Below are 457121 nucleotides of genomic sequence, written 5' to 3'. Positions count from 1 at the left end.
GAAGCTGGACGATGCCGGCGGCATCGGTCACCTCGAAGGTGCCGACGACCGGGTCCTGCGTCCGCAGTTGCTGGAACAGCCGGCCCAGCACCTCCTGCATCATCGCCCTGTCGCCAGCCTCGAGCGACTGGATCACCTCGGGATGCGAGGCGAAGATCGACGCATAGGTCTTGATGCGCTGTTCGATCTTGCTGACGACGTCTTCCGCCCGGATCTGGGCCTGGCGGGTGCTGTCCCTCATGCCCTCCCTGGCGTCGCCCTCGAGCGCGAAATGGGCGAAGACGGCGATGACGAAGACACAGAGAACGACGAGAAAGCTGACCGCGGCGACGGCCTTGGTCCGTAGGCTGAGGGCGTTAGGCATCGGGGGGCTCCTTGGCAGCACCCCGAGTCGTAATGACCTAACGTAAAGAAGACGTTATATATCACCTAAACCATTCAAATTGAACGATTTCGATCAATCCTTATCTTGCGCTCGCCACGGTTGAATCCCAGCTGGGTCAGCGCGTGCACTGTGCGCTGCCAGCATCCGCGAGGTGACGCCGCGAACCGCCGGACGGGGCCTCGAAACGGAAGCGCCCGGGCCGACGAGCGGCCCGGGCGTCACGATGCTGCAGTGGCTGAGAGGCGACGGTCGCGCTCAGAACTCTTCCCAGCCGGAATCGCCGGTGCGGCTGTTGGCGACCTTCTTGGCCGGCGCGCGCGGCGCAGGTGCCGGGGCGTGGCGTGGCGCGGGGCGGGCGTCGGCGAAGGCGGCTTCCGCGAGCTGGCGCAGCCGGGCGGGCTCGCCCACCGGGGCGGCAGGCGCCGCATGCGCCACGCGGCCGGAGTCCGGGCCGGTCTTGAACGCCGCGACGAGGTCGTTGAGCTGGCCGATGCGGCTGGAGAGCGAAGCCGCCGAGGCCGCGCTCTGCTCCGAGAGCGCCGCGTTCTGCTGGGTCATCTCGTCGAGATGGGCAACGGCCTGGCTCATCTCGTCGATGCCGCTGGCCTGCTCGCCGGACGCGGCGGAAATCTCCGCGATGGTCGAAGCGACCTTCTCGGAGGCGCTCAGGATCTGGCTGAGCTGCTCGCCGGCCTGGCGGACGAGCTTCACACCCTCGCCGACCTCGTTGTTGGACGAGGAGATCAGCGCCGAGATGTCCTTGGCCGCCTCGCTGGAACGCTGGGCGAGCGTGCGAACCTCGGAGGCCACGACGGCGAAGCCCTTGCCGGCATCGCCGGCGCGGGCCGCTTCCACTGCCGCGTTCAGCGCCAGCAGGTTGGTCTGGAAGGCGATGTCGTCGATGACGCGGATGATGTCGGAGATCTTCTGCGAGGCGTCCTCGATCCGCGCCATGGCGTCGACCGCCCGGCCCGCGATCGCCCCGCCGGTCTGCGCTGCCTTCATCGCCTCGTCGGCGACGGAGGCCGCCTGGCGCGAGGCCTGGGCGGTCGCCTTCACCGAAGCCGCGAGTTCCTCGGTCGTGGCCGCGGTCTCCTCGAGCGACGAGGCCTGGTCCTCGGTGCGCTTCGATAGGTCGTCGGCGCCCATGTTGATCTCGCGGGCAGCGAGGCCGACATCCGCCGACGTCACCTGGATCGTCTTCACCGTCGAGGACAGCCGCTCGACCGTCTCGTTGATCGCGTTCTTCAGGTCGGCGAAGCGGCCCTGATAGGTCGTATCGACGCGATGGGTCAGATCGCCGACGGCGATCGCCTGCAGCGCCTCGGAGAATTCGCTCGTGGCGCCGTCCACGACCGCGTTGATCTCGTTGATGCCGGCCACGAGCTTCTGCATCTGCTCGTCGGCCTGGTCGATCTGCAGCCGCGCCGAGAAATCGCCCGCCGCCGCCGCGGCGACAACCTCGCCGACATCGGTCACGACGGCTTCCATCGACTGCGCGCGGGCCAGGCGCGCCGCCGCGGCCGCCTGCTCCTGCTGCTGCAGGACCGCGACCTGTTCGGAGCTTTCGCGAAGCACGGAGACGGCCTTGGCCATCGTGCCGATCTCGTCCTGCCGGCCGAGATGCGGCACGGTCACCTTGAGATCGCCGCGGGTCAGGGACTCCATCACGCCGCTGAGGTCGAGGATCGGCCGGGTCAGCGAGCGCTGGGCGAAGAACAGCGCGATCAGCAGAGAACCCAGCAAGGTGACGCCGAGCACGATCGGCAGGCCGGTCTGCGCCATCCGGGTGAAGCTCGCCGCCTCGCTCTGGAGCGCATCGCTGGCGGTGTCGGTCGTCTTGGCGAAATCGACGAGAAGGTCGTTGAGAGCCTTGCGGTTGGCGCGGTTGGCGTCGTTGTTGCCCTGGACATTGGCCGCCGCAATCGAGACCTCGCGCGCCAGCTTGATCGTCTCCGAGCGGAAGGTGATGAAGTCCGCGATGGCCTTCTCGATGGCGCGGGTCTGGGCGCGCTCGGCCTCGGGCGCGGTCCGGGTCAGATCGGCAGCCAGGGTCCGCATCTGCGGGAAGCGCGCTTCCATGCCCTTGGCGAAGGGCTCCGCCGCAGCCGCATCCTTCGACATGTAGATGCCGCGTGCGTCCATGACGACGCCGAGGACGTGACCGTTGATCTTGTCGGTGGTGAGCGTGACGTCGGAGAGGTTCGCCGAACGCTCGTTGAGGTCATTGGAGCGCGAGAGAGCCCAGAGGCCGAGGGCCGACGAGATGATGGCGCCCAGCGAGATGATCGCCAGGATCGCAATGATTTTGGTGCGGATAGATTTCAACGACTTCGGGCCCCAGCAACGACACGTTGAAGGTGCCGTCTGAAATGACATCGGGAGACTGCGAGCGCTCTGACGAAGAGAAAGCCAAAGACCTTTCCCAACGTCATAACACCCCCGATTTCCGCCCTCAGCGTTTAAAATTCGATTAACTCAAAAGAGGAATTGCCCAAGCATTATGCAACTTGGACGCGATACGTCCACGTTTTCAGCGACATCCAGCGGCCAGCCGGCCCGCCAGCAGGGTCGATCAGGCCCGTCCGCGCACGCTCGCCTGCGGCTTGACGCGGTGGTCCAGGAAGTTGCGCAGCTCGGTGACGCGGCGGGTGTCGTCCAGCACTTCGGCGTCGAGTCCATGCGCCCAGGCGAGGTCCTGACGGCTCCTGTCGGCGTCGAGCGCGCGCAGTTCGGCGAGCCAGGTTTCTGCGGCGGCCTCGTCGCGCCGGAAGCCCTCCTCCACCAGGATCGGCACCATCCGCCCGAGGATCGAAGCGACCTGGCGCAGCGGAAATTCCGGGTGGTACTGCACGCCCCAGAACACGCCGCCCTCATGGCGGATCTCGGCCGCCTGCACGTCGCTATAGGCGTTCGAGGCCAGGATGGTGGTGTCGCCGGGCGGCAGCACCACCGTGTCGAGATGGATCGCCGGCGCATCAAAAGCCGCCGGGCGCCCGGCCAGCAGCGGATGGCTGCGGCCGGCCTCGTTGACCGTGATCCGCCGGGCGAAGCCGACCTCGCGCCCGCGCGGGTTGCGCGTGACCGTGCCGCCGGCCGCGACCGCGCCCATCTGGATGCCCCAGCAGGAGCCGAAACAGGGCGTGCCGCTGGCATAGATCGCACGCATCAGCTCGATCTGGCGGGTGACCGCCGGCTCGAGCTCGTAAATGTGCAGGGCCGAGCCGGTGAGGACGATGCCGTCATAGGATTGCAAGCCCGCCCCGTCCGGCAGATTGGCGCCCTCATCGGCCGGCAGGCAGATGTCGGTCACCACGCCGGGCTCGATCGCGGCGACCTCGGCGGCATAGGCTTCGGCCGGCTGGGCGCCATAGCCGGCGGCGTGGCTCTCGCGCTGGGCGCGGGTGTTGCCGTCCACGAAGAGCAGGCGGAGCGGGCGTCGGACGACATCGAGCATGGGAGAGGCCGCGGGTGACTGTGGGTGAGGGATGCGCCGGGCGCCGGGCGCCACTGCGCCTCATCCCACATGACGCGAACCGCGCGCAAGGCTATTGCAGGAGCCCGTTTCCCGATCGGTTGACCGCTTGCCCGCGAACCAGACCCTCAAGCAGCGCCTCTGGGGCAATGCCTATCTGCTGCTGACCCTGACGACCCTGATGTGGGGCGGCAATGCGGTGGCCGGTCGCCTCGCGGTCGACGCCATCTCGCCGATGGCGCTGACCTCGCTGCGCTGGGTCGTGGTCTGCGCGGTCATGCCGGTGCTGCTGCGCCATCAGATCAAGGCGCACTGGCCGGTGCTCAAGGCCCACTGGAAGTTCATCGTCGCGATGGGCACCATCGGCTTCACCGCCTTCAACGCCCTGATGTATCTCGCCGCCTATTCGACGACGGCCATCAATATCGGCATTCTCCAGGGCTCGATCCCGGTCTTCGTGCTGATCGGCGCCTTCATCGCCTATCGCACGCCGATCGGCCCCGTGCAGGCGCTCGGCGTCCTCGTCACGCTGCTCGGCGTCGCCGTCGTCGCCAGCCGGGGCGAATTCGCGGTACTCCGGCAATTCGCCTTCGCGCCCGGCGATCTCTTCATGATCGTCGCCTGCACCTTCTATGCGGGCTACACGGTGGCGATCCGCTCGCGGCCGCAGGTGCCCGGCCTCGTCTTCTTCTCGGCGCTGGCGATGGTGGCCTGCCTGGTGTCACTGCCGCTGCTGGCGATTGAGGTCGCGCAGGGCGCCTTCACGGTGAAGACGCCGCAAGGCTGGCTGATCCTGCTCTATGTCGCGATCGGCCCGTCGATCCTGTCGCAGCTCTTCTTCATGCGCTCGGTCGAGCTGATCGGCCCGGGACGCGCCGGCGTCTTCGTCAATCTCGTGCCGGTCTTCGCGCCCATCCTCGCCGTTCTGATCCTCGGCGAGCAGCTCGCGCTCTATCATGGCGTCGCCCTGCTGCTCGTGCTCGGCGGCATCTTCATCGCCGAGCGGCTGGCCAAGCGCGCCTAGCGCAGCGCCGAGACCGCCAGCCGCGCCACGGCGGCATGGGCCGCCTCGCGCTGCTTTGCATCCGTCGTCGAGCCGGCCAGATAGACCGCGATGGCGAAGACACGCCCATTCGGCAGGGTGACGAGCCCGATGTCGTTGGTGGCGTGGTTGATCCCGTCTATCGTCAGGCCGGCACCCGTCTTGTGGGCGAAGCGCGCGCCTTGCGGCAGTCCGGCGCGGATGCGGTCGGGACCCGACTTCGTTTCAAGGGTGATCTTGTCGATCAGCGCGCTGTGCGCCGGCTCGCGCAGCCAGTTGCCCTTCGCCTGCGCCTCGACGAAGGCGACGCTGGCCTCGGGCGTGGCGCTGTCGCGTGGATCCTTCAGGGCCGCCTGGAGAGCCGCCTTGCGCTTAGTCGGATCCAGTGCGGAGAGCCTGGCGCGGTAGGCCGGTTCGTCGATCACCTGCGACCAGCCGAAGCCGGCCAAGCCGAACACCTCGGGCTGGAACTGCCGCTCATAGCGATCGACGGAGATACCGGTGATGCCGCCGGCCTTGAGCATGGCGGTGACCGCCTGCGGCCCGCCGATCTCGCGCATCAGGATGTCGGCGGCGGTGTTGTCGCTCTCGCCGGCGGCGAGCGCGATCAGCTCCCGCACCGGATAGGCGTTGGCCTCACCCTTGAAGGCCTTGGCGAGCGGGCTGTGATAGAGCGAGAATTCGCTGCGCCTGATCGTGACCGGCTGGTCGAGCCTGAGCTTGCCGGCCTCGACCGCCTGCAGCGCCGCAATGGCGAGCGGCCATTTGAACACGCTCTGCATCGGGAAGCGCTCGCTGCCGCGATGCGACCAGAGCGAGCGGTCCTTCAGATCGAGCAGGGCGACGCCGAGCCGGCCCTTGGCCTCCCGCTCGATCGCGCCGATCTCGCGCGACAGCCTCGCCTTGTCCCAATCGGCAAGCGCCGGTGCCGGCGTGAGCCAAGGCGCCGCAGTGGCGCAGGCGAGGATGGCGGTCGTAATGAAGCGAGGCATCGGCGTCTCCCGTGAGCGGCGCGCACGGAAGACGGCGAATGGGGCGCCGGTTTGTCGGGCCGGAGGCGGGACTCAGCTCGCCTGCTTGACCGCGATGCCCTTCTCGGCAAGCAGCGCCTGCAGCTCACCAGCCTGGAACATCTCGCGGGTGATGTCGCAGCCGCCGATGAACTCGCCCTTGACGTAGAGCTGCGGAATCGTCGGCCAGTTCGAATAGGCCTTGATGCCCTCGCGGATCTCCTGGTCCTCGAGCACGTTCACGCCTTTGAACGGCACGCCGACATAGGACAGGATCTGCACGACCTGCCCCGAGAAACCGCACATCGGGAACTGCGGCGTGCCCTTCATGAAGAGCACCACATCGGCGGACTTCACCTCGGAATCGATGCGGGCGTTGGTGTCGGACATGAGCGTGATCCTATGTTGCGTCAGTGGCTTGAAGACGACTTGCCGAGCAGCGTTTCGAGGCCGCTGCGATGATCGAAAGCCGCGTCCAGAAGCTGGTCGAGTTCGAAGGGGTTTTTCGCAGGGATCCCCGGCGGAATCCGGACACCGTAGATCCGCAGCGTATCGGCCGCGAAGCGGAAGGCGCTCTGCCAGATCGCGTCCATGTCGAGATGCTGGCGCATCGATGGACGGTAATCCTCGCGCGCCTCGGCAAGCGCGCGGTTGGTCTCGCCCTCCCAGACCCGGCAGGACAGCGCATCGGGATCGCAATAGGCCTTGATGATGTGCTCCAGCGCGACGCGCAGTTTTGAGGCGACAGCCTTCCACTCGCTGCGTCCCAAGGTTTCGATCTCCTCGGCGATGTTCTCCCAGTCGAGCAGATTCGACAGCTCCGGACGCGTGCGGGCAAGCTCGCGGATGCCTTGAGCCTGGCGTTCGGACCAGCTGACGATGTCGTCCTCGTAAAGCGTATCGGCCGGCATGGCAGCCTCCGCGGAAAAGCTCCCCTAATTCTGGGGAACCGAGGTCGTCAGCGCAAGGGCGTGCAGGACCCCGCCCATGTTCCCCTGCAGCGCGGCATAGACCATCTGGTGCTGCTGCACCCGGGTCTTGCCCTTGAAGGCGGCCGAGGTCACCGTCGCGGCGTAATGGTCGCCGTCGCCGGCGAGATCCTTGATCTCGACGATCGCATCCGGCAGCGCCGCCTTGATCATCGCCTCGATGTCGTGGGCATCCATCGCCATGGCGGTTCTCCTCAGGCGGTCTTGCCGGCCATATAGGCCGGCAGCCAGGTCTCATGGGCGCTCTTCAGATCGGAAACCACCACAGGGGTCTCGCCCGCCAGCGCCAGCGCCGCTCCGCCCGTGCGGCCGAGCACGGCCACCGGCACGCCCGCCGCCGCGATCTCGGCCCGGACCGCATCGGCAGAGCCGGCCGGCACGGTGACGAGATAGCGCGCCTGGTCCTCGCCGAAGAGCACGGCATGGGCCGGGCCCGCCGGCAGTGTTTCGATGGTGGCGCCAATGCCGCCCGCCATGGCCATCTCAGCCAGAGCCACGGCTAGGCCGCCGTCGGACAGGTCGTGGCAGGCGCTGACGCGCCCGGTCGTGATCAGGCCGCGCACGACATCGCCATTGCGGCGCTCGACGGCGAGATCGACCGGCGGCGGCGCACCCTCCTCACGGCCGCAGATCGTCGCGAGATAGGCGCTCTGGCCGAGCCAGCCGGTGGTTTCGCCGATCAGCAGGATCGCCTCGCCCTCCGCCTTGAAGGCGACGGTCGCATGCTTCGTCACGTCCGCCAGCACGCCGACGCCGCCGATGGTCGGGGTCGGCAGGATCGAGACACCGTTGGTCTCGTTGTAGAGCGAGACATTGCCGGAGACGACCGGGAAGTCGAGCGCGCGGCAGGCCTCGCCGATGCCCTTGATGCAGCCGACGAGCTGGCCCATCACCTCGGGCCGCTCGGGATTGCCGAAGTTCAGATTGTCGGTGACGGCGAGCGGGGTCGCCCCGGTCGCGGTGAGATTGCGCCAGGCTTCCGCCACCGCCTGCTTGCCGCCCTCGAAAGGATCGGCCTCGCAATAGCGCGGGGTGACGTCGGCGGTCATGGCCAGGCCCTTCGGCCCGTCCTCGATGCGGATCAGCCCGGCATCGCCGCCCGGCGTCACCACCGAATTGCCGAGGATCAGCGTGTCATACTGCTCCCAGACCCAGCGCTTAGAGCAGAGGTCGGGCGAGCCGATCAGCTTCAGCAGGGCCTGGGCGTTCGCGACCGGCGCCGCGACGCTCTCGGGCGCGATGCGCTGCTTCGGCGGCGTCTCGATCCAGGGTCGGTCATATTCGGGCGCCTCGTCGCCGAGCTCCTTGATCGGGAGATCGGCCATGGTCTCGCCCTGGTGCTTCACGACGAAGCGCAGATCGTCGGTGGTGTGGCCGACGACGGCGAAGTCCAGCCCCCATTTCCGGAAGATCGCCTCGGCCGGCTCCTCATGGCCGGGCTTGATCACCATGAGCATGCGCTCCTGGCTTTCCGACAGCATCATCTCATAGGCGCTCATGCCGTCCTCACGGCAGGGCACGGCATCGAGATTGAGCTCCACACCCAGATCGCCCTTGGCACCCATCTCGACCGCCGAGCAGGTCAGGCCCGCCGCGCCCATGTCCTGGATCGCGTCGACATGGCCAGCCGCCATGATCTCGAGGCAGGCCTCGAGCAGGAGCTTCTCCGCGAAGGGATCGCCGACCTGCACGGTCGGGCGCTTCTCCTCGGCGCCCTCGCCGAAGGCGGCCGAGGCCATGGTCGCGCCATGGATGCCGTCGCGGCCGGTCTTGGATCCGAGATAGACGATCGCCTTACCGACGCCCGAGGCCTTGGCGTAGAAGATCTCGTCCGCCCGCGCGATGCCCACCGCCATGGCGTTGACGAGGATATTGCCGTCATAGCGGCTGTGGAAACCGGTCAGACCGCCGACATTGGGCACGCCGAAGGAATTGCCGTAGCCGCCGACGCCGGCGACGACGCCCGAGACGAGATGGCGCGTGCGCGGATGGTCCGGCGAGCCGAAGCGCAACGCATCGAGCACCGCGATCGGCCGCGCACCCATGGTGAAGACGTCGCGCAGGATGCCGCCGACACCCGTCGTCGCGCCCTGGTAGGGCTCGATGAAGGAGGGGTGGTTGTGGCTCTCCATCTTGAAGACGATGGCGAGACCGTCGCCGATATCGATGACGCCGGCATTCTCGCCCGGCCCCTGAATGACCCAGGGCGCCTTGGTCGGCAGCGTCTTCAGATGGATCTTCGAGGATTTGTACGAGCAGTGCTCGTTCCACATCGCCGAGACGATGCCGAGTTCGGTGATCGTCGGCTCGCGCCCGATCAGATGCAGGAAGCGCTGATACTCGTCGGGCTTCAGGCCGTGTTCGGCGACGAGCTGCGGCGTGATCTTGATGTCGTTGGGAATCACGGGGCGAGGGTTCCTGCCGTTCCGGCCGCGCGGCCAGTTTCGATGCGCGGGGCATAACCCGACTGACGGGCGTAGACAACGCATTCCCGCCGCATCGGCCTCTGCGCGGCCCGGTTGGCACGCCGCCTGCGCTGATTGGGGCAGCACGGGGCGCACCGTGCCGCGGAGGAACATCTCGATGTCGCTTTTGTCCCGTTTCAGGAAGGACCGCTCCGGCAATGTCGCGGTTCTGTTCGGTTTCGCGGCGGTGCCGCTGATCGGGCTGGCCGGCGCCGTCGTCGATTACGGCCGGGCCGCCTCGGCGCGGACGACGCTGAACGCCGCGGTCGACTCGGCCGCGCTGATGGTGGCACGCGACGCCTCGAAGATGACCGACTCGCAGCTGCGGACCCGCGCCGAAGCGCTGATCCGGGCCAATTTCTCCGGCAACACCAGCGCCACGCTCGACGGCTACACGGTCACCATCGACCGCACGGCCCGCACCGTGAACGTCACCGCCAACGGCACCGTCGAGACGAGCCTCGCCCGCGTCATGGGCTTCGACACGGTCGCCGTCGCCTCCTCGGCTCAGTCAGCCTGGGGCACGAACACCATCGAACTCGCGTTGGTCCTCGACAACACCGGCTCGATGGCGGCGTCGAACAAGATGACCGAGCTGAAGAAGGCCTCGCTCGATCTCCTGAAGATCATGAAGGACGCTTCGACCGCCACCGACCAGATTCGCATCTCGGTCGTTCCCTTCGCCACCCAGGTGCGCCTGCCGACGAGCTACAAGGACGCGCCCTGGCTGCGCTACGACCAGACCCGCACCATCGGCAGCGGCCGCAGCCGGACAACCGAAACCATCACCAAGGCGACCTGGCAGGGCTGCATCAGCGACCGCGACAAGCCCAACGATGTGAGCGATGCGAACGCGGTTGCGGGCGTCAACGCCACGCTCTATCCGGCCGATTTCTGCGCCCAGTCGACCCTGACGCCCATGCGCCCGCTGACCAGCGACTGGACCGCGCTGGAAAGCACCGTCAACGCCATGACGCCGGTCGGCAACACCAACGTCACCATCGGCGCCGCCTGGGGCATGGCCAGCCTGAGCCAGGGCGCCCCCCTGCCGGAAGCCGCCGCCACGAGCACCCCGCGCCTGACAAAGTACATGATCCTGCTCACCGACGGCGACAACACGCAGAACCGCTTCGGCGACAGCCAGACGACGATGGACCAGCGCACGGCCGCCGCCTGCGCCAGCGCCAAGACGGCGGGGATCCGGGTCTACTCGATCCGCGTCATCGACGGGAACAGCAGCCTGCTGCGCGGCTGCGCCAGCGAGACCTCGATGTATTACGAGGTCTCCAATGCGTCGCAGCTCGGCCCCATCTTCCAGCAGATCGCCCGCGAGATCAGCCAGATCCGCCTGACGATGTGAGGGCTTCGAGCGCCACGCGCAGATCGGCCGGAATCGGCACCGGGCGCTGCGTCGCGCGATCGACATAGACATGGGTGAAGCGGCCCTGCGCCGCCGCCAGCCGCGAGTCCTGCCGGAAGACCCCGATGCGGTAGGTCACCGAGCTGGTGCCCAGCCGCTCGACGCCGAGGCCGAGTTCGACGGTCTCCGGAAAGGCCACGCTCTCGAAATAGGTGCAGGTCGTCTCGACCACGAGCCCGACCGTTGCGCTGCCGGCGATGTCGAGGAAGCCGTGCTCGACCAGCCAGGCGTTCACGGCGGTGTCGAACCAGGCGTAATAGACGACATTGTTGACGTGGCCGTAGACGTCATTGTCGTGCCAGCGCGTCGGGACCGGACGGAAGACGCCGAAGGCGGCGCGCTCGAGGCGTTCCTGTCTGCCGCTCATCGCCCGGCTCCTCCTAACAGCTCCGAAGTCCGTCATTCTCGCCCTTGTGGCGTGAATCCACGTCTTGAACACCGCCCTCTCCGGAGAAAGACGTGGATAGTCGGGACAAGCCCGACCATGACGGGAAGGGCGTGCCCACACTCATGGTCGGCCCGCCTTGTCGCCCGTCCCGATCTCGGGCACGCCGAGCGCATCCGCCAGACGCGCCTTGGCCGAGCCAGGCCTGAGCGGCTTCTGCTGGCTTTCATGGGGTGCCCAGCCCGAGAGCCAGACGATCTCGAAGGTCGCGCGAAGCTTTCCATCGGGGTCCGCGAAACGCTCGGCATAGAGCGCGGCCGCCCGCATCAGCGTATCGCGGCGCAAGCCCGTCCTTCGCCGGGCCGTCAGGGCATTGCCCCAGCCCAACGCCCGCAGGTCGCGCAGCAGCCCGAACAGATCGCGATAGCGCACGGTCACGACCTCACTGTCGACGACCGGCAGTGCGAAGCCCGCCCGCTGCAGCAGGCTGCCGAGATCGCGCAAATCCGCAAAGGGCGCGATCCGGGGGCTGGCGCCGCCCGAGGTCTCGGCCTCCGCCTCCAGCAGCACCTGCCGCAGTTCGCTCAGCGTGCGCCCGCCGAGCAGGCAGCCGATGAACAGCCCGTCCGGCCGCAAGGCGCGGCGGATCTGGATCAGTGCGCCGGGCAGGTCGTTGACGCCCTGCAGGGCGAGCAGGGACGAAGCGAGATCGAGGCTGGCCGCAGCGAAGGGCAGTCTCTCCAGATCGCCCACCAGATCGGTCCGGCCGCCCGGCGCCTCCGCCATATGCAGCACGCGTGCAGCCTTGCCCCGCAGCACCGGCACGGCCAGCGGCAGCGACGAGCCGAGGTCGGCCGCGTCGCCGAACTGCCGGAGGACGGCCGCCAGCCGCTCCTCCAGATCCTGCGTCGCGCGCTCCAGCAGGAAGTCGGGATAGCCGGCCGCGAGCGCCCGCGTCAGGCGCCGGCGGCCGAGCGCGCGGTCGAAGACAATGCCGTCACTCACCCGGCCGGCTCCGGCCGTGGCGCATGATCAGCGCTCCATGAGCCGCTCGAGCTCCATGCGCAGCTGCGGGCCGAGATCGTCCCGGTCGAGCGCATAAGCGACATTCGCCGCCAGGAAGCCCATCTTCGAGCCGGTGTCGTAGATGTCGCCGTCGAAGCGCACGGCGTGGAACGGCTCCAGCCGCGACAGCGCGATCATCGAATCCGTGAGCTGGATTTCGCCGCCGGCGCCCGGCTCCTGATTGGCCAGCAGGTTGAAGATCGTCGGCTGCAGGATGTAGCGGCCGGTGATGTGCAGGTTGGAGGGAGCCGTGCCCTTCGCGGGCTTCTCGACCATCTTGGTCACCTTCGAGACCTTGGCCTCGCGGTTCTCGACACCGACGATCCCGTATTGATGGGTCTGGTCGTCGGGCACGGGAGCCACCGCGATATGGTTGCCGCCATGCTTGTTGTAGGCGTCGATCATCTGCGCGAGGCAGCCGCGGCCATGGGTGTGGTGCAGCATGTCGGGCAGCAGCAGGGCGAAGGGCTCGTCGTCGCCGATGATGTCGCGCGCGCACCAGACGGCGTGGCCGAGGCCCAGCGGCTGCTGCTGGCGGGTGAAGCTGGTCGCACCGGCGAGCGGCAGATCGGCGGCCAGGGCCTCGATCTCGGCGGTCTTGTTGCGCTTGCGCAGGGTGTCTTCGAGTTCGTAGGCGAAGTCGAAATGGTCCTCGATCACAGCCTTGTTGCGGCCGGTGATGAAGACGAAATGCTCGATTCCGGCGGCGCGCGCCTCGTCCACGACATGCTGGAGCACCGGCCGGTCGACGACCGTCAGCATCTCCTTCGGGATCGCCTTGGTCGCTGGGAGAAACCGGGTGCCGAGACCGGCGACGGGGAAGACGGCCTTGCGGATGCGTTTCGACATTGAAGGTCCAATTGGCGCCTCGGCATGGGGTGCCTGCGGCGGTTCGGGTGGAAGAGCGGCCAGCTCGCGGCTTGGTTGAGCCGGTCACATCGTATTAAAAGCAGAATGAGCTTGCGAGACCGTGAACGCGAGTTGCGTGGCGCGGTTCCTGTAGGCGGGAGGTGGCTGAAGGCGATGGCGGTACTTGTTTCGGGCGGTGCCGGTTATATCGGCAGCCACATGGTTCTGGAACTGCTCGACCGTGGCGAGAGCGTGGTCGTTCTGGACAACCTCTCCACCGGCTTCTGGTGGGCCGTGCCGAAGGAGGTGCCGCTGATCCAGGGCGATGTCGCCGACCAGGAGCTCGTGGCGCGCATCATCGCCGAGCATGGCGTGACCGAGATCGCCCATTTCGCCGCGAAGATCGTCGTCCCGGAATCCGTCGCCGATCCGCTGGGCTACTATCTCAACAACACCGTGAAGACGCGGGCCCTGCTGGAGAGTGCGGTGCGCGGCGGCGTGCGTCGCGTCATCTTCTCGTCCACCGCGGCCGTCTATGGCGAACCCGCGGTCAGCCCGGTGCCGGAGGAGATCGAGCTTCACCCGATCAACCCCTATGGCCGCTCCAAGCTGATGAGCGAATGGATGCTCGCCGATGCGGCGAAGGCGCATGGGCTGAGCTACATCGTGCTGCGCTATTTCAACGTCGCCGGCGCCGACCCCAAGGGCCGCTCCGGCCAGTCCTCCCCCAACGCGACGCATCTCATCAAGGTCGCCGGCCAGGCGGCGCTCGGCCAGCGCGACGGGCTCGAGGTCTTCGGCACCGACTATCCGACGCCCGACGGAACCTGCATCCGCGACTACATCCACGTCACCGACCTCGCCCGCGCCCATCTCGCCGCGCTCGACCATCTGCGCGGCGGCGGCGAGAGCCTGACCCTGAACTGCGGCTATGGCCGGGGCTATTCGGTGAAGGAGGTCGTCGAGGTCGTGAAGGCGGTGTCCGGCGTCGATTTCCCCGTCAGGCTCTCGGGCCGCCGTGCCGGCGACCCCGCCGCCCTCGTCGCCAAGGCCGACCGGATCCGCGACGAACTCGGCTGGAAGCCGGAGCATGACGACCTCGAGGAGATCGTCCGCCAGGCGCTGGCCTGGGAAACAAGCCTAAAGACCCGCAACGCGATGTGACCGCCTCCCCGCGGCGGCTTGCGACACCGCGCGCCCATCATTGCCGCCAGGCTTAACCTTTGGTTAATCTTGTTCGGGCGCTCTGGAGCGACCCTTCTCTCCAGCCGTCCGAGTTGTCCATGCGCCTGTCCGTCATCGCCGCAACGGCCCTGATCAGCCTGGCGCCCGCGCTTGCCCAGACGACGGGCTCGATCAGCACCTCCGCCCGCACGCGTGAGGCCCCGCCCACCCCAACCGCGCGCCCGGCCGAGGGCGATTTCGGCGCCTTCCTGCAGAAGCTCTGGCCGCAGGCCCAGGCGCGCGGGATCTCGCGCGCGACCTTCGACGCCGCCTTCCGCGGCGTGACGCCGGACCCCGCCATTGCGGCGCTGACGAAGAAGCAGTCGGAATTCACGGCCCCGATCTGGGGCTATCTCAACAGCGCGGTCGGCGGCACGCGCATTCCCCGCGGTCGCGATGCGGCAGCCGACAACGCCTCGGTGCTGGCGCAGGTCGAGGCGCGCTACGGCGTGCCAAAGGAGATCGTGCTCGGCGTCTGGGGCATGGAAACCAATTACGGCTCGTTCAAGGGCGACAAGGACACCATCCGCTCGCTGGCGACGCTCGCCCATATCCGCTACCGCGGCGACTTCTTCCGCGACGAGCTTCTGACCGCTCTGGAGCTGATCGAGGAGGGCCATGTCGAGCGCCGCGAGTTGCGCGGCTCCTGGGCCGGCGCCATGGGCCACACCCAGTTCATGCCCTCGAGCTACCGCAAATATGCAGTCGATTTCACCGGCGACGGCCATGCCGACATCTGGAACTCGACCGCCGATGCGCTCGCCTCCACGGCCAACTACCTCAAGGGCTATGGCTGGGTCCCGGGCCTGCCCTGGGGCCTCGAGGTCACGCTGCCCGAAGGGTTCGACCACAAGCTCAACAAGGCGAGCTTTTCGCAATTCGCCTCCGCCGGCGTGCGCAAGGCCGATGGCGGGCGCCTGCCCTCCTCAGGCGAGGGGCGGCTGTTCTACCCCGCCGGCCATCGCGGCCCGGTGATACTGCTGACCGCGAATTTTGACGTCATCAAGAAGTACAACTCGTCGGACGCCTATGCGCTCGCCGTCGGCCATCTCGGCGACCGCATCCTGGGCCGCCCCGCCATCCAGGCGGACTGGCCGGTCCAGGCGCCCCGCCTCGACAAGGCCGGCATCCAGGACCTGCAGCGCCGGCTCAAGACGCTCGGCCTCTACGACCATGACGCCGACGGGCGCATCGGCACCGGCACGCGCGAAGCGGTGCGCCAGTATCAGCTCCGGCAGGGCGAGATCCCCGATGGCTGGCCGACGCCGGCCCTGCTCGCGCGGCTGCGCAGCCCGCGCTGACGGATGCCGCGTCTTCCGCTATGATGGCGCGGCCCCGCAGAGGGGCGCGGATCGAGAGCCCGATGCGTTTGCGCGCCCTCTTCACGATGCTGGCGGTCGCCGGCCTGCTCCTTCTGGCCGGCGGAGCCCCCTCCCACGCGCAGCAGGCGCGACAGGCCCAGCCGCAACCGCAGCAGCAGCGCAGTTTCTTCCAGCTCTTCTGGCAGCAGCCTGCACAGCCCCAGGTCGTCCAGCCGCAGCGCCAGCGCGTCGCGCCGGTGGTTCGCCGCCGCCCGGCGGCTCCCGTCGTCGTCCGCGACGATCCCGTCATCCCCAAGGTCGACGTCGCCCACCACATCCTCGTCATCGGTGACTCGCTCGCCAACCTTCTGGCCGACGGTCTGGAGGAAGCGCTGGAGGACCGGCCCGATCTCGCCGTGATCGCGCGGGCGAAACCGGATTCGGGCCTCGTCCGCAGCGATTTCCACGACTGGCCCAGGGCCGCCGCCGAACTCGTCGCCGGCGATGCCAAGGTCGGACTGGGCGTCATGCTGGTCGGCCTCAACGACCGCCAGGCGATCCGCGAGGGCGAAACCGTTCACGAGCCGCTCAGCCCGCGCTGGCTCGAACTCTACCGCGAGCGCATCAATGCCGTCGCGCAGGCCTTCGCGGCACGGCGCGTCCCGCTGATCTGGGTCGGCGCGCCGCCGGTGCAGAACGCGCGGCTCTCCGCCGATCTGGTGACCTTCAACGAGCAGTACCGCCAGCAGGTCGAGCGTGCCGGCGGGCAATATGTCGATCTCTGGGGCGCCTTCGTCGATGCGGAAAACCGCTACGCTGCGATGGGCCCCGACGTCTCCGGCCAGCCCACGCGGCTGCGGCTCGGCGACGGTATCCACTTCACCGGCGCCGGCGCTCGCAAGGCCGCGCATTTCGTCGATGTGCTGGTGCGGCGGCTGTTTGCGCCAGGGGTCCAGAGCGGCATCATTGCGCTGCCGGTCTCGCCCGAGACCGGAGCCCCGACCAATCCCGAGCTGCAGCCGGGCGGCATCGAGCGCCTGATCGATCAGATGGTCGCGGGCCTGCCCGTGATCAGCCTGCCCGCCGCGCTCCAGGCCAAGCCCGCGGCCGGGCCGATCCTGCCGCTGACGGGGACGGCCGGGCCGGGCGAACAGGCGCTGCTGGTCTCGATCCCCGAGGCGCGGGGCCGCGGCGAAATCGCCGGCCAGCTCGACCGCATCTTCGGCGAGGGCATCCTGCCCGATCCGAAGCCGGGGCGAATGGACGATCACCGCTGGCCGCGGTGAGGCCCAGGGCCCGCCGTCATTCTCGGGCTTGACGCGAGAATCTCACGACGAGAGGCCACTGGTTTCCGGGATGGTCGGGTCAGGCCCGACCATGACGAAAGCCCCTCACACCGGCAGGATCGTCTCGCCCATCAGGTGCTTGTCGATCGCATGCGCGGCCTGGCGGCCCTCGCGGATCGCCCAGACGACGAGCGACTGGCCGCGGCGCATGTCGCCGGCGACGAAGACCTTGTCGACGCTGGTGCGATAGTCGCTGTCATTGGCGACGACGTTGGCGCGCTTGTCCACGGCCGCGCCCGACTGCGCGATCATGCCCTCGATCAGCGAACCGGCGAAGCCGATGGCGAGGAAGCAGAGATCGGCCTGCAGCACGAATTCGGTGCCCGGGATCGGCTGCCGCTTCTCGTCGACGCGGGCGCAGCGCACGCCGGTGAGCTTGCCGTTGCGACCCTCGAGCCCGAGCGTCGCCGCCTGGAACTCGCGCTCGGCGCCCTCGGCCTGCGAGGAGGAGGTGCGGAACTTCGTCGGCCAATAGGGCCAGACGGTGAGCTTGTCCTCGATCTGCGGCGCCATCGGCCGGATGTCGAGCTGCGTCACCGAGAGCGCACCCTGGCGGAAGGCCGTGCCGACGCAGTCCGACGCCGTGTCGCCGCCGCCCACCACGACGACATGCTTGCCGCCGGCAAGGATGGGCGTGATGCCCGAGACGTCCTCGCCACCCACCCGCTTGTTCTGCTGGGTGAGGTAGGGCATCGCGTAATGCACGCCGTCGAGATTGGTGTCCGGCAGGCCGGGATCGCGCGGGGTCTCGGCGCCGCCGCTCATCAGCACCGCGTCATGCCCGTCGACGAGCTCGCGGAACGGCAGCGTCACGCCGATGTTGACGTTGTAATGGAAGGTGACGCCCTCGGCCTCCATCTGCTTGACGCGGCGGTCGATGTGCTTCTTTTCCATCTTGAAGTCGGGGATGCCGTAGCGCAGCAGGCCACCGGCCCGCGCCTCGCGCTCATAGACATGGACCTCGTGGCCGACGCGGGCGAGCTGCTGCGCCGCTGCCAGGCCCGCCGGCCCGGAGCCGACGACGGCGATCTTCTTGCCGGTGCGGACCGCGGCCGGCTCAGGGACGATCCAGCCCTCCTGCCAGCCCTTGTCGGCGATCGCCTGCTCGATCGTCTTGATCGTGACCGGCATGTTCTCGAGGTTCAGCGTGCAGGCTTCCTCGCAGGGCGCGGGGCAGATGCGGCCGGTGAACTCCGGGAAGTTGTTGGTGGAATGGAGGTTGCGCAACGCATCCTCCCAGCCGCCGGAATAGACCAGTTCGTTCCAGTCCGGGATCTGGTTGTGGACCGGACAGCCGGTCGGCCCATGGCAGAACGGAATGCCGCAATCCATGCAGCGCGCCGCCTGCTTCTTGACGTCGCGCTCCTCCAGCGGGAGCGTGAACTCCCGGAAATGGCGGATGCGGTCGCCGGCGAGCTGATACTTCTGCTCCTGCCGGTCAAATTCGAGAAAGCCGGTGACCTTGCCCATGTCCTGTCTCTCGCCGTCCCGCCCGGCCTCGCCGGGCATCCCCGCGGGGCGGGGCGCCTGTCCCGATGAAGTCCCGGGGCGGTCGAAGCCCGCCCGGAACCGACCCTCGTCTTATTCCGCCGCCTGCAGCGACCGCGCCTGTTCCATCTCGCGCAGCGCCCGGCGGTATTCGACCGGCATCACCTTGACGAACTTGGTCCGGTAATCGGCCCAGTTCTCCAGGATGCGCTTGGCCGTGTCAGAACCGGTATAGTCGACATGGTTCGTCAGCATCTGCATCAGGCGCTCCTCGTCATGGCCCGACATGTTGGCCATGTCGATGCGGCCCTTGTGCTCGAGGTCGCCACCATGATGGTGCAGCCGCTCCATCAGGTCCTCCTCCTCCTCGACCGGTTCGAGATCGACCATGGAGAGGTTGCAGCGCTGGGCGAAGGTGCCGTCCTCGTCGAGGACATAGGCGATGCCGCCCGACATGCCGGCCGCGAAGTTGCGCCCCGTCGGCCCGATCACCGCGACGACGCCACCGGTCATGTATTCGCAGCCATGGTCGCCCGTGCCCTCGACCACCGCGACGGCGCCCGAATTGCGGACCGCGAAGCGCTCGCCGGCGATGCCGCGGAAATAGGCCTCGCCCGCGATCGCGCCGTAGAGAACCGTGTTGCCGACGATGATCGAGCGCTCCGGCACGGCCTTGGAGGCCGGGTCCGGCTTGACCACCAGCTTGCCGCCGGAGAGGCCCTTGCCGACATAGTCGTTGGCCTGCCCGGTCAGCTCGACGGTGACGCCCGCGGCCAGGAAGGCGGCGAAGCTCTGGCCCGAGGTGCCTTTGAGCTTCACCGTGATGGTGTCCTCAGGCAGGCCGGCATGACCGTACTTCTTGGCGACGGCGCCCGAGAGCATCGCGCCGACGCTGCGGTCGACATTGCAGATCGGGTGTTCGAGCACGACCGGCGCGCCGGTCTCCAGCGCGTCCTTCGCGCCCGCGATCAGCTTGCGGTCGAGCACGTCGTCGATCGGGTGCTTCTGCAGCTCGACATGGCGGATCGCCACGCCGGGCATGTCGACCTTGTGGAACAGCCGCGAGAAATCGAGACCCTTGGCCTTCCAGTGGTCGATCGCCTCGCGCTTGTCGAGCAGGTCGGAGCGGCCGACGATCTCCTCGAGCTTGGTGAAGCCCATCTCCGCCATGATCTTGCGCACGTCTTCGGCGACGAAGAAGAAGTAGTTGATGACGTGCTCGGGCAGGCCCTTGAACCGCTTGCGCAGCACCGGGTCCTGCGTCGCGACGCCGACCGGGCAGGTGTTGAGATGGCACTTGCGCATCATGATGCAGCCCGCCGCGATCAGCGGCGCGGTCGAGAAGCCGAACTCATCGGCCCCCAGCAGCGCACCGATCACCACGTCGCGGCCCGTGCGCAGGCCACCATCGACCTGCAGCGCGATGCGGCCGCGCAGCTGGTTGAGAACCAGCGTCTGCTGCGTCTCGGCCAGGCCGATCTCCCAGGGCGAGCCGGCATGCTTCAGCGAGGTCAGCGGGCTCGCGCCCGTGCCGCCCTCGAAGCCCGAGATGGTGATGTGGTCGGCACGCGACTTGGCGACGCCGGCCGCAACCGTGCCCACGCCGATCTCGGAGACGAGCTTCACCGAGACGTCCGCCGTCGGGTTGACGTTCTTCAGGTCGAAGATGAGCTGCGCCAGATCCTCGATCGAGTAGATGTCGTGATGCGGCGGCGGCGAGATCAGCCCGACGCCCGGCGTCGAATGCCGGACCTTGGCGATCTTGGCGTCGACCTTGTGGCCTGGCAGCTGGCCGCCCTCGCCGGGCTTGGCGCCCTGCGCGACCTTGATCTGCATGACGTCGGCATTGACCAGATACTCGGTCGTCACGCCGAAGCGGCCCGAGGCGATCTGCTTGATCGCGGAACGCTTCGAGCGCCCGTCCGCCATCGGCTTGAAGCGGATCGGCTCCTCGCCGCCCTCGCCGGTGTTGGACTTGCCGCCGATCTGGTTCATCGCGATCGCGATCGTCTCGTGAGCCTCGCGCGAGATCGAGCCAAAGGACATCGCGCCCGTGGCGAAGCGCTTCACGATCTCGGAGGCCGGCTCGACGCTCTCCAGCGGCACCGGCTGGCGTCCGTCCTCGCTGGCCCGCTTCAGCTTGAACAGGCCGCGGATCGTGGTCAGCCGCTGCGCCTCGTCGTTGACCTGCTTGGCGAAGTCCTCATAGCGATCCTGCGCGTTGAGGCGCACGGCATGCTGGAGCGAGGCGACGACGTCGGGCGTCCAGACATGGTCCTCACCGCGGATGCGATAGACATACTCGCCGCCGATATCGAGGCTGTTGCGGTAGACCGGCGCGTCGCCGAAGGCGTCCTTGTGGCGGCTGACGCTCTCCTGCGCGACCTCGTCGAGGCCGACGCCCTCGATCGCAGTGGCCGTGCCGAAGAAGTAGCGCTCGACGAAGTCGCTCTTGAGGCCGACCGCATCGAAGATCTGCGCGCCGCAATAGGACTGGTAGGTCGAGATGCCCATCTTGGACATGACCTTCAGCACGCCCTTGCCGACCGACTTGATGTAGCGCTTCACCACCTCATAGGCATCGACCTCGGTCGGGAAGGCGCCCTGCTCGTGCAGGTCGAGCAGCGTGTCGAAGGCGAGATAGGGGTTGATCGCCTCCGCGCCGTAGCCGGCAAGGCAGCAGAAATGATGGATCTCGCGCGGCTCGCCCGATTCCACCACGAGGCCGACCGAGGTGCGCAGGCCCTTGCGGATCAGGTGATGATGCACCGCCGCCGTCGCCAGCAGCGCGGGGATCGCAATCCGGTCCGGCCCGACCAGACGGTCGGAGAGGATGATGATGTTGTAGCCGCCATGGACCGCAGCCTCGGCGCGCTCGCAGAGCCGCTCCAGCGCCGCCGCCATGCCGCCCGCGCCGTCGCGGGCCGGATAGGTGAAGTCGATCGTCTTGGTGTCGAAGCGATCCTCGTAATGGCCGATGCAGCGGATCTTCTCGAGATCATCATTGGTCAGGATCGGCTGGCGCACCTCGAGCCGCTTGCGCCGCGAGGTGCCTTCGAGGTCGAGGATGTTCGGCCGCGGGCCGATGAAGGAGAGCAGGCTCATCACCAGCTCCTCGCGGATCGGATCGATCGGCGGGTTGGTGACCTGGGCGAAGTTCTGCTTGAAATAGGTATAGAGCAGCTTCGACTTCGACGAGAGCGCCGAGATCGGCGTGTCCGTACCCATCGAGCCGACGGCTTCCTGACCCGTCACCGCCATCGGCGCCATCAGGATACGGGTGTCCTCCTGCGTATAGCCGAAGGCCTGCTGGCGATCGAGCAGGGCCACATCGGTGCGCTGCGCCCGCGCCTCGACCGGCGGCAGATCCTCCAGCACGATCTGGGTGCGCTTCAGCCAGTCCTTGTAGGGATTGGCGAGGCACAGCGACGTCTTGATCTCGTCGTCGCCGATGATGCGGCCCTCTTCGAGATCGATCAGCAGCATCTTGCCGGGCTGCAGGCGCCACTTCTCGACGATCTTCTCCTCCGGGATCGGCAGCACGCCGAATTCGGAGGCCAGCACCACGAGCCCGTCATCGGTGACGAGATAGCGCGCCGGCCGCAGGCCGTTGCGGTCCAGCGTCGCACCGATCTGCTTTCCGTCGGTGAAGGCGATCGCGGCCGGCCCGTCCCAGGGCTCCATCAGCGCAGCGTGATACTCGTAGAAGGCGCGCCGCTCCTCGTTCATCAGCGGGTTGCCGTTCCACGCCTCGGGAACGAGCATCATCATCGCATGAGCCAGCGAGTAGCCGCCCTGCACCAGGAATTCGAGCGCGTTGTCGAAGCAGGCAGTGTCGGACTGGCCCTCATAGGAAATCGGCCAAAGCTTCGAGATGTCGGGCCCGAACAGCTCGGAATCGACGGATGCCTGCCGCGCCGCCATCCAGTTGACGTTGCCGCGCAGCGTGTTGATCTCGCCGTTATGGGCGACCATCCGGTAGGGATGCGCCAGCCGCCAGGACGGGAAGGTGTTGGTGGCGAAGCGCTGATGCACCAGCGCGATCGCGCTTTCGAAGCGCTCGTCCTGCAGATCCTTGAAATAGCTGCCGAGCTGCGTGACCAGCACCATGCCCTTGTAGACGATGGTGCGCGCCGACATCGAGACCGGGTAATAGGTCGCGGTGGCGCGGTCCTTCAGCTTGTAGACCTTGTTGGAGACCGACTTGCGCAGGACGTAGACCTTGCGCTCGAACTCCTCCTCGGTCGCGATCTCGGCCGGCCGGCCGACGAAGAGCTGGCGATGGACCGGCTCGGTCTCCTTCACCGCCTTGCCGAGATCGGAGCCGTCGACCGGAACGTCGCGCCAGCCGAGGAAGATCAGGCCTTCCTCGATGACGGTCTGCTCGACGATGTCCTCGCAGACCTTACGGTCGCCGGCATCGCGCGGCATGAAGAACTGCCCGATCGCGTAATGGCCGACCTCCGGCAGGGCGATGCCGAGCGTCGCGCATTCCTCGCTGAAGAAGCGATGCGGGATCTGGGTCAGGATGCCGCAACCGTCGCCGAGCTTCGGGTCGGCGCCGACCGCGCCGCGATGGTCGATGTTGAGCAGGATCTGCAGGCCCTGCGCGACGACGGCGTGGCTCTTGCGGTTCTTCATGTCGGCGATGAAGCCGACGCCGCAGGAATCCTTCTCCATCGAGGGGTCATAGAGCCCCTGGCGCACCGGCATGGCGGGGTCGCGCACCTCGGGAAAACGCTCGAAGGCCGGCGTGACCGGCGTCGTGACGCCCACGGTCTCCGGGCTCTCGAAGGCGCCGCTCGACTGGCTGGTTTCGCTCATCGTCAAACCCCGCTTGCCACCGCCCGCCCAGCTTTCGCCGGAGGGCCACCTTGAGTCCATATCACCTGTCGGCCATGCCGGGCCGCCCTGCTCGCCGCGGCTCGCGGAGCTGCAGCAAGGACGGGGCCAACCTGGCCGGGTCGCTCGTTCGTCGGAGGTGGCTTGCGCTGGTCTCGGGGCGCCCGCGTCCTCCGCAGGCGCTGAGGGCTTTCGCCCTGCCGCGCCTGTCAGGCCGCCGCTTTGCGGGCGGCGCGCGTACGAGTGGCTTTGGCGTGTTTGGCCGTGCCCTTCGTCATCGATCCGCTCCGTTGCGATGGCACGACCGTTCCTCTTGCGGGGCCCGGCCGGCGGCTGAAAAATGGGACAGCAACACTGTCCTATTCGCTGAATTTGCCAGAATTCCAATCTCCGCACAAGCGGTGATTCGTCACGCTTCGGAAATTTTATGTTGAATGAACGGCGTGTCCCGACATTTCCGGCATGAAGGGCCGCGATGAAGGCTCACTTCCTGTCGAGCGACCCTGACGCCAGCTCTGGCGGCGCCGCGGCCGGTCCCCTAGGGTGACGGCCCGCCCTCCTCCGGTCTCGCCCCATGTCGCTCGTCATCGTCCCCGTCTACGCCGCGCTGCTGGCGCTGCTCTTCGTCATGCTGTCGGTGTCGGTCGTGCGGCAGCGGCGCAGCGGGCGCGTCGCCATCGGCACCGCCGGTGACCGCGAACTCGAGCGCCGCGTCCGCGTCCACGGCAATTTTGCCGAATACACCCCGCTGGCTCTGCTCCTGCTCGCCATGGCCGAGTTTCGCGGCGCGCCTGGCCTGCTGCTGCACGCGCTCTGCCTCTGCCTGCTCCTCGGGCGCGCGAGCCATGCCTGGGGCGTCTCGCATCTCGACGAGGATCTGCGCTTCCGCGTGGTCGGCATGATCGCCACCTTCCTGACCCTGATCGCGGCGGCGCTGACGCTGCTGGTGCAGGCGCTGGTCCGCTAGGCGGCGGGAGCCCTTGGCGCCGGCGCCGCCGGGCTCTATCGCTGACGGCATGAACTTCATCAGCGACAACATCGCGGGCGCCAGCCCGAAGGTCATGGCCGCGATCGCCGCCGCCAATGACGGACCGGCCTCGGCCTACGGCACAGATGGCTGGACGCAGGCCGCCGAGCGGCGCATCGCCGAGATCTTCGAGCGGGAGGTCGCGGTCTTCCTGGTGACGTCAGGCACGGCGGCAAATGCGCTGGCGCTGGCGAGCCTGACCCGCCCCTGGGGCGCCGTCATCACCCATGAAGAGAGCCATGTCGCCGACGACGAATGCGGCGCGCCGGAATTCTTCAGCGACGGCGCCAAGCTCATCGGCCTGCCCGGCGCCGGCAACAAGCTGTCGCCCGAGGACGTCACCCAGACGTTGGTGCGCTTCCGCGAGGGCGCGCTGCACCAGGTCCAGCCGCAGCTGCTCTCGATCACCCAGGCGACCGAATGCGGCACGATCTACACCCCCGACGAGATCCGCGCGCTGAAGGCGGCCGCCGCACCGCGCGGCCTGGCCCTGCACATGGACGGCGCCCGTTTCGCCAATGCGCTGGTGACGCTAGGCTGCAGCCCGGCTGAGACGACCTGGAAGGCCGGCATCGACGTGCTCTCGTTCGGCGGCACCAAGAACGGCGCCTGGGCAGCCGAGGCGGTCGTCTTCTTCGACCCCACCCGCGCGGCCGAGATGAAATGGCGCCGCAAGCGCGCCGGCCAGACGCTGTCGAAGGGCCGGCTCATCGGCGCCCAGTTCGAGGGGCTGCTTGCCGACGGGCACTGGCTCGACCTCGCCCGCCACGCCAATGCGCTGGCGCAGCGCCTGGCCCAGGCGATCGGGCGCAGTTCGCAGGCGCGCCTGGCCTGGCCCTGCCAGGCCAATGAAGTGTTTCCGATCTTGTCCCCCGCCCTGCAGTCACGACTGAAGGCGGCCGGCGTTGGCTATCTCGACTGGTCGGCGCGCGCATTGCCGGCGGGCGAGGCGCTGGCGGAGGGCGAGGTGGTGGGCCGCTTCGTCATGTCGTTTGCGACGCCGGAGGCGGAGGTCGCGCGGCTGATCGCCCTGATCGAGGCCGCGGAAGGCTGAAACCCTCCCGCTTTCAGCCCCACCCATGCCGCAATCCCTAAGGAAGACTGAACGCCTGTCAGTCCATCCTGGAAGGGTCTGCCCCTCATGGTTCTTCGTTCGACCGCGCCGACGCGCACCGCGCTGATGGGTCTGGCTGTTGCCGGCGCCCTCGCCGGCACCGCCGGCACCGCCTCGGCCCAGTACTACCTCGATGACGACGCGCCCTATCTCGAGCAGCGCTTCGGCTATGGCTACGGCTACCGCTATGTCGCGCCGCGCCCGCCGGCGCCGATCCCGCAGCGCGCGATCTCGCGCATCGCTGCCCGCGACTTCGGGTTGATCCAGGTCGACCGGACCATCGCCACCGGCTCCGCCTATGTTGTCGATGGCCGCACCCGCAGCGGTGCCCGCGTTCGCCTCATCCTCGATCCCTATAGCGGCCAGGAGATCGACCGCATCGTCCTGCAGGCGGCGCCGCGCCAGGCGCCGCGCGTCGCCCGCGTCGAGCCGCGCGAGGAGGCAAAGCCCCGCCCGCCGCGCCTTGCGCCGCAGCCGCCCGAGAGGCCGGCCGCTTTGAAGCCGCCGGGCCAGGCCGCGGCGCCCGCCACCGCCCTCCCGCCGTCCCCGGCAACGCCGCCACGAGCCGAGCCCGCTCCGGCCCCGGAGAAGCCGCCCGCCGCGGCGAGCGCGCCGGCGACCGCGACCCCGCCGGCTCCGGTCGCGCCGCCGCGCGCCGAACCCGAACCCGCTCCAAAGCCGCCCGCCGAAGCCAGCGCCCCGGCGATGCAGATCCCGCCCGCGCCTGCCGTGCCTGCTGCACCCAGCCCGGGGCCGAGCGACCCGGCCACCGGGGCGGATAAGCCCCGTCTCGTCAATCCAACCGATGTGCGCGGCACCGAAGGCGGCGAGCGCACGCCGCCGCTGGCCCGCACCGAACAGCCCGGCATTCCCGCACAACTGCCGCCGGTGCAGCCGCAGGATTCGAGCTCGGCCCAGCCCAAGCCGGAGACGCCGGCCGTCCCCGTCACGCCGATGGAGTGAGGCCGACCCGCTTGTGGACCGCCTTCTGACCACGACGAAAAAGGCGCTCCCGGTTGCCCGGGAGCGCCTCTGTTTTAGGCAAGCCGTGAGGCTGCGATCACGCGGCCTGCGCGGTCTCCACCTTGGCCTCGAGCACCTTGGCCTTGCCGCCGCCGATCGCGATCTGGCGCGGCTTCTTGGCCTCGGGGATCTCGCGCACGAGATCGATATGGAGCAGCCCGTTCTCGAGGCTGGCACCCGTCACCTGCACATAGTCGGCGAGCTGGAAGCGGCGCTCGAAGGCGCGCGCGGCGATGCCCTGATGCAGGATCTCGCGCGGCTGGCCGTTGTCGTTGGCCTGCTTCTCGCCACGCACCGTCAGCGCGTTCTCCTTGCTCTCGATCGCAAGGTCGGCTTCGCCGAATCCGGCGACCGCGATGGTGATGCGGTAGGCGTTCTCGGCCGTGCGCTCGATGTTGTAGGGCGGGTAGCTCGGCGCCGTCTCGGCGCTGCCGACCTGGTCGAGCAGCGAAAACAGACGGTCGAAACCGACGGTCGAGCGATAGAGTGGGGAAAGATCGAATTGACGCATGATGTCCTCCTAAGAAGCGACGTTCGTGTCCAGCCCGCCTCGTCTCGAGCGCGGGCCCGGTTCAGGTTCGCGCAGCCGTTCCGGCCTGCGCAGAGCTGATCTGGGAAGACGTTTTCGGCTTTTCAAGTGGTCCTTCCAGCGGGCATAAACGCTCCCGGCGGATCGGCGGCGTCGCCGCCCGGATTGCGAGCCAGCCGCCGGAAAGTCCCTGATGGCCGACGCCGAACTCTTCGCCCATCCCGACTATCCCATGCCCGGCCACGGCCGCGTCTGGTTCGCTTCGACGCGCGACGGCGCGAGCCTGCGCTTGGCCAGCTGGCGCCCGACGGTCAAGACCGTGCGCGGCACCATCCTCCTCGTCCAGGGCCGGGCCGAGTTCATCGAGCGCTATGGCGAGACCGTCGCCGAACTGCGCCGCCGCGGCTTCCATGTGCTGACCTTCGACTGGCGCGGCCAGGGCGGCTCGCAGCGCTTCGTCCGCCGCGAACGCAAGGGCCATATCGGCTGGCTGCGCCATTACGAGGCGGATCTCGCCCTCGCCCTGGCGCAGATGCGCGAGCGCCTTCCCGGCCCCTATTTCACCCTCGCCCATTCGATGGGCGCGGCCCTGTGCCTCGACGCCGCCCGCCACGACGCGCTGCCTGTCTCGCGGCTGGTGGCGCTGGCGCCGATGCTCGACCTCGCCATCATCGAGAACCCGAAGGCCGCCAGCCGGCTGGCGAATGTTCTGTTCTGGCTCGGCTTCGGCAAGGCCTTCGTGCCCGGCGGCGGCGACACGGCGATTGCGACCAAGCCCTTCGAGGGCAACCGCCTGACGAACGACCCGGATCGCTATGCCCGCAACAGCGCGCTCTCGGCGGCCGCCCGCCATCTCAGCATCGGCGACCCCACCATCGCCTGGGTCCGCACCGCCTTCCACCTGATGGCGCGGCTCGCCGCTCCCAACGCAGCCCGTGAAGTCCGCGTGCCGACGCTGGTGATCGCAGCCGGGCGCGACCGCGTCGTCTCGACACCGGCAATCGAGCGTTTTGCCGCGCGGCTGAAGACCGGGCAGGCGCTCATCCTGCGCGAGGCGCGCCACGAGATCCTGATGGAGAGCGACCTGATCCGGGAGCAGTTCTGGGCGGCCTTCGATGCCTTTATTCCGGGCGAGGACGCGCAGCTCGTGGCCGGCAGCGCCGGTTCAGCCGGCGAGCAGCGCCAGCGCGGCCTGATGCAGCGACTTGTTGGCGGCGGCGAGGATACGCCCGCCCCCGGCGGCGCTGCCCCCGTCCCATGAGGTGACGATGCCGCCCGCCCCCTCGATGATCGGAACCAGCGCGACGATGTCGTAGGGCTTCAGCCCGCTCTCGATGACGAGATCGACATGGCCGGCGGCCAGCATGCAATAGGCGTAGCAGTCGCAGCCATAGCGGGCGAGCCGCACCGCGCTCTCGACCCGGGCATAGGCCTGCGCCTCCTCGCCCTTGAACAGGGCCGGCGAGGTCGTCATCAGCGTGGCACCGGCGAGGGTCTGGCCCTGCCGCGTACGGAGGATGCGCGCCCCGCCCGGCCCGTCATAGCGCGCCTCGCCGCCGTCTCCCCAGAAGCGCTCGCCGGTGAAGGGCTGGTGCATCATGCCGTAGACCGGCACGCCCCGGCGCGTCAGCCCGATCAGCGTGCCCCAGACGGGAATCCCTGAAATGAAGGCGCGCGTGCCGTCGATCGGATCGAGCACCCAGCAATATTCGGCATCGGCATTCTCGTTGCCGAACTCCTCGCCGATCACGCCATGCGCCGGGAACTGCCGCCGGATCAGATGGCGCATCACGCTCTCGCCAGCCTTGTCGCCCTCGGTCACGGGGTCGAAGGCGCCGCCGCGCGACTTGTCCTCGAGCATGTGATGGGCGCGGAAGAAGGGCAGGATCGCCCGGCCGGATTGGGTGGCGAGTTCCGCCACGAAGGCTCCGAAATCGACCGCGCTCATGATCGCTCCTTCTCGCGCCGGCCCCGCAGCGCCCGCCCCTGATGATCGCCGGCCGCCGCGAAGGCAAGCGCCGGGCACTCGCACCGTCGGACAGACCGGCTTGTTCTGCGTCTGACGCATGCCCCATCCGCCGCCCGCTCTCGCAGAAATTTGGTCAGGCCACTTGCTTTTTTGCGCTGCACCGTCATATTGTGCACTGCGAAGGGGCGATGACATCAAGCCTTCGTTGCCCTCCTTGGGCGTTTCCTCCCTAGACTTGGGCCGCCACGAAAGTGTGCGGCCCTTTTTTCTGTTGTGGTGACAACAGCCGCCCTGCCGGGGCCGAACCGGCCCTATTCCGCCGCCTGGCGGAACTCGTCGAGCCAGCCGCTCCAGCGCGCGAAGCACTCGGCCATGGCGGCGGTGATCGCCTCCTCCAGGACGGTGAAGCCGCCATGCGGCAGCAGCGTCGCCTCGTCCATGTAGAGCGCGCGGTTGATCTCGATCTGCAATGTGTGCACGCCGGCGCTCGGCGCACCGTAATGCTCGGTGATGAAGCCGCCGGCATAGGGGCGGTTGCGCGTCACGCTGAAGCCCCGGCGCACGAAGGCGGCCTCGGCGATTTCGGTGACATAGCCGGCCGCACTCGTGCCGAACCGGTCCCCCAGGATGATGTCGGGTTTTACCGGCCCGTCGCGGTCGAGCCCGGTCGAGGGCATGGAATGGGCATCGACCAGGATGCAGGTGCCGAAGGCGCGCTGCGTGCGCTGCACGAGGTCGCGTAGCCCTGCGTGATAGGGCCGGTACAGCGCGTCGATCCGCGCCAGCGCTTCCTCGACAGGGATCCGTCCGAAATAGATCTCGTGCGCATCGCCGACGATGCGCGGAATCGTGCCGAGCCCGCCCGCCACCCGCAGCGAACGGGTGTTGGCGAAGGGCGGCAGCCGCCCCTCGAACATGCGCGGGTCGAGCTCATAGGGCTCGCGGTTGACGTCGAGATAGGCGCGCGGGAACTCGGCCGCCAGCAGCGGTGCGCCCAGCGCCACGCTGCGAGCGAAGAGCCGGTCGACATAGGCGTCCTCGGAGCGACGCAGCGAGCGCAGCGGCAGCCTTGCCCGCTCGACGAAGGCGCGCGGATAGCGACGGCCCGCATGCGGCACATCGACCACCACCGGCACGATGTGCAGGGCCGGCTGGTACAACGTGTAGGGCCGCTCGATCTCGGCGACGACGTCTTCCGGGCCGGTGGGAAAGGGGCGGGATGGCTCGCTCATCTGCGCAGACACAAGCACACAACGCGCGCCGGTTGAAGCGCCGTAGGCGCGTGGCGGCCACCGCTCACGGATTCACCCGTTGTTTACCATAGTGATGCCTTATAGAAACCGTGGGTTCCCACTGCGGGGGCAGGCCGATAACCCTGCCGCCGCAGACGCGCGGGGTGGGGCGCGAACAAGAGACGAGAACGGGACCGGCTTGGCTCGCCGGCCTCCGCTTCACCAGAACACAGGCCTTACGGGACGGACAGATCAGGCCCATGACCAAGATACTTCTCGCCGAAGACGACAACGACATGCGCCGGTTCCTGGTCAAGGCCCTGCAGAATGCGGGCTATGACGTGGCCTCCTTCGACAACGGGCTGTCGGCCTACAACCGGCTGCGCGAAGAACCCTTCGAGCTGCTGCTGACCGACATCGTCATGCCCGAGATGGACGGCATCGAGCTGGCACGCCGCGCCACCGAGCTCGACCCCGACATCAAGGTGATGTTCATCACCGGCTTTGCGGCGGTGGCGCTCAACCCCGATTCGCAGACGCCCAAGGACGCCAAGGTCCTCTCCAAGCCCTTCCACCTGCGTGAGCTGGTGAACGAGGTCGAGAAGCTTCTGGCGGCCTGAAGACCGCCGCCGGGGCCCGCGACGCTTTCTCCACAAAGCGCCTTGCAAGCCTCGAAGCGAGCGGCTATAGCCGCACACCTCGCAACATGGTCGCCCGGCAACGGCGGGACCTGTTCCGAAAGCCGCGACGATATCCCGACGCGGCAGACGGGCGCGTAGCTCAGCGGGAGAGCACTACGTTGACATCGTAGGGGTCACAGGTTCGATCCCTGTCGCGCCCACCATCTTCCAGACCCCGGACATCGCTCCCCATGAGCGGTTTCCGGGGTCTTTGGTTTTTAGGCCTGCGATACGCGCATCCTGTCCCGATTCACGCCCCCATCGTGCCGCCCCCTCACCTTAGCCCCCCGGCGCAGTCAGGCCTGCCCTGCCCTGAACCTTCCGGCGTCACGGGCGTTGGGCCGGCATGTGGCGGGGATGCCCGCCGTCTTGCCAAGAGGAAATGCGACCATGTTCAGGATGATTCTCGCCGGAGCGGCCGGTTGGATGCTGGCGACCCGGCCTGAGTTGCGCGAGCGCGTGCTGGGCGTGACGCGCGACCTCTTTGCGAGGCTGACGGCGCGCTGAGGCTTCCTTCTCGCCCGGCCCGCATCCGCGGCCGGGCGATTGCGCCTGACGGGTGGCAGCCCCGTTGATGCGGGCTGTCGCAGGCAGCCGCTGCGGGCTAGAAGCAGCGCCCCATGCCGTCGCCCGCGCCATCCTCAGCCCTTCCCTTGTCTCGCTCCGCCTGGCTGGCCGAGGCGGGCGCGACCCTGCGTCTTGGCTGGCCGCTGGTCCTGACCAACCTCGCCCAGACGGCGATGACCGCGACCGACGTGCTGATGATGGGCCAACTCGGCCCCGATTCGCTGGCGGCGGGCGCGCTCGGCTCCAATCTCTACATGGCCGTGCTGATCTTCGGCATCGGCGTGATGGCGGCGGTGGCGCCGATGCTCTCGATCGAGCTCGGCCGCAACCGCCATGCGGTGCGCGAGATCCGGCGCACCGTCCGCCAAGGCTTCTGGGCGGCAGCGACGCTGGTCGGGCCGATGTGGCTGTTCCTCTGGCAGGCGGAAGCCGTGCTGACGGCGATGGGGCAGGATCGAGGCCTGGCCGCGGCGGCGGGCAGCTATGTCCGGACGCTGCAGTGGAGCCTGCTGCCCTTCTTCTTCTATCTCGTCCTGCGCGGTTTCGTGGCCGCGCTGCAGCGACCGCTGGCCGCGATGCTGGTGGTCCTGGCTGCGGTGTTGTTCAACGCCTTCGCCAACTGGGTGCTGATGTTCGGCCGGCTCGGCCTGCCCGCGCTCGGGCTGCCCGGCTCCGGCTTGGCCACCGCCCTCTCCTCCGTCCTGATGTTCGCCGGCCTGGCCGCCCTGATTCTGCGTGACCGCCAGTTCCGGCGCTTCCGGCTCTTCGGCCGCTTTTGGGTCGCGGACTGGCCGCGCTACCGTGCCTTCTGGCGGCTCGGCCTGCCGATCGGCGCGACGCTCGCCTTCGAGGTGGTGATCTTCAACGGCGCCGCCTTCCTGATGGGGCTGATCGGCCCCACCGCACTCGCCGCCCATGCAATCGCGATCCAGATCGCCTCGCTGACCTTCATGGTCCCGATGGGCATCGGCCAGGCCGGCACGGTGCGCGTCGGGCGCGCTTTCGGCGCCGGAGACCATGACGGCATCCGGCGCGCCGGACAGGTGGCGATCGTGCTCGGCGTCGGCTTCATGGCAATGACGGCGCTGGCTATGTGGCTGGCGCCGCATTGGTGGGTGCGTCCCTTCCTCGACCTCACCCGCCCCGGCGCGATCGAGGTCGCGGCGCTGGCGATGCATTTCCTGGTCTTCGCGGCCATTTTCCAGATCGTCGACGGGGCGCAGGTCGTCGGCTCCTGCCTGCTGCGCGGCATCAGCGATACGCGCATCCCTATGCTCTATGCCGGGCTCGGCTACTGGGTCATCGGCCTGCCGCTCTCGGTTGCGCTGGGCTTCGGCACGCCGCTCGCCGGCAGCGGCATCTGGATCGGGCTGGCGGTCGCGCTCGCACTGGTCGCGGCGCTGATGCTCCGCCGCTGGGCGGCGCGGGACCGGCTCGGGCTGATGCCGGCCGGGCAAAGCCAGGGAACCTGACGCCCCTCTGGCGATTCCTCCGATCAACAGGAAGGAGATCGCCATGGCAGACGACAGGACGAAGCGCGGCCCGCAGGACCGCTCGCGCATCAATCTCGGCGAGGATTACGAGGTCCGCTACTGGACGGACAAGTTTGGTGTCTCGAAGAGCCAGCTCGAGGACGCCGTCCGCAAGGTCGGCTCTTCGGCCGACGATGTCGAGGCGGAGCTGCGCCGGCAGACCCTCGCCGGGGGCCGATAGCAGGCTCTAGATCTGCGAGCGCAGCAGGCTGGCGAGCCAGTCGGAGAGCTTGTCCCAGAGCGAGCGCGCCTGCCACTGCGCCAGCGTGTAGGGCCGGGCGCGCTTCAGATCGTTTTCGAAGACCGCGATCTGCTCGCGGGCAAAGGCGGGATCGAAGGCGTTGAGGTTGACCTCGTCGTTCAGCCGCAGCGCCCGGTCGTCGATATTGGTCGAGCCGACGGACGCCCAGGCCTCGTCCACCACGACGAGCTTGCAGTGATACATCGTCGGCTCGAATTCATGGATGCGGATGCCGGCCTCGAGCAGCTCGCCCCAGAAATGGCGCGAGGCCCTGCGGACGAGCCGCGCATCGGTGAGTTCGCCGGGCATCAGGATGTCAATCTCGACGCCCCGGGCCCGCGCGGCGAGAAGCTGACGGCGCGTCGTCTCGTCTGGGACGAAATAGGGCGTGCCGAGCCGGATCTTCGTCTTCGCCGCGGACAGTGCCGACATCAGCATCAGATGCATCACGCTGCGCTGGTTGGTCGAACTCGCCACCACCTGGGCGGCGCTGTCCCCGGCCGCAGCGATGGCCGGAAAGAACCGGTCCCCCATCAGCAATTCGCCCGTCGCTTCCAGCCAGTGTTCGGCGAAGGCGGCCTGGAATTCGGCCACCACCGGTCCCTCCACCCGATAATGCGTGTCGCGCCACTCCGCCCGGGTGCGGGCATCGCCGTTCCATTCGTCGCCGATGCCGACGCCGCCGGTGAAGCCGATGCGGCCATCGACCACGACGAGCTTGCGGTGCGTGCGGTTGTTGACCTTGTCGATCGAACGCCAGGACACCGGCCGGAAGCGGACCACCTCGACACCGGATGTCTGCATCCGTTCGACCAGCATCTCCTCCATCGGGATGCTGCCGACCCAGTCGAGCAGCACCTTCACGCTCACGCCCTCGCGCGCCTTCTGCGCCAGCACCTCGGCGAACTGGTCGGCGATGTCTCCGCGCCAGTAGATGTAGGTCTCGAAGGTGATGGTCTGCGTCGCGCCCCGCAACGCCTGCAGCATGGCGGGGAAGATGGCGTTGCCGTTGACCAGGGTCTCGAGCCGGTTGCCCGGCAGGACGCTCGAGCCGAACAGCGCGGCCATCGAACGGGCAAACTGGGGATCGGCGGCCGCGAGGCGATGCGGCAGCGGCTCCTGCAGATCCTTCCGTTCGGGGATCAGGTTCTCCGCCACGAGCCAGCCGACCGCGCCGAGCGCGGCCGACAGCAGCGCGATGACGAGCCGGTTCTTCAGCAATGTCATGATGGCCCCCGCCAGCTCCGCGGGTTGCAAACCCATGCGACGGCGGATGGGTTCCCCGCGGCGGCGGGCATTGATCGCGACGGGGCTCTGCCGCGATAGTTGCGGCCTCAGGCCCGCGCCGCGTGCCCCTTTCCAACCGAAGACGACGCCATGGACATGACCGCGCCCGCCCGCATCGACATGGACCGCTTCTGGGCAACGATCGAGCGCTCCGCCGAGATCGGCCCGGGCCGGCCCGGCGGCCTGTCGCGTCTTGCCGCCTCGGACTCGGACATGGAGATTCGCGACCAGTTCGTCTCCTGGTGCCGCGAGGCCGGGCTCTCCATCCGCGTCGACGGCATCGGCAACATCTTCGCGCGCCGGCCCGGCACGCAGGACGATCTGCCGCCGGTGGTGATGGGCAGCCATCTCGACACCCAGTTCAATGGCGGCCGCTTCGATGGAATCCTCGGCGTGCTCGGCGGACTCGAGGTCTGCCGGGCGCTCGACACGATCGGCCATCGCACACGCCGCCCGATCGAGTTGGTCAACTGGACCAATGAGGAAGGCGCGCGTTTCTCCCCGCCCATGGTCGGCTCCGGCGCCTTTACCGGCGCCTACACGCTCGACTGGGCCCAGGGCCGGGTCGACGAGGAGGGCCGCAGGCTCGGCGACGAGCTCGCCCGCATCGGCTATCGCGGCGAGATGGGGGCCCAGCCCCATGCTTTCGATGCCTATTTCGAGCTGCATATCGAGCAGGGGCCGATCCTCGACCGCGAGGGCATGCAGGTCGGCATCGTCACCGGCGGCTTTCCCTCCACCGGCATGCTGATCGAGTTCAAAGGCGAGACCGCCCATACCGGCCCCTGGCCGATGGAGCGGCGCAAGAACGCGCTGATCGCCGGCGCGCGCTTCCTGGTCGCGGTCGATGATCTCGGCTGGGTCCATGCCGGCACGGGTGGCAAGGCGACCGCCGCCCGCCTTGTCGCCTGGCCCAACAAGCCGGGCATCCTCTCCGACTGGGCCCAGGCCGTCGGCGATGTCCGCCACCCCGACCCGACGACCTCGGCCGTCATGGCCGAGGCCATGCGCCGGGCGGCTTACGAATCGGCGGCGAAGGCCGACTGCAGCGTCGAGATCCTGGATATCTGGCGCTGGGGTGGAAACATCTTCGCGCCCGAGCTCGTCGAGCAGGTCCGCGGCATTGCCAGCGCCCGGGGCTACCGCCACCGCGACATCCTGAGCCAGGCCGGGCACGACGCCTATTTCGTCGCCCGTCACGCGCCGACGACGATGATCTTCACCCCCTGTCAGGGTGGCATCACCCACAACAACGGCGAGCTTTGCACGCGCGAGGATCTCGAGCCGGGGCTGGATGTGCTGCTGAGGGCCGTGCTGGCGCGGGCGGACCGCGTCGACTGAAAGCTTGTGCCGGCAAACCATCGCCCGGGTCCGCTGCGGCAGCGTCCGGAGCGACCGAGAAACGGCGATAAATTACGCTTCACCCCCGATGACGCCACGCTTTACTTGCGCTAGATTGCGATTTCCCGGCCACTCATCCTCGAAGCTCCATGTACGATCGTCGCAAGCCTCCCGCCGCCCAGCCTTTTGTCACCCACGAGAATATCGAAGCCAAGGTCAAATGGTTCGACCCCGAGAAGGGGTTCGGTTTCGCGTCGCCCTCCGACGGTTCGGGCGACGTCTTCCTTCACATTTCTGCGATCGGCCCGCTCGATCAGCAGGACCTGCAGCCCGGCGCGACCATCATCGCCGATCTCGGCGAGGGCCGGCGCGGCCTGCAGGTCGTCGCGGTCCACGAGATCGACGCCTCGACCGCGACGCCTGCGGCGCCCCGCGCGCCGCGCGCACCCCGCGATGATTTCGGTGGCGGCGGCGGTTATGGCGAACGTGGCGGCTACGGTGGTGGCGACCGCGGCGGCTATGGCGGCGGCGGAGATCGCGGCGGCTACGGTGGCGGTGGCGGCTATGCCGATCGCGGCGACCGCGGCGGCTTCGGCAACCGCGACAGCGGCCCGATGGAAGGCCCCTTCGACGGCGCCGTGAAGTTCTTCAACACGGAGCGCGGCTTCGGCTTCATCGCGCCCGACCAGGGCGGCGCCGACGTGTTCCTGCACGTCTCCTCGCTCAGCCGCAGCGGCCTGCAGCCGCCGATGGACGGGCAGCGCGTGCGCTTCTCGATCCGCGCCGGCAAGAAGGGCCCGGAAGCAGCGAACGTCAGCTACATCTGACGCGCCCGCACCGACCAACCGCCAGACCCGCCGGTTCGCGCCGGCGGGTTTTTTTATTGCGCGGCAGGAGGTTCACGACCTGCCGATATGAATGACGGAGTTGGGTCGCAACCGGCCGCAGAAATCGCCTAAGGCAACAAAAATGACACCTGTTTGACTCATGCCTGTCCGATTTCGGTCGAGGACAACGCCATGACGCGAGCCTGAAGCCTCGAAGCTCTTATCGCATCGATGTATTTTCCGAGCTGTACGACAGTTACAAAAAACATCATAAGGCAAAATAGAAATGAATTAACCAATGTAGGAACCTTAGGCCACACAGGATCAGTACAATAATCATTGTCAGGAAACACATACATGATGTCTCCGACTTTGGTTTCTTTATAATAGCCTGCCAGCCATAGCTCTACAACGCATATCTTCTTCTCAGCGGCGTTGGTTTCAAATTGAACAGTTGCGTAGCCTGAGCTTCTCGCGCTCCGGATCGCAATGACTGTCGCCGGGGTCAGCGGTTCAATTTTGCTGCGCTTGTGGCGGCCAGCGTCTTCCATAAGTGCTGTAAGTGAGAGAATGAAAAAGACAGCGCTGACGGCAAAAGTCAGAGCACGCATCCCACGGTGCGGTGGGTTCGCTCCAGCGGTCTGTTCCTCAGTGCGCATGAGCCCAAACTAGCACTGCCACCGCGAGTTCCTGGCCCGAAATCTTAGCTTGGGGTGAGCACATTCTAAAGACCCCTCAGCGGCTCGCGAATGCGGGAGTCGCCGGGGGCTCTGTTCCCGACAGATGGATTGAACCCGACGAGCGGGTGTGGCCGCAACGGGTCGAAAGCAGAAGCCTCAAGCCGACCCAAGATCGGGGCCAGCCGGCGTTAGCGCCTTCGACGGCGCTCAGGATGCAAGCCAGACACCCCAGCCTCACACCCGCTCCAGCGCCTTATGCGGCAGGGCCGGCAGCGTGACCGCGATGGCATCCCCCGGTGCGACCACCCCGCCCTCCAACACGATGCCCATGATCCCGGCCTTGCGGACGATCCGGCCCTCCGCGTCGCGGCCGAGCACGGCTGCGAGCAGTCCCGGCCTGAACGTCTCGATCTGGGCGCAGGGGTTTCGCAATCCGGTGATCTCGACCAGTGCCTCCGCCCCGAGCCGTAGCCTGGTGCCGACTGGGAGGCCCAATAGGTCGAGCCCACGCGTCAGCACGTTCTCGCCCATCTGACCCGGCGCGACCTCGAAGCCCGCCGCGTTAAGTTCGTCGAGCAGCTCGGCATGGATGAGATGGACCTGCCGGAGATTGGGCTGCGTCGGATCGACCGCGACGCGCGAGCGGTGCTTCACCGTCTCGCCGCAATGCGCGTCCCCCTCGACGCCGAGCCCAGCCAGCAGCCGGATCGCGCCTTGCACCGGCTTGCTGAAGCGATGGCCCATGGCTGCGCTCACCGAGATCACTGTGGCGGTCCTATCCAACGTCCTTGCCTCCCGGCTTGAACAAAACGGTTCGGAAACACACCGTCATCCCGGGCTTGCCCCGGGATCCATCGGAGGGCGCCGGCGCTCTAGGATGGATCCCGGATCGGCGCGGCTTCGCCGCTGGTCCGGGATGACGGCGTGGTTACACCGGAAGGCTGGAAGCTTAGCCGCATCAGGCAGCAACGCGCCACGCTGATACGACAAAGCCGGCCCCGCATCGCGGAACCGGCTTCGCTGATCGGGTTATGGCCCGCCGAAAGCTCAATGGCCCTCGTCGAGACCGCCCATATGCTTCTGGGCGTAGAGCTCGATGCCGATGCGGCCGATGAGGTCGAGCTGCGTCTCGAGGAAGTCGATATGGCCTTCCTCATCCTTCATCAGGGCCTTGAACAGATCTTCCGACGGGTAGTCGGCGACCTCGCGGCAATAGCTCGCGGCTTCCTGGTAGAGCGCGCGGGCCTCGATCTCGGCCTTCAGATCGGCCTCGATCACTTCCTTGACGTTCTCGCCGATCCGCAGCGGATCGAGCGTCTGCATGTTCGGGAAGCCCTCGAGGAAGAGGATGCGGTCGACGAAGCGGTCGGCATGGACCATCTCCTCGATCGACTCCTTCTTCCAGGTCTTGGCCATTTCCTTCAGACCCCAGTTGTCGAGGATCCGGTAGTGCAGCCAGTACTGGTTGATCGCCGTCAGCTCGGAGCGAAGCCCCTTGTTGAGGTACTCGATGACCTTCTTGTCACCCTTCATGGCGCCGACGCTCCGCGGTTACATTAGAATGATCCTAATGTAGGGATCACGGTTCAAAAAGGAAAGGGGAAAAAAATTGGTCCTCGGCCAGAACGATCAGGCGGCGAGGTCGTTCTCGGCCGACAGGCCGTCCATCATCTGCCCCACGGCGATATGGACCGAGCATTCGATGTCGCGGGCCGCGCAGGAACCGCACTGCGTCATGCAGGCGGCGCGGGCCTCGGCGAGGATGGCGCGGACCTCGCGGGCGCAGCGCCCGCAATCGGGGCTGCAGCCCAGGCAATCATAGGCCTCTCCCGCCGTCCGCGGGCCCGTGCCGTCAGGGGCGATGGTGCCCTTGATCTGCCGGCTGGACAGGACGTTGCAGGAGCAGACGATCATCAGTGGCCGCCCGCCGCCAGACGGCTCTCGAGGCTGCGATGCTCGGTGGTCCGGGTCTCGATCTCCTGCCCGTCGGCGCGGCGCAGGCGCACGATGACCTCCACCGAGGAGATCACCATGCCCTCGGGCGCCTCCGGCAGGCCGGCGACCTGGATCGTCGAGCCCGGGATGTCGACGACCGTCTCGTCGTCCTCGTTGTAGAAGTGGTGATGCTCGGAGACGTTTGTGTCGAAGAAGGTCTTCGGGCCGGAGACCGAGACCTGGCGCAGCAGGCCGGCTTCGGAGAACTGGCGCAGCGTGTTGTAGACGGTCGCGAGCGAGAGCGGCTCGCGGGCGCGCAGCGCCTCCTCATAGAGCATCTCGGCGCTGACATGGCGGTCGCCCTTGGCGAAGAGCAGCCAGCCCAGCGCCATGCGCTGGCGCGTCGGCCGCAGGCCGGCGGTCCGCAGCCGCGCCTTCACGGCGCTGATCGGGCAAGAAGCGGGGCTCTTCTGCGGCCAGGGAATCTGGTCGGCCGCGGCCCGCTGGGGGGTCTGATCCTTCAGGGTCGAAAAACTCATCGAAGACGCCTTCCACATCGCCGGCTCTGGCGGCGCGTAGTTTAGAAAACATCTAAACTACTGATATTGCTATTATATTTGTCGAAGTCGCACCCGCTTGTCAATCGCGCGGGCTGCGGCATCCCGTCATCGCAGGCCCGCCCGGAGAGACGCCTTCTCTCAATGGCCGCCGCCTGCACCGGGGGCCGCCGCCGGAGGCTTGCGCATGAACAGCGCCAGCGCGACGAGGGCCGCGAAGATGCAGGTCAGCCCGAGGAAGACGTCACCGAAGGCCAGGGTCAGTGCCTGCTTGTGGGCACGCTGGCTGATCAGCGCGAGCGCCATCTGCTCGGCCGCGTCGCCATAGTCGAGGAAGCGCTGCATCGTCTGGGCGATCGCCTCCTCCGCCACCTGCCGGCCCGCAGCGACATGCTCGTGCAGCCTGACGATGTGGAGATCGGTGCGGGTGTTGAGCAGGGTGTTGATCAACGCCAGACCGACCGCGCCGCCGAGATTGCGGGTGAGGTTGTAAAGGCCGGACGCGTTCTTGAGCTGGGCCGGCGGCAGCGTGCCGAGCGCGAGATTGTTGATCGGCACCATGCACAGCATCAGCGAGACACCCCGCAGGATCTGCGGCGCCAGCAGCTCGTGGAAATCCCAGTCCGCAGTGATTCCGCTGGCGATCCAGGTGCCGAGCGCGAAGCCCGCAAAGCCGATCATCATCTGCACGCGCGGGTCGATCTTGGCCGAGAGCTTGCCGGCGATCGGGGCCGTCAGGAACATGCACAGGCCCGTGACGAACATCGTCTCGCCGATCTGCAGCGCGTCATAGCCGCGGATGCGTCCGAGATAGACCGGGTAGAGATAGGTCAGCCCGTAAAGGCCGATGCCCATGCAGAAGGAAAACAGCGAGCCGAAGGCGAAGTTGCGGTTGGTGAAGGCGTAGAGGTCGACCAGCGGGTCGTCCCGCGTCAGCGCGCGCCAGAAAAAGAGCACCGCGCCGAACACCATGACGAACGAGAAGAAGACGATCTCGTGGCTCTCGAACCAGTCCAGCCGCGTGCCTTCCTCCAGCACATATTCGAGGCTGCCGAGGAAGCCCGCCATGCCGAGCAGGCCGAGCCAGTCGAAACGCTTCAAGAGCCCCTTCTGCGGCTTGTCGAAGTCGATCAGCGTCCAGGCGGCGATGGTGACGCCGATGCCCGGCACGACATTGACCAGGAAGAGCCAGTGCCAGGAGAAGGCACTGCTGAGATAGCCGCCGACGGTGGGGCCGATCGTCGGCGCCAGCGTCGCCACCAGCCCGATCAGTGGAGAAACGACGGGGCGCTTGGAGGGCGGGAAGATCGTGAAGGCGGCCGCAAACACGCCGGGGATCATGCCGCCGCCGATGAAGCCCTGCACCGCACGCCACAGGATCATCTCGTTGATCGAGGACGACATCGCGCAGAGCACGCTGGCGATGGTGAAGCCGGCGGCGGCAATGGTGAAGAAGACGCGCGTCGACAGTGCCCGGCTGAGATAGCCCGAGAGCGGGATCATGATCACTTCCGCGATCAGATAGGCTGTTTGCACCCAGGCGATCTCGTCCGACGAAGCCGACAGCCCCGCCTGGATCTCCGCCAGCGAGGCGGAGACGATCTGGATGTCGAGGATCGCCATGAACATGCCGAAGATCATCGCCACGAAGGCGAAGATCCGGCGCATCGGAATGGCGTCGTCGGCCGGCGGTGCGCCGGCCGGGGTTGTCAGGGTCGCGGTGGCCATGATGGCCTCCCCTTACGAGCCCTCATCCTGAGGAGGCCCGCAAGGGCCGTCTCGAAGGATGCTCCAGTATTCGCCGGAGCCTCCTGGACCATCCTTCGAGACGCCGCCTTCTGCGGCTCCTCAGGATGAGGGCTGAGAAAACATCCAGATGGTCAGCGCTGTCCCGCAGGCCGCGGATCGATCTTCACCACCACCGACATGCCGGGCCGCAGCACATGGCGCGCGGCCGCCTCGGGCGCGAGCGCGATGCGCACCGGCACCCGCTGGACGATCTTGGTGAAGTTGCCCGTCGCGTTGTCCGGCGGCAGCAGGGTGAAGACCGAGCCGGTGCCGCCACTGATGCCGGTGACCCGCCCCTCGAAGACCTGGCCCGGCAGCGCATCGACGGTGATCGAAGCCTTGTCGCCGATCTTCAGCGGCCCGACCTGCGTCTCCTTGAAGTTCGCGTCGACATAGACCTGGTCGAGCGGCACGATCGACATCAGCCGCTTGCCGGCGCTGACGAGATCGCCGAGCTGGACATTGGTGTTGGCGACGAGCCCCGAGATCGGCGCCGCGACGCGGGTGAAGCTCAAATCTCGCTCCGCCTTCTGCTCGGCGATCCTCAGTTCGTCCGCCTGGCGCGCCGCCTCGACGCGCTGCGCCTTCAGCACCTCGACATTCGCCTGCGCGGCGGTGACGCCGGCCACGGCACTACCGAGCGAGGCCTTCGCCTGGTCGCGGGCAGCGACCGCGGCGTCCAGCGTCGCCTGGGACCCGTAGGACTTGGCGGCGAGGCTGTTGGCGCGCTCGAAATCGGCGATCGTGCGGGTGACGCCGGCCTGGGCGGAGGTCTCCTGCGCCTGGGCCTGCTGCAGGCTGGCGCGGCCGGCCTCGATCTGGCTGTCGATGCGGGCGAGCGTCGCCAGGGCCGTGGCCGTCTTGGCGCGGGCGCTGTCGAGTGCGATCCGCCAGTCGCCATCGTCAAGCGCGACGAGCGGCTGCCCGGCCTTGACCTCCTGGTTCTGGCTGACGCTGACGCTGGTGACATTGGCCGAGAGCTTGGCGGAGATCGTTGCCATCTCGGCGCCGACATAGGCATCGTCGGTCGAGACGATGAAGCGGCCATTGAACCACCAGTCCGCGCCGAACCAGAGCCCGGCCCCGATCGCGGCCGTGCCGAGGAGCGCGAGACCGGCACGGCGGACCATCCGGCTCCGGGTCGACGGTTTCGACGCCGCGGAGGCGCCTGCCTCCGGTGCCGGCGCGGACTCGCCCGCCCGTCGGGCCTCGGCGGGCTGAGCGGCGGCTGCGGGCGCATCTTGGGGAGCGGGCTCGACGAGCTTGAAGCGGTCGCGCCGGACATCGCCGCGCGGTTCGGGCAGGATTTCGGCAGCCATGGGATTGTCCCGATGATTACAATTCGAACCGATCAGTTCGATTGCTATTGAATTAGCGCGCCGCTCGCGGCATATCAAGATCGAATCGAACCGAGTGGTTCGATGATTTTGCAGGCGCGCTCTGCGCCTGACGGATGGAACCGATGAACCAAACGGCCGAGCAGCGGCCCAGACCGGCAGCCCGCAACCGGCGGATCGCCGGCATGGACCCTGAAAAGCGCCGCCAGATTCTGGATGGCGCCCAGGCGATCTTCCACGCCCAGGGCTTCGACGCCGCGAGCATGAACGAGATCGCCGCCGCCGCCGGCGTCTCGAAAGGCACGCTCTATGTCTATTTCGAGGACAAGGAGCATCTCTTCATCGCGCTGATCGAGCGCGAGCGGGAGAAGCACCGCCAGCACATGTACCATGCCCTGGCCGAACATCCCGACCTCGCCCATGCGCTCACCGGCTTCGGCATCAATCTGGTCCGTCTGGTGACAGACCCGTTCGCGCTCAGCGCCCACCGGATCGTGCTCGGCGTCGCCGAACGCATGCCGGAGCTCGGCCGCGAGTTCTACGAGCGCGGCCCGCTGCTCGGCGGACAGCGCCTTGCCGCCTTTCTCGAGCGCCGGATCGCGGCCGGCGAGCTCGCGATCGCCGATCCCGTTTTGGCCGCCGCCCAGTTCGCAGACCTCTGCCAGTCGACGCTGCTGCGCCCGCGCCTGTTCAACGCCGAGCGCCGGCCGCCGACGGAAGCGGAAATCGCCCATGTCGTCGACGCGGCGGTGACGATGTTCCTGGCGCGATACGCCGTGCGGGCGGGCTGAGCCGCGTCAGCTTGCCTCGCGCGCCTTGAGGCGCTCGCGATGCGCCGTGTAAAGGCCCGAGCCCGCGATGATGACCGCGCCGACCAGCGTCCAGAGGTCGGGCAATACGCTGAAGATGAAGAGGCCGAACAGCGAGGCCCAGAGCAGCTGGATGTAGGAGAACGGCGCCAGCAGCGAGGCGTCGCCATGGCGATAGGCCAGCACGATCAGCCAGTGGCCCATTGTCGAGGACACCCCGATGAAGACGCCCATGGCGACGATCGTCGGCGTCACCGGAGTCCAGACGAAGGGCACGGCGAGGCTGAGCAGGCCCAGGCCGACCAGCGCCGAATAGGCCAGCGTCGTCAGCGGGCTCTCGGTGCGGCTCATCATCCGCGTCATGATCATCGCGAAGGCCCAGGACAGGGCCGAGGCCACGGCCAGAAGCGAGGCGATCTGGAAGCCCGCGCCGCCCGGCCGCACCACGATCAGCACGCCGACGAAGCCGACCAGCGTCGCCGTCCAGCGCCGCCAGCCGATCGTCTCGCGCAGGATCGGGATCGACAGCGCCGTGACGAAGAGCGGCGCGACGAAGCCGGTCGCGGTCGCATCCGCCAGCGGCATGTAGCGCAGCGCCATCACGAAGAGCACGGACGAAGCCAGGAGGCCGATCCCGCGCAGGATCTGCAGCGCCGGGCGCTGCGTCGACAAGCGGGCGAGGCCCCCGCGCCGCCAGACGATGCCGAGCATGATCAGGGTGAAGGTGCTGTAGCGCAGCCAGCTCACCTGCAGGGGCGAGATCTGCTGCGTCAGCAGCTTGGAGACCATGTCTGCCGAGGTCAGGAAGATGCTGGCCAGCAGCACGAAGGCGATCCCGCGCAGGGGCGCGTCGCGCCGCGGCGGAGCGGCTGCGGTCGGGATCGGCGGCGGCGGTTCGGTCGACGGGGCGTGGGGCACGGCAGAATCGCAGCGGCGGGAACCACGATCTTAGAGAGCTTTGCCGGCGATCGGTTGCGCAAAGAACGACCGGTGCGCATGCAGCCGGAAACGAAAAAGGCGGGCCGCAAGGCCCGCCTCGATCATCGCGCTTCCGTCAAAGACGGCTCAGGCCGCCTTCTGCCGCGGCTGGATCAGCTTGCGGTTGACCAGCACCTCGGCGATCTGCACCGCGTTCAGCGCCGCGCCCTTGCGCAGATTGTCGGAGACGCACCAGAAGGCCAGGCCGTTCTCGACCGTCGCGTCCTCGCGGATGCGGGAGATGTAAGTCGCGTCCTCGCCGGCCGCCTCATGCGGGGTGATGTAGCCACCGGGCTCGTGCTTGTCGATCACGAGGATGCCCGGCGCCGCGCGCAGCACCTCGCGCGCCTCGTCGGCCGTCACCGGCTTCTCGCACTCGATGTTGACGCTCTCGGAATGGCCGATGAAGACCGGCACGCGCACGCAGGTCGCGGTGAGCTTGATCTTCGGGTCGAGGATCTTCTTGGTCTCGACCATCATCTTCCACTCTTCCTTGGTGAAGCCGTCCTCCATGAAGACGTCGATCTGCGGGATGAGGTTGAAGGAGATGCGGGCCGGGAACTTCTTGGTCACGACCTCGCCGGCCGAGAACACGGCGCGCGTCTGGTTGAAGAGCTCGTCCATGCCCTCCTTGCCCGCGCCGGAGACCGACTGGTAGGTCGAGACGACGACGCGCTTGACGCCGTACTTGTCGTGCAGCGGCTTCAGCGCCACGACGAGCTGCGCGGTAGAGCAGTTCGGATTGGCGATGATGTTCATCTTGGTGAAGCCGGCGACGGCGGCGGCGTTCACCTCCGGCACAATCAGCGGCACGTCGGGATGCATGCGCCAGGCCGAGGAGTTGTCGATCACGACGCAGCCCTGCTGGCCGATCTTGGGCGACCACACCTTCGAGATCTCGCCGCCGGCCGACATCAGGCAGATGTCGGTGTCGGAGAAGTCGTAATGCTCGAGCGACTTGCACTTCAGCGTCCTGTCGCCGAACGAGACTTCCGTCCCGATCGAGCGCGACGAGGCCAGCGCCACGACCTCGCTGACGGGAAAGGCCCGCTCGGCCAGGATGTCAAGCATCTCGCGGCCCACATTTCCCGTGGCGCCGACGATCGCGACCTTGAAGCTCATGGTGATGTTCCTTTCGGATGAACCCGGTTGGTCTCCCCCTCGGCACCGTCCGCCCGATGGCAGGGCGGGTCCGGCGTCAGCCCCCGCCGGGGGGAGAGGGACCCGGAACCGAGGCGAGTTTCAGCGCGGCGTGCCGGTGGTCCCGGTCGCCGTTTTGGTCGTGTGTTTCGTCGTCTGACGGACGGTCACAGGGGCCAATCCCGAAGGGCTGAAGACATCGCGGTGTCGCGCGCGGAGCTTCGCCCCGCGTGACACCGGCCTGTGAGAACACCCTGGACGCGCAAAAGTCAATCGGACTGCCCCCGCGTCAGGCTTCGTTGCGGAGCGTTAACCCTGTGCGTTGACCGACGATTCACGCTGCGTCGCGAAACCCCTGCGCCGGTAACGGCCTGCTGACCGCCCCTCGCCCAGCTTGTCGCGGGCGAGGCCGCAGTTTGGCGATGGAGGCGGATGGGTTGCGCGTGGCGTCGGGTCAATTCCTGTTCTTGATGAGGCCCTGGGCCGTGAGGCTGCGGCAGCCACTGGCTGCGCGAGCTCTCGGGCGGGTCCGTCCGTTGCTGGCGGCTCTCATCGCCCGGCTCGCCCGCATCGACGTGACCGCGGCCGCGATCCGCGGGGCCGATCGCATCGAGGCCATGGGCCGCGCGGTCGGTCGCGCCGCCTCCTGGCTCCGCCGCGTCCTGCGGCTGCCGGCGATGCGCCTGACCACCGGCCTCGTCTGGCGCGGCGTCGCGGCTGCCACCGGCATCGGGGCTGCCGCCGCCCTCGTCACGGGCCTGTCCTCGCAGAGCGAGGCGACGAGCGCCGCCTATTCTACACTCTCGGAGACGCCACCGCGCCCTGCCGGCGAGGCGGGAGCGGCGCAGCGCACCGCATCCGCCGGACCGGAGAGCTGGGTGGCCGTCGCCAAGCCGATGCCGATCTTCGGCCTCGAATCCCCGGAGCTGGAGCGCCAGCCTCTCGTGCTCGAAGCACGGCGCAGCGCCGACGGCCGGCAACGCGAGGATCTGCTGAGCTTCGGCGGCTTTGACGAGACCAAGCCGCATCTGACGCTGCGCCTCGCCGTTCGCCACGAGCGCGAGGAGCTGTCGCGGCCCTTCATCGTCGCGCTGGTGCGCGCCGCAGCGGCGCGAGGCCTGTCGGTCCAGCGCAGCAGCCTGCCGGCCGCGGTCGAGACGCGCTTTGGCCCAGTCGAGGCCGCCGACGTGACCCTGAGCGACGGGCCGGTCGGCCGCGCCTGCATCGCCTTCCGAATGGAGGCCGGCACCGTTCCGCTGGCCCTAAGTGGCTGGTGGTGCGGCGGCGAGGGCAAACCGGCAGACCGCCGGCAGCTCGTCTGCCTGATCGACCGTATCGACCTCCTCAACGCCGGTGAGGACCCAGCCCTGCGCGGCGCCTTTGCCCGCAGCGAACTTAACCGCCAGCCGGGCTGCGCCCCGCCGCGCCTTTCCGCCAGCGGGCGCAAGGTGTCCTGGCTCGACGCCGACGCCCCCACACCGGCCCTGCGGACGAAGACCGCCTCGCCTCCGTCCGGCGGCACGCGGCGGCCGGAGAAGCGCTGACATGGCGACCGACAGCCCGCGCGCCATGGCCGTGATCGGCGCCACGGGAACCGCGGCTCTGGGCGTCGCGCGCTTCCTCTTCCTCGCCCTCGGCGCGGCCGTCTTCCTGCTGATCCTGCTGCTGGCCTGGTGGCTCTACGGCAGGATGCCGACCATCGGCCGGGGACAACCCGCCTTTTCCTGGACGATCGAGCCGGCCAACATGCGGGGCGCACCGCTCGTCGCCACCCACCCGACAAGGGGGCGCGAGGAAGGCTGGCAGTTCGGCGGCCCCGGCACCGGCGAGACCTTCGCCGCGCTCGTCCTGGCAGAACCCGACGAGGCCGGCCGGCCCTTCACGCTCACCACCCCGCTGTTCTGGCAGTTCGAGCCCCTGCGCGTCCTGCGTCCGCGGGTCGGCGGGCCGCATTACACGATGACGACCCGCTGGGGCACCTTCACCGGTCGCGATCTGATCTATGCGGAGTTCGACGGCCGCGTGCGGACCTGCATCGTCTTCCGCAACGCCTTCGAGACCGCGGCCTTCGCGCTCGGCGGCTATTACTGTGCGCCCGGGGTCCAAGACGCCAACGCCGCCTCCCTGGCCTGCCTCATCGACCGGATGAAGCTCGAGCCCGCGCGGCGCGAATCGGCGGCTCTGGCCTATCTCGCCGGCCGCTCCGGCCAGGCGGCCCAATGCCAGAACACCACCTTCTACCCGCCCGGCACGCGCCGGGTCGTCAGGGATCGCAAGGGCGGCGTGATCGGCATGGCCGGCGGCTCTGGCGACACATTTCCCCTGTGGCCGCGCTGACAAAATCGTTAACTACGGTAGTCTAGGATTCACCATAGAGTCCCGTTCTCGTACCAAGCGGATCGCCGCTGTTCTGGAGATGTCGTCGCCATGGGTTCGCTCAAGCGTCTCGCCGCCGTTTTCGCACTCTCCGTCGCCGCGTCGACCGTGTGGGTCTCCTTCGCGGAAGCGCAGAACCGCCGCGGCCCGCTGCGCGTGACCGTGCAGAAGCGCAGCTATTTCGACCTCGGCAACGTCGTGCCCGTGGGCTCGATGAACCGCTATGCCAGCCAGCACATGGGCGCGACGCCGGCCTATGCCAGCTTCGGCGGATTCTATGGCGAGGACACCCTGCCCGGCCGCATCGGCGCCGGCGCGAACCCCTTCGCCAACACCTTCGCGACGCCGCGCTTCTGAAGCGTGGCCGTCATGGTCGGGCTTGACCCGACCACCACGCAAACCAGCTCTTTCTCGTCATGAGATCCTCGGGCCGGCGCTGCGCGCCGCCCGATAATGACGTTGGGCGCCTTACGGCAGCGCCTTCAGATAGCGCACCGGCCGCCCCGGCGCCGCCGCCTGCGCGGCATGGACGATCGCATTCGCGTCGATGCCGAAATGGCGATAGAGGTCCGCGACCGTGCCGGTCTGGCCGAAATGCTCTACGCCGAGCGCCTTCTGCTTGTGGCCATGCACGCTGCCGAGCCAGGCCAGCGTCGCCGGATGCCCGTCCAGCACCGAGACGATGCCGCAATCGCGTGAGAGATCGCCGAGCAGCCGCTCGACATGGCTGGTGGCGCGATGGTTGCCGCGCTGGCGCGCCCGCTCGGCCGCCTGCCAGCCGGCATTGAGCCGGTCGGCAGAGGTGATGGCGAGCAGCCCGACATCGCGCCGGTCCTCGCCGAGCAGCCCGACCGCCTTGATCGCCTCCGCCGCGACAGCGCCCGTATAGGCGATCACGACCGAGGCGTTGGGGCCTGGCTTCCGCAGCCAATAGGCGCCGTCGATGATCTCGCTTTCGAGTTCGGGCGTCATGGCGCGCTGCGGCTGCTCGAGCTGCAGTGTCGAGAGGCGCAGGTAAACCGAACCGCCGGTCTCGTCGCGCAGCCAGGTGCGCTCGTCGGGGTCGCCCTCGCCATCCTTCTGCAGATAGTCGAAGGACCAGCGCATCATCACCGCCAGTTCGTCGACGAAGGCCGGCTCGAAGGCGCATAAGCCGTCCTGGCTCATGCCGATCAGCGGCGTCGCGATCGACTGATGCGCCCCGCCTTCCGGCGCCAGCGTCACGCCCGACGGCGTCGCCACCACCATGAAGCGCGCATCCTGGTAGCAGGCATAGTTCAGCGCATCGAGGCCGCGCGAGATGAAGGGGTCGTAGAGCGTGCCGATCGGGATCAGCCGCTCGCCGAAGGTCGCGTGCGAGAGGCCGAGCGCCGAGAGGTTGATGAACAGGTTCATCTCGGCGATGCCCAGCTCGACATGCTGGCCCTTGGGCGAGAACTCCCATTTCTGCATCGACGGGATGCGCTCGTCCTTGAAGGTGTCGGCCATCGAGGCCTTGGCGAAGAGCCCGCGCCGGTTCACCCAGGGACCGAGATTGGTCGAGACGGTGACGTCGGGTGCCGTCGTCACGATCCGGTCCGCCAGCGGCCCGCCCGCCTTGGCGATCTCGTCGAGGATCTTGCCGAAGCCCATCTGCGTCGACATCACCGGCTGGATGCCGGCCTCGAGCTTGGCGGGCACCGGCAGCGCCGGCGCGCTCAGCCGGCGGCGTCCCTCGGCAAAGAAGGGCACGCGGTCGAGGAAGGCGCGGACCTCGCTCTCGGGCAGGGACAACCCCTCGAACAGGTCCCATTCATGGCCGGGCCGGACGCCATTGGCGCTCTGGAAGCCCGCCATCTGCTCCTTGGTCATCAGGCCGGCATGGTTGTCCTTGTGCCCCGCCAGCGGCAGGCCGAAGCCCTTGACGGTGTAGGCCAGGAAGCAGACCGGCCGGTCATGGTCGATGGCCTCGAAGGCCTCGAGGATCGAGGGCAGGTCGTGTCCGCCGAGATTGCACATCAGCTTCGACAGCTCGGCATCGGAGCGGCTCTCGATCAGCTGCGTGACCGGCCCCTGGTCGCCGAGATCGTCCATCAGCCGCTTGCGCCAGGCCGCCCCGCCCTGGAAGGTCAGTGCTGAATAGAGCTGGTTCGGGCAGGAATCGATCCAGGCCTTCAGCCGTTCGCCGCCCTTCTCCTTGAAGGCGGCCTGCTGCAGCGAGCCGTATTTAAGCGTCACGACGTCCCAGCCGAAATTGCGGAACATCGTCTCGAAGCGGTCGTAGAGCCCCTCGCGGATGACGGCGTCGAGCGACTGGCGGTTGTAGTCAATCACCCACCAGGTGTTGCGCAGGCCGTGCTTCCAGCCCTCCATCAGGGCCTCGAAGATGTTGCCCTCGTCGAGCTCGGCGTCGCCGATCAGCGAGACCATACGGCCCTCGGGACGCTCCAGCCCCCAGCCATGGGCGCGGACATAATCCTGCGTCAGCGAGGAGAACAGCGTCTGCGCCACGCCCAGCCCCACCGAGCCGGTCGAGAAATCGACGTCGTCGATGTCCTTGGTGCGCGAGGGATAGCTCTGCGCGCCCTTGTAGCCGCGGAAGTTCTCGAGCTTCTCGCGCGTCTGCAGCCCCATCAGATAGTTGATCGCATGGAAGATCGGCGAGGCGTGCGGCTTCACCGCCACCCGGTCCTGCGGCCGCAGCGCCGCCATGTAGAGCGCGGTCATGATCGTCGCCAGCGAGGCCGAGGAGGCCTGGTGGCCGCCGACCTTCATCCCGTCGGCGCTGTCGCGCAGATGGTTGGCGTTGTGGATCGTCCAGGAGGCGAGCCAGAGGATCTTCTTCTCGAGTTCGGCGAGAATCGGCAGGCGCGGATCGGACATGGTGCGGCTCTCCAGCAGATGCCCGATCATGCGGGAAGCGCCGCGCGATGTGAACCGTAATCGCGGGTTCGGCAAAGCCGTTCTGAGCAGTTTCTGCCACGCGGGCGCGGTTAGCAGCGAGGAACTGCCAAGTACGCAGGCAGGGTCGCCTGCGCCGCCGCGACCTTGCATTCGCCTGTCGCAATCGTCAGGTTGCATGCCGCCGGCCCGCGGCGGGGCCAGGCGACAGGAGACGCTCACCTCATGGACACGCTCTCGGGCTTCAGCATCTTCGTGATCGTCCTGGTGATGCTCGTCGTCATCACCATCGCCTTCCTGGTGAAGACGGTGCCGCAGGGCTACAACTACACGGTCGAGCGCTTCGGCCGGTATTCGCGCACGCTCAGTGCGGGCCTCAACCTGATCGTCCCCTATATCGACCGCATCGGCCACAAGGTGAATGTCATGGAGCAGGTGCTCGACATTCCCTCGCAGGAGGCGATCACCAAGGACAATGCCGGCGTGCGCATCGATGCCGCCGCCTTCTACCAGGTGCTGGACGCCGCCAAGGCGCGCTACGAGGTCTCGGCGCTCGACGACGCGCTGGTTACCCTGACCATGACCAATATCCGCACAGTCGTCGGCTCGATGGACCTCGACCAGTTGCTCTCCCACCGCGACGAGATCAACGAGCGGCTGCTGCGGGTGATGGATGCAGCCGCTTCGCCCTGGGGCGTCAAGGTCACCCGCATCGAGATTCGCGACATCCTGCCCCCGGCCGACATCGTTGGCGCGATGAACCGCCAGATGAAGGCGGAGCGCGAGAAGCGAGCCGCCGTGCTGGAGGCCGACGGCATGCGCCAGGCCGAGATCCTGCGGGCCGAAGGGCTCAAGCAATCGCAGATCCTTGCCGCCGAGGGCCGCAAGGAGGCCGCCTTCCGCGACGCCGAAGCGCGCGAGCGCTCCGCCCAGGCCGAGGCTTCCGCCACCGCCATGGTCTCGGAGGCCATCAGCAAGGGCGACATCCAGGCCGCGAACTTCCTGATCGCGGAGCGCTACACCGATGCGCTGAAGGCAATCGCCAGCGCACCTAACAGCAAGGTGGTGATCGTGCCGATCGAGGCCGCAGCGCTCGCCGGAACCGTCGGTGGTATCGCCCAGCTCACCCGCGCCGTGTTCGGCGACGATGCGGTCGACGGCCGGCGAACGGCCTCCGTGCCGCCGACCGGCCGCAACGCCTGAGGCCGCCGATGCTGCCCGCCATCCTGTCCGGCGCCTGGGGCTGGGTCATCCTCGGCCTCGTCCTCATCGGCGGCGAGGTGCTGGCACCCGGCATCTTCCTGCTCTGGCTCGGGCTCGCCGCCCTTATGACCGGCGCCGTGGTCGGCCTGGTCGGTCTCGGCTGGCAGGCCGCGGCGCTGGTCTTCGCCGGCTTCAGCCTCGTTGCGGTCTTCACGGGCCGCCTGCTGACGCGCCGCAAGGGCGAGGAGCCCGACGCTGCGACCGGGCTCAACGATCGCGGCCGCCGGCTGATCGGCCGCGTCTTCCGGCTGGAGGCGACGATGACAGGCGGCGAGGGCCGCATCCGCATCGACGATTCGTCCTGGCGCGTCACCGGCCCGGAACTCTTGGCCGGGAGCGAGGTGCGTGTCGTGCGCGTCGACGGCGCGACGCTGATCGTCGAGAAGGCGTGAGCGCGGACGGCTGGCGTCGCGCAGAAATCCGGTTGTATCGAAGCGCCAGCGGTCTATAGCGGACGCTCCGCCGCCAGACCGGTCCGCCCCCATGACACTGCCCAGCGAACGCCTGTCCCTGTCCAAGGACCGCATCAAGGTCCTGCTGCTGGAAGGCATCAACGATTCCGCCGCCGACCTTCTGGTCAATGCCGGCTACACCAACATGACGCGTTTGCCCAAGGCATTGGACGAGGACGCGCTGGTGAAGGCGCTGGAAGGCGTCCATGTCCTGGGCATCCGCTCGCGCACGCAGCTCACCGACGCGGTCTTCGCCCGGGCCGACCGGCTCTTCGCCGTCGGCTGCTTCTCGGTCGGCACCAATCAGGTCGATCTCCACGCAGCGCGCAGCCGTGGCGTGCCGGTCTTCAACGCGCCCTTCTCGAACACCCGCAGCGTCGCCGAGCTCACCATCGGCGAGATCGTCATGCTGCTGCGCAAGATCACCGATCGCTCGGTCTCGGCCCATGGCGGTGGCTGGGACAAGTCGGCCAACGGCTCCTTCGAGGTGCGCGGCAAGGTGCTCGGCATCGTCGGCTACGGCAATATCGGCAGCCAGCTCTCGACCCTGGCCGAGGCGATGGGCATGCGGGTGATCTACTATGATCAGACTGACCGCCTGCGCCACGGCAACACCGAGCCGGTCGACAGCCTGCATGAACTGCTGGGCTCGGCCGACATCGTTTCGCTGCATGTGCCCGAGACGCCGCAGACCCATGGCATGATCGGCGCCGAGCAGATCGCCGCGATGAACCCCGGCAGCTACCTGATCAACAACTCGCGCGGCACGGTCGTCGATCTCGACGCGCTCGCCGCCGCGCTGAAGAGCGGCCACCTCGCCGGTGCAGCCGTCGACGTCTTCCCCGTCGAGCCGGCCTCGAACAACGACCGCTTCGTCTCGCCGCTGCAGGGCCTGCCCAATGTCATCCTCACCCCGCATGTCGGCGGCTCGACGGAAGAAGCGCAGGAGCGCATCGGCGCCGAGGTTGCCCGCAAGCTGATCGATTATTCCGATGTCGGATCGACGGTCGGCGCGGTCAACTTCCCGCAGGTGCAGCTCGCCGCCCGCGCGGTCGGCACGCGCTTCATTCATGTCCAGCGCAACGTGCCGGGCATGCTGAGGCGGCTCAACGACGTCTTCGCCGCCCGCGACGTGAACATCGCCGCCCAGAATTACCAGACGGATGGCGAAGTCGGTTATGTCGTGATGGAGGCGGAGAGCATCGGTGCCGATGCGCGCGACATCCTGCGCGAGATCAGGGCTCTCGACGGCACCATCCGCGCGCGGCTGCTCTACCAGCGCGCCTGAGGCGTCAGGAGGCCTTGTCGTCGGCGGCGCCCGGCTTCGTCGGCGCCTGGGCGGCGATCGGGTCGCTCGCCGGGAAGGTGTCCTTCAGCGCCTTGTCGAGCTCGGCGTCCGGGCCCTTCTTGGCGGCCTCGCGCTGCTCCTGCTGTTCCTGGCGCAGGCTTTCCTTGGCGGGATTGGTACTCGCAGTCATGTCGACCCCCTGTCGGGCCCGCGGCGCGGGCGATGGGAGGTGAACGCGTCAACCGGTGACGCGTTCCGCTACAAGCGCCGCGGCCAGGCGAGGCGAACCCGCAGGCCACCGCCCTCCCGGTCCGCGAGCATGAGCGTGCCGCGATGCGCCTCCGCGATCGCCCGCACGATCGAGAGGCCGAGCCCGAAGCCGCTGCCTTCCTTGAGCGTCCGCGCGGCGTCGCTGCGGTAGAACGGCGCGAACACCTTCTCGCGCTCCTCCGGGGCGATCCCCGGCCCGTCATCCTCGACCTCGATGGCGATGGTAGCGGTGTCGGAATCGTCGAGACGGACCGAGACCTTGCCGCCGAACTTGATGGCGTTGTCGATGAGGTTGTTCACGGCGCGCGTCATCTGGTCGGCGTCGCAGACGGCGGAGGCGCGCATCGGCCCGTCATAGATCACGATATGGCCGAGATCGGCGAAGTCGTCGCAGATCGTCTGGAGCAGGGCCGGCATGTCGGTCGCCGTCAGGCTGCCCGAGGCGCGCCCATCGCGCAGATAGGACAGCGCCGCTCCGACCATGCGCTCCATCAAGGCGAGATCGGCGACGATGGCGCGGCGCTGGCGCTCATCGGCGATCTCGTCGGCGCGCAGCCGCAGCCGCGTGATCGGCGTGCGCAGATCATGGCTGACCGCCGCCAGCATCCGGGTGCGATCGTCGATCAGCCGCCGGATGCGCGCCGCCATGCTGCCGAAGGCGCCGGCCAGCCGCTTCACCTCGACCGGCCCCTCCTCGGGGACCGCGAGCGTGTCGCGGTCGGGATCGAAGCGATCGATCGCCGCCGCCAGGCGCGACAGCGGCGAGGCCACGGCGCGCGCCGCCCAGAGCGAGAGCAGGCCGACGAGACAGGCCAGCAGCGCCAGCATGACGACGAGATAGCCGATGAACGCTCCACCCCGTGGCGGCGGCGCCATCGAAGCCGGCGTCATCGCCAACCCGCTGCCATCGGCAAAGCGGACGCCGAAGGGCGGCGGGCCGAAGCGGCCGGGCGCATGGTCGAGCATCAGCGCCTCGACCTTCGGCCCAACCTGCGTCTTCAGATTGTCGAGAAGCTGACGGTCGGCCCAGAACAGGTTGCGCTCGCTCGTGCGCGCCTCCGGCGGCAGCCGCGAGAGCTGGGGGTTGGCTGCCAGCGCGGTCTCGACGATGACTGCCCTGGCCTCCGGCGCGGGGGCCGCCTCGACCATGCGGGCGATCGCGATCAGGTCCGTGACATAGGGAAAGTTCGGAATGCGCTTGAGCTCGGGCGGCAGCAGCACGAGCAGGGCGACAATGGTGACGAGATTGGCCAGGACCAGCGAGCCGATCGCGATAACGGTGATCTGCGCGGCCGCCCGCGCCGGCATCAGCCGCAGCAGCAGCCGCCTCATCGCTCCGCGCTTTCGGCCGGCCGCTCGATCTCGGGGGAGAACATGTAGCCGCCGGAGCGGATGGTCTGGATCAGTTCGGGCTCGCGCGGATTGCGCTCCATCTTCTGGCGCAGCCGGCTAACGAGCACGTCGATCGAACGCTCGAAGGGCGCGGCCATGCGCCCCTGCGTCAGGTCCAGCAGCTGGTCGCGCGACAGCACGCGCCGCGGCCGTTCGCAGAAGGCAAGCAGGAGGTCGAGTTCGGCGCCCGTCAGCGGCACGCGCTCGCCGTCCGGGTTGAAGAGACGCCGCACCGCCTTGTCGAGCCGCCAGCCGGCGAAGGCCAGCACCGGGCTGTCGCCCACCTCGGCGGCCGGGGCGGCGCCGGCGCGCCGCAGCACCGCGCGGATCCGCGCCAAGAGCTCGCGCGGATTGAACGGCTTCACGAGGTAATCGTCGGCGCCCATTTCGAGACCGAGGATGCGGTCGATCTCCTCGCTCTTGGCGGTGAGCATGATGATCGGGATCGTGCCGTCGCTGCGCAGCCGGCGGCACAGGCTCAGCCCGTCCTCGCCCGGCAGCATCAGGTCGAGCACGATCAGGTCGAAGCGGCCGTCGCGCAGGGCCGCATCCATCTCCCGCCCATTGGGGACGGCCCGGACGCGGAAGTCGTTGTTGCGGAGGAAGCGCGAGACCAGCGTCGCGATCTCGCGGTCGTCCTCGACCACGAGGATATGGGGCGTTCTGCTCATGGTCTGGCTCTAGCGCCGGGTCGGGGCGAGGTCGCGGCCGGAGTTGTTTCCGATTGTTTCTGCCGCCGGGCGCGGAAAAGCAAGGATACCAGAAGCCCCCGCCCAGACGTCATCTAGCAAAGTCGGTGCCACAGAACGGCCGGCGGAAGGGCCCGTGCTGTCGCCATGACCGATCTCGCATCACCTATCATGTCCATTCCCCATCCGCGCCGGATCGCCTGGCGCCGGACCGTCCTTCGAGCGGCGGCCGGCGCCGCGATCCTCCTCGTGATCGCGCTCTGGCTCTGGGCGCTGCCAGCCCTGCTGTCGCGGCAGGGCTTCTTACTCCGCGGCGACGAGGCCTGCGCCCAACCCACCTGGCGCGACCCCGTGACCGGCCGGGCGAACCCGGCCCCCTCCTCCAGCCGCTGCGCGGCCAGCCGAACGGGGACGTGACATGGTGCCGTGTGCCCTTGGAGCTTCTCCCAGCAGCCGCCTCGCGGCGCTTCTCGTGCTCGTCCCTCTCGCCCTGATCGGCGGATCGTTGGCCGGCTTCGCCATCGGCCGCTTCTCGACCGCAGTGCCCTCCTACCGGGACCAGCGCCTCGTCCAGATCCGGGCCGATCTGCGCCATGTTGAAGGAGATTATCTCCTGGCGCTGGGCGATTCCCATGTCGCGCGCTGGCACGCCCGCGCGTTCTGCGGCCTGCCGCTGGTGAATGGCGGACTGCACGGCGCCACCACCGGCGACACGCGGGAGCTGCTGGACGAACTGGCTCTGCCCCGCCCGCCGCGGGCGATCATCCTGAGCGTCGGCACCAACGACGCCAACCGCAAGCGCTTCCGCGAGCCGCCCGAGGCGGTCCTGCGCTTCCGCCAGGCGTTCCGCGGCCTGCTCCGGCAACTGGCCGGGCGCGCGGAGCTGATCGTGATCGCCGCGCTGCCGCGGCTCGATGCACGGCAGGTGCCCGCCTTCTCGGAGGAGGCAGCCCTCGAGATCGCAGGTGCGGCTGCGGCGGCCTGTCGCCAGCAGGGATCCTGCCTCCCTGCCTCCGGCTTCGGCGACGGCATTCCGCTGAAGGACGGGCTGCATCTGGCCGATTACGACCGCGCCTATCGCGAGGCGGACCCCGGCATCTGCGCGGCGCTGGCACCGGGTGACGCCCCGCGGCAGAACCGCGGCGCAGGGGCGCCATGATCGCGCCCCGCGCCCACTGGACCGGGCCGGCGCGAGGCCCCATCTAGGAAAGCCGAACGCCACCGGTTCCCCAGGGAGCCCAAGTCGAGGCTGCCATGGTCGCCATCTCCGTTCTCGACCTCGTTCCCGTCCGCGAAGGACAGGAGCCGGGCGATGCGCTCCGCGCCTCGATCGACCTCGCCCGCCATGCCGAAGCCCTCGGCTACGGCCGTTACTGGGTCGCCGAGCACCACAACATGGTCGGCATCGCCAGCGCCGCCACCGCCGTCGTCATCGGCCAGCTCGCCGCCGCGACGAAGACCATCCGCGTCGGCGCCGGCGGCATCATGCTGCCCAACCATGCGCCGCTGATCATCGCCGAGCAGTTTGGAACGCTCGAGGCACTCTTTCCCGGCCGCATCGATCTCGGCCTCGGCCGTGCGCCCGGCACCGACCAGATGACGATGCGGGCGATGCGCCGCAGCCCGATGTCCTCCGACCAGTTCCCGCAGGACGTCCTCGAACTGCAGGCCTATTTTGCCCCGGCGGGGCCCAGCCAGACGATCCAGGCCGTGCCGGGCGCGGGACTCAACGTGCCGCTCTGGATCCTGGGCTCGAGCCTGTTCGGCTCCCAGCTCGCAGCCGAGCTCGGCCTGCCCTATGCCTTCGCCTCGCATTTCGCGCCCGATGCGCTGATGCAGGCGCTGGCGATCTATCGCGAGCGCTTCAAGCCCTCGGAGCAGCTCGCGCGGCCCTACGCCATGCCCGGCATCAACGTCATCGCCGCCGAGACCGATGCCGAGGCACGCCATCTCGCGACCTCGCTGCAGCAGCGCTTCGTCGGCATGGTGCGCGGCCAGCGCGGCAAGCTGCAGCCGCCGATCGACGACATCGAGACCTACTGGTCGCCGGCCGAAAAGGCCCATGTCGCGGGCATGCTGCGCTACGCCTTCATCGGTTCGCCGGACACGCTGAAGCGCCAGCTCGGCGCCTTCATGGCCGCGACACGTGCCGACGAGATCATGGTCACGGCGCCGATCTTCGACCATGAGGCGCGGAAGCGCTCCTACGAGATCCTGGCCGGCATCGCGCCGGAGCTGGGGGTTGAAGCCAGAGCGGCCTGACACTCAGGAACTTCCGCCCCCACATGGCGTTGCCCGGTCTCGCACAAGGCATTCCGGGGGGACCCATGAAACTCGACGTAGCGGCGACGCTGACCTATGGCTTCGACAGCGACACGCAGGTGATCGCCGCGATCGAGGCCGCGCGCTCGCCCGACCAGACGATCCTCTCGGAAAGTCTCACCATCTCGCCTGACGCGGCGTTGGTGCGCGATCTCCATCCCGAGACGGGTGAACGCCGCTTCCGTGCGGCCCTCTCGGGCCAGGTCGAGATCCGCTACCGGGCGCTGGTCGACAACGGCAACCGCGAGCCTCTCGGCCCCGGCGCGCGCCAGCATGACTGGTTGGAGCTGCCGCAGGAGGTGCTGCCTTATCTGCTGCCGAGCCGGTTCTCGCCCTCGGACGAGTTTATGCGCTTCGCCCAGCGCGAATTCTGCAGCATCCAGGGCGGCGGAGCCCGCATCCTCGCCGTGCTCGACTGGCTGCACGAGCATCTCGACTATGTCCACGGCGTCAGCCACGCCCAGACCACGGCGCAGCACACCTTCATCGATAGGGCCGGCGTCTGCCGCGACTTCACCCATCTCGGCATCGCGCTGACGCGGGCGCTGAACATTCCCGCCCGGGCGGTCAGCGCCTATGCGCTCGACCTCGACCCGCCGGATTTCCACGCCGTCTTCGAGGTCTATCTCGACGGCCGCTGGTGGCTCGTCGATCCGACGCGGCTGGCGCCCGTCGAGGGCATGGTTCGGATCGCGACCGGCCGCGACGCCGCCGACATCGCCTTCCTGACCAGCCAGTTCAACTGCCAGTGCCTGGCCCAGACCATCACGGTTTCGCGCGCCCCGGAGGGCGCCGATCTGCAGGCCGCCTGATCAGGCGGCGGTGGCGCGCCTGGACGCGCGGCGGAGATTGAGCCCCAGCGCCGCCAGGAAGAACACCGCCTGCACCACCACGATGCAGGGCCCTGTTGCGCCATCGAGATGATAGCTCAGGATCGTCCCGATGACGCTCGAGACGATCGCGACCGCGACCGCCACGACCAGCATGGCGTCGAACCGCCGCGTCGTCAGGAAGCCGATCGCGCCCGGTGCGATCAGCATGGCGACAACGAGGATGATGCCGACAGCCTTGAGCGCGGCCACGATCGTCAGCGCCAGCAGCATCAGCAGGCCGAAATTCAGCCAGCGCACGGGAAGGCCGATCGCCCGCGCAATGGGCGGGGTCGAAGGCCACCAGCAGAAAGTCCCGGCGCAGGGCGAGCATGATCACGATCGTCGGCACCGCGATCAGGGCCGTCTCCGCCAGATCCGACCAGCGCACGCCGAGCATGTTGCCGAACAGGATGTGGAGCAGGTGCTGGTCGCTCTCGACCTTGACGAACATCACGAGCCCGAGCGCAAACATGCCGGAGAAGACGATGCCCATCACCGTGTCCTCCTTTACCCGGCTGTTCTCCTTGAGGTAGCCGATGGCGAGCGAACAGCTCAGGCCCGCAACGAACGCGCCTGCGGCCAGCGGAAGGCCCGCGATCTGCGCCAGCACGATGCCGGGCAGGACGGCGTGGGACACCGCATCCCCCATCAGTGACCAGCCCTTCAGGATCAGGAAGCAGGAGAGCACTGCGCAGACGACGCCGACCAGCACCGCAACGAGCAGGCCGCGCTGCATGAACTCGTGCGACAGCGGCGCGATCAGCCAGGCGTCCAGCGCACTCATGGGCCCGTCTCCGGGACGGCCCGCGCGGCCCGCGCCGCCGCCAGCCGCCCGTGCTTGGGCGCGAAGACGAAGGCGAGCAGGAACAGGATCGTCTGGAACACCACGATCAGCCCGCCGGTCGAGCCGTCCAAGAAATAGCTCGCATAGGCGCCCGCCACGCTGGTCACGACGCCCAGCGCCACCGCCAGGCAGATCAGCCGGCCGAACCGGTCGCAGAGAAGATAGGCGGTGGCGCCCGGCGTGATCACCATCGCGATCACCAGCACGGCCCCGACCGTCTGCAGCGCGGCCACTGTGCAGGCGCTGAGCAAGACGAAGAACAGGATCTTCAGCCGGGTCGGGGACAGCCCGACGGCGCGCGCCTGGTTCTCGTCGAAGAAGACCAGCATCAGGTCGCGCCAGCGCAGCATGAGCACGGCGAGCGAGACGATGGCGATGATCGCGACCTGGACGACATCCTCGTCCGAGATGCCGAGGATGTTGCCGAGCACGATCGACTGCACGTTCACCGAGGTCGGGTTGATCGAGACGATCAGGAGCCCCGCCGCGAAGAAGGTGGTGAAAACGATGCCGATGACGGCGTCCTCGCGCAATTGCGTGCGCAGCCGCACCAGTGCCATGGCGAGCGCCGCCAGCATGCCCGAGAAGAAGGCGCCGGCCGCGTAGGGCACCTTGAGCAGATAGGCGAGCGCGACGCCGGGCACGATCGCGTGGGCCAGCGCATCGCCCATCAGCGACCAGCCCTTCAGCATCAGGAAGCAGGAGAGAAAGGCGCAGACGCCGCCGACCAGCGCCGAAACCCAGATCGCCCGGACCATGTATTGGTAGCCGAAGGGTTCCAGCAGAAGATCGATCACGGCGCGCGATCCTTTGCGGGATCGGCCGTCTCGCCGGTTGCCTTGCCGCCGGCGACGCGCTCGCTGTCGCGCTTGCCGTAAAGCACGAGCGGCCGCTCGTCGTCGGTAATGACCGTGACGCGCCGCTCGTCCTTGTCGTCATGGAGATCGGCGCCGCCAAGACGGAAGTGACGCAGCGCGCCGCCGAAAGCGCGCTGGAGATTGTCATGGGTGAAGGTCGTCGCGGTCGGCCCGGCTGCCAGCACCGTCCTGTTGATGATCACGACCTGGTCGCAGAAATCCGGGATCGAGCCGAGATTATGAGTCGAGACCAGCATCAGCCGGCCTTCGTCCCGCAATTCCCGCATCAGCGCCACGATCGCATCCTCGGTCTTCACGTCGACGCCCGTGAAGGGCTCGTCGAGCAGGATGACCTGCCCGCCCTGCGCCAGCGCGCGCGCCAGGAAGACGCGCTTGCGCTGGCCGCCGGACAATTCGCCGATCTGGCGGGTGCGGAACTCCAGCATGTTGACGCGCGCCAGCGCCTGGTCGACGGCCTCGCGATCCGCCTGCCGCGCGATCCGCAGGAGGCCCATATGGCCGTAGCGGCCCATCATCACCACGTCCTCGACCAGGACGGGGAAGGTCCAGTCGACCTCCTCGGCCTGCGGCACATAGGCGACGAGCCCGCGCTTCAGCGCCTGGCCCACCGGCAGCCCCGCGATCGAGACCGAGCCGCGCGCCGGCTTCAGAAACCCCATCAGCGTCTTGAACAGCGTCGATTTGCCAGAGCCGTTGATGCCGACGAGCGCGCAGATCGTGCCGGCCCCGAGCGCGAAGGAGGCGTCGGTCACCGCGGTCACGCCATTGGCGTAGCGCACGGTCACGCCCTCGACCGCAATCGAGGCCATCCCCTCATGGCGGCCGGCGGCCGCGGCGCTCACTGGCCGAAACCCTTCGCCACGGTGTCGACGGTGATCTCCAGCAGCCTGAGATAGGTCGGCACCGGCCCGTCCGCCGTCGACAGGGAGTCGACATAGAGCACGCCGCCATAGCGGGCGCCGGTCTCGCGCGCGACCTGCCGGGCGGCCTTGTCGGAGATCGTGCTTTCGCTGAAGACGGCCGGGATCTTGTTCTTGCGGACGAGGTCGATCAGCCGGCGCACCTGCTGAGGCGTGCCCTGCTGGTCGGCGTTGATCGGCCAGAGATAGGCTTCGCGCCAGCCATAGTCGCGCGCAAGATAAGAGAAAGCGCCCTCGCTGCTGACCAGCCAGCGCTGCGCCGGCGGCACCTTGTCGAGCCGTGCCCGCAGCGGCGCATCCACCGCCCGGATGCGCTCGGCATAGGCTTTCGCATTGGCGGCGTAGACCTCTGCCTTGGCCGGATCCGCGGCCGCCAGCGCCTTGCGGATGTTCTCGACATAGGTCAGCGCGTTCGTCGTCGACATCCAGGCATGCGGGTTGGGCCGCCCCTGATAGGGCCCCTCGGCAATGCCCATCGGCTCGACGCCTTCGCTGACCACGGCGCTGCGGACATTCTTCACATTGTCGAAGAAGCGCTCGAACCAGCGCTCGAGATTGAGCCCGTTCCACAAAACCAGATCAGCCGACTGCGCCTTCATAACATCGAGTGGCGTCGGCTGGTAGTCGTGGATCTCGGCGCCGGGCTTGGTGATCGATTCCACGATCGCCGCATCACCGGCGACGTTCTGCGCGATGTCCTGGATCACCGTGAAGGTGGTGACGACGCGAAGCTTCCTGTCCTGGGCGAAGGCTGCGCCCGACGGGGCCGTGAGCGCAATGCCCAGCAGCATCGCCCCGGAGAGCAGCACGGATCGTCTCGTGGACATGTCGGCTCCTGTCGGTTGGATTGTACGATACGCTATTGCAACGCAATCGCATCTGTCAATGCAGTTGCAACACATTTGCAATAAGAGCCTTTTGCAAATGCGTCGCAGAATTGCTATGCCGGCATCATGTCGGGAGTCGAGCAGCGCGTGGCCGGATTCGAGGGCCAGCTCAGGGATGCCGGGCTGCGGATGACGCAGCAGCGCCGGCTGATCCTGCGCGTGCTCGCGGAAGCCGACGACCACCCCGACGCCAAGGGCATCTTCACCCGCGCCTTTGCGGTCGATCCGACGCTGTCGCTCTCGACGGTCTATCGCACCATGAAGGTGCTGGAGACGCAAGGCGCCATCGAGCGCCACGCCTTCGAGGACGGCGTCTCCCGCTACGAGCATGCCGACCAGGAGCATCACGACCACCTCATCGACGTCGAGAGCGGCGAGGTGATCGAGTTTTCGTCGGACGCCATCGAGGAACTGCAGCGCCGCATCGCTGCCGAGCTGGGCTACGAACTCGTCCGCCACCGGCTCGAGCTCTACGGCCGCAAGAAGCGGCCGGGCGTTCGGGGGAAGAAGGCTTAGAGCGCGTCATGGTCGGGCTTGACCCGACCATCTCGGGAATCAGAAAGCTCGTGCGCTTCTTCCGGATGGAGATTCTCGGGTCTGCGCTTCGCTTCGCCCGAGAATGACGGCCTCGTCTCAGACGCCGACCAGTTCCGACAGATCCGGCCCCATCGGCACGATCCCCGTCGGATTGATGGTCCGGTGGCTCTCGTAATAATGCCGCTTGATGTGCCCGAGATCGACCGTGCCGGCGACGCCATCGACCTGGAACAGCGCCCGCAGATAGGCGCTCAGCCGCGGATAATCGGCGATGCGCCGGATGTTGCATTTGAAGTGGCCGACATAGACGGCGTCGAAGCGGATCAGCGTGGTGAAAAGCCGCCAGTCGGCTTCGGTAATGGCCTCCCCGGTGAGGAAACGGCGGCTCTCGAGCCGCTCCTCCAGCCAGTCCAGCGTCTCGAACAGCGGCTGGACGGCCTCTTCATAGGCGTCCTGCGTCGTCGCGAAACCGGCCTTGTAAACGCCGTTGTTCACTGTCGCGTAGATGCGCTCGTTCAGCGCGTCGATCTCGCTGCGCAGCGCCACAGGGTAGAAATCGCCGGCCTTGGCACCGATCCCGTCGAAAGCGCTGTTCAACATCCGGATGATCTCGGACGACTCGTTGTTGACGATCGTCCCCTGCCCTTTGTCCCACAGCACGGGCACGGTGACGCGCCCGCTGTAGCGGGGATCGGCCCGCGTATAGACCTGGTGCAGGAATTCCGCCCCCCCGATCGGATCGGGCACGACGCCCGGCCCTTCGGCAAAGGTCCAGCCCTGGTCGAGCATCAGCCAGTGGACGACGGAAACGTCGATCATCGCCTCCAGCCCCTTGAGCGCGCGAAAGATCAGCGCGCGATGCGCCCAGGGGCAGGCGAGCGAGACATAGAGATGATAGCGCCCCGGCTCGGCCTTGAAGCCGCCCTCGCCGCTGGGGCCTGGCGAGCCGTCAGCCGTCACCCAGTTGCGGAAGGCACTGTCCTGTCGCTGGAACCGCCCGCCGCTCTTGGCGGTGTCGTACCACTGGTCGCGCCATTGTCCGTCGACGAGCAGGCCCATTGCGCAGTCTCCTTAAGGCTTGGCGGGCCTTGCCCGTCCCGCTTCACCAACCCCGGAGGCCTCGGCCCGTTCCGACGGGAGACGAGGACCTGAGGTCGCGCCCCGTCAGATCTCCGCCCGCCAGGGGTAGCTCCAGGTCTCCGTTAGGGTCTTGTCGCCGCTCTTCAGGAAGGCGCGCATCTCCGCCAGCTGACCCGGCTCGACGACGATGTCGATGAAGGCGCGGAACCCGTTGGTCTTCGGGTTGGGCACGATGAAGGCGCGCTCGATCCGGCCATAGGCGATCGAAGGCACGATCTCGACCTTCTCCGGCTGCCGGAGATGGTAGTCGAGGTCGCCGCCGGCGAAATCGACGATGAAGCGCCGGGCCCCCGCATTGACCGGCTCGCCCGAGCCGAGCGCCTTGGGCTTCGCCTGATAGGTGTTGATGACGCGCCCGCCCGGATGCAGGTCGGCGGAATCCATCATCGACGTCAGCTTGTAGCCGAAGGAGAACTCGCGGCCCGGCTCCAGTGGCGCTTTCGGCGCCCAGAGCGCGACGATGTTGTCGTTGGTCTCGTCCGTGGTGGGGATCTCGATCAGCTCGACGACGCCCTCGCCCCAGTCGCCCTGCGGCTCGATCCAGTAGGACGGCCGCAGTTCGTAGTTCAGGTCGAGATCCTGATAATGCTCGAAGACGCGGTCGCGCTGCATCAGGCCAAAGCCGCGCACATTGCGCTCGACGAAGGAGGAGACCGCCTGCTGCTTGGGATTGCGCAGCGGCCGCCAGATCCACTCGCCCGTGCCGGAATGAACCATCAGCCCGTCGGAATCATGCAGCTCCGTGCGGAAATCGTCATGGAAGCGGCGGTCGTTCTCGCCGGTGAAGAACATCGAGGTCAGCGGCGCCAGCCCGAGCTTGTCGATCGGCTTGCGCGGGAACAGCGTCGCCCCTACATCGACCACGGCGTCCACGTCCGGATAGATATGGAAGCGATAGGCCCCGGTCACCGAAGGCGAATCCAGCAGGGCGTAGACCGTCACCCGCTCGGCGCTTGCCGCCGGCGCCTCGACCCAGAACTCCCGGAACATCGGGAATTCCTCGCCCGGCACGCCGGCGCCGATCGAGAGGCCGCGCGCCGACAGGCCGTAGCGCTGCTCGCGGCCGAGCACGCGGAAATAGCTCGCGCCGATGAAGGATATCAGCTCGTCGAAGACGCGCGGATCGTTGAGCGGGTAGTGCAGCCGGAATCCTGCGAAGCCGAGATTGACCGACAGCGGCTTGTCGAAGCGCACCCGGCCATAGTCGAAGAGATTGGCCGCATAGGGCACCGGCGTCGCCACGCCGTCGCGCACGACATTGACCACGACAGGCCGCGTGAACAGGAAGCCGGGATGGAACATCTGCATCCGGAACGGGCTGCCGTTCTGGGCGAGCAGCGCGCGTTCGGGCCGGAAGCGGATATCCCGCCAGGCATCGAAATCGAGCCGCGACAGCGGCTCGGGCAGCGTCGACCCGGCATCATAGGGCACGGCCGCGATCTCGCGCGCCCGCCGCAGCACGTTCTCGAAGCCGAAGCGCGGCAGCGGCGGCTCGGCGGACGTGTCAGCCTGCGGAGCCGGCTGCTGCGCCAGCAGGGCCGAGGGCGCGGTCGAGAAGCCGAGGGCGGCTGAAAGCCCCGCCAGGACGCGGCGGCGGTCGATCGTGGTCATGACGGATCCGTGGTCTGGCGACCGCCGGAAGCCGGCCGCCGAAGGCTTGCATGCCCGTGACTTAGGCGAGGAAATGGGGCCGGTCTAGGGCCGGGTGGCAAGGGGAAATCGCCAGCGCTCAAGCGATGGCCAGCGTCAGGGCTGGGCGATCAGGCCAAACACCGGTCCTGAAGCAGCAGCGCGTCGCCGCGCATGATGCAGGGGGCGGCGATCGACAGCTCGATCGTCTTTCAGATCGTGACGCCTCGGCTCCTCGACAGGCGGCGATACCGACGACGGCGCGAACCGTACAAATCGATGCCGCCGTCAAAAAACCTCTTGTAGCGGGGGGGCATCATCCGTATATGCGCTCTACCCAATTCGCACGTGCCTGTGGCCGCGTGTCAGTCGGTGGGCATCCGGACAAGAGGCCGGACAGCCGCCAGGTGTTGGAGACGGATGGAGGGGGATGGATATCCCCTCAAATCACGCTCCCGGTTCCCTTCTCCAGGGAACTGTCACCGAACAGCGACTGGCAGCCGGAGGCGAAACCGGCGAACCCCGAATCTCCACGGGGGACGCAGCTTAAAGCAACGACGGAACGGGCTTTTTTTGGTCTCGCTGGTCCTCCAAAGACCAGCACCGAAGAGGCTTGTCCTTCATTGCCGGGCGTGCGGGGTCTTCCCCAAGCGACGGTTACAGGGTCCGGACGTTTCGTTCGGTGATGTGCGGCGTTTCCAACGCGTCGCGGATCGCACGATCGACTCAAGCCGGCTTCATGTCGCATCGGCGCCGCTTGCGCCGGAGGGAGTCGCGTCTCATGACCGAGCGCATCCGTGAATTCCTTCGTACCCGCCGCGAGGATGGGCCCTGCGTCGTCATCGATCTCGATGTCGTGCGCGACAATTACCAGGCCTTCTCGCGGGCCCTTCCCGACACGCGCGTGTTCTACGCCGTGAAGGCGAATCCCGCGCCGGAAGTGCTGGCGCTGCTGGCCAAGCTCGGCTCCTGCTTCGATTGCGCCTCGGTCGTCGAGATCGAGCTCGCCCTCGCGGCCGGCGCCACGGCGGATCGCATCTCCTTCGGCAACACGATCAAGAAGGAGCGCGACGTCGCCCGCGCCATGGAGCTCGGCGTGCGCCTCTTCGCCGTCGACTGCACGGCCGAGGTCGAGAAGGTCGCCCGTTCGGCAAACGCCACCGGCGCGAAGGACGTGCGCATCTTCTGCCGCATCCTCTGCGACGGCGCCGGCGCCGACTGGCCGCTCTCGCGCAAGTTCGGCTGCGTGCCCGAAATGGCCGCGGACGTGCTCGAGCACGGCCATCGTCTCGGCCTGGCCGCCTATGGCATCTCGTTCCATGTCGGCTCGCAGCAGGCGAATGTGAACGCCTGGGATTCCGCCTTGGCCTCGGCCTCGGCGGTGTTCAAGGAGTGCGCCACCCGTGGTCTCTCGCTGTCGATGGTCAACCTCGGCGGCGGCTTCCCGGCGCGCTACCTGAAGCCGATCCCGGGCGTGCCCTCCTATGGCGATGCGATCTTCCAGGCGCTGTCGAAGCATTTCGGCAACCAGCTCCCGGAGACGATCATCGAGCCGGGTCGCGGCATGGTCGGCAATGCCGGCCTGATCGAGACCGAGGTCGTCCTGATCTCGAAGAAGGCCGCGGACGATCAGGTCGCCTGGGTCTATCTCGACATCGGCAAGTTCAACGGTCTCGCCGAGACCATGGACGAGGCGATCCGCTACCCGATCCGCAGCGCCCGCGACGGCGATGCGACAGTGCCCTGCATCCTGGCCGGCCCGACCTGCGATTCGGTCGACGTCATGTACGAGAAGACCCCGTACATGCTGCCGTTCAGCCTCGAGATCGGCGACAAGCTGCTGATCGAGGGCACGGGCGCCTATACGACGACCTATTCGGCCGTCGCCTTCAACGGCTTCCCGCCGCTGAAGCAGTACGTCATCTGACGAAACGGGGCGCCGCAAGGCGCCCCTCCACCATCGGGTCCGGCGAAGCGCCCTGCCATGATCGGCAGGCCGCCCGCAATTTCGGGCGGAGCGTCCGCGCCTCCAGAAGGAAGCGCAGCGGACGTGGCTCCCGCCGGACCCTCTTCCACACATCCCTGTTGCTTGTGGCCGCGTTCGCGCGGCGCCGGGAAGGTCTGCTGATCGCAGGCGCTCCGGCCGGAGGTGCGTCATGATCACGATCCGCGACGAAATCGCTGCCGACATTCCCGCCCGCGAGGCGCTGCTCGACCGCTGCCTCGGCGAGCGCCGCACCGCCAAGTCGAGCGAGCGCCTCCGCGAGGGTCGTTTGCCGGCTGAAGGCCTGGCTTTGACCGCCGAGCGCGACGGCGTCGTTGTCGCGACGGTGCGGCTCTGGCCTGTCGAGGCCGGCGGCAAGGCCGCGCTCCTGCTCGGCCCGCTCGCGGTCGCGCCGGAGCTGCAAGGCGAGGGGCTAGGCCGCGCGATGATGCGCGAGGCGATCTGGCGCGCCGCCTGCCGCGGCCATGGCGCGGTGCTGCTCGTCGGCGACGCCGCCTATTACGAGCGCTTCGGCTTCTCGGGTGATCTGACCCGCGATCTCGCCATGCCCGGCCCGTTCGAGCGCGAGCGCTTCCTCGGCCTCGAACTGCGCGACGGCGCGTTGTCGGGCGCCAGCGGCGTCCTCGCCGCGACCGGCCGTCCGGACGCTGCCGCGCCGTCCGCGGAGCCCGCGCGCCGCGCCGCCTGAGGATAACCATGACGGCCCCGGTGTTTCGCCGGGGCCGTCACGCATCCGTCATCGAAACGTAGCCGCTCCGTCGTCACCGCCCGCCATGACCCCGCCCGAAGGTGGGGGCCATGGCGCAGGCGGTTTTGACGGCAGACAAGGCGAGGGATTGGAGCGCGCCGCGCTGGCGGCCGCGTCAGTCGACCCTGCTCGCCTTCGCGATGCTGGCGCCCTCGCTGCTGTTCCTGGCGCTGTTCACTTACTGGCCGGTCGTCCAGGTCCTCTGGCAGTCGCTGCACGGGCAGGTCCGCGTCGGTGGCCCACAGGCCTATGTCGGCCCGCAGAATTTCCTGAAGCTCTTCGCCGACCCTGCCTTCCGCAAGGCGCTGGCCAACAACCTCGTCTACGCGCTCGGCACGGTGATCCCGAGCCTCGTCCTGGCGCTGGGCTTCGCCATGGCGCTGGCGCGGTCGAGTCGGGTCAATGCGCTGTTCCGCGCGCTCTTCTTTCTGCCCGTTCTGATCCCACTGGTCGCGGCCGCCTCGATCTTCCTGTTCCTGTTCCTGCCCAATGTCGGGCTGCTCGACTACCACCTCGCCAAGCTCGCGATCTCCGGCCCCAACTGGCTCGGCGATCCCGACATCGCGCTCTGGTCGATCATGGCGCTGACGATCTGGAAGAACGCCGGCTACTACATGTTGTTCTTCCTCGCTGGCCTCCAGGCCGTGCCGGCGGACGCCTATGAGGCGGCGATCCTGGATGGCGCCGGCCCCTGGCAGCGCCTGCGCTACGTCACCCTGCCCTATCTCAAGCCGACCATCGGCTTCGTGCTGGTCATTGGCCTGCTCAACGTCGTCACACAGGTCGACCATGTCTTCGTGCTGACCAAGGGCGGCCCGTCGGACTCTACCAACCTGCTGCTGTTTTATGTCTACCAGCAGGCGGTCGAGAACTACGACGCCGGCCGCGCCGCCGCCGGCACGCTGGTAATGCTGGCGCTGTTGCTCGTCGTCACCGCGTCCTCGCTGCGCACACTCGAACGCTCCTTCGGGGAGAAGGAGGCATGAGCGCTGCCACCATGAGCACCGGCGTTTCGACCGGCGAGATCACGCCGAAGCTCGGCTATGCCGCGACGCTGCTGGTCGCCGGCCTCTGGATGGTGCCCTTCCTCTGGATGCTGGTCGCCGCCTTCAATCCGCAGAGCATTGGCACCGGCATGGCCTCGCTGGTGCCGTCCTACGTCCCGACTCTGGCGAATTTCCGCGAGGCCTGGGCCTCGGCCGATTTCCCGCGCTACGGGCTGAACACGACGATCATCAGCTTGGGCATCCTCGCCGTGCAGATCGTCACCATCACGCTCGCCGGCTACGCCTTCGCCCGCCTGGAGTTCCCCGGCCGGACGCTGTGCTTCTATCTCTTCCTGCTCCAGCTCATGCTGGCGCCGGTCGTGCTGATCGTCCCCAATCTGACGACGATCGCGAAGCTCGGCCTCTATGACAGCCTGCTCGGCGTAATGGCGCCCTATTTTGCCTCGGCCTTCGGCACCTTCCTGATGCGCCAGGCCTTCCGGGCGATCCCGCGCGAACTGGAAGACGCCGCCCTGATCGACGGCGCCAGCGTCTTCCAGCGCATCGGCTTCATATATCTGCCCCTGGCCAAGCCCTCGCTCGTCGCCTTCTCGATCGTCTCCGTCACCGCCCATTGGAACGAGTTTCTCTGGCCGCTGATGGTGATCAATTCGCCCGATCTGCGCCCGCTCACAGTCGGCCTCGCCTCCTTCACCCGCGGCGCCGAGGGCGCACAGGCCTGGGGCGTCATCGCGGCGGGAACCCTGCTGGTCAGCGCCCCCCTGCTGATCGCGTTTGCGCTGTTCCAGCGCGCCTTCGTCAACTCCTTCGTCTCCTCCGGCATCAAGTAAGGGAAGCCACCATGACGACCACCCGACGCAACATCCTCGCCGGTGCCGCGCTCGCCGCGAGCTTCGCGCTCTCGCCCGCCTTCGCGCAGGCGCCCACCGAGATCGAGCTGTTCTTCCCAGTCCCCGTCGATGGCCAGCTCGCCCGCGACATGGCCGCCCTGATCAAGGAGTTCAACGAGAAGAACCCGTCGATCAAGGCCACCCCGGTCTATACCGGCTCCTATGACGAGACCCTGATCAAGACCCGCGCCGCGATGAAGGCCGGCAAGCCGCCGGCCGCCGTGATCATGTCCGCCAACTTCCTGCTCGACCTCAAGATCGAGGGCGAGATCCAGCCGATGGACGGCTTGATCAAGGCCGACGGCAAGACCAACGACCAGTTCATGGGCCAGTTCTTCGACGCGCTGCACGGCAATGCCGTCCTCGACCGTCAGGTCTATGGCGTGCCCTTCCACAACTCGACGCCGCTGCTCTACGTCAACACCGACCACCTCAAGGAGGCCGGCCTCGACCCCGACAAGCTGCCGGCGAACTGGGAAGAGCTGGTCGCGACCGCCAAGAAGCTGACCAAGCGCGAGGGCGACCGCGTCACCCGCTGGGGCATGATGATGCCCTCCAACTACGACTATGGTGGCTGGATCCTGCAGGCCCTGACCCATTCCAATGGCGGCCAGTGGTTCAATGTCGATTACGGCGGCGAGGTCTATTACGACACGCCGTCCATGCTCGGCGCCCTGACCTTCTGGTCCGACCTCATCGCCAAGCACAAGGTGCATCCGGCCGGCGTCCAGGCAGGCGGCGCGGTCTCCTCGGCCTTCCTCTCCGGCCAGGCCTCGATGATGCTGCTCTCGACGGGCTCGCTGACCCATATCCGCACCAACGCGAAGTTCCCCTACAAGGTCGCCTTCGTGCCGAAGAACGTGAAGAACGAGGTGCCGATCGGCGGCGCCTCGCTGGTGATCCCGACCGGCGTCGAGGGCGAGCGCCGCAAAGCCGCCTGGACGCTGATCAACTGGATGACGAGCCCTGAGAAGTCCGGCTGGTGGAGCCGCGCCACCGGCTATTTCGCGCCCAACAAGGCCGCCTATGACACGCCCGAGATGAAGGAGTTCATCGCCAAGAACCCCGACGCCGGCATCGCGGTGAGCCAGCTTTCCTTCGCCAAGCCGTGGTTCGCCACCTACAAGACCGTCCCCGTCCGCAAGGCCATCGAGGACGAGCTGGCCGCCGTGCTCTCGGGCAAGAAGACGCCGAAGGAGGCCCTCGTCGCCGCCCAGAAGGGCGCCGACGAGATCATGCGTCCTTATGTCGAGCAGACCGCGCTGAAGCTGCCGACGAACTGAGGCCAGCAACAATCGTCATGCCCGGCCTCGAGCCGGGCATCTCATCATCACTCTTCTGCCTGAGATGGCCGGGTCAAGCCCGGCCATGACGGCGTGCTGGACACCACCATGCTCATCGCCCAGATCACCGACCTGCATATCCGCCCGCGCGGCAAGCCCGCCTATCGTGTCTCCGAGACCAATGCGCTGAGCGAGCGCGCGCTCGATGTCGTGGCGCGGCTCTCGCCCCGGCCCGATCTGCTGGTGATCACCGGCGATCTCACCGATTGCGGACTGGCCGAGGAATATGCCCTGCTGCGCACCATGCTCGACGGCCTCGGCATTCCGGTCCTGCTCGTGCCGGGCAACCATGACCGCAGGGAGACGCTGACCGCAGGGCTGGCGCTCGATCCCCGCCAGTTGCTCGATGACGGCTTCGTCCAGTTCGTCGCCGATTGCGGCCCGATGCGGCTGATCGGCCTCGACACACTGCTGCCGGGCAAGAGCGCCGGCGCGCTCTGCCCCGCGCGGCTCGCCTTCCTCGACAAGGCGCTGACGGAAGCCGACGGCAAGCCGGTCGCGATCTTCATGCACCACCCGCCCTTCGACTGCGGCATCCGGCACATGGACGCGATCCGCCTCCTCGACGGCGCGCAGGAGTTCGCCGCGATCGTCGCGCGTCATCCCAACATTGAGCGCATCCTCTGCGGCCATCACCACCGGCCGATCGTGACGCGCTTTTCCGGCACGATCGCGCAGATCGCGCCAAGCGTGACCCACGCCGTCACGCTCGACCTCTCGGAAGCGAGCCCTTCGACCTTCCACATGGAGCCTCCGGCCTATCTGCTCCATTCCTTCCGCGAGGGTGCGGGCTTCGTCACGCACACGGCTTTCGTCGAGCGCTCGCCCGGCCCCTACCCCTTCGTGCTCGACGCCGATTATCCCGGCAGCCACTAGCCCTCCGCGGGGTGCGCTCGCGACCGCCTGTGCGGTTGATGTTTGACTTAGGCGGCGCTTCCCCCCTAGGAGCCGGGGTGGCTCCGCGCGGCCACCCTCTCAACAGCGCCGATCCCAAAGGAGACAACCCGAGAATGAGCACCTGGCCCGTCTATGGAGAGATCACCGGCCCGATCGTGATGATCGGCTTCGGTTCGATCGGCCGCGGGACGCTGCCGCTGATCGAACGGCACCTGAAGTTCGACAAGAGCCGCTTCGTCGTCATCGCTCCCGATGACCAGAACCGCCACCTCCTCGACGAGCGGGGCATCCGCTTCATCCAAGAAGCCGTGACGCTCGAGAACTACAAGGACATGCTGTCCCCTCTGCTCACCGCCGGCGGCGGGCAGGGCTTCTGCGTGAACCTCTCCTGCGACACCGGCTCGCGCGACATCATGGAGCTCTGCTCGAGCCTCGGCGCGCTCTACATCGACACGGTCAACGAGCCCTGGCTCGGCTTCTATTTCGACGAGACCAAGGGCCCGGGCGAGCGCTCGAACTATGCCCTGCGCGAGATGACGCTCGCCGCCAAGCGCGCGCGGCCCCCCGGCTCGACCACGGCGGTCTCCTGCTGCGGCGCCAATCCCGGCATGGCCTCCTGGCTCGCCAAGAAGGGCCTGCTCAACATCGCCGCCGACATGCGCCTGAACGTGCCGCAGCCGACCACCCGCGAGGAATGGGCCGGGCTGATGAAGCAGGTCGGCATCAAGGGCATCCATATCGCCGAGCGTGACACCCAGCGTTCGAAGAACCCCAAGCCCCCCGGCGTCTTCGTCAACACCTGGTCGGTCGAGGGATTCATTTCCGAGGGCGTCCAGCCGGCCGAGCTCGGCTGGGGCACCCATGAGAAGTGGATGCCGGAGAATGCCCGCACCCACGAGACCGGATCCCAGGCGGCCATCTACCTGATGCAGCCGGGCGCCGCGACCAAGGTCCGCAGCTGGTGCCCGACGCCGGGTCCCCAGCACGGCTTCCTGGTGACGCATAACGAGTCGATCTCGATCGCCGATTATTTCACGGTGCGCGACGACGCTGGCCGGGCGATCTATCGTCCGACCTGCCACTACGCCTATCATCCCGCCAATGACGCGGTGCTCTCGCTGCACGAGATGTTTGGCAATGCCGGCCGCCCGCAGGAGGAGCATCACATCCTCGACGAGGAAGAGGTCATCGACGGCATCGACGAGCTCGGCGTGCTGCTCTACGGCCACGAGAAGGGCGCCTACTGGTTCGGCTCGCAGCTCTCGACCGAGGAGACCCGCAAGCTCGCCCCCTACCAGACCGCAACCGGCCTGCAGGTCACCTCGGCCGTGCTCGCCGGCATGGTCTGGGCGCTGGAGAATCCGAAGGCCGGCATCGTCGAGGTCGAGGAGATGGATCTCGACCGCTGCCTCGAAATCCAGATGCCCTATCTCGGACCGGTGAAGGGCTACTACACCGACTGGACCCCGCTCGATGGTCGCCCGGGCCTCTTCCCGGAAGACATCGACGAAAGCGACCCCTGGCAGTTCCGGAACATTCTGGTTCGGTGAACAGCCGTCATTCTCGGGCGATGCACAGCATCGACCCGAGAATCTCATGACGAGAAGAATGCTGGTTTCCCAGATGCTCGGGTCAAGCCCGAGCATGACGAGCCGGATCAAACGGGCGCTACGGCGCCCGTTTGACGTTCACCCCCGCCAGCAGCGCCCCGCCAGTGAGGAAGAACAGGATCAGCACGGCCAGCCCCGCACGCTGGCTGGCGAACACCGTCGTCGCCAGCGCCACCAGCGTCGGCCCCAGAAACGACGTGACCTTCCCCGACAGCGCGAACAGCCCGAAGAACTCGCCGACGCGGTCGGGCGGCGCCAGACGCGCCATCAGGCTGCGCGAGGAGGCCTGCAGCGGCCCGGCAACGAGCCCGATCAGCAGCCCTAAGCCCAGATAGACCTTCTCCGGCAGCGAGCCGAACAGCCCGTCGCCAGGCGTCGCCGGCGCCGCCTCGATGACGAACAGGATGCGGTCGGGCGCCAGCGAGAGAATGCCGAGGCAAGCCAGCAGCAGGCAGCCGATCGAGCCCAGCACCACCGTCTTGCCGCCGATCGCATCGTCGACCCGGCCACCGATCCAGGCGCCGAACGTGCCGGTCACCGTCAGCAGGATGCCGAACACGCCGATCTCGATCGTCTGCCAGCCGAAGACGCCGGCGGCATAGATGCCCCCGAAGGCGAACAGCGCCACCAGCGCATCCTGATAGATCATGTTGGCGAGCAGGAAGCGTCCCAGCGACGGCAGCCGCGGCAGTTCTCGCAGCGTGTCCATCAGGCGCCCGACGCCGCCTTTCGCGGCTTCCGAGAGGCTCATCCCGGTGCGGGTCGTGTCCGGCGTCAGCAGGAACATCGGCGCGACGAACACTACGAACCACAAGGCCGTCAGCGGCCCGGAGAAGCGGTCGCCCTCGCGCACCGCAGCGTCGAGCCCCAACATCGGCGTCAGACCGACCAGCGTCTTGCCCGTCAGCGGATCGGCCGCCAGCAGCGCCAGCACGATCGCCAGCGAGATCAGCCCGCCGAGATAGCCGATGGCCCAACCCGTGCCCGAGAGCCAGCCCAGCCGCTCCGGCGGCACCAGCCGCGTCATCATCGCGTTGTTGAAGGTGGTCGCGAATTCCGCACCGATGGTCGCGACGACGAAGCCGGCCAAGGCGATTGGCACCGCCCAGGGCGATCCCGGCACGGCGAACCAGAGCGCGCCCGAGCCCAGCACCAGCATCGCGCCGAACACCGCGATCCAGGGCTTGCGCGGCCCGGTCCGGTCGGCAATGCCGCCGAGCAAAGGCGAGAGCAGCGCGATGCACAGGCCCGCAAAACCCGTCGCATAGCCCCACAGCGCCTGCCCCTGCGCCGGATCGGACGCCAGCGCGGCGGCGAAGAACGGCGCGAAGACGAAGGTCGTGATCAGCGTGAAGAAGGGCTGGGCCGCCCAATCGAAGAACAGCCAGGCGGTGACGGCGCGGCGGGGTGGATAGCGAACCGGCGGCATGGCCGCAGTATCGACGGACGAACTCATCTGCACCGCCAGCTGATCGATGTTTCAGCACCAAGCCTCAAACGAGCCGTCGTCCCGGACGCAGCGCAGCGGAGATCCGGGATCCATTCCGGAACGCTTGTCCTGAGAGGCTCAGGAATGGATCCCGGGTCTCCCTTCGGTCGCCCGGGATGGCGGCGAGCAGGGGAAAACCGGGAGAGGTTCACTGCAGCGTCGTCTCGGGATCGCCGCCGCTGCGGGCCAGCTCGATCTCGGTGATCGCGACCAGCACCTCGGCCCGATCCTTCAGGGTCGGCGCTTCCAGCAGAGCCTGCTTCTCGCGCGGGCCGAAGGGGCACATCATCGAGAGCGCGTTGACCAGCGCCTCGTTGGGGGCCTCGTTGACGCCCTTCCAGTCGATTTTGAGCTCGCTCGCCTTGGCGAAGGCGCGCAGCGCCTTGAGCAGCGCGTTGCGATCGACCGACTCTTCGCCGGCCCGGGCCGTGAAGTCGATCAGATAGTCATCATAGCCGATGCGGCACTGGCGGTAGGGGGTCGTCACCGAGAGCTCCTCGGCGATGCGGAAGCGCGCGATCCCGGTCAGCGTCAGGATGTAGCGGTCGTCGCCGGTCTCGGCGAACTGCGTGATGCGACCGAGGCAGCCGACCTGCAGCAGGCCCGGCGTCGCCGCCTGGCGGCTGCTCTCCGGCTCCGGCTGGACGATGCCGATGACGCGATGCGTGCGGATCGCGTCGTCGATCATGGCGATGTAGCGCGGCTCGAAGATGTTGAGCGGCATCTGCCCGCGCGGCAGCAGCAGCGCGCCGCCCAGCGGGAAGACCGGCACCACGGCAGGGCAATCCTCCGGCCCGTTATAGACGGCGTTCATGCCCATCGGCCGCTCCTCGCGTTCAGGAGAACAACAGGGTGGAGAGCTTGCGACGCCCCGCCATGCTGTGCTCGTCCATCGGCCCCCAGGCTTCGAAGAACTGCAGCAGCTGCTTGCGCGCGCCGTCGTCGTTCCAGGCCCGGTCGGCCTTGATGATGGCGATCAGATGATCGACCGCCTCCTCGCGCCGGTCGCGCGCATTGAGCGCCAGCGCCAGGTCGAAACGCGCTTGGTGGTCCTTCGGATCCGCGGCGACCTTCGCCTCCAGCTCCGCCGTGTCGCCGAGCGCCGCGGCCTGCTGCGCAAGCTCGATCGCGGCGCGCACCGCAGCGATCGCGGGATCGGCCGCCTTCGCCTCGGGCACCATGCCGAGGATGCCGATGGCCCCCTCGAGATCGCCGAGATCGAGATGCAGCTTCGCCAGCCCTGCGATCGCCGCGACATTGTCGGGCTCGAGCTCCAGCACATGGGCGTAGAGCTCGCTGGCGCCGGCGGCATCGCCGGCCTCGATCGCCGCCTTCGCCGCGGCGATCAGCTCCTCCGTCTCGCCCGGCCCCATCGTGCCGACGAGCTTCTCGATGAAGGCCTTCACCTGGCTCTCGGGCTGCGCGCCCATGAAGCCGTCGATCGGCTGGCCCTGCTTGAAGGCAATCACGGCGGGGATCGACTGGATGCCGAGCTGGCCCGGGATCTCCGGGAACTCGTCGATGTTCATCTTGACCAGCCGCACCTTGCCGCGCGCCGCCTTGACGACCTTCTCGATCACCGGGGTGAGCTGCTTGCAGGGGCCGCACCACGGCGCCCAGAAATCGACGAGCACCGGCTGCTTCATCGACTCCGCGATGACATCCTGCCGGAAGCCCTGGGTGCTCGTGTCCTTGATCAGGCCGGGTTGCTCGGCCGCATCGCCATTGACCAGCATGGGTCGTCCTTCATCGCACGCATATCGGAAACGGGGTGGTCCGGCCGCGCCCGCAGCCCGGCCCATAGATGGGGAGGATCAGGCGTTCTGTCCATCTTCGGGAACCGGCAAATCGACGATCAGCGGATCGTGGCCGGTCTCGCGCAGGAAGGCGAGCAGATCGTCCAGCTCGAGCCGCAGGGTCGCAGTGTTGATCAGCGGGTGGAAGTTCACCGGCTCGCCGGTCGCGAGATTGCGGTCGAGCACCATGGTGACCGCCCCCGCGCGGTCGTTGATGACGGCGAGCGCGGTCACTGATCCCGGCGTCACGCCGAGCTTATCCATCAGCGCCTCCGCCGAGCAGAAGGACAGCCGCCCGCTGGCGCCGATCGTCTCGTGCAGGCGCTTGAGATCGATGCGGGCATTCTCGCGCGCCGAAACCAGGAAGAGCCGGCCCTTCTTGTCCTTCACGAACAGGTTCTTCGAGTGCAGCCCCGGCAGCGTGCCGCGCAGCGCCTGCGATTCGGCCACCGTGAAGACCGCCTCGTGATCGACGCGCGCATAGGCGATGCCGCGCTCATCCAGATGCGCGCAGAGTTGCTCGGGCGTCAGCGGTGCGGTGGGGATAATCTGCGACATGGAAAGGCGGGCCCGGCCTCGAAAGAGCGTTGGAGCGCTGCGTAACCCGCCGCCAAGGCCGCTACAAGCACCCGCAGGCGGCCGGATCGGCGCGTTCCGCGCCCCATTCCGAAAAAGATCAAACGGCTGCAACAAGGCGCTTGCACTGCGCGACGCTTTGGGGCAATAAGCCGGCCTCCGCGGCGGAAACGCCGCGCCGATGTCCTGATGCGGGAGTAGCTCAGGGGTAGAGCACAACCTTGCCAAGGTTGGGGTCGAGGGTTCGAATCCCTTCTCCCGCTCCAGGACATACAGCCTTCGAGACTGTCGCAAGCGTCGGGCATCCCGGCGCTTTTTGCGTTTTGGTATCACCCGTCGGCCGACCGGAGTGTGCGGCCAGAGCGGCTGTGCAGCGTGGCAGCCGCGGTTCAGCCGCTCCCGAGCTGGGCCTGCCGCAGCGTGGCGCTGAGGGTCGCGACGGAGTAGGGCTTGCGCACGACCGGCGCCGTCTGGTCAATGATCGGCAGGCGCGAGCCGTCATCATAGCCGGTCGCGAAGACGAAGGGCCGCTTCGCCGCCACCAGCCGCCGCGCCACCTCCTCCGAGGTCTCCGCCCCCAGATTGACGTCGAGCACCGCGATGTCCGGCAGGTCTCGCTCGAGCAGGCTCATAGCCTCGGCGACGCTGGCGCAGATGGTGACGCTCGACGCGCCCATCGAGAGAAGCATCTCCTCGACATCCATCGCGATCAGGAACTGGTCCTCCAGCAGGAGCACCTTCTTGCCCTGAACCGGCGAAGGCCCGCCCTCGGGCAGGGTCGACAGCGCCGATGTCTCGGACGGCTCGGCCACGGCCGGCCAGGACAGGAAGCCGCCGGGAATCGTCAGCCGCGCGATGACGCCCGTCGCCTCAAAGCTGATGTCGCTGCGCCCGCCGAGATCGAAGGGAATGCTGCGCGAGACGAGCGCGCTGCCGAATCCCGTCCGCTGCGGAGCGGAGACCGCCGGGCCACCGCTCTCCTGCCAGGTGATCGCGCAATCGCCGGCGTCGGACCGGCTCCAGGTCACGCTCACCCGCCCGCTCTCGCGGGAGAGCGCGCCATATTTCGCGGCATTGGTCGCCAGCTCGTGGATGACCAAAGCGAGCACGGAGAAGGCGCGGGGATCCAGCGCAGCCGGCGGCCCCTCGATCGCGATGCGCTGGCCGCTGCCGAGATAGGGCGCGAGCTCCGCCTCGAACAGCTCGCGCAGCGCCCCGCCACCGGCGCCCAGCGTCGCCTGGTCATGCGCCAGCGACAGCGCGTCGATGCGACCCTGGATCGTCTGCACATAGGTCCGGATCGCGGTCTCGTCCTGCACGGGATAGGAGACGATCGAGCGGATCACCGAGAGGATGTTCTTGACCCGGTGGTTGAGCTCCTGATTGAGCATCTTCTGGCGGGCCTCGGTCTTGCCGCGCTCTTCCGACAGCAGTTCGCCCTGACGCAGGACCACCTCGATCAGGGCACCACGCGCCGATTCCGCCAGATCGAGCTCGACCTCGGCCCAGGGCAGAGAGCGGTTCTCGACCGTCTGCTTCCAGACGGCGAAGCTCTGCCGGGGCGTCAGCCGGTCGCCGAGCGGCCCGGAACTGTAGGTCTTGTTGGGATCGCCGCCCCATTCGACGGTCTGGACCAGCTCGCGCCGGAACAGCAGCAGGTAATCGCGCGGCAGCTGCGACAGCGGGATCGCCAGCACGCCCGCCGCCTCGGCGGCGAAGGCGCGGGCCGTCGGCATCTCCTCCGAGAGAGAACTCGTCGCGAAGACCGCGCCGGGCGAGACCTGGCCGAGGAAGGCGGCCAGCCCGGGCACGGCATCGGCCGGCGGCACCCGCCCCCAGGACGACCACGCCCCGTCGAGCAGCAGCCCGACGCCGTCGCAGGGCACGAGCTGGGGGAAGGACGACAGATGCGAGCGCAGGAAGGCGGCGATGTCGGTGGTATGGACAGAGGAGACGAGCAGATCCTTCAGGAAGCGCCGGGCGCGTTCGCCCGCCTCGAGCTTCTGCTTCTGTGTCAGGGCGCCGAGCTGCAGCGCGAAGAACTCGCCGAAGATCTCGGCCGCGATGCGCTGGTTCATCGACATCGAGCGGGGCGCGTAATGGTGGCAGGCGATCAGCCCCCAGAGCGCACCGTCGACGATGATCGAGACCGACATCGAGGCTGCCACACCCATGTTGCGCAGATACTCGCAATGGATCGGCGAGACGCTGCGCAGGTGCGAATAGGTCATGTCGAGCGGCTGGCCCGCCTCGTCGAGCACGGGCTCGATCGGATGGCGTGCGCCGCTGGCGTCCGACACAAGCCGGATCGGGTTGAGCAGATAGAGCTGGCGCGCCTGCTGGGGAATGTCGCTGGCGGGAAAATGCTGGCCCCGGAAGCTTTCGAGGTCGCTGCGCTTGGCCTCGCTGACGACCTTGCCAGAGCCGTCGGCGGCGAACTGATAGACCATGACCCGGTCATATTGCAGGATCGCGCGCAGCAGCCGGGCCGCGCTGTCGATCAGCTCGCGCGGCGTGCGGACATGGCTGAGCCGCCCGACCAGCGTCCGCGCGAATTCCAGCGGCGAGGCCGGCCCCTCCCGAGTCGCCAGCTCGAATTCGACGATCGCGTTGCCCTTGAAGCGGTGCACGCTGATGTCAAAGGTCCGCGACGTCGTCGAGAGCGTGACCCTCGGCATCAGCCCCGGTCGCGAGGGCTGCCCCGAGCGTGAGAGCGCGTTGCGCAGCTCGTGCACCGGCGTTCCGCCCAGCACATCCTCGAGCTTGCGGCCCACGAGATCCTCGTCCGGCAGGCCCAGGAAGGCGGCCGCATTGGCCGACTGGCGCCGGATCACCACGGCGCCCTCGTCGCAGACGAGCAGGCAGCCATGCGTCTGGATGCTGCCGGGGACGTGAATCGGCTCGCGGTCGCAATTCGTCAGATCGACGGTCGCCATCTCAGGAAAATCCATTGCCCTTCATCGCCGCGGCCGCGTGGTCGAAGGCGAGCGATGCCGCCTGAACCGCTGCCGCTGGGTCAACGCCGGAAAGGCCGTCGATGATCCCGACGAATTGCTGCCAGTTGGACAACCCCTGAGCCTGCGCCGCGAGATGGCGCGCGCCATGGGAGCCGTCGAAGCCGAGCCCGGCCGCCATCCTCACGATCAGGCGGGCGCCCAGCGACGATCCCTCCTGCACGTAGGCGACGCCGATGCGGTGGGAGATGTCTTTTGACAGGTCGAGCGACCGGGTCTCGGGCGGCGCCAGTCCGAGATCGGCGAGATCACGCTCCATCAGCGGGGCGATGACGGCGGGTTTCCAGTCGCCGAAGGCTTCCGGCCAGGCCGGCTCGGCGAGATAGCGCTCGACCGCCAGGCGATGGGCATAGGACGCGCGCAGGAAGGCCCCGTAGCGGGCGGCGCTGTCGATCGGCCCGACCAGCCGGTCCAAGCGCTCATGGGCCGGCCGCGTCTGCTCGCGCAGGAAAAAGCGGAAGGAGGATGCGGGCATGGAACGGAGCGAGCGGGCGAGCGCTCGACGGCCTCTGGTGACGGCACCCCGCCGACGATGATCGGCGAGGACGTCGGGGAACGGGCGGCGGAATGCCGCGGGTGCTCCCGTTCAATGCTTCACGCTGGGTAAAGTTCCAGCGCGCTGTCCGCGCTCAGAGCACGGACGACATCCCGCCATCGACATAGATGATCTGGCCGTTGACGTAGTTCGAGGCCGACGACGCCAGGAACACCGCCGTGCCGATCAGCTCGTCCGGCTTGCCCCAGCGGCGTGCCGGGGTGCGGCCCTTGACCCAGGCGTCGAAGGTCGGGTTGTCGATCAGCGCCTGGTTCATGTCGGTGATCATGTAGCCGGGGCCGATCGCGTTGGCCTGGATGCCGGCCTCCGCCCATTCCGCCGCCATGGCTCGCGTCAGCATCTTGATGCCGCCCTTGGCGACTGTATAGGGCGCCACCGTCGCCCGCGCGAGTTCGCTGGTGAGTGAGCCGATATTGATGACCTTGCCATGGCCGCGCGCGATCATGCGCTTGGCCGCCTCGCGGCCGATCATGAAGGCCGAAGTCAGGTTGGTGTCGATGACGCGCTGCCAGTCGGCGGTGGCGAGCTCGACCATCGGCTTGCGGAACTGGATGCCGGCATTGTTGACGAGGATGTCGACCGCGATGCCGGCTGCGTCAAAAGCCTCGAAGGCGGCGATGATCGCGGCCTCGTCGGTCACGTTGAACGGTGCGGGCTCGGCCTGGTGGCCGGCCGCGCGGAATTCCGCGACCGCCTCGTCGACGCGCGCGGGATCGGTGCCGTTGATCAGAATGCGCGCGCCGGCGACCGCCAGCCCTTCCGCCATGGCGCGACCGAGGCCGCGCGAGGAACCGGTGACGAGGGCGGTCTTGCCCGAGAGGTCGAAGAGGGGATTGGTCATGTCACATCCTCACAGGCTGGAGCGGCGGACGGTCAGGTCCGTGCGCTCGAAGACGGCCGGCAGCAGTTCGACGCCCAGCCCCGGCCCTTCCATCGGCAGGACATAGCCGTTCTCGATCGTCGGCATCGTCGTGACCAGCTCCTTGTACCAGCCGGTGTAGAAGGCGCGCACCGATTCCTGGATCAGCGTGTTGGGCTGGCTGAAAGAGGCATGGATCGCGGCGATGAAGCCGACAGGGCCGATGCAGTCATGCGGCGCGAAGGGGCGGTGATAGGTGTCGGCCATCGCCGCGATCTTGCGGCCTTCCGTCAATCCACCGGTCCAGCAGAGATCGGCCATGACGATGTGCATGGCGTCCCGGTCGAGCATGTCCTTGTAGGGGAAGCGCGACCCGAGCGTCTCGCTGGCGCAGACCGAGACGGTCGTCGAGCGGGCGAACTCGGCCAGCGCTTGCGGCGAGTTCATCCGGATCGGATCCTCGTACCAGCTCGGCTCGTACTGCTCGAGCACGCGGGCGATCTTGATCGCCGTCGGCAGGTTCCAGAGCGAGTGCAGCTCGACCATGATCTCGATCTTGTCGCCGACCGCCTTGCGGATCTTCTCGAACGGCTCGCAGGCCTTGCGCATCTGATCGGGGGTGATGAACAGCCCGTTGTTCTCGATCGCGGCCGGGTCGAAGGGCCAGATCTTCATCGCCGTGATGCCGCTCTCCAGCAGGCTCTCGGCCACCGCATCGGCGTGGTTCATGAAGCCGTGTAGATCCTCATAGGGACCTTCGCTCAGCCCGAGATTCCAGGTCGAGACCGGCTTGATGTTGTGCGAGCGGACATATCCATAGCCGGCGCAGGTGTTGTAGATGCGCTGCTTGTCGCGGCACAGCCCGCCGAGCATCTGGTGGACCGGCTGGTCGCAGACCTTGCCGAATACGTCCCACAGCGCGATGTCGACCGCCGAGGTCGCCCGCGACTCGACGCCGGTCGAGGCCTGCGCCATCGGCAGGTTCGTCATCTCCCGGTGCAGCGCCTCGATGTGCAGCGGGTTCTTGCCCAGCAGCCGCATGGCGAGCGTGTCATGGAGATGGGACTCGACCGCGCCCGCGCCATAGAAGGTCTCGCCCAGGCCGATGATGCCGGCATCCGTATGGACGCGCACCCACAGCACATTGGCGAACTCTTCCGTCCGCAGCGTCTCGATGGCGGTGATCTTCAAAGCCTGCCTCCCTGGCGGCGAACGCTCTTGCACGGCGCGAGCCGCTGAACGTCGTTGATGAGTGCCGGCCCGCCGCAGCCGCCCGACGAGACGGCCACGATGGCTCCGCGAGACCATAGTGCCGCTTGTAAAATATCACAATATGTTTAGTCTCCGCCCGATCGGGGCGCCAAACGAGCTTCGTCGGAGGAAAGCAGATGGCGCAGCGCGCAGGCCGGCCGATCTTGGTGGATGCGGAGGAGTTGCCCCCTGCGCGGCGCAACCGCGTCAACCTGTTCGACCTGGCCTATCAGCGCATCGAGGAGATGCTGGTGCGCTGCGAACTGGCGCCCGGCCGTTTCCTCGCCATGCAGGATCTGCAGGAGATGACCGGCTTCGGGCGCACGCCGGTGCACCACGCCGTCAACCGACTGGCCGCCGACACACTGATCGTCGTCCGCCCTCGCCATGGGCTGCAGATCGCGCCGATCGATCTCGCCCGCGAGCGGGTGCTGCTGCATCTGCGACGCGACATCGAGCGCTTCGTCATCCGGCTCGCCGCCGAGCGCGCCGGCCCATCCCATCGCAACCAGATGCTGCACATGGAGCGCCTGCTGCGCGAGCGCCGCGACGGGCTGACCCTGGCCGAGTTCAACACGCTTGACCGTCGCATCGACCAGATGGTGCTGGCGGCGGCAGGCGAACCCTTCCTTGAGCATACGCTGCGGCCGCTGCACACGCTCTTCCGCCGCATCGGCTTTATCTATCACACGCATATGGCCGAGCAGCCGGGCCTCGCGGGCTCGATCGACCACCATCTCGCCGTGCTCAACGCGATCGCGACCCGCCATGTCGAGCGCGCGGTCGCAGCCTCCGACGCCCTGATCGGCTTCGTCGAGACCATGTTCGACGAGATGGAGATTCGCCTCGATCCCTCGCTGCTCGATTGCAGCGTCGAACCCCTTCTCGCCCCCTGACGGATTTCAACCGCTCGAACCGGAACCGCCGACCATGCGCATCATCTTCCACGGCGAGAACGCCGCCTCCTTCAGCCAGGGCTTTGAAGAGCTCGTCGGCCCCGACGCGCAGGTCCGCATCCTGCCCGATGCGCTGAAGAGCCCGGCGGATCGCGAGGCCTATGCCGCGGCACAGGCGATCATCGGGGTGAAGTTCGATTCCGGCCTGCCGATGCCCGACGGGTTGAAGCTGTTTCACGTCCCCGGCGCCGGCTACGACGCCGTCGATCTGGCGCGCTTGCCGACACAGACGAGCGTCTGCAACTGCTTCGGCCATGAGCAGGCGATCTCGGAATATGTGATGGGTGCGCTGCTTGCCCGCGCCATCCCGCTCGCGGACGCCGACGCCCGGCTGCGCCGCGGCGACTGGGCCTATTGGGCCGGCTCGCCCGACCGCGTCCATGGCGAGATCGCGGGCCGGACCATCGGCCTGCTCGGCTTCGGCCATATCGGCAAGGCGATCGCCCGGCGTGCCAAGGCCTTCGAGATGAAGGTCCATGTCGCCAACCGCAGCCCGGTCGCGACCTCGGACCTCGTCGACCGCGCCTTCGGCCTGGACGAGCTGGAGGCCTTCTGCGGCTCGGTCGATGCGCTCGTCGTTTCCGTGCCTTTGACGGCCGACACCACCGGCCTCGTCGGCAAGGCCGAACTCGCGGCGATGCGGCCCGACGCCGTGATCCTGAATGTCGGCCGCGGCGCCACCATCGACGAAACGGCGCTGTACGAGGCGCTGCACGACCGCCGCATCGGCGGCGCGATCATTGACACATGGTATCGCTACCCAAATCCGGGGGAGCCTAATATTTTGCCGTCCCGACTGCCTTTCCATGAGCTTTCAAACGTTTTAATGACACCGCACATGTCGGGCTGGACCAGCGGCACCATCCGCCGCCGGCAGCAGGTCATGGCGGACAACATCAGGCGGTGCTTCTCCGGTACCGCTCTCATCAACGTCGTGCGAGAAGGGCGGCCCTGAGTCCCGATCGCCAGCAAACCGGCCATCCGAAGCCGGGGCACAAACACCTGACCCAACGCCAAACCGAGGAAACGGCACAATGACCCTGATGAAGCATCTCAAGATCGCCGGCACGCTGCTGGCGTTCGGCGCCGGCCTGCTCGCCGCCGGACAGGCCTCGGCGCAGACGCTGGCCGACATCACCAAGCGCGGCAAGGTGCGCATCGGCGTGCTGATCGGCGCCCCGCCCTATGGCTCGGTCGACTCGACCGGCAATGCCATCGGCTATGACGCCGACGTCGCCGCCCTCGTCTCGAAGTATCTCGGCGTGCCGATGGAGGTGGTTCAGCTCACCCCGCCGTCGCGCATCCCGGCGCTCGAGGCCAACAAGGTCGACTTCCTGGTCGCGACGCTGGCACCGACGCCCGAGCGCGCCAAGGCGGTGATGTTCACCATCCCCTACAGCGCCTTCCAGATGGGCATCTACGCCAAGAAGGGCACGCCCATCAAAACCTGGGCGGACCTGAAGGGCCGCAAGGTCGGCGTCAACCGCGGCTCGAGCGTCGAGCGCGAATTCGTCAACCGCGAGAAGGAGCTGAACCTCACCATCCTGCGCTTCGAGGACGACTCGACCACGATGCAGGCGCTCTTCTCCGGCCAGGTCGACGCCATTGCCGGCCCCGACGCCCAGGCCAACGCCGCCATCAAGGCGCGCGGCGAGACCGAGACCGAGGTGAAATTCTTCTTCGGCATGCAGCCGAACTCGATGACCGTCCGCAAGGACGCCTACGAGCTGAAGCAGTGGCTCAACAACGTCATCTACTTCATCAAGCAGAACGGCGAGCTGAACGCGATCTCCGAGAAGTGGGTCGGCGGCCCGCTGCCGGCGCTGCCCACCTTCTGATCCCTGCACCGGGCCGGCGCGGATCGCTCCGTGCCGGCCTTTTCATGACCTGCGGGTCGCGCCGGACATCGGCGCGACCCGTGCCCGGCGCAGCCCCTGAACAGGGGAGGAGACCTCCTTGCAGTTCGATCCTGTCCTTGCCGAATCCGATCTGATCATCAGCGGTATCTGGCTGACGATCTGGCTCTCGGCCGCCGCGATCGTGCTCGGCTGCTCGCTTGCTGTGCTGCTGGTGGCGCTGCGCACGCTGGCGGGCCGCTGGGCCGGCATCGTCGTCGACGCCTATGTCGAGCTGATGCGCAACACGCCCTTCCTGATCCAGCTCTTCATGATCTTCTTCGGCCTCCCGCTTCTGGGCATCCGCATGTCGGGCGTCGAGGCGGCGCTGCTGACGATGACGCTCAACCTTGGCGCGTATTCGACCGAGATCATCCGCGCCGGCATCGATTCGATCCATAAATCGCAGTTCGAGGCCGGGCTCTCGCTCGCGCTCTCGCGCCGCCAGGTCTTCCAGTACGTCATGCTGCAGCCGGCCTTCGCGCGGGTCTGGCCGGCGCTGTCGAGCCAGTTCGTGCTGATGATGCTGGCCTCCAGCATCTGCTCCTTCATTTCGGTGCAGGAGCTGTCGGGAGCCGCCGCCATCATCGAGCAGCGCACCTTCCGCTCATTCGAGACCTACATCATCGTGACCGCGGTCTATCTGGTCATGGCCCTGACGCTGAAGCTCTCGCTGCTCTGGCTGGGTCGCAAGCTGTTCCCACAGGTTTCCGGCCTCGCCCGGCTCGATGCCAAGGCGGAGGCGGCCTGATGCAGACCTTCGGTTGGCCCGAGGCCATGTTCATCTTCCGGGCAGCGGGCTGGACCCTGCTGCTCACCGCGATCGCCTTCGTCATCGGCGGCGTCATCGGTGGAGCGCTGGCGATCATGCGCCTGTCGCGGATCGCGCTGATCCGCAACTTCGCCTCCGTCTACATCCTGGTGATCCAGTCCATTCCCGTGCTCATGGTGCTGTTCATGAGCTATTACGGGCTCTCGATCATCGGCATCGAGCTGCCGCCCTTCCTGGCGGCGTCGGCTTCGCTCGCCGTCTACGTCTCGGCCTATCTCGCCGAGATCTGGCGCGGCTCGATCCAGTCCGTGCCGTTCCAGCAATGGGAGGCCTCGGCCTCGCTCGCCCATTCGCCGGCCCAGACCTATCGCTATGTCATCCTGCCGCAGGCGGTGCGCATCTCGCTGCCGCCGACGGTCGGGTTCCTCGTTCAATTGGTCAAGAACACCTCGATCGTCTCGGTCGTCGGCTTCGTCGAGCTCTCCCGCGCGGGTCAGCTCGTCAACAACGCGACCTTCCAGGCTTTCCAGGTCTTCTCGCTGGTGGCGGTGATCTATTTCGCGATCTGTTTCCCGCTGTCCCGGCTCAGCCGCCATCTCGAAAAGGTGATGAATGCCAGCCGTTCTCATTGACGACGTCCACAAGCGCTTCGGCGACCTCGAGGTCCTGAAGGGCGTCTCTCTCAACGTCGAGAGCGGCCAGGTCGTCGCGCTCATCGGCCGCTCCGGCTCCGGCAAGAGCACGCTGCTGCGCTGCATCAACGGGCTCGAGGCGATCAATTCCGGCCGCATCGAGGTGGCCGGCCATGTTGTCGACCAGGACCCGAAGAAGCTGCGCGAGCTGCGCAAGGACGTCGGCATCGTCTTTCAGAGCTACAATCTGTTCCCGCATCTGACGGTCGGGCAGAACATCATGCTCTCGCCGCGCATCACGCAGAACGTCCCGCAGGACAAGGCCGCCGAGCTCGCCCGCGAGGTGCTGGCGCAGGTCGGTCTCTCCGAGAAGTTCGACAGCTATCCTGACAACCTCTCCGGCGGCCAGCAGCAGCGCGTCGCCATCGCCCGCTCGCTGGCGATGCGGCCGAAGGTCATGCTGTTCGACGAGGTGACGTCGGCGCTCGACCCCGAGCTGACCGGCGAGGTGCTGCTCGTGATGGAGAAGCTGGCGAAGAACGGCATGACGATGCTCCTCGTGACCCACGAGATGAGCTTCGCCCGCAACGTCGCGAGCACCACCGTCTTCATGCACCAGGGCAAGATCTGGGAGAGCGGCCCCTCGCAGGAGCTGTTCGCCAACCCGCAGACGCCGGAACTGCGCAACTTCGTCAGCGCCGGCTCCAAATAGCGCAGCGCCCCGGCGCCTCCGCGGCCGCCCGGCCTAGGCGCGGGGCTTGCGGTCGCCCCGGGCGGTCCAGCCGCCATCGACGACCATGACGGTGCCCGTGCAGAAGGAAGCGTCGTCGCTGGCGAGCCAGAGCATCGCCTGGGCGATCTCGATCGGCTGGCCGAGGCGCTCCATCGCCTGGCGCTCCTCCAGCCCGCGGCGCAGCTCGGCACCGTCGGGCCCGCTCAGGATCCGGGTGAAGTAGGGCGATTCGATCGTGCCGGGCGCGACGGCGTTGATGCGGATCTTCTGCTCGACATGGTCCACCGCCATCGCCCGCGTCAGCGCCGCCACAGCCCCCTTGGACGCGACATAAGCCGCACGGTCGTGGATGCCGACATGCGCCACCGCCGAGGCCGTGTTGACGATCGCGCCGCCGCCCTGTCGCGCCATCACGCGGGATGGCGTGCTTGCAGCCGAGGAAGACGCCGTTGACGTTGACCGCCATCAGCGCGTTCCAGTCGGCCTCCGACGTCGACACCACGGTGCCGGCGATGCCGTAGCCGGCATTGTTGACGAGGATGTCGAGCCGGCCGAAATCGGCCACGGCCCTGGCGATCATCGCCGCGACCTCGGCCTCCTTGCTGACATCGACCGGATGAGCCGTCGCCCGGCCTCCCTGCCCCGCGATCTCGGCCGCGACACGCTCGGCCGCCGCCGCGTCCCGGTCCGCGACGATCACGGTCGCGCCTTCGCGGGCAAAGAGCGTGGATGCAGCATGGCCGATTCCCGAGCCGCCGCCGGTGACGATCGCGATCTTGCCTGCGAGTTTCATGGCCTTGGCCTCCCCTTGAGAGCCCCGGGACGAGCGAGGCGCCAGGCGCTCACAGCATCACCACGGGCGAAAAATGCTGATCGACGGCCGCCAGGATAGACTGCGCGACGATCCAGGATGATTTCGGATTGCTCGGCGAGGGCCGGTTGGCGATCTCCAGCGAGAACGTGCCGAACTCGCTGCTCGCCCTGACGACATGGGTGTTGCCGCCGGCTTTCGGGTCGCAGACGACGTCGACGCGGGTTGCCTCGAAGCCTGGCCCGGCCAGCGCCAGCGCCGCCGCCACGTTGAGGTTCTGCGGATAGCGCGCCGCCGCCTCGCGCGCGGTCCCGGAAAACAGCGTCACCGGCCCGGCCAGCTCCGCCGGGTCATGGCCGAGCGCGTGCAATTCGGCGGCCCAGGCGGCCGGCGGCTTGCGCGATTCGTAGCGCAGATCGAGCTGTTCCGCATGGCGCACGGCGCGGACATAATCGAGCCCGCCGAGCGCCCCCGACGCCAGCAGCAGCCGCCCCCTGCCCCCGCGCGCGGCCTCGACGAGCCGGGCGAAGATCGCTTCGTCATGCAGGGCGCCGATGGAGGAGATCAGCACCGGCAGGCCGAGCGCCAGACAGCTCGGCACGCTCTCGCGCACCGCCGCGTGACCGGCAGCCTCGATCACCAGATCGGCCCCGAAGGCCGCGACCGCATCGAGCCCCTCGAGGACGGAGACGCCCTCAGGCACCCGCGCCGCCGAGGACGAGCCCGGGCGCAGTAGCACCGCCAGCGCATAGCCCGGTCCGGGCGCCGCGCGCAGCGCCGTTGCGATGTCGGCGGCGATGGCGCCATAGCCGATCAGGACGACCCGGCGCGCCTTCATCCCAGCTCTCCGATCCACTCCACGACCTTGGCGGTGAAAGCGTCGGGCCGCGAGACCGGGAAGAAATGCCCGCCCGAATCGAGCAGGATCTTACGGGCGCCGGGCAGAGCGGCCGCCAGGTCCTCCTGCAGGAAGGACGGCACGATCATGTCGTCGCGTGCGCCCAGCACCAGCGTCGGCATCGGCAAGGCGGCGATGTCGGCCGAGCCATCGAAGGAGAGCAGCGCGTCGATCCGCTCGCGGATAACCTCGCGGGCCTCCGCCGAGACGGGCGCAGCGGCGATCGCCGCCTCATAGACGCTCCAGTTCGCCTCCAGCCAGGCCGGTGGGTAGGAGATCAGCACGGCGGTGGCGGCATAGGCCTGCGGGTTCTCGGCGAGAACGGCGCGCCGCGCCCCGAACAGCGCGCTCATATAGTGGCTCGGCTTCAGCCAGGTCGCACTGAGGATCAGCCCGTCGAGCCGCTCCGGCGCGATGCGCCCCAGGGCCTGCCCGATGCAGCCGCCGGTCGAATGGCCGAGCAGCACCGCCCGCGCGACGCCCGCAGCATCGAGCACGCTGAGGCAGTCGCGAGCGAGCTGGTCGATCGTGCAGGGCGCGCGTCCGCGCGTGCTCGCCCCGATGCCACGCTGGTCGAAGCGGATCACCCGGAAGGACCGCGCAAGCGTCGCCGCATTGCTCGTCCAGAAGCCCGCCGTGCCCCCGAGCCCGCTGACGAGCAGGAGCGCCGGCCCCTCCCCCTCCGCGAAGGCCTGGAGCACCGCCCCGTCGGGGGTCGTCACGGTGAAGCGGGTCGGCACGGCGTCGCTCATTGCAGCGGCGAATAGGCGACGGGCGTCAGGATGCGCGAGTTCTGGATGTCGATCAGCCCATCGACGCGCTTCAGGTAGTCCTGCCAGCGCGGATCGGCGAGCATCGTCTTCCGCTTGGCGGCGCGCTCGTCGAGGCTGTTGTAGCTCCACAGTGCGACGACATGGTTCAGCTCGCCGATTTCCGTGGTGAAATAGGCGATGAACTGGCCCAGATACTCCTTCTGCAGCGGCAAGCCGTACTCGCCGTAGAGCTTCACGAACTCGGCCAGCTTGCCGGCCTTGATGCGATAGTCGCGCTCTTCATAGATCACTCGCGGCCCTCCAGCCTGCCGCGCCCCGGGAACCCGCCTGCGCGCGCGGCTAGCATGCGACGGCCCGGCCCGCCGCGTCACGCGCTTCCGTGAACGGGCCGGGTTGCCATGGGCGCCTGCCGCCGCCAAACAGGATATCGGCGTGGACTCTCGGGCGGGCGGACATGGATACGGAACAGAAGCGCCTCGCGGCGCTGCGGAACCTGCTGGCGCAGGCGCATGAGAAACTCGGGCTGAAGCTCGGATTTCGCCTCTGGGACGAAAGCCTCGTCCCGGCATCCTGGCCGCAGGACGGGCTCGCCATCGCGATCCGCGATCCCGGCGCCATCGCGGCCCTCATCCGCAAGCCGAAGCTCGACACGCTGCTGAACCTGCACGTGACCGACCGCATCGCGCTGGTGAACGGTTCGGTCTTCGATCTGGCGACCGCACGCCCCGAAGGCAAGGTCGGCCGGCTGGCGCGCACCATTCCGAAGCGGGCCGTGTTCGATGTGGTCCGCCGCTTCCTCTTCGCTCCGGGTACGGCACCAAACGCCGTCGATCACCGGAGAGGCGACGAGATCGCCCGCGACGGCGCACCGGCGACCAACAAGGCCAACATCGCCTACCACTACGACGTTTCGAACGCTTTCTACCGGCTCTTTCTCGATGCCGAGATGGTCTACACCTGCGCCTATTTCACCGAGGATCACGGCGACCTCGAGTGCGCGCAGCGTGACAAGCTCGACATGATCTGCCGCAAGCTGCGCCTGAAACCGGGTGACCGCCTGCTCGATATCGGCTGCGGCTGGGGCGCACTGGTCTGCCACGCCGCGCAGCATTACGGCGTCGAGGCCCATGGCGTAACGCTGGCGGAGGAGCAACTCGCCCTGGCGCGCGAGAAGGTGGAGCGGCTCGGCCTGCAGGGCCGGGTCACGCTTCACCTCAAGGACTTCACCCAGATGCAGGGCGAGTTCGACAAGATCTCCTCGATCGGCATGTTCGAGCATGTCGGCATCCGCAATCACCCCTCCTATTTCCAGGCGGTGAACCGGCTGCTGAAGCCGCGCGGGCTGTATCTGCATCACAGCATCTCGCGCCGCGCCAAGAAGACCGACAAGGCCTTCAACAAGATGCCGGCCGAGTACCGCGCGCTGGTGCGCTACATCTTCCCCGGCGGCGAGCTCGACCATCTGGGCATGTCGATCGCCAATCTCGAGCGCTACGGCTTCGAGGTTCACGACGTCGAGGGCTGGCGCGAGCACTACCAGCGCACCACACGGCTCTGGTGGGAGAGGCTGGAGGCCAACAGGGTACAGGCCGAGGCGGAGATCGGCCCGGAGCGCACGCGCATGTGGCTGCTATATCTGGCCGGCTGCTCGCTCGCCTTCGAGCGAGGCGGCGCGCTGGTCAACCAGACGCTGGCCTCGAAGCGCCGCAAGGGCGCCTCGGGCCTGCCACTGACGCGGGCGGATCTGTATCGCTAGAGACGTCGCGGGCATCATGCTCGGGTTTGGCCCGAGCATCGGCTGATCGAGGTTGTCGGGTCTGCGCTTCGCTTCGCCCGGCGAATGACCTCCAGCCTATGTCTTCACGAAGGCGTCGAGCTTCCCGTAATGCTCGGCCAGCAGATAGTAGAAGGTCAGGCGCGACTTGGTCTTGTCGGCCTTCATGTGCTCGCAGATCGCCTTGATCGACGCATCGAGATCGGCGGATTTCAGGCCGAGCTTCTTCTTCAGGAAATTCTCCCGGACGCGCTCCAGCTCGGCGGCGTCGGAACAGGCGACATAGCGGGTGTCAGGCTTGCTCATCACGAGTGCGTACGACTTCGCCATACCGGCGAAGGCCGCTTCGTTGAGCGGCTTCTTGGCGAATTTCTTGACGTCGGCCAGATGATCCATCGTTAGCCCCTCTTGCTCCGAGCGGCGCCGCGCCCGGTTGTGTCTGTCGCGCGACCAAACGTTAACGCGGATTTACGCACTGTCGATAGGCGCCGGCCCGCCCGGGCGCATTTTTGACTCACAGCAAGAACCGCTTGGGATGCAGGAAACGGATGCCGCCTGCGCGCTGGCGGTGGTTGAGCCGCGTCACCCGGAATGCTGCGATGCAGCATCGACCGGAGACGATGCGACGATGAAGCCCACCATCCTGATGGCCCCCAAGATGCCGGCCTCCCTGATCGCACGGTTGCAGCAGGACTACATCGTGCTCGGCCCGATGGAGCGGCCCGTTCCAGAGGCCCTGCCGCAGGGCGCGGAGGCCGCCCGCGTGCTGCTGACCGTCGGCGGCTGGCGCACCGATGCGGCCCTGATCGACGCGCTGCCGCAGCTCGGGCTGATCGCCTGCTACGGCACCGGCATCGAGGGGGTCGACCAGGCCCATGCGCAGGCGCGCAGCGTCCTGCTCAGCAACGCCGCCGACGCAAATGCCGATGCGGTGGCCGAATTCGCCATCGGGCTGATGCTGGCCAGCGTCCGCCAGATCGGCAAGGGAGACCGCTTCATCCGCGCCGGACGCTGGCAGGGCAACGCCATCGAGCGCATGCCCATCGTCCCCGGGCTGCGCGGTCGCCGGCTCGGCATCTACGGGCTCGGCGCCATCGGTGGTCGCATCGCCACCATCGCGGCCGCGCTGGGCATGGAGATCGCCTATCACAACCGCGCGCGGCGCGCGGACCTGTCCTATCGCTACGAGGACAGCCTTGTCGGGCTGGCGGAATGGTCTGATGTGCTGATGGTCGCGGTGCGCGCCAGCGCTGAGAACCGGCACGCGGTCGATGCGGACGTCCTGCGGGCGCTTGGGCCGCAGGGCCATCTCGTCAACATCTCGCGCGGCATCGCCGTCGACGAGGAGGCGCTGTGCACGGCTCTGGAGCAGGGCGTGATCGCGGGGGCCGGGCTCGACGTTTTTGAAGCGGAGCCGAATGTGCCGGACCGGCTGAAGGCGCTCGACAATGCGGTGCTCACGCCGCACATCGCGGCGATGGCCGACAGCGCCCAGGCGGCGCAACAGGAGCTCCTGCTGCGCAATCTCGAGGCCTTCTTCTCAGGCCAGCCGCTGCCCTCCGGCGTGCCGCTCTAGCCGTCGCGCCTCAGGGCAGGACGACGACAGGCGTGCCCATGCGGACGCGCTCGTAGAGGTCGGCGACGTCGTGGTTGTGCATGCGGAAGCAGCCATAGGAGGCGGCGGTGCCGACCGTGCCCGGCATGTTGGTGCCGTGGATCGCGTATTCGCCGCCTGGCCCCAGCCCGATCACCCGCGCGCCCATCGGGTTGCGCGGCGATCCTCCGGGAATGACGTCGGGCAGGCGCGGATTGTCGCGCTTCACCGAAGCCGGCGGCGCCCAGGCCGGATCGACCTGCATCTCCTCGACATATTTGACGCCCTGCCACTGCTTGCCGGCCTTGCCGACGGCGATGGTGTAGCGGATCGCCTCGCCCGGCGCGGTGACCAGATAGAGCCTTCGCTCGCCCGTGCGGATCACGATCGTGCCGGGCCGATAGCGCGGGTCGGGGGCCTGCACGATCTCGCGCGCTTCGCCCTCGCCGGCCGTGGCCGCCCAGAACGGCAGGGCCAGGGCCGCGGCCCACACCATTTCCATCGCTGCACGCCTGGACACCATCGCCACTCTCCCTCCCGCATTTCCGGGCGGAGGCTGCAGCTTCACCGCTGAATCAGCGGTTGAACGATATGGTGAAGCCTTGATTCAGGATGAATCGTCGCTGAAACGGGCCTCGGTTCAGGCGGCGGGGCTGGCGCGATGCTGCTGCGGCAGCAGGAAGGGCAGCCCCGGCACGGGCGCCCGGCTGAGCGAGAGATCGACCTTGAAGACCTGGCGCAGCAGCGCGTCGTCCAGCGTCTTCGCCGGAGCGCCCTGCGCAATGATCTGACCCTGATCCATCACCACTAGATGGTCGGCATAGGTCACGGCGAGGTTGAGGTCGTGCAGCACGATCAGCACCGCCACGCCGCGCGATGCGACGGCCCGCGCCATGTCGAGCAGGGCGAGCTGGTGGCAGAGGTCGAGGCTGGCGATCGGCTCGTCGAGGAACAGCGCCTGCCGGCTCGCCACGCTGCGCCCGGCCTCGATCTGGCACAGCACCCGCGCGAACTGCACGCGCTGCTGCTCGCCGCCGGAGAGTGTCTGATAGGCCCGCCCGGCCAGATCGAGCACGCCCGCAGCCGCGAGGCTTTCGCCGACCAGTGCATCGCGCCGCAGCCGCGTCATCGCCCGGCCGATCCCGTCGACGCCGAGGCTCGCGACTTCATAGACGCTGAACGGAAACACCAGCCGCGCATGCTGCGCCATCACGGCCCGCTGGCAGGCCAGCCGCCAGGCCGGAATGGCCGCCAGCGCTTCCCCGTCGAGACGGATCTCGCCGCCGGAAGGCTTCGCCTCGCCGGTCATCAGCTTGAGCAGCGTCGACTTGCCGGCCCCATTGGGCCCGATCAGGATGGTCGTCGTACCCGGCGCCAGATCGAGCGAGGCGTCACGCACCAGGGCGCGCCCGCCGGCCGAGAAGCAAAGCCCGCGCGCCTGGACGAGCACGCTACGGTCGGTTTCAGACATCGAGCGGCCCCGCGCGGCGCAGCAGCAGCCACAGGAAGAACGGCGCGCCGATCGCCGCCGTGACGATGCCGATCGGCAATTCGGCCGGAGCGACGACCAGGCGCGCGACGATATCGGCCCCGACGAGCAGGATCGCGCCGCCCAGCGCCGAGAGCGGCAGCAAAAGGCGATGGTCAGGACCCACCGCGAGCCGCACCAGATGCGGCACGACAATGCCGACGAAGCCGATCAGCCCGGCCGCCGCGACGCTCGCACCAACCGCGAGCGCCACGAGCAGGATCGCCAGCGCCTTGACCCGCTGGACCGGGATGCCGAGATGATAGGCCTCCGCCTCGCCCAGCATCAGCCCGTTCAGCCCGCGCGCCAGAAGCGGCATGGCCAGCAGCAGCGGAATGATGATCGGCGCGATCGCGGTGAGCTTGGTCCAGCTCGCCCCGCCGAGGCTGCCCATCGACCAGAAGGTCAGGTCGCGCAGCTGGCGATCATCCGAAATGAAGGCGAGCAGGCCCGTCATCGCCCCGGCGAGCGCGCCGAGCGCGACGCCCGCGAGCAGCATGGTCGCCACCGACGTGCGGCCCTGCCGCGTGGCGATCAGATAGAGCGCCAGCGTCGAGATCAGCCCGCCGCAGAAGGCACCGAAGGGCAGCACCGCGAAGGGCAGCTTCATCAGCGTCCCCGTCAGGAACCGGTCGCCCAGCACGATCGTCGCCGCGGCCGCCAGCCCCGCCCCGGCGGAGACGCCGACGAGACCGGGATCGGCCAGGGGATTGCGGAACAGCCCCTGCATCAGCGCGCCCGATACGGCGAGGCCGGCCCCGACCAGCAGGCCGAGCAGCACGCGCGGCAGCCGGATGTTCATCACCACCAGCACGTCGCGGCCCTCGAGCAGCGCGACATCCCCCGTCAGCCGGGCCCAGATGATCTCGGCAACCCGCCCGGGCGGGATCGCGATGGCACCCTGCCCGATCGCGAACAGCGCAAGGCCGACGCAGCCGAGGCCGAGCCCCGCGGTGGCGATCACGGCCAGGCGCCGCCGCCCGGCGATCAGGATCGCCAGCCCGGCCGGCAGGCCCGCGACGGAGGGCGAGGCCAGCGTCACCGCGCCTGCGCCGTCTTGAGCGGCGGGATCGACGCCTCGGGATAGATCGCGGCCATCAGGTCGCGTGCCGCTGCCGGCGTGCGCGGCCCGAAGCCGAGCAGATAGAGGCCGTCCATGGCGATGACACGCTTCCGCCGCGCCGCCGGCGTCTCCGCGAAGGCGGGCATGGCGAAGAGCGCATCGGGCGACGTGGCGTGGTTGACGTTGTGGCTCATCATCAGGATGACGTCGGGCGCGCCGGCCATGATCGCCTCGTCGGTCATCGTCTTGTAGCCCTCGATGCCGTCAGCGACATTGACCGCGCCGGCATGGCGGATGATCGCGTCGGCCGAGCTGTTGCGCCCGCCGACCATCACCCGGCCGTTCTGGATCGACAGCACGAAGAGCACGCGCCGCGGCTTGGCGATGGTGCCGCGCAGGGTGGTGAGCTCCGCAAAGCCCGCCCGTGTCTGGGCTGCCAGCCGCGAGGCCGGCTCGGCCGCACCCAGCGCGGCGCCGATCGCCTCGATCTTGGCGACGACGCCCGCGGCACTCGTCTCGTCGGAAATGCGGGCCAGACCCACACCTGTTTCGGAGAGCAGCGAGACCGCGCCGGGCGGGCCGGCTCCGTCGATCAGCATGACCAGCGAGGGCTTGAGCGAGAGCACGCCCTCAGTCGACAGCGCCCGGACATAGCCGACATTGGCCTTGTCGCGCAGGGCATCGGCCGGGAACTGGCTGGTTGAATCCACGCCGACGAGCCTGTCCTGCAAGCCCAGCGCATAGATCACCTCGGTGATGACGCCGCCCACCGCGACGACACGCTGGGGCATTTGGCCGAAGGCGGCGCCGGGCAGGCCGAAGGCGCCCAACAGGCTCGCCGCCGCCAGCAGGCTCAGCCCGATCGCGGCGGACAGCTCCCGTCGTGCGGGCCGTCGGCCCGGCCCATCCGAAAGCAGGGTGCGCAAGCGCATCACTCGATCTCCCATCGCAAGCGCCGCCCGCCGGATGACCGGAGGCGCGCGGCCGTCGCCGTGACTGAACGAAGCCAAGTAAAAATCAGTTTTTAATTATTCAAAACTGATTTTAGTCTCAGCGTTATTGACGTTGATATTCAGTTTTACTAGAAGCGGTCAAGGGCGAGGACGAGGGACGCACATCCGGCAGGATGTCGCGGCGGCATCGGCCCCGTGCCGGCCATGCCATCCGCCGGGCCCGCAGGGCCGGCCTAGAACAGGACCATTCCCGATGTTCATCGCGATGAATCGCTTCAAGGTCGTCAAGGGCCAGGAATCGGCGTTCGAGACCGTCTGGGCGACGCGCAAGACCCGGCTCGACGAGATGCAGGGCTTCATCGCGTTTCACCTGCTCAAAGGCCCCGAGCGCGACGACCATACGCTCTACTCCTCCCACACCACCTGGGCCACGAAGGCGGATTTCACGGCCTGGACCAAGTCGGAGCAGTTCCGGGACTCGCATCGCAATGCCGGCGAGAAGCGCGAGCAGCCGCTGTTCCTCGGCCATCCCGAGTTCGAGGGCTTCGAGACCGTGCTGAGCGAGTCCAACCCGCATCGCCCCCTCCAGGCGGCCGAGTGAGGAGGCGGCCATGTCGGACGGCCTGACGATCGAACCCGCGGCGCCCGCAGACGACGCCCTCGCCAAAGCCCGGCGCATCCTGGCCGAGAAGCCCGATTCCATGGTCGAGTCGGTGGCGAAGGAGGCCGGCCTGCCGACCCGCACCGTGCTCGAGCTGACCCCGGCCGAGGGCCGGATGCTGATCGCCCCCGAGCACTTCGAGGCGCTCTGGCAGGAACTGGCGAGTTGGGGAACCGTGATGTTCCTCGTCCACACGCCTGACATCGTGCTCGAATGCGAGGGTGCGCTGCCGGTCGGCTCCTTCGGCCATGGCTATTACAACATCCATGGCGACAGCCCGATCGGCGGCCACATCAAGGCGTCCAACTGCGCCGCGATCTATGTCGTCGACCGCCAGCTCACCAGCCGCCGCGTCTGCTCAGTGCAGTTCTTCAACGGCGAGGGCGAGGTCATGTTCAAGGTCTTCGTCCGCCGCGACGCCCAGCGTGCCCTGCTGCCGGACCAGCTCGCCCGCTTCGAGGCGCTGAAAACAAAATTCAACGAAGCCGCCATCTGATGGCCCGATTCATGGGGTTAGTGCCCGACCATCGGGGCACGGCCCCGCTCTGGTCCGTCATGACGCATCTTTACCCGCCATTAACCCTGTTGGCGCAGCCTGTTTGTCCTGAGGTCGCTCGATCGTGACCCGCATCTCCGACGTCCCATCGTCGGTCGGTGACGGTGATCCGCACGGGGACGGCCTTTCAAACGGTCCAGCCGTGGGGATGGACATGGTCGCTCACGTCGTCCTCGAACGGGCGAGCTTTCCGCCTCGCCGGCCTGCGCTCTCCCTGGCGCAGGGGCGGCGCTTGGTCGCGAGCCGCGTGCCCGCGCTGCGCCAGTCGATCGGGACCGCGGTGCTGCTGGGCCTGCGCTTCGTACAGGCCCGGATGATCTCCGTCTGGGGCCTGCTGATCGCAGCCTATTTCTGCCCGCCTAACGTCTTTGCCGCCTTCGCGGTGTTCGCTGCCGCGGCGACCTTCGTCTCGCTGCCCGCGCTTCTGCGGCTGGAGGCGGTCTTCTTCCGCAGCAGCGCCCGCCGCGAGCTCGCCCTCGCCTTCCGTCTCGCATTGACGAGCGGCATCGCCTTCCTCGCGCTGGCCGGCATCGTCCTTATCACGATCGTGCAGCTCGACTGGCTGCCGCCGCTCATCGGGCTGGTCTTCTTCCTGTCGCTGTCGGCCCGCACGGCCCTGCGCCTGCTCTGGAGCGAGGCGACGGCCGAGGGTGATTTCCGCGCCATCGGCAACAGCAATCTCGTCCAGGCGCTGGTCCAGCCGGTCGTCATGCTGCTGTTGATCGGCATCTTCGGGCCCAAGGCGCTCGCCCTGTTCCTCGCCGACGCGGTCGGGCACTGGGTGGCGACGCTCTATCTCCTCGTCCGTCGCCGCGAGACCCTCTTCGATCTGGTCCATCCGCGACTGTGGTCGCTGCGCGGCCTGAGCTGGGGGCTGCAGCACTGGCACGACGCGCCGCGCGTCCTGCTGCCGGCGGCGATGCTGTCCTTCGGCTTCACCGCCGCGCCCCTGCTGGCGCTGCCCTATGCGGACAACCCGCTGCTGGCGGCCCATGTCGCCCTGGCGATGCGCCTGCTCGACATGCCGACGCAGATGTTCGGCACGGTCTCGAGCCCGCTGGTGATGAGGGCCCTGCGCAGTGGCGACCGCCGACGCCGGCGTTTCTGGATGCGCGGCGCAACCCTCGGTCTCGCGGCCGCCACTGTCGGCCTGTTCCTGCCGATCGCCTTCGGGGCGCTCACCCTCGACTCCGTCTTCGACGGCAGCAAATGGGACGGTGTCGGCGAGGTGGTCGCTGTGATGTCGCTGTTCTACGCCGGTATCGCGCTCTTCAACCCCGTTCACGACATCGCCACGCTGTCGCGCAACACGGCCTGGCAGCTCGCCTCGCATGCGGTCGCATTGCTGGCGATCGTCGCCGCGATCCTGTGGTTCGGCTCCCTCTCGCACGAACTGCTCTACGCCGTCGGCGCGATCTCGGTCGCCCGCGCCGTGGCGCATGTCCTGTTCGTCTGGGTCGCACGGGACGATCCGCAGGACAGCACGGCCGGAGGGTTCTCCGGCGTGCGGCCGGCCGCGCCCTGAACCGCTACTCCCGGCGGATCAGCCGGTCCGCCAGCAGTGACGACAGGAAACCGGGGCGGAAGCTCTGTTCCAGGCGGGCGGGATCGTAGACGTCCCGCGCCCAGTCCAGGAAGGCGATGCCCTTGGCCTCGCCCTCGACGCGGTAGGCGTCGAAGAAGGCATCGAGAATGCCGGTCTTGGCGAAACGGAAATGCCCGTAGCGCAACGACAATTGCCGCGTCGCCTCGGCCAGGGGCCGTCGCTCGTGGATCAGCAGATAGAGCGCCGAGAAGAACCCTGCCCGGTCCGCGCCCGACTTGCAGTGGACGAGCGCCGGCTCCTGCAGCGAGGCGAAGAATTCGCCCGCACCGAGGATGGTCTCGCGATCGGGCGCGCCACGCGAGCGCAGCACGAAATCGACCAGCGCGATGCCGTGGCGCTCGCAGGCTTCGCGCTGCAGCGGCCAGGAGCCGTGCTCACGCCCGCCGCGCAGATTGACGATGGTCTTCACGCCCTGGCTTGCGAACCAGGCGATCTGCCCCGGCGCGGGCTGCGCCGCCCGCCAAAGCTTCGGCGTGACGCGATGGGCGTTGAGATAGGCGAGGCGGAAGATGCCGTGGTCGACCAGCAGCATGTTGGCCCAGGCGCGCAGGCGCTGGCCGCGGCTCTCGATCGGGCGGTCCCAGCGGGCGATCCGCGCCATGCGCCTGGCATAGCGCTCCTCGTCCGGGCGCAGGCGGCTCAGCATGGGCGCGCCCTGCGCGGCGAGCGGCGGCTCGAATGGCGTGTCATGTCGCGCCCGATAGCAGCGGAGGGCCCCCTGCGCAAATCGCCGCTGCGGTCGCTAGGGCCAAGGTCGGGCTTGGCGTTTGCCGCGCGAACCCTCATAAGACCCGCGTTTCCAATCCTGACAGGTCTCCACTCCATGCGCCTCGACGCCATCTCCATCGGCAAGAACCCTCCCGACGAAGTCAATGTGGTCATCGAGGTGGCCATCGGCGGCGAGCCGATCAAGTACGAGATGGACAAGGAGGCCGGCACGCTCTTCGTCGACCGCTTCCTCTACACCCCGATGCGTTATCCCGGGAATTACGGCTTCATTCCGCACACCCTGTCGGAGGATGGCGATCCCTGCGACGTGCTCGTCGCCAACACCCGTCCGCTGATCCCGGGCTCCTACATCGCGGTTCGCCCGATCGGCGTGATGATGATGGAGGACGAGGGCGGCGGCGACGAGAAGATCATCGCCGTGCCGGTCCCGAAGCTGACCAAGCGCTACGAGAACGTCCACAACTACACCGATCTGCCGAAGATCACGCTCGACCAGATCCAGCACTTTTTCGAGCACTACAAGGATCTCGAGCCCGGCAAATGGGTCAAGCTGACCGGCTGGGGCGACGCCACCAAGGCCAAGCAGCTCATCGTCGAGGCGATGGACCGGGCCAAGGCGGCGAAGACCGCGAAGGCGTGAACCTCTCTCCCTCAAGGGAGAGGCGGGCCGCCCGACAGATGGACGAGGGAAAGGGTCGCGCGAGCGGCCCTTTTTCGTTGAGGAACGTCGGACCTCATTCGCGCGGGCGGCGGCGTCAGTCCCCGATCGCCTCGGCGAGGGCGACGACGCGCTTGGCCATCTCGGCATGCAGCAGCTCGACCATGCGCCCGCCGAGCTGGATCGCGCCCTTGCCCTGGTTTTCCGGCAGCGCGAAGGCGGCGATGATCGCCTTCGCCTGGGCGAGCTCGGCTTCATCGGGGGCGAAGACGGCATTGGCAGTGCCGACCTGCGCCGGGTGAATCAGCGTCTTGCCGTCGAAGCCGAGATCGCGCGCCTGCTCGCACTCGGCCAGGAAGCCCTCCTCGTTCTTGAGGTCGTTGTAGACGCCATCGAGGATGTCGAGCCCATGCGCGCGCGCCGCCAGGATCGCGCTGGTCAGCCAGGGCAGCATCGGCGCCCGGCCGGGCACGAAACGGGCCCGCGTCTCCTTGGCCAGATCGTTGGTCCCCATCACGAAGCAGCTCAGGCGGCTGCGCGGATCGCGCGCGGCCCGCGCGATCGCCTCGGCGTGGAGGATGGCCAGCGGTGTCTCGATCATCGCCCAGACCTGCAGTGCCGGCTGTGCCCAGAGCCCGTCGAGCTGCGCACCGATCTGTTCGAGCGTCTCCGGCGTCGACACCTTGGGGATCAGGATCGCATCCGGATTGGCCTCGACCGCCGCGCCGAGATCGTCCCTGAACCACTCCGTATCGACGCCATTGGTCCGGATCACGAGCTCGCGCCGGCCATAGCCTCCGGCCTTGACGGCCGCGCAGACCTGCTCGCGGGCCGCAGCCTTGGCCTCCGGGGCGACGGCGTCCTCCATATCCAGGATCAGCGCATCGGCGGCGATCTCGCGGGCCTTCTCGAGGGCGCGGGCGTTCGAACCCGGCATGTAAAGCACGCTGCGGCGCGGGCGGATGGTGGTCATGGCTGTCTCCCGGCACCGGAGGTCCAGCCTCCGGACGTTCTTCGCTGCACTGCACACTAGACGCAGCCGGCATGCAACGTCAGTTCTGCGAAGGTCGCATGAAGAGGGCGGGACAATGAGTTGGCTGCTGGGCGTGGACGGGTGCAAGGCCGGCTGGATCGCGGCCTGCCTGGACACGGCGAACGGCGGCACGCCTGTGCTGCGGGTGGTGCCGGATTTTCGCGCTCTGCTGGCGCCCGAGCCCGCCCTGATCGCGGTCGACATGCCGATCGGCCTGCCCGATGGGATCGAGGGCTCGGGCCGTGGCCCGGAACAGCTGGTGCGGCCCTTGCTCGGTCAGCGCCAGTCCTCCGTCTTTTCGATTCCGTCGCGGGCCGCTGTCGAGTCTGAAGATTACGGCGAGGCCTGCCGGCAGGCGCTGGCGACCTCGCAGCCGCCCCGCAAGGTGTCGAAGCAGGGCTTCCACCTGTTTCCGCGCATCCGCGAGATCGACACGCTCCTGCGGGCCGAAACGGGACTGCGCGAGCGCATCCGCGAGGTCCATCCCGAACTCGCCTTCGCCACCATGCACGGTGGCCCCCTCGCCCATCCCAAGAAGATCAAGGGGCGGATCAACGAGGCCGGCACGGCCGAGCGGCGCGCCCTCCTGATCGCCCAGGGACTGCCACGAGAGGCCGTCCTTGCCCGGCCGCCGAGAGGCGCAGGCGCCGACGACATGCTCGATGCGCTCGCCGCCCTGGTCGTCGCCCGGCACATCGCCGCCGGGCGCGGACGCCCCTTCCCCGAGCCGCCGGGACGCGATAGCCACGGCATACCCATCGCGATCTGGAGCTACCGGCCCGATCGCTCGCTTTCGCAGGACGCAGCCATGACCGAGAACCCCATCCCGCGCCCGATGATCGAGGCGGCTGCGCAGCGCGTCGCCGGCCATGCCCGCGTGACCCCCGTTATGCGGCTGGGCACCGGGGCCTTCGGCTCGGATGCGGATGTCTCGCTGAAGCTCGAATGCCTCCAGCATGCCGGCTCCTTCAAGACGCGCGGCGCCTTCAACAACCTGCTGTCGCTCGAGGTGCCTGCCGCCGGTGTGGCCGCAGCGTCCGGCGGCAATCACGGCGCGGCGGTCGCCTATGCGGCCCGCGCCCGCGGCGTGAAGGCGACGATCTTCGTCCCCGAGATCTCGCCGCCGGCCAAGATCGAGGCGATCCGCCGCTTCGGCGCCGAGGTCGTGATCGGCGGCGCGTTCTATGACGATGCGCAGGCGGCCTGCGACCGCTTCGTCGCCGAGACCGGCGCGCTCAAGATCCATCCCTTCGCGGCGAAGGAAACGATCGCCGGGCAGGGCACCGTCGGCCGCGAATGGCAGCAGCAGGAGCCCGACCTCGACACCGTCCTCATCGCGGTCGGCGGCGGCGGCCTGATCTCCGGCATCGCCGCCTGGTTTGCCGGCACGAAGGTCAAGGTCGTCGGCGTCGAACCGGCGGGCTCGCGTGCGCTCCAGGCCGCGCTCGAGGCCGGTGGGCCGGTGCAGGTCGACGTCGCCTCGGTGGCGGCCGACTCGCTCGGCGCGCGCAATGTCGGCCCGCTCGTCCACGCCGTCTGCAAGGACACGGTGGACCATGTCGTGCTGGTCCCCGACACCGCGATCACGCAGGCACAGGCCAACCTGTGGCGCGATTTCCGCCTGGCGGTCGAGCCCGGCGGCGCCGCGGCGCTGGGCGCCCTGCTCTGCGGCGCCTACCGACCGGCACCCGGAGAACGGCTCGGCGTGCTGGTCTGCGGCGCGAATGTCGACCTGGGCAAGCTCGCAGCGATCGCGGGCTGAAGGACGAAGGCGCCAGTGGGTTGCACAGGAGAGCTGACCAAGGGTTAGACTGTGCTCATGACCAACCGGCCCGTCGACGACACGCTCAGGGTGATCAAGGCGATCCTCGCGCCGCTGGAGCAGCGCCGGATCGTTGAGATTGGCTGCGGGCGCGGCGCTCTGCTGGCAGGGCTTGCCCAGGCGGGCGCCCGCGTCGCCGGCATCGACCCGGATGCCGATGCCCTCGCCGAGGCGCGCCGCACGGCCCCGACCGCGATCCTGCGCCAGGCCCATGCGGAACGCCTGCCCTTCACCGACGCAGCCGTCAACGCCGCGCTCTTCGTCGACAGCCTGCACCATGTTCCCGTAGCCGGCATGGCGGCCGCGCTGGCGGAGGCTGCGCGGATCGTCGAGCCGGGCAGCGACCTCATCGTGGTCGAGCCGCTCCCCGAAGGCACGTTCTTCAATTCGATGCGCCCGATCGAGGACAAGACGCCGATTTGGGCCGAGGCGCAGGAGGCCATTTCAGCAGCGATTAAGGAAGGACGGCTGCTGCTAGTGGCCACGAGCGAGTATGACCGCATCCAGGCCTATGCCACCGTGACCGACTTCATCGACCACATCGTCGCGCTCGACCCGGCGCGGCGTGAAAAGGCCCTCGAAGAGCGGGAGCGGGTGATGAAGCGCTTTTTCACGCTGGCCGAATATGTGCAGGGCGGCTACCGGCTGCGTCAGTCGATGCGCCTGCACCACCTCAAGCCGTCCGTCGCGGCCCCGCAACCGCCCGCGCGTTGATGGCCGCACGACCGTAGCGCCATCGTCGCGATGGCACACCGGCTGCCCCGCTGTCGACGCCCCATGATCGACCGGTGCCTTTTTTGCACCGTCGCGGCAAGAACTCAGCACAAGACGGCAACGGTCGCTTCCGCCTAGCGTGACGTCACCTGGCGGCGCGCGCCATGCCGGTCGTGATCGACCGCGGCCGCATCGCCGCCCGGGCAGCCTGCTTCAACCCTCGAAGGAGTCGCCATGCGCCGCCAGTTCCTGAAAGCCTCGCTCGCAGCCGCCTTCGGCGCGCTGGTGGGTCTCGCCACGCCGGCTTTCGCGCAGGCGCCCACCAAGATCCGCTTCACGCTCGACTGGAAATACCAGGGCGTCCACTCCTGGTACTTCTACGCCAAGGAGAAGGGCTATTTCGCCGCCGAAGGCCTCGATGTCACGATCGACCAGGGCGACGGTTCGGCCGCGACCGTGACCCGCATCATGGGCGGCGCCTATGATGCCGGCTTCGGCGACATGAACGCCATCATCCAGCAGGCCGTGAACAAGCCCGGCGAACAGCCGGTCATGGTCTACATGATCTACAACAAGGCGCCCTTCGCGATCATTCACAAGGCGGATGGGCCGATCAAGACGCTGAAGGACCTCGAAGGCCGCAAGCTGACCTCGCCCGCGGGCTCGGCGACGCACCGGCTGTTCCCGATCTTCGCCAAGATCAACGGCCTCGACGCCAGCAAGGTCGAGGTCGTCAATATCACCCCCTCCGTGCAGGAGATGATGATGGTGCAGGGCCAGGTCGACGGCGGCTTCGTCTTCACCGTGACCTCCTACATGAACCTGATCGGGATGAAGCTGAATCCCGACAAGGACTACAAGTTCATCATGTATTCCGACTACGGCATCGCTTCCTATTCGAACGGCGTGATGGTCTCGCAGAAGCTGATCAAGGACAACCCCAAGGCCGTGGCCGGCCTGGTTCGGGCAATCAACAAGGCGATGCTCGAGCTCGCGGCCAACCCAGCCGAAGGCGGCAAGGTGATGAACCGCGTCGAGCCCACGGTGAACGCCGAGATCGAGGCCCAGCGCATCGCCTTCACCTACAAGGCGCATATGCTGACCCCCGAAACCGAGAAGCTCGGTGCCGGCGACGTCTCGGACGAGCGGATGGACAAGGCGATCGCGCAGATCGGCGAGGCTTTCGAGCTGAAGACCACGCCGAAAGGCTCCGAGGTCTTCAACCGCTCCTTCCTGCCGCCGCTGGCCGAGCGGACGATGCCGGCTCCCAAGAGCTGAGGCGGACCCACGCCAAAGCGACGATCCTGGCCGGGCGCGCCGAGAGCGCCCGGCTTCCCTGCCCCTGCCGGCCCGCGAACGGACGCCCGACATGATCGTGCTGAGTGAGGCGGATATCCGCACCCTCGTCGATCCCCCTGAGGCGGTCGCGCTGGCCGCCGAGGCGTTCCGGCTCACGGCGGCGGGAAGGGGCGAGGCGCTGCGCGGCGACCTGCGGGCGGACGATCCGAAGCGCGGCTGCCTGCTGCTGACCGGCAGTGCCGGCCCCGATACACTCACGATCAAGAGCAACGTCCATGCCTATCCGGACGGTCCCGAAGCCCCACGCCGCTGGGCCAGCCTGCTCACGCTCTGGGACTGGAGCCGGGCGGAGCCGCGGGCGCTGATCTCCGCCGGGCTCTTCAACGAGCACCGCACCGCAGCGGGTTTTGCCGCCGGCATCGACCGGCTCGCCGCTCCCGACGCCGCCACTGCGACCCTCTTCGGTGCGGGTCGCAGCGCCCCGCTCGCGGCGCTCTATCTCAAGATCGCACGGCCCTCGCTGCGACGGCTGCATCTGGTCGGCCGCTCGCCGCAGCGCCTAGCGGCCCTCGCCGCCACGCTGGCCGGCGAGCCCGCTTTGGCCGATGTCGAACTGGTCACCAACGCGACGCCGGCCGAGGCGGTCGCCGAAAGCGAAATCGTCGTCGCCGTCACGACCTCAGAGGAGCCCGTCTTCCCCGGCAAGGCAGCCAGACCGGGCGCCTGCATCGTGCTCGGCGGCGCCAATCGACCCGGTGCGCGCGAGGCCGACGACGATTTGATCCGCCGGGCCGACATCTATCTCGACGCTCGCAAGGACGCCTTCGCCAAGGCGGGCGATCTCGTCCGGGCGCAGGCCTCGGGCGCGCTCGACGCCGCCCGCATCCGCGGCGAGATCGGCGCGCTGCCGGAGCGCGCGCTGCCGTTCAGCCCCGGCGCCGACGTCACGGTCTTCAAGTCGATGGGCCTGCCGCTGCAGGACGTGCTGCTGGCAGACGCCCTGGTGACGAAGGCGCTGGCCCGCGGCCTGGGCACGCCGGTCGACCTGCAGGGGGCGCCATGACCGAAGCGACGCTCCTGATCCGCGGCGCGCGCATCCTGGCCGGAGCGGCCGCGCAGGACACGCCCCTGGGCGACATCCTGATCCGCGGCAACACCATCGTCGCCGTCGGCGAAGTGCCGCCGCAGCCGCCGGGCAGCATCACGCGCGAGATAGACGGCAGCGGCCTGCTCGCAGCGCCCGGCCTGATCAACGCCCACATGCATTCGCAGTCGGGCACGATGTCGGGCTTCGCCGACGGGCTCAGCCACCCCGCCTTCATGTGGCTCACGCAGGCCCACACCTCGCGCCGCACGCCCGACGAGATCCGCCTCGCCGTGCTGCTCTGTGCCGCGCAGATGCTGACGACCGGCACGACCGCGCTGATCGACCATTTCCCCGGACAGCGCTTCAGCACGGCGGACATGGACGCCGTGCTCGCGGCCTGGGAGGAAACCGGCCTGCGGACGACGCTGGCGATGCGCTTCTTCGACGGGGTCTTTTCCGACATCATCCCCGCTGGCATCGAGGTGCCGGCCTCGGTCGCAGCGGTGGTCAGCGGCTCCGGGCTGCTGGCACCGCATCCGCTCGCCGAGCTGCGCGAGCAGATGCCTGATCTCGTCTCACGCTGGCACGGCCGCGCCGGGCGTATCGGCCTCTGCCCCGCCCCTTCCAACCCGGACCGCTGCAGCGACGAGGCGCTGCTCTTCTGCGCCGAGCTGGCCCAGCGCCACGACCTGCCCATCCACACCCATCTGCTGGAGACGAAGGCCCAGGCGCGGATCGCGCGCGAACGCTATGGCGAGAGCACGCTCGCCTATCTCGAACGCCTCGGCATCCTCTCCGATCGCTGGTCCTGCGCCCATGCGATCTGGCTCGACGAGGCCGACATCGCCCTGATGGCGCAGCGCCAGGCCATCGCCGTCCACAATCCAGAGAGCAATGCCCGCATCGGCACGGGGCGGATGCGGACGCCGGAGATGCTGGCGGCGGGCGTGCCCATCGCACTCGGCACCGACGGCTCCGGCGCCAACGACAACCTCGTCATGCAGGAGGCGATGCGCGCCGCCGCGCTGCTGCACCGCTCGGACCTGCCCGACCGGCGCCAATGGGTCACCTCTCGCGACGCGCTGCGCATGGCGACCGTGGAAGGCGCCCGCGCGCTGCGCCTCGCCGGACGGCTGGGCGAGATCGCGCCCGGACAACTCGCCGACATCGTGCTCTACCGTCTCGACGCGCCCTGGTGGCGCCCGCTCAACGACGCCGCCTCGCAGCTCGTCTTCGCCGAAACGGGGGCGGCGGTGACGACCGCCATCGTCGATGGACGCGTCGTGCTCGATCAGGGCCGCATCACGACCTTCGACGCGCCATCCGTCCTCGACGAGATCGAGGCGATGGAGGCGAGCCTGCGGGCCCGCAACGCCGATCTCTTCGCCGCGGCCGACGCGATCGCCAAAGCCGTCCCATGAGCAAGGCCGACCCATGAGCGCCACCGTCGACCTCGTCATCCGCGACGCACTGCTCGTCACCCCCGAGGCCAGCCGCCATGGCGCCGTCGCGGTGGAGGATGGCCGGATCGTCGCGATCGGCCGCAGCGAGGCGATGCCGCCCGCGCGCCGGGTGATCGAGGCCGGCGGGCGGCCGCTCATCCCCGGCGCGCTCGATGTCCACACCCATGTCCGCGAGCCCGGCTTCTCGCACAAGGAGACCTGGGCGACGGCCACCGCCGCCGCGGCCGTCGGCGGCGTCACCACGATCTTCGACATGCCCAACACCAACCCGCCGACGGCCAATGCCGCCGCGGTGCGCGAGAAGATCGCCATCGCCGCCCCGCAGGCCCATGTCGATTTCGGTGTCTACGGCTATGTCGGCGAGGCCAATCTCGCCGATCTGCAGCCGATGGCGCAGGCCGGCGCCAGCGCCTTCAAGCTCTTCCTCGGCAGCGACAATCCGCTCGTCCCCTGCCCCAATGACGGCGCCGTGCTCGATGCGCTCACGCTGATCCGCGAGACGGGCCTGCGCTGCACGGTCCATGCCGAAAACACACCGATCCTGAACTGGCGCGGCGCGCAGATGAAGGCCGCCGGCCGCGACGACCTCGCCGCCCATCTCGCCCAGCATGCCGACATCGCCACCGTCGAGGCCGTGCAGCGCATCGCCTTGTTTGCGGAATGGACGGGCTGCAAGATCCAGATCGCCCACGAGAACTGCCGCCACGCCTTGCCGGTGATCGCGGCGGCCAAGCGGCGCGGCATCGACATCACCGCAGAGACCTGCCCGCACTACCTGCTGCTGAGCATGAACGACGCCGAGCGGGCCGGCGGCAATGCACTGCGTGTCAAGCCGCCGGTGCGCGAGGCCGGCCATGCCCAAGCACTCTGGGCCGCCCTGCTCGACGGCACGATCGACATGATCTCGACCGACCACGCGCCGCATCCGGCTGAGGAAAAGCACCGCGCCTCGATCTGGGAGACCTCCCCGGGATTCCCCGGCGTCGAGACCTCGATGCGCCTGATGCTGACGGAGGTCGCCGCTGGCCGGCTGACACTGCAGCACTATGTCCGCCTCGCCTGCGAGGCCCCGGCCCGCGCCTTCGGGCTCTGGCCGCGCAAGGGCGCCCTGCTGGTGGGCGCCGATGCCGATCTCGTCCTGCTCGATCTCGACCATCGCGCGCCGATCCGTGGCGCGACCTTCCAGTCCATGGGCAAGGTCACGCCCCTCGAGGGCCGCGAAACCATCGGCCGCGCCGCGATGACCTTTCTGCGCGGGACCTGCGTGGCGCAGGACGGGCAGGTCGTCGCTCCGCCCGGCACGGGACGCGCCCTGCATGCCCCCTGAGCGGGACCCGCCTTCCGGAACCGGAGCGGCCGAGCCGAGACGCCGGCAGGAGAAAATCCGGTCGAAGACAGCGCCAAGCGACGCCGTCACCCCGGATGACCAGTGCCTGGCAGCAGGTTTCGCGACCACGTTGACCTTGATAACAGACAGTAAACCGGCGAGCGAAGATTGTCCTTGCCCTGAACTTCCCCTCAGTTAGATGATGCGTGCCCAAGCTTTTGGCGTTCTCGGGCCTCGGATGGGCTGCTGCATTGCGTAAACGATCGGGTTGCGGCGCGTCCTGCTTCGGCGGGCTCTGGGCGGGAGGCTGCGAGCCCCGATGAAGCCCGATGTGCTCACCACGGCGCTGGCCGAGTGCCGCCGCGCCTTCTGGTCGGTCGGCCTCGTCAGCTGCGCGACGAACCTGCTCATGTTCGCCGGGCCGATCTACATGCTGCAGGTCTATGACCGGGTCATCCCCGGCCGCAGCATCCCGACACTGGTCGGCCTCACGCTGATGCTGCTGGCGGCCTTCGCCTTCCAGGGCTTCCTCGATGCCGTCCGCAACCGGATCGTCATCCGCATCGGCCGGCTGCTCGACGAACGGCTGGCGGGGCCGATCCACGGCGCCGTCATTCTGCTGGCACGGCAGAACCGTCCGCCCGGTGAAAGCGGGCAGCCGCTGCGCGACCTCGACATGATCCGCGCCTTCCTCTCGGGGCCGGGCCCTGCCGCGATCTTCGACATGCCGTGGATCCTCGTTTTCGTCGCGGTCTGCTTCCTGATCCACCCGCTGATAGGAACGGCTGCGATCTTCAGCGCGCTGCTGCTGATCGGCCTGACGGTGCTGACGGAACTGACCGGGCGCGACGGCCAGCGCGAAACGATGCGCGTGACCGCAGGCCGGCATGCCCTCATCGAGGCCGCGCGGCTGAACGCCACCTCGGTCAAGGCGCTGGGCATGACCACCGCCCTGCGCGAGCGCTGGCTGACGGTCAACCGGCGTTATCTCTACGCCATGCAGCGCACCAGCGACACGATCGGCGGTTTCGCCAGCGCCTCGCGGACCCTTCGCATGCTGATCCAGTCGCTGGTACTGGGGCTTGGCGCCTACCTCGTCGTCATCGGGGACATGACCGCAGGATCCGTGATCGCCTGCTCGATCATGATCGGCCGCGCCCTGTCGCCGGTGGAATCGGCGATCGGAAGCTGGAACGGCTTCACCAATGCGCGTCAGGCCATCGATCGGCTCCGGCGCCTTTTCGGAGCCATCCAGGCCCCGGGCGAGACCACTGAGCTGCCCGCCCCCACCCGCTCCCTCACCGTCGAGAACCTCGTCGTGGCGGCTCCGGGTGCGATGGGGGCCCTGCTGCAGCAGATCGCCTTCGGGCTCAACGCCGGGGAGGCGCTCGGCATCATCGGCCCCAGCGCCGCGGGCAAGAGCTCGCTCGCCCGCGTCCTCGTCGGCGCCTGGCCGGCCGCCCGTGGAGCTGTGCGGCTCGACGGTGCGCTGATCGACCATTGGGAGCCGGTGGCTCTCGCGCGCCATGTCGATTACCTGCCGCAGGAGGTCAGCCTGTTCGACGGCACGATCGCCGAGAACATCGCGCGCATGGCAGTCGAGCCCGATTCCGCGGCGGTGGTCGCCGCGGCGAAGGCCGCCGGCGCGCATGAGATGGTGCTGCGGCTGCCCGGAGGCTACGACACGGTCATCGGCGAAGGCGGCGTCACGCTGTCGGGCGGCCAGCGCCAGCGCGTCGCCCTGGCGAGGGCGCTCTACGGCGATCCCTTCTTCGTCGTGCTCGACGAACCCAACGCCAATCTCGACCGCGAGGGCGAGGCGGCGCTGACCCAGGCCATCCTCTCGGTGAAGACGCGCGGCGGCATCGTCATCGCCATCGCGCACCGTCCCGCCGCCGTGGTCGTGTGCGACCATGTGCTCTATCTGGGCCAGGGCACGCAGCTCGCGTTCGGCCCCCGCGACGAGGTGCTGCGCAAGATCCTGGCACCGGCCCCGGCCGCGGGCGACATCCGCCCCGCCGAGCGCCGCAGCGAGGTTGCCTGACATGAAGCCGGACGCCCCCAGGCTCCCCCAGGTTCAGGCCAGCCTCGCGCGGCTCAACCGCGTAGCGGTGATCAGCGTCGCCATCTTCCTGTTCGGCATCGGCGGCTGGGCCTGGGCAGTGAACCTCTCGGGCGCCGTGCTTGCCACAGGCCAGGTCGTGGTCGAGGGCAGCCTTCGTCGGGTCCAGCATCCCAGTGGCGGGGTCGTCGGCCAGATCCTCGTCACCGAGGGCCAGACGGTCGCCTCCGGCGACGTGCTGCTGCGCCTCGACGACACGCTGACCCGCGCCAATCTCGGCATCGTCCGCTCCCAGATCGACGAGCTGGCGGCCCGGGAAGCGCGCCTTCTTGCCGAGCGCGACGGCCAGGCCGCGATCACCTTTCCGACCGACCTGCTGGCACGGCGCACCGATGCGACCGTCGAGCGGGCCCTCGCCGGCGAGGCGAAGCTGATCGACGCCCGCACCCGCTCCCGCGAGGGGCAGAAGGCCCAGCTGCGCGAGCGCGCCGCCCAGTTCGCCGAGGAATCGCAAGGGATCTCGGTCCAGATCGCAACCAAGGAAAAAGAGGAGCTGCTGATCGCGGAGGAGCTGCGCGGCGTCGCCCAGCTCTTTCGGCAGAACCTGACCTCGATGCAGCGCTACACGGCCCTGCAGCGCGACCAGACGCGCGTCGCCGGGGAACGCGGGCAGCTGGTGGCCGAGCGCGCGCGCGTCCGTGGCAAGGTGGCCGAGGTCGAGCTGCAGATCCTCCAGCTCGACCAGGACATGCGGACCCAGGTCCTGGGCGACCTGCGCGACACCCAGGGCAAGCTCGCCGAATTGCGCGAGCGCCGCGTTGCGGCGGAGGACCAGCTCGCCCGCGTCGAGATCCGCGCGCCGATCTCGGGCCTCGTCCACCAGCTCACGGTCTTCACCGTCGGCGGCGTCGTGGCCGCCGGCGAGACGCTGATGTCGCTCGTCCCGCATGACGAGGCGCTCGTCGCCGACGTCCGCGTCCTGCCGACCGATATCGACCAGCTCGTTCCCGGGCAGGACGCGGTGGTCCGCGTGCTGGCCGGCAACCAGCGCACGACGCCGGACCTGCGCGGGCGACTGGTGCGCATCGGCGCCGACCTCACCCGCGAGCCCCAGACCGGGCTCAGCTATTTCACCGCCCGCATCGCCCTGCCCGAAAGCGAGATCCGGCAGCTGCAGGACTTGAAGCTGGTGCCCGGCATGCCGATCCAGGCCTTTATCAAGACGCAGGATCGCTCGGCGCTCGACTATCTCCTGCGACCGCTCGTCGAGCAGGCCGGGCGCGCCTTCCGGGAACGCTGAACCCGGGGCAGCCCAGGCGTTTGGCGGGGGCGGCATCGCCAGCCCCGCAGACGCATTGAACGAATGATGAGCATTCGCAGGGCGCGGCTGCCACGCGCGACAGCGCTCGCCACCCGTCGGTGAGACATCGTCGGAAACATTTCGGGCGAATATCGAAACCACTACTTCATCAGGACGCGGCGCAGCAGGCGAAGACAAACCGCCGGGCCCTTCCCAACCCTGACCAGATCAAATTCATCATAATACTATATCGGATCGACGCCCTTCAGGTTTGTCCCGAACGGCACTTTACGTCACCCGCGGGACTGCGTAATGATCCCCGGTGCGGTAACGTTTCATTAAGCAATATCGGAGCGATCCATGCCTGCCCCGACCAACCTTTCGCTTTCGAACGTCACCGTCATCGAGAATTCGCCGTTCAACACGGTGGTCGGAATCCTGTCGGCGACGGATTCGGATCCGGGCGATGGCATCTCGCGCTACGAATTGGCCACAGGCGGCACGCCCTTCACGATCGTCGGCAATGAATTGCGGCTGGTCGGCACGGCCGATTACGAGGCCCAGCCCAACTGGGTGCTGTCGATCCGGGCCTATGACTTCTCGAACAATTTCGTCAGCGTCGATTTCACCATCGCCGTGCGCGATGCCATCAAAGGCACCGCCAATGTCGACACCCTGACGGGAACGTCCGGCGCCGACATCATTCAGGGTCTCGGCAACAACGACACGCTGACCGGGCAGGCGGGTGCCGACATCATCGATGGTGGCCTCGGCCGCGATCGCGTCAATTACGGCAACGAGACGGGGACGGGTCCGGCCATCGTCAACCTGTCGGATGCCGCCATCCAGTACGATGCCGACGGCGCAGGGCCCGGCGCGCCGGTGGCGATCGCGGCGCGGACCGGCATCGACACCTTCGGCACCATCGATACGCTCGTCGGCATCGAGGATATCCGCGGCACGACGCGCGCCGACTACCTCGTCGGCAATGATGAGGCGAACCTGCTCCATGGCCGCGCCGGCGACGACTACATGCGTGGCAATGGCAATTTCGACGATTTCATCGGCGGTGCCGGCACCGACATTCTCGACGGCACGGACGTGGTCGACGATGCCGATCCGACCGATACGGTCTTCGCGCAGTTCTCCAGCGACGATCCGCTGACCAGCGGTGTCATCGTCAATTTCGGCGATGCGGCGGTGACGGTGGGGGCGGAAACCGTCGACGGCCCATAGGACGCGCGACGCCTATGGCTCCACCGACACGCTCATCGACATCGAGATGGCGCGCGGCACCTACAACGTCGACCAGTTCTTCGGCGGCGACACGAACAACGACGACTACGAGGGCTTCGAAGGGCTCGCCGGCAACGATGTGATCGACGGTGGCAGCGGCTTCGACGAGGTCCGCTACAGCAACGACGCCAATTATCAGAACGCCGCAGGCCTTCTCGGCACGCAGGGCGTCGTCGTCAATCTCTCGACCACCGACAGGACGGTCGATCTCGACGGCGCCGGGACCGGCGCGCCCGTGACCGTGGCGGCCGGCACCGCTCGGGATGGCTACGGCGACACAGACACGCTGACCTCCATCGAAGGCGTTCGCGCCACCAACGCCAGTGACTGGCTGTATGGCGGCGCGGGCGCCGAGCGCTTCCGAGGCTTTGCCGGCAACGACCTCATCGATGGCGGTGACGGAATCGACCAAGTCGACTACCGGCGCGAATGGACCGGCAGCAACGGCGTCACCGTGGTCCTGGGCGGCAGCGTGGCGATCAACGGCATGACGGCGGGCACGGCCCGCGACGTCTCCGGGGCGATCGACACCCTGATCTCCATCGAGGACATCCGTGGCACGGACGGCACCGACGCCATCGTCGGCGACAACGGCGTCAACCTGCTGCGGGGCGAAGGCGGCAACGACAATCTCACCGGCAATGGCGGCAACGACACGCTCCATGGCGGCGGCGGCTTCGACCGTGCGAATTACGGCAACGAGTCGGGCGGCATTGCCGGCCGCGGCGTCATCGTCAACCTGTCGGGCGCAGCGATCACGGCCGATATCGGTGCCGGGCCGACCGTCGTCGCCGCAGCCTCCGCCATCGACACCTATGGCGCGACCGATACGCTGATTTCGATCGAGAACGTGCGCGGCACCGGCAATGCCGACTATATCGTCGGCGACGGCCAGTCGAACACCGTGTTCTCACGCGCCGGTGCCGACGTCATCATCGGCGGCGGTGGCAACGACTTCGTTCAGAGCGGCGGCGGCGCCGACATCATCGACGGTTCGGTCGCCGGCGGCGACGGCTTCGATGTCGACACGGCCTTCTACCAGTCCGATCTCACCGACACGCTGACGACCGGCATCCACGTCAACCTGTCCGGCGTCGCGGTGACCCTGACCGATCCGGTTCCCGGCGCCGGCACCATCACCATCGCCGCCCACTCGGCCAAGGACCCGCTCTATACCGGCGCGACCAGCGAGGCGATCGATACGCTCATCGACATCGAGGCTGTCCGCGGCACCATGCTGTCGGACGTGCTGGTCGGCGGCGATACGCAGAACGACGCCTATGAGAGCTTCGAAGGCCTCGGCGGCGACGACTATATCGACGGCGGTTCGGGCTTCGACGAGGTCAGCTATGCCAATGGCACCTCGGTCAGCGGCACGCAGGGCGCGGTCGTCAATCTGAGCGCGGCCGACCGCATCGTCGGTGGCGTCACCGTTGCGGCGCAGACCGCTCGCGACGGCTTCGGCGGCACCGATCGCCTCATCTCGATCGAGGGGGCGCGTGGCTCCTCCTTCGCCGACACGCTGATCGGCGGCGACGGCAACGAGCGCTTCTCGGGTCTGGCCGGCGCGGACGTGATCGACGGCGGCGGCGGCATGGATACGGTGTCCTACCTGTTCGATGCCGGCTTCGGCAGCGGTCAGGGCGTCCAGGTCAATCTGGGCGAAACCGCGATCGGCACGATGGCGGCGGGCACGGCGCGCGACGGCTTCGGTGCCACCGACACGCTCGTCTCGATCGAGAACGCGCACGGCACCAACTTCGCCGACAATCTCTGGGGTTCCGCGGCGGCGAACGCGTTCAACGGCTTCGGCGGGAACGATTTCATCTCCGGCGGCGCTTTTGCACAGGGCAACGTCTTCACCGGAGACGTCAACGACCGCGCCTTCTACGGCGGTACCCGCGCCGATTACACGATCACCCGCAACGGCTTCGGTCAGTCCTACACGGTCACCGATCTGCGCGCTGGCTCGCCGGATGGCGTCGATCAGGTCGTAAACATCGAATACCTGCACTTTGCCGATCAGGTTCTCGACCTGCGCCAAAGCTTCAACCTTGCGCCGACCGCGATCACGCTGATCAGTTCGCAGGTGCAGGAGAATGTCCAGGGCGCCTTCGTCACCGGCCTCAACGTCTCGGACCCGGATTTTGAGACCGTCTTCACCTTCTCGGTGTCGGACGCCCGCTTCGAGGTCGCCAATCCCGGCTTCTACCAGCTCAAGCTGAAGGCGGGAGTCGCGCTCGATTTCGAGGCGGCCCCGACCGTGACCTTCGACATCACCGCAACCGACGCCTGGGGCGGTAGCTTCACCCGGTCGGTCACGCTGAACGTGCAGAACCAGAACGAAGCGCCGACCATCGTCTCGCCCGTGCCGGACCTGGTGGCGCGAATTGGCCAACCGTTCAGCTATACGATCCCTGCCGGGGCCTATGTCGATCCCGAGGGGCAGCCTGTTTCTCTCAGCGTGATGATCGGGGCCGCGCCCTGGCTCACCTACGACCCGGTCACGCGCACGATCGCCGGCACGCCGCCTGTCGGCTCGTCGGGGACCTTTTTCCTGAATGTGACGGCCTCTGACGGCTCGGCGGCGATTGCTTTCGACAGCTTCTCGCTGTCCGTCGGAGCCGTCGGTGAAAACCTGCGGCCCACCGTCGCCAATCCCGTGCCCGACCAGGCCGTGACCATCGGACAGCCCTTCAGCTACACCATTCCCGCGGGTGCCTATTTCGATCCCGAGGGGCAGGCCCTCACCATCAATGTGAGCGGTCAGCCGGCTTGGGTCAGCTATGACGCGGCAACGCGTACGCTGTCTGGAACGCCTCCGGTCGGCTTCGCGCAGGGCTCGCTGACGATCTCGGTGTCGGACGGGGTGAACCCGCCGGCCATCGATACCGTCAACATTACCCGGCAAGGGTATTTCAACCTGATGCCGGTCGTCGCGACGCCGATCCCCGAACAGGTGGCCAGGATCGGCGAACCGTTCAGCTACACCATCCCGGCCGGCGCCTATCTCGATCCCGAAGGACAGCCTCTCAGCATCAACGTGACCGCACCGGCCCCTTGGCTGAGCTACGACGCGGCGACGCGCACCATCTCTGGCACGCCGCCCGCCGGCTCCACGACGTTCTCGGTCAGCGTGAACGTAAGTGACGGCTTCGGCGGCATCGCTATGGACAACTTCAACCTGTCCATCGGCAGCGCTGGGCAGAACCTGACCCCGACGATCGCGACGCCGGTGCCCGACCAGATGGTCGTGGTCGGCCAGCCATTCAGCTATTCGATTCCCGCGAACGCCTATTTTGACCCCGAGGGTCAGCCGCTCACCGTCAGCCTGACGGGACAGCCGGCGTGGGTGACCTACGATGCCGTGACACGTACCATCTCGGGGACGCCACCGGCCGGGTTCACGCAGGCCTCACTGGCGATCTCGATTTCGGATGGGGTCAACCCACCGGTATCGGACACCTTCCTCCTCAGCCGTCAGGGCTATCTCAACCAGTTTCCAGTCGTTGCGACGCCGATCCCGGATCAGGTCGCCACGATCGGGCAGGCCTTCAGCTACACCATCCCCGCCGGAGCCTATGTCGATCCCGAGGGGCAGCCCCTCACCCTGAGCCTGTTCTCGGGGCCGTTCGCCCCCTGGATCAGCTATGATCCGGCGACACGCACCATCTCCGGCACACCGCCGGTCGGCGCCACAAACGCCACCGTGCAGATGATGGTCTCGGACGGCTTTGGCGGCACGGTATCCGACTCCTTCAACCTGACGATCCAGGCGGGTGCTCCGGGACCCACGCAGATTCTTCTGTCGAACAACAACGTTTCCGAGAATGTCGATCTGCTGACGATCATCGGGACGATCTCGGTCCCGAATACGAATTCCAACAATCTGACTGTCACCGTTTCGGACACTCGCTTCACGGTCTCGCCATCCGGTGTAGATTTCGTCCTCAAGACCGCGGCACCGATCGACTATGAGTCAGGGGCGGCGATCCCGCTGACGATTTCGGTCTTCGACAGCGCGAGCGGCGTGACGATCACGCGGCCGTTCACCGTCAATGTCAGCGACATCAATGAGTCCCCGATCGTCTCGAACCCGATCCCGGACATCAACGTCAGTGCTGGCCAGCTCTTCGTCTACACGCTCCCGGCCGGGGCCTTCACGGATCCCGAAGGCAACCCGCTGACGCTGAGCGCCGCAGGGCTGCCAGCCTGGCTGACATTCGACCCCGTCACGCGCCAGCTCTCGGGAACGCCGCCGCAGGCGAATTCCTCCATCCCGATCACGATCTCCGCGTCTGACGGGTTTATGGCGCCGACATCCGACACTTTCAGCATCCTCGTCGGCAGCGCGCCGGCCAACCAGGCCCCCACCGCGATCACGCTGTCGAACCTCAGCGTGGCCGAAGGCGTGCAGAACGCGGTCGTCGGCACGGTGACCGTCACCGACTCCGACAGCTCGAGCTTCTCCTTCGCGGTCTCGGACGCGCGCTTCGAAGTCGTCGGCACGCCGGGCGCCTATGTGCTGCGGCTGGCGGGTGCCACCGTCCTCACCGCCGAGCAGGCGGCGAACATTCCGCTGACCGTGACCGCCACGGACGGCAGTGGCAACAGCTTCGCGCAGGGCTTCGGGCTGACCGTGCTCAACACGAAGATCGACGGCACCGGTGCCGGCGAGACACTGATCGGCGACGCGACTGGCCAGACCATCAGCGGCCTCGGCGGCAACGACTTCCTGTTCGGCCAAGGCGGCGACGACACGCTGAACGGCGGCAGCGACAATGACGGCCTCTCGGGCGGCGCCGGCAACGACACGCTGATCGGCGAGGACGGGTTCGACTACGCGCAGTACAACCTGCCGGCCGGCTCAGGCGCTCTGACCTATTCCGTGAGCGGCGACGGTGCGACCGTCTTCGCCGGCGGCGTCGCGGTACTCTCGATCCAGCGCATCCTCGGCGGCAGCTATACGGTTCAGGACCTGCGGGCGGGAGCACCGCTCGGCACGGATGCGCTCGCGAGCAGTGTCGAGGCCGTCTTCGTCTTCCTCGATGGTGCCGTCGGGCAGCCACCGGCGCAGGTGCTGACGCTGAACCTCTCGCCGCGGATTGATACAGGCTTCATCCAGGGCAGCATCTTCGGCGATGCCATCGACGCCAGCACGATCCCCGGCGTCGATTCCGCCCAGAACATCGGCATCGATGGTCGCGAAGGCAACGACGTCATCACCGGACATGCCGGCTCCAACTTCATCACCGGCGGCGTCGGCAACGACGAAATCCTCGGCGGCGGCGGGTTCGATACGGCCAGCTACGCGCTGCCGACGGGGACGACCGGGACGCTGTCCTCCTCGACGACCGGCAACGTCACGCTCGTTCGCCTGACCGATGGCGCGACCGTCACCGACGTCTTCCGCGTCACCTCGTCCGGATCCTCGGTTACGGTCGAGGATCTCAGGCCCGGTTCCCCGCTCGGTACCGACACCGTCTATGTCGGTTCCGGCCCTGTGTTCCAGACCGAGTTGCTCAACTTCCAGATCAGCGGCGTCGGCAATGCGCCGCCGGTCCAGAACCTCAACCTCAACATCGCGCCCCAGTCTTTCGCCAATGCCGGCGGTGGCTTCATCCAGGGCAGCATCGGCGCCGACACGCTCTCCGCCAATGTCTTCTTCATGAATGCGGGGAGCGCGGACTCCATCAGCATCGATGGTGGCTCGGGCAACGACATCATCGCCGGCCACGCCGGCTCCAACTACATGACCGGCGGGGCCGGCGACGACGCGCTGTCCGGTGGCGGCGGGATCGATACCGCCGCCTTCATGCTCCCGCTCGGCACCACAGGTACGCTGAGCTCGGTCACCTCGGGCACAGTGACGCTCGTCAAGCTGACGGCCGGCGGCACGACATCCGACGTCCTCCGGATCACCCAGACAGCGGGTGGCTGGACCGTCGAAGACCTTCGCCCCGGCGCGCCGCTCGGCACCGACACGCTCGACCAGACGATCGAGAGTCTCTCGGTCGCCATCGATGGGGGGGCCGGCCAGCCGCCGGTCCAGTCGCTTTTCCTAAGCCTCGCGCCGCAGTTCTTCCCGAACGGCAATGGCGGGTTCGTGCAGGGTGGGCTGGGTGCGGATGTCATCTCGGTCGCAGCGCTCGCTCCGGCCGCTGGTGCCAATGACAGCGCCACCGTCAATGGTGGAGCGGGCAACGACAGCATCACCGGCCATGCCGGCCCGAACGCCCTCGAAGGCGGCGGCGGAAACGACGCCCTCAGCGGCGGCGGCGGGCGCGACGTGGCGCAGTATGCGCTGCCCGCTGGCACGGCCGGCTTTATCGGTGCCGTCCGCGACGACAACAACGTCGTCCGCCTGACGCTGAACGACAATGGCAGCGTCAGCGACCTGTTCTCCATCGTCCGGAACGGCAACGGCACCTGGACGGTGACCGACCTGCGTCCCGGCGCGCCGCTGGGCATCGACACGCTCGCGGCCGATGTCGAGCAGGTCTTCGTCTTCGTTCCGTCGTCGCCGGCAGCGATCACGGTCAATCTCGTTCCTCTGACCGAGACGGCGAACGGGATCACCTCGGTCCTGGGCTCGATCGAACCGGACGTCCTGACGGCGAGCGGCGCCAGCAACAGCCAGATCAACCTGTTCGGCAATCTCGGCAACGACACGCTGACCGGCCATGGCGGCACGAACTATCTCTCGGGCGGACCAGGCAACGACGTCATCGACGGAGCCGGCGGCAACGACACGCTGGTCGGCGGCGGCGGCGCGGACCAGCTGAACGGTGGCTCCGGATCCGACCTCGTCAACTATGCCGACGAGACCGGAGTCGCGGGCGTCGTCGTCAACCTGTCGGGCGATGCGGTCACCCATCTCGATGGCGGCGTCATCGCCGCCCGCTCCGGCCAGGACACCTTCGGCGGCGTCGACACGCTGATCGACATCGAACTCGTCCGCGGCACCAACTTCGCCGACGTGATCTATGGCGGCGATAGCGGCAACGCCGACTTCGAAGGCTTCCGCGGTCTCGGCGGTGCCGACTACATCGACGGCGGCGCCGGCTTCGACGAGACGCGCTACGACCGCGACGCCCAGTTCGGCGGCAGCGCCGGCGTCGTCGTCAACCTCAGCGGCTCCAGCCGCACGGTCGATCGCGACGGCTCCGGTCCTCAGGCGCCGATCACCATCGCCGGTGGTTCGGCGATCGACGGCTTCGGCACGATCGATACGCTGGTCGGCATCGAGGCAGCCCGCGGCACCGCGCAGGCGGACATCTTCATCGGCGGCGCCGAGGACAACGCCTTCATGGGCTATGCCGGCGCCGACGTCTTCGATGGCGGTGCTGGCACCGACACAGCGCGCTACGACCAGGAGTTCAACAATGGCGGCGCGGCCGTCGGCGTGCGGGTCAATCTGAGCACGACGGCCCAGACGCTGGGCGGCACGGTCGTCGCGGCGGGCACCGCCGTCGACAGCTTCGGCGCCATCGACACCCTGACCAGCATCGAGGCCATCCGCGGCACCCGCTTCGACGACATCGTCCATGGCGGCAACGCCGGGGAGACGATGCGCGGCGAAGGCGGCAACGACATCTTCTACGGCAATGGCGGCATCGACACGCTGCGGCTGAACGGCAACCGCGCCGACTACAGCGTGACCGCCATCGCGCCCGGCCGGTTCGAGGTCGTCGATCTGCGCGCCGGCTCGCCGGATGGCATCGACACGATCTACGATGTCGAGCGCATCCGCTTCCTCGACAGCACGATCGACATTTCCGTGCCCGAGGCGGCGCCGACCGACATCACCGCCACCGGTCCGCTCTCGGTGCAGGACACCAGCGGCGCCGGCACCACCGTCGCCACCTTCGGCGTCGTCGATGCCGGCGATCTCGGCCCCCATAGCTACGCCCTGGTCGGCGGCGCGACAGACCGCTTCGCGATCCTCGGCGACCGGCTCGTCGTCGCAGCCGGCGCGAGCTTCGACGCCGAGAACGAACCGGTCGTCTCGGTGACCGTGCGCGTCACCGATCCCGGCGGGATGAGCTATGACGAGACCTTCGCGATCACGGTCGGCAGCCGCAGCCTCGGCGGCAGCGGCAACGACACCCTGACCGGCACGGGCGGCGCGGACCGTCTCTTCGGCCAGGGCGGCAACGACATCCTGATCGGTCTCGACGGCGACGACGCGCTCAACGGCGGCACCGGCGCCGACGCGATGCAGGGCGGCGCGGGCAACGATTCCTACACCGTCGACGACGGCGGCGACCAGGCGATCGAGACCGCGGCCGGCGTCGATGCCGGAGGCCTCGACAAGGTCACGGCCTCGGTCAGCTTCACCCTCGGCGACTTCGTCGAGAACCTGACCCTGAGCGGCACCGCCGACATCGACGGCACCGGTAACGGGCTGGACAACCGCCTGCTCGGCAATGCCGGCGCCAACGTCCTCGACGGCGGCAACGGCGAGGACACGCTGAACGGCTATGGCGGGTCCGATACGCTGCGCGGCGGCGCCGGCAACGACCGGCTCGACGGCGGAACGGGGGCCGACCTCATGGCCGGTGGCGCCGGCGACGACACCTATTATGTCGACGATGCGCTCGACACCGCCAGCGAGGACGACGGCCTGGGCGGGGATGCCGGCGGCCTCGATCTCGTGATGGCCACGGCCAGCACAGTGCTCGCCGCGCATGTCGAGGATTTGCGCCTCGTCGGCAGCGACGCCATCGACGGCACCGGCAATGACGAAGCCAACTCGCTGCTGGGCAACAACGCCGCCAACCGCCTCGTCGGCCTCGGCGGCGCCGACATCCTGACCGGCTATGGCGGCAACGACATCCTCGAAGGTGGCAATGGCGAGGACAGCCTCACCGGCGGCGATGGCGACGACATCCTGCGGGGTGGCGCCGATGGCGACGTCCTGAAGGGCGGAACCGGCTTCGACGCCATGTTCGGCGGCGCAGGCGACGACCTCTATTATGTCGACGATCTCGGCGACACCGTGAGCGAGGATGACGGCAGCGGCGGCGATGCGGGCGGGTTCGACACCATCTACACGACCGTCGACCTGACGGCCGCAGCCGGCGTCGAAATCATCCGCGCAAGTGGCACAGCGGCCCTGTCGCTGACCGGCAATGACGGCGACAACACCATCCTCGGCAATGCGGCCGCCAACATCCTCGGCGGCGCGGGCGGCGACGACACGCTCAATGGCGGCGCCGGCACCGACACGCTGAGAGGCGGCGACGACGACGACCGCCTGCTCGGCGGCGACGATGCCGACCAGCTCTTCGGCGAGGCGGGCGACGACCGCCTCGACGGCGGCGCGGGCGCCGACCTGATGAATGGCGGAGCCGGCAACGACACGTACTATGTCAACGACCTCGGCGACGTCGTCAGCGAGGACGATGGCAGCGGCGGCGATGCGGGCGGTTTCGACGTCGTCTTCAGCAGCGTCGACGTCGCGCTCGGGGCCGGCATCGAGAACCTGTCCATCACCGGCGCGGCTGCCACCAACGGCACCGGCAACGGCCTCGACAACCGCCTGCTCGGCAACAACGCCACCAATCTCCTCAACGGGGCCGATGGGGCCGACCAACTCGTCGGCAATGGCGGCAACGACACGCTGATCGGTGGCGCCGGGGCCGACAACCTCACTGGCGGCGCAGGCATGGACCGGCTGATCGGTGGGCTGGCGCGCGACATCCTGACGGGTGGGGCGGACGCCGACAGCTTCGTCTTCGAGGCTTTGCCGGACACCCGCGACACCATCACCGACTTCCAGACCGGGCTCGACAGGATCGAGATTTCGAGCGCGGCGTTCGGCGGTGGCCTGGTCGCCGGCGGATCGGTCAACCTCGCTGTCAACGGCACGCTGGCGGCCGGCATCGCCGGGTTCACCTACAGCACGGCCAGCGGGGCGCTGGCCTGGGACGCCGACGGCCAGGGCGGCACCGCCGCAGTGGCCGTGGCCGTCCTCACCACAAAGCCCCTGCTCACGGCCAGCGACTTCCAGCTGGTCTGACGACAGCCTTCCCCGGCGCGCGACGCGCGCGCCGGGCTCAGGGCCTGCGGGCCGACGCCGCCCGTTTCAGGGCGAGAGCCGGAAAGAGGGTGTCGATCGCCTCGATCTCGGCCCAGAGTTCGGCGATGATCCAGGCGCGGATCTCGCGGATGATCGGCCGGGCCGGCCGGTTGCGCGGCGTCAGCAAGACGCAGAGCCGGTCGCCGACCGTGAGCCGCTCGGCCGCCGGCACCAGCGCCCCGGATCGGAGAGCATGGGCCACGACCGTCACCCAGCCGAAGGCGATGCCCTGGCCCAGAAGGGCCGCCTGCACCACCACGGCATAATCCGAGAAGGTCAGCGTCTTCGCGGGGCCGGTTCGTCCCGTCGCGAAGGGGGCGTAATGCTCGGCCCAGTCGGACGGAGAATCCGTCAGCCGGATGAGCGTGTTGCTGCCAGCGGACAACTCGGCGGCTTCAGCGACGCTGCAATAACCCGGGCTGCAGACGGGCAGCATGATCTCGCGCGCCACCACCGCCTCCAGCGGCACCGGTTCGTCGTCCCCCACGAACCGCATGCCGAGATCGACATTCTCGACCGGGCCGCGCAGCGAACCGGCGATCATCTGGAAACGCAGATCGACCTGTGGGAAGCGGCTCTGGAACCGGTCCATGCGCGGCATCAGCCAATGCGTGGTGAAGGCTGAGGACACCGAGATCGTCACGGTCTCCTTGCCGCCGCGCAGGCGCTCGACCTCGCGCAGCCCCGCCTCGATGCTGCGGAAGCCGTCCGCGACGCGGCGATAGAGGATCTCGCCCTCGGGCGTCAGCACCGCACCCTTGCCGCCGCGCTCGAACAGGCGCAGCCCGAGATGCCCCTCGAAGCGCGAGAGCATCCGGCTCACCGCCGGCTGCGTGACGTTCAACTCCTCGGCTGCACGCGTGAAACTGCCGCTGCGCGCCACCGCCTCGAAGACGAAGAGCGCATTGCTGGACGACACCATGCGGCGCAGATCGGACATAACATGAGGTTATGTTGATGCTGATTATTTGGCAATTGCCGGGCTGCCCCTGAATCCCGTTTCATGGGCGTGTCGGATGCAGCTTGCGGCGATGGGCCCGAAGAGGCCTGCGCCGCCGGATCAGTCGACCGGGTCCACGCCGGTGCCGCATAAGATCGCCTTATGGCCGGTTTGGGATTCGGTCTTGGCCCCCGCGCCTGCGCGGTGGCGCTGTATCGCAACGGGAGCAGGCTATGGCGAAGAGTGGCGGCGAGCGCGTCGAAATCCGGTCGGCCAGCAAGATCTACGGATCGGTGCGGGCGCTGGACGATGTTTCGCTCGACATCGCGCCACAGGAATTCGTCTCGCTGCTCGGCCCGTCGGGCTCCGGCAAGACCACGCTGCTCGGCATCCTCGGCGGCTTCGTGCAGCCCTCGGCCGGCACCATCCTGTTCGGCGGCCGCGACGTCACCTTCACGCCTCCGCACAAGCGCGACATCGGCATCGTCTTCCAGAACTACGCGCTGTTTCCGCATATGAATGTCGGCGAGAACGTCGCGTTCCCGCTCAGGGCCCGGCGCCTGCCGAAATCGACCTATGCCGAGCGCGTCCGTGCGGCGCTGGCGATGGTCGATCTCGCCGGATACGAGGAGCGCGGCATCGGCCAGCTCTCCGGCGGTCAGCGCCAGCGCGTCGCGCTCGCCCGCGCCATGATCTTCGAACCGCGGCTCATCCTGATGGACGAGCCCCTCTCGGCTCTCGACAAGCAGCTGCGCGAGACCATGCAGATCGAATTGCGCCAGCTGCACAAACGGCTGGGCGCGACGATCATCTATGTCACCCACGACCAGCGCGAGGCGCTGACGATGAGCGACCGTGTCGCCATCCTCAAGGACGGCAAGCTCGTCCAGATCGACAAGCCGTCCCGTCTGCACGACCACCCGGCCAACGCCTTCGTCGCGAGCTTCATCGGCGAGGCGACGCTGCTGCCGGTCGAGCGTGCCGGCAGCGACGCTGTCTCGCTCGCCGGCACGATGATCCGCACCGCCCGCCCCCTGCCGCCGACAGGCGAGCTCGTGCTCGCCGTCCAGACGGAGAAGCTGCTGATCGAGGACGGCACCAGTTCGCCCGAGCGCAACCGCTTCTCTGCCCGCGTCACCGATACCGTCTTTCAGGGCGAGAGCCTGCGCGTCTTCCTCGTGCTCGATGATGGCACGCCGCTCAGCCTGCGCCAGCCGAGCCATTATGAGGCCGCCCGCCGCATCCCCCCGATCGGCGAGCGCGTCGAGATCAGCCTCCACCCGCAAGACACCATCATCGTTCCCAGGGCGAGCGGCTGACCAACCGCGCCGCGCGTCTCCCGCTTTGCCAGCCCCATCAGAGAAGTCGACAGCCATGGCCCTCAAGGATTTCAAGGTTCTCACATTCGACGTCGTCGGCACGCTGATCGACTTCGAAACCGGCGTGCTCAACGCTGTCCGCCGCATCGGCGGGCCGGCGGCCACGAAGCTGAGCGACGACGAGATTTTCGGCCCCTATCTCAAGGGCCGCGAGCTGAATTACGACCGCTCCAGCGAGGCGATGAAGCGGGTCTATATCCATCTCGCCAAGGAGCTGGGCCTGCCGGCCGACGAGGCCTCGGCCGATTCCTTCCAATACGCCATCCTGCAGCATCCGGCCTTCCCGGACTCAGTCGAGGCGCTGGCCAGGCTGCGCAAGCATTTCCGATTGGTCGCGATGACCAATGCCGACCGCTCGACCTTCGCCTTCTACTCGCACACGCTCGGCAACCCGTTCCACGACAGCGTCACCGCCGACGAGGCGATTGCCCCCAAGCCCGATCCGCTGTTCTTCGCTTTCAACCGCGGCCGGCAATCGGCTCATGGTTTCAAGCTGGAGGAGATCCTGCACGTTGCCCAGAGCCAGTATCACGACATCGGCGTCGCCAAGTCGCTCGGCTACACGACCTGCTGGATCGAGCGCAGGCAGGGGCAGGCCGGCTTCGGCGGCACGCCGGCCGTGCCGGAGCTGACCAAGCCGGATTATCATTTCCCGACGCTGGCAGCGCTCGCCGACGCCGTCGAGGCGGGGGTCTGACGCCTTTGGCCGGCGCCTCCGCCTGGTCGTCGCTGGAGGCCGCGCCCTCGCTCTGGGGCGCGACGGCGACGCCGTTGCGCGCGTTTCCCCCGCTGCAGGGCGATGCGCAGGCGGATGTCGTCATCATCGGCGCCGGCTATACCGGCCTCTCGGCCGCGCATCATCTTGCGCAGAGCGGCCTGTCCTCGATCGTGCTCGAGGCCAACCGCCCCGGCTGGGGCGCCAGCGGCCGCAATGGCGGCGTCATCACCGCCAAGTTCCGTCTGTCCTTCCCGGACATCGCGAGCGCCCATGGCAAGCCGATGGCCAAGCGCATGTACGAGATCGCACTGGAAGCGACCGACATCGTCACCGAGCTGGTCGAGGCCTATGGCATCAATGCAGCCGGACTGACCCGCTCCGGCCAAGTCAAGGCCGCCCACAACCACGAGACGCTGGCCTACGCGGTGAAGGAGGCGGAGTGGCTGCGCGCCGAGCTCGGCGACACCACCATGTCCGTGCTCGATGCCGGCCAGGTGCGTGCGGAGACCGGCTCGGACGACTTCGTCGGCGGCGTCCTCAACGCCGGCTCAGGCGGCATCCACCCGCTCAACTATCTGCACGGCCTGGCCGAGGGCGTCTTCGGGCTGGGCATTCCGATCCATGCCGGGACACCAGCGCTGCGCCTGCGTCGCGAGGGCGATGGCGTTCTGGTCGAGACGCCGGGCGGAGTCGTCCGGGCCAAGCAGGCGATCATCGCTACCAACAGCTATTCCGATCTGACCCCGGCGACGAAAGCCTATCAAAGCACGCTGATCCCTTTCCGCAGCGCCATCATCGCGACCGAGACGCTCTCGCCCAATCTCGCCGCCACGGTGATGCCGACGCGGCGCACCTACACCGAGACCAAGCGGATGATGCGCTGGTTCCGAATGGTCGACGACCGCATCGTCTTCGGCGGGCGCGGCGCCTTCGGCAAGACGGAGTCGCCCGCAGCCTTCCGCGCGCTGCACAAGGCGATGGTCGGTATCTTTCCGCAGGTTTCCGACGTGCCACTGGCCTATCGCTGGTCGGGCCTCGTCGCGATGACACTCGATTCCGTACCCCATGTCGGGCGCGTCGATGACCGCATCATGCTCGCCATGGGCTACAATGGCGCAGGCGTCGCCATGTCGAGCCTGATGGGCCGCTATCTCGCGGCTTTCGCCCGGGGCGAGACGCCCGATGTCGGGCTGCTCGACGCCAGCAGCATGCGCCGCGTTCCTTTTTACCCGCTTCGAGAGCCGGCCGTCCGCATGGTGGCCGGCTGGTACCAGTTTCTAGACGCGATCGGACGGTAGTTTTCGAAGATCCGATCCAACAACAGGGGATAATGACCATGCAGCAACGACGCCTGACCTTTGCGACCGCCTGCGCTGCCGCAGGCCTGTCCCTGGCTCTGATGAGCCCGCTCCCCGCCCAGGCGGCCGAACAGATCCTGTTCGTCTCGCAGGGCGGCGCCTACCAGAAGGCGCAGACCATCGCGATCCTCGATCCCGCCGCCAAGAAGCTCGGCATCACCATCAACCAGGACAGCGTGCCCGACGCCTGGCCGATCATGCGCTCGCAGGTCGCCACCGGTAAGCCGACCTGGGACGTCGTGGACGTCGCGACCAATTTTTGCCTGCGCGGCGGCGAGCAGGGCATCGTCGAGAAACTCGACTTCAGCAAGATCCCCAACGCCGCCGCCATGCCAGCGGAGTATCGCAGCGACTATTCGGTCGCCTACGAGTTCTATTCCAGCGTGCTCGGCTACAGCCAGAAGAAGTTCCCCGACGCGGCCACCGCGCCCAAGACCTGGGCCGATTTCTGGGACGTGAAGAAGTTCCCGGGCCGCCGCGCGCTGCGCAACCACCCGCTCGCCACGCTCGAGGCCGCGCTGATGGCAGACGGCGTGCCGGCCGACAAGCTCTACCCGCTCGACGTCGATCGCGCCTTCAAGAAGCTCGAGGAGATCAAGCCGCATATCACCGTCTGGTGGACGTCGGGCGCCCAGTCGGCCCAGCTCCTCAACGACGGTGAGGTCGACATGGTGATGGCCTGGAACGGCCGCATCTCGGCGCTGACGAAGGAGGGCGCCAAGGTCGCCTACACCTACAACCAGGGCATCCTGCAGAGCACGTCGCTCTGCGTGCTCAAGGGCGCGCCGAACCTGCCCACCGCGATCAAGTTCCTGAACGAGGCGGTCGATCCGGTCCACCAGGCCAATCTGCCGCTGCATATCGACTACGGCCCGGCCAACCCCAAGGCCTATGACACCGGCGTCATCCCGGCCGCTCGCGTCGGCGAGCTGCCGAGCGCGCCCAACAATGCCAAGGTCCAGGCGCTGATGTCCTATGCCTGGTGGACGTCGGCCGCCGGCGAGGCGGCCGAGAAGCGCTGGCTCTCCTTCGCGCAGAAGTGAGGCGCGTCAGATGACGTCATTCTCGGGCCGCGCCTGGCGCGGACCCGGGAACCTCTTGCAGGAGAGGCCCGGGCCCAGCCCGGGCCTGACGAGGGCAAACCTATGACCGCCATCGACCCATCCGCCCGCTACAGGCGCCGCGAGCAGGGGCTCATGCTCCTGCTCGCCTCGCCCGCGGTCATCGTTATCCTCGCGCTGGTGGTGATCCCGGTCGGCTGGCTGATGACCCAGTCGTTTTACGACAACGGCTTCACGCTCGAGCACTACCGCCGCATCTTCAGCGAGGCCATCTACTGGCGCAGCTTCACGCTCACCTTCCGCATCGCGCTGATCGTGACGGTGTTGACCCTGCTTCTGGGCTACCCCGTCGCCTATGCCGCCGCCCATGTGAAGCGGCCCTGGGACGTGCTGATCCTGTCCTTCGTGATCCTGCCGTTCTGGACCAGCGTTCTCGTGCGCGCCTATGCCTGGCTCGTCCTGCTCCAGCGCACCGGCGTGACCAACCAGATGCTCGAGGGCCTCGGCCTGATCACGCAGCCGCTGGCGCTCGTCCACAACGAGCTCGGCACGATCATCGCCACCGTGCACATCCTGCTGCCCTTCATGGTGCTGCCGCTCTATTCGACCATGCAGAAGATCCCGCGCGAGCTGATGCTGGCCGGCGCGAGCCTCGGTGGCGGGCCGCTGCACAGCTTCCTGCGGATCTTCCTGCCCCTGTCGCTGCCGGGCGTCGTCGCCGGGCTGACGCTGGTCTTCGTCCTGACGCTCGGCTTCTACATCACGCCGGAACTGCTCGGCGGCGGCCGCACCATCATGATCTCCATGGTCGTGAGCCGGAACGTCGAGCTCTACAACGAATGGGGCGCAGCCAGCGCGGTCGGTGTGGTGCTGCTGGTCTGCGTGCTCGCGATCTTCATGGCGGTGGGCCGCATCATCCCGCTCGACAAGATGCTGGGGCAGAAGTGATGAAACAGCCGCTTCTGCCACGCCTCCTCTTCGGCGCCTTCGTCGGCCTCGTGCTGATCTATCTGATCCTGCCGCTGCTGATCATCGTGCCGATGTCGTTTTCGGCGACCCGCTTCCTGACCTTCCCGCCGCCGGCCCTGTCGCTGCGCTGGTATGCCGAGTATTTCGGCAGCGCCAACTGGATGCAGGCGACCCGGATGAGCCTGCTGATCGGCGCGCTGACGGTGGTCGTCGCGACGCCACTGGGAACGGCCGCCGCCTATGCCATCAGCCACTCCCAGACGAAGCTGATGCGCTCGCTGCACATGATGCTGATGCTGCCGCTGATCGTGCCGATCATCATCGTGGCGATCGGCATCTTCTTCATCTACGCCCGGATCGGGCTGATCCAGACGCTGACCGGGCTCGTGCTGGCCAATGTCATGCTGGGCCTGCCCTATGTCATTACCTCGGTTGTGGCGGGGCTGCAGAGCTTCGACAAGACGCAGGAAATGGTGGCGCGGAGCCTCGGCATGAACCGCTTCCGCGCCTTCCTCACCGTGACGCTGCCGCAGATCAAGGGCAGCGTCTTCGCGGGTGGCATCTTCGCCTTCATCTCCGCGATCGACGAGACGATCATCGCGCTCTTCGTCTCGGGCGGGCAGTACCAGACCCTGACCAAGCGCATGTTCACCGCCTTGCGCGACGAGATCGACCCGACCATCGCCTCGATCTCGACCCTGCTGACGGCCGCCTCCTTCATTCTCGTCCTGCTGGCGACGAGCGGGCAAAAACGGACAGCCTGAGGCCGGCGACCAACCCGCAATTTCCGCTTCATCACACAAAGGGCATATCGATGATCACACGTCACGACATTCAGAACGGCCGCCTGAGCAAGGTTCTGGTCGCCAACGGTTTCGCTTTTCTCTCGGGCCTGACGGCGAAGGACCGTAGTGGCGGCGTCAAGGAGCAGACCGCCGACATCCTCCAGCAGATCGACGGCTATCTGGCGATGGCCGGCACGGACAAGACCCGGATCGTCGTCGGCAACATCTGGCTGAAGGACATCAGCACGTTCAACGAGATGAACGCGGCCTGGGAAGCCTGGGTCGACCCGAAGCAGCCGCCGGCGCGCGCCACGGTGGAGTCCCGCCTGGCCGCCGACAATATCCTGGTCGAGATCCAGGTTCAGGCGCTGGTCTAAGGTCACACGCCCGCCGCGCAACCTCGCGGCGGGCTTTTTGTGGCGCGTCATTCGCGAGCCTTGCCCATCATGTCCCAGAACGCCCCGCTCCCGAGCGTCCCCCCCGGCGATCCATCCTGGTGGTTCAGCGAGGCTCTCGCATGGGAAGGCGGCCGACCGGATTCGCCGTCCCTGTCTGGCGTGATAACCGTCGATGTCGCCATCGTCGGCGGAGGCTTCACCGGGCTGTGGACGGCTCTGGCCCTGAAGGAGCGCTCCCCCCAACTCTCGGTGGCACTGATCGAGGCCGGCCGCTGCGGCTCCGGCGCAAGCGGCAAGAATGGCGGCAAGGTCTCCGGTTACTGGGGCTCGCTCGCCGGCATGGAGGCGAATATCGGTGCTGACGGCGCGCTCGCCGTGGCCCGAGCCGGCGCGCGCGCCCAGGACGCGATCCGCGCCTTCGCGACGGCACCGGGCCGCGACGTCTGGTGGCGCGACGGGGCCAGCATTCGCGTATCCGCCTCACCAGCGCAGGACGCCAAGATCAAGGGTTATGTGGAGACGGCCCGCCGCCTCGGCGTGCCCGACATCGCCCATGAGCTGACGCCGGAGCAGGTCGCATCCTATTGCCGCTCGCCCGCGTTCCGCGGCGGCGTCTACCTGACCGAAGGTGCAACGGTCCATCCCGCGAGACTGGCGCGTGCGCTCCGGCAGGCGACGATCGATGCCGGTGTCTCGGTCTACGAGAACACGCCGATGGTCGCGGTCGAAGCCGGCACGCCCAACCGCATCAGGACGGCGTCGGGCGAGATCATCGCCCGCGAGGTCGTGCTCGCCACCAATATCGAGCTGGCCAGGCGGCCCGAGGTCAAGGCGCATGTCAGCGTCTTCTCATCGTTCGCGCTGATGACCGAGCCGGCGCCCGAGAAACTCGCGGCAATGGGCTGGAACAACGACGAAGGTCTCGCCGACATGCGGATGTTCGTCCATTATTTCCGCAAGACCGTGGATGGACGCGTGCTGATGGGGTCCGGTTCCGGGCCGATCGCTTTCGCCGCCAACACCCGAGATCCGAGCCTGACCACGGATCTCGCTTCGGCGGCCCGTGCCGAGAAGGGCCTCCGCCGGCTCCTGCCCGGACTCGGCGATGTCGGCATCGCCAAGATCTGGGGCGGCGGCATCGACGTCTCCTCCGACCGGCTGCCGTTCTTCCGCACCGTGCCCGGCACGCGCATCCATTACGGCTGCGGCTATTCCGGCCATGGCGTGAACCCGACCTATATCGGCGGCCAATGCCTGGCCTCGCTGGTGCTGAACGCGAGGGACGACTGGTCGAGCCTGCCCTTGTGCACGCGCAGCCTGCCAACGCTACCGCCCGAGCCCTTCCGCGCTGTGGGCGGCCGGCTGGTACGCTGGGGCATCATCGGCTGCGAGGAGGCGGAGGAGCGCGGCGAAAAGCCAGGCGCCGCGATGAGCGCAGCCGCCGCGATCCCGCGCATCTTCGGCCTGCGCATCGGTACGCGCTGAGCAGGAGAAGCTCTGCACCATCGCACCGCAGAGGTGATCGCCGTTGACGCTGCCCCCGAGGCGCCCCCGGGGACAAAACAAAAAACCGCCCTGCAAGGACGGCTTCCGAACATTTTGGAGTTGAAACGCTGGCAAGCCAGCTTTGCGGCGCGATGGCGCTCCCATGGGGAATCGAACCCCAGTTTTCGCCGTGAGAGGGCGACGTCCTAACCGCTAGACGATGGGAGCAGCGCGGCAAGGGCTGCTGTTTAATCGGCCCTCGCGTCCTCTGCAACTGTTTTTGCGCGTCGGATGCGAAATTTGCCGGGGGGCGGGTGTCGTCCTCCGGCGTCGCTCACGGCGCCTGCTCGAGGGCGCGGCCGGTCGTCAGGCCGCGGCGTCCTGCAGCGTCGGATAATCGGTGTAGCCCTTGCCGTCGCCGCCATAGAACAGCGAGGGCTCGGGCGTGTTCAGGGCTGAGTCGCGCCGCAGCCGCTCGACCAGGTCCGGATTGGCGATGAAGAGCCGACCGAAGGCGACCGCGTCGACGCGCCCGCTCTCGACCGCCTCGATCGCCGAGGCGCGGTCGAAGCCGTTATTGGCGATATAGGCCCCGCGGAAGGCCTTACGCAGCGCGTCGTAGTCGAAGGGCAGGAAGTCGCGCGGCCCGCCGGTCGCGCCCTCGATGACATGGATGAAAGCGAGCTCCGCCTCGTCCAGCCGGGCGACGAGATGGTCGAACAGCGGCTGCGGATCGCTGTCGCGCGCATCGTTGGCGGGGGTGACGGGGGACAGGCGGATGCCGACGCGCCCCTTGCCGAACACCTTCACCACCGCATCGACGACTTCGAGCGTCAGCCGCACGCGGTTCTCGATCGAGCCGCCATAAGCGTCATCGCGCGTATTGGTGCCGTCGCGCAGGAACTGGTCGAGCAGATAGCCATTGGCGGCGTGGATCTCGATTCCGTCGAAGCCGGCGGCCTTGGCGTGCTCGGCCGCCTTCGCATAGTCGGCAACGATCCCGGGCAGCTCCTCCAGCGCCAGAGCGCGCGGCGCCGAAACATCGACGAAGCCGCTCTCGACATAGGTCTTGCCCTTGGCGGGAATGGCGGAGGGAGCGACCGGCGCCTGCCCGCCCGGCTGCAGCGAGACATGGCTGATGCGGCCGACATGCCAGAGCTGGGCGATGATCTTGCCGCCCTCGGCATGGACGGCGTCGGTCACGGCCTTCCAGCCGGTGACCTGCTCGGCCGTGTACATGCCGGGCGTCCAGACATAGCCCTGGCCCTGCTGCGAGATCTGGGTCGCTTCGGAAATGATCAGGCCGGCGCCGGCGCGCTGGCGATAATACTCGACATTGAGCGCGTTGGGCGCATCATTGCCATGGGTGGCGCGATTGCGCGTCAGCGGCGCCATCACGACGCGGTTGGCGAGTTCGATGTCGCCGAGGCGCAGCGGCGAGAACAGCGTCGGGTGGGACGGATCGGATCGGGTCATGGGGGTGGTCCTTGGAGGGGCCGCGGCGCGGCCGAAGACGAGGCGGTTCATGGCGGCTGCCGCGGATCAATCCGCGGGCCGGTCCGCCCGCCCTGAAGATAGGTGCTGCAATGCAGCATGACAGGTCTGGCTCTTCAGGCTTTCGTGAACGACATGATCCTGTCGCCGCGGCCGTCATACGCGACGACGATCCTCTCCCCGACACCTCCCAAACGAAGCAAACCATCTCCGCACGCTTGCTGCGGCACGTCGCCGGACCTGATGCGGGCTGGGTCGGGGCCGGTCTGAGGGCCGCCGTCGACATCGTCTACCCGCCGTCCTGCGTCGCCTGCCAGGCCGCCACGGGCGAGGCGCAGGCGCTCTGCCCGGCCTGCTGGGGTGAGATGCGCTTCATCGAGCGGCCCTATTGCGAGCGGCTGGGCACACCCTTTGCCATCGATCTGGGGGACGGCCTGGTCTCGCCTGCCGCCATCGCCGATCCGCCGGTGTTCGCACGAGCCCGCGCCGTCTGCCGCTTCGACGGCACCGCCCGCGAACTGGTCCACCGGCTGAAATACGGCGACCGCACCGATCTCGCTTTGACGATGGGGCGGATGATGCTGCAGGCCGGGCGCGAGCTGCTGCCCGACGCCGATGTGATCGTCCCCGTGCCATTGCACCGGTTCCGGCTCTGGACCCGGCGCTTCAACCAGGCGGCTGCGCTCGCGCAGGTGGTGTCGCGCGGATCGGCGGTGCCGCTCGCGCCGCTCGTCCTGGCGCGGGTGAAGCGCATGCGCCAGCAGGTCGGGCTGACGCGAGCCCAGCGGGCCGACAATCTCCAGGGCGCCTTCAAGGTGCCGCCCGCTGCCCGGCCACAGATCGAGGGCCGCCACGTGCTGCTGGTGGACGACGTCCTGACCACGGGCGCGACCGGCAATGCCGCGGCGCGGGCGCTACTGCGCGGCGGCGCGCGCTCAGTCGACATCCTGACCTTCGCGCGCGTGGTGTCGGACGGCACCTGACCGGCCGTTTCGCCCGGTGACGAAAGCAGGACGAGTCCCTACATTGGGGCCAGCCCCAACCCGATGGACCTTCGCAATGCCTCCCGTCACGATCTACACCACCTCCTGGTGCCCCTATTGCAAGGCCGCCAAGTCGCTGCTGACGAAGAAGGGGGTCGCCTTCGACGAGATCGACGTCGACGGCAAGCCGGAGCTGCGCCAGGCGATGACCGCCCGGGCCGGCGGACGCACCTCGGTTCCCCAGATCTTCATCGGCGAGAAGCATGTCGGCGGCTCCGACGACATTCACGCCCTCGATGCGCGCGGCGAACTCGACAAGCTGCTGGCCGCGTGAGCGCCGCGCCCCTCGCGACATCCGCACAGGGCCGTATGGGCCGGACGCTTTTCGTCACATCATGATCAAATACGCTCTCATCTGCGAACAGGCCCACGAGTTCGAAAGCTGGTTTGCGACCTCGGCCAGCTTCGAGGAACAGGCCAGGCGCGGCTTCGTCTCCTGCCCGGCCTGCAACAGCATCAAGGTCGAGCGTGCGATCATGGCGCCCCATGTCGCGCGCACCGACCGCGGCAAGACGATGATCGAGGCGCCGACCCCGTCGGCCGGCCCGGCGGTCCCCGCGGCCGCGCCCGAGGTCGCGCCTGTCGCGCTGATGGGCGAGAAGGAGATCGCGCTCCGCCAGATGCTCACGGAGTTGCACCAGCAGGTGGCGGCTAACGCTGAGCATGTCGGGAAGCGCTTCGCCGAGGAAGCGCTGAAGATCCATCACGGCGAGAGCGACAGCCGCGCCATCTATGGCGAGGCGAGCCTTGAGGACGCCCGCATGCTGCATGAGGAAGGGGTGGAGTTCATGCCCCTGCCCCGCCTGCCGGGTACGGGACATTGAGGGCACGCGCCACGCGGCGGTCCTGAACCCCACTGCCTTGCGTTGTCGGGCGAAGCGTCGGACTGTTTGGACCGAACCGTCGCAGGAGCGCAAAATGAGACGCCTGTTCTCCGCCTGCCTGATCGCGGTCGCGACTGCGACAGGTGCGTTGGCCGACGCGACGATCCCGACCCGCGATATCGCAGGCGCCAAGGATAGCGCCCTGCTCAAGCGCTATGACGGCTCTTTCATCGTCAGCTACGAGCGCGTCGCCTTCACCGATTTCAAGCTGCCGCTGTCGCGCCTGGAGCCGGTCGACCCCGCTTCGCGCCGCGATGCCTCCAACAACGTCGTTCATCTACCGAAACAGGAGAAGGAGCTGGAAGGCGCCCGCACCCGTTTCGCCTATCTGCTGCCGGCCGAGCGGTCCCCTCTGGAAGTCCTGCGCAACTACCAGGACGAAGTCGAGGCTGCGGGCGGCTCGGTCCTGTTCACCTGCAAGGGCGAGGGCTGCGGCGGCGATCCGGAGCGCTCTTCGGCCGGCGGCGGCGGCGATATGAGCCTGCTGATGTACTTCGTTCGCGAGAGCGAATTGAAGGACGCGGCGTTCTCCAATGGCGCCTGCGCGCTGGCGTCGGCCATCACCGACCAGCGCTTCTTGGCAGCCAGGATGCCTCATCCCGACGGCGAGGCCCATGTCACGGTCCAGACCTATCAGGTGAAGGACGATCTTTACTGCAAGGCGTTCAACACCCGCACGGTCGCAGTCGTCCATATCGTCGAACCGCGCGCACGCGACCGCAAGATGGTCACCGTCAAAGCCGAGGAGATGGCCCGTAGCATCAATGCCACCGGCCGCATCGCGCTCTACGGCATCCTGTTCGACACCGACAAGGCCGAACTCAAGCCCGCATCCGATCCGGCGCTGCGCGAGATCGCGGCGCTGCTCAAGGCCGATTCCAAGCTCTCCGTCCTGATCGTCGGGCACACCGACAATCAGGGCAGCTTCGACTACAATGTTGAACTCTCGCGCAAGCGGGCCGACGCGGTGGTCAAGGCGCTGGTGACGACCCACAAGATCGACGCCAGGAGACTGCGCCCAGCCGGCGCTGGCATGATCGCACCGGCCGCCCCCAACGAGGCGGAAGAGGGCCGTGCCCGGAACCGGCGGGTCGAAATCGTCAAGCTGAACTGATGGGATCGATGATCAGCCTGCGCAACGACGCCCTCGCCGTCGAGATCGCGCCCCTCGGGGCAGAGCTGCAGTCCATCAGGGATGGACAGGGCCGCGACTGGCTCTGGAGCGGCGATCCCGCGATCTGGGCCGGTCGCTCGCCGCTGCTGTTCCCCGTCATCGGCAAGCATCCCAACGGGCAGGTTCTGATCGACGGCGCGCGCTACCCCATCAAGAGCCATGGCGTCGCCCGTACCGCCACCTTCCGGACGCTGGCGCAGGACGCGACCTCCTGCACGCTGAGGCTGACCGACGACGACGAGACACGCGCGGCCTATCCCTTCGCCTTCATCCTCGACATGACCTACAGGCTCGAGGGCGCCTCGCTCGCCATGACGGCGCGGGTCGCCAATCCCGGCACGGCGCCGATGCCCTTCTGCTTCGGCTATCACCCGGCCTTCCCCTGGCCGCTGCCAGAGAGCGCCGGTCTGCCCCACCGCATCCATCTCGGAAATGGCGCGAGCCCCGGCCATCAGCGGCTAACCGCGGACGGTCTGCGCGCGCCCGACCTGCGCCCCTCCGCCTTCGTCGACGGCGTGCTCACCCTCGATCATCAGCTCTTCGCCGACGATGCGCTGATCATTCCGGGGGGCGCGGGCAGCAAGGCCTGGTATGGGGCGGATGGACGCCCCGGCATCGCGCTAGCCTTCGCCGACCTGCCTCAGCTCGGCATCTGGACCAAGCCGAACGGGCCCTTCATCTGCATCGAGCCCTGGCAGGGGCTGACCTCGCCGGTCGATCCCGACGAGCCGCTCGACCGGCGCGAAGGTGCGATCATGCTCGCCCCGGGCGACGCGCGCAGCTTCACGCTGACGGCGACCTTCGGCGTCGAAAGGCCTGCCTGAGCGCCGTTGCGGCGCTCATCCGAAGGTCGCAAGCGACTTCTCCGCCCCTCTGGCGTTATTCTCGCCGCAGTGCAACATTGAGATTGCTCTGAAAAGAGGGTGGAACGGCATGAACGCGATCGACCCCACCGCCGGCCGGGCCCCGCAGCGCGACAAGCCTTGGATCTTCCGCACCTATGCCGGCCACTCCGACGCGGCGGAATCGAACCGGCTCTATCGCAACAACCTGGCCAAGGGCCAGACGGGGCTTTCCGTCGCCTTCGACCTGCCGACGCAGACCGGCTATGACCCCGACCACGTCCTCTCGCGCGGCGAGGTCGGCAAGGTCGGCGTGCCCGTGAGCCATCTCGGCGACATGCGGGCGCTGTTCGACCAGATCCCGCTGTCGCAGATGAACACCTCGATGACGATCAACGCGACGGCGGCCTGGCTGCTGTCGCTCTACATCGCGGTGGCCGACGAGCAGGGCGCCGACCGCAAGACGCTGCAGGGCACGACGCAGAACGACGTCGTCAAGGAATACCTCTCGCGCGGAACTTACGTCTTCCCGCCGCGCCCCTCGATGCGGCTGACCACCGACATCGTCGTGTTCACGGCCCGCGAGATGCCGAAATGGAACCCGACGAATGTCTGTTCCTACCATCTGCAGGAGGCGGGTGCCTCGCCGGTGCAGGAACTCTCCTTCGCACTCGCCACCGCCATCGCGCTGCTGGATTCGATCCGGGCCCGGCCCGAGGTTTCGGCGGCGGAGTTCCCCGAACTCGTCGGCCGCATCTCCTTCTTCGTCAATGCCGGGATGCGCTTCGTCACCGAGCTCTGCAAGATGCGGGCGTTCGTCGAACTGTGGGACGAGATCACGCTCGGCCGTTACGGCGTCGCCGACGAGGCGATGCGTCGATTCCGCTATGGCGTGCAGGTCAACTCGCTGGGGCTGACGGAGCCGCAGCCCGAGAACAACGTCTACCGCATCCTGATCGAGATGCTGGCGGTGACGCTCTCGAAGAAGGCCCGGGCACGCGCCGTGCAACTGCCGGCCTGGAACGAGGCGCTCGGCCTGCCGCGCCCCTTCGACCAGCAATGGTCGCTGCGCATGCAGCAGGTGCTCGCCTATGAGACCGACCTGCTAGAATTCGGCGACATTTTCGACGGCTCGACCGTGATCGACGCCAAGGTCGCCGACCTCAAGGCGGCAGCGCTTGAGGAACTGGCGACGATCGACGCCATGGGCGGCGCGCTCGCCGCCATCGAGACCGGCTACATGAAACAGGCGCTGGTCGAGAACGGCGCGCGCCGGATCGAGGCGATCGAGCGCGGCGAGCAGATCGTCATCGGCGTCAACAAGTTCACCAATAGCGAGCCTTCCCCGCTTTCGGCCGGCGAGGGCAGCGTCGTGACCGTTCCCGATTCCGTCGAGATGGAAGCGATCGGCCGGCTCAAGGCCTGGCGCTCGGCCAGGGAGGCCAAGGCTGCGCAAGCGGCACTCGCCGAACTCTCGGCCGCGGCGAAGGAGGAGCGCAACGTGATGCCCGCCTCGATCGCCTGCGCCAAGGCCGGCGTCACCACCGGTGAATGGGCCCAGACGCTCCGCGAGATCTTCGGCGAGTACCGCGCCCCCACCGGCGTCGACACGACCAAGCTGGGCAGCAATGACGGGCTCGCCACCGTCAAGGCGGCGGTCGCCCGCGCCACCGAGAAGCTCGGCCGCACGCCGCGCTTCCTCGTCGGCAAGCCCGGCCTCGATGGCCACTCCAACGGCGCCGAGCAGATCGCGGTGCGCGCCCGCGACGCCGGCATGGCGGTGAGCTATGGCGGCATCCGCCAGACGCCGGAGGAGATCGTCGCCCAGGCGCAGGAGACGCAGGCCGATATCATCGGGCTGTCGATCCTATCGGGCTCGCATCTGCCGCTGGTGCGCGACGTGACCGCCCGGCTGCGTGTCGCTGGCATGAACGTTCCCGTCGTCGTCGGCGGCATCATCCCGCCCGAGGACGAGAACGCGCTGCGCAATATGGGGGTCGCCGCGGTCTATACGCCCAAGAACTTCGAGCTCGACGGCATCATCGCCGATGTCGCAGGGCTTGCCGCCAAGGACCGCCCCTGACGGTGCCGCGTCCCTCAGTCACCGCCGCCTCCGCCATCCCCGCCGCCGTCGCTATCGCCGCCATTATCGCTCGTCGAGGCCTCGCCCGAGAGGGCGCCGCGGCGAACCAGGACAATCACGAAGATCAGCGGAATGGCCATGATGGCCAGGAAAGCGGCGACATCCTGCATTGACCGGCCTCGCTCCGCCGGGCAGCCCGGCCTCTCCTCGCGTTCCAGCCTGCCACGACCCCGCGCGAATGGCGAGGCAGCCTCGCGCCCGCTCGCGGTGACAACACCGCGCTTCCTGCCTATTTTGCCGCCTTCCTCCGGACCACCGCCTTGATCCTCTCAGACCTTCGCGACCACGAGGCGCTGCGCCGCGCCTTCCGCTGGCAGATCCCGCCCCGTTACAACATCGCCGAGGATGTCTGCGACCGCTGGGCGGCGCTGGACCCTGGCCGGACGGCGATCATTGAGGTTTCGCGCGACTGGCGGGTCACGCCGGTCAGTTTCGGCGCGTTGCGCGACGCCTCGATGCGGCTGGCGAATGCGCTGGCCGCACAGGGCGTCCGTCGCGGCGATCGGATCGCGATCCTGCTGCCGCAGGGCCGCTGCGTCCTGACCGCCCATCTCGCGGCCTACCGGCTGGGCGCCATCGCGGTGCCGCTCGCGGCCCTGTTCGGCGTGGACGCGCTCGCCTACCGGCTGGCCGACTCGGGCGCGAAGGTCCTCGTCACCGATGCGCCGGGGCTGGATAAGCGCCGCCAGATCACCCAGCCCTTGCCCGATCTCGAAGTGATGGTCTCGGTTGACGGGGCCGACGGTGCGGCGCTCGACTGGCACGCCCTGCTTGCAGGCGCCGAGCCGGGTTTCTCGACGGTCGCCACCGGCCCGGACGATCCGGCCCTGATGATCTACACCTCCGGCACCACCGGGAATCCCAAGGGCGCGCTGCACGGTCACCGCGTCCTGCCCGGGCATCTGCCGGGCGTGCAGATGCCGCATGAATTTCTGCCCCAGCCCGGCGACCTCGCCTGGACGCCGGCCGACTGGGCCTGGGCCGGCGGTCTGCTCAACATGCTCCTGCCGGCGCTGCATTTCGGCGTCGCGGTCGTGGCGCGGCCGGTGACGCGCTTCGAGCCGGAGGAGGCCTTCCGCCTGATGGCCGATCTCGGGATCCGCAATGCCTTCGTGCCGCCCACCGCCCTGCGGATGCTGCGCAGTGTCGAGCGTCCGAGCGAGCGTTTCGCCCTGCGGCTGCGCACGGTTGCCGCCGCCGGCGAGGCGCTCGGCGCGGAGACGCTGGCCTGGGGCCATGAGGCGCTGGGTCTGACCATCAACGAGGCCTATGGGCAGACCGAGTGCAACCTCGTGCTCGCCTCCTGCGCCGCGATCGGCGTCAGCCGTCCGGGCTGCATCGGCAAGGCGGTGCCGGGCCACGAGGTCGCGATCATCCGGCCCGACGGATCGGTCTGCGCGCCCGACGAGCAGGGCGAGATTGCGGTGCGCCGGCCAGACCCGGTGATGTTCCTGGGTTACTGGGGCAACGAGGCGGCGACGCAGGCCAAGTTCGTCGGCGACTGGATGAAGACCGGCGATCAGGCGGTGCAGGACGCGGATGGCTATGTCCGCTTCGTCGGCCGCGACGACGATGTCATCACCTCCTCGGGCTATCGCATCGGCCCGGGCGAGATCGAGGACTGCCTGCTGCGGCATGAGGCGGTCGCGCTCGCCGCCGTCGTCGGCAAGCCGGACCCGCTGCGCACCGAGATCGTCAAGGCCTTCGTCGTGCTGAGAGAGGGGCTGCGCGGCACGCCCGAACTCGCGGCCGAGCTGCAGGACTTCGTCCGCCGCAGGCTGTCGGCCCATGAATATCCGCGCGAGATCGCCTTCCGCGACGAGTTGCCGATGACGACCACCGGCAAGATCGTCAGGCGGCTCCTGCGCGCGGAGGCTTGAGTCCACGCCCGCCGACGCGCGGCAGGCGTGACAGGGACCGCCTGATCGCATCCCGCGCACGGCCGGCGAGGTCGCGCGGCGTCGCCACGGTGCCGCTCGCCAGATGCAGGTCGGCCGTCGTCACCCCACCATCGCCGTCGAGGGCAAAGTCCGTCGGCAGGATGATCCGCCGTGCCGGCATCCCCCGCCGCATCGCCGCGATCAGCGCCCGCAGCGGTTGCCGCTCCGCCTCGGCCTCGTCCTGCACGCCGAGATAAAGCCAGTTGAGCGGGCCGCGTCCGATCAGGATCGCACCGGCGAGCGGATCGTCCTCCCGCATCAGCAGGCCGACGCGGCACTGCCGGCTGCGGGCGAGATGGCGCGTCATGGCGCGCAGGAAGCCGACCTCGCGCGTGTCGTGCAGCGTCGCGGCGCCGGCCCGGCCGCGCAGGCCCGAGGCCTCCATCGCCAGGATGAATTCGACCGCATCGCGCAGGGCGGCCTGCGAGCGCGGCTCGACCAGCTTCACCCCGGTCAGGCCCTCCGGCACCTCTGCCGCTGCGATGCCGGGTCGTGGCATCCGGCCGGGCGATGGCGAGACCGTGACCGCGAAACCCGCACGCAGGCCACCCTCGGCCAGTTCCCGCAGGCTCGCGGCCAGCGGCCCGTCCCGGTCGATCGCCCGCAGAACGAGGCCCTGCCCGTCGATCAGCCGCTGCCGGCGCGGGGAGAGAAGCGTGTCGACCACCGCCGCGGCCCGTTGCCGGTCGAGCAGGGGTGCACCCGAGGCGATGCGACGATCCGAGAGGCCGATCAGCGCATCCGGCAGGAAGAAGCCGTGCCGGGGAAAGACCGGGACGAAGCCGAGCAGACGCCGCTGCGACCCCTCCGCGGCTCCCTGCCAGGCCAGAAGCACCGTGACCTCGCGAAACGCGACGAGATGCTGTGCGGCCGCGAGCAGGAAGCCCGGTTCGAAGAACGGATTGGGTTCGAGCGCGCGCCCAGCCAGATGGACCCAAGCCTCGGCGATGTCGCCGCAGGCGGAAAGCGGCCTCGCTTCAAGAACGACCGGCTGCTCCGGCTGGTGCGGCGCCACCGACGCTGCCTTGCCCTCCACGCCCATCGCGGGCGCACCCCTCAACGCCATGACCCGATCCATGCGACCCTGCCTCCACCGCGCTGGATCGATCTGGGGCGGGGCTGTGCCGAATCGGCAAGATTGAGCCCCGGCCGCGACCGATCGGGAGGCTCGCTTCAAGATCGGGGCCGCAGCCCGCGGGTCAGGCGCTGGCTGCGGTCCCGGCTTGCGCGGCCTGGCCGAGGAAGGCGGCCCAGAGCTGCTGCACCACGCTCTCCTCGATATCCTTGACGATCAGCACGAGCCGCGAGCGGCGGTCTGCGTCCGGCCACGCCTCGAGCATCACCGGCGGATGCAGGATCTGCTGCACGGCATGCAGCAGCAGCGGCTGGTCGGGATGCTCGGCAACCTTCACCAGACCCTTGATGCGCAGGAGCTTCGGCCCATGGACGGAGCGCAGCAGCGTCCAGAACAGATCGACCGTCGCCTGCTGGATCGGGCTCTCCGCGGTCAGCGCAAAGGCGCGGATGCTCGCATCGTGGCGGTTGACGTCGTGGTGATGGTGGTCGTGATCGTGATGGTCGTGCCCGTGATGATCATGGTCGTGCCCATGGCCGTGATGATGCCCATGATGGTGGCCGCCATGGTCATGATCATGCTTCGGGCGCTCGCCCGGCAGGGTTTCGCGGGCCAGCCACTGGCCGATCTCGGCCGGGCGCTGTGCCAGATCGTAGAGACCGGCCGCGAACAGCGAACTGGCCGCGGCCTGCGGACCGAGAACGGCGACGCCGGGGTTGAGGAGCGCCAGGCGCTGGCGCAGCGGCGCGAGATCGGCCGGGCGATCCACCAGATCCGCCTTGGTCAGCACCAGGCGGTCCGCCGCGACGACCTGCTTGCGCGCCTCTTCATGGGCGTCCAGCGTCGCCATGCCATTGACCGCGTCGACCAGCGTCACCACCCCGTCGAGCCGGAAGCGCATCGCGAGATAGGGGTGGTTGATCAGCACGTTGAGGATCGGCGCGGGGTCGGCCAGTCCCGTGGTCTCGATGACGACGCGCGTGAACGGCCCGATGCGGCCATTGTCGCGACGGCGCAGCAGATCCTCCATGGTGACGATCAGGTCGTCGCGAATCGTGCAGCACAGGCAGCCGGAATCGAGCAGGATCATGCCGTCCTCGACGCCCTGGATCAGCAGATGGTCGAGACCGACCTCGCCGAACTCGTTCACGACGACGACCGTCTGTGCGAGCGCGGGGTCCTTCAGCAGGCGGTTGAGGAGCGTCGTCTTGCCGGCGCCCAGGAACCCGGTCAGCAGGGTCAGCGGCAGCGGCTCGGGACGGACTTGCGGAGAAGACATGACGACGGCACTCGCCTCGGGCGGGTTTCAGGCCGGAGCCACCGGGCGCCGGACATGTTCTAATGTTACATTAATGACCAGTGTCGCCACGACAAGGGCGCAGCCGAGATATTGCAGCGGCCCCAGCCGTTCGCCGAGCACGACCGCGGCGATCAGCACGGCGCAGACCGGCTCGGCGCAGAAGGCGAGCCCGGCCGCCCCCGGCGAGATCCGCGTCATCGCGGCTACCTGCATGAGGAAGCCGATCAGGTAACCGCCGATCGTCACCGCCGCGGCGAGCGGCGCCAGCGCAAAGGCGGCCGGCGACTGGAACCCGCCGGTCACGGCCAGGATCAGCGCGGTCACGGGCAGGATGAGCAGATGCGACCAGAACAGCCGGGCCGCGAGCGGCGTCTGCGGCAGCGCGGCGCCGGCGAAGAACTGCGTTGCGGCACCCAGGCTCGCCAGCAGTGCCAGGATGAGGCCGCGCGGATCGAGCCCATGGAAATCCGGTCCCACCACCAGCGCGACGCCGATGAAGGCCGCACAGGCCGCGAGCAACCGTTCGAGCCGGAAGGGGATCCGCGTGACGAAGGGCTCGGCCAGCACGATCAGCACCGGATAGGTGAAGAAGACCACCGCTGCGACCGTGACCGGCAGGAAGGCGACCGAGGACAGATAGGCCGACCCGACCAGCGCGCTCATCACCCCGAAGAGCAGGAGCGCGCGCCGCTCGGAGCGCGGGACGGCGAGCGAAGAGCGCCAGATCAGCAGCGCCAGCCCCACGAGCGCCAGCATGATGAAGACGCGGTAGAAAACGAGAAGGGGCCCGCTCAGCCCGGCCTGGCCGGCGATCTGCGCACTGACGATGTTCGTGCCATAGGCGGCGGCGGCGGTCAGCGCCATCGCCATGCCCTGCCGCCGGGCGGTTTCGGCCGTCTCGGCGCTCAAGACGTCATGCTCAGGCGTCGTCGTTCGGCTTGGCCTTGGGCTTGACCGGAGGCTTGGCCGGCTGCGGCTTGGCGGCGGCCTGGGCAGGCTTGCCCGCAGCGGGCTTGGCCGAGGCGGTCGCGGGCGCGGCCTTGCCGGTGGGCTTCACCAGCAGCGGTTTTGCCGGCGGGCGCGGCAGCGGCTTGATGCCGGAGGCCGCACCGGCACGCAGGCTCGCCGGAGCCGCGGCGCCGGACTGGATCGCACCCTGCAGACGCAGCGGTCCACCGGCCTGCGAGGGCTGCGCCGTCTCCGGATCGCTCGGCGCGAAAGCCGTGGTGGAACCGGGGATTGCGCCATTGCTCGACGGCGTGCGGCCGCGATCGGCGAAGATCCCGCTGCCCTGGGCGCCGAACAGGCCGGCCGAAACCGGCGCCGAGGGCGCAACCACAGGCGCCGCGCCGCGCGCGACGCGGCTGTCGCCGCCGCCCGTGACATTGGCCGCGAGCGGGGCGGAGGCCGAGCCGGGGCTACGGCCGAAGGCGACCGGCACCGGCATCGTCTCTGTCCGCGGGCCGAGCGAAATCTTGCCGGAGGGCAGGCGCGTCAGGACCGAAGACGGGCTGCCGAAGACTAGCGTCGAGGCGGTGGCGAAGCGCCCGCCATCATCGGCATTGCCGCCGATGCCCGTGGCTTGCGCCGCGATCGGTCCAGCGCTGTCGGCATCGTCGGCAAGCGCGACGCCGCCGCCCCTGCGCTGGACATCGCCGCAGATGCTGCTGGCGCGCCCGCCTTGCGACGGCAGCGACGCGACGGTGTATCCACCCCCGCCCCATTTCGAGAAACCGTCATCGAGCAGCTGCGCCGCCTTGATCGTGCGCTCGGTGCCGGACAGCGCGCCGAGCACGACCGCGATCAGCGTGCGCCCGCCACGGGTCGCGGTGGCGACGACGTTGAAGCCCGAGGCGCAGACATAGCCGGTCTTCATGCCGCCGACGCCGGGATAGCGGCCGACGAGCCCGTTGGTGTTGTTCAGCACCTGCTTGCCGAGCTGGACCGACGGCGTGTTCCAGTAGTCGGAATAGTCCGGGAACTCGCGCATCAGCGCCATGGCGAGGATCGCGAGATCGCGCGCGCTGGTCTGCTGGTCGGGATGGTGCCAGCCATTGGGATTGACGAAATGGCTGTCGCGCATGCCCAGCCGCGCGGCTTCCGCGTTCATCATCGCCACGAAGCGCTCGACATCGCCACCGACGCCTTCGGCGATCACATAGGCGATGTCGTTGGCCGACTTCACCATCATGATCCGCAATGCGTTGTCGAGGGTCACCTCCTGGCCGGCCTTGATGTAGACCTTCACCCGCGGCTGGCTCGCGGCCAGCTTCGAGGCCGGGATCGCGGTCTCCAGCCCGAGGCGCCCGTCGCGCACCGCCTTGAGCGCGAGATAGGCCGTCATCATCTTGGTGGTCGAAGCCGGATGCCAGGGCTGGCCCGCATTTTCCGCCGAGAGCACCGCACCGCTGGCGGCATCGATCACGAGGCTGGTTCCGGCATGGGCCGGGCCGACCAGCACGGATCCGAAGACGAGGGCGGCGGTGAGGCGGGAGACGATCATCGGGCGGGTCTTGAACCTGGCTTGACGAGGGTTGAAGGCAAGAGGGTTCAACGCGACGCGTGCGGCATTTTCGAGACGGCCGGCACGAAGTCCCGCCCTGGCACGCATACCTACCCCCAGCGGAGCGATTTGCCTAGCCGCCGCAGAGGGTTCACTAAAGCTCAGCCTCTCCTCGCCTCCGGATCTGCCGCGTGAGCCTCGCCCTTCTCTGGATTCCGGCGACCATCGCCGCATCGCTGCTGCAGACCGCCCGCAACCTCACCCAGCGCTCCCTGACCGAGATCATCGGCGTCGTCGGCGCAACGCAGGTCCGCTTCCTGTTCGGCCTGCCCTTCGCGCTGCTCTTCCTCGCCATCGTCTGCACTGTGGCGGGGCGGCTGCCGCCCGAGATCGGAGCCGGCTCCCTCGCCTACACCATCGCCGGCGCCCTCACCCAGATCGCCGCCACGGCCCTGATGCTGGCGGCGATGCGCGAGCGCTCCTTCGCCGTGACGACCGCCTACACCAAGACCGAGCCGGTCCAGGTTGCGATCTTCGGTGCGCTGCTGCTCGGCGATACGCTGACGCCGCTGAAGTTCCTGGCGGTCCTGATCGCCACCGCCGGCGTCGTCGTGGTGTCCTGGAAGCCGGGCGAGAAGCTCACCCGTGCCGGGCTGCGCCCCGCCCTGCTCGGCGTCGGCGCCGGTGCCTTCTTCGCGCTCTCGGCGATCGGCTATCGCGGGGCCATCCAGGCCCTGCCGGAGGGCGGCTTCTTCATCCGAGCGACCACGATCCTGGCGCTCGGCCTGTTCCTCCAGACGCTGGTGCTGACGCTCTACATGCTCGCCGCGAACCGCCCGGCCCTGATCTCCAGCCTGCGCAACTGGCGCAAATCCCTCTCGGCCGGCTTTCTGGGCGCAGCGGCGTCGCAATGCTGGTTCATCGGCTTCTCGCTGACGAGCGCCGCCAATGTCCGCACGCTCGCCCTGATCGAGGTGCCGCTGGCGCAGATCGCCTCGCGGCGGATCTTCGCCGAGGGCACCAGCCGGCGGGAAATGACGGGCATGGCGATGATCGTCGGCGGAGTCGGTCTGCTCCTGTCCATCGCCCTTTAAACAGCCGCGTTCCGCATCGTGGTCCCTCTTTCCACGCACGCCGGAAATGCGCTCCTGCCCGCTTGCGAGGCGCGGGCGGCGAGCGCACATGAGACGTCAAAGTCGGTCAACGCCTGAAAATGTCGACAGGGAGAGATGTCATGAGCGCTGCGATCGTCGGTTGGGCCCATACGCCGTTCGGCAAGCAGGATGCAGAGACGATCGAGAGCCTGATCGTTCGGGTGACGACCGACGCGCTGGTCGATGCCGGCATCACCGCCGACCAAGTCGACGAGATCGTTCTCGGCCATTTCAATGCCGGCTTCTCGGCACAGGACTTCACCGCCTCGCTCGTGCTCCAGGCCGATCCGGCGCTGCGCTTCAAGCCCGCGACCCGCGTCGAGAACGCCTGCGCCACCGGCTCTGCCGCCGTGCAGCAGGGCGTGCGCGCGATCAAGGCCGGCGCAGCCAAGATCGTGCTCGTCGTCGGCGTCGAACAGATGACCACGACGCCCGGCCCCGAGATCGGCAAGAACCTTCTCAAGGCCTCCTATCTTCCCGAGGAAGGCGCCACGCAGGGCGGCTTCGCCGGCGTGTTCGGCGGCATTGCGGCCGCCTATTTCCAGCGCCATGGCGACCAGTCCGACGCGCTGGCGATGATCGCCGCGAAGAACCACAAGAACGGCGTCGACAATCCCTATGCCCAGATGCGCAAGGACCTCGGCTTCGCCTTCTGCCGCGAGGAGAGCGAGAAGAACCCCTATGTCGCCGGCCCGCTGAAGCGCACCGACTGCTCGCTGGTCTCCGACGGTGCCGCCGCGATCGTGCTGGCCGACGAGGAGACGGCGCTGACCATGCGCCGCGCCGTCGGCTTCCGTGGCACGGCCCATGTCCAGGATTTCCTTCCCGTCTCCAAGCGCGACATCCTGCGCTTCGAGGGCGCGACGCGCGCCTGGCAGCAGGCGCTCAGCGCAGCCGGCGTGACGCTCGACGACCTCTCCTTCGTCGAGACGCATGACTGCTTCACCATCGCCGAGCTGCTGGAATACGAGGCCATGGGCCTGACCCGCGAAGGCGACGGCGCCCGCGCCATCAAGGAAGGCTGGACGCAAAAGGACGGCAAGCTGCCGGTCAACGTCTCCGGCGGCCTCAAGGCCAAGGGCCACCCGATCGGCGCCACCGGCGTCTCGATGCATGTGCTCAGCGCGATGCAGCTCGTCGGTGAGGCCCCGGAGGGCATGCAGCTGAAGGACGCCCGACTCGGCGGCATCTTCAACATGGGCGGTTCGGCGGTGGCGAACTACGTCTCGGTGCTCGAGCGGATCAAGTGATCCGCTTCCAGCCCGCTTCGGCCCAAAGGCTGATCCGCCGTTGATCGTCTTCTTCGCGCTGCTGCCGGCCTATTTTCTGTCGATCTTCTACCGGTCGTTCCTGAGCGTCATCGCCGGGCCGGTAATGAGCGATCTCGCCATCGGCCCACGTGAATTCGGGCTGCTCGGCGCGGCCTGGTTCACCACCTTCGCGATCGCGCAGTTCCCGATCGGCTGGGCGCTCGACCGGCTCGGCCCGCGCCGCACCGTCACCGCCGCCATGGCGGTGGGCAGTGCCGGCGCCTTTCTCTTCGCGGAAGCGACGGGCGCGCTCTCGGGCACGCTGGCAATGGCGCTGATCGGCATCGGCTGCGCGCCGATCTTCATGGCGAGCCTCTTCCTCTTCGCCCGGACGGCCGAGCCCGCTCGCTTCGCCTTCCTGACCTCGGTCTTCATCGGGTTGGGATCGCTCGGCAATCTGGTCGGCGCCGCACCGCTCGCCATCGCCGCCGCCCGCTTCGGCTGGCGCCCTTCCATGCTCGTCATGGCGGGCTGCTTTCTCATCGCGACCGCGCTGGCCGCGCTGCTGATCCGCGACCCCGTGCGCGCCGAGAGCGCCTCGGGCAAGGCAGAGGGGCTGCTCGCCGGCCTCGCCAGCATCCTGAAGCTGCGGCCGCTCTGGTTGCTCGCCCCGATCACGCTGACGGCTTATGCGATCCTCGCCACCGCACGGGGACTCTGGGTCGGCCCCTATATGGCCGGCGTCCACGGCTTCGACGCCGTCTCGGCCGGCAACGCCGCAACCGCGATGGCGCTGACGATGGTCGCCGGCGCCTTCATCTATGGCGGGCTCGAAAAGGCGCTCGGACGGATCAAGCCGCTGGTGTTCTGGGGCACGATCGGCACGGCAGGCTGCTTCGCGTTGCTGGCGGCCTTCGGGGCAGGCTCCTCGGTTCTCGCCGTCGCCCTTTTCGCGCTGATCGGCGCCGTCGGCTTCACCTATGCCATCCTGATGGCGCATGCGCGCCTGTTCTTTCCGGCGCATCTGCTCGGGCGCGGCATGACGGCCGTCAATTTCCTCTTCATCGCGGGCGCGGCCCTGACGCAGTCCGGTTCCGGCTGGTTCATCGCCAGCCAGCGCGCCGCCGGCCTCGACGCGGCCACGACCTTCGCCCATCTGCACTGGGCCTTCGCGGGGCTCCTGCTGGCTTCGGCGGCGATCTACGCCTTCACCCCGGAGCGGCCGGCGGCCTGAGCCACGCTTGCGGCGGGACCATTGCGGTATTACCTTCGGCAGTGTCGGTAATACGGAGGCCGCGATGGCGACGACCGTCACCAGCAAGGGCCAGGTCACGATACCGAAACCGGTTCGCGACCGGCTCGGGATCAAGCCGGGAAACGCCGTCGACTTTCGCATGGACCCTGACGGGCGGGTCGTGCTGCTGAAGGTCGAGGGCTCATCCGCCAACCCCTTCGAAAAATGGCGGGGCTCGGCTGGGCCCGGCTTGAGCACCGACGAGATCATGACCCTGACCCGCGGTGACGCGTGAGGGCCACGCTGGTCGATGCCAACATCTTCCTTGATCTGGTGACCAACGATCCCGTCTGGGGCGAATGGTCAGCCGGCCAGCTCGCCGCCGCGATCAGCAGTGGCCCGCTGCTGGTCAACGATGTGATCTATGCCGAGATCTCGATCCGGTTCAGCGAGATCGGCAAACTCGACGAGATGCTGGCGGACTTCCGCGTCGTGCATGAAGCGATTCCGCGAAGGGCGCTGTTCGAGGCGGGAAAAGCCTTCAAGCGCTACCGTTCCGCTGGAGGGCTCCGCGGAAGCGTACTGCCCGATTTCTTCATCGGGGCCCACGCGGCGGCGGCCGATCTCAGGCTGCTCACACGCGATGCGAGGCGCTACCGCACCTATTATCCCGAAGTGGACCTGGTCACGCCCTGACGGGGCACCGTCAGCCCTCGCCCGGCGCCCGCGCCACGATCGCCAGCGCATGCACCCGCTCGGCGAGTTCCTGGGCCAGAGCGGCGTTGACCAGCCGGTGGCGATCGAGCCGGCTCTTGCCGGCGAAGGCCTGCGACACGATGTCGACCCTGAAATGGGTTTCGCCGCCCTCGCGCCAGCCGCCATGGCCCTGATGCTGGTGCGACTCGTCGATGACATTGAGCCGTTCCGGCGACAGTGCAGCCTCGAGCTTGGCAGCGATCCGTTCGGCCATTCCGGTCATGATCGCGCCACCCTTTTGAAGGAGTCCGTCGGGCCTCGGCCCTGTGTTCCTGCCCGTGCCGTCAAGCCCCGCCAACGCATGCTGCGTCGCACTTGCCGGTTCGCCTTCCGAGTCTCATAACCGTTCGACCATGAACTTCAACTCGCGCCTGTTCGACCGTATCAGGATCGGCCCTTCCGAGGCGGAAGCGGTCCAGGAATCCGATGCGCCGCGTTGCGACCATCCGGGCTGCAAGCGGCCGGGCGAATTCCGCGCGCCCCAGGGACGTGGCCGGGAAGGCAAGTTCTTCCTGTTCTGCCTGGAGCATGTGAAGGCCTACAACGCGACCTACAACTACTTTGCCGGGATGAACGACGAGGCACTGGCGGAATACGCCAAGGACGCGGCGATCGGCCACCGCCCGACCTGGAAGCTCGGCGTCAATTCGAAGGCAGCGCGCATGGCGCAGCGCGGGCGCGTCGCCGGCGGCGAGCAGGCCGATGTGCAGGACGCCTTCAACATCTTTGGCGCCCGGCGGGCGCAGACGGCGTCGCAGCCGGAACCGCGCGTCGGCGTGGTCGCCCGCAAGGCGCTGGAGGCGCTGGGACTGGACGAGAATGCCGACGCCGCCGCGATCAAGGCAAAGTACAAGGAACTGGTGAAGCGCTTCCACCCGGACGCCAATGGCGGCGACCGTTCGCGCGAGGGCACGCTCCAGGAAATCCTGAAGGCCTATCAGCAGCTCAAATCGACCGGCATGGTCTGAAGGGGCGCTTCGCGCGCCCCTCTCGCCTCAGGCGTTGCCGAGCTGTGAGCGCTTCGCCCAGCCGGTCATCCGGCTCTCGACGATATCGACGATCGCGACCAGGAAGACGCCGAGCACGGCCAGCACAATCAGCGCGGCGAAGATCAGCGGCACGTTAAAATCCGCCGAGGCGCGCGTGATCAGGTTGCCGAGGCCGAGGTTGGAGGCGTTCTGCTCGCCGATCACCGAGCCGACATAGGCCAGCGTGATCGAGACCTTCAGCGCCCCGAAGAGATAGGGCAGCGAGCGCGGGATGCCGACCTTGGTCATGATGTCCATGCGGCTGGCGCCGAGCGCCTTCAGCACATCCTCCGTCTCCGGCTCGATCGTGGCCAGGCCCGTGGCGACATTGACCACGATCGGGAAGAACGAGATCACGAAGGCGGTCAGCACCGGCGGCAACCAGCCGACGCCGAACCAGATCACCAGGATCGGCACCACCGCCACCTTCGGGATCGAGTTGAAGCCGACCAGCAGCGGATTTAGCCCCGCATAGATCAGCTTCGAGGAGCCGACCAGCAACCCCAGCGCCAGCCCGAACAGGATCGACAGCCCGAAGCCCAGCGAGGTCATCCAGAGCGTGTGGAAGGCGTTGGTGTAGAGCGGCTTCTGATACTGGACCAGCGCGCCCCACACCGCCGAGGGCGGCGGCAGGATGAAGGCCGAGATCGCGAAGGCGCGGCAGGCGGCCTCCCAGATCAGGAAGAAGCCGATCGTGAACAAATAGGGCGCGAGTTTGAGCCAGGTCGAGCGGGTCATGCCACGGCCCTTGCCTCGCGGATATGCCCGCGCAATTCGTGAACGATCTCGGCGAATTCCGGCGTGTAGGTCACGTCGAGATCGCGCGGCCGGGCGAAGCCGATCTCTCGCTCGGCGATGATCCGGCCGGGCCGCGCCGACATGCAGAACACCCGGTCGGCCAGGAACACCGCCTCGCGCAGATCATGCGTCACCAGGATGACGGTGACCCCGCGCTGGGCATGCAGGTCGCGGATCACGCACCAGAGTTCTTCCCGCGTGAAGGCGTCGAGCGCCCCGAAGGGCTCGTCCAGCATCAGGAGCTTCGGCTCGTGGATCAGCGAGCGGCAGAGCGAGGCGCGCTGCTGCATGCCGCCCGAGAGCTGCCAGGGGAATTTCGACCCCATGCCCTTCAAGCCCACCGTCTCCAGCAGCATCTCGGCGCGGGCGACATATTCGGCCTTGTTCGCGCGCAGGCGCGAGCGATGCGGCTCGACGATCTCGAGCGGCAGCAGCAGGTTCTGCAGCGTCGTGCGCCAGGGCAGCATCACCGGGTTCTGGAAGGCCATCCCGGTGATCTTGATCGGCTCGGCGACCTCGCGCCCATCGACGATGACGGTGCCCGATTTCGGACGCTGCAGCCCAGTCGCGAGCTTCATCATCGTCGATTTGCCGCAGCCCGACGGGCCGACGATGGCGGCGAACTCGCCCTCGCGGACCTTCAGAGACAGGCCGGCGACCGCCGGAGGACCCTCGCCGCCGCCATAGACATGGGTGACATCGTGAAGTTCGACGAAGGCGGTCAAGGTCATCCTTCAGCACATGAACGGCGTCATCCTGGGCTTCGCGCAGCGAAGTCCCGGGATCCATCCTGGGGCGCCGTCCGGCCCTATGATGGATCCCGGACAGCGCCGCTGCGCGGCTCGTCCAGGATGACGGGCGATGGGAACTGCGAGGCTCAGAACACCCGCTCGGCCGAAGCCGGCAGGAAGGCGTCAGTGAAGGCGTCGCCCGCCTTGGCCTTATCCTTGAAGGTGAAGGTCAGGGCGATCTGGTCGAGCGCCTTGGCCCAGCGGGCCTTGTCGATGCCGCCGAAGCCATTGGCCTTGACCCAGGGCGTCATCACATTCTGCTCCAGCGTCATCTTCAGCCGCTCGAGCTCGACATCGACTTTGGCGACGTCGTTGCGCTTGATCACGAGCTGCGCACCGAGCTCGGGATTGGCGACCGTGTCCTTGACGCTCTTGGTGATCGCCCGCAGCAGGCCGCGCACCGCCTCGGGCTTTTCCGCGGCGAATTTCGGCGAGACCATGATGACGTTGCCGTAGAGCTCGACGCCGTAATCCGACATCAGCATGACAACGATGTCCTCGACCGGCACGCCGCGCGACTTCAGGTTGATGTAGGAGGAGTTGGCGAAGCCGAAGACGGCATCGACCTCACCCGAGGCGAGCATCGGCTCGCGCACCGGGAAGCCGACATTCTCCAGCCGCATCTTGCTGTCGTCGAGCTTGTTGACCGTCTTGAAGATCGGCCATTGCGCGAAGGCGGCGTCGGCCGCCGGCGCGCCGAACTTCTTACCCTCGAGCGACTTCACATCGGCCGTGACGCCGCGGCTTTTGCGCCCGACGATCGAGAAGGGCGGCTTGTCATAGACCATCATCACCGCCTTGAGGTCGATGGTCGGGTTCTCGTCACGGAAGCGGATCAGCGAGTTCACATCGCCGAAGCCGACATCATAGGTGCCCGAAGCGACGCGTGGGATCGCTTCGCGCGAGCCGTTGCCGGTGTCGATGGTGACGTCCAGACCCTCGGCTTTGAAATAGCCCTTCTCGATGCCCATCAGGAACAGCGCGGCGGGCCCCTCGAAACGCCAGTCGAGCGTGAAGCGGACCGGCGTCTGCGCCTGCGCGACCGGAGCAAGCCCGACCAGCGCAGCGGCGAACCCGGCGGCGAGAACGAGGCGCCCGGCGCAGGAGCGCAGGCGTCCGAAGACGGGCGGGCAGGTCGGGGCGGGCATCGATATCTCCTTGATGGGTTCGATTTCTGTCGGCGACGGGCCTCAGCAATCTTCATGCCGGGGCTGGCTCCCACACTGAAGGAGCGGCGTCGCCGGTCAAGCGGCAATCGGAGCGCCCGAGCCGCGCTGCGGCAAATTCGTGGCAGAATCTTGTTGTGAGGCTCTTGTCGAAGCGGATCGGTGCCCCCATCTGGCGTGGCGGTGGTACCGGGCCCCTCTGGCGGAGCACGTCTGGATGACGTGGCCGCGATGTCGGAACCGCCTTCGACATCAACGCAAACCATAGGCGCCCGGACATGGAACTTCTGCTTGCCGACTGGCTCGGCAAGCCGCTCTGGATGTGGAGCGGCTTCCTCGCGATCGTTTTCGCCCTTCTCGCTTTCGACCTTGGCCTGCTCAATCGCGGCGACCGTGAAATCGGCATCGCCCAGAGCCTCAGGCTGTCGGCCTTCTACATTGGCTTCGCCTGTCTTTACGGCGCCGTCGTCTGGTGGGCCTTCGAGACGGGCAACCTCAAGACGACCGACGGCACCCATGCCGGCGTCACCTATTTCACCGGCTTCTTCATCGAAAAAGCGCTGTCGATCGACAACGTCTTCGTCATCTCGCTGATCTTCACCTTCTTCGCCATCCCGCGGCGCTACCAGTACCGCGCCCTGGTCTGGGGCATCATCGCGGTGATCATCCTGCGCGGCATGATGATCGGCATCGGCGCGGCGCTGGTGCAGGAATACGACTGGATCCTCTTCATCTTCGGCGCTTTCCTGATCGCGACCGGCATCAAGATGCTGATCGTGCCCGAGGCCGAGCCGGATATGTCGAAGAACAAGCTCATCATCTTCTTCAAGAAGCGGATGCGCGTGACCGACACCCTGCATGGCGAGCGCTTCTTCGTCAGGCAGGCGGATTCGGTGACCGGCCGCACGCTGATCTACGCCACGCCGCTCTTCCTGGCGCTGGTGGTGATCAACATCGCCGACCTGATCTTCGCGGTCGACTCGGTGCCGGCGATCTTCGCGATCACGACGGATCCGTTCATCGTCTTCACCGCCAACATCATGGCGATCCTCGGCCTGCGCGCGCTCTATTTCGCGCTGGCCGCGATGGTCCACCGCTTCGAGTATCTGAAGACGGCGCTCGCTCTGGTGCTGGTCTTCATCGGCGGCAAGATCTTCTGGAACCAGATCTTCGGCAAGGTCGACCCCGCGATCTCGCTGGGCGTGACGCTGGCGCTGATCCTCGGCGGCGTGGTCTTCTCGCTCTGGAAGACGCGCGGCCAGGCACACGCGGCGCCGCACGCGGACTGATAGCGTCCCGACGGCGCGCGGCTCACAGCGGCAGCGCGCCGTCGGTCTTGACCTCCTCCATCACCGCATAGGTGCGCGTCTCGCGCACCGCCGGCAGCGCCAGCAGCACCTCCCCGAGGAAGCGGCGATAGGCGTTCATGTCGGCGACGCGGGTCTTGACCAGATAGTCGAACCCGCCGGCCACCATGTGGCACTCCAGAACCTCTGGCGCCCGCTTCACCGCCGCCGCAAACCGCTCGAAGGCGTCGGGCGTCGTCTTGTCGAGATAGACCTCGACGAAGACGAGCAGGTTGAGCCCGAGCTTGAGCGGGTCCAGCGTCGCGCGGTAGCCGGTGATGTAGCCCTCGCGTGTCAGCCGCTTCAGCCTCTCGCCCGCCGCCGTCGGCGACAGCCCGACCTTTTCGGCCAGTTCCACGCCGGCCATGCGGCCGTCTCCCTGGATCAGCGACAGGATGCGGCGGTCGGTTCGATCGAGCACGGGATGAAACTCGGCTGGAGGCTGCTTAGGCCGCGAAAGATACGGCCCTTAAGCCAAAACAGCCAATTGATATGAGGCCCAAGCCGGATGATTCTTCAGATCATCCGCTGCACCGGTTCGGAGCCCCTCATGGCCGCCCCTCTCCCGCCCTTTCGTGCCCCCTTCGCGCAGGACGACGGCGAGATCGCCGCGCAGTTACTGGCCGGCGCGCGCCGGGAACCCGCGGCCAAGGCCCGCATCGATGCCCGCGCGACGGAGCTGATCGAAGCGATCCGCAGCCGCAAGGTCGGGCTCGGCGGCATCGAGGAACTGCTGCGGGAGTATTCGCTCTCGACCCGCGAGGGCCTCGCCCTGATGGTCCTGGCCGAAGCGCTGCTGCGCGTGCCCGACGCCGCCACCGCCGACCGGCTGATCGAGGACAAACTCGGCCAGGGCGACTTCGCCCATCACGAATCAAAATCGGATGCCTTCCTCGTCTCGGCCTCGGCCTGGGCGCTCGGCATCACCGCCCGCGTCATCCAGCCCGGCGAGACGCCGACCAGCATCATCGGCGGCCTCGCCAAGCGGCTGGGCATGCCGACGGTGCGCACCGCCACCCGCCAGGCGATGCGCGTCATGGGCAACCACTTCGTGCTCGGCCAGACCATCGAGGAGGCGCTGAAGCGCGCCGGCTCGAAGAGCGGCAAGCTCTATCGCTACTCCTTCGACATGCTCGGCGAAGGCGCCCGCACACAGGCCGACGCCGACCGCTATTTCGCCTCCTATGCGGCGGCGATCGACGCCATCGGCCGCTCGGCCGGTAATGCCCCGCTGCCGAACCGGCCCGGCATTTCGGTCAAGCTCTCCGCCCTGCATCCGCGCTATGACGCCACGAACCGCGAGCGCGTGCTGGCGGAACTGACGCCCAAGGTGATCGCGCTCGCGCAGCAGGCCAAGCGCTACGACCTCAACTTCACCGTCGATGCCGAGGAGGCCGACAGGCTCGAACTCTCGCTCGACATCATCGACGCCGTCGTCGCTGACCCGTCGCTGGCGGACTGGGACGGCTTCGGCCTCGCCATCCAGGCCTATCAGAAGCGCGCCTCGGCGGTGATCGCCCATATCGGCGCGCTCGCCGAGGCCCATGGCCGTCGCATGATGGTGCGCCTCGTCAAGGGCGCCTATTGGGACACGGAGCTGAAGCGCGCCCAGGAGCGCGGCCTGCCCGACTATCCGGTCTTCACCCGCAAGGCGATGACCGACCTGAACTACGAGGCCTGCGCCGCGCAGTTGCTCGCCCTGCGCCCGCTGATCATCCCGCAATTCGCCACCCACAATGCCCAGACGGTCGCGACCGTCGCCGAGATGGCGGGGTCTGCCGAGGGCTTCGAGTTCCAGCGCCTCCATGGCATGGGCGAGGCGCTCTACGAGAAGCTGATCGCCGGGTCCGAAGGCTTTGCCTGCCGGACCTATGCGCCGGTCGGCGGCCATCAGGACCTGCTCGCCTATCTGGTGCGCCGCCTGCTCGAGAACGGTGCCAACTCCTCCTTCGTCAGCGTCTCCGGCGACCCCGACGTGCCCGTGGCGCAATTGCTCGTGCCGCCGGCGGACATCATCGGCCAGCCCGGCGCGGCGCGGCACCGCCGCATCCCGCTGCCAGCAGACCTCTTCGGCCCGTCACGCAAGAACTCCGCCGGCGTCGAGCTCGGCCATGCCGAGAGTCTGGAGGCCCTGCTGGCAGAGATCGCGGCGGCCGCGGGCAAGCCCTTCCCGGAGGCCACCCCGATCATCGACGGCGCGCCTGCGGGTGGATCCAGCCGCGATATCCGCTCGCCAATCGACAACCACGTCATCGGCCGCGTTACGGAAGCCGATGCAGCGATCGCGGCCCGCGCCATGGCGGCGGCGAAGGCGGGCTTCCCCGCCTGGAACGCCACCCCGGCCCGCACACGCGCGGCGGCGCTGCGCAAAGCTGCCGATCTGATGGAGGCACGTCGCGGCCTGCTGCTCGCCCTGCTCCAGGCCGAAGCCGGCAAGACGCTCGACGATGCCCTCTCTGAGGTGCGCGAGGCGGTCGATTTCTGCCGCTACTACGCCGCAGAAGCCGAGGCGAAGCTCTCAACGCCGACCGCCCTGCCCGGCCCGACCGGCGAGGACAACCGCCTGATCCTGCGCGGACGCGGCGCCTTCCTCTGCATCGCGCCCTGGAATTTCCCGCTCGCGATCTTCGCGGGCCAGATCGTAGCGGCGCTCGTCGCCGGCAACAGCGTCGTCGCCAAGCCGGCGCCACAGACGCCGCTGATCGCGGCCGTGACCGTGCGCCTGCTGCACGAGGCCGGCATCCCCGCCTCTGCGCTCCATCTCGTGCCGGGTGACGGTGCGGTCGGCGCGGCCCTTGTCGCGCATAAGGACGTGGCGGGCGTCGCCTTCACCGGCTCGACCACGACCGCGCGGGCGATCAACCGCACGCTTGCTGCCAAGGACGGTCCGATCGTCCCGCTCATCGCCGAAACCGGCGGCCTCAACGCCATGATCGTCGATGCCACGGCACTTGCCGAGCAGGTCGCGGACGATGTCGTGATGTCCGCCTTCCGCTCGGCCGGCCAGCGCTGCTCTGCGTTGCGCCTGCTCGTCGTCCAGGACGACGTCGCCGACAAGATGGTCGAGATGATCACCGGCGCCGCCCGCGAGCTGAAGCTCGGCGATCCGCGCGCGATCGACACCCATATCGGCCCGGTCATCGACGCCGCCGCCAAGCACCGCCTCGACGGCCATATCGACGCCATGCGCAAGCTCGGCCGCGTCGCCTGGGCGGGGCAGGCGCCCGCCCTCGGCGGCGCCTATGTGGCGCCGCATGTCGTGACACTCGGCAGCGTCGCCGATCTCTCCCAGGAGCATTTCGGCCCGATCCTGCATGTCGTGCGCTGGAAGGCCGGCGAACTCGACAGGGTCATCCACGACATCGAGGCGACAGGCTATGGCCTGACGCTCGGCGTCCACTCCCGTATCGAGACCACGATCGAGCAGGTCACCAGCCGGCTTTCCACCGGCAACATCTATGTCAACCGCAACATCATCGGTGCCGTGGTCGGCGTGCAGCCCTTCGGCGGCCACGGCCTGTCGGGCACGGGGCCGAAGGCTGGCGGTCCGCATTACCTGATGCACTTCGCGACGGAGCAGACGGTGACCATCAACACGGCCGCCGCCGGGGGCAATGCCAGCTTGATCGCGATGGGGGAGTAGGCGAAAGCTCGGCGGCGGCACCGCACGAGTTGAACGAGGGATGGCCATGGACGCGATCAGCTTCGACCACTGCGTCATCCACGTCTCGGACTGGGATCGCTCGAACGCCTTCTATCGGGATGTTCTCGGGGCGGCCGTGGTCCCGAACGGGCCGGGCTTCGTCTACCGGATCGGCGCCGCGCAGCTGAACTGCCACGGTCCGGGCCTCCAGCCGGATCCGAAGGCGAGGCTCCCCGTCCCGCCCGGAGGCAGCGATCTGTGCTTTCGCTGGGACGGGCCGATCGCCGATGCGGTCGCGCATCTCGCCGCCAGCAATGTGCCGGTGGAACTCGGCCCCGTGCCGCGCTTCGGCCGCGGCGGCGCAGGCACGAGCGTCTATTTCCGCGACCCCGACGGCTCCCTGCTCGAGTTCATCAGCTACGCCTGACAACGAAAAAGGGCCGCTTGCGCGGCCCCTTGATCGTCTTGCCGGCGGTGGCTCTCAGGCCGCCTTGCGGGTCTCGAAGACGTGCTTGAACTCGCGCAGCTGCACCAGCGTGTCGTGCAGGCGCTTCTTCTCGTCCTCGTCCTGCGAGCCCGTCAGCTTGGTCTCGGCGCTCAGGATTTCCTGGTCGAGCACGGCGGCGTTGACGTCCTCGAGGAAGCGGCCCTGCTCCGCCAGGATCGTCGTCGAGGCGGCATTGATCTCGACGAGACCGCCATTGACGAAAAATTCCTTGCCGTTGCTGCCGGTCGTCTGGACGAAGACGATGCCCGCCTTCAGCGTGGCGACCAGTGGCGCATGGCCGGCCAGCACCGTCATCTCGCCCTCGATCGAGGGAACGATGACGCTGACGACCTCGCCCGAGAACAGGATGCGCTCCGGCGAGACGAGTTCGAACTTGAAGGTGGCCATCGGTACTTTCTCCCGGGCTCGTCATGGTCGGGTTTGACCCGACCATCGCGAAAACCAGTGTCTTCTGGTCGAAAGATCCCCGGGGCAAGCCCGGGAATGACGCCTGATCAGGCGGCTTCCGCCGCCAGGCGCTGGGCCTTCTCGATGGCTTCGTCCATCGAGCCGACCATGTAGAACGCCGCCTCCGGCAGATGGTCGTACTTGCCCTCGACCAGGCCCTTGAAGCCCTTAATCGTGTCCTCGAGCGCGACCAGCTTGCCCGGCGAGCCGGTGAAGATTTCCGCGACGAAGAAGGGCTGCGACAGGAAGCGCTCGATCTTGCGGGCGCGCGCCACCGTCAGCTTGTCCTCTTCCGAGAGCTCGTCCATGCCCAGGATCGCGATGATGTCCTGCAGCGCCTTGTAGCGCTGGAGGATCTGCTGGACCTGACGCGCCACGCCGTAGTGCTCGGCGCCGACGATGTCGGCCGAGAGCATGCGCGAGGTCGAGTCGAGCGGATCGACCGCCGGGTAGATGCCCTTTTCCGCGATCGAGCGCGAGAGCACGGTCGTGGCGTCGAGGTGGGCGAAGGAGGTCGCGGGCGCCGGGTCGGTCAGGTCGTCGGCGGGGACGTAGATCGCCTGCACCGAGGTGATCGAGCCCTTGTTGGTGGTGGTGATACGCTCCTGCAGGTTGCCCATGTCGGTCGCCAGCGTCGGCTGATAGCCCACCGCCGACGGGATGCGGCCGAGCAGAGCCGACACTTCCGAGCCCGCCTGCGTGAAGCGGAAGATGTTGTCGACGAAGAACAGCACGTCCTGGCCCTTGTCGCGGAAGTCCTCGGCGACGGTCAGGCCCGACAGGGCAACGCGCATGCGGGCGCCCGGCGGCTCGTTCATCTGGCCATAGACCAGGGCGCACTTGGAGCCCTCGCCGCCGCCCTTCTTGTTCACGCCCGACTCGATCATCTCGTGATAGAGGTCGTTGCCCTCGCGGGTGCGCTCGCCGACGCCGGCGAACACCGAGTAACCACCGTGGGCCTTCGCGACGTTGTTGATGAGCTCCATGATCAGCACGGTCTTGCCGACGCCGGCGCCGCCGAACAGGCCGATCTTGCCGCCCTTGGCGTAGGGAGCCAGCAGGTCGACGACCTTGATACCGGTGACCAGGATCTGCGCGTCCGTCGCCTGCTCGGCATAGGACGGAGCCGGCTGGTGGATGCCGCGGGTGGCGGTCGTCATGATCGGGCCGGCCTCGTCGATCGGCTCGCCGATGACGTTCATGATGCGGCCCAGGCACTCGTCGCCGACCGGAACGGCGATCGGGGCGCCGGTGTCGGTCACCGACTGGCCGCGGACCAGACCCTCGGTCGAGTCCATCGCGATGGTGCGGACCGTGTTTTCGCCGAGATGCTGGGCGACCTCGAGGACGAGGCGGTTGCCGAGGTTGGTCGTCTCGAGCGCGTTCAGGATCTCGGGCAGCGCGCCGTCGAACTGGACGTCGACGACGGCGCCGATGACCTGCGCGATGCGGCCGGTGCCGGTGTTGGCGGGCGTCCCGGCAGCGGCGGCGGTCTTCTTCGTAGCGGCTTTGGCCATGGTGATAACCTCGGATTCGCGTTCAGCGTGTCGAAACAGCCGGACGGGCCGGCCGCGTTCAGGCGGTTAGAGCGCTTCCGCGCCGGAGATGATCTCGATGAGTTCCTTGGTGATCATCGCCTGGCGCGAGCGGTTGTAGAGCTGCGTCTGCTTCTTGATCATCTCGCCGGCGTTGCGCGTGGCGGAGTCCATCGCCGACATGCGCGCGCCCTGCTCGGAGGCGGCGTTCTCGAGGAGCGCGCGCAGCACCTGGACGGTGAGGTTGCGCGGCAGCAGGGTCTCGAGGATTTCGCCCTCGTCGGGCTCGTAATCGTAGACCGCCTCGGTCGTCTTGGTGCCGGCGGGGATTTCGGCCGGGATGATGCGCTGGGCGGTCGGGATCTGCGAGATCACCGACTTGAAGCGCGAGAAGAACAGGGTCGCCACGTCGAACTCGCCGGCCGCGAAGCGCGACAGGACGTTCTGGGCGATCGTCTCGGCATTGACGTAGCCGACCTGCTTGAAGGAGCGCAGGTCGATCAGTTCGATGATGTCCTTGTCGAACTGCCGGCGAAGCAGGTCATAGCCCTTCTTGCCGACGCAGATGATCTTGACCGTCTTGCCTCCGGCCTTCAGCGCCAGCGCCTTGTCGCGCGCCAGGCGGGCGATCGAGGAGTTGAAGGCGCCGCACAGGCCACGCTCGGCGGTGCAGACGACCAGCAGATGCACCTTGTCCGAGCCCGTGCCGGCGATCAGGCGCGGCGCGCTCGATCCGGTCACGCCCGAGGCAAGATTGGCCAGCACCGTCTCCATGCGCTCGGCATAGGGGCGGGCGGCCTCGGCCGCGGCCTGCGCCCGGCGCAGCTTCGCAGCCGCGACCATCTGCATGGCCTTGGTGATCTTCTGCGTCGCCTTCACGGAAGCGATGCGGTTTCGTAGGTCCTTAAGGGACGGCATCCGGTCTTGACCCTCTACCCGTCACTGCACAGCGACGAAGCAATCCAGAGCGACTGCGCAGCGAGGCGGCCTGCCCCGCTGCGCCCGTATCGGCGATTACGAGAACGACTTGGCGTAGTCGGTCACGAGGTCCTTCAGCTTCGCGGCGTTCGCGTCGGAGAGGTCCTTCGACTTGCCGATCTCGGCCAGCATATCGGCATGCTTGCCGCGCACCAGCGCCAGCAGCCCGTCCTCGAAGGCGCGGACCTTGCCGACCGGCAGGGCGTCGAGATAGCCGTTGACGCCGGCATAGATCACCACGACCTGCTCTTCCATCTTCAGCGGCGAGAACTGCGGCTGCTTCAGGAGCTCGGTCAGGCGGGCGCCGCGGTTGAGCAGGCGCTGCGTCACGGCGTCGAGATCGGAGCCGAACTGCGCGAAGGCGGCCATCTCGCGATACTGCGCGAGCTCGCCCTTGATCTTGCCGGCGACCTTCTTCGTCGCCTTGGTCTGCGCGGCCGAGCCGACGCGCGACACCGAGAGGCCGACGTTCACCGCCGGGCGGATGCCCTGGTAGAACAGGTCGGTCTCGAGGAAGATCTGGCCGTCGGTGATCGAGATCACGTTGGTCGGGATGTAGGCGGACACGTCGTTCGCCTGCGTCTCGATGACCGGCAGCGCCGTCAGCGAACCGAGACCGGCATCCTCGCCCATCTTCGCCGCGCGCTCGAGCAAGCGGGAGTGGAGATAGAACACGTCGCCCGGATAGGCCTCGCGGCCCGGCGGGCGGCGCAGCAGCAGCGACATCTGGCGATAGGCGACGGCCTGCTTGGAGAGGTCGTCATAGATGATGACGGCGTGCATGCCGTTGTCGCGGAAATACTCGCCCATGGCGCAGCCGGCGAAGGGCGCCAGGAACTGCATCGGGGCCGCGTCCGAGGCGGTCGCCGCGATCACGATCGAGTACTCCAGCGCGCCGCGCTCCTCGAGCACCTTCACGAACTGGGCGACGGTCGAACGCTTCTGGCCGATCGCGACATAGACGCAGTAGAGCTTCTGGCTCTCGTCGCCGGTCTCGTTGTTGGCCTTCTGGTTCAGGATCGTGTCGAGCGCCACGGCGGTCTTGCCGGTCTGGCGGTCGCCGATGATCAGCTCGCGCTGGCCGCGGCCGATCGGGATCAGGGCGTCGATCGCCTTCAGGCCCGTGGCCATCGGCTCGTGCACCGACTTACGCGGGATGATGCCGGGCGCCTTGACGTCGACGCGGGCGCGCTGGGTCGCCTTGATCGGGCCCTTGCCGTCGATCGGGTTGCCGAGCGCGTCGACGACGCGGCCGAGCAGCTCCTTGCCGACCGGCACGTCCACGATGGCGCCGGTACGCTTGACCGTCTGGCCTTCCTTGATCTCGCGGTCGGAGCCGAAGATCACGACGCCGACATTGTCGCTCTCGAGGTTGAGCGCCATGCCGCGCACGCCGGTCTCGAACTCGACCATCTCACCGGCCTGGACCTTGTCGAGGCCGTAGACGCGGGCGATGCCGTCGCCGACGGAGAGAACCTGGCCGACTTCGGTGACGGAGGCTTCGGACCCGAAATTGGAGATCTGGGCCTTCAGGATCGCGGAGATTTCAGCGGGGCGGATTTCCATCAGCCGACCTCTTTCATGGCAAGACGAATTGAATTGAGCTTGGTTTTCAGCGAGGCGTCGACCATGCGGGAGCCCATCTTCACGACGAGCCCGCCGATCAGCGACGGATCGACCTTGATCGCGACGTCCACATCCTTGCCGGCGACAGCGGCCAGCGCGGCCCGGATCTCGTCGACACGCTTGGGCGCCGGCGTCTCGGCCAGCGTGACCTCGGCGCTGACGATGCCCTTGGCCTGGGCGACGAGCGCCTTGTAGGCGGTGATCATGCCCGGCAGCGCGAACAGACGGCGCTTGCTGGCGACGAGACCGATGAAATTGCCGGCGAGGCCGGTGAGGCCAGCCTTGGCGAGCACGGCCTTGATCGCGCCGGTCTGCTCTTCCGCCGAGAAGGCGGGACTGCTGACCAGATGCCGGAGATCCTCGCTTTCGGCCAGCATGGCCGAGAAGCTGTCGAGATCGGCGGTGACGGCGTCGATGGCATTGGCCTCGCTGGCCAGTTCGAACAGGGCCGTGGCGTAGCGACCGGCCACGCCCGAAACCAGTGATCCTTGCGATCCGCCTTCAGCCACGCGTCAAATCTCTCGTTTCATGGGACCGCCCCGGCGGCCTTCGGACGAAGGCGGAGTGCAAGGTCCCGGCGCTGCGATGTATCACGGACGTGAACCCGGCAAGACGGCTTCGCGACCTAAATGTGGCGGTGCACTAGCATGTGGTTTTGGGGCGCGCAATCCGTTGATGTCGATCCAAGGCACGGTTTTGCCGGTCCTTTCGGAGGCGTGGCGACAGGGCCGGTCGGAACCGCCCGCCCTCAGAGGAAACTCTGCGGATCGACATCGACCGCCACGCGCACCGACCCTTTCGGCTTGCCGCAACGGGCGAGCCAGCCGCGCAGATAGGCCTGGAGGTCCACTCCGCGCTCCGTCTTGACGATCAGCCGCATGCGATGGCGCCCGCGCAGCACGGCGAGCGGAGCCTCGGCGGGGCCCAGCACGGCCACGCCCTCTGGCGCCTCCGCGCAGCGCGCCAGAGCCCGCGCATGCGCCTCGGCCTCGGCCTGGTGGCTGGCAGATACGATCAACGCCGCCAGCCGTCCGAAGGGCGGCAGCCCTGCCGCTTCGCGCGCGGCGATCTCTGCGGCATAAAACCGCTCCGGGTCGCCCGAGACCAGCGCCTTCAACACGGGATGGGCGGGATCATGCGTCTGCAGCAGGGCACGGCCCGGCCTTTCGCCACGGCCCGCGCGGCCTGTCACCTGCCGCAGCACCTGGAAGGTCCGCTCCGCCGCGCGCGGATCGCCAGATGTCAGGCCGAGATCGGCATCGACCACGCCGACCAGCGTCATGCTGGGGAAATTGTGCCCCTTGGCGACGAGCTGCGTGCCGATGACGATGTCGAACTCGCCCGAGGCCACCGCCATCAGCTCGGTCTTCAGGCGCTCGGTGCCGCCCGGAAAATCGCTCGACAGGACGATGCCCCGCGCCTGCGGGAACAGCGTCGCGACCTCCTCGGCCAGACGCTCCACGCCTGGCCCGCAGGCCGTGAGGCTCTCCTGCGCATGGCATTGCGGGCATTCATGCGGCCGGCGTTCGACATGCCCGCAATGATGGCAGACCAGCGCACGGCGGAAGCGGTGATCGACCAGCCAGGTCGAGCAGTTCGGGCACTGGAAGCGGTGGCCGCAATCGCGGCACAGCGTCAGCGGCGCATAGCCGCGCCGGTTCAGGAACAGCAGCGACTGCTCCCCGGCCTCCAGATTGTCGGTCATGGCCTTGGCCAGCGCCGCCGAGATCCAGCGCCCGCGCGCCGGCTTGTCCTGGCGCAGATCGACCAGGCCGAGTGTCGGAAGCGTCCGCCCGCCGAAGCGCTCGGGCAGCTTGAGATGGGTGTAGCGCCCACGCTCGGCATTGACGCGGGTCTCGAGCGAGGGCGTCGCGGAGGTCAGGATCACCGGCGCGTTCTCGATGCGCCCGCGCACAACCGCCATGTCGCGGGCATGATAGGTGACGCCGTCCTCCTGCTTGTAGGCGGCCTCGTGCTCCTCATCGACCACGATCAGGCCGAGATCGCTGTAAGGCAGGAACAGCGCCGAGCGCGCGCCCGCCACCACCCGTGCCTCGCCGCTGGCAATCGCCGCCTGCAACCGCTCACGCCGGCGGCCCGTCACGGCCGAATGCCACAGCCCGGGCCGGACGCCAAAGCGCGCCTCGAACCGGTCGATGAACTGGGCCGTCAGCGCGATCTCGGGCATCAGGATCAGGCTCTGGCGCCCGAGGCGGATCGCCTCGGCCACGGCCTCGAAATAGACCTCCGTCTTGCCGGAGCCGGTGACGCCTTCGAGCAGCGTCACGCCGTAGCTGGCGGCCCTGACCGAGGCGACGAGCGCCTGCGCCGCGGCGGCCTGGTCCTCCGACAACGCCGGCGCCGCATGGTCTGGATCGGGCATCGCCGCGACCGCCTCGCGCGGCAGCGGCTCGACCGCGAAGGTCCCGGCATCGACCAGCGAATCGATCACCGCAGAGCTCACCGAAGCCGCCTCGGCGAGCGCGCTCTTGGCGGTCAGCAGCCCGCCTTCGGCGGCCGCGATCGCCCGCGCCCGCGCCGGCGTCATCCGTGCCGGGGGGGCGCCGACGAGCCGGATGCCCATCTTGGGCCGCTCGGGCCCATCCTCGGGAGGCCGCCGCAGCGCCAGCGCCAGCACGGATCCCTTGGGGGCGAGCGTGTACCAGGCGACCCAGTCGACGAGCTTCATCAGCGCGCCGTCGAGCGGCGGCATGTCGAGCCTGGCGGTAACGCTCTTGAGATTCCCGCCGCGCCCGGCGCCACGCTCCCAGACGACACCGACCGTCTGCCGCGGCCCGAGCGGCACCTGCACGACGTCGCCGGGCGCCAGCACGAGCCCATCAGGTACGGCATAGCTGTAGGCCTGGTCGAGCGCGAGCGGGATCAGCACCTCGACCGTGCCGCCATCCTCCGCCCGCTCCGTTTCGCCGCTCATCGCCCGTGCCTAGCCCCTGCCCGCCATGGCGACAACCGCCTGCCTTACCGGGGCCGCGATCGCATGATGTCTGCCGCCCTCTCCCGGCCAAAAGATCCGAGCCTGTCCATGCCCCGCGCCTCCCGCCTATCCGGTCTCGTCCTGTTCGCTGCCACCTTCGCAGCCGTCGCCGTCATTCCCGCGCACGCCCAGCCGGCGCCGCCCGAAAACTGGCCCGCGATCAAATGCGAGCGCTACACCAAGGCCTATGCCGAGGCGCTGTCGAAGCTCGGGCGCAAGGGGCTGAGCCCCGATTTCCTCGACGCGCACGAGGCCTTCCTGGTTTCGGGCTGCAGCATCAAGGGCGAGGTCTGCCCGCGCAGCGCCGAGGAGCTCAATCTCGCCAATGTCATGGTCGTCATGGGCATGAACCAGGGCATGGCCAGCACTTTCATGCCCTTCGCCTGTCCGAGGCGATGAGCCGCCGCTTCGCGAGGCGTTAAGGTTGCGCCGTCATGCTCCGGACCGACCCGAGGTACAGGCCGCTCCATGACCGATTTCGACACCCTCGCCCGCGCCTGGCTCGACCATCTCGCCCATGAGCGCCGGCTCTCGCCGAAGACGCTGGAGGCCTATTCCCGCGATCTGCGCCAGTTCGCGGCCTTCCTCACCGAGCATCTCGGCGGCGCCCCGAGCGTCGCCGACATCGCCGCCCTGAAGCCGGCGGATCTGCGCGCCTTCCTCGGCCGCCGCCGGCGCGAGGAAGTCGGCAACCGCACGCTGATGCGCCAGCTCGCGGCGCTGCGCTCCTTCGCCCGCTTCGGCGAGCGCACGGGCCGGCTGACCGCCGCCGCCTTCGCGGCGACGCGCGGGCCTCGCATCGGCAAGGCCTTGCCCCGCCCGCTTGAGGCCCGCGCCGCCCGCGCCGTCACCCGGGCTGAGACGCGGACCGGCGACGTCCGCGATCCCTGGATCCTCGCCCGCGACGCCGCCGTCCTGTCGCTGCTCTATGGCTGCGGCCTACGCATCTCGGAGGCGCTGTCGCTGGCCCGCGCCCAGGCCCCCGCCAGCGCAGGCGACACGCTCACGGTGATCGGCAAGGGCAGCAAGACCCGCATGGTCCCGGTCCTGCCGGTGGTCGTCGACACCATCGCCGCCTATCTCGCGCTCTGCCCCTGGCCGCTGCCGCCGGAAGGGCCGCTCTTCGTCGGCGCCAAGGGAGGCCCGCTCTCGCCCCGCATCATCCAGCTCGTGGTCGAAAACCTCCGCGGCGCGCTGGGCCTGCCGGATTCCGCGACGCCGCACGCACTGCGCCACTCCTTCGCGACCCATCTGCTCGGCCGCGGCGGCGACCTGCGCGCCATCCAGGAGCTGCTCGGCCATGCCTCGCTTTCGACGACGCAGATCTACACCCGCGTCGATTCGGCCCGACTGATGGCGGCCTATGATGCGGCCCATCCGCAGGCGGGGCGCTGATCCCAAAAGCCCTGCGGCCTTGGTTGCCGTTCCGGCATGACCTAAGACGCGGGCACGGCAATGGGGGATTGATTCGTGTCTGCGCATATCGAGCCGCCCGAGGGCGGAAACAAGAAGATCGCGCTGCTCATCGCGGTGCTGGCGCTGCTGCTGTCGCTGTCGGAAATCGGCGGCAAGCAGGCCGAGAACGAATCGATCGCCAAGAACATCGACGCATCCAATCTCTGGTCCTTTTTCCAGGCCAAGACGATTCGGGGAACGACCGTCCGGACCGCCGCAGAGGCGATGGAGATCGATCTCGCCGCCACGACCGATCCGGCCGCCCGCGAGCGCATGCAAAAGCGCATCGATGGCTGGAAGGCGACGGTCGCCCGCTACGAATCCGAGCCTGAGACGCAGGAAGGGCGCAAGGAGCTGATGGCTCGCGCCAAGGCAACCGAGCAGACCCGCGACGACCAGAAGGCCCGCAGTGAGAATTTCGAGATCGCCTCGGGCCTCCTCCAGATCGGCATCGTCGTCGCGTCCGCATCGATCATCACCGGCGTCGGCGTGCTCGCCTATGCCGCGGGCGGCCTCGGTGCGCTTTCGCTGGTCTTCATGGCGCTGGCGCTGCTGGCGCCGCGCCTGCTGTTCTGATCAGGCGCCCGCCCCGGGATAGGCCGGCAGCGGCGGGCGCAGCCTCTCCCAGGCCCGCGCCAGCCGCAGCACGCCGAGATCGTCGAAGCGCCGCCCCGTGATCTGCAGCCCGATCGGCAATCCGCCCGCGGTCATCGCCGCGGGCACGGCGATCGAGGGCTGGTCGGACATGTTGGCCGGCAGGGTGAAGACGATGTGCTCGAAGGGCCGGTCCGGATCATGGATCGGCGAGGCGAGTTCGGCGGCGTAGCTCGGCACCGGCGCAACCGGCGACAGCACGAAGTCGAAAGGCGCGCCCTGCTTCAGCGCCGCGTCCTTGATCGCCAGCATCTGGCTCATGCCGCGATAGACGCGTTCGCCAGACAGCGCTTCGCCCCGCTTCGCCCAGGCAAAGATATAGGGCAGCACCTTCGCCTGCTTCTCAGGCGAGAGCGCGCCGATATCGGCCCAGGCGCGCTGGCTCCAGAAATCATCGAGCCCGTCCAGCATCGCCCGCGTCAGGAAGGCCGGCGCCTCCTCGACGATCGCGCCGGCCGCGGCGAAAGCGCGTCCCGCCGCCTCGATCGCCGCCATCGTCTCCGGCTCGACGGGAATACCGATGCCCGGATCGAGCTGCAGGCCGATCCGCAGCCCCTTCACGTCCATGTCGAGCGAGAGCCAGTCGACGTCCTGGGGTGGCAGGCTCATGCCGTCGCGCGCATCGGGCTTCGAGATCTCGCGCATCATCAGGGCCGTGTCGGTAACGGTGCGGGTCATCGGGCCGGCGACGCGGCCGTAATAGCTGGGATCGATCGGCACGCGGCCGAAGCTCGGCTTGAGGCCCACCAGCCCGCACCAGCCGGCCGGCAAGCGAACCGAGCCGCCGATGTCGGTGCCGACATGCAGCGGCCCATAGCCCGCCGCGCCAGCCGCCCCCGCCCCGGCCGAGGACCCGCCCGGATTCTTCGTCACATCCCAGGGATTGCGGGAGAGTTCGTGGAAGCTGGAGAGGCCCGAGGACAGCATCCCGTAATCGGGCATCGTCGTCTTCGCGAGCATCACGAAGCCGGCCTCGGCCAGCCGCGCCGCAACCGGCGCGTCCTCCGGCATGGGCGACAGATCGCGCGCGGCGGTACCGACCGGCATCGGCGTGCCCTTGGTGGCGATGTTCTCTTTGATCGTGCCGGGCACGCCGTCGAGCGGCAGCGCCTCCCCCCTCATCCAGCGCGCCTCGGAAGCTTTCGCCGCCACACGGGCCGCTTCGGGATCATAGGCATAGAGCGCCTTGATCCGCGGCTCCCACTGCTCGATGCGCTCGATCACCGCATCGACCACCTCGACGGGCGAGAGGCTCCGGGCGCGGTAGGCGTCGAGCAATTCGACGGCGCTGAGATCGGCGGGGTTCGGCATGGCGCAGGCTCCGGTCGGCAGGGCGGCGGCAGGGTTCTCGCGGCCTTCCGCCCCGATCCCTCACCACATCCTGCCCCAAGCAAGCGCCGCGCCGAAACCCGGATCAGGCGAAATAATCGGGGTGCTCCGCCTTCAGATGCACGAGGTCCGGCAGCAGCGTCCCCAGATGCTTGCGCATGGCCGCCATCGCGGCAGGCCCGTCATGGCGGCGCACCGCATCGACGATCGAGAGATGCTCGCGGATCACCATCGCCATGCGGCCCGGCACCGGAAGCGTCATGCGCCGGCAGCGGTCGATCTGGCTCTTGGCGGCATGGGCGATCTTCCAGATGCCTGGATAGCCGGCGACCATCGCCAGGGCCTCGTGGAAATCCTCGTCGGCGATGTGGAAGCTCTCTTGCTCGCCCGCCTCGAAGGCCTCGTGCTGGCGCGCGATCGTGGCGTCGAGCCGGCCGATGGCCTCCGGCGTCGCGATGCGCGCCACGAGATCGACCGTCGCACATTCGAGCGCCTGCCGGATGAAGACCGCCTCGGGGATCGCCTCGGTCGGGATCCGCGCCACGAAGGTGCCGGCCTGCGGGAAGATCTCGACCAGCCCCTCCTCCTTGAGCCGGATCAGCGCCTCGCGCACGGGAGTCCGGCTGGTGCCGAAGCGGGCCGTGAGCTCCTTTTCGACCAGGGCGGATCCGGGCACCACCTCCATGGCCAGGATGGCGCGGCGAAGCTCGTCCTGCACCAGCGACGCGGCCGTCGACCGTCCGGCCGGCACGCCGCCGAGAGGCTGCCGCCGCCGCTCGCGCCGCGGGCCGTCCTCGCTCCGGATGGTGATCTGCGCCATCGCCCTGCCTCGCTGCGCCCCGCATCCCCGTCGTCTCGGCCGGGACGGCAGGCCGCTCCGTCCGCCTCGTTTCGCAGATAGCACGGCCCCTCGCGACAAACTAGTATATTAGTATATTGACCGACCATGGCGCCCATGCCTATGGTCCGCCGCTGAGCCTCACAGAGCGCCGGATCCCATGTTGCTGCACGATGATCGCCTGTTCCCCGCCGACCCCGTCACGCGCGGCATTGCGCGGCGGCTTTACGCGACCATCCGCGACCTGCCGATCATCTCGCCGCATGGCCATACCGACCCGCGCTGGTACGCCGAGGACCAGCCCTTCGCCGATCCCGCCACCCTGCTCGTGAAGCCCGACCATTACATCTTCCGGATGCTCTATTCGCAGGGCGTGCCGCTGGAGAAGCTCGGCATCCCGCGCAAGGACGGGACGAAGGTCGAGAGCGACCCGCGCGCGATCTGGAAGCTCTTCGCCAGCCACTGGCACCTGTTTCGTGGAACGCCGACGCGGCTGTGGTTCGAACACGCGCTGGCATCGGTCTTCGGCATCAACGAGCGGCTTTCGCCGGAGAATGCCGACAAGCTCTATGACCGCATCGCCGAAAAGCTGGCCCAGCCGGAGCTGCGGCCCCGCGCCCTGTTCGAGCGCTTCAACATCGAGGCGATCTCGACCACCGAGGGCGCGCTGGACGACCTCAAATGGCACGACATGATCAAGGCCTCAGGCTGGAGCGGCAAGGTCGTCACCGCCTATCGGCCCGACAGCGTCGTGGACCCTGAATTCGAGGGCTTTGCCGGCAATCTCGAGCAGTTCGGTGCCCTGACGGGCGAGGACGTGATGAGCTGGAGCGGCTATCTCGCCGCCCACCGCCAGCGCCGCGACTATTTCCGCGAACGCGGCGCAACCTCTTCCGACCACGGCCACGCCACAGCCCGCACAGCCAATCTCTCGAAGGCCCAGGCCGAGGCGCTGTTCGCCAAGGTCGTCGCCGGCAAGGTCTCGGCCGAGGAGGCCGACCTCTTCCGCGGCCAGATGCTCACCGAGATGGCTAAGATGAGCCTGGATGACGGGCTCGTGCTGCAGATCCATCCGGGGTCCTCGCGCAACCACAACCCGCGCCTGTTCGAGCGCTTCGGCCGCGACATGGGCGCCGACATTCCAGTCCGCACCGAATATGTCGCCGCGCTGAAGCCGCTGCTCGACGCCGTCGGCAACGAGCGCAACCTCACCGTGATCGCCTTCACCCTCGACGAAACCACCTATTCGCGCGAACTCGCGCCGCTGGCCGGCCATTATCCGGCGCTGAAGCTCGGACCGGGCTGGTGGTTCCTCGACGCGCCGGAGGCGATGCTGCGCTTCCGCGAACTGACGACGGAAACGGCGGGCTTCTACAACACCGTCGGCTTCAACGACGACACGCGCGCCTATCTCTCGATCCCCGCGCGCCACGATGTCGCCCGCCGCTGCGACTGCACCTATCTCGCCAAGCTCGTCGCCGAACACCGCCTCGACGAGGACGAGGCGGCCGAGGTCGCCCATGACCTCGCCTACCGTCTGGCCAAGGAGGCCTACCGCCTGTGACCGCTCCGAAGACCATCGACGAACGCCAGGCTGCGCATCCGCGCGACGTCCGCGGCTATGACACCGAGACGCTGCGCGCCGATTTCCTGATCGAGCGGCTGTTTTCGCCGGGCGAGCTCTCGCTGACCTACAGCCATTACGACCGGATGATCGTCGGCGGAGCCACCCCGACGACGACGGCCCTTTCGCTTGCGCCCTTCGCGCCGACGGGGACGCCCTTCTTCCTGGCGCGGCGCGAACTCGGCGTCATCAATATCGGCGGGGCCGGCCGCGTCACCGTCGATGGCCAGGCCTTCGACCTGCCCAATCTCGATGCCCTCTATGTCGGGCTCGGTGCGAAGGAGGTCTCCTTCACGACCGCCGACGCGGCGAACCCGGCGAAGTTCTATCTGACCAGCGCAACGGCGCACCGCGAGGCCCCGCACCAGCTCATCCGCAAGGACGACGCCAACACGATCCATCTGGGCTCGTCGGAGACCTCCAACAAGCGCACCATACGGCAATACATCATGCCCAACACCACCGGCACGAACCAGCTGGTGATGGGGATGACGGCGCTGGAGCCCGGCTCGGTCTGGAACTCCATGCCCTGCCACACCCATACGCGGCGGATGGAGGCCTATCTCTACTTCAATCTCGACCCCGCCCACCGCGTCTTCCACTTCATGGGCGAGCCGACCCAGACCCGCCACCTCCTCGTCGCCAACGAGCAGGCGGTGATCTCGCCGAACTGGTCGATCCATTGCGGCTGCGGCACGTCGAACTACGCCTTCGTCTGGGCCATGGCCGGCGACAATGTCGAGTTCACCGACATGGACCCCGCCCCCGTGGACATGCTGCGCTGATGGCCTCGCCCTTCGACCTCACCGGCCGCAACGCCCTGGTGACCGGCGCCAACACCGGCATCGGCCAGGGCATCGCGCTGGCGCTGGCCCAGGCTGGCGCCACGGTGGTGGCCGCCGGTCGCTCGGACATGGGCAAGACGCTGGCGCTGATCTCGCAGGCCGGCGGAACGGCTCATGGCCTCCAGGTCGATCTGCAGGAGCAGGGTATCGCGCCGCGCGTCATCACACAGGCTGAAGGTCTCGCCGGCCCGCTCGACATCCTCGTCAACAATGCCGGCATCATCCGCCGGGCCGATGCGCTGGATTTCAGCGAGAGCGACTGGGACGAGGTGATGAACGTCAACCTCAAGGCGACGTTCTTCCTGGCGCAGGCCTTCGCGAAATCGGCGGTCGAAGCGGGGCGCGGCGCCCGCATCGTCAACATCGCATCGCTGCTATCCTTCCAGGGCGGCATCCGCGTCGCCTCCTACACCGCCAGCAAGAGCGGGCTCGCCGGACTGACGAAGCTTCTCGCCTGCGAATGGGCGCAGAAGGGCATCAATGTGAATGCCATCGCGCCCGGCTACATCGAGAGCAACAACACGCAGGCGCTCCGCGCCGACCCCGACCGCAACCAGGCGATCCTGGCGCGCATTCCCGCCGGCCGCTGGGGCAAGCCCTCGGACATCGGCGGAGCCGCCGTGTTCCTCGCCAGCGACGCCGCCGCCTACATGCACGGCGCCATCATCCCCGTCGACGGAGGCTGGCTCGCACGATGACGACACGTCTCAATTCCTTCTTCCAGCAGGACACCGAGATCGCCTGGGAGCCGACCGAACCCGGCGTGAAGCGCAAGATCATGGCCTATGGCGAGGATCTGATGGTGGTCCGGGTGGTCTTTGAGGCTGGTGCTATCGGCAAGCCGCACCAGCACCCGCATCGCCAGGCTTCTTACGTCGAGAGCGGCGTCTTCGACGTCACCATCGACGGGCGCACGCAGCGTCTGGTGACGGGTGACACCTTCTTCGTTCCGGCCGATCTCGTCCACGGCGTCACCGCCGTCGAGGCCGGCCAGCTGATCGATTCCTTCACGCCGATGCGGAAGGAATTCGTCTGAGACCGCCCGGCCGGCATCAGCCGACGGGCGCCCACCGAAGGGCAAGAATGACCGGAAAAAGCCGGCTAATCATAACGGGAGAGACAATGATGACCATCACCAAGAGGACTTTCGGCCTGCTCGCGGGCGCCGCCATGCTCGCCTCCGTCGCGCTTCCCGCGGCCGCCCAGACCACGCTGCGCTCGACCGACATCCATCCGACCGATTATCCTACGGTCGAGGCTGTCCGCCACATCAGCAAGCTGCTGGAGGAGCGCACCAAGGGCCGCATCAAGATCAACGTCTTCCACTCGGCCCAGCTCGGAAACGAGAAGGACACGATCGAGCAGACCCGCTTCGGCGTGATCGACCTGAACCGCATCAACATGGCGCCGTTCAACAACCTGATCCCGGCGACGAACGTGCCGTCCCTGCCCTTCATCTTCCGCTCGGTCGCGCATATGCGCACCGTGATGGACGGCCCGATCGGCGACTCGATCCTCAAGGAGTTCGAGAAGCACGATCTCGTCGGCCTCGCCTTCTACGATTCCGGCTCGCGCTCCTTCTACAACTCCAAGCGCCCGATCAACACGCCCGCCGACATGAAGGGCATGAAGATCCGCGTCCAGCAGTCGGACATGTTCGTCGCGCTCGTCTCCGCGCTCGGTGCCAACGCGACGCCGATGGCCTTCGGCGAGGTCTACTCGGCCCTGCAGACCGGCGTCATCGACGGCGCCGAGAACAACTGGCCGTCCTTCGAGTCGACCAAGCATTTCGAGGTCTCGAAGTTCTACTCGCTGACCGAGCACTCGCTCTCGCCCGAGGTGCTGGTGATGTCCAAGCGCTCCTTCGACAAGCTCTCCAAGGAAGACCAGGAGATCATGAAGGTCGCCGCCAAGGAGTCCGTCGCCAAGATGCGCGAACTCTGGGACGCCCGCGAGAAGGCCTCGGAAGCCAAGGTCAAGGCCGGCGGCGCGGTGATCAACGCGGTCGAGAAGCAGCCCTTCATCGACGCGATGAAGCCGGTCTACGACAAGTTCGTCACCGATGCGGCCCTCAAGGATCTCGTCGCCAAGATCCAGGCCGTGAAGTGACACGCTAGGCCCGACGGGCGGCGGATTCCTCCGCCGCCCGTTTTTCATGTCCAGCCCGAACCCCAGGACCGCCCCATGACCGGATTTGCCCGGATGCTCACGCGCATCAATTCGCGCATCAGTCTGGTCGCGCTGCTGGCGGCGGGCTTGGGCCTGATCGCCATGACCGCGATCGTCGCCTGGACGGTCTTCGGCCGCTACATCCTGAACGCGACACCGACCTGGGGCGAGCCGGCCTCGCTGTTCCTGATGCTCTGGTTCATCCTGCTCGGCGGCTCCGTCGGCGTGCGCGAGCTCGACCATATGGGCTTCGATGTCGGCCTGCATTATCTGCGCGGGCCCGCGAAATCGGCGCTCATCATCGCCAATGAGGTGCTGGTGACGCTCTTCGCCTTCGCCATGGTCTGGTACGGCACCGAGCTCGCCGCCAAGGTCTGGAGCGATCGCCTGCCGATGATCGGCATCTCCAAGGGCTGGGACTATGTCCCGATCATCGGCGGTGGCGCGCTGATCGCGCTGTTCTCGATCGAGAAGCTGCTGCTGTTCCTGACCGGTGAAAAGCTCGAACCGATGCCGCTCAACGCCAACGGCCTCGGCGGGGAGGCCTGAGCCATGGCGATCACGATCCTCTTCACCTCCTTCGCCGCGCTCCTGCTGATGGGCGTGCCGGTCGCCTTCTGCCTCGGGCTCTCCTCGATGGCGACGGTGCTCTATATCGGCATCCCGCCGGTCGTGATCTTCCAGCAGATGTCGACCGGCATGAACGCCTTCGCCATGCTGGCGATCCCGTTCTTCATCTATTCCGGCGATCTGATGATCCGCGGCGGCATCGCCGACCGGCTGATCCAGTTCGCCTCCTCACTGGTCGGGCATCTGCGCGGCGGGCTGGGCCAGGTCAACGTCATTACCTGCACGCTCTTCGGCGGCATCTCGGGCTCGGCCGTGGCCGATGCCTCGGCCGTGGGCGGCATCATGATCCCGCAGATGGTCAAGCGCGGCTATGCGCCCGACTATGCCGTCAACGTCACTGCGAACGCCGCGATCATTGCGCTGCTGATCCCGCCCTCGCACAACATGATCATCTATTCGCTGGCCGCAGGCGGCACGATCTCGATCGCCGATCTCTTCACCGCCGGCGTCCTGCCCGGCCTGATGCTGTGCCTCGCCCTGATGGTCGCCGCCTGGGCCGTGGCCGTGAACCGTGGCTATCCGGCGGATATCTTCCCGGGTTTCCTGACCGTCGCACGTCTCTTCATCGCCGCGACGCCGGGCCTGCTGCTGATCGGCATCATCTTCGGCGGCGTCCGCTCGGGCGTCTTCACCGCGACCGAATCCTCCTGCGTCGCGGTGATCTATGCGCTTCTGGTGACGATCTTCGTCTATCGCGGGCTCGACCTGAAGGGCTTCACCCACGCCACGCTCGGCGCTGTCCGCACCACCGCCATGGTGCTGCTGATCATCGGTGCCGCAAGCTCCTTCGGCTGGCTGATGGCCTTCCTCGAAGTGCCGAAGGCGACGATCGCGCTGATGCAGTCGATCTCCGACAACCCGCTGGTGATCCTGCTGATGATCAACGTCATCCTGCTGGTGCTCGGCACCTTCATGGACATGGCGCCGATGATCATCATCTGCACGCCGATCTTCCTGCCCGTCGTCAAGGCGATCGGCGTCGACCCCGTGCATTTTGGTGTCATCCTGATCCTCAACGCCGGCATCGGGCTGAACACGCCGCCTGTGGGCTCCGTGCAGTTCGTCGCCTGCGCCATCGGCAAGGTCTCGATCAGCGAATCCATGAAGACGATCTGGCCGTTCTACGGCGCCAGCGTTGCCGTGCTCTTGCTGATCACCTATGTCCCGGCCTTCTCCCTCTGGCTGCCGGGCGTATTCCGTTGACGCGACTGACGACGAACACCCTCTCCGCCCTGCCCGCCACGGTCCGCCGCCCCGCCTATGATCGTGCGCGGCTGACAGCCGGAATCGTCCATCTGGGCTTGGGCGCCTTCGCCCGGGCCCATCTCTGCGAATACACCGAAGACGCGCTGGAGCTGGAGTTCGGCGCCTGGGGCGTCACCGGCGCGAGCCTGCAGCGGCCCGACCAGCGCGACCGTCTGGGCCCTCAGGACGGGCTCTACACCCTGCTCAAGCGCGCCCCGGCCGGGCCGGAGCTGCGGATCATCGGCTGCGTCGGTGAAGTGCTCGTCGCGCCGGAAAACCCCGCCGCGCTGATCGCCCGCATGGCCTCCTCGGACACGCGGATCGTCTCACTGACGGTCACCGAAAAGGGCTATTGCCACGACCCCGCCACCGGCCGGCTGAAAGCCGACCACCCCGACATTGTCCACGACCTCGCCAACCCGCTCAGCCCCCGCTCGGCGGTGGGCCTGATCGTCGCTGCCCTGAAGGCGCGCCGGGCCGCCGGACTCGGCCCCTTCACAGCACTGAGCTGCGACAACCTTCCCCATAATGGCGGGGTGCTGCGCGGCCTCGTGCGCGACTTCGCGGCGCTCTCCGACGACGGGCTCGCCCAGTGGACCGAAGCCAACGGCGCCTTCCCGGCCACGATGGTCGACCGCATCGTGCCGGCCACGACCGAAGCCGATATCGCCGAGGTCGCGGGCCTGATCGGGCTGGAGGATGCCGCGCCCGTGATCGGCGAGCCCTTCCGGCAATGGGCGATCCAGGACGTCTTCGCCGCCGGCCGCCCGGCCTGGGAGCGCGTCGGCGCCCAGATGGTCTCCGAGGTCGCGCCCTTCGAATTCATGAAGCTGCGCATGCTCAACGGCGCGCATTCCTCGCTCGCCTATCTCGGCTATCTCGCGGGGCACGAGACGGTCTCGGAGGCCAGCGGCGACCCGGTCTTCGCTCGCTTCCTCGAAGGGCTCTGGGCCGAGATCATCCCGACCGTTCCCGCGCCTCAGGGCGTCGTCCTCGGGGACTATGCGCAGGCGCTGCTCGCCCGCTTCCGCAATCCCGCGATCCGCCATCGCACCTGGCAGATCGCCATGGACGGCTCCCAGAAGCTGCCGCAGCGTCTGTTAGGCACCATCCGCGACCGCCTGAAGCAGGACGCCCCGATCGATCATCTCGCGCTCGGCGTCGCCGCCTGGATGCGCTACGTTGCCGGCACCGACGAAAAGGGCGTGACAATCGATGTCCGCGACCCGCTCGCGGCGACCTTCGCGGAGAAAGCCAAGGCGGCCGGCCACAATGCCACGGCGCTCAGCCGGTCACTGTTCGGCATCGAGGCGATCTTCGGCGCCGACCTCCCGCGCGAGCCGCGGTTCACCCAGGCCGTCGAGCGGCATCTTGCGGCACTGTTCGACAAGGGCGCGAAGGCGACGGTGGCGGCGCTGGCAGGGTAACAGCCTGACAGCGTGGCCGTCATTCTCGGGCGCAGCGAAGCGAAGACCCGAGAATCTCCGGCAAGAGATGCTCGGGTCAAGCCCGAGCATGACGGCTGGGAGAACGGTCGAAACGCAGCCCTCTTGATCCCGCCCGCCCCCTCGCGCCAGATGCGCGCATGATCCGCGCAGTCCTCCTCACGCTGGCCCTGCTGACGCTCGCCCCGCAGGCCGTGCTGGCACAGTCGCGCGTCACCGTGCCGAACTTCTGGGATCCGCGCATCCGGCTCGACCGGCCCGAGCCCGGCCCGCCCCGCGTCATCCGCTTCCTGACCGACGACGAGTACCCGCCGCTGCATTTCGCGGGGCCCGATGGCGGCCTGACCGGCTTCTCCGTCGAACTGGCACGCGCCGCCTGCGAGAAGCTCGGCTGGACCTGCACGGTGCAGGCCCGCCGTTTCGATACGCTGCTGGATTCGCTCGCCGAGGGCCGCGGCGACGTGCTGGCGGCGGCGGTGAACCTGACACCGCCGATCCGCGCCCGCTTTGCGGCCAGCCATCTCTATTTCCGCGGCTCGGCCCGCTTCGCCACCACCCGCGGCAACGCCCAGGCCGAACTCGACACGCGCTCGCTGCAGGGCAAGCGCGTCGCCGTCGTCGCCGGCACGGCGCATCAGGCCTATCTCGAGCGGCTGCTGCCCTTCGTCCAGCGCCGCGAAGCGGCAAGCCTCGCAGCCGCCGTCACGGCCCTGCGCAGCGGCGACGCCGAATTCGTCTTCGGCGACGGCGTAGCGCTCTCGTTGCTGCTCGCTGGCAGCGGCGGCGGCGAACTCGCCTTCACCGGCGGGCCCTTCCTCGAAAGCCGCTACTTCGGCGAGGGCGTCGCCTTCCTCCTGCGCAAGGACGAGGCGCCGCTCAAACGCTCCCTCGACTACGCGCTCCAATCGCTCTGGGACGACGGCACCTATGCGCGGCTTTATCTGCGGTTCTTCCCGGTAAGCCCGTTCTGAGCCACTGCGTCATTCTCGGGCGGAGCGCAGCGCAGACCCGAGAATCTCTTGCAGGAGATGCGTCCGGCCAGAGATGCTCGGGTCTGCGCCCGAGCATGACGCGCGATCTCAGGCCTTCGCTGCCGGCGCGTTCGCGCTCAGCGCCTGCTTCGCCACCGCCGCCAGCCAGCCGGACGCAGCCGGCAGGATCGCGTCGTTGAAATCGTAGCGGTCGTTGTGCAGTTCGCCGCCGGCGCGCACCGGCCCGTTGCCGATCCAGACATAGGCGCCGGGCAACCGCTGCAGGAAATAGGCGAAGTCCTCACCGGTGGAGCTGGGCTTGAGATCACGCCGCAAACCCACCCCGGCCGCCTGCGCGGCCGCCGCGGCGATCTCCTCCTCCGGCGCCGTGTTGATCGTGGCGGCCCCATGCATCATCTCGACCTCGGCCTGCATCTCGAAGGTCGCGGCGATGTTCTGCGCGATCGCGTTGATGCGCCCGAGCAGGCGATCGCGCACCGCTGGCACGAAGGTGCGGAAAGTGCCCTCGATGAAGACGCTGGTTGGGATCTGGTTCGAGGCCGAGCCGCCATGCACCTGACCGATCGAGACGACAGCCGACTCCATCGGATCGATATTGCGCGAAACGATCGTCTGCAGCGCGACGATCAGATGCCCCATGGCGACGATCGGGTCGCGCGTCGTCTCCGGCAGCGCCGCATGCCCGGCCGTGCCGTTGAGCGTGATCCTGAACCGGCCGGGCTCGGACATCACCGGCCCGCGATGCACCGCGATGGTGCCCGCCTCTAGCCCCGGCCAGTTGTGCAGGGCGAAGATGCGCTCCATCGGGAAGCGCTCGATCACGCCGTCGGCGAGCATCGCCTGGGCGCCGCCGGCGCCCTCCTCGGCCGGCTGGAAGACGAACTGCACCGTGCCGCTCCAGCCCTCGTCGCGGGCCAGCAGGGCGGCCGCGCCGAGCAGCGCCGTGGTGTGGCCGTCATGGCCGCAGGCATGCATGACGTGCGGCCGCGTGGAGTTGTAGGGCAGGTCGTTCGCCTCGAGGATCGGCAGCGCGTCCATGTCGGCGCGCAGGCCGACCGACCGCTCCGAGCCGCCGCGCCTCAGCGTCGCCACCACGCCATGGCCACCGATGCCGGCGGTGAAGGGCACGCCGAGAGCCGTCAGCTTCGCCTGGACGAAGGCGCTCGTCTCCTTCTCCTCGCGGCCGAGTTCCGGATGGGCGTGGAGATGGCGTCGCCACGCGGTGAGTTCGGCGTGCAGATCGGGATCCAAGGCGGTCGTCCTCTCAAGGCTCAAGGCCGAGCAACCTATACCCGCTACGCGGTTCCACAACCGCTCTCGACGCATCCCGTCATTGACGCCGCCCTTCGCAATCTGCGAAAGCCCGTCCTCCGCATTTTTTGCAGGATCTGGAGAGGACACCACCCCAAATGCCGGTTTTCGACCCCGCCCTTGTGGACGCCGCCCAGCGTTCGGCCGCCTGGCCGTTCGAGGAAGCTCGCAAGCTGGTCGCGCGGATCGAGAAATCGGGCAAGAAGGAGGTCATCTTCGAGACCGGCTACGGCCCCTCGGGCCTGCCCCATATCGGCACCTTCGGCGAGGTCGCCCGCACCTCGATGGTGCGCCATGCCTTCGAGGTGCTGACCGATGGCGCCATCCCGACGCGCCTGATCGCCTTCTCCGACGACATGGACGGGCTGCGCAAGGTGCCCGACAACGTCCCCAACAAGGCGTTGCTCGCTGCCAATCTCGGCAAGCCGCTGACCGAGGTGCCCGACCCCTTCGGCACGCATGACTCGTTCGGCCGGCACAACAATGCCCGTTTGCGCGCCTTCCTCGACCAGTTCGGCTTCGACTACGAGTTCAAGTCGTCGACCGACAGCTACCGCGCCGGCGAGTTCGACGCGACGCTGCTGAAGATGCTGGCGCGCTACGACGCAATCATGAAGATCATGCTGCCGACGCTGCGCGAGGAGCGGGCGGCGACCTATTCGCCCTTCCTGCCAATCCACCCGGTGACGCGTGTCGTCATGCAGGTGCCGATCGAGGCGCGCGACGTCGAGGCCGGAACCATTGCCTGGACCGATCCCACCACGGGCGAGCGCTTCGTCACGCCCGTCACCGGCGGCCAGGTCAAGCTGCAGTGGAAGCCGGACTGGGCGATGCGCTGGGTCGCGCTCGGCATCGACTACGAGATGGCGGGCAAGGACCTGATCGACTCGGTCAAGGTGTCCTCGCAGATCGCACGTGCGCTCGACGGCACGCCGCCCGAGGGCTTCAACTACGAGCTCTTCCTCGACGAGCAGGGCCAGAAGATCTCGAAGTCGAAGGGCAACGGCCTGACCATCGAGCAATGGCTCGAGTACGGCCCGCAGGAGAGCCTGGCGCTCTACATGTTCCAGCGCCCGCGCGAGGCCAAGAAGCTGCATTTCGACGTCATTCCGCGTGCAGTCGACGAATACCTGCAGTTCCTCGGCGGCTATGAGCGCCAGGACTGGAAGAACCGCCTCGGCAACCCGGTCTGGCATCTCCACCATGGCGAGCCGCCGCAGCCGGAGATCATCGCGACCGGAGAAGGCGACAACGTCTCGCGGGCGCAGATCACCTTCGGCCTGCTGATGAACCTCGTCGCCGTCGCCAATTCCGAGGACAAGGCCGTGCTCTGGGGCTTCCTCCAGCGCTATGCGCCGGGCATCTCGCCGCAGACCCATCCGCGGCTCGACGCGCTGGTCGGCTATGCGATCGCCTATTTCCGCGACTTCGTGAAGCCGGCGAAGAACTACCGTCTCGCCGACGAGACCGAGGTGGCGGCCTTTACCGCACTCGACGCCGCGCTCGCCGCCCTGCCGGCCGACGCCACCGCCGAGATGGTGCAGGACACGGCGCTCGACGTCGCCCGCGCCATCCCGCGCTACCAGAACCTCACCGCCAAGAACGCCACGCCCGAGCGGCCAGGCGTCTCTGGCGAGTGGTGGAAGGCGATCTACCAGGTCTTCTTCGGCGAGGATCAGGGACCGCGCTTCGGCTCCTTCGCCGCGATCTACGGCCTCGCCAACACCCGTGCTTTGGTCGCCAAGGCGCTGGCTGGTGGGCTGGTCGAGGAACACGCGGCGTTTGTCGAAACGCGGAAAGCGGGCTGAGACAACCGTCATTCCCGGGCGCCGCAGCGCGGCGACCCGGGAATCTCTCAGACGAGATCGCGCTGGAGTCCGAGATGGTCGGGTCAAGCCCGACCATGACGAGGTGAGACGACACATGACACCCACTCAAGCCGTCGAGCACGCGATCACCTCCCGCCGCGCGACCCGCGCCTTCCTGCCGACGTCGGTCGATCCTGCCCTTCTGTACCGGCTGATCGAGGTCGCGTCACGTGCGCCGAGCGGCACCAACATGCAGCCTTGGAAACTGCGCGTGATCGGGCCGCAGTCGCGGGCGCGGCTGGAGAGCGCCCTGCTGGCGGCACTCGACGATCCCGATTTCGTCCAGTCCGAGGAGTACCGCTACTACCCCGAGACCTTCCGCGAGCCCTATCAGTCGCGCCGCCGCAAGGTCGGCTGGGATCTCTACGGCCTGCTCGGCGTCACCAAAGGCGATGTCGCCGGCATGAAGCGCCAGAGCGCCGCCAATCTGCGTTTTTTCGATGCCCCCGTCGCGCTGATGCTGACGGTCGACCGCGATCTGGAAATCGGCTCCTGGATCGATCTCGGCATGTTCCTGCAGAGCCTGCTGATCGCGGCGCAGGGGCATTGCCTGCAATCCTGCCCGCAGGCGATCTTCGCGCGCTTCCACCCGGTGGTGCGGCGCGAACTCGCCATCCCTGACAGCGAAATCGTCGTCTGCGGCATCGCCATAGGCCATGCCGATCCGGCGGCACCCCAGAACGGGCTAGTCGCGGAACGCGAGCCGGTCGAGGGCTTCACCACCTGGCTGGATTGAGGCTCAGGCGCTGCGCACGCTCTTGAGCGCGGGCTGGACGGCGTAGTGCATCACCACAATCGCGAGGCCGCCGACGATCAGCCCGAAGATCGCTGAGAACACCGCCCCCGCCAGCCACTCGACGATGCCACCGACAGGCAACAACCGCCCCGCCGCGGCGGCGATGTCGTGGCTGGCATGGCCGAGCGCGGTCATGCCGAACTCTTCCAGCCCATGGATGATGATGCCGCCGCCGACCCAGAGCATCGCCGCCGTGCCGACCGCGCTGAGCGCGGTCAGGAAATGCGGCATGCCGACGACCAGCGCGCGGCCGAGAAGCCGCACCGGCGCAAAGCGGCGCTGGGCCAGCGCAAGCCCGACATCGTCCGCCTTCACGATCAGCGCCACCACGCCATAGACCAGCACGGTGATGCCGATGCCGACCACCGCCAGCACGATGGCCTGCATCTGGAAGGAGGCGCTCGAGACGGTCGACAGCGTGATCGCCATGATCTCGGCCGAGAGGATGAAGTCGGTCTTGATCGCACCGGCGATCTTCTGCTCCTCGAGCAGCTTGGGATCGAGCGCAGCCTTGCCGGCCTCTTCCGGCGTCGCGGCGGCATGCGGCACGACCAGCTCGACGATCTTCTCGGCGCCCTCGTAGCAGAGATAGACGCCGCCCATCATCAGGAGCGGCGTGATCAGCCACGGTGCGACGAGCGCCAGGATCAGCGCGCCCGGCAGCAGGAAGAGCAGCTTGTTCTTCAGCGAGCCGAGCGCGATCTTCCAGATGATCGGCAATTCGCGTGCCGCGGCGAAGCCCACCGCATAGCGCGGCGTGACCGCGGCGTCGTCGATGACGATGCCGGCCGCCTTGGTACCGGCCTTGGTCGCCTGCGCCACGACATCGTCGACCGACGATGCCGCTACCTTGGCGATGCCGGCGATATCGTCGAGCAGTGCGAACAGTCCCGAGGCCACGATTCGGATCTCCCCCCTGGCGCCGCCCCATGGCGGCGCGCCCTCACCTAGACGCGGCAGGGACGGATTGGTTCAGCCCGGGTTGATCTCGAACAGACCCGCGCAGCCCATGCCGCCCGCGACGCACATCGTCACCACCGCGTAGCGCGCCTTGCGCCGGCGGCCCTCCAGCAGCGCATGGCCGACGAGGCGCGCGCCGCTCATCCCGAAGGGGTGGCCGATCGCGATCGCCCCGCCATTGACGTTGACCTTGTCCGGGTCGATGCCGAGCTTGTCGCGGCAATAGAGCGACTGAGAGGCGAAGGCCTCGTTCAGCTCCCAGAGATCGATGTCGGACACGCTCAGCCCGTTGCGCTCCAGCAGGCGCGGCACCGCGAAGACCGGGCCAATGCCCATCTCATCGGGCTCGCAGCCGGCCGAGGCGAAGCCGCGGAAGATGCCGAGCGGCGACAGACCGCGCCGCGCCGCCTCATCCGCCGACATCACGACGCTGGCCGAGGCGCCATCCGAGAGCTGGCTGGCATTGCCGGCGGTGACGAACTGGTCCTCGCCGCGCACGGGCTTCAGCTTGAGCAGGCCCTCCAGCGTGGTATCGGCGCGGTTGCCCTCGTCCTTCGACAAGGTCACCGGCTTCTGGCTGACCTCGCCGGTCGCCTTGTCGGTGACCGCCATCACGGCGCTCATCGGCACGATCTCGTTGTCGAACAGGCGGCGCTCCTGGGCGGCGGCCGTGCGCTGCTGGCTCGCCAGCGAGAACTCGTCCTGGGCCTGGCGCGAGATACCGTAGCGCTGCGCCACGATGTCGGCGGTCTCGATCATGGTCGTGTAGATCGTCGGCTTGTTGGCAAGCAGCCAGTCGTTCATGGCGAGGTCGCGCCGCGTCACCGGCTGCACCAGCGAGATCGACTCGACGCCACCGCCAACCGCGACCGGCACACCGTCCATCACCACGCGCCGCGCCGCGTGCGCGATCGCCTCCAGCCCCGAGGCGCAAAAGCGGCTGACCGTGACGCCGGCCGACTGGACCGGGATGCCCGCGACCAGCGCGGCATGGCGGGCGACGTTGAGGCCGGTCGCGGCCTCCGGATAGCCGCAGCCCATCACCACCTCCTCGACCGCTTCCGGCTCGAGCCCGGCGCGCTCCAGCGCATGGCGGATCGCATGCGCCGCCATGTCGGCGCCGCGAACCTGGTTGAAGGCGCCGCGATGGGCCTTGCCGATCGGCGTGCGCGCCGTGGAAACGATGACGGCTTCGGTCATGGAACCTGTCTTCCCTGCCTTGTGCTGTGGAGATGTCGATCCGCCCGCTCAGGCGGATCGCGCCTTGAGGTCGGCGAAGCCCTTGCCCTCGTCCGCAAGCCGGCGCAACAGCGGCGCCGGTTTTAGCGTCGCATCGCCGGTCTCGGCCGCCAGCTTGTCCAGCCGCGCCACGAGGTTATGAAGCCCGACCGTATCGGCCCAGTACATCGGCCCTCCGCGCCAGGCCGGCCAGTTGTAGCCGTTGAGCCAGATCACGTCGATATCGCCCGGCCGCGCCGCGATGCCCTCTTCCAGGATCCGCGCGCCCTCGTTCACCATCGGGTCGAGCAGGCGCGAGAGTATCTCTTCAGTCGTGAAGCTGCGCCGCGTCACGCCCTGTTCTTCCGAGATGCGCGCGATCAGCGCCTCGACCTCCGGGTCACGCTGCCCGCTGCGGGCCCCTTCCGGATAGAGGAAATAGCCGCGTCCGGTCTTCTGGCCGAACCAGCCGGCCTCGCAGATCGCATCCGCCACAGCCGCCGTCTTGCCGCGCGCCTTGCGCGAGCGCCAGCCGATGTCGTTGCCCGCGAGATCGGCCATGGCGCAGGGGCCCATCTTGAAGCCGAAGCCGGTCAGCGCCGCATCGACCTCATGCGGCAGCGCTCCCGCGATCAGCAACCGCTCAGTCGCGCGGGTGCGCGCCTCCAGCATGCGGTTGCCGACGAAGCCGAAGCCGTTGCCGACGACGACCGGCACCTTGCCGAGCCGGCGGCCCAGCGCCATCGCCGTGACCACCGCATCCTCGGCCACGCCCTGAGGCCGTACGACTTCCAGCAGCTTCATCACATTGGCCGGGCTGAAGAAATGCATCCCCAGCACGTCCTGCGGGCGGCGCGTCGCCGCCGCGATCGTCGGCACGTCGAGATAGGAGGTGTTGCTGGCGAGGATCGCGCCGGGCTTGGCGATGTCGTCGAGCGCGCCGAAGATCTGCTGCTTGACGCCCATCTCCTCGAAGGCGGCCTCGATCACGATGTCGGCTTCGGCGGCGGCCGCGAGACCGACCGCGGGGGTGATCAGGGCCAGGCGCTCGTCGCGTTTCTCCGGCGTCAGCGAGCCGCGCGTCACTGACATCTCGTAGATCGCCGCGACACGGTTCATGCCGTTGTCGATCTGCGCCTGTTCCTGCTCGATCAGCGTCACCGGGATGCCGGCATTGGCGAAGCACATGGCGATGCCGCCGCCCATCGTGCCGGCGCCGATCACGGCAGCCTTTGCGATCGGGCGCGGCTTCACCTCGGCGCCGATGCCCGGCACCCGGGCGATCTCGCGCTCCGCGAAGAAGACATGGCGCAGTGCAGCCGAGCGCGGATCGGCGACGAGCTTCAGGAAGAGTGCTCGCTCGACCGCGAGCCCCTCCGCGAAGCTCAGCTCGAAGGCGCCGCGCACGGCCTCGATCAAGGCCGCCACGTTGGGCAGATCGCCCGACTTCTTCATCGCGTCGGTGGCCAGCGCCTCGAAGGCCGCGCGATCGGCGGCCGTCAGTTTCGCGCCGGCCTTGCTGAGACGCAGCGGCGCGCCGCGCCCTGCGAGGGCGCGGGCCTGCGCCACGGCGGCCGCGACGAGATCATCGCCCGTCACCGCATCGACCAACCCGAGCTCCAGCGCCTTGCCGGCATTGACGGGCTCGCCCGAGAGCATCATCGGAAAAGCCTTCGCCGCCCCGATCAGCCGCGGCAGGCGCTGCGTGCCGCCCGCACCGGGGATGAGTCCCAGCTTGACCTCTGGCAGGCCCAGCGATGCGGTCGGCGCCGCGACGCGACCATGGCAGGCGAGCGCGACCTCGAGGCCGCCGCCGAGCGCCGCCCCCTGGATCGCGGCGACGACCGGCTTGCGGCAGGCCTCGATCGCATCGAGCAGGTCGGGGAGGTAGGGCGCGAGCGGCGGCTTGCCGAACTCGCTGATGTCGGCCCCCGCGATGAAGGCGCGGCCCGCCGCCGCCAGTACGATGGCGCTCACCGTCGGATCGGCAGCCGCCTCCGCGATGACGCTGGCGAGACCAGCCCGCAGGGCCTGGCCGAGAGCGTTGACGGGTGGGTTGTCGATCGTCGCGATCGCGATCTCGCCCTGACGGGCGAGCCGGACGGTCTCCATAGGCATGCGTCCCTGCTGTGCCGGCGCTGGGGCGCGGCCGGTCGAGGGCGAAGGAGGACATGGCGGAGGTCCCCTTTGTCAAGCAGGCCGCACGCTTGACCCCCGGCGAAGCGCCATGCCAAGCCTGCCGTTGAGAGCCGGGCCCGGGAGCATCGATCCGTGGGACCCGGCCGGGCTTGAGGGATGGAGATCCGGGAATGACCAGCGCCGTTCTGACCGAAACCGTGGCGCCCGGCGTCCTGCAGATCACGATGAACCGGCCCGAGCGCAAGAACGCGCTCGACCGCGCCAGCTATCTCGGCCTGATCGCGGCCTTCTCCACGGCGGAAGCCGATGCCGACATCCGCGCCATCGTGGTCACCGGCTCTGGCGGCTGCTTCACCAGCGGCAACGACATCCGTGATTTCGCAGCCTCCGCCGATGACGGCGCCCGCGTCGCGATGGATTTCCTCGGCGCGATCTCGACGGCCACGAAGCCGGTCGTCGCGGGCGTGGAAGGGTTCGCCGTCGGCATCGGCACGACGATGCTGCTGCATTGCGACCTCGCCTTCGCCGGCGCAGGCGCCATGTTCCGCATGCCCTTCGTTACGCTCGGTCTCTGCCCCGAAGGCGCGTCCAGCTATCTGCTGCCGCTCGCGGCGGGTTCCAAGCGAGCAGCCGAACTGCTGATGCTGGGCGAGAGCTTCGGCCCCCAGGCGGCGCTGGACGCCGGCCTGCTCAACGGCGTCCTTGCCGAGGGCAAGGCGCTGGAGGCTGCGCTCGACAAGGCCAAGGCGCTGGCGGCGCTGCCGCCGCAATCGGTCGCGCTGACCAAGATGCTGCTCAAGCGCGGGCAGGCGGCAAGCGTCGCCGAGACCCTGGCGACGGAAGCGCGCCATTTTGGAGAGCGCCTCCGCTCGGCCGAGGCCCAGGCCGCCTTCGCCGCCTTCCTGAAGCGCTGAGGGCCGGCCGGAGCCGGCCCTCCCGTACCGCTCAGGCGGCCGCGACGCGCCGCTCGCGCAGCTTGTCCGTCGCCCAGGAGAACACCGGCCAGAGCAGCGCGGCGAAGGTCATCGCGGCGAGCACGCTCGCGACCGGCCGGCTGAAGAAGGGCAGGAGCGACCCGTCCGACTTGATCAGCGAGGTCACGAAGTTCTGCTCGACCATCGTGCCCATGACGACGCCCAGCACCATCGCCGCGACGGGATAGCCGTTCTTCTCCATCACGAAGCCGATCAGCCCGAAGGCGGCAACACAATAGACCGCGAACAGGTTGTTGCCGGCCGTCGCGAAGGCGCCCACCGCACAGAACACCATGATGATCGGCATCACCGCCGACCGCGGCGCCCCGACGACGCGGCTCGCCAGCCGGATCATGATGATGCCCAGCGGGATCATGATGATGTTGCCGAGAATGAAGATGATGTAGAGCGCATACATGCTCGACGCCTGCTCGGTGAACAGCGTCGGGCCGGGATTGAGCCCCTTCATGTAGAGCACGCCGATCGCGATCGCGGTGATCGTGTCGCCGGGAATGCCGAAGAGCAGCGCCGGCACCCAGCCCGAGGCAAGCGAGGCGTTGTTGCTGGCGCCGGCCTCGATCAGCCCCTCCGGATGGCCTGTGCCGAACTTCTCGGGCGTCTTCGAGAAGCGCTTGGCCATCGCATAGCTGACCCAGGCCGCCATGTCGGCGCCGGCGCCGGGCAGCACACCGATGATGATGCCGACAATGTTCCCGCGGGCCTGCTGCTTGGGATATTTCTTGGTCAGCTCCCACTGGCCCTTGAGGATGCCGCCGAGCTGCCGGTGCTCGAGCTTCGGCGGCTCGCGCTCGGTCAGCGCCCGCATCACCTCGGCCAGAGCGAAGACGCCGACCAGCGCGGGAATGACCTCGATGCCGCCGAGCAGGTCGGTCGAGCCCAGCGTGAAGCGCGCAACGCCGCCGGGATTGTCGATGCCGACGCAGGTGATCAGCAGGCCGAGCAGCATCGAGGCGATCGCCTTGATCGGCGAGGAGCGCGCCACCAGCGTGGCGCACATCAGCCCGAGCATGGCGAGCCAGAAGTTCTCATAGGTCGAGAAGGACAGGGCGAATTCGGCCAGCACCGGCGCCAGCACCATCAGCGAGAGCGTTCCGGCGATGCCGCCAAGCGCCGAGAACCACAGGCAGATGCCGAGCGCCGTCTCGGCCTGGCCCTTGCGGGTCATTGCATAGGCTTCGTCGGTATAGGCGGCCGAGGCCGGCGTGCCGGGAATCCGCAGCAGGCAGCCGGGAATGTCGCCCGAGAAGATCGCCATGGCCGAGGCGGTGATGATCGTCGCCACAGCCGCGATCGGCGAGAGGTAGAAGGTGACCGGCACCAGCAGCGCGGTGGCCATGGTGGCCGACAGACCCGGCAGCGAACCGACGACCAGCCCGTAGATCGCCGAGGCGAAGATCGCGATCAGCACATCGGGCGCGAAGACGAGCCCGAAGGCCTGGATGATGGTGTTCGTCATGATCGCGTCACCACGGGAAAGGCAGGAGACCGCCGGGGAGCGGCACGCGCAGCAGCTTCAGGAAGATCAGGTTGACGACGAAGGGCGCGATGATGGCCAGCGGGATCGCCAGCTTCGGCTTCGCACCGAAGGCGAAGCTGGCGGCCGCGACCATGATCGCTGCAGTCGGCAGGAAGCCGAGCGTCTCGGAGGCCAGCGCATAGAACAGCACCAGTGCCGGCGGCAGCAGCGCCAGCCAGTTGCGCCAGGCCGGCAGCGGCTCGAGCAGTTCGGGCGCGGTGTGGCTGGTGACCTCGGCCTCCGCCACCTCCTCGAAATGGCGTCCGACGCCGAAGACGATCAGCGCCCCGCAGAGCACGAGCCCGGCGCCGACGACCATCGGAAAGGCGGAAGGGCCGACCTGCTGGCCGGGTACCGGCGGCAGCTTCGAGCCATAATAGAAGGCGACCGAGCCAAGCGCCGCAATGGCGCCGCCGGTCAGGCGATCGGACAGTTGCATCGGCAACTCCAGAGTATGGCAAAGGCAAAGGCAAAGACGCCGGAGAGCCCGAGGCTCTCCGGCGTCGAGGAGTGCGCCGATCAGGCCTTGGCCAGGCCGGCGGCCTTCATGGCGGCCGCCATGGCCTTGTCGCCCTCTTCCATGAACTTGGCGAAGCCCGGGCCGTCGGCGAACTTCATGCCGAAGCCGCGCGCGTTCATGAAGTCCTGATAGTCCTTCGACTCGAAGGCCTTCTTCAGCGAGGCGGTGATCTTCGCCTGGATGTCGGCGGGGATGCCCTTCGGCCCGCCGATGCCGCGCCAGGCGCCGACGGAGTAGTTGATGCCGAGCGTCTCGTTCAGCGTCGGCACGTCCTTGAACTGCGGGTTGCGGGCTTCCGCCATGATCGCCAGCGATTTCGCCTTGCCGGCGTCGATCATGGCGCGGGCCTCCGGCACCGAGCAGGTGACGATGTCGATGCCGCCCGCCGCCAGATCCTGCATGCCCGGCGCGGCGCCGTTGGACGGCACCCAGGCGACATGGTCCGGCTTCAGGCCCATCGCGACGAGCCAGCCGATCAGCGCCAGATGCCAGATGCCGCCCTGGCCCGTGCCCGAAGCCTTGAGCTTGCCGGGAGGCGCCGCCTTGATCGCGTCGGCCAGCGCCTTAATGTCCTTGTAGGGGCTCGAGGCCGAGACCTGCACACCCGGCGGGTCTTCGTTCATCAGGCCGAGCGCGGCATAGTTCGTCGACTTCAGCTCCGTCAGGCCCTGATGATGCATCATGGTGATCTCCACCGTGAGCATTCCGATCGTGTAGCCGTCGGGCGCCGCGGTCGCGATCGCCGAATGGCCGACCACGCCCGAACCGCCCGTGCGGTTCACCACGTTGAAGGGCTGGCCAAGCTCCTTTTCCATGAGCTGGGCCACGATGCGGGCCGTGGCGTCGGTGCCGCCGCCGGCGCCCCAGGGGCAGATCAGGGTCACGGGCCGTGACGGCCACTGCGCCTGCGCCAGGGCCGGCTTTGCGATCAGCGATGCGGCTCCGGCCGCGGCGGCTCCCGCGAGCACGCCACGCCGGGTGATGATGTCCGTCATAATGGGTCTCTCCCTAAATCGATTTAGTCACCGAGCGCTCCTCGTCATCGACGGGGCACTCTTGCGTAGACAGCTGCATCTGAACCGATTGTCGCAGCGGAGACAACTGCCTTCGGTGCTAATTTTATAGCCCGCAGACGATCGCCAGCACGGCGGGCGCCGCCTTCTCGACGATCGCGCCCGTGCTCAGATCGGAGCGTCCGGCCGGAGCCGGAGAAGGCGCCGTGGCGCCGGCCTTCGTCGCCGCCGCCTGAACCGATGCCGCACCGGCGAGTGCGTAGCTGCGCTGCGGGGCGATCCCGGCGATCAGGACCTTGTCCGACGGGTTGCCGGTGACGAGCCCAGCAAAGCGGCCCTGGCGGTCGAACGCCGCCGCCCCTGCCTGCCCCGGCTGGAGCGGCGCCAGAACGGCCATCCCGGCAGTGCCCGCGACCGCCTGCCCCGGCAGGGCCACTGCAACGCGCTTGCCCTGCTCTTCCCCGAAGGCCACGAGCACGAGGCTGTCGCCCTCAGTCACCGGGTCGGCGCGGAAGCCCGGCGCAGACAAAGGCGCACCGCCCTCGATATCGAGCAGCGCGATGCCCGCCTCCGGCGCCCCGCGAAGCCGGGCGACACGCCCCCCGGCCCGCAGCGAACGGCAGCCCTCGGTCGCAGCAGCCGCTGTCGCGACCACGCGCTCGCCGACGGCGACACCGCTCGCATGTCTCTCGCTCGGTCGCGTGGCCGAGGCCGCTGCCGCGGTGGCAGCGATGGCCGTCGCCGCGCTCGGGCCGGTGGCCGAGGCCACGGCCGGAGCCTGCAGCAGCGGGCCGGTCGGGAACGGCTCGAAGCTCGCCGCAATCGCGATCACGAGCTTGTCGACGGTACCCGATAGCGCCTTGTCGTAGCCGATCGAGAAGCCCCGCAACCCGGACGGTCCCGAGGCGAGCCTCCGGTAGAACTTCCCGGTCGGCGTCTCGCCGGTGACCACGAAGAAATCCGGCCGCAGCAGCTTGTAGGTGATCTTCCGGCCCGGATTGTTCGGCGTCGGCGCGGTGGCCTTCTCGTAGACGGCCTCCAGCGTCTCGCCCGGGGGCGTCGCCGAAGTGTCCAGCGTCACCTTGCCGTCGGCGCTCTGCCAGCGACTGCCCGACGGCGAGACGTCCCGCTTCGGCAGGACCGCTAGGGGGATACCGATGCGCAGGCCGGTGCGCTCGTCCGCGAGGACGCGGAAGCCCGCCGCCTCGCGAGCCGCCTGCGCGGCCTGGGCGAGACTGCGCCGCTCGGGCGGGCTCAACAGGCCGTCGGCTGCGCCCTTGCCAGCCTTGAAGGCGTTGATCGCACGGAAGGTGAGCGGCCCGTAGCCGCCGCTGACGGCGCCGTTGAAGTGCCCGCTCCAGATCAGGTCGGCCTGGATCGCCCGGCGCTCCGGCTCGGGCAGGTTCTCGAAACCGGCCTGGGCCGCGGCGAGCTGCGGATTGGCCACGGGGGCGGGCGCCTGCGCCACGGCGCTGCCTGCGAACAGGCAGAGGAAGGTCGTCGCCAGCGCGGCTGTCCGCATGCGACGCACAGATCCGGTTCTCATCGCCGCCTCCCTGGAAGGCGCGCATTGAGCGTCAGATCGCCGGGGCCCGCAAGGGGCGCGCGCGTTCGGCCGTTCTTTCGGATTGCACCGCGACGCGCCGGTGATAGCCTGCCGCCGCGACCGCACCCCGACCGGCCTTGCCCGGCATCGCCGCCACGCGGACGTCCTCCGGAGGATTGCCCATGCGCCTGCTGCCCCGCCTCGCGCTTCTCCTCGGACTGGGGCTCGCAGCCCATCCTGCCTTCGCGCAGAAGGCTTATGTCCGCAACGATCTCGCCGCCGACGGCCAGCGGCTCGAAGAGCGCCTCAAGCGCGAGGTCTCCGCCGGCGCCCGCTCGGCCGCCGATCTGGTACGGACCGGCGAGGCCGCGCTCGCCCGTGGCGATGCCCGCGCCGCCCTGCCCCAGGCCAATGCCGCCGTCGTCGCCGAGCCTGCCAACGCGGCGGGCTGGCGCCTGATGGCGCGCGCCGCCAACGGCATTGAGCCGCGCGACTATCGCGAGCGCTGGGAGTTGCGCGAGCGCGCCATCAGCGCCGCGTACCTCGCCTATCAGCGCGCCACGAGCCGCACTGACGAAGCCGCCTCGCTGGGCCTGCTCGCCCGCATCTTCGAGAAGAACGAACTCTGGCGCCCGGCCCTGACGACCTACCGTCTCAGCCTCGATCTCGTCGACAACGCCTCGCTGCGCACCGCCTATGAGGGCCTGCGCGAGCAGCGCGGTTTCCGGCTGACCGACAACAAGGTCGATGCCGATGCCGCAAGCCCGCGCGCCTGCTTCGAGTTTTCCGAACCGCTCGCGCGCGGCCGTATCGATTTCGCCCCTTACGTTGCCATCTCCGGCGGCAAAGGCGATTTCGCCGTCACCGCGGAGGACCGCCAGATCTGCGTCGACGGACTTCGCCATGGCGAGCGCTACGGCTTCGTCATCCGCCAGGGCGTGCCCTCCGCGATCCCCGACGAGAAGCTGCTGAAATCCGCCGACTACGAGGTCTATGTCCGCGACCGGACGCCCTCCGTCCGTTTCACCGGCAAGAACTACGTCCTGCCGCGCACCGGCCAGCAGGGCGTGCCGGTCGTCTCCGTTAATGCCGACAGGCTCGACCTCGAGGTCATGCGCATCGGCGACCGCAACCTGATCAATTCGGTCCATTCGGAGGATTTCCTCGGCCAGCTCGGCGCCTATCAGTCGAAGCAGATCGAAAGCGACAAGGGCCAGCGCGTCTGGACCGGCTCGATGGAGGTCAAATCCGAGTTGAACAAGGACGTCGTCACCGCCTTCCCGGTGGTGGAGGCCGTCGGCGCGCTGAAAGCCGGCGTCTATGTGATGTTCGCCAAGCCGAGCGGCGGCCGCGCGCCTGCCCCCTCCGACAGCGATGGCGACTATGACGACGGCACCACCCGCGCCACGCAGTGGTTCGTCGTTTCCGATCTCGGCCTGACCTCCTTCTCCGGCCCCGACGGCGTGCATGTGCTGGTGCGCTCGCTCTCCGACGCCGCCCCCGTCGCCAATGCCGAACTGCGCCTGCTGGCGAAGAACAACGAGGTGCTGGCGACGCTCCGCTCCGACGCCAACGGCTATGCCCGCTTCGATGCCGGCTTCGCCAAGGGCCAGGGCGGCAATGCGCCGGGCCTCGTCACGGCCTCGCTCGCCGAGGATTACGGCTTCCTCGACCTGAAGCAGACGGCCTTCGATCTCTCCGATCGCGGCGTGAAGGGGCGCGTCGCCCCCGCCGGGCTCGACGCCTTCCTCTACACCGAGCGCGGCGTCTACCGCTCGGGCGAGACGGTCTATCTGACAAGCCTGCTGCGCGATGCCCGCGGCACCGCCGTCACCGGCCTGCCGCTGACGCTGGTGGTCAAGCGGCCCGACGGCGTCGAGTATCGCCGCCGCCAGGTCGAGGACCAGGGCGCCGGCGGGCGTGCCCATTCGATCCCGCTGCTCTCGGGTGCGGCGACAGGCACCTGGCGCGTCCAGGCCTATGCCGATCCCAAGGGCCCCGCGATCGGCGAGGTCTCCTTCCTCGTCGAGGATTACGTTCCCGAGCGGCTCGAACTGACCCTGTCACCGAAGGCGCCCGTCCTGCAGGCCGGCCAGCCGGCCGAGATCGATGTCAGCGCGCGCTATCTCTACGGCGCGCCGGGCTCAGGCCTCGACGTGAACGGTTCGATGACGATCCGCGCCGCCGGCCAGTCGGCCATTCCGGGTTTCGCCGGCTATCAGGTCGGCCTGACCGACGAGGCCTTCGAGCCGGTCCAGTCCGAATTCGAGGAAAGCACCACGACCGACGCCGCCGGCAAGGTCACCGTTACGAACCCGGTCGCGCAGCCCGAGACCAACCGCCCGCTCGAGGCCGAATTCACCATCCGCGTCGGCGAACCCGGCGGGCGCGCCATCGCCCGCTCCGTCACGCTGCCGATCGTGCCCAAGGGCGCCGCCATCGGCGTGCGCAAGGCCTTCAAGGAGGGCGAACTCGGCAACGGCCAGACCGCGACCTTCGACGTCATCATGGCCAATGGCGACGGCCGCCGCCTCGCCAGGGCCGGCGTGAAATGGACCCTGTCCAAGGTCACGCGCAACTATCAATGGTTCTTCCAGGACGGCCGCTGGAACTATGAGGGCGTGAAGTCGACCCGCCGCGTCGCCGATGGCGACGTCGCGGTCACGGAGGCCGCTGCCGCCCGCATCGCCGCGCCGGTCGAATGGGGCAATTACCGCCTCGACGTTTCAGCCGACGGGCCCGATGCAACCGAAACCTCGGTCTCCTTCAGCGTCGGCTACGAGGCCGACAAGACCGCCGATACGCCGGACGTGCTCGATGTCATCATCGACAAGGCGGCTTACGCGGATGGCGAAAGCCTGAATGTCCGCCTCAGCCCCCGCTTCGCGGGCAAGGCGACGCTCGCGGTCATCACCGACCGCGTTGTCGATCTCCGCACCATCGACATCGCCACCGGCGGCACCACCGCGACCGTCCCGGTCAGGGCCGAATGGGGCGCGGGCGCCTATCTCGTCGTGCTCGCCCACCGGCCGATGGATGCCGCCGCCAAGCGCCTGCCCGGCAGGGCGATCGGCCTGTCCTGGTTCTCGATCGGCAAGGAGACCCGTACGCTCGCGCTCGATCTCGGCGCGCCGCCGCTCGTGCGCCCGCTCTCGACGCTGTCGCTGCCGGTGAAGGTCACCGGCGCCCGGGCCGGCGAAGAAGCCTTCGTCACGGTCGCCGCCGTCGATGTCGGCATCCTGAACCTGACCCGCTTCGAAAGCCCCGATCCGAGCAAGTTCTTCTTCGGCCAGCGCCAGATCGGCCACGAGCTGCGCGACCTCTACGGCTATCTGATCGACGGCATGCAGGGCACGCGCGGCGCGATCCGCAGCGGCGGCGACGCCGCCCCCTCCCTCGAAGGCGAGAAGCCGACGCAGGAGCCGGTCGCCCGTTATTCCGGCGTGGTCAAGGTCGGCCCCGATGGCGTGGCGAAGATCGATTTCGAGCTGCCGGCTTTCAACGGCTCTCTGCGCGTCATGGCGGTCGCCTGGTCGGCCGGCCGCACCGGCCAGGCCAGCGCTGAGGTGATCGTGCGCGACCAGGTCGTCGCGCAGGCGACGCTGCCGCGCTTCCTCGCCATCGGCGACCAGTCGCGCTTCCACCTCCAGATCGACAATGTCGAGGGCCCGGCCGGCCCCTATGTCGTCGATCTCGACATTCGCGGCCCGGTGCTGGTGCCGGCCGACGCCACCCGCCGGACGATCCAGCTCGCCGCCGGCGCCAAGAGCCAGATGACGATCCCCGTCACGGCCGCCGGCCTCGGCCGCGCCGAATTCGATGTCCGCATCACCGGCCCCGGCGGCGTCGGCACCGTGCAAAACCTCGCCGTGCGCGTTCAGCCCTCCGCTGCCACCATCGCGCGCCGCATCGTGCGCCCGATCCCCGGCAATGGTGGCGCGATCACCGTCTCGGCCGATCTCCTGGCCGATCTCGTGCCCGGCTCAGGCCAGGTCTCGGTCTCCGTCTCGCCGCTCGCCTCGCTCGACGTGCCCGCCTTGCTCAAGGCGCTCGACCGCTATTCCTATGGCTGCACCGAGCAAACGGTGAGCCGCGCCCTGCCGCTGCTCCATGTCAACCGGCTCGCCTCGCTCGAGCATCTCGCGCTCGACGCCAATGCCGATGAGCGGGTGCAGACCGCGATCGAGCGCGTTCTCGCCCGCCAGGGCGCCAACGGCTCCTTCGGCCTCTGGGGCGTCGGCGGCGACGATCTGTGGCTGGACGCCTTCACGGCGGACTTCCTGACGCGGGCCCGCGAGCGCCAGTTTGCGGTGCCGCAGACCGCCTTCAACCTCGCGCTCGACCGGCTGCGCAACCAAGTCGTCAACACCGGCGAGATCGTCAAGGAGGAGGCGGCCGGCATCGCCTATGCCCTCTATGTGCTGGCCCGCAACGGCCGCCCGGTGATGGGCGACCTGCGCTACCTCGCCGACAACAAGCTCGCCGATTTCGCCACACCCATGGCCCGTGCCCAGATCGGTGCGGCGCTCTCGGCGCTCGGCGATCGCGGCCGCGGCCGCGCCGCCTTCGTCAGTGCGCTGGCCGGGCTGCAGGAGCGCGGCGACGATGGCCTGTCGCGTCCCGATTACGGCTCGCGCCTGCGCGACGGCGCCGCGGTTCTCGCGCTGATTGCGGAATCGGCCGGCGACCGGGCCGAGATCGGCCGCGCTGCCGCCATCCTCGACGGCGCGCGCAACACGGCCCGCTACACCTCGACCCAGGAGCAGGCCTGGATGGTGCTCGCCGCCCAGGCGATGGCGAAGGACGCCGAGGGCATGACGCTGACGGTCGACGGCGCCGAGCGGAAAGGGCCGCTCTACCGAACCCTCTCGGCCGCGGCGCTGGAGCAGAAGCCGCTGACGGTCGCAAATCCCGCCGCGGCCACCGCGCAGGCGGTGATCACCGTGGCCGGCATCCCGACCGGCGCCGAGCCCGCCCTCAACCAGGGCTTCGGGCTGGAGCGCGTGATCTACACGATGAAGGGCGAGAAGGCCGACCCGGCGCGTCTACGCCAGAACGAGCGCTATGTCGTGGCGCTCACGGTCACCGAGCCAGCCAGCCGCTATGGCCGCCTGCTCCTCGTCGATCCCGTCCCGGCCGGGCTCGAGATCGAGAACGCCAACCTGACCGAGGGCGCATCCGTCGCGGGCCTCGACTGGCTGAAGCAGGAGGTCGTTCCCGTCCATACCGAGGCGCGCGACGACCGCTATGTCGCAGCCTTCGAGCGCTCGGGCAGCAAGGACCAGAAGCTGGTCTACACCGTCGCCTATATCGCCCGCGCCGTCTCGCCCGGGCGATACGTCGCCCCTGCCGCCCTGATCGAGGACATGTACCGCCCCGACCGCTTCGGGCGGACGGGTTTCGGCACGGTGGACATCGCCTCGGCGCGGTGATGCACGGCGATCACAAACCGGCATTCTCGGGAGAGGCGAAGCCGAGACCCGAGAATCTCTCGCAGGAAGGTGCGCCCTCCCTGCCTGAAATGCTCGGGTCAAGCCCGAGCATGACGGCGAAAGGCCGCCGCTTCCGCAAGCTTAAGGTGGCAGCCGCATCGCTCGCCCTGCTCCTTGCCGCTGCGGCCGGCACGCTCCTCCACTATGCGGCGACCCTCCCGCCTCTCGACCTCACGGCCACCACCGAGCGCTCGACCGTGGTGCTCGACCGTGAGGGCAGGCTGCTGCGCCCCTTCCTGACGCCTGATGGCCGCTGGAAGCTCCCGGTCGGCACGGTCGATGTCGATCCGCGCTACCTCGCCATGCTCAAGGCCTTCGAGGACAGGCGCTTCGACAGCCATGCCGGCATTGACCCGCTGGGCCTCGCCCGCGCGGCCGGCCAGATGCTGTGGAACGGCCGCATCGTCTCCGGCGGCTCGACGCTGACCATGCAGGTGGCGCGTCTGCTGGAGCCGCGCGAGGAGCGCACACTCGCGGCCAAGCTCCGGCAGGCGATGCGGGCCATCGAGCTGGAGCGGCGCTTCACCAAGGCGGAGATCCTGGACCTCTATCTGACGCTCGCCCCTTTCGGCGGCAATCTCGAGGGCGTGCGGGCTGCCAGCCTCGCCTGGTTCGGCAAGGAGCCGAAGCGCCTCTCGACAGCCGAGGCCGCTCTGCTCGTCGCCCTGCCGCAATCGCCCGAGACGCGCCGGCCAGACCGCTTCGTCGACGCTGCCCGCAAGGCACGCGACCGGGTACTGGCCCGCGTCGAACAGGCAGGCCTCGCCACCGCCGCCGAGGTCGCGGCCGCCCGGGACGAGCCGATCCCGACAGCGCGCAAGCCCTTCCCGAACCTCGCCCCCCATGTCGCCGAGCAGGTCGTGGCCGAGGCACCGGCCGCCCGCAGCCATCGCCTCAGCCTCGACGCGCGGCTGCAGGCCGGCCTCGAAAGCCTCGCCCGCGACCGCAGCCTCGGTTTGGCGCCGCAGGTCTCGATCGCCATCCTCGCCGTCGACAACGACACCGGCGAGATCCGCGCCTCGGTCGGCGGTGTCGATTACTTCGCGGCAGAGCGCGCGGGCTCGCTCGACCTGACGCGGGCGCTGCGCTCGCCGGGCTCGGCGCTGAAGCCCTTCATCTACGCGCTCGCCTTCGACAACGGCATCGCCCATCCCGAGACGATGCTGGAGGACCGGCCGGCGCGCTACGGGCTCTACGTGCCCGAGAATTTCGACATGACCTTCCAGGGCATGGTTTCGGCCCGCAAGGCGCTGCAGCTTTCGTTGAACGTGCCGGCGGTCGAACTGCTCTCGGCGCTCGGCCCGCAGCGCTTTCTGTCCCGGCTGCGCGACGCCGGGGTTTCGGTCGCGATGCCCAGGGAAGGTGGCGCGCCCGGCCTCGCCGTTGGCCTCGGTGGTCTCGGCATCACCCTGCAGGACCTGACGCGGCTTTATGTCGGGCTGGCGCGCGGCGGGGATGTCGCGGCGTTAAGGGTGCGGGCGGAGGACGGGGGCGCGCCCTCGCCACGTCTCGTCGAGCCCGTCGCTGCCTGGTATGTCGCCGATACGCTGCTCGGCGCGCCGCCGCCGCTCAATGCCGTGCCCGGCCGCATCGCCTTCAAAACCGGCACCTCCTATGGCTATCGCGATGCCTGGGCGGTGGGCTTCGACCGCAAGCATACGATCGGCGTCTGGGTCGGCCGCGCCGACAACGGTGCCGTGCCGGGCCTCGTCGGGCGCGTCGTCGCGGCGCCGATCCTGTTCGATGCCTTCGCGCGTCTGGGCCTCGATCCGCGCCCCTTCGCGCAGCCGCCCGACAGCATCGTCGCGACATCGGCCCATCTGCCGCCGCCGCTGCGCCATCTGCGGCAGGACGTGCCGAAGACCGTCACGGCGATGGCGACGCCGTCGCTGAAGCTGGCCTTCCCGCCCGAAGGCGCCCGGATCGACCTCGCCGCATCGGCCGCCGACGGCCGGCCCGAGCTCAACCTCAAGGTCGCCGGTGGCGCGCCGCCCTATACCTGGCTCGTCGACGGCGCCCCGATCCTCAGCCCGACACGGCGGCGCGAAGCGATCTGGCAACCGCCGGGCAAGGGCTTCCTGCGGATTTCCGTGATCGACGGCACCGGCGCCAGCGAGAGCGTCTCGGTGCGGCTGCAGTAGCAGCCTTACGTCATGCTCGGGCTCGTCCCGAGCATCTCAGGGTTCGTGAACGACCCGACCGCGCCAGCGCGACCTGAGATTCTCGGGTCTGCGCTTCGCTTCGCCCGAGAATGATGCGGAAGCGCTTACTCCGCCGGCTGCGGATGCGCCGCCGGCGTCTCCTTCACCACATGCCCATGCACCGAGCGCTTCTTGGTCGCGAGATAAGAGTAGGCGACCGGCACCACATAGAGCGTCAGCAAGGTGCCGAAGCTCATGCCGCCGACGATGACCCAGCCGATCTGCGAGCGGCTTTCGGCACCGGCACCTGTCGCGAGCGCCAGCGGCACCGCGCCCCAGCACCATCGCGCCCGTCGTCATCAGGATCGGCCGCAGGCGGAGCTCGGCGGCCTCGACGAGCGCGTCGACCATCTCCTTGCCCTCCTCCCGAAGCTGGTTGGTGAACTCCAGGATCAGGATGCCGTGCTTGGTGATGAGGCCGACGAGTGTGATCAGTCCGATCTGGCTGTAGACGTTCATCGTGCCGCCGGTGAAGTAGAGCGCGGCCAGCGCGCCGGTCAGCGAGAGCGGCACCGAGACCATGATCACGACCGGGTCGATGAAGCTTTCGAACTGCGCCGCGAGCACGAGGTAGATGAAGCCCAGCGCCAGCAGGAAGACGATCGCGATCGAGGCGCCCGACTGCTTGAACTCGCGGCTCTGGCCGGAATAGTCGATCTGCACGGTCTTCGGCAGCACGCGCGACGCAGCCTGCTCCAGCACCGCCAGCGCATCGCCGAGCGAATAGCCCGGCGCGGGCACGGCGGTTATCGTCGCCGCGCGCAGCTGGTTGAAGCGGATCAGCTCCTTCGGCGCGACCGTCTCCTCGACCTTGACCAGGCTGGAGAGCTGCACCACCGCGCCGCCCCGGCCCATCAGATAGATCGACTGCAGCGCCTGCGGCGTGTTGCGATCCTCGCCGCCGACCTGGATGACGACGTCGTACTGCTCGCCATTCATGTTGAAGCGGGTGACCTGCCGGCCACCCAGCAGCGTCTCCATCGTCCGGCCAATGACATCGACGCCGACGCCGACATCCGCCGCGCGCTGGCGGTCGATCGAGACCTTGATCTGCGGCTTGTCGAGGATGAGGTTCGACTCGATGTTGGTCAGCACCGGCGAGCCGGAGACCTCCGCGATCACCGCATCAACATAGTCCTTGATCTGCGCATAGGGCTCCGAGGAGCGCAGCACGAACTCGACCGGCTTGCTGTTGGCGCCGCCCTGCCCGAGCGAGGGCGGGTTGGTCGCGAAGAGCCGGATGCCGGGCACCTGCGACAGGCTGCGGTTGATCTCCGCCACCATGTCCTGCTGCTTCGTGGCGCGCTCCTCCCAGGGCTTGAGACGGGCGAAGGCCAGCGCACGCGTCACATCCGGGAAGCCGACGATGACGAGATTGGTCTGAACATCCGGGAAGCGCTTGAAGAACTCCTCGGCGCGGCGGGCATACTCCGCCGTGAAGTTCATCGTCGAGCCTTCGGGCGCGACGCCAATCACGGTGAAGCTGCCGCGATCTTCGACCGGTGCCAGCTCGGAGCGCAGGCTGGTGAAGAAGAAATAGCTGCCGCCGGCGACGACGATCGCCAGCAGCACGATCACCGGGCGGATCGCCAGCGCGCCGCGCAGCGAGGCGCGGTAGCCGCGCGAGAGGGCATTGAAGCCGCGTTCGAGCAGATTGTAGAGCCAGCCATGGCTCTCGTCATGCTTGAGCAGCTTGGCGCACATCATCGGCGTCAATGTCAGCGCAACGAAGCCCGAGACCAGCACGGCCCCCGCGAGCGTCAGCGCGAATTCGATGAAGAGCTTGCCCGTGCGGCCGGTCGAGAACGCCATCGGCGCATAGACCGCGACCAGCGTCAGCGTCATCGCCACCACCGCGAAGGCGATCTCGTTGATGCCGCGGATCGCCGCGGCGTTCGGCTCCATGCCGTCCTCGATATGGCGATGGACGTTCTCGAGAACGACGATGGCGTCGTCGACGACGAGGCCGATCGCCAGCACCATCGAGAGCAGCGTCAGCGTGTTCACCGTGAAGCCGAAGGCATACATCAGCGCAAACGAGCCCACGAGCGACACCGGGATGGTGACGAGCGGGATCAGCGTCGCGCGCAGCGAGCGCAGGAAGATGAAGATGATCAGGACGACGAGGACGACCGCCTCGAGAATCGTGCTGTAGACCGCCTGGATCGAGCGGTCGATGAAGACCGAGGTGTCGTAGGAGGTCGCGATCGTCATGCCGTCGGGCAGGTCGTCGATGATCTCGGGCAGCGCGGCGCGGATGCCCTTGGAGACGTCGAGCGGATTGGCCGTGGCCTGCTTGACGATGCCGATCGTGACGGAGGGATTGCCCGAGAACCAGGCGGCGTTGCGTTCCGCCAGCGCGCCGAGTTCGACCTTCGCGACGTCGCGCAGCTTGATCGGGAAGTTGTTGGCGTCCTTGACGACGATCTGCTGGAACTGCTCGGGCGTCGTCAACCCGGTCTGCGAGAGCACCGTGAACTCGCGGTTGTTGCTCTCGATGCGGCCGGACGGGATCTCGACATTCTGGGCGCGAACCGCAGCCTCGATCTCCTGGACGGTGATGTTGTAGGCCGACATGCGCGCCCGATCGAGCCAGATGCGCATGGCATAGCGCCGCTCGCCGCGGATCTGCACCTCGGCCACGCCGGTGATGTTCTGCACGCGGTCGGTGATGAAGCGATCGGCGAAGTCGGTGAGCTCGAGCGGGCTGTGGCGCGAGCTGATCAGCGACAGGAACAGGATCGGCTGCGCATCCGCCTCGACCTTGGCGATGATCGGCTCGTCGATCTCGGAGGGCATGCGGCCGCGCACGCGGCTGACACGGTCGCGCACATCGGACGCCGCGACGTCGGGATCGACGTCGGGCCGGAAGCGCACCGAGATGTTGCTCTGCTCCTGGCGGCTGGTCGAGGAAATGATCTCGATGCCCTCGATGCCCGCGATCGAGTTTTCCAGGATCTGCGTGACCTGCGTCTCGATGATCTCGGCGCTGGCGCCGGTATAGACCGTGCGCACCGAAACGACCGGCTCGTCGATGTTCGGATATTCGCGCACCGTGAGGCGCGTATAGGACACCGCGCCGATCAGCAGCACGAGCAGGCTCAGGACGGTCGAGAAGACCGGCCGGCGGACGAAGAGGGCGAACAGGCTCATCGGCTCAGGGGCTCACGGTGGCGGGCAGCGCGCTCGTCTGCACCGGCGGCTGGCTGTTCTTGACCGAAACCGTGGAGCCGTCGCGCAGGCGCATCTGGCCCGAGCTGACGACCATCATCTGCGGGGTCAGCCCCTTCACGACCTCGACCTTGCCAGGCAGCCGCTTGCCGAGCTCCACGGCGATGCGCTTGGCCTTGCCGTTGTCGACGACGAAGACGACCTTGCCGAGCCCGTCCGGCACGACCGCGGATTCGGGGATGAGCATCGCGTTCTCGCGCCGGTCGACCACGATGGTCACGCGGGCGAATAGCCCGGGCTTGAGCACCAGATCGGCATTGGGAACGGTGGCCCGAAGCCGGATCGCTCGGCCGTTCACGTCCACCACCGGATCGACCGCGAAGATCTTGCCCTGGAAGTCCGCATTCGGAACCGCATCGACCCGGAGGCTGATCGTCTGGCCGACCCTCACCTGCGAGAGGAAGATTTCCGGCACCCGGAAATCGACCTTGATCGGATCGATATTCGTCAGCGTGATCAGCTGTTTGCCGACCGCGACATAGTCTCCGACGCTGACCGAACGCAGCCCGACCACGCCATTGAAGGGCGCGACCAGCGTCGACTGTGCGAGCTTGGCCTGGGAGAGCTGGAGCCGCGCCTCGGCCGAGGCGAGCTTGGCGGTGGCCTCGTCGAAGGCGACCTGCGTGCCGACGCCGCGCTGGTTCAGCGAACGGTTGCGCTCGAAGGTGTCGCGCGCCAGCCCGAGATCGGCCTGCTGCTGCTTGAGCTCGGCGTCGAGGATCGCGGTGTCGAGCCTGACCAGCACCTGCCCCTTTTCGACGCGTTCGCCCTCCTTGAAGCCGAGCGCGATGACGCGGCCCGCGATTTCGGGCGCGATGACGACGGATTCGTCGGCGGCGAGCGTGCCGAGCGCCTCGACCTCCTCGTTGACCGTGCCACGCTCGATCTTGGCGACCTCGACGGGAACCGCGCCGCGCCCCTGCGGCGCCGCGGCGACCGGAGCGGGCGCCTTCGACTTCTCGTAATAGCGGTAGCCATAATAGCCACCGCCGGCCAAGCCGAGGATCAGGAGCAGATAGACGAACCGCTTCATAGAACTGGACGCTCCGGTATGACGCGCTTATTTTAGACTGGACGGTCCAGTTTGATAAGGGCCCCGATGGGCAGAACCATGACAGATGCTGCCGCACCGGAAGTTTCTGCCGACGGCGCGACAGATGCAAGACGCCTGCCGTCACGATTGCGGGCGGACAAGCATCGCGCCATCATCCGCGCGGCCTCCGCCATGTTCCTAGCCGAAGGCTACGAGCGGGTGACGCTCGACCAGATCGCCCAGAGGGCCGGCGTCTCCAAGCAGACCATCTACAGCCACTTCGCCGACAAGGAGGCGCTGTTCCGCGCGATCTGCACGCAACTTGCTGAAAAGCTGACGATTCCGCTGCGCCGGCCGATCGAGGAGGTGGACCTGCGCAGCGCCCTCGTCAGGCTCGGGGAGGACGCCCTGGCGATGATGCTGAACCCGCATTCCCTCGATCTCCACCGCCTCGTCATGAGTGCCGCCGCGCGCTTTCCCGAACTCGGCCAGGCCGCCTACGAGGCAGGCGCCCTGCGGATCATCGACGACCTTTCGACGCTTCTGCTGCAGCGTTCACATGTCGGTGATGGCCTTGCCCGCCCGCTCGACGAGGCACGCGCGCGCATCCTCGCCGAACAGTTCGTCGGCATGCTGCGCGGTTTCCATCAGCATCGCGCACTGATGAATGTCGAGCAGGCCCCGCCCGAGCACCGCGCGGCCTATGTGCGCGACTGCGTCGCGCTGCTGCTCCGCGGCGCCTGAGGCGGCCGACAGCGGGCTGCCCGACCGTCACCCGCCTGTCATCTGCGCCGGCTAGCTGTCGCAGATCGGAAAGCATGGCCCCGACGGCAGGATCTGCCGCGGGCGAAAGCCATGCCAGCACCGGGACGCGAGAACGGCACCATGCTGCGCATCGAAGGTCTGACCAAGCGCTTCGGCGGCAAGGCCGCGGTGGACAACGTCACTCTTGCCATCCCGCGTGGGGAGATGGTCGGCATCATCGGCCGCTCCGGCGCCGGCAAGTCGACGCTGCTGCGCATGCTGAACCGTCTCGCCGATCCCAGCGAGGGCCGCATCCTCTCCGGCGAGCGTGATGTCACCGCGCTGAAGGGCGCCGCGCTGCGCCGCTGGCGCCGTGACACGGCGATGATCTTCCAGCAGTTCAACCTCGTCGGCCGCCTCGACGTGCTCACCAATGTCCTGCTCGGCCGGCTAGACCATCGCGCCGCGGCGCTGACGCTGGTCAAGAGCTTCTCGCGCGAGGACAAGATCCGCGCCATCGCCGCGCTCGAGCGCCTCGACATGGGCCACCTCCTCGCCCAGCGCGCCGAGACGCTGTCGGGCGGGCAGCAGCAGCGCGTCGCCATCGCCCGCGCGCTGGTGCAGGAGCCGCAGATCATCCTCGCCGATGAGCCGATCGCCTCGCTCGACCCGCGCAACACGCAGGTCGTCATGGACGCGCTGTTCCGCATCAACCGCGAGGACGGCATCACCGTCGTCTCGAACCTGCACCACCTCGATATCGCGTCGAAATACTGCGACCGGCTGATCGGCATGGCCGCCGGCAAGGTCGTCTTCGACGGCCCGCCCCATCAGCTGACCAGCGAGATCGCGGCGAAGCTCTACGGCATCGAGGCCAAGGATGCCGGCGCCGAGGCGCTGCACCAGCTCGACGTCATCGCCAGCGAAGAAGCCGAGCGCGCCAAGCAGAACGTCGCCTGAGCCGCCCGAGCCCGCCGACCGAACCACATTTCCAAGACCCGACTGCAACAGGAGCAAAACCATGCTGACCCGCCGTCACACCCTGACGCTCGCCGCTGCCGGCCTCGCCGCCTCGCTGGCCGCCCCCGCCTTCGCCCAGGACTGGAAGGCGAAGTACCCCGAGATCGTTTTCGGCATCATCCCGGCCGAGAACGCGTCGGGCGTCGTCGAGCGCTACACCCCCTTCGTGAACTACCTCGCCAAGGAAATCGGCACCAAGGTCACCCTGCGCATCGCCAACGACTACGCCGCGATCATCGAGGGCCAGCGCGCCGGCAACATCCATATCGGCATGTACGGCCCCTCCGCCTTCGCCCGCGCGCTGATGACGGGCGCGAAGATCGACGCCTTCGCGATCGAGACCAACCTCGACGGCACCAAGGGCTACTACTCGGTCTTCTATGTGAAGAAGGACTCGCCCTACCAGAAGATCGAGGATCTGAAGGGCAAGAACCTCGGCCTCGTCGATCCGAACTCGACCTCGGGCAACAACGTCCCGCGCTTTGCGCTCGACGGCATGAAGATCGAGCCCGAGTCCTATTTCGGCAAGGTCGTCTACACCGGCAGCCATGAGAACGCGGTCATCGCGCTCAACCAGGGCACCGTCGACGTCGCCGCCAACTGGTGGAACGACGAGCAGGAATCCAACCTCCTGCGCATGGCCCGCAAGAACATGGTCAAGGCCGAGGATTTCCGGATCATCTACAAGTCCGAGCAGATCGTGAACTCGCCGATGGCCTATCTCACCGAGCTGCCCACCGAGCTGAAGACCAAGATCCGCGAGGCGGTCCTCAACCTCAACACCCGCGACAAGGCGGCTTTCGACAAGATCTACGAGGGCAAGCAGGGCCCGCTCGTCGCGGTCGACAACAAGGCCTATGACCCGATCATCGAGCTGAACAAGTTCGTCGACGCGCTGCGCCGCAAGAAGGCCTCGTAAGTCGACTGACCCGTCCTGCCCGGGCTTGACCCGGGCATCTCCCCGACGAAGGTCTCGGGCCCGTGCCAGGCGGAGCCCGAGACCGACTCCTCCCCCGACGGACCGCGTTCATGACCCTCGCGATCGACCGCAGCGATCCCGCGATCACGGCTCATGCCGCCGCTTATGCGGCCGCCATGGCGTCCAAGCGCCGCCAGACGCTGATCGGCGCGGCCGTTCTCGCCGTTCTCGTGTGGCTCTCCGCCATCGGCTCGGAGGTCGATCTCGGCAAATTCGCCGACAACGCCTGGCGCTTCCCAAAATACATCCTCGAGACCATGCCGGTGCTGCGCTGGAACAGCCTCAGCGCCGATCTCGCCGAATGGTTCTGGGGCTGGAAGGGCTGGCTCAAACTGCTCTGGCAGACGGTGCTGATCGCCTATGTCGGCACGATCCTCGGCGCGCTCGGCGGCTTCCTACTCTGCTTCGTCGCCGCTGCCAATCTGGGCCGCTCGGGCTGGCTGCGCTTCGCCGCCAAGCGCTTCCTCGAATTCTGCCGCACCGTTCCCGAGATCGTTTTCGCGCTGATCTTCGTCATCGCCTTCGGGCTCGGCCCGCTGCCGGGCGTGCTGGCGATCGCCGTCCACACCATGGGCGCGATGGGCAAGCTGTTCTCCGAGGTGGTCGAGAACATCGACATGAAGCCGGTCGACGGGCTCACTGCGACGGGAGCCGGCTGGTGGCAGACGATCCGTTTCGCGGTCGTCCCCCAGGTGCTCTCCAACTTCGCCAGCTACTCGCTGCTGCGCTTCGAGATCAATGTCCGCGGCGCCTCGATCATGGGCTTCGTCGGCGCTGGCGGCATCGGCCAGGATCTGATCGAGGCCATCCGCAAATTCTACTTCACCGACGTCAGCGCCATCCTGCTGCTGATCATCGTCACCGTGATGCTGATCGATTTCGGCACCGAGCGCCTGCGCCACGCGCTGCTCAGCCTGGAGCACGGCAAATGAGCCTCGCCTTGTCCCCGGCCGAGCAGGCCGCCCTCGTCGCCCGCCATCAGGCCGCCATCGACGGCTCGCTGCGCACGAAGTTGACGACCAGCGCCGTCATCGCGGCGATGGTCGCGCTCTTCCTCTATGGGGTCAGCACCTTCGAGGTCTCGCTCTGGCGCATCCTGTCGGGGCTCAGTAATCTTGGCACCTTCGTGGTGCTGATGCTGCCACCCGATCCCGGCTCTTTCGCCCGCGCCATCATCTTCGTGAAGGCCCTGTTCGAGACGATCGCGATCGCCTTCCTCGGCACGATCCTCGCGGCGGTGCTGGCCTTCCCGCTCGGCTTTATCGCCGCCCGCAACGTCGTCGCCAACAGGATCGTCCACTTCCTCGCCCGGCGCTCGCTCGACACGGTGCGCGGTGTGGATGCCCTGATCTGGGCGCTGATCTGGATCAACGTGGTGGGGCTGGGCCCCTTCGCCGGGATGCTGGCGATCATGACCAGTGATATCGGCGCCTTCGGCAAGCTCTATTCGGAGGCGATCGAAGCCGCCGACCGCAAGCCCGTCGAGGGCGTCACCTCGCTGGGCGGCGGCAGGCTGCACGAGATCCGCTTCGGGCTGATCCCGCAGGTCCTGCCGGTGATCGCGAGCCAGGTGCTCTACTACATCGAATCGAACACCCGCTCCTCGACCATCATCGGCATCGTCGGCGCCGGCGGCATCGGGCTTTATCTCGCCGAGACCATCCGCACGCTGGAATGGCAGCAGGTCTCGTTCCTGATCCTGCTGATCCTGGCCGCCGTCACCGCGATCGACTTCCTCTCGGCAAGGCTGCGCTTCGCGATCATCGGCCAGCGCGCGGCGTAAGCGGCCCCCCGCACTCGCCGATCAGTTGCCCCCGCCGCGCCTGGGCACGGTGGGCAACCACTCGGCCAGGTCTTTCGCCCAGAATTTCGCCAGCCCTGTCGTGCCGTGGCCACGCGTGTCGGCGCTGGCCGGGATCAGCAGCAGCCGCGCCTTGGCGAGACGCTTCAGTTCCCGCTCCATGATGCCGGTCTCGGGCGGGTTGCGCTCGTCATCGACCGAATTGATCGCCAGCACCGGCGCCTTGATCGCCTCCAGCTTAGGCGCGGGATTGTAGTCGCGCGAGGCATCCCACTGGTAGAGGAAGTCGTTCGCATCCGCGTTGAAGGCCGCCTTCAGCCGCTCGTCGAGCAGCTTGTCGGCGGCCTCGCGCGTCGGCGCCATGTGCTGGAAGGCCAGGGTCCCGCCGCTGGTCGCGACACCGAAAAACACATTGGCTGTCCGGAAGCCGGGCGGCTGCACGGTGTAATCCCCGCCCTTCCACTCGGGATCGTTGCGGACGGCGTCGATGATCATGCGCCGCATCATCCAGTTGCGGCTGGACATCTCGGTCGGCTGCGACGCCATCGGAACCAGCGCATCCATGAAATCGGGATGGCTCACGCCCCACATCCACGTCTGCATGCCGCCCATCGAATTGCCCAGCACGAGCCGGATATGGCGGATGCCGAGGCCTTCGCTCACCAGCCTGTGCTGGGCGGCGACCATGTCGGCGTAATGGTAGCGCGGGAACCTGGCTCTCAGGCCGTCGGATGGCTTGGAGGAGGTGCCGGCCCCGACCGCGTCCGGAATGATGATGAAGTACTTGCTGGCATCGAGCGCTTGACCGGCGCCGAACAGTTCACCGGCGAAAATCGGCGTCAGCATGCTGGCGGCGGAGCCCGCCGTGCCGTGGATGATCACGACGGGTTCGCCGGTCGGCTCGCCCACCGTGGCATAGCCGAGCTTCAGCTCCGGCAGCGTCTCGCCGGTGTGGAAGCGGAAATCCTTCGCGACCCAGACGCCGCGCTTGGGCGCGGGGTAATCGGCGCCGATGGCAAGGCTCGCGAGGCCGCAGCTCGCGACAAGGACGGCCGCACGCAGCAGCCCGGTCAAACTGGACATGATGATCTCCCCGGATCGGTTCCCGCGCGATCTTGACGTCGCGTGCTCCCGTTTCGAGCATGGTGCCGAACCCGCATCGGCGCAACCGACATCGCAGGCGCGCCAGATCCCCTCATTCCGCGAAGGGCTCGACCACCATCTCCATGCGCTCGCCGGCGAAGACGCTGCTGACCAGATGGATCGGCGTCAGGTCCGGGAGCGCATCGACCGCGACAGAGACCATCACCGGCGCCCCCGGCTCGATCTCGAGCAACTCGGCCTCGCGTTCGCTGGCGAGCCGGGCCGTCAGCCGCGTCGACAGGCGAACATAGTCGGTGATGCCATAGGCCTTGAGTGCGGCCGTCATCGAGGCTCCGCCTTCGCGGAACGCTGCATCGAATTCAGGGAAGCGGGCGACCGACAGCCAGTGCGTGCCCGTCCCCATCGGCGTGCCGTCGGCGAGGCTGCGCCCCTCGACGCGCCACAGCCGCGTGCCGTCCTCGAGCCCGAGCGTCGAGCAGATATCCGTCTCCCCATCGACCTGCGCAGCCGACAGCATCTCGCTCGAACCGACGAGCCCGAGCCGGCCGAGATTGGCCCGCATGCTGACGCGCCGGCCCAGAGGATAGGCGACGCGCCGCGGGCTTACCTGCGTGCCGCGCCCGCGCGACACCGTCACCAGCCCCTGCTCGGCCAGATGCCGGAAGGCCTGCCGCACCGTGTGGCGATGCACGCCATAGCGCTCCGCGAGCGCCGTGGCGGCCGGCAGCGTGTCGCCGGTGGCATGGTCGCCACGGGCGATCGCGGCGGACAGGTCGTCGGCGATGCGGCGCCAGGCGGTCCCGCTGTCGGCGGTGCCGGCTTCGGCGCCCGGGCCTTCGGTCAAAAAACTGTCATTCAAAATGTATAGACCTTTCCAGGCAGGCACCCTATCATAGTCTAGACATTCACCGACAGCCAGACGGCAGGCGACGATGACGGCACAGACCACCGACAGGCAGCGCTGGATGGCGATCCTCGCCCGCGCCAGCCGCACCGAGATCGCCGATCTCGTTGGGCCGGACCTGCCCGGTCACGAGGTGCTGAAGGCGCCCGAGACCGGCACGGTGATGGTTGAAGGCCGTGCCGGCGGCGCCGGCCGGCGCTTCAATCTCGGCGAGGCGACCGTGACGCGCTGCGTTGTGCGGCTCTCGGATGGCCCGATGGGCTTCTCCTATGCGCTGGGTCGCGACGCCCGCAAGGCACGTCTCGCCGCAATCCTCGACGCCAGGCTCCAGCGCGAGGAGGCGAACTCGCCCCTGCACAGGGCCGTCGACGACCTCGCGGCCCGCCAGAACGCGGCCCGCGACCTCGCCTCTCGCAAGGCCGCTGCGACCAAGGTCGATTTCTTCACTCTGGTCAGGGGCGCGTGATGGCGACAGAGACCCTCATCGGCGCCGGCTTCACCGACCCCGTCTTCCAGTCCCAGGCCACCTTCCGCGCGCTGCTCGGCGCCCTGTCGGAGCCCGGCACACCGCAGACCATCCAGGGCGGCATGACTCCGCCCGAGGGTCTGCATGCGGCGACCGCGACGGCCCTGCTGACGCTCGCAGATTACGAGACGCCGATCTGGCTGCCGCCTGCGCTGCGGGACGGCCCGGCTGGCGCCTGGCTGCGCTTTCATTGCGGAGCGGCCCTCGTCGAGGAACCGCGCCGGGCGGCCTTCGCCGTCATCGACGGCGCCGCGCCGGCGCCGCTGCTCTCAGATTTCGATCCGGGCAATGACCAGTTCCCGGATCGGTCGACGACCATCATCGTGCAATGCGCCGCCTTCGACGGCGGCGAGCCGGTCACCCTCTCGGGTCCCGGCATCGCGACCCGGTGCGAGATCGCCCCGGCGGGGCTGCGGCCGGGCTTCTGGGCCGAGGTCGCCGCCAACAACGCCGCTTACCCGCTCGGCGTCGATCTGCTGCTCAGCCATGGCGACGCCGTCATCGGCCTGCCGCGCTCCACGCAAATCGGAGGGGCAGCCTGATGTATGTCGCGGTCAAAGGCGGCGAGGCCGCCATCCTCGCCACGCATGATCTGGTCGCCGAGGCCCGCCGTGGCGATGCGGCCGTGCCGGAGATCTCGGTCGCGCAGATCCGCGAGCAACAGGGTCTCGCCTGCGCCCGTGTCATGAACGAAGGCTCGCTCTACGACGCCGATCTCGCGGCGCTCGCGCTGAAACAGGCGCAGGGCGACGTGATCGAGGCCGCCTTCCTGATGCGCGCCTATCGCACCACCCTGCCCCGCTTCGGCTCTTCGGAGCCGGTCGACACCGCGAAGATGGCCATCCGCCGCCGCGTCTCGGCGACCTACAAGGATCTGCCGGGCGGGCAGGTTTTGGGGCCGACCTACGATTACACGCACCGGCTGTTCGATTTCGCGCTGATGGACAACGAGAGCGTCATGGTCGGGCTCGACCCGACCATCTCGGGACGAGTGGCAGCCTCCAGCGCGACCGCGGCGGGAGATGCTCGGGTCAAGCCCGAGCATGACGGGTCTGCCAAGCCTGTCGCTTACCCCCTCGACGCCCACATGCCACGCGTGCCCGACATCCTCGGCGCCGAGGGGCTGATGGAGCCCGAGGTTGCGCCCGAGGGCGACCCGCGCCCCTTCGACCTGACCCGCGAGCCGGTCTCCTTCCCGGCCGACCGCGACGTTCGCCTACAAGCGATGGCGCGCGGCGACGAGGGCTTCCTGCTCGGGCTCGGCTATTCCGTCCAGCGCGGCTTCGGCGGCAACCATCCTTTCGTCGGCGAGATCCGCGTCGGCGAGGTCTCGGTGGAATTCGTGCCGGAGGAACTCGGCTTCGCGGTCGATCTCGGCGAGATCACGCTGACCGAATGCCAGATGGTCAACCAGTTTGCCGGCTCAAAGGACGTTCCGCCGCAGTTCACCCGCGGCTACGGCCTGGCCTTCGGCCATAGCGAGCGCAAGGCCATGTCGATGTCGCTCGTCGACCGCGCCCTCAAGGCACGCGACTTCGGCGAGGCGGCCGAATACCCGGCGCAGCAGGACGAGTTCGTCCTCTACCACTCCGACAATGTCGAGGCGGCGGGCTTCGTCGAGCATCTGAAGCTGCCGCACTATGTCGATTTCCAGGGCGAGCTCGAACTGATCCGCCGCATCCGCCGCGAGCGCGAGGCGCGCCTCGCAGCCGAACCCGAGACGCTGCCGGAGGCCGCGGAATGACCGTTCACCAGACCCTGCCCGGCGACGAGGCGAGCCCCGCCTACAACTACGCCTATCTGGACGAGCAGACGAAGCGGATGATCCGCCGCGCCCTCCTAAAGGCCGTCGCGGTGCCGGGCTACCAGGTGCCGTTCGGCTCCCGCGAGATGCCGCTCGCCCGCGGCTGGGGCACCGGCGGCATCCAGGTCACGGCGGCGATCATCGGCCCCTCGGACACGCTGAAGGTCATCGACCAGGGCGCCGACGACACCACCAACGCCGTCTCGATCCGCCGCTTCTTCGAGAAGACCGCCGACGCCCGCACCACGGAAGCCACCGAGCAGGCGACGATCATCCAGACCCGCCACCGCATTCCCGAGGCGCCGCTGACCGCCGGCCAGATCATCGTCTACCAGGTCCCGCAGCCGGAACCGCTGCGCAAGCTCGAGCCGCGCGAGGCTGAGACCCGGAAGATGCACGCCTGGGCCGAATACGGGCTGATGCAGGTGAAGCTCTACGAGAACATCGCCCGCTTCGGCGAGGTCACGACGACCTATGACTATCCGGTCATGATCAACGGCCGCTACATCATGGCGCCTTCGCCCATCCCCAAATTCGACAACCCGAAGATGCACATGTCGCCGGCGCTCCAGCTCTTCGGCGCCGGCCGCGAGAAGCGCATCTATGCGCTCCCGCCCCATACCAGTGTTCGCAGCCTCGATTTCGAGGACCACCCCTTCCGCATCCAGAGCTGGAAAGAGCCCTGCGCGCTCTGCGCTGCCACCGACAGCTATCTCGACGAGGTCGTGATCGACGACCAGGGCTCGCGCATGTTCGTCTGCTCGGACAGCCACCATTGCGAGACGCGTCGCGCGGCCGGCCATCGCGGTGCGATGCTGGGTGATGCGGCGGCAAATGGGCTCGTAGCCAGTGAGGAGAGCACGTCATGACCCTCCACGTCTCCCCACCCGACACCGCCCTCGAACCCGCCCCCCTGCTCTCCGTCGCCGGCGTCTCGCGCTTCTATGGCGAGCGCATCGGCTGTCAGGGCGTCTCCTTCGATCTCTGGCCGGGCGAGGTGCTCGGCATCGTCGGCGAATCCGGCTCCGGCAAATCGACCCTGCTGCGCTGCCTCGCCGGCATCGACCGGCCCGACGAGGGCGAGGTTCTGTTCCGCGGTGGGAGCGAGCCGCTCGACATCTATTCGGTGCCCGAGCAGGAACGCCGCCGCCTGATGCGGACCGCCTGGGGCATCGTCCACCAGAACCCGCGCGACGGGCTGCGCATGGATGTCTCGGCCGGCGGCAATGTCGGCGAGCGCCTGATGGACCGCGGCGACCGCCATTACGGCCAGATCCGCGAGCGCGCGCTCGACTGGCTCTCGCGCGTCGAGATCGCCGGTGCGCGCATCGACGATCGCCCGCGCCAGTTCTCCGGCGGCATGCAGCAGCGCCTGCAGATTGCCCGCGTGCTCGTCTCGGAACCGCGCCTCGTCTTCATGGACGAGCCGACCGGTGGGCTCGATGTCTCGGTCCAGGCCCGCCTACTCGACCTGCTGCGCGTGCTGGTGCGCGATCTCGGGCTGGCGGCGATCATCGTCACCCACGACCTCGCCGTGGCGCGGCTTCTCACCGACCGGCTGATGGTGATGAAGGATGGCCATGTCGTCGAGCAGGGCCTGACCGACCAGGTGCTGGACGACCCGCACCACGCCTATACCCAGCTGCTGACCTCGGCGGTGCTGAGCGTATGAGCGGCTTCGTCCAGCCCCAATGGTCCGGTTTTTCCTCGGTCCCCGGGCCGCAATCGGGCACGGGCGAAGCAGACCCGCAGCCAACGGGGCTGGACATCGAGCGCAGCACGCTGGGACGCGCCGTTCCTCCAGCCGCTTCGCCTCTTCCCCCGAAGCCGCTGCCCCCGCCCGCCGTCCTGGACCACGCTCCGGCGCCGCCCCTCGTCACATTGGCGTCACCCCGTCCGCTCAAGGCACTGACCGCATGACCTCGCAATCCAAAACCGCGCAATCCATGACCACGATGATTCGCGTCGAGAACGTCACCAAGGCCTTCACCCTGCACAACCAGGGCGGCGTCCGTCTGCCCGTCTTCGACGACGTCAATTTCAGCGTCGAGGCCGGCGAGGCGCTTGTCCTCGCGGGCGCGTCCGGCGCCGGCAAGTCGAGCCTGCTGCGCATCCTCTACGGCAACTACCTGCCGAGCGCGGGCCATATCCACATCACCCATGCCGGCCGGCCCGTCGACATCGTGACCGCCGTTCCGCGGACGGTGCTGGACATCCGCCGCCGCACGCTCGGCTTCGTCTCGCAGTTCCTGCGGGTGATCCCGCGCGTCAGCGCGCTCGACATCGTGCGCGACCCGCTTCTGGCGCGCGGCGTGTCGCCCGATCAGGCAAGCGAACGGGCGAAGGCGATGCTCGCCCGGCTCAACCTGCCCGAGCGCCTGTGGACCCTCGCGCCGGCGACCTTCTCCGGCGGCGAGCAGCAGCGCGTCAACATCGCCCGCTCCTTCGTCGATCCCTCCGCCATCATGCTGATCGACGAGCCGACCGCCTCGCTCGACGCCGCCAACCGCGACGTCGTGGTCGAACTGATCGCGGAAGCCCGTGCTAAGGGCTCCGCCATCGTCGGGATTTTCCACGACGAGGCCGTGCGCGAGAAGGTCGCGACCCGCTATCTCGACATCACCGCTTTCCGGAAGGCCGCCTGATGCAGACCGTTCTGACCAATGCCCGCCTGATCCTCGAGGACGAAATCGTCACGGGCACGATCGCCTTCGAGAACGGCGTCATCACGGCCGTCGACCAGGGGCTCTCCTCGCTGCCGGGCGCCGTCGACGCGGGCGGCGACTATGTCGCGCCCGGCCTCGTCGAGATGCACACCGACAACATGGAAAAGCACTTCATGCCGCGGCCCAAGGTCTTCTGGCCGAACGGGCTCGCCGCCGCGCTGGTTCATGACGCGCAGATGGCGGCGGCCGGCGTGACCACGGTCTATGACGCGATCTGCGCCGGCACGCCCTTCTCCGCCAAAGACTACCGGAAGGACATCTTCGCCGATGTGATGGCCTCGCTCGCCCAGGGCCAGGCGGAAGGCGTCTTCCGCATCGACCACCGCATCCACATGCGCTGCGAGCTGACGAGCCCCGACCTGCTCAGGGACATCGAGCCCTATCAGGACGACGCGCTGGTGCAGCTCGTCTCGCTGATGGACCACACGCCGGGCCAGCGCCAATGGCGCAACATCGAGCACCTGCGGACCTACGCGATCGGCAACGGCAAGACCGAGGCCGAATTCGAGGAGGACGTCGCCACCCGCCAGCAGGAGGGCGCCGCCAATGTCTCCAGCAACTGGCAGGCGGTGGTCGCGCTGTTCAGCGCCCGCGGCATCCCGATCGCCACCCATGACGACACCACGGTCGAGCATGTCGAGGAGGGCCTCGCTTCAGGCGCCGTGATTTCCGAATTCCCGACCACGGTCGAGGCGGCCGCGGCCGCCAAGCAGCGTGGGCTCGCCACGATTGCCGGCGCGCCCAATGTCGTGCGCGGCGGCTCCCATTCCGGCGGAGTCTCGGTCTCCGAACTGGCCGAGAAGGGGCTGCTCGACGGCCTCTCCTCCGACTATGTGCCCGCCAGCCTGCTCCAGGCCGTGCTCAAGCTCCACAACGACCATGGGCTCGGCTTGCCCGACGCCATGGGCATGGTCACCTGGAAGGTTGCCGACATCCTCGGCCTGCGCGACCGCGGCCATCTCAAGACCGGGCTGCGGGCCGATCTCGTCCGCTTCAAGGCGCTGGGACCGACCCCCGTGATCGCGGCCGTCTGGTCGAAGGGCGAGCGCGCGTTTTGAGCGGCCCGCGCTACGCTCTCTATTATGCGCCAGCAGTCGACAGCGCGCTCTGGCGCTTCGGCTGCGGGACGCTGGGCTATGACGCCTTCTCGGGCGAGGAGATGGCTTTTTCCGTCCCGCACGGCTGCGACCCGCAGCTCTGGCCTGAACTCACTGCCGAACCGCGCCGCTACGGCTTCCACGCGACGCTGAAGGCGCCCTTCGAGCTGGCCGGCGGTCGCAACGAGGGTGAATTGCGGGCCTTCGCCCGGCAGATCGCCCTCGGCTGCACGGCGGTGCCTCTGGCCGGCCTCAAAGTCACCTCGCTCGGCCGCTTCGTCGCGCTGACGCCGAGCGAGCCGAGCCCCGGCGCTGCAGGCGCTGGCCTTCGGCATCGTCCAGGCCTTCGAGCCGTTTCGCGCAGCGCTAGGACAGGCCGATCGGGCACGGCGCCTCGCCAGCCCGCTGACACCGGCCGAGCGGGCCCACCTCGACGCCTATGGCTACCCTTATGTCGGTGACGCCTTCCGCTTCCACATGACGCTGACCGGGGCGCTCCCGCCGGAGGAGGCACCCGCCGTCGCGGCGGCCTTGGCCGAGGCCTATGCGCGCGCCGTTCCCGCAGGCCCCGTCGCGATCGACCGTCTCGTGCTGTTCCGGCAGGACGAACGGGCCGGCCGCTTCCGCATCATCGACGCCTTCCCGCTCGGCCGCTGACGCCCAGGCCGGCGATCCCCCCAGGACGGAGAACCTCTATGGCCGCCAGGAAGCTCGGGCTCGAACCGGTTATCCATGAGACGGCGGTCGTCCGGGAGGCGACGCTGGGGCGCTACACCGAGATCGGCGCGCGGACCTCCTTCGTCGAGTCGACGATGGGCGACTACTCCTATGTCGTGAACGATTCCAATATCATCTACACGACCATCGGCAAGTTCTGCTCGATCGCAGCGATGACCCGGATCAACCCCGGCAACCATCCGATGCAGCGCGCCAGCCAGTCGCATTTCACTTATCGCGCCAGCGCCTATTTCGAGGATGCGCAGGACGACGCCGCCTTCTTCGACTGGCGCCGCTCGACGCCGGTGACGATCGGCCACGATGTCTGGATCGGCCATGGCGCCATCATCCTGCCCGGCCGCAGCATCGGGACAGGCGCCGTCGTGGCGGGAGGAGCGGTCGTCACCAAGGACGTCGCGCCCTACACCATCGTCGCCGGAAATCCGGCCAGAGTGATCCGCCGCCGCTTCCACGAAGAGGCGTCAGAGCGGTTGACGAAGCTGGCTTGGTGGGACTGGGACCATCTGTGCCTTCGCGAGGCACTTGCCGATTTCCGCGCCCTCTCGGTGGACGCTTTTCTCGACCGCTACGAAGCGGAGAGGGCCAAAACTGCCTGGTCATTAGACGAATGACGTAGAGAAATGCAACCTGATGGAGAAATTTCCACACAAAATGTCTGTGCATTGAACGTTCGTTAACTAACGAAGCGCTCCATCGTCATTGCACCCTCAGGTGGTGTTACGGGCCAGGAGCCTCCCGATGTCGTCTACGGATCCCCTCACCAGTCGCCTCTCCTTCATGCAGCTCGACGGCCGCGGCCGCGACAAGATCAAGGGCATGCACGACGATATCGTCGCTGCCCTGCCGGGCGCATTGGACACCTTCTACAAGCAGCTTCGCAGCTACCCGGAGACCCAGCGGTTCTTCTCCAGCGAGAAGCAGATCGACGGCGCCCAGCAGCGCCAGACCTCGCATTGGGACCGGATCGCCAAGGGCGAGTTCGACCAGAACTACGTCGCCGCGGTCACCAAGGTCGGCGAGATCCATGCCCGGATCGGGCTGGAGCCGCGCTGGTACATCGGTGGCTATGCCTTGATCCTCGAGAAGATCATCACCGACGTCCTGATCGCCCGCTGGCCGAAAAGCCGCTTCGGCGGCAGGGTCGCAGGCGCCTCCGACCGCGCTGCGGAAATCAGCGCGCTGGTCAAGGCCGCCCTGCTCGACATGGACTACGCCATCTCCGTCTATCTGGAGGCCTCCGAAGCCGCCCGCCTCAGGGTCGAGGAGCAGGCCAAGGCCGCCGAGCGCGCGCTGGCAGCTGAGCGCGAGAAGGCGGTCGACTCCGTCAGCCAGGCAATGGCCGCCCTGGCCAATGGCGACCTGACCTTCCGCATCGGGCAGGACATTCCGCCGGAATACGGCGCGATCCGCGACAACTTCAACGAGGCCGTGGGCCGTCTCGAACAGATGGTCGCGACGATCAAGACCAATTCGGCCGCCATCGCCGCCTCCTCGCAGGAGATCAATTCGGGCGCCTCGGACCTGTCGATGCGGACCGAGCAGCAGGCCTCGGCGCTGGAAGAAAGCGCCGCCACCACCGAGGAACTCGCCGCCTCGGTGAAGACTTCGGCCCAGGCCTCGCGGCGCTCGGTCGCCCTCGCCGACGACGCCACCAAGATCGCCCGTACCGGCGGCGACATCGTCAAGAACGCCACCGACGCCATGTCGCGCATCGAGGATGCCTCGAAGAAGATCTCCGAGATCACCAGCGTCATCGATGGCATCGCCTTCCAGACCAATCTGCTGGCGCTGAACGCAGCGGTCGAGGCCGCCCGCGCCGGCGATGCGGGTCGCGGCTTTGCCGTCGTCGCGGCGGAGGTCCGGGCGCTCGCCCAGCGCTCCTCCGACGCCGCGAAGGACATCACGGGCCTGATCGCCTCCTCGGACGCCGAGGTGACGGAGGGCGTCAAGCTGGTGCGCCTCGCCGGAGGCACGCTGGACCAGATCGTCGAGGCCGCAGCCGCGGTGTCCTCCACCGTGGAGGAGATCGCCAGCGCGTCCGGCGAACAGGCCAACGGCATCGACGAGATGAGCCAGACCATCAGCCATATGGACGAGATCACCCAGCAGAACGCCGCGCTCGCCGAGCAAAGCGCCGCCTCGTCGAAGACGCTGCTCGACCAGATCGAGCAGCTCAACCGGCTGATCGCGACCTTCCGCACCTCGCAGGACGGCCGGATCGCGGTCATGCCTCAGCAGCGGCGCAAGGCCGCCTGAACGAGCGGCCGGCGCTGCTTCGCCGGCCTAGCTCGTCAACCGCCAGACGGTGCTGTGCTTGATGTCGGCATCCTCGAGGGTTCGCGTCACCGGCACGGCATAGCTCGCCAGCGCCTCGAGCCGCTCCTTCGGCAGGTAGCTGCGGCCGGGGTCCCCGATCAGCACGCGCGCCCCGCGTGCGGAGAGGCTCCCCAGCCAGGCGACGACGCGGTCGGCCATGGCGCGCTCGTAGCAGACGTCACCGGCGCAGACGAGGTCCCAGCCCTCGTCGCGCCCGACCAGATCCTCGAGCCGGATCGCCAGCGAGACGCCATTGGCGGCGGCATTGAGCGCCATCGCCTCCGCCGCGAAGGCGTCGATGTCGCAGGCTTCCACGCTCGCCGCCCCGCAGCGCGCCGCCGCGATTGCGACGAGGCCCGAGCCGCTGGCGAAATCCAGCACCCGCCGGCCGCGCGCGATGGCGCGATCGTCGAGGAGATAGCGCGCCAGCGCCTGCCCGCCCGCCCAGGCGAAGGCCCAGAAGGGCGGCGGAAGCCCGATCATCGCGAGCTCGTCCTCGGTCTTCTGCCAGAGCTCCGTCGCCTCCTCGGCGACATGGATCGCGATCTCGGGCGCATGCGGCACCGGCAGCAGCCGGGTATGCTCGCGGATGAAGGCGCGCCGGTCGAGCCCGGGCGCGCTCACGCGGCGATGTCCGTCGTCGGCCGCGAGAGCAGCCCGCGATAGAGCGCCTTGACCGCGTTCATGACGTCGCGCTCGGTATGCCCATCGATCAGCCGCGCACGGGCGCTCGCCCCCATGCGCTCAGCCAGCGCCGGCGCACGGGCGAAGACGACCAGCGCCCGCGCCAGTGCCGCGGCGTCGTCCGGCGGCACCACCATCCCGTCCTGCCCGTCGCGGACGAAACTGCGGCAGCCCGGCACATCCGTCGTCAGGATCGGCCGGCCACAGGCGGCGGCCTCCAGGATCGTGCGCGGCAGCCCCTCGCCGCCGCGCGAGGGCAGAATGCAGAGATGGTGACGCCGCCAGACACCCTCGATATCGCGGGTGGGGCCCGCCCAGTCGATTCCGGGGCGCGACGCCCACTGCTTGAGCGTATCTTCCGGGATCGCCTTGGGGTTGGAAGGGTCGGGCGCGCCGTGCAGCGTGAGCTCGACGCGTGCACCTTCGGCCCGCGCCAGCCGCACGGCCTCGACCGCCAGATCGACCCCCTTGGACCAGAGCAGCCGCGCCACCAGCGCGACCTTGAGCGGCGGCGCCGGCGGCATCGGCTCCGGCATCAGGATCAGCGGATCGACCCCCGCCCCGCCGACGATGACAACCTTGCCCCGATCCTGCGGATCGAGCCCCAGCGTGACTGGATCGTCGGGATTTTCGAACAGGAACCGCACCTGCGGACCGTCGATCGCACCGCGCAGCCAGCCGATCGCGGCCATCCGCGCTGCTCCTGCCGCCAGCCCCTGGCTCGCGCCGAGGAAGCCGAGCCCGGTGAGTGCATAGACCCGCCGCTGCACACCGGCCAGCCGACCGGCGAGGCCCGCCAGCGCGATCGGCTTCAGCGCGATGCAGTGCAGGATATCGGGCCGCTCCCGCTCGATCAGCCGCCGCAGCGCCACGACCTGGCGGACGAGCGCACGTGGATCCAGGCTGCGGCGCTCGGCCTCGAGCGGGATCAGCCGGACACCCGCCGCCTCGAGAACGCGCCGGTGATGGCGCTCGCGGGCGATCACCGCGACATCGAAATCCAGCTCGCGCGCAGCCCGTGCCATCGGCATGAAATGCGAGGCGAAGAACCAGTCCTCGGTGGCGACGAAGAGAAGGCGGGGACGCGGCATGGGCGGACATCAGTCCGATGCGGCGGCGAAGGTCAAGCGGCGCGATGCATTGTGACGGCGGCTGACGCCTTGAACCCGCATCCCGCCGCCATGTTAGTCTGCCCGCGATGCAGGAGGCTGGCATGGACAGGACGGTGACGATGGCGGCAACGAGTAGTTTTCCGGCGGCGCTGGCCAGGCTTCGCGAAGCCCTCGCCGATGTCGCCAATGGCGAGGTCGGGCCGATCAAGGCGCTCTATTCCCATGCCGACGACGCCACCAGCATGTATGGCTGGGGCGGCTACGAGAAGGGCTGGGAGGCGATCTCGCGTCGCTGGGACTGGGCGGCCCGGCAATTCCGGGGCGGCACCGTCAGCCATGACAACGTCACCACCATCGTCGGAACGGAACTGGCTCTCGTCACCGACATCGAGGTTTTCGAGGTGCTGCTCCCGGGGGTGGAAACCCCGACGCGCTGGACCAACCGCGTGACCCATGTCTTCCGCGTCGAAGACGGCGCGTGGCGCCTTCTCCACCGCCACGCCAACCGGCTGGAACAGAAATACGAGCCCGCGCCGCGCCTCGCTCCGGCGTCAGGGGCGTGACGCCGTAAGCGGCTGGACCCGCGCCAGCGCCGCAGCCGCATCGATGCGGCCAGCGCCGTAGACAGGGTCGCGCCCGCGCGATCCGAGATCGACCGCTGTCTCGGTCAGCAGGCGGCGCATCGCTACCAGATCCAGCTCGGGGCGCTTCTCCAGCACCAGGGCGACCAGCCCCGAGACATGGGCGGCGGCGATCGACGTCCCCGAGGAGAAGACGTAGCGCCCCTCCGGCTCGGCCGCAAGCACGTCGACGCCGGGCGCGGCCACGGCGATGTGGCTGCCGCGATTGGCGCGCACGAAGACGCGATCCTCGGCATCGGTCGCCGTCACCGCGATCACATTGGGGTCGGCGGCGGGATAGAGCGGGGCTGCGGCCGGCCCGGCATTGCCGACGGCGGCGACCGCGACGACGCCCTTGGCCGCAAGCCCGGCGAGGCCACGCGACAAGAGCCGGTCTTCCGGACCGGCGAAGCTGAGATTGACGACCCGCGCGCCCTGGTTCACCGCCCATTCGATCGCCGACATGATCTGCAGGCTGGTCCCGTTAGCCCCGCTCGATCCGGCACGTCCGGAAAAGGCGCGGGCGACCAGCAGCCGCGCGGCGGGCGCGACGCCCTGCAGCTGGCCCTGCGCCACGATCGCCGCCGCCATCGAGGTGCCGTGGGCATGTGCCTCGAACGGGCCGCCGAGCGCGTCATACGCGCCGAGGATGGCGCCCCGCAGCTCCGGATGGCCGACATCGACGCCGGAATCGATCACGGCGATCCGCACGGCGGTTCCGCGCGCGAGCTTGTGGACCTCTCCCAACCGGAGCTTGTCGACCACATACTGCGCCGGCAGGTCGCGCCGCGGCTGCGGCGGCGCCCGCAGCGCCGACGGATCGGACAGGCGCAGCGTCGGGACGTCCGAGCGGGTGCTGGTCGCGGTGGTGCTGACCGGCTGGGCGAGGTCCTGCTGCAGTTCGAAGGTGAAGTTGGGCTGGGCTCCGGCGATGGCATTGTCGCTCGCCATCTGGGTCAGGACGGCGCGCAGGTCGCGCCCTTCCTCCAGCCGCGCCCGGATGATCGTCGTGCCCGCGAGCTCGACGCGCCGGCTCGCGATCAGCGTCGCACCGTAGCGGCGCAGCACCGTCTCGGCCTGCGCGTCGGGCGCGAGCTCGAACAGGATCTCGCCAGGTACGAAGCGGGTCTCGTCTGCAGCCGGAACGACGGTCCGCGACGGACGCTGTCCGAAGACGCCCGGAACCTGCCAGGCCGGCGGAGGGACGGTGATGGCGCGGGTCGAGCCGCCCTGCGGAGCGGCGGCCGGCGTGTTGCCGCCGCTCGGGCCCGGCTGCTGCGCCTGCGCGGGCGCGCCGGCCAGCACGAACAGGAGCGCGAGGCAGCCGGCAGCCGACTGAAGGAGCCGGGGCAAAGAACGGGACGACCTCATGATGCGCTCTCCCGACGCGCTCGGATGCGGCGAAGCCTTACCAGAACCGTGCCGTGCCGTCACCGGCCGCGCTCAGGGCGCCGGGGCGACGAAGCGCACGATCGCGGCCTCGGACTTCATCCGGGCCGCGATCGCATCGACCTGGGCCTGGGTGAGCGAGGCGTCGCCGACACGAACCTTGAAATAGCCGTTGGCGCGGGGGCCGTCGACGACCGAGGCATCGAAGCGCTTGAAGAAGGAGGCGATATCGCCGGCCCGCGCATCCGCCGAAAAGCTCAGCAGCACATAGCGCTCCGAAGCCTGCGAGACACTCGAAGCCGTCTCGAAGCCGGTCCGCTCGCGCAGGACGAAACCGGTCAGCGCGATCCCCTGGATGGCGACCAGCGCGACCGCCGCCGCTCCCGCATAGGCGAGGCGGCGTGGCGGCTGGGCTGCGAGCAGCCCGCCCAGCCAGGTGATCAAGCCGCCCTTGGCGGTGGAGAGCAGGCCCTGCCGGCGCGGCTCGGCTTCGATGCCCGCCATCAGCCGGTCGAGAACCCGCGGCGAGGGCGCGCCGAGCCGCTCGTTCAGCAGCACCGTCTCGGCCATGTCGTCCCGTACGATGTCGAGGCGCAGGGCCAGCTCGGGATCCGCGGCCAGGGCGGCCTCGACCCGGATCGTGTCGGCCGGCGAAAGACGGCCGGTGGCGTAGAAAGGCAGAAGCAGCTCGATTTCGGCGCGCTTCGGATCGGTCGCAACGGCGTCGGTCATGACTGAACTCCAAAAGCGCGCACCGTCTCGGCACGGATCACGGAATGGCGGGAACGCATCGGCATGTCGGAGCGGCGGGCGGTGGCCTGCGGCGTCCCCTCAGGGCCAGCCGCGGTCGATTCCCGCCGCCTTGAGCAGCTCTCCCAGCTTCTTGCGGGCATGGAAGAGCCGCGTCTTGACCGTGTTTTCGGGGATGCCGACGATCCTGGCGACCTCCTCGACCGAACTCTCGTGGTAATAGACGAGGTCGATGACCTCGGCATGGTCCCGCGAGAGCTTGGACAGGCAGGCCCGGATCGCGAGCCCCTTGTCCTGTTTCTGCAGCACGACCTCGGGGTCGTCCGCCTCGTCCTCGATGCTGGCGGCGAAATCATCGTCGAGCCCGGCATCGCGCCGCTTGCGCAAGGCCGAATAGGATTTGTTGCGGGCGATGGTGAGCAGCCAGGTCGTGACCGAGGAGCGCGCCTCGAACCGGTCCGCCTGACGCCAGAGGTCCATGAAGACGTCACCCGTCACATCCTCCGCCATCGTCTCGTCGCGCAGCAGGCGCAGCGCAAAACGATAAACCCGCGTCTGGTGCCGCGAGAACAGCACCTTCATCGCGAGCCGGTCGCCACCGGCGATCCGCTTGACGAGTTCTTCGTCGGATTCCGTATGCATCGCCCTCGAGGCCTGACATCCGGCTCGCGAGGGTTGGTCGCAGCGAGCGTAGGAGAGGTTCAACCGTCGGCACGAAAAAATCGCCGGCGACGATTTCGCCTACGTTATCGGCGCGGCGGCCCGACGGAAAGGGGGAAATCCCGCTCGGTGACTTTCTCGACACAGATCAGCCGCCGCGCCAGTTCTTTCCGGAGCGTGGCGGGTGGGTCGAGGATGGAAGAAGAAAGGCAGAGCGGAGCCCGCGCTCAGGCGGCGGGCTTGGCCTTCGCCTTGGTCGTGCGCTTGCCGGCTTCGGCCTTGCTCGCCTTCGCGGCGGCCTTGGCCTCGGCGATCTCAACCTTGGCCCGGATCTGCTCGGCGGCGACGATGGCGGCGGTCTCGGCGTCGGCGGCTTCCTTGGCGAGGCGCAGCGCCTTCAGCCGGGCCGTCTTCTGCAGCACGGCCTCGCGGGCGAGCTGTTCGGCCTCGAAGGCGCGGGAGGCCTCCTGCTTGCGGGCATCAACCTTGTCGAAGGCCCGCTGCGCGCGAAGCTTGATCTCGTCGGACGAAAGGCCTCGCGTCGCCATGGCGGCTCGCTCCGGGTTCGCGGCAGGAGCGGATTCACGATCCGGCCGGAGGGCGCGGAGCGACCCGCCCCTGTTGGGAGGCATGTCACGACGCGGGATCCCTCAGCGAGTCCCGCGGTCTGGGCAGATCCTCACACCGCGGCCACGCCGCGGGAGGGTCCACCGCGCCGGGCGCGGCCCGGCGCTGGAGCGGTCAGCGGCGGCCCTTGCCGGCGGCGCGCATCTGCGCGTACTGCACGGCCTCGAGCAGGACCTTACGCGGGCGCTCGGCGTCACGCTTGGCCTGCTCGGCCTTGCGGGCGGCCTCGCGAGCGATTTCGGCGATCCGCTCTTCCTCTTCGAGGCGCAGACGCTCGATCTCGGCGAGACGCTCCTGCTCGGCGCGAAGGGCAGCCTTTTCGGCCTCGCGCGCAGCGCGGGCAACGGCGACGGCTTCGCGTTCCGCGCGTCGCTGCTGCATGATCGGGTCATCCGGACCGGGCCTCGCCTTGAACCGCTCCAGGAGCGCTTTCTTGGCGGCCGCGGAATTGGCCTGACGATCAGTGAAGCTGCGGTCGTTCGGGTTCTTCAAGGGTAGCCTTCTCTCGGGTTGTGACGGGCGCATTCCGGCCCGCGAGGGCGCAATAATCCAAATTGCGCCCGAATGGTATCGAAATCAGCGCGGCGCGGGTGCGCTTCCAGCGCGCACCGGACGCGGCTTCGGCTTCGGAGCGGCGATCAGGCCCTCGCGCTGCATCTGCTTGCGGGCGACCTTGCGGGCGCGACGGATGGCGTCGGCCTTCTCGCGAACGCGCTTCTCGGACGGCTTCTCATAGGCCGAACGGCGCTTCATCTCACGAAACACGCCTTCGCGCTGCATCTTCTTCTTCAGCACCCGAAGGGCCTGGTCGACATTATTGTCGCGGACGAGAACCTGCATCTGTCACTCCCATGGTTGGAGAATGGAAAAAAGGGTCGGGCACAGGCACCGACCCTTCGTCACGCCGCGATAGCTCAGGCTGGGAAACGGGGGCGCCAGTACATCCGTGGTCGCCCTCCTGCTGTCCTAGCCGGCCTTTGCGGCGATCATCTCACTCGGCGCGGAGCTGATCGGCCGACATCTTGCCCGAACGCTTGTCCTGCGTGAGCTCGTAGGAGATCTTCTGACCTTCCCGGAGATCGCGCATGCCAGCGCGCTCGACGGCGCTGATGTGGACGAACACGTCCTGGCCGCCATCATCCGGCTGAATGAAACCGAAACCCTTGGTCGAATTGAACCACTTGACTGTACCGGCGCTCATGACGAACCCTTTCACGGTATAATTGTGCGACACGGACGGATGTCGCGCGTCGTTTTGCGAATTTTGAGCGGGAAGGTCGTCAGCGTGCGCAGCTGAACTGCGCGGGGCCAAGTCGTTCGGCCTAAATATCGACCCACCCCATATGGGCGCTCGAACCGGCAATGTCAATGCAACTGCCGCGCGAATGCGCCGGCGGTGCCCCCGCCCTCGCGCCCACGCGCTTTACAATGACACGCTTTTCGCCAAGAGGCAGGCATCGTCATCGCCAACATGCGGGTTTCCCTGTCCGTGCAGACGCCGTCGCTGAACCAGTTCCGTCGCATCGTGGTGAAGGTCGGCTCGAGCCTGCTCGTCGACCGCGACCGCGGCCGCCTGCGCCAGGCCTGGCTGGCCGCCCTGGCCGAGGACCTCGCCGAACTGCACCAGCGCGGGGCCGATGTGCTCGTCGTCTCCTCGGGGGCGATCGCGCTCGGGCGCACGGTGCTCGGCCTGCCCTCGGGCCCTCTGCGGCTGGAAGAGAGCCAGGCCGCCGCCGCGGTCGGCCAGATCGCGCTCGCCCGCACCTGGGCCGAGGCGCTGGGCCACCACGCGCTTACCGCCGGCCAGATCCTGCTGACGCTGGCCGATACGGAGGAGCGCCGCCGCTATCTCAATGCCCGCGCGACGCTCGGCCGCCTGCTCGACCTGCGCGCCATTCCGGTGATCAACGAGAACGACACCGTCGCCACCACCGAGATCCGCTATGGCGACAATGACCGGCTCGCCGCCCGCGTCGCCACCATGGCCGGCGCCGATCTGCTGGTGTTGTTCTCCGACATCGACGGGCTCTACACCGCTCCGCCCGCCCGCGATCCGGCGGCGCGTCACATCCCCCTCGTCGAGCGCATCACGCCCGAGATCGACGCGATGGCCGGCGGCGCGGCGTCCGAGCTCTCACGCGGCGGCATGCGCACCAAGATCGAGGCCGGCAAGATCGCCGCCAGCGGCGGCACCCACATGCTGATCGCCGACGGCCGCGGCAAGAACCCGCTCGCGGCCATCTCGCAAGGCGCGCGCTGCACCTGGTTCCTGACCGCCTCGACGCCCGCCACCGCCCGCAAGACCTGGATCGCCGGTTCGCTCGAGCCGCGCGGCACGCTCCATGTCGATGCCGGGGCGGCGCGCGCGCTGGCCGGCGGCGCGAGCCTGCTGCCCGTCGGCGTCAGCCGGATCGAGGGCGATTTCGCCCGCGGCGATGCCGTTCTGATCCGCGATGCCGAAGGGCGACTGCTCGGGCGCGGACTTGTGGCCTACGATGCGGCCGAGGCCGCGCTGGTCCTCGGCAAGGCTTCGCGCGACATCGCCGCCATCCTGGGCTATCCCGGCAGGGCGGAGATGATCCACCGGGACGACATGGCGCTCGGCGTGAGCTAAGGTTGCGGGAAGATGGCGTCTGGCAGGGTGGACATGACGAGCGAAGCGGTGCTGCGCGTGGTCTCGAGCGAGGGGCTCGCCCGCGAGGGCGGAGCTGCGCCGGACGTGGCCGTGCAGATGCAGGCCCTGGGCCGGCGCGCCCGCGCCGCGGCGCGGCAGGTGTCGCTCGCCTCCGCCGAACGGCGCGATGCTGCGCTGCGTGCGATGGCCGGCGCACTGCGGGCGCGTGAGGCCGCCATCCTGGCCGCCAACGCGCTCGACCTCGCCGACGCCCGCGCCGCCGGCCAGACCCCGGCCTTCATCGACCGCCTGCTGCTCGATCCCGCCCGCCTATCCGCGGTGGCCGAGGCCGTCGCCAGCGTCGCCACCCTGCCCGATCCGCTCGGGCGCGTGCTCGCGACCTGGACGCAGCCCAACGGCCTGCGCTTCGAGCGCGTCGCGACGCCGCTCGGCGTCATCGCGGTGATCTTCGAAAGCCGTCCCAATGTCACGGCCGATGCCGGCGCGCTCTGCCTGAAGAGCGGCAATGCCGCGATCCTGCGCGCGGGCTCTGACAGCTTCCGCACCGCCACCGAAATCGCGGCCGCGCTGCGCGAGGGCCTCGAGTCGGCCGGCCTGCCCGGCGATGCGATCCAGCTCGTGCCGACGCGCGACCGGGACGCGGTCGGCGAGATCCTCAAGGGCCTCGACGGCAGCGTCGACGTTGTCGTTCCGCGCGGCGGCAAGAGCCTGGTGGCCCGCGTCCAGAGCGATGCGCGCGTTCCCGTCTTCGCCCATCTCGACGGCAACTGCCATGTCTATGTCCATGCCGCGGCCGAGCTCGCCATGGCCCGCGAGATCGTGCTCAACGCCAAGCTCCGGCGCATCGGCGTCTGCGGCGCCGCCGAGACGCTGCTGGTCGACGAGGCCTGTGCGGCGACGCATCTGGAGCCGCTGGTGACCGCGTTGATCGAGGCCGGCTGTGCGGTGCGCGGCGATGCCCGCACCCAGGCCGCGGCGGCCCGGGCCGAGGCGGCGAGCGAGGCGGACTGGGCGACGGAGTATCTCGACCGCATCATCGCGGTGAAGGTCGTGGCCGGGCTCGACGAAGCCATCGCCCATATCGAGCGCTATGGCTCGCACCACACCGACGCCATCGTCACCGCCGATGCGGCCGCTGCCGGCCGCTTCCTCGCCGAGATCGACTCGGCCATCGTGCTGCACAACGCCTCGACCCAGTTCGCCGATGGCGGGGAATTCGGCTTCGGCGCGGAGATCGGCATCGCCACCGGTCGCATGCACGCCCGCGGCCCGGTCGGAGTCGAGCAGCTCTGCTCCTTCAAATACCGCGTCCACGGCAACGGCCAGATCCGACCGTGAGCGACGAATCCGGGGCGATGCGCCCCCACCTCGCCCTTGAGCATCTGCGCCTGCCGCCCCATGCGCCGGGGCTGCGCATCGGCCTTTTCGGCGGCACCTTCAATCCGGCCCATGACGGCCATCGCATGGCGAGCCTGACCGCGCTGCGCCGGCTTCAGCTCGACAGGGTCTGGTGGCTGGTGACGCCCGGCAATCCGCTGAAGGACAATGCCGCGCTGCCCTCGCTGGCGCAGCGCATCCGCTTCGGCCGCAAGCTTGCCGACCATTCCAAGATCCATGTCACCGGCATCGAGGCGATGCTGCGCACGCGCTACACCGCGGACACGCTGCGCGCGCTCAAGCGCCGCTGCCCCGGCGTGAACTTCGTCTGGATCATGGGCTCGGACAATCTCGCCAGCTTCCACCGCTGGAACGAGTGGCGCACCATCGCCCGGATGATGCCGATGGCGATCATCGACCGCCCGGGCTCGACCCACAGCGCCGTCGCCTCGCCGGCCGCCAACTGGCTCTCCCGCTGGCGGATTTCCGAAAGCCAGGGCGCCGCTCTGGCCCTGACGAAGCCGCCCGCCTGGGTCTTCCTGCATGGGCGCCGCTCCGAGCTGTCCTCGACCATGCTGCGCGAACAGGCCGAACGCGATTGAATTTCGGGCCGGCTGCGCGTATTTTGACCCCATCGCGCATCGAGCGCACAAACCCGTGAGGATACGGATCTGACCCCTTCAACCCGTGGCGAAGCCGAGCCCAAGCCGCTTCCCCAGGAAGCCGTGCAGGAGAATCCTTCTGCCGACAGCATCGCCCTCGCCCTTCACGTCCTCGAGGACATGAAGGCGGAAGACATCACGGTCATCGACCTGGTCGGCAAGACCTCGCTGGCGGATGCGATGATCATCGCGACCGGCCGCGTGAACCGCCATGTCGCCTCCATCGCCGAGTCCCTCGTCGAGGCGATCAAGGGCTCCGGCCTGCAGGCGCCGAAGGTCGAGGGCATGCCCGCCTGCGACTGGGTGCTGATCGACACCGGCGATATCATCGTCCACGTCTTCCGGCCGGAAGTCCGCCAGTTCTACAATCTCGAGAAGATGTGGGGCGCGGACCGTCCCAGCGAGCGCCTCGTCGGCTGACGGCGCGCGCCGCGCATGCGCCTTGCTCTGATCGCCGTCGGCCGTCTCAAGGACGGGCCGGAGCGGGAGCTCTGCGAGCGCTATCGGGAGCGCGCGGCCACGCTGGGTCGCGGCCTCGGCCTCTCCGGCCCCGACATCGTCGAAATCGCCGAAAGTCGCGGCCGCCGGCCCGAAGAGCGCAAGCGCGAAGAGGCTGGCGCCATCCTGGCCAAACTCTCGCCTGGGCTCGTCATCGCGCTGGATGAGCGCGGCCGCAGCGAGGGCAGCGATGCGTTCGCCGCCGGCATCGCCGCCGCGCGCGACGCCGGAACCGGCTCGCTCAGTCTCGTCATCGGCGGGGCCGACGGGCTGGCGCAGGAGATCCGCGCCCAGGCGGCCCGGACGCTCGCCTTCGGCGGCCTCACGATTCCCCATCAGCTCGTACGCGTCCTCGTCCTTGAGCAGATCTACCGCGCGATGACGATCCTCGCCGGTCACCCCTATCATCGCGCATGAGCGCGTTCCGGCCCCTGATTCGTTTCCGTGATGCCGGTCGCCCGCGGCCCCTGGCGGCGCTGCTCCTGGGGCTCGTGCTGGCCGGTGGCCCTGCAGCCGCCCAGCCGCAGCCGGCCGATCCCGAAGCGCTCGCCCGCGAGGCGATGCAGAAACTCGTCGAGAAGCAGGCCCGCGAAGCCGAACTCAAGGCGATCGAGGAGCGTCTGGCCGGCAATGCCGAGGCTCGCAGCAGGCTGGAGGCGGAGATTGCCGCGATCCGGGCCGACCGGGCCGCGCTCAACAAGGCCCTGCTCGACACCACCGCCCGGGCCCAGGGCGCCGAGCAGCGGATCAGCGCGCTCGAACAGCGCCTCTCCCTGCTGCAATCGAGCGAGACCGCCATCCGCCGCTCGCTGGACGGGCGCCGCGGCCTGATCGCGGAGGTTCTCGCCGCCCTGCAGCGGATCGGTCGACGCCCGCCGCCCGCCGTGCTGGTGCGCCCGGAGGACATTCTCGAAGCGGTGCGCGCCTCGATGCTGCTCGGCGCGGTGGTGCCCGATCTGCGCCAGGAGATCGAGGTGCTCGGCACCGATCTGGGTGAGCTGGTGCGGCTGCGCGAGGCCATCGGCAAGGAACGCAACACGCTCTCGGGCGAGCTCGAACAGCTTGCGGGCGAGCGCCAGCGCATCGGCTCGCTCGTCGAGGCGCGCCGCCAGCGCGAGGCCAGCGCAACCCGCGACGCCGAGGCGCAGCGCGGGCAGGACGGAGAGCTCGCCGCCCAGGCCCGCAGTCTGCGCGATTTCGTCGAGCGCATGGAAAAGGAAATCTCCACCGCCAACCGGGCCGCCGAGGCGGCGCGCCAGGCGCTGGAGGCGGAAACCCGCGAACAGCGCCAGCGCATGGCGGCCCTGGCCTTCAAGGACCCGGCCCGCCTTGCTCCCAAGATCGCCTTCGCCGAAGCGCGCGGCCTGTTGCCGCTACCGGTATCGGGATCACAATTGCGTGGATTCGGCGATTCCGACGGCGCCGGCGGCACAACGCGCGGCATTTCGCTGGAAACCCGACCGGGTGCCCTAGTTTCGGCGCCTTCGGACGCTTGGGTCGTTTATGCCGGTCCCTTCCGGTCTTTCGGGCAACTCTTGATCCTGAACGCCGGCGGGGGGTACTATCTCTTGCTCGCCGGGATGCAGCGGATCGACGTGGCGCTGAACCAGTTCGTCCTCGCGGGGGAGCCGGTTGCGGTGATGGGCGAAACGTCGGAAGCTGCAGCGACGATCGTGGGTTCGGGAGCCGGCCGTCCGGTTCTGTATATCGAGTTCAGGAAAGACGGCGTGTCGGTCGATCCGGCCCCGTGGTGGACGAAACCGCTTGGCGAAAAGGTTCGCGGATGATGCGCAAGGTTTCTCTCGTTTTCGCCGGGGCTGTGCTGGGTGCGGGGCTGACCGGAATGGTCACGCAGACGCGCCTGCTCACCTCGACCAGCGCGGTCGCTGCCTCCGCCGAGGTCTATCGCAGCCTGAACCTCTTCGGTGACATCTTCGAGAAGATCCGCACCGACTATGTCGAGAAGCCCGACGAGCAGAAGCTGATCGAGGCCGCCATCAACGGCATGGTCTCCTCGCTCGACCCGCACTCATCCTATCTCGATGCCAAGTCCTTCCGCGACATGGACACCGACATGCGCGGCCAGTTCGGCGGTCTGGGCATCGAGGTGACGATGGAGGAGGGCGTCCTCAAGGTCGCCAAGCCGATCCGCGACACGCCCGCCTTCAAGGCCGGCATCCTGGCCAACGATATCATCAGCCAGATCGACGGCCAGGAGGTGAAGGGCCTCTCCCTGACCCAGGCGGTCGAGAAGATGCGCGGCATCATCAACACCCAGGTCAAGCTGAAGGTCGAGCGTCCCGGCAAGCCCGAGCCGCTGGAGTTCACGCTGACGCGCACGACCATCGTCGTTCCCGCCGTCGAGGAGCGCGTCGAGGGCGATGTCGGCTACATCCGCATCGGTACCTTCAGCGAGCAGACCTATGAGGGGCTGCGCAAGGCGATCGACAAGGTCAACGCCGATATCGGCATCGACAAGATCAAGGGCTACGTCATCGACCTCCGCAACAACCGCGGCGGCCGCCTCGACCAGTCCGTGCTGGTCTCGGATGCCTTCCTCGAGCGCGGCAAAATCGTCTCGACGCGCGGCCGCAACGCCGAGGAGACGCAGGTCTTCAACGCCAAGGCGGGCGACCTGACCAAGGGCAAGCCGGTCGTCGTGCTGATCAACGGCTCCTCCGCCTCGGCGGCCGAGATCGTCGCCGGCGCCCTTCAGGACCACAAGCGGGCCACGATCATGGGCACCCGCTCATTCGGCAAGGGCTCGGTCCAGACCGTGATCCCGCTCGCCGGCAATGGCGGCCTGCGCCTGACGACGGCGCGCTACTATACGCCGTCGGGCAACTCGATCCAGGCCAAGGGCATCTCGCCCGACATCGAGGTGGTGCAGGACATTCCGCCGGAGCTGAAGGACAAGCTCGCCGAGAACAAGGGCGAGGCGGCACTGAAGGGCCATCTCAAGGCGGGCGACGGCAAAGACGAGCAGTCCGGCTCCGCCTCCTATGTCCCCAACGACCCGGCCAAGGACACGCAGCTCACCGCCGCGCTGAACCAACTCCGCGGCGTCAAGAAGGACGCCGCCGCCCCGCAGGGCGAGGCGCCCAAGCCCAACTGAGACGCTGCGGGCGCGCGCCTGGCGACAAACGATGCGGGAGGCTGTCTGATTCGGTTCGAATCCGACATACTCCCGCTTCGCGGACCACTGATTCGGGTCCGTTCGCAAGCTTGAGGACGGCTTCGCTTGGCCGGAACGCCGCTCACTGAGCTCAACCGGCCACTCGGCCAGGACCGCACGACAGCCCGCACCAAGCCGTGGGCTCGCTGGGCCGTGTTTGCGGGAGCCGGACTCGTCGGCCTCGCCTGGGTCGGGCTTCTCCTCGTCGTCGCCGTCAGGCGAGATCCCGATGGCGGCGAGCCCATGGCGATGGCCCGGATCGAGACCCGCACCGTCCCCGCCTTGCCCCCGCCCGGCCCCATTGTTGCCGGCGCCCCGGCCGAGCAGGCCCGCACCCAGTCCAGCGCCCGCCAACTCGAGAACGAATCCGGCGTCACGGTCGTGCGTCCGGGCTCGGATGCACCCGGCGCCATCGTCATCACCATCCCCGACACGCCCACGACGGTGAAGCTGGCGCCCGCGCCGGACAACCGCCTCGTCGAGCGCACCCGGCACGGGCTGCTGCCCAAAATCGCCCCGGACGGCACGACCCCGGCCCAGCTCTATGCGCGCCCCGCCGGGCCGCCGCCTGCCGGCAAGGTTGCAGGGCGGGTTGCGATCCTCGTCGGCGGCCTCGGCATCAGCCCCACCGGCACCGCCGACGCCATCACCAAGCTTCCGGGCCAGGTCTCGCTCGCCTTCGCACCCTATGGGGCCGAGCTGGAGCGCACCGTCCAGCGCGCCCGCGGCGAGGGCCACGAGGTCTTCCTGCAGCTGCCGATGGAGCCCTTCGACTATCCCGATAGCGACCCCGGGCCGCACACCCTGCTGACCGGCCCCAAGGCCGGCGAGAACATGGAGCGGCTGCACTGGGTGCTCGGCCGCTTCACCGGCTATGTCGGCGTGGTCAATTTCCTCGGCGGCCGCTTCACCTCCGACGATGCGGCCCTGTCGCCGATCCTGCGCGAACTCGCAGGGCGCGGCCTGATGGTCGTGGATGACGGCTCCTCTGCCCGCAGCCTTCTCGCCGCCGCCGCACAGCGCGCCCAGATCCCCGCCATGAAGATCGACCGCGTGGTGGATGCGGTGGCCCGGCCGGACGCGATCGACAAGGAACTCGCCGCGATCGAGGCGATGGCCCGGGACCAGGGCGTCGCCATCCTCGGCGCCAGCGCACTGCCGGTCTCGGTCGAGCGCATCGCGCGCTGGGCGCAGACGCTCGAGGGCAAGGGCCTCGTGATCGTGCCGATGAGCGCGGCCCGGGTCCTGCGCAGCCCCAAGACCACCGGATCCCTGAGATGATCTCCGCCACGCCGCCAGACGGCTACCGCCCCTGTGTCGGGCTCGCCCTGTTCAATGCCGAGGGCCTCGTCTTCATCGGACGCCGGGCCAACAAATCACTGCGCGAGCATGTCGCGCCCGGCCATGAATGGCAGATGCCGCAGGGCGGAATCGATGCCGGTGAAACGCCGCTTCAAGCCGCCATCCGCGAACTGCAGGAGGAGACCAATGTCACCTCCGTGGCGCTCCTCGCCGAGAGCCCCGGCTGGCTCGCCTACGACCTGCCGGTCGCGATCGGCAAGGAGGCCTGGAAAGGCCGCTGGCGCGGCCAGGCGCAGAAATGGTTCGCCTTCCGGCTCACCGGCGCCGACAGCGAGATCGACATTGCGACGCCGGCCGGAGGCCACAAGGCCGAGTTCGACGCCTGGCGCTGGGAACGGCTGGAGCGCACGGTCGATCTCATCATCCCCTTCAAGCAGGGGGTCTACCGCGAGGTCGCCTCCCTGTTTTCGCCCTTCGCCGCTGCCTGACCGGCCTTCGTCATCCGGGACTCCATCATGACATTCGACGGTGATCCCGGGCCGGCTTCGGCTTCCCTGCGCGCCCGAGTCGCCCCCGGCGGGGTCCTACGCGCCGGAATCAACCTGTCCAATTTCCTGCTCGTCTCCGCCCGCGCGGCCGACGGCGCGCCGGTCGGCGTCTCGCCCGACATGGCGGGGGCGGTCGCGGGACGCCTCGGCGTGCCGCTGCAGCTCGTGCCCTATGCTTCGCCGGCGCTGCTGGCGGACGCGGCCCAGCGTGACGAATGGGACATCGGCCTGATCGGCGCCGAGCCGCAGCGCGCGCAGACGATCGCCTTCACAGCGCCCTATGCGCAGATCGAGGCGACCTATCTCGTGCCGGCCGCCTCGCCGCTTGCCACGATCGACGCCGTCGATGCGCCCGGCATCCGCATCGCCGTCACGGGCGGGACGGCCTATGGCCTCTGGCTCGACCGCAACATCCGCCGGGCCGAACTCTTCCGCACGGCCACCATGGACGAGACCTTCGCCGATTTTCGCGACCGCGGGCTCGACGCGCTGGCCGGTCTGCGCATGCGCCTCCTGGACGATGCGAAGCAGCTGCCGGGCTCGCGACTGCTCGATGGCCGCTTCATGGCCGTGCAGCAGGCGATCGGCGTTCCCCGCAGGGATGACGGCCTCACCGAAGAGGCCGTTGCCTGGCTCGGCCGCTTCGTTGCAGCGGCGACGGCCTCGGGCTTCGTGGCCGGACGCATCCGCCATCATGGCGTGACCGGGCTGAGCGTTGCCTGATGCGAAGGCGCGACTTGCCGGCCTCGGCGGTGCGGCCCAATTTCCGACAACAGGAACCGCTTTCTCACAGGCGGGTTGCCGGAGCGGCGCCTCAGGCGTGGCGGCGAACAGGAGCGTGACGGTGCAGGACATGATTTGGGCGAAGCTGGCCGAACACCGTCGCGCCACCGAAGCCCGCCCCTTGCGAACCCTCTTTGCCGAAGATGCGGCCCGCTTCAGCGGCTTTTCCGCCCGGCACGACGATCTGCTGCTGGATTACTCCAAGACCGCCGTCACGGCGCAGACACGCACGCTCCTGCTCGAGCTCGCAGAATCCGCCGGCCTCGCTCGCCAGCGCGACGCCATGTTCGCCGGCGAAGGGATCAACACCACCGAGAAGCGCGCAGTCCTTCACACCGCCCTGCGCGCACCGAAAAGCCAACGGATCCTGGTTGATGGACGCGATGTCGTGCCCGCCATCCACGAAACGCTCGACCGGCTCGCCGCCTTCGCGGACGGGGTGCGCGACGGCAGCATCGCCGCCGCCGACGGCGCACCCTTCACCGACATCGTCAATATCGGCATCGGCGGCTCGGATCTCGGCCCCGTCATGGTGACGCTGGCGCTGGCGCCCTATCATGACGGGCCGCGCCTGCATTACGTCTCCAATGTCGACGGCGCTCATATCGCCGACACGCTGGCGAAGCTCGATCCGGCGCGCACGCTCTTCATCGTCGCCTCGAAGACCTTCACCACGGTCGAGACCATGACCAATGCCGCGACCGCGCGGCGCTGGATCGCGGGCGCGCTCGGCGAGGCTGCCGTCGGCGCCCATTTCGCCGCGGTCTCGACGGCGCTCGACAAAGTCGCCGCCTTCGGCATCGCGCCGGACCGCGTCTTCGGCTTCTGGGACTGGGTCGGTGGCCGCTATTCGGTCTGGTCGGCGATCGGCTTGCCGGTGATGATTGCGATCGGGCCAAAGCACTTCCGCGCCTTCCTCGATGGCGCCCATGCCATGGACGAGCATTTCCGCACCGCCCCGCTGGATCGGAACCTGCCCGTGCTGCTCGGCCTGATCGGCATCTGGCATCGCGACATCTGCGGCTACCCCGCCCGCGCGATCCTGCCTTACGACCAGCGCCTCCTGCGCCTGCCGGCCTATCTCCAGCAGCTCGATATGGAATCGAACGGCAAGCGCGTCCGCAAGGACGGCTCGCCGGTCGAGAGGCCCAGCGGCCCGCTCGTCTGGGGTGAGCCCGGCACCAATGGCCAGCATGCCTTCTACCAGCTGATCCACCAGGGCACGGACACGATCCCCTGCGAGTTCATGATCGCGGCGGAAGGCCACGAGCCGGAGCTGGTGCATCAGCACCGGCTGCTGCTCGCCAACTGCCTCGCCCAGAGCGAGGCGCTGATGAAGGGCCGGACCCTGGAGGAGGCGCGCGACGCGCTGACGAAGCAGGGGTTGCCAGCGGCCGAGATCGAGGCCCTGGCGCCGCACAAGGTCTTCCCCGGCAGCCGCCCCTCGATCACGCTGGCCTATCGCCGTCTCGATCCCTTCACGCTTGGCCGCCTGATCGCGCTCTACGAACACCGCGTCTTCGTCGAGGCCGCGATCTGGGGCATCAACGCCTTCGACCAGTGGGGCGTTGAGCTCGGCAAGGAGCTAGCGACGGCGCTGCTGCCGGTCATCGAGGGCAAGGCGCCCGCAGATGCCCATGATTCCTCGACCGCCGGGCTGGCGGGCTATCTCACTGGCAAGGGCTGAGAAGCGTCGCGTAGCAGCTCCAAAAGACCGCAGGTTGCGGCACCTGCAATCATTGCTTAATCTGCCATCAGTGATGACGGAGCGCGGCGATGGCGAGCATGACGATCCGCAACATCGATGATCAGTTGAAGACACGTCTGCGGATGCGCGCGGCTTCGCATGGTCGCTCCATGGAGGACGAGGCTCGCGACATCCTGCGCGCGGCGCTCTCCACCGAAAAGCGCCCGTCGTCCAACCTGGCCGCGGCGATCCGCTCGCGCATCTCCCCGACGGGCGGCGTGACGCTGGAATTGCCGCCTCGCGAGCCGATCCGCGAAGCCATCGATTTCGGCGGATGATCGTCCTCGACACCAATGTGATATCCGAGATGCTGACACCGGCGCCTGACGCCTCGGTCGAGGCATGGCTGACCACACAGCCGCCAGCGTCGATTTTCACGACAGCGATCACGCAGGCGGAGATCCTTTATGGACTTCGGCTTCTCCCGGATGGAAAGCGCCGAAGCGAGCTCGAAGCGGCGATCCGGCCGATCTTCGCGGAGGATTTTGAGGATCGCGTTCTGTCCTTCGATCAACAGGCGGCAGAAATCTATGCGCGTATCGCCGTCATTCGGCGACAGGCGGGCTGCCCGATCAGCCAGTTCGATGCCCAGATCGCAGCGATCGCGCTGTCGCGGGGCGCCGCCCTGGCCACACGCAACGTGGCCGATTTTGCCGGCATCGGCATGACGATCCTCAATCCGTTGGCAATTCACGGGATAGCAACTCGGCACCAAAGGTCAGGCCATCGCAGCGTGTCCTGACCCTTCCGCCTGCCGGGGTCGGCATGCGCTATGCACGTGTCAGACGGGCCGGCTCATCGCGTTTTTGCGCTGGACGCGACACACGGAAGGCCTTCAGGTGAGACGGGATCGATATGAATGACGGCCTGACCGCTTCGGATTCTCCCCGGCTCTCATCTGCGCCCGATGATCCGCGCTCGCTGCGGCGGCGAGAGGACTCGCGCTTCCTCACCGGGCGCGGGAATTATCTCGGCGATCGCGCCGCGGAGGGCGAGTTCGCCGCCGTTGTACTCCGCTCACCCCATGCCCATGCCCGCATCCGCGCGATCGACACCGCGGCAGCGGCGAGCCGGCCCGGCGTGCGCGGCGTCTACACCGCCGCGGATCTCGATGGCCTTGCTCCTCTGCCGACCTCGATCATCGTCGCCACCGTCGAGCCGCTGATCGTGCCGCCACGCTGGCCACTGGCGCGCGATGTCGTCCGCCATGTCGGCGAACCCGTCGCCTTCGTCGTCGCCGAGACCGAGGCAATGGCTCGCGAGGCCTGCGAGCACATCAGCATCGATTACGACATCCTGCCGGCGGTCACCGATTTGCGCGGCGCGACGGACGGGGAGGCGCCGCAGCTCTGGCCACAGGCCCCGGGCAACATCGCCTTCCGCTTCCGCCGCGGCGATCCCGCCGCCGTCGAGCGTGCCTTCGCCAAGGCCGCCCATGTCGTGAGCTGCGATCTGGTCAACAACCGCATCGTCGCGGCGGCTATCGAACCGCGCATCGCCATCGGCCACTACGACACCGGCGCCGACCGCTACCATCTCGAAATCAGCGGCGCCTCGGTTCACGACATCCGCCGCGAACTGGCGCAGGGCGTCTTCGGCTTGCCGCTCGACCGCATCCGCGTCTCGACGCCCGATGTCGGTGGCGGCTTCGGCATGAAGAACGTCACCTATCCCGAATATGCGCTGGTGCTCTGGGCCGCGCAGCGGCTTGGCCGGCCGGTGCGCTGGAGCGCCGAGCGCATCGAGGAGTTCACCGGTGGCGCTCATGCCCGCGACAATCTCAGCACCGCGCGGCTGGCGCTCGACAGGCGCGGGCGCTTCCTCGCGCTCGATGTCGAGACGATCGCCAATCTCGGCGCCTATGTCTCCTCGCTCGGTCCCGGCAGCGGAACCAACGCCCCCGCCGCCGCGATGGGCGGGCTCTATGACATCCCCGCCATGGCGATGGATGTGCGCGGCGTCTTCACCAACACCGCCCCGATCGACGCCTATCGCGGCGCCGGCAAGCCCGAGGCGAACTATCTGATCGAGCGGCTGATCGAAGCCGCCGCCCATAAGCTGCGGATCGATCCGGCGGAACTGCGCCGGCGCAACTTCATCCGCAGCTTCCCCTACCGCCGTCCCGCCTTCGGCATGGTGATCGACACCGGCACCTTTCCAGAGAACCTCGAGCGGGTGCTGGCGGCGGCCGACCGGGCGGGCTTTGCGGCGCGTCGGCGCGCCTCGACCAGGCGCGGGAAGCTGCGCGGCTTCGGCATCGGCTGCTTCCTCGAAACCTCGCGTGGCCGGCCTGATGAGGAGGCTTGGCTCCGGGTCGGGCCGGAGGGCGCCATCGCCATGGCCGTCGGCACCCATTCCAACGGACAGGGTCACGAGACCAGCTTCGCCCAGCTCGCCGCCGCCCGGCTCGGCATGCCGGTCGAGCGCTTCACCCTCGTCCAGGGCGACACGGCTTCGGTTCCGCGCGGCGGCGGCCATGGCGGCGCGCGCTCGCTCCATCTCGGCGGCACGGCGCTGCTGATGGCGGCGGACGATCTGCTCGCGAAGGCGAGGCCCCTTGCCGCGCAGCTGCTGCAGGTCGCGGCCGACAGCCTCTCCTTCGCGGAAGGCCGCTTCCGCAGCGGGCCAGCCGCCGACGGCCTGCCGCGTGAGATCGACCTCTTGGCCATCTCGGCCCATCTCGCGGAGAGCAGCGGCGCACCGCTGGAGGGCCATGGCGACAACCGCTGCGACGTCTTCACCTTCCCCAACGGCGCGCAGGTGGCGGAGGTCGAGATCGATCCGGAGACCGGCGCCGTCTCGATCGAACGCTATGTCGCGGTCGACGATTACGGAATGCTGATCAACCCGCTGCTGGCGGAGGCGCAGGTGCATGGCGGGCTGGCGCAGGGCATCGGCCAGGCGCTGATGGAGGAGGCGCTCTACGATGAAGCCTCCGGCCAGCTCCTGAGCGCGACCTTCATGGACTACGCCGTGCCGCGCGCCGCCGACCTGCCCGCCTTCGACCTGGAGATGGTCGAGGTGCCGACGCGCGCCAACCCGCTCGGCGTCAAGGGCGCCGGCCAGGCCGGCTGCATCGGCGCGCCGCAGACGGTGATCAACGCCATCCTCGACGCGCTGCGCCCGCTCGGCGTGACGCATCTCGACATGCCCGCCACGCCGGCGAGGGTCTGGCGCGCCATCCGGGATGCCCGGGCGGCGAAGCCTTAGGCCATCACCAGCCCGCCATCGACATGGAGCGTCTGGCCGGTGACGAAGCCGCTCGCCTCCGAGGCGAGGAACAGCACCGGCCCGGTCACGTCCTCGGGCGTCGCGATCCGCCCCAGCGGCGTCTGCGCGATCAGCAAGTCCTTCACCGCCTCGGGCGTCCGCGCGCTCGCATCGGTCGGCCAGACCAGCCCCGGCGCGACGCAGTTGACCCGAATGCCGAGCGGACCTAGTTCGGTCGCGAGATTGCGGCTGAAGCCCATCAGCGCCGCCTTGGCGGTGGTGTAGTCGTGATAGGCGAGGCTCGGCCGCGCCACGAGGTCGGTCGCCATGTTGACGATGGCGCCGCGCCCGCGCCGGCGCATCAGCGGCAGGGCCGCCTGGCAGACATTGTAGGTCGCCCTCAGCGCGCCATCGACCTGCGTCTGATAGGCCGACCAGGGCGTCTCCCAGAAGCGCGCGCGATGGTCGGGGTCGAAGACGTAGGGCGCAAACGCGTTGTTGACGACGGCATCGAGCCGGCCCGCCTCCTCCGCGATCCGCGCCAGCATCCCCGCGACCGCCTCCGGATCGGTGACGTCGGCGGCGATCGCCACCGCCTGCCCGCCCGCCGCCCGGCAGGCCTCGACCACGGCCTCGGCGGCAGCATCGCTGCTGCGATAGTTGACGAAGACGAGCCCGCCCTCGGCGGCGAAGGCCCTGGCGATGGCCGCGCCAATGCCCCGGCTTGCCCCGGTGACCAGGATCACCTTGTCGCGGAATGTCATGGCGTGCGCCTCACGGAATCAGATCCGTCTTCACCACCGCGCCCATGTCGATCGGCTTTCCGATCAGCCCGAGCCGGTGGAAGGTGTCGGCGCCCTTCTGCAGCAGCTCCGGATCGAAATGGCCGAGGCCCTTCGCCTGCGTCGTCGGCGACACCGTCGAGATGTTGCGCAGCTTGATGATCTCGAGATTGAGCGCCTCGTCGCGGCCGTTGATCGCACGCGTCACCGCGAGCTTCGCTGCCTCCTCGGGGCTCGCGATCATCCAGGCGGCGCTGTCGCGATAGGCGGCGAGGAAGCGCTTCAGCAGCGGCTTCTTCGCCTCATAGGTCGCCTGCATCACCACGAAGATGTCGCTCGGCAGGTTGAGATGGTCCCTCACTTCGATGACGTCGACCTCCGGCAGCCCCTTCATCTTCGCGACCAGAAGCCCGGTGTCGGTCGCGGCCGTGGCGTCGACCTGCCCCTGGATCAGCGGCGCAAAGTTGAGCAGGCCGGTAACCTCGACCGTGACGTCCTTCTCGGTCAGCCCGACCTGGTGCAGCAGCACCTGCAGGTTCTGGCGCGTGCCGCTGGAGAGCGAATAGACGCCGATGCGCTTGCCCTTCAGGTCGGCCGCCGTACGGATACCCTTGGTCATGGGCGCGACCACGTTGAAGACGTTCTGCGGATAGATGTTGTAGATGGCGACCAGTTTCTCGCCCTTGTCGAGCGCGAGATAGAGCGCCGCCGGATCGGTGAAGGCGATGTCGGCCTGGCCGGTCAGCATGTTCTGGATCGCCGAGCCGCCGCCGGTTCCGGGCACATAGCCGAGATCGATCCCCTTCGCGCGGAAGAAGCCCTTGTCCGGCTCGGCCAGCAGATTGGTGATCTCGCTGATCGGCTGGCTCCAGCCCGCGACCGTGACCTTGTCGAGCGGCTGGGCGTGGGGGGCCGACATCGCAAACAGGCTTGCCGCGACGCCGGCCACCACCCGCGCCGTCATCCTGGGCGCCCGCAGGGCGTCCCGGGATCCATCGGAGGGCACCGACATCACCCTCTGATGGATCCCGGCCCTCCGCTTCGCTCCGGCCAGGATGACGAGCCCCTTCCGGAGGACATGCGAGAGGGCGAACCGACCCTTGGCAATCATGACTTACCCTTTCAAATGGTGGCGCAGCAGCAGCCGCTCGATGAGGAGCGCCGCCTGGTAGAAGGCCATGCCGAGCAGCGTGATCACGATGAAGAGCGCGAACATCAGGCTCGAATCCATCACGCTCTGCGCGGCGATGATCGAGGCGCCGAGCCCGGCCCGGCCGCCGATGAACTCGCCGACGACGGCGCCGACCAGCGCCAGCACGACCGCGACCCGGAACCCCGCGAGGATCACCGGAAGCGCACCCGGCAGCTTCAGCCGCAGCAGCGTCTGCAGGCGGCTGGCGCCCAGCATCCGGAACAGCTCGCGCCGTCCGGAATCGACCTGCGACAGGCCGGTCAGCGTGTTTTCCATCAGCGGGAAAAAGCAGATCAGCGCCGTGATCACGATGGTCGGCGTCAGGCCGAAGCCGAACCAGACGATGAAGAGCGGGCCGAGTGCGAGCTTCGGCACGACCTGGCTGGCGACGATGTAAGGATGGAGCAGCCGGCGCAGCACGGGGGCCTCCGCCAGCAGGATTCCTGTCGCCAGCCCGACCGCGCAGCCCAGCGCCAGCCCGAGCGTCATTTCGGTCGCGGTCACCGCGAGATGCGGCAGCAGGCGCCCGCTGGCGATCTCGCTCCACAGCGTGGCGAAGACGGAAGACGGCGCCGGCACGATCAGGGCCGGAACCCGGCCGAGACGGCACCACGCCTCCCAGCCGGCGAGCAGGGCAACGAGCAGAAGCGCCGAGGCCAGCCGTTCCCTCATGGCGCGGCATCCATCGCCTTGCGCAGCTCGCGGCAGAGCGCGTTGAAGGCCTGGCCATAGCGCAGCTCGCGCGAGCGCGGCCGCGGCAGGTCGATGTCGAGGTCGTGGTGCAGCCGCCCGCCGGCCATGATCGCGACCCGGTCGGCGAGATAGACCGCCTCGCCGATGTCATGGGTGACGAAGAGTACCGTGGTCGCCTGCAGCGCACACAGCGCCAGCAGATCGTCCTGGAGCTCCTCGCGCGTCAGCGCGTCGAGCGCCGCAAAGGGCTCGTCCAGCAGCAGCAGGGCCGGCTGCGTGATCAGCGCCCGCGCCACCGCGACCCGGCTCTGCTGCCCGCCCGAGAGCTGGGCGGGATGCCGCGCCGCGAACGCCGACAGGCCCACTCGGTCGAGCAAAGCGCGCGCTGTCTCGCGATCCGCCTCGCCCACGCTGCGCTTCAGCGAGAGCGGCAGCAGGACGTTGTCGAGCACGCTGAGCCAGTCGAGCAGCGTCGGCTGCTGAAAGACGAAGCCGATCCGCGGCCCCGGCCCGTCGAGCGCCACGCCGTCGATCCGCACCAGGCCCCGCCGCGGCGCCAGCAACCCAGCCGCCAGCTTGAGCAGGGTCGTCTTGCCGCTGCCGCTGCGCCCGACCAGGCAATGGAACGCCCCGCGCGGGATCGCCCAGTCGACGCCGTCGACGATGGCCTCGTCGCCATAGCCGAAATCGGCCGCCGCGAGGGCGACGAAGGCGTCCGGGTTCGCTTCAGTCGACATAGTCGGCGAAGCCGTCGGCGGCGCGTTCGGCCGATTGCTCGATCTCGGTCAGCCTGACGAGGTCGAGCAGGTTGAAGCGCCCGTCATTGTGCCAGCCGGCCTCGGGGGCCGCCATCGCCCCGAAGCCGCAGATGCGGGTGACGCCCGCCTCGCCGAGGAGCGTCGCGATGCGGAACAGTTCGCGCGGCGAGGCCGCGACCGCCGCAGTCTGCAGATAGGCGCGGGCGGGCGCGACCAGCGGCGGCACCGCATCGAGGCTATCGACGGCGACGATCTTGAGCGTGCGGTTGAGCGCGCTCGGCGCGAGTGGCTGGGCGGCGTCGCTGAAGACCACGCTCCAGCCATCGCCGGCCTCGCCCAGCACCACGGTCCCGTCCTCGTCGAAGCCGCGCATCTCCTCGCGGCTGCGCCAGTCGGCAACGCCGGCCGCCTCCGCCACCGAGAGCGCGCGGCGCGGATGGCGCGGGCTAAGCGCGCCGAGTTCCTGCGAGACGCGCTCGGCGAATTCGCGCGGCGAGACCGCCGCGCCCCGCGCGACGAACAGCATCTGCGGCGAGTAGCAGCCCTGCTGCTCCCAGCGCGCCACGTCCTGCGCGACGAGCCGCGCCAGCGGCCCGGCCCGGCGCGTGTCGAGCGCCTCGGCACCAATCAGCCCGAAGCCGATCCTGTGCCCATGCGGGAGGAAGCGCGCCGTCACCGGCACCCGTTCGCGGATCGCCGCCAGCGCGTCATTGCCGCCATAGGCGATGACCGTGTCAGCCTCGCACAGCCAGGCACGCTCCGCCTCCTCGTCGCCGCCCTTCCACCAGACCACCGCCAGGCATTGGCCGAGCTTCGGATCGATCTCGGCGAGGATCTGCGCAAACCAGCCGGCCAGCAGCGGCTCGGCACTCGCGACCTTGCCGACCGTGCCGGCCTTGACCAGCAGCCCCGAGATCAGGCTCCAGAGCGACAGCCCCGGCACGTTCCCCGCCCAGATATGGAGCAGGAGCTGCGGGCCCTGGGCGCGCGTGAACCCGCCCTTCATCGCCGGCTGGAAGCCGTCGAGCATGGCCGGGTTGGCGAAATCCTCGGCAAGGAAGCGCTGCAGTTGCGGCGCGCGGAAGCTGCGGAGATAACCGGAGAGGCCGAGGCGAACGCTCTCGCGGTCATAGCCGGTGACGATTGGCAGCACGGCTTCCGCCCGCCGCCGCCAGGGATCGGCCCGGTCGAGCAGCCTGGCGATGGCGGCGTCCAGCGTCGCGACGATCTGCGAGACCGGCAGCGTCCGGAGATAGGTCCGCGCCTGCTCGCGGACATGGCCGGCGAGCGTTGTGGCCTGCGCCGTGGTCAGCTCCGGAACCCGCACCTGCACGTGCTCGCCCCAGGCGCTGAAATCCAGCGTCCGCCAGGCGACCTCGCCGGCCGGCAATCCCGGCAGATGCCCCGCGGTCTCGATCACCGCCTCAGCCCCGCGCCGCCCGCAGGAATTCCTCGACCGCCACCGAACAGCCCTTGGAATCGGCGCCGTCGACGCGGCCGAGCAACCGGAAGCCGCCCTCGACCATCACGCCGGCATCCTCGGTCAGGATCGCGGAGGCACAGTTGAAATGGGCGAGGTCGTGATGGACCAGCACGCCGGTCGCCCCCTCCGGCAGGTCGCGTCCGCTGACCGGATCGACCACGCGGCTGCGGATCCAGTGCGGGCCGGACTTCACCGGCGGGCAGACCGCGTTGCCGTCGTCGTAGAACTGCGTGCTGAGCTCGGTCATGCCGTACATGTTGATGCAGGCGGTGCGCGGCACGCCGAGCGCCGCCGACAGCGCGTCATAGAAAGCGTCCGGCGTCATCTCGCGCGACTGGCCCTTGAAGCCGCCCGTGTCGAGGATGCGGCTACCGGCAGGCAGCGCGAAACGCCGCCCCTGCGCCGCCAGCGCATCGAGCAGATGCACGAAGCTGAAGCTCGCGCCGAGCAGCGCATAGGGCTCGCCCGAGGCCTCCGCCCGCTCCAGCGCCGCGATCAGCCTGGCGAGATCGAGCCCGCTTGCGCCGATGAACCCTTCGCTGTCGGGCGTTCCGCAGTCCCGCTTCGCCAGGGCGAGGTAATGCGCCAGCGAGGAGTTCGGCATCACCACCTCGTCGGGGAAGAGGATACCCATAGCGATCCGCTCGCGACCCTGCATGAAGCGACGGCGGAAATTCACCAGCATGGAGCGGCTCCAGACCGCCATCGTCGGGTGGTGGCTCTTGCCCCGCACACCGCCCTGCGTCGTGCCGCTGGTCATGAAGATGCGCTCGGCCGCTTCCGGCGGGGTGCAGCTCAGCGTCAGGGTCTTGAAGGCGCTGATCGGCACGGCCGGGATGTCGCGCCAGCTGCGGACGGTGAGCGTCGTGCGCCCGCGCTGGATCGCGAAGCGCCGATAGGGCGCGTTATGGGCGAACTGATAAGCGAAGACGGCCAGCGCCATGCGCTCGAACGCCGCTTCCGACGCGTCGTCCTGCTCGATGAAGGCCAGCAGGGCCTCGATGATCTCGCTCTGCGTCACGTCCGCTCGCGCCTTTCCGCAAGGCCCGTCACCCGGCGACATGCCGGGCCCTGGAGCCTGACGATCCGAAATGACGGCGTGAGCCTGGAAAAGGGGCGCAGGAATGCCGCCCGATGTCCCGCATCCCTACGCCGGCATGACCCGGATCAGGTTCGGAGGGTCACCGCGCTGTCGGACAAAAGCCCGACCGGCGGAATCTCAGCCTCCTAGCGAGGCACCCCTTGGAACAGCGGCCACCATGATGGCGCGCCCGCCCGGCTGTCAAGGAAGCGGCACGGGCACATCAGCCGGTCCGGAGGCCGAAACAATCGCCCATCGGCGGGCGTTACCTCGGCATAACGACATGAGGAGACGGATGATGGACACGGCACGCGAAACCCCCGCGCTCGAGATCCCCGACGAGGGCGAGCGCCTGGCCGAAGCCGGCAGCGCTGCGGCCACCCACCAGGTCAGCCTGCGCACCAACGTCCATGACGAAGGCAGCGGCGCCAACGAGACGATCGATGGCCTCGACGAAACCGACGAGGCGGTCCGCCATGCGGCGGAAGACATCCCGACCGGCCAGCGCCCGGAAGGGCCGGCCGACTCTATCCCTGTCTTCGACCGCGCCGGGCTGCCCCCGAAGGTCTGACGGAGCTGGGCCGGGAGCGAATTAGGCTCCCGGCTTACCCCGTCATTCGGCTGCGGGGGTGACCAGGGGCTGATGTTCCGGCCGCCACGCCAAGAGCGCAGCGCGCCCCGCCTCGGTCAGCGCATAGACGCCACGGCCCGTTTTCTCGAACCAGCCATAGACGTTCCGGTGCAGGATCTTCTGCGCGTCCGGGCAGCTCGGCTTGAGATCGCGCGGCCGTTGCCGCCCCTCCATCATCGCCGCCGCGCAGGCCAGCGCCTGCTGGCGATAAGCCGTCATCACCGGTCGGCGCGTGCCCCCACCGATGACGGGATCTCCCTCACGGCGCCGGTGTTCTTCGACCAGGCGGGAGCGCCGCTTCGGATCCTTGCGCGGTGTTGGCGCAACAGGGGATACGAGCACGTCGACATGGCCGGATGCAGCAACCCCAAGCAGCCCGAGACCGAGACGGCGACAGAGATTGCGGTAGCGCGGATCGCTCTCGCGCCCCTTGCCCCGGGCCGACAGCCGCGCTGCCAGCCAGACCTCGTCACCGATGCTCAGGCGATCGACGCCCTGCAGGATCAGTTCGAGGTTGAAGGTCAGCTTCAGCTCGCCGATCACCACGACGGTCGGGTCACCCGCCCGCACCCCGACCAGATCGCAAGGCCCGACCTCGCCCTTGACGGTGTAGCCCAGCCCCTCGAGGAAACTCTTGACCGGCAGGTAGAGCGACGTTTCCACGAAGGCTCCTCAAACAACCGTCATGCAGCCCAGCCGCAGCGGTGGCAGCGCGCTGCCCACCAAGGCAGCGACTCGCCTGAGATATCCTGGAAAATCCTTCGGCGGCCAGGAAGTGGCGGACAGGGAGTCCGTGTAACTGATTCGCGCTGGCGTTCACAGACGTTCGTTTTTCCGGGGTTTAGCCCGGCTTTTCTCGTCTTCGTGATTGCTGGCGTTCGCCGGCCTTCGCTAGAATCCGCGTCGCCTGTTGGGGTGAAAGTTGGGGTAGCATGGCACGCGAGGTAAACCGGCTGTCGGCGCGGGCCGTCACCACTCTGACCAAGCCCGGCCGCCACGCGGACGGGAACGGCCTTTATCTCGTCATCGACAAGAGCGGTGCGAGGCGTTGGCTGTTCCTGTTCCGGTGGCAGGGCAAGCTCAAGGAAATGGGCCTCGGCGGACTGTCCGTTGTGGGGCTGGCCGATGCACGCGCGAAGGCGGCAGAGGCCCGCCGCTATCTGGACGCTGGAGAAAACCCCATTGAGGCCCGCCGCAAGGCGGAGGCCGCAAAGGAGGCGGTCCAGACCTTCGGCGCCTTCGTTGATGCCCTCCTGCCGACCATCACGAAATCGTTTCGGAACGCCAAGCATCGGGCGCAGTGGAAATCCACTCTCGACACGCACGGCGCAAAGCTTCGGCCGATGCGCCTGGACGCCATCGAGACGGCGGACGTTCTCGCGACGCTGAAACCGATCTGGCAGACCAAGCCGGAAACGGCCTCACGCCTGCGCGGGCGGATCGAGCATGTCCTAGCCGCGGCAACGGCCGAGGGGCTGCGCAGCGGCGACAATCCCGCGCGCTGGCGCAATCACCTCGACAAGCTCCTGCCCAAGCGCGGCAAGCTCACACGCGGCCATCACGCCGCCATGCCCTACACCGCCTTGCCAGCCTTCATCGCCGATCTGCGTGAGCGTGAGGCCGTGGCAGCGCGGGCTCTGGAATTCGCCATCATCTGCGCCAGCCGATCCGGCGAGGTGCTGGGGGCGCTCTGGACTGAAATGGATCTGGTCGAGAAGGTCTGGACCATCCCGGCCGAGCGCATGAAGGCCGGCAAGCCGCATCGCGTGCCGTTGAGCGCCCGCGCCCTCGCCATTCTCGCGGATCTGAAAAAGGCCGAGGCCGGCGAACATGTGTTTCCCGGCGCCAAGGCCAAACGGCCCTTATCGTCCCATGCCTTGCTCATGCTGATGCGGCGGACCTCGGCGAAGGAATTTACGCCCCACGGCTTCCGCTCCAGCTTCCGCGATTGGGCGGGCGAGACGACCAACTTTCCCCGCGACGTGGTGGAAATGGCGCTCGCCCACACAGTCGGCGACGCGACCGAGCGAGCCTATCGACGCGGCGACGCGCTGGAAAAGCGCCGCAAGCTTCTGGAGGCATGGGCGCGCTTTCTTTCGACCGTGAGGGCGGACGCCAAGGTTATCGAGCTGCGGCCCGCGCAAGCGGGCTGACGAGACGGATGGGGCTATCCCGGCCAGGAGAAAAGGCGTTGCACCGCGCCCTGCCCCATCCGACCTTTCCCCCGGTGCGTCGCAAGGTGTGGCGAATGGACGACGAGCCGAAATTTCATGAGACTGAGGAGGGCAAAGCCGAAGCTGCGGCTCTAGCGGCAGCTCGCTTGCAAGATGCTCTTGCGGCCAATGAACACGCTGAGGCTCGACTGCCCGCGCCGCCTGACCCCATGAGCATTCCCTTCTGGACCATGCCGATGGTTGTGGGTTGGGTAATGTCGCGCGACATGGCTTTTGTTGCGACGCTCGCCAGACGAAAGGACGCCGAGCTAGCGACCGTCAGCAAAAGCGCCGCTTGGGACCGCATACATGGAACGCGGGAATTCGTGGCCGATTTTTCGGCCGCACTGCAAGAGGTGGTACGTCGTCTTTTGGAAGGGCGCATCCGCGCAACAACGGGGGGCGACCGCCGTACAGCGATTGAGCCGGCCGAGTGGCAGGATCTGCGTTTAGTCGATAGCTTCGCTGTAGGGCGGGCTCATGGCGTTTACGTTTTAGACGACGCGGCAAATATCAGCCGCCCCAGCCCGTCTATCGCAAGGGATGAGATTTTAAGGTGCTGGCCGGTTGTAGGTGTAAATGATCGAGGATTGTTTGATAGGTCTCAGGACTGCGACGCGCGAGCAAAGGCTAGCGTTCAATCTCGCGCGGTATTCGCCCAATCTATTTCAACACTCCCCGATGGTTACATTTGGCTAGAGGATGCATTTGAGCGCGCTTGGTTGGAGATTGAAGGCGGTAATCCGCCCTCAGAAAACGCGCCGGTTCCTGACTTTGGACCGGGGTGGGTCACTGGCTATTCAAAAGAAACAGACGCCAAGCGCACTTCATCTCGCGAGCGTGTTGAACGACAAATGCGCGAAGCGCTTTCGTCGGGCGAATTGCGGGCAATGATCCAGCATCCGCAAACAGGGGAACCCGGAGAGGTGCCGAAACGCCATCTCTGGATTGACGCGCCAAGGGCGTTCGAAGGCCTCGGCTTAGAGACAGAGGTTCATCACCTCATCTGCCCCGGACCCGATACCAAGGGGCTGCTTGTGTCCGTTCAGGAGAAAGAGTTGCGCGCATTCATTGCCAGCCGAAAGACGCCGGCTGCCGCAAAAGCGACGCCAGCGCGAAAGAGGACGCCCACCAGAGCTGAAATCGAAGCTTGTTTAGCTGCTCATGATGGCGTGCTGAAAGGCGTTAGGGATACGCGAGAGTGGTTTAGACAAAATGCTCCAGAGTGTTCGCGTAATAGCGTTGATGCGGTGCACAACGCCCATGCAGGGGGGCGCCGCCCTGGTCCGAACAATCGATAGTTGAATTGTCCGGATTTAATTGTCCAACTTTATTCGTTCGGGACAATTGTACAATTAGGGACCAGAAATCGCGTCGCCTAGGTTCATGGACGTTCGGTGCGGAACAGCAAACCGAGCGTAACCATGAAGGAAAGCAGATGACGATTGCGACCCCATCAGAAACGAAGGACGCTCTTAGTCCGGCTGATGTTTGCCGCTCCTACAGCATCGGCAAGACGCAGCTTTATGCCGAGATCAAAGCCGGGCGGATCAAGGCTCGAAAGCTCGGCCGCCGCACGTTGATCGCCGCCGCTGACGCGCAGGCTTGGTTCAACTCCCTCCCCGAGTCCAAGAGGGAGGCCGCCTGATGCACCCGGAAACGATGAACCCGGCCGCTGCGAACAGCGCCGGGCTCAGGAATGCGCTTTCCCTGGCAGGAAGCATTCCCGAGTATAACACCGCTGCAATTGTCATCAACCGCATTCAGCGCCTGTTCTGCATCTCTCCGATGCACGCCGCCACGGTCGCGCGTCTTGCCGGGCTCGGCCCGCAGGAGGTGCGCTCATGAAGCCGCGTCGCAACTTCCCCAAGGTGCGCGCCACCATCGCGGATGGCCCGACCATCAACGTCACCGGACGCGAGGCGCTGACACTACTGGCGCTTGCGCAGAACGGATCTAGGGGCGTCTCCGGCATCGACTTCCCTGGCGGCCCTGCTTACCGCCTAGGCGCCTATGTGTTCGATCTGCGCGGGATGGGCGTTGGGATCAGGACGGATCGGGAGGAACACAGCGTCGGCACTCATGCCCGCTACGTTCTGACCACCCCTGTCACCATCGAGGCAGTGGACTTTGGGGACGGGAGGGCCGCCGCATGATGGCCCTTTTGCAAGACGACGCCCCCCTCAGCACGGCTACGGCGCGCGGCTTCATGGTGTCCACCATCGCGCTCGCCTCGCTGCATCTGGACCACGCGGCGGCTCACGTTGCCATCGGCGACGCACGAGCTGCGGCGCGATCCATGAGGAAGGCCAGCGCCAACTTTTGGGCGGCGCTCGATACCCTGCCGGAAGCGGTTTCGGAGATCGAGCGGGACGTCGGGGGTGCGCCATGAGCGCGCCCCTTCCCCCTATCCCAAACCGCCGCCCATGGATGGCGTTTTACGTCTCGGACTACCTCTGCGACACGCTCCACCTGAGCGCGGCACAGCACGGCGCATACCTCCTGCTCATCTCGCATTATTGGGTCCACGGCAGCCTTCCGAACGACGAAGCAATGCTTCAGCGGATCGCACGTTTGACGACAGACGAATGGGCGACCAGCCGGGACACCCTTGCGGCATTCTTTAAGCCGGGATGGGTGCATTCGCGGATCGAAAGGGAGCTGTTGGAGGCCCAGGTAAAATACGAAAAGCGAGCAAACGCAGGACGTTACGGCGGTAAAGCTTCCGGGGCGTCAAGGCGAAACGGGCGAAGCAATGCTGAAGCAATGCTTCCCGAATGCTTGAAGCAGGAGGGAAGCAATGCTGAACCAACTACAACCACATTATATTCCGTATCTAAAGATACGGGCGTAACCGCCTTGGAGGTGCCTTCGGCTCCTACCATCGCAGACCCTCGGACGATGCTGTTCCGCGTTGGCGTTCCTGCCATCCGGCAGCTCACGGGCAAGTCAGACGGGGCAACCCGTGCGCTGATCGGCAGGTGGCTGAAAACCGCTCGGGACGACTGCAAGCGGCTTAGCCGTGTGATTGAAGATGCGCAGGACGCCAAGCCTGCCGATCCGGTGGCATGGATCGAGGCGGCGCTACAGCAACGCCCCGGCCATCAACAGAGCGGCCTTGCTTTCCTGACGGCGAGGGGCTGAGCGATGAACCTGACCAGCGCCCTCGCCGACAACGGCATCCGCCTGCGCAGCTACCGGCCCGGTAACCACAAGCTGCCCTGCCCCCGCTGCTCGGCCTCCCGCAAGAAAAAGGCGGACCCCTGCCTTTCCGTGACCGTCTTCCCCGACGACCGCGCCCGTTGGCAGTGCCATCATTGCCAGTGGACCGGCGGCGTCGGGGGCGAAGACCATCAACCCCAACGGCGCGACCCCCGCATGACCTACAATCGCCCCGCCCGCGTCGCTGCGCCGGAACGCCCTGAAAAGCTGCTCGCCTGGTTTGCGTCGCGCGGCATCAACGCGGCCACCGTCGAGCGCATGGGGATTTATCGAACCCGTGTTTGGTTTCCGCAGATCGAGGCCGAGGCGGATTGCATCGCCTTCCCTTACGAATGGGCGGGCGTGCTGCGGAATGTGAAATACCGCACCGCTCAGAAATTCTTTCGGCAGGAAAAGCAGCCGGAGCCGGTGCTGTACAACGCCGACGCCATCGAGGCGGGGAAGGATCTGATTTTCGTTGAGGGCGAAATGGACGTTCTTGCCATGATCGAGGCGGGACTGCCTAACGTCGTCAGCCTACCCAACGGTGCGCCGGATCGGCCGGAGCAATCCGAAAAGCGATACGAGCCTCTGGCGACGCACGCCGCCGAGCTGGAGGCCGCAGGACGCATCCTCATCGCCACCGACATGGACGGCCCCGGCGAATTGCTAGCCGCCGAATTGGCGCGTCGGCTTGGCAAGGACCGTTGCTGGCGTGTGCGCTTCCCCGCCGCCGGGGACTCGCAGACCAAGGACGCGAACGAATGCCTGATGGACCACGGCGCCGAGGTGCTGCGCGAGTGCGTGGCGCAGGCCGAGCCGTGGCCGGTGGATGGCCTCTACGGCGTGGCCGATTACGAAGACCGGATCTGGCAAATGTATCGCGGCGAAGGCCCCCAGCCTCTGAGCTGCGGCATGGGCGCCGACTTCGACAAGGCCATGAAAATCCTCCCCGGTCAGTTCATCGTGGTCACGGGCATTCCCAACCATGGCAAGAGCCGGTTTCTGGACCAAGTGGCGGTTTCCATGACCAACCTACACGGCTGGCGTTGGGCGGTGTTCTCGCCGGAGACGGGAACCGACAACCACATCGCCGACCTTTGCGAGATCAGGGCGGGCCGCCCGTTCCACCCAGGGCCGAGCGAGCGCATGGGAACGGGCGAGCTAGGCGAGGCGCTGGCATGGGCGCGGCAGTCGTTCCATTTCATCGACGCGGCGGATCACACCCCGTCGATTGATTGGGTGCTGGAGCGGGCGAGGGCCGCTGTTCTGCGCCACGGGGTGCGCGGGCTGATTATCGACCCGTACAACGAGCTGGAGGCCGGCCGCCCTTCGCAAATGTCGGAAACGGAGTTCGTTTCGCAGCTCATCAGCAAGTGCAAGACGTTCGCCAAGCACCACGAGGTGACGGTCTTCATGGTCGCGCACCCGACCAAGATCAGCAATCCGGCTGGTGGGAAGGAGCCTGCGCCGGGGCTGTACGACATCGCGGGCTCTGCGCATTGGCGCAACAAGGCGGATGCCGGCTTGGTGATCTATCGCGACTTTGAGGAACGGTGCACCTACGCCATGTCGCGGAAAATCCGCCGGCAACCGGTCTGCGGCTCCCCCGGCAGCGTGCGGTTTTGGTTCTCGGGGGCAACGCGTCAGTTCGACCCCGTGCCCGGCAGCTATCAAACGCTCGGCGAAAAGGCCGACCCGCGCCCGATCAAGGCCGCTGCCTGATGCAACGGCTTCCTGACTCACAGGAGGCCGTCTGAGCCTCTTGGGTGGGGTGCCCGCTCATGGTAGCGGAGGCTGGGACGAAGGCTGCTGTAGACCGCCCTGAGTCGTTTTTACCGTTTGCGACCACTCTCGCGCGGCACGCACACGCGCCCGAGACCCCGCGTCATTCGACCCGGCCCCCTTAAAAAAATGAGCCCCCACCCACAGGCCGGGGCGGCAAAGCGAACGGCGCCGAACGGTGGCGCATGCCGGCGAACGTAAGCGTAAATCACTGAAATGTAATGGATTTTCAAGGCGCGATGAGATAGTGTCTGTCATCTGATTTGGAGGATGCCATGCGCTCAACGCGAGCCCGCCGCACGGAACAGCTTTTCGTCGCAGCCGAACCGGAACTGCGCGCCGCAATCGAGGCCGAGGCCGCCCGCCGTGATACGTCCATGTCGAGTGCAATCCGCGCCCTGATCCGCTCTGCGCTCGCTTCAAATGGCGGCAGCCTTCAGAGGATTGCGCCGTGAGCGCGAACCCCTCTGAGGCCATTAACGCCACCGTCTGGCAGATGAAGGCGCCGAACGAAGACGCGCGCGGGCGCTTTGGTGAGCTTCACCTTATGGCAAGCAGCCTTGCCATAGCCGCCGCCATTGCGCGCCTAGAGCATGTTTCGATGATGCTGCGCACCGCGCCAGAAGATGCCGCGACCGTCGATCATTTGCTGCGCCTTACTGGCGTCTATTGGAGCGAATGCGCCTCCCATTACGAGGCGTTTAAACAGGTCAACCGCTGTGAAGGAGCGGCCTAGTGGGAAAATCGACGCCGGAAGCTCCACCGTCTCCTGATCCGTATGCCACAGCCCGTGCTCAGACGAGTTCCAACGTCTCGACGGCTGTTGCTAATACGGTTCTCGGCAATGCGGACGAAACCGGCCCTCTTGGAAATGTCCGCTATCAGCAGAAGGGCAGCTACAAGCTGTCTGAGCCGGTGCTTGACCGTGACGGCCGGCCGGTCACCACTAAGCGTTGGGTTCCTGATGCGGGAGGAAACGCAGCGGCTCCCGTTCGGTTGCCGGGCGCGATTCTCAATGAAGAAACCGGCGCCCGCCTGACTGATGGCGAGATGGGGCCGGCCGTTGGCGGCAACTGGGTTGAAGAAGCCCAGATGACAGACCGCGAAATCCCGCAATGGGAGCGCATCGTTACCCTATCGCCCGAGGAACAGGCGAAGTACGACAAGCAGAATGTGGTTCAGCAGAATCTGCTTGACCTCGCTGGCTCTCAGTCCAAGCGGCTACAGGACACGCTAGGCCAGCCGCTAAACTATGACGGCCTGCCGGACGCGGTGAACAGCGTCGATCTGCAATACGGCGCCACCGACTTTGCTGATGTCACCGGGCCGCAGCGCTATCTTCCGACGCAGGACTATTCAGCGGACCGCCAGAAGGTTGAGCAGGCGCTTTATGCCCGGCTGAATCCACAGCTTGAGCAGGACCGCGCAGCGCTCGAAAACCAGCTTGTCAACCAGGGCTTTACGCGCGGTTCAGAGGCGTTTCGCAACGAGCTGGATAGCGCCAATCGGCAGTCTAACGATGCTCGGCTTGGCGTCATCCTTGCCGGCGGGCAGGAGCAGTCGCGCTTGCAGGGGCTGGATCAGGCCCGGTTTCAGTTGGAGAATGCGGCACAAAATCAGGAGTTTGCACAAGCGCAGGCGCGCGGGCTCTATGGCCTGGGCGCGATCAACCAGAACAACCAGACCCGATTGACGGGAGCGCAATTCCAGAACACGGCGCGCGAGCGGGCGTTGCAGGAGCGCATGGCCCTTCGCAACTCACCCATCAACGAGATTTCCGCGCTATTGGGACAGTCTCAGGTCAGCATGCCGCAATTCTCTCCGTTCCAGGCCGGCACCATCGCCGGCACGCCGGTTGGAGATTACGTTTATCGCTCGGCCGATATTGACCAGAAAAACTATCAGGCGCAGATGCAAGCTAACGCCGCATCCAATGGCGGCCTTTTCAGTCTCGGAAGCGCTGCGCTTGGCGGCATGTTCAACGGCGGAACTGGTGGCTTTGCAAAATCAGCCATCGGCGGCCTGTTTTCCCTCTCGGATCGCCGAGCGAAGACGGCCATTCGCCCGGCTGGCGCCCTCAGGAACGGCCTGCCGCTCTATGTCTTCCGGTATCTCGGCGAAGACGAGGAACAGCTTGGCGTGATGGCCCAGGATGTCGAGGCCGTGCTGCCTCACGCCGTAGCCGAGCGCGAGGGCGTGAAATTCGTCAACTACAGCGAAATTTACGCCCCTCTTCCCGATTTGATTGCGGCCTAATCAGGAGCCTCCGCTGTGATTAACTTCGTTCCGCAGTCTACCGGGCTCAACCCTGACGGCTCGCCCGACGCATCGCTGTTGCAGGCCATGGCCGCCCGCAAAAAGGCGCAGGTTGGATCTGGGAGCGGCACGGGAGCGGCGCTGATGCGCGCGGCCTCCGCGCCCGAGCCGGTCTATTCGAAAGCTCATGGCTACGCGAAATTGCTGACCGGCGCCCTCGGCGGGTTCATGGAAGGCGAAAGCGAGCGCCAGAAAGCCGACCAGCAGAAGGCCGGCGCCAAAGCCCTCGGCGAGTATGCGAAATCGCTCGGCCTGCGGGATGACCAGATTCCGCAGCTCATGGGCATTTACCTCACGAATCCCGAGCTTGGGGGGACCATCCTCAAGCAAATGTCGGAACGTGCGTTGAAGCCCGACGAAAAGAGCTTCGGTGTCACCGGCCAGGATATCATGGGCCGGCCGCAGTATGGTTTCATCAACACGAGCCGGGGGACCGTTTCGCCTGCCAATGGCGGACCCGTGAGCGGCGCTGCGGTCAATGGCGCGCCCCCTATTGGCCCAGCCGCGGCCTCGCCCGCTCCTATCGGCTCTGGACCGTCCCCCGTCCCCGCCGGGCCGCCAGCCGTTGGGGAGCGGCTCCCGGCGCCGCAGGGCGGCGCGGCCAACGAAGCCCCGCGCCGCGCTCAGTTTACGGCCAGCGGCTATCCCGCCAACGCGCCCCTTCCGCCCCCAGGCGTCGATCCGAAGACCTATTTCGAGGAATGGTCGAAAAGCCAGACGGCAGCTCAGTTGCCCCCCAAGGGCGATGACGTTTCGGCCCTCCGCAAAGAGGTTCAAAGCCTTCCGAGCTACAAGAATGTTTCGCAGGCCGCACCGATCTATCGCGCGATGTCTGAGGCTGCCGGCCGCGATACCAAGGCGGCAGACCTGAATCTGGTCTATGGCCTCGGCAAGATTATGGATCCCGGTTCAGTTGTCCGAGAGGGCGAAATCGTTCTCGCGAACGATACGCAGGGTCTCGGCGACCGTCTCAACGGCATGATCCGCTCGATTCAGGGCGAAGGCCGCTTGCGGCCGGAAGCCCGCACGGCGCTGATGCAGGAGGCTTATGGGCGCATGACCGCCTATAAGCAGATGTTCGACCAGGATGCGCAGCAGTTCCGGGGCATCGTTGAACGCAACCGGATGAACCCGGCCGATGTCATCCCCGACTTTGGCGAGTTTGAACGCTATGGCGTCCAAGGGCCGCCGGTTCCAGCCACCTTGCAGCAGGACATTGAAGCGGCCCGCGCCGGCCAGCCTGCCCCCGACCGGCTCGGCCAGCAAGCGGGGCCAGCCCCGGCTCCGGCGGCTGCGCCGGCCATGGGCCTGCCGGAAGGCGTCACGCGCGAAATGCTTCAGGCCGAGATGCTGCGGCGTCAACAGGAAGCCGCTGCGGCGCAGGCTGAACAGCAGCCCCGCTTTGTCGATCCGATGGGCGGGCAATACTGATGGCCGACATTTCCAGCCTCCCGACTGAGGAAATCCAGCGGTTGCTTGCGCAAGCCGAGGGGGCCGGCTCGCCCGTGTCTGCGGCAGGCGCCAGCCCTCAGGCTGCGGCGCCCGCGCTCGATCTGCGGTCCCTTTCGACTGAGGAAATCGCGCGGATGCTGGAACAGGCGCAACCCGCGCCCGCTCCTGCGGCCCCTTCGCGCCCCGGTATGCTGGAAAGCTTCGCCCGCGGCGGCGGCCAGGGCGCCACGCTCGGCATGGGAGACGAGATCTATGCAGCGGGGGCGGGAGCCCTTGCCAAAGCGCGCGGCCAAGACTTTGGCCCTGAATTTGAGCGCCAGCTCGCCGAGGCACAGGCCAACAACCGGCGCGCGAAAGAGGAACACCCCTGGACCTATGCCGCAGGCGAGGTTCTAGGCGTCATTCCCGGCCTTGCAGTGGCCGGCACAACCGCGCTGGGGGCGAGAGCACTTGGTTTGGTTGGAAAGAACCTTGCCACGCGCTCAATGGCCTCAGCGGGCTCTGGAGCGGCTATTGGCGCCATTCAGGGCGGGGCGGGGACTGGCGGCACCGTTGACGAAAGGCTGCGCGGTGCTGGAAACGGCGCGGTTTGGGGCGGAGGATTCGGAGCGGCCGGGCCTGCGCTGGGGCAGGCTGTTGGGGCTGGCGTGACCACGGCCACCCAAGCCTTGCGGCCGGGCGTCCACGGCGTGTCTCGGCAGGCTGCAACCATGCTCGCAGACGATATCGCCAATTCAGGCGGCCCGGCCGCGATCCGGCAGCGGCTTAACGAGTTGGGGCCGGATGCCATGCTCATGGATGCCTCGCCCTCGACCATGGGCCGGGCGCAGGGCTTGGCGGTTCTGCCTGACACGCGCGAGCTGGTCACGGCCCCGTTGGTCGCACGAAATCAGGGAACGAACCGGCGCTTGGCGTCAGAGCTGGAAAGCGCGCTCGGCCCGTCCCCCGTTCCCACTCAGGTGGAAGGCGCCCTTGCGGCTTCGCGTCGGCAAGTCTCGGAAGCCTATGAACCGGCTTTCCGTGATGCCCGCGCGGTTGATACGAGCCGCCTCGCCAACGCGCTCGATACGATGCTGGTGGATCTGCGCGGCCCGGCCCGTGAGGGCGTGGCGAGGGCACGGGGGTACCTCAATATCCCCGGCTCCCGTGACCTGGACCCTAACCCGCGCGCCCTGTTCGAAACCCGGCAGGCGATCGACGGGCTCATGCAGGGCGAGGCGAACAGCAAGGTTCTCGGCCAGCTCGGCTTTGTGCGGCAGGCGGTTGACGATGAATTGCGCGCCGCAGTCCCCGGCATCAAAGAGGTGGATGCTCGCTTCCAGGAGTTGGCGCGGCAGTCGGAAGGCTTGCAGCGCGGTTCTCAGGTTCTCGACGGCGGCAAGACGGCCCTGCGCCCGGTTGAGCTGGCCGACGAAATCGCCCGCGGCGTGACGCCTGAGGGCGAGTTGGTTGGACCCTCGGCCTCGGCCTATCGGATGCGGCAGGGAACGCGGGCCGAGATTGATCGGCTGGTGGGAACCCGCGCGAACGACCTCGAGGCGCTGCGGCAGGCCGTCAAGGGCGAGGGCGATTGGAACCGGGCAAAGCTTTCGCAATTGTTTGGCGAGGCCGAGGCAACCCGCGTTTTCAATGCGGTCGATCGCGAAGCCGCTTTCCGAGACGCCTATCGCAAGGTGGTCGAAAACTCACAGACGGCGCAGCGCACGGCGGCAGCGGGAGAGGTTGCCCCGCGCGGCACGCAGGGTTCCGGTCCTGATGTTGGGACGGTTGTCGCGGGAGCTGCCGGCGGCGTCCCCGGTGCGGCGATGGCGATGGGCGCTCGGGGCCTCAGGGCGGCCAATAATTCCGTGATGCGCGCGGCCGACATCGACCGCAACAAAGAGTTGGCGCGGCTCCTGACCAGCCCGGCCGATCCCCGGACGACGGTTTTGATCGACGCCCTAGCGAAGAACGCGCGGGGGGGCGAGCGGGCGATCAAGGCTGGCGAGAGGGCGCGCACCTTGGCGCAGATCCTCATGGCATCCGAGGGCGAGCGGGCGAGTCGGCAGGCGCCGAAATCGCTTCAGTTCCGATAAAGCTGGTAAGCGATGAACGTTCCCATTCCGACGACCAGGCCAACGGCGGGGATACCGAGAAAAACCCACGTCGCAACCCGCCACCACAGGGGCTTGCGGATGACCAGCGGCGGGGGGGCATCGGCGTGAGGCCACCAACCATAAAGGCCCAAGGCGCCAAAAAATCCCAGAATGGCAGCAAGCGCCCATCCGGGTCCGATGCTGACGGCAAGCCAATTGGAAAACCCGTCAGTGAACGGCCGAATGACGATGCCCCAAATGGTCATCAAGGCGGCCGTCAGTACGGCAACCGTTATCGCATAGGTCCAGTTACGCGGCGGGGGCATGTCCGACTGCATTACTCAGATATGGCGATAAGCGGGCCGGAAAGCCAAGCCCCCGGCCATGTTCGGATTGCGCGTCTGAATCGGGATGCATCCGCTCGCGTTTTGATTAAATCGCCAATTTGCCAATTCATTTCGGAACGCCGCAATGGCTAGGCCAACTCCCGGCAGCTTCGTTCGCCTGGACGTGCGGTGGATGAAACGCGAGGGCCTTTTGACGCCGGGCCGTATTTCGACCGTGCGGGAAACCCACCACGGGCGGCCGAGGGGCGTTGTGACGGTCGCGGCCAGCGATGACGGCGTTTGGCTGACAATCCACGGGCGCCGGCAATGGCTCGGCATCACGGAAACCCCCGTGCACCTTGGCGGCTCGCGTCCATGGTTTCGCTGCGGCTGCGGCAACCGGGCGGCCTTGGTCTATGGCTCGCCCCAGCCGGGCGGCTCGCGCTTCGCCTGTCGCGAGTGCAAGCGGCTGGCCTATCCGTCCCAGCGCGAAGATGCCCGTTATCGGCCCGTCACCATGGCCTCACGCATCCGGCAGCAGCTCGGCGGCTCCCCCAGCCTTGCGCAGCCCTTCCCCCCGAAACCCAAGGGGATGCACTGGACGACTTACCAGCGGCGCCGGGCGCGAGCGTTGGCCTATGAGCTGCGCAGCCAGGCGGGAATGCGCGAGGCTCTGGCGCAGCTTCAACGGCGGATCGACCGGCGAGATTATGTCAGCCCTTAAAAGGGCCGAGGCGGGTTTCTTGAGCCCTAAAAGGCGCGCGCGCAAATAGGGGCGGGTTGAGTTTGGGGAGGCGGCCGGAACGGAACGGTTGCAGCCCCAAAGGCGGGGCGTCGCCTGGAGAGGCGCCCCGCCACAGTTTGTAGATGGGGGCGCGAGTGCAAGGCGCAGCCCTCGGCGGGGCGGTTCATAGGTCCAGCATGAATCGCCCCGCCACCGCAAAAGCCTAGACAAGTCAGTTCCCGAAAACCTTGGCGGTGCCAGCAGTTATTCTAGCCTGCGATATGGGGGACGGCACGCCCTTAGATGCCATCACGGCGGGCCATATCTTACGCAGGACGCCAGCGGCCTGGCCGCCGTCTGGCGCGAAACGAAAACGGGAGTGACCTTTCCGCGCTTCATGCTTTCTCTCGCCTGCTGCCCAAGCGGGCTCTACTTGGTTCGGCCCCGCCCCCTATCCTTCACCGCTTCAATGGCAAGTCGCACCCGCGCGCTGATGTCGGAAGCGGCATCATCTTTCGCGTCACCCACGGACGCAAGCGCCATGTCCACCGTCTCCCAGCGCCAGCGGACGCAGCCTGACGACAGCCGAATCGGCCGGGGGATGACGCCTCGGCGCACCATCTCATCAACCGTCGTTTCGCTGATGCTCAGCTCAAAGGCCAGCCCTGCCTTCGTGAGATACGCGGGGCGGCGATTCGCTGGGTTGTGTTCGGTTATGCGCGGCATTTGCACGCTTTCTGGCGGCCAGCTGTCACAACAACAACCTCATCCCATTCGTTCGGTTCGACTTTGGCACTGGCCGTATCCGGCGGCCCCAATTTGATCCTTATCGTGCCGCTGGGGTCGATCTCGATGGTGGCCTGAACCTTGGCCTGCGCGACTGCTCTCAACGCCCGCGCGATATCCGATTGCGTTACCTTGGCGCGCGTTCGGGGCATCAGTGTTTCTCGCTCGATCCGTCCCGGCGCTTGGCCAACCGCAAACCCGCGCCGCCGCCATTCTCGGGGAGAAAGCCACGGCCTTGTTTAACCAAGGCACCAGCCTTTCATTTTAACCGATGACCTCGCACCGACCCGAGTGAACGAGCATCCCGCCAGTAAACATAAACGGGACCGTTTTTTCATAAGTCTTGATCGCGAACAGTGTGACGGATGTAGAGCCGGAGCCTTCCTCGACCCGCGTCAATATCCACCCATTTCCGCTACCGGCGCGTTGGGTGATGTTGAAATAGCGCTGGGTGCCGAACATGCGGACAAGGCCCGTAGTTGTGTCGGCGATAATCACATCGCCCGCGTAAATGTCTTTCGGGTAGGTCGCCTGGAGGCCATCAGCGCTGATATGGCGGGTTTCTTTCATCACACACCGAAAAACCTGCCCTGATGCCGAGGCGTCGGTATGCGCCACGATGCTAAAGAATCCTGCGGCTGCCCCGGCAAACATGCGCCGCATCATGACGCTAACCCTCCCATGCCGCCTGGGAAAACTCACCAGACCAGCCCCAGCCGTCAGGCAGATGCCGGGCCACAATCGAGTGCACGACTTTGCCCGAGATCCGAGGCCGTAAACCGTGAGAAGCTTTCAGGCGGCCGGCAATCTCCAGCGTCGCCGCCCACACGGCATCTGACTGGAACATGCGGCAAGCTTTCTGCCATGCAGCGGTTTGCAGCTCATAGCTATCGCCGCAATCCAGTGCCTCGTATGCCTTGCACATGCCCTCAATACTGGAGGCATCCCCCCGCATTCCGCTGAACACTCGCGCCGGGTTATATCTAAGCTCTGCCACGGGGCCTGCATATGAGGCGACCACAGCGCGGCAGAATTTTGCACCCCCGAGAAGAGCCAGAAGGGCGTCGGCGGCAATCTTTCTGGGGCCGTCTACCAGGCACATGCCCAGCGTTTTGCCGGCGGGGAACGCTTCGATCGAGACTGACTTGACCAGCCGGCCCGATAGGACGTGAGCGACAGCATGGCCCGCCTCGTGCACTGGGGTTGTGTCCCAGTGGTGTTCCATCTCGGCCCTATTGCCCCTGCAAGGTACTAGGTCATCCAAGACAAAAAACGGGTTGCTCTCGGCAAGGGCTAGGCGCGCAACCGCATCCATGGCCGCCGCTGCCGCATCAAGGCGCGGTCGGCAATCAATCTGCGCCGTCATCTGCTTTACCTGCAATATTGGCGAAGCACACGCAGTCGCGTCCATCGGCGCTGGTGAACGTGACGCCGCCTGCCGCGAACGCGGCCCGCAGCTTCTCCAGATTGAGCCCCGAGCTTCGCAGCGGCCCGAAGGTGGGATTCTCCATGCGCTGAATCGTCGGGACCGAGAGCCCCGACCGTTGCGCCAAATCAGCCTGTGACCAACCGGCCAGCTCGCGCCCGGCCTTCACCATTCCTGCAGTTTTCATGTCCTGCGCATAATCCTTGATGCGTGACGCTTGACGTAACAAGTCAATCTCGTTATGTCTAGCACATCACGAACCAAGTTCCACCCATCAAGGACGCCCGAATGACCGCCCTCGCCATCTTTTCCGCAGGCCGCGTGACTTTCGACCGGGCCGCCATCACGCGCCGCGCCTATTCCGAGGGCCGTTTCGCCTTCGCCATGTGCCGCACCATCGCCGCGCGCCATCGGCAGCTTTCGCACTGGCTGCGCAAGGCGTGGCAGGCCGCCAAAGCCGAGGCCGCAGACCTGATGCGCCGCGCCGAACGTGACGCCGCCGTGCGCCGCGACCTTGCCGCGCGCGCTGCCGCTGCGGTCGCGCTGGCCGCCTCCTACGGCACCGCCGAGGCCATCCGGCAGGAGATCGAGGCCGAGAACTATCGCCAGCATTTCAACGGCGACCGCATCGCCGATCTGCGCGCAGCTCTCGCCACCGTGGCCGCCTGACAATGACCTTTTGGCGCTTCCCCCCTCCCCCCACGCAGCGCGTCGCGACGCGGCTTGCCGGCGCCCATTGTGGCTTCTGTCTGGAGGCCGAGCGCACCGATGAATTTTGGACGGGGCGCATTGTCAGCGTCCCCCATGCCCGCCGCGCCATCTGCGAGGCTTGCATTGAATACGCGGACGAAATGGGAGCCTGCGCCCGCCTCGCGCGCCGGCCCGCCAAGGCCACCCCAGGCCGTCGCCGCCTGACAACCTCTCCCCGTCTGGAGCGCAACCGATGAACCCCGCCCCCATGCAAGCCTTCGTCTATTGGATAGAGGCCGCCCGCGAGGATCTGGCCCTCGCCCGCCTCTATGAGACGCCGGCCAACCGCGCCCCAGTCCTGCGCCGCACCATGGCTTGCGTCGCGCTCGCCCTCGGCGCTGCGAACGCCCTTCGCGACCAGCCCCGCCGCAATCTCTGCCTTCGCGTCATGAGGTGGCTTCGCGCCGCGCTGGCCGCCCTCTGACTTCCCCTCCCCAACCAAAGGAACACGCCATGACCATGCCCCGCCGCGCCTTCCTCGCTTCCTCGGCCGCCGCTGTCGCCGCGCCCGTCGCCATCGCCTCCCCCGTCATCCCTGCGGCCTCCGATGCCGTGTTCTCGGCCATCGCCGCCTTCCGGCAGGCCCGCGCCGATTGGCAGGCCACGCTAGACGCCTGCGAGGCTGCTGACCGCGCCTTGCAGGCCGAGGGCGCTTTCCCCTTCGCCACGATCCGCGTTCCCGTGGCGGATCGGGAAATCGCGCTCCAGACCCACGACGAAATCACCGACTACATGCGCGAGCTGCGCAAGCTCTGCGACGCGCGCGGCGTGGCGTGGGATGCCGAGGCCGAGGCCCGCACGACCAAGGGGCTGCGCGACCGTCTGGAGGCCGAGCGCGAGCGCGTCGAAATGATCCGCTGCCGCGTCAATGCCGACGCGCTGGAGGAACGGCAGGAGACGGCCAGCCGTGAGGCCAGCCGATGCCGCGACGTGGCGCTTGCCACGGTTCCCGCCACCGTCGCCGGCCTGCGCGCCTTGGCGGATCTGGTGGCCGATCTGGAGGCCAACGCGCCGGAATTCATCAGCGACCGTGAAGACGCCTCGGCTGCCCTCGCCTCGCTGGCGACCGCCTGCCGCTCGCTCCTGTTGGCCGCCTGACAGAGCCCCCTCAATCAGTCACCCACAGGAGAAAGCCCGATGACCACCCGCCGCAATGTGCTGGCCTCGGCCGCAGCCGCCGCTCTGATCCCCGCCGCTGTCACGGCCAGCCCGTCGCCTGATGCCGAGCTGATCCGGCTAGGTCAGGAGTTCGCCACCGCCTTCGCCGCGTTCCGGCATGCCAATGGCGTCTGGCAAGCCGCAGAGCGCGAAATAATGGCCGAGTGGGCGCTTAAATTTCCTCAAGGCGCAGGCGATACGCATCTCACCGAGTTCTGGACGGCCTATAACGCGAGCCCCGCTGCCCCCGCCTCTGCGGAGAACGAGAGGCGGTTAGACGTGTGCGACGCTATCGCCGCGCAAATCCGCGCCATTAGGCCAACCACGTTCGCAGGGCTTGCAGCTCATGCGAACGTCGCCCGCTTCGACGGCTTCGCACCGTCTCTGCTGGCGCAGGACCGGTGCAATCTCGATTGCCCGCAAATCGCAGTGCTGGACTTCCTCGACCTAGTGGATGGGCTGGCGGCGTGAACGCCCTTCGCCGCGCGCTCTTTCTGGCCGCGACGGTTTCGGCCATCGCGCTCGCCTTCCGCTTCAACCCGTTCCTCGCGTTCTGGACCCCATAGGAGGCCCGCGCCATGTCCCTCGCCTATGACGCCACCCCGCGCCCCAACCCGGCCTTGCTGGCCGCAGTGGGGGCCGCCTCGCCCTGGTGCGGGCATCCAATCGCCGGCTCGCGCATTCGCCCTCGATCAACTTTCACGCCCGGCGCCGGATTGAGGCCGTCATTGCCGCGCTGATCGACGCCCTGGACGAATTGGACGGCGACGCCGACCGGGAACAGACCGCAAGCGAAACCCACGGCGCCGGCTTCCCCCTCGATCTGCTCGGCGATGAGGGCGAGCCCAGCGACAACGGCATCGCCGATTGGGGCGGCCTGTCGGAAGCCCTCGCCCCGCTCTGATGAAACCGAACCCAGCCCCCGGCCTGGAGGCCGAAACCATGACGCAGCTTCAATTCATCGACGGCATCTTGCAGCCCTCGCGGATCGCCGACGCCCTCCCCCGCATGACGGTCGCGCAGTTGGCCGCGTGCGCCAGCGCCAGCCGCACACTTGGACAACTGGCAATCGACATGCTGGCCGCGCCAGAGTTCGGCGGCTTCTGCGAGGCCGGCCAGACCCCGGCCGGCGAATGGCTGGAGGGGATGGCCCTTGCCATGATCGAAGGCGGCGACCGCTGCATCGCTGAGTTGCGCGAGCGGCGCCCGGCGACCAATGACGAGCGCGACGCGCAGGCGAGCGCCTTGATCGGTCACGCTGTCCAATCGAATGAGCCGGTGACCGTGGTCGCGGCGCTGGCAATCAGCCTTGCGTCAAAGCGGCACTAGCCCACCGTCTTGGGGTTCAAGCCGCAGCGGGCGGCAAGGGGCCGGGCGCTTTCTTCGACGCTTGGAACTCGGCTCGAACACGGCGTCGTGCGGGCGCTGCCGTGAAGAACGCTTGCCATAGGGCCCCCTCATCCTGACGATTCAGGATCGGCGATGCACCATCAATCCAGAGGACTACACACCTAGTACGCGATTTGATCAGGCGAAGATCAGCTGATCAAGCGTCTGAACACCCGAGAAATTCAGAATGATGATGCCGCCCGAGTAGTTCAGCGCGCTGGTCGTGATGACGGCATGGCCGCCGTTGTCACCGATGATGAGCTGCGAGGCGCTGACGCCTTCGAAACGGAGATAGTCGAAATTGTCGGCCGCCTCGCCGAAGTCGTAGATCACGTCCCAGACCCCTGCCTGGAAATCGGCCGCGAGCGTCCAGAACTGGTCGTTGCCGGTATCTCCGTACAACTGGTCCGCGCCAGTCCCGCCGATCAGTTGATCCGAGCCGATGCCGCCGCGAAGTTCGTCGCCGCCACCTTGTCCGAATAGCCAGTCGTCGCCACTTTGGCCGACCAGAGCGTTGCTTTGGGCGTCACCAATCAGAAAATCTTGCTGTGCGGATCCTATCAGGCCCTCAATGCCAATGAGACTATCGCCTTGCGCATCGCCGTTCAGGCCAACTCCCGAGTCAAGTCGAACGACGACACCTAGCAAAGAGCCATCGTAGCGGGCGAAGTCGAAACCTTGGCCTCCATCAAGCAGATCGGCGCCGGCACTGCCATCAAGCTGGTCCTGGTCATTCCCACCTCGCAGTGTATCGTTGCCTGAACCCCCGGCGAGAAAATCATTTCCGTTTCCGCCATCAAGACTGTCGGCAGCGCCGTCATCTCCGGTGATGGGAACGAACCCGATAAAGTTGCGAGATTCCACGGCGTCTGTTGTACCGTTATGCGTCAATGTCACTGTTAGGGTGACGGAGCCGCCAAAAGTCCTCGTGCTGCCAAAAAGGGTATCATCGCCGTCACCTCCGATGATAGTATCGGACCCTCTCCCGCCCCATATAACATCGTTTCCAGCGCCGCCATCCAAGTAATCGTCATCTGGATCAGTCGTATTGAAGCCATCCGGAACGCTGCCGAATATGAAATCGTCGCCGCCCCCGCCAAATACAGTATCGCTTCCTATTCCAGCATCGATGAAATCGTTGCCACCAACTGATGAATTCACGTCAGATGCAAAATCTCCTATGATTACATCATTGCCAGTGTTCCCCTGGATGATATCGTCCCCGGCGCCGCCCATGATGTAATCTGAGAGAAACGAGCCAACGACCCCATCGTTTCCAGCCCCAGCATCAACATATGACGCATCAAAGAACGTAAAATACTCATTTCTGCTGGCCACTCCAACAAAAGTCGTCGCATTGAGCTGCGTCATGACACACTCTCCCTTTGTTAGAAGCTAATCCATGGGGTCGTGGAGCCGCAAGCGCATTTATCCGTATTGCTTAGGTTGACCAAATTGTTGAAGGCCCGCGAGGGCAATTTCGTTGAACAGAAAAGCTGCTGTAGGCCATGCTGGAGCTCTGCCGGCCTGAGATCAAAACGCTCGCTCGGACGGCCTTCCTGAAAGCCTCAAACGCGGATCGCGCTGACGAGCGACAGAAAGCCCTGTGGGAGCGTCGAAGGCGGCAAGGAAGCTGATCGGCATGCCAAAGTGACCAGCATCCCGCGCAGGCGTTGGGGCAAAAGTTGGGGTAACATCGGTATCAGCCGCAAAATACCGTTCAATTACAGGTACTTGCGGTGAGGAAGTGGCGGACAGGGAGGGATTTGAACCCCCGATACCCTTGCGGGTATGCCGCATTTCGAGTGCGGTGCATTCAACCACTCTGCCACCTGTCCGCGGTCGCCTTCGGTCGAAGCAGGCGGGTTACTACACGCGGTGTTCGGCCAAAACAAGCCTTCGCTCGCGCGCCGGCCGCTTTCTGTCCCGCGCTGTCGCCGAGGCGTCGCATTCGGCACGTCAGGTGACGCTTTCGCTTGACCTCTGCGACCCCAGCGACTATCGAGCCTCGTCCGGCGTGGGGAAACCCGCGCCCGATCTCTTTTGGCCCCTTGGTTTCGCCACGCGCGAGCCTGAGGCCGGCAAGAGCGAACCCTGACCCGTAACGACTGCCAAAAAGCCGTCCCGCATGCGCCTCGTCAAGGCCGTGACAGGGCGGGGCCGAACATGGAGGATAAAATGTTCGCAGTCATCAAGACCGGCGGAAAACAGTTCCGCGTGACCGCCAACGATCGCATCACCACCGCCAAGATCGAAGGCAACCCGGGCGACACCGTCGCCTTCGACACCGTGCTGATGCTCACCGACGGCGAGAAGACCACGCTCGACGCCAAGGCCCTCTCCGAGATCACGGTTGCCGCCGAGATCGTCGAGCAGGCTCGCGGCGACAAGGTCATCGCCTTCAAGAAGCGTCGCCGCCAGAATTCGAAGCGCAAGCGTGGCTTCCGCGCCGAGCTGACGGTCATCCGCATCACCGACATTCTCACCGGCGGCAAGAAGCCGGAGATGAAGAAGGGCGAGGCTTCGGCCGTCGCGCTTCAGGCCGGCGCTGCCGAGGCCAAGGCCAAGCCCGCCGCGAAGGCTCCCAAGGCCGCCAAGGCCGAGGCCGGTGCGCTGGACGCCTCCAACCTCTCGCTGATCTCGGGCGTCGGCCCGACCATCGAGAAGAAGCTGCGCGCCGCCGGCATCACCTCCTGGAACGACATCGCCGCCTGGACCGAGGCCGACGTCGCCAAGTGGGACGAGGAGCTCAAGCTCCGCGGCCGCGCCACCCGCGAGGAGTGGGTCGTGCAGGCCAAGGAACTCCTGGCCGGCAAGCCCCCGCGGGCCAAGGCCGACCAGGCCGAGCTGGCTTCCGGCGAGGACTACTGACGCCTCCCGTCAGTCCCGTCTTCGCTTCCCCGCCCGAACCGGCTGGCTTTTGCCGCCGATTCGGGTTAGAGAGACCACATCAGTTTTGAGGTAGGGCGTTATGGCTCACAAAAAGGCAGGCGGCTCGTCCCGCAACGGTCGCGACTCCGAAAGCAAGCGCCTCGGCGTGAAGAAGTTCGGCGACCAGGCCGTCATTCCGGGCAACATCATCATCCGCCAGCGCGGCACCCGTTGGCATGCCGGCGTCAATGTCGGCATGGGCAAAGACCATACCCTCTTTGCGACCACGGCCGGCCGCGTCCGATTCACGACGAAACTCGGCCGAGCTTTCGTGAACGTAGTCCCGGCCCAAGAGGCCGCAGAGTAAGACGGCGGATAGGGATTTCTCCGATCCGCCGGTTCCATCGAACCGGAACGGATCAGGGGTCCAGCCCTCTACAGGGTCACCCAAGGTCAGCGAAAGGGAGGTGGGACCAAATCCCAGCTCCCTTTTTCGTTTGCGCCGACGGAGTGACCCGATGTTCCCCGAATTGACCCGCGACGATGTCTTCCGGCTCGAGACCCGCCGTCTCTGGCTGCGCTGGCCGCGCATGGCGGACGCTTCCGCCATTCTGCGTCAGGCGGGGGAGAAAGCCGTGGCCGAGATGACGGCCTCGATCCCGCATCCCTATCCGGTGGATGCAGTCGAGCCCTTCATCTTCGCCATGCGCAAGGGCAATGCGCTGGGTGAGCATCTGGTGCTGGCGATCACGCCGCGCTCGAAGCCCAATGAGTTGATCGGCATGATCGGCGCGCACAGGCAGGCGACCGGCGTGCCCTTCATCGGCTACTGGCTCGGCACCAATCACTGGGGCAAGGGGCTGGCGACGGAGGCCACCCAGGCGCTGATCGACACCGTGTTCTCGCTGAGCGAGATCAAGGCGATCGAGGCCGATGCGCGGGTCATCAATCCCGCGTCCAAGCGCGTGCTGGAGAAGTCGGGCTTCCGCGCCGAGGGTTCCTTCCTGAAGTCCCTGCCGGCCCGCGGCGGGCTCTTCCCCTGCGAGCAATACCGGCTCGACCGCTCGACCTGGGCGGCGCTGAAGACCTGGGGCAGCAGCGGCTGGACCCATGCGCCGGAGATCGAACCCTCCGTCGCCCTCGACACGCCGTGCGAACCCTGCCCGGCGTGAGCGTCAAACGTCATTCCCGGGCGGCGCCTTGCGCCGACCCGGGAATCTCAATCCGGAGATGCTCGGGTCGAGCCCGAGCATGACGCCCAGTTCTGCCTACTTCACGAACGTTCCGCCGAGCTCATCCTCGATATGGATGCGGATGATCTCGTCGAAGCTCGACTCGGCCTTGAAGCCGAGCGCGATCGCGCGCTGCGGGTCGAAATTGCGCGGCCAGCCCTCGACGATCTTGTCGATCACCGGATCGGGGACGCGCTTGATGCGCGCCACGACGCCGTCGCCCGCGACCTTGCGCAACGCCTCGATCTGCTCCGCCACCGTGCAGGAATAGCCCGGCATGTTCAGCGCGCGGCGGGGACCGACGGCCGCCAGGTCCATGGTCGCGGCATGGATCAGGAAGTTGACCGCCGAGCGCGGCGAGGCGTGCCAGTGGCGCACCTGGTCCGACACCGGCAGCACCGCGTCGATGCCGTTCAGCGGCTCGCGGATGATGTTGGAGAAGAAGCCTGACGCCGCCTTGTTGGGCGTTCCCGGCCGGACGCAGATCGTCGGGAAGCGGATGCTGAGCCCATCGAAGAAGCCGCGGCGCGAGTAATCCGAGAGCAGCAGTTCGCAGATCGCCTTCTGCGTGCCGTAGCTCGTCAGCGGCGTCGTGAAGAACTCGTCGCCGATCTTGTCGTGGAACGGCGCCCCGAACACGGCGACCGACGAGGTGAAGACGACACGCGGCTTGTAGCAGTCGCCGGTCAGGCGGATCGCCTCGAACAGGAAGCGCGTCCCGTCGAGATTGATCTTGTAGCCCTTCTCGAAATCGGCCTCGGCCTCGCCCGAGACGACCGCCGCCAGGTGAATGATCAGTTCGGGCCGCGAGGCGATCAGCTTCTCCGCTTCGCCCGGCACCGAGAGATCCGAGACGATGGCATCGAAGGCGAAGGCCGCGCCCTTGGGCGCCTGCGCAGCGACGACATCCTGCGCGGTGATCTTCGCGATGGGCTTGCCGCCAAGTTCGCCGTCACGGGCGAGACGCTCGATGAACTTGCGGCCGGCCATGCCGGCCCCACCGAGAACGAGAATATGCATGGGCTTTCTCCCTGTCGTTTTTTATCTGCGCTCAGAGAGCGAAGCCGCCATCGGCGAGATGGATCTGGCCGGTGGTGTAGCTCGCCTCGTCGGAGGCGAGATAGACGGCCAGCCAGGCGATCTCCTGCGCCGTGCCGAGCCGGCCCATCGGCTGGCGGTCAATGAAGGCCTGCCGCGCCGCCGCTTCCGTGGTCTTGGTCGAGGTCGCCAGATCCTTGATGCGCTGGTCGAGCGAAGGGGACTGGATCGTGCCGGGGCAGATCGCGTTCGAGCGGATGCCCTTCTTGATGAAGTCCGCCGCGACCGCCTTGGTCAGGCCGATCACCGCAGCCTTGGTCGTGCCATAGGCGTAGCGGTTCGGGATGCCACGCACGGAGCCCGCGCCCGAAGCGATGTTGACGATCGAACCCGCGCCCTTCTCCAGCATGCCCGGCAGGAACGCCTTGATCGTGCGGTGCATCGAGGTGACGTTGAGGTCGAAGGAGAAGTCCCAGGCCTTGTCGTCGGTGTCGAGCACCGTGCCGTGATGGACGTAGCCGGCGGCGTTGACGAGGATGTCGATCGTCCCGACCTTCGCCGCGAAGGCTTCGACCGCCTTGTTGGACAGCACGTCGAGCTTGCGCTTCTTCGCCTTGGGAATGCCCTCGAGCAGCGCAACGTCCTTGTCGGTCGCCCAGACGGTCGCGCCCTCTGCGACGAAGGCTTCCGCGATCGCGCGCCCGATGCCCTGGCCGGCGGCGGTGACGACCGCGACCTTGCCCTTCAAACGTCCTGCCATGTGGTGTCCTCGCCTTCGCGTTTCTTGGTGGTAAAATCAGGCCTGCGCGGCCCGGAAGCTTTCGAGACGCGCCTTCTGGCGCCCCTCCGCATCGAAATTGCCGGGGTCGAGCCAGGCTTCGAAGACGGCGTCGACCGCCGGCCATTCGCTGTCCAGGATCGAGAACCAGGCGGTGTCGCGGTTGCGGCCCTTGACCACCATGTGCTGGCGGAACAGCCCCTCATAGCGGAAGCCAAAGCGCAGAGCCGCCCGCTTGGAGGGCTCGTTGAGGTTGTTGCACTTCCACTCGAAACGACGATAGCCCAGCGAAAAACCATAGGCGCCGCAGAGATGGATCGCCTCGGTCGCGACGCGCGTCTTCTGCAGCACCGGCGAATAGGTGATGTAGCCGACCTCGAAGACGCCCTGCTCCGGCCGGATCTCCATCAGCCAGAGATGCCCCTTGGCCTTGCCGTCGGCCTTGTCGATGATCGCGAAGGGCACGATGCCGGCCTTGCCCGCCATCATCGCCAGCAGTTCGCGATAGGCCTCCTTGGTCTGTGGCGGATGCGCCGGCATCCACTCCCAGATGTGGTCCTGGCCGGCATTCACAGCCCAGATGTCGTCGAGATGGCGGGCGGGGTCGATCGGCTCGAGCCTGCAATAGCGTCCTTCCAGAACCCGTGCGGGCGGAAAGGGCGGCGCCGTCCAGTTCAGGATCGGATTGCGGTCGGCCGTTGGGCTCGCGTCGCTCATGGTTTCGTCATCTCCTGCCAGCCCGCGAGATCGGCCGAGACCGACCAGCCTGCGCCGAGTTCGGCTGCGACCGCCGCCATGATGGCGTGGCCCTCGGCCTCCCAGGCGCGCTGCTCGGCTTCGCTGGGAAAGCGAGAGCGGGCCTCGGCATCCTCTTCATAGATCGCGTCGAACGCGTCCATCCAGGCTTCCAGCCGGTCCGCCAGATCCTCGCTCAGCCCGATATCCTCGGCGTCGACGGCGCTGCGGCGGCCCTTGGCGTCCAGCGTCCAGAGGCCGCTCTGCCCAAGCCAGGCCGGCGCGATCAGGAGCGCCCGGCTCATGAGCGCGCCTTCAGATCGTCGCGGAAGAACGGGTCGAGACGCCGCGAGGGCGCATTGCCGGCAAAACCCGCGAAGCTGCCGCCCTCCACGATCTGGCGGGTCGATTCGACGAAGCCGGCCCAGGCCGAGCGCGCCGAGGCGGCGCCCGTCGACAGGCGGCGGACGCCCAGGGCTTCGAAATCGGCGACGGTCAGGCCGAAATCGGCGAAGACCACGACGTTGACAGGCTTGCCGCCTGCTGCGGCGACGATCGCCGCGATCTGCTCGGCGCTCCGCACGCCCGGCGCATAGAGCACGTCGGCCCCCGCCTCGCGATAGGCCTCGAGGCGGCGCACCGACTCCGCCTGCGCCTGGGGATGAGCGGTCAGGAAGCACTCCGCCCGCGCGGTCAGCACCACGCCGGAACCAGTTTCGTCGATCGCCTTGCGCGCGGCGCGGATGCGCTCCACCGCGAGCTCGAACGGATAGAGCGGATCGTCCTCGCGCCCCGTCGCATCCTCGATCGACAGCCCGGCGGCGCCGGTCGCAACGCAGAGCTTGACGTTGGCGGCGACGCCATCGGGCGTGTCGGCATAGCCGTTCTCGAAATCGGCATTCACCGGCAGGTCGGGCACCGCCTTCACCATCTCGGCTATGTGCGCGAGCATCATGTCGCGTGGCACGTCCTGGTCGGCCCGGCCTTGCGTGAAGGCGAAGCCAGCGCTCGTCGTCGCCAGCGCCTTGAAGCCCTGCCCGCGCAGCCAGCGTGCCGAGCCGAGATCCCACGGGTTCGGCATGACGAAGCAGCCGGACGCATGGAGCGCGCGAAAGGCATCGACCTGAGGGGGATAGGCCATTTTAAATCGTTTCAGATACGCTGCGGCAGCAGGACGCGCATAGTGTCCGCAAAGGCGTGCCTTGTCAGCCCCGGTGGCACGCGCAGCGGGATCGGCGCCGATGCGTGCGTGGAATGGCACCCGTTGGCGTCGCTCTCGGGCGGCGCATGGCGCCGACCCGAGAACCTCTTGCCGAAGATGCTCGGGTCGAGCCCGAGCATGACGAAGCGCCCAATCAGTGATTGTCGCGCGGCACGCCGAACTTCTTGTGGATCTTCTGGTACTTGACCGCCGGCTTCAGCACCATGCCCTCGGAGAGTTCGCCGACGATCTTGCGCTGGATCTCCTGCCAGGGCGTCTGGCTCTTGGGGTATTTGTAGCCGCCGGCGGCCTTCAGCGCGGCGCGGCGCTGCGCCAGTTCTTCGGCCGAGATCAGGATGTCGGCGGTGCGCTTGGTCAGGTCGATGCGCACCATGTCGCCGGTCTTCAACAGGGCCAGCCCGCCACCCGTCGCCGCTTCCGGCGAGGCGTTCAGGATCGAGGGCGAGCCCGAGGTGCCCGACTGGCGGCCATCACCAATGCAGGCGAGCGCCGAGACGCCCTTCTTGATGAGGTAATCCGGCGGCCGCATGTTCACCACCTCGGCCGCGCCGGGATAGCCGATCGGCCCGACACCGCGGATGAACAGGATGCAGTGTTCGTCGATGGCGAGCGCCGGATCGTCGATGCGGTGGTGGTAGTCCTCCGGCCCGTCGAAGACGATGGCGCGGCCCTCGAAGGCGTTAGGATCCTTGGGATTTTCGAGGTAGCGCTTGCGGAACTCCGGCGTGATCACGCTGGTCTTCATGATCGCGGAATCGAAAAGGTTGCCGGACAGGTTGAGGAAGCCCGACTGCGCCTTCATCGGCTCGTCATAGGTCTTGATCACGCGACGATCGACCGAGAAGAAGCCCTCACAATTCTCGGCGAGCGTGCGTCCATTGGCGGTAATCGCCGGCTTGATCTTGCCCTTGGCGACGAGCTCGGCGACCACGGCAGGCACGCCGCCGGCACGATAATAGTCCTCGCCGAGATACTCGCCGGCGGGCTGCAGGTTGACCAGTAGCGGGACATCGTAGCCGATCTTGGTCCAGTCCTCATTGTCGAGCGGCACGCCGATATGCTTGGCGATGGCGTTGACGTGGATCGGCGCATTGGTCGAGCCGCCGATCGCCGAATTGATGACGATGGTGTTCTCGAAAGCCTCGCGCGTTAGAATCTTGGAGGGAACCAGGTTCTCCCAGACCATGTCGACGATGCGCTTGCCCGTCAGATAGGCCATCTCGTAGCGGTCGCGATAGGGCGCAGGGATGGCGGCGCCGCCCGGCAGGGTCATGCCCATCGCCTCGGCCAGCGAATTCATCGTCGAGGCCGTGCCCATCGTGTTGCAATGGCCGGCCGAGGGCGCCGAGGAGGCCACGAGATCGACGAAGCCTTTGTAGTCGATCTCGCCGGCGGCCATCATCTGGCGCGCCTTCCAGACGATCGTGCCCGAACCGGTGCGCTCGCCGCGGAAATTGCCGTTTAGCATCGGCCCGCCCGGCAAGGCGATGGCGGGGATGTCCACCGTCGCGGCCGCCATGATCTGGGCCGGCGTGGTCTTGTCGCAGCCAGTCGTCAGCACGACGCCGTCGAGCGGATAGCCGTAGAGGATTTCGACGAGGCTGAGATATTGCAGGTTGCGGTCGAGCGAGGCGGTCGGCCGCTTGCAGGTCTCCTGGATCGGATGGATCGGAAACTCGAAGGGCACGCCGCCCATCTCGCGGATGCCGTCGCGGACGCGATGGGCGAGCTCGATATGGTGGCGGTTGCAGGGCGCGATGTCCGAGCCGGTCTGCGCGATGCCGATGATCGGCCGGCCCGACTGCAACTCGTCCCGCGACAGGCCGAAATTCATCGTGCGCTCGATATAGAGCGCCGTCATGTCGGCATTCGCGGGATTGTCGAACCAGGCCTTCGAGCGCAGCTGCTCCGGCTTGATGCGGCGCGGCGCCTTCTTCTTGGTGGTGGCGACCGGGCGCTGATCGCGCGGCATGTTGCTTTCGGGTGTCTTGGCCATCCTCGTCTTCCTCTCGCACGGCGCGGACACTGGCGGCCGCTTGCCGATCTCTGCTTCCAACAATTCGAGACAGGCTCATCATGCCCATCGGCCCCGGCGCGGCAAGAGCCGATCCGACGATAGTCATACTATTTACGCGCCCTGCATACAGCATGCAATTGGCGCGAAGCGACGCGCCGCACGCTTGCCAGCGCCACCGCTTTGGCGCCAAGAGAGACAGCAAGAGAGGACAAGGCCCCGTCCCAAGCGGGCCGCAGCGCGACCAAGCCCGAGGAAGCCCGCCATGACGCTCCACGTCGTCCCCGCCTTCGCCCGCATCGGCGAGGAGAACGCCTTCGCCGTGCTGGCGCGCGCCACCGAATTGCAGCGTCAGGGCAAGGACATCATCAATCTCGGCATCGGCCAGCCCGATTTCCCGACCCCCGACCACATCGTCGAAGCCGCCGTGAAGGCGCTGCGCGACGGCCATCACGGCTACACCCCGGCCAACGGCATCCTGCCGCTGCGCGAGGCGGTCGCGGCCGATCTGCACAAGCGCTTCCAGGTCGAGGTCTCGCCCGAGAGCGTGATGATTGTGCCGGGCGGAAAGGTCACCATGTTCATGGCGATCCTGATGTTCGGCGAGCCCGGCGCAGAGATCCTCTATCCGGACCCCGGCTTCCCGATCTACCGCTCGATGATCGAATACACCGGCGCGACGCCGATCCCGGTGCCGATCCGCGAGGAGAACGGCTTCGCCTTCTCGGCCGAGGAAACGCTCGCGCTGATCACGCCGAAGACGCGCCTCCTGATCGTCAACTCGCCGGCCAACCCGACCGGCGGCGTCACGCCCAAGGCCGAGGTCGACAAGCTCGTCGCCGGGCTGGCCAAATTCCCCGACGTCGCGATCATGTCCGACGAGATCTACGACCAGATGCTCTATGACGGCGAGCAGCATGTCTGCCTGCTGAGCTACCCCGAGATTCGGGACCGGCTGATCCTGCTCAACGGCTGGTCGAAGACCTACGCCATGACGGGCTGGCGCATGGGCTGGTCGATCTGGCCCAAGCCCCTCTACGACAACGCCCGCAAGCTGGCGGTGAACTCGCATTCCTGCGTCAACGCACCCGCCCAGTGGGCCGGCCTTGCCGCGCTGACCGGTCCGCAGGACGCGGTCGCGATGATGTTGGCCGAGTTCGACCGGCGCCGGAAGGCGGTGGTGAAGGGGCTCAACGCCCTGCCAGGCGTCTCCTGCATCGTTCCGAAGGGCGCCTTCTACGCCTTCCCGAACGTCTCGCAGACCGGCTGGAAGGCCAAGAAGCTCGCCTCTGCCCTGCTCGAGGAGACCGGCGTCGCCACCATCGGCGGCCCCGATTTCGGCGTCCATGGCGAGGGTTATATTCGCCTTTCCTACGCCAACTCGCTGGAGAACATCGAGCGCGCGCTGAAGCGCATGGGCACGTTCCTCAAGAGCGCGAAAGCCGCATGACCTTCGGCGCCGCGAGCTATCTCTACCTCGCGGCGGCGATCGTCAGCGAGGTCATCGGCACCTCGGCGCTGAAGGCGTCGAACGAGTTCACGCGGCCCATGCCGACGATGATCATGCTCGCCGCCTTCCTGAGCGCCTTCTACTTCCTGACCCTGACCTTGCGGACGATTCCCGTCGGCGTCGCCTACGCCATCTGGTCGGGCGTCGGCATCGTCATGATCAGCATCATCGCGCGGGTTCTGTTCGGACAGAAGCTGGACCTGCCGGCCATCATCGGCATGGCGCTCATCGTCGCCGGCGTGCTGGTGATCAATCTGTTCTCGAAATCGACGGCGCATTGAACAAGGGCGTCATTCTCGGGCGAAGCGAAGCGTCGACCCGAGAATCTCCGGCAGGATGAAACGCCCGCAGCCTCGTCGTCCTGAGATGCTCGGGTCAAGCCCGAGCATGACGGGCCCGCCGTCTTAATTCCTCGCCGTGCTCGCCGTCACACCCGGATCGACCTTGAAGCTCGAGGCTTCAAGCACGGCGGTCCCGATCATCGTCTTCACCGAGACGCGCACCGGCACCATGACATTGGTCCCGGCGACAGGCGCCAGCCAGGTGCTGATGTCGCGGTTCTCGATCATGAACTTGGTGCTGGGCCGCTGCGAGCGGTGGCCGGCGATCGGCACATAGCGCACCTGGCAGACCGCCACCGGGCCGCTATAGCCCTCGAGCTTGACCTCGCGGGTGCCAGCCTGGCTGAGCTTGATGTCGTAGCGCGCTGCGCCGTCGAAGATCTGCAGGGTGCGGTTGCAGGCGTTGGACAAATCCTTGCCGGTGACGGGCATCAGGAAGGCGCTGAGCGGGTCGATCACGTTGCGGCGATGGCCGTCGTTCAGCGGGACGCGGTCGGGCTTGGCCTCGATCGGCGGCTCGATCTCGACGGCAGCGACGGTGTTGCTGTCGAGGGCCATGCGCACCGTGCGGCTTTCGCTGGAGCTCGCCGAGCTGACCGCGAAGCTCGTCGGGGAGAGCTTGGCACCATTCAGGCTGCCGCTCGCGGCGCCCGAGCCGCGCCCGCCGGTGAAGCCGCCGACCAGCCCGGTCAGCTTGGCCGTCAGGTCGAGCTTGTAGCCGGAGCCGTCGATTCCGCCGACGAGGCTGGCGGAACCCAGCGTCAGGCCAAGAAGCGACACGTCGTAGCGAGCATCTAGCGAGGCGCCGGCCGCCGGAGCGGCGACGCTCGCGACGGCGAAGGCGAGCATCAACCCGCCCAGAGACGATGCGATGGCGGGTTTCATCCACTTCCTCCAGACGGCCGAGGACACCGACATGCCCTGCGAATCGGTCCGAATCGTGACCCTTTTCGCGGGCTTTGGCGAGCGCGCAGATGCCACGCCGGGCCTCGCGCCTGCCCGTTGCCCGTTTCCGCCCGCCGTCGCGCGGTTTTCCTTGACGGCTCCGCCGGCCTTGGCTATGGAACCGCGACTTCAATTTGACTTCCGGTGCTCATGTCCGGCACGTCGCGTGTCGGCATTTTTGTTTGAGCCAGCCGGTTGGATGTAAGGATCGATACCATGGCGCGCCGTTGCGAACTGACCGGGAAGGCCACCCTCACCGGCCACCTCGTCAGCCACTCGAACCGCAAGACGAAGACCGTCTTCCGGCCCAACCTCGTCAATGTCACGCTGCAGTCGGATGCGCTCGGCCGCTCCGTGCGCCTGCGTGTCTCGGCGAACGCCCTGCGCACGGTCGATCACCGCGGCGGTCTGGACGCCTTCCTGATCAAGGCCTCGGCCTCCGATCTGTCGACCGGCGCCCTGACGCTGAAGCGTGACATCGAAAAGAAGCTCGCCACCGCCTGAGCGGACGAGCCTTTTCGGTTCTGAAGGAAGCGGCCTCACGGCCGCTTTTTTCGTTGGGAGCACCCTCGCGACGTCAGGCGAGCTCGAATTCCAGCAGGACCGTCCGCTGCAGGAACGAGAAATTATCGTCCGAGATCAGGGTCACGATGGTCCGGCCCGCCTCCTGATGCACCGCCAGCCCCTCCATGTTGTCGATCTCCTGGCCGAGATCGGCCGAGATCAGGATGGGGCCGTCCAGCAGCGCGCCGGGCTTCAGGCTCGCGCCCGGAATACGCCGGATGCGCATGCCGACGCCGCGCAAGGTCCGGTACCAGCGCTCCAGGAGCAGCAGGTCGCCATCGGGCAGGAAGGCGAGGTCGGTGATGTCGAACCCGTCATGCCGGGCCACCCGAAACAGCCCGGGCTGGCGACCGAGGATGACGCCGAGCGTCGGCTCGTCCTCCGCCCCCGAGCGCTCGGCGATGGCAACGATCGCGCCAGCCAGTGGCTGGCCCGCCGGCACCACGCCGATCGCCTCCAGCCCGCGATTATCCGGCAGGCGCTTGACCTCGCGCGGCACCGGCACGATCCGGGCTCGCGCCATCACGCCATCCGCTGCCCAATCGAAGCGCAGCACGTCATGCGTCCGCTCGACGCCGAGATAGGCGACGCCGTCGGCGATGCACAGGCTCTCGGTGTCGTAGTAGCGCGAGCGGTGCAGGGGCCGCCCTGAGCTGCCGAGGATGGGCGCGAGCTCCGCGCTCTCCAACCCGGTCAGCCGCCCGTCGCGCGAGGTCAGCGTGCCCGTCAGCCAGAAGCCGTTATCGGTGACGGCGACGAGATCGCTGCCACCGGGTCCGCGCCACAGCCCCGACAGCCCGCCGAAGCGCGGATGGCTGCCGCTGAGCACCAGCCCGCTGCGGAAGGTGAGCTGGCCGAAACGCCTCTTCTCGGGGTTGCGCGGCTCGAAGGCGGCAATCGGCCGTGCCGAAACCGCGACCGGGATCCGGCCGGTATCAGGAGAGGCAGCCGCGGCGGGGCCGGCTGCGGCCCAGGCGCCCAGCCCTGCCAGGGCAGAACGGCGCGTCAGGCGCATCGGGACGACGCGCCTGCGTCTGGAGCCGTGCTCACTGCAGCCGCCGCGATCCGCGCGACGGCTTGGCGTTCAGCCCCGCATCCTCCTCGAAAAGCTCGGCGAGCTTCTCGGTCATGACGCCGCCAAGCTCTTCCGCGTCGACGATGGTGACGGCGCGGCGGTAGTAACGGGTGACGTCGTGTCCGATGCCGATGGCGATCAGCTCGACCGGCGAGCGCGTCTCGATTTCGGCGATGATGTGCCGCAGATGCCGCTCGAGATAGTTGCCGGAATTCACCGACAGCGTCGAATCGTCGACCGGCGCGCCATCCGAGATCACCATCAGGATCTTGCGCTGCTCGGGCCGCGCAAGCAGGCGCTTATGCGCCCAGTCCAGCGCCTCGCCGTCGATGTTCTCCTTGAGCAGCCCCTCGCGCATCATCAGCCCGAGATTCTTGCGCGCCCGGCGCCAGGGCGCATCGGCCGCCTTGTAGATGATGTGCCGGAGATCGTTCAGGCGGCCGGGGCTGGCCGGCTTGCCCGATTGCAGCCAGCTCTCGCGCGAGAGCCCGCCCTTCCAGGCCCGCGTGGTGAAGCCGAGCAGCTCGACCTTGACGCCGCAGCGCTCCAGCGTCCGCGCCAGGATGTCGGCGCAGGTCGCCGCGACCGTGATCGGACGCCCGCGCATCGAGCCGGAATTGTCGATCAGCAGCGTCACCACCGTGTCGCGGAAATTGACGTCCGATTCCTGCCGGAAGGAGAGCGGCTGGTAGGGGTCGATGATGATGCGCGGCAGGCGTGCCGGATCGAGCGCGCCCTCCTCCAGGTCGAACTGCCAGGAGCGGTTCTGCTGCGCCATCAGCCGCCGCTGCAGCCGATTTGCAAGTCTCGCAACAACACCCTGCAAATGCGCCAGCTGCTTGTCGAGATAGGCCCGCAGCCGCGTCAGCTCCTCGGCGTCGCAGAGGTCCTCGGCGGTGACGATCTCGTCGAACTTCTGGGTGTAGGGCTTGTAGTCGGTCTGCGGTCGGTCGTTGGACTTGCTCTCGCGCGGGCGCGGCGCCTCGCCGGCCTCGTCGGCCTCGGAGTTCTCGTCCTCCTCGTCCCAGTCTCCCGAGGGCGCGTCGGAGGCTTCTGTCGCCCCCTCCTGCAGTTCCTCGGTGGCGTCGTCCGAGACCTCGACCTCGGAGCGCTCGCCGGCGCTTTCCTGCTCGGCTTCGCCGTCCTGCTGCTGCTGCTCGTCGGAGGACTGGTCCTTGTTGTCCTCGTCCTCTTCCGAGTCCTCGCCCTGCGCCGTCTGCTCGGCCATGTCGAGCGAGGCCAGCATGTCGCGCACGGTGCGGGCGAAGGCACGCTGGTCCTCGACCGCCTTCGACAGCCGGTCGAGATCGGCGCCGGCCTTGGCCTCGATCTGCTCGCGCCAGAGATCGACCAGCTTCTCGGCCGCCTTGGGCGGCTTCAGGCCGGTCAGCCGCTCGCGAACCATCAGGGCGAGCGCATCCTCGAGCGCGGGCGTCGGCGCGGTCGGTGATCTCCTCATAGCGGCCGCCACGGTGGTAGCGGTCCTCCAGCATCGCGGTGATGTTGCCGGCCATGCCGGCCATCCGCCGCGAGCCGACGCATTCGACGCGCGCCTGCTCGACCGCATCGAACACGGCACGCGCCGCATCGCCTTCCGGCGCGGCGCGGCGATGCACGCTGGCGTCGTGGCAGGCCAGGCGCAGCGCCATCGAATCGGAATGGCCGCGCAGGATCGCGACGTCCTGCGCCGTCAGCTTGCGGGGCGGCTCGGGCAGCCGGGCGCGGTCGCCGACGAGAGAGGGTTTGTCGGCCGCGAAGACGATCTCCATCTCCGGCTTGCGGGCGATCGCCTTCATCGTCGAGGAGATGGCCCGCTTCAGCGGCTCCGCTGGCGCTTCCTTGGTCGTGCCGGGCTTGCGATTGGAAAGGGTCATAGCGCCTTCGCGAAATGGTGGATCCGGTGACCCGCGACGGGATAGTCCTCCATCACGCCGCAGGGCTTGTAGCCGAGCTTGGGATAGAACTGCGGCGCCTGGATGCTCATCGTACTCAGATAGACGCCCCGCGCGCCATGCTCGCGCGCGGCCGTCTCAGCCAGCGCAACCAGCGCCTCGCCATGGCCGGCGCCGCGATGGGCCTCGTCGATCCAGAGCAGGTCGACATGAAGCCATTCCCACTTCAGCTCGCCGATCAGCCCGCCGACGATCGTTCCGGCCTCGTCGCGCAGGCTGAGCGCCAGCGGCTCGCTGTTGCGCGGCCCGACCCGGGCCGCGTTATAGGCACTCAAGCCCGCGACCACGGCCTCCCTCGTCGCCGCGACATCGGTCTCGCGCTGGAGGGTCGCCATGGCGGGGACGACCGTCAGCTCAGGACCACGTTCGCCGCGCTCTCCGGCAACTCCTTGCCGAAGGAGCGCTGGTAGAACTCGGCCACCAGCGTGCGCTCCATCTCGTCGCACTTGTTCAGGAAGGTGACGCGGAAGGCGAAGCCGACATCGCCGAAGATCGCGGCGTTCTCGGCCCAGGTGATGACCGTGCGCGGGCTCATCACGGTCGAGAGGTCGCCGTTCATGAAGGCGTTGCGGGTCAGGTCGGCGACGCGGACCATCTTGTCGATCGTCGCCCTGCCCTCGGGGCTGCCCTGGAAGTGCTTCGACTTCGCCAGCACGATCGCGACCTCGTTGTCATGCGGCAGGTAGTTCAGCGTGGTCACGATCGACCAGCGGTCCATCTGACCCTGGTTGATCTGCTGCGTGCCGTGATAGAGGCCCGAGGTATCGCCGAGGCCCACCGTGTTGGCGGTGGCGAAGAGCCGGAAGGCGGGGTGGGGACGGATGACGCGCTTCTGGTCGAGCAGCGTCAGCTTGCCGGACTGCTCGAGCACGCGCTGGATCACGAACATCACGTCCGGGCGGCCGGCGTCGTACTCGTCGAAGACGAGCGCAATGTTGTTCTGCAGCGCCCAGGGCAGGATGCCGTCCTGGAACTCGGTGATCTGCTTGCCTTCCTTCAGCACGATCGCGTCCTTGCCGACGAGATCGAGGCGGGAGACGTGGCTGTCGAGGTTGACGCGCACGCAGGGCCAGTTCAGGCGGGCCGCGACCTGCTCGATATGGGTCGACTTGCCGGTGCCGTGATAGCCCGAAATCATCACGCGCCGATTATGGGCAAAGCCCGCCAGAATCGCGATCGTGGTGTCGTGGTCGAACCGGTAGTCCGGGTCGAGATCGGGCACATGCGCCTCGGTCGTCGAATAGGCCGGCACCTCCAGATCCGAATCGATCCCGAAGGTCTGGCGCACCGACAGCTTCATGTCGGGCAGGCCGGCGGCAGTCGTCGTTGTCATCATCAAGTCTCCGGGCGTGGGAGCGTGGCCGGGGAAGACCGGTTGTCCCGACGCCGACCGAGGAGGGAGGCAATGCCTCCTAATTAGAGGCAAAGCCCTGGACCGGCAATTCGCAAAGCGCCGGGTCGGCACTTCGCGGCAGGCATGCCGGGCTTGGCAAGAGACGTGCCGCCGGCGGGTCGTTAGCCGCGGGCCCGCGCCGCCAGGAGACGGGTCAGGAGGCCGCCCACCCGCTCCGCGCCGCCGAGATCGATGGAGAGCCGGAGGTCAGAAACCTGCGCCAGCCCCGCCGCGACCGCGGCCGCCAGATCGGCCGGACGGGCCGGCTCGGGGCCCGAGAGCCTCAGGCAGCGCGCCAATCCGGCCTTTTCCATCGCCTCGGCGCGAACCGCCTGCTCCGTCTCGGCCCCCTCGTCGAAGGGCACGACGATTGCCGGCCGGCCCGCGGCGACGAGGTCGAGCACGGTGTTGTACCCGGCCTGGCTGATCGACAGCGCCGCGCGCGCCAGCAGAACCGGGAAATCCGCTCGCACGCGCTCGACCGTGACGTTGGGCGAGGCCGATTGCCGCAGTGCATCGAAATCGCTCTCCGCGACGCCCCTGCCGACGAGGATGCGCCAGTGACGCGAGGCGTCGCCCAGCCGCGCCGCATCGAGGCAGAGCCGAAACAGCGGCAGTGCCGCCGCCGAGCCACCGCCCGAGACGATGACCTCACCCGCGCCCTCCCCGCCGGCCAGCGCGGACGCCGGCACCGACGGCGGCGCCAGATAGCCTGTATAGTGCAGCCGCTGTGCGAGGGCGGCCGAAACCGGCCAGGAGGCCTCCAGCGGCAGGAACTCCCGGTCGCCATGGACGAGGACGCCGTCGAACAGGCAGGACAGACGCTGTTCAGCCTCCGCGATCCGGTCCGGGCGCGGCGTCACCAGCACGTCGCGCACCGAGGCCAGCACCAGCGCTGACGGATTGGCGGCCTTCGCCGCGGTGATCAGCGTCAGGAATTCCTCCGCCAGCTGCCGGCGACCGAAGGGGAAATGCTCGGTCACGACGACATCGGGCTTCAGCGTCGTCGCCAGGGCGGCGAGCATGGCCCGGCGCCGCGCCAGCCGGCTGGCCTCGACCGGGGCGCCCGCTTCGTCCATCAGATTGCGGAAATCCAGCCCCTCGACCTTGACCGGGGGCAGCTGCACGAAGGCGAAGGCCTCGCCCGCCATGTCGCGCAGCGGCATCCCGCCGCTCGCCAGCGTCACGGCGAACCCTGCTTCGGTCAGGGCCCGCGCCAGTTGCGCCGCCCGCACCAGATGGCCGCTTCCGAGCAGATGCGTCACCGCGATCAGGACGCGCGCTGGCACCGCCCCGACGCTCACGGCGCGAGCCCCGCCGAGGCGCGCAGCCGTGCCGCGATCCCGTCCAGCCCCGCCGCAGCCGAGAAGGCGCCCGTCAGCCGGGCCAGCGCCGCCTCGCCGAGCGCGCCCCGCCGCTCCGGCGCCTCCGCAAGGGCAGCAAGCGCTTGTGACAGGGCCGCGACATCGCCGGGCAGCACCAGCAGCCCCTCGACGCCATCGCGCACGAACTCCGGAATCCCGGCGAAATCGGTCGCGACGATCGGCAGGGCCTGGCTCGCCGCCTCCATCACCACATTGGGCAGCCCGTCGCGGTCGCCGTCACCAGCTTTGCGCGAAGGCAGCACGAAGAGATCCGCCTCGCGCAGCGCGGCGATGACATCGCCCTGCGCCTTCGGGCCCGCCCAGGTCACGCGCTCTCCGAGCCCCAGCGCTATGGCCTGCGCCTGCAGCGCCTTGAGCTTCTCGCCGCCGCCGATATGCGTCAGCCGCCAGTGCAGCCCGGCCGGCAGCCGCGCCAGCGCCGCCAGCAGATCGTCAAAACCCTTCTTCTCCACCGCCCGGCCGATGGTGACGATGCGAACCGGGTCGGCAGGGTCGCTCCCGTCGCGCAGCGGGCGTGCCGGGGGCGGCGGAAAGCGGCCGAGATCGAGCCCGTGATAGACCAGCGCGACCTTGTCGGGACGGTCGGCCAGGCGCTGCAGTTCGCGGTGGCCGTCCTGCGTGCAGGTCACGCCCCAGGCGGCATCCGCGATCTTCTCCGATTTCTCCCAGTCCGGCGTCGTCCAGATGTCCTTGGCATGACGCCGAGAACGACCAGCCGAGGCCGCGCAGCAGGGCGGCGTAACGGATTACCGAGGCCGGCGTGTGCAGGTAATGGACGTGAAGATGCGCGGTCGCCGCCGGCAGCTCACGCGCCATCACACAGGCCTGGCCGAAGCGGCGCAGACGGTTGCGCGTGCGATCACGGGCGAGGTCGCGCAGGAAGACCGGCAGCAGCCGCAGCAGACCGGGCCGCATCAGCGCGCTCAAGACGCCGCGCAGCACCCGCCCGGGCTCCTCATGCAGATACTCCGGCAGATAGTGTACCGGCACGCTGATCTGGTCGTGCATCAGGTGGCGTGCGGCATCGGTCGGGCGCCGCAGCGACCAGATCGCGAAGGGCAGGCCGCGCTGCTGCAGGCCGAGCAGTTCCTGCGCGATGAAGGTCTCCGACAGGCGCGGATAGCCCTTCATCGCGATCGCGATGACCGGCTCCGTCATCGCCGGCCGATCAGCATGAAGCGGGTGTAGTTCTTCGTCGGCAGCGCCCCGGCGAAGAGCGTCTCGGAGAGGCCGGCCTGCGCCTGGAACGCCTCAAGCGAGGGCACGCAGCTGCGATGGTCAGGCTCGCGCACGTAATCGTTGGACTGGAGCAGCAGCGGCAGCCCGCGTGGCAAGGTCGAAAGCCAGCCCGGCACATCGGCCAGATGCTCGCAGCTCGTGTTGATCACCAGGCCGGGCTTCGGCTCCTGGGCGGCGAAATCCAGCGCCATCATGTCAGCCGTCAGGCTCCGGAAGCGCCCCTCGGCGAGATGGCGGCGGTTCAGCCGCTCGGCGACGGGTCCGCAGGCCGGGTCGAGATCGACGCTGACGACGGCGGGAATGGACAGCCTGTTGTCGTCGAGCAGCAGTGCACCGAGCACGCCGTACCAGGCCCCGAGCACCCAGACCGGGCCGTCTGGCCGCGGCAGAACCTCTGCCAGCGCATCGACGAGCCAGCGCTTCGAGCCAATCTGCTTGTGATTGAAGGCGATCCAGAGATCGGGCGGCATTCCGTCCGCGACGAGCCGGGCGAGATCGCCCACGACGCGGTTGCCGGTCAGGGCTGCGACGCCGCGCAGAATGTCATAGAAGGCGTCGGGCGGCGCGTCGGACGTCATGTCGTTTCAAGAACGGGGATCGAAGGTGGCGGGACCATATGCAAGCGCGGGCCCAAAGGCCAGCGAAGCCGACCCGGACCCGGACGCCCTCGCCGGAACGCGACTGCCCCATCTCGCCAGCCCCGCGGCGGCACTGCGGCAGGTGCTGGCGGCTCATGCGGTGCGCCACTGCCCCCATATCGTCGAGATCGGCGGCGCCGGCCTGCCGATCACCGGTTTCCTGACTCACCGGCCGACCAGCGTCACCGTCATCGACCCGAAGATTCCAGCCCATGAGGCGGACATGCTGGACGGCGCGCCCTGCCGCCTGCGCCATATCGCCGCCAAGCTGCAGGAGGTCGAGCTTGAGCCGGCTTCGCCCTACGGGCTGGTGCTGCTCGGCCTCTCGCTCAAGCCGTTCGGACGCCGCGCCGCGACGCCGCCGGAACTGCTCGCCCTGGCCGCTGGCGCCGCCGTTCTCGTGATCGATTACGCGCTCGACCTCGAACGGGCGCAGGGGCAGATCGGCGCCCTGACCGCGACACGCACGGACGCGCCCGCGATCGACCTCTCGCTGACGATCCATGACGAGGCGCTGCGCGCCGCCGGCTTCGACCGCAGGCGCTTCCTGGTCTACGGCGACGCCTGACGGGCGCGGCCGCTGGCGACTCAGGCGCCTGCGTCCTCGGGGGGCGCGGTTTTCTTCGGCACAGCCTTGCGTCGCGGCTTGCGGGCGATCGGCGCCGCGGTCTCCTCGCGCTCTTCCGGAGCAGGAGCCGTCGTCTGCCCCGGCGCCGTCGCGGCGGCCTCCAGCACGGCCAGCCCGCCGGTCGCAGCCGGCACATCGACCACTTCGGGAACGATCTCGGGCGCCTCGTCGAAGACGGGGGGAGCCGTCACCCGATCGTCGCGCTCGTCGGCCAGCTCCGGCGCGCTGGCGAAACCGATCGCGTTGATCGGCTTCTCGCGCCCGCGGATGGTGATCTTGAGCGCTGTCGTGCCGCGATAACTGCGTCCGCTGGCGCGGATCGTGTCCTCCGAGACGAGAATGTCGGCGAGCACGCGGCGCGTCGCCAGTTCGAGCTGGGCGGCCACCGCCACCGTCTCGCCGACGGTGATGTCGCGCCGGCCCATGCTCTCGTTCTCGACGGCCCCGGTGATCGCCTGGCCGCTATGGATACCGATGCCGATCCGCAGCGGCAGGGGCAGCGCCGCGCCGAACTCGCGGTTCAGCGCCTCGACCGCCCGCACGATGTCGCCGGCTGCCGCGATCGCGGTCTGGGCGCTGCGGGCGGGCGTTCCCTCCAGCCCGAACACGGCCATGAAGCCGTCGCCATAGAAAGCGTCGATGCGCCCGCCATGGGCCGAGATCGCCTGCGCCATCTCGTCGAAGAAGCGGTTCAGAAGGCCGATCAGCTCCTGCGGCAGCTGCCGGGCCGACAGGGCCGAGAAGGCCCGCAGATCCGCGACCACGACGGTCAGGCCGCGCTTGCCGATGCTGGTATCGGGCTCGATCTGGCCCGGCGTCGTCGCGCTCAGCCGCGAGGCCAGCAGGATCTGCACCTGCACATCGTCGCGCGGGCGGATCTGGCAGGCGAGGCGCACACGCTCGGGTGCCGAGATCCGGCGCAGCAGCTTGGCCTCGTTGACACCCGGCGGCGGCAGCGCGTCGCCGCCGTCGAGCACCAGCACGCGGCAGGTGGCGCAGCGCGCCCGCCCGCCGCAAAGCGCCGCATGGGGAATGCCGAAGCGCCGGAACATCTCCAGCACCGTCAGGCCGGGCGTCAGCTTGCGCACGCCATGACCGACGAAACGCACGGTGATCTGCCGCGTCGTCCGCACCCGGATCTCGCGGATCGCCACGAAGGCGACGAAGCAGCCGACCAGCCCGTAGAACACGCCCTTCGCCCAGGTGACGTTCTGGTTGAACATCACGATCTGCGCGTCCGAAGCGACCTCCGGCGGCATCACCATCTGGTCGGCCTCGCGCCCCCCGACGGCAAAGCCGATCAGGGCAAGGATCGGAATCAGGATCGCGAGCAGCAGGAACGGATCGCGCCAGCGCTGATAACCGTCGCGCGAGCGCAGGGTGAAATGCAGGCCGATGATGCCGTGGACCCAGACCAGCAGCAGCAGGATGGTCTGCGACGCGGCCAGCCCAGGCCAGAGGCGGCGCAGCACCGCGCGGTAACTCTCGTCGAGATGGAAAAAGCTCCCCATCACCCGCGTGCCGACGATGTGGTCGATCAGGAAAAGCGGGATCGCGAGCCCGAGCGCGATCTGCAGCATCTCGCGCGCCGGCATCTTGAAGGTGCGCCGCTGCGCCACCCGCACCAGGGCGAAGAAGGGGTGGACGATCAGTGACCCGTAGAGCGCGACGGTACCCGCCCAGGAATGCCAGAGCCAGTAGCGCCACTCCTGCGCCTGCTCCATCGCCGCGACGCCGGCGATGCCCGCGGCGTGGTTGAGGAAATGCGTGGCCGCGAAGAACAGCAGGATCATGCCGGAGGCGAAGCGGATGTCGCGGCTCCAGGACGAAACCTGCTCAATGCCCATGCCGCCGCGCGGCGCCGCCGCTTGCTGAAGGCTCATGGGGAAATCCGGATCGTCAATGCACCTTCTCCGCATGGAGCGTCCGGTCGGCCAGCCGGTACAGCCGCGAGGCCAGGTCGCGCGTCAGGGCGAGGCTGAAATCGGGGATCGTCTCCAGCAGCTCGAAGAAGAGGTCCTTGGGCAGGCGGAGCGCGACGACGGCCGTCCTCGCCGTGACGGCGCCGACATAGCTGCGTCCCGAGAGCAGCGGCACGTCGCCGACCAGACTGCCCGTATGGAGCGGCAGCCGCGGCCCGTCCCCGTTCGCACCGCCGTGGGAAATCTCGAGATCGCCCTGCAGGACGACGAAGACGCCCTCCGGAGTCTCGCCCTCGGAAATGATCTGCGTCCCCGGCTCGAAGTGCAGCTTCTCGCCCATCAGCGCGACCAGCTTCAAGCGCGGCAGGGGCAGGCTGCGAAACAGCGGCACCTGACGCAGGCAGGAGATATCCGCTTCGAGGGTCATGACCGCGCCTCCATTGCCTCGATGCCGCTCCGCTGGCGCGACGGAGGCGGCGGAGCCGCCTCGTCCTCCTCGCCGGTGCCGCTTTCCAGCGTCGCCGAGGGGCCATTGAAGACGATCCTGAGGGGGATGTCACCGACGAGATGGTCATCCCGGACGAGAAGGAACAGGGTCATGCCGGTACAATGCTCGCGCAGCCGGGCGATGACGGCGTCTGGCTCGGCGGTCGTGGCGAGGAAGGCACCGAGATCCAGGATCGCGATCTGCGGCGCCTTGATCAGCGCTTGCGCCAGGGGCACGGCGAGCTTGAGCCGGGTCGGCAGGAAGCGTCCGCGGATGCCGCAATCGGTGTTGAGCCCGATCCGGTAGAGATCCCCGTCGAGGCCGGCGCGGGCCAGCGCCTTGCGCACGATCATCGCGACCTTCTTGCGCGCATCGGCGACGCCGTGGCCGATGCGGCCGAACATCAGGTTGTCGCGCAGGCTCGCCCCGAGCATCACCTTGTCGGGATCGTAGAAATCGACATCCTCCGCCCCATCGGCGGGGAGATGGTTCTTGAAGCTCGCCCGCGCCCGCAGGATCCGCTGGCGCAGCCGGTCGTCGAGGAGGTTGAGCCGGTGCTTGGGCTCGATGTAGCCCAGCGCCAGCGCCACCAGGTCACGCTCGGCCACGGCATCGAGCGGGCTGCGCATGTCATGCTTGTCGAGCAGCGCCGCGAGCTCGCCCATCCGGTCGAAATCCAGCCCCGAACCGAAGGAGTAGCGCTCGAACAGCGCATGGCCGTGCGGCAGCCCGGCGAAGATCTCGGCCACCGTGCTCGCGATGCGCGAGCCGACCTCGACCAGCGGCTCGACCAGCGACTCCGCCTTCAGGATCGCATGGGCATAGGGCTCGAACAGCAGGGTCTCGTTGGCGAAGCGCGGGCTCATCCGCGCACCGAAGATCAGGTTCTCGGCGATCGTGGCGTTGTCATTGTAGCTCTCGGGGTCGAAGGGCGTGATCAGCCCGGTGAGCTTGCTGCGGGCGAGCTCCTCGGCCACCGCCCAGCGCGCATCGACGATCTGGGCCTTGGCCTCGGCACGCAGCCCGGCCGTAACCTTGCCGTCGAGGCCGAGCTCGTAGACGTCCTCGGCGCAGCCGAACACATCGAGCACCGCCCTCACCCGCTGCGCCAGCTCCGCCTCGTCGGCGACGCCCGCGCCCTCGTAATCCGTCCAGTCGGCCTCGAAGGGCAGCGGCGTGTTGCCCGACCGCAGCGATTCCACGAAGCGCCGGTGCTCGCTCGCCGAGAGCCGGCCCTGCGGACGGATGTCCGGGCGGCGCCGCTTCAGCGGCAGCAGGATGTTGTCGCGGATCGTGCCGGCGATGATCTCGGTCTCGTTGCCGGCATAGCCGATCAGATGGCTCGCGCGCTCGACCGACATGCGCGCCAGCGGGCTGCCGTCGATCATCACCCGGCCGGAATAGTTCATCGCCTGCCGCCCGAGGATGCGGCCGAGCACCTCGAGCCCGCCGCCGGCCGGGCCGACCAGGGCCACGACGCCGGGGCGCGCGATGCGCGCCGACAGCGGCGTCAGCAGGGGCTGGCCGCGATTGTCCAGCATCTGCACCCCGTCGAGCCGGATCTCGCCCGCCTCCGGCAGGCGCGCGACCCCGCCCTCCTCGTCGAGCTGGACGCGGTCCTCGGTGTTGAACTGGGCGATGACCTGCTCGTATTTGATCGTGACGTCGTTGCGCTGCTGGTCCCAGTCGATCAGCTCCTTGATCGGCGGCGGCAGGTCGCGATAGGCGGCGATGACGGCGACGAGCTGGCCGATATCGAGCCGCCCCTGCAGGGCGAAGAAACCGCCGATCGCATAGAAGAAGAACGGCGTGATCTGGGCGAGCAGGTTGTTCAGGAACTTGACCGCGAATTTGCGCTTGTAGAGCGCGTAGCGGATGTCGAAGAGGCGCCCCAGCCGGCCGGCGATGTCCGACTGCACATAGGTCGTCGCGCCATGGCCCTGGATCGTCGGCCCGGCATCGACGATCTCGCCGATGCGCCCGGCGAGCTGGCGCGAGGCGATCTGCCGTTCACGGCCCAGGCGCAGCTGCTCGCGCCGCAGGATCGGGACGATGATCGCCTGCGCCAGCACGATCACGAGCGCGATCGAGCCCAGCCAGAGGCTCTGCACCATGATGAAGGTCAGCGCCGTCAGCGCCTGCGTCAGCAGGAAGACCGGCTGGATGAAGGCGTCGCCGACGAAGCCGCCGATCGGCTCGACCTCGTCCTTGATCATGCTGGCGACCTCGGCCGGCTTCACCGCCCGGATGTCCTCGGGGCGGAAGCGCATGAGCTGGCTGAACAGATCGTAGCGCATCCGGCGCAGCATGCGCTCGCCGAGGATGCCCTTGCGCAGGTTGATGACGTATTTGAACGCGCCGTTGACCAGCACCAGGAACAGGAAATAGCCGCTCAGGCCCAGCAGCAGGCCGAGCTGCCCGACCTGGAATCCCTCGAACAGCTTGAAGCTCGCCCCGCCGAGGAAGGAGGGCAGGTGCAGGGTGAAATCGAGCAGGGTCGCTGTGGTCTTGCCGTCCTTGAAGGCATTGCCCTGGATCGCATCGTTGACGATGCGCTTGGGCACGTCGAAGGACGCCCAGTAGAACGGGATCGAAGCGAGGATGATGAGCAGGACGATGATCTGTTCGCCGCGGCTCTTCTCCCAGACATATCGGAAGAGGCTGGTCTCCAACGGGAATCCTCGCCGGCGCGCCGAAACCGGGCGCCCGTGTCCTGACCTTCGAGCATCCATATGTGTGCCAGCCGCGACGCGAGCGCAATGCGCCGGCTTTCACGCAGCCGTCATGGCGGGGCGACATTGTCCGGCGCGGTGTCGCAGCCGGTCGAAACCCGTTGGCAAACCGGCACTTTCCGCGTCTAGTGGCGTTGTGCTGAGGAAATGGGGGCGACGCTCCGGCGAAGGCGGCTGATGGATATCCTTCGGATCAGCGATCTGCGTATCGGCTTCACCGTTCACGGCCTCGCACGCGATGTCGTCAAAGGTGTCAGCCTGCGCGTGCCCGCCGGCCGCACCGTCGCTCTTGTCGGCGAGTCGGGCTCCGGCAAATCGGTGATCTCCCAGGCGATCATGGGCCTGCTGCCGCGCGCCGGCGGCGTGACCGGCGGCGAGATCCTGTTTCGCGACCCCCTGTCTCCAGAAAGCATCATCGACATCGCCGCCCTGCCGGCCGAGGGCAAGGCGATCCGCGCCCTGCGCGGCGGGCGCATCGGCATGATCTTCCAGGAGCCGATGTCGTCGCTCTCGCCGGTCCATACGATCGGCAACCAGATCGAGGAGGCGCTGCTCCTGCACCGCCCCATGACGAAGGCGGAGGCCCGCGGCCTGATCGAGGCGATGCTCGGCCGCGTCGGCTTCAAGGACCCGGTGCGCGCCTACGGACTCTATCCGTTCGAACTCTCGGGCGGGCTGCGCCAGCGCGCCATGCTCGCCATGGCGCTGATCTGCCAGCCGGCGCTGCTGATCGCCGACGAGCCGACGACGGCGCTCGACGTCACCATCCAGGCCCAGGTTCTCGACCTGATGCGCGATCTCCAGGCCGAGATGGGCATGGCGATCCTGCTGATCACCCATGACCTCGGCGTCGTCGCCAACATGGCCGACGAGGTGGTGGTGATCTATCACGGCGAGATCATGGAGAGCGGCCCGGTCGAGGACATCTTCCGCCGGCCGCGCCACCCCTACCTCAAGGCCCTTCTCAAGGCCTCGCCGCATTTCGACATGGCGGAGGGCGAACGCCTCGTGGCGTTGCGCGAGGCGAGACCCCGCCCGCCCGCCGCACCGCGCACCGCTCCGCAGGCCGGCGCCGAGGCCAGCCCGCTCCTGAGCGTGCGCGGCCTGCGCAAGGCCTACACCACCGGCTCGCGCAGCTTCTTCGGCAAGGGCACGCAGCAGACGGTGCTGGCGGTCGACGATGTCGGCTTCGACATCCGGCGGGGAGAATGCCTCGGCCTTGTCGGCGAGAGCGGCTGCGGCAAGACCACGGTCAGCAAGATCGTCATGCGCGCCGTCACACCCGATGCGGGCTCCATCGTCTTCGACGACGGCCGGACCAAGGTCGACGTGCTCGGCCTCGAAGGCGAGGCGCTGCGCGCCTTCCGGCCCCGGGTCCAGATGATCTTCCAGGACCCCGTCTCCTCGCTTTCCCCTCGCATGACCGTGTCGAACATCCTGCGCGAGCCGCTGGTGGTCCATGGCAAGGGCAGCTCCGGCGAACAGGCCGAGCGGGTGAGGACGCTGATGGAGGATGTCGGGCTCGATGTCCGTTTCCTCAACCGCTACCCACACTCCTTCTCCGGCGGCCAGCGCCAGCGCATCGGCATCGCGCGCGCGCTCGCCCTAGATCCCGACCTGATCATCTGCGACGAGCCGGTCTCGGCGCTCGACGTCTCGGTCCAGGCGCAGATCCTCAACCTGCTCAAGGATCTCCAGGCCGAGCGCGGGCTTACTTTCCTGTTCATCTCGCACAACCTCGCCGTGGTGAACTACATGGCCGACCGCATCGCCGTGATGGCCAATGGCCGCATCGTCGAGATCGCGCCGCGCCACGCGCTCTTCAGCCGTCCGGTCCATCCCTACACCAGGGCGTTGCTGCGCTCGGTCCCCTTCGCCGATCTCGACCGCAAGCTCGATTTCAAGCTGGCCGCACCCGGCGGCGCTTCCGATTCCAGCCATTGGGACCGGGTCTTCCGGCATGATCCCGAAGGCCAGGCCCTGACCCATCTGCCGCTCGGGGACGGCCATTTCGTGCTGGCCCGCCCGGGCGCCGAACTGCGGGAGATGGCGCTGATGAAACCGCTGCGCCCGACGCGCCGCCAGGCGCTGCTGCTGGGATCGGCCGCCGCAGCCGCGACCGGACTGCCGCGCCTCGCCCCCGCCGCGAGCGCTCGGCCCGAGCAGTTGATCGACAGCCCGTTCCTCGAAAAACGCGTCGCCGCCGGCGCGCTGCCGCCAGTGGCGCAGCGGGTGCCGGCCTCGCCCCGCGTGGTCGCCCTGACCGGCGAGGACAGGGCGCCCGGCCGCCATGGCGGCACGATGCGCATGCTCATGGGCGATCAGCGCGACATCCGCATGATGACGCTCTATGGCTATACGCGGCTGGTCGGCTACGACGAGAATCTCGAGATCGCGCCCGATGTGCTCGAGAGCTTCGAGGTCGAGGGCGGCCGCATCTTCACCCTGCGGCTGCGCCCCGGCCATCGCTGGTCCAACGGGGCGCCCTTCACCGCCGAGGATTTCCGCTACTGGTGGGTGCATGTCGCCAACAACAAGCGGCTCTCGCCCGGCGGCCCGCCCCAGGCACTGCTGGCGGACGGCGAGCCACCGGTCTTCGAGGTGCTGAGCGAGACGGAAATCCGCTACAGCTGGTCGAAGCCCAACCCGATCTTCCTGCCGGCGCTGGCCGGGGCGCAGCCGACCTATATCTGCATGCCGTCCGGCTATCTGCGGCAGTTCCACATCGACCATGCCGATCCGGTGACGCTGCAATCGCGTGTCCGGCAGGCGCGCGTCCGGGACTGGGGCGCCCTGCACGAGCGGCTCTCGCGCATGTACCGGCCCGAGAACCCCGACCTGCCGACGCTCGACCCCTGGCGCAACATCACGCCGCTGCCGGCCGAGCAGTTCACCTTCGAGCGCAACCCCTATTTCCACCGCATCGACGAGAATGGCCGGCAGCTGCCCTATGTCGACGAGGTCACGCTGACCGTCGGCACGCATTCCCTGGTGCCTGCCAAGGCAGCGGCCGGCGAGGCCGATCTGCAGGCCCGCTATCTGCGCTTCGACAACTACACCTTCCTCAAGGACGCCTCGAAGCGGATGAATTTCGACGTCCGCCTCTGGACCCGCGCCGAGGGCTCCTACTTCGCCCTCATGCCGAACCTGAACGCCATCGACCCGGTCTGGCGCGACCTCAACCGCGACCTGCGCTACCGCAAGGCCCTGTCGGTGGCGATCAACCGCAAGGACATCAACCAGGTCATCTTCTTCGGCCTCGCCAAGGAGAGCGGCAACACCGCGCTGCCCGAGAGCCCGCTCTACGATGCCGGCCAGGCGAAGCTGTGGATGCAGCACGACCCCGCCTTGGCCGACCGGCTGCTCGACGGGGCCGGCCTGGACAAGCGCGCTGCCGACGGCATCCGCCTGTTGCCCGACGGGCGGAGGCTCGAATTCACCATCGAGACCGCCGGCGAGAGCACCGAGGAGACCGATATCCTCGACCTGATCAAGCAGGATCTCTACGCCGTCGGCATCAAGATCTATCCCCGCTCGACCCAGCGCGACGTTTTCCGCCGCCGCATCGTCGCGGGACAGACGATCATGTCCGCCTGGGCCGGCATGGATAACGGCCTCGTCGCCGCGGACATGGAGCCGGACGCGCTCGCCCCCACCAGCGCCGCCCAGTTCAACTGGCCGCGCTGGGGCCAGTTTCACGAGACCGGCGGCCGCGAAGGCGAGGCACCGGACTTGGCCGAGGCGCAGGAACTCGTCGCGCTCTACGGCCAGTGGCGCGGCAGCGCCACCCAGGCCGAGCGCCGGCAGATCTGGCGGCGCATGCTGCAGATCAATGCCGAGCAGCTCTTCGCCATCGGCGTTGTCAACGGCACGCTGCAGCCCGTCGTCGTCTCGCGCGACCTGAAGAACGTTCCGCAGAAGGGGCTCTACAGCTTCGAACCCGGCGCCTTCTTCGGCCGCTACATGCCCGACACCTTCTGGTTCGACACCCGCAAGACCGTCGGCCTCGACAGGGCCAGGGGCTGAAACCGTGCTGCTGAAATACATTCTCAAGCGCATCCTGGTGATGATCCCGACGCTGCTCGTCACCAGCGCGCTGATCTTCACGGTCATCAACCTGCCGGAAGGGGACTATTTCGAAACGCTGGCCGCCGAGATGCAGGCGCAGGGCGAGAAGGCCGACCTGTCCCGCATCGAGTTCCTCAAGAAGGAGTACGGCTTCGACAAGCCGGTGGCCGAGCGCTACGTCTGGTGGGTGGTGGGCCTGCTCCAGGGCGACATGGGCTACTCCTTCGAGTACCAGCGCCCGGTACGGGAGATCGTCGGCGACCGGCTCTTGCTGACGATGATCGTCTCCTTCGTTACGATCATCTTCACCTGGGTCGTCGCCTTCCCGATCGGCATCTATTCGGCCACGCATCAGTACAGCTGGGGCGATTACGGGCTGACCTTCATGGGCCTGATCGGGCTTGCCGTGCCGCATTTCCTGCTGGCGCTGGTGTTCATGTACGCCGCCAATGTCTGGTTCGGCACCTCGATCGGCGGCCTCGTCGACCCGCAATATCTCAACCAGCCGATGAGCTGGGCCAAGGCCGCCTCGGTGCTGGAGCACCTCTGGATTCCGGTCATCATCATCGGCGCCGGCGGCACTGCCGGCATGATCCGCTCGGTGCGCGCCAATCTGCTCGACGAGCTGCAGAAGCAGTATTACGTCACCGCCCGCGCCAAGGGCCTCCCGCCCGGCAAGGCGCTGCGCAAATACCCGCTGCGCATGTCGCTCAACTTCTTCGTCTCCGATATCGGCGACATCCTGCCCTCGATCGTCTCCGGCGCCGAGATCGTCGCCATCGTGCTCTCCCTGCAGACGACCGGCCCGCTGCTGATCCGCGCTTTGCAGAGCCAGGACATGTATCTTGCCGGCTCGTTCCTGATGTTCCTCTCCTTCCTGACCGTGATCGGCGTGCTGATCTCGGACATTGCGCTGGCGATCCTCGATCCGCGGATCCGCCTGCAGGGAGCGGCGACCAAGTGAGCTCGGCGTCCCTGACAACCGCTTCGACGAAGACGCTGCCGCCCGACGGCGCGCCGCTGCCGCATACGGCCTCGACCGCGCCGTTCGAGCCCAATGCCGTCGAGGTGATGACGCCCGAGCAGGAGCGCGTCTATCTCGCCTCGCAATCGCAGCTGATGTGGTGGAAGTTCCGCCGCCACAAGCTGGCGCTGATCTCCGGCGTCGTCATCCTGGCGATCTATGCGATGGCGGCTTTCGCCGAGTTCCTGGCGCCCTACCACTACACCACGCGCAACACCGACTTCATCCGCGCGCCGCGCCAGGAGGTGCATCTGTTCCATGAGGGGCGCTTCGTCGGCCCCTTCGTCTATCCCTATACACAGCGCCTCAACATGGAGAACCTGAAGCGCGAATACGATGTCGACCGCAGCAGGCCGCAGCCATTGCGCTTCTTCTGCCGCGGTGAGGACTATGTCTTCTGGGGGCTGATCCCCGGCAATCTGCATCTGGTCTGCCCGGCCGAGGGCGGGACCCTGTTCCTGCTCGGCTCCGACCGGCTCGGGCGGGACGTGCTCTCCCGCATTCTCTATGGCGGGCGCATCTCGCTCTCGATCGGCCTGCTCGGGGTCTTCGTCTCCTTCGTGCTGGGCGTCATCATCGGCGGCATCGCCGGCTATTACGGCGGCAAGGTCGATCTCGTCGTCCAGCGCCTGATCGAGATCGTCCAGTCGCTGCCGCATATCCCGCTCTGGCTGGCGCTGGCGGCGATCATGCCGCCGTCCTGGAGCCCGCTGCTGGTCTATTTCGGCATTACGGTGATCCTCGGCCTGATGGACTGGACCGGGCTGGCGCGCGCCGTGCGCTCGAAGCTGCTCTCGCTGCGCGAGGAGGACTACGTCGTCGCCGCCCAGCTCATGGGGGCGAAGCCCGCCCGCATCATCGGCCTGCATCTCGTCCCGGGCTTCATGAGCCATCTCATCGCCTCGGCGACGATCACCATCCCCAAGACGATCCTCGGCGAAACCGCGCTGAGCTTCCTGGGGCTGGGCCTGCGGCCCCCGATCACGAGCTGGGGCGTCATGCTCAACGAGGCGCAGAACATCAATGTCGTGGCGCTGTATCCCTGGCTGCTTTATCCGGTCGTCCCTGTCATCCTCATCATCCTCGCCTTCAACTTTCTGGGCGACGGCCTGCGCGACGCGGCCGACCCATATCGCTGAACGGCTCCAGGCCCACCTACCAATAAAACCCGGTGCGTATCGCCTTCCACACCCCGCTGAACCTCTATGACGACGGTCGCATCTCGGGCGACCGGCGCATGGCGCGCCAGCTCGTCGCGGCGCTGGAGGGACTCGGGCATAGCGTGACGCCGGGCATCGGCGCGCGCGACTTCATGCCGACGCCCGAACCCGGGCGGCTTGCGGCCCATCAGGCCGCTGCAGACCGGCGCGCTGAGGCACTGCTCGCGCAATGGCAGGCCGATGGTGCCGCCCCCGATCTCTGGTTCACCTATCACAACTATTACAAGGCGCCGGACCTGCTCGGCCCCGCCATCACGCAGCGGCTCGGCATTCCCTACGTCGTGGCCGAGGCCAGCGATGCAGAGCGCCGCGCCAGCGGCGACTGGGCTGCCCACACCCGCCTCGTCCGCGAGGGACTGGCGGCAGCCGACCTGCACTTCCATTTCACCGAGCGCGATCGCCTCGGCCTCGAGCGCTGGCGTTCGGATCGCACCGCGCTGATGGAGCTGCCGCCCTTCATCGCCTTCGCAGCAGAGCCGCCGCGTCGCGCCGGTGCCGACGCCTCTATACCCCGGCTCGTCACCGTCGCGATGATGCGCGAGGGCACCAAGGAGAACAGCTATCGCGTGCTGGCACGGGTGCTCTCGCCTCTCCTCGACCGGCCCTGGACGCTCACCGTGATCGGCGACGGACGGCGCCGGGCCGAGGTCGAGGCGGCCTTTGCCGGATTTCCCGAAGGGCGCATCGCCTGGCGCGGCGCGATTCCGCATGACCAGGTCGTCGCGGAGATGGCGGCCCACGATCTCTTCGTCTGGCCGGGCGTGCGCGAGGCCTATGGGCTGGTCTATCTGGAGGCACAGGCGGTGGGCCTGCCGATCGTTGCCTTCGACAGCGGCGGCGTCTCGGCCACGGTACGCGCAGGCGAAACCGCCCTGCTGGTGCCGGAGGGCGACGAGGCGGCGTTCGCTCGCAGCCTCGCAGGGCTGCTCGACGAGGCAGAGCGACGCGCTTCGATGGGCGCAGCCGCCCGCCGCTTCGCCCTGGAAGAACGCAGCCCCGCTGGTGCGGCGGCGATTCTCGCACGGGGGCTGGCGGTCGCCGTCGCCAACCGCGCCGCGCGCCGGGCGCGGCCCGCCATGGAGCCCACGCCGTGACGACGCCTCTCTCGGACCTCTGGGGCGACCTTCAGGCGGAGCTCGACCGCTGGGGCACCATCGGAGGGCGCATCCGTCTCTGGTTGCGCGACGACGATGCCATCGCCGACAGCCCGGCTCTCGACGCGCTGTCGGCGCTCGCCGAGCGGCACGGGCTGCCCGTCCTGCTCGCCGTCATCCCCATGCTGGCTGAACCATCGCTCGGCCAGGCGCTGCGGCGGATGCCGCTTCTGCTGCCCTGCCAGCACGGGACCTGGCATCGCAACCACGCGAAGCCGCCCGCGAAGAAGGCGGAGTTCGGGCCCTCCCGCAGCGCGCCGGACCTCGACGCCGAGATCGCGACAGCCTGGCGGCGCCTCGGAGAGGTGCTGGAGGCCGCGCCGCTGCCGGTCTTCGTGCCACCCTGGAACCGCATCGACCCCGCTCATGCCGCAAGGCTGCCGGGGCTCGGCTTCGCCGGGCTCTCCTGCTTCCGCGGCTACCGGCTCGGCCCCGAAGGCGGCCCGCGCCTCGCCAACACCCAGCTCGACATCATGGATTGGACCAGCCGGACCGGCCGCCGCCACGCGGATCTGGTCGAGGAGACCTGCCGCCTGCTCGCCGCGCACCGTCTCGGCGGCGAGCGCGACATCGCCTTCGGAGTGCTGCTCCACCACCGCGATCATGACGATACGGCCTGGGCCTTCCTCCAGGCCTTCCTCGCCGCGGCGCTGGTCCATCCCGCCGTCCTGCCGGGCGATCCCCGACAGATCTTTGAGCTCCCCCTCTCCACGACGGCGCCCGACCGCCGGACCGCGGAACCATCGCCCCAACCGAACGTTGAGCGCCCATGAAAAAATCGATTGCCGTCGCCGCCGCCCTTTCCGGCGCCCTCGCCCTTGGCGCCTGCAGCACCTCGCCGAGGCCACAGCCCGCTGGCATGCCGCAGAGCACGCCCTCCAAGCGCATCGCCATTATCGGCAGTGAAGTCGTCCTGCCCGATGGCACGCGCGCGCCGATGGACGCCACCGGCGGCTTCCTGCTCCCGAATGGCGAGCGCGTCCTGCGCGACGCCCGCGGTGCCCTCGTCCTCCCCAACGGAAACCGCTGCCTGCCCGACGGGCAGGGCTATGCCTGCCCTTGAGGACAATTCGGGCGGCGACCAGCCGGCTGCGGACTTGGAGACGTTCCAACCTCGCGCTATAAGCGGGGTTGCGTATTCTCAGGTGCGTTCGTCCTCGGCACGAGGTCGTCTGACCTATCTGCGGGGGGCGACGCGGATATGCCTTTCAACGTCGTCGACCTTTCGGGCGCCGAGCGGACACCGCGTAGCTCTCATGCGCCGCGGGTTCTGATCTACAGCCACGACACCTTCGGCCTCGGCCATATCCGCCGCTGCCGCGCGATCGCGAACTCGCTGGTTGCGAGCTATCCTCATATATCAGTGATCATCGTCTCCGGCTCCTCGGTGATCTCGAGCTTCCAGTTCGGCGACGGCGTCGACTATGTCCGCATCCCCGGCGTCGAGAAGCAGACGGACGGGCGCTATGGCCCGCATCATCTCAATCTCGATCTCAACGACACGATCCGGCTGCGGACCGACATCATCAAGCAGGTCGTCCTCTCCTTCGATCCCGACGTCGTCATTGTCGACAAGGAGCCGATCGGCCTGCGCGGCGAGCTGGTGCCGGCGCTCGACATCCTGCGCCGCCGCGGCGCACGCATCGTCCTCGGCCTGCGCGACGTGCTCGACGAGCCGGCCAAGCTTCACGAGGAATGGCGGCAGAGTGGGGCACTCGATGCGCTCGGGCAGATCTATGACGACATCTTCGTCTATGGCCTGGAGAGCATCTACCAGCCGCTGGCAGGCCTGCCGAACCAGCATCTCTTCGAGCACAAGATCCGCTACACCGGCTATCTCAAGCGGGCCGTCCCCAGCCCGATGCCGCCGACGCGCTATCCCCGCATCACCAAGGGGCCCTTCATCCTGGTAACGCCGGGCGGCGGGGGCGACGGCGCCGGCGTGATCGACTGGGTGATCTCCGCCTATGAGGCTGATCCGACGATCGAACTGCCCTCTCTGATCGTCTTCGGCCCCTTCATGTCGCGCGAGCGCCGCAAGGACTTCGCCGAGCGGATCGCCCGCATCCCGAAGTTGGAGAGTCTCGGCTTCGAGCCGCGCCTCGAACTGCTGATGAACCGGGCCCACTGCGTCGTCGCGATGGGCGGCTACAACACCTTCTGCGAGGTGCTCTCCTTCGACAAGCCGGCGCTGATCGTCCCGCGCGTCAGGCCGCGCCTCGAACAGGCGATCCGGGCCGAGCGGGCCGACCAGCTGCGGCTGATCGACGTGCTGCACGATCCGCAGGAGAGCGGCGAGGGGCAGCGCGACCCGCTGATGATGGCGCGCGCGCTCCACGCCCTGCCGCGCCGCATGCCGCCCTCGCAGGCCTTCGTGCCGAACCTGCTGGACGGGCTGCCGACGATCAGCCGCGCCCTGGCGGACGACCTCTCGCTTCCCGTACGCAATCGCGCGCCGGCCCAGAGCAGCGTCGCCAAGAGCTGAAGCACAAAAAGCCGAGCTGAGCTGCGGGAGACCGAAAGGCCCCTTGAGGATGTGCCGCCCATGGGCTGAGGGCATGCCCGGCCTGCCCCCGGCCAAGCCCGCGGCGATGGACAAGGCAGAATAAACTTCTCAATATATCAGCGGCTGCAATAGGGGCCTGCGATCGCAGGGCCTTGACGGAGGAGATGCCCGCCATGGCGCCGCTGCTGTTCAAGAACTTCGCCCTCCTCGAGCCCGATTTCGGCGAGGTGCGCGCCGGCTACGAGCTGCTGGTCGAGGGCGAAACGATCCGCGAACTCTCCGACAAGCCGATCACCTCGAAAACGGCCGATGTCATCGATTGCGGCGGTCGCACGCTGATGCCGGGGCTGATCGACAGCCACGTCCATGTCTTCCTCACCGAGGTCGTGATCCGGTCGCTGGAGAGCATGCCGCTGACGCTGATGACGGCACGCGCCATCGGCCTGATGAAGGGCATGATCGACCGCGGCTTCACCACTGTCCGCGACACCGGTGGCGCAGACTGGGGTATCAAGGAAGCGGTCGACAAGGGCCATGTCGCGGCGCCGCGCCTCTTCATCGCTGGCCAGGCGATCGGCCCGACCGGCGGCCACAGCGACCCGCGCCGGCGCACCGATTTCGGTTCGCGCTGCAACTGCTGCAACGCCATGGCCTATACGATGAACGTCTCCGACGGCGTGTCTTCCGTGCGCAAATCGGTGCGCGAACAGATGCGGCTCGGCGCCGACCACATCAAGATCATGATGTCGGGCGGCGTCGCCTCGCCTTACGACCCGCTCGACTCGCTCCAGTTCAGCCTCGACGAGGTCCGCACCGCCGTCGAGGAAGCCGCCGCCTTCGGCCGTTATGTCTGTGCCCATGCCTATACGCCCGAGGCCATCACCCGCGCCGCAAATTGCGGCGTGCGCGCCATCGAGCACGGCAACCTGATCGACGACGCCTCGGCGAAACTGATGGCGGAGAAGGGCATGTTCCTCACCGCCAACCTCGTCGCCTATTATGCGATGAAGGAGCGCGCCGCGGAATTCGGCATGGATGGCGACATGCTCGCCAAGAACGACCTCGTTATCGACGGCGGCCTGCGCTCGCTGGAAATCTGCAAGCGCGCCGGCGTGCCCGTCGCCTATGGCTCGGACCTGCTCGGCGAGCTCCAGGTCGATCAGTCTCGCGAGTTCCTGCTGCGCCGCGAGGTGCTCTCGCCGATCGAGATCATCCGTTCCGCCACCACCGTCGGAGCCCAGCTGCTGCGCATGGAAGGCAAGCTTGGCACGCTGCGTGCTGGGGCTTATGCGGATATGATCCTGGTTGACGGCAACCCGCTCGAAGACCTGGCCCTCCTGCAGGACCAGGGCGCGCGGCTGCCGGTCATCATGAAGGGCGGCGCGTTCCATAAGAACACGCTGCAGTGAGAGCAGTCTGAATGCGTAGGACAACACGCCGTCATCCCGGACCCGCGCGGCTTCGCCTCGGCCAGGATGGTCGTGCCCGGTCCGGCTTGGCCGGAGAATGCCAGTGAGCGCCACCACCCGCCCGAGCCTGGGCCGCATCGCCCTCAACGGCGCGGCGGCGGTTGCGCTGCTCTACATTCTGCTGCCGCTGATCTTCGTCACCTGGCTCGCCTTCTTCCGGCAGGAGATCCCCTCCTTTCCGCCGGAGGGCTATTCGCTGAAATGGTTCTCGGCCGCCGCCAACAACCAGCCCTTCATCAACGGCTTCGTGCTCAGCCTTCAGGTCGGCGTTTCCGCCACGCTGATCGGCCTGCTGCTTGGCGTGCCCGCGAGCCTCGCCTTGGTGCGGCACCGGATCGTCCTCGGCCCGGCCTACAACACGCTGCTGCTGCTGCCGCTGGTCATGCCGGGCATCGTGCTGGGCACGGCGACCTACGTCTTCCAGATCGAGACCGAGATCGCCACGGGCCTGCCGGTGATGGGGTCGCTCGGAGGCCTGATCGCAGCCCACACCCTCGTGGTCATCCCCTGGGTGGTCCGCCTGGTCACCGCCAGCCTCGTCGGCTTCGACCGCACGATCGAGGAGGCCGCGCAGAACCTCGGCGCCGGTCCCTTCACCACCTTCCGGCGGGTAACGCTGCCGAGCATCCGCCCCGGCATCGTCGCGGCGGGGCTCTTCGGCTTCGTCACCTCCTTCGGCAATCTGGAGATGAGCCTGTTCCTCGTCGGCCCCGGCCGCACGACACTGCCCATCGCCATCCTGCAATATCTCGAATGGAAGATCGATCCGACCGTGGCCGCAGCATCCCTGATCCAGATCGTCCTGATCGCCGTCGCGATGATCGTGACCGACCGTTACGTCAAGCTGAGCCGGGTGGTCTGAGACGATGGCACGGCTTTCGATCGAGAACCTCCGCAAGACCTATGGCGACCTGACCGTCGTCAACAATGTCGACATCGACATCGCCGATGGCGAGTTCCTCGTCCTGCTCGGCCCCTCGGGCTGCGGCAAGACGACGACGCTGCGCATGGTCGCGGGCTTCATCGCCCCCAGCGCCGGCAAGATCGCGATCGGCGAGCGCGATGTCACGGCGCTCCCGCCCTGGAAGCGCAATTGCGGCCTCGTCTTCCAGAGCTATGCGCTCTTCCCGCACATGACGGTCGCCGAGAACGTCGCCTTCGGGCTGGAGATGCGCAAGATCTCGCCGGCCGACAGGGCCCCGCGCGTCGCCGAGGCGCTGCGCCTCGTGCAGCTCGCCGGCTTCGACGAGCGCTATCCGCGCCAGCTTTCGGGCGGCCAGCAGCAGCGCGTCGCACTCGCCCGCGCGCTCGCCATGGAGCCTGACGTCCTGCTGCTCGACGAGCCGCTTTCCAATCTCGACGCCAAGCTGCGCCAGGAGGTCCGGGTCGAGATCCGCGACCTGCAGCGCAAGCTCGGCCTGACCACGATCATGGTCACCCACGACCAGGAAGAGGCGCTGACCATGGCCGACCGTCTGGTCGTCATGGAAAAGGGCGAGGTCCGCCAGATCGGCACCCAGCGCGAGCTCTATGAGCGGCCGGCCGATCGCTTCGTCGCCGGCTTCATCGGCCGCAGCGCCTTTCTCGATGGCGACATCGTCGCGCCCGGTCGCTTCCAGACCAGAGGCGGCGTCGCGATCGGCTGTGCAGCGGCGACCGGCACCGGCGCGGCGACGCTCGCCCTGCGGCCGGAGCGCATCGCTGTCGGCGGCGAGGCGCAAGGGCTTCACAACCGCTTCGAGGCGCGCGTCGAGCACGCCTCCTATCTCGGGGCGATCCTCGAGATCGACGTCAGCCTGTCCGGAACGGACCGGATGCTACTGCAGATCCCGAACAAGGCCGGCGTTGCCGAGCCGAAGCCGGGCGAGACCATCATGATAGGCTGGGCCGAAGACGCCGGGCTCGTTTATCCGCGCGAAGCCTGATCTCGGGCTTCGACGGGCGTCCAACAGGGGAGTACACCATGGCCACTTTCGACAGACGCGATCTTCTCAAGGGCGCCGGCGCCGTCGCGCTCGCCTCCGGGCTCGGCACGCCAGCCCTCGCCCAGGCGGCCGGCAAGGTCGTCGTCGGCACCTGGGGCGGCGACTATGCCCGCCTGCTGACCAAGAACGTCGAGGATCCCTTCCTCAAGCCCAAGGGCTTCGAGGTCGTGCAGGACCAGGCCGGCGATGCGCCGCGCCGCGCCAAGATGGCCGCCGAGCGCCGCCTGCCGCGTGGCACGGTCGACGTCCAGGGCCTGTCCGCCGCCAACATGTTCGAGATGAACGAGGCCGGGCTCGTCGAGGCGATCGATTATTCGAAGGTTCCCAACGCCAAGAACCTGATGCCGTCGATGAAGTACCCCTATGGTATCGGTCACATCTATTCCGGCAACGTGGTGATCTACAATCCCAAAATCATCAGCCCCGCGCCGACCGGCTTCAAGGATTGGCTCGACCCCAAGCACGGCAACAAGATCGGCTTCATCGACATCCAGTATCAGTCGGTCATGATCGCCGCGTCGCTCGCCGGGACCAACGGCGCCTCGATGAACGACCTCGACAAGGCCAAGGAGGTGCTGATGGCGGTCAAGAAGGCCGGCGCCCGCGTTTACCCGACCAACGAGGCCTTCGCCGCGGCGATGAAGAACGAGGAGGTCGGCATCAGCGCGATCTGGAAGGCGCGCGTCGTGCAGTGGCAGAACGCCGGCATCCCCTGCGAGGCGGTCGCCCCGGTCGAGGGCATCCCGGCCTATGTCTCGGGCTTCGTGATCCAGAAGAACGCGCCCAACAAGGACAACGCCTACGCATACATGAACGCGATGCTGGAGAAGGCCGCCCAGGAGGCCTTCGCCGCCGATATGGGCTACAACGGCACCGTCACCGGCCTCACCATCCCGGCCGACCTGCAGAAGCGCATCGGCTTCACCCCCGAGGAGGAGAAGAAGCTCCGCGACCTCGACTACGCCTTCCTCGCCAAGAACGACAACGCGATGAAGGAGTGGTGGGACAAGGTCTTCAAGGCGTGATGAACAGGGCTGGCACGTCATTCTCGGGCGGCGCTCCGCGCCGACCCGAGAACCTCATCACGATGAAGGCGCGGTTATCCGCGTCCGCGTCCGGAGATGCTCGGGTCGAGCCCGAGCATGACGGAGCCACGCCATGAGCGTCACCGCTCCAGAACCCGTCGCAGGCGCGCGCACCGGCCTTGCCGGCCTGCTCGTCGTACCGGCGACGATCTTCGTCGCGATCGGGCTGCTCGGCCCGATCGCGATCCTGTTCCGCTATTCGCTGAACCAGTTCATCCCCGGCCAGTTCATGGTCGACGGGTTGACGATCGAGAACTACGTCAAGTTCTTCACCGACAGCTACTATCTCACCGTGCTGGCCCGCACCGTCCGGGTCGCCGTGGTCTGCACGATCGCCTGTCTCGTGATGGGCTTCCCGCTCGCCTATGTGCTGGCGCGCACGCAGAGCCGCTTCAAGAATCTGCTGATCATCGCCGTGGTGCTGCCCCTCTTCGTCGGCAACGCCGTGCGCGCCGCCGGCTGGATGACCGCCTTCGGCAGCAAGGGCGCGCTCAACGCCTCCCTGATGGGCCTGGGCATGATCGACCAGCCGCTCCAGATCATGTTCACCGAGACCGCCGTGCTGATCGGCATCGTCGCGGTCAACCTGCCCTTCATGGTGCTGACGCTGCAGAGCGTGATCGAGGGCATCCCGCGCAATGTCGAGGAGGCCGCCTTCAGCCTCGGCGCCGGCCCGGCGGCGATGTTTCGCCGCGTGCTCTGGCCGCTGGCCCTTCCGGGCATCCTCGCCGGCACGATCCTGACCTTCATCCTGGCGATGAACGCCTATGCCACGCCCGTCCTGCTCGGCGGCCCGAAGTTCCAGATGATGGGGCCGCTGGTCTATGGCCAGTTCGCCCAGCAGAACAACTGGCCCTTCGGCGGCGCCATCTCCTTCATCCTGATGACCGCGACCATCGTGCTGACGGTGACGGCGCATCTGATCGTGCAGCGGCGCTACCGCTGAAGGCGGCGCCTGCGGCGCGGCGTCACTGGCGCCTGCCGGCGCTGGTCAAGCCGGCGGGGGCGCCTTAAGGGGCGGGTCATGACATTCAGCGGTTCTTTAGTCCCCGTCGCCGTCGGTGCGGTCGCCGTGGTCCTCGTCCTCGGCCTCGCCAATATGCTGCGGGGCGGCAGCGCCGGCACCTCGCAGAAGCTGATGCGCCTGCGCGTCGTCCTGCAATTCGTCGCGATCCTGGTCATCCTCTTCGTGCTGTGGTGGCGCAGCGGCTGAGCCCGCAGGCTCGCGCCCGTCATCCCCAGATTTTACAAGCCTCTGACAAACAAACGTTTTTGGATCGTTGCCAAGGCAACCCAAGACGCTTTGCCGCAATCGTGCCATATTCCGGTCACGAGTCTTTGAGCATCGTTAAGCCTCGTCCCGCCGACAAGAAGTTCAGATTGCTCATGGTTCGCGTCGCGTCGCTGCTCGCTCTCGGTTGTCTGGCAGTCTCGCCTTTCGCGGCGCAGGCGCAGGCCCTTCCCGCCGGGACCTCGAGCTACGCACCGGCCACCACGCCAGCACCCTCCCTCTCCTGGGAAGCCCGCATCGGCGCGGGCGCGTCGCCAATCCAGGCGGCAGTCGCGAGAGCGGCCTGGCGAATTTCAGCGGCGAGATCGCGACGCCACGGCCCTTCACCCTGTCGGATCGCTTTGCCAACGCCTTCGTGCCGCGTTTCCATCTCGGCGCCAGCGCCAATTTCAACGGCACGCGCTTCGCCTATGCCGGCGCGACCTGGACCGTCGACCTGACGCGAGCCGTCTTCGTCGAGGCCAGCCTCGGTGCTGCGCTGAACGACGGCAAGACCGGCGCCGTCATCCCGGAGAACCGGCTGAACCTGGGCTGCAACACTGGCACGCGCGAGGCCGCGGCGCTGGGCGTGCGCCTGAACGACCGCTGGAGCCTGGTCGCGACGCTGGAGCATTTCAGCACCGCCGGCTGCTCCGACCGCACCCAGCCCAAGGGTCCCGCCAATATCGGCGCCCGCCTCGGCTACAGCTTCTGAGACGGGGCGTTTCGCCGCTCTCGCTACCGCACGAACGCCGCTTCCGTCGCGCACGCGCCGCGCTATAAGGCGCTCATGGTCAAGCTCAACCGAATCTACACGCGCACCGGCGACGACGGCACCACCGGCCTTGCATCGGGCCCGCGCCGGCCGAAATACGATCTGCGCGTCGCCGCCTATGGCACGGTCGACGAGACCAATGCCTGCATCGGCATCGCCCGCCTCCACGCCGCCACGGAGGATGCCGAGCTCGACGCGATGCTCGGCCGTATCAGCAATGACCTCTTCGACCTCGGGGCCGACCTCTCGACGCCCGATACCGGCACGCCGCCGGCCTATGAGCCGCTGCGGATCGTCGCCGCGCAGGTCGAGCGTATCGAGGCCGACATCGACCGGCTGAACGAGCACCTTGCACCGCTGCGGTCCTTCGTCCTGCCCGGCGGGACGCCGGCCGCGACCCATCTGCATCTCGCGCGCACGGTCAGCCGCCGTGCCGAACGGCTGATGACCGAACTCGCCCAGACGCCGGGCGAGATCGTCGGCGCGCCGGCCTTGCACTACATCAACCGGCTCTCGGACTTCCTCTTCGTCGCCTCGCGCCATCTCAACGCCAGGGCCCAGGGCGACGTGCTCTGGGTGCCCGGCCAGAACCGCTAGCGGGCCGCGTGTTCATTCCGCTGCATGACGGTGTGCCGCTGCGCTTCATGCGCGCGCCCTATGTCACGCATGTCCTGATCGCGCTCTGCGTCCTGCTCTATCTGCTGCTGACCCTGCGCGAGAGCGAGACCGGACAGATCGCTGTCGCGGCCGGCTTCGGGCTGATTCCCTCGGTGCTGTTCGGCACGGCGCAGCTTCCCGCCGAGCTGCTGCAGGCGCCGACCTGGCTGACGCCGCTGAGCAACGTCTTCCTGCATCTCGGCCTCGCCCATCTGCTTGGCAACATGCTGTTCCTCTTCGTCTTCGGCGACAATGTCGAGGATGCCATGGGCCATGCCCGGTTCCTGCTGTTCTTCTGCCTCTGCGGGCTCGGCGGCTCGCTCGCCCATGCGCTGGTCAACCCGGCCTCGGAGCAGCCCCTGATCGGCGCCTCGGGCGCGATCTCGGGCATCATCGCCGCCTATCTGATGCTCTACCCCCGCGTCCGTATCTGGGGGCTCGCCTTCAACTGGATTCCGCTGCGGATCACCGCGCTCTACGCCATCCTGGCCTGGGTGCTGTTCCAGCTCGTCCAGGCCCTGCTCGACCCGGACGGCCATGTCGGCTGGTGGGCCCATCTCGGCGGTTTGGCCACCGGCGTCGCGCTCACGCCCGTCTTCATCCACCGCCAGGCGCGCCTGTTCGGGCGCCCGGCGCGGGGTTGAGAGGTGCGGTTTGGGCATCGTGGATGGGCTATTCGTGGCGTTGACAAGCGCAAACGGCCGTCGTTACGGTCCGTCCGCATTCGAGCCGAGAGCCGCGATGCCGCCATCCTGCCGCCGCACGCGGCAACGCTCCGGATGCGGCGGGACCAGCCTCTTTTCTGAACGGTGATGACGACGATGAAGATCCTTGTGCCCGTGAAGCGGGTTGTCGACTACAACGTGAAGATCCGGGTGAAGGCGGACGGCTCGGGCGTCGAACTCGCCAACGTCAAGATGTCGATGAACCCCTTCGACGAGATCGCCGTCGAGGAAGCGCTGCGGCTGAAGGAAGCCGGCAAGGCGACCGAGGTCGTCGTGGTCTCGATCGGCCCGGCTCAGGCCGCCGAGACGATCCGCACCGGGCTGGCCATGGGCGCCGACCGAGGCATCCTCGTGAAGGTCGAGGGCACGGTCGAGCCGCTCTCGGTGGCCAAGCTGCTGAAGAAGGTCGTCGAGCAGGAGAGCCCCGGCCTCGTCATTCTCGGCAAGCAGGCGATCGACGATGACTGCAACCAGACCGGCCAGATGCTGGCCGCGCTGCTGGGCTGGCCGCAGGGCACCTTCGCCTCGAAGGTCGATCTGGGCGCAGATGCGGTCGATGTCACCCGCGAGGTCGATGGCGGCCTGCAGACCGTCTCGCTCAAGCTGCCGGCCATCGTCACCACCGATCTGCGCCTCAACGAGCCGCGCTATGCTTCGCTGCCCAACATCATGAAGGCGAAGAAGAAGCCGCTGGACGAGACCTCGGCCGAGACGCTGGGCGTCGACATGGCGCCCCGTCTGACGGTGCTCAAGACCGTCGAGCCCGCCGGACGTTCCGCCGGCATCAAGGTCGGCTCCGTCGCCGAACTCGTGTCCAAGCTCAAGACCGAAGCCGGAGTTCTCTGAGATCATGACGACGCTGCTTCTCGCCGAGCACGACAACAAGAGCCTCAACGAGGCCACCCGCAAGGCCCTGTTCGCCGCCAAGGCGCTCGGTGCGCCCGTCCATGTCCTGGTCGCCGGCCAGGGCGCGCAAGCCGTGGCCGACGCCGCGGCGAAGCTCGACGGCGTCGAGAAGGTGCTGCTGGCGGACGATGCCGCCTATGGCCACCATCTCGCCGAGCCGCTGGCTGCGCTGATCGTCTCGCTCGCCGGCAGCTATGACGCCATCGTCGCGGCCGGCACCACCACCGGCAAGAACGTCACGCCCCGCGTCGCCGCCCTGCTCGACGTGATGCAGATCTCGGAAATCACCAAGGTCGTCTCGCCCGACACCTTCGAGCGGCCGATCTATGCCGGCAACGCGATCCAGACCGTCCAGTCGGCCGACGCCAAGAAGGTCATCACCGTGCGTGGTGCCTCCTTCGCCGCCGCAGCCGACGGCGCCGCCACCGCGCCGGTCGAGGCCGTCGCCGCCACGGCGCAGGACGGCTCCTCCAGCTTCAAGGGCGAGGAGGTCGCCAAGTCCGACCGTCCGGAACTCGCCTCGGCCAAGATCATCATCTCGGGCGGCCGCGCGCTCGGCTCGGCCGAGGCCTTCGCCAAGGTCATCGAGCCGGTCGCCGACCGGCTGGGCGCGGCCATGGGCGCCTCGCGCGCCGCGGTCGATGCCGGCTACGCGCCCAATGACTGGCAGGTCGGCCAGACCGGCAAGGTCGTGGCGCCGGACCTCTACATCGCCGTCGGCATCTCCGGCGCGATCCAGCATCTCGCCGGCATGAAGGATTCCAAGGTCATCGTCGCCATCAACAAGGACGAAGAGGCCCCGATCTTCCAGATCGCCGACTACGCCCTCGTTGGCGACCTCTTCACCCTGCTGCCCGAACTCGACGCCGAACTCGCTAAGCTCGGCAAATAGGCCCGACCCAACACGATCGGCGGCCGGCTCAAGCGCCGGCCCGGTCACGAAACCAGGCCGGGCCGCCGCGAATGGCGGCCCGCATCGCGCCCCGCGGCGGGGCGGCGACACCGGAGATGGAAAAGACCATGTCGGCTCAGGCGATCAGGACGATCGGCATCATCGGCGCGGGCCAGATGGGCAACGGCATCGCCCATGTGGCGGCGGTCGCCGGCTTCGAGGTGAAGCTGCACGACGTGGCCGAGGAGCGCATCAAGACGGCGCTCGCCACGATCGACGGCAACATGGCCCGTCAGGTCGCCAAGGGCGCGATCGGCGATGAAATCCGCCGCGACGCCATGGCCAAGATCACGCCGGCCCCCAGGCTCGAAGGCCTCGTCGACTGCGACCTCGTGATCGAGGCCGCGACCGAGAACGAGGAAACCAAGCGCAAGATCTTCACCGCCGTCTGCCAGCACATCAAGCCGGAGACGATGCTGGCCTCCAACACCTCCTCGATCTCGATCACGCGGCTGGCCGCCGCGACCGACCGGCCCGAGCGCTTCATCGGCATCCATTTCATGAACCCTGTGCCGCTGATGCAGCTCGTCGAGCTGATCCGCGGCATCGCCACGGACGACCAGACCTTCGAGCTCGCCAAGGAATTCGTCGGCAAGCTCCACAAGACCGTCTCGGTCTCCGAAGATTTCCCGGCCTTCATCGTCAATCGCATCCTGCTGCCGATGATCAACGAGGCCGTCTATACGCTCTATGAGGGCGTCGGTTCGGTCGAGGCGATCGACACCGCGATGAAGCTTGGCGCCAACCATCCGATGGGGCCCCTCCAGCTCGCCGATTTCATCGGCCTCGATACCTGCCTCTCGGTCATGCAGGTGCTTCATGACGGCCTGGCGGATTCCAAATACCGCCCCTGCCCGCTGCTGGTGAAATATGTCGAGGCCGGGTGGCTGGGCCGCAAGACCAAGCGCGGTTTTTACGATTACCGCGGCGAAAAGCCGGTTCCGACGCGCTGAACCAGCCGTCGGGCTTCGTCTCGACCCGGGCGACGCTCCCCACCGCATCCTGAAAGAGAGGGTCGGGTCACATCCGATCCCGACGCTCGCGGCGGCCCAATCGCCGCACCCCTTCACATTCCTGTCGTGCCGCGCTTACATTGATGTCCGTACGGGATTCGTCCCGGACGTGAAAGCGGAGGTGCGGCGGGTTTGACGGCGCATGTGATGCATCCGATGGCCTCGCCGGATGGTTGTCCGGCGCTGGTTCTCAATGCCGATTTTCGGCCCCTGAGCTATTATCCGCTCTCCCTCTGGAGCTGGCAGGACGCGATCAAGGCGGTCTTCATGGACCGCGTGAATATCGTCTCCGAATACGACACGGTCGTCCGCAGCCCCAGCTTCGACATGCGGCTGCCCTCGGTCGTCTCGCTCAAGACCTACATCAAGCCCTCGCGCACCCCGGCATTCACGCGCTTCAACGTCTTCCTGCGCGACCGCTTCGCCTGCCAGTATTGCGGCGCCCGTGACGAGCTGACCTTCGACCACGTCATCCCGCGCTCCAAGGGTGGGCTCACCACCTGGGAGAACGTGGTCGCCGCCTGCTCCCCCTGCAATCTGCGCAAGGGCGATAAGATGCCGGCAGCGGTCGACATGTTCCCCATGCAGAAGGCCTACGCGCCGACGATCAACGACCTGCACCGCAACGGCAAGCTCTTCCCGCCGAACTATCTCCACGAGAGCTGGCTCGATTATCTCTACTGGGATTCCGAACTGGAGCCGTGAGGCGCAGCGCGCCTCGTGTGGTGCACCCCATAACAGCGCCATTCTCCCTATAAGACCGCTATGTCGTACCCCAAAAGTGTGCGTCGAACGTAACTGCAACGCCTGGCCGAAGACGGGCGCGAGCCTGGGTACGGGTGCCGACTTCAGAGGACTCCGTTCTTCAGAGATCCCAGCCGAGGCGTGCCAATCTGATCATCGCTCGTGAGCAAAAGCTGGATGACCCGCTAGTCGCGTGGGAGCGTTAGATTCTGGAGGTGGCCCATAGCAGTCGTTGGGAACGTCCGCTTCAGGGCGAATTGCTAAGGCTGGGGTTTGAGCAGCCAAGGGTGGCGCTATTGGTTCGGATGCTGCCCCTGTTTGTGGTCGTCCGTAAAGGATCACACAAGGTACTTCGCTGCTCAGCGTGCAGCGGAGATCCGACCCTGATGATGAAGGTCGACTGCCGATCGCTCTGGCCGGACAGCGACGCTAGCGTCTCTCCCCGAAACCTTTAGCGCCAATTCGAATGCGACTGCCGGCATTGGCTTCCCGAACAGGTAGCCCTGGCCCTCCCTGCAATAATTCCGCATGAGGGACGCTTGCTCGACGGTCTCGATGCCTTCGGCGATCACATCCAGCTTCAGCCCGCTGGCGAGCTTGGAGATGGCCTCGACAATTAATCGGTTTATGCCGCCGGTATCTCCGCCGCTGACGAAAGACCGGTCAATCTTGAGGCGTGTGACCGGGAACTCCTTAAGCATCGTCAGCGATGCGTATCCCGTGCCATAGTCGTCGAAGGCAATGCCGACGCCCGTTTCCCGAAGCTGATAAAGAACCGCATCGATTCGCGACTCGTCGCGAAGGATTGTGTTTTCGGTGACCTCCAGTTCGAGGCCGGAGGGCGGCAGCCCCGTCTCTCGGAGGATGCCGTCAACGACGCTGACGAGGTCGCCGGCTTTGAACTGGGCAGCGAACAGATTGACGCCAATCCGGAAGGCCGGATGGCCTGATTGGCGCCACTCAGCCGCCTGGCGACAGGCCGTACGGAGGATCCACTCGGATACCGGCACGGCAATCAAGCTCGATCCAAGCGTCTCGATAAACGCACCAGGCGCAAGGACACCGAGATCCGGGTGGTTCCAGCGGAGAAGGGCCTCCGCCCCCACGATGGCATAATCCGATAGTTGGACCTGTGGCTGGTAATACAGCTCGAACTCGCCCCGCTCGAAGGCCTGTCGCAGCCCGGAGCTCACGGATGTGCGGGAATGCTGCGCCGGTATCAGGTCCTGAGTGAAAAGCCTCACGCGACCACGGCCGCTCGCTTTCGCTTTGTACAAAGCAAGGTCCGCCTGCTGGAGCGGCAAATCGTCGACCCAGTCTGTCCCCGTGATGGTCGCTGCGCCAGCACAGGCGCCGACATAGACGGAACGCTCCCCCAGCTCCATCTGCATCTCGATCGCTTCGATGCTCCTCCGCGCAAGTTCGACGGCTTGCTGAGGATCTGCTCGATCTTCAATGAGAAGGACAAACTCATCACCGCCGAGGCGGCATGGCAGCACGTTCGTGCCGGCGGTAGCGCAAAGGCGGCTGGCGACGATCTTGAGAACCTCGTCCCCGGCGGCATGCCCCAGGCTGTCGTTGATATCTTTGAATCCGTCGAGATCGACCATGATCAGAGAGACTGGCCGGCCTTGAGAGCTTGCCAGCTTGAGGCGCTCGTCGAGAACAGTCCGATTTGCGAGGCCGGTTAGGGCATCATGTTCGGCCGCGTATTTGAGCTTAGCCTCAGTCTCCTGCCTCTCGGTGATGTCGCGACAGATCGCACCGAAGCAATGTTCGCCATTCTCCCGCCAATGCGACAAGGAGAGCTCAATTGGAAACTCCGTCCCGTCCCTTCGCAGAGCGGGCACTGTGACCAGAGAGCCTACGAGCTTCGTCGGAAGCCCGTCCGCAGCGCGTTCCAAACCCGCCTTATGCATCGCCCGGAAGCGATCGGGAACGATCATGCTAAGCGATTGTCCCACGGCTTCTGCGGCCGTGTACCCAAACATGCGCCCCGCGGCACTGTTCCAGGACACAATACGGTTTCTGCCATCAGCGGTGATGATGGCGTCAGCAGCCGATTCCGCCACAGCATCGAAGCGACGCTGGCCGTCAGCCTCTACGGTCGCCAGGCGTTGAGCTTCGAGCCTGTCCATAACAAGCTCTGCCATCTCGGCCAGACAATCTCGCTCGTCTGCAGTCAGGCCTTGCGGTCGTGGAACAGTGTCCTTGATGCAGAGGGCGCCGATCGTATGGCCATCAGGCGTCAACAGCGGCGCGCCTGCGTAAAACCGGATCGCATGCTCGCCCGAGACGAGTGGTGATGCCCGGAAACGGGGATCAAGCGTGGCGTCGGGAACGACCATCACATGGTGTTTCAGGATTGCATGACTGCAGAAAGAATCCTGCCGAGCTGTACTGCAAACGTCGATCCCCACACGCGCCAGGAAGTGCTGCCTATCGGCCCCCACAAACGACACGATAGCGATGGGGACGCTGAAGGCGCGCTTGGCATGCCGCAGGATCGCGTCGAGACCACGAATGGATCGGGTGGCAGGCTGTTGATATTGAACCAAAGCCATCAAGCGTTCGACCTCATCCGCAGGTCTGAGATCGACAATCAGTTCAGCCATCGAAAGATCCGCTCAAAACAGCCTATTACCTGCGGCCGTACCCCGAAGGGCGAGGTTGCTGGTTGACTTGAAATTCGAGCGTCTCAACAAAATCTTACGGAATTACTCGACGAGGTTCCTCTAGCCGTTCAACGCAGATAGCCTTTGCCTTGAGTGCGGCGCCAAGTCAGGTCTGGCGCGTCTTACCCCAGCGTACGATGGGGGTTTTAACCCCAGCGAGTTTTTGAAACGTCGTCCGTCGCTGGCAGCGCTCTGGCGCCTTAGCGGTGTGCGATCACTGTACCTCACCTCCCGTCTGCGATCGAGACGCCAGCGAGGTCAGGAGCCGCTCGCGTATATGCGACGAGGTCGATCGCCAGGCGGTTGGAGCCCTCAGCCAGGCACGCCTAAGGAGGACCGTGGCTGGGGGCCGGCTCAAACCTGACGTGCTCCCCGAAAACCCGGCCAGTCTGAACTGGAATTTTCCATTTATGATCCCGCGGTCGGGACGAGGAGAGTTCCATGAAGGCATCGAAGTTCACCGAGGCGCAGATCGCGTTCGTTTTGAAGCAGGCTGAGGGTGGCGTGCCGATCGCGGAGGTCTGTCGGAAGGCCGGCATTTCGGACGCGACGTTCTATAACTGGCGCAAGAAGTACGCCGGGCTGATGCCGTCGGAGATGAAGCGGCTGCGGCAGCTTGAGGAAGAAAACGCGAAGCTGAAGCGGATCGTGGCGGACCCGTCGCTCGACAAGGCCATGCTGCAGGATGTGCTATCAAAAAAGCTCTGAGGCCTGCACGCAAACGCGAGCTCGTGGACAAGCTGCGAGGTGAGTGGAAGGTCTCGACGCGGCGCGCCTGCTCGGCACTGCGGATCGACCGCTCGCTCTACGTCTACAAGTCGAAGCGGGGCGCGCAGGCCGAGCTGACGCATCGGATCAAAGAGATCTGCGAGACGCGTGTGCGATATGGCTATCGCCGCGTGCATATCCTGCTGCAGCGGGATGGCTGGGCGGTGAACCCGAAGCGGATCTATCGCCTTTACAAGGGGTTGGGCCTGCAATTGCGCAACAAGGTGCCCAGGCGCCGGGTCAAGGCGAAGCTGCGCGAGGACCGTCAACCGGCGACGCAGACGAACGAGACCTGGGCGATGGATTTTGTCCACGACCAGCTCGCGACGGGCCGCAAGATCAGGGTCCTGACCGTGGTCGACATCTTCTCCCGGTTCTCGCCGGCCGTAGATCCGCGCTTCAGTTATCGCGGCGAGGACGTCGTCGTGACGCTTGAGCGGATCTGCGGCGGCATGGGCTACCCCCGGAGCATCCGCGTCGACCAGGGCTCGGAGTTCGTCAGCCGCGACCTCGATCTCTGGGCCTATCAGAAGGGCGTCGTGCTCGACTTCTCGAGGCCGGGCAAACCGACCGACAACAGCTTCATCGAGTCCTTCAACGGCAAGTTCCGGGCCGAGTGCCTGAACACGCACTGGTTCATGAGCCTTGACGACGCCCGGGCAAAAATGGAGGCTTGGCGTAGAGACTACAACGAGGTCCGGCCACACAGCGCCATCGGCAACAAGCCGCCGATATCGCTGATGAACGGCTCTCCGGCGCCCCCGCCGGCATGAGCCCTACCCCCGGACGATTCCAGCTCGCGCTGGCCCAAAATCGGGGAGCACGTCAAACCACCGCCGGAACAAACTCAAGGCTGGCTAGAAACTGGGGGCAACGTCACGTCGCAAGGCAGCGGGGTCTTCGATCGCGGCCCGCTAGTCGTCAGCCCCGTCCTCGCCGAGGTCGTCCTCAAATTCGAAGGCAATGCCCAGTTCACGGCCCTCTATCCAGCAGACAACCGCTTGATGAACTTCACGATTGACGCCGATGGTAAGCTTGAAGCGCAAGGGCAACTGTGTTGGCGCCTCCAGCTTCAACCGTGCGCCACCGGTGCTAACGTTGTGAGCGATACAGTCGATGGCAATTCCGGTTGCCAGTCGAAGGCGGGCGGGAGATCCTGAGGGAGTAACGCCGGAACCGCCAAAGCGCCGGATGCGGGGTCTAGCGTCAGAGAGCGACATTTGGAGATCTCGTTGCAGCCTCTCCATGATCGCAGGCGCGAGTGAAAAAGGCCTTAACCTAGCGTCATCTCAAGAGGATGGATCTCAGGAAACGTAACGGGAAAGCCTTGCGGCTCCGGCGGCACATCGTTCAAAATTCGCTACCCGATGAAATCCCCATTAAATCGCCCGTCACGGCGGCCGAAAACCGCGCGCCAAAGGACAATGATTGCAGGATCTCTGCAACTGAAATTCGCCACTATGGTCCCAGCGTACTCCAGGTTCATCGCCACAGCCAACCGCGAGCCACCTCGGCTATTGCGCTGACGAAAATGCCCATCCCGACTCGAAACAATGCTGCCGTCAGCGACCGGATGAAAGAACGGATCGCGTTCGTGTCTCACGGCCGGATTGTGACTTCCAATGGTCAACACTGCAAATCAGATATGTTCAGCGGCCAAAGGTGGCGGAAAAACACGGTATTTCAACCGCAGAATGGCAAGACATCATTTTAGAAAATTTGAAACGTGTGCTGGTGCGGGCTCGTGAGTTCAGCCCGCTTTGAGAGACGGCTTCTCGGTGCACACCGCGCTATCGATCGGCTCACCCTGATCATTCAGCCACTGCCATTGCTTGAGGTCCGGTTGGAAAAGCAATGTTGGCAATCCTTGATCACGCGGAACAAGTTTATGTTCTTGAAGAACGTACTGGCGAGCTTTTCCATCAATTTCGACCGTCACTTCGCCCGCCTCATTAGCCCGCTCGATGACGATCTGCCCCGCCTTGAACTGACACGTGAAGACCGGGTTAGCCACCGGGTCCGTCTCAGCCGCCAAGGCAAGGCTCAGAGGCATGAGCAGAAGCGCGACGTGCCAAACCATATTGGTCTCCCAAGGTACCGGACAGGGCGGAAAGCCTCGTCCAGGTAAAAGGTTCCTTTGAGGAACAACCCTTCGATCGCGAGCAGGCGTAACAGTGCCATGTGCTCGGACAGGGTACGCCGAGAACAGCTAAAATAGCTCTAACCCCCTCATTATGAACGCTTATTCATGGAACGGAGGCTTTCGGCCGCAGTTTAGATTGCGACTGAGGGGCAACATGTCCTCGAAACGGAGAAGACCATGATCAAGAACATCGCACTCCTCGCCGCCCTCGCTCTCGTCCCCGCTACTGCCTTCGCGCAGTCCAACTCTGGCGCGGCCGGTGGCGCAGCCAGCGGCGCGGCCACGGGTGCTGTCGGCGGTGCCATCGTCGGTGGTCCTGTCGGAGCCGTAGTGGGTGGCGTCGGTGGTGCCGCTGCTGGCGCGATCGTCGGTGGCATCGCAACCGAGAACCGCGCTGAGTTCCGCACCTATGTGACGCAGCAGAAGGTGCCTTCGGTGGCGTACCGCGAGAAGGTAGTCGTCGGCGCGACATTGCCCGACACGGTCACCTATCGCGAGGTTCCGGCTCGCTATGGCAAGACCGAGTATCGCTACACGGTGGTCAACGACCAGACCGTCCTGGTCGAGCCGAAGACGCGCAAGATCGTTCAGATCATCGAGTGATCAAATCGGAGCCCGCCCTTTCAGGGCGGGCTCTTTTTCCATGAAATCAGGAGCGCCACGCTATGTTCAGGATACTCTTGCTGGCTGCGGGCATTGCCGCAACCGCACTTATCACGGCTCCCGCACAGTCTCAGGTTCGGGTCGAAACACGCATCGAGCGATCTGACGACGACGGACCGCGCTATCGGGAACGGCGTGGGTACGAGGAACGTCGAGGCGGGTATGAGCGTCGGATCGTGCGAAGCCGCTTCCGCGATGACTGTCGAATGGTCGAAAAGCGACGCGTCAACCGGTTCGGCGAAGTTGTCATACGGCGTACGCGTATCTGCGGGTGACACCATGAGGCGGTGGGCAGATGTAGCGCCCGCCGCTTCTGCTTTTCCAGCCATGGTTTCGACAGGAGAGTCCGATGCGAACGCTCGTTCTCGTTGCGGTGGCCATGTTGGGCTTCGGCTCGATCACGCCATCGACTTCACAGGCCGCCACGGTTGCGGGCTTGGCAGCCATCGAGATGCCCGACCACATCGAGCAGATCAAGAAGGGTGGCTACAAGTTCAAAAATGACAAGGGCTGGAAGCGGAACTGGAGCCGGGGCTATGGGTCCAGTCGATACTACAGTGGTCCCCCGCCCCACGCTCGGGCCTATGGGCGGCGCGCTCGTGACTTCGGATATTACCGCTATTGAATCGAACGCGACGGTCCCGCTTGGCGAGATCGTCGCATAGAGCTACATTGAAATTGAACGCCTGCCGTAGCGCCTGCCTGAAGACAGACAGGCCGTGAGGCAAGCGATCAAGCGATTCGAGCAGAAGATGCCACTCCGGCTCTGCGCTGGGCTATGTTGACGTCGGCCCTCAGCTTTTAGCTGCCTTCGCACCATCGCATTCCTGTAGGTGGGCTCGTTTTCAACAATGGCTTAGGTGAAGTGACTTCTCGGAATTTGGTGCGAGCGATCGGGCGGTTCAGGAGACAGAATGTCCGGTATGTGGCAGAGAGCTGGAGTGCGCCCCTTGAGGCGGACAGTGTGACGACAGGGAATTGACCGGGGGAGCCGGGCTTTCGAAGGATGAAAGCCCATGGCCCGACACCGCACCCACAGCATCGAGTTCAAGCGCCAGGTGGCGCAGGATTACCTGGCTGGCGAGACGCTCCATAGCCTCGCCCGTCGACACGACCTGTCGCGCAACCTGATCCGCATCTGGATTCAAAAATTCGAGGGCGGCGTCTTTGACGACGAGGCCGCCGCCGTCGATACGATCGAGGCCTACGAGGCGCGCATCGCCGCGCTGGAGCGGCTCGTCGGCCGGCAGGCGCTTGAGATCGAGTTTCTAAAGGGGGCTCTGAAGCACGGACAGCGGCCGAGAAGCGCGACTACATCTGTCGTCACCGGCCCCGCGGCATCTCTGTCGCAGAAGTATGCCGGCTGATGGGGATCGCGCGCTCGACCTACTACGATAGGCCGGCCATCAGCATCGACGACACCGAGCTCGTCGAGACGATGGCGGCGATCTCCGAGAGCTTCGAGGCCTATGGCTATCGCCGGATGCAGGCAGCGCTGCGGCATCGCGGCCTGGTCGTCAATCACAAGAAGATCAGGCGATTGATGCGCGAGCACAGCCTCCAGCCTCGACGGCGTCGGCGCTACGTCGCCACTACCGATGGCGATCACGAGTTGCCGATCTTCCCGAACCTGGCGAAGGTATGGTCCCGGGCGGGCCGAACCAGCTCTGGGTGGCCGACATCACCTATGTTGCGATCACCGCCGGCTTCGTCTACGTCGCCGTCATCCTCGATGCCTGGTCGCGCAAGGTCGTCGGTTACGCTATCGGCCGATCGATCGACGTCAGGCTGACACTGGCCGCCCTGCGCACAGCCATCGAAAAGCGAGGGCCGCCGCCCGGCTGCGTCCACCACACGGACCGCGGCTCGCAATACGCGGCCGGGCGCTACCGGCAGGCCCTAGCCGAACATGGCCTGGTCGGATCGATGGGGCGCCGCGGCAATCCCTATGACAACGCCAAGGCCGAGAGCTTCATGAAAACGCTCAAGGTCGAGGGCGTCTATCCGATGGCCTATGAGACGTTCGCCGACGTCGCTGCCGACCTTCCGCGCTTCATCGATCAGGTCTACAACTCCAGCCGACTGCACTCCGCGCTCGGCTATCTCAGTCCGCAGCAGTTCGAGGATCAACACGCCCGGCTCACGGTCAAAACCGCAGCCTGATCCTGTCTACCCGCAGGGGCGCACTCCAAGCCGAGGGCAATGTTTGCCCCAGATTGCAACGCGTCGACAATTGGTCTCTGCCCGGGTCAAGAGGGCCTTTGGCCGATGTTCTGAAGCTTCACCAAGGCGTCGGACAAGCGTGCCGCCTCATCATACCTTGTCTCGACATGAGGAGCGGGGGAGTCGGCGTCATTAACGATGGACTCCGCCGAAGAGGCTAAACGTAGAAGCGGGGTAGTAATCCATTGGGCACCTAACATGAGAAACACTAGAGCGACCAGCGCGCCGGCGCCCAGCATACTCCAGAAGGTCCGTACTAACTCGCGGGTTGGCCCTAGTGCGCTATCTACATCTTGTCGAATGAGGAGGGACCAGCCGAAGCTTGGCAGATTGTCGTACCCTACTGCTGGGATGGCGACAGTGATGTAATCTTTGCCATCCGGCCAGCGTTCGTCGAGGACTATTGAGGTCGTCCGGTTAGCTGAGAGTGCCGAACCTACCGCCAGAGGTCTGTTGATCAGATCTGGAGGGCCGAAAAGAACCGTTCGCTCACGAGACAATAGAATAACGTTAATTCCGGGTGCTTGCATGCTGGTGAGGTTAGCGACGACCCAGCGCCAATCGAGATGCGCTCCCAGAACCCCTGAGGTTGCGCCCCCTGTTTGTATGATCGGGGCGGCGAGATCGATGAAGCGCGGAGGCTCAGACTGTTGCGGGAGAAGCTGTGCGAGCAGTTGTGCTTCATGCACATCGACCGCCGTCGGACCGGTCAGACCTCGCCGGAACCAAGGCCGCTGGGCGACGCTAGCTCCCTCTAACATGCCTCGTGTTGAAGCAAGGACCGTTCCCTCGACGTTGGCAATACCAATCCATGAATACCGTTGATCGAGATCTCCGATGAAATTTATCTGCTCTCGCACCTTGTCAAGCTGCTGGAGATTGGCTGACTTTGAGAATGCGTCGACCTGCAGCCAGAGCTGGTGGAGTCGCCGAGCGAGAAGACCGGCGCTGAGTTCGCCACGCCCTACGAGCTTATCAACCAGCAATTGTTCGGCACGGTGTTGTAGGGCGCCTGTATAGAAGCTCCCGGCCGTTATGGCAGGGATCAGCATGAGCAAGGCGCCCCCGACGATCACCCAGGTCCGAAGACTAATGCGTTTAGCTCCCTTCGCTGCCATAATTCGTCTCCTTAGCGAGTGAGGGCCCGCGCCAGCTCGCGGATCATCAGGCTGATGTCACCTTTGTCCGTACCTGGCGTCTGTGACGCGGTGTGCAGCTTGGCGATGATGAGGCTCCGCTGCTCGTCGCTCGGCGAGAGGCTGAGCTGATATCCGTCGCGTGTCGGCTCCCTAACCGACGCTGCGATCGGCCCGATAATAGGCAGCCGCAGCAACACGCTCTGTCCCGGCGCGAGTTTGGCCACGCCACTGACCTGGGCGTGTTCTGTCCCAAAGTTAACAAGCCAGCCGCGCAGCTCCTCTCCTGTCGCTTCGACCACGACTCGCTGCAGCGACTGCCGTTGAGGCTGATTGACGCGTGGCCGCTCAATACAGGCCGCGATTACGACCAAAAGGACGAACAGATTGTAGATCGTCCAGAACATGACAACGATCATGCCATCGCCGGCTGTGCCTGCGTTATTAAAGACGAAGTCCGAATGCAGGTTGACCAGCAGCCCTCCGATCGTCAGCGCGAACATGACAAGGAAGGGCCACATCAACGGCCACTGTACAACGATCTTGGTCCGGTCTCCGCCTTTGGCCGTGACAGAAAACTTGTGCGGACCTTTTGTTAGCAGGCCTGTCGCTGCAGCACGCGTGATCGGCCATGCGGCCACCAACTGCCCAACATCGTTCACAACCGGAATGAACAAGCCCTTTGAGAGCCAATTCAAGACCGCCATCACCGCAATATAATAGGGGCAGTAGTAGATGATGATGTCGACGAGAGACGCATTCACAACTGTCACGCCGCACCACCAATACAGCAGTGGACAAACGATACCGGCCAGACGAAATGAAAAGGTCGTGTTCCAGTACAGCAGCGAGTCGAAGATGCTCAGTCGGTGCAGAAACGACAGCCCGTGCTGGCCGAGCGGGCTGTAGACGTTCCGGACGATTTGCATCATGCCCAGACACCAGCGGCCGCGCTGGACGATGTATTCCTGCAATCCCTCTGGGGCGAGGCCCTCTGTCAGCGCCTCATTCAAATAGACGGTCTTCCAACCGTTCTCGGCCAGCCGCAGCGTCAGCAAAAAGTCTTCAGTGACACTCTCCGTCGGCAAACCTCCGATCGCCTCGACAGCCGCGGTTCTAACCATCGACGAGGTGCCACAGCAAATCGCGATACCCCAGGCGTCGCGTGACGGCTCGACATTATCGAAGAAGTGGCGCTGCTCATCGGGATATGCCGAACTGATGCCAAGGTTGTGCTGAATGGGGTCGGGATTGAAGAAGTGCTGTGGCGTCTGCACTAGGCCGACCGAGGCATCATGAAACAGGGCGAGCGTGCGGTCGATGAAATCGACATGAGGAACGAAGTCAGCGTCGAGGACAGCGACGAATTCCGGCGCATCGGGGTCGGCTGCGCGCGCGCGCAAGGCATAGTTGATGTTTCCGGCTTTGGCATGAGCATTGTCCGGCCGGGTGAAGTACCCGACGCCAAAGCGCTGGCAGGCCTCGGCCAGCCAAGGCCTCCGGCCGTCGTCGAGCACGAACACGCTAGCGGGAAAGGCTGAGGCTTTGGCGCCGACGATCGTTCGCTCCAACACCTCCAGCTGCTCATTATATGTGGCGATGAAGATGTCCACCCGAGGTGGCGCGCCGGGCTGCCACCAACGCTCGTTCAGCCGCGCCTCTTTCTTCCGGTCCTTGACCCGAGATAAGATGAAAAAGGCCACCGACGAGGAGACCACCGTCAGGGCTTCAAGGATCGCGAAGCTCCAGCTGAAGACGGCATCCCACGTCCATGCCAAAGGGGCCGTTGTCTCCGTCAGGCGCCAGATCATGTAGCGCCAAGCCATGGCCATCGCGCCGCCCAGTAAGAGTGCGCGCCAGTACCATCGTTGCGGGTCCAACAATGGCAGCAATAGCATGCGCAGGCCGAGAACTAAGGCGGTCCCGGCGAACGCAGACATGAGGGGCGACAGCGCCAGCATCAGATTCCGAAGCGCGTGAAGAAGCGGCGCATGGCTGCGACCGGCCCAGCGCTGAAGATGACGCGCCCGGTCCGACCTATCGCGCAGCTCAGGTCACTTTGTGCGGCCAGCGTGGGCACACTAACCGTAACATCGAACCGCTGTAGATGCTCGGCGCTCGGACCCACCGCCAGATTGGCATAGAGGCTCGATGCGCCGGAGCCGCCCAGTCGAGTGACGGTGCCGTCGAAGACGCGGTCGTCGCCGAAGAGCCGGAACTGGACGGGGAAGCCGATCGACAAGCTGTCGTACAAGGCTTCGGTGACGCCGGCTGTGACAATCAACGTGCTGCAATCCACCAGCCGCACCAGATCTTGTCCCCGTCGGGCATACTCGCCATCGTCGATCAGAAAATCCCACGCCATACCGGAGACCCGCGTTGTCAGAGACGCCGATGTCAGCCGGTTTACCCTCACGCGTTCAGCCCCGATCTGCCGTTCCAGCTGAGCAATCCGCGCCTCGTGTTGTGTCTGCTCCGCGTCCAGCTCCGCCAGACGCAGATCAAGCTCGCGGACTCGCTGGGAGGAGAACGGCGCGTCGTTGTAGGAATCGCCGATAAAAACGCCGGTGCGAGCCGCAGTTAGCTCTGTCACCAGATAGTTCGTCCGCTGCCTGGCGCTTTCTAACTCCTGTTGGGCAACATCTGAGGCCGCGCGCGACCTTTCGAGATTGGCGGCAGTCTGAACGCCGCGATCGTTCAGCTCGTTGGCTCGACGCAACGTCCCTTCTGCTTCACGCAGTCTTGCAGCTGACGCGTCCTGGGCCGCCCGAGCCTCCGCCAGCCTGGCCTCGATCTGGCCAACACGCCCTTTCTGGTAACTCGCCAGTTGCGACGCAAAGCCATCACGCGCCTGCGTAAGCGCAAGCTTCTGAGCAGAGGCCCGTTTGGCGTCCAACCGCTGGCTGTCGAGCTGACGCTCTAGGTCGATGAGGCGTGCCGAATCGAACCGGTCGTCAATAACATCAGCAATCAGTTCACCCGCTTTGACGCGCGCTCCGATGCTGCGCACCGCGAGCGATACCACCCCTTCGATCGGAGCGCGGACTACCGTGATGCGTGCATTGACAGTGGCGTCAGCAGACGTTCCGGCGAAATGCTCCCCAACCAAAACGTAAAGCCCGCCGATCAAAAGCACCAACCCGGCAACGAGACGAAAAATCTTCATACCCACCAATCCGATTGGCATGCAGCGTCTCGCGGATTCGTAAACGAGCCCATAAACGAGCCGCTACAATGAAACCGTCATTCATCACCGCATGAAGGGCTGCATTTACGTGCTCAACCTGAACCCAAAATTCCCCCGATGGCCGAGCTACCCGCCACGGAGTGCGCAGGGATGCTGGCGGGACGGTGCGGCTCACAGCCAGTGAAGTGATGGGCGCGGACGCACTCGCCGAGATCTTGTCTGAGTTCCGTGAGGAGCATTCGGGTATCACGCTCGAACTCGTGCTGAGCTATCGCGACGACGACATATTGCGCAGGGATGCGATAGCGCCGTCCGGGACCGGCCGACGCAAGAGGCTCTGTTGGCGCAACGCCTCGGGGTGGTCCGGCTCGGCCTGTTCGCGCGTAGGCACTTATTGGCTCGATGCGGGATGCCAGAGTCCATCGCGGCTCTCAAGACCTTCACATTGTCGGCTTCGATTGTGAGGACCGCTGCGCCCGCTCGCTGGCAGCAGGGACGATCTCTCGCGACCGATCACTATTCGCTTCTGGGCTGACAGCGATTTGGCAAGTCTGAAAATTAAACAAAAGATTTTGAATTTGGCTGCGAGACCCTGGGGCCTCGGGGGCGTCTGTCGACCACGACCGTCCAAGTTCATCGTTGCCCAACCGGAGGTGCACGGGGTATCGGTCGGCATCAACCGATGCTGTTTCGCGTTGCCAGCAGCCTGCACGCTCAGGTACGAGGCTCACGATGGGATATTCGATAAGACAGCTCGCCGATGAATTCGGAGTCTCGCTAAGGACCATCCGCTTCTACGAGCAACGTGGCCTGGTCCAAGCCTCGCGGACATCGAAGTTTGCAACAGCCCCTCGTGTTTATAGCGAGGAGCAGAAAGCCCGTTTGGCAGAAATTCTCGATCTGACAAAAATGGGCTTCACATTGACGGAAATAGGCACCGGCGACATTTCGTCCGCCCAGTACGAGCAGCAACTCTCATTCTGTCTGTCCAAGATTTCTGAGCTGGAGGCGTCAGTGTCTCTTATCAAGAAGCGCTTGGCGACGCTCCGCAGTGTCTGAGCGCCTGATCAAACAGGATTGAAATCATTTCGGTTCTAAGACGCGCGCACGGGCACCCGAATGCCAATCTGCGCGCGCTGGTCCAAGGGTTGCTTTTTTGGCAGCCCGGGCAGCCAGTGACCCGTAAATCACTTGGCGCGCCAGTTTACTTACTCCAGGCTGACGCGCATCGTGGCCTTCGCGGGCTAACTGCTGGCGAATATCAGTGGTCATAAGGCGGGCTCCTGCTAACACCGAGCACAGAGATGTTGAGCCAACCAGTGCGGCAGGTGTTGGTCGATTACGCTCATGTCACGCACGTTAGCTCGATCGCCAGGCACGGGGCTGTCCCAATTTCTGCAAGGGTCCAAATTCCAAGCGTCAGGCTCGGGGTCGAATCTCAACGTCGGAAGGTGCACATCCCGCTCAGGTCGAGGGACTTTCGGCGCCGCCTATCGCTGCGAACCGCCGGCTACCCCCGTAGCCAGCCAGCACGCCCGCGTCCCCTGGTGACCCTAGCCATAGACTTTCCGCCAAGTTTCAAATCGGCGGTCACTAGCGCAGTGACTTAAAGGCTGGGCACCACCAGATCAGGTAGAAAATTAAGGAAGTTCCGCTTCGCTATTACAGAGGGCGGAAAAATGACATCGCTAAAAACTCAGTTCGGCATTTTTGCTGCGTTAGTCGTGCTGGGGCTTGCGGCGGGCGGCATGTGGAGCTCCTCGCGACTGCAGGCAGAAGCGCGAGCTGACGCGGTGATTCTGCAGGCAAGCGACGCCATCACTAGCCATCTCCTTGCAACCTTCTACAATGAAGAAATGCGGGTGTTTACCCATAGCGCCGCGGCTTTGTACGAATTCACGGCTGAAGAGAGAGGCAAGCTCCAACGTACGATGCAGACCTATTCCGCTCGTCCCAATGAAGTCGCCGCCTCCTATGCTACGAAGGCTCAGGATGAGGTTCAGGCAAACCTACGGCGTCAGCTGCCTGAGCCCATCCTTGCGCTAATGAGAGCGCAGCTGAATCTGCTCAAGGCATACGATGACAAGTCAAAGGCTGCATTAAGGTCGCTACCCCAGACAAGGCTGGAGCTGCTGGACTTGTTTCGCGATTTAAACGAGATCCGGGGGCAAATTGGGCAGCTCCGACGGCAAATATCGGACGAGCTAGATAATTACAAAGCCAATGCCATCGCTGTGCGAGAGCAAGCCCTCGCACAGCACCAGACCGCTTTGATTGCCTCCTTCAGCTGGATCACGGCGCTGGTGATGATTTTGCTCATCGTCAGTTGGCTTCAGTTCGGTCAATTTGTGCATTGGGTCAAACGCTCGATAATGGATTTCAGCGAGGGTCGGCGCTTTACGCCGACCAGGGTGCGCGAGTTCGCTGTCGTCACAAGCTTGCTAGACAAGCTCCAATTACAGCGTGCTCAAGTGGAGGAAGCAAATAATATCAACGCGCGATTGATTGAATCGCGTGAATCGAGAATCCGGCAACGTGAAGCGGCTGTTGATGAATTTCAGCGTGAAATAAGTGCTATAGCTGAATCTCTGGCTGATGGAGCCAGTGGTCTAAGTATCTCGGCGCATGAACTCGATCGCGCAACGGCTGAGAGCGGTAAAAGCATTGTTGCGTTGACCGCTGGAGCTGAGGAAGCGGATCTGTCAGCAACAGCCGTGGCCAGTGCGTGCTCGGAGATGGCGAGCGCCTCACAATCGCTATCGGCCAATCTTGAGAGCACATTCAGGCTGGTTGCTGAAGCGGACGTATTATCCCGAACGACCGATGAGCAAGTTGCCGCTCTCGAAGCTGGGGCTGCCCAGATCAGCAGCATCGTCTCTCTCATCAGGGAACTGGCGGACCAGACCAATCTGCTCGCTCTCAATGCGACGATCGAAGCGGCCCGCGCGGGAGAAGCCGGTCGAGGCTTCGCGGTTGTGGCTAGCGAGGTCAAGGAACTTGCGTCTCGAAGTTCTGCTGCCACGAACAGCATTGCGGCATTGATCGCCCAGATCCAAGCCACGTGCTCGAAATCGGCTTTGGATATCCGCGAGCTGAGCGAGAAGGTCGCGGCAGCCGGTGGGCGAGCCTATGAAATGTCGACAGGGGTGCAGCAGCAGATGAGCGCTGTAGCAAGCTTGGCCCATATTGCGGAGACGTCGAGCCGCCAGACCAGTGAAGTGCGAAGCAGTCTGCATGAGATTGAGCAAAAATTCGCAGTCACTGCGCAGGTCGGGAAGCTCGTCGAGGCAACATCCCTACAGGTCGTCGCGGCGAACGAGGGAGTTAAAGCCGCCCTGAGGACATTCGTGGACAGGATGGCAGCCTAGGACAACAGCGTTTTGGGCCGCTGGCGCAGCATTGGCTGACCCCGACGCTCTATGATAATCCAGTTTGAAATTTGTTCTGGCCGAATGAGAGTGTCACAACATGACGAGCACCGGCAGTTCCAAAACCGACTGACAGCGCGATCAATGATCTTTCTTCAATCTTGAGCGTCCGCTTCATGGCGGAGCGTCAATGGCAGGAACTGGCGCGTTTCGCCCGCTGCAATCCAAATAAGAAGCTTCTGGCCCGTCAGCCGTATGGCCGCCAAAGGCACACTCGTTACGTCCTCTTCGACTGCGGAAAATCTTCTCGACCATCGACCCAGACGACTCTGATCCTTCAGGCGGTCAGGGTGAGAGTATCAAAACTCTTCCCAACCGGCATCGCCGCCGCGACTATTGGCCACTTTATTCGTATGTCTTTGAGTTGGTGGGCTGGCCGGCTTAAACGGGCGGACGAGCGCTAGCGCAGGTACGGCTCGCCGCTGCAAAGGTGTGGCCTGCGTATCGGAAGGGGTCTGACCAGTACGGAACGTGGCGACGAGGTCGTTGAGCTGGACGATCTTGGCCGAAAGCGACGCGGCGGATGCGGCGCTCTGTTCGGACAGTGCCGCATTCTGCTGGGTCATTTCGTCTAGATGAGCGACGGCTTGGCTCATCTCGTCGATGCCGTTGGCCTGCTCGCCGGAGGCAGCGGAAATATCGGCGATCGTGGCGGCGACTTTCTGCGAGGCGGTCAGGATGCGCCCCAGTGCCTCTCCCGCCTGCCGTACCAGCTTCACGCCATCGCCAACCTCCATATTGGAGGACGAGATCAGGGCCGCGATGTCCTTGGCTGCCTCGCCCGACCGTTGCGCGAGGGTGCGGACTTCCGAGGCGACGACGGCAAAGCCCTTGCCAGCATCGCCGGCGCGCGCCGCTTCTACCGCCGCGTTCAAAGCCAGCAGGTTGGTCTGAAAGGCGATGTCGTCGATCACGCGGATGATGTCGGAAATCTTTTGCGACGCGCTTTCGATGCGCGACATCGCATCCACGGCTTGGCCAGCGATGGCGCCACCCGCCTGAGCTGCCTGCTTGGCCTCATCGGCGATGGCTGCCGCCTCACGGGATGCCTGAGCCGATGCCTTGACTGACGCGGCAAGCTCCTCGGTGGTGGCGGCGGTCTGTTCGAGCGAGGAAGCCTGCTCCTCGGTGCGTTTAGAGAGATCGTCTGCGCCGATAGTGATCTCTCTTGCAGCAAGGCCGACGTCGCTGGACGTGAGCTGGATCGTGCGCACGGTCTGCGCGAGGCGATCGACGGTGTCGTTGATCGCGCCTTTAAGTTCCGCGAAGCGTCCGAGATAGGCGGTGTCGATGCGCTGGGTGAGATCCCCGTCCGCCACGGCTTGAAGCGACTGGGCGAACTCGGTGGTGGCGTTATCGATGACCGCATTGATCTCGTTGATCCCGGCGACGAGCTTCTGCATCTCCTCATCAGCGTCCGTGATCTGCAGCCGCGCCGAGAAGTCGCCCGCGGCAGCCGCGGCAACGACCTCGCCGACGTCAGAGACGACGGCTGCCATGGACGCCGCCCGCGACAGACGTTTGGCCTGTTCGGCCTGGTTGTGTTCCTCCAGATCTCTGACCCGACGGAGGTTGTCGCGAAAGACGCCGAGTGCTTTCGCCATCGTGCCGATCTCGTCGGATCGGTCTGCGGCTCCAATCGAGATGTCAAGGTTGCCCGCAGCGAGTTCTTCGGTCGCCTTCGTGGTTGCCACCAAGGGCCGGATCACCCTCGTGACCACGAACCAGATCGCTCCCACGGCCAGCGCTCCGGCAAAGAGACCGATGGCGGAGAGGATCGCGAGATTGAAGCGATAGGTCTGGTTGGCTGCCTCCCCGATGCTGGCTGCACGCTCATTGGCGCGTTTCACGATGGTGGCGACCGTGCGGTCCATGTCGCCAATCAAATCTCGTATGCCCAACAGCCCTTGGATCGCCGCATCGCGATCGCCCTTGGTGGAATGTGCGAGAACCGCCTGGAGGCCTGTGATGTAAGTCCCTTTGAGGACTTCGTAGCGCTTCAGGGCTTCCTGGTTTTCAGGCAGCGTCAGCAAATTTGCGAGTCGCAGGCGCAGCCCGTCGATTTTCCTTGTCTCCTCGTCGATGTTCTGAGCCAGACGGGCCTTGGCCGCCGGGTCAGAGCTGTTGACGTGCATGTTTAGGAGCAAGTGGCGCCGAACGACCTCGGCGCTCAACTCGCCGCTGAGGCTGACAGTCGGGACCACCTGGTCGGTCAGCACGTGCTCGTCGCGCGCCATGGTGCCAATGGCGATCAAAGCAAATCCCAAACTTACCATGACGACGGCGGCAAGTCCGGCAATACACGCAATGAGTGTCGAGCGGACTGTCATCGTACCCCCGAAAGGACAATTGACGCAAAGCACAGCCAAAATGCGATGAAGGCGGCTAAGGAACGGTTAAGGTAAATAAATTTAAATGTTGCCTGAGCAATCCTGGGCGATCGGCGCATTGCCTCGTCAACAGCCCATACGGCAACGAAGCGGACTGGCTCGCAGGATGCGGTCTGCCATGGCGCGTCCAAATTTCGGGAGCGAGGCGCAGGCCGATCCCCATGGCGGCCCTTATCAACGTCCGCTGAAGGGCAGCCATCCAATGTCGGGAAGTGGCGCAATTCGCTTGGACCAGCGTGGACGCGAGAACCGGTCTTGTCTGATCGCACGGCGGCCGCATGTGGCCTGCATTCAAAGATTTCGGCCACCCACTCCATATGGACGCTCAGCCGCGTTTCGTGCGAGACGAAACTAGAGTTGAGGCAGGCGATCGGCATTCGGCCCTGCGGCCTAGGAAACTAAAATGCTGGTGGGCAAAGCCATTCTGGTCGTCGAAGACGAGCCGATGATCGCTATGATGCTGGACGACCTTCTCGCCGACCTAGGCTGTCGCGTATTGGGGCCTGCGGCCGACATGGATCAGGCTCAGGCGCTGGTTGACGCGGATAGCTGCGACGCCGCCATCATCGATCTGAATCTCAACGGGAAGATGGCGCTGCCACTTATTGAGATACTTCGGAAACGTGGCGTGCCAGTGATTGTCGCGACCGGCTACGGCAGCTCAACTTCAGGCCTTCCGGATGGGTGCCGGGTGGTTGCGAAACCATACGCAATCCAGCACGTCGAGGAGGCCTTACGCGCCTGCTTTACTGACTAACGCAGGGTAAGACCGACTGCTGCTCGACAGACAATTCAAATACACAAACCTTTCGGCACTCAACTCCGCTTAGACCGCATGGCCGAACGCAATATACGAGAGAGGTCCTCCACGGCATAAGGCTTCTGAAGCAGATCGAACCCGTGCCGGCCTTCCTCAGCGAGAACGTGGCTATAGCCGGAAGTGAGAACGACGGGCAGTCCAGGGTACTTTTTGCGGATCTCAAGGCCCAGCTCGACGCCGCCCATGCCGGGCATCACGACGTCGGAAAACACGGCATCAAAGCTGTCATCATCGGTGAGCAGTTTAAGAGCCTCTTGGCCGTTGGCCGCCCACATTGTTTCGTAGCCCAGATCGCCTAGGAGCTGGGTAGAAAATGTACCGACGTCAATATTGTCTTCGACGACCAGCACACGCTTTCCCTTGCCGCCAGCGATGGAGGCCGACACTGACGTCTCAAGCGGCGCCACTTCGAGGCTAACGGGTTTTGCGCGTGGCAGATAAAGCGTGAAGCGGGAACCGCTGCCCAACGCGCTCTGCACGTCGATGTCGCCGCCGGACTGTTTGGCAAAGCCAAAGACTTGCGAAAGTCCAAGGCCTGTCCCCTTGCCGACATCCTTGGTGGTGTAGAACGGCTCAAAGATCTGCATGAGCCTTTCGGGTGGAATTCCCGCCCCCGTATCTTCCATTGAGATCGCAACGAACTCGCCGGGCACACCAACATGGCCCCGGATTTGCGGTATCCGCGCTACGTCATCGACTGTTATCGTCAGGGTGCCCTCGCCGTCCATCGCATCGCGAGCGTTTACTGCCATGTTGACTAGGGCGGTCTCGAACTGGCTGATGTCGGCCTCGATCCAGCAGTCCACCGCATGAAGGTCGGCAACAATCTCGATGCGAGACCCCACAATGCTGCGCAGCATCTCGGCGACGGCGCCTACTCGCGCAGACGGTTCAAAAACCTCAGGCTTCAGCGGCTGTCGACGAGCGAAAGCAAGGAGCTGACCTGTGAGTTTGGCGGCTCGATCAACCGTATCGGAGATTGCGTCAATGTAACGTCGACGACGTTCATCAGCGAGGTTGGGCTTGCGCAGCAGTTCGGTCGAACTCTTGATGATCGTCAGAAGATTGTTGAAGTCGTGCGCAACCCCACCAGTTAACTGACCGACCGCCTCCATCTTTTGCGCCTGGCGAAGCGCGTCCTCGGCCTTGGCCCGCTCTGCCACTTCTTCCGCGACACGGCGCTCCAGCGTCTCGTTGAGATCGCTTATACGTTCCTCAATCGCCTTGCGTGCCGTGATGTCTATTGCTGTACCTAGCAGACGGACACAGCGTTCGCCGCTAAAGACCCCACGGCCTTTTGCTGCAACCCAGCGAACCACACCGTCTTCCTTGCCGACCGTTCGATATTCTACATCATAAAGTGCTCGGCGCGCTGGATCGGCAGCCTCGGCATAGGCGACAGCTGTAGCCTCTCGGTCGTCGGCATGCAGGCCGTCGTAAAAGTCCCGCATGGACACGCTGACGTTGGGCGAGATCCCGAACATGGCCTTCACATTGGGCGGCCAAATCAGTTTATCGCCTATGGGATCGACGTCCCAGAAGCCGATGTCTGCGTGTTCGATCGCCAGCCGGAGACGCTCCTCACTTTCTCGCAGGCGTGCTTCTGCACCGATCCGCTCGACATGAGACCAGCAGCGCTCGACCACCGTCCGGATGATATCGAGCTCGGCCTCTTGCCACTCCCGCGGCTGCTCCTGATGGACTGCCATCATCGCTGCCAAGCGGCCATCTCTCACAACTGGACAGCAGACAATTGCCTGGATGCCGATCGCCTTGAACATCTCAAGGCCGTCGCCCGGCACGACCTCGCCAGCCACGTCGCAAACAACGAGCACATGGCCTCGGCGCATGGCCGAGGCAGCGTTGCTCCCGAAAAGGTCGAGGCTGTATCTCCCGGCCGAGGTTGCGACGCCGGGTGCAACGTAGTCATTGCGGATGACGAAGCCATCGTTGTCATCGTCAACGTCCGCGTAGGCGCAGCGCGAGGCGCCCAGTTGCCGGGCCAAGAGCGTGGCAGCCGCGAGCATCGCGGCCTCCGCGTCGCTCGACCTACGCAATGCGTCGTCCAGTTCGCTGAGAAACCGAAACCTGGCCTCGCTCTTCTGGAGAGCCTCTTCGACGGCTTTGCGCCGGGTTATGTCGGATGAGATGCCGGCAATGCGCAGCGGCGTGCCATCAGCGGCATAATCCGGCCGTCCTCGAACTGCTATCCAGCGGATCTCGCCGGTGTCTGGCAGCACCACCCGATACTCAGTCTCGTAGTCCTCGCGTTTGGCGACGGCTTGCTGGAGCGCCTTAGTCCGATTGGCGCGATCGTCCGGGTGGATGAGTTCGCTCAGCTCCGCGTAGGTGAATGACGCGCCAGGCGCGAGGCCAAAGCCAGCCCGATAGAGATCAGAAACTGCCAGCGTAAAATCTCGTAGGTCAAGTTCCCATGCTCCCATCCCACCAGCTTCAAGAGCAAACCGCAGCCGCTCTTCGCCAGCTCGAAGGGCCTCCAACCGCGCCCGCGCTTCATACTGGCGCCGTCTGCCGCGAAGCGCTGCTTTGACGAGGCTGACCAGCGTGGTCGGATGGAAGGGGCGCTCAATAAATGAGGCGTTGCCTAGGATGTCGAGGTAGCGGCGTGCCGCCGGGTTTCGCTCGATCCCGCCGCCTTGGGTCAGCACGACAAAGGGCATGTCAGACCATTCCGGCTGCGAGGCGATCCAAGCGGCCAGCGGATGAAGATCAGCTGTTGTCAAGGCCTCCTCCGTCAGCACCACGAGCCCGGCTCCAATATCGAGCTCATTGAGGACGCGGGGCAGAGAGGGAAACGCTTCTGCCGTCATGCCGGCTTCGCCGAGCATCGCGACGGCTATAGTTGCGTCTCGGCCACGTGGCGCCAGGACGAGGACGCGTTCGGAAGATGTCGACTTTCTCACGGGTCCTCGGCCCGTATCAGCTGCGGACCGTCGTCAACCAGGGTCGGCACCCCGCGCAGCACGCCCTGAAATTTGACGAGCGGCTCGCCGAGTGAGATTCCACGGCCATCGATGCGGAATTCTCGAATCGTATCCTCGTGCGCGCCCGTTCGCTTCTTGACGACCGATATCGCGCGCCGGACACGGCCTATCGCCTCAAAGTAGCGCAAGAGGATAACTGTATCGGCGAGATAGGTGACGTCGACCGGCGACCTCATATCGCCAACGAGCCCGTGCTGTGCCACGGTCAAGAAGGTGGTTGCCCCCTGCCTGTTAAGATATTGCAATAGCTCGTGAATGTGCAGGACTAGCGCCTGCTCCTGCGGCATGGCGGCCTGATAGCCGTTGAGGCTGTCGATGACGACCGTTCTAACGCCGTGTGCTTCGACCGAGCGGCGTACGCGCTCAGTGAACTCCCCGGGGCTCAGCTCCGCCGCATCCACCTGTTCCATGAACAGGCTACCCGCGTCGATCATACCCTGAAGATCGATGCCCAGCTTTTTCGCTCTGTCGAATAGCAGCCCCATCTCCTCGTCGAAGACAAATAGCGCCGCCTTTTCACCTCGACCGATGGCACCTTCGATGAAGGTCAAGGTCAGCAGCGATTTGCCCGTCCCCGCGGGGCCTAGAATGAGAACGCTCGATCCGCTCTCAACACCGCCGCCCAGAAGTGCGTCGAGTTCTGCCCGACCGCTCGTCACGACGTCCCGCGCGATCCTCTTCTTGTGCTCGGCTGAGACGAGACGCGGGAAGACGCGCACACCGCCGGTCGCGATGGCGAAGTCGTGGTAGCCGCCTCGATAGCGGCGCCCGCGATATTTGCCGACGCGAAGCCGCCGACGGTCTCCGCCGTACTCTGGCGAAGTCTCTTCCAACCTGATGACGCCGTGGGCCACGCTATGAACGGTCTTATCGTTGATATCGGTCGTCAGGTCATCGAGCATCAGCACGGTTGCCCCCTGCCTGGCGAAGTAGTGCTTCATCGCCAGGATCTGGCGCCGGTAGCGCAATGAACTCTGCGCAAGCAGCCGAATCTCGGAAAGGCTGTCCAGCACGACGCGATCGGGCCTCACGCGCTCAAACGCTTCAAAGATGCGTTTGGTCGTTTCTCCGAGTTCAAGATCGGATGAATAGAGAAGACTTTGCTGCTGATCCTCGTCGAGTAGTGTTTCGGGAGGCACGAGTTCGAAGATGTCGATACCCGTCATGTCCCAGCCATGCGAGGTTGCGCCAGAGCGCAGCTCTTCCTCTGTCTCAGACAGCGTAATGTAGAGGGAGCGCTCGCCAGCCTGGGCGCCTGCAATCAAAAACTGGATCGAGATGGTCGTCTTGCCTGTCCCCGGGTTTCCCTCCAACAGGAACAGACGTTGTCGTTCGAGACCGCCCCCCAGCACATCGTCTAATCCCAACACGCCTGTCAGGGCCTGCTGTTTAAATAACTCGTTCACGTTGGGCCCTCGCATTAACTACCCAGGCCACCCGTCGGCCCCGAACAGGTGACCGAAGTCGCTTTGTCCGACCCCGTCCATTTATAGGGCATACCCAAATGACAGCGAGAGGCATTGCCTGACAATGGCAAAAGACATGCATCCGTCCAAAGCGACGCACGGTCAGGGTTCACGACCATTCCTGATCGCCAACGGCGCAAAGAGCTCATTTTATCATACGCTGGCGTGTAAAGTGATTGTACCCACAACCAGTTGAGCAAGCTCACAGCTTATTGAACTTTGTGTCCGTTCCTCGTATTTGCGGCGTGAACCCTGAAATGCGGAGAAGCGATGATGCGCGGCGGCGGAACTGGAGCGCTTTGGAGTAGTACTGGCCTGGGTAGACGGACAATACCGCGGGTTGTTCTTACTGCCTACGTGGTGATTCAAGTGGTCCGGCAAACTCAAGCCGCGATGGCTTTGAGCAGAGTGTCCTCGGAATAAGGCTTGCGAAGGAAGATCGTCTGGGACGGCATGTCGGCTACCGATGGCGAAACTCGTCCCGAGGCGAGGATCAGGATTGTCGGCGGCCAGCGATTGCGGACCGCATGGATCAGCTTCAAACCGTCCATGGATCCGCCTGGCATGTCGATGTCGGAGAAGACGACCGCGATTTCGAGGTGAGCTTCGAGTTGGCGTATCGCGTCATCGGAATGAGCAGCTTCGTACACCGTGTGCCCAGCGTGCTCTATCAACTCAACGGCGCACATGCGGATGAGGGCCTCATCCTCTACGACTAGAACGACTGTCTTGGTCATGGCGAACTTTCGGCTGTCCAACACAATCTAACTGCCTGTGAGCGGTATGGTTGCACTGATGCTGCCTCAAAAGATCATTCGCGAGACCGACCGCTCAGATATTCCGCAATCTCGATCGCTGCCGCGTCGGATTCGAGGTCTTCTCGATCCATATCGGCGCCATCCTTGGACGAAAAGCGAAGGTCAGCTTGGTATACCTGTCTACCGGTATCGTCCTCGACGCAGACGCGCCAACAGGCGACCTTGCCGTGAGGCCGCATGTCAAACGCCATTGCGAATAGTGAGAGTTGGGCGTCGTCGGTGGCCGCCTTCTCGTCTTTGAAATCGAAGGGCTCGTCACCGAAATTAGGCCCATCGCCGTTGTCGGTTGTCACTCTGAACTTTGGCATCGGCATAGACCTTGGGGTCCCCCGCTGATGCAACGGGAAACGGACTTGTTGAGTTCCGGTCGCCGACCGGCACTTCGCAGCGTGATTGACTGGGTCCAATTCCGACCTCTGAACCACGTCGGGTTTGCCGAAAACAATTTCGATCAGGTGGCGACGGCGGCGGGTGAGGCTGACACCGCGCGACGCAGATGTCAGCTAAATGGGCAGTGCTCCAGTGTGAGCCAATGGCGCGATCCGACGTCTCTATAGCTCCCAATTGTACCAGGGACCCGGCCGAGCCGAGCACCGTCCCGTAGAGACAGCTCTTCCTCGAGGCTGCCTAACGACCCATCGCCCGGCACATGCCGGCAATGGGTTTGACTACGGCTGAATCCGCGGCTCGACTGGACGAGTTCTTGCGCGTGCCTCCACTGCTATGTCGGACTAGGCACGGGACGAGGGCTTTCATCCATACGGTAGGCCAATGACGGATTTCTGGACCGACGTTTTTAAAGGGTTTGGTCCAACCTGGAGGAGACGTCTCGCGCTGGTCCGTTATGTCGGCGCAGGCGCTCTCGTCTGCCTTGCGACCGCGCTTGGTGCGGCGCTTGCCTGGTTGACGCCGCTGGACAGCGTCTCCGCGCTCTACATGCTTCCAGTGGTCGTGTCGGCTGTCCGGCATGGCACGGGGCCGGCCGTCTTCGCGGCACTTCTAGGCGCCCTGATGAGCTCGCTGTTCTATCCGCCGCTGTTCAGCGTGCTGGTGGTGCAGCCCGCACAGTTCGTCGATCTCGTCGTTTCGCTCGTCGTCGCGCTAACAATCGGCCGTCTCACCGCCCGGATACGGGCTGAGATGCTGGCGGCGCGCGAGCGCGAACGACAGATCCGGCACCTCTACCGGCTGGGCTCCGACATGGCCGCGGCAAGCGACACGAACTCGATCTACCGGCTCGTGGCGGACCATATGGGCGAGGCGCTGGAGCGACGCGTCGCGATCTTCGTCGCTGGGCGAGATGGGAGGATTGAGGTTGTCCCCGGTTCTACGGCCCCACCGCACCCGGATCGCCTGGTCGAGGCGATCGAATCCCTACTCGCGACTTCGTCCGCCGAGCGAGAGGAGACCGAACGCCTCCAGCTTCCCGCCGGAGAGAGCTGGCTGCTCTGCCGCCTCGGTGAGGCGGGCCGGGCCGGCGCAGTCCTTGCCGTGCCGCTCGCGCAGGAGTCGCGGGAGCCCTCGGACGAATGGGTCGCCCAGGCGCGCTCGATCCTGAACGAAGGCTCGCGCTCGCTCGACCGGCTAGGCCTCACCCGCGCGGTGAAGGAGCGCAATCTGCGCCGGCGCACCGACGAGTTGCGCGACATCCTGCTCGAATCGGTCTCTCATGAATTGCGCACCCCGATCGCGGGCATTATGGGCTCCGCCGGAGTTCTGGCCACGGCCGCCCCGCTGCGCGCCGATCCGCGCCTCCTCGAACTGGCGCAGGGGATTGAGGCGGAAGCGCGCAGGCTCGACCTGCGCGTCCAGAATCTGCTGGACGTGACGCGCATTCGCTCGGGCGCCCTTTTACCCCGCCTCGAAGCTGTCGATCCGCTCGACATCGTCAACTCCGCCCTCGACGCAGCCCGAGACCGGCTGCGCGAGCATCGCATCCTCCGCGCGGTGTCCGAGGACCTGCCTCTCGTCCATGTCGATGCCGTTTTGGTCGAACAGGCCCTGATCAATCTGCTGGAAAATGCCGCCAAGTTCAGCCCGGCCGGTTCGGCCATCCGGGTCAGTGTGAAGCCCACCGCTGACGGCGTCGCTATCGCTGTTGGCGATGCCGGAGCGGGGCTCGACGAGGGCCAGACCGAGCAGATCTTCGAGCGCTTCTACCGCGGCGAACGTCATGCCGACCTTGCGGGAGGCAGCGGGCTCGGCTTGACGATCGCCCGCGTTTTCGTCGAGGGCAATGGCGGCACCATCGCGGCGTCGAGCGAAGGGCCGGGTCTTGGCTCCACGCTGTGCATCACCCTGCCGGGCCTGACCGAACAGCTGCGCAAGGAGGACGAGGATGAGTGAGCGCACCGGATCCAGTACACTGGAGGCACTGGTCGTCGACGACGAGCCCCAGATCCGCCGCTTCCTCAAGACTGGGCTCGACTTGCAGGGCTTCCGCGTCACGGAGGCACGCACCGCGCGCGAAGCCATTGACGCTGCGGTGATGCGGGCCCCCGATCTCGTGATCCTCGATCTCGGTCTGCCCGACGCCGACGGGGCGACGGTGCTGGCGGAGCTGCGCTCCTGGTCACAGGTGCCGGTCATCGTGCTTTCGGTCCGTAATACCGAGGCCGAGAAGGTCGCACTGCTGGAGGCGGGTGCGGACGACTATGTGGTGAAGCCCTTCGGGATGGCGGAACTGCTGGCGCGCGTTGGCGTGGTGCTGCGCCGCAGCGTCAGCCGTGCCTCATCTTCCCCCCTGCTGCGCGTCGGCGGCCTCGTCATCGATCTGGCCCGGCGTCTCGTTAACAGGGACGGGGCGGTGGTTTCTCTCTCTTCAAAACAGTTCGCGCTGTTGCGGGTGCTCGCCACTCATCAGGGCATGGTGCTGACGCATCGCCAGCTGATGAAGGAACTCTGGCCGCAGGATCCCGACCAGGACGTCCAGTATCTGCGCATCTTGATGAAGAAGCTGCGCAACCGCCTCGAACCTGATCCAAGCCGGCCGATCTACCTGGTGACCGAGCTCGCTGTCGGCTACCGCTTACACACTCAGGAGCAGTTCGAGGCCGGTGGCTATGCCGAAGCTATGGCATAAGGGCCTCCGAGGAATGGAACGGCTAAGCGCATAGCTGGTATCCGGGCCGGACAGACGCAGCGCGTCGCCCCTGTCGAGTCCGAGCACCGATGTTGATGGCTGGTCCCTCCTCGACCCGCATCGTCCCGCCCCATGCGGAATTTCTCGCGACATCGCGGTCGAGCGGCTCAGCCGTGGAACAGGCGGCCCATCTGGCCGAACTCGCGCTGCTCTGCGAGCGCGCGACGGCTGGCTCCCCGGACCTCGACTGCGACGTCTACGAGGCCCTGGGCTTCGTCGTCAGGCGCAGGCCCGGCGGCAAGGCCGCCAAGGGCGGTATCATGCGCCAAGGCACGACTTGGAAGAGCGTGGGCCGCCTCACTTCCGACACCGCGGCGACGCTGGGCGTTCTCGCCGAACTCATGCCTGGTACCTGCTGGTCGCTGGCGCACGAGCCCTTGGAAGCAAACGTTTTCCGCGCCGAAGTTGCTGGTGAGCGAACGGTAGCGGCGAGCGCAGCGCTCGCACTGACGGCAGCGATGCTGCGCGCTTACGGCCGCATCGCCAACACTCGGGTACGGGCGGTGAAGCTGGGGCCCGCGGGGCGCGCCGGCGGCGCACCAACCGGCTGAGATTGGGGAAAGCGTAGATGTTCAAGCTCTGGTTGGCGCTGGCCACCATCGGCGGCATGGCGGGACTGGTCGCGATCGCCTGGTATGGCTGCCGCGTGCTGATGCCGCTCGCCCGCGTCATCGACAAGCTCAGCGAGTGGTTGGGGGTGATCGCGAGTTGGCTGGTCCTGTTCGCATCCCTCGTCAGCGCCGGCAACGCGACGATCCGCTACCTGATTTCCAACAGCTCGAACGCCTGGCTCGAACTGCAGTGGTACATGTTCGCCGGCATGGTGCTGCTGGGCGCCGCCTATACGCTGCGCGTCAACGAGCATGTCCGCGTTGACCTGATCTACGGCATGGTCTCTGACCGCACCCGCCACTGGATCGACCTGCTCGGCGGAGCTGTCTTCCTCATGCCGATGTGCCTGGTGATGATCTGGTTCACCTGGCCCTGGTTCGTGCAGTCCTGGACCCTCAACGAGGCGTCGAACAACGCCGGCGGCCTGATCCGCTGGCCGGTCATCCTGCTCCTGCCCGTCGGCTTCACGCTGATCCTGCTTCAAGGCATCGCCGAGATGATCAAGCGTGCGGCCGCGCTGCGCGGCTTCCACGTCCACGAATACGCTTACGAGAAGCCGCTGCAATGATCGACGCGATCCGCGACAATCTCGGCCCCCTGATGTTCGGGGGCTTGGTGGTATTTCTCCTGATCGGCTATCCGGCGGCGTTCTCGCTGGCGGCAGTCGGCCTGTTCTTCGGCTTCATCGCGATCGAGATGGGCGTCATCGCTCCCCAGTACATGGGGAACCTGACCTTTCAGCTCTACTCGATCATCTCGAACGACCTGCTGCTCTCGATCCCGTTCTTCACCTTCATGGGGGCAGTGCTGGAGCGTTGCGGACTGGCGGAAGACCTGCTCGACTCCATCGGCCAGCTCTTCGGTAAGGTCCGGGGCGGCCTGTCCTATGCCGTGATCTTCGTCGGCGCGATCCTGGGCGCCATCACCGGCACGGTCGCAGCCTCGGTCATCGCGATGGGCGTGATCTCGCTGCCGGTGATGATGCGCTACGGCTACGACATGAAGCACGCGACCGGCGTGATCGCAGCGTCGGGCACCATCACCCAGCTCATCCCGCCGTCTCTCGTGCTTGTTGTGCTCGCCGACGTCATGGGCAAGTCGGTCGGCGACATGTATGCGGGCGCCATTGGCCCTAGCATCGTTCAGGTCGCGCTGTTCTGCGCATGGGTGATGCTACTCAGCGTCATCCGGCCCGAGCAGGTGCCGGCGCTGCCCGCGGAGGCGCGCACGCTGTCAGGCTGGCCGCTGTTTTGGAAATGCGTGCGCGGCATCGTGCCATCCTCGGCGCTGATCTTCCTCGTGCTCGGCACGATCTTCATGGGCATCGCCACCCCGACCGAAGCGGGCGCCATGGGCGCGGTCGGCGCTCTGCTGCTGGCGGCGCTCTACCGCACGCTGACCTGGAAACTCACCTATCAGGCGATGTCCTCGACCATGCGCATCACCGCGATGGTGGCGTTCATTCTGATCGGCGCGCGTGTCTTCAGCCTGGTGTTCCAGGGTGTCGGCGGCGGCAAATGGATCGAGCACATGTTGACCGGGCTACCCGGTGGTCAGGTCGGCTTTCTGTCCTTCACCATGGTGTTCGTCTTCTTCATCGCCTTCTTCCTCGACTTTTTCGAGATCGCCTTCATCATCATCCCGCTGCTGACGCCGGCCGCCGAGAAGCTCGACATCAACCTGATCTGGTTTGGCCTCTTGATCTGCGCGAACATCCAGACCTCGTTCATGCATCCGCCGTTCGGCTTCGCGCTGTTCTATTTGCGAGGCATCGCGCCACCTGAGGTAAAGAGCCGAGACATCTATCTCGGCTCGATTCCCTGGATCGTGCTGCAGCTGATCCTGGTAGCCCTGATGATCGTCTTCCCGGAGATGGTGACCTACTGGCTCGACAAGCCACCCGTCATCGACCCTGCTGCCTTGCAGAAGCAGTTCGACGCGATCCCGTCCTTCGGGCCGATCGATATCCAGGGACTGACGCCGCCGAAGCTCTAGAGAGAGACGTTGGCGGCCGCTGGAGCCCGGCTCGCTTCTCATGGGAAGCCGCGCTGAGCTCATTCCGGAATGTCCGTTTTCGGGCAGAGAGCCAAAGTCGGCTATTGGCGCAACTCGCCCGGGCGAACGGAGGGCGGTTTTGGCCCACAGCCGACGTCTACAATGTCTGCTCGCTGGCGGCCCCCTCGCTCACCATCAGAGGATGGCGCCATGTCGATGAGAACCGCGGCAATTGCTTGCTTGAAACACGGGACTGAACCTGCGTGGTGGTCCCGCGCGCTCGTTCCCGCGTCCGGAGGGCTTTGATGCCCCGTTACTTTTTCGACACCGACGACGGTACTTCACCGCTGATCGACCCGGAAGGTTACGAGTTGCCGGACGAGGCGGCGGCGCGGTGGGCCGCGCTGGATGCCCTGCCGGATATGGCCCGCGACAAGATCCCCGATGGCGACCACCGCACATTCAGCGTCAGCGTCCGTGATGCCAATCAGGAGGTCATCTACGCCGCGACGCTGTCACTGATGGGCGGCTGGAAGAAAAGGCTGAGGAAATAGCCGCGTAACGTTCAGTGACATGGTGTTTGTCCAGTCAACGGAACTATGCTTGAAAGTCGCCAAACTGGCTCAAATAAATCTGCAAGCCGATGCCTACCCCGGTCGTCCTCGTTGTGGAAGACGAGGGTTAATTCGGATGGACGCCGTCTCGATGATCGAGGACGCCGGCTTCGAGGTCATCGAGGCCGGAAATGCCGATGAGGCCGTCGTGTTCCTTAAGGCGCGTCCGGATATCTCGATCGTCTTAACCGACATCGACATGCACGGCTCTATGGACGGTCTCAAGATGGCGCATGCGATACGCCATCGCTGCCCGCCGGTCGTCATTATCATCGCGTCTGGCCGCTCACACCCACCGCGGAAGAGATGCCGACCGAGACCGTGTTCCTGCGCAAGCCCTATACGGGGGCGATGGTCGCCAAGGCGTTGCAGAAGGCCGCTTAGTTCACTCGGCCGTTAGCGAATCGATCGGCGCTTCGAGGGTGAACACCACGCCAAGCGGCTGGTAATCGATCTTCGCCGACCCGCCGAAATAGCCGGCCAGGGCCTTCTCGATCATCCGCGAACCGAAGCCGGTTTTCGTTGGTGGGACCACCGGAGGACCATCGACCTCCTGCCAGCGGAGCTGGAACGTGCCTTCGTGAACCCTCCACGTCACGAAGATGCGCCCGTTGTTGTGCCGCAGCGCTCCGTATTTGACCGCGTTCGTGGCTAGTTCGTGCGTGGCCAAGGCCATCGCCAGGGCGCACTTCGACGAAAACTCGACCTCCGGGCCTTTGATCTCGAATCGGCTGGCATCGCCATGAGGCGCCAGCGCCGCCTGGATGAGATCACCGACCGTGGCCTTGGACCAGGCCGCTTGCGTCAGAAGGTCCTGCGCCGCGATCAGGGTTTCCAGACGGGCCGAGAACGTCGCCTTAACTGCGGCGATCTCGGGACTGCCCTTGAGCGTCTGATTCGCAATCGCGATGATCAGCGCGATAGTGTTCTTCATGCGGTGCTTGAGTTCGAGCGCCAGCAGGCTCTGCCGCTCCTCGATCGCCTTGAGGGCGGTGATGTCCCGGGACACCGATAGGATGGCTTCGACCTTGCCGTCCGGTCCGAAGATCGGCGCGATCTGGACGTCCCAATAGCGGGAATTGCCTGCCGCGGTATCGGCGAGACCCTGGAACCGGTAGCTGCGGCCCGCCAAGGCCTCCGTTATGCCGGTCTGCGGTTCGCTGCGACCCGCCTCCGGCCACAAGCCAGGCCATGGGCAGCCTTGCACCTTGCTAAAGTCGGTGACCTCCATGGTGCGGCGGCCACCTTCGGACATGAAGGAGAGGTTGCCATCCAGATCGATCACCTTGATGCAGTCGTCGGACGCAGACAGCAGGCTTCGCATGAAGCGTGCGTCACGAAGCTCAGGTGATGTCACGGGATTCCGATCCGTCTCCGCAGGTGCGAGACGTGGATCACCGTGGCACGGGCCGGTGAATAGACCTAACGCTCATATCTCTGGCCAAATCACCATAATGCAGCTGAGTATTGGCTGGGTCGGAACAGCTGAGAGCGGTCGGCTAGGTTATGCCGCACCGCGTTCGTGCCAAGTTGAGGGGCCCAATCGGGCTTATAGCGTCCCAGATTCTAGTGAGGTTTCCGCTGTTCTAGAGGTTGCCCGGCTACACGGACATGTGAACGCATCGTCAGGGTTTTGTTTGGTCACAGGGAACGGCGATCGTGCGCCGCAACGTCTGCTTGAGAGTGATGCACCAACGTCAAAAACTGGCACAACTATCTCACCCTAGTGTACGGCTGGCGATCTTAGCTCAGCGCTGACGTATGCAGAATGTGTTGCCAGGCGCTGTGTGGAGACAGGCAGCCGAGCGATCGAAGGTAAGCCGACCGCATTGCGGGAAGCGGGCTCCGTTTTCTGCTCCACCAACGCCTTGATGTCGTTGACCAGCGGTGTAATTAATTCTCAGGCTCTGCTATGTACAGCCGCCATGGCGGCGCGAAAGCGTAGCTTCATCGCATTTCCGAGGTGAAAGTGCCGATGCCTAATCAAGCAATCGATTTCCAGGCGCTCTTCTACCGTTTGCCAACACCTTACATGCTACTCGATGCGGATTTGCGTTTTGTGGACATGAATGAGGCATATTTAGCAGTAACGGCACGGCAAAGAGAAGATTTGATCGGCCGTTTCGTGTTTGATGCGTTTCCTGAGGAATCACAGCGGCGTGGCAAGTTCGAGGCGGCCTTCCGACAAGCCTTGTCGGGTGAAGCAAACAGCCTCATCCGCGAGCCCTTCTCGATCCCTGTTCCAGATGCCTTAGGTGGTGGGATACGCGAGATATGGTGGAACTGTCATCATATTCCAGTCATGAACGCGGTTGGCAGTATTGTTGGCATGCTCCAGCATGCGGAGGATAAGACGTCTGAAGTCCTCGCAGAAAAAATGCGCGATATCATTGCTCAAGAATTCGATCACCGTATCAAAAATTTGCTGGCAACGGTTTCTGCCATAGCAAGAAGGACTGCCAGATCCGCTCAATCACCTGCGGATTTTCTCTCTGCATTTGAGGCGAGAATTGCCGCTATGGCGCGAACCCACGATATGCTCGTAAAGGGCGGTTGGGACGAACTTAGTTTGCGGACACTCCTTGAAAGTGAACTCCAGCCTTTTGCACGCGACGAGTACACGTTACGTTTAGTTGGACCACACATTGAGTTGAACGGCCGTCAAGCTCAAACATTGGGGATGGCCCTGCATGAGCTTGCAACTAATGCAGCAAAGCACGGCGCATTTAGTAAACAGGAGGGTCGGCTCGTTGTCGAGTGGACCGTCGATCATGAGGCTCGTAGCATAGTCCTCGCGTGGCGCGAGGATGGTCTCACTGACGTCACGAAACCAGAACGCGTTGGCTTTGGGTCTACGTTGATCGAACGTATTCTTCCCATGGAACTGGGTGCATCAGTCTCCCGTACGTTTGAACCGAAGGGCATGCATTGCATCATCTGCTTACCCCTGGCCACCAAGGGCGCATTGCACCCGTTTTCGCAACCTATTGGCGCGGTACGTCACGCTGACTCACAGCATGTAGTATCGAGCTGACCAAAATGCTGCGTGCCGTTGGACAACAAGTCCACGTGGTTCATGCGGCGACGATAGTCATGCCAGTCCGAGGCTGTTCGACGGGGACCGCCTCGGAAGGTGCGCGAGCGGAAATCTTGCACCTGGCGCGCCCTCGAGTCCGCTTTCGAGCAGGGGCCGAATGTCAGGATATGGCGCACTGCTATCAGGCATATCAGCCTGTCTGGGCGCATTCATTGGGGCTGTAATTGCTCCCAATAAGGTGGTTGGCCAAAAGCTTGGCGGAGGCAATCGGCGAAGGCGCGCAGCTTGGCTGACGGCCGGCGGCCTTCGGGATGGGCGAGATGGATGAACTCAGGTCCCGGCTGCACACCGATCTCGACGATGCCGAGCCGGCCGCTGCGGATATCAGCGCCGGCGATGAACAATGGCAGCAGGGCGATGCCGAGGCCGGCCAGAGCCGCATCCCGCATCATGTCGCCGTTGTTCACCCGCAGCCTGGGTCGCCCACGCACGCTGACCTTCCCTTCGGGGCCATGGAACGACCAGTCACCGCTGCCTCGATTTGTGTAGAAGATTCCGGCATGGCCATTGAGTGCGGTGATCGAATCTGGGCTGCCATGGTGCTCCAGATAATTTGGTGATGCGACGAGCACCCTCCGGCTCGGGGCCAAGGTCCAGGCGACGAGACGCGATTCCGCTATCGGTCCATGACGCAGCACGGCGTCGCAACTGTCGGCGCCGGCCTCGACCCTCCGGTCATCGAGGTCGAGCGTCAGCGCGATCTCCGGATGCTGGGCAAGAAACGGATAGATGGCGGGGCCAAGATGCATGCGGCCGAAAGTGACCGGCGCCGAGATCGACAGCGGGCCGGCCAGCGTGCCCCGCCGCTCGGCCATGTCGGCCGCAGCGTCTTCTACCTCGCGTGAGATGCGCAGGGCACGTTCGAGAAAAGCCGTTCCGTCCTCCGTGAGAGTCAATCGTCTGGCACTGCGATGCAGGAGCGTCGCCCCGAGGCTGCCTTCCAGTTCGGCCAGACGATCGCTGACCACGGATTTCGACAGGCGTAATCTCCGTGCCGCCTCGCTCAGCGAACCGGCTTCCACAATCGCAACGAAGGTCGTGATGCCGTCGAGCTTCACCATCGTTCGGTTTTTCCGGAGATTAGTTTCGCCGAAGCAACGCTAATCCGAACGATCCCTGAATGCTACGTTTCATCATGCCAGCGGGTCAGACAGCGACGGTCACATGACCGCCCTCCCGGCGGGCGGGAGATCAGCGATGTTAAAAATTGCCCCCGTAGTAATTGGAATGCTTGCGGCCACTGCGCCAGCGGCCGCCCAGGTTTCGGACTTCCCGACCTCGTTCAGGACGCAGCAGATTGCGACCAACGGCGTGACGATCCATGTCCGTGTTGGTGGGCAGGGGCCGGCAGTCGTGCTGCTGCATGGTTTTGGCGAGACCGGCGACATGTGGGCGCCGATGGCCGCGGACTTGGCCCGGAACTACACCGTTGTCGTGCCGGACCTGCGCGGGCTCGGCCTCTCGTCCAAGCCGGCTTCCGGCTTCGACAAGAAGACGCAGGCCGGGGATGTCGCTGGCGTGCTCGACGCGCTCAATATCGAGCGTGCCGACCTGGTGACGCATGATATCGGGAACATGGTCGGCTTTGCCTTTGCGGCGTGGCATCCCCATCGGGTCAGTCGCTTCGCTCTGATCGATGCCCCTGTCCCCGGCGTCGGTCCATGGGAAGAGATCCTGAAGAACCCGCTGCTCTGGCATTTCCGCTTCGGCGGGCCTGATATGGAGCGGCTGGTAGCAGGGCGCGAGCGCATCTATCTCGACCGCTTCTGGAACGAGTTCTCGGCGACGCCGGCACGGTTCAGCGAAGCCTCGCGTGAGCATTATGCCAAGCTTTACGCGCTGCCGGGCGCGATGCATTCCGGCTTCGCTCAGTTCGCAGCCTTCGACCAGGACGCAATCGACAACCGCGCCTATCTGGCGACCGGCAGCAAGCTTGCCATGCCGGTGCTGGCGATCGGCGGTGAGAAATCGTTTGGCACCGCAATGGCGGCCGTAATGCGGCCGCCGCTAACGATGTGACCGAGGGCGTCATCCCCGATTCAGGGCACTGGATCATGGAAGAGAATCCGACGGCTACCATCGCCATGGTGAGGGCCTTCCTCGATAAGGGACGATAGCCTTGCCAATCCGAGGCGGTCCGACGGGGCCCACCTCGGGATGAGGAGCGCGCGGTATCCTCCGCCGCTCTTCCGCCGCAGCGGCCCGCCTTCGGGCTGTACGGGTAGGTCCGTTTACAGCGTTCGCGCGAATGAGCCGATCCCATCGGCCATCGGTAACCAAGAGGCGCAAGGACCGCCAAACGCCGTTGACCTTCCCCTATGGGAAGCCTCATTGATCGATGCGACGGAACGAATCGGCGGAGCGTCGTGACTGCAGTCGGTATCCTGGTCCATGCAATCAAGGCGACCGCGCTGGTTGTCCTGTTTTCGCTTGGCTGGGCCATGCAGGTGCAGGCGCATTCCGGCCACGCCAAGCCCAACGCCGTCGCACCGGCCGCGAAGGTGGCATCACAGGACGCGCGCCTGACCATCGCGTCTGCCTCACCCGCGGCTGAAGTCGCCGACATCTGCAAGCCGTCGACGCCCGGAATGTCCGAGCCGATGGGCGATTGCCCGAAGACTGGCGGCGCTGGTCGCAGCTGCTGCGGCACCATGTGCACTGCCGCTGTCATCGAACACGCCATTGCCCCGCTGCCCCTGCGGGTTTCTCACCGCATCCGGCTCGGCTTGCCGCCGGAGCGAACATCTCCCGTGCGAGCGCCGAGTCTCGAGGCCAGACCTCCACGAACCATCGCCATCGCTTGAGCGTCGGCCGGCTGACCAGCCGCGCCGCCGGATGGTCATGTCGATCGTGATGGGTTCGTTTCATGTTTTCGTTCGTCTGCAGCCTCGCACGCTGCCTCGTCGCGCCTTTGGCGCTGGCTTCCCTCCTGTCCGTTGCCCCGCTCGCGGCCCATGAGGGCCACGACCACGGCGCCCCGCCCGCGCCCGTCGTCACGGCGGGCTCGCCGCGGGTTGCGCTGCATTCCGACGCCTATGAGCTGGTCGCCATCCTGCGCGGCGACCGGCTGACGCTGTTCCTGGACCGCTATGCAGGCAACGCCCCCGTCACCGATGCCGGTCTCGTCGTGACGATCGGCACCGGGACGGATGTCGCGGCGACACCGACGCCGGAAGGGACCTACCTCGTGGCCTCGGACCGGCTCGTCGGCTCAGGACCGCTGGAACTCGTCTTCGCCATCACCCATCCCGGCGGAGACGACCTCCTAATCGGAACGCTCGAACGGCCGGCGGCCCCCGCGGCCGGCGCGCCGGCGGGAGCGGGCCACGCCTCCGCTCAGGCTGCGAGCGTCGTCATCGCGGGCCGGCCGGTGCCGATCCTGTACCTGGCGATGGGCGCGGCGCTGACTGTCGGGCTCCTGCTCGGCGCCACACTCCGCCGCTCGCGCCCGGCCCTATCCATGACCGGCCTCGTCCTCGTGCTGCTGATCGCGGGGACGGGCCTGGCGAGCGCCCATGAGGGCCATGATCATGGCGAGGCCGCGAAGGCGGCACCGCCGGCCGGCGATACCCCCCGCCGTCTCGCGGATGGGTCGGTCTTCGCGCCGAAGCCGACGCAGCGGCTGCTTGAGATCCGCACCCAGGTCACCAAGACCGAGGAAGCGCGCAAGACCTTGGCCCTGGTCGGCCGCGTGATCGCCGATCCCAACCGCTCGGGCCAGGTCCAGAGCATCACCGGCGGCCGGATCGTTGCGCCCGAGAGCGGCTTGCCGCGGCTAGGGCAGAGCGTCCGGCGCGGTGATATCCTCGCCTCCGTCGAGCAGGCCGTGCCGCAGGCCGACCGCACCACCATCGCCGAGCGCGTCGGCGAGATCGAGCAGCAGATCGCCATGGTCGAGGCGAAGCTGAAACGCTCGCGCGGACTGGCCGAGCGCGCCATCGCGCCGCAAAGTCAGGTCATCGATTTCGAGATCGAGCTCGCCGGCCTGATGCGGCGGCGCGAGATCGTCGGGCGGATCCGGATCGAGCCCGAGGTGCTGCGCGCGCCGCTCGACGGCGTGGTCTCAGCGGTGCGGGTCGTGGCGGGTCAGGTCGTCGGCTCGCAGGACGTCCTGTTCCAGATCGTCGATCCCGCGGGCCTGTGGATCGAGGCCCTGTCCTATGGCGATGTCGACTTCTCGCAGCTCGACGGCGCCTCGGCGCTGCTGCCCGGCGGCAAGCCGCTCCATCTGTCTTTCCGGGGCACCGGACGGGCGCTGCAGCAGCAGGCGACGCTGGTGCACTTTGCCGTCGAGGACCCGCCCGCCACGGTCGCGATCGGCCAGCCCGTCCGGGTGACGGCCCGCAACGGCGCCAGCGTCAGCGGCATCATCCTGCCGCGCGACGCCGTCGTGCGCGGCGGCAATGGCGAGGCCCTGGTCTGGCGCCATACCGATCCCGAGCGCTTCGAGCCCAGGCCCGTCCGCACCGAACCGTTCGACGCGACAAGGCTGATGATACGCTCCGGCGTCGCGCCGGGCGAACGCATCGTCGTGCGCGGCGCCGAACATCTCAACCAGATCCGCTGAGACGAGGGCGCGATGTTCAACCTCCTCGTCTCGGCCAGCCTGCGCAATCGGCTCTTCGTCATCGCCGCCGCGCTCGTGCTCATGGCCTATGGCAGCTATGTGCTGCCGCGCGTTCCCGTGGACGTCTTCCCCGATCTCAACCGCCCGACCGTCACGCTGATGACGGAAGCCGAGGGGCTCGCCCCGCAGGAGGTCGAGCAGCTCGTCACCTATCCCCTGGAAACGGCGATGAACGGCATGCCCGGCGTGCTGCGCGTGCGCTCCGTCTCGGGCGTCGGCCTCTCGATCACCTATGTCGAGTTCGACTGGGGCACCGACATCTACCGCTCGCGACAGCTCGTCGCCGAGCGGCTGTCGCTCGTGCGCGAGCAGCTGCCACGCGGCGTCAACCCGCAGATGGGCCCGGTCTCCTCGATCATGGGCGAGATCATGCTGGTCGCGGTGACGGCCGAGCGGGCCTCCCAGATGGAGGTCCGCGAGATCGCCGACTTCATCATCCGGCCGCAGATCCTGAACATCGCCGGCGTTTCGCAGGTCATCCCGATGGGGGGCGAGGTCCGCCAGTATCGGATCACGCCCGATATCGCCGCCATGCAGGCGCTCGACGTCACGCCCGAACAGATCGAGGCGGCGGTCACCCGCTTCGGCACCAACACCGGCGGCGGATTCATCGATCAGCAGGGGCGCGAATACCTGATCCGCAATGTCGGGCTGACGCAGCGGCTGGAGGATCTGCGCAACACCGCCGTACTGCAGCGCAACGGCCCGCCGATCCTGCTGCACCAGGTCGCGGGCGTCGACTTCGCGGCCCGGGTCAAGCGTGGCGACGCCGGCTACCAGGGCCGGCCGGCGGTGATCATCGGCATCCAGAAGCAGCCCGAAGCCGACACCGTGGCGCTGACCCGCCAGGTCGAGACCGCGCTGGCCGAGATCCAGAAGACCCTGCCTGCCGGCATCTCGGCTACGAATGTCCAGTTCCGGCAGGCGAGCTTCATCGAGACCTCGATCGCCAATGTCGAGCGCGTGCTGCTGGAGGCGGCGGGCGTCGTCGCCGTCATCCTGCTGCTCTTCCTGATGAACATTCGCGCGACCCTGATCTCGCTGACGGCGATCCCGGTCTCGATCCTGACGACGGTGCTGGTCTTCCAGGCTTTCGGCCTGACCATCAACACGATGACGCTGGGCGGACTCGCCATCGCAATCGGCGAACTGGTCGACGATGCCGTCGTGGATGTGGAGAACATCCTGCGGCGGCTGAAGCAGAACCGGGAGAGCGCGGCGCCCAGGCCGGTGCTGGCGGTCATCGCGGAGGCCTCGCAGGAGGTCCGGTCGGGCATCGTCTACGCCACCGCGATCATCATCCTCGTCTTCATCCCGCTCTTTGCCCTGTCGGGCATCGAGGGGCGGCTCTTCGCGCCGCTCGGCATCGCCTACATCGTCTCGATCCTGGCCTCGCTGATCGTCTCGATCACGCTGACCCCGGTGATGGCATATTATCTCCTGTCGGGCGCGAAGAGCGGCCATGAGCGCGACTCCTTCGTCGTGCGCCATCTCAAGCGGGGTAATGCGGCGCTGCTGCGCTGGGCGTTCGAGACCCGCGCCCTGCTCGTCACCCTCGTCGGCATCGGCGTGGCGCTGGCCGTCTTTGGCGCGACCCTGCTGCCGCGAACCTTCCTGCCGCCCTTCAACGAGGGCACGCTGGTGGTCTCGCTGCAATACAACCCGGGCATCTCGCTGGCCGAGAGCCACCGCCTCGGGCTCCTCGCCGAACAGCTCGTCCTCAGGGTCCCCGAGGTGAAGTCGATCGGCCGCCGCACGGGCCGCGCCGAGCTCGACGAGCATGCCGAGGGCGTCCATTCCTCGGAGGTCGACATCGATCTCCACCGTTCGGACCGACCCAAGGAGGCGGTCCACGCCGATATCCGCGCGGCGCTGAGCGTCCTGCCGGTCTCGGTCAACATCGGCCAGCCGATCAGCCACCGGCTCGACCACATGCTCTCGGGCGTGCGCGCCCAGATCGCGCTCAAAGTCTATGGCGAGGACCTCGACACGATCCGCAGCCTCGCCGAGACGCTACGCGAGCGGCTCGCCTCCGTGCCTGGCCTCGTCGATCTCCAGATCGAGCGGCAGGTCCGCATCCCCCAGCTGCGCATCGACGTCGACCATGACAATGCGGCGCTCTACGGGCTGACGCCGGCCAGCGTCACCCAGGCGCTGGAGACGCTCTCCAACGGTCGCACCGTCTCGCAGATCGTCGACGGCAACCGCCGCTACGATGTCGTGCTGCGGCTCTCGGACCAGGACCGCTCGACGACCGGGCTCGAGGATCTGTTGATCGCGACGCCCGGTGGCCACCTGCCCTTGCGCCTGATCGCCTCGGTCTCCGAGACGGACGGCCCCAACCAGATCCAGCGCGAGAACGGCCAGCGTCGCATCGCGGTCTACGGCAATGGTGACGGCCAGCGCGACATGGCGGCGATCATCGCCGACATCCGCGGGGTCGTCGCGCAGACGCCGCTGCCGCAGGGCTATGTCACCCGCATGGAGGGCACCTTCCAGGCGCAGGAGGAGGCGACGCTGCGGATCGGGCTGCTCAGCCTGGTGTCGCTGGCGCTGATCTTCGTGGTGCTGTTCACGCGCTACCAGTCGGCGGTGCTGGCGCTGATCATTATGGGCAACATCCCGCTCGCTCTGATCGGCAGCGTCGTCGCGCTACACCTTGCCGGGCAGCCGCTCTCGGTCGCCTCGATGGTCGGCTTCATCACGCTCGCCGGCATCTCGGCCCGCAACGGCATCCTCAAGGTATCCCACTACATCAACCTGACCCTCTACGAAGGTGAGCGCTTCGGGCGCGACCTCGTCATCCGCGGCAGCCTGGAGCGGCTGACACCCGTGCTGATGACGGCGCTCTCGGCGGGGCTCGCGCTGATCCCGCTGCTCTATGGGGCCGACCAGCCCGGACGCGAGATCCTGCATCCCGTCGCGGTCACGATCTTCGGCGGGCTGATCTCGGCGACGATCATCGACACGGTGCTGACGCCCGTCCTGTTCCTGACCTTCGGCCGCAAGCCGCTTGACCGCATCGTCGCAAGCAGAGCGCCGGGCGCCGGCGCGTTGTCGCCGAACGAAGCCTTCTGAAACGGCAAAGGAGAATGACCATGTTCAGATCGATCACCGCCCTGGCTATGATCGGTTTCGTATCGATCGCCTCGGCCCATGAACTGTCGAAAGGCCCCAATGGCGGCCCGCTCGTCGACGTCGCCGGGCGCCATGTCGAGATGGTCGCGAAAGGGACCGAGCTCGTTCTCATCCTTACCGACGCCGCCGACAAACCGCTGTCATCGGCGGGAACGAAGGCCGCGCGCGCCATCGTTCAGGACGCCGGCAAGACCGCGACGGTGCCGTTGTCCGCCGTCGAACCCAACAAGCTGGTGGGGACGCTCGCCCAGCCCCTGGGGACGGGCGCGCGCATCGTGATCTCCGCCACGCTTGCCGATGGCCACGCCCTGCAGGCGCGTTTCACCAACAACTGACACCAGAAGCAGGACAAGACCCATGACCCGTTCCATCTCGACCGCGCTGATTCTGCTGGCCCTTGCCGGCCCCGCCTTTGCGAAATCCTCCCATCAGGGGCACGGCGCCGCTCCCGCCCCCGGCACAGCCGGGCCCATGGGCCAGATGGGGATGGGAATGATGAGCATGGAATCCATGCAGGCCATGATGAAGACGATGATGCCGGCGCCTGGCGACGCGGCCTCGACGAAGGACTTCAAGAGCGCCGACATGAAGATGATGCACGACATGGCCGTGCCTTACACCGGCAATGCCGACGTCGACTTCCGCATCAAGATGATCCCGCATCATCAGGGTGCGATCGACATGGCTAAGGTCGCACTGGCCCATGCCAAAGACGAGACGACGAAGACGCTCGCCGCGCAGATCATCAAGGACCAGGAGCGCGAGATCGCCGAGATGCGCGAGTGGCTCAGCAAGAATGCTCCGAAGTGAGCGACGGAGTGAGGGAGGGCATGCCTGCTGGGGTCTGATCCGGGCTGCAGTCCTATAGCGGCGGTTCGCGATCAGCCTGCTGTTTGGCGCCGCCAGTCATCGAGTGGTGTTAGAGTGCGGCTGGATGCGGCCTCCTAAGGAGGATGCAAAATGCCGATTGAGCAGCAGAACGACACTCAACGTCCCGCCTGGAACACAGGACGCCTGATTGGTCCCAAGCCTCCGCTGAAGCCGCGTCACATCTGGGCAATCCGAACGCGGCTTCAGCACGATCATCGCGTACGCGATCTCGTCATGTTCAACTTGGCGATCGACAGTAAGCTTCGCGACTGCGACCTCGTTCGCCTTCGGATCAGCGATGTCGTACTGGGCGGCACGGTGAGACTACGGACTTCGATCATTCAGCAGAAGACGGGCCGACCAGTGCCCTTCGAACTGACAGATCCAACACGCGAAGCGCTGACCGCTTGGCTTCGGCGTCGACCATCTATCGAAGCCGACTGGCTGTTTCCCAGCCGTAGCCACCAAGGCGACCACGTCACCACCAGGCAATATGGACGCCTGCTCGATGACTGGGTTTCGCTGATCGGCCTCGATCCCGCTCTATACGGCACGCACAGTCTGAGGCGCACCAAAGTCGCACTGATCTACAAGCGCACAGGAAATCTGCGAGCCTGCCAGCTCCTGCTCGGCCACTCCAAGTTGGAGAGCACTGTCCGCTACCTCGGCATCGAGGTCGATGACGCTCTGATCTTGTCTGAGCAGACCGATATCTGATCGAGACGGCGCGGCGGCTCCCGCCGCGCCGTAGCTGACCGAGATCCCGTGATTTCCGGCATAGAGCCGGATGGCTCGCGGTGCGCTGAACGTCCGCTCTTTGGCAGAGCACCAATGTCAGGAAGTGGCGCTTGTCGCCTTGGCGCATCTCGGCTGCGCGAGTTGCTGGCGCGGCTCTAACGCGAAGGCACAGAGCTGCAGGATGTCTAGCAACAGTCAACTGGCCTTAGTTGCGGCGTACCGTTACATTCTCTACGCGCTGTTGATCGTGGGGCCGTACGTCCCGCGTGTCGCCATTCGGAATTGCGCGCAAATGTCGAGGGCGCAACAGAATGCCGATCTCCCGGCGATTTCTCGTAACCTCCACCATTGCCTTCCTGCTGACCGCGGCAGCGGCGCTGATGGGTCTGGTCGGTGCGACCGTCTGGCTGAGCCAGCGCGCCCAAACCGATGCCTCGATCATCGATGAGCAGCGCTTGGTGCGCGATCGCTCCGTCGGCGTCAGGGAGGCCCTGCTCTCGGCGGAATCAAGTCTGAGAGGCTATGTGCTGACCAGCAACGAGATCTATCTCGCGCCCTATGAGAATGCCAAGCTCGTGGCGCAAGAGCAGATCGGCAAGCTCGCGGCGGATCTCGCGGGCAGCGCGCGCTTCCAGGCGATGATGCCGCGCCTCAAGGCCCTCGTCGACCAGAGGATCGCGGATCTCGACGAGACGATGCGGGCGCGGACCATCGACGGCCTCGGCGATGCGTTGGCCATCGTCGCCACCAACCAGGGCAAGGCCCTGATGGACGAGGTGGAGGTGTTTCTCTCGGCGATCGTGATCGAGTCCGAGGACGCACTGACCGGCCGGCTGCGGACGCAGACGACCAATATCCTGGCGCTGCGCGTCGGTACGATCCTGGCGAGCCTGCTGATCATCGGGGTGGTTATAGGCGTTGTCGTGACCTTCGCCCGATATACCCGCGAGATCGTGCAGGCCCGCGACGAGCTCGCCCTCGCTAATGCCAGCCTGGAAGCAAGGGTCGCCGAGCGGACGGAGGATCTGGTCCGCGCCCGCGACCGGGCCGAGGTGCTGCTGACCGAGGTCAACCACCGCGTCGCCAACAACCTCTCCTTCATCGGGGCGCTGATCCGCCTGCAGCGGCAGGCGCTTCCCGACAAGGCGGCCAAGGACGCGCTCGACGAGACCGGCGCGCGCATCCAGGCGGTGGCGGAAATCCACAAGCATCTCTACACCTCCGGGGACGTCACTTCGGTCGCGCTGGACAGCTATATGACCGCGCTCCTGGCGCAGCTTGAGCAGACTCTGGCATCCGGCGGTTTCGGCGCGTCCATCAGCCATGAGATCGAGCCGGTGCGGGTTTCCACCAGCGCCAGCATCAGCCTCGGCATTATCATCACGGAATGGGTCACCAACGCCTTCAAATACGCCTATGGCGGGCACAGCGGCGAGGTCCGCGTGCTGGCGCGCAGGCTGGACTCCAACCTGCTCGTTGCGGTCGAGGATGATGGCGTCGGCATGCCGGTCGGCGGGCCGGCGCGCGGCACGGGTGTCGGCTCCAAGATCGTCACCTCGATTGCGCGCTCGCTTAAGGCCGAGGTCGATTATATCAGACGCAATCCCGGCACCGAAGCGCGGCTCGTCATGGCGCTGGAGCCGGTCTCGTGACCTGGCCGGGCGGGATCGGAGCAGGCGGATGAGCGTTACACGTAGGGCGGTACTCGGTGCGCTTGGGCTGGCGGCGGTGCCGGCCCTGCTCCGTTCGCAGGAGGTCGCCCGCGGCATTACCGCCCCGCGACGCTTTGCGCCCTTCGATCCTGCCGCGGCGCGCTGCTCGGCTCCGGGCGGGCTGACCAGGACCCTCGTCTTCGCCCAAGACAACCAGCGCGAATTCGTGGAGAGCGCTGCCCAAGGCATGGCGCTGGCGGCGCGGCAGCGGGGCCTCGCCTTCGAGGTCGCCCTGGCCAACAATGATCCACGCGCGATGGTCGGCCAGGTCCACAAGGCGCTCACCGACCGAGCGGGTGCCCTGATCGTGGCGCCGATCGACGTCGCCACGCTCGCTCCTGTGGTCCGGCAGTTCATCGCTCAGGGGGGCTATGTCGGATCGATTGTTCCGCCGCCGGCCACCACCATCCTGAACGCCCCGCAACTGGCGACAGGCAGAGCTTTGGGCGAAGCCGCCGTGGATTACATCCGGAGGCGCAAGGGAGGCGAAGCCCGTGTCGTGCTGCTGACCCATGACAGCAACCAGTTCCTGGCGCAGCGCTTCGTCGCCATCCGCGCCGCGCTCAAGAGCCTACCGGGCGTGCGCATTATCGCCGACATCTCGCCCAGGACCGTCGACAAGGCAGGGGGCCACGCGACCATGAGCACGATCCTTCTGGCGCATTCTCGTATCGATGTCGTGCTCGGCGCCGACACGGTCGTGCTCGGCGCGCTGGCGGCGCTACGCGAAGCCGGCCTCGCCAGAGACGACCAATTCATCGGGGGGATCGACGGCGAGCCGGAGGCAATCGCCGAAATGCGGCGAAACGGGCCCTACAAGGCCAGCGTCGGGCTCGCCTCGCCGATCTTCGGCTATGCGCTGGCGCAGCACGCCGCTGACTGGCTTGAAGGCGGCTCGGTGCCCCAGGGCCTCGACATCCTCCCGAGCCTGATCTCCCCGGAAAGCCTCGGCCAATTCGAGCGCGACACGGCCGACCCGGCGGCGATCTATCACAACGATGCGCGCCGCAGCTCCTATCTCAAAGTCTATGGCAATATCTGCCATGATAGCCGCGCCGATTATGTCGATTTCGGCTGGTCCTCCGAGCTGAAATAGACGGAGTTTGTGCGGTTGAACTCGTTTGGTTCTGAGGTCCTGGTTTAGGCACTGGCCCAGCTTTAGCTAATGGCGCATCTCGCTCCGGGCCACCGGCCATCGATTTTGGCCTTAACGGTGCCTCGGGATTATCTGATTCCAGATGCGTCGATTGACCCAACCGCGATGCTGGCGCGCCGATACGGAGGTTGGGTTTTGCTTAAATTCCTGCTCAATTTAAGGGCTTGTCGCCAGGCCCGCCATGCTGGGATATGCTTAGTGCTATGGACCCGCACAAAAGCCCAATTGAGCGCGCCTTTGAGATTGCGCGGGCAGGTGCCTGCAGAACCGTTGATGAAGTTCGCAACCTGCTAAGAGCCGAAGGCTATGATCAGAGGCAATTGGAAGGGCCGGCGCTCAGCAAACAGATTATGGAAATCATCAAGAACGCGCGGACTGACGTCTAAGCCCCACAAAGCGATACCGCACTGACGTGCCGCCGCATGTCCCTCGGCGAACCGGAGTACAAAGACGACGGCAGTCTAGAAAAATGCATCAGTGACGCGCGTGCTTTTTTGACAGTGATCAAGCGCGTCGATGAAGCTGACATCAAGGTTCGGCTGATTAACGAGAAATACGAGAGGCTCTAGCGCATTGCGCCAAGCTCTCCTGCGCGGGTTCAACCACAACGCCGGGGGAGTCAGGGTCCAGGCAACCTGAGCCCCGACAGAAAGACCGCCGTGCTGATGGACTGGTCAGGAAGCGCGTCACAATGGCGCTCAACCGCCTGGACGATGACAGCGTCATCGAGGTGAGCCAGCCGGTTTGGAGAATTTTTTCGAAGCCAATCGACAATCCAGCGTCCCACAGCAGTGTGAAGCTCGATGGCGGAGGTGCGATGATGGGTCAGCCACATCTCGCAGGTGATGTAATCCTGCAGGAACTCAGCTTTCCGACGTTCTACGGCCTTGGCCTGCGTCGCGGTCAATGCGACCAGCACGGCGGCCAGCCATCTGGCCGCAATGTATCTTCCACCGTGCGTCATCACGGCCAGCCCTTGTCTCGATAAGCACCCGGTCATTTAGGCGCCGCAGCCCAATCTTGGAAAGTGGGCTAACGGCGGTGCATCAACCACCCATTCAATGGAGTCTGTGACCCTCTTCGGGTTGCGTTGCCCGCAGAATCCGTGAGTAATCCTTAGTGGCCTGCATTAAAGCGACCATTTCAAAGAAATCTTGAGAATTCCGATCTGCCTCGACCAGCTCGGTTATACGCTCCAGCGCCGCGTCAAACTCATCGTCATCTCGAATGAGCGGTTTCGACTGTGCCATTCGACGCTCACCAAGGACTGCTTTGGGGATGATGCGGAGCGATTATTAATAGGAGCCTAAGTCAGCCAGTCGCTCTTAAACCTATCTATCCGGCGCCATGCGTCGAAACGAGTCAGCATTTTGCGCTGGCATGATGACAAGATATGCGAAACCGACTGTCGGGAAAGTGGTCGGTATCCGGCTTGCCAAGGCTGACCAGCGCACTGGTCAACCTTGGCGGTAATCCGTTCAGTGAGTCATTTCAGACGTCTGTCGATGCGCAGCCCGAACTCAATCGAGAACCTGCACAATACGGCCGGTAGCAGGGTCAACCAACACCGTGCGATTATTGACGACGGTGTATCGGTATTCGGTCCTGCCGTACTCGCTCGGCACATCATAATACGTCACGCCCTGTCGAGGTAAGGTACCGCCGACCACGACCGGCTCGGGATAGGTGTACGACGGTCGGCGCTGAGTGACGACGTACTCGCGAAACTTCGGCGTATTATCACCGATGATACCACCGACGATTGCGCCGCCGACGCCCCCTACCACCGCTCCCACGGGGCCGCCGACGACAGCGCCACCGACTGCGCCCGTCAGTGCACCACTCGCAGCGCCGCCTTGAGCACCCTGCGGGTTTTGCTGCGCAAATGCGGTTGCGGGAAGAGCTGCGAGGACCGTCAGAATAGCAAATGCTTTGATCATGGACGTCTCCTCCAGAAAACCGTGCTGGGAGAATTCCGAGCATACGGCAATTGGATAATCAAGCTAAGCTATTTTATCGATGAACGTTCTCATATTTTCATGTTCATCTGCTGTTAATATCGATTCATTTTAAAGCGATGGATCTAGATATGATTACTGAACGCAAGTTACACGATTGAAATTCTTTTATAATCCGTAACGTGTCTTGGCGCTAACCATTGGCCACCCTATGTGTACCGACAAGATACGGATCAAAAGGTGGCAGGCGCTGCCGCTAAGTAGCGTTTCTTCGACCTCTATGAGGATTATTGGCGTCCTCGATCAGCGCACGTAGTCTATCACTCCGTGTCACAGGGGCTATGCGGCAATGCCTACACGCGGCGCCATATAAAACTGGTTCCGCCCATCATGCTTGGCCATGCAGAGGGCCGCGTCTGCAGCCTTGACGATAGACCTCGCCGTATCTCCCTGTCGCGGAATAGCCGAGGCGCCTCCGAGACTCACACTCACGCGCCCCCAGGCCGGATTTTGGTCGTGGACGATACGCAGACTGGCAACTGCGTCGCTCAGCTGCTCTGCGACCTTCGCGCATCCGTCTGCATCGGTGTTCGGCAGTAGGACTGCGAATTCCTCGCCGCCGTAACGCGCAACTAAGTCGAGGGGCGGTGAACAACCGAGCGGAGGGCCTGCGCGAGGGCCTTGAGGTAGCGGTCGCCCGCGTCATGACCGTAGTGGTCGTTGAAGGCCATGAAGTGATTTAAAAAAGTTCCTTGATTGACCTTGCGTCGCTAGGCCTTGCCCATAGGCGTATGTGACAACAATCAGCGGGCAGACGTTTGTTGGAGCCAGCACTCACCGCTTTAGTCGATCGTCCGTTACCCCCGCCAGCAAAGCCTTGGGTCCGTTTAAAGCGGTCGGCGATTGAAGCCTGCCGCTTAAGGCAATCGCGCCATGACATGAATGGGATCGGACTATTCGGTTCATCCGCCGTTGGTGCGTGCCCCGCCATCGCTGAGGCCTGAAGAACCAACGGGAGAAGTCCATGCGACACTTTCTAATAGCTACGCTCGTTGCCATCGGCGCCGCTGTGACAGCGCCTGCAATGGCGGCACCGTCGCTAGCTGGCGCAAACGCCCTCGCTACTGCCGCCACTTCGACCGAGGCGGCTGGGGTCGAGCAGGCGCAGCATCGAGTCAGAGAGGAGCGCCGCCGCTACGGTCGCTCCTATGGGCCGCGCGGCTATGCCTATGGACGTCGCTATGGTGGCCCGCCGCCGCATGCGCGGGCTTACGGCCGGCGTGGCTACGACCGCGGGTATGGCCGTCGCTTCTGATCTGAAGGAGGGCTCGATACTCCATACGATAGGCCGCTGCGCCGAAAAGCTCAGCGGCCTTTTTGCGGTCGGCGCGCGTACCGCTCCGCGAATACCCCAGGCAGTTTACCGCGTTGAATATTTGGGGCTGCTGCTGCAGCTTCTCCCCGCCTGCGCTATCGCCCGGTACGCGGGCAGGTCGTCAGCGGAATGGAGCGATTCGGCCCGCTGGCGGCTCCGCTCATCTTCCAACCTGGCGGCGGTCTAGACCAGCGTGAGATATACAGCGAGAAGCATGACGTTAGTGCCAACGACAGCCATCGCCTTCCGAACAAGCGTGTATCATCTGTAGCGCGCGCCGCCTCGATATGCCAAATAAACGCTATGTCCTACGCTCAATCAGCGCGATCGACGTTCAGCGATATGCTCGGGACACTCGACCATTTGGTCGTCAAGGCACAAGACGCCGGGATTGCCGATGAGGTGCTGGGCGAGAAGCTGACGGAAGATATGTTTCCGCTAGAGCTGCAATTTCGCATCGCCCTCAACCAAGTGCTGTTGGCCCTCAATCAAGTCGGGAGAAAGACCCTGCCCCTTGAGCAAAGTGCCTACAGGTCACTCGCCGACGTCCGCGCCGGCATCGCTTCCGTTCGCTCGCACATTGTACAGTCCGATCCGGCCGAATGGGCCGCCGTTGACGAACCGGTCGATCTGAATTTGCCGAACGGCGTTCGGTTCCTCATGTCGTCGGAGGAGGATATCCGGGACTGGATCATGCCGAACTTCTACTTCCACGTGACCATGGCCTATGCGCTGCTGCGCCATGCCGGACTGAGCCTCGGCAAGATGGACTTTTTGCCTCACATGGCGCGTTACAGAGTTCCGGACGACCGATGAGCGGCGGCTTGAGGCCGACGCAGGAGCGTCAGCCGAGCCCGAACCAGAACATGGCCATTAGGGCAATATCGCGCAGATTGAGTGCGATGCCGACGCGCTCACTGACGCGGTAGGTGACGGAAACAGGCATGACATCCTCCGGCGATGGGAGAGTTATGCGCCTTTTTCGCCAGCCGGGGATAAACTGCGGGTCGGCTGCGGCAGTGAGACTATGCGTTGGCCGCACGACTCCTTCAGGCTCATGCAAGCCATCTCACTCTAGCGCTACGGTAAGCAGGCAGATTGTCGAACAGAGCGATCTTAGTGTTTGTACCGGTCAACGGATTAAAGCCGGCGGGCTCGATGCCCGTTGTGACGCGTAGTGCTTGCAAGACCAACCTCAAAACGCCAATTCGCTCAAACCGATTGGCTTTTACAACAAATGCCTCGCCGTCCGCGCTTGTCAGGATAGCCGAGCGGCCTTTCAAACAGATAGAGCACGGCGGGTAGTTGATCACCGATGATCCTCCTAACAAAATCTGTTCCGAGACCATGCCGAAACAGTAGTCGAGCACGGCGACTTCGGGGCCTTACCGCCTCAGCCGAGGCAACAGCATTGTTGAGCGAGAAAATTTCATCCGTTTTGATGACCCCAACAGCTGCGTGAAACTCGCAAACAAGTCACCCAACATTACGCTGTCATCGACGATGAGAAACTTCGGCATGCGCGAGGCCCTCAGCGATATCCGCTGTTAAAACTGCTCCAGCTCGCGAACAAGATGTTAACCGACCGAACAGCCTTCTCCCCAAACGGGCGTCTGAACTATGCCAAGTCGGAACAAGGATCATGTCGCGGCGTTTTGATGTCGGCCATAACACAAGACGTCCAGTTCAAGACATGCAGCAGCGTCTGCGCCGCGCGCCTTGCGTGAGTGATCGACGCATGTTTTGAACGTTTGCCCACTTTGAGCCAACGCGAGTGTTTCGTGACGATCACCGGCACCCACAACGCCTCTCTGGTCGCCCTGTCCCTGATTATCGCGACGTTGGCGTCGTACGCCGCGCTCGATCTCGCCGGACGGATTAAGGCGACCACAGGCTGGGCATCGCGCGCCTGGCTTCTCACAGCGGCTGTTGCGCTCGGCGGCGGCATTTGGGCGATGCATTTCATCGCAATGCTGTCCTTCAGCATGCCCGGCATTCTAGTTGAGTACGATGCCGGGCTGACGATCTTCTCGTTCGTGTTACCGATTGTGGTAACTGGGTTCGGCTTCTTCATCGTCAAGAGACCTAGTTCGGGACGCGGCGCTCTCCTTGCCAGTGGTCTCGTCATGGGACTGGGCATTGCCGCTATGCACTACACCGGCATGGCCGCGATGAAGATGGGAGCCAGCCTGAGCTACAGGTGGGACTGGGCGGCGCTCTCGGTTCTCATTGCGATAGCCGCTGCGACAACCGCATTGGCTCTCGCCTTCAGTAACACTGGCCCAATACAGCGGGCCGCGGCCGCGATCATCATGGGCGTCGCCATTGCCGGCATGCACTACACGGCCATGGCCGCTGCACAGTTCACGACACACCCATCCGCCGTAACGCATGGCGATCATTTCGGGATCGGACAAGGCAGTCTCGCCACAGCCATCGCCGCCCTTACCTTCATCATTCTGGCGTTCAGCCTGATCGCTGCCAGTTTCGACCGGCGCTTTGCCGCTCTGGCGGAGAAAGAGGCTGAGGCGCTGCGGCGCAGCGAAGAGCAATTCCGCAGGCTTTACCGGGGAACCCCAGTGCCCCTGCATGCACTCAACAGCGACGGCCGTCTTGAACAGGTCAGTGATGCGTGGCTGGAGCTCCTTGGTCACCGTCGCGACCGGGTCATCGGCTCTCCGATCACTCACTTTATGACCGAAAATTCCGCCAGTCGCCGGATCGCGGTCGAGTGGGACACCCTCCTGAAAGCTGGTGTACTGCCCAACGCTCATCATCGGTTCGTCACACGAGCTGGTCGCATTCTGGATGTGATCGTCGCCGAACGCGTCGAACGCGACGAGCAGGGGCACTTTGTCCGTGTGGTTGGAGGGTTGTTGGACATCACGGAGCAAAAACGAGCTGAAGAAGCCCTCCGGCAGGCTCAAAAAATTGAAGCCGTTGGCCAGCTAACCGGAGGTGTTGCTCACGATTTCAACAATCTGCTTGCCGTGGTGATGGGGAATCTAGACCTGCTCAGAAAACGGCTCCCTCCTGATCCAAAGCTCGAACGTCTTGTTCAGAACGCCCTGCAGGGCGTGCAACGCGGCGCGGCGCTCACACAGCGAATGCTTTCCTTTGCGCGCCGGCAAGATCTCCGCGCAGAGGTGGTCGACGTTCCGGCGCTCGTTCGGGGCATGGAAGATTTGCTGCAAAGGTCCATTGGCCCACAAATCAGCGTCTTAACGCAGTTCCCGCTTGCAACCGTCCAGGCTTTTGTCGACGCGAACCAACTTGAAATGGCGATTCTGAATCTGGTTGTGAACGCTCGCGACGCCATGCCCGAGGGAGGGCGTATCGTGATTGCCGTCGATGCGGTTGACGCCCAGCCACGCGCCGAAGGTGACGGCTATATCCGTCTGTCTGTGAGGGATGAGGGAGAAGGCATGGACGATGCCACTTTGGCCAAAGCACGAGAGCCGTTCTTCACGACCAAGGGCGTAGGCAAAGGCACTGGGCTCGGGCTGTCGATGGTGCACGGCTTCGCAGAACAGTCGGGTGGACGGCTGGTGCTATTGAGCGAAAGGGGCAAGGGCACCACCGTAGAGGTCTGGCTCCCTGCAGCTCGCGCGGGGGAACAACCAGTCGAAGCTTCTGGGCCTGCGCAACCTGCCGTTCCGGTGACTCCCTCGCTGCGCATTTTGGTCGTCGATGACGACGCACTCGTCCGCATGAATGCGGTGGCCATGCTTGAGGATTTGGGTCATCAAGTCAACGAGGCATCATCCGGCTTGGAAGCTCTCAGTGTGCTCAATGAACATCGCTTCGACTTGCTGATCACGGATCAGGCGATGCCAAAAATGACCGGCGTGCAATTGGCGGAATCGGTCCGGGCCATTCTTCCGACCCTGCCGATCCTTGTGGCGACTGGTTACGCCGAATTACCCTCGGGTTCTTCGCTGCCACGTCTCAGCAAGCCATTCGACCAAGCTGGATTAGCACAGGCCATTGACGCGTGCTTGAATTCCGCGGCGCGCAATGTCGTGCCGTTCCCGATCCATGCAAGCTGAGTTGAGCAGCTTGGCGCAGCGAGCCCGGCGAATGGCCATCCGACTTGCCAGGTAGCGCGCTGTTTCGCCTTGCCGCATCTACGGTCCGTGAACCAGAAGCTCTAGCGATCGCCCGATCGAGGTCTCGTTTGCTCCCGAAGAACAGCGCATGATCGGTATGCCGGCGAACGATCCGGTAACTGATATACGTCGGCAATTGTCATGCGAGGGCACGATGCGCGTCTGCTCGAAGAAGATACGCTGGCCAGCAGCTGACGAATGCGTCACGAGCTGCCCGAGAGGAAAAGATAGTGGTCCTTTGACACGTGTCGTCTAGCCACCATAGGCCTCGCGGAAAGCCGCAGCAATCATCAGAAAGCTTCGCAGGGGGGAACCCTATAGACCGACGTCCGTTGGATCTGCGGAACAGCCACGGGAGGCGAAAATGAACTCGGTAGCTGCCACGCTTACATTTGTCGTAACAGCCGTGACGGTGACAGTCATGGCTATGTCTGATTCCCGGAACAATCATCCTCTATGCCGAGACGTTCGGCAGGGTTCTATCATCGACGTCATGAACTGCCGTCACGTCGGAATAGCCACGCCAAAGCATGCGCCCACAGCTGCCTCACCGGTTTTGCAGGCTAGTCTCGGGCGGCCAGTGCACTGATCCAAACAGCTAAAACTAGCGATCAGTCACTGCGTGGCGTCGCCAAGCGCTTCCTGATAAGAGCCACTGACGCCTCAAGCTCTGAAATCTTAGTCAGACAGAATTAGAGTTGCTGCTCGTACTGGGCGGGCGAAATTTCGCCGGCACCTATTTCCGTCAACGTGAAGCTCATTTTCGTCAGGTCGAGAATTTCTGCCAAACGGGCTTTCTGCTCCTCGCTGTAGACACGCGGCGCAGTGGCAAACTTCGATGTCCGCGAGGCCTGGACCAGGCCACGTTGCTCGTAGAAACGGATGGTCCTCAGCGAGACCCCGAATTCATCGGCGAGCTGTCTTATCGAGTATCCCATCGTGAGGCTCGCACCTGAGCGTGCAGGCTGCTGCAACGCGAAACAGCATCAGTTGATGCCGACTGATACCCCGTGCACCTCCGGTTGGATGCGACGATGAAATTGGACGGTCGCGGTCGACAGACGCCCCGTGGCCGCGGGGTCTCGTAGCTAAATCCAAAACCTTTTGTTTAACTTTTCAGGCTCTGTTCGCAGAAGTGTTCCGACATGCATTCATGCTTCAGGCTGTGCCATGACGCGTTTACCCATTGTCCTGGCGGTCCTAACTGCGGCCACCTTGATGGTGGCGCCCGCAGCAGCATTCGCCAATGACGCAGCGACGTCGTGCATCACTACGCACGACGACCTTCCCTATCGCATCAGGGTCACCATGTGCCGCTGTCTGGAGGCAAAAGCGAATTCCCTCAGAGGTTGGGTAGAGTGGATCTTCGTCGCCCGTTCCATCCGTCAAGCTGGCGACCTGAACGTCTGTACGTCAGCTGCGCTCAGCGGCTCGGCGACATTGCCACCCGTTCAAGAGCGCAGGGACGATATTGAGATCAGTCGAGCGACTGGGGATGTTACAGGGTCTTTAAGGCTTTCGCCGTCTTGGCTGATCCCCCGGCCGCGCGACCCGCTGCGCCGTCTACCAGCCGACATTGCCAGTCCATAAAGCTTCTATCCGGCGGCATTCGATGATATCGCACACGCGTGCTGCTCGACTATAATTGGTCCGATAGGAAGCGAATTACAAATTACGACGGGGAGAGTTACGGTTTGGATCAGCCCATCGATAACCTGATTAAGATATCCGCCGAGATTGTCGCGGCCTATGTCGGCAACAATAGTGTGGAGCCTGCCAACGTCCCGAACATCATCGACAGCGTTTATGCGGCGCTGACAAAGCTGGGCTCAGGTCCGGAGATGCTAGCCGCGGCAACCCTCGTACCGGCGGTCCCAATCCGTAAATCAGTGACTCCCGAGACAATTATCTGCCTTGAAAACGGAAAACGGTACAAGTCGCTGAAGCGACATCTTCGCACTGCCTACGGCCTTACGCCCGATCAATATCGCGCGAAATGGAATCTGCCTCCCGACTATCCCATGGTGGCGCCTGCACATTCGAAAGTGCGATCCGACGTGGCGATGTCAGTGTGGCGGGAGCGAAAGTCGAGCAAGCCTTCTAGCAAGCGCAAGCGGTCAGCTAAATCTGCAGTTTAGCGAGCATTGCTCAATCTGGGGTGGGATCGACCAAGCGGTTCAGTAGCGTAGCAAGCCCCGTAACGAGCTGAGCAGGGGCAAACGGCTTGGACAGCATCAAACTGTTGGGCACTCCACGAGCAGACCATTGTGAGGCGCTGTCGCCGCTCATGTAGATCACTGGCACGGCAGGCGCCGCCTCACGAACCTTTCGCGCCAAGTCCCATCCGTCGGCGCCGGTTCCCATGCGGATATCAGTCACCAGAGCTTTGACTTCGGTCGACCGCGCTTGGAAAGCCTTGATGGCTGATGGCACATGGTGCGCTGTGACGACATCAAAGCCCGCTTCAAGCAGCGTCTCCTCGACCTCCATGAGGATTATTGGCTCGTCCTCGACAACCAGGACCAGTGGTTTTTCCATTCGGTGCTCGCGGCCGACGGGGCAACATTATCCATGTGAATGGTTCGGTCCCGTACCATTTACCGTAAAAGCGGCTATCTTTCAAGTCGTAGATCCCGTGCGTCATCTTGCAGCACTAAACAGGCTGAGATAGGTGCCGTCGAAATCGGCTTCTTTGAGCAACGCGGTCCAATCCTCTAAGATAACGCTAGTGCCCTCTCGGCGGATAAGCCTTTTATCCCGCAGTACTTTTAGGGATCGGTTTACATGGACAAGCGATAGGCCGCAAATATCGGCAACCTGTTCTTGCCGCAGGTCTAAATCAAATCGGTTCTCTGCGGCCAGGCCCACCTGGCGAAGGCGCAGATAAATCTCACAATAGAGATGCCCGATCCGCGCCGTTGCAGATGTTCTTCCCATGGATGCGAGCGCGGCTCTGTGGCTTGCGCCCTCGATGGCAAGCCCCATCCAGATCAGTCGCGCCAAATGCGGTGAGGTGTCTACGAGGCGCCCAAGCTCCTCGTATGACCACGCATCCACTTCGCAGTCCGTCAGCGCGACCACATCGGTGGCGGTCTGCTTCAACAGGTACGCACTTAGACCCATCAGGTCGCCAGGCACCCCGATGCTCGTTATCTGTCGGCCACCCTCCAGCATAGTGTGCTCATGAGCGGCAAGTCCTGACCGGACCAGAAAGCAGGCTTGGGGGTAGGAGCCAACGTCCATGATCGCTTGGCCGCGACCGAAGCGCTGGGTATGGAACCTGACCGAACGGATGAGCCCGATTTCTTCGTCAGACAAGGTATCTCGCGACGAGAGCGCTCTCACCAACATATCCATCTTCTAGCTTCCGTGAGCGCACCCTTCACGCGCCGCTTAAGTTTGCAGATTGGGCTAACGGGTGGCCGATGATGGTCACGATTGACATCGATCAACCCGATTTGCCGGACCGAACCCCAATCTATCGATACCAACCGCTACTGCAAATAATGGCGCCTCTCCTCATTGGCGAGGCTGATGTTTCGCTTGCTCGATCGCGGCCTGGGCCAGCATGGATTCGAGCTTTGCCAGTAGCTCTGGCGAGAAAGAAATCTCGATGGTGTCTCCGGTATCAAGCGACAAGGTGATTGTTGATGACGTCCTTCCTGCCGGATCGACCATCACGCTCAACACATCCAACGCAGTGACATCAACAAAATCGGATTCCGCATGATCGAACGTGCCAGCCACGGTCGTGTCTCTCTCGTGTGAACGCGGTCACCAGCTTAGGCGCCGCCCCTCTCGCAGCGAACCCAATCTGACGCGTCAGGTTCCGGCGGATCCCTATCAGTTATTAATGATTAGCACGGAGGTTGTCCTCGCCTCCCACACGCCGCCGTCGCCGGCCTCGATCCCTATATCCTGAATGATTATTCATGGAACTTGCCCAAATCCATCGGGTTTTGAAAGCCGGCTGGGGAGCAAGGGAGAAACACCATGATCAAGAGCATTGCTTTGATCGCCGCGCTCGCCGTTGTCCCCATGAGCGCCATGTCGCAGACCAACCCCGGTGCGGCCGGTGGAGCCGTTGGCGGTGCTGCGACAGGCGCTGTTGGAGGCGCCCTTGTGGGTGGCCCGGTTGGGGCCGCCGCCGGTGCGATTGGCGGGGCTGCTGCAGGGGCCCTAGTAGGCGGCATCAGCTCGGAAAACCGGACTGAGTTTCGAACCTATGTGCGGGAACAGCGCGTTCCGTCAGTGACCTATCAGGAACAGGTCGTTGTGGGCGCCACGCTTCCCGAAACCGTCACGGTTCGTGAAGTCCCTGAGCAATACGGCAAGACCGAATATCGGTACACTGTCGTCAACGACAAGACGGTGCTCGTCGAGCCCAGGACGCGTCGCATCGTCCAGATCATCGACTGACGATTATCGAAGCGCGAAAGCAGCCCGCCCCATCCGGGGCGGGCTTTTCTCCGGCGTCATCTCTGCAGGACGAAGGACTCCACTCTCTACGCCTCTGCGAGCCCGGTAGGCCGTGGCCCATTCTCGATCGGCTCACGTAAGTCTGTCTCTCGGTGTGACGGGGGTAACCGACTATGCCAAGGCGCGGAGCGGAACTGTTTCAGACCTGCGCGATTGGCCATGTACAAGGCCGCGTCATCAGCTTGATGATAGACCTCGTCGATCATTCATCAACGCAGTAAGGCCATTCGGCCATATGCTTGTGCGGTAGCTAGGAGCGGGCCGGATGGCTTTGTTGAAGGCCGGCAGCCATCGCTTCGGCCGGTCGTCCGGTTTCCCCGGCCCGAAAGGGCTTGCGTACCGGCCGTGTTAAAACCGGGCAAACCCAGGGGCAACTGGGAGCAGTGCGGGTCGCAACCATCAAGAAGCCTGATGGCGTTATCAGCTGAAGATGCGGTCGGCCCCACAAGTGTCGTCAGAGCAATGACCTCAAATCTGGTTCCATTTCATCTCCAGCCCCGTAATGTGAGCGCAGGCGGGGAAACGTTCGATTCGCAAGGACGCGCCATGCTCAAAGTGCTCATCGTTGACGATAGCGAGATGCTGAGGGAGCTCTTCGCCGAATATTTAGAGGCGGTCGGTTTTTGTGTCGTGGGCGTCGTCGGCACGGTTCCCGAGGCGATAGAAGCCGCTCATGCAAAATGCCCTGACGTCGCCCTGCTTGATTATCAATTGGGAAGGCAGTTAGGCCCCGAGATATTCGCGCAAGTGCCGCCGCCACAGAGGCCCGCGATTCTGTATCTCTCAGGCAGGCCTCTCGATCAGATGCTTACCACCGCCAATGCTGAAGCTTATATTCAAAAGCCTGTCAGTTTGCAGGACTTAGCTGCGGCATTGACGGCTGTATGGGTTCGAAGGACTAGTGGGTCGGCGTCCAATATCGCCGTTCCGAACTGCCTTCGTTGGCTCGACAGCTACGCTCGCAAGCTTACTCGGTTCGCCTAACGCCGATTATGTGGCAGTTGCTGACAGCATTCGGCAGCCTCGATGTCAGACGGCTATCCCTGCCCAAGAAGGACGCCGCGCCCGCCATGCGGCGGGCGGGATGGACTACTAAGCTACGGTCGGGGGCGCCACGTTTACCGCGGTGCCCTTGTCAGTCCCAACGCCTGTAGACACGTGCGCCGGAGCAGGAAAGCGTATGAATGCCGGTGCGGTCGCAAGGCTTGCAAAGGTCAGGTTCGTGGGGGGACGCCAGTGTCATGAGATGGCGCATCTCTTGTGACAAAACGGGCGGATAACCGGCAGCCGTTCACGAGATCAATCAGCCAAAAATTGTCGACACACGCGGCGCATCGGCCAATGCCTCGTCGAAGGCAAAGCGCTGCCAGCGTCGCGCGGCCGATGACGCGACAGCGCATTCAATGAAGTAAACGCCGCGCGCGCCGTCCGCCACCGTCGGGTAGTCGGCATCCAGGGGATCGGCGATGGTGCCCGCACGCCGAGCGCCGATCTCGGCAAAGACGCCGCGATAGACGTTGGCAAAGGCCTCAATGAAGCCTTCGGGGTGGCCTGCCGGAATCCGGCCGCCCCGGCGCGCCGCCTCGCATAGCCAGGGCGAGCCCCGCGTCAGGATCTGCGCCGGCCCGTCTCCGCGATGGTGGAAGAGCCGGTTAGGCTCCTCCTGCCTCCACTCCAGCGTGCCCTGCTCGCCTGAGACGCGCAGCCGTAGGTCGTTTTCGAGCCCCGCATTGATTTGCGACGCCACGAGCACGCCCCGCGCGCCGCCGTTATATCGCAGCAGGATGCTGGCATCGTCGTCGAGCGCCCGGCCCGGAACAAGCGCACCGAGATCGGCGATGAGTTCCTCTATTGCAAGTCCTGTCACCGTCGAAACCAGGTTCTCCGCGTGCGAGCCGATATCGCCGAGAGCGCCTGCGATGCCGCTGCGCGCGGGATCGGTGCGCCATCCGGCCTGCTTGTTGCCTGTCGCCTCCAGCGCGGTGGCGAGCCAGCCCTGATTATACTCGACCACGACCTTGCGGATCGCGCCGAGCGCGCCGGATCGCACCATCTCGCGCGCCTGTCGGATCATCGGATAGCCGGTGTAATTATAGGTCACGCCGAAGACGGTGCCGCGCCTGGCGACCGTCGCGACGAGCGCATCCGCCTGTTCGCTCGTATGTACCAGCGGCTTGTCGCAGACGACGTTGAAGCCGGCATCCGCGAAGGCCTGCGCGATCGGGAAATGGCTGTCGGTCGGCGTGACGATCACCACGGCATCGACACGCTCATCGGCCGGGCGCTTCAGCTCGGCTTCGAGCAGGCCCTGCCAGCTCGTATGGTTGTGTGCGTCCGGCACCCCGAGCGCGCGGCCCGAGGCCAGCGCTCGATCGGGTGTCGAGGAGAACGCGCCCGCGGCAAGCTCCGCAAGTCCGTCGAGCGCGATCGCATGGCGATGCACGGCGCCGATGAAGGCGCCCTGCCCGCCGCCGATCATGGCATAGCGCAGCCGGCGTGGGGATTGCTCGGTCATCCGGCGTCTCCGTGAAGCGATGCAGGCGGCCGCGCCGGCGAGGGGGCGGCCGCGGTCGATCCGCCGCCCTCAGAATGGCGAGTCGGGGAAGTAGAAGTCCTTCGCATTGCTCTTGTCGATCAGCACCGAGGGGATGATCGTCGTCGCCGGCAGCTTCTCGCTCTTGAGACGCGCCTCCGCGGTGAGCTTGATCGCGTCGTAGATGAACTTCGGCGAGTAGCTGACATTGGCCTGGATGCGCGGATCCTTGCTGTCGATGATCAGCTTGACCATGTCCTTCGCGCCGGCGCCGCCGAAGATCACCTTGATGTCCTTGCGGCCGGCCTGCTCGATGGCCCGGATGGCGCCGAAGGCCATGTCGTCATCGGCCGCCCAGATCGCGTCGATCTCCTTGAACCGGGTCAGGAAGTCCTGGGTCACCTTGTAGGCGTCGTCGCGGTTCCAGTTGGCGAATTTGGCGTCGAGCAGCTTGACGTCCGGATGGGCCTTCAGCACGGCGTTGAAGGCGTCCATGCGCTCGGTGTCGAGCGTGGTAGGGATGCCGCGCAACGCCACGACATTGCCCTTTCCGCCGAGCGTCTTGACGATGTATTCGGCAGGGATCCTGCCGAAGGCGGTGTTGTCGCCGGCGACATAGGCGTCCTGTGCCGCGGTGTCGGTCAGGCCGCGGTCGACCACGGTGACATAGGCGCCCTTGGCCTTCACATTCGCCACCGGACGCGTCAGCGCGGCCGACTCGAAGGGGAAGACGACGAGCGCGTTGATCCTGTTGACCGTGCTCAGGTCCTGAAGCTGGTTGGCCTGCTCAGTCGCATTGGCGGCGGTGCGGATCGTGATCTTGAGGTCCTTGTGCTTGGCCTCGAGATCCTTCTTGGCCTGGTTGGCCCAGTAGTTGATGCCGCCCATGAAGCTGTGCGTCGCGGCGGGAATGGAGACGCCGAGATTGACGGGCTCCGCGGCTGCGCCGGTCGCCGTGAAGGCAAGGCCCGCTGCGGCCGCAGCGAGCATGATGGAACGTCTGGTCTGCATGGACATCGTTCTCTCCCTTGACTGGCTGCCCTAGCGGCGGCCTTTCTGCAAAAACGCGACGATGATGATGACGAAGCCCTGCACGGCGGCGTTAAGGTAGACGCTGATCAGGCTCGTCAGATTGAGGATGTTGCTGATCACCGAGAGCAGGATCGCGCCGACCACCGTGCCGATGATGCTGCCCTGGCCGCCCTTGAGCGCGGCTCCGCCGACGATGACCGCCGCGATCGCCTCGAGCTCCCAGAGCAGGCCCGTGGTCGGAGAGGCCGAGGCCAGCCGCGGCACGTAGAACAGCGTGGCGATGCCGACGCAGATGCCCAGCAGCATATAGGTCAAGATCTTGACGCCCTCGACGTTGACGGCCGCATAGCGCGCGACGGTCTCGTTCGAGCCGATCGCCTGGACATGCCGGCCATAGGCCGTCTTGTTCAGGATCGCGGCGCCGATCAATGCGACGACGAGGAAGGCGACGACCGGGATCGGCACGCCCAGCACGCTGCCGTAATAGACTGGCGCATAGAGGTCGGCGAGGTTGTTCTGCAGCGTCAGCGCGCCGCCATCGGCGAAATAGGTGAGGTACGCCCGGTAGATCCCGAGCGTGCCCAGCGTCACGATGAAGGGCTCGATCCTGCCCTTCGCGATCAGCACGCCATGGGCGAGCCCGAACACCGCCCCCAGCAGCACCGCCAGAGCGGCGCCCGACACCACCGCGAGCAGAGGCGAGACGCCCGAGCCCGCCGCCCAGTTGATGAACATGATCACGCAGCCGGCGATCAGCGCCGCCATCGAGCCGACCGAGAGGTCAATCCCGCCCAGGATGATGACGAAGCACATGCCCACCGCGATGATGCCGATGAAGGCGGTGCGGGTCAGTACGTTGAGTGCGTTGTCGAGCGTGGCGAAATCGCCGTTCAGCGCCGCCCCGACGAGGCAAAGCACAACGAGCCCGAGCACGGGGCCGATGCTGGCGAGCCGTTCCGCCCAGGGCGTACCGGTCGGGCGGCGCAGATCGGCGGCGGCGCCGCCTCCTGTTTCAGGCTGCGACATCGCGCGTCCCCGTGGCATGAGCGATCATCTCGACCTCCGTCATGTCGGCGCCCGCGACGGTGGCGACCAACCGGCCGCCGCGCATCACCGCGACGCGATGCGCCAGCCCGATCAGCTCGATCAGCTCCGACGAGACCACGACGACCGCGAGCCCCTGCCGGGCGAGTTTCTGGATCAGGAAATAGATCTCGCGCTTGGCCCCGACATCGACGCCGCGCGTCGGCTCGTCGAGCACGACCACCTTCGGCTCGGGATGCAGCACCTTGGCGAGGGCGAGCTTCTGCTGGTTGCCGCCCGACAGCGAGGCCGCACGCATCGACAGCGAGCCGGCGCGGATGCCGAAGGCCTCGACGGCGTGTTCCATGGCCCGGCGTTCGGCACCGTGGTCGAGCCAGGGCCGGGCATAGCGCTCCAGCGCCATCAGGGTGAGATTGGGCGCGAGCGGGAAGTCGACATGCAGCCCCTTGCCCTTGCGATCCTCGCTCAGATAGCTCAGCCCGTGCCGGGTCGCGTGCTGGAGCGTCCGCAGCGTCACCGGCCGGCCGGCGACCTCGACGTCGCCCGTGCCCGGCCTCAGGCCGAGAATCCCCTCGAACAGCTCGGTCCGGCCCGCACCGACCAGACCCGCGAAGCCGAGGATCTCGCCCGGGCGCACCGCGAAAGAGACGCCCTGCGCCCAGCCCGGCACGGTGAAGCCCTCGACCTTGAGCACCGGCGCGGCGGTCTCGTCGAACGGCACCTTCTCCGGGAACAGGTCGGCGATCTCGCGCCCCACCATCATCGTCGCCATGTCGTGGCGGGACAAAGATGCGGTCGGCGCCCGGCCGACGAGGTTCCCGTCGCGCATCACGATCACCTCGTCGGAGATGCGCTCGACCTCGTCGAGCTTGTGCGAGATGTAGACGATGGTGACGCCATCGGCGCGCATCCGCTCGATCAGGGCGAAGAGCCGCGCGACCTCGGACGGCGTCAGCGTCGCCGTCGGCTCGTCCATGATCAGCAGGCGGGCCTTGCGCGACAGCGCCTTGGCGATCTCGACGAGCTGCTTCTCGGCGACGATCAGCCGCCGCACCGGCGTATCGGCCGCTCGCGCCAGGCCGACCTGGGCAAGCGCGGCATCGGCCTCCTGCCGCATCGCGGCCTCGTCGAGGAACCAGCCCTTGCGACGCTCATGGCCGAGGAAGATGTTGCCGGCGATCGTCAGATCCTCGGCAAGGTTGAACTCCTGATGGATCAGGACGATGCCGTGCGTCTCGGCGTCGCGCGAGCCGGAGAAGGCAACTTGTTCTCCCTCGACCAGCAGGCGGCCCTCGCTCGGCTGCTCATAGCCGCCGAGGATCTTCATCAGCGTTGATTTGCCGGCGCCGTTCTCGCCGAGCAGCCCATAGACGCGGCCGGGCTCCAGGGAAAACGAGACCCCATGCAGCACCTCGACCGGACCGAAGCGCTTGACGATACCGTCGAATGCGACGGACAGGCCGCGACCATCAGCGCTCATCGCAGGCCTCCGCTGATCGATGTCTGGCTTCGCAGCGTCTGGCTGGGCCGGATCTGTCTCGGCAAGGTCTGACCCGGCAGCGTCTGGCCACGCATGGCTTCGCGCATCGCCAGCACGCCCGCGCCGATCAGCCCGGTTTCCGGCCCCATCGGGGCCGAGGTGATCTCAAGATGGCGGGTCGAGAGCGCCAGCGAGCGCTGGTTCACGCTTTGGCGGATCGCGGCGAGGAACACCGGCCCAATCTGCGAGACGCCGCCGCCGATGAAAATATGCGACGGGTTGTAGAAGTTCACCAGCGCCGCCAGAACCTGCCCGATCAGCCGGCCGGAGCGGCGCACGATCGCATCGGCCTCGGCGTCGCCGGCCCGGCAGGCGGCGCCGATATCGCTGGCCTCGAGCCGTCCGGTCTCGGCGAGCCGCTGCGCTAGCCCCGCGCTGCGCCCTTTTTCCGCCGCCTCGCGGCCCATCGTAACGATCGCGGGCGCCGCCGCCATCGCCTCGACGCAGCCGCGATTGCCACAGCGGCAGAGCGGGCCTTCGGGATCGACGCAGATGTGGCCGACATCACCGGCCGAGCCGCTGGCGCCGCGATAGAGTTCGCCATGGCAGACGATCCCGCATCCGATCCCGGTGCCGACTTTGATGACAAGGAAATTCTCGATCTGCCGGCGCTGGCTCCAGAGCACGCCGAGCGCCATCAGGTTCACGTCGTTGTCGACGAAGACCGGCGCCTCGGTGATCTCGCGTAGATCGTCGCGGATGGCATAGCTGTCCCAGCCCGGCATCAGCGGCGGGTTGACCAGCTGCCCGGCAGCGAAATTGACCGGACCGGGCACGCCGATGCCCACCGCCAGCACCCGGTCGCGCGCGATCCCATTCTCCGCCAGCATGGCGGGCAGAAGGCTGCGCAGCCGCGCCATGATCGGCCCCGGGCCGGCCTGGACGTCGGCCTCCTGCGAATGCCGCGCGATGACGCTGAGATCGGGCCGCAGCAGCGCCACGTCGAGGCTGGTCGCGCCGATATCGACGCCGACGAGGACGCCGATGCGGCCATGCACGCGCAAGGTCTCGGGGCGTCGCCCCCCGGTCGAATGCTGGACGCCGGCCTCGTCGAGCAGGCCCTGGTCGAGCAGACCGGCCGCGAGCGCGTTGGTCTTGCTGCGCGAGAACCGCAGCGTATCGGAGAGGTCGTGGCGCGCGATCCCGCCGGCCCAGAACGCCGCTTCCAGCAGCGCGAGCTCGTCGGGACTCAAAGCGTGCCAGGGCAAAGCGATGGCGGCCTCCTGCGCTTCCTCGATCGGCCTTGTGGCGGCCGTTGCCCGAAAGCTAGGAACGAACCGCCCGGCCCCTCAAGACCGAACTTCGGCCTAGATCAGGCAGATGTCTGGATGAAGGCGGCGATGCGGCGGTGCCCGTCCGCTCTGGACCGGGCACATCGTCCCGCGCCATCCTGCGCCAAATGAAAAGGGACGAGCAATGCCGGCGACGATGAAAGGCCCTGCGATTTTTCTGGCGCAGTTTGCAGGCGACACAGCGCCATTCGACAGTTGGGCATCTATCACCGCCTGGGCGGCCGGGCTCGGGTATCGCGGCGTGCAATTGCCATCCTGGGACGCCCGCTTCATCGATCTCGCCCGCGCGGCCGAATCGCAGGCCTATTGCGACGAGATCGCGGGCATCGCGGCACAGAACGGCGTCGCGATCACCGAACTCTCGACGCATCTGCAGGGCCAGCTCGTCGCGGTGAACCCGGCCTATGACGCAGCGTTCGACGACTTCGCGCCGGCCGCCCTGCATGGTCGCCCGGTCGCACGTCAGGCCTGGGCGGTGGAGCAGCTCAAGCTCGCGGCCAGAGCCTCGCGCCGGCTCGGGCTCGCCGGTTCGGTGAGCTTTACCGGCGCGCTCGCCTGGCCCTTCGTCTATCCCTGGCCGCAGCGGCCCGCCGGCCTCGTCGAGGAGAGCTTCGGCGAGTTGGCCAAGCGCTGGCGGCCGATACTGGACGTCTATGAGGAGAACGGCGTCGATGTCGGCTTCGAGATCCATCCGGGCGAGGACGTCTTCGACGGCGCGACCTTCGAGCTGTTCCTGGAGCGTCTCGACGGCCATCCGCGCTGCCGGATCAACTACGACCCCTCGCATTTTCTGCTGCAGCAGCTCGACTATCTCGCCTTCATTGACATCTATCACGAGCGCATCAGCGCCTTCCATGTGAAGGATGCCGAGTTCCGGCCCAATGGCCGCCAGGGCGTCTATTCCGGCTTCGCGCCCTGGGTCGAGCGCGCCGGGCGCTTCCGCTCGCTTGGCGACGGCCACGTCGATTTCAAGGCGATCTTCTCCAAGCTCGCGCAGTACGGCTTCGCGGGCTGGCCGGTGCTGGAGTGGGAATGCGCGCTGAAGCACCCCGAGGACGGCGCCCGCGAGGGCGCACCCTTCATCGCCGAGCACATCATCCGCGTTACCGAGAAGGCCTTCGACGATTTTGCCGGCAGCGGCGATGCCAGGCTGGGGCGGCGAATGCTCGGTCTCGATCCGTAAGTTCCTAAGGCCATCGCTCGGGGGCGTATTTTAGCATGTTTATCTTCGACTCGGGCTCGTCGGTCGGTAGAAATTGCTCAATTGCGCATCTGGGACTCGCTCGTTTTCAGCTCAACGTTTTAACCGGCTACCATGATGCGCCTTGTTTACGATGAAAGGGATCGACGATGGCGAAGAACACCATTTGCGTTTGGTACGACAAGGACGCCGAAGCTGCGGCCCGCTTCTATGCCGCAACGTTCCCAGACAGCGCGATAACGGCCGTACACAAGGCGCCCGGCGACTACCCCTCCGGGAAGGAAGGCGATGTCCTCACGGTTGAATTCACCGTCGCCGGGGTTTCGTGCTTGGGCCTCACGGAGGAACTACATTCAAGCACACCGAAGCCTTCTCCTTCCAGATCGCGACGGAAGATCAGGAGGAGACCGATCGTTACTGGAATGCGATCGTCGGGAATGGTGGCCAGGAAAGCGAATGTGGTTGGTGCAAGGACCGCTGGGGCATCTCATGGCAAATCACACCGCGCGTTTTGACAGAGGCCATAGCGGCCGGGGGTGACGAGGCGAAGCGCGCATTCGCCGCGATGATGACGATGGGCAAAATCGATGTTGCGGAAATAGAAGCCGCGCGAAGAGGTTGAGCGCGGGAAACGAAAGGGCCGGCGCTATGCCATCGCCGCTATGATCACGGCTGAAAGGTAGGTCGCCTTCGCTGCAGAAGTTTGGCAAAAGCGTTCGGGCTCAGGCCAAATCACAGAGCGCGATTGGTCATGCCGACGGTGACCCGCCAAGAGACTGCTGAATGAGAATGCCCAGCGTCACCCAAGGTGGCCGCCAGGCCTCGGACCCCCGTAGCGAAAGCCGCTGCCGAATTTCCAGAGCTCGATCTGAGCCACCATTACATTCGCGTCTGACCGTGACATCCACCCGCTTCGAACCTTGCCGACAGACCCTGTGCAATCAGCCTCACTGGCTTCCGACTCGGTCTGATGTCCAAATCCGGCTGATCTAAACTAGCGTGGCGAGAGCGCATCACGTGTCCTATCCGCGCATCGGGGAATGTCAGGTTTTGGCCATGGCCTAAAGGTCAGCTAATGGCGCGTTTCGCCTGAATGCGTCAGCGAAAGTCGATCTGCTTGCCGGTCTCGCTCAAAGGGCAAGAGGAGGCGGCGGATATTGTAGGGCTGATCCCCGAGCATATTGAGGAGCGCCTCCCGCGCGCTCCAGCGTCGCTCGCTGCTCCTGCGTCGCGGACCCTCCTCAGATCTTCCCAACACTCAGTCCACGCCCCAGACCTCGGTCAGTTGCTCGAGGCTATCAAACAGCATCGGCTCGCCATCATCAGGGTAGACCGTCAACTGATCGTCTTGCTCCATGCGCCCGAACCGGCCCTTGCCGGCGGCGCCCTCGACCCATGGCTGCGTTTTCAGCCGCAGAAAGCGCTGGGGCCAAAGACGCGGGCTGCGGATCATCTGAATGTCGTCGCGCTTGCGCGCTTCTATCGCTTCGAGACTGCGGGCCATCGTTGTCTCCCTCCCATCATGACGATCGGCCTGATCCAAACGGTTGCGCCTCGAACCGAGTTTAGGCTTCTCCGGTTGGACCGAGCGGATGCGGCTCACCCCACAACGGCGAGGGCGGCACGCTCCCGTTGCTTTTCCTGTTCAAGGGTCGCCATGCGTCCCCCGAGTTCGACGAGAGCCATATCGACGAGCCGCTGCAGTGGTCGCTCATCCAAGCCGCGGACGATGCGGGCCGCGGCGCACAGGTGATCAGCCATCTCCGCTAAGGGCGGCACCGCGTGTTCTCCCAGCAGATGGAGCGAGCCCAGGAACTCGGTGGGCCGGCCTCGCCGGGCGTTGACGCAGGATGCAATCACCCGGACGGTTGCTACATCCTCACGGCCGACCAGACGCAAGACGACGTCGACCTTTCCGCCAAAATACGAGGCGCGCTCGGTCGCAGCGGCGAATGCTGGCTGATCGTCACGATGCAGGACACTGGCAAACAGACCCAGTTCGATCCCCGCCCGTCCCAGGTCGGTGTCGAAGCCGACTGCAGAGGCCAGTTCCTCCCCGAAGATGAGAAGGCGCTTGCTTACCAGCCAGCGGAACGAGCCGAGATAGCGGCCGCTGTGGAGGTCAGTCGTCATGGCGATAATCCAGGCAAGAGTTAGACCAGGGTTGGCCGAGAGGTCGGCAGAGCAACGTCCTTAACGCGCACGGGCGCCTTGAGGCGGGAACGGAAGGACACCGCCCTCCGCCACCGCCTTCCGCGTGACCAGCTCGGCCTTGGCCAGGCCGAGCAGCGTGGTTGCGACAGGATCGATCTTGATGACCTCGGCGATGAGGGCGTCGGTCATCCTGATCGCGTGATCGATCGAAGCTGGCGCCGGGTGCTCTGAGGACGGCGCCGTCATCAGCAGTTTAGCCCAGGCTTGCGGCCGTAGATCAGCGGCGGCCATGAATCCGGGCCGCAGGTCGGCGATTCCCCATAGAACGGGTTCACGCAGCCGGGAATGTCGCGGTCGGGATACATAGTCGTCGGGCTGACGCCGGGAACCCACTTGTCGGCAGCAGCAGAGCCCAGCGACTTGTCAGGCACAGCCGGATCCGCGGACTGCACTTCGGTCGGCAACGGCCAGCCGCCGTCCAGTTCGACCAGAGGGGATGAGAGCGAAGCCCGGGGATTAGGCGTTAGAGCCTCGAGGGGCCCGGGACGGTCCCACTGACCTTCCGGCCTGACCAGCACTGCCGCTCCCGAATTGACGTGGAGAGGCAGCATCACGCGGTCCGTCACCAGGTCCATCTCATAGTAGACCTCGTCGGTGAGGTAGCTCAGGCCTTCGCCTTCGCGCTGGGTAAATCCGAAGTGCTTCCAAAGCTTGAGCACCGGCGCAGCCGCCTGGCCGTAGAAGCGTTGGAACCCCTTGTCCTGGCCGAAGGCGATGGCAGCCCTCACCAAGCTCATCGCGAGCCCGCCACGGCAGCGGGGCAGCACCGCCAGGCGCTCGATCTTGATGAAGCTGCCGAAGTAGCGCAGCCGGATGCAGCCAGCCGGCTCGTCGCCGACATAGCCGAGCAGATGCGTGGCGCTGTAGTCGTTCCCGTCGACATCCTCCTGGTAGGGGATGCCTCGCTCCTCGACATAGGCCGCGCCGCGGATGGCGATGCATTTGAGCAGGTCGTCGAGGGAGTGAACGACCGTGACCGAGAGCTTCTTGGTGCCGGCCTGTGCCCCTGGGATGTAGTTGTCGTAGGGCTTGCGACCGGCAGCCGGGTCCGGCATCTCGCAGCTCATCAGCGTGCGCGAATGCAGGCGCTCAAACGTCGCGCCCATCTTGAAGCCCATCTTCTCGAAGAACGCCTTGGCCTTCTCGTTGGCGGCCTTGCAGAAAATTGGCAGGTCCTTGTTCTTCGCGCTGGTCATCTTCTCCATGACCAGGGACAGGCCGCCGCCGTGGCCCTTGGGGAGATGGATGAGCCAGAAGTAGAGCGCAGCGGCGCGCTGATGCGGCCGGCAGATGAACTTCAGATCAGGCCGCGCCGTATCGAGCTCGCCGTTGAAGAGCGCCACGGCGCCCTCATGCGTCAGGGGCAGATGGGCCAGAATCCCGATCGGCTGTGTGTCGGGCGCGTCGGCCCACTCGCGCGCGAACGCCGAGATCGTATCGGGGTTGTAACGATAGACGCGCATCACATCATCGAGCGACGCGAGTCCCGGAACATCCTGCCTTGCCATTTCCATGGAATGGCTGATGATTGCTTCGTTCGGGCTGAACGCTGCGTAGCCGCGTCCATAACTCGTGTAGTTGAGCGTGCGAAAATTCCGAACGCCCTTGTCTGCATTGAAATGCTCCTTCGAATAGTTGATTCCCATCACACTGATCCTTCTGGATACAACAGCAACACCGCAACCGTTAAACGTTAATCCAATTTGGATAGGGCGGGGATAGATTGGAAACGACGCACATGGGTCTCAGGAGTGCTCACGTCGAACCGCAGGCGGGCGTCAATCTGAACTGGGACGACATTCGGCTCTTCTTGAAGCTCGCGGAGCGCGGCAGCATTCGTGCCGTGGCCTTGGAGACCGGCCACTCGCCCGCGGCGCTCCGCGGGCGCATCAACGACCTCGAGGCGCAGACCGGCGCCCTGCTGTTCCAGCGCTCCAGAACGGGCATGACCCTCACCGAGACCGGCCGTCGCCTGCTCGTCGTAGCGGAGGGCATCCAGCGTCAGGCGCGCGTCTTCGCCACCCTGCCCGGCCGAGAGAAGGCGGCCCTACGCGCCAGTGTGAAGGTCGGCATCACAGAAGGCCTGGGCGTGTTCTGGCTGGCGCCCTTGTTCAGCGAACTGCGCCACAAGCACCCCGAGATCCAGTTCGACCTGCGCTGTTCGATGGCGCTGCCGAAGATCTCGGAACTGGAGGTTGATCTCGCCATTCAACTCGAAAAGCCGACCGATCCCGACCTGATGGTTCGCAAGATCGGAAGCCTGCACATCGTGCTGTTCGCCTCAGAGGCCTACATCGCCGCGCACGGCGCTCCTGCAAGCAAGACGGACATCCACGACTTCCACTTCATCGAGGTCGAGGGCCCCCAGATCCGCAGCGAGAGGGTCGAGGTCGAGATGACGAGGGAGGACAAGCGCCGTTTCGTCAATCTGAGGGTCAACAGCAGCTCGGCCCAGTTCGTGGCGGCGATCAGCGGGCTCGGTGTTACGGCCTTCCCGACCTATGCGCCCGTGGTCACCCAAGGCCTTGTCCATGTCGCGAAGGACTTTTTGCTCAAGCGCGACATCTGGCTGGCGTATCATCCGCAGTCTGCGACGCTGCCCCATGTCAGGCGCACGATCGACTGGATCGTCGCCTCCTTCGACCCTGCCCGCTTCCCTTGGTTTCGGGAGACCTATGTCAGCCCTGAAGACATCCAGACTTTCATGGATGAACGCCAACTGCGCAGCTTGGTGACGCCGGCGATCGAGCTCAATCTAACCGCGCTCGGGCCACGGACCGAGGAATGCCAACCGGTCAGACGTCCTCGACCTCGCCAAGCGTCTCGACCAGGTCGATAATCCGGCGCCTAACGGCCGCGCTCTTGATGCGCACGAACGCCTTGGTCAACTGCACGCCCTCGCTGCTCGCCATGAAATCCGAAACATGGGCGTTGACGCCCGGCTGGCTGAAGCTCTCGGCCGCCGCGTCACCTGTCGGGGCGCCCTCAAAGAAGAACGACACCGGGACGTCGAGCATGTTGGCGATCTGCTGAAGCCGGCTGGCGCTGATCCGGTTCGAACCCTTCTCGTATTTCTGGACTTGCTGGAAGGTCAGGCCCAAAGCGCCGCCGAGCTTGTCCTGGCTAACGCCAATGACGAGCCGCTGCATCCGGACTCGGGCGCCGACATGGCGATCGATGGGATTAGGCACCTTCTTCAGCATGGACGGCTTCCTGCGCGTGATGAGGTTGAGACAACAGCGCACAGTACAACGGAGTCAAGGCGAGTAGCCCCCGATACAGCGGCGGAGCTCAACAATCGCGCTTATCGAAAGACCAAGAGTGTTATCTGCGGAGGAACTGAACTCCCTGGGCATCACAACGACCGGACTGTCCGGTTCCAAGCAATGCGCCGAGTTGAGCTGTTGGCGCGAGCCCGCTACTGTAGCCGGAACTCGCTGCCCACCGCGCGCAGGTCGGCGGGGCCGATTAGGTCCTTGTGGCTCACCGTGACGCGGAAGAGCTTGCCGTCAAGCTTTGCCTGCCAAAACTCGAGGAAGCGGTTGAGTTCCGGAAAGCGGGGGGCGAGGTCGTAGTCCTGCCAGACATATTCCTGCAGGATCGCTGGGTGGTCGGGCATGCGGTAGATAATGCCGGCTGTGGTTAGTCCGTAGCCCGCGATCTGGCGGGCGAAGTCGCTCGAAGCCATGCCTGTCTGCTCCGTGGTTGCAACCCGCCGATGGCAACGCATCTGCAACGCGGATGCAAGCCAAAAAGTTGCGTTTGCGCTGCCTTTTCAGTCTTTTAGCACTCGCTCGAAAAAAGTGCTGCCACCCTCTTGAACTGCGAAATTGGCAAAACCAGATGATCGCGCGGGCGAACCTGCCGCAGGGCGCCGCGGTTCCTTAGCCGCGCCGCCGGGGCGTCGCCTGCTTTGACCTGTGACCGACATGAAAACGGAGGAACTCATGAAGTTTCGGCCACTGCATGACCGCGTCGTCGTGAAGCGCATCGACGCCGAGGAGAAGACCAAGGGCGGGATTATCATCCCCGACACCGCCAAGGAGAAGCCTCAGGAGGGCGAGATCATCGCCGTCGGCCCCGGCGCCCGCGACGAGCAGGGCAAGCTCGTGCCGCTCGACGTAAAGGTCGGCGACCGCGTGCTCTTCGGCAAATGGTCCGGCACCGAGGTGAAGATCGACGGCGAGGATCTCCTGATCATGAAGGAGAGCGACATCATGGGTGTCGTCGAGGCCACCGCCTCCCTGAAGAAGGCCGCCTGACGAGGCTTCGTCTCCAACCCATCAACCTGAAACCCTCAAGTCTGAAGGAGTGAGGAATCATGGCTGCGAAAGACGTCAAGTTTTCGCAAGACGCCCGCGAACGCATGCTGCGCGGCGTCGACACACTGGCCAATGCGGTCAAGGTCACGCTCGGTCCTAAGGGCCGCAATGTCGTGATCGAGAAGTCGTTCGGCGCGCCGCGCATCACCAAGGACGGCGTCACCGTCGCCAAGGAGATCGAGCTCGCCGACAAGTTCGAGAACATGGGCGCGCAGATGGTGCGCGAGGTGGCCAGCAAGCAGAACGATGCGGCCGGCGACGGCACCACGACCGCGACCGTGCTGGCTCAGGCGATCGTCCGCGAGGGTGCCAAGGCGGTCGCCGCCGGTATCAATCCGATGGACCTCAAGCGTGGCATCGACCTCGCCGTAGAGGCTGTCACCGCGTCGCTCGGCAAGCATTCCAAGACCATCACCGGCTCGGAAGAGGTCGCGCAGGTCGGCACGATCTCGGCCAATGGCGACCGCGCCATCGGTGAGATGATCGCCGAGGCGATGAAGAAGGTCGGCAATGAGGGCGTCATCACCGTCGAGGAAGCCAAGACCGCCGAGACCGAGCTCGACGTCGTCGAGGGCATGCAGTTCGACCGCGGCTATCTCTCGCCCTATTTCGTCACCAACTCCGAAAAGATGATCGCGGAGCTGGAAGATCCCTACATCCTGATCCACGAGAAGAAGCTCTCGGGCCTGCAGACCATGCTGCCGCTGCTGGAAGCGGTGGTGCAGACTGGCAAGCCGCTGCTGATCGTGGCCGAGGACGTCGAAGGCGAGGCGCTCGCCACTCTCGTCGTCAACAAGCTGCGTGGCGGACTTAAGATCGCAGCCGTCAAGGCGCCGGGCTTCGGTGACCGCCGCAAGGCCATGCTGGAAGACATCGCGATCCTCACCGGCGGCACCGCGATCTCCGAGGATCTCGGAATCAAGTTGGATAACGTGACGCTCGACATGCTCGGCCGCGCCAAGAAGGTCCGGATCGAGAAGGAGAACACCACGATCGTCGACGGTGCGGGCTCCAAGAAGGAGATCGATGCCCGCGTTTCGCAGATCAAGGCGCAGATCGAGGAGACCACCTCGGACTATGACCGTGAAAAGCTGCAGGAGCGCCTCGCCAAGCTCGCCGGCGGCGTGGCGGTGATCCGCGTCGGCGGCGCGACCGAAGTCGAGGTCAAGGAAAAGAAGGATCGCGTCGATGACGCCCTGAACGCGACCCGCGCGGCCGTGGAAGAGGGCATCCTGCCTGGTGGCGGCGTTGCCCTACTGCGCGCGGCCAAGGCGCTGGACGGGCTGAAGGCCGGCAATGACGACCAGAAGACCGGCATCGAGATCGTCCGCAAGGCGATCACGGCGCCGGCCCGCCAGATCGTCGAGAATGCCGGCGACGACGGCGCCGTCGTGGTCGGCAAGCTGCTCGAGTCCAAGGACTATGCCTGGGGCTATGACGCGCAGTCCGGCGAGTATCGCGACATGGTCAAGGCGCGGGATCATCGACCCGACCAAGGTCGTGCGCACGGCGATCCAGGACGCAGCCTCGGTCGCAGGCCTGCTGATCACCACCGAGGCGATGGTCGCGGAGCTGCCGAAGAAGGACGCGGCGCCTGCCATGCCGGCGGGCGGGATGGACTACTAAGCTATAGTCGGGGGCGCCGCGTTTACCGCGGTGCCCCTTGTCCGTCCCAACGCCTTTAGACACGTATGCTGGAACAGAAAGCGTATGAATGAGGGCACGTTCGCACGGCTTGCGAAGGTCGGGTTCATGGCGTGACGCCAGTGTCAGGAGATGGCGCGGAGCTTCAAAGCTGCATAGCTGCGGCGGTGATCCGACTACGAAGCCAAGCATTAGCTTGGTCATTACGAGCCTGCGGGTTCCACAGCATTTCGATTCGCCAGGCCGGCATCGGCAGTGGAAGTGGAAAGCTGACGAGACCAACCTCGGTCAGTTTTGCGGCGATCCTGCCTGGCAAGGCGGTAACGAAATTGCTTGAGGCGATCAGCGCAGGCAGCGCCATCATATGGGGAAGCGTCACCACGATCTGTCTCGCGAGGCCGCGCTCTGCGAGAACGCGGTCAATTGCGCCAACGGCATCCCGACGGATCGAAACCAGGGCATGCCGCTGTCGAAGGTAGGTATCGAGCGTCATTCCGCCATCCTGAAGCGCAGGATGTCCCGAGCGAGCTACACCGACAAAGTTCTCTTGGCAGAGACGTTGACGAACCGAGCGCTCAGGCGGCTTCTGGAATACGCCGAGGGCCAGATCGATAACGCCCCGGTCGATAAGCGCGCCGATGTCGTCCTTATCATAGCCGACGATGCGCAACTTCGCCTCCGGCGCCTCGGTTTCCATCATGGCCAGGAACGGGGGCAGGAGAACCGTGGTGGTGTAGTCCGTACTGGCGATCGTGAAGGTCTGGCCTGTCCCGCGCGGATCGAAGGCGAGGCTGGGATTCAGGGCTTGGCGAAGGTGAGCCAATGCCGTCGCAACCGCTGGTGCGATCTGCAGCGCTTTTGGTGTTGGTTGCATTTCGCCACCGGCGCGCACGAACAGCTCATCGCCAAAGAGCTTCCTCAGTCGCCCAAGCGCGCCGCTGACAGCGGGTTGCCGCAGGCCAAGCTGAGCCGCGGCCCGGCTGATGCTTCGGGTTTCCCTGATCGCATCAAACGCAACAAGCAGGTTGAGGTCGATCCCGTTCAGCGTCATCGCTGTCAGCAATACCAACTATCGCTATCGAGGCATAGACGGGGACGGCGCCGCTCGCCAAGTCAGATGAAGCAGGAGGTGAGATATGTCCGACCCAGCTTCGATCGTCAGCCCCTTCATCACGCAGTTTCTTGGTACTGGCGATCTCACTGTTGCAGACGCCACCTTACACCCCAAAGTGCAAGGCATCACCGGCCTGAAGCCAATGGGCCCCATCGACGGACGAGAAGAATACAAGGCCATCGTCACGGCGTTCGTCTCAGCCTTCCCGGCCGAAAGCCCGGTTGAGATCATCGACCAATTCGTCTCGCAGGACGGAGCCCGTGTCGTGACGCGCTTTCATTCGCGGCAACGGCATGCAGGCGAGTTCTTCGGTGTTGCCGCCACGAACCGCGTCATCCTGTTCGATGAGACACATGTAGCCCGGGTCACTGACGGAATGATCGTCGAAAACATCGTCAGTGCGACCAATCTCGAATTCGAGATGCTGATGGCACCGGTCCTGACGCCCCTGATCTTGAAGTGAGGTCCGGTCGATGAGGACCTCACCGCCAACCCGACGTGCCCTCTTGATGGGCGCCGCTGCGTTTTCGCTTCCACTTCCCGTGCGTGCGAAGGCCTATCAGCCCAGTGGTCCCCTCAGTATCGTGAAATTCGATCGACCGGGCGACGCGTCCGTCAATTCATACATCCTGGTCGGCCCGCGCTCACAGGTGATCCTGGATTGCCAGCGGACGGCCGTGGAGGCGCAGCAGCTCGTGGCTATGGCTCGCGGCCTAAATCTTCCCGTCGAAGCGATCGTGCTCTCACATGAGCACCCTGATCATGTTGGCGGCGCTCAGGTGGTCCGTGACGCTTTCCCGGACGCCGCGCTGCTTGCAAGTGAGACAACGCATGACGCGATCCGTCGCGATGGCGCGGCGATGATGGCCGAGATGAAGCGGTTCTTGGGGCCGGTGATGCCGGATGCAGTACCGATCCCGACGCGCGTTCTTCGTCCGGGCGAACGTCTGAGGCTGGCCGACGTCGAATGGCGGGTTGATCAGCTCGGCCCTTGTGAGGCGGTAGGGATGACCATGCTCCACGCAGAAGCCCAAGGTATACTATTCGCCGCTGATCTCGTCGGGAACCGCGTGACGCCCTGGTTGGTAGATGGCCACACAACGGCATGGCTGGCAGAACTGGCCACCGCCAGACAGCGCTATGTAGGGGTTGGCCTCGCGTTGCCAGGCCATGGCTCCGCCGCGCCGATGGTTGCGTTGATCGACGAACAACGGGCCTATCTTGAGAGCTTCCGTACCGAAGTGATGGCCACCATCGGAACCGCACAGCCGACGCCAGAAGCCCTCTCAGCGATCCGCAGCAAGACAGAGGCGCGTTATCCTGGCTATCCGAAGGTGGCGCCCCCTCCCGATCTCGTCGAGCGCAATGCCCGCGCCGTGGCCGCAGAGCTCGCCAGGCGCTGACATCGACAGCGGCCGTAAAGAATTTCGAACGCGCAGGTTTGCATCATGAATCATGCTGTCATTGCGGGCTATGGCCCAGGAATGGGAGCGGCATTGGCTCGCCGCTTCGCCAGCGAAGGCTATTCTATATCGCTGTTGGCGCGCGGAAGAGCCGCGTTGGACGAGGCGGTGACCGCCTTCGCTGACCAGGGCATAATCGCGCGCGGATTTGAGGTCGATCTTTCCCAGCCGTCGGTAATCCAGTGCGCTTTGGCGGAGGTCGCGGCGGCAACGAGCGATCCCGATGTCCTGATCTACAATGCCGCTCGCTGGCGAGAGGCGGCGACGATGGCACTTTCGCCGCAGGACTTTGCGCAAGACCTCTCGCTGGCCATCACTGGAGCCCTCGTTTGTGCTCAGAGCGTCTATCCGGCCATGCGTGCGCGAGGCTCAGGGACGATGCTTTTCACTGGTGGTGGTCTCGCGCTCTATCCCGCCTCTGGCGTTGGCGTTGCCTCTCTGACAGCGGGAAAGACAGGCCTGCGGGGCCTGGTCTATGCGATGGCTCCCGAGCTCGCACCAGACGGTATTCACGTAGCCACAGTGACCATTGCTGGCCAGGTCGCCACGGGTACGGCATTCGACCCCGACATGATCGCGGGTCACTACTGGGACCTTCATAACCAGCCACAGAGTGCTTGGGAGATCGAGCGCGTTTACCGAGGCTGATGTGCTGTCAGCCACCTTCGGCTCAATTGGATCACGAGAGAGTAGCGGCATTTCCGCGACGGGTGGCCTTCTTCGGCGTGCCGTACAAAAACGTCAGCCGATCTCCGAGCCGCTGAGAAAACGCTGCCAAAGCTGCGCTCGCTCAGCAAGCATTGGCCACGAGGGTTCAGATTCGGCCGTCACGCCAGAGCATGACCGCGAGCCCGACAAACCAGACCAGCGTCAGGGGAACGGCCGCACTTTGGATCAGAGCGGCAACCGGGAATGCGACCCGCAGCGCGGTGGCCATGAACATCGCCCCCAAGACGATACCGCCAAGGCCGAGCCAGCTCTTGTCCGCCTGCCTCAGGGCGAAGCCGATCGCGACGAGCCAGATTCCGCTGAGGAGCTGGACACCGCGGCGTCCGTGCTTCGCAGTTGGCCTCGATCATTCAACCCTTGATTGCCAAGGGCGGCCCCACATTAGTGTGGAAACAGCAGCTGCCGATCACGACCAGGGCGATCAACAGCCAAATCCAAAGGTCGGGGCGTCTGAACATCGCAGGCCATCTTCTCAAAAGTGGCCAACGAAACCAGCAATCAAGAGTTCCCAGCGAACCGCATCACCCATCAACTCGGGTGAGCGCCACTCTTCCTGAAGTTGTCGACCGCGCGCTTTGCCAGGTCGTCCTCGTCGATCGCGAGGTCGGTATCCAACTCCCCGCCCGCACTGTGGCCCTGTCAGCGGGGGACTATTTCGACGCGGCGGTTCCGGCTGCGTCCTGGTTCCTCGGCATTACTAGCGACCGGCGCGAGCATCCCGACACCGAAGCCGGTCAGTCGGCCGGCTTGGATGCCGTGCCCTTTTATAAGAGCCTCTGTAACCGCCGCTGCTCGACGCCTGGACAGATCGAGGTTGTATTCGTGTGCGCCTTGATTATCCGTGTGGCCGACGACGAAGAACGTGCCCGAGCCCATTTTCAGGAAGGCCGCGATCTGCTCGATCTGCGGTCGGGATTCCGGCTTGATAGTGGCCTTGTCGGTATCAAACTGGACACCGTATAGAACGGCGCGCCCTTGTGTGGCGATATCCCCGGCCATCTTGCGAGCGTCGACAAGCTCCATCCTCTGCTCGCGTTGCCGGTCTTCGACCACAGTGACGATAGCGATCGCGCGGCCGTCAAAATTTTTGCAATCCCGGGAGGCCTTAACCTCGGCAGCGAAGACCGCTACATGGGCTCCATCGGCCTTTATCAACTGATAGCGTTGGTTGGCATTACTGGCCGTCAGAACGCACCAGCCTGCGGAATAAAGCGCTTTCGGCACCTGATCGCGTGGGAAGACGTGGTGGATCAGCCCTTGCTCGCCACCGCCCGAATCTGCAGCCCTGCCGAGGCTGCCACCACAAGCCTGCTCCCTGCACTGGTACAGGGTCTGTCCGTTACGAGCCTGCAGCTCCTGGTCATAGCCAGATGTGGCTTCGAGCGGGCTGCGCCCCGCGGGTAGGAGATAAACGAAGCGCGTTCTGCGCCCTTGCAAGGTTGTCACGGATTCCGGGGTGCGCAGCAGGTTGTTGGACACCGGGTCTCGCCCGTCCTTGGGCTTGAGCGGTCCCGAGACCAGATCGGCCTCATCGAATGCCGACTGTGAGAAATCGAGGATCACCGAGCCTGCATAACGCTTCAGCCACGGCAGGTCGCTGCCCAAAACATCCTTCGGCGGAACCGCGGTGTCGGCTAGCGCAGAACCGCATATCGCAGCGGCAAGCATATATACGACCAGGCCAACGCGCATGGTATGTCTCCCGAAGAAGCAGCCTAGTCCCAATCATTACAGGATGCCGGCAAGTGTTGGAAATCATTGTTGGGTGTTGTGAACCGCCCCTGGTTTCCCCGCAGATCAATTCGCTTCTTCATCTCCGTCGCATTTCGACGGAGTCCAATTCGAGCCGAGGGCTTCAGGGGGCAACGTCAGCGGTGATGTGGTCGGTCTGCGTGACGTCGACCAGCTCGTGGTTTGGTGCCTGAGCTAGGGGTGCGGATGGGATTGGCTTTGCGCTCACAGGCAGCCAATCGAAGTCGATCCGAAAGCCGACGCTTCAAACCACGTCGGTATGAAGGCCGGCGTCGCTGCGCGGTCGCTGTGGCAGCGGGGTTCGCATTTGGCCCCTTAGCCGACATTTGGAATGTCCGCTTTAGGGCAGCGCATACTTTTGGACGTTAGCCGACCTCTGGAGCGTCTGCTGCCGGGCGGTCGGATACCTGAGTGGCCGGTCGGCAGATCGACGAGACGAGGGCTTCCAAATCGGCTTTGAGCTTCCGATCAGGCTGAAACGCGATTAGGTGCCAAATCTGGGCCCCGACCTCCTCTGCCACTTGGTAAAGCTGCTCCAGCCGGCAGTCTTCAGGACGCTCGCCGAGGGCAGGCAGCACTTTTACGAGTTCTGTCGCACAACGTCTGACTGGGTGCCCGGGAGGGCGCTTGGCTGCGCAAAGTGCAACGCCGGCAATCATGGACGAGATGATGCGTACCATCACCCTGAATGCCTGATCGGGTGGCATCGACGCGATACCCTCTGCGATTTCCGGCAACAGTGGGCTTCTGATCACCGAGAATCCGAGTGGGGCTACGGATAGCATCATTCAGTCCTGGGAAAAGAGCCACGCTGCCAAGTCGGCAGTGCCTGCGTTGGGCGACAAACCGAGAGACTCTCTTGGAGCCTTTCAGCGTGGCTCAGAACTCTTCCCAGCCGGAGTCGCCGGCGCGGCTGTTGGCGACCTTCTTCGCCGGGGCCGGCGCGGGTGCGGCGGCCTTGGCCGGAGCAGGCCGCGGCGCCGCGGTCCGGGCCGGGGTTCGTGCGAAGGCTGTTTCCGCGAGCTGGCGCAGGCGGGCGGGCTCGGTCGAGGCCGACATCGCGCCATGGCCGGCGGAAGCGCCGTCGGGCCCGGTCCTGAACGCCGCCACGAGGTCGTTGAGCTGGCCGATGCGGTTGGAGAGCGAGCCGGCCGAGGCTGCGCTCTGCTCGGCCAGTGCCGCATTCTGCTGGGTCATCTCGTCGAGATGGGCGACAGCCTGGCTCATCTCGTCGATGCCGTTGGCCTGCTCGCCCGACGCCGCCGAGATGTCGGCGATGGTGGCGGCGACCTTCTTCGAGGCGGAGAGAATCTGGCTGAGCTGCTCGCCCGCCTGACGGACGAGCTTGACGCCTTCGCCGACCTCGCTGTTGGAGGACGAGATCAGCGCCGAGATGTCCTTGGCCGCCTCGCTGGAGCGCTGGGCGAGCGTCCGGACTTCAGAGGCCACGACCGCAAAACCCTTGCCGGCATCGCCGGCGCGGGCCGCTTCCACCGCCGCGTTGAGCGCGAGCAGGTTGGTCTGGAAGGCGATGTCGTCGATCACCCGGATGATGTCGGAGATCTTGGTCGATGCGCCCTCGATGCGGGCCATGGCGTCCACAGCCTGGCCGGCGATGGTGCCGCCAGTCTGGGCCGCCTCCATCGCTTCGTTCGCGATCGAAGCCGCCTGGCGCGAGGCCTGGGCCGAGGCCTTCACCGAGGCCGCGAGCTCTTCGGTGGTCGCGGCGGTCTCTTCCAGGCTCGAGGCCTGCTCTTCCGTGCGCTTCGAGAGATCGTCGGCGCCCATGTTGATCTCGCGCGCCGCGAGCCCGACATCAGCAGAGGTCAACTGTATGGTCTGGACTGTCTCGGCCAGACGCTGAACGGTCCCGTTGATGCTGCTTTTAAGGGCGCCGAGCACACCACGATAATCGCCCTGGACCGTATGAGTCAGGTCGGCTCCGGCGACAGCGTCCATGACTTCAGCAAATTCCGTCGTCGCCTTCTCCACCAGAGCTGAGACGTTGTTGAGGCCAACGGCGATTTCGCGAACGAACCCCTCCTTGTTGTCAAGCGGCAGCCTCGCCGAGAAGTCGCCGTTCTGGGCGGCGCCAACGACGGCCGCGACTTCGGCCTGACCCAGGAGCTCGGCTGTCACGTTGCGCCAGACGAGCGTGTGGCCAATCGTCGAGCCATCGTCGGCGCGGATGTAGGCCATGTCGACCAGGATGGTCTCGTTGTCGATGTCGTAGCGGACCTTCCGGATATCGCCATTGTCGATCAGCAGTTTCCTGGAGAGATTGGGGTTGGTGCGGTAGTAGTCGAGATGCTGACCGACCATTTTCTCAACAGCGAAGTCGCCCTTCACGGCACGGAAAACGGGCTCCATTCTCATCAGCATCTCGACCAGGGACGCGCTGAGGAAGGTGATGTTCTCGTCCGGGTCGGTGATCATCAGCATGGTCGGCGACTGGTTCATCGCCGCGATTGTCAGCGCGCTGGCCTCGGCCTCGTGCTTGCCTCGATCCAGGGCGCGCGCGATCTCGCCAATCTCGTTGGCGAGGTTCAGATGCGGAACGGGCTCGGAGAAGTCGTTCTTCTGGAACCGGCGCATCGTTTTGATCAGATCCGCAATCGGATTGCGGATCGACCTGACAAAGCTCAGTGCGATGCCCATGGCCACGAGTACGCCGAGAAGCGCCAATGCAAACTCAATGAACGCCTTTGATTTCAGACCTTCAATGCGCTGATCGAGAAGGCTGACGAGATTGCTCTCGACAGCCTGCCAGAGAGCATCCGATCTTGCAGCGAAAGCTGCCTCGGCGGCGTCGAATTCAGCGGGCTTCAGCGGACTGGGAAGGTTGCTGGCGATCACTTTCCGAAGAGTGGTAGTCAGCGACGACAGGCGGTCAGCGGCAGCATTGAAGGTTGCCAGTTGCTCGCCAAGTGTGGAGCCAAGGTCCTGCCGACTATCCTGTGCTGACTTGATTGACGAACGCAGAGCTGAAAGTCCCATATCGAAGCGCGTCGAGGCTTGAATGAACGCCTCGTACTCGGTCATCGACACTTCCCGGCCAACACCGACGAACGCCTGGTAGCTCTGCTCCATCAGCGCCCGCGCCACGACGATCTCGGGAAGCCTGACGGTCGCAGCGTCCATCAGGTAGTAGGTCGTGACCTCGGGATCGAGAGTCAGATTGGAGCCGTCGGCGATCTTCTGGATGGCAACCTGACCGCGGTCCATGGCAGCCTCGCGATCCTGCGGGTTGGCAAGCGCCTGCCGGAATGCCTCAACCGCTGCCGTCGCGGAAAATCGACCCGAAACGGTCTCGGCCCGCTTCACGGCTTCCAAAGCAGCGGGCGTGAGGCTACTGTCCGGTCGGGCCGCTTCCGCCAAACCAGCCCAAACGTCCCTGACCGCCTTGGCGCCTTCAAGCTCAAGCGATGAGAACGCAACGTCCTTCTGAACAGCCTGTCCGATCAGCAAAGCAAAATGCCCGATAGGCAGCATCAAAACGGCCATGATCGCGGCGATCTTCGCGCCCACGCTGAGGGACGCGATCCGGGTAGCCATTGTTTTCATCGAAGGGGGTCCGCAGCCGGAATAAGCTGCTGAAATCGTGCGGCGGACACCTTAAATATTACCTAAGGGAATTACATAACCAGCAGGTTGATTACGCCTGGCTTGGGATTAGGAGACCTGTCGCTACGACGTCAGTAGGGCGGCTCTCTGCTGACACCGATTGTTGACGATTGGACCATACACGACAGGCTAGTCAGGAGGCCGCCATGTCCGCGCAGGGGTTTCAGTTTCAGGTGACGTCCCGGACGCAACCCGGTGTTCAGGTATTTGTCGTAGCTGCAGCGACGCTATCAAGCGCGGAGAGGATCCTTCAGCGCAACAAAGCCGTTGCCGCAGGATCGACGATTGAACTCAAGCGACAGGTTACTGCTGACGACCTGGCCAAATATGGACTTGCGTCCGGAGACGTTGTCAAAATCTGCTGAACATCGCCGCCCACCCGTCGGCAAATATCGAAGATCCCCGACTGGCGTATTCAACAGGGCGATCGTTCTGCAATAGTCATCCTCACTGCACCGAATTTGCCGAGCGTGCTGGCAACTCGGCCAAGACAGCTTCTTGCCCGTTCCACAAGACTGCTTGGGAGACGTCCTCAGCATGAGCCTGTCTACAAGACAGCAGGCACCCTGTTCGGCTCAGGTCAGTCAGTTCTGAGACGCTCTTTTAACAGGGAAATGGCTTCCTGTAACTCTGCGATTTGATCGAGGCAAAACGCGAGCTGTTGCCGATATCGATCAGCAGACATATCGCCACTTGCAATTTCGTTCAGCGTAAAGCCCATCTTGGTCAGCTTGACGATTTCCGCCAACTGCGCCCGATCTTCTTCGTTAAAGATGCGAGGTACATTTGAAATAGTAGCATCACGAGACGGCTTCAATAAACTCTTCTGCTCATAGAAGCGGATTGTTCGCGGCGTGAGCCCAAACTCCACGGACATCTCGCGAATCGAGTACATCGGCATGTCCTACCGGTAGCGCTCGGCCTGTAGGCTGGCAACGCGCACTCTCCGACGGATGATGCAATCAGCCTTGCCTCCTATCGCATCAGAGCAACTTTAAATGCCTCTTCGAACTCGAATGCGAAAGGCCCCGCCGGATCGGCAGGGCCTTGGTCTGTAGGAGAGCGGCTAAGGGCGGGTCGGGCGCCCGAGGGAGCCGCGCTCAGAACTCTTCCCGGCCGGAGTCGCCGGCGCGGCTGTTGGCGACCTTCCTGGCCGGGGCCGGCGCGGGGGCGGCGGCCTTGGCCGGAGCAGGACGCGGCGCCGCGGTCCGGTCCGGGGCTCGTGCGAAGGCCGTCTCCGCGAGCTGGCGTAGGCGGGCGGGCTCAGTCGCGGTCGACATCGTGCCATGGCCGATCCCATCGGGCCCGGTCCTGAAGGCGGCGACGAGGTCGTTGAGCTGGCCGATGCGGCTGGTGAGCGAGCCGGCCGACGCCGCGCTCTGTTCGGCGAGTGCCGCGTTCTGCTGGGTCATCTCGTCGAGATGCGCGATAGCCTGGCTCATCTCGTCGATGCCGTTGGCCTGTTCGCCCGACGCCGCCGAGATGTCGGCGATGGTGGCGGCGACCTTCTTCGAGGCGGAGAGGATCTGGCTGAGCTGCTCGCCGGCCTGACGGACGAGCTTGACGCCCTCGCCGACCTCGCTGTTCGAGGACGAGATCAGGGCCGAGATGTCCTTCGCCGCCTCGCTGGAACGCTGGGCGAGCGTGCGGACTTCAGAGGCCACGACCGCAAACCCCTTGCCGGCATCGCCGGCCCGGGCCGCTTCCACCGCCGCGTTCAGCGCCAGCAGGTTGGTCTGGAAGGCGATGTCGTCGATGACGCGGATGATGTCGGAGATCTTGGTCGATGCGCCCTCGATGCGGGCCATGGCGTCCACCGCCTGGCCGGCGATGGTGCCGCCGGTCTGGGCCGCCTCCATCGCTTCGTTGGCGATCGAAGCCGCCTGGCGCGAGGCCTGGGCCGAGGCCTTCACCGAGGCCGCGAGCTCTTCCGTGGTCGCGGCGGTCTCTTCCAGGCTCGAGGCCTGCTCCTCGGTGCGCTTCGACAGGTCGTCCGCACCCATGTTGATCTCGCGGGCGGCGAGCCCGACCTCCGACGAGGTCAGCTGGATCGTCTTCACCGTGGCCGAGAGGCGGTCCACCGTTTCGTTGATGGCGCCCTTCAGCTCGGCAAACTTGCCGCGATAGGCGGCATCGACCCGCACCGTCAGGTCGCCGGCGGCGACCGCCGAGAGCGTGCGGGCGAACTCGCTGGTGGCGGAATCCACCACCGCATTGATCTCGTTGATGCCGGCGACAAGCTTCTGCATCTGCTCGTCGGCCTGGTCGATCTGCAGACGCGCCGAGAAATCGCCCGCCGCCGCAGCAGCCACCACCTCGCCGACATCAGAGACCACAGCCTCCATCGACTGGGCCCGCGCCAAGCGCCGCTCGGCTGCCGCGCGCTCCTGCTCCTCCAGTGCCCGCACCTTGACGAGGTTCTCCCGGAACACCTGCAGCGCCTTCGCCATCGTGCCGATCTCATCCTGCCTATCGGCATGCGGGATCGGTGTTTCCAGATCCCCGCTGGCGAGACGATCGGTCGTTTTCGTCAGGTCCTGGATCGTGCGGACGTTGCGGCTGACGACGATCATGACGAGCGGCAAGATCACTAGCAGAAAGACGAGTGCCTTCAATGCGAGGGCCAGCTCGAAAGCCTTCAGCTGTTCGAGGTCGGCCCGGTTGTCACGCAAGGTGACAATCTGGACCGGCTCGCCGCCCAGCGTGCGCAGGGACAACGCCGCGACGGTGTATGGGACAGAGCCCACCGAGATCTCACCGGTCTCACCCTGCCGCTCCGGCAGGGAAGGAAGCTGCTGCAGACCTGGGACCGTCGAGGCCAGCGGCTTGCCGCGATAAGCGAAGACGACATCGGCGCCGCTGAGCTTCTTCATCTCAGCAGCAGTTTCTGTACGGTAGCGCGAGCCGATCTTGATCGTCCCCAGCCGATTGCCCTTGCCGAGCACGGGCTGGACGGCATCGACGGAGACTTCGCCCGAACTCTGCGACACAGTCAGTCCGCTGCCCGCGGTCCCGCCAAGTGCCCGCGAGACGAGGGGGTCGCTGGCCTTGTTGTCCCCGTGCTTCGCCGGCTCATGCGCGCGCAGCACCACGATTCCGGCGGCATCGGTCACCTCGAAGGTGCCGACGACCGGGTCCTGAGTCCGCAATTGTTGGAACAGACGGCCCAGCACCTCCTGTATCCTAGCCCGATCGCCAGCCTCAAGCGACTGGATGACCTCGGGGTGCGAGGCGAAGATCGACGCGTAGGTCTTGATGCGCTGTTCGATCTTGCTGACGACGTCTTCCGCCCGGACCTGGGCCTGACGTGTATTCTCCCTCATCGCCTCCCGCGTATCGCTTTCAAGCGCGAGATGGGACAGCCCGCCAATGACAAAGACGCACAGGACAACGAGAAAGCTGACTGCGGCGACCGCCTTGGTCCGCAGGCTAGAGAATTTTAGCATTGGAGGTTCCCTCTGAGTTTGAACCTTCATAGCTACGTAACGTAAAGATGGAGTTATTGAGCGTTATGATTCATTAACTATTCAAGCGCGCGCTGTAATCGGAACTCGTCTTTAGGTTGTACGATGTAATGCTCGGACATGTGCCCTAAAATTAAGCGAAGTGCCCAGCGTCTAGGCGCCCAGATCCCATGGCAACTTGGCAGTCACGCGCAACGGAAAGTAATTTTTTGCGAGTGGTCGTCAGCGGCACTTTGGTAATGCAGGTGGTTTAAGAAATCCGCGCTCGGTCGCCGACTCAAGTGTCCGCTGTGGGGCTGCTGCTTGATGTAAGTTTGGTGGGGCATCCCGCCGGACCAGCGTCCGGCGCTTCTTGCGCGTAGCCATCGTCTCTACTGCGCCTGGCTGAGCGTGAGGCTCAGAAGAGCCGTCGCGGCCGAAGCTCTCAGCGGGCTTGTTAGCCGTGAAATTCGGCCACCACCACGTCGTCGCTGAGCGGCCTCGCGCGCACCACGAGCTTCTCGGCGTTGGTAGTCACGGTCGCGCTGCCCGACCCGGCGGCAATGGAGTGGGCCGTAATGCCGGGAACTCGCTCGGTTGGTCGGACGGCTTCAACTCGTAAGAAGCTCCTCAACCTTCTGTCGCAAGAAGGCGCGGTCAGCAGGGATGTGGATTGGATTACCGGCCCGGTGCCCGTAGATCGAGGGGATCGGAGCCAATTCGGAGGAACGAGCGTTGACGAGCAGCGGCAGTTCGTCGGCGTTGTCGCTGGGCTGGAAGTAGCTGTCGGTTGCTCCCGGCATCAGCAGAACTCTGGCCGTGATCGCAGCCAGCGCCTTGGTCAGATCGCCGCCGAACCGCGCACAGGCGCTGACGTCACCGTTCTGCCAAGTTGCGATCTGGGCGAGCAGATCGTCGCCTGCACGTCGGGCGAAAGCGCCATCCCAGGATCGCGTAAGGAAGTCCTCGCACGAGACATAGCCCAATCCCCGCCAGGCTTCTTCGCGATAGAAGGCATGCGACAGAGCCCACCCCGCATAAACCCGCCCCATCGCCCTCATGCCTACCGTCGGCTGCGTTACGAACCTGCCGTTCTGGTACGCAGGGTCCGCCTGGATCGCCGCCTTCACGCCTTCAAGAAAGACGTGGTTGAACGGCGCGCAGCGGGCACTTCCGCAGACCACAGCGACGCGCTCGACCATGTCCGGATAGAGCGCCGCCCAGTGATAGGCCTGCATGCCGCCCATCGACCAGCCATAGACGAGCTCGATCCTCTCGACCTGAAGATGCTCGACCAGAAGCCGGTGCTGGACCGCGACGGCGTCATGATAGGTGACGAGCGGATAGCGGCCATCGCTCCAGGCATCCGGCGAGTTTGAAGGCGACGAGGACAGCCCGTTGCCAAACAGGTTGGGGATGACGATGAAATAGCGCTCGGGATCGAGCACGCCGTCCGGGGCGATCAGCCAATGCGTGTCGACATGCTGGGCGCTAAATGAGGTCGGGTAAACGATGACATTGTCGCGGGCGGCATTCAGCGAGCCATAGGTCTTGTAGGCCAGCTTCATCGTGGGGAAGACCTGGCCGGAGACAAGCTGGACGTCGCCGGCATCGAAGGTGGCGTAATGATCGGTTTCAGTCATGAGCGCGCTCTCGGTCTATTGCTGCTCATACCTTTATACAGCCAACTAAACCCGCCCGGATCCGTATTCACGAATTCTGCTGATTGCCCGTATGGCGCCTGCGAAATGCGACGCAGCATAGCGGTTTTCTACGAGGCGCGGCATGGACAGTGAGAGAATTGTCGACCGCGCTAAGGAGATCGAGACCCGGATGACAGGGCCGTGAAAGCAGGCCAAGGACGCTTTAGCGACCGCTGCCGGATGGCACGCTGGTCGAGGTCGCGCGGGGTGTCAGAAAAGACGAGGCGGCGACAGCCTATCCGACGCTTCAGTGCTGAATGAAGCGTCCTTGACGATGCTCAAGCGGATCAGCAAGCCTCCGACATCAACCTTTCGGTTTGGTTGGGCGGGAGGCCGGGGCGAGACGATCGGCAGCCTCTTTTTCCAATCTCTGCGCTTTCAGATTGGCTGTCTTGGCGTCGCGCGCCTGCTCAAGCAGCTCTGTTTCAGACATTATTCTTGCCTGCACAGACGCGCGATTCTGAACGCGGAGGAATGCGTTGTCCGCATCGATACGCTGTTTCGTCTTTCCGGTTATTTACCTAGCCTTTGACCTTGGCTGAGCGTTTGCCTTTCAAGGCGGTCTTTTTGCGCTGCTGACCCAAGCCCATCGACTTTGCTAGCGCAGAGCGCGCCTCGGCATAGGCTGGAGCAACCATTGGGTAATCGGCCGGCAGGCCCCATTTCGTCCGGTATTGCTCCGGCGTCAGCCCGAATTTGCTGCTCAGATGACGCTTCAGCGACTTGAACGATTTACCGTCCTCAAGACAGATGATCGCGTCGGGTGTCACTGACTTGCGGACTGGAACTGCCGGAACCAGGGGTGCGGCGGGAGGGGCCTCTGGCTCGCCGCCGAGCTTGGTCAGTGATGCGTAGACGCTTGCGATGACACCCGGAAGGTCCGATGTGGTGACATTGTTGTTTGCCACAAAGGCTGAGACAATATCGGCTGCCAGTTCGACCAAGTTTTCGTTTTTCACCGACATTATCCCGTGTTTTTGTTAAGTCTCAACGTATTATCTCAGCCTGCCAGTGACTTGCTGATAGGCAATTCGTTCCGTTTATTTGCTTTATCCGCAAGGCAAAATAACGGTTGTCCTCTGGAATTTTTGCGACGCCAGTCAATTTTGGCCGGCGACATCGGTGTCTCGCTTGACGAAGCCTGCAGTCGCGAGAAAAGGCGGCTCGGCCGATGAGGGCGCTTTCACGTGAACGGATTTGCGCGCAGGGACGAGGCTGGCGCCTCCACGCGGCAGCGGAACCCTTTTGGGCCATAGTCCATGTGGGCCTTCCCGTTGAGTTGGCCCGCCAGGATCCGCTCGATCATGCGGGAGCCGAAACCCCGACGCTCGGGGGGACTGGCGGGAGGGCCGCTATACTGTTTAGGGCACAGCGTTGGTCAGAAATGACGCAAGAAATCGCAACTCACCCGTCCTACGATGTTAACGCGACGTGTTCGGCGGCGTTGGTGCATAGCTCGTTCGTGGCTATCGCCAAGCTAACAGCCGCCTCCGGAATAGGCTCCTTCAAAACTGTCTCCACGGTGCGTCACCAGAAGCGGCTTCCAGGCACGCCCTTGAAGGGCCCGACGACATGCGAGGTGATCCAGCCGCCATAGAAGCCTCCGGCTTGCGGCGTCACCTGCTCCCCATCGACCAGGCACTCGTCGAACGGCTTTGCATAGAACGCGATCAAGCCCGCCAAGATCGCGAAGGACGGAGCCGGTGACGGATAGTGCCAGCCGATCTGTTTGAGGGTCTCGTCCGCGAGCACGAGGTCGACGTAGGTCGCCTGTCCTTTCCACTCGCAGATCGACCGATGCGGCGACGCCAGCAGGCGCGCGTTCACACAATCCGGCGGCAGATAATAGGTGGGCGGATGGCTGGTTTCGATGACCCTGACCGAAGCTTTAGTGTCGGCAATTGTCTGGCCACGATACCTGATCAGGATGTGACGCGCACACGGCTCTGCGATGGCGGGGCGTGGATAGGACCAGACACTCTCTTGGTCTGGTCCGGCAGGATCAGGGGTGATGTTCATGGCTCGCCCTTGTGCGGTTTCGCTTCTTCAAATGGCGCGTTCGGCGAAGGGCGGCGCGGCTGGGACGGCTCATCCCTGCGATGTGCCAGATAGGCGTGGATCCGCGCGACGACAGCCGCGCCCTCTCCAATCGCGCCGCCGACACGCTTCACTGATCCGGCGCGGATGTCTCCGATCGCGAAGATGCCGGGAAGGTCGGTTTCGAGCGAACCATCGGTCATGACGAAGCCCTTGTCGTCCAGCGCCATGCCACAGCTAGCGAGCCAGTCAGAAGCCGGGTCCGCGCCGATGAAGAGAAACAGGTTGCGGATCGGCGCATTTGTCTCTTCGCCCGACATACGGTCGCGCCATGTCAGGCTTCGCAAGCCGGTCTCGTCACCGTCGAGGCTCACGATCTCGGTGTGTGGCATGAGCTCGATCCGTGGGTCGGCGGCGATGCGGTCGATCAGATAGCGCGACATGGTGTCGGCGAGACCAGGTCCGCGTACCATCATCCTCACCTTGGTAGCATGCTGGGCTAGGAAGACGGCCGCCTGGCCCGCCGAATTGCCACCGCCGACGAGCACGACCTCCTGCCGGCTGCAGAACTGCGCCTCGATCGGCGAGGCCCAGTACCAAACGCCACGGCCGTCGAATTCAGCGAGCCGGCCGATCGGCGGGCGGCGATAGCGCGCGCCCGAGGCGACGATGACCGCCCGCGCGCAATAGCGGCGGCCATCCTCGGCATCCAGCAGGTTGACGCCGCCTGCGCCGCCAAATGTCAGCGCGGTGATGGTGGTTGGAATTGCAATTTCGACTCCGAATTTCTGCGCCTGCACGAAGCCGCGCGCCGTCAGGGCCTGCCCGGTAATCCCGGTCGGGAAGCCGAAATAGTTCTCGATCCGAGCGCTCGCGCCGGCTTGGCCGCCGAAGCTGCGCCGATCAAGCACCACGACCGACAGTCCTTCCGAGGCTGCATAGACGGAGGCCGCGAGCCCGGCCGGTCCGGCGCCGACGATCGCGACGTCATAGATTCGCGAGGGGTCGGCCTGTCCGATCATGCCGAGCGCCTGTGCGAGCGCTCTTTCGGAGGGCGCTCTGAGCACCGTGCCGTCAGCGAGGAGCGCGAGGGGATAGTCCGCTACTACGGGGTGGATCGTCGTCAGGAGGTCCCGGGCATCCTGATCAATGTCGGGATCGAGCGCGCGGAACGGCAGGCCGTTGCGGCTGAGAAAGTTGGCCAGCGCCACCCGGCCCGGATGATCCGCCGGCGCAATCAGCAACGGGCCGCCCGCGCCGCTGGCGATCAGCTCGACTCGGCGCAAGATCAGCGCGCGGGTGATCCTTTCGCCCAGCATCGCGTCGGCGACAAGCAAAGCACGGAGGTCGGCCGGGTCGAGTACGATCGCCTCGCTGTCCTCGACGGCGACGCCGTCGACCAGCGCCGGCTTGCCGGACAACCCAGCCGTCTCGCCGATGATCGAGCCCGGTCCGTGGTCCGCCACGGGAACTCCCCGGCCCGTCGCGTCATGGCGCGCGATTGCGACACGGCCGCTGACGAGAACGAGCAGCCCGATCCCGACCTCGCCAGTTCGAAATAGCGCAACGCCGGCGGCGTAGCGTCGCCGCATGCCGAAGCCCGCCACGCGAGCGATTTCGCTCTCGCTTAGGATCGGAAACATCTGGTCGTGGCGCTGTGCGCCCGGTCGTGGACTCTCGGTCATGGCGCCTCCTGCCGTCATCCTATGCGAGGATAGCGACACTCGGCAGAGCCCGTCTCATGGGCGCTGTATAATTTCGGCGTTGGCTCGATAGGGCGCGTCGGCTGGCTGCTCTCTCCGCGAACGCTGGGCAGCGCCCCCCTTGAGGCATGTTCTTCGGATCAGGTGCTAGAACCGATCGTGTCGCGGCTCCCGTCGCGCAGGCCAGCTGCAACACGTTGGAGAAGGGCTACCGCAAATCGGCGCAAAACTACCAACGCCCGGTCTCTGGCATACATCGGCGATGAAGCAACGGCGCGGTCCCGCTATCTTTCGCACGCGTTAGCCGCCTAAACAGTTGGCCTTTTATATCGAAGTCGCCCGTCCAATCCGTCGCCATCATGACGGCCAAGATGGGTCGGTGGTGGTCGCCCACGAGCCGTCCAGCAAGGTCTGCTTACCCGGTAACGAGCCCAACGGGGGACGTTAGACAACGCTGCCTCGAAGCTCTCAAGGAAGGAAGACAACCAGATTTTTTGAAGCGCCTGAGCGCAAATTTTCGGTCGGCGATCGCCCCAGTGGCGCATTGCGGAAGTTGCGTCGTGTCGCGCCCGCGGCGTCAGAGGCCGTGCAAGCTCACGCATCTTGTGGTCAGATCCGTCCACCACCTGCTGCTGGTCATGGACACGCGGATTTCCGCTGATGCAACCGCACGCTTGACTCTAGCGCGACGTTTGTTCTGATTATGTTCTCTTTGTTGGGAACGCAAACAATGCAAATTTCGCCGGTCGTCGTTGGCCTACCGATCTACCTGCCGGTCTATCTGAAGGCGGTACGGGCGGGCTTCCCAAGCCCGGCGGACGACTACCTGGACCAACCGATCGATCTAACCCGGACGCTCATTCAGAACGCCCCGGCGACCTTCATCATGACGGTGGCCGGAGATAGCGCGATCGACGTCGGCATCTTCGACGGCAGTCTGATCACGGTCGATCGAAGCCTAGTTCCCAAGGACGGCGACGCCGTCGTCGTCGACGTCAACGGAGAGCGCAGCATCAAGGTCTTCAGGATTGTCGGAGGACGATCCAGCCTCGCGTTCGGTAACCGACGCTACCCCGATTACGACCCTGGGCCGGATGCCGAGATCGACGTCTTCGGCGTCGTGACCAACACGGTCCGGCGCTTCCGCCGATGACCCGGTCCTTTGCCTTGATCGATGGGAACAGCTTCTACTGCTCCTGCGAGAGGGTTTTCGATCCGAAGTTGCGCCGCCGCCCTGTGATCGTGCTCTCGAACAACGATGGCTGCGCCGTCGCGCGCACGGCCGAGGCCAAGGCGCTCGGGATCCAAATGGGCGCGCCGATGTTCACGATCCGCGACCTCTGCAGGCGCGAGGGCGTGGTCGTGTTCTCATCAAACTACACGCTCTATGGCGACATGAGCCGCCGGATGAACACGGTCTATGAGCGGTTCGCGTCCGACATCGAGGTCTACTCGATCGACGAGAGCTTCCTCGACATGAGCCCGGTGGCACCCGGCCAGCGCGAGGAGATGGCACGGGACCTGCGCTCGACCGTATCGACCTGGACGGGCGTTCCCACCTGCGTCGGCATCGGTCCCACGAAGACCCTGGCCAAGCTGGCCAACAAGATCGCCAAGAGCACGCCACAGCTGCGCGGAGTCTGCGACCTCACCAGTGATGAGGCCCGGTCCGAATGGCTGCCGCTGGTGGGGCTCGAGGATGTCTGGGGCATCGGCCGCGCAAGCCAGGCCAAGCTTGCCGCCTTCGGCTGTCACACCGCCGCCGACGTCGCCGCGCTCACTCCCAAGCTCGCCCGTAAGAGCCTGACAGTCGTCGGCGAGCGCATCATCCATGAACTCCGGGGAACGCCTTGCATTGATCTGGAGAGCGTGGCGCCAACCCGGAAGGGCTGCGCCGTCACGCGAAGCTTCGCGGGCCGCGTCGAGAGCCTAGACATGATGCAGGAAGCCATTGCGGCTCATGCGACGAGGCTCGGCGAGAAGCTACGTCATCATGGTCTGGCGACGGACCACGTCACGGTCTTCTTTCACACATCGCCGCACGATCGCGGGCCCTCGCGCTCCGTCTCGACCACCGTCGATTTCCCCGAGGCGAGCAACGACACGCTCGCCCTTGTCCGCGCGGCCAAGTGGGGTGTCCGTCGGATCTGGAAGTATGGGTACCGCTACGCCAAGGCCGGGCTGATGACGGTCGACCTCGTGCCGCTGGAGGCCTCGCAGCGGGCATTGATCGGTGCCCTCGATCGGGAGAAGTCCGGCCGACTGATGGAAGCCTTGGACGCCTGCAACCGGAAGCTCGGACGAGGCGTTGTCTTCCCCGCGGCGGCAGGCATCGCTCGCCAGAAGAAGGCCTGGGTCACGAAATTCGAGATGCGGTCGCCGCGATACACGACGCGGCTGGAGGAAGTCCCCGTGATCGGGAGAGCGTGATGGGGTTCGATCATCAGGTTGAGATGAAGCTTGCGGCCAAGGACGCGACCGGGCGGCTCCGGCGGATCGAAAGCTGGTGCGCAGACTGGGAGATTAGCTTTCGGGTACTGAACCGCTTCGCGGGTTCGGAGACGATCCGCATCGCGTTCGAAGACCAGCGTCTGGCGCGGGCATTCATCGGCCATTTTGGTGGGGTCGTCGTCGACGAGCGCGAGATCCAGGATGCAGTAGCCGGCGACAGGGCCGATGAAGATGCCTACGATCGGCTGGCGCGGGAGTATCCCGATTGAGCGGCCGCTCTTATCCGACCACACCCGATGGCCGGTATTTTCTGGTCGCGGGGCGGCTGTGGCGTTCCACGAACCCGGCCATCCCCGAAGACCGTCGTCATCGGCTCGTCGCGGATCTTATGGATGCTCGGCGGGCCGTGAAAGACGCCAAGCGCGGCAATGGCGAGCTCAGCGCCGCTCGACAAGCTGTCGACGCGGCCAAAGTCGCCTTAGGCGAACGCGGACCGGTCTGGTGGCAGGACGGCGCGCCCGACCTCAACCGTCACCTGGCAAAGAACACGGCTTATGCAGAATGGGCGGCGGGGTTGAAGAATTGCGGGATGGGGACCTAGATTGATGCGGCCGGGCCAACAGCCGCGGGAGGGCGGCATGCGGAAGCAAACCGTCAAACTGACGACCCGCGTGGGTATCGAAGGGGCCTATCGGGTCGACCTGCCGCTCGATCCAGTACCTTGAACGAGCGGCTGTTCGCCATCGGCCTATGGTTGGTCGAGCGTGACATCCCGCATCAGGCCCGCGTGATGATGGAGCCTGAGCACGAGCGCGTCCGCGTCAGTTTCAGCGATGCAAATGACGCCGATGCCTTCCGCGAGCGCTTTGGCGCCAGGCTGAACTAGACGCCGAAAGCTGGAACGGTTAAGCAGAATGCGATCGGCACGAGGCTCTGGCAGGAGATCGGTGCGCGTCCAGCGGATACTGACAGTCGCGTCTTTCGGATCGATACAGGCGCTGCACCGTCCATGGCCGGTTATTTGCCGCGTGCCAATCCCTGCAACGGACGAAAGTCGTCGCGGCAAATGCTGGTCGGTTTGGCGCAATGCAGCGTGCCGCTGGCTGCATAGGCCAGACCAAACCGTTTCAATAGTGCCAATGCACTGGTGTAGCGCCTGCCACCGGTAGCCGAATCTGAGCGATATGGTCACCCAGCAGACAACCTAGATAGCCGGTTCGAAGATCGTGCCCACCGAAGGCGATGCTCGACAGGTTGCGCAGCTTCGTGGCGGGATTATTGTCCATATGCGGGCGGCCCAGTTCATTGGCTAGGAATGACCGCTCTACCCATGCGACGTGCTCGGCATCGGTCTCGCTAAGCATAGTCTCGACAGTGCGGCGCTCCAGATCGATCCGTAGGAGCTGGTTCGAGATCACCCCCGCGATCCAAATATGGCCCTCAGCATCGAAAGCGAGACCATCGGGAAACTGGCCCTCGCCGAATTCGTGCACGACTTGCCTTGTTCCCAGTTGGGCGCCGCGACCGATCGGTAAGCGGCTAAGGCGCCTGCCATAGGTCTCGTTGACATACAGCCAGCCTCCGTCTGGAGAGATCTGGCATTCGTTTGTAAAGCCCAATCCATCAGCGGCCACTCGCGCACCGCGCTCGTCGAGCACCGCGACGAAGCCGGTCGATGAATCCAGTCGATAGTCCAGCGAACGTGGCTTCACCCGCGTCGAAACTGTCAGCCAGAGCCGCCCTTCCCGGTCTCGCACCACGTAGTTGGAAGGCGGGATCAGCTGGCCGTCGATCTCGGTTAGGATCGGGGTGACTTGGCCGTCCCGTGTCAGGCGCCAGATGCCGCCGATCTCCGTGCCGAGATTGGCAATTAGGAACGAACCGTCGGGCTCCAGCGCAATGCCGTTGGGGCGCAGGCCCTCGGGAAGATCAGCTGTCGTGCCGGTATAGAGGGCTTGGGTGCCATCGGGCTTCAGATGCGCTACTCCGCCACGCCAGTCGGCGGTGTAGAGGTCGCCGGTTTTCGTCGCTAGAACGCATTCTGGGCGGACCAACCCCTCGCCAAGCAGCGATACTTCGGAAAGCGCGATGGGGTTCATCCGCGCATGAACCAGACCAGAGCCATCGGGATCGCCTCGACATAGGTGACGGTGAACAGGACGACGAGCGCGATCGCGAACATCGGGATCAGCTCGCGGGAGATCGCGACCATGCCGACGCGCGCAATTTTGGCTGCGACAAAAAGCGTGCCGCCGACGGGCGGCGTGTAGAGACCGATCACTAGGTTGAAGACCATGATGAGCCCGAGATGCACCGGGTCGATGCCGAAGGCCTTGGCCGTCGGGATAAAGAGCGGGGCGGTTAGCATCAGCGAGGGCAGCGGCTCAAGGAAGATGCCGACCAGGATGAGCGCGATGTTAAGCAGCAGGAGGAAGACGTACTTGTTCTCCGAGACCGCCAGTATCGCCTGCGCCAGATTAGCGGGAATCTGTTCGACCGTGATCAGCCAAGACAATGCGCCCGTGGCGCCGACGACCAGCATGACGACCGCGCTGGTGCGGAAGGAATGCAGCAGCATCTCCGGGACCTGGCGCGGCTTGACCTCGCGGTAGACGAATAGCGCCAAAACGAGCCCATAGAACACCGCAACTGAAGCAGCCTCTGTGGGTGTGAAGACGCCGCTCAGGATGCCGCCAAGGATCACCACCGGCATGCCGGACGCTGGCAGGATCGCGACGAAGCTCTTCCAGATCTCGGCCCGGCTAGGCATCGCACCGCCGAGGTCGCAACCAAGCGAACGGCCCTTCCAGATGCAGAGCAGGATGAGTGCAAAGGCGAGGGTGAAGGCCGGAAAAACGCCAGAGACGAGCAGTTCGCGGATCGAGACGTTGCCGACGAAGCCGTAGACGAGCAGCGGGATCGACAGCGGCATCAGCACGCCGATGGTGCCGGCCACCGCGATCAGCGCGCCGGCGAAAGCACGCGGATAGCCGCGCTCGGCCATGCGCGGCACCATGATCGAGCCGATCGCGGCGGAGTCGGCGACGGCCGAGCCCGAGACCGAGCCGAACATCGTGCAGGCGGACACCGTGACGACGCCGAGCCCGCCCGGCATGAAGGCGAGCAGCGAGCGGGCAAAGTCGATCAGCCGTTTGCCGACGCCGCCATGGGTGATGAGTTCGCCGGTGAAGATGAAGAGCGGGATAGCCGCCAGATGCAGCGGCTCGACGCTGGAGAGGTAGGACAGGAAGATCGCCTCAAGCGGATAGCCCTGGCCGAAGATCCAGATCGTCGAGATGGTGGTAAGCAGCAGCGCCCAGACCAGCGGCATGCCGAGCAGCGCGAGCGCGAAAAAGATCGCGCAGATGACGGCGAGAACCATGTCTTAGTCCATGAAGGCTTCTTGAGGGATCGGTTCGCCCCGTGCCAGCAGGGTCGCCTCGTAGATGACGTAGATCAGCGCAAGGCCTGAGCCGACGGGCATGGCGAGGTACTGCGCGCCCATCGGCCAGTGCAGCACCGTCATCTCCTGCTCCATAGTGCCCTGCGCGATGTTCCAGCCGTACCAGACCAGGAAGCCGAGCAGCGTGATGACACCAAGGCGCGTCGCGAGCTCAACGACACGTGTCCAGGCAGGGGGCATCGCCTCGACGAACTCGGTGATGCGCATATGAGCGCCGCGCCGCGCTGCCGACGCGCCGCCCAGAAAGGTAGCCCAGAGCAGCACGAACTCTCCGAATTCGGTGTTCCAAGCGATATCGCTATTGAGCAGCACGCGAGCCGCGACATTGGCAAACATGACCAGCAGCAGCATGATCGCGAGCCCGGTGACGACGACGTCGATCGCGTCGCCGAGCAGGCGCAAGGCTGCCGGTTCAGGGCGGCCGGGACGGTAGAAATAGAACGACCCGTCCGCGGCCCCGGCATCGGGCGTTGCCATCAGCCCATCGCCTTGCGGATGGCGGCAGCCTCCCCGATCATCTGATCGACGGCTGCTGCACCGAACTCCTTTCGGGCGCGCTCGTTTGCGCCCTCGGCGGCCTTGCTCCAGGCGGCGAGATCCGGCTTGACGATGATGGCGCCCTTGGCCGTCATCTCGGCCAAAAGCTTCTCATCGTTGGCGCGAACCTCGCGACGGTTCCAGTCGCCCGCCTCCTTGGCCGCCTTCATCACGCCTTCCTGGTCCGAAGCCGTCATGCCCTTGAAGGCGCGCTCGCCCATGGCGAGCCAGAGCGGCGAATAGACGTGGTTCGACAGGGTGACGTATTTGGCCACCTCGTAGAAGCGCTGGGAGAAAATCGTGTCGATCGGGTTTTCCTCACCCGAGACCGTGTTCTGCTGGATGCCGAGATAGACCTCGGTTACCGGCATCACAACTGGCGAAAAACCGATCGATTCCATGATCCAACGGATCATCTCCACCGGCGCGATGCGCAATTTCCGGCCCTTGGCGTCGGCTGGACTGTTCAGCGGAAAATTAGTGGTAAAGCTGCGGAAACCCGCCTCCCAGTTACCGATCACGCGCATGCCCTTCGCCGGCAGCGCTGCGGCCTGTTTAGCGATGAAGGGCGACGTGTCGTAGAGCTTCCAGCCCTGCTCGTAATTCTCAGCGAGATAGGGAAGCGCGATCAGCGAGAGGTCCTTCACGTGCGGGGTGAAGGTGACCACGCCGGTGACGGCGAAATCGAGTCCGCCGATCTGGAGCTGATCGAGCGATTTGGCGTCGTTGGCGAGCTGGCCCGAATGGTAGACCTGTACCTTATAGCGGCCCTGCGTGTACTTCTCGACCGCAGCGGCGAACATCTCAGCCGCCTGATGACGTGCCCCAACCGACGTATCGGTATGGCTGAACCGCAGGACCTTGGCACTCTGCGCCTGAAGGATGGAAGGAAAGCCCGTGACGGCGAGTCCGGCGGCGGCCGAGCCCTTCAGAAGATCGCGTCTGTTGGTCATGATATCCTCCCCGGATATGGTTGTTGGGCCAGCGGGCGGCTTTGGTGCCGCCTTCTCGTGGATCTAGAGCGTAATGAAGCGACCCTCCTCGGCCGACCGATAGATGGCCTCCTCGATGTCGAGATTGCGGAGATAGTCGCGTCCGGAATTGACGAGCGGCGTGCCCGTGAGCAGATGGTCAATGATGTGGCGCGACTGTCGGTAGACGCAGTCACCGCCATAGCCGCGCTCCTCCCAGTCATAGGCGTGCTCGTATTCTTCCCCGCCGCGTGGGCGGACGAAGAGTCTCCCGAAACCGTCGAGCCGGATCACGCCCTGCGTGCCCTCGACCATCAGCACGCCATTCGTCATCCGCGTGTCCTTTGATGGATGATCAACATGGCGATTGCCGTCGAACAGGCCCGCCGCGCCGCTAGCGAAATCAAAGATCACCAGGCCTGCATCCTCGCCAGCGATGACCGGGTTGATCCGCCGCAGCCGTGCAAAGACGCCGGTGATCTCCCCCATCAGGAACCGGAAGACATCGATTAGATGGATGCCGGTTTCGTGGATGAGGAAGCGCGGCATCGTCTGGAAATAGGGCTGGCGCGACAGATAGGCGTCGGGGCCCTGGCCGTCGCCAGGCCGTAGGCGAAAGCTGATGTTCAGCGGCGTTCCAACTGCCCCAGCCGTCATCAGCCGCTCGGCCTCCAGGAACCAGGGCATGAATCGGAAATTCTCGTGCACGGCGAGCAACGCGCCGGCCTCTTCGGCCGTCTCGACCAGCTCCCGCGCCTCGAGCAAAGCTGGAGCCAGCGGCTTCTGGCAGATCATGGCCACCTTGCGTCTCGACGCCGCCCGCACGAGGTCGAAATGGGTCTGAGGCGGCGTCACGATGTCGATCAGGTTGGGCTTCGTCTCGTCCAGCATCGCTTCCGCTTCAGCGAAGGCACGTGCTTGCGGGAACAGGGCCAAGGCGGCCTCACGCTTCTGCGGGTCGCGGTCGGCGATGCCGACGACGCGCACATTCGCCATCCGGCTCCATGCGTCTTGATGGAAGCGGCTGAAATAACCGCAGCCTGCGATGGCGACCGCAATCGTCATGACTGAGAAGTCCAGGTCATTGCGGATCTGCCTCGCCGCTGCGAATGAGCTCGGCAACGGCTCGGCCAATCTCGACAGTTCCATTGGAGCCGCCGATGTCGTGGCTGCGCAGCCCGAGCGTTCCGAAAGCATGATCAACGCTTCGCTCGATGGCGCGGCCCGCATCGACGGCTGCCTGACTGCCGCGTGTCTCGCCAAGCCAATCGAGCATCAACGCTGCCGACAGGATCATCGCCGTCGGGTTGGCGATGCCCTGTCCGGCGATATCGGGGGCGGTGCCATGGCTCGGCTGGAACATGCCGTTGGCCGCGCCGATGTCGGCTGAGGGCGCAAAGCCCATGCCGCCAATCAAGCCAGCGCCGAGATCCGATAGGATGTCGCCGAACAGGTTCTCCATCGGCAGCACATCGAAATCCCAGGGCCGGCGCACGAGGTCCAGCGCCATCGCATCGACGTAGTGATGGCGCGCTTCGATGTCGGGATGATTGGCCGCGGCCTCGTAAAAGACCTTCCGCATGAACGCGAAGGAGAGGAAGACGTTGGCCTTATCGACCAGTGTGACACGGCCCGGTGTACCGCGGCTCTCGCGTCGTCGACGGGCAAGCCCGCAGCAGAACTCGGTCAGCTTTTCCGTCGTCGCGCGGGTGATGACCTGCGTGTCGCGCGCCTCGCGGTCGTCGATGATCTCGCCCTTGCCGCGCGAGGCGAACATACCCTCGGTCGATTCTCGGACGATGACGAGGTCGATCGACTTGGCACGCTCGTCGGCTAGCGCAAGCCTGACACCGGGGATAGCGCGGATCGGACGCACGCCAGCGTACAGCGAGAAGGCGACACGCAAGTCGAGTTGGGGGGCGATCTCTGTGCCGTCGGGAAAGCGGATGTCGGGCCAGCCCATCGCACCGAACAAGATAGCATCGGCCGCGCCAGCGCGTTCGATTCCGTCCTTGGGCAGGGTCGCGCCGGTCTCGCGGAAATGATGAGCCCCGCCTGGAATTGCCTCGGGCCGGAAGGACAAGCCGAAACGGTCCTCAACGGCGGCAAGCACGGCGGAGGCAGCTTGCATGACTTCGATGCCGATGCCTTCGCCGGGCATCACCGCGAGATGAAACGAGTTCGATGTCATAGACGCTGGATTCCGTGGCGCTCGATGATTGTCGTCAGTTCTTGGCCGCCGCGCTTGCGGTGAGCGAAGTAGAGGTCGCGCGCTCGCTCGCCATCGCCGGCGAGGATCGCATCCACGACGGCACGGTGTTCGGCAGTCGACTGCAGTGGCAGGGGGCGCAACGACAGCGTGAACATCCGGGCGCGATGGGCCTGATCCCAGACGGTCAAGATCATCGCAGCCAAGCGCCTATTGCCGCATAGTTTGGCCAGGCTCATATGGAAGCGCTCATCAGCCATGGCCCAGGCGACGAGATCGGGCTGCGAACCCTCAAGTGCCTTCTCCATATCGTCACAGGCCGTGACAAGACCGGACAACTCGGAGCGGTCGGGTTTACGCGCCACCAGCAGCTCGACGGCCGTTGGCTCAAGCGACATGAGAATCTCGTAGATTTCGCGCATATCGCTTGGCGACAACGCCGAAATCCGCACCCCGTGCCGCGGCACGATCTCCAGCAATCCCTCTTGTTGGAGGCGAACGAAGGCTTCGCGCACAGGCGTCCGGGAAGCCTCGAATTCAGTAGCGATCTGACTCTCCAGGATCTGGGCGCCGGGAGGATAGCGGTTGTCGAGGATCGCCTGCTTCAGCTTCAGGTAGACGGCATCGGACGAGAGCGCAGAGCGCGGGCGCTTTCCTCGACCTCATCATGTCTGGCCAAAACAATCATGTACGCGTCCATTAACGTATGCGTTGGTGAGAACATTGCATTGAGGCGGCTGGGCCTGCAAGTGGATTCTCGTATGAGCGGCTGACTTCACTCGCGGTCCGAGAGGCGATTGGGCCGCCTTGAGGGCAAACCGCGCAGTCACGGTTTGAACCTGCGCCCGCGACGAAATGGGAAATGGCAATCAACTCTCAGGTGGACGTGCCAACAGTCCGGTAGGTCGTCATGGGCTAAAGCCAAAAATTCCGGGACGTTGTGCAGGGCACCAAGATGAGCGCTGGGTGGGCGGAACCGCGCAGGGCGTCGGGGATTGTGTCGAGAACAATCGACCGGTCCCAGCGACAGGAGTGCGCGATGTATCACAACCATCTGGCTGCTCTACACACCGCCATAATCGATGCGCGTGAGGGCTATAGCAAAGCCATCGAGAAGGCTGAGGACCCCGATGTGCTTGAGCGACTGCGTGCTGTCGATGCCCTGCATCAGGCGGCTCATGCCGATATTCATCGGATGCTCTCCACTCATGGTGATAAGGCCGATGACGAAGGTTCGCTCATGGGCAGCGTTCACAAGGCGGTGGTGACGGCAAGATCGGCGATCCTCGGTTTGGACGACGCGTCACTGTCTGCATTCGCAAGCGGCGAAGAGAACACCTTAGAGGCGTATGACGAGGCGATCGACGAGACGACTAACCCGGCCGACCGCACAACTCTGCAGCGGCACCGCGAGGCGCTTGCGTCCGAAGTTTCGAAACTCAATCGCCAGGCCCAGGCCGGCGAAACGGCCGTCATTTGATGAACTTGGCAAGAGCCGGCCTTAATGGCCGCCGGCACGACCTAGGTTCTTGATCGATCAGTACGATCAGCCCGCCGACTCGTGCAGAAAACCCAATTGGCGGCCGAATCGTTGCGTGTTTGCCAGCGGCTGACCTAGCGGCGTTTGTACCGAACACGTCGGCGCCGCGCTTAGACCATCAGCAAATCAGGACTTGATCGCATGACCGCCGACGAAAAAAGGCTCGCCGAGATCGCCAGCGAACATGGATTCAGCCGTGATGCAGTCGAGACGGCGCGCGCCGCCTTGCGTCAGGGTGGTGGACGCATGGCGCAGTTCTCGCACGCCGATTTCGGCGGCATGGCGCAGTGGTCACGCGGCGGTATGAGCATGGTCGGAGCGATGTTCGACAGCGGCCTGAAGGCCAGGTTCGACGCCATGATGGCTGAACTGGCGTCCCTATCTGACCCCGCCACAGCCATGCCGAAGCACGCTGAGCCTATCGCCGCAGCGTCCTCTGAAAGCCATAACGAGTCCGCATGGACTAAAACATTTGGCGCGCCCTCGTCGTCGGGTTCTCAGAACGGGATGCGCTATGCCTACTTTCCCGATGTGCGCCGGCTCGTCGTCGAACGGGGCGACGAGCGCACAATCTACGACACAGGCGATTACGAGATTTCCGGCGTCTCCCAGCAGCAGATGGCCCAAGGGCGGCTGCAGTTTCACAGCCGGTCCGGAGACGTGGATCTGAGTGCGCTGTCGCAGGTCGACGATGAAGCTAGCTGATGGCGCCGCGAACCTTGCAAGCGCTGCGCGAGCACTAATCACCTGTTGTGAGAGAGTTGACGATGTGGAAGTTGATACTGGGCCAAGCGCTGGGCGCTTATCTGACGAAAATCTCTGCCAGTGGGCGGCATCCGCGCTTTGTTTCAGCCCTCCTTGCCCTCGTCGCAACCCGCATGGGCGGCGCCAGCAAGTTGATGGGGATATGGGGCCTTATCGCGGCCCTGACCGGTCGCCGCGGGCGTTGATTCTCTCGCCAAATCTGGGATTGGGTAACTGCGTCATATCCGGGCCAGATTTTCGGGGAGGCGGCACAACGCCTTTGTCCCAAGAATGTGAGCCTAGATCCCGCTCACGATCGAGAATTCTTGCTACAGCCAACCCGTAAATCGCTACTCACCTTGAGCTCTTCACTTTTGCGTTCACGTGTTCGCGACAGGAGCCTCGGCCAACGGCGCGATTGCTGCCAGTTCAAGGCAGGCCCGGCTGGCGCCCCGCAGCGACGTTTCAGTCCGGTCGGCCAGTTGTGTGTCGATGATCGCATGTTCGGTGGCAAAGTAGGCCAGAACAATTGAAACGCGCGGCATGCGGCGGCGAAGGCGTTTGATGGCATAACGCATATGGGATTCGCTTTGCGTCGCGAGGTAGCACAAGCAGATCAACGTGGGCTCCGATAGAGTCAGCGCCGAGAGCTTGGTACTCGACAGGGTGTCTTGCGGTAGCACGCGGTTGGCTAGCCCATGCTTGCCGAGAACCTGCGACAGCATAAGAGCTGCCGCCTCGTCCAGGCTCGACTGAGCTGCGACCAGGACAACTCGCTCGGGTTCACGAAATGCGGCCTTCAGTTGCTCGTCGGTAAGAACGGGGAGGTCCGATGAGCCCTCGGTCTCGTCAGTTTCGTCAACTGCAGCGCCGGCCTCGGCATCAAGCGTCACCTCTCCCGAACTGGGTTTACGGTCCTCGTGGTCGGACAGATCGTCGAGGACTTCGCGAACCGTCTCAAGTATTTGCCTCTGCCGCTGCGCATCAAGAACGCCACGCGCCATATCGCCGGCCGCAAGGCGAAGACCTTCGATAGCTACCTCGTCGTAATAGGCTGACAGGGAGCGCTCCTTTAGGACCTCCTCAGCCTTGTCTGCAGCCTCGGACGGATCTCCCGCCAGCACGCGTTGGTAGAATATCTCAGGGGCGGAGAGCGGCGGCCGGTCGCCCAATAGAACATCCAGGAACTGAAGACGGTCTACATGCCGACCGAGCACCACGAGGCACACGGTCAATGGCGTGGCCAGTACCAGGCCTATCGGGCCCCATAGCCAAGTCCAAAACGTCGCCGCCACGACGATAGCCACCGGCGAGAGGCCGGTGGTCCGACCGTAGACCAGCGGCTCGACCACATGTCCCGCGAGCGGTTCCGCGACCAGAAAGAGCGCGGCAGTCCAAGCTAGCATGGTCCAGCCGGGATCGACCGCAGCAGCGATCACCATCGGAAAGATCGCCGATAGAATGGCCCCCAGATACGGCACAAAACGCAGGATGGCCGAGAGGATGCCCCAGAGCAGCGCGCTCGGCACGCCGATTATCCACAGACCGGTGCCGATCAGCAGGCCGAATCCGGAATTCAACAGCAACTGCGTTAAAAACAGCCGGCTCAGCCGCTTGGCGGCATCGTCGAATGCGGCGGTCGTATTCTGCAGATCATCGGTTCCCGTCAACCGGATGAATCGGTTTCGCAGATCCTCACGTTTGAGCAGGATGAAGACCATAAAGATCAGCACAATGCCGGTCGTCGTCAGGGGGTGGATGAGCGGCGTCAAAAACGCCTGCAGCGTCTGCAGCGCACCCGGTGACGGCTGATGCACCTCAACAGGGATCGGCCGGTTGTCGGCTGGTGGCGAGAGCTGCTGCCCCGCGGCGGCGCGGTCTGGCCGATCGAGTTCCTTGCCAAGTTCTTGGAGGACGTCGACGGCCCGCGAGAGTACTCCCGTTCCCGGTCCTGCCCCTTTTAGCGACGCAATTTTCTCCCGCATTGTGTTTTGGTAGATTGGCAGGTCAGATGCCAGTTGCGTCGCTTGACCGACCATGGCCATGGCCAGTCCGGCGACCACCGCAAACGCGCAAATCACGACACTGACGACGGCGATCGATCGTGGAAGCCGCACCTTCTGGAGCAGCTTAACCAGCGGCGCGAGCACGAAGCTGAACAGGATCGCGAGTGCTACGGGGACAAATACCTCGCGCCCTATATAGAGCGCGCCGATGATGAGCGCGCCCGTGGCCACGCTGCCGAGCCCGCTGGGCGCTTCAACAGGGGGGAGACGGTGCGGCAGGAATTCAGGCTTGGCGCCCGAAGAACGTGTGTCTGCCACGGCGCGTAATCTCCATCCCTAGCCTGATAGCCGCGCAAACGTCCGTCATATCGGTAACTCCGATTAGCGAAGCTGCGACATGAACTCGGACAAGTGCGCGTTTTGAGATGACGACGGTAGCTGTAGCGCCGGAGCATCAGCGCGCCGGGCCGCTATTCCCACTGCCGAAGGCTGAACTCGGATCGCGGAGAGCGGTTCCGCGATTGTCGCCTTTCGGGTGTCAATGGAAGGGCCTCGAGGACGCTCACCCACGCGGTCAGCGTGATTGGGTACCCGAGCGTATAGCGTCGGGACAATCGCCGGAGCAGCAGCTGACGCATGATTATGCGAAGTGGTTGAAGCACCGCGCCTCGAGGCCCAGCGCGCCGGGAACCAGGCTGTGGGGACGACCGTTTTCCAACGGGTGCGATGAGATCTAAACGCGTACCGATGACAAATGGGCCGAATTAAATCGTCATCGATCGCCCTCAACGCCGCATGTTGAGGCAGCTTGGTCTCCGGGCTTACAAAACGGTCAAGCCTGGTATGGGAAGCGCGATGGCCATCTTATTTGACGGACCCGAGACCGCGAGCACCACAATCATATTGGCTCATGGCGCGGGGGCGCCAATGGACTCGGCCGCGCTGAGTTCGACCGCCAAAGCACTGGGCAGTGTGGGATTGAGGGTAGCGCGGTTCGAGTTCGGCTACATGGCAGGTAGGCGATCAGGTGCCGGTCGCAAGCCACCGCCGCGAGCGGAACAGCTGAACCCAGAATACATCGCTGCGGTGGACGCAGCCGGCGCAGAAATGCCGCTCATTATTGGCGGAAAATCGATGGGTGGCCGCGTCGCCAGCATGATCGCCGACGAGCTTTTCGCCGCAGGCCGCATTAAGGGCCTTCTTTGCCTTGGCTATCCGTTCCATCCGCCGGGTAAGCCGGACCGGCTCCGCACCACGCACCTCGCTGATTTGAAGACACCTACGTTGATCGTGCAGGGAACGCGCGACGCATTAGGCAGCCAGGCGGACGTCGCTAAGTACCATCTGTCCTCGGCGATCGAATTCCTATGGCTTGAGGACGGCGATCATGACTTGAAGCCTCGAATAAGCGTCTCGGGCCTGACTGCGGCCGATCATCTCAGAACCACGGCCGAGGCCGTTTCCACTTGGGCTGATCGGATTACGGGTGAAACCGATCGATGAAGGTCGCTACTTTCAACGTCAATGGGATTAACGGGCGCCTTCCCGTGCTGTTGCGCTGGCTGGAGGAGGCTCAGCCCGACATCGTGTGCCTGCAAGAACTGAAAGCGCCAGACGCGCGCTTTCCAAAAAAGGAAATTGAAAACGCGGGCTATGGCGCGATATGGCACGGCCAGAAGGCTTGGAACGGCGTCGCGATACTCTGCAGAGGCCGGGAACCGATCGAGACCCGGCGCGGCCTTCCCGGCGATCTTGGTGACGATCAAAGCCGCTATCTCGAAGCGGCCATCGACGGCATGCTCGTCGGTTGCCTGTACTTGCCGAATGGCAATCCCGCGCCCGGCCCCAAGCTGACCTACAAAATTCGGTGGTTGGAGCGGTTGACCGGTTATGCTTCGGAGCTTCTCGATTTGGATGTTCCGGTTATACTGGTCGGCGACTTCAACGTCATCCCAACCGATTTGGACGTGTACAATCCGGCGCGCTGGCGAAAAGATGCGTTGTTTCTCCCCGAGGTTCGCGATGCCTTTCATGCTCTGGCCGGCCAAGGCTGGACTGACGCCATGCGTGCACTGTACCCAGACGAGCGCATTTACACGTTCTGGGACTATCTCCGAAACGCGTGGGGCCGGGATGCGGGACTGCGCCTCGATCACTTCCTTTTGAGTTCGCAGATCACAAAGCGGCTCGTTACCGCTGGCGTCGATCGTGACGTGCGCGGCTGGGAGAAGGCGAGCGACCACGCGCCTGTTTGGATCGAGCTGTCAGCACCTGCCGTGCCATTGCGGCGCCAACGCTTGTCGACAAGAAAGGGCTCCTAACGAGCATAGGGATCCATCCAAGCTAAGATGCTTCGTGGCGGCCAATGCGAGTCGCTGGCAACCGTGCGTGCGGCCGGCATTGAAGCATATGAGACGTCAATCCACGTTCGAACCGACGCCCGATCGCCGTATGGTCTGACGTCGGATGTCTCAATTGCCGGTTCTACTGCGTTTGAACTGGCGCATCCCGGCGTGTTGCCGCCTCTTTGTGAGCAGCGTCGACAAAGAGGTTCAGTGCCTGCCGGACAGCGATCGTCAGCTCGACGTCGTCGCCGCCCTCGGTGACACCGCGGATAACGAGGCGATCGATCTCGCGCCTGAACGCCCCCTGCAAATCGCCGGTTCGCGGGATCGCCGACCTCAGATCTTTCTCGTTTGCGAAGGCCGTTACGAGAAGCCGGCGCAGGCCTGCATTCAGGGCTTTCGCGATGATGGCATCGTCCTTCGGCATTGAACCTGTTTCTTTCTTGAGCGCCTGTCGGTGGAACCATCGACATCGCCGGCTAGTTCCTCGCGGGCGTTGGTTAAGACGCGGTTGGGGAACGGCTATGGCTCCACGCGCTGTCTGGAAGGGTGTTCTCAAGATCGCAGAAGTTACGTGCCCGGTGTCGCTTTACACGGCCGCCTCGACCTCGGAGCGCATCTCATTCCACACCATCAACCGCAAAACCGGCAATCGGGTGCACCGCCAGTTCATCGACGAGGTCTCAGGCAAGCCCGTGGAGACCGAGGACCAGGTCAAGGGCTACGACAAGGGCGAGGGCGACTACATCATCCTCGAAGCCGATGAAATCGCTGCTGCGGTGCCTGAGAGCGACAAGACACTGACCGTAGAGACGTTCCTGCCTTGCGACGAGATCGACGACATCTTTTTCGACAAGCCCTACTACGTCGCACCCAGCTCGCCCGTTGCCTCCGAGGCGTTCGCGTTGATCCGCGAGGGCATGAAGGGTCAGAAGTCGGCAGCACTTGCCCGGACGGTGATATTCCGCCGCATGCGCTCGATCCTGATCCGGCCGCATGGCGAGGGACTGATCGCGACGACCCTCAACTTCGATTATGAGGTGCGCTCGGCCCAGAACGCGTTCAGCGACGTGCCCAAGATCAAGATCGACGACGAGATGCTCGAACTGGCCGAGCACATCATTAGGACGAAAGCTGGCGAGTTCGATCCCAGAGAATTCGACGACCGCTATGAAAGCGCTCTGGCCGAACTGGTCCAGGCGAAGATCGAAGGGCGCAAGATCAAGCCGCAGAAGCGGCCCGAGCCGACCAAGGTTGTCAGCCTGCTCGATGCGCTGCGCGAAAGCGCCAAGAGCAAGCCTGCCCAAAAAGCGACGAAGGCGCCTGCCGCCAAGGAAGCACCCCGAAAAAAGGCCGGCTGATCACTTCTTGCGAGGCTCGAGGCTTCGCCTCAGCGCGTCCATGATATTCACGACATTGCCTTCACTAGCCTGCGGCTTCGCTGCCTTCGTGGGCTTACGGCCCTTCTGTTTGGCCTTAATGATCGCGAGCAGTTCGTCTTGGACGGGGTCTTTGGCCAGATCAGGCGACCAGTCTTTCGTGCGGGTCGTGATGAGCTTGTCCATCAACGGCCGCAGTTCCGCTTCAGGCTCGGCATCCTTGATCGAGGCGAAATAGTCCTTCTCGGGCCGAACTTCGTCACCATACCGCAGTGTCCAAAGGACGATGCCATTGTCGCGCGCATCCAGCAACACGGCGCGTTCGCGGCGATATAGCACCACGCGGGAAATCCCCACCGTCTTCGTCCGCTTCATCGCTTCCCGGATGACAGAGAAGGCCTCTTCGCCAACCTTGGAGTCGGGCACAAGGTAATGGGGCGCGTCATACCAGATCCAGCCGACCGAGGATCGTGGAGCAAAGGTCTGAATGTCGATCGTGCGGGTGCTCTCCAAGGCGACGGAATCGAGTTCGTCATCCTCCAGGACAACATAGTCGTCATCGCCCTTGGGATATCCCTTGACCTCGTCGTCGTCCGCCACGGGCTTGCCGGTGACGGCATCGACATATCGGCTCTGGATGCGGTTACCGGTTTTCCGATTGAGCGTATGGAACCGGACTTTCTCGCTCTCGGAGCGGGCCGGCATCATTGCGACCGGACACGTCACCAGCGACAGTTTCAGATAGCCCTTCCAGAACGTCCGCGGCGCCATGGTCATATCTCCAACTGCCCCGGTGAACGCAGGGTCTCGTCTCTTCGTTCCCGCGTTGTCCCGCCAACTGAGGGTTAGGCAGATGAGGTGCGCTTTCCGAGCTTCTTGATGGCATCGGTGATCGATCCCGCCGCATCGTCATAGCCGTCCCAAGCCTTCGTCTTCTTTAGAAGCCCAGGCACCGTCCTCACTGTGAAGCGGCTGGGATCGAGATCTGCCTTCACCTGCGACCACGTCAGTGGCATCGAGGCATGGGCGCCGGGCCGGGCCCGGGGTGAGAGCGGCGCCACGGCGGTCGCCATCCGGTCATTGCGAAGATAATCGAGAAAGATGCGGCCGTTGCGGAGACGCTTGGCCATGTTGACGACGTAACGCGAGGGCTGATCGCTCGCGAGCTCCGCACACACCCCACGCGCGAAGTCCTTGGCCGCCGGCCAGTCGCAGGATGCCCGCTTGCCATATGTTAGAGGAACCACGACGTGGAGACCCTTGCCGCCGGTGGTCTTGCAAAAGCTGACCAGACCAAGGGCCTCGAGCCGCTCTTTCATCTCCTTGGCCGCGTCGATCACATCGCCGAAGGTTACGCCAGGGCCCGGATCGAGATCGAAGACAAGGCGCCCGGGTATCTCGGGAGAGCCAGGGGCGCAGTTCCAAGGGTGGAGCTCGATACCCCCGACCTGGGCCGCGGCGGCAAGTCCCTCGATCCGGTCGATCTGCAGATAAGGCTTCCTGTCGCCCGAAACGCGAACGAGTTCGAACAGGTTTGAGGTCCCCATGCCAGCATGGCGCTGGAAAAACGTCTCCCCCTCGATCCCGTCTGGCGTTCGCACGAGGGAACACGGCCGGCCCTTGATGTGGGGAAGCATCCATTCGCCTACGGCTTCAAAGTACTCAGCAAGATCCTGCTTCGAGACGGGGCGGTCGTCCTCAGCGTGTGGCCACAGCGCCTTGTCGGGGTGACTGATGCTGACGCCCATGACGACCGCACGGCCGCCGCGGCCGCGCGATCGCATCGGCGTTGGCTCGGGCGCCCCGACCATCTCAGGATCGGACGGCAGTTCCGCCTCGACCTCCTCGGCCGGCTTGTCCTCGCGCAAACCCTTGAAGGCCGCCTGACGGACCATTCCATCACCTGTCCATCCGGCAAAGGCGATTTCGGCGACGAGCTCGGGCTTCAGCCAAGTCACGCCGGCTTCTCGCTTTGGCGCCCCAATGCCCGTGAATGGCGACGTCTTGGCGGCGACGGCCTTGAGCTTGGGCATCAAAGCATCGATCTTGGCCGCGCTATAACCGGTGCCGACCCGACCGACATAGACGAAGTGCGAGCCGCGGTTCACTCCGACCAGGAGCGACTTGAACTTGCCAGCCGTTGTCGCCCAGCCTCCGATCACGACCTCATGGCCAGCGCGGCATTTGGCCTTCGTCCAGGTGTCGCTGCGCCCGGACACATAGGGCGCATCAGTTGCTTTGGAGACGATGCCTTCCAACGACAGCCGGCACGCCGACTTCAGCACGGCGTCGCCGCCCGTATCGAAGTGCTCGACGTAGCGTAGCGTCACGCCATCGGCTTGTTCTTCCAGATAACCCTTCAGCCGTTCCTTCCTCGCGAGAAGCGGCTCCTCTCGCAGGTCGGCACTCCCGTCGAAGAGCATATCGAAGCCGAAGAAGACCAGATTGTTCGTCTTGTCCTCGGACAGAGCCGCCTGGAGTGCTGCGAAATCCGGCGAGCCATGGTCGTCGAGAGCGACAATCTCACCATCGATGATCGCGGGAGGCAGACCTACCGCCGCCTTCGCGATCTCACTGAACCTGGCGGTCCAATCGAGACCCTTCCGGGTCTTGAGGGTGACGACGCCGCTCTCGATCCTCATCTGGATCCGGTAGCCATCGAATTTGATCTCGTGGACCCAATCCCCTCCACTGGCGGGCCTTTCGACGCTGCGACAAAGCTGAGGCTCGATGAAGGACGGAAGAGCGGGGACAGCGGAGGACTTTTTCGACCTGGATACCTTGGCCGACGAGGGTTCAGGCCTGGATGCAGGCTTGGCCTGGTGGCGCCTTTCACTCGCGGCGAGCCCTTTGCGGCTGTCCCACTCCGCGTCGGGGGAAAGTACCTCCTCTTCCAGCATGAATGGCTTCGGCGACCGGCCCTTACCCGCAGCGATCGTCGCCATGCTGCGGCCCGATGCGACCGACTTGTCATTGGCCAGGACCGCGTCGCCATGGCTTTCGACCGCATGCTCGTCGCGATGCTTGATCAAGAGCCAGTTGGTGCGCTTGCCGCCGTCGCGGTCGTGCCGCATGCGGACGAGGACGAAACTGCCCTGCAGGCGTTCGCCGTCGAGCTGAAACTTAAGCTCGCCCTTTTCGAGTTGCTTCTCGGCGCTGATCTTCCCTTCAGCCTGCCAGTGGCCACGGTCCCAAAGTTGAACCGTGCCGCCGCCATACTGGCCCTTGGGAATCGTGCCCTCGAAATCGCCATATGGCAGCGGGTGATCCTCGACCTCGACGGCCAAGCGCTTGTCAGAAGGGTCGAGTGAAGGGCCCTTCGTCACTGCCCATGAGCGGAAAACGCCATCGAGTTCGAGGCGAAGATCGTAATGTAACCGAGTCGCGTCATGTTTCTGGATCACGAAGCGTAGCCGGTTTGACGCGGCGACGGCGGCCGCGCCATCCGGCTCTTTGGTCTTCTGGAAATCGCGCTTCTGGCGATACGCCTCAAGTTTTTCCAAAGCTCAACCCCATGTTCCAGGTGAGCCCGCAGGACCTCTCAGCGATCTGGCGTCCCATTTCATCGACTTTCGCGCGCCGCTCGCGCTCTGCCCTAAGCTTACTCACAGACGCCGGATTGCTTTCGTTCCGCATGATCACCCTCTCGGTGAGGAGGCAAACGATGGCGGCAGGGGTCTGTTCCCCTTTGCTGGATGTTGATTGCATCAGCGGCCGATATGCGGGCGGTCCCTCCATTTCGTAACATAGGCGCCAATCCGGTTTATGCCACAGCGGACGAGTACGGATAGGGCCTCCGCACTGACCTCTGAGCCTTGACGTTCCTGAATGGTGGAACTTGGAGTCGTCGCTCTTCGAAGCCGAGTCTAATGGGATAGAGAACGAGCTCCGACACGTTCCATGCTGTTGGCGATTGGGTGAACCCCATGCTGATCCGCGCGTTGCGCTGCCATGACGGACGCATTTGAGACCAGCGAACTACAAGGACCCGATAGACAGCGAAGCGAGGTCAGCCTCCGCTTTGGTCGGGCGGTCGACATCAAGGCCAGCGTCGATGTGACCAGCACCGGCTTACTGGCCATCACCGCACTCGTCTCCGGAATCCTTCTTTCAACCGCCGTCGTCGTGCGCAGCGCTATGCGCAAGAGCAGGCGCTTCCCAGGGTGGCCACGATGAAAACGGATATCGAGCCGGAGGGCATCCCGACGGAAGCACCGCTCGCCGCGATCAGGATTGAGACCCTCGAGGACTATGAGCGGGCGACGGTACGCGTCGCAGAGCTCGCCGGGCACGTCGAGAACAGCGCCGAGGAGCGCGAGCTTGAGGCGTTGATCGACACTATTATGCAATGGGACAAATCGCACGATGACGCCACCGCCTGGCGATAAGGAACCTTGTGCCGGTTCCTAGATCCCTGTGAAAGCCGACAGGAGGTCACCATGGCAGACGACAAGACAATTCGCGGCCCGCAGGACCGCTCGCGCGTCAACCTGTCCGAGGATTACGAAGTCCGCTATTGGACTGACACGTTCGGGATTTCGGAATCTCAGCTTGAGGAGGTCGTGAAGAGGGTCGGCCCGTCGGCGTCAGCCGTCGAACTGGAGCTGCGTCGGACGACACTCGAAAAGGGCTAGGCGTCGATCTCGTAGAGGTCCTCGACGTCGGCCTCCTCCCGCAGTCCCTTGTACGACGCGTGCCTCAAATTATTGTCGTTCGTCCAGCCGCGGAAGGCGATCTCGGCGGGCAACGTCGGGGTCACCCAGATCGTGCCCTTTGCCTTTATCGGGATCGCCGGCTTCGGTATCTCCAGCGTTTTCAACTGCCGCTTTAATTCGGTCGCCGTCATCGTCGTGAAGCCAGTCCCGACGCTACCGACGTATGCCAAGCTGTCGCCATTGCGTGCCGCTAGCAGTAACCGACCGATGCCGCCGAGCGCTGCAGCCGACGGCTCATACCCGAGGATCAGAAACGTTTCGGATTGAACGCATTTGATTTTGAGCCAGTCCCCACCCCGCCCGGAGCGGTATGGCGCATCCCGTCGTTTCGCGATGATCCCTTCCAGCCCAAGCTCGCACGCCAACTTCAGAAAAGCGGCACCGTCTGCATTGAGCTCCTCGCTTAACCGGATCGAGCCGTGTGGCCTGATCGCGCGGGTTAGCATGTCCCGACGCTCATCTAGGGCCATCCCGCGCAAATCGCGACCGTCAAGGTAGAGCAGATCGAAAGCGTAGAGCAGCGCCCCGGCGGCCGAGCGCTTACCGCCGCGTCCGCCCAAAGCGCGTTGAAGGGCTCCGAAATCCGAGGCGCCTCGCTCGTCGAGCACGACGGCCTCACCGTCGAGGATTGCGCTATCGAGCCCCATCTCCAAGGCGTCATGGGCGATGGTCGGGAATCGCGTGGTCCAGTCGTGACCGCCGCGGGTGAGGATGCGGACTTTGCCGCGTTCAATATGGACGGCCAAGCGATAGCCATCCCATTTGACCTCCATGGCCCAGTCCGAAGTCGTAGGCGCCTTTGCCGCCAACAGAGCCAGACAGGGTTCGACACGTTCAGGCATGGGGTCGAACCGCAGTTCGGACTGTCTGCGATTTCGGCGGGTCGCGACGACATGACTACGTGCCACGTCGTCGCCGACGCCGACCTTAAGCAGGCGCTTGGCCATGCCGTACTCCACACAAATCGAACACAACGGACTCAACGAAGCGCTGACTCAACGGGAGCAGACCTATTCCGTTCCATGCAGCTAACATTGCTTGGGCAAGCCGTTCCGCCAACGCCACTCCATCGCCGCCCCTACATCGGACGCGACATCCTATCCGTAGCGAGACAGACCGGTAATTCTTCAACTACCAGCGGCTGACGATCGTGCTGAACGCGATGATGTGCATGATCTTGAAGACGGGCATCGTCGGGGCAGCAACCGAGCTCAACGCAGCAGCCCCTCGGCCTCAAATTCTTCCCAGCCCGCAAGGCCTGGCGGCGTTTCCTTGGCGGTGTCCTGCCTGGTGGCGCTGGGGCCGGCTGCGGCCTTCCGGGCGAGAGCGGTCTTTGCTGCCGCACGTCGACGGTTCTCGGCGCTCCTGATCGCATCCTCCTCCCGCCAGATCGTCGGGAGATCGCCGTCCTGGATCGTCTCGATCTGTCGAGGGTCAAAGACGTGGAAGGTCACAGCACGGCTGCGTCCGCGAAGCTTTACCGTCCGCGTTCCGATGCTTTGCAAGCGACCATCCTCCAGCCACTTGTGACGTTCGCGCGAGGAGATGCCCAGCACGTCCTCGATCTCGCTCGGAAGCATCGGTAAGTCCGTGATGCTTTCGAGAGTCTCGCCGATGCGGCTGGCAATGGCTTCGAAATCCGCCACGCTGGGATCGGCAAAGATGACGAGCCCGACCTCGACAGTGAGGTGCTTCCGCATTGTCCAGGGAAGACGACGGCGCAGCTCGCGCTCGATCCCCTTCATCCTCACCGAAGATCCTAGGGTCGCGGATGAAGGGAGCGGCCATTCCGCAACCGAGGGGGGCGAAGGCGGTGTCATGCCGGAAAATCCGTACTCGAAATCTGCCTGCGGGTCCTGGCCCATGAGCCGCTAGAGGACGACGACGTTCTGACCGTTACGGACTTCATCCGCGCAGTTGCTTGGCTCAATCACAGCAGACTCGGCTGGGTCGGCGCCACCGGCTCCCGAAGCAGGCCATCTCCCCGTCGCCTCAACTCGGCGTCGGCGCTGAAACGGATATCGACGTCGCGATCCGCCGCGAGGGCCCGCACGGCCGCCTCGGGGAGCTGATCCCAGCCCTTGCCTCGATACGGGCCTGACGGGACGCGCGGCAGGAGCCCGGGTTCGCCACTCCAGAGCAGCAACTGGTCGAGAGGGGCCTCGTTGAGCATGTCGCGCAGGTGATGGGCGGTAACATACGCGTCCGGCATGGCGCGATGGGCCGGAAGGCCGAGGTGGTGGACGAGACCTTTCGGCATGCGCTGATAGCGCAGCATCTGGTTTGAGAACCGCGGAAGATGCGGCCACAGCCGCAGGGCGCCTTTCCAGGTGCAGATCCAGGGGGCGCCTCCCGTCAGCAAGGAAGAGCAGTAACGCATCTCGAAGCTGGCGCGATGAGCAGCGAGCGCTATGACGCCCCCGTCTGGCCGCAACACCGACGGCGCGACCTGCTTCCAGAATGGCGCGCCTGCCACGTCCGCGTCGCGAATGTGATGGACCGCCATCGTGTCGGGCGAGATAGCGCGGCCGGGATCGACGAAGAGCGAACCACGCTCTGCGTCGATATGCCAACGGCCATCTGCATCGCGCGTGACGTCCTGCCATCCGATCTCACAGACGTCGTGCGGGCCGCCTCCCGCTGTTTCCAGGTCGATCACCCTGATGCGCTCGTGGGTCATTGTCAGGAGATCGGCAGTCTTCCCGACAGAACAAGTCAGTAGCGTCGCATTCTTGCGTTTTTTTCGGCTCAGGCGGCTCTTAGATTCACGCGGCGGACCAACGCTCCATCGCCTCCGCCGTGGTCACGTTCAACACAACCTCGTTCGCTGAGACGGACGCGATTAATCCTACGTCGAGATAGTGATGCTCACCACCTGATGAGGGGTCGTTCTTCTTAAGCTTGAGCAGTTCACCGCTGATGCTATCTATCGTGCCGACATGGTTCCGATCAGCCCCGACGACCTTCTGTCCTTCGCGCAACTGGTCTAAATTCACCATGACATGCCTCTTTAAACGGGGTTTGTGATCAGCCGAACACCGCGGCTGCCCTTAAGGTTCCGGCAAGTTGCAGCCTCTGTGCTGATCCAACCCGTTTTGGATTGAGTGTCGACATACGGGCGGATCAGCTACAACGTGCCCCATTGCCGCTAAACGTTATGGCAGGAACCGCCGATCGTGCGGGTGCCGCCAGGGCGCGGCATCTCCTCCCTCCCCGGTTTGGATGCGAGTGCATTCAGCCGCTCGATAGATGGCCACATCACTGGGACCAATTTCGCTCCCGGGACCAAACGTTTTTCGGTTCGGCGCCAGGCGATCGCGTCATCGTACTCGGTGAGCCGATGTGCCGCTTAGCTGGAACGATTCTCCTGCCCGACCGTTCGCGACTCCAGTCGAGTTCGGAGTTGTGTCATGTGTGCCCAGCGGATGTTGCGGTCAGGCCCTGGAGCCGAGGTAATCCGAAGCCCATCAGATTCGCGACCGGACCAGCGCCAAAGTGTGCTCGACCTCGACATTGATGTGACAAACGCGGAGCGAATAATCTCCCGTCTTGCCTATGAGAATGCGCAACTGATTGCGAGACTGGCACGAGCGGGATTGCCCACGGCGATCGAAGACCCTGTTGATCGGGGGCGAGAGCCTGGACACGGTCATAACAGCAAGCCAGACCCGATCGCTGAACTTGCCGCCAGCTTTGCCGCTCAGGTCGTTCATCTATCTTCGATTCAGACCGTGTTTCCCGATGACCAGGACGCAGCAAAGGTAAACGCCAGCATCGAGATGATTGCTGAGGAAGCTGATGCTCTCGTGACGGCGGTCATCAACGACGCCGAGAACCACGGGCTAGAGGCATCTGGGCCTTGGCTTAAAATCCCACTGGTCGAGACCCAGGCATTCGAAGTCCCAATGCCGGATCCCGAAGCCGCCGCGGCGGACAATGAGCTTGAGCGCAGGCGAAACACTTAAGGCCGGAGATCGGCGGCTCTAAGCCGTCAAGGTTACGTAGGAGGCTAACGCCTAGCAGTTCATTTGGACGCGCGGCGAGGCGATACTGCCTAACCATCCGGCCAACGCAGATTTGAAATGCTTGGGCTCTCCCGCTGTGTGGCCGGCGCATCCGCGACATCGCACGAGCCTACCCCGCTCTAAATCGCCTCACGCGTGCCGGGGTCCCGCAAGTCTTGTCTGAACACCACTGACGACGGCCGCCACGAGATGTGTCGAGGAAAAGCCAGCCGCAATTGTGGCCTGGGCACTGCCGGATTGGACGACGGCTGTCTTTGGTCTCGATGATCAAAGCGCACGCCGCGACGCTTACGCGATCCGCTATATGATCCAGCGTATCGTCGGGCTGCCATATCCATTCCAGCACGCCCCGCTTGGCAGCGACCCGACGTCTGGCGGTCGCGCTTTGCAGCGCGGCGTTGAAAACTTTGAGATCGCTTTCCTCTACCGTCCGGTTGTCGATCTCGACGCAGCAGAGGCTATAGAGCGCCTCGCGCAACGCTTTGGCGCGCGATAGGGCTGCGTCTGATGTGTCAGGCTTCGAAGCGGATTGCCTGTGGAGCCGCTGCTGGGTCTCTGCATCGATCAGCTTTCTCCGGCCCGCCCAGATGAGGAGGTCTTCGTAACAATTTAAATAGTCAGGGCCCGGTTCGCCAATCCGGCTATCGACGGTGTTGACGAAATCCAGAGCCAGATGGCCACCCACCAGTGACATCGTATGGACGGATCTGTCAGTCATCCCGCGGAACCTCCACTGAGCATTGCTGTTGTAACGACATAAAGCATTTTTAGCCGTTACGGGATCCGCCGATGGGCTTGGTCGTCAATCCGAGATTGCTAGATTTTGCCCTGCTCTGTCTGATCTGGGGGGCAACCTGGATCGGTATCAAGGCCGGGGTGGAATCGGTACCACCCCTCTTCTTCGCCGGCACCCGCTTTGTGACCGCAGGAGTGTTGCTGCTGGCTTTGGCAAGTTTTCGGGGGGAGCGAGTTAACGTCGCTACCGAGGACAGGCTTCGGTTCCTCGTGGTCAGCCTGCTGATGATCTCCCTCTGCTACGGACCGCTTTTCTGGGGGATGCGCTATATTAGTTCAGGTACCGCGGCCGTGCTGGAGCTGGCCCTGACGCCGATAGCACTGTTGTTTTTTGCGGTTCTGCTGGGAGATGAGCGGGTCGCGGTCCGGCATTTCGTTGCCATCGGCCTGGGCGTTGCCGGAATTGCCTTGTTGTTTGGCCCACAGGCTCTGGCCGAGGCGGCACCCGCCGGCCCCGGCTCGGATCGATATGCTGTAGGCGCTTTTGCGGTTGCATCGGCGGCGTTCACCTATGGGCTTGGTTCCGTGGTCGCCCGGCCGCTACTCAAGACATACCCGCCCTTCTTAGTCGCAGGAATCACGACTTTTGTGGGCGGAGGCGCGCTGTTCGCCTACGCGCTCAGCTTCGAGGCGGGAGCGGTTCGGGCCCTTCGGGGCGACTGGGGCTGGGCGGCCTGGACCGGATGGCTCTTCCTGGTCCTCTTCGGGTCGCTGATCGGCTACACGCTCTACATGCGTCTCTTGCGCGATATCGGCGCCTCACGCGCTGGGAGTTACGCCTTTGTTTCTCCGGTCGTGGCGGTGGTTCTTGGGGTTCTGGTATTTGGCGAAACGATCAAGCCTCTCGACATTCCTGCTGTCATTCTGATGCTCGCTGGCGCCTATATGGCAATGGCAACGCCCAGTCAGGCGCCCAGAAGTGATCGATGAGCAGTGCGCGGGTTTCTGCCATCGAAGCCTAGGCGCATCGGCATTCGGGCCAATGCCTCGCGCCTGACCGTGCCGACGAATTAAGGAACGACGAGCGCGCTTACTGCTTTGGGTGGCTCCGGAACATCCCTCCCATCCGCCCGTATAGCTTCGGCCGAACTGCCTCGCTGTCGGAGCCTCCATGACACCCGCCCATCCCAACAGGATCGCTAAGACCGCGGCGGTCATGGTCGCTGTGCTGGCCACCTTCACGTCGCCTGCATTGGCGCTCTCGGCTGCCGAGGTGAATGCGGTCACCTTCGCTGACCGGAATGCCGCGGTCGCGCCGGGAGCGAACCCGTTTATCGTCAAGGCGCAGATCCTGCTCAGCCGGCGAAGCGTCTCGCCTGGCGTCATCGACGGGGTCGACGGGGATAATTTCCGCAAGGCGGTCGCTCAATTCCGGCGACAGGCGATGCTGCCCGACGGTGAGGAGATCGACGAGCTGGCCTGGCTCAGCCTTGAAGGTGATGCAACCAACGATGTGATCGCCGAGTACACGCTTACCGACAAGGATGCAGCCTACGACTTCGCCGACGAAATTCCGCGCGACTACGCCAAGCAGGCCAAGATGAAGCGGCTGTCCTACACGAGCCCTCAGGAGATGCTTGGTGAGCTCTTTCATATGAGCGAGACGCTTCTCGCCGCGCTCAATCCCCGCCAATCGTTTTTTGAACCGGGTTCCCGGATCGCCGTGGCATCGGGGCGCCGATCGCCCGAGAAGGGCGCGGCCCTGCGCGTCGATGCCGTCAAGGGGACGGGAATGGTTCTGGTCTTCGGCGCTGACGAGCGGCTCCTGGCAAGTTATCCGGCAACCATTGGCAGTGAGCATACGCCCTCGCCTTCAGGCGACTACGCCATTGAGCGCATCGCCCGGAATCCGAACTACACCTACGATCCCGAGAAGAACTTCCAGCAGGGCCAGAACACCGAAACGCTTGTCCTGCCCCCCGGGCCAAATGGTCCCGTCGGGACGATCTGGATCGCGCTGTCGAAGCCAACCTTTGGCATTCACGGTACGCCCGAACCCTCGAAGGTTAGCAAGAGCAACTCGCATGGTTGCATCCGCCTGACGAATTGGGACGCTGAAGAACTCGCCGATTTGGTGAAGACGGGCGTCGCGGTGCGATTCCTGGATTGACGGCGTGCACCGACTGGTCGTTCGGATGATCGCGGCGCTTCTTGCACTGCACGGCACTGTGGCTGATGCACAGTCACGACGTGGCCGGTCCAACAATGAAGTCGCCAGCCCGCGCATCATGACACCCTTTCCGCCGCGACGCCCTGCCGAGTTGAAGGCAAGCAAGGCAGAGCCCGCCGAAACACCTCTCACCTCCACCGCCCTAGAGGGCCCGATTGGGCCGCCTGCCTGTTTTGGGGTCTTTTTCGAGCGCGGCGGCATCGCCTTGCCCGTGGCTGCGGACGGTGACGGCGCCTGCACCATAAAAGACCCCGTCACCTTTCGCGCGATCTCTATGCCCGGGGGCGCGCGGGTTGAGTTCGACAGCGCAGTCACGGTGACTTGCTCCTTCGCGGTCGAAGTTGTCGATTGGGTTCGCGACGATCTACCCGGCATAGTCTCCCGCGAGAACGGCACGCTTTCCAGGCTGATCGGCGTGGGAGGCCATGCGTGCCGACCGCGCAACGGCGTGCCTGGCGCTCAGATCAGTGAGCACGCGACCGGCAATGCGCTCGATCTTGGTGCCCTGGGGCTTGCCGACGGCCGAACGCTTAACCTGGTCGGCTCTGACGCCGCACCGCGGCCCCTGCGCGAGGCGCTTAAGAGCAGTGCTTGTGAGCGCTTCAAAACGGTCCTTGGCCCCGGCTCCGACGCCTCCCACAAGGACCATCTGCATCTCGACATGCGACAGAGGCCCCGCGACTACAAGATCTGCCAATGGCAACCCGACTGACGCGCCTGTCGAGGGACGGCTGCTTTGGACCTCTCTCTGGCGTCCGAGGAACTTAGCGGATTCTGCTCGCGTTCAGTCACGGAGCCTCAAATCCAGCCTCAAGGACGTCCGATGGAAAACGAACAAAGCGGCTTCAAGAAACTATCGGATGTAGCGGGCGATCATCTGCATCGTGAGGGCGTCGCCGCAGGCAGAGACGAGATGACCCGCGGTGCCTCCGGCAGGGCCAGGGCGTCAGGTATTGACGCGGGCGGTGCGATAAACATGGCGGAAGATCGTGTCGGTGAACTCCAGGACATGCTGATTGAACAGGTCCGCGAGCGGCCGTTCCGAGCTGTAGGCTGGGCCGCTGCGGCCGGTTTCGTTATCGGCATAATGTCGGCGCGGTAGGCCAATGCTAGGTGCCAGCTTCGCCTTTCTGATCACCCAGGCAAAATCCTTTCTTGAACGGCAAGTGACCATCTATGGATTGATGTCGGTTGCCGCACTCTTTTGCATTTTCGCAGCCGGTTATGGCTTGGATGCGCTACGCGAGATGCTTTTCGTTCAAGTTGGCGGGGTGATTGCTAGCTTGATCCTAGGCGGGATACTCCTGGTGTTATCGCTCGGCTGCTTCGGCGCCGCGTTTTATCTCAGTCGCTTTCCACGCACTTCTCGCGCGACGTTATCGGCCGATGACAGCCCACGCCGGGGGCCGCTTGTGAGCGGATCGGCGATGCTGGTCGGGGGTGCAATTACTGGGCTCGTCGCAGCGGTCCTTGCCGCGAAACGCCCTAAGCGAGGCAGTCGGACATTCTTTGATCGTGAGCACGTGCGCCGTAGCTCGCTTCGCTGATGGGTGGGTAATGGCCGCAAACAGCTGGAAGCCAACCAAGCGCATAAGGTCGGCATCGCTAGATATGGTTCTGGCCGTGACGATCGGCATCGGATCGGCGCTTGCGCTCTCTCGTCTACAACGCGGCTCGCTGAGTGCGCGGGACGCGGAGCACGAACAGAAAACGGCCCATCAGACGCATGACGGCGGGAGTGCAGCGCAGCCCCAAGAAATCCCGGTTCGCGGCTGGTTGGACATCGCGCGCCGGACCTATCATGAGATCGATAAGGACCGCGTCAGAGCCGTTGCTGCCGGCGTCACGTTCTATGCGCTTTTGGCGCTATTTCCGGCCCTAACTGCGCTTGTCTCCGTCTATGGCCTCGTCGCCGAGCCCGCTACCATTTCGGAGCATGTCGCCAGTGTTGAGGGCCTATTGCCTGCTGGCGCTGGAGGCTTCCTTCAGGATCAGATCGAGCGGATCGTGCAGGGCGGTGAAGGCAAACTTGGTTTTGCGTTTGCAGTCAGCCTAACCCTTGCGATCTGGAGCGCCAATGCAGGTGTCAAGGCGATCTTCGACGCGCTCAATGTGGCTTATGGCGAAAACGAAAAGCGAGGCTTCATCAAGCTGAATCTTGTCTCTCTTTCATTCACCGTGGGCATCCTCGCCTTTATCCTGCTTGCGATCGCAGGCGTCGCTGTAGTCCCAGTTCTCCTTGATTATCTCAGTCTTGGGAAAGGCGGGGAATGGCTAGTCTCGATCGGTCGGTGGCCGGTTTTGATCCTCGTCCTCGTGGCCGGCTTGGCGGCGCTCTACCGCTTCGGTCCCAGCCGTGACGAGGCGCAGTGGAAATGGGTAAGTCCCGGCGCCCTCGTTGCCAGTGTTGCCTGGCTGGTTGGATCGCTGCTTTTCTCTTGGTACGTCGCAAACTTCGAAGACTACAACAAGACTTATGGCACGATCGGCGCGGTCATCGGACTGCTGTCCTGGATGTGGCTCTCTGCAACCATCGTACTCGTTGGCGCCGAGTTGAACTCTGAGACCGAACGCCAGACTCAACGCGACACGACCAAAGGCGCCCCGAAACCAATTGGTCTACGCGGTGCCGATGCCGCAGATCGCAAGGGCTGAAGAATAGAAGCTCGGCCGTCGATTTCATGTCCGACGGACTAGGCAGCCGCCGCTGAAAACCGCGAGGAATGATCGGACGACAGCGCAGACCAAACGTCCCTCTTAGGGCCGTGCACCCGATCAAATCTGCGGGCGCCACAAATCGCGGGGATCAGCGCTCTTGGCCGCTCGATCGTGCTCTTCCTGCTCCTTCTGGATCCGCGCCTCGATCAGCGCCATGTTGAGGAAGTAGGCGAGCGTGCAATAGCCGCGGCCCTCCGCATCGCCCATGAGTTGCTCAATCCGGTCAGCCAGGTCATCGACTTGCCGCAGCGGGATCAGGGGCACCACCGACATGACTTGTCCTCACCACCCTCGCGGCGCCGGCCGGGCGCCGGAGCGGCTGGAAGCATGTCGGCCTTGCCGCCTTCGATCAAGCTAAGGCTCCTCTTTATAGGTGGCAGCTCGGGCAGGCCCCCAGAGGCCAGGTCCGGGACATAGGCGGCCCAGCAGTGTCCATGTCTATTTTGCTTGCGAAGCTCGGTGTGCAGGTTCCAGGGCATCCGCCTATGAACGCGTGCAGCACCGAGCGAACGGGGACGCAGTGGCTGTTGCGGGATGCTAGCGCTGGCAGGCTCAACTCTGCATTCCGTGGACATACATGGCACCAGAGCCGCACGCGCTCTGACATTGCTGGCGGTACCAACCAGTCCTAATCGAGTTGGAGATTCGAGCTGTCGACATCCCCGGCTCGATCAATGTCGATCATAAATGGCTGATCGAAAAGCGGGTTCTCGCCAGGGTATCCGCGCGGATTACAGACAATGCGGGTGTCAGATATTTTATAGTCGAAGCAGTTGTGAACGTGGCCATGAACCCATAGCGCGGGGCGCCCCGAGACAATCACGGATTCAAGATTGCTGAAATAGGCATGGTTCAGAAGCTGACCTTCGTAACGGGGATGGATGCTGCCAGGGTGCGGTGCGTGATGGGTAAGAACTACTGTTGGTCCTGGATGGGGTTGGGCTAGAGCGCTTTCGATGAAGGCCCTGCTGACTGCGTGCAGTTTGGCGGCATGTTTTGGCTCGAACCGTTCCCACGGATCTTTCCGCCATTTGATCAGGCGATGGTCATTCATGCTGCGCCTCGCGACATCCATCGCAAGCGGATTTCGATCGTAGCTCGTCCAGAGCGTCGCTCCGATGAAGCGAATGTCGCCAATCTGGATCGACTCGTTCTCCAGAACTCGGACGCCCTCGAGGGCCTTTAGTTGGGCGAGGCGTTCCGAGTGACCGTGTCGGTAAAACTCGTGATTTCCAGCAACGAAGACGAGCGGAAGTCTTTGCGCCGTCTCGATCAGCCACCGGTCTGACACGATATCGCCGGCCACAACTGCAATGTCTGCGCCCTCTGGAGGTGTCGGCAAAGCCCCCCCATGGTCGGCGTGGAGATCAGACAGGATCCAAAGCTTCATAGAATGATCTCCGTCGGAATGAACCGGTGAAACGTGTGACCGGAGTAAATTCTCGACGCTTCAGGCCTGATTTGAGCACCGAAGCAGGACGGCCACTGCGCAAGACAGATCATCGAATTCAGCATCGATGATCACGCTGGATTCGAATTCGGTATCGCTCCGGGGAGCGCCTCGGTAACCGGGCAGCCGTCCAGACAGCTTGGTGACAGTGGATGGTATTTTGCGAGGACGGCCACGTCGGCGCCTTTGTGGAACTGCGATGACGGGCTGCTCAGCGATTTCGCTCGGGCCTGCTGACACCGGAACCTCCAGCTAGAAACTCTGCGGGCGAGAAGCCCGCTATGTGCGTCGGGGTAGCCTGGTAAGGGCATGCGAAGGCGCGCTCCGGTGGAGGCGCCATGCGCCTTCCGCCCGGCTGTAGGGCTGCTTCGCGCCGATACCGTCACGCAGGCGGCGTCAGGCCGAAACAGTCGTGTTCGCTATTCAGGAGACCAGCAGGTTGCCCACACGCTCGGGCGGAGATGTTGCCAAGTGATCAATTTCATCAGCAGCCCCACAAGCTGGCCTTCCGGGCCAGGGCACTTCTGAGGCAACGAGAAAATTATACATCTGATATCAGAAACAGCATCAGCTTTTTTGGCTTATGGTTAACTTGAGCCATTTGCGTCAACATCAATGGAAGCGCCTGCGCCCGCCGGGTCGTCAGTGCCATTGGCCTCGTAAACGACGACTCCGATCGTTCCTTCTCCAAAAACGAAATGCGCGCCCGCGCGCTCCAACTCGGCTCTTAGGGCAGATTTCAGGGCGATTTTTGGCTGACGGTAGCCGTTTTCAAAATCGTTGATGGTCTTTCGGGATACGCCGGATTTTTCCCAGAGCCAAGCCTGCGACACCCCGAGAAGCATGCGAGCGGCCTGTGCCAAGAAGCCTGGCATATCTGCTTCGGGCGGCATTGGAACCAGCCCAGAGGACAGGACAGAAGTGCGGGGACCGTTTCCTAGATGAAAAATTTTGATGCTACTGCTATAATTCCAAAATAATTCAGCAGACGGTCTGGTGCCTTGGCCAACGAGGAGCCTCGATGCGTCACCAGGCACTCCAGAGACTTCCGGAGGTTCGATGCTTGTTGCCTTCTTGGGTACCGATGGCATGTCTGCCCCTACTTACGCGGCGCTGCTCGCAGCAACTGGGTTCTCGGCTTTGAGCCAGCCGGCGGCGATTCTAGGCGTCGGCGATGGATCCGACTCGCCATTCTTGACCGCACAAAGGATCGCAAACTCCATCCAACAGGTCGAGAGAGGATGCGATTTTGAAGCCGCGGTGCGATCCGCGCTTCGAGAACACCAACACGTCGTTATCGTGACCCATGTCGCGAACCTCAGTTGGCTTCTGACCAAGGGTGTGAGGTTTGTCATCGTCGTTGAAGCCACGCGCGCTCATGAACTGATGGCCATTGCGGCGATTCAATCCATACCTCGCTCTATCTCGGTGCTGCGTTGGGGGCACGCCGACCACAGCGTAGCTATTGGAAAAGCTGCGGAGGCATTCCGGCATACGGATGCCAAAGTGCTTTCAGCGGCGGTTCCCGCGCTGAACCGCAGGGAAACGGACGCGCTCCTAGACTTCCACGATTTGCCGCGGCTTCGGCGGTTAGCAGTTCAGCTAGCAATCGCCTTGACCGATGACCCAGACCAACCGGGCATCAAGTTCGATGAGCGGGGCATTGGCGACCGTTTGCGGGAACTCGCTGACGATATCGAGGCGATTGAGGAAGGTGTCGCTCCCATCGCGGAGGATCTGCTGACCGCTCCGGTGCTGACTGGGTGGTCTAAAGTTCCTCACCAGGTTCCCGTGCTCGCCGGCTTCGTAGCTGGGCATCCGTCCATCGAAAATCTCATCATGACCTCGCAGGTTTACGCAAGTGACGGTCAAACCTGGGCCAGAACGCTCTCGCGCTGGTACCGGCTGGGCCGACCATTCGACCCATCAAAATCCACTCCGGTTCAGTGAGATGGAACCACAATTCGCCGCTCCATCAGTTCGAAAGCCGGGGACCGTATGCCAGTTCGATCCGTTGCTGACACGAATTCTCGCAATCCACGCTACCGGGTTCGGCGGGCGACAAGCTTGATCGCATGGCGAACACTTTCACCCGTCAAGTGCATCGAAGCTGGGATAGCCGCGGGCCTTAACGACCTGGTGCAAATCTTCAGGCCCATCGGCCCGGCCGACCTTCATACCGAAGACGGCGCTGGCTCTCCATCGCAGGTGGTCGGCCAGGCCCTCAAGCTGCTCATGAAGCCAGCTGCGTCGCAGGTTGCGATCGATGTCAGCATGTCGCTCGTGCTTCTGCACGCGCTCCAGGGCGATCCAACCGCGCGCGTACTGATGATGTTCGCTTTGAAGCGAGATCCCATCTCTTCACAGCTGCTCGATGATTGGAATCGCTGGCGGCCCGAACGTGCCGATGGCGGCAACGTGGGCGTTACAGACGGGGGGGGCGGCAATGCGCTCCAATAGCTTGAGAGCAACTATCCTGATGGCGTGCCCCCGCATCGTGCGCATCGGTTTGAATCCCTCGGTCGCGACATCGCTTGAGCCCGCTGCCATTGCGGAGGACATCGTACGGTTTCGGCCTGCCTTCCTTCCGCAAGCCCGGATGTGGGTAAAATCAGCGACCGGGCGGACCTCATTGGCTCGTCCGTGGCCTGACATGCAGAACGCCTACCGTCACACCACAAGGTTAGTACGAGGGCTGGATAAACTTGCAGCAAAAAGTCCGGCCGCAAGCGAGCTGGCCGACTGCATGGTGCTCATGACAGCCGCAGCCAATGAACTGCTATCGGCTTCCCGCCTGACCAATCGCTTGTGGCACAGCGTTGGCCAACTCGCAGAGCTCCGATGCGCGGTCCGCATCGAGGAGTCGCGCCCGCTTCCGGAGACAATTTTCGACAACCTCCCCCCTGAGGTGGTGCTTGATCAACAGGGCGTCGGTGACCTGATCGACAAGGTCCGAAAGATCCTTGGCGAGATAGAGAGTGAAACGACCGATCTGGCCATCGGCATGTCTATGTTAGCTGCAGGAAACACCGCGCCGGAGAATAACTGTCGATCGCTTGCAGAATTGGCGCGTCAGCTAGGAGGGTCCCCCCGGTTGATGAGGAACCTCAATGACAAGGTCTCCATACCGAGTTCCTTGATCAGGCCGGTGGTTGCTAACGTGAGCGATCGGCTAACGAGACCAGAAGGGCCTCAACTAGCCGACGCAGTGATGGTGTGTCCCGCCATTACGGGCTCCAAGGCGGGCAAGGATGCCGTCAAACCGTTCGTCGACGCGATCGGTGCCATATTTCCACTCATCAAGGTGCCTGCGCTGGCGCCTGTGCGACACGCGTTGATCAGAAAATTCCCATATGCCGAACATGCGGCCACCCGCGTTCTCACGGATGTAACGACCAAGCCATTTGTCCACTTCTCGCCAATACTGCTGGTTGGACCTCCAGGGTCGGGGAAAAGCACGTTCGTCCGAATTCTCGCGGATCAGCTCAATGTCGGCCTCATGCGGGTCGATGGCGCAAATGACTTTAGCTCCGGCTTCAGCGGCACCGAGCGGCGGTGGAGCACGAGCGAACCGTGCCGTCCCTTCATGGCAGTAGCGCGCTTCCGACAGGCCAACCCAATCGTGCTGGTCGATGAGATCGACAAAGCCACCTCCCGACAAGATTACGGTCGGCTTTGGGACTCGATGCTACAATTCATGGAGCCAGAAACAGCATCGCGATTTCCGGATCCCTGCCTGCAGGTGGAACTTGATCTGCGGCATGTCTCCATCATCGCGACGGCAAACGAACTGAGCCGTTTGCCGGGCCCGCTTCTCGATCGCTTCCGTATCATAGAGTTCCCGAAACCGGAGCTGCGGCACCTCGAGGCACTGGTCCCCGACATTCTCCAGACTATTGCCATGGACCAAGGAATCCACACTCGGTTCATCGACCCGCTTGATCAGATTGAGGTTGCCGCGTTGGCGCGTCAATGGCGGGGCGGCTCAATTCGTCCACTCAAGCGAGCCATCGAGGCCATTCTCAGAGCCAGAGATCGCATGCGTGCGGACTGCCTCCATTGATAGACCGGTGGTTTTCCTTAGCCGCGGCATGTCGCGGAACCGTTGCCCCGCCGCGAGCCCCCCCATTTTGGCACTTCGCCTGCCGGCCCAGCTGTCCTTTGAGCCGAAGCCAGCTCGTAAGGATTGCGAAACGATACCGTCCCTTACCGCCTCTTGGCGCAGGTCACGGCCACAGAATTAAGCACTCGCTAATTTTCTGGATGATACGCAACAGTGAGTACATCTAACCAAAACCGTAAGCCAAAATCAAATTACTAGTGCAAAGCGTGAGTATAAATCATATCGATCGATCATATGGGAGTTTGAATATAGCCCTATTACTATTATTGCTGAACCTAAAGGTAGCCTAAGAATCATAGGGGGCTTCCATTAGGTCATTCCACCGCAGATATGGGGCTTTACCGAATGTCGAATCTTCCGTTCAAAAGACGAAACGTAATTCCTTACAGTCGCGACGGCTATCGCGGAGAACACCCTGTAGCTCGGTCGGATGGCAGACTCGTACAATGCGAATCTTTGCTCGAACTAGACGCTCTGATGATGCTCGACGCATTTGATCGCACCATCGTCAATGTAGAGAGCCAGCCCGTTAGCTTGGAATATCGGCACAATGGGCGACCTCGAAAATGGACGCCCGACTTTATGATCGAGCGAACCGGCGTAAAGCCCGAACTCGTCGAAGTAAAGACGTTGAAGCGTCTGTATCCGGCAGATCTTCTCGCGCGTGCTGACGCGGCCGAGCGCTTCAAGGCCCTCAAAGACGCAGCAGAGCGAAAGGGGTTCAATTTCCGGCTCCTTACCGAGTCCGAGATCCGCGTTCAACCTGCTCTCTACAATGCCAGGCTTCTCTGCCGGCACTCGTCTCTCCGCCACAACTCGGCTCTCATCCTTCGTGGGCGGGATGCGCTGCGCTCCATGCCCGACCCTTCCGTCATCGGTTTTCAGACAGCACTCGGGCCGGATGTGGATGGGTTCAGCCTAGCAATAACGATGGACTGGCTGGGCCATGCGCTCATGGACCGCAGATCACGCTTTTCGCGATCGTCGACGCTTCGTCTCCTCTAGTTTCACTGGTGCACCATGGATATCGCTCTCCGCCTGCAATCAGGTGTGCCCGTCCGAATTGATGGGCGCTCGTTTATTGTAGGACCGATCGAAGAGCACGGCCGCGTTTTTACCGAGAAAGCGACGGGCCACCAGATCAGGCTGCCGAACGCCGCTCAGCTTCGGATGGCTAGGGAATCTCGTCTCACCAGCGAGGCTTCATTCCGGGCCATCGAGGAGGAGCGTCGGCTCCTTCTGGAGACAGACTGGGGCACTTTCACTGCAGCTGAGAGGCAAATAGCTGAAGAGCGCCGGCGGTTCGTTGCCGCCTTGGACAAGGTAGTTGAACGAGATCGGTTCAAAAAGGCCATCATCGAAGGGGTCATCGACCAGGTTGCCCAAACGAGCGTGCTATCTACCGGGACGCCGTCGGCACGCAGTGTTCGCGAGTGGTATCGCAATTGGGCCATAGCCGGGCGCGACATCCGGGTTCTAGTTCCGCTCAACTTCAAGAAAGGGCGACGCGGACTTCGCCGTCCCAAATGGATGGACGACGAGATCAATCACGCGATCAATGAAGTGTATGCCGTAGGCACGCGTGGATCGGAGGCCGAAACCCGCCGCCGTGCCACCGATCGCATCCGCGCCCGCTCAAGGCGTGAGGGACTTGTGGTTCCGGACCTTGGTCAGAAAGATATCGTCGGCAAGAATGCAATCAGCAAGGCGTTAAAGCGCCGCGAGCAATATGATCTTCTAAGCCGTCGGTACTCTCGGGAGGACGCCGATCGCATTCTCGCTGCGATCGGGATCGGTCCCCAAGGCGACTATCCGCTCGCCGAAGTCGAAATTGACCACACCCCGCTCGACGTTCAGGTTGTTGAGGACAAGACCCTTCTCGGGCGACCATGGCTGAGCGCCCTGATCGACCGCTATAGCCGCTGCATCATCGGCTTTTCACTGACCTTCCATCCGCCTTCGTGGACCAGCACCATGTTGGCCTTGCAACACGCTGTCATGCCGAAAGACAATGCTCTCCAGGACATGGGGGGCATCAACGAAACTTGGGACTGCCAGGGAGTGCCGGACAAGCTGTTCACCGACGGCGGAAAGGATTTCCTCTCTGAATCGATGCGAGCCACCGAGGCCGCATTGAATATGACCCTGGTCCCACTGCCGCGCAGGCGGCCGCAACTGAAGGGCAAGATCGAGCGGTGGTTCGGGAAGCTGGAACATCAAGTCATCCACACTCTCCCGGGGACAACATTTTCAAACGTAGTCCAACGCAAGGGATACAAGGCCGAAGACGAGGCGATCTTGTCCCTCGCGGAGGTAAATTGGGTAGTTACCAAGTGGATTGTCGACATTTATCACCAGGAACAACACTCGGCGACGGGTGAGGCTCCAATGGATAGGTGGAGACGGGGTATCAGCATATGCGGCGTTAAGCTGCCGCCTCCCCGCGAATTATTGGCGCCGCTCACAGGGCTAGTGGTGCCGCGGACGCTGAATAGCCAAGGCATCCGTTTCAAGGATCTATATTGGAATTCCAAAGAATTCTCGGCCTTGCGCAACAGGCTCGGGAGGAGCGTCGACGTTCAGGTCCGGCTGGATCCGCTCGCATTGGACGTAATCCATGTTTTTGATCCCCAGACTAGGAAGTGGATAGCCGGAAACCTTGAGGGCGACGATGCCAAGGGGCTCACCTACCACCAATGGCTGGTCATCAAGAAGAGAGCGGATGAGATAAGCGAGCCGGACGAAGAACGCCGCGACGCCATTTCTCGGGCGAGACGCGAGCTTTTCGAATTCGTCGACGAACTTGTAAAGAGCAGAAAAAAATCGGGCGCATCAAAACGTCTCGGGCGCTTTATGATGGATGGCCGGAAGCCGTCCGAGCACTTAGCCCCAGAACGCGTAGACCTAGACGCAAGCGAGCTGGCTATTGGCAACCACGTGCATGGACAGGGGTATCCGCCCCAGTCCCAGAAGGCACTTCCGCGTGTGGCTCCCTTGACCGCCGAAGAAGCTCGCGCGGAACGCACAGATCAAATTGGTACAATTAATTATGTATCGGATTTCCATGAAGTCGAAGGGGCTAAGCCTCATAGATTAGTCGTCACAACGCGAAGAGCAAGGATTTGAGGATGGTTAAGTCTGCACTTTCTCGGCACGAGCGTCTGGCGTCGATTGGAAACCTGCTCGTTAATACAACTCCCTTCTTCGAGGCAACCAGTAAACTCAGTGACACATATCAAAACTGGGGCACTAGGCAGGAAGGGACCTGTGCTTTTATCGTTGGGGAGCCGGGCGCCGGTAAAACCACGGTGGCGGATGAGTTTCTGCACGAGACAGCCGCGGGACTCGGCACGGAATATATTGCGGAAGCCAGCGCTAATTCCAGCGGCCGATGGGGACTGATCAAGGAAACCGAGACCGGGTTTATTCGTCCAGTGTTGAAGGTTTTCGTTGGGCCCCGCATTATGTTTCGCGGGCTATTTTTCGACCTACTGCTGGCCCTCGGCGTTCGCGCGAACCGAAATGCAAACTTTGCCGAACTGATGTCCCTCGTTATGCGACATCTGAAGGCGCAGCAGGTCAAGCTGATCATTTTTGACGAAACGCACCACATAATCGACCGTCATACCAGGACGACCGCTTATGAGGCGGCAGACTTGCTGAAGATGCTCCTGATCCAGGCAAAAGTACAAATTGTCTGCCTCGGCTTGCCCCATTCGCTGGAGATACTAGCAGCCAATCAACAGCTGGATCGACGCTGTACGGCGAAGTACGAAATCCCACCATTCAGCGACGATGTTGACAACAGCGACGGTGAGTACATGCGGTTCTGCCAAGCGTTGGAATCCGCGTTGCCATTTGACAAGCCCTCAGGTCTGGATCAACCCGGCTTAGCATTACGTTTGAATTCTGCTGGATCGGGCTATATCGGCCGGATAACACATATCGCGCAAACTGCCACTGAACTGGCAGTAAACCGTAACTTGTCATATTTGACCGTTCAGGTTCTAGGCGAGGCCTACAAGAACATCAGCATGATCAACGACGACGTTAATCCCTTCCTCGTGAAGGAATTTCGGCCGGAGCAGTTTTCGTTGCATCGAACTCGGCACGAGGCTCAGAAAGCGAGACCGGTGCAGGGTCGCGGCCGGAAAGCACCAGTCGCGGATTTCACCAAATGAGTTCTTGGAATCAAGACGTTGTCGGCGTACCTCGTTGGGAACAGCCGGAGCCGGAGGAGCCTGCGCACGGGCTGTTCCTTCGCATTGCCGAGATCAATGGCCT

Annotated in this window: 418 protein-coding genes, 4 tRNA genes, 11 pseudogenes and 1 riboswitch (2 of these 434 cut by a window edge); of the genes and pseudogenes, 243 read left to right on the top strand and 190 right to left on the bottom strand. The window is 66.1% G+C overall.

The annotated features are described in order from the left end of the window. The 3 genes from ABIE41_RS08650 to ABIE41_RS08640 all read right to left on the bottom strand — a co-directional run. Positions 1–364: the beginning of a methyl-accepting chemotaxis protein gene (locus tag ABIE41_RS08650; RefSeq protein WP_192644029.1), read on the bottom strand. 1988 nt of this gene lie to the left of the window's left edge; the window shows 364 of its 2352 coding nt (coding positions 1–364); its start codon is at positions 362–364; the stop codon falls past the left edge of the window. A 276-nt stretch (positions 365–640) separates the two neighbouring features. Next, positions 641–2713 carry a methyl-accepting chemotaxis protein gene (locus ABIE41_RS08645; RefSeq protein WP_192644030.1) on the bottom strand — a complete coding sequence of 691 codons (2073 nt, stop codon included), beginning with the start codon at positions 2711–2713 and terminating at the stop codon, positions 641–643. 247 nt (positions 2714–2960) lie between these two features. Further along, the gene (locus ABIE41_RS08640) at positions 2961–3842 is read right to left on the bottom strand and encodes a type 1 glutamine amidotransferase (RefSeq protein ID WP_192644031.1); all 882 of its coding nucleotides are present in this window, start codon (positions 3840–3842) and stop codon (positions 2961–2963) included. A 127-nt stretch (positions 3843–3969) separates the two neighbouring features. On the opposite strand from ABIE41_RS08640, the gene ABIE41_RS08635 reads away from it, so the two are divergent. Continuing rightward, positions 3970–4884, top strand: coding sequence for a DMT family transporter (locus tag ABIE41_RS08635; RefSeq protein ID WP_192644032.1), 915 nt, complete (start codon positions 3970–3972; stop codon positions 4882–4884). Here the strand turns inward: ABIE41_RS08635 and bla are convergent. The 5 genes from bla to purL form a co-directional block, all read right to left on the bottom strand. Then, positions 4881–5894 (bottom strand): class A beta-lactamase, encoded by a 1014-nt coding sequence (bla, locus tag ABIE41_RS08630; RefSeq protein WP_192644033.1) that lies wholly within the window; start codon positions 5892–5894, stop codon positions 4881–4883. The genes ABIE41_RS08635 and bla overlap by 4 nt on opposite strands. 72 nt (positions 5895–5966) lie before the next feature. Then, on the bottom strand, positions 5967–6302 hold the full coding sequence (grxD, locus tag ABIE41_RS08625) for a Grx4 family monothiol glutaredoxin (RefSeq protein WP_069056507.1): 336 nt from the start codon (positions 6300–6302) through the stop codon (positions 5967–5969). Positions 6303–6322: 20 nt separating this feature from the next. After that, positions 6323–6823 (bottom strand): DUF29 domain-containing protein, encoded by a 501-nt coding sequence (locus tag ABIE41_RS08620; RefSeq protein ID WP_192644034.1) that lies wholly within the window; start codon positions 6821–6823, stop codon positions 6323–6325. Between the two features lie 24 nt (positions 6824–6847). Continuing rightward, a complete protein-coding gene (locus ABIE41_RS08615; protein WP_076438589.1) occupies positions 6848–7084 on the bottom strand; it encodes a BolA/IbaG family iron-sulfur metabolism protein in 237 nt (78 codons plus the stop codon). An 11-nt stretch (positions 7085–7095) separates the two neighbouring features. Next, the gene (gene purL / locus ABIE41_RS08610; RefSeq protein WP_192644035.1) at positions 7096–9306 is read right to left on the bottom strand and encodes a phosphoribosylformylglycinamidine synthase subunit PurL; all 2211 of its coding nucleotides are present in this window, start codon (positions 9304–9306) and stop codon (positions 7096–7098) included. A 178-nt stretch (positions 9307–9484) separates the two neighbouring features. On the opposite strand from purL, the gene ABIE41_RS08605 reads away from it, so the two are divergent. Further along, positions 9485–10726, top strand: coding sequence for a TadE/TadG family type IV pilus assembly protein (locus tag ABIE41_RS08605; protein WP_192644036.1), 1242 nt, complete (start codon positions 9485–9487; stop codon positions 10724–10726). Here ABIE41_RS08605 and ABIE41_RS08600 read toward each other — a convergent pair. The 3 genes from ABIE41_RS08600 to ABIE41_RS08590 form a co-directional block, all read right to left on the bottom strand. Continuing rightward, positions 10701–11153, bottom strand: coding sequence for an acyl-CoA thioesterase (locus ABIE41_RS08600; RefSeq protein WP_192644037.1), 453 nt, complete (start codon positions 11151–11153; stop codon positions 10701–10703). The genes ABIE41_RS08605 and ABIE41_RS08600 overlap by 26 nt on opposite strands. A 141-nt stretch (positions 11154–11294) precedes the next feature. Continuing rightward, a complete protein-coding gene (locus tag ABIE41_RS08595) occupies positions 11295–12176 on the bottom strand; it encodes a methyltransferase domain-containing protein (protein ID WP_192644038.1) in 882 nt (293 codons plus the stop codon). A 27-nt stretch (positions 12177–12203) separates the two neighbouring features. Next, positions 12204–13085: a UTP--glucose-1-phosphate uridylyltransferase gene (locus ABIE41_RS08590; protein ID WP_192644039.1), complete on the bottom strand. Its 882-nt coding sequence runs from the start codon at positions 13083–13085 to the stop codon at positions 12204–12206. A gap of 174 nt (positions 13086–13259) precedes the next feature. On the opposite strand from ABIE41_RS08590, the gene galE reads away from it, so the two are divergent. From galE to ABIE41_RS08575, 3 genes are all read left to right on the top strand, one after another. Further along, positions 13260–14249 (top strand): UDP-glucose 4-epimerase GalE, encoded by a 990-nt coding sequence (gene galE, locus ABIE41_RS08585; protein ID WP_192644040.1) that lies wholly within the window; start codon positions 13260–13262, stop codon positions 14247–14249. Between the two features lie 119 nt (positions 14250–14368). Further along, the gene (locus tag ABIE41_RS08580; protein ID WP_192644041.1) at positions 14369–15610 is read left to right on the top strand and encodes a lytic murein transglycosylase; all 1242 of its coding nucleotides are present in this window, start codon (positions 14369–14371) and stop codon (positions 15608–15610) included. A 62-nt stretch (positions 15611–15672) separates the two neighbouring features. After that, complete coding sequence (locus tag ABIE41_RS08575; protein ID WP_192644042.1) at positions 15673–16896, top strand: SGNH/GDSL hydrolase family protein; 1224 nt, start codon at positions 15673–15675, stop codon at positions 16894–16896. A gap of 105 nt (positions 16897–17001) precedes the next feature. Here ABIE41_RS08575 and ABIE41_RS08570 read toward each other — a convergent pair whose 3' ends face one another. After that, positions 17002–18426, bottom strand: a complete 1425-nt coding sequence (locus ABIE41_RS08570) for a glutamate synthase subunit beta (RefSeq protein WP_192644043.1) — start codon at positions 18424–18426, stop codon at positions 17002–17004. A gap of 111 nt (positions 18427–18537) precedes the next feature. Beyond that, entirely contained in the window at positions 18538–23274 is a 4737-nt protein-coding gene (gene gltB / locus ABIE41_RS08565) for a glutamate synthase large subunit (RefSeq protein WP_465247115.1), read from the bottom strand. 586 nt (positions 23275–23860) lie between these two features. Between gltB and ABIE41_RS08560 the strand changes: the two genes are divergently transcribed. The 3 genes from ABIE41_RS08560 to ABIE41_RS08550 all read left to right on the top strand — a co-directional run bounded on the left by ABIE41_RS08560 (position 23861) and on the right by ABIE41_RS08550 (position 26390). After that, entirely contained in the window at positions 23861–24253 is a 393-nt protein-coding gene (locus tag ABIE41_RS08560; RefSeq protein ID WP_192644045.1) for an MAPEG family protein, read from the top strand. Between the two features lie 49 nt (positions 24254–24302). Next, positions 24303–25367 (top strand): threonine aldolase family protein, encoded by a 1065-nt coding sequence (locus ABIE41_RS08555; protein ID WP_192644046.1) that lies wholly within the window; start codon positions 24303–24305, stop codon positions 25365–25367. A gap of 87 nt (positions 25368–25454) precedes the next feature. Then, positions 25455–26390: a hypothetical protein gene (locus ABIE41_RS08550; protein WP_192644047.1), complete on the top strand. Its 936-nt coding sequence runs from the start codon at positions 25455–25457 to the stop codon at positions 26388–26390. A 97-nt stretch (positions 26391–26487) separates the two neighbouring features. Here the strand turns inward: ABIE41_RS08550 and ABIE41_RS08545 are convergent, their stop codons facing one another. Then, positions 26488–26961: an Hsp20 family protein gene (locus tag ABIE41_RS08545; protein WP_192644048.1), complete on the bottom strand. Its 474-nt coding sequence runs from the start codon at positions 26959–26961 to the stop codon at positions 26488–26490. Between the two features lie 211 nt (positions 26962–27172). Here ABIE41_RS08545 and ABIE41_RS08540 point away from each other — a divergent pair, with 211 nt between their 5' ends. Then, positions 27173–28240 (top strand): alpha/beta hydrolase, encoded by a 1068-nt coding sequence (locus tag ABIE41_RS08540; RefSeq protein WP_192644049.1) that lies wholly within the window; start codon positions 27173–27175, stop codon positions 28238–28240. On the opposite strand, the gene hisN is transcribed toward ABIE41_RS08540, so the two are convergent. After that, positions 28145–28927, bottom strand: coding sequence for a histidinol-phosphatase (gene hisN, locus ABIE41_RS08535; protein ID WP_192644050.1), 783 nt, complete (start codon positions 28925–28927; stop codon positions 28145–28147). The genes ABIE41_RS08540 and hisN overlap by 96 nt on opposite strands. Before the next feature lie 332 nt (positions 28928–29259). After that, a complete protein-coding gene (locus ABIE41_RS08530) occupies positions 29260–30180 on the bottom strand; it encodes an N-formylglutamate amidohydrolase (protein WP_192644051.1) in 921 nt (306 codons plus the stop codon). A 260-nt stretch (positions 30181–30440) separates the two neighbouring features. On the opposite strand from ABIE41_RS08530, the gene cpdR reads away from it, so the two are divergent. The 4 genes from cpdR to ABIE41_RS08510 all read left to right on the top strand — a co-directional run bounded on the left by cpdR (position 30441) and on the right by ABIE41_RS08510 (position 33140). Next, positions 30441–30800, top strand: coding sequence for a cell cycle two-component system response regulator CpdR (gene cpdR / locus ABIE41_RS08525; RefSeq protein WP_038363805.1), 360 nt, complete (start codon positions 30441–30443; stop codon positions 30798–30800). Positions 30801–30949: 149 nt separating this feature from the next. Beyond that, a tRNA-Val gene (locus ABIE41_RS08520) sits at positions 30950–31024 on the top strand. A 456-nt stretch (positions 31025–31480) separates the two neighbouring features. Beyond that, positions 31481–32899 (top strand): MATE family efflux transporter, encoded by a 1419-nt coding sequence (locus ABIE41_RS08515; protein WP_192644052.1) that lies wholly within the window; start codon positions 31481–31483, stop codon positions 32897–32899. Between the two features lie 43 nt (positions 32900–32942). Next, on the top strand, positions 32943–33140 hold the full coding sequence (locus tag ABIE41_RS08510) for a DUF3606 domain-containing protein (RefSeq protein ID WP_192644053.1): 198 nt from the start codon (positions 32943–32945) through the stop codon (positions 33138–33140). Positions 33141–33146: 6 nt separating this feature from the next. Here ABIE41_RS08510 and ABIE41_RS08505 read toward each other — a convergent pair whose 3' ends face one another. Next, entirely contained in the window at positions 33147–34427 is a 1281-nt protein-coding gene (locus ABIE41_RS08505) for a phospholipase D-like domain-containing protein (RefSeq protein WP_192644054.1), read from the bottom strand. 150 nt (positions 34428–34577) lie between these two features. Between ABIE41_RS08505 and ABIE41_RS08500 the strand changes: the two genes are divergently transcribed. Next, complete coding sequence (locus ABIE41_RS08500; RefSeq protein WP_192644055.1) at positions 34578–35828, top strand: Zn-dependent hydrolase; 1251 nt, start codon at positions 34578–34580, stop codon at positions 35826–35828. Between the two features lie 149 nt (positions 35829–35977). Continuing rightward, the gene (locus tag ABIE41_RS08495; protein WP_192644056.1) at positions 35978–36655 is read left to right on the top strand and encodes a cold-shock protein; all 678 of its coding nucleotides are present in this window, start codon (positions 35978–35980) and stop codon (positions 36653–36655) included. A 158-nt stretch (positions 36656–36813) separates the two neighbouring features. On the opposite strand, the gene ABIE41_RS08490 is transcribed toward ABIE41_RS08495, so the two are convergent. From ABIE41_RS08490 to ABIE41_RS08460, 7 genes are all read right to left on the bottom strand, one after another. Next, entirely contained in the window at positions 36814–37266 is a 453-nt protein-coding gene (locus ABIE41_RS08490) for a hypothetical protein (protein WP_192644057.1), read from the bottom strand. A 303-nt stretch (positions 37267–37569) separates the two neighbouring features. Continuing rightward, positions 37570–38079, bottom strand: a complete 510-nt coding sequence (locus ABIE41_RS08485) for an MOSC domain-containing protein (protein ID WP_192644322.1) — start codon at positions 38077–38079, stop codon at positions 37570–37572. Between the two features lie 303 nt (positions 38080–38382). Then, complete coding sequence (gene bfr / locus ABIE41_RS08480) at positions 38383–38868, bottom strand: bacterioferritin (RefSeq protein WP_192644058.1); 486 nt, start codon at positions 38866–38868, stop codon at positions 38383–38385. A 96-nt stretch (positions 38869–38964) separates the two neighbouring features. After that, positions 38965–39249 (bottom strand): (2Fe-2S)-binding protein, encoded by a 285-nt coding sequence (locus ABIE41_RS08475; RefSeq protein ID WP_192644059.1) that lies wholly within the window; start codon positions 39247–39249, stop codon positions 38965–38967. After that, positions 39249–39809 carry an iron response transcriptional regulator IrrA gene (gene irrA, locus ABIE41_RS08470; protein ID WP_192644060.1) on the bottom strand — a complete coding sequence of 187 codons (561 nt, stop codon included), beginning with the start codon at positions 39807–39809 and terminating at the stop codon, positions 39249–39251. Before irrA ends, ABIE41_RS08475 begins: the two co-directional genes overlap by 1 nt. Before the next feature lie 159 nt (positions 39810–39968). Beyond that, positions 39969–41555 (bottom strand): DHA2 family efflux MFS transporter permease subunit, encoded by a 1587-nt coding sequence (locus ABIE41_RS08465; RefSeq protein WP_192644061.1) that lies wholly within the window; start codon positions 41553–41555, stop codon positions 39969–39971. 152 nt (positions 41556–41707) lie between these two features. Beyond that, positions 41708–42934, bottom strand: a complete 1227-nt coding sequence (locus tag ABIE41_RS08460) for an HlyD family secretion protein (RefSeq protein WP_192644062.1) — start codon at positions 42932–42934, stop codon at positions 41708–41710. 203 nt (positions 42935–43137) lie between these two features. On the opposite strand from ABIE41_RS08460, the gene ABIE41_RS08455 reads away from it, so the two are divergent. Then, entirely contained in the window at positions 43138–43743 is a 606-nt protein-coding gene (locus ABIE41_RS08455; protein ID WP_192644323.1) for a TetR/AcrR family transcriptional regulator, read from the top strand. A 6-nt stretch (positions 43744–43749) separates the two neighbouring features. Here ABIE41_RS08455 and ABIE41_RS08450 read toward each other — a convergent pair whose 3' ends face one another. Together ABIE41_RS08450 and ABIE41_RS08445 are read right to left on the bottom strand one after the other, a co-directional pair. Beyond that, positions 43750–44679 carry a DMT family transporter gene (locus tag ABIE41_RS08450; protein WP_354191839.1) on the bottom strand — a complete coding sequence of 310 codons (930 nt, stop codon included), beginning with the start codon at positions 44677–44679 and terminating at the stop codon, positions 43750–43752. Between the two features lie 147 nt (positions 44680–44826). Continuing rightward, positions 44827–45861 (bottom strand): aspartate-semialdehyde dehydrogenase, encoded by a 1035-nt coding sequence (locus ABIE41_RS08445; protein WP_192644063.1) that lies wholly within the window; start codon positions 45859–45861, stop codon positions 44827–44829. A gap of 554 nt (positions 45862–46415) precedes the next feature. Here ABIE41_RS08445 and ABIE41_RS08440 point away from each other — a divergent pair. The 3 genes from ABIE41_RS08440 to ABIE41_RS08430 all read left to right on the top strand — a co-directional run bounded on the left by ABIE41_RS08440 (position 46416) and on the right by ABIE41_RS08430 (position 48612). Beyond that, positions 46416–47423: a hypothetical protein gene (locus tag ABIE41_RS08440; RefSeq protein ID WP_192644064.1), complete on the top strand. Its 1008-nt coding sequence runs from the start codon at positions 46416–46418 to the stop codon at positions 47421–47423. Between the two features lies 1 nt (position 47424). After that, a complete protein-coding gene (locus tag ABIE41_RS08435; RefSeq protein ID WP_192644065.1) occupies positions 47425–48216 on the top strand; it encodes a hypothetical protein in 792 nt (263 codons plus the stop codon). Between the two features lie 90 nt (positions 48217–48306). Then, entirely contained in the window at positions 48307–48612 is a 306-nt protein-coding gene (locus ABIE41_RS08430) for a hypothetical protein (protein WP_192644066.1), read from the top strand. A gap of 111 nt (positions 48613–48723) precedes the next feature. Here the strand turns inward: ABIE41_RS08430 and ABIE41_RS08425 are convergent, their stop codons facing one another. Then, complete coding sequence (locus tag ABIE41_RS08425) at positions 48724–51117, bottom strand: transketolase-like TK C-terminal-containing protein (RefSeq protein WP_192644067.1); 2394 nt, start codon at positions 51115–51117, stop codon at positions 48724–48726. A gap of 243 nt (positions 51118–51360) precedes the next feature. Between ABIE41_RS08425 and ABIE41_RS08420 the strand changes: the two genes are divergently transcribed. The 3 genes from ABIE41_RS08420 to serA all read left to right on the top strand — a co-directional run bounded on the left by ABIE41_RS08420 (position 51361) and on the right by serA (position 54138). Further along, entirely contained in the window at positions 51361–52338 is a 978-nt protein-coding gene (locus tag ABIE41_RS08420) for an SPFH domain-containing protein (protein ID WP_192644068.1), read from the top strand. Between the two features lie 8 nt (positions 52339–52346). After that, on the top strand, positions 52347–52790 hold the full coding sequence (locus ABIE41_RS08415; RefSeq protein WP_192644069.1) for an NfeD family protein: 444 nt from the start codon (positions 52347–52349) through the stop codon (positions 52788–52790). A 91-nt stretch (positions 52791–52881) separates the two neighbouring features. After that, positions 52882–54138 (top strand): phosphoglycerate dehydrogenase, encoded by a 1257-nt coding sequence (serA, locus tag ABIE41_RS08410; protein ID WP_192644070.1) that lies wholly within the window; start codon positions 52882–52884, stop codon positions 54136–54138. A 4-nt stretch (positions 54139–54142) separates the two neighbouring features. Here serA and ABIE41_RS08405 read toward each other — a convergent pair whose 3' ends face one another. The 3 genes from ABIE41_RS08405 to ABIE41_RS08395 form a co-directional block, all read right to left on the bottom strand. Next, complete coding sequence (locus ABIE41_RS08405; RefSeq protein ID WP_192644071.1) at positions 54143–54328, bottom strand: hypothetical protein; 186 nt, start codon at positions 54326–54328, stop codon at positions 54143–54145. Positions 54329–54396: 68 nt separating this feature from the next. Then, positions 54397–55740: a sensor histidine kinase gene (locus tag ABIE41_RS08400; RefSeq protein WP_192644072.1), complete on the bottom strand. Its 1344-nt coding sequence runs from the start codon at positions 55738–55740 to the stop codon at positions 54397–54399. Further along, a complete protein-coding gene (locus ABIE41_RS08395; RefSeq protein ID WP_192644073.1) occupies positions 55737–56471 on the bottom strand; it encodes a response regulator in 735 nt (244 codons plus the stop codon). The genes ABIE41_RS08400 and ABIE41_RS08395 overlap by 4 nt, the downstream gene beginning before the upstream one ends. 189 nt (positions 56472–56660) lie before the next feature. Here ABIE41_RS08395 and ABIE41_RS08390 point away from each other — a divergent pair, with 189 nt between their 5' ends. The 4 genes from ABIE41_RS08390 to ABIE41_RS08375 all read left to right on the top strand — a co-directional run bounded on the left by ABIE41_RS08390 (position 56661) and on the right by ABIE41_RS08375 (position 59623). Beyond that, positions 56661–56906 (top strand): hypothetical protein, encoded by a 246-nt coding sequence (locus tag ABIE41_RS08390; protein ID WP_192644074.1) that lies wholly within the window; start codon positions 56661–56663, stop codon positions 56904–56906. Between the two features lie 55 nt (positions 56907–56961). Then, positions 56962–57648: an SGNH/GDSL hydrolase family protein gene (locus tag ABIE41_RS08385; protein WP_192644075.1), complete on the top strand. Its 687-nt coding sequence runs from the start codon at positions 56962–56964 to the stop codon at positions 57646–57648. Between the two features lie 95 nt (positions 57649–57743). Further along, positions 57744–58751 (top strand): LLM class flavin-dependent oxidoreductase, encoded by a 1008-nt coding sequence (locus tag ABIE41_RS08380; RefSeq protein WP_192644076.1) that lies wholly within the window; start codon positions 57744–57746, stop codon positions 58749–58751. Between the two features lie 65 nt (positions 58752–58816). Then, positions 58817–59623: a transglutaminase-like domain-containing protein gene (locus ABIE41_RS08375; protein ID WP_192644077.1), complete on the top strand. Its 807-nt coding sequence runs from the start codon at positions 58817–58819 to the stop codon at positions 59621–59623. Here the strand turns inward: ABIE41_RS08375 and ABIE41_RS08370 are convergent. The 4 genes and pseudogenes from ABIE41_RS08370 to ABIE41_RS08355 all read right to left on the bottom strand — a co-directional run bounded on the left by ABIE41_RS08370 (position 59624) and on the right by ABIE41_RS08355 (position 63116). Then, a pseudogene (locus tag ABIE41_RS08370) lies at positions 59624–60467 on the bottom strand (metal ABC transporter permease). Beyond that, positions 60464–61324 carry a metal ABC transporter permease gene (locus ABIE41_RS08365; RefSeq protein ID WP_192644079.1) on the bottom strand — a complete coding sequence of 287 codons (861 nt, stop codon included), beginning with the start codon at positions 61322–61324 and terminating at the stop codon, positions 60464–60466. Before ABIE41_RS08365 ends, ABIE41_RS08370 begins: the two are co-directional and overlap by 4 nt. Next, positions 61321–62214, bottom strand: coding sequence for a manganese/iron ABC transporter ATP-binding protein (locus ABIE41_RS08360; protein WP_192644324.1), 894 nt, complete (start codon positions 62212–62214; stop codon positions 61321–61323). The genes ABIE41_RS08365 and ABIE41_RS08360 overlap by 4 nt, the downstream gene beginning before the upstream one ends. 29 nt (positions 62215–62243) lie before the next feature. Then, positions 62244–63116 carry a metal ABC transporter substrate-binding protein gene (locus ABIE41_RS08355; protein ID WP_465247114.1) on the bottom strand — a complete coding sequence of 291 codons (873 nt, stop codon included), beginning with the start codon at positions 63114–63116 and terminating at the stop codon, positions 62244–62246. Between the two features lie 162 nt (positions 63117–63278). Between ABIE41_RS08355 and ABIE41_RS08350 the strand changes: the two genes are divergently transcribed. After that, positions 63279–63728: a Fur family transcriptional regulator gene (locus tag ABIE41_RS08350; RefSeq protein ID WP_192644081.1), complete on the top strand. Its 450-nt coding sequence runs from the start codon at positions 63279–63281 to the stop codon at positions 63726–63728. A gap of 117 nt (positions 63729–63845) precedes the next feature. Here ABIE41_RS08350 and ABIE41_RS08345 read toward each other — a convergent pair whose 3' ends face one another. Together ABIE41_RS08345 and ABIE41_RS08340 are read right to left on the bottom strand one after the other, a co-directional pair. Beyond that, positions 63846–64808, bottom strand: a complete 963-nt coding sequence (locus tag ABIE41_RS08345) for a glutathione S-transferase family protein (RefSeq protein ID WP_192644082.1) — start codon at positions 64806–64808, stop codon at positions 63846–63848. Between the two features lie 105 nt (positions 64809–64913). Next, on the bottom strand, positions 64914–66500 hold the full coding sequence (locus ABIE41_RS08340) for an OpgD/OpgG family glucan biosynthesis protein (RefSeq protein WP_192644083.1): 1587 nt from the start codon (positions 66498–66500) through the stop codon (positions 64914–64916). A 799-nt stretch (positions 66501–67299) separates the two neighbouring features. On the opposite strand from ABIE41_RS08340, the gene ABIE41_RS08335 reads away from it, so the two are divergent. From ABIE41_RS08335 to ABIE41_RS08305, 7 genes are all read left to right on the top strand, one after another. After that, on the top strand, positions 67300–68445 hold the full coding sequence (locus ABIE41_RS08335; RefSeq protein WP_192644084.1) for a type III PLP-dependent enzyme: 1146 nt from the start codon (positions 67300–67302) through the stop codon (positions 68443–68445). Between the two features lie 229 nt (positions 68446–68674). Continuing rightward, a complete protein-coding gene (locus ABIE41_RS08330) occupies positions 68675–69211 on the top strand; it encodes a GNAT family N-acetyltransferase (RefSeq protein ID WP_192644085.1) in 537 nt (178 codons plus the stop codon). Positions 69212–69411: 200 nt separating this feature from the next. Continuing rightward, positions 69412–70257, top strand: a complete 846-nt coding sequence (locus tag ABIE41_RS08325) for a carbohydrate ABC transporter permease (protein WP_305693492.1) — start codon at positions 69412–69414, stop codon at positions 70255–70257. Beyond that, on the top strand, positions 70254–71108 hold the full coding sequence (locus ABIE41_RS08320; RefSeq protein ID WP_192644087.1) for a carbohydrate ABC transporter permease: 855 nt from the start codon (positions 70254–70256) through the stop codon (positions 71106–71108). The genes ABIE41_RS08325 and ABIE41_RS08320 overlap by 4 nt, the downstream gene beginning before the upstream one ends. Before the next feature lie 11 nt (positions 71109–71119). Next, positions 71120–72451, top strand: a complete 1332-nt coding sequence (locus tag ABIE41_RS08315) for an ABC transporter substrate-binding protein (protein WP_192644088.1) — start codon at positions 71120–71122, stop codon at positions 72449–72451. Positions 72452–72559: 108 nt separating this feature from the next. Next, entirely contained in the window at positions 72560–73387 is an 828-nt protein-coding gene (locus tag ABIE41_RS08310) for a phosphodiesterase (protein WP_192644089.1), read from the top strand. Between the two features lie 134 nt (positions 73388–73521). After that, positions 73522–74958, top strand: coding sequence for a homospermidine synthase (locus ABIE41_RS08305; protein WP_192644090.1), 1437 nt, complete (start codon positions 73522–73524; stop codon positions 74956–74958). Between the two features lie 118 nt (positions 74959–75076). On the opposite strand, the gene ABIE41_RS08300 is transcribed toward ABIE41_RS08305, so the two are convergent. The 4 genes from ABIE41_RS08300 to ABIE41_RS08285 all read right to left on the bottom strand — a co-directional run bounded on the left by ABIE41_RS08300 (position 75077) and on the right by ABIE41_RS08285 (position 78861). Next, a complete protein-coding gene (locus ABIE41_RS08300) occupies positions 75077–76474 on the bottom strand; it encodes an MFS transporter (RefSeq protein ID WP_192644091.1) in 1398 nt (465 codons plus the stop codon). Between the two features lie 181 nt (positions 76475–76655). Further along, positions 76656–77327: an LON peptidase substrate-binding domain-containing protein gene (locus tag ABIE41_RS08295; protein WP_192644092.1), complete on the bottom strand. Its 672-nt coding sequence runs from the start codon at positions 77325–77327 to the stop codon at positions 76656–76658. Positions 77328–77343: 16 nt separating this feature from the next. Continuing rightward, the gene (gene trxA / locus ABIE41_RS08290) at positions 77344–78243 is read right to left on the bottom strand and encodes a thioredoxin (protein WP_192644093.1); all 900 of its coding nucleotides are present in this window, start codon (positions 78241–78243) and stop codon (positions 77344–77346) included. 78 nt (positions 78244–78321) lie between these two features. Continuing rightward, complete coding sequence (locus ABIE41_RS08285) at positions 78322–78861, bottom strand: prolyl-tRNA synthetase associated domain-containing protein (RefSeq protein WP_192644094.1); 540 nt, start codon at positions 78859–78861, stop codon at positions 78322–78324. Between the two features lie 209 nt (positions 78862–79070). On the opposite strand from ABIE41_RS08285, the gene ABIE41_RS08280 reads away from it, so the two are divergent. After that, positions 79071–79145: transfer RNA gene (locus ABIE41_RS08280), tRNA-Gly, on the top strand. Positions 79146–79268: 123 nt separating this feature from the next. On the opposite strand, the gene ABIE41_RS08275 is transcribed toward ABIE41_RS08280, so the two are convergent. The 4 genes from ABIE41_RS08275 to ABIE41_RS08260 all read right to left on the bottom strand — a co-directional run bounded on the left by ABIE41_RS08275 (position 79269) and on the right by ABIE41_RS08260 (position 84499). Further along, the gene (locus ABIE41_RS08275) at positions 79269–81815 is read right to left on the bottom strand and encodes an HWE histidine kinase domain-containing protein (protein ID WP_192644095.1); all 2547 of its coding nucleotides are present in this window, start codon (positions 81813–81815) and stop codon (positions 79269–79271) included. Between the two features lies 1 nt (position 81816). Next, complete coding sequence (locus ABIE41_RS08270; RefSeq protein WP_192644096.1) at positions 81817–82368, bottom strand: biliverdin-producing heme oxygenase; 552 nt, start codon at positions 82366–82368, stop codon at positions 81817–81819. Between the two features lie 154 nt (positions 82369–82522). Further along, a complete protein-coding gene (locus ABIE41_RS08265; RefSeq protein WP_192644097.1) occupies positions 82523–83290 on the bottom strand; it encodes an SDR family oxidoreductase in 768 nt (255 codons plus the stop codon). Positions 83291–83299: 9 nt separating this feature from the next. Beyond that, the gene (locus ABIE41_RS08260) at positions 83300–84499 is read right to left on the bottom strand and encodes a mandelate racemase/muconate lactonizing enzyme family protein (RefSeq protein ID WP_192644098.1); all 1200 of its coding nucleotides are present in this window, start codon (positions 84497–84499) and stop codon (positions 83300–83302) included. Between the two features lie 197 nt (positions 84500–84696). On the opposite strand from ABIE41_RS08260, the gene ABIE41_RS08255 reads away from it, so the two are divergent. The 6 genes from ABIE41_RS08255 to ABIE41_RS08230 all read left to right on the top strand — a co-directional run bounded on the left by ABIE41_RS08255 (position 84697) and on the right by ABIE41_RS08230 (position 89526). After that, positions 84697–85455 (top strand): GntR family transcriptional regulator, encoded by a 759-nt coding sequence (locus ABIE41_RS08255; protein WP_192644099.1) that lies wholly within the window; start codon positions 84697–84699, stop codon positions 85453–85455. Between the two features lie 34 nt (positions 85456–85489). Beyond that, a complete protein-coding gene (locus tag ABIE41_RS08250; RefSeq protein WP_192644100.1) occupies positions 85490–86470 on the top strand; it encodes a 2-hydroxyacid dehydrogenase in 981 nt (326 codons plus the stop codon). Positions 86471–86549: 79 nt separating this feature from the next. Next, positions 86550–87353, top strand: a complete 804-nt coding sequence (locus tag ABIE41_RS08245; RefSeq protein WP_192644101.1) for a transporter substrate-binding domain-containing protein — start codon at positions 86550–86552, stop codon at positions 87351–87353. A 118-nt stretch (positions 87354–87471) separates the two neighbouring features. Then, positions 87472–88161, top strand: coding sequence for an amino acid ABC transporter permease (locus ABIE41_RS08240; protein ID WP_192644102.1), 690 nt, complete (start codon positions 87472–87474; stop codon positions 88159–88161). Continuing rightward, positions 88161–88814, top strand: coding sequence for an amino acid ABC transporter permease (locus tag ABIE41_RS08235; protein WP_192644103.1), 654 nt, complete (start codon positions 88161–88163; stop codon positions 88812–88814). Before ABIE41_RS08240 ends, ABIE41_RS08235 begins: the two co-directional genes overlap by 1 nt. Continuing rightward, the gene (locus ABIE41_RS08230) at positions 88795–89526 is read left to right on the top strand and encodes an amino acid ABC transporter ATP-binding protein (protein WP_192644104.1); all 732 of its coding nucleotides are present in this window, start codon (positions 88795–88797) and stop codon (positions 89524–89526) included. Before ABIE41_RS08235 ends, ABIE41_RS08230 begins: the two co-directional genes overlap by 20 nt. 33 nt (positions 89527–89559) lie before the next feature. Here the strand turns inward: ABIE41_RS08230 and ABIE41_RS08225 are convergent. From ABIE41_RS08225 to ABIE41_RS08210, 4 genes and pseudogenes are all read right to left on the bottom strand, one after another. Continuing rightward, positions 89560–90340 (bottom strand): annotated as a pseudogene (locus tag ABIE41_RS08225) (SDR family oxidoreductase). Positions 90341–90389: 49 nt separating this feature from the next. Then, positions 90390–91196, bottom strand: a complete 807-nt coding sequence (locus ABIE41_RS08220; RefSeq protein WP_192644106.1) for an aspartate dehydrogenase — start codon at positions 91194–91196, stop codon at positions 90390–90392. Beyond that, positions 91193–91996, bottom strand: coding sequence for an alpha/beta fold hydrolase (locus ABIE41_RS08215; RefSeq protein WP_354191837.1), 804 nt, complete (start codon positions 91994–91996; stop codon positions 91193–91195). The genes ABIE41_RS08220 and ABIE41_RS08215 overlap by 4 nt, the downstream gene beginning before the upstream one ends. Before the next feature lie 8 nt (positions 91997–92004). After that, positions 92005–92319, bottom strand: a complete 315-nt coding sequence (locus tag ABIE41_RS08210) for an NIPSNAP family protein (RefSeq protein ID WP_192644108.1) — start codon at positions 92317–92319, stop codon at positions 92005–92007. Positions 92320–92483: 164 nt separating this feature from the next. Between ABIE41_RS08210 and ABIE41_RS08205 the strand changes: the two genes are divergently transcribed. Further along, entirely contained in the window at positions 92484–93785 is a 1302-nt protein-coding gene (locus ABIE41_RS08205; protein WP_192644109.1) for a class I SAM-dependent methyltransferase, read from the top strand. 96 nt (positions 93786–93881) lie between these two features. Here ABIE41_RS08205 and ABIE41_RS08200 read toward each other — a convergent pair whose 3' ends face one another. Then, the gene (locus tag ABIE41_RS08200; RefSeq protein WP_192644110.1) at positions 93882–94199 is read right to left on the bottom strand and encodes a DUF2853 family protein; all 318 of its coding nucleotides are present in this window, start codon (positions 94197–94199) and stop codon (positions 93882–93884) included. Positions 94200–94431: 232 nt separating this feature from the next. Here ABIE41_RS08200 and ABIE41_RS08195 point away from each other — a divergent pair, with 232 nt between their 5' ends. Then, positions 94432–95379 carry an NAD(P)-dependent oxidoreductase gene (locus ABIE41_RS08195; RefSeq protein ID WP_192644111.1) on the top strand — a complete coding sequence of 316 codons (948 nt, stop codon included), beginning with the start codon at positions 94432–94434 and terminating at the stop codon, positions 95377–95379. 10 nt (positions 95380–95389) lie between these two features. Here the strand turns inward: ABIE41_RS08195 and ABIE41_RS08190 are convergent, their stop codons facing one another. From ABIE41_RS08190 to ABIE41_RS08175, 4 genes are all read right to left on the bottom strand, one after another. Beyond that, positions 95390–95920, bottom strand: a complete 531-nt coding sequence (locus tag ABIE41_RS08190) for a L,D-transpeptidase (protein WP_192644112.1) — start codon at positions 95918–95920, stop codon at positions 95390–95392. Between the two features lie 117 nt (positions 95921–96037). Further along, on the bottom strand, positions 96038–96868 hold the full coding sequence (locus ABIE41_RS08185; protein WP_192644113.1) for a heme ABC transporter ATP-binding protein: 831 nt from the start codon (positions 96866–96868) through the stop codon (positions 96038–96040). Continuing rightward, the gene (locus tag ABIE41_RS08180; RefSeq protein ID WP_192644325.1) at positions 96861–97961 is read right to left on the bottom strand and encodes an iron chelate uptake ABC transporter family permease subunit; all 1101 of its coding nucleotides are present in this window, start codon (positions 97959–97961) and stop codon (positions 96861–96863) included. Before ABIE41_RS08180 ends, ABIE41_RS08185 begins: the two co-directional genes overlap by 8 nt. A 2-nt stretch (positions 97962–97963) precedes the next feature. Then, entirely contained in the window at positions 97964–98920 is a 957-nt protein-coding gene (locus ABIE41_RS08175) for a heme/hemin ABC transporter substrate-binding protein (protein WP_192644114.1), read from the bottom strand. A 274-nt stretch (positions 98921–99194) separates the two neighbouring features. On the opposite strand from ABIE41_RS08175, the gene hmuQ reads away from it, so the two are divergent. The 3 genes from hmuQ (at position 99195) to ABIE41_RS08160 (ending at position 101683) form a co-directional block, all read left to right on the top strand. Then, positions 99195–99542, top strand: coding sequence for a heme-degrading protein HmuQ (gene hmuQ, locus ABIE41_RS08170; RefSeq protein WP_192644115.1), 348 nt, complete (start codon positions 99195–99197; stop codon positions 99540–99542). A 10-nt stretch (positions 99543–99552) separates the two neighbouring features. Then, positions 99553–100098: a heme utilization cystosolic carrier protein HutX gene (gene hutX / locus ABIE41_RS08165; RefSeq protein ID WP_192644116.1), complete on the top strand. Its 546-nt coding sequence runs from the start codon at positions 99553–99555 to the stop codon at positions 100096–100098. 214 nt (positions 100099–100312) lie between these two features. After that, positions 100313–101683 carry a hypothetical protein gene (locus ABIE41_RS08160; RefSeq protein WP_192644117.1) on the top strand — a complete coding sequence of 457 codons (1371 nt, stop codon included), beginning with the start codon at positions 100313–100315 and terminating at the stop codon, positions 101681–101683. 4 nt (positions 101684–101687) lie between these two features. Here ABIE41_RS08160 and ABIE41_RS08155 read toward each other — a convergent pair whose 3' ends face one another. Continuing rightward, positions 101688–102410, bottom strand: a complete 723-nt coding sequence (locus ABIE41_RS08155) for a fused DSP-PTPase phosphatase/NAD kinase-like protein (protein WP_192644118.1) — start codon at positions 102408–102410, stop codon at positions 101688–101690. Positions 102411–102587: 177 nt separating this feature from the next. On the opposite strand from ABIE41_RS08155, the gene ppa reads away from it, so the two are divergent. Then, entirely contained in the window at positions 102588–103133 is a 546-nt protein-coding gene (gene ppa, locus ABIE41_RS08150) for an inorganic diphosphatase (protein WP_192644119.1), read from the top strand. Positions 103134–103248: 115 nt separating this feature from the next. Here the strand turns inward: ppa and ABIE41_RS08145 are convergent, their stop codons facing one another. After that, entirely contained in the window at positions 103249–104124 is an 876-nt protein-coding gene (locus ABIE41_RS08145) for an HpcH/HpaI aldolase/citrate lyase family protein (protein WP_192644120.1), read from the bottom strand. A 115-nt stretch (positions 104125–104239) separates the two neighbouring features. Between ABIE41_RS08145 and ABIE41_RS08140 the strand changes: the two genes are divergently transcribed. From ABIE41_RS08140 to ABIE41_RS08095, 10 genes are all read left to right on the top strand, one after another. Then, entirely contained in the window at positions 104240–105946 is a 1707-nt protein-coding gene (locus ABIE41_RS08140; RefSeq protein WP_192644121.1) for a serine/threonine dehydratase, read from the top strand. 57 nt (positions 105947–106003) lie between these two features. Beyond that, entirely contained in the window at positions 106004–106720 is a 717-nt protein-coding gene (locus ABIE41_RS08135; RefSeq protein WP_192644122.1) for a class I SAM-dependent methyltransferase, read from the top strand. A 234-nt stretch (positions 106721–106954) separates the two neighbouring features. Further along, positions 106955–107998 (top strand): ABC transporter substrate-binding protein, encoded by a 1044-nt coding sequence (locus ABIE41_RS08130; protein ID WP_210321025.1) that lies wholly within the window; start codon positions 106955–106957, stop codon positions 107996–107998. Positions 107999–108089: 91 nt separating this feature from the next. Beyond that, positions 108090–109082 (top strand): ornithine cyclodeaminase family protein, encoded by a 993-nt coding sequence (locus ABIE41_RS08125; RefSeq protein ID WP_192644123.1) that lies wholly within the window; start codon positions 108090–108092, stop codon positions 109080–109082. After that, positions 109079–110527: an amidohydrolase family protein gene (locus tag ABIE41_RS08120; protein WP_192644124.1), complete on the top strand. Its 1449-nt coding sequence runs from the start codon at positions 109079–109081 to the stop codon at positions 110525–110527. Before ABIE41_RS08125 ends, ABIE41_RS08120 begins: the two co-directional genes overlap by 4 nt. Positions 110528–110540: 13 nt before the next feature. Beyond that, positions 110541–111896 carry a dihydroorotase gene (locus tag ABIE41_RS08115; RefSeq protein WP_192644125.1) on the top strand — a complete coding sequence of 452 codons (1356 nt, stop codon included), beginning with the start codon at positions 110541–110543 and terminating at the stop codon, positions 111894–111896. A gap of 319 nt (positions 111897–112215) precedes the next feature. Continuing rightward, the gene (locus tag ABIE41_RS08110; RefSeq protein WP_192644126.1) at positions 112216–113940 is read left to right on the top strand and encodes a type I secretion system permease/ATPase; all 1725 of its coding nucleotides are present in this window, start codon (positions 112216–112218) and stop codon (positions 113938–113940) included. 1 nt (position 113941) lies between these two features. Continuing rightward, on the top strand, positions 113942–115258 hold the full coding sequence (locus ABIE41_RS08105) for an HlyD family type I secretion periplasmic adaptor subunit (RefSeq protein WP_192644127.1): 1317 nt from the start codon (positions 113942–113944) through the stop codon (positions 115256–115258). A gap of 360 nt (positions 115259–115618) precedes the next feature. Then, positions 115619–116494, top strand: a complete 876-nt coding sequence (locus ABIE41_RS08100) for a hypothetical protein (RefSeq protein ID WP_192644128.1) — start codon at positions 115619–115621, stop codon at positions 116492–116494. A gap of 46 nt (positions 116495–116540) precedes the next feature. After that, the gene (locus ABIE41_RS08095; protein ID WP_192644129.1) at positions 116541–126578 is read left to right on the top strand and encodes a putative Ig domain-containing protein; all 10038 of its coding nucleotides are present in this window, start codon (positions 116541–116543) and stop codon (positions 126576–126578) included. Positions 126579–126615: 37 nt separating this feature from the next. Here ABIE41_RS08095 and ABIE41_RS08090 read toward each other — a convergent pair whose 3' ends face one another. Continuing rightward, on the bottom strand, positions 126616–127578 hold the full coding sequence (locus ABIE41_RS08090; RefSeq protein ID WP_192644130.1) for a LysR family transcriptional regulator: 963 nt from the start codon (positions 127576–127578) through the stop codon (positions 126616–126618). 233 nt (positions 127579–127811) lie between these two features. Between ABIE41_RS08090 and ABIE41_RS08085 the strand changes: the two genes are divergently transcribed. The 8 genes from ABIE41_RS08085 to ABIE41_RS08050 all read left to right on the top strand — a co-directional run bounded on the left by ABIE41_RS08085 (position 127812) and on the right by ABIE41_RS08050 (position 135731). Continuing rightward, positions 127812–128897 carry an ABC transporter ATP-binding protein gene (locus tag ABIE41_RS08085; protein ID WP_192644131.1) on the top strand — a complete coding sequence of 362 codons (1086 nt, stop codon included), beginning with the start codon at positions 127812–127814 and terminating at the stop codon, positions 128895–128897. A gap of 55 nt (positions 128898–128952) precedes the next feature. Further along, positions 128953–129654: an HAD-IA family hydrolase gene (locus ABIE41_RS08080; protein ID WP_192644132.1), complete on the top strand. Its 702-nt coding sequence runs from the start codon at positions 128953–128955 to the stop codon at positions 129652–129654. Positions 129655–129659: 5 nt separating this feature from the next. Continuing rightward, positions 129660–130973, top strand: a complete 1314-nt coding sequence (locus tag ABIE41_RS08075; protein ID WP_192644133.1) for an NAD(P)/FAD-dependent oxidoreductase — start codon at positions 129660–129662, stop codon at positions 130971–130973. A 38-nt stretch (positions 130974–131011) separates the two neighbouring features. Next, positions 131012–132076, top strand: a complete 1065-nt coding sequence (locus tag ABIE41_RS08070) for an ABC transporter substrate-binding protein (RefSeq protein ID WP_192644134.1) — start codon at positions 131012–131014, stop codon at positions 132074–132076. 102 nt (positions 132077–132178) lie between these two features. Further along, positions 132179–133042 carry an ABC transporter permease gene (locus ABIE41_RS08065; RefSeq protein WP_354191836.1) on the top strand — a complete coding sequence of 288 codons (864 nt, stop codon included), beginning with the start codon at positions 132179–132181 and terminating at the stop codon, positions 133040–133042. Then, positions 133042–133827, top strand: a complete 786-nt coding sequence (locus ABIE41_RS08060) for an ABC transporter permease (protein ID WP_192644135.1) — start codon at positions 133042–133044, stop codon at positions 133825–133827. The genes ABIE41_RS08065 and ABIE41_RS08060 overlap by 1 nt, the downstream gene beginning before the upstream one ends. Positions 133828–133877: 50 nt before the next feature. Beyond that, positions 133878–134225, top strand: coding sequence for a RidA family protein (locus tag ABIE41_RS08055; protein ID WP_192644136.1), 348 nt, complete (start codon positions 133878–133880; stop codon positions 134223–134225). 180 nt (positions 134226–134405) lie between these two features. Next, positions 134406–135731 (top strand): NAD(P)/FAD-dependent oxidoreductase, encoded by a 1326-nt coding sequence (locus ABIE41_RS08050; RefSeq protein WP_354191835.1) that lies wholly within the window; start codon positions 134406–134408, stop codon positions 135729–135731. Between the two features lie 153 nt (positions 135732–135884). On the opposite strand, the gene ABIE41_RS08045 is transcribed toward ABIE41_RS08050, so the two are convergent. Next, positions 135885–135959, bottom strand: a tRNA-Glu gene (locus ABIE41_RS08045). 138 nt (positions 135960–136097) lie between these two features. Beyond that, complete coding sequence (locus ABIE41_RS08040; protein WP_192644138.1) at positions 136098–137207, bottom strand: alkene reductase; 1110 nt, start codon at positions 137205–137207, stop codon at positions 136098–136100. Between the two features lie 239 nt (positions 137208–137446). Between ABIE41_RS08040 and ABIE41_RS08035 the strand changes: the two genes are divergently transcribed. From ABIE41_RS08035 to ABIE41_RS08010, 6 genes are all read left to right on the top strand, one after another. Next, positions 137447–138208, top strand: a complete 762-nt coding sequence (locus tag ABIE41_RS08035; protein ID WP_354193402.1) for a ComF family protein — start codon at positions 137447–137449, stop codon at positions 138206–138208. A gap of 76 nt (positions 138209–138284) precedes the next feature. After that, positions 138285–138542 carry a glutaredoxin 3 gene (gene grxC, locus ABIE41_RS08030; RefSeq protein ID WP_192644139.1) on the top strand — a complete coding sequence of 86 codons (258 nt, stop codon included), beginning with the start codon at positions 138285–138287 and terminating at the stop codon, positions 138540–138542. Positions 138543–138603: 61 nt separating this feature from the next. Next, entirely contained in the window at positions 138604–139092 is a 489-nt protein-coding gene (locus ABIE41_RS08025; protein WP_192644140.1) for a DUF1178 family protein, read from the top strand. A 94-nt stretch (positions 139093–139186) separates the two neighbouring features. Continuing rightward, the gene (locus tag ABIE41_RS08020; protein ID WP_192644141.1) at positions 139187–140266 is read left to right on the top strand and encodes an OmpA family protein; all 1080 of its coding nucleotides are present in this window, start codon (positions 139187–139189) and stop codon (positions 140264–140266) included. Positions 140267–140274: 8 nt separating this feature from the next. Then, positions 140275–141150, top strand: a complete 876-nt coding sequence (locus ABIE41_RS08015; RefSeq protein ID WP_192644142.1) for an aldose 1-epimerase family protein — start codon at positions 140275–140277, stop codon at positions 141148–141150. A 109-nt stretch (positions 141151–141259) separates the two neighbouring features. After that, entirely contained in the window at positions 141260–143251 is a 1992-nt protein-coding gene (locus tag ABIE41_RS08010) for a methylmalonyl-CoA mutase family protein (RefSeq protein ID WP_192644143.1), read from the top strand. Positions 143252–143265: 14 nt separating this feature from the next. Here the strand turns inward: ABIE41_RS08010 and ABIE41_RS08005 are convergent, their stop codons facing one another. Continuing rightward, a complete protein-coding gene (locus tag ABIE41_RS08005) occupies positions 143266–143421 on the bottom strand; it encodes a hypothetical protein (protein ID WP_192644144.1) in 156 nt (51 codons plus the stop codon). Between the two features lie 153 nt (positions 143422–143574). Here ABIE41_RS08005 and ABIE41_RS08000 point away from each other — a divergent pair, with 153 nt between their 5' ends. Beyond that, the gene (locus ABIE41_RS08000; protein WP_192644329.1) at positions 143575–145191 is read left to right on the top strand and encodes an AMP-binding protein; all 1617 of its coding nucleotides are present in this window, start codon (positions 143575–143577) and stop codon (positions 145189–145191) included. Here ABIE41_RS08000 and ABIE41_RS07995 read toward each other — a convergent pair. The 4 genes from ABIE41_RS07995 to ABIE41_RS07980 all read right to left on the bottom strand — a co-directional run bounded on the left by ABIE41_RS07995 (position 145163) and on the right by ABIE41_RS07980 (position 150129). After that, positions 145163–146329 (bottom strand): GNAT family N-acetyltransferase, encoded by a 1167-nt coding sequence (locus ABIE41_RS07995; RefSeq protein ID WP_192644145.1) that lies wholly within the window; start codon positions 146327–146329, stop codon positions 145163–145165. The two genes, ABIE41_RS08000 and ABIE41_RS07995, sit on opposite strands and share 29 nt — an antisense overlap. Positions 146330–146450: 121 nt before the next feature. Next, the gene (locus tag ABIE41_RS07990) at positions 146451–147605 is read right to left on the bottom strand and encodes a CobW family GTP-binding protein (RefSeq protein ID WP_192644146.1); all 1155 of its coding nucleotides are present in this window, start codon (positions 147603–147605) and stop codon (positions 146451–146453) included. A gap of 27 nt (positions 147606–147632) precedes the next feature. Further along, on the bottom strand, positions 147633–148535 hold the full coding sequence (locus ABIE41_RS07985; protein ID WP_192644147.1) for a DMT family transporter: 903 nt from the start codon (positions 148533–148535) through the stop codon (positions 147633–147635). Between the two features lie 10 nt (positions 148536–148545). Then, positions 148546–150129: a D-alanyl-D-alanine carboxypeptidase family protein gene (locus ABIE41_RS07980; RefSeq protein ID WP_192644148.1), complete on the bottom strand. Its 1584-nt coding sequence runs from the start codon at positions 150127–150129 to the stop codon at positions 148546–148548. A 191-nt stretch (positions 150130–150320) separates the two neighbouring features. On the opposite strand from ABIE41_RS07980, the gene ABIE41_RS07975 reads away from it, so the two are divergent. The 5 genes from ABIE41_RS07975 to ABIE41_RS07955 all read left to right on the top strand — a co-directional run bounded on the left by ABIE41_RS07975 (position 150321) and on the right by ABIE41_RS07955 (position 154463). Beyond that, complete coding sequence (locus tag ABIE41_RS07975) at positions 150321–151223, top strand: EamA family transporter (protein ID WP_192644149.1); 903 nt, start codon at positions 150321–150323, stop codon at positions 151221–151223. 140 nt (positions 151224–151363) lie between these two features. Next, on the top strand, positions 151364–152533 hold the full coding sequence (locus tag ABIE41_RS07970; RefSeq protein ID WP_192644150.1) for an acetyl-CoA acetyltransferase: 1170 nt from the start codon (positions 151364–151366) through the stop codon (positions 152531–152533). A gap of 40 nt (positions 152534–152573) precedes the next feature. Continuing rightward, on the top strand, positions 152574–153767 hold the full coding sequence (locus ABIE41_RS07965; RefSeq protein ID WP_192644151.1) for an MFS transporter: 1194 nt from the start codon (positions 152574–152576) through the stop codon (positions 153765–153767). Positions 153768–153831: 64 nt separating this feature from the next. Further along, the gene (locus tag ABIE41_RS07960) at positions 153832–154062 is read left to right on the top strand and encodes an AbrB/MazE/SpoVT family DNA-binding domain-containing protein (RefSeq protein WP_192644152.1); all 231 of its coding nucleotides are present in this window, start codon (positions 153832–153834) and stop codon (positions 154060–154062) included. Then, a complete protein-coding gene (locus ABIE41_RS07955; RefSeq protein WP_192644153.1) occupies positions 154059–154463 on the top strand; it encodes a type II toxin-antitoxin system VapC family toxin in 405 nt (134 codons plus the stop codon). Before ABIE41_RS07960 ends, ABIE41_RS07955 begins: the two co-directional genes overlap by 4 nt. Positions 154464–154473: 10 nt before the next feature. Here ABIE41_RS07955 and ABIE41_RS07950 read toward each other — a convergent pair whose 3' ends face one another. Then, positions 154474–154746 (bottom strand): BolA family protein, encoded by a 273-nt coding sequence (locus ABIE41_RS07950; RefSeq protein WP_377815938.1) that lies wholly within the window; start codon positions 154744–154746, stop codon positions 154474–154476. A gap of 130 nt (positions 154747–154876) precedes the next feature. Here ABIE41_RS07950 and ABIE41_RS07945 point away from each other — a divergent pair, with 130 nt between their 5' ends. Continuing rightward, a complete protein-coding gene (locus ABIE41_RS07945; protein WP_192644154.1) occupies positions 154877–155491 on the top strand; it encodes a J domain-containing protein in 615 nt (204 codons plus the stop codon). A 27-nt stretch (positions 155492–155518) separates the two neighbouring features. Here ABIE41_RS07945 and ABIE41_RS07940 read toward each other — a convergent pair whose 3' ends face one another. The 3 genes from ABIE41_RS07940 to ABIE41_RS07930 form a co-directional block, all read right to left on the bottom strand. Continuing rightward, positions 155519–156289, bottom strand: coding sequence for an ABC transporter permease (locus tag ABIE41_RS07940; protein WP_192644155.1), 771 nt, complete (start codon positions 156287–156289; stop codon positions 155519–155521). Continuing rightward, positions 156286–157080, bottom strand: coding sequence for an ABC transporter ATP-binding protein (locus tag ABIE41_RS07935; protein ID WP_192644156.1), 795 nt, complete (start codon positions 157078–157080; stop codon positions 156286–156288). Before ABIE41_RS07935 ends, ABIE41_RS07940 begins: the two co-directional genes overlap by 4 nt. A 146-nt stretch (positions 157081–157226) precedes the next feature. Further along, on the bottom strand, positions 157227–158288 hold the full coding sequence (locus tag ABIE41_RS07930) for an ABC transporter substrate-binding protein (protein ID WP_354191834.1): 1062 nt from the start codon (positions 158286–158288) through the stop codon (positions 157227–157229). A gap of 296 nt (positions 158289–158584) precedes the next feature. Between ABIE41_RS07930 and ABIE41_RS07925 the strand changes: the two genes are divergently transcribed. After that, positions 158585–159595 (top strand): TerC family protein, encoded by a 1011-nt coding sequence (locus tag ABIE41_RS07925; protein WP_192644157.1) that lies wholly within the window; start codon positions 158585–158587, stop codon positions 159593–159595. 22 nt (positions 159596–159617) lie between these two features. Here ABIE41_RS07925 and ABIE41_RS07920 read toward each other — a convergent pair whose 3' ends face one another. Then, positions 159618–160073, bottom strand: coding sequence for an Lrp/AsnC ligand binding domain-containing protein (locus ABIE41_RS07920; RefSeq protein ID WP_192644158.1), 456 nt, complete (start codon positions 160071–160073; stop codon positions 159618–159620). Positions 160074–160202: 129 nt separating this feature from the next. Here ABIE41_RS07920 and putA point away from each other — a divergent pair, with 129 nt between their 5' ends. Together putA and ABIE41_RS07910 are read left to right on the top strand one after the other, a co-directional pair. Next, entirely contained in the window at positions 160203–163295 is a 3093-nt protein-coding gene (gene putA / locus ABIE41_RS07915) for a bifunctional proline dehydrogenase/L-glutamate gamma-semialdehyde dehydrogenase PutA (protein WP_192644159.1), read from the top strand. Positions 163296–163341: 46 nt separating this feature from the next. Continuing rightward, positions 163342–163722: a VOC family protein gene (locus tag ABIE41_RS07910; RefSeq protein WP_354191833.1), complete on the top strand. Its 381-nt coding sequence runs from the start codon at positions 163342–163344 to the stop codon at positions 163720–163722. A gap of 54 nt (positions 163723–163776) precedes the next feature. Here the strand turns inward: ABIE41_RS07910 and ABIE41_RS07905 are convergent, their stop codons facing one another. The 6 genes from ABIE41_RS07905 to ABIE41_RS07880 form a co-directional block, all read right to left on the bottom strand. Continuing rightward, complete coding sequence (locus tag ABIE41_RS07905; protein WP_192644161.1) at positions 163777–164190, bottom strand: F0F1 ATP synthase subunit epsilon; 414 nt, start codon at positions 164188–164190, stop codon at positions 163777–163779. 107 nt (positions 164191–164297) lie between these two features. Next, complete coding sequence (atpD, locus tag ABIE41_RS07900; RefSeq protein WP_192644162.1) at positions 164298–165767, bottom strand: F0F1 ATP synthase subunit beta; 1470 nt, start codon at positions 165765–165767, stop codon at positions 164298–164300. 66 nt (positions 165768–165833) lie between these two features. After that, positions 165834–166703 carry a F0F1 ATP synthase subunit gamma gene (locus ABIE41_RS07895; protein WP_192644163.1) on the bottom strand — a complete coding sequence of 290 codons (870 nt, stop codon included), beginning with the start codon at positions 166701–166703 and terminating at the stop codon, positions 165834–165836. A gap of 96 nt (positions 166704–166799) precedes the next feature. After that, a complete protein-coding gene (gene atpA / locus ABIE41_RS07890) occupies positions 166800–168329 on the bottom strand; it encodes a F0F1 ATP synthase subunit alpha (protein ID WP_192644164.1) in 1530 nt (509 codons plus the stop codon). Beyond that, positions 168329–168898 (bottom strand): F0F1 ATP synthase subunit delta, encoded by a 570-nt coding sequence (locus tag ABIE41_RS07885; protein WP_192644165.1) that lies wholly within the window; start codon positions 168896–168898, stop codon positions 168329–168331. The genes atpA and ABIE41_RS07885 overlap by 1 nt, the downstream gene beginning before the upstream one ends. Positions 168899–169137: 239 nt before the next feature. Further along, positions 169138–171324 (bottom strand): primosomal protein N', encoded by a 2187-nt coding sequence (locus ABIE41_RS07880; protein ID WP_192644166.1) that lies wholly within the window; start codon positions 171322–171324, stop codon positions 169138–169140. Between the two features lie 108 nt (positions 171325–171432). Between ABIE41_RS07880 and ABIE41_RS07875 the strand changes: the two genes are divergently transcribed. The 3 genes from ABIE41_RS07875 to ABIE41_RS07865 all read left to right on the top strand — a co-directional run bounded on the left by ABIE41_RS07875 (position 171433) and on the right by ABIE41_RS07865 (position 173415). Next, on the top strand, positions 171433–171783 hold the full coding sequence (locus ABIE41_RS07875) for a hypothetical protein (protein ID WP_192644167.1): 351 nt from the start codon (positions 171433–171435) through the stop codon (positions 171781–171783). 69 nt (positions 171784–171852) lie between these two features. Beyond that, the gene (locus tag ABIE41_RS07870; RefSeq protein WP_192644168.1) at positions 171853–172779 is read left to right on the top strand and encodes a tyrosine recombinase XerC; all 927 of its coding nucleotides are present in this window, start codon (positions 171853–171855) and stop codon (positions 172777–172779) included. 75 nt (positions 172780–172854) lie between these two features. Continuing rightward, positions 172855–173415 (top strand): DUF4337 domain-containing protein, encoded by a 561-nt coding sequence (locus ABIE41_RS07865; RefSeq protein WP_192644169.1) that lies wholly within the window; start codon positions 172855–172857, stop codon positions 173413–173415. Here ABIE41_RS07865 and ABIE41_RS07860 read toward each other — a convergent pair whose 3' ends face one another. Both ABIE41_RS07860 and ABIE41_RS07855 read right to left on the bottom strand, forming a co-directional pair. Then, positions 173416–174804, bottom strand: a complete 1389-nt coding sequence (locus tag ABIE41_RS07860; protein ID WP_192644170.1) for an amidase — start codon at positions 174802–174804, stop codon at positions 173416–173418. It lies immediately after the preceding gene. A 103-nt stretch (positions 174805–174907) separates the two neighbouring features. Then, a complete protein-coding gene (locus tag ABIE41_RS07855) occupies positions 174908–175642 on the bottom strand; it encodes a GntR family transcriptional regulator (protein ID WP_192644171.1) in 735 nt (244 codons plus the stop codon). 178 nt (positions 175643–175820) lie between these two features. On the opposite strand from ABIE41_RS07855, the gene uxaC reads away from it, so the two are divergent. The 9 genes from uxaC (at position 175821) to ABIE41_RS07810 (ending at position 184589) form a co-directional block, all read left to right on the top strand. After that, entirely contained in the window at positions 175821–177224 is a 1404-nt protein-coding gene (uxaC, locus tag ABIE41_RS07850) for a glucuronate isomerase (protein WP_192644172.1), read from the top strand. Beyond that, on the top strand, positions 177221–178069 hold the full coding sequence (gene kduI, locus ABIE41_RS07845) for a 5-dehydro-4-deoxy-D-glucuronate isomerase (RefSeq protein ID WP_354191832.1): 849 nt from the start codon (positions 177221–177223) through the stop codon (positions 178067–178069). The genes uxaC and kduI overlap by 4 nt, the downstream gene beginning before the upstream one ends. After that, complete coding sequence (gene kduD, locus ABIE41_RS07840) at positions 178069–178827, top strand: 2-dehydro-3-deoxy-D-gluconate 5-dehydrogenase KduD (protein WP_192644173.1); 759 nt, start codon at positions 178069–178071, stop codon at positions 178825–178827. The genes kduI and kduD overlap by 1 nt, the downstream gene beginning before the upstream one ends. Further along, positions 178824–179165 (top strand): cupin domain-containing protein, encoded by a 342-nt coding sequence (locus tag ABIE41_RS07835; protein WP_192644174.1) that lies wholly within the window; start codon positions 178824–178826, stop codon positions 179163–179165. The genes kduD and ABIE41_RS07835 overlap by 4 nt, the downstream gene beginning before the upstream one ends. Before the next feature lie 86 nt (positions 179166–179251). Next, on the top strand, positions 179252–180238 hold the full coding sequence (locus ABIE41_RS07830; RefSeq protein WP_465247084.1) for a TRAP transporter substrate-binding protein: 987 nt from the start codon (positions 179252–179254) through the stop codon (positions 180236–180238). 75 nt (positions 180239–180313) lie between these two features. Beyond that, complete coding sequence (locus tag ABIE41_RS07825; protein WP_192644176.1) at positions 180314–180847, top strand: TRAP transporter small permease; 534 nt, start codon at positions 180314–180316, stop codon at positions 180845–180847. 3 nt (positions 180848–180850) lie between these two features. Beyond that, positions 180851–182131, top strand: coding sequence for a TRAP transporter large permease (locus ABIE41_RS07820; protein WP_192644177.1), 1281 nt, complete (start codon positions 180851–180853; stop codon positions 182129–182131). Beyond that, a complete protein-coding gene (locus ABIE41_RS07815; RefSeq protein WP_192644178.1) occupies positions 182128–183600 on the top strand; it encodes a mannitol dehydrogenase family protein in 1473 nt (490 codons plus the stop codon). The genes ABIE41_RS07820 and ABIE41_RS07815 overlap by 4 nt, the downstream gene beginning before the upstream one ends. A gap of 158 nt (positions 183601–183758) precedes the next feature. Further along, positions 183759–184589 carry a transporter substrate-binding domain-containing protein gene (locus tag ABIE41_RS07810; protein ID WP_192644179.1) on the top strand — a complete coding sequence of 277 codons (831 nt, stop codon included), beginning with the start codon at positions 183759–183761 and terminating at the stop codon, positions 184587–184589. Positions 184590–184697: 108 nt separating this feature from the next. Here the strand turns inward: ABIE41_RS07810 and ABIE41_RS07805 are convergent, their stop codons facing one another. Further along, complete coding sequence (locus tag ABIE41_RS07805; RefSeq protein WP_192644180.1) at positions 184698–185861, bottom strand: amidohydrolase; 1164 nt, start codon at positions 185859–185861, stop codon at positions 184698–184700. A 158-nt stretch (positions 185862–186019) separates the two neighbouring features. Between ABIE41_RS07805 and ABIE41_RS07800 the strand changes: the two genes are divergently transcribed. Together ABIE41_RS07800 and ABIE41_RS07795 are read left to right on the top strand one after the other, a co-directional pair. Beyond that, positions 186020–187729, top strand: coding sequence for a lysine--tRNA ligase (locus tag ABIE41_RS07800; protein ID WP_192644181.1), 1710 nt, complete (start codon positions 186020–186022; stop codon positions 187727–187729). Positions 187730–187844: 115 nt separating this feature from the next. Further along, a complete protein-coding gene (locus tag ABIE41_RS07795; RefSeq protein ID WP_192644182.1) occupies positions 187845–188525 on the top strand; it encodes a nitroreductase in 681 nt (226 codons plus the stop codon). Between the two features lie 3 nt (positions 188526–188528). Here ABIE41_RS07795 and ABIE41_RS07790 read toward each other — a convergent pair whose 3' ends face one another. The 3 genes from ABIE41_RS07790 to ABIE41_RS07780 form a co-directional block, all read right to left on the bottom strand. Beyond that, complete coding sequence (locus ABIE41_RS07790) at positions 188529–189485, bottom strand: DUF808 domain-containing protein (RefSeq protein ID WP_192644183.1); 957 nt, start codon at positions 189483–189485, stop codon at positions 188529–188531. 72 nt (positions 189486–189557) lie between these two features. Next, complete coding sequence (locus ABIE41_RS07785; protein ID WP_192644184.1) at positions 189558–190745, bottom strand: acetyl-CoA C-acyltransferase; 1188 nt, start codon at positions 190743–190745, stop codon at positions 189558–189560. 48 nt (positions 190746–190793) lie between these two features. Further along, positions 190794–192881: a 3-hydroxyacyl-CoA dehydrogenase NAD-binding domain-containing protein gene (locus tag ABIE41_RS07780; protein ID WP_465247083.1), complete on the bottom strand. Its 2088-nt coding sequence runs from the start codon at positions 192879–192881 to the stop codon at positions 190794–190796. A gap of 191 nt (positions 192882–193072) precedes the next feature. On the opposite strand from ABIE41_RS07780, the gene ABIE41_RS07775 reads away from it, so the two are divergent. Then, the gene (locus ABIE41_RS07775; protein WP_192644185.1) at positions 193073–193816 is read left to right on the top strand and encodes an enoyl-CoA hydratase-related protein; all 744 of its coding nucleotides are present in this window, start codon (positions 193073–193075) and stop codon (positions 193814–193816) included. A 31-nt stretch (positions 193817–193847) separates the two neighbouring features. Here ABIE41_RS07775 and ABIE41_RS07770 read toward each other — a convergent pair whose 3' ends face one another. The 4 genes from ABIE41_RS07770 to ABIE41_RS07755 form a co-directional block, all read right to left on the bottom strand. After that, positions 193848–195353, bottom strand: a complete 1506-nt coding sequence (locus ABIE41_RS07770; protein ID WP_192644186.1) for a tripartite tricarboxylate transporter permease — start codon at positions 195351–195353, stop codon at positions 193848–193850. A 7-nt stretch (positions 195354–195360) separates the two neighbouring features. After that, the gene (locus tag ABIE41_RS07765) at positions 195361–195852 is read right to left on the bottom strand and encodes a tripartite tricarboxylate transporter TctB family protein (RefSeq protein ID WP_192644187.1); all 492 of its coding nucleotides are present in this window, start codon (positions 195850–195852) and stop codon (positions 195361–195363) included. Between the two features lie 80 nt (positions 195853–195932). Beyond that, complete coding sequence (locus tag ABIE41_RS07760) at positions 195933–196928, bottom strand: tripartite tricarboxylate transporter substrate binding protein (RefSeq protein ID WP_192644188.1); 996 nt, start codon at positions 196926–196928, stop codon at positions 195933–195935. A gap of 124 nt (positions 196929–197052) precedes the next feature. Then, a complete protein-coding gene (locus ABIE41_RS07755; RefSeq protein WP_192644189.1) occupies positions 197053–198468 on the bottom strand; it encodes a serine protease in 1416 nt (471 codons plus the stop codon). Between the two features lie 206 nt (positions 198469–198674). Here ABIE41_RS07755 and ABIE41_RS07750 point away from each other — a divergent pair, with 206 nt between their 5' ends. Then, the gene (locus ABIE41_RS07750; protein WP_192644190.1) at positions 198675–203924 is read left to right on the top strand and encodes an alpha-2-macroglobulin family protein; all 5250 of its coding nucleotides are present in this window, start codon (positions 198675–198677) and stop codon (positions 203922–203924) included. A gap of 110 nt (positions 203925–204034) precedes the next feature. Further along, the gene (gene pbpC, locus ABIE41_RS07745) at positions 204035–206125 is read left to right on the top strand and encodes a penicillin-binding protein 1C (RefSeq protein WP_354191831.1); all 2091 of its coding nucleotides are present in this window, start codon (positions 204035–204037) and stop codon (positions 206123–206125) included. 36 nt (positions 206126–206161) lie between these two features. Here pbpC and ABIE41_RS07735 read toward each other — a convergent pair whose 3' ends face one another. After that, the gene (locus tag ABIE41_RS07735; RefSeq protein WP_465247082.1) at positions 206162–209338 is read right to left on the bottom strand and encodes an efflux RND transporter permease subunit; all 3177 of its coding nucleotides are present in this window, start codon (positions 209336–209338) and stop codon (positions 206162–206164) included. Between the two features lie 4 nt (positions 209339–209342). Continuing rightward, positions 209343–210449 (bottom strand): efflux RND transporter periplasmic adaptor subunit, encoded by a 1107-nt coding sequence (locus tag ABIE41_RS07730; protein ID WP_192644193.1) that lies wholly within the window; start codon positions 210447–210449, stop codon positions 209343–209345. Between the two features lie 66 nt (positions 210450–210515). Between ABIE41_RS07730 and ABIE41_RS07725 the strand changes: the two genes are divergently transcribed. The 5 genes from ABIE41_RS07725 (at position 210516) to phnE (ABIE41_RS07705) (ending at position 214975) form a co-directional block, all read left to right on the top strand. Beyond that, positions 210516–211193 carry a TetR/AcrR family transcriptional regulator gene (locus tag ABIE41_RS07725; RefSeq protein ID WP_354191830.1) on the top strand — a complete coding sequence of 226 codons (678 nt, stop codon included), beginning with the start codon at positions 210516–210518 and terminating at the stop codon, positions 211191–211193. A 141-nt stretch (positions 211194–211334) separates the two neighbouring features. Next, positions 211335–212153 (top strand): phosphonate ABC transporter ATP-binding protein, encoded by an 819-nt coding sequence (gene phnC / locus ABIE41_RS07720; protein WP_192644333.1) that lies wholly within the window; start codon positions 211335–211337, stop codon positions 212151–212153. A 61-nt stretch (positions 212154–212214) separates the two neighbouring features. Next, a complete protein-coding gene (phnD, locus tag ABIE41_RS07715) occupies positions 212215–213132 on the top strand; it encodes a phosphonate ABC transporter substrate-binding protein (protein ID WP_192644195.1) in 918 nt (305 codons plus the stop codon). A 110-nt stretch (positions 213133–213242) separates the two neighbouring features. Beyond that, complete coding sequence (gene phnE / locus ABIE41_RS07710; RefSeq protein ID WP_192644196.1) at positions 213243–214124, top strand: phosphonate ABC transporter, permease protein PhnE; 882 nt, start codon at positions 213243–213245, stop codon at positions 214122–214124. Next, positions 214121–214975, top strand: a complete 855-nt coding sequence (gene phnE, locus ABIE41_RS07705; RefSeq protein ID WP_192644197.1) for a phosphonate ABC transporter, permease protein PhnE — start codon at positions 214121–214123, stop codon at positions 214973–214975. Before phnE (ABIE41_RS07710) ends, phnE (ABIE41_RS07705) begins: the two co-directional genes overlap by 4 nt. 21 nt (positions 214976–214996) lie before the next feature. Here phnE (ABIE41_RS07705) and ABIE41_RS07700 read toward each other — a convergent pair whose 3' ends face one another. Both ABIE41_RS07700 and phnF read right to left on the bottom strand, forming a co-directional pair. Beyond that, positions 214997–216076, bottom strand: a complete 1080-nt coding sequence (locus ABIE41_RS07700; protein WP_192644198.1) for an alpha/beta fold hydrolase — start codon at positions 216074–216076, stop codon at positions 214997–214999. A gap of 112 nt (positions 216077–216188) precedes the next feature. Then, the gene (phnF, locus tag ABIE41_RS07695; protein WP_192644199.1) at positions 216189–216941 is read right to left on the bottom strand and encodes a phosphonate metabolism transcriptional regulator PhnF; all 753 of its coding nucleotides are present in this window, start codon (positions 216939–216941) and stop codon (positions 216189–216191) included. Between the two features lie 88 nt (positions 216942–217029). On the opposite strand from phnF, the gene phnG reads away from it, so the two are divergent. From phnG to ABIE41_RS07640, 11 genes and pseudogenes are all read left to right on the top strand, one after another. Then, entirely contained in the window at positions 217030–217467 is a 438-nt protein-coding gene (gene phnG / locus ABIE41_RS07690; RefSeq protein WP_192644200.1) for a phosphonate C-P lyase system protein PhnG, read from the top strand. Then, complete coding sequence (phnH, locus tag ABIE41_RS07685) at positions 217467–218069, top strand: phosphonate C-P lyase system protein PhnH (RefSeq protein ID WP_192644201.1); 603 nt, start codon at positions 217467–217469, stop codon at positions 218067–218069. The genes phnG and phnH overlap by 1 nt, the downstream gene beginning before the upstream one ends. Further along, a complete protein-coding gene (locus ABIE41_RS07680) occupies positions 218069–219271 on the top strand; it encodes a carbon-phosphorus lyase complex subunit (RefSeq protein WP_192644202.1) in 1203 nt (400 codons plus the stop codon). The genes phnH and ABIE41_RS07680 overlap by 1 nt, the downstream gene beginning before the upstream one ends. After that, entirely contained in the window at positions 219268–220200 is a 933-nt protein-coding gene (locus ABIE41_RS07675) for an alpha-D-ribose 1-methylphosphonate 5-phosphate C-P-lyase PhnJ (RefSeq protein ID WP_192644203.1), read from the top strand. Before ABIE41_RS07680 ends, ABIE41_RS07675 begins: the two co-directional genes overlap by 4 nt. Beyond that, positions 220197–221003: a phosphonate C-P lyase system protein PhnK gene (gene phnK, locus ABIE41_RS07670; RefSeq protein ID WP_192644204.1), complete on the top strand. Its 807-nt coding sequence runs from the start codon at positions 220197–220199 to the stop codon at positions 221001–221003. Before ABIE41_RS07675 ends, phnK begins: the two co-directional genes overlap by 4 nt. A gap of 274 nt (positions 221004–221277) precedes the next feature. Beyond that, positions 221278–221976, top strand: a complete 699-nt coding sequence (gene phnL, locus ABIE41_RS07665) for a phosphonate C-P lyase system protein PhnL (protein ID WP_192644205.1) — start codon at positions 221278–221280, stop codon at positions 221974–221976. Continuing rightward, on the top strand, positions 221976–223115 hold the full coding sequence (locus ABIE41_RS07660) for an alpha-D-ribose 1-methylphosphonate 5-triphosphate diphosphatase (RefSeq protein ID WP_192644206.1): 1140 nt from the start codon (positions 221976–221978) through the stop codon (positions 223113–223115). The genes phnL and ABIE41_RS07660 overlap by 1 nt, the downstream gene beginning before the upstream one ends. A 101-nt stretch (positions 223116–223216) precedes the next feature. Then, positions 223217–223402 (top strand): annotated as a pseudogene (locus ABIE41_RS07655) (hypothetical protein); the annotation flags it as partial. 64 nt (positions 223403–223466) lie between these two features. Then, positions 223467–223811 carry a DUF1045 domain-containing protein gene (locus tag ABIE41_RS07650; protein ID WP_354193396.1) on the top strand — a complete coding sequence of 115 codons (345 nt, stop codon included), beginning with the start codon at positions 223467–223469 and terminating at the stop codon, positions 223809–223811. Between the two features lie 38 nt (positions 223812–223849). Further along, on the top strand, positions 223850–224503 hold the full coding sequence (locus ABIE41_RS07645; protein WP_192644208.1) for a DapH/DapD/GlmU-related protein: 654 nt from the start codon (positions 223850–223852) through the stop codon (positions 224501–224503). Between the two features lie 127 nt (positions 224504–224630). Further along, a complete protein-coding gene (locus ABIE41_RS07640) occupies positions 224631–226148 on the top strand; it encodes a methyl-accepting chemotaxis protein (RefSeq protein WP_192644209.1) in 1518 nt (505 codons plus the stop codon). Between the two features lie 27 nt (positions 226149–226175). On the opposite strand, the gene ABIE41_RS07635 is transcribed toward ABIE41_RS07640, so the two are convergent. Next, positions 226176–226832 (bottom strand): class I SAM-dependent methyltransferase, encoded by a 657-nt coding sequence (locus ABIE41_RS07635; RefSeq protein ID WP_192644210.1) that lies wholly within the window; start codon positions 226830–226832, stop codon positions 226176–226178. Further along, positions 226829–227983, bottom strand: coding sequence for a glycosyltransferase (locus ABIE41_RS07630; RefSeq protein WP_192644211.1), 1155 nt, complete (start codon positions 227981–227983; stop codon positions 226829–226831). The genes ABIE41_RS07635 and ABIE41_RS07630 overlap by 4 nt, the downstream gene beginning before the upstream one ends. Positions 227984–228105: 122 nt before the next feature. On the opposite strand from ABIE41_RS07630, the gene ABIE41_RS07625 reads away from it, so the two are divergent. Further along, positions 228106–228567 (top strand): YybH family protein, encoded by a 462-nt coding sequence (locus tag ABIE41_RS07625; protein WP_192644212.1) that lies wholly within the window; start codon positions 228106–228108, stop codon positions 228565–228567. On the opposite strand, the gene ABIE41_RS07620 is transcribed toward ABIE41_RS07625, so the two are convergent. The 7 genes from ABIE41_RS07620 to ABIE41_RS07590 all read right to left on the bottom strand — a co-directional run bounded on the left by ABIE41_RS07620 (position 228556) and on the right by ABIE41_RS07590 (position 233251). Next, positions 228556–229995, bottom strand: coding sequence for a S8 family serine peptidase (locus ABIE41_RS07620; protein ID WP_192644213.1), 1440 nt, complete (start codon positions 229993–229995; stop codon positions 228556–228558). The genes ABIE41_RS07625 and ABIE41_RS07620 overlap by 12 nt on opposite strands. Before the next feature lie 72 nt (positions 229996–230067). Beyond that, the gene (locus tag ABIE41_RS07615; protein ID WP_192644214.1) at positions 230068–230745 is read right to left on the bottom strand and encodes a hypothetical protein; all 678 of its coding nucleotides are present in this window, start codon (positions 230743–230745) and stop codon (positions 230068–230070) included. Between the two features lie 99 nt (positions 230746–230844). Continuing rightward, positions 230845–231405, bottom strand: coding sequence for a sigma-70 family RNA polymerase sigma factor (locus ABIE41_RS07610; protein ID WP_192644215.1), 561 nt, complete (start codon positions 231403–231405; stop codon positions 230845–230847). 245 nt (positions 231406–231650) lie between these two features. Beyond that, the gene (locus ABIE41_RS07605) at positions 231651–231971 is read right to left on the bottom strand and encodes a hypothetical protein (RefSeq protein ID WP_192644216.1); all 321 of its coding nucleotides are present in this window, start codon (positions 231969–231971) and stop codon (positions 231651–231653) included. A gap of 193 nt (positions 231972–232164) precedes the next feature. After that, positions 232165–232542, bottom strand: a complete 378-nt coding sequence (locus ABIE41_RS07600; protein ID WP_354191829.1) for a DUF6481 family protein — start codon at positions 232540–232542, stop codon at positions 232165–232167. A gap of 84 nt (positions 232543–232626) precedes the next feature. Then, complete coding sequence (gene rpsU / locus ABIE41_RS07595) at positions 232627–232890, bottom strand: 30S ribosomal protein S21 (protein WP_066723523.1); 264 nt, start codon at positions 232888–232890, stop codon at positions 232627–232629. A 151-nt stretch (positions 232891–233041) separates the two neighbouring features. Beyond that, positions 233042–233251, bottom strand: a complete 210-nt coding sequence (locus ABIE41_RS07590) for a cold-shock protein (RefSeq protein ID WP_054143126.1) — start codon at positions 233249–233251, stop codon at positions 233042–233044. A 270-nt stretch (positions 233252–233521) separates the two neighbouring features. On the opposite strand from ABIE41_RS07590, the gene proB reads away from it, so the two are divergent. From proB to ABIE41_RS07520, 14 genes are all read left to right on the top strand, one after another. Next, complete coding sequence (gene proB, locus ABIE41_RS07585) at positions 233522–234664, top strand: glutamate 5-kinase (protein WP_192644218.1); 1143 nt, start codon at positions 233522–233524, stop codon at positions 234662–234664. A gap of 117 nt (positions 234665–234781) precedes the next feature. Then, a complete protein-coding gene (locus ABIE41_RS07580) occupies positions 234782–236023 on the top strand; it encodes a glutamate-5-semialdehyde dehydrogenase (protein WP_354193394.1) in 1242 nt (413 codons plus the stop codon). 17 nt (positions 236024–236040) lie between these two features. Then, positions 236041–236664, top strand: a complete 624-nt coding sequence (locus ABIE41_RS07575) for a nicotinate-nucleotide adenylyltransferase (RefSeq protein ID WP_192644334.1) — start codon at positions 236041–236043, stop codon at positions 236662–236664. A gap of 123 nt (positions 236665–236787) precedes the next feature. Continuing rightward, positions 236788–237144, top strand: coding sequence for a ribosome silencing factor (gene rsfS, locus ABIE41_RS07570; protein ID WP_354191828.1), 357 nt, complete (start codon positions 236788–236790; stop codon positions 237142–237144). Between the two features lie 15 nt (positions 237145–237159). Further along, the gene (gene rlmH, locus ABIE41_RS07565; protein ID WP_192644220.1) at positions 237160–237639 is read left to right on the top strand and encodes a 23S rRNA (pseudouridine(1915)-N(3))-methyltransferase RlmH; all 480 of its coding nucleotides are present in this window, start codon (positions 237160–237162) and stop codon (positions 237637–237639) included. Beyond that, entirely contained in the window at positions 237636–239009 is a 1374-nt protein-coding gene (locus ABIE41_RS07560; protein WP_192644221.1) for a murein hydrolase activator EnvC family protein, read from the top strand. Before rlmH ends, ABIE41_RS07560 begins: the two co-directional genes overlap by 4 nt. Then, positions 239009–240337: a S41 family peptidase gene (locus tag ABIE41_RS07555; RefSeq protein ID WP_192644222.1), complete on the top strand. Its 1329-nt coding sequence runs from the start codon at positions 239009–239011 to the stop codon at positions 240335–240337. The genes ABIE41_RS07560 and ABIE41_RS07555 overlap by 1 nt, the downstream gene beginning before the upstream one ends. A gap of 126 nt (positions 240338–240463) precedes the next feature. After that, positions 240464–241678 (top strand): divergent polysaccharide deacetylase family protein, encoded by a 1215-nt coding sequence (locus ABIE41_RS07550; protein WP_354191827.1) that lies wholly within the window; start codon positions 240464–240466, stop codon positions 241676–241678. Beyond that, positions 241675–242187: an RNA pyrophosphohydrolase gene (locus ABIE41_RS07545; protein WP_192644223.1), complete on the top strand. Its 513-nt coding sequence runs from the start codon at positions 241675–241677 to the stop codon at positions 242185–242187. The genes ABIE41_RS07550 and ABIE41_RS07545 overlap by 4 nt, the downstream gene beginning before the upstream one ends. 27 nt (positions 242188–242214) lie before the next feature. Next, positions 242215–242970 (top strand): transporter substrate-binding domain-containing protein, encoded by a 756-nt coding sequence (locus ABIE41_RS07540; protein ID WP_192644224.1) that lies wholly within the window; start codon positions 242215–242217, stop codon positions 242968–242970. A 130-nt stretch (positions 242971–243100) separates the two neighbouring features. Beyond that, positions 243101–244717: a glucose-6-phosphate isomerase gene (gene pgi / locus ABIE41_RS07535; protein ID WP_192644337.1), complete on the top strand. Its 1617-nt coding sequence runs from the start codon at positions 243101–243103 to the stop codon at positions 244715–244717. Between the two features lie 89 nt (positions 244718–244806). Continuing rightward, entirely contained in the window at positions 244807–245055 is a 249-nt protein-coding gene (locus ABIE41_RS07530; protein WP_192644225.1) for a FitA-like ribbon-helix-helix domain-containing protein, read from the top strand. After that, positions 245052–245519, top strand: coding sequence for a type II toxin-antitoxin system VapC family toxin (locus tag ABIE41_RS07525; RefSeq protein ID WP_354191826.1), 468 nt, complete (start codon positions 245052–245054; stop codon positions 245517–245519). The genes ABIE41_RS07530 and ABIE41_RS07525 overlap by 4 nt, the downstream gene beginning before the upstream one ends. Positions 245520–245632: 113 nt before the next feature. Next, positions 245633–247987, top strand: coding sequence for a xanthine dehydrogenase family protein molybdopterin-binding subunit (locus ABIE41_RS07520; protein ID WP_192644227.1), 2355 nt, complete (start codon positions 245633–245635; stop codon positions 247985–247987). Here ABIE41_RS07520 and ABIE41_RS07515 read toward each other — a convergent pair. The 6 genes from ABIE41_RS07515 to ABIE41_RS07490 all read right to left on the bottom strand — a co-directional run bounded on the left by ABIE41_RS07515 (position 247984) and on the right by ABIE41_RS07490 (position 253916). Beyond that, complete coding sequence (locus tag ABIE41_RS07515) at positions 247984–248751, bottom strand: SDR family oxidoreductase (protein ID WP_192644228.1); 768 nt, start codon at positions 248749–248751, stop codon at positions 247984–247986. The two genes, ABIE41_RS07520 and ABIE41_RS07515, sit on opposite strands and share 4 nt — an antisense overlap. A 10-nt stretch (positions 248752–248761) precedes the next feature. After that, on the bottom strand, positions 248762–249733 hold the full coding sequence (locus tag ABIE41_RS07510) for an ABC transporter substrate-binding protein (RefSeq protein WP_192644229.1): 972 nt from the start codon (positions 249731–249733) through the stop codon (positions 248762–248764). Between the two features lie 150 nt (positions 249734–249883). Next, positions 249884–250633 carry an ABC transporter permease gene (locus ABIE41_RS07505; RefSeq protein WP_066723544.1) on the bottom strand — a complete coding sequence of 250 codons (750 nt, stop codon included), beginning with the start codon at positions 250631–250633 and terminating at the stop codon, positions 249884–249886. Beyond that, positions 250630–251391, bottom strand: coding sequence for an ABC transporter ATP-binding protein (locus ABIE41_RS07500; protein ID WP_192644230.1), 762 nt, complete (start codon positions 251389–251391; stop codon positions 250630–250632). The genes ABIE41_RS07505 and ABIE41_RS07500 overlap by 4 nt, the downstream gene beginning before the upstream one ends. Beyond that, positions 251381–252832, bottom strand: a complete 1452-nt coding sequence (locus tag ABIE41_RS07495; RefSeq protein ID WP_192644231.1) for an acyl-CoA reductase — start codon at positions 252830–252832, stop codon at positions 251381–251383. The genes ABIE41_RS07500 and ABIE41_RS07495 overlap by 11 nt, the downstream gene beginning before the upstream one ends. 4 nt (positions 252833–252836) lie before the next feature. Then, positions 252837–253916 (bottom strand): LuxE/PaaK family acyltransferase, encoded by a 1080-nt coding sequence (locus tag ABIE41_RS07490; RefSeq protein WP_210321027.1) that lies wholly within the window; start codon positions 253914–253916, stop codon positions 252837–252839. Between the two features lie 106 nt (positions 253917–254022). After that, positions 254023–254148, bottom strand: a riboswitch (TPP riboswitch). A gap of 123 nt (positions 254149–254271) precedes the next feature. Here ABIE41_RS07490 and ABIE41_RS07485 point away from each other — a divergent pair. Next, a complete protein-coding gene (locus ABIE41_RS07485) occupies positions 254272–254547 on the top strand; it encodes a hypothetical protein (RefSeq protein WP_354191825.1) in 276 nt (91 codons plus the stop codon). A 42-nt stretch (positions 254548–254589) separates the two neighbouring features. Here ABIE41_RS07485 and ABIE41_RS07480 read toward each other — a convergent pair whose 3' ends face one another. Further along, entirely contained in the window at positions 254590–255270 is a 681-nt protein-coding gene (locus tag ABIE41_RS07480) for a DUF2161 domain-containing phosphodiesterase (protein WP_192644234.1), read from the bottom strand. Between the two features lie 269 nt (positions 255271–255539). On the opposite strand from ABIE41_RS07480, the gene ABIE41_RS07475 reads away from it, so the two are divergent. The 12 genes from ABIE41_RS07475 (at position 255540) to ABIE41_RS07420 (ending at position 267649) form a co-directional block, all read left to right on the top strand. After that, positions 255540–256760 (top strand): tyrosine-type recombinase/integrase, encoded by a 1221-nt coding sequence (locus tag ABIE41_RS07475; RefSeq protein ID WP_192644235.1) that lies wholly within the window; start codon positions 255540–255542, stop codon positions 256758–256760. A gap of 38 nt (positions 256761–256798) precedes the next feature. Further along, positions 256799–258121 (top strand): hypothetical protein, encoded by a 1323-nt coding sequence (locus ABIE41_RS07470; RefSeq protein ID WP_192644236.1) that lies wholly within the window; start codon positions 256799–256801, stop codon positions 258119–258121. Between the two features lie 137 nt (positions 258122–258258). Beyond that, positions 258259–258468, top strand: coding sequence for a helix-turn-helix domain-containing protein (locus ABIE41_RS07465; protein ID WP_354191824.1), 210 nt, complete (start codon positions 258259–258261; stop codon positions 258466–258468). Continuing rightward, positions 258468–258668, top strand: a complete 201-nt coding sequence (locus ABIE41_RS07460; RefSeq protein WP_192644237.1) for a hypothetical protein — start codon at positions 258468–258470, stop codon at positions 258666–258668. Before ABIE41_RS07465 ends, ABIE41_RS07460 begins: the two co-directional genes overlap by 1 nt. Continuing rightward, positions 258665–258976 (top strand): winged helix domain-containing protein, encoded by a 312-nt coding sequence (locus tag ABIE41_RS07455; RefSeq protein WP_192644238.1) that lies wholly within the window; start codon positions 258665–258667, stop codon positions 258974–258976. Before ABIE41_RS07460 ends, ABIE41_RS07455 begins: the two co-directional genes overlap by 4 nt. Further along, entirely contained in the window at positions 258973–259212 is a 240-nt protein-coding gene (locus ABIE41_RS07450; RefSeq protein ID WP_192644239.1) for a hypothetical protein, read from the top strand. The genes ABIE41_RS07455 and ABIE41_RS07450 overlap by 4 nt, the downstream gene beginning before the upstream one ends. Next, complete coding sequence (locus ABIE41_RS07445) at positions 259209–259964, top strand: YdaU family protein (protein ID WP_192644240.1); 756 nt, start codon at positions 259209–259211, stop codon at positions 259962–259964. The genes ABIE41_RS07450 and ABIE41_RS07445 overlap by 4 nt, the downstream gene beginning before the upstream one ends. Positions 259965–259967: 3 nt before the next feature. Then, positions 259968–261746 (top strand): bifunctional DNA primase/helicase, encoded by a 1779-nt coding sequence (locus ABIE41_RS07440; RefSeq protein ID WP_192644241.1) that lies wholly within the window; start codon positions 259968–259970, stop codon positions 261744–261746. A gap of 511 nt (positions 261747–262257) precedes the next feature. Further along, positions 262258–262542 (top strand): hypothetical protein, encoded by a 285-nt coding sequence (locus tag ABIE41_RS07435; RefSeq protein ID WP_192644242.1) that lies wholly within the window; start codon positions 262258–262260, stop codon positions 262540–262542. Next, positions 262542–264062, top strand: coding sequence for a tail fiber domain-containing protein (locus tag ABIE41_RS07430; RefSeq protein WP_192644243.1), 1521 nt, complete (start codon positions 262542–262544; stop codon positions 264060–264062). The genes ABIE41_RS07435 and ABIE41_RS07430 overlap by 1 nt, the downstream gene beginning before the upstream one ends. Before the next feature lie 15 nt (positions 264063–264077). Next, on the top strand, positions 264078–265553 hold the full coding sequence (locus tag ABIE41_RS07425; RefSeq protein ID WP_192644244.1) for a hypothetical protein: 1476 nt from the start codon (positions 264078–264080) through the stop codon (positions 265551–265553). Beyond that, positions 265553–267649: a hypothetical protein gene (locus ABIE41_RS07420; RefSeq protein WP_192644245.1), complete on the top strand. Its 2097-nt coding sequence runs from the start codon at positions 265553–265555 to the stop codon at positions 267647–267649. The genes ABIE41_RS07425 and ABIE41_RS07420 overlap by 1 nt, the downstream gene beginning before the upstream one ends. Here ABIE41_RS07420 and ABIE41_RS07415 read toward each other — a convergent pair. Beyond that, positions 267637–267975: a hypothetical protein gene (locus ABIE41_RS07415; protein WP_192644246.1), complete on the bottom strand. Its 339-nt coding sequence runs from the start codon at positions 267973–267975 to the stop codon at positions 267637–267639. The two genes, ABIE41_RS07420 and ABIE41_RS07415, sit on opposite strands and share 13 nt — an antisense overlap. 193 nt (positions 267976–268168) lie before the next feature. Between ABIE41_RS07415 and ABIE41_RS07410 the strand changes: the two genes are divergently transcribed. Beyond that, positions 268169–268699, top strand: a complete 531-nt coding sequence (locus ABIE41_RS07410) for a hypothetical protein (RefSeq protein ID WP_192644247.1) — start codon at positions 268169–268171, stop codon at positions 268697–268699. A 713-nt stretch (positions 268700–269412) separates the two neighbouring features. On the opposite strand, the gene ABIE41_RS07405 is transcribed toward ABIE41_RS07410, so the two are convergent. From ABIE41_RS07405 to ABIE41_RS07390, 4 genes are all read right to left on the bottom strand, one after another. Beyond that, on the bottom strand, positions 269413–269637 hold the full coding sequence (locus ABIE41_RS07405; protein WP_354191823.1) for a hypothetical protein: 225 nt from the start codon (positions 269635–269637) through the stop codon (positions 269413–269415). Positions 269638–269749: 112 nt separating this feature from the next. Next, positions 269750–270151: a hypothetical protein gene (locus ABIE41_RS07400; RefSeq protein WP_192644250.1), complete on the bottom strand. Its 402-nt coding sequence runs from the start codon at positions 270149–270151 to the stop codon at positions 269750–269752. A gap of 4 nt (positions 270152–270155) precedes the next feature. Continuing rightward, entirely contained in the window at positions 270156–270851 is a 696-nt protein-coding gene (locus tag ABIE41_RS07395) for a hypothetical protein (RefSeq protein WP_192644251.1), read from the bottom strand. After that, the gene (locus ABIE41_RS07390) at positions 270835–271140 is read right to left on the bottom strand and encodes a helix-turn-helix domain-containing protein (RefSeq protein WP_210321028.1); all 306 of its coding nucleotides are present in this window, start codon (positions 271138–271140) and stop codon (positions 270835–270837) included. The genes ABIE41_RS07395 and ABIE41_RS07390 overlap by 17 nt, the downstream gene beginning before the upstream one ends. Positions 271141–271199: 59 nt before the next feature. On the opposite strand from ABIE41_RS07390, the gene ABIE41_RS07385 reads away from it, so the two are divergent. From ABIE41_RS07385 to ABIE41_RS07360, 6 genes are all read left to right on the top strand, one after another. Next, positions 271200–271580 carry a hypothetical protein gene (locus tag ABIE41_RS07385; RefSeq protein ID WP_192644252.1) on the top strand — a complete coding sequence of 127 codons (381 nt, stop codon included), beginning with the start codon at positions 271200–271202 and terminating at the stop codon, positions 271578–271580. A 274-nt stretch (positions 271581–271854) separates the two neighbouring features. After that, positions 271855–272085: a hypothetical protein gene (locus ABIE41_RS07380; RefSeq protein WP_192644253.1), complete on the top strand. Its 231-nt coding sequence runs from the start codon at positions 271855–271857 to the stop codon at positions 272083–272085. 29 nt (positions 272086–272114) lie between these two features. After that, positions 272115–272759 carry a hypothetical protein gene (locus ABIE41_RS07375; RefSeq protein WP_192644254.1) on the top strand — a complete coding sequence of 215 codons (645 nt, stop codon included), beginning with the start codon at positions 272115–272117 and terminating at the stop codon, positions 272757–272759. Between the two features lie 39 nt (positions 272760–272798). Then, positions 272799–273290 (top strand): hypothetical protein, encoded by a 492-nt coding sequence (locus tag ABIE41_RS07370; RefSeq protein WP_192644255.1) that lies wholly within the window; start codon positions 272799–272801, stop codon positions 273288–273290. Between the two features lie 181 nt (positions 273291–273471). Beyond that, on the top strand, positions 273472–273723 hold the full coding sequence (locus ABIE41_RS07365; RefSeq protein WP_192644256.1) for a hypothetical protein: 252 nt from the start codon (positions 273472–273474) through the stop codon (positions 273721–273723). A gap of 38 nt (positions 273724–273761) precedes the next feature. Next, positions 273762–274148, top strand: coding sequence for a hypothetical protein (locus ABIE41_RS07360; protein ID WP_192644257.1), 387 nt, complete (start codon positions 273762–273764; stop codon positions 274146–274148). Positions 274149–274150: 2 nt separating this feature from the next. On the opposite strand, the pseudogene ABIE41_RS07355 reads toward ABIE41_RS07360, so the two are convergent. From ABIE41_RS07355 to ABIE41_RS07345, 3 genes and pseudogenes are all read right to left on the bottom strand, one after another. Further along, positions 274151–274267: pseudogene (locus ABIE41_RS07355) on the bottom strand (IS481 family transposase); the annotation flags it as partial. 79 nt (positions 274268–274346) lie between these two features. Then, positions 274347–275579, bottom strand: a complete 1233-nt coding sequence (locus ABIE41_RS07350) for a calcium-binding protein (protein WP_192644258.1) — start codon at positions 275577–275579, stop codon at positions 274347–274349. A 377-nt stretch (positions 275580–275956) separates the two neighbouring features. After that, a tRNA-Ser gene (locus ABIE41_RS07345) sits at positions 275957–276046 on the bottom strand. Positions 276047–276386: 340 nt separating this feature from the next. On the opposite strand from ABIE41_RS07345, the gene rplU reads away from it, so the two are divergent. The 3 genes from rplU (at position 276387) to ABIE41_RS07330 (ending at position 278251) form a co-directional block, all read left to right on the top strand. Next, on the top strand, positions 276387–277079 hold the full coding sequence (gene rplU / locus ABIE41_RS07340; RefSeq protein ID WP_069056726.1) for a 50S ribosomal protein L21: 693 nt from the start codon (positions 276387–276389) through the stop codon (positions 277077–277079). A gap of 100 nt (positions 277080–277179) precedes the next feature. Beyond that, positions 277180–277446, top strand: coding sequence for a 50S ribosomal protein L27 (gene rpmA, locus ABIE41_RS07335; RefSeq protein WP_066723575.1), 267 nt, complete (start codon positions 277180–277182; stop codon positions 277444–277446). Positions 277447–277597: 151 nt separating this feature from the next. Continuing rightward, a complete protein-coding gene (locus ABIE41_RS07330) occupies positions 277598–278251 on the top strand; it encodes a GNAT family N-acetyltransferase (protein ID WP_192644259.1) in 654 nt (217 codons plus the stop codon). A gap of 96 nt (positions 278252–278347) precedes the next feature. Here the strand turns inward: ABIE41_RS07330 and denD are convergent, their stop codons facing one another. The 6 genes from denD to ABIE41_RS07300 form a co-directional block, all read right to left on the bottom strand. After that, positions 278348–279331, bottom strand: coding sequence for a D-erythronate dehydrogenase (gene denD / locus ABIE41_RS07325; RefSeq protein ID WP_192644260.1), 984 nt, complete (start codon positions 279329–279331; stop codon positions 278348–278350). A 31-nt stretch (positions 279332–279362) separates the two neighbouring features. Continuing rightward, positions 279363–280109: an SDR family oxidoreductase gene (locus ABIE41_RS07320; RefSeq protein ID WP_192644261.1), complete on the bottom strand. Its 747-nt coding sequence runs from the start codon at positions 280107–280109 to the stop codon at positions 279363–279365. Between the two features lie 36 nt (positions 280110–280145). Continuing rightward, positions 280146–280844, bottom strand: coding sequence for a GNAT family N-acetyltransferase (locus ABIE41_RS07315; RefSeq protein WP_192644262.1), 699 nt, complete (start codon positions 280842–280844; stop codon positions 280146–280148). Further along, positions 280841–281167 (bottom strand): hypothetical protein, encoded by a 327-nt coding sequence (locus tag ABIE41_RS07310; protein ID WP_192644263.1) that lies wholly within the window; start codon positions 281165–281167, stop codon positions 280841–280843. Before ABIE41_RS07310 ends, ABIE41_RS07315 begins: the two co-directional genes overlap by 4 nt. Continuing rightward, positions 281164–282003 carry an isocitrate lyase/PEP mutase family protein gene (locus ABIE41_RS07305; protein WP_192644264.1) on the bottom strand — a complete coding sequence of 280 codons (840 nt, stop codon included), beginning with the start codon at positions 282001–282003 and terminating at the stop codon, positions 281164–281166. The genes ABIE41_RS07310 and ABIE41_RS07305 overlap by 4 nt, the downstream gene beginning before the upstream one ends. A gap of 214 nt (positions 282004–282217) precedes the next feature. Next, a complete protein-coding gene (locus ABIE41_RS07300) occupies positions 282218–284056 on the bottom strand; it encodes an IlvD/Edd family dehydratase (protein WP_192644340.1) in 1839 nt (612 codons plus the stop codon). A 307-nt stretch (positions 284057–284363) separates the two neighbouring features. Here ABIE41_RS07300 and ABIE41_RS07295 point away from each other — a divergent pair, with 307 nt between their 5' ends. Both ABIE41_RS07295 and ABIE41_RS07290 read left to right on the top strand, forming a co-directional pair. Then, positions 284364–285548: a pyridoxal phosphate-dependent aminotransferase gene (locus tag ABIE41_RS07295; RefSeq protein WP_192644265.1), complete on the top strand. Its 1185-nt coding sequence runs from the start codon at positions 284364–284366 to the stop codon at positions 285546–285548. Further along, on the top strand, positions 285545–285889 hold the full coding sequence (locus ABIE41_RS07290; protein ID WP_192644266.1) for a DMT family transporter: 345 nt from the start codon (positions 285545–285547) through the stop codon (positions 285887–285889). The genes ABIE41_RS07295 and ABIE41_RS07290 overlap by 4 nt, the downstream gene beginning before the upstream one ends. 123 nt (positions 285890–286012) lie before the next feature. Here ABIE41_RS07290 and ABIE41_RS07285 read toward each other — a convergent pair whose 3' ends face one another. Beyond that, entirely contained in the window at positions 286013–286834 is an 822-nt protein-coding gene (locus tag ABIE41_RS07285) for a DUF3108 domain-containing protein (RefSeq protein WP_192644267.1), read from the bottom strand. A gap of 276 nt (positions 286835–287110) precedes the next feature. Between ABIE41_RS07285 and rpmB the strand changes: the two genes are divergently transcribed. Next, a complete protein-coding gene (gene rpmB / locus ABIE41_RS07280; protein WP_069056736.1) occupies positions 287111–287398 on the top strand; it encodes a 50S ribosomal protein L28 in 288 nt (95 codons plus the stop codon). Positions 287399–287471: 73 nt separating this feature from the next. On the opposite strand, the gene ABIE41_RS07275 is transcribed toward rpmB, so the two are convergent. The 7 genes and pseudogenes from ABIE41_RS07275 to ABIE41_RS07245 form a co-directional block, all read right to left on the bottom strand. Continuing rightward, positions 287472–288473 (bottom strand): esterase-like activity of phytase family protein, encoded by a 1002-nt coding sequence (locus ABIE41_RS07275; protein ID WP_192644268.1) that lies wholly within the window; start codon positions 288471–288473, stop codon positions 287472–287474. Between the two features lie 31 nt (positions 288474–288504). After that, positions 288505–290407 (bottom strand): annotated as a pseudogene (gene cobT / locus ABIE41_RS07270) (cobaltochelatase subunit CobT). Further along, positions 290404–290820, bottom strand: a complete 417-nt coding sequence (locus tag ABIE41_RS07265) for a GNAT family N-acetyltransferase (RefSeq protein ID WP_192644270.1) — start codon at positions 290818–290820, stop codon at positions 290404–290406. Before ABIE41_RS07265 ends, cobT begins: the two are co-directional and overlap by 4 nt. 14 nt (positions 290821–290834) lie before the next feature. Continuing rightward, entirely contained in the window at positions 290835–291821 is a 987-nt protein-coding gene (gene cobS / locus ABIE41_RS07260) for a cobaltochelatase subunit CobS (protein WP_192644271.1), read from the bottom strand. A gap of 179 nt (positions 291822–292000) precedes the next feature. Then, on the bottom strand, positions 292001–293167 hold the full coding sequence (locus ABIE41_RS07255; protein WP_192644272.1) for a glycosyltransferase family protein: 1167 nt from the start codon (positions 293165–293167) through the stop codon (positions 292001–292003). An 11-nt stretch (positions 293168–293178) separates the two neighbouring features. Beyond that, positions 293179–294421, bottom strand: a pseudogene (locus ABIE41_RS07250) (glycosyltransferase). Then, the gene (locus tag ABIE41_RS07245; protein ID WP_192644274.1) at positions 294418–295080 is read right to left on the bottom strand and encodes a class I SAM-dependent methyltransferase; all 663 of its coding nucleotides are present in this window, start codon (positions 295078–295080) and stop codon (positions 294418–294420) included. Before ABIE41_RS07245 ends, ABIE41_RS07250 begins: the two are co-directional and overlap by 4 nt. A 25-nt stretch (positions 295081–295105) precedes the next feature. Between ABIE41_RS07245 and ABIE41_RS07240 the strand changes: the two genes are divergently transcribed. Next, positions 295106–295708 (top strand): hypothetical protein, encoded by a 603-nt coding sequence (locus ABIE41_RS07240; protein WP_192644275.1) that lies wholly within the window; start codon positions 295106–295108, stop codon positions 295706–295708. A 20-nt stretch (positions 295709–295728) separates the two neighbouring features. Here ABIE41_RS07240 and ABIE41_RS07235 read toward each other — a convergent pair whose 3' ends face one another. Genes ABIE41_RS07235 through ABIE41_RS07225 form a run of 3 tightly spaced genes read right to left on the bottom strand, consistent with a single transcriptional unit; the run spans position 295729 to position 300849 of the window. After that, positions 295729–297651 (bottom strand): adenylate/guanylate cyclase domain-containing protein, encoded by a 1923-nt coding sequence (locus ABIE41_RS07235; protein ID WP_192644276.1) that lies wholly within the window; start codon positions 297649–297651, stop codon positions 295729–295731. A 16-nt stretch (positions 297652–297667) separates the two neighbouring features. After that, positions 297668–298117 carry a cyclic nucleotide-binding domain-containing protein gene (locus ABIE41_RS07230; protein WP_192644277.1) on the bottom strand — a complete coding sequence of 150 codons (450 nt, stop codon included), beginning with the start codon at positions 298115–298117 and terminating at the stop codon, positions 297668–297670. Continuing rightward, on the bottom strand, positions 298114–300849 hold the full coding sequence (locus ABIE41_RS07225) for an ABC transporter transmembrane domain-containing protein (RefSeq protein WP_192644278.1): 2736 nt from the start codon (positions 300847–300849) through the stop codon (positions 298114–298116). The genes ABIE41_RS07230 and ABIE41_RS07225 overlap by 4 nt, the downstream gene beginning before the upstream one ends. 237 nt (positions 300850–301086) lie before the next feature. On the opposite strand from ABIE41_RS07225, the pseudogene ABIE41_RS24260 reads away from it, so the two are divergent. The 21 genes and pseudogenes from ABIE41_RS24260 to ABIE41_RS07125 form a co-directional block, all read left to right on the top strand. Beyond that, positions 301087–302958, top strand: a pseudogene (locus tag ABIE41_RS24260) (ABC transporter ATP-binding protein); the annotation flags it as partial. A 6-nt stretch (positions 302959–302964) separates the two neighbouring features. Beyond that, a complete protein-coding gene (locus ABIE41_RS24255; protein ID WP_192644280.1) occupies positions 302965–304935 on the top strand; it encodes an ABC transporter substrate-binding protein in 1971 nt (656 codons plus the stop codon). Between the two features lie 7 nt (positions 304936–304942). Then, complete coding sequence (locus ABIE41_RS07215) at positions 304943–305941, top strand: ABC transporter permease (protein ID WP_192644341.1); 999 nt, start codon at positions 304943–304945, stop codon at positions 305939–305941. A gap of 107 nt (positions 305942–306048) precedes the next feature. Beyond that, entirely contained in the window at positions 306049–307140 is a 1092-nt protein-coding gene (locus ABIE41_RS07210) for an ABC transporter permease (RefSeq protein WP_192644342.1), read from the top strand. Positions 307141–307172: 32 nt separating this feature from the next. Further along, positions 307173–308315, top strand: a complete 1143-nt coding sequence (locus ABIE41_RS07205) for a glycosyltransferase family 4 protein (RefSeq protein ID WP_192644281.1) — start codon at positions 307173–307175, stop codon at positions 308313–308315. Beyond that, the gene (locus ABIE41_RS07200; protein WP_192644282.1) at positions 308312–309148 is read left to right on the top strand and encodes a polysaccharide deacetylase family protein; all 837 of its coding nucleotides are present in this window, start codon (positions 308312–308314) and stop codon (positions 309146–309148) included. Before ABIE41_RS07205 ends, ABIE41_RS07200 begins: the two co-directional genes overlap by 4 nt. Then, a complete protein-coding gene (locus ABIE41_RS07195; RefSeq protein WP_192644283.1) occupies positions 309145–309438 on the top strand; it encodes a hypothetical protein in 294 nt (97 codons plus the stop codon). Before ABIE41_RS07200 ends, ABIE41_RS07195 begins: the two co-directional genes overlap by 4 nt. Before the next feature lie 138 nt (positions 309439–309576). Next, on the top strand, positions 309577–310860 hold the full coding sequence (locus tag ABIE41_RS07190; protein WP_192644284.1) for a glycosyltransferase family protein: 1284 nt from the start codon (positions 309577–309579) through the stop codon (positions 310858–310860). A 194-nt stretch (positions 310861–311054) separates the two neighbouring features. After that, on the top strand, positions 311055–312290 hold the full coding sequence (locus ABIE41_RS07185) for a metal-dependent hydrolase family protein (RefSeq protein WP_192644285.1): 1236 nt from the start codon (positions 311055–311057) through the stop codon (positions 312288–312290). A gap of 103 nt (positions 312291–312393) precedes the next feature. Beyond that, positions 312394–313212, top strand: coding sequence for an ABC transporter permease (locus tag ABIE41_RS07180; RefSeq protein ID WP_354191820.1), 819 nt, complete (start codon positions 312394–312396; stop codon positions 313210–313212). Between the two features lie 4 nt (positions 313213–313216). Next, the gene (locus ABIE41_RS07175; protein ID WP_192644287.1) at positions 313217–314275 is read left to right on the top strand and encodes an ABC transporter ATP-binding protein; all 1059 of its coding nucleotides are present in this window, start codon (positions 313217–313219) and stop codon (positions 314273–314275) included. 38 nt (positions 314276–314313) lie between these two features. Continuing rightward, positions 314314–315360, top strand: coding sequence for an ABC transporter substrate-binding protein (locus ABIE41_RS07170; RefSeq protein WP_192644288.1), 1047 nt, complete (start codon positions 314314–314316; stop codon positions 315358–315360). Positions 315361–315493: 133 nt separating this feature from the next. Then, on the top strand, positions 315494–316366 hold the full coding sequence (locus tag ABIE41_RS07165) for an ABC transporter permease (protein WP_192644289.1): 873 nt from the start codon (positions 315494–315496) through the stop codon (positions 316364–316366). A gap of 78 nt (positions 316367–316444) precedes the next feature. Beyond that, positions 316445–316633 (top strand): twin transmembrane helix small protein, encoded by a 189-nt coding sequence (locus ABIE41_RS07160; protein ID WP_192644290.1) that lies wholly within the window; start codon positions 316445–316447, stop codon positions 316631–316633. A 205-nt stretch (positions 316634–316838) separates the two neighbouring features. Next, positions 316839–317405 carry an acyloxyacyl hydrolase gene (locus tag ABIE41_RS07155; RefSeq protein ID WP_354191819.1) on the top strand — a complete coding sequence of 189 codons (567 nt, stop codon included), beginning with the start codon at positions 316839–316841 and terminating at the stop codon, positions 317403–317405. A gap of 75 nt (positions 317406–317480) precedes the next feature. Next, positions 317481–318062 (top strand): cob(I)yrinic acid a,c-diamide adenosyltransferase, encoded by a 582-nt coding sequence (locus tag ABIE41_RS07150; RefSeq protein ID WP_192644292.1) that lies wholly within the window; start codon positions 317481–317483, stop codon positions 318060–318062. Between the two features lie 8 nt (positions 318063–318070). Beyond that, positions 318071–318766, top strand: coding sequence for a rhomboid family intramembrane serine protease (locus ABIE41_RS07145; RefSeq protein ID WP_192644293.1), 696 nt, complete (start codon positions 318071–318073; stop codon positions 318764–318766). A gap of 177 nt (positions 318767–318943) precedes the next feature. Then, positions 318944–319693 carry an electron transfer flavoprotein subunit beta/FixA family protein gene (locus ABIE41_RS07140; RefSeq protein ID WP_192644294.1) on the top strand — a complete coding sequence of 250 codons (750 nt, stop codon included), beginning with the start codon at positions 318944–318946 and terminating at the stop codon, positions 319691–319693. 4 nt (positions 319694–319697) lie between these two features. Continuing rightward, positions 319698–320645: an electron transfer flavoprotein subunit alpha/FixB family protein gene (locus ABIE41_RS07135; RefSeq protein ID WP_192644295.1), complete on the top strand. Its 948-nt coding sequence runs from the start codon at positions 319698–319700 to the stop codon at positions 320643–320645. 116 nt (positions 320646–320761) lie between these two features. Then, positions 320762–321658, top strand: a complete 897-nt coding sequence (locus ABIE41_RS07130; RefSeq protein WP_192644296.1) for a 3-hydroxybutyryl-CoA dehydrogenase — start codon at positions 320762–320764, stop codon at positions 321656–321658. A 207-nt stretch (positions 321659–321865) separates the two neighbouring features. Then, entirely contained in the window at positions 321866–322423 is a 558-nt protein-coding gene (locus tag ABIE41_RS07125; RefSeq protein ID WP_066720294.1) for an HNH endonuclease, read from the top strand. A gap of 398 nt (positions 322424–322821) precedes the next feature. On the opposite strand, the gene ABIE41_RS07120 is transcribed toward ABIE41_RS07125, so the two are convergent. Next, on the bottom strand, positions 322822–325077 hold the full coding sequence (locus ABIE41_RS07120) for a putative bifunctional diguanylate cyclase/phosphodiesterase (RefSeq protein WP_192644297.1): 2256 nt from the start codon (positions 325075–325077) through the stop codon (positions 322822–322824). A 501-nt stretch (positions 325078–325578) separates the two neighbouring features. Here ABIE41_RS07120 and ABIE41_RS07115 point away from each other — a divergent pair. Then, positions 325579–326678 (top strand): IS3 family transposase gene (locus ABIE41_RS07115; protein WP_354191818.1). Its coding sequence is split into 2 segments (ribosomal slippage): positions 325579–325831 and positions 325831–326678, totalling 1101 coding nucleotides; the frame shifts between segments, so codons are not numbered across the junction. Between the two features lie 141 nt (positions 326679–326819). Here ABIE41_RS07115 and ABIE41_RS07110 read toward each other — a convergent pair. Continuing rightward, entirely contained in the window at positions 326820–327125 is a 306-nt protein-coding gene (locus ABIE41_RS07110; protein ID WP_192645277.1) for a PilZ domain-containing protein, read from the bottom strand. Positions 327126–327655: 530 nt separating this feature from the next. Continuing rightward, positions 327656–327985 (bottom strand): hypothetical protein, encoded by a 330-nt coding sequence (locus ABIE41_RS07105; protein WP_192645278.1) that lies wholly within the window; start codon positions 327983–327985, stop codon positions 327656–327658. A gap of 240 nt (positions 327986–328225) precedes the next feature. On the opposite strand from ABIE41_RS07105, the gene ABIE41_RS07100 reads away from it, so the two are divergent. The 5 genes from ABIE41_RS07100 to ABIE41_RS07080 all read left to right on the top strand — a co-directional run bounded on the left by ABIE41_RS07100 (position 328226) and on the right by ABIE41_RS07080 (position 330874). Continuing rightward, complete coding sequence (locus ABIE41_RS07100) at positions 328226–328651, top strand: DUF1236 domain-containing protein (RefSeq protein WP_192645279.1); 426 nt, start codon at positions 328226–328228, stop codon at positions 328649–328651. 409 nt (positions 328652–329060) lie between these two features. Next, positions 329061–329336, top strand: coding sequence for a hypothetical protein (locus ABIE41_RS07095; RefSeq protein ID WP_192645280.1), 276 nt, complete (start codon positions 329061–329063; stop codon positions 329334–329336). Between the two features lie 391 nt (positions 329337–329727). Next, positions 329728–330078 carry a transposase gene (locus tag ABIE41_RS07090; RefSeq protein ID WP_192645281.1) on the top strand — a complete coding sequence of 117 codons (351 nt, stop codon included), beginning with the start codon at positions 329728–329730 and terminating at the stop codon, positions 330076–330078. Then, on the top strand, positions 330078–330503 hold the full coding sequence (locus ABIE41_RS07085; protein ID WP_354191817.1) for an IS3 family transposase: 426 nt from the start codon (positions 330078–330080) through the stop codon (positions 330501–330503). The genes ABIE41_RS07090 and ABIE41_RS07085 overlap by 1 nt, the downstream gene beginning before the upstream one ends. After that, a complete protein-coding gene (locus ABIE41_RS07080; RefSeq protein ID WP_354193389.1) occupies positions 330392–330874 on the top strand; it encodes an IS3 family transposase in 483 nt (160 codons plus the stop codon). Before ABIE41_RS07085 ends, ABIE41_RS07080 begins: the two co-directional genes overlap by 112 nt. A gap of 86 nt (positions 330875–330960) precedes the next feature. Here ABIE41_RS07080 and ABIE41_RS07075 read toward each other — a convergent pair whose 3' ends face one another. Genes ABIE41_RS07075 through ABIE41_RS07065 form a run of 3 tightly spaced genes read right to left on the bottom strand, consistent with a single transcriptional unit; the run spans position 330961 to position 335236 of the window. Continuing rightward, entirely contained in the window at positions 330961–332052 is a 1092-nt protein-coding gene (locus ABIE41_RS07075; protein ID WP_192645283.1) for a cache domain-containing protein, read from the bottom strand. A gap of 11 nt (positions 332053–332063) precedes the next feature. After that, positions 332064–334031 carry a glycosyltransferase family 2 protein gene (locus tag ABIE41_RS07070; RefSeq protein ID WP_354191816.1) on the bottom strand — a complete coding sequence of 656 codons (1968 nt, stop codon included), beginning with the start codon at positions 334029–334031 and terminating at the stop codon, positions 332064–332066. After that, complete coding sequence (locus ABIE41_RS07065) at positions 334031–335236, bottom strand: HlyD family secretion protein (RefSeq protein WP_192645126.1); 1206 nt, start codon at positions 335234–335236, stop codon at positions 334031–334033. The genes ABIE41_RS07070 and ABIE41_RS07065 overlap by 1 nt, the downstream gene beginning before the upstream one ends. 753 nt (positions 335237–335989) lie before the next feature. Here ABIE41_RS07065 and ABIE41_RS07060 point away from each other — a divergent pair. Beyond that, entirely contained in the window at positions 335990–336316 is a 327-nt protein-coding gene (locus tag ABIE41_RS07060) for a MerR family transcriptional regulator (protein WP_192645125.1), read from the top strand. Between the two features lie 620 nt (positions 336317–336936). Beyond that, positions 336937–338625 carry a methyl-accepting chemotaxis protein gene (locus ABIE41_RS07055; RefSeq protein WP_192645124.1) on the top strand — a complete coding sequence of 563 codons (1689 nt, stop codon included), beginning with the start codon at positions 336937–336939 and terminating at the stop codon, positions 338623–338625. 359 nt (positions 338626–338984) lie between these two features. Here the strand turns inward: ABIE41_RS07055 and ABIE41_RS07050 are convergent, their stop codons facing one another. Then, the gene (locus tag ABIE41_RS07050; RefSeq protein ID WP_192645123.1) at positions 338985–341015 is read right to left on the bottom strand and encodes a HAMP domain-containing methyl-accepting chemotaxis protein; all 2031 of its coding nucleotides are present in this window, start codon (positions 341013–341015) and stop codon (positions 338985–338987) included. Between the two features lie 463 nt (positions 341016–341478). On the opposite strand from ABIE41_RS07050, the gene ABIE41_RS07045 reads away from it, so the two are divergent. Then, complete coding sequence (locus tag ABIE41_RS07045; protein WP_192645122.1) at positions 341479–341832, top strand: response regulator; 354 nt, start codon at positions 341479–341481, stop codon at positions 341830–341832. A 59-nt stretch (positions 341833–341891) separates the two neighbouring features. Here the strand turns inward: ABIE41_RS07045 and ABIE41_RS07040 are convergent, their stop codons facing one another. The 4 genes from ABIE41_RS07040 to ABIE41_RS07025 form a co-directional block, all read right to left on the bottom strand. Next, positions 341892–344744, bottom strand: coding sequence for a PAS domain-containing protein (locus tag ABIE41_RS07040; RefSeq protein ID WP_192645121.1), 2853 nt, complete (start codon positions 344742–344744; stop codon positions 341892–341894). Positions 344745–344815: 71 nt separating this feature from the next. After that, positions 344816–346306, bottom strand: coding sequence for an ATPase domain-containing protein (locus ABIE41_RS07035; RefSeq protein WP_354191815.1), 1491 nt, complete (start codon positions 346304–346306; stop codon positions 344816–344818). A gap of 443 nt (positions 346307–346749) precedes the next feature. Next, positions 346750–347103 carry a response regulator gene (locus ABIE41_RS07030; RefSeq protein WP_192645119.1) on the bottom strand — a complete coding sequence of 118 codons (354 nt, stop codon included), beginning with the start codon at positions 347101–347103 and terminating at the stop codon, positions 346750–346752. A 74-nt stretch (positions 347104–347177) separates the two neighbouring features. Continuing rightward, a complete protein-coding gene (locus ABIE41_RS07025; protein WP_192645118.1) occupies positions 347178–347477 on the bottom strand; it encodes a DUF6894 family protein in 300 nt (99 codons plus the stop codon). 478 nt (positions 347478–347955) lie between these two features. Here ABIE41_RS07025 and ABIE41_RS07020 point away from each other — a divergent pair, with 478 nt between their 5' ends. The 7 genes from ABIE41_RS07020 (at position 347956) to ABIE41_RS06990 (ending at position 353947) form a co-directional block, all read left to right on the top strand. Beyond that, positions 347956–349530 (top strand): sensor histidine kinase, encoded by a 1575-nt coding sequence (locus ABIE41_RS07020; protein WP_192645117.1) that lies wholly within the window; start codon positions 347956–347958, stop codon positions 349528–349530. Further along, a complete protein-coding gene (locus ABIE41_RS07015) occupies positions 349523–350266 on the top strand; it encodes a response regulator (protein ID WP_192645116.1) in 744 nt (247 codons plus the stop codon). Before ABIE41_RS07020 ends, ABIE41_RS07015 begins: the two co-directional genes overlap by 8 nt. Positions 350267–350439: 173 nt before the next feature. Next, a complete protein-coding gene (locus ABIE41_RS07010) occupies positions 350440–350877 on the top strand; it encodes a hypothetical protein (RefSeq protein ID WP_354191814.1) in 438 nt (145 codons plus the stop codon). Positions 350878–351038: 161 nt separating this feature from the next. Beyond that, complete coding sequence (locus tag ABIE41_RS07005) at positions 351039–351506, top strand: TRAP transporter small permease subunit (RefSeq protein WP_465247113.1); 468 nt, start codon at positions 351039–351041, stop codon at positions 351504–351506. Continuing rightward, positions 351503–352933: a TRAP transporter large permease gene (locus ABIE41_RS07000; RefSeq protein WP_192645114.1), complete on the top strand. Its 1431-nt coding sequence runs from the start codon at positions 351503–351505 to the stop codon at positions 352931–352933. The genes ABIE41_RS07005 and ABIE41_RS07000 overlap by 4 nt, the downstream gene beginning before the upstream one ends. A 305-nt stretch (positions 352934–353238) precedes the next feature. Continuing rightward, the gene (locus tag ABIE41_RS06995; RefSeq protein ID WP_192645113.1) at positions 353239–353487 is read left to right on the top strand and encodes a DUF6894 family protein; all 249 of its coding nucleotides are present in this window, start codon (positions 353239–353241) and stop codon (positions 353485–353487) included. Positions 353488–353506: 19 nt separating this feature from the next. After that, positions 353507–353947 carry a response regulator transcription factor gene (locus tag ABIE41_RS06990; RefSeq protein WP_354191813.1) on the top strand — a complete coding sequence of 147 codons (441 nt, stop codon included), beginning with the start codon at positions 353507–353509 and terminating at the stop codon, positions 353945–353947. Here ABIE41_RS06990 and ABIE41_RS06985 read toward each other — a convergent pair. Continuing rightward, positions 353933–354871, bottom strand: a complete 939-nt coding sequence (locus tag ABIE41_RS06985) for a sensor histidine kinase (RefSeq protein ID WP_192645112.1) — start codon at positions 354869–354871, stop codon at positions 353933–353935. The two genes, ABIE41_RS06990 and ABIE41_RS06985, sit on opposite strands and share 15 nt — an antisense overlap. A 651-nt stretch (positions 354872–355522) precedes the next feature. Between ABIE41_RS06985 and ABIE41_RS06980 the strand changes: the two genes are divergently transcribed. Then, on the top strand, positions 355523–356581 hold the full coding sequence (locus tag ABIE41_RS06980) for a sensor histidine kinase (protein ID WP_354191812.1): 1059 nt from the start codon (positions 355523–355525) through the stop codon (positions 356579–356581). A gap of 212 nt (positions 356582–356793) precedes the next feature. Here the strand turns inward: ABIE41_RS06980 and ABIE41_RS06975 are convergent, their stop codons facing one another. Further along, positions 356794–357705, bottom strand: coding sequence for a LysR family transcriptional regulator (locus ABIE41_RS06975; protein WP_192645110.1), 912 nt, complete (start codon positions 357703–357705; stop codon positions 356794–356796). Between the two features lie 136 nt (positions 357706–357841). On the opposite strand from ABIE41_RS06975, the pseudogene ABIE41_RS06970 reads away from it, so the two are divergent. The 9 genes and pseudogenes from ABIE41_RS06970 (at position 357842) to ABIE41_RS06930 (ending at position 368825) form a co-directional block, all read left to right on the top strand. After that, positions 357842–358761, top strand: a pseudogene (locus tag ABIE41_RS06970) (alpha/beta fold hydrolase). Positions 358762–359010: 249 nt separating this feature from the next. Further along, positions 359011–359448, top strand: coding sequence for a hypothetical protein (locus ABIE41_RS06965; RefSeq protein WP_192645109.1), 438 nt, complete (start codon positions 359011–359013; stop codon positions 359446–359448). Positions 359449–359510: 62 nt separating this feature from the next. Further along, the gene (locus ABIE41_RS06960; protein ID WP_192645108.1) at positions 359511–361211 is read left to right on the top strand and encodes an efflux RND transporter periplasmic adaptor subunit; all 1701 of its coding nucleotides are present in this window, start codon (positions 359511–359513) and stop codon (positions 361209–361211) included. Positions 361212–361223: 12 nt separating this feature from the next. Then, positions 361224–364349: an efflux RND transporter permease subunit gene (locus ABIE41_RS06955; protein ID WP_192645107.1), complete on the top strand. Its 3126-nt coding sequence runs from the start codon at positions 361224–361226 to the stop codon at positions 364347–364349. A 20-nt stretch (positions 364350–364369) separates the two neighbouring features. Further along, entirely contained in the window at positions 364370–364744 is a 375-nt protein-coding gene (locus tag ABIE41_RS06950) for a hypothetical protein (protein WP_192645106.1), read from the top strand. 22 nt (positions 364745–364766) lie between these two features. Further along, positions 364767–365219: a CopM family metallochaperone gene (copM, locus tag ABIE41_RS06945; RefSeq protein WP_192645105.1), complete on the top strand. Its 453-nt coding sequence runs from the start codon at positions 364767–364769 to the stop codon at positions 365217–365219. 150 nt (positions 365220–365369) lie between these two features. Beyond that, positions 365370–365996, top strand: coding sequence for a tyrosine-type recombinase/integrase (locus ABIE41_RS06940; RefSeq protein ID WP_192645104.1), 627 nt, complete (start codon positions 365370–365372; stop codon positions 365994–365996). A 332-nt stretch (positions 365997–366328) separates the two neighbouring features. Next, positions 366329–367669, top strand: coding sequence for a sensor histidine kinase (locus ABIE41_RS06935; RefSeq protein ID WP_192645103.1), 1341 nt, complete (start codon positions 366329–366331; stop codon positions 367667–367669). A gap of 28 nt (positions 367670–367697) precedes the next feature. Then, complete coding sequence (locus ABIE41_RS06930; protein ID WP_192645102.1) at positions 367698–368825, top strand: sugar ABC transporter substrate-binding protein; 1128 nt, start codon at positions 367698–367700, stop codon at positions 368823–368825. A 679-nt stretch (positions 368826–369504) separates the two neighbouring features. Here the strand turns inward: ABIE41_RS06930 and ABIE41_RS06925 are convergent. From ABIE41_RS06925 to ABIE41_RS06910, 4 genes and pseudogenes are all read right to left on the bottom strand, one after another. Further along, complete coding sequence (locus ABIE41_RS06925) at positions 369505–369852, bottom strand: hypothetical protein (RefSeq protein WP_192645101.1); 348 nt, start codon at positions 369850–369852, stop codon at positions 369505–369507. A gap of 553 nt (positions 369853–370405) precedes the next feature. Next, positions 370406–370825 (bottom strand): DUF1236 domain-containing protein, encoded by a 420-nt coding sequence (locus ABIE41_RS06920; protein ID WP_192645100.1) that lies wholly within the window; start codon positions 370823–370825, stop codon positions 370406–370408. A 357-nt stretch (positions 370826–371182) separates the two neighbouring features. Further along, positions 371183–371470, bottom strand: a pseudogene (locus tag ABIE41_RS06915) (GGDEF domain-containing protein); the annotation flags it as partial. 5 nt (positions 371471–371475) lie between these two features. Next, positions 371476–371574, bottom strand: coding sequence for a diguanylate cyclase domain-containing protein (locus tag ABIE41_RS06910; protein WP_192645099.1), 99 nt, complete (start codon positions 371572–371574; stop codon positions 371476–371478). A gap of 773 nt (positions 371575–372347) precedes the next feature. Here ABIE41_RS06910 and ABIE41_RS06905 point away from each other — a divergent pair. Beyond that, the gene (locus tag ABIE41_RS06905; RefSeq protein WP_210321106.1) at positions 372348–373034 is read left to right on the top strand and encodes a DUF1993 family protein; all 687 of its coding nucleotides are present in this window, start codon (positions 372348–372350) and stop codon (positions 373032–373034) included. A gap of 965 nt (positions 373035–373999) precedes the next feature. Next, positions 374000–376267, top strand: coding sequence for an MHYT domain-containing protein (locus tag ABIE41_RS06900; RefSeq protein ID WP_192645098.1), 2268 nt, complete (start codon positions 374000–374002; stop codon positions 376265–376267). Between the two features lie 752 nt (positions 376268–377019). Here the strand turns inward: ABIE41_RS06900 and ABIE41_RS06895 are convergent. After that, positions 377020–377265: a MerR family transcriptional regulator gene (locus tag ABIE41_RS06895; protein WP_192645097.1), complete on the bottom strand. Its 246-nt coding sequence runs from the start codon at positions 377263–377265 to the stop codon at positions 377020–377022. Positions 377266–378021: 756 nt separating this feature from the next. Here ABIE41_RS06895 and ABIE41_RS06890 point away from each other — a divergent pair. Next, the gene (locus ABIE41_RS06890; RefSeq protein ID WP_192645096.1) at positions 378022–378465 is read left to right on the top strand and encodes a Ros/MucR family transcriptional regulator; all 444 of its coding nucleotides are present in this window, start codon (positions 378022–378024) and stop codon (positions 378463–378465) included. A gap of 10 nt (positions 378466–378475) precedes the next feature. On the opposite strand, the gene ABIE41_RS06885 is transcribed toward ABIE41_RS06890, so the two are convergent. The 3 genes from ABIE41_RS06885 to ABIE41_RS06875 form a co-directional block, all read right to left on the bottom strand. Beyond that, the gene (locus ABIE41_RS06885) at positions 378476–378865 is read right to left on the bottom strand and encodes a response regulator (RefSeq protein WP_192645095.1); all 390 of its coding nucleotides are present in this window, start codon (positions 378863–378865) and stop codon (positions 378476–378478) included. 102 nt (positions 378866–378967) lie between these two features. After that, positions 378968–379684: a Crp/Fnr family transcriptional regulator gene (locus tag ABIE41_RS06880; protein ID WP_192645094.1), complete on the bottom strand. Its 717-nt coding sequence runs from the start codon at positions 379682–379684 to the stop codon at positions 378968–378970. Positions 379685–379846: 162 nt separating this feature from the next. Next, positions 379847–380074, bottom strand: coding sequence for a hypothetical protein (locus ABIE41_RS06875; protein ID WP_192645093.1), 228 nt, complete (start codon positions 380072–380074; stop codon positions 379847–379849). A 246-nt stretch (positions 380075–380320) separates the two neighbouring features. Between ABIE41_RS06875 and ABIE41_RS06870 the strand changes: the two genes are divergently transcribed. Continuing rightward, complete coding sequence (locus ABIE41_RS06870; RefSeq protein WP_192645092.1) at positions 380321–380746, top strand: DUF1236 domain-containing protein; 426 nt, start codon at positions 380321–380323, stop codon at positions 380744–380746. Between the two features lie 606 nt (positions 380747–381352). Continuing rightward, positions 381353–381790, top strand: a complete 438-nt coding sequence (locus ABIE41_RS06865) for a response regulator (protein WP_192645091.1) — start codon at positions 381353–381355, stop codon at positions 381788–381790. 319 nt (positions 381791–382109) lie between these two features. On the opposite strand, the gene ABIE41_RS06860 is transcribed toward ABIE41_RS06865, so the two are convergent. The 5 genes from ABIE41_RS06860 to ABIE41_RS06840 all read right to left on the bottom strand — a co-directional run bounded on the left by ABIE41_RS06860 (position 382110) and on the right by ABIE41_RS06840 (position 388163). After that, positions 382110–383321, bottom strand: a complete 1212-nt coding sequence (locus ABIE41_RS06860; RefSeq protein WP_192645090.1) for a Gfo/Idh/MocA family protein — start codon at positions 383319–383321, stop codon at positions 382110–382112. Positions 383322–383390: 69 nt separating this feature from the next. Next, positions 383391–384350: a substrate-binding domain-containing protein gene (locus tag ABIE41_RS06855; protein WP_210321104.1), complete on the bottom strand. Its 960-nt coding sequence runs from the start codon at positions 384348–384350 to the stop codon at positions 383391–383393. Between the two features lie 30 nt (positions 384351–384380). Beyond that, positions 384381–385397 (bottom strand): ABC transporter permease, encoded by a 1017-nt coding sequence (locus tag ABIE41_RS06850; protein WP_192645088.1) that lies wholly within the window; start codon positions 385395–385397, stop codon positions 384381–384383. Beyond that, positions 385384–386895, bottom strand: a complete 1512-nt coding sequence (locus ABIE41_RS06845; protein WP_192645087.1) for a sugar ABC transporter ATP-binding protein — start codon at positions 386893–386895, stop codon at positions 385384–385386. The genes ABIE41_RS06850 and ABIE41_RS06845 overlap by 14 nt, the downstream gene beginning before the upstream one ends. After that, entirely contained in the window at positions 386892–388163 is a 1272-nt protein-coding gene (locus tag ABIE41_RS06840; RefSeq protein WP_192645086.1) for an ROK family protein, read from the bottom strand. The genes ABIE41_RS06845 and ABIE41_RS06840 overlap by 4 nt, the downstream gene beginning before the upstream one ends. A gap of 208 nt (positions 388164–388371) precedes the next feature. Between ABIE41_RS06840 and ABIE41_RS06835 the strand changes: the two genes are divergently transcribed. Both ABIE41_RS06835 and ABIE41_RS06830 read left to right on the top strand, forming a co-directional pair. Next, positions 388372–389430, top strand: coding sequence for a sugar phosphate isomerase/epimerase family protein (locus tag ABIE41_RS06835; protein WP_192645085.1), 1059 nt, complete (start codon positions 388372–388374; stop codon positions 389428–389430). A 167-nt stretch (positions 389431–389597) separates the two neighbouring features. After that, a pseudogene (locus tag ABIE41_RS06830) lies at positions 389598–390070 on the top strand (VOC family protein). A 636-nt stretch (positions 390071–390706) separates the two neighbouring features. Here ABIE41_RS06830 and ABIE41_RS06825 read toward each other — a convergent pair. The 4 genes from ABIE41_RS06825 to ABIE41_RS06810 all read right to left on the bottom strand — a co-directional run bounded on the left by ABIE41_RS06825 (position 390707) and on the right by ABIE41_RS06810 (position 393308). Beyond that, complete coding sequence (locus ABIE41_RS06825) at positions 390707–390952, bottom strand: hypothetical protein (RefSeq protein WP_192645084.1); 246 nt, start codon at positions 390950–390952, stop codon at positions 390707–390709. Between the two features lie 95 nt (positions 390953–391047). Continuing rightward, the gene (locus tag ABIE41_RS06820; RefSeq protein ID WP_192645083.1) at positions 391048–391581 is read right to left on the bottom strand and encodes a hypothetical protein; all 534 of its coding nucleotides are present in this window, start codon (positions 391579–391581) and stop codon (positions 391048–391050) included. A 60-nt stretch (positions 391582–391641) separates the two neighbouring features. Next, positions 391642–391791 carry a hypothetical protein gene (locus ABIE41_RS06815; RefSeq protein ID WP_192645082.1) on the bottom strand — a complete coding sequence of 50 codons (150 nt, stop codon included), beginning with the start codon at positions 391789–391791 and terminating at the stop codon, positions 391642–391644. Between the two features lie 56 nt (positions 391792–391847). Then, the gene (locus ABIE41_RS06810) at positions 391848–393308 is read right to left on the bottom strand and encodes a GNAT family N-acetyltransferase (protein WP_192645081.1); all 1461 of its coding nucleotides are present in this window, start codon (positions 393306–393308) and stop codon (positions 391848–391850) included. A gap of 92 nt (positions 393309–393400) precedes the next feature. On the opposite strand from ABIE41_RS06810, the gene ABIE41_RS06805 reads away from it, so the two are divergent. Beyond that, a complete protein-coding gene (locus tag ABIE41_RS06805; RefSeq protein ID WP_192645080.1) occupies positions 393401–394501 on the top strand; it encodes a LysR family transcriptional regulator in 1101 nt (366 codons plus the stop codon). Here the strand turns inward: ABIE41_RS06805 and ABIE41_RS06800 are convergent. Beyond that, positions 394458–394865: a helix-turn-helix domain-containing protein gene (locus ABIE41_RS06800; protein ID WP_192645079.1), complete on the bottom strand. Its 408-nt coding sequence runs from the start codon at positions 394863–394865 to the stop codon at positions 394458–394460. The two genes, ABIE41_RS06805 and ABIE41_RS06800, sit on opposite strands and share 44 nt — an antisense overlap. A gap of 215 nt (positions 394866–395080) precedes the next feature. Then, entirely contained in the window at positions 395081–395350 is a 270-nt protein-coding gene (locus ABIE41_RS06795; protein WP_192645078.1) for an usg protein, read from the bottom strand. A 259-nt stretch (positions 395351–395609) separates the two neighbouring features. Between ABIE41_RS06795 and groES the strand changes: the two genes are divergently transcribed. Together groES and groL are read left to right on the top strand one after the other, a co-directional pair. After that, positions 395610–395924 (top strand): co-chaperone GroES, encoded by a 315-nt coding sequence (groES, locus tag ABIE41_RS06790; protein WP_192645077.1) that lies wholly within the window; start codon positions 395610–395612, stop codon positions 395922–395924. Positions 395925–395983: 59 nt separating this feature from the next. Continuing rightward, positions 395984–397610, top strand: a pseudogene (gene groL, locus ABIE41_RS06785) (chaperonin GroEL). A gap of 163 nt (positions 397611–397773) precedes the next feature. On the opposite strand, the gene ABIE41_RS06780 reads toward groL, so the two are convergent. Further along, positions 397774–398697, bottom strand: coding sequence for a LysR family transcriptional regulator (locus ABIE41_RS06780; RefSeq protein WP_192645075.1), 924 nt, complete (start codon positions 398695–398697; stop codon positions 397774–397776). A gap of 67 nt (positions 398698–398764) precedes the next feature. Between ABIE41_RS06780 and ABIE41_RS06775 the strand changes: the two genes are divergently transcribed. Genes ABIE41_RS06775 through ABIE41_RS06765 form a run of 3 tightly spaced genes read left to right on the top strand, consistent with a single transcriptional unit; the run spans position 398765 to position 400853 of the window. Next, entirely contained in the window at positions 398765–399205 is a 441-nt protein-coding gene (locus ABIE41_RS06775; protein ID WP_192645074.1) for an ester cyclase, read from the top strand. 46 nt (positions 399206–399251) lie between these two features. Next, positions 399252–400145: an MBL fold metallo-hydrolase gene (locus ABIE41_RS06770; protein WP_192645073.1), complete on the top strand. Its 894-nt coding sequence runs from the start codon at positions 399252–399254 to the stop codon at positions 400143–400145. Positions 400146–400190: 45 nt separating this feature from the next. Continuing rightward, positions 400191–400853 carry an SDR family NAD(P)-dependent oxidoreductase gene (locus ABIE41_RS06765; RefSeq protein WP_192645072.1) on the top strand — a complete coding sequence of 221 codons (663 nt, stop codon included), beginning with the start codon at positions 400191–400193 and terminating at the stop codon, positions 400851–400853. Positions 400854–401019: 166 nt separating this feature from the next. Here ABIE41_RS06765 and ABIE41_RS06760 read toward each other — a convergent pair whose 3' ends face one another. From ABIE41_RS06760 to ABIE41_RS06750, 3 genes are all read right to left on the bottom strand, one after another. Further along, positions 401020–401142 (bottom strand): hypothetical protein, encoded by a 123-nt coding sequence (locus ABIE41_RS06760; protein ID WP_354191811.1) that lies wholly within the window; start codon positions 401140–401142, stop codon positions 401020–401022. 431 nt (positions 401143–401573) lie between these two features. Continuing rightward, positions 401574–402626 carry a DUF4892 domain-containing protein gene (locus ABIE41_RS06755; protein WP_192645071.1) on the bottom strand — a complete coding sequence of 351 codons (1053 nt, stop codon included), beginning with the start codon at positions 402624–402626 and terminating at the stop codon, positions 401574–401576. Positions 402627–403565: 939 nt separating this feature from the next. After that, positions 403566–406250, bottom strand: coding sequence for a methyl-accepting chemotaxis protein (locus ABIE41_RS06750; protein ID WP_354191810.1), 2685 nt, complete (start codon positions 406248–406250; stop codon positions 403566–403568). Between the two features lie 206 nt (positions 406251–406456). On the opposite strand from ABIE41_RS06750, the gene ABIE41_RS06745 reads away from it, so the two are divergent. Further along, entirely contained in the window at positions 406457–406675 is a 219-nt protein-coding gene (locus ABIE41_RS06745) for a hypothetical protein (RefSeq protein ID WP_192645069.1), read from the top strand. 215 nt (positions 406676–406890) lie between these two features. On the opposite strand, the gene ABIE41_RS06740 is transcribed toward ABIE41_RS06745, so the two are convergent. From ABIE41_RS06740 to ABIE41_RS06730, 3 genes are all read right to left on the bottom strand, one after another. Next, positions 406891–407205 carry a MerR family transcriptional regulator gene (locus ABIE41_RS06740; RefSeq protein ID WP_192645068.1) on the bottom strand — a complete coding sequence of 105 codons (315 nt, stop codon included), beginning with the start codon at positions 407203–407205 and terminating at the stop codon, positions 406891–406893. 205 nt (positions 407206–407410) lie between these two features. Next, the gene (locus tag ABIE41_RS06735) at positions 407411–409756 is read right to left on the bottom strand and encodes a methyl-accepting chemotaxis protein (protein WP_192645067.1); all 2346 of its coding nucleotides are present in this window, start codon (positions 409754–409756) and stop codon (positions 407411–407413) included. A 608-nt stretch (positions 409757–410364) separates the two neighbouring features. Continuing rightward, entirely contained in the window at positions 410365–411396 is a 1032-nt protein-coding gene (locus ABIE41_RS06730; protein ID WP_192645066.1) for an alpha/beta fold hydrolase, read from the bottom strand. 328 nt (positions 411397–411724) lie between these two features. On the opposite strand from ABIE41_RS06730, the gene ABIE41_RS06725 reads away from it, so the two are divergent. Then, the gene (locus ABIE41_RS06725; protein ID WP_192645065.1) at positions 411725–411988 is read left to right on the top strand and encodes a hypothetical protein; all 264 of its coding nucleotides are present in this window, start codon (positions 411725–411727) and stop codon (positions 411986–411988) included. On the opposite strand, the gene ABIE41_RS06720 is transcribed toward ABIE41_RS06725, so the two are convergent. From ABIE41_RS06720 to ABIE41_RS06710, 3 genes are all read right to left on the bottom strand, one after another. Further along, a complete protein-coding gene (locus ABIE41_RS06720) occupies positions 411978–412421 on the bottom strand; it encodes a Ros/MucR family transcriptional regulator (RefSeq protein WP_192645064.1) in 444 nt (147 codons plus the stop codon). The genes ABIE41_RS06725 and ABIE41_RS06720 overlap by 11 nt on opposite strands. A 562-nt stretch (positions 412422–412983) precedes the next feature. Continuing rightward, positions 412984–413475, bottom strand: coding sequence for a DUF427 domain-containing protein (locus ABIE41_RS06715; protein ID WP_192645063.1), 492 nt, complete (start codon positions 413473–413475; stop codon positions 412984–412986). After that, entirely contained in the window at positions 413472–415196 is a 1725-nt protein-coding gene (locus ABIE41_RS06710; RefSeq protein WP_192645062.1) for an FAD-dependent oxidoreductase, read from the bottom strand. Before ABIE41_RS06710 ends, ABIE41_RS06715 begins: the two co-directional genes overlap by 4 nt. Positions 415197–415926: 730 nt before the next feature. Here ABIE41_RS06710 and ABIE41_RS06705 point away from each other — a divergent pair. The 5 genes from ABIE41_RS06705 to ABIE41_RS06685 all read left to right on the top strand — a co-directional run bounded on the left by ABIE41_RS06705 (position 415927) and on the right by ABIE41_RS06685 (position 418533). Next, positions 415927–416349 (top strand): LexA family protein, encoded by a 423-nt coding sequence (locus tag ABIE41_RS06705; RefSeq protein ID WP_192645061.1) that lies wholly within the window; start codon positions 415927–415929, stop codon positions 416347–416349. Beyond that, a complete protein-coding gene (locus ABIE41_RS06700; protein ID WP_192645060.1) occupies positions 416346–417626 on the top strand; it encodes a Y-family DNA polymerase in 1281 nt (426 codons plus the stop codon). The genes ABIE41_RS06705 and ABIE41_RS06700 overlap by 4 nt, the downstream gene beginning before the upstream one ends. After that, complete coding sequence (locus ABIE41_RS06695) at positions 417626–417916, top strand: hypothetical protein (protein ID WP_192645059.1); 291 nt, start codon at positions 417626–417628, stop codon at positions 417914–417916. The genes ABIE41_RS06700 and ABIE41_RS06695 overlap by 1 nt, the downstream gene beginning before the upstream one ends. Beyond that, positions 417913–418248: a hypothetical protein gene (locus tag ABIE41_RS06690; protein ID WP_192645058.1), complete on the top strand. Its 336-nt coding sequence runs from the start codon at positions 417913–417915 to the stop codon at positions 418246–418248. Before ABIE41_RS06695 ends, ABIE41_RS06690 begins: the two co-directional genes overlap by 4 nt. Before the next feature lie 120 nt (positions 418249–418368). Then, positions 418369–418533: a hypothetical protein gene (locus ABIE41_RS06685; RefSeq protein ID WP_192645057.1), complete on the top strand. Its 165-nt coding sequence runs from the start codon at positions 418369–418371 to the stop codon at positions 418531–418533. A 241-nt stretch (positions 418534–418774) separates the two neighbouring features. Here the strand turns inward: ABIE41_RS06685 and ABIE41_RS06680 are convergent, their stop codons facing one another. From ABIE41_RS06680 to ABIE41_RS06650, 7 genes are all read right to left on the bottom strand, one after another. Next, on the bottom strand, positions 418775–419746 hold the full coding sequence (locus ABIE41_RS06680) for an SMP-30/gluconolactonase/LRE family protein (RefSeq protein WP_192645056.1): 972 nt from the start codon (positions 419744–419746) through the stop codon (positions 418775–418777). After that, positions 419743–421029, bottom strand: coding sequence for a TRAP transporter large permease (locus ABIE41_RS06675; protein ID WP_192645055.1), 1287 nt, complete (start codon positions 421027–421029; stop codon positions 419743–419745). The genes ABIE41_RS06680 and ABIE41_RS06675 overlap by 4 nt, the downstream gene beginning before the upstream one ends. 3 nt (positions 421030–421032) lie before the next feature. Further along, a complete protein-coding gene (locus ABIE41_RS06670) occupies positions 421033–421587 on the bottom strand; it encodes a TRAP transporter small permease (protein ID WP_192645054.1) in 555 nt (184 codons plus the stop codon). Beyond that, on the bottom strand, positions 421587–422600 hold the full coding sequence (locus tag ABIE41_RS06665; protein WP_192645053.1) for a TRAP transporter substrate-binding protein: 1014 nt from the start codon (positions 422598–422600) through the stop codon (positions 421587–421589). Before ABIE41_RS06665 ends, ABIE41_RS06670 begins: the two co-directional genes overlap by 1 nt. Before the next feature lie 63 nt (positions 422601–422663). Then, positions 422664–423683 carry a Gfo/Idh/MocA family protein gene (locus tag ABIE41_RS06660; RefSeq protein WP_192645155.1) on the bottom strand — a complete coding sequence of 340 codons (1020 nt, stop codon included), beginning with the start codon at positions 423681–423683 and terminating at the stop codon, positions 422664–422666. A gap of 16 nt (positions 423684–423699) precedes the next feature. Further along, positions 423700–424809, bottom strand: a complete 1110-nt coding sequence (locus ABIE41_RS06655; protein ID WP_192645052.1) for an isocitrate/isopropylmalate dehydrogenase family protein — start codon at positions 424807–424809, stop codon at positions 423700–423702. Continuing rightward, positions 424806–425441 (bottom strand): GntR family transcriptional regulator, encoded by a 636-nt coding sequence (locus tag ABIE41_RS06650; protein WP_354193387.1) that lies wholly within the window; start codon positions 425439–425441, stop codon positions 424806–424808. The genes ABIE41_RS06655 and ABIE41_RS06650 overlap by 4 nt, the downstream gene beginning before the upstream one ends. A 425-nt stretch (positions 425442–425866) precedes the next feature. Here ABIE41_RS06650 and ABIE41_RS06645 point away from each other — a divergent pair, with 425 nt between their 5' ends. Further along, positions 425867–426307 carry a PA2169 family four-helix-bundle protein gene (locus ABIE41_RS06645; RefSeq protein WP_192645051.1) on the top strand — a complete coding sequence of 147 codons (441 nt, stop codon included), beginning with the start codon at positions 425867–425869 and terminating at the stop codon, positions 426305–426307. 201 nt (positions 426308–426508) lie between these two features. Continuing rightward, positions 426509–427072: a hypothetical protein gene (locus tag ABIE41_RS06640; RefSeq protein WP_192645050.1), complete on the top strand. Its 564-nt coding sequence runs from the start codon at positions 426509–426511 to the stop codon at positions 427070–427072. A 419-nt stretch (positions 427073–427491) separates the two neighbouring features. Here the strand turns inward: ABIE41_RS06640 and ABIE41_RS06635 are convergent, their stop codons facing one another. Beyond that, positions 427492–429435: an AI-2E family transporter gene (locus ABIE41_RS06635; protein WP_192645049.1), complete on the bottom strand. Its 1944-nt coding sequence runs from the start codon at positions 429433–429435 to the stop codon at positions 427492–427494. A gap of 537 nt (positions 429436–429972) precedes the next feature. On the opposite strand from ABIE41_RS06635, the gene ABIE41_RS06630 reads away from it, so the two are divergent. Both ABIE41_RS06630 and xth read left to right on the top strand, forming a co-directional pair. Further along, positions 429973–430620 carry an alpha/beta hydrolase family protein gene (locus tag ABIE41_RS06630; RefSeq protein ID WP_192645048.1) on the top strand — a complete coding sequence of 216 codons (648 nt, stop codon included), beginning with the start codon at positions 429973–429975 and terminating at the stop codon, positions 430618–430620. Then, entirely contained in the window at positions 430617–431438 is an 822-nt protein-coding gene (gene xth / locus ABIE41_RS06625) for an exodeoxyribonuclease III (protein WP_192645047.1), read from the top strand. Before ABIE41_RS06630 ends, xth begins: the two co-directional genes overlap by 4 nt. Before the next feature lie 163 nt (positions 431439–431601). Here xth and ABIE41_RS06620 read toward each other — a convergent pair whose 3' ends face one another. Continuing rightward, positions 431602–431889, bottom strand: coding sequence for a hypothetical protein (locus ABIE41_RS06620; RefSeq protein ID WP_192645046.1), 288 nt, complete (start codon positions 431887–431889; stop codon positions 431602–431604). Positions 431890–431986: 97 nt separating this feature from the next. On the opposite strand from ABIE41_RS06620, the gene ku (ABIE41_RS06615) reads away from it, so the two are divergent. Beyond that, positions 431987–432823 carry a non-homologous end joining protein Ku gene (gene ku / locus ABIE41_RS06615; RefSeq protein WP_192645045.1) on the top strand — a complete coding sequence of 279 codons (837 nt, stop codon included), beginning with the start codon at positions 431987–431989 and terminating at the stop codon, positions 432821–432823. On the opposite strand, the gene ku (ABIE41_RS06610) is transcribed toward ku (ABIE41_RS06615), so the two are convergent. After that, a complete protein-coding gene (ku, locus tag ABIE41_RS06610; RefSeq protein ID WP_192645044.1) occupies positions 432824–433612 on the bottom strand; it encodes a non-homologous end joining protein Ku in 789 nt (262 codons plus the stop codon). A gap of 74 nt (positions 433613–433686) precedes the next feature. After that, a complete protein-coding gene (ligD, locus tag ABIE41_RS06605) occupies positions 433687–436344 on the bottom strand; it encodes a DNA ligase D (protein WP_192645043.1) in 2658 nt (885 codons plus the stop codon). Positions 436345–437013: 669 nt separating this feature from the next. Here ligD (ABIE41_RS06605) and ABIE41_RS06600 point away from each other — a divergent pair. Both ABIE41_RS06600 and ABIE41_RS06595 read left to right on the top strand, forming a co-directional pair. Continuing rightward, positions 437014–437229, top strand: coding sequence for a hypothetical protein (locus ABIE41_RS06600; protein WP_192645042.1), 216 nt, complete (start codon positions 437014–437016; stop codon positions 437227–437229). A 51-nt stretch (positions 437230–437280) separates the two neighbouring features. Beyond that, a complete protein-coding gene (locus ABIE41_RS06595; RefSeq protein WP_192645041.1) occupies positions 437281–437475 on the top strand; it encodes a DUF3606 domain-containing protein in 195 nt (64 codons plus the stop codon). Here the strand turns inward: ABIE41_RS06595 and ligD (ABIE41_RS06590) are convergent. The 4 genes from ligD (ABIE41_RS06590) to ABIE41_RS06575 form a co-directional block, all read right to left on the bottom strand. Further along, on the bottom strand, positions 437472–438503 hold the full coding sequence (ligD, locus tag ABIE41_RS06590; RefSeq protein ID WP_192645040.1) for a non-homologous end-joining DNA ligase: 1032 nt from the start codon (positions 438501–438503) through the stop codon (positions 437472–437474). The genes ABIE41_RS06595 and ligD (ABIE41_RS06590) overlap by 4 nt on opposite strands. 264 nt (positions 438504–438767) lie before the next feature. Further along, positions 438768–439376: a hypothetical protein gene (locus tag ABIE41_RS06585; RefSeq protein WP_192645039.1), complete on the bottom strand. Its 609-nt coding sequence runs from the start codon at positions 439374–439376 to the stop codon at positions 438768–438770. Positions 439377–439486: 110 nt separating this feature from the next. Then, positions 439487–440236, bottom strand: a complete 750-nt coding sequence (locus ABIE41_RS06580; protein WP_192645038.1) for an exonuclease domain-containing protein — start codon at positions 440234–440236, stop codon at positions 439487–439489. A gap of 85 nt (positions 440237–440321) precedes the next feature. Beyond that, on the bottom strand, positions 440322–440555 hold the full coding sequence (locus tag ABIE41_RS06575; RefSeq protein WP_192645037.1) for a DUF2171 domain-containing protein: 234 nt from the start codon (positions 440553–440555) through the stop codon (positions 440322–440324). A gap of 498 nt (positions 440556–441053) precedes the next feature. Between ABIE41_RS06575 and ABIE41_RS06570 the strand changes: the two genes are divergently transcribed. Continuing rightward, positions 441054–441521, top strand: a complete 468-nt coding sequence (locus ABIE41_RS06570; protein WP_192645036.1) for a hypothetical protein — start codon at positions 441054–441056, stop codon at positions 441519–441521. A 169-nt stretch (positions 441522–441690) separates the two neighbouring features. Here ABIE41_RS06570 and ABIE41_RS06565 read toward each other — a convergent pair whose 3' ends face one another. Continuing rightward, positions 441691–442299 carry a CGNR zinc finger domain-containing protein gene (locus ABIE41_RS06565; RefSeq protein ID WP_192645035.1) on the bottom strand — a complete coding sequence of 203 codons (609 nt, stop codon included), beginning with the start codon at positions 442297–442299 and terminating at the stop codon, positions 441691–441693. A 71-nt stretch (positions 442300–442370) separates the two neighbouring features. Here ABIE41_RS06565 and ABIE41_RS06560 point away from each other — a divergent pair, with 71 nt between their 5' ends. The 5 genes from ABIE41_RS06560 to ABIE41_RS06540 all read left to right on the top strand — a co-directional run bounded on the left by ABIE41_RS06560 (position 442371) and on the right by ABIE41_RS06540 (position 447201). Beyond that, on the top strand, positions 442371–443306 hold the full coding sequence (locus ABIE41_RS06560; RefSeq protein WP_192645034.1) for a DMT family transporter: 936 nt from the start codon (positions 442371–442373) through the stop codon (positions 443304–443306). A gap of 181 nt (positions 443307–443487) precedes the next feature. Further along, positions 443488–444486, top strand: a complete 999-nt coding sequence (locus ABIE41_RS06555) for a L,D-transpeptidase family protein (protein ID WP_354191808.1) — start codon at positions 443488–443490, stop codon at positions 444484–444486. A gap of 4 nt (positions 444487–444490) precedes the next feature. Beyond that, entirely contained in the window at positions 444491–445258 is a 768-nt protein-coding gene (locus ABIE41_RS06550) for an extensin-like domain-containing protein (RefSeq protein ID WP_192645033.1), read from the top strand. Between the two features lie 111 nt (positions 445259–445369). Continuing rightward, positions 445370–445648, top strand: coding sequence for a glycine zipper domain-containing protein (locus tag ABIE41_RS06545; protein WP_192645032.1), 279 nt, complete (start codon positions 445370–445372; stop codon positions 445646–445648). 521 nt (positions 445649–446169) lie between these two features. Beyond that, complete coding sequence (locus ABIE41_RS06540; protein WP_354191807.1) at positions 446170–447201, top strand: YihY/virulence factor BrkB family protein; 1032 nt, start codon at positions 446170–446172, stop codon at positions 447199–447201. Between the two features lie 120 nt (positions 447202–447321). Here the strand turns inward: ABIE41_RS06540 and ABIE41_RS06535 are convergent, their stop codons facing one another. The 3 genes from ABIE41_RS06535 to ABIE41_RS06525 form a co-directional block, all read right to left on the bottom strand. Continuing rightward, complete coding sequence (locus ABIE41_RS06535) at positions 447322–447537, bottom strand: hypothetical protein (RefSeq protein ID WP_192645030.1); 216 nt, start codon at positions 447535–447537, stop codon at positions 447322–447324. A 355-nt stretch (positions 447538–447892) separates the two neighbouring features. Then, on the bottom strand, positions 447893–448654 hold the full coding sequence (locus tag ABIE41_RS06530) for a metallophosphoesterase (protein WP_192645029.1): 762 nt from the start codon (positions 448652–448654) through the stop codon (positions 447893–447895). 647 nt (positions 448655–449301) lie between these two features. Continuing rightward, complete coding sequence (locus tag ABIE41_RS06525) at positions 449302–449607, bottom strand: helix-turn-helix domain-containing protein (RefSeq protein ID WP_354191806.1); 306 nt, start codon at positions 449605–449607, stop codon at positions 449302–449304. A 166-nt stretch (positions 449608–449773) separates the two neighbouring features. Here ABIE41_RS06525 and ABIE41_RS06520 point away from each other — a divergent pair, with 166 nt between their 5' ends. From ABIE41_RS06520 to ABIE41_RS06490, 7 genes are all read left to right on the top strand, one after another. Next, positions 449774–450664 (top strand): DUF6634 family protein, encoded by an 891-nt coding sequence (locus ABIE41_RS06520; RefSeq protein WP_192645028.1) that lies wholly within the window; start codon positions 449774–449776, stop codon positions 450662–450664. 117 nt (positions 450665–450781) lie between these two features. After that, positions 450782–451174, top strand: a complete 393-nt coding sequence (locus ABIE41_RS06515) for a hypothetical protein (RefSeq protein ID WP_192645027.1) — start codon at positions 450782–450784, stop codon at positions 451172–451174. A 193-nt stretch (positions 451175–451367) separates the two neighbouring features. Then, complete coding sequence (locus tag ABIE41_RS06510; RefSeq protein ID WP_354191805.1) at positions 451368–452777, top strand: AAA family ATPase; 1410 nt, start codon at positions 451368–451370, stop codon at positions 452775–452777. Between the two features lie 537 nt (positions 452778–453314). Beyond that, entirely contained in the window at positions 453315–453842 is a 528-nt protein-coding gene (locus tag ABIE41_RS06505) for a TnsA endonuclease N-terminal domain-containing protein (RefSeq protein ID WP_192645026.1), read from the top strand. Between the two features lie 15 nt (positions 453843–453857). Beyond that, a complete protein-coding gene (locus tag ABIE41_RS06500) occupies positions 453858–455963 on the top strand; it encodes a Mu transposase C-terminal domain-containing protein (protein WP_192645025.1) in 2106 nt (701 codons plus the stop codon). A 2-nt stretch (positions 455964–455965) separates the two neighbouring features. Further along, entirely contained in the window at positions 455966–457018 is a 1053-nt protein-coding gene (locus ABIE41_RS06495) for a TniB family NTP-binding protein (RefSeq protein WP_192645024.1), read from the top strand. Then, a protein-coding gene (locus tag ABIE41_RS06490) for a TniQ family protein (protein WP_192645023.1) crosses the window boundary here: on the top strand, positions 457015–457121 show its start. It continues 859 nt past the right edge of the window; the window shows 107 of its 966 coding nt (coding positions 1–107); the start codon lies at positions 457015–457017; the stop codon falls past the right edge of the window. Before ABIE41_RS06495 ends, ABIE41_RS06490 begins: the two co-directional genes overlap by 4 nt.

Source organism: Bosea sp. OAE506 (genome assembly GCF_040546595.1).
In the GTDB taxonomy this organism is placed as follows: Bacteria; Pseudomonadota; Alphaproteobacteria; order Rhizobiales; family Beijerinckiaceae; genus Allobosea.
This window is presented reverse-complemented; position numbering and strand designations above follow the sequence as displayed.

Coding starts and splice junctions, on each gene's coding strand:
- ABIE41_RS06555 (WP_354191808.1), top strand. CDS start 443,488: ATGACACCCGCCCATCCCAACAGGATCGCTAAGACCGCGGCGGTCATG.
- ABIE41_RS06670 (WP_192645054.1), bottom strand. CDS start 421,587: ATGGCAACGCCCGATGCCGGGGCCGCGGACGGGTCGTTCTATTTCTAC.
- ABIE41_RS08515 (WP_192644052.1), top strand. CDS start 31,481: ATGCCGTCGCCCGCGCCATCCTCAGCCCTTCCCTTGTCTCGCTCCGCC.
- ABIE41_RS07855 (WP_192644171.1), bottom strand. CDS start 175,642: ATGGCGCAGATCACCATCCGGAGCGAGGACGGCCCGCGGCGCGAGCGG.
- ABIE41_RS08345 (WP_192644082.1), bottom strand. CDS start 64,808: ATGGGCCTGCTCGTCGACGGACAATGGCGCGACCAGTGGTACGACACC.
- phnL (WP_192644205.1), top strand. CDS start 221,278: ATGACCACGATGATTCGCGTCGAGAACGTCACCAAGGCCTTCACCCTG.
- ABIE41_RS08320 (WP_192644087.1), top strand. CDS start 70,254: ATGAGCGCTGCCACCATGAGCACCGGCGTTTCGACCGGCGAGATCACG.
- ABIE41_RS07055 (WP_192645124.1), top strand. CDS start 336,937: ATGACATCGCTAAAAACTCAGTTCGGCATTTTTGCTGCGTTAGTCGTG.
- ABIE41_RS06885 (WP_192645095.1), bottom strand. CDS start 378,865: ATGGAAAAACCACTGGTCCTGGTTGTCGAGGACGAGCCAATAATCCTC.
- ABIE41_RS06745 (WP_192645069.1), top strand. CDS start 406,457: ATGTCCGCGCAGGGGTTTCAGTTTCAGGTGACGTCCCGGACGCAACCC.
- ABIE41_RS07660 (WP_192644206.1), top strand. CDS start 221,976: ATGCAGACCGTTCTGACCAATGCCCGCCTGATCCTCGAGGACGAAATC.
- ABIE41_RS07750 (WP_192644190.1), top strand. CDS start 198,675: ATGCGCCTGCTGCCCCGCCTCGCGCTTCTCCTCGGACTGGGGCTCGCA.
- ABIE41_RS08135 (WP_192644122.1), top strand. CDS start 106,004: ATGACCAACCGGCCCGTCGACGACACGCTCAGGGTGATCAAGGCGATC.
- ABIE41_RS08570 (WP_192644043.1), bottom strand. CDS start 18,426: ATGGGCAAGGTCACCGGCTTTCTCGAATTTGACCGGCAGGAGCAGAAG.
- ABIE41_RS07235 (WP_192644276.1), bottom strand. CDS start 297,651: ATGAGCCTTCAGCAAGCGGCGGCGCCGCGCGGCGGCATGGGCATTGAG.
- ABIE41_RS08270 (WP_192644096.1), bottom strand. CDS start 82,368: ATGCCCGCATCCTCCTTCCGCTTTTTCCTGCGCGAGCAGACGCGGCCG.
- ABIE41_RS06640 (WP_192645050.1), top strand. CDS start 426,509: ATGACCGCCGACGAAAAAAGGCTCGCCGAGATCGCCAGCGAACATGGA.
- ABIE41_RS07510 (WP_192644229.1), bottom strand. CDS start 249,733: ATGACGGCGCGGGTGGTGGCCGGCGTCGCGGCAAGCCTGTTTGCGATG.
- ABIE41_RS08265 (WP_192644097.1), bottom strand. CDS start 83,290: ATGACCAATCCCCTCTTCGACCTCTCGGGCAAGACCGCCCTCGTCACC.
- ABIE41_RS07380 (WP_192644253.1), top strand. CDS start 271,855: ATGAACCCCGCCCCCATGCAAGCCTTCGTCTATTGGATAGAGGCCGCC.
- ABIE41_RS08090 (WP_192644130.1), bottom strand. CDS start 127,578: ATGTCCGATCTGCGCCGCATGGTGTCGTCCAGCAATGCGCTCTTCGTC.
- ABIE41_RS06500 (WP_192645025.1), top strand. CDS start 453,858: ATGGATATCGCTCTCCGCCTGCAATCAGGTGTGCCCGTCCGAATTGAT.
- phnG (WP_192644200.1), top strand. CDS start 217,030: ATGACGGCACAGACCACCGACAGGCAGCGCTGGATGGCGATCCTCGCC.
- ABIE41_RS07265 (WP_192644270.1), bottom strand. CDS start 290,820: ATGGCGACCCTCCAGCGCGAGACCGATGTCGCGGCGACGAGGGAGGCC.
- ABIE41_RS07375 (WP_192644254.1), top strand. CDS start 272,115: ATGACCATGCCCCGCCGCGCCTTCCTCGCTTCCTCGGCCGCCGCTGTC.
- ABIE41_RS07175 (WP_192644287.1), top strand. CDS start 313,217: ATGGCACGGCTTTCGATCGAGAACCTCCGCAAGACCTATGGCGACCTG.
- ABIE41_RS07935 (WP_192644156.1), bottom strand. CDS start 157,080: ATGACCTTGACCGCCTTCGTCGAACTTCACGATGTCACCCATGTCTAT.
- ABIE41_RS06505 (WP_192645026.1), top strand. CDS start 453,315: ATGATGCTCGACGCATTTGATCGCACCATCGTCAATGTAGAGAGCCAG.
- rlmH (WP_192644220.1), top strand. CDS start 237,160: ATGCGCCTTGCTCTGATCGCCGTCGGCCGTCTCAAGGACGGGCCGGAG.
- ABIE41_RS06755 (WP_192645071.1), bottom strand. CDS start 402,626: ATGCGCGTTGGCCTGGTCGTATATATGCTTGCCGCTGCGATATGCGGT.
- ABIE41_RS07075 (WP_192645283.1), bottom strand. CDS start 332,052: ATGGCAGCGAAGGGAGCTAAACGCATTAGTCTTCGGACCTGGGTGATC.
- ABIE41_RS08160 (WP_192644117.1), top strand. CDS start 100,313: ATGGTCGCTCACGTCGTCCTCGAACGGGCGAGCTTTCCGCCTCGCCGG.
- ABIE41_RS07810 (WP_192644179.1), top strand. CDS start 183,759: ATGATCCGCGCAGTCCTCCTCACGCTGGCCCTGCTGACGCTCGCCCCG.
- ABIE41_RS07615 (WP_192644214.1), bottom strand. CDS start 230,745: ATGACCGACGCCGTTGCGACCGATCCGAAGCGCGCCGAAATCGAGCTG.
- copM (WP_192645105.1), top strand. CDS start 364,767: ATGACCCGTTCCATCTCGACCGCGCTGATTCTGCTGGCCCTTGCCGGC.
- ABIE41_RS08615 (WP_076438589.1), bottom strand. CDS start 7,084: ATGGCGATGGATGCCCACGACATCGAGGCGATGATCAAGGCGGCGCTG.
- ABIE41_RS08295 (WP_192644092.1), bottom strand. CDS start 77,327: ATGGGCATGAACGCCGTCTATAACGGGCCGGAGGATTGCCCTGCCGTG.
- pgi (WP_192644337.1), top strand. CDS start 243,101: ATGATTTGGGCGAAGCTGGCCGAACACCGTCGCGCCACCGAAGCCCGC.
- ppa (WP_192644119.1), top strand. CDS start 102,588: ATGCGCCTCGACGCCATCTCCATCGGCAAGAACCCTCCCGACGAAGTC.
- atpA (WP_192644164.1), bottom strand. CDS start 168,329: ATGGAAATCCGCCCCGCTGAAATCTCCGCGATCCTGAAGGCCCAGATC.
- rpmB (WP_069056736.1), top strand. CDS start 287,111: ATGGCGCGCCGTTGCGAACTGACCGGGAAGGCCACCCTCACCGGCCAC.
- ABIE41_RS08185 (WP_192644113.1), bottom strand. CDS start 96,868: ATGTCTGAAACCGACCGTAGCGTGCTCGTCCAGGCGCGCGGGCTTTGC.
- ABIE41_RS08025 (WP_192644140.1), top strand. CDS start 138,604: ATGATCAAATACGCTCTCATCTGCGAACAGGCCCACGAGTTCGAAAGC.
- ABIE41_RS07940 (WP_192644155.1), bottom strand. CDS start 156,289: ATGACCCGCTCGACCTGGCTCAAACTCGCGCCCTATTTGTTCACGATC.
- ABIE41_RS07370 (WP_192644255.1), top strand. CDS start 272,799: ATGACCACCCGCCGCAATGTGCTGGCCTCGGCCGCAGCCGCCGCTCTG.
- pbpC (WP_354191831.1), top strand. CDS start 204,035: ATGACGGCGAAAGGCCGCCGCTTCCGCAAGCTTAAGGTGGCAGCCGCA.
- trxA (WP_192644093.1), bottom strand. CDS start 78,243: ATGCTGGTCAATGGCGATGCGGCCGAGCAACCCGGCCTGATCAAGGAC.
- ABIE41_RS07310 (WP_192644263.1), bottom strand. CDS start 281,167: ATGAGCCGGGCGCTCCTGATCGCGCCGGCCTGGCTTGGGCAGAGCGGC.
- ABIE41_RS08575 (WP_192644042.1), top strand. CDS start 15,673: ATGCGTTTGCGCGCCCTCTTCACGATGCTGGCGGTCGCCGGCCTGCTC.
- ABIE41_RS07875 (WP_192644167.1), top strand. CDS start 171,433: ATGCCCCGCGCCTCCCGCCTATCCGGTCTCGTCCTGTTCGCTGCCACC.
- ABIE41_RS08195 (WP_192644111.1), top strand. CDS start 94,432: ATGAAGCCCACCATCCTGATGGCCCCCAAGATGCCGGCCTCCCTGATC.
- ABIE41_RS08115 (WP_192644125.1), top strand. CDS start 110,541: ATGAGCGCCACCGTCGACCTCGTCATCCGCGACGCACTGCTCGTCACC.
- ABIE41_RS06530 (WP_192645029.1), bottom strand. CDS start 448,654: ATGAAGCTTTGGATCCTGTCTGATCTCCACGCCGACCATGGGGGGGCT.
- ABIE41_RS06825 (WP_192645084.1), bottom strand. CDS start 390,952: ATGGCCCGCAGTCTCGAAGCGATAGAAGCGCGCAAGCGCGACGACATT.
- ABIE41_RS07735 (WP_465247082.1), bottom strand. CDS start 209,338: ATGAGCCTGTTCGCCCTCTTCGTCCGCCGGCCGGTCTTCTCGACCGTC.
- ABIE41_RS06675 (WP_192645055.1), bottom strand. CDS start 421,029: ATGGTTCTCGCCGTCATCTGCGCGATCTTTTTCGCGCTCGCGCTGCTC.
- ABIE41_RS06990 (WP_354191813.1), top strand. CDS start 353,507: ATGGTGTTTGTCCAGTCAACGGAACTATGCTTGAAAGTCGCCAAACTG.
- groES (WP_192645077.1), top strand. CDS start 395,610: ATGAAGTTTCGGCCACTGCATGACCGCGTCGTCGTGAAGCGCATCGAC.
- ABIE41_RS07675 (WP_192644203.1), top strand. CDS start 219,268: ATGACCGTTCACCAGACCCTGCCCGGCGACGAGGCGAGCCCCGCCTAC.
- ABIE41_RS07520 (WP_192644227.1), top strand. CDS start 245,633: ATGAATGACGGCCTGACCGCTTCGGATTCTCCCCGGCTCTCATCTGCG.
- ABIE41_RS08560 (WP_192644045.1), top strand. CDS start 23,861: ATGTCGCTCGTCATCGTCCCCGTCTACGCCGCGCTGCTGGCGCTGCTC.
- ABIE41_RS06580 (WP_192645038.1), bottom strand. CDS start 440,236: ATGACCCACGAGCGCATCAGGGTGATCGACCTGGAAACAGCGGGAGGC.
- ABIE41_RS08540 (WP_192644049.1), top strand. CDS start 27,173: ATGGCCGACGCCGAACTCTTCGCCCATCCCGACTATCCCATGCCCGGC.
- ABIE41_RS07120 (WP_192644297.1), bottom strand. CDS start 325,077: ATGGCTGAACTGATTGTCGATCTCAGACCTGCGGATGAGGTCGAACGC.
- ABIE41_RS07090 (WP_192645281.1), top strand. CDS start 329,728: ATGGCCCGACACCGCACCCACAGCATCGAGTTCAAGCGCCAGGTGGCG.
- ABIE41_RS06545 (WP_192645032.1), top strand. CDS start 445,370: ATGGAAAACGAACAAAGCGGCTTCAAGAAACTATCGGATGTAGCGGGC.
- ABIE41_RS08255 (WP_192644099.1), top strand. CDS start 84,697: ATGGCGCAGCGCGCAGGCCGGCCGATCTTGGTGGATGCGGAGGAGTTG.
- ABIE41_RS06815 (WP_192645082.1), bottom strand. CDS start 391,791: ATGACCGACGCCCTCATCGCCGAGGTCATCAAGATCGATCCTGTCGCA.
- ABIE41_RS07170 (WP_192644288.1), top strand. CDS start 314,314: ATGGCCACTTTCGACAGACGCGATCTTCTCAAGGGCGCCGGCGCCGTC.
- hutX (WP_192644116.1), top strand. CDS start 99,553: ATGTCGGACGGCCTGACGATCGAACCCGCGGCGCCCGCAGACGACGCC.
- ABIE41_RS06930 (WP_192645102.1), top strand. CDS start 367,698: ATGAGCGTTACACGTAGGGCGGTACTCGGTGCGCTTGGGCTGGCGGCG.
- ABIE41_RS08315 (WP_192644088.1), top strand. CDS start 71,120: ATGACGACCACCCGACGCAACATCCTCGCCGGTGCCGCGCTCGCCGCG.
- ABIE41_RS06525 (WP_354191806.1), bottom strand. CDS start 449,607: ATGCCGCCCGAAGCAGATATGCCAGGCTTCTTGGCACAGGCCGCTCGC.
- ligD (WP_192645040.1), bottom strand. CDS start 438,503: ATGGCCAAGCGCCTGCTTAAGGTCGGCGTCGGCGACGACGTGGCACGT.
- ABIE41_RS07870 (WP_192644168.1), top strand. CDS start 171,853: ATGACCGATTTCGACACCCTCGCCCGCGCCTGGCTCGACCATCTCGCC.
- ABIE41_RS06760 (WP_354191811.1), bottom strand. CDS start 401,142: ATGGCCACCGCGCTGCGGGTCGCATTCCCGGTTGCCGCTCTGATCCAA.
- ABIE41_RS06695 (WP_192645059.1), top strand. CDS start 417,626: ATGGGGTTCGATCATCAGGTTGAGATGAAGCTTGCGGCCAAGGACGCG.
- ABIE41_RS06850 (WP_192645088.1), bottom strand. CDS start 385,397: ATGTCGCAGCCTGAAACAGGAGGCGGCGCCGCCGCCGATCTGCGCCGC.
- ABIE41_RS06710 (WP_192645062.1), bottom strand. CDS start 415,196: ATGACGGCAGGAGGCGCCATGACCGAGAGTCCACGACCGGGCGCACAG.
- ABIE41_RS07980 (WP_192644148.1), bottom strand. CDS start 150,129: ATGATCGTCTCCCGCCTCACCGCCGCCCTCGTCTTCGGATCCGTGCTG.
- ABIE41_RS06510 (WP_354191805.1), top strand. CDS start 451,368: ATGCAGAACGCCTACCGTCACACCACAAGGTTAGTACGAGGGCTGGAT.
- ABIE41_RS08390 (WP_192644074.1), top strand. CDS start 56,661: ATGTCCATTCCCCATCCGCGCCGGATCGCCTGGCGCCGGACCGTCCTT.
- ABIE41_RS07950 (WP_377815938.1), bottom strand. CDS start 154,746: ATGACCGGAATGGCCGAACGGATCGCTGCCAAGCTCGAGGCTGCACTG.
- ABIE41_RS08245 (WP_192644101.1), top strand. CDS start 86,550: ATGACCCTGATGAAGCATCTCAAGATCGCCGGCACGCTGCTGGCGTTC.
- ABIE41_RS08550 (WP_192644047.1), top strand. CDS start 25,455: ATGGTTCTTCGTTCGACCGCGCCGACGCGCACCGCGCTGATGGGTCTG.
- ku (WP_192645045.1), top strand. CDS start 431,987: ATGGCTCCACGCGCTGTCTGGAAGGGTGTTCTCAAGATCGCAGAAGTT.
- ABIE41_RS07590 (WP_054143126.1), bottom strand. CDS start 233,251: ATGAGCGCCGGTACAGTCAAGTGGTTCAATTCGACCAAGGGTTTCGGT.
- ABIE41_RS07415 (WP_192644246.1), bottom strand. CDS start 267,975: ATGCCCCCGCCGCGTAACTGGACCTATGCGATAACGGTTGCCGTACTG.
- ABIE41_RS07475 (WP_192644235.1), top strand. CDS start 255,540: ATGGCACGCGAGGTAAACCGGCTGTCGGCGCGGGCCGTCACCACTCTG.
- ABIE41_RS07465 (WP_354191824.1), top strand. CDS start 258,259: ATGACGATTGCGACCCCATCAGAAACGAAGGACGCTCTTAGTCCGGCT.
- ABIE41_RS06740 (WP_192645068.1), bottom strand. CDS start 407,205: ATGTACTCGATTCGCGAGATGTCCGTGGAGTTTGGGCTCACGCCGCGA.
- ABIE41_RS06765 (WP_192645072.1), top strand. CDS start 400,191: ATGAATCATGCTGTCATTGCGGGCTATGGCCCAGGAATGGGAGCGGCA.
- ABIE41_RS06720 (WP_192645064.1), bottom strand. CDS start 412,421: ATGTCGGTGAAAAACGAAAACTTGGTCGAACTGGCAGCCGATATTGTC.
- ABIE41_RS07410 (WP_192644247.1), top strand. CDS start 268,169: ATGAAACGCGAGGGCCTTTTGACGCCGGGCCGTATTTCGACCGTGCGG.
- phnE (WP_192644197.1), top strand. CDS start 214,121: ATGAGCCTCGCCTTGTCCCCGGCCGAGCAGGCCGCCCTCGTCGCCCGC.
- ABIE41_RS08555 (WP_192644046.1), top strand. CDS start 24,303: ATGAACTTCATCAGCGACAACATCGCGGGCGCCAGCCCGAAGGTCATG.
- ABIE41_RS07385 (WP_192644252.1), top strand. CDS start 271,200: ATGACCGCCCTCGCCATCTTTTCCGCAGGCCGCGTGACTTTCGACCGG.
- ABIE41_RS06895 (WP_192645097.1), bottom strand. CDS start 377,265: ATGGGATACTCGATAAGACAGCTCGCCGATGAATTCGGGGTCTCGCTG.
- ABIE41_RS06770 (WP_192645073.1), top strand. CDS start 399,252: ATGGGCGCCGCTGCGTTTTCGCTTCCACTTCCCGTGCGTGCGAAGGCC.
- ABIE41_RS06730 (WP_192645066.1), bottom strand. CDS start 411,396: ATGACTGAAACCGATCATTACGCCACCTTCGATGCCGGCGACGTCCAG.
- ABIE41_RS07030 (WP_192645119.1), bottom strand. CDS start 347,103: ATGACCAAGACAGTCGTTCTAGTCGTAGAGGATGAGGCCCTCATCCGC.
- ABIE41_RS08340 (WP_192644083.1), bottom strand. CDS start 66,500: ATGACCACGATCGACCGCCGCCGCGTCCTGGCGGGGCTTTCAGCCGCC.
- ABIE41_RS07700 (WP_192644198.1), bottom strand. CDS start 216,076: ATGTCCAGTTTGACCGGGCTGCTGCGTGCGGCCGTCCTTGTCGCGAGC.
- ABIE41_RS08250 (WP_192644100.1), top strand. CDS start 85,490: ATGCGCATCATCTTCCACGGCGAGAACGCCGCCTCCTTCAGCCAGGGC.
- ABIE41_RS06800 (WP_192645079.1), bottom strand. CDS start 394,865: ATGCTGAAGAAGGTGCCTAATCCCATCGATCGCCATGTCGGCGCCCGA.
- ABIE41_RS08125 (WP_192644123.1), top strand. CDS start 108,090: ATGATCGTGCTGAGTGAGGCGGATATCCGCACCCTCGTCGATCCCCCT.
- ABIE41_RS07150 (WP_192644292.1), top strand. CDS start 317,481: ATGGTCAAGCTCAACCGAATCTACACGCGCACCGGCGACGACGGCACC.
- ABIE41_RS06585 (WP_192645039.1), bottom strand. CDS start 439,376: ATGACACCGCCTTCGCCCCCCTCGGTTGCGGAATGGCCGCTCCCTTCA.
- ABIE41_RS06910 (WP_192645099.1), bottom strand. CDS start 371,574: ATGGCCTTCAACGACCACTACGGTCATGACGCGGGCGACCGCTACCTC.
- ABIE41_RS08380 (WP_192644076.1), top strand. CDS start 57,744: ATGGTCGCCATCTCCGTTCTCGACCTCGTTCCCGTCCGCGAAGGACAG.
- cpdR (WP_038363805.1), top strand. CDS start 30,441: ATGACCAAGATACTTCTCGCCGAAGACGACAACGACATGCGCCGGTTC.
- ABIE41_RS08065 (WP_354191836.1), top strand. CDS start 132,179: ATGACCGCCATCGACCCATCCGCCCGCTACAGGCGCCGCGAGCAGGGG.
- ABIE41_RS07330 (WP_192644259.1), top strand. CDS start 277,598: ATGTTCCCCGAATTGACCCGCGACGATGTCTTCCGGCTCGAGACCCGC.
- ABIE41_RS07065 (WP_192645126.1), bottom strand. CDS start 335,236: ATGAAGATTTTTCGTCTCGTTGCCGGGTTGGTGCTTTTGATCGGCGGG.
- ABIE41_RS06645 (WP_192645051.1), top strand. CDS start 425,867: ATGTATCACAACCATCTGGCTGCTCTACACACCGCCATAATCGATGCG.
- ABIE41_RS07460 (WP_192644237.1), top strand. CDS start 258,468: ATGCACCCGGAAACGATGAACCCGGCCGCTGCGAACAGCGCCGGGCTC.
- ABIE41_RS06565 (WP_192645035.1), bottom strand. CDS start 442,299: ATGACTGACAGATCCGTCCATACGATGTCACTGGTGGGTGGCCATCTG.
- ABIE41_RS07755 (WP_192644189.1), bottom strand. CDS start 198,468: ATGCGGACAGCCGCGCTGGCGACGACCTTCCTCTGCCTGTTCGCAGGC.
- ABIE41_RS08130 (WP_210321025.1), top strand. CDS start 106,955: ATGCGCCGCCAGTTCCTGAAAGCCTCGCTCGCAGCCGCCTTCGGCGCG.
- ABIE41_RS07285 (WP_192644267.1), bottom strand. CDS start 286,834: ATGAAACCCGCCATCGCATCGTCTCTGGGCGGGTTGATGCTCGCCTTC.
- ABIE41_RS07575 (WP_192644334.1), top strand. CDS start 236,041: ATGCGCCCCCACCTCGCCCTTGAGCATCTGCGCCTGCCGCCCCATGCG.
- ABIE41_RS07275 (WP_192644268.1), bottom strand. CDS start 288,473: ATGCGCCTGACGCGCCGTTCTGCCCTGGCAGGGCTGGGCGCCTGGGCC.
- ABIE41_RS08455 (WP_192644323.1), top strand. CDS start 43,138: ATGGACCCTGAAAAGCGCCGCCAGATTCTGGATGGCGCCCAGGCGATC.
- ABIE41_RS08400 (WP_192644072.1), bottom strand. CDS start 55,740: ATGAGGCGGCTGCTGCTGCGGCTGATGCCGGCGCGGGCGGCCGCGCAG.
- ABIE41_RS07060 (WP_192645125.1), top strand. CDS start 335,990: ATGGGATATTCGATAAGACAGCTCGCCGATGAATTCGGAGTCTCGCTA.
- ABIE41_RS08475 (WP_192644059.1), bottom strand. CDS start 39,249: ATGATCGTCTGCTCCTGCAACGTCCTGTCCAGCCGGCAGATCAAGGGC.
- ABIE41_RS08425 (WP_192644067.1), bottom strand. CDS start 51,117: ATGTCCGATCCGCGCCTGCCGATTCTCGCCGAACTCGAGAAGAAGATC.
- ABIE41_RS07400 (WP_192644250.1), bottom strand. CDS start 270,151: ATGATGCGGCGCATGTTTGCCGGGGCAGCCGCAGGATTCTTTAGCATC.
- ABIE41_RS07545 (WP_192644223.1), top strand. CDS start 241,675: ATGATCTCCGCCACGCCGCCAGACGGCTACCGCCCCTGTGTCGGGCTC.
- ABIE41_RS06735 (WP_192645067.1), bottom strand. CDS start 409,756: ATGCTAAAATTCTCTAGCCTGCGGACCAAGGCGGTCGCCGCAGTCAGC.
- ABIE41_RS08300 (WP_192644091.1), bottom strand. CDS start 76,474: ATGAGTTCGTCCGTCGATACTGCGGCCATGCCGCCGGTTCGCTATCCA.
- ABIE41_RS07445 (WP_192644240.1), top strand. CDS start 259,209: ATGAGCGCGCCCCTTCCCCCTATCCCAAACCGCCGCCCATGGATGGCG.
- ABIE41_RS06940 (WP_192645104.1), top strand. CDS start 365,370: ATGCCGATTGAGCAGCAGAACGACACTCAACGTCCCGCCTGGAACACA.
- ABIE41_RS06935 (WP_192645103.1), top strand. CDS start 366,329: ATGCCGATCTCCCGGCGATTTCTCGTAACCTCCACCATTGCCTTCCTG.
- ABIE41_RS07835 (WP_192644174.1), top strand. CDS start 178,824: ATGACGACACGTCTCAATTCCTTCTTCCAGCAGGACACCGAGATCGCC.
- ABIE41_RS08590 (WP_192644039.1), bottom strand. CDS start 13,085: ATGTCGAAACGCATCCGCAAGGCCGTCTTCCCCGTCGCCGGTCTCGGC.
- ABIE41_RS07990 (WP_192644146.1), bottom strand. CDS start 147,605: ATGTCTTCTCCGCAAGTCCGTCCCGAGCCGCTGCCGCTGACCCTGCTG.
- ABIE41_RS07135 (WP_192644295.1), top strand. CDS start 319,698: ATGACGACGCTGCTTCTCGCCGAGCACGACAACAAGAGCCTCAACGAG.
- cobS (WP_192644271.1), bottom strand. CDS start 291,821: ATGATGACAACGACGACTGCCGCCGGCCTGCCCGACATGAAGCTGTCG.
- grxC (WP_192644139.1), top strand. CDS start 138,285: ATGCCTCCCGTCACGATCTACACCACCTCCTGGTGCCCCTATTGCAAG.
- ABIE41_RS08640 (WP_192644031.1), bottom strand. CDS start 3,842: ATGCTCGATGTCGTCCGACGCCCGCTCCGCCTGCTCTTCGTGGACGGC.
- ABIE41_RS08275 (WP_192644095.1), bottom strand. CDS start 81,815: ATGGCGACCGTCGATCTGACGAATTGCGACCGCGAGCCGATTCACGTC.
- ABIE41_RS07775 (WP_192644185.1), top strand. CDS start 193,073: ATGACCAGCGCCGTTCTGACCGAAACCGTGGCGCCCGGCGTCCTGCAG.
- galE (WP_192644040.1), top strand. CDS start 13,260: ATGGCGGTACTTGTTTCGGGCGGTGCCGGTTATATCGGCAGCCACATG.
- ABIE41_RS07795 (WP_192644182.1), top strand. CDS start 187,845: ATGACACCCACTCAAGCCGTCGAGCACGCGATCACCTCCCGCCGCGCG.
- ABIE41_RS06995 (WP_192645113.1), top strand. CDS start 353,239: ATGCCCCGTTACTTTTTCGACACCGACGACGGTACTTCACCGCTGATC.
- ABIE41_RS07605 (WP_192644216.1), bottom strand. CDS start 231,971: ATGGCGACGCGAGGCCTTTCGTCCGACGAGATCAAGCTTCGCGCGCAG.
- ABIE41_RS06495 (WP_192645024.1), top strand. CDS start 455,966: ATGGTTAAGTCTGCACTTTCTCGGCACGAGCGTCTGGCGTCGATTGGA.
- ABIE41_RS06865 (WP_192645091.1), top strand. CDS start 381,353: ATGCTCAAAGTGCTCATCGTTGACGATAGCGAGATGCTGAGGGAGCTC.
- ABIE41_RS08360 (WP_192644324.1), bottom strand. CDS start 62,214: ATGGCCTCGATTGCGGTCGAGGGCGTGACCGTGCGCTACGCCAATGGC.
- ABIE41_RS24255 (WP_192644280.1), top strand. CDS start 302,965: ATGAAACCGCTGCGCCCGACGCGCCGCCAGGCGCTGCTGCTGGGATCG.
- ABIE41_RS07070 (WP_354191816.1), bottom strand. CDS start 334,031: ATGCTGGCGCTGTCGCCCCTCATGTCTGCGTTCGCCGGGACCGCCTTA.
- ABIE41_RS07290 (WP_192644266.1), top strand. CDS start 285,545: ATGACCTTCGGCGCCGCGAGCTATCTCTACCTCGCGGCGGCGATCGTC.
- ABIE41_RS06975 (WP_192645110.1), bottom strand. CDS start 357,705: ATGGTGAAGCTCGACGGCATCACGACCTTCGTTGCGATTGTGGAAGCC.
- ABIE41_RS08055 (WP_192644136.1), top strand. CDS start 133,878: ATGATCACACGTCACGACATTCAGAACGGCCGCCTGAGCAAGGTTCTG.
- ABIE41_RS07350 (WP_192644258.1), bottom strand. CDS start 275,579: ATGACGCAGCTCAATGCGACGACTTTTGTTGGAGTGGCCAGCAGAAAT.
- ABIE41_RS07765 (WP_192644187.1), bottom strand. CDS start 195,852: ATGCAACTGTCCGATCGCCTGACCGGCGGCGCCATTGCGGCGCTTGGC.
- ABIE41_RS06955 (WP_192645107.1), top strand. CDS start 361,224: ATGTTCAACCTCCTCGTCTCGGCCAGCCTGCGCAATCGGCTCTTCGTC.
- uxaC (WP_192644172.1), top strand. CDS start 175,821: ATGTTGCTGCACGATGATCGCCTGTTCCCCGCCGACCCCGTCACGCGC.
- ABIE41_RS08505 (WP_192644054.1), bottom strand. CDS start 34,427: ATGACATTGCTGAAGAACCGGCTCGTCATCGCGCTGCTGTCGGCCGCG.
- ABIE41_RS06575 (WP_192645037.1), bottom strand. CDS start 440,555: ATGGTGAATTTAGACCAGTTGCGCGAAGGACAGAAGGTCGTCGGGGCT.
- ABIE41_RS06810 (WP_192645081.1), bottom strand. CDS start 393,308: ATGGGAATCAACTATTCGAAGGAGCATTTCAATGCAGACAAGGGCGTT.
- ABIE41_RS07770 (WP_192644186.1), bottom strand. CDS start 195,353: ATGACGAACACCATCATCCAGGCCTTCGGGCTCGTCTTCGCGCCCGAT.
- ABIE41_RS07305 (WP_192644264.1), bottom strand. CDS start 282,003: ATGGCCTATCCCCCTCAGGTCGATGCCTTTCGCGCGCTCCATGCGTCC.
- ABIE41_RS08415 (WP_192644069.1), top strand. CDS start 52,347: ATGCTGCCCGCCATCCTGTCCGGCGCCTGGGGCTGGGTCATCCTCGGC.
- phnK (WP_192644204.1), top strand. CDS start 220,197: ATGACCCTCCACGTCTCCCCACCCGACACCGCCCTCGAACCCGCCCCC.
- ABIE41_RS07785 (WP_192644184.1), bottom strand. CDS start 190,745: ATGACCGAAGCCGTCATCGTTTCCACGGCGCGCACGCCGATCGGCAAG.
- ABIE41_RS08190 (WP_192644112.1), bottom strand. CDS start 95,920: ATGGTGTCCAGGCGTGCAGCGATGGAAATGGTGTGGGCCGCGGCCCTG.
- ABIE41_RS08015 (WP_192644142.1), top strand. CDS start 140,275: ATGATCAGCCTGCGCAACGACGCCCTCGCCGTCGAGATCGCGCCCCTC.
- ABIE41_RS08325 (WP_305693492.1), top strand. CDS start 69,412: ATGCTGGCGCCCTCGCTGCTGTTCCTGGCGCTGTTCACTTACTGGCCG.
- ABIE41_RS06905 (WP_210321106.1), top strand. CDS start 372,348: ATGGAGCGATTCGGCCCGCTGGCGGCTCCGCTCATCTTCCAACCTGGC.
- ABIE41_RS07420 (WP_192644245.1), top strand. CDS start 265,553: ATGGCCGACATTTCCAGCCTCCCGACTGAGGAAATCCAGCGGTTGCTT.
- ABIE41_RS07500 (WP_192644230.1), bottom strand. CDS start 251,391: ATGTCGACTGAAGCGAACCCGGACGCCTTCGTCGCCCTCGCGGCGGCC.
- ABIE41_RS08465 (WP_192644061.1), bottom strand. CDS start 41,555: ATGGCCACCGCGACCCTGACAACCCCGGCCGGCGCACCGCCGGCCGAC.
- ABIE41_RS07020 (WP_192645117.1), top strand. CDS start 347,956: ATGACGGATTTCTGGACCGACGTTTTTAAAGGGTTTGGTCCAACCTGG.
- ABIE41_RS07085 (WP_354191817.1), top strand. CDS start 330,078: ATGGGGATCGCGCGCTCGACCTACTACGATAGGCCGGCCATCAGCATC.
- ABIE41_RS08350 (WP_192644081.1), top strand. CDS start 63,279: ATGTCGGGAGTCGAGCAGCGCGTGGCCGGATTCGAGGGCCAGCTCAGG.
- bfr (WP_192644058.1), bottom strand. CDS start 38,868: ATGAAGGGTGACAAGAAGGTCATCGAGTACCTCAACAAGGGGCTTCGC.
- ABIE41_RS07405 (WP_354191823.1), bottom strand. CDS start 269,637: ATGCCCCGAACGCGCGCCAAGGTAACGCAATCGGATATCGCGCGGGCG.
- ABIE41_RS06655 (WP_192645052.1), bottom strand. CDS start 424,809: ATGACATCGAACTCGTTTCATCTCGCGGTGATGCCCGGCGAAGGCATC.
- ABIE41_RS07910 (WP_354191833.1), top strand. CDS start 163,342: ATGGACGCGATCAGCTTCGACCACTGCGTCATCCACGTCTCGGACTGG.
- ABIE41_RS06805 (WP_192645080.1), top strand. CDS start 393,401: ATGGGTCTCAGGAGTGCTCACGTCGAACCGCAGGCGGGCGTCAATCTG.
- ABIE41_RS08330 (WP_192644085.1), top strand. CDS start 68,675: ATGATCACGATCCGCGACGAAATCGCTGCCGACATTCCCGCCCGCGAG.
- ABIE41_RS06535 (WP_192645030.1), bottom strand. CDS start 447,537: ATGTCGGTGGTGCCCCTGATCCCGCTGCGGCAAGTCGATGACCTGGCT.
- phnC (WP_192644333.1), top strand. CDS start 211,335: ATGCTGCGCATCGAAGGTCTGACCAAGCGCTTCGGCGGCAAGGCCGCG.
- ABIE41_RS07905 (WP_192644161.1), bottom strand. CDS start 164,190: ATGGCCACCTTCAAGTTCGAACTCGTCTCGCCGGAGCGCATCCTGTTC.
- ABIE41_RS07100 (WP_192645279.1), top strand. CDS start 328,226: ATGATCAAGAACATCGCACTCCTCGCCGCCCTCGCTCTCGTCCCCGCT.
- ABIE41_RS07880 (WP_192644166.1), bottom strand. CDS start 171,324: ATGAGCGGCGAAACGGAGCGGGCGGAGGATGGCGGCACGGTCGAGGTG.
- hmuQ (WP_192644115.1), top strand. CDS start 99,195: ATGTTCATCGCGATGAATCGCTTCAAGGTCGTCAAGGGCCAGGAATCG.
- bla (WP_192644033.1), bottom strand. CDS start 5,894: ATGCCTCGCTTCATTACGACCGCCATCCTCGCCTGCGCCACTGCGGCG.
- ABIE41_RS07160 (WP_192644290.1), top strand. CDS start 316,445: ATGACATTCAGCGGTTCTTTAGTCCCCGTCGCCGTCGGTGCGGTCGCC.
- putA (WP_192644159.1), top strand. CDS start 160,203: ATGGCCGCCCCTCTCCCGCCCTTTCGTGCCCCCTTCGCGCAGGACGAC.
- ABIE41_RS07485 (WP_354191825.1), top strand. CDS start 254,272: ATGATGGACACGGCACGCGAAACCCCCGCGCTCGAGATCCCCGACGAG.
- serA (WP_192644070.1), top strand. CDS start 52,882: ATGACACTGCCCAGCGAACGCCTGTCCCTGTCCAAGGACCGCATCAAG.
- ABIE41_RS08145 (WP_192644120.1), bottom strand. CDS start 104,124: ATGACCACCATCCGCCCGCGCCGCAGCGTGCTTTACATGCCGGGTTCG.
- ABIE41_RS08490 (WP_192644057.1), bottom strand. CDS start 37,266: ATGCGTGCTCTGACTTTTGCCGTCAGCGCTGTCTTTTTCATTCTCTCA.
- ABIE41_RS08200 (WP_192644110.1), bottom strand. CDS start 94,199: ATGGATCATCTGGCCGACGTCAAGAAATTCGCCAAGAAGCCGCTCAAC.
- ABIE41_RS07295 (WP_192644265.1), top strand. CDS start 284,364: ATGACGCTCCACGTCGTCCCCGCCTTCGCCCGCATCGGCGAGGAGAAC.
- ABIE41_RS06705 (WP_192645061.1), top strand. CDS start 415,927: ATGCAAATTTCGCCGGTCGTCGTTGGCCTACCGATCTACCTGCCGGTC.
- proB (WP_192644218.1), top strand. CDS start 233,522: ATGCGGGTTTCCCTGTCCGTGCAGACGCCGTCGCTGAACCAGTTCCGT.
- ABIE41_RS08285 (WP_192644094.1), bottom strand. CDS start 78,861: ATGTCGCAGATTATCCCCACCGCACCGCTGACGCCCGAGCAACTCTGC.
- ABIE41_RS08405 (WP_192644071.1), bottom strand. CDS start 54,328: ATGACTGCGAGTACCAATCCCGCCAAGGAAAGCCTGCGCCAGGAACAG.
- ABIE41_RS06620 (WP_192645046.1), bottom strand. CDS start 431,889: ATGCCGAAGGACGATGCCATCATCGCGAAAGCCCTGAATGCAGGCCTG.
- ABIE41_RS06630 (WP_192645048.1), top strand. CDS start 429,973: ATGGCCATCTTATTTGACGGACCCGAGACCGCGAGCACCACAATCATA.
- ABIE41_RS08510 (WP_192644053.1), top strand. CDS start 32,943: ATGGCAGACGACAGGACGAAGCGCGGCCCGCAGGACCGCTCGCGCATC.
- ABIE41_RS08205 (WP_192644109.1), top strand. CDS start 92,484: ATGGATACGGAACAGAAGCGCCTCGCGGCGCTGCGGAACCTGCTGGCG.
- ABIE41_RS07620 (WP_192644213.1), bottom strand. CDS start 229,995: ATGAGGTCGTCCCGTTCTTTGCCCCGGCTCCTTCAGTCGGCTGCCGGC.
- ABIE41_RS07450 (WP_192644239.1), top strand. CDS start 258,973: ATGATGGCCCTTTTGCAAGACGACGCCCCCCTCAGCACGGCTACGGCG.
- ABIE41_RS06560 (WP_192645034.1), top strand. CDS start 442,371: ATGGGCTTGGTCGTCAATCCGAGATTGCTAGATTTTGCCCTGCTCTGT.
- ABIE41_RS07315 (WP_192644262.1), bottom strand. CDS start 280,844: ATGAGCGACGCGAGCCCAACGGCCGACCGCAATCCGATCCTGAACTGG.
- ABIE41_RS07730 (WP_192644193.1), bottom strand. CDS start 210,449: ATGAAGCGGTTCGTCTATCTGCTCCTGATCCTCGGCTTGGCCGGCGGT.
- ABIE41_RS06985 (WP_192645112.1), bottom strand. CDS start 354,871: ATGCGAAGCCTGCTGTCTGCGTCCGACGACTGCATCAAGGTGATCGAT.
- ABIE41_RS07210 (WP_192644342.1), top strand. CDS start 306,049: ATGACGCCCGAGCAGGAGCGCGTCTATCTCGCCTCGCAATCGCAGCTG.
- phnH (WP_192644201.1), top strand. CDS start 217,467: ATGGCGACAGAGACCCTCATCGGCGCCGGCTTCACCGACCCCGTCTTC.
- ABIE41_RS08040 (WP_192644138.1), bottom strand. CDS start 137,207: ATGACCCGATCCGATCCGTCCCACCCGACGCTGTTCTCGCCGCTGCGC.
- ABIE41_RS07455 (WP_192644238.1), top strand. CDS start 258,665: ATGAAGCCGCGTCGCAACTTCCCCAAGGTGCGCGCCACCATCGCGGAT.
- ABIE41_RS07110 (WP_192645277.1), bottom strand. CDS start 327,125: ATGTCGCTCTCTGACGCTAGACCCCGCATCCGGCGCTTTGGCGGTTCC.
- ABIE41_RS07360 (WP_192644257.1), top strand. CDS start 273,762: ATGACGCAGCTTCAATTCATCGACGGCATCTTGCAGCCCTCGCGGATC.
- ABIE41_RS07970 (WP_192644150.1), top strand. CDS start 151,364: ATGAGCGCTGCGATCGTCGGTTGGGCCCATACGCCGTTCGGCAAGCAG.
- ABIE41_RS07625 (WP_192644212.1), top strand. CDS start 228,106: ATGGACAGGACGGTGACGATGGCGGCAACGAGTAGTTTTCCGGCGGCG.
- ABIE41_RS07895 (WP_192644163.1), bottom strand. CDS start 166,703: ATGCCGTCCCTTAAGGACCTACGAAACCGCATCGCTTCCGTGAAGGCG.
- phnE (WP_192644196.1), top strand. CDS start 213,243: ATGACCCTCGCGATCGACCGCAGCGATCCCGCGATCACGGCTCATGCC.
- ABIE41_RS07195 (WP_192644283.1), top strand. CDS start 309,145: ATGAAAAAATCGATTGCCGTCGCCGCCGCCCTTTCCGGCGCCCTCGCC.
- ABIE41_RS07780 (WP_465247083.1), bottom strand. CDS start 192,881: ATGCCTATGGAGACCGTCCGGCTCGCCCGTCAGGGCGAGATCGCGATC.
- ABIE41_RS08095 (WP_192644129.1), top strand. CDS start 116,541: ATGGCGCGCGGCACCTACAACGTCGACCAGTTCTTCGGCGGCGACACG.
- ABIE41_RS07960 (WP_192644152.1), top strand. CDS start 153,832: ATGGCGACGACCGTCACCAGCAAGGGCCAGGTCACGATACCGAAACCG.
- ABIE41_RS07105 (WP_192645278.1), bottom strand. CDS start 327,985: ATGGTTTGGCACGTCGCGCTTCTGCTCATGCCTCTGAGCCTTGCCTTG.
- ABIE41_RS08420 (WP_192644068.1), top strand. CDS start 51,361: ATGGACACGCTCTCGGGCTTCAGCATCTTCGTGATCGTCCTGGTGATG.
- ABIE41_RS06520 (WP_192645028.1), top strand. CDS start 449,774: ATGCTTGTTGCCTTCTTGGGTACCGATGGCATGTCTGCCCCTACTTAC.
- ABIE41_RS08500 (WP_192644055.1), top strand. CDS start 34,578: ATGGACATGACCGCGCCCGCCCGCATCGACATGGACCGCTTCTGGGCA.
- ABIE41_RS08105 (WP_192644127.1), top strand. CDS start 113,942: ATGAAGCCGGACGCCCCCAGGCTCCCCCAGGTTCAGGCCAGCCTCGCG.
- ABIE41_RS08485 (WP_192644322.1), bottom strand. CDS start 38,079: ATGGGCCATCGCTTCAGCAAGCCGGTGCAAGGCGCGATCCGGCTGCTG.
- grxD (WP_069056507.1), bottom strand. CDS start 6,302: ATGTCCGACACCAACGCCCGCATCGATTCCGAGGTGAAGTCCGCCGAT.
- ABIE41_RS07300 (WP_192644340.1), bottom strand. CDS start 284,056: ATGCCGCGCGATCAGCGCCCGGTCGCCACCACCAAGAAGAAGGCGCCG.
- ABIE41_RS08110 (WP_192644126.1), top strand. CDS start 112,216: ATGAAGCCCGATGTGCTCACCACGGCGCTGGCCGAGTGCCGCCGCGCC.
- ABIE41_RS06795 (WP_192645078.1), bottom strand. CDS start 395,350: ATGGCTTCGAGCGACTTCGCCCGCCAGATCGCGGGCTACGGACTAACC.
- ABIE41_RS06715 (WP_192645063.1), bottom strand. CDS start 413,475: ATGAACATCACCCCTGATCCTGCCGGACCAGACCAAGAGAGTGTCTGG.
- ABIE41_RS07945 (WP_192644154.1), top strand. CDS start 154,877: ATGAACTTCAACTCGCGCCTGTTCGACCGTATCAGGATCGGCCCTTCC.
- ABIE41_RS06700 (WP_192645060.1), top strand. CDS start 416,346: ATGACCCGGTCCTTTGCCTTGATCGATGGGAACAGCTTCTACTGCTCC.
- ABIE41_RS07830 (WP_465247084.1), top strand. CDS start 179,252: ATGATGACCATCACCAAGAGGACTTTCGGCCTGCTCGCGGGCGCCGCC.
- phnD (WP_192644195.1), top strand. CDS start 212,215: ATGCTGACCCGCCGTCACACCCTGACGCTCGCCGCTGCCGGCCTCGCC.
- ABIE41_RS08005 (WP_192644144.1), bottom strand. CDS start 143,421: ATGCAGGATGTCGCCGCTTTCCTGGCCATCATGGCCATTCCGCTGATC.
- ABIE41_RS08395 (WP_192644073.1), bottom strand. CDS start 56,471: ATGAGCAGAACGCCCCATATCCTCGTGGTCGAGGACGACCGCGAGATC.
- ABIE41_RS08100 (WP_192644128.1), top strand. CDS start 115,619: ATGCCTGCCCCGACCAACCTTTCGCTTTCGAACGTCACCGTCATCGAG.
- ABIE41_RS07610 (WP_192644215.1), bottom strand. CDS start 231,405: ATGCATACGGAATCCGACGAAGAACTCGTCAAGCGGATCGCCGGTGGC.
- ABIE41_RS08495 (WP_192644056.1), top strand. CDS start 35,978: ATGTACGATCGTCGCAAGCCTCCCGCCGCCCAGCCTTTTGTCACCCAC.
- ABIE41_RS08060 (WP_192644135.1), top strand. CDS start 133,042: ATGAAACAGCCGCTTCTGCCACGCCTCCTCTTCGGCGCCTTCGTCGGC.
- ABIE41_RS08235 (WP_192644103.1), top strand. CDS start 88,161: ATGCAGACCTTCGGTTGGCCCGAGGCCATGTTCATCTTCCGGGCAGCG.
- rplU (WP_069056726.1), top strand. CDS start 276,387: ATGTTCGCAGTCATCAAGACCGGCGGAAAACAGTTCCGCGTGACCGCC.
- ABIE41_RS07930 (WP_354191834.1), bottom strand. CDS start 158,288: ATGCCCGCCCCGACCTGCCCGCCCGTCTTCGGACGCCTGCGCTCCTGC.
- ABIE41_RS08445 (WP_192644063.1), bottom strand. CDS start 45,861: ATGAGCTTCAAGGTCGCGATCGTCGGCGCCACGGGAAATGTGGGCCGC.
- kduD (WP_192644173.1), top strand. CDS start 178,069: ATGGCCTCGCCCTTCGACCTCACCGGCCGCAACGCCCTGGTGACCGGC.
- ABIE41_RS07530 (WP_192644225.1), top strand. CDS start 244,807: ATGGCGAGCATGACGATCCGCAACATCGATGATCAGTTGAAGACACGT.
- ABIE41_RS07245 (WP_192644274.1), bottom strand. CDS start 295,080: ATGACGTCCGACGCGCCGCCCGACGCCTTCTATGACATTCTGCGCGGC.
- ABIE41_RS06820 (WP_192645083.1), bottom strand. CDS start 391,581: ATGACGACTGACCTCCACAGCGGCCGCTATCTCGGCTCGTTCCGCTGG.
- ABIE41_RS06920 (WP_192645100.1), bottom strand. CDS start 370,825: ATGATCAAAGCATTTGCTATTCTGACGGTCCTCGCAGCTCTTCCCGCA.
- ABIE41_RS06860 (WP_192645090.1), bottom strand. CDS start 383,321: ATGACCGAGCAATCCCCACGCCGGCTGCGCTATGCCATGATCGGCGGC.
- ABIE41_RS08080 (WP_192644132.1), top strand. CDS start 128,953: ATGGCCCTCAAGGATTTCAAGGTTCTCACATTCGACGTCGTCGGCACG.
- ABIE41_RS08355 (WP_465247114.1), bottom strand. CDS start 63,116: ATGCTGCTGGGCATTGCGCTCACGGCCCCGTCGGGCGCAGCCTTCGCC.
- atpD (WP_192644162.1), bottom strand. CDS start 165,767: ATGGCCAAAGCCGCTACGAAGAAGACCGCCGCCGCTGCCGGGACGCCC.
- ABIE41_RS07515 (WP_192644228.1), bottom strand. CDS start 248,751: ATGACATTCCGCGACAAGGTGATCCTGGTCACCGGGGCAAGCCGGGGC.
- ABIE41_RS08460 (WP_192644062.1), bottom strand. CDS start 42,934: ATGGCTGCCGAAATCCTGCCCGAACCGCGCGGCGATGTCCGGCGCGAC.
- ABIE41_RS08220 (WP_192644106.1), bottom strand. CDS start 91,196: ATGAAGGCGCGCCGGGTCGTCCTGATCGGCTATGGCGCCATCGCCGCC.
- irrA (WP_192644060.1), bottom strand. CDS start 39,809: ATGAGTTTTTCGACCCTGAAGGATCAGACCCCCCAGCGGGCCGCGGCC.
- ABIE41_RS06595 (WP_192645041.1), top strand. CDS start 437,281: ATGGCAGACGACAAGACAATTCGCGGCCCGCAGGACCGCTCGCGCGTC.
- ABIE41_RS08155 (WP_192644118.1), bottom strand. CDS start 102,410: ATGCTGAGCCGCCTGCGCCCGGACGAGGAGCGCTATGCCAGGCGCATG.
- ABIE41_RS07015 (WP_192645116.1), top strand. CDS start 349,523: ATGAGTGAGCGCACCGGATCCAGTACACTGGAGGCACTGGTCGTCGAC.
- ABIE41_RS08230 (WP_192644104.1), top strand. CDS start 88,795: ATGCCAGCCGTTCTCATTGACGACGTCCACAAGCGCTTCGGCGACCTC.
- ABIE41_RS08140 (WP_192644121.1), top strand. CDS start 104,240: ATGAGTTGGCTGCTGGGCGTGGACGGGTGCAAGGCCGGCTGGATCGCG.
- ABIE41_RS08545 (WP_192644048.1), bottom strand. CDS start 26,961: ATGCGTCAATTCGATCTTTCCCCACTCTATCGCTCGACCGTCGGTTTC.
- ABIE41_RS07820 (WP_192644177.1), top strand. CDS start 180,851: ATGGCGATCACGATCCTCTTCACCTCCTTCGCCGCGCTCCTGCTGATG.
- ABIE41_RS07580 (WP_354193394.1), top strand. CDS start 234,782: ATGCAGGCCCTGGGCCGGCGCGCCCGCGCCGCGGCGCGGCAGGTGTCG.
- ABIE41_RS07630 (WP_192644211.1), bottom strand. CDS start 227,983: ATGCCGCGTCCCCGCCTTCTCTTCGTCGCCACCGAGGACTGGTTCTTC.
- ABIE41_RS07800 (WP_192644181.1), top strand. CDS start 186,020: ATGCCGGTTTTCGACCCCGCCCTTGTGGACGCCGCCCAGCGTTCGGCC.
- ABIE41_RS07440 (WP_192644241.1), top strand. CDS start 259,968: ATGAACCTGACCAGCGCCCTCGCCGACAACGGCATCCGCCTGCGCAGC.
- ABIE41_RS07540 (WP_192644224.1), top strand. CDS start 242,215: ATGACATTCGACGGTGATCCCGGGCCGGCTTCGGCTTCCCTGCGCGCC.
- ABIE41_RS08600 (WP_192644037.1), bottom strand. CDS start 11,153: ATGAGCGGCAGACAGGAACGCCTCGAGCGCGCCGCCTTCGGCGTCTTC.
- ABIE41_RS08605 (WP_192644036.1), top strand. CDS start 9,485: ATGTCGCTTTTGTCCCGTTTCAGGAAGGACCGCTCCGGCAATGTCGCG.
- ABIE41_RS08430 (WP_192644066.1), top strand. CDS start 48,307: ATGGGTTCGCTCAAGCGTCTCGCCGCCGTTTTCGCACTCTCCGTCGCC.
- ABIE41_RS07045 (WP_192645122.1), top strand. CDS start 341,479: ATGCTGGTGGGCAAAGCCATTCTGGTCGTCGAAGACGAGCCGATGATC.
- ABIE41_RS07130 (WP_192644296.1), top strand. CDS start 320,762: ATGGAAAAGACCATGTCGGCTCAGGCGATCAGGACGATCGGCATCATC.
- ABIE41_RS07095 (WP_192645280.1), top strand. CDS start 329,061: ATGCGAACGCTCGTTCTCGTTGCGGTGGCCATGTTGGGCTTCGGCTCG.
- ABIE41_RS06835 (WP_192645085.1), top strand. CDS start 388,372: ATGCCGGCGACGATGAAAGGCCCTGCGATTTTTCTGGCGCAGTTTGCA.
- rpmA (WP_066723575.1), top strand. CDS start 277,180: ATGGCTCACAAAAAGGCAGGCGGCTCGTCCCGCAACGGTCGCGACTCC.
- ABIE41_RS07555 (WP_192644222.1), top strand. CDS start 239,009: ATGCGCAAGGTTTCTCTCGTTTTCGCCGGGGCTGTGCTGGGTGCGGGG.
- ABIE41_RS06950 (WP_192645106.1), top strand. CDS start 364,370: ATGTTCAGATCGATCACCGCCCTGGCTATGATCGGTTTCGTATCGATC.
- ABIE41_RS08530 (WP_192644051.1), bottom strand. CDS start 30,180: ATGAGCGAGCCATCCCGCCCCTTTCCCACCGGCCCGGAAGACGTCGTC.
- ABIE41_RS07185 (WP_192644285.1), top strand. CDS start 311,055: ATGGCGCCGCTGCTGTTCAAGAACTTCGCCCTCCTCGAGCCCGATTTC.
- ABIE41_RS08435 (WP_192644065.1), top strand. CDS start 47,425: ATGGCGACCGACAGCCCGCGCGCCATGGCCGTGATCGGCGCCACGGGA.
- ABIE41_RS07525 (WP_354191826.1), top strand. CDS start 245,052: ATGATCGTCCTCGACACCAATGTGATATCCGAGATGCTGACACCGGCG.
- ABIE41_RS08305 (WP_192644090.1), top strand. CDS start 73,522: ATGAGCACCTGGCCCGTCTATGGAGAGATCACCGGCCCGATCGTGATG.
- ABIE41_RS07125 (WP_066720294.1), top strand. CDS start 321,866: ATGCATCCGATGGCCTCGCCGGATGGTTGTCCGGCGCTGGTTCTCAAT.
- ABIE41_RS07560 (WP_192644221.1), top strand. CDS start 237,636: ATGAGCGCGTTCCGGCCCCTGATTCGTTTCCGTGATGCCGGTCGCCCG.
- ABIE41_RS07725 (WP_354191830.1), top strand. CDS start 210,516: ATGGGCAGAACCATGACAGATGCTGCCGCACCGGAAGTTTCTGCCGAC.
- ABIE41_RS07190 (WP_192644284.1), top strand. CDS start 309,577: ATGCCTTTCAACGTCGTCGACCTTTCGGGCGCCGAGCGGACACCGCGT.
- ABIE41_RS07165 (WP_192644289.1), top strand. CDS start 315,494: ATGAGCGTCACCGCTCCAGAACCCGTCGCAGGCGCGCGCACCGGCCTT.
- ABIE41_RS07760 (WP_192644188.1), bottom strand. CDS start 196,928: ATGACGGACATCATCACCCGGCGTGGCGTGCTCGCGGGAGCCGCCGCG.
- ABIE41_RS06855 (WP_210321104.1), bottom strand. CDS start 384,350: ATGCAGACCAGACGTTCCATCATGCTCGCTGCGGCCGCAGCGGGCCTT.
- ABIE41_RS06870 (WP_192645092.1), top strand. CDS start 380,321: ATGATCAAGAGCATTGCTTTGATCGCCGCGCTCGCCGTTGTCCCCATG.
- ABIE41_RS08085 (WP_192644131.1), top strand. CDS start 127,812: ATGGCGAAGAGTGGCGGCGAGCGCGTCGAAATCCGGTCGGCCAGCAAG.
- ABIE41_RS07995 (WP_192644145.1), bottom strand. CDS start 146,329: ATGGATCGGGTCATGGCGTTGAGGGGTGCGCCCGCGATGGGCGTGGAG.
- ABIE41_RS08020 (WP_192644141.1), top strand. CDS start 139,187: ATGAGACGCCTGTTCTCCGCCTGCCTGATCGCGGTCGCGACTGCGACA.
- ABIE41_RS07395 (WP_192644251.1), bottom strand. CDS start 270,851: ATGACGGCGCAGATTGATTGCCGACCGCGCCTTGATGCGGCAGCGGCG.
- ABIE41_RS07140 (WP_192644294.1), top strand. CDS start 318,944: ATGAAGATCCTTGTGCCCGTGAAGCGGGTTGTCGACTACAACGTGAAG.
- ABIE41_RS06600 (WP_192645042.1), top strand. CDS start 437,014: ATGAAAACGGATATCGAGCCGGAGGGCATCCCGACGGAAGCACCGCTC.
- ABIE41_RS08175 (WP_192644114.1), bottom strand. CDS start 98,920: ATGCGCTTGCGCACCCTGCTTTCGGATGGGCCGGGCCGACGGCCCGCA.
- ABIE41_RS06845 (WP_192645087.1), bottom strand. CDS start 386,895: ATGAGCGCTGATGGTCGCGGCCTGTCCGTCGCATTCGACGGTATCGTC.
- ABIE41_RS07645 (WP_192644208.1), top strand. CDS start 223,850: ATGGCCGCCAGGAAGCTCGGGCTCGAACCGGTTATCCATGAGACGGCG.
- ABIE41_RS07040 (WP_192645121.1), bottom strand. CDS start 344,744: ATGCTCGGCGAAGCCGGCATGACGGCAGAAGCGTTTCCCTCTCTGCCC.
- ABIE41_RS07680 (WP_192644202.1), top strand. CDS start 218,069: ATGTATGTCGCGGTCAAAGGCGGCGAGGCCGCCATCCTCGCCACGCAT.
- ABIE41_RS08620 (WP_192644034.1), bottom strand. CDS start 6,823: ATGCCGGCCGATACGCTTTACGAGGACGACATCGTCAGCTGGTCCGAA.
- hisN (WP_192644050.1), bottom strand. CDS start 28,927: ATGAGCGCGGTCGATTTCGGAGCCTTCGTGGCGGAACTCGCCACCCAA.
- ABIE41_RS07860 (WP_192644170.1), bottom strand. CDS start 174,804: ATGCCGAACCCCGCCGATCTCAGCGCCGTCGAATTGCTCGACGCCTAC.
- ABIE41_RS08070 (WP_192644134.1), top strand. CDS start 131,012: ATGCAGCAACGACGCCTGACCTTTGCGACCGCCTGCGCTGCCGCAGGC.
- ABIE41_RS07000 (WP_192645114.1), top strand. CDS start 351,503: ATGATCGACGCGATCCGCGACAATCTCGGCCCCCTGATGTTCGGGGGC.
- ABIE41_RS06680 (WP_192645056.1), bottom strand. CDS start 419,746: ATGAACCCCATCGCGCTTTCCGAAGTATCGCTGCTTGGCGAGGGGTTG.
- rpsU (WP_066723523.1), bottom strand. CDS start 232,890: ATGCAGGTTCTCGTCCGCGACAATAATGTCGACCAGGCCCTTCGGGTG.
- ABIE41_RS06750 (WP_354191810.1), bottom strand. CDS start 406,250: ATGAAAACAATGGCTACCCGGATCGCGTCCCTCAGCGTGGGCGCGAAG.
- ABIE41_RS07320 (WP_192644261.1), bottom strand. CDS start 280,109: ATGGCAGGACGTTTGAAGGGCAAGGTCGCGGTCGTCACCGCCGCCGGC.
- ABIE41_RS08580 (WP_192644041.1), top strand. CDS start 14,369: ATGCGCCTGTCCGTCATCGCCGCAACGGCCCTGATCAGCCTGGCGCCC.
- denD (WP_192644260.1), bottom strand. CDS start 279,331: ATGCATATTCTCGTTCTCGGTGGGGCCGGCATGGCCGGCCGCAAGTTC.
- ABIE41_RS06880 (WP_192645094.1), bottom strand. CDS start 379,684: ATGGATATGTTGGTGAGAGCGCTCTCGTCGCGAGATACCTTGTCTGAC.
- ABIE41_RS06960 (WP_192645108.1), top strand. CDS start 359,511: ATGTTTTCGTTCGTCTGCAGCCTCGCACGCTGCCTCGTCGCGCCTTTG.
- ABIE41_RS06665 (WP_192645053.1), bottom strand. CDS start 422,600: ATGACCAACAGACGCGATCTTCTGAAGGGCTCGGCCGCCGCCGGACTC.
- ku (WP_192645044.1), bottom strand. CDS start 433,612: ATGGCGCCGCGGACGTTCTGGAAGGGCTATCTGAAACTGTCGCTGGTG.
- ABIE41_RS07505 (WP_066723544.1), bottom strand. CDS start 250,633: ATGAGGGAACGGCTGGCCTCGGCGCTTCTGCTCGTTGCCCTGCTCGCC.
- ABIE41_RS07640 (WP_192644209.1), top strand. CDS start 224,631: ATGTCGTCTACGGATCCCCTCACCAGTCGCCTCTCCTTCATGCAGCTC.
- ABIE41_RS06660 (WP_192645155.1), bottom strand. CDS start 423,683: ATGACGATTGCGGTCGCCATCGCAGGCTGCGGTTATTTCAGCCGCTTC.
- ABIE41_RS08010 (WP_192644143.1), top strand. CDS start 141,260: ATGAACGCGATCGACCCCACCGCCGGCCGGGCCCCGCAGCGCGACAAG.
- ABIE41_RS06980 (WP_354191812.1), top strand. CDS start 355,523: ATGCCTAATCAAGCAATCGATTTCCAGGCGCTCTTCTACCGTTTGCCA.
- ABIE41_RS08335 (WP_192644084.1), top strand. CDS start 67,300: ATGACCGAGCGCATCCGTGAATTCCTTCGTACCCGCCGCGAGGATGGG.
- xth (WP_192645047.1), top strand. CDS start 430,617: ATGAAGGTCGCTACTTTCAACGTCAATGGGATTAACGGGCGCCTTCCC.
- ABIE41_RS07050 (WP_192645123.1), bottom strand. CDS start 341,015: ATGACAGTCCGCTCGACACTCATTGCGTGTATTGCCGGACTTGCCGCC.
- ABIE41_RS06775 (WP_192645074.1), top strand. CDS start 398,765: ATGTCCGACCCAGCTTCGATCGTCAGCCCCTTCATCACGCAGTTTCTT.
- ABIE41_RS07825 (WP_192644176.1), top strand. CDS start 180,314: ATGACCGGATTTGCCCGGATGCTCACGCGCATCAATTCGCGCATCAGT.
- ABIE41_RS07925 (WP_192644157.1), top strand. CDS start 158,585: ATGGAACTTCTGCTTGCCGACTGGCTCGGCAAGCCGCTCTGGATGTGG.
- ABIE41_RS07230 (WP_192644277.1), bottom strand. CDS start 298,117: ATGACCCTCGAAGCGGATATCTCCTGCCTGCGTCAGGTGCCGCTGTTT.
- ABIE41_RS08375 (WP_192644077.1), top strand. CDS start 58,817: ATGAAACTCGACGTAGCGGCGACGCTGACCTATGGCTTCGACAGCGAC.
- ABIE41_RS08310 (WP_192644089.1), top strand. CDS start 72,560: ATGCTCATCGCCCAGATCACCGACCTGCATATCCGCCCGCGCGGCAAG.
- ABIE41_RS08120 (WP_192644124.1), top strand. CDS start 109,079: ATGACCGAAGCGACGCTCCTGATCCGCGGCGCGCGCATCCTGGCCGGA.